General features: G+C 43.7%; 375 protein-coding genes, 14 pseudogenes and 1 riboswitch (1 of these 390 only partly in view). Of the genes and pseudogenes, 191 read left to right on the plus strand and 198 right to left on the minus strand.

Annotated features, from left to right (window positions below; all coding sequences use genetic code 11):
* The 3 genes from ABWT76_RS22000 to ABWT76_RS22010 all read right to left on the minus strand — a co-directional run.
* A protein-coding gene (locus ABWT76_RS22000) for a glycosyltransferase family 39 protein (protein ID WP_354634963.1) crosses the window boundary here: on the minus strand, positions 1-918 show its 5' portion. 684 nt of this gene lie to the left of the window's left edge; only the first 918 of its 1,602 coding nucleotides appear in the window; the start codon lies at positions 916-918; the stop codon falls past the left edge of the window.
* A 1,405-nt stretch (positions 919-2,323) separates the two neighbouring features.
* Positions 2,324-3,862, minus strand: coding sequence for a bifunctional ADP-dependent NAD(P)H-hydrate dehydratase/NAD(P)H-hydrate epimerase (locus ABWT76_RS22005; protein WP_054465372.1), 1,539 nt, complete (start codon positions 3,860-3,862; stop codon positions 2,324-2,326).
* Positions 3,863-3,995: 133 nt separating this feature from the next.
* Positions 3,996-4,814, minus strand: a complete 819-nt coding sequence (locus tag ABWT76_RS22010) for an SPOR domain-containing protein (protein ID WP_156331592.1) — start codon at positions 4,812-4,814, stop codon at positions 3,996-3,998.
* Positions 4,815-5,276: 462 nt separating this feature from the next.
* Here ABWT76_RS22010 and ABWT76_RS22015 point away from each other — a divergent pair, with 462 nt between their 5' ends.
* Positions 5,277-6,308, plus strand: coding sequence for a site-specific integrase (locus tag ABWT76_RS22015; protein WP_354634964.1), 1,032 nt, complete (start codon positions 5,277-5,279; stop codon positions 6,306-6,308).
* An 852-nt stretch (positions 6,309-7,160) separates the two neighbouring features.
* Here ABWT76_RS22015 and ABWT76_RS22020 read toward each other — a convergent pair.
* Positions 7,161-7,400 carry a helix-turn-helix transcriptional regulator gene (locus ABWT76_RS22020; RefSeq protein WP_199317257.1) on the minus strand — a complete coding sequence of 80 codons (240 nt, stop codon included), beginning with the start codon at positions 7,398-7,400 and terminating at the stop codon, positions 7,161-7,163.
* 251 nt (positions 7,401-7,651) lie between these two features.
* Here ABWT76_RS22020 and ABWT76_RS22025 point away from each other — a divergent pair, with 251 nt between their 5' ends.
* The 10 genes from ABWT76_RS22025 to ABWT76_RS22070 all read left to right on the plus strand — a co-directional run bounded on the left by ABWT76_RS22025 (position 7,652) and on the right by ABWT76_RS22070 (position 18,194).
* On the plus strand, positions 7,652-7,861 hold the full coding sequence (locus tag ABWT76_RS22025) for a hypothetical protein (RefSeq protein ID WP_190877325.1): 210 nt from the start codon (positions 7,652-7,654) through the stop codon (positions 7,859-7,861).
* A gap of 44 nt (positions 7,862-7,905) precedes the next feature.
* Positions 7,906-8,253, plus strand: coding sequence for a hypothetical protein (locus ABWT76_RS22030; protein ID WP_354634965.1), 348 nt, complete (start codon positions 7,906-7,908; stop codon positions 8,251-8,253).
* 349 nt (positions 8,254-8,602) lie between these two features.
* Positions 8,603-8,818, plus strand: a complete 216-nt coding sequence (locus tag ABWT76_RS22035; protein ID WP_354634966.1) for a hypothetical protein — start codon at positions 8,603-8,605, stop codon at positions 8,816-8,818.
* A 642-nt stretch (positions 8,819-9,460) separates the two neighbouring features.
* Entirely contained in the window at positions 9,461-10,297 is an 837-nt protein-coding gene (locus ABWT76_RS22040) for a DUF3854 domain-containing protein (RefSeq protein WP_354634967.1), read from the plus strand.
* Positions 10,298-11,104: 807 nt separating this feature from the next.
* Complete coding sequence (locus tag ABWT76_RS22045; RefSeq protein WP_354634968.1) at positions 11,105-11,428, plus strand: hypothetical protein; 324 nt, start codon at positions 11,105-11,107, stop codon at positions 11,426-11,428.
* A gap of 35 nt (positions 11,429-11,463) precedes the next feature.
* Positions 11,464-12,051 (plus strand): hypothetical protein, encoded by a 588-nt coding sequence (locus tag ABWT76_RS22050; RefSeq protein ID WP_354634969.1) that lies wholly within the window; start codon positions 11,464-11,466, stop codon positions 12,049-12,051.
* 290 nt (positions 12,052-12,341) lie between these two features.
* Positions 12,342-13,445, plus strand: coding sequence for a tRNA 2-thiouridine(34) synthase MnmA (gene mnmA, locus ABWT76_RS22055; protein ID WP_054470107.1), 1,104 nt, complete (start codon positions 12,342-12,344; stop codon positions 13,443-13,445).
* A 56-nt stretch (positions 13,446-13,501) separates the two neighbouring features.
* On the plus strand, positions 13,502-14,671 hold the full coding sequence (gene sat / locus ABWT76_RS22060; RefSeq protein WP_054470106.1) for a sulfate adenylyltransferase: 1,170 nt from the start codon (positions 13,502-13,504) through the stop codon (positions 14,669-14,671).
* Positions 14,672-15,100: 429 nt separating this feature from the next.
* A complete protein-coding gene (locus ABWT76_RS22065) occupies positions 15,101-17,380 on the plus strand; it encodes a caspase family protein (RefSeq protein WP_054470105.1) in 2,280 nt (759 codons plus the stop codon).
* A gap of 82 nt (positions 17,381-17,462) precedes the next feature.
* Positions 17,463-18,194, plus strand: a complete 732-nt coding sequence (locus tag ABWT76_RS22070) for a CorA family divalent cation transporter (protein ID WP_199317511.1) — start codon at positions 17,463-17,465, stop codon at positions 18,192-18,194.
* Between the two features lie 294 nt (positions 18,195-18,488).
* Here ABWT76_RS22070 and ABWT76_RS22075 read toward each other — a convergent pair whose 3' ends face one another.
* The 7 genes from ABWT76_RS22075 to ABWT76_RS22105 all read right to left on the minus strand — a co-directional run bounded on the left by ABWT76_RS22075 (position 18,489) and on the right by ABWT76_RS22105 (position 22,648).
* Positions 18,489-18,587, minus strand: a complete 99-nt coding sequence (locus tag ABWT76_RS22075; protein WP_072160951.1) for a ribosomal protein L7/L12 — start codon at positions 18,585-18,587, stop codon at positions 18,489-18,491.
* Positions 18,588-19,077: 490 nt separating this feature from the next.
* Positions 19,078-19,497 carry an FHA domain-containing protein gene (locus ABWT76_RS22080; RefSeq protein WP_054470104.1) on the minus strand — a complete coding sequence of 140 codons (420 nt, stop codon included), beginning with the start codon at positions 19,495-19,497 and terminating at the stop codon, positions 19,078-19,080.
* 428 nt (positions 19,498-19,925) lie between these two features.
* Positions 19,926-20,690 carry an FHA domain-containing protein gene (locus ABWT76_RS22085; RefSeq protein ID WP_054470103.1) on the minus strand — a complete coding sequence of 255 codons (765 nt, stop codon included), beginning with the start codon at positions 20,688-20,690 and terminating at the stop codon, positions 19,926-19,928.
* 120 nt (positions 20,691-20,810) lie between these two features.
* Positions 20,811-21,530, minus strand: coding sequence for a 6-phosphogluconolactonase (pgl, locus tag ABWT76_RS22090; RefSeq protein WP_054470102.1), 720 nt, complete (start codon positions 21,528-21,530; stop codon positions 20,811-20,813).
* A gap of 194 nt (positions 21,531-21,724) precedes the next feature.
* The gene (locus ABWT76_RS22095; RefSeq protein ID WP_156332115.1) at positions 21,725-21,883 is read right to left on the minus strand and encodes a hypothetical protein; all 159 of its coding nucleotides are present in this window, start codon (positions 21,881-21,883) and stop codon (positions 21,725-21,727) included.
* A gap of 91 nt (positions 21,884-21,974) precedes the next feature.
* Positions 21,975-22,304, minus strand: coding sequence for a hypothetical protein (locus tag ABWT76_RS22100; RefSeq protein WP_054470101.1), 330 nt, complete (start codon positions 22,302-22,304; stop codon positions 21,975-21,977).
* A 2-nt stretch (positions 22,305-22,306) separates the two neighbouring features.
* Positions 22,307-22,648, minus strand: coding sequence for a hypothetical protein (locus tag ABWT76_RS22105; RefSeq protein ID WP_054470100.1), 342 nt, complete (start codon positions 22,646-22,648; stop codon positions 22,307-22,309).
* A 224-nt stretch (positions 22,649-22,872) separates the two neighbouring features.
* Here ABWT76_RS22105 and ABWT76_RS22110 point away from each other — a divergent pair, with 224 nt between their 5' ends.
* The 5 genes and pseudogenes from ABWT76_RS22110 (at position 22,873) to ABWT76_RS22130 (ending at position 27,866) form a co-directional block, all read left to right on the plus strand.
* A complete protein-coding gene (locus ABWT76_RS22110; protein WP_054470099.1) occupies positions 22,873-23,247 on the plus strand; it encodes a hypothetical protein in 375 nt (124 codons plus the stop codon).
* 19 nt (positions 23,248-23,266) lie between these two features.
* Positions 23,267-23,491, plus strand: coding sequence for a hypothetical protein (locus ABWT76_RS22115; protein WP_354634970.1), 225 nt, complete (start codon positions 23,267-23,269; stop codon positions 23,489-23,491).
* Positions 23,492-23,914: 423 nt separating this feature from the next.
* Positions 23,915-24,094: a hypothetical protein gene (locus ABWT76_RS22120; RefSeq protein ID WP_354634971.1), complete on the plus strand. Its 180-nt coding sequence runs from the start codon at positions 23,915-23,917 to the stop codon at positions 24,092-24,094.
* Positions 24,051-24,810 (plus strand): annotated as a pseudogene (locus ABWT76_RS22125) (IS5 family transposase). Before ABWT76_RS22120 ends, ABWT76_RS22125 begins: the two are co-directional and overlap by 44 nt.
* Positions 24,811-25,715: 905 nt before the next feature.
* Positions 25,716-27,866: a WD40 repeat domain-containing protein gene (locus tag ABWT76_RS22130; protein ID WP_054468078.1), complete on the plus strand. Its 2,151-nt coding sequence runs from the start codon at positions 25,716-25,718 to the stop codon at positions 27,864-27,866.
* A 73-nt stretch (positions 27,867-27,939) separates the two neighbouring features.
* Here the strand turns inward: ABWT76_RS22130 and ndhD1 are convergent, their stop codons facing one another.
* From ndhD1 to ABWT76_RS22150, 4 genes are all read right to left on the minus strand, one after another.
* Positions 27,940-29,517, minus strand: a complete 1,578-nt coding sequence (ndhD1, locus tag ABWT76_RS22135; protein WP_190879565.1) for a photosynthetic/respiratory NAD(P)H-quinone oxidoreductase subunit D1 — start codon at positions 29,515-29,517, stop codon at positions 27,940-27,942.
* A 244-nt stretch (positions 29,518-29,761) separates the two neighbouring features.
* Entirely contained in the window at positions 29,762-31,840 is a 2,079-nt protein-coding gene (locus ABWT76_RS22140; protein WP_190879563.1) for an NAD(P)H-quinone oxidoreductase subunit 5, read from the minus strand.
* 208 nt (positions 31,841-32,048) lie between these two features.
* Entirely contained in the window at positions 32,049-32,438 is a 390-nt protein-coding gene (locus ABWT76_RS22145) for a co-chaperone YbbN (RefSeq protein WP_072160844.1), read from the minus strand.
* Between the two features lie 510 nt (positions 32,439-32,948).
* Positions 32,949-33,662, minus strand: a complete 714-nt coding sequence (locus tag ABWT76_RS22150) for an NnrU family protein (RefSeq protein ID WP_054468075.1) — start codon at positions 33,660-33,662, stop codon at positions 32,949-32,951.
* 732 nt (positions 33,663-34,394) lie between these two features.
* Between ABWT76_RS22150 and ABWT76_RS22155 the strand changes: the two genes are divergently transcribed.
* Positions 34,395-35,426 (plus strand): LysR family transcriptional regulator, encoded by a 1,032-nt coding sequence (locus tag ABWT76_RS22155; RefSeq protein ID WP_054468072.1) that lies wholly within the window; start codon positions 34,395-34,397, stop codon positions 35,424-35,426.
* Positions 35,427-35,524: 98 nt separating this feature from the next.
* Positions 35,525-36,982: a serine/threonine-protein kinase gene (locus ABWT76_RS22160; protein WP_190879571.1), complete on the plus strand. Its 1,458-nt coding sequence runs from the start codon at positions 35,525-35,527 to the stop codon at positions 36,980-36,982.
* 86 nt (positions 36,983-37,068) lie between these two features.
* On the opposite strand, the gene ABWT76_RS22165 is transcribed toward ABWT76_RS22160, so the two are convergent.
* Positions 37,069-38,316: a WD40 repeat domain-containing protein gene (locus ABWT76_RS22165; protein ID WP_190879561.1), complete on the minus strand. Its 1,248-nt coding sequence runs from the start codon at positions 38,314-38,316 to the stop codon at positions 37,069-37,071.
* Positions 38,252-38,449, minus strand: a complete 198-nt coding sequence (locus tag ABWT76_RS22170; RefSeq protein ID WP_054468066.1) for a hypothetical protein — start codon at positions 38,447-38,449, stop codon at positions 38,252-38,254. The genes ABWT76_RS22165 and ABWT76_RS22170 overlap by 65 nt, the downstream gene beginning before the upstream one ends.
* A gap of 178 nt (positions 38,450-38,627) precedes the next feature.
* Between ABWT76_RS22170 and ABWT76_RS22175 the strand changes: the two genes are divergently transcribed.
* The 10 genes from ABWT76_RS22175 to ABWT76_RS22220 all read left to right on the plus strand — a co-directional run bounded on the left by ABWT76_RS22175 (position 38,628) and on the right by ABWT76_RS22220 (position 49,117).
* A complete protein-coding gene (locus ABWT76_RS22175; RefSeq protein WP_054468064.1) occupies positions 38,628-38,822 on the plus strand; it encodes a heavy-metal-associated domain-containing protein in 195 nt (64 codons plus the stop codon).
* A gap of 172 nt (positions 38,823-38,994) precedes the next feature.
* Positions 38,995-39,543, plus strand: coding sequence for an NUDIX hydrolase (locus ABWT76_RS22180; protein ID WP_054468062.1), 549 nt, complete (start codon positions 38,995-38,997; stop codon positions 39,541-39,543).
* 293 nt (positions 39,544-39,836) lie between these two features.
* On the plus strand, positions 39,837-41,297 hold the full coding sequence (locus ABWT76_RS22185) for an FAD-binding domain-containing protein (protein WP_054468060.1): 1,461 nt from the start codon (positions 39,837-39,839) through the stop codon (positions 41,295-41,297).
* 53 nt (positions 41,298-41,350) lie between these two features.
* A complete protein-coding gene (gene purD, locus ABWT76_RS22190; protein ID WP_054468098.1) occupies positions 41,351-42,637 on the plus strand; it encodes a phosphoribosylamine--glycine ligase in 1,287 nt (428 codons plus the stop codon).
* 251 nt (positions 42,638-42,888) lie between these two features.
* A complete protein-coding gene (locus tag ABWT76_RS22195) occupies positions 42,889-44,982 on the plus strand; it encodes an ATP-binding protein (protein ID WP_369817774.1) in 2,094 nt (697 codons plus the stop codon).
* A 254-nt stretch (positions 44,983-45,236) separates the two neighbouring features.
* Positions 45,237-45,560, plus strand: a complete 324-nt coding sequence (locus ABWT76_RS22200; RefSeq protein WP_054468055.1) for a phasin family protein — start codon at positions 45,237-45,239, stop codon at positions 45,558-45,560.
* 277 nt (positions 45,561-45,837) lie between these two features.
* Positions 45,838-46,449 (plus strand): FKBP-type peptidyl-prolyl cis-trans isomerase, encoded by a 612-nt coding sequence (locus tag ABWT76_RS22205; protein ID WP_054468052.1) that lies wholly within the window; start codon positions 45,838-45,840, stop codon positions 46,447-46,449.
* Positions 46,450-46,598: 149 nt separating this feature from the next.
* Positions 46,599-46,853 carry a hypothetical protein gene (locus ABWT76_RS22210; RefSeq protein ID WP_054468050.1) on the plus strand — a complete coding sequence of 85 codons (255 nt, stop codon included), beginning with the start codon at positions 46,599-46,601 and terminating at the stop codon, positions 46,851-46,853.
* 177 nt (positions 46,854-47,030) lie between these two features.
* Entirely contained in the window at positions 47,031-47,864 is an 834-nt protein-coding gene (locus ABWT76_RS22215) for a leucine-rich repeat domain-containing protein (RefSeq protein ID WP_354634972.1), read from the plus strand.
* Between the two features lie 83 nt (positions 47,865-47,947).
* Positions 47,948-49,117 carry an IscS subfamily cysteine desulfurase gene (locus ABWT76_RS22220; RefSeq protein WP_054468044.1) on the plus strand — a complete coding sequence of 390 codons (1,170 nt, stop codon included), beginning with the start codon at positions 47,948-47,950 and terminating at the stop codon, positions 49,115-49,117.
* Here ABWT76_RS22220 and ABWT76_RS22225 read toward each other — a convergent pair.
* From ABWT76_RS22225 to ABWT76_RS22235, 3 genes are all read right to left on the minus strand, one after another.
* Positions 49,100-50,095 carry a glycosyltransferase family 2 protein gene (locus ABWT76_RS22225; RefSeq protein ID WP_054468042.1) on the minus strand — a complete coding sequence of 332 codons (996 nt, stop codon included), beginning with the start codon at positions 50,093-50,095 and terminating at the stop codon, positions 49,100-49,102. The two genes, ABWT76_RS22220 and ABWT76_RS22225, sit on opposite strands and share 18 nt — an antisense overlap.
* Before the next feature lie 209 nt (positions 50,096-50,304).
* The gene (gene mraY / locus ABWT76_RS22230; protein WP_313890634.1) at positions 50,305-51,417 is read right to left on the minus strand and encodes a phospho-N-acetylmuramoyl-pentapeptide-transferase; all 1,113 of its coding nucleotides are present in this window, start codon (positions 51,415-51,417) and stop codon (positions 50,305-50,307) included.
* Positions 51,418-51,600: 183 nt separating this feature from the next.
* The gene (locus tag ABWT76_RS22235) at positions 51,601-51,852 is read right to left on the minus strand and encodes a DUF3134 domain-containing protein (protein WP_072160842.1); all 252 of its coding nucleotides are present in this window, start codon (positions 51,850-51,852) and stop codon (positions 51,601-51,603) included.
* Between the two features lie 205 nt (positions 51,853-52,057).
* Here ABWT76_RS22235 and ABWT76_RS22240 point away from each other — a divergent pair, with 205 nt between their 5' ends.
* A complete protein-coding gene (locus tag ABWT76_RS22240; RefSeq protein ID WP_054468091.1) occupies positions 52,058-52,645 on the plus strand; it encodes a PAP/fibrillin family protein in 588 nt (195 codons plus the stop codon).
* On the opposite strand, the gene ABWT76_RS22245 is transcribed toward ABWT76_RS22240, so the two are convergent.
* Positions 52,642-52,809, minus strand: a complete 168-nt coding sequence (locus tag ABWT76_RS22245) for a hypothetical protein (RefSeq protein ID WP_156331892.1) — start codon at positions 52,807-52,809, stop codon at positions 52,642-52,644. The genes ABWT76_RS22240 and ABWT76_RS22245 overlap by 4 nt on opposite strands.
* 595 nt (positions 52,810-53,404) lie before the next feature.
* Between ABWT76_RS22245 and ABWT76_RS22250 the strand changes: the two genes are divergently transcribed.
* Positions 53,405-53,632, plus strand: coding sequence for a DUF2811 domain-containing protein (locus ABWT76_RS22250; RefSeq protein ID WP_054468040.1), 228 nt, complete (start codon positions 53,405-53,407; stop codon positions 53,630-53,632).
* Between the two features lie 136 nt (positions 53,633-53,768).
* Positions 53,769-55,241 carry a protoporphyrinogen oxidase gene (hemG, locus tag ABWT76_RS22255; RefSeq protein ID WP_054468037.1) on the plus strand — a complete coding sequence of 491 codons (1,473 nt, stop codon included), beginning with the start codon at positions 53,769-53,771 and terminating at the stop codon, positions 55,239-55,241.
* Positions 55,242-55,787: 546 nt separating this feature from the next.
* On the opposite strand, the gene ABWT76_RS22260 is transcribed toward hemG, so the two are convergent.
* Positions 55,788-56,501 (minus strand): response regulator transcription factor, encoded by a 714-nt coding sequence (locus tag ABWT76_RS22260; protein ID WP_054468035.1) that lies wholly within the window; start codon positions 56,499-56,501, stop codon positions 55,788-55,790.
* A 966-nt stretch (positions 56,502-57,467) separates the two neighbouring features.
* Here ABWT76_RS22260 and ABWT76_RS22265 point away from each other — a divergent pair.
* Positions 57,468-58,463 (plus strand): tetratricopeptide repeat protein, encoded by a 996-nt coding sequence (locus tag ABWT76_RS22265; RefSeq protein WP_054468033.1) that lies wholly within the window; start codon positions 57,468-57,470, stop codon positions 58,461-58,463.
* Between the two features lie 189 nt (positions 58,464-58,652).
* Here ABWT76_RS22265 and ABWT76_RS22270 read toward each other — a convergent pair whose 3' ends face one another.
* A complete protein-coding gene (locus tag ABWT76_RS22270; RefSeq protein ID WP_054468031.1) occupies positions 58,653-60,173 on the minus strand; it encodes a hypothetical protein in 1,521 nt (506 codons plus the stop codon).
* 223 nt (positions 60,174-60,396) lie between these two features.
* On the opposite strand from ABWT76_RS22270, the gene ABWT76_RS22275 reads away from it, so the two are divergent.
* Entirely contained in the window at positions 60,397-62,301 is a 1,905-nt protein-coding gene (locus ABWT76_RS22275; protein WP_354634973.1) for an ATP-binding protein, read from the plus strand.
* Positions 62,302-62,315: 14 nt separating this feature from the next.
* Here ABWT76_RS22275 and ABWT76_RS22280 read toward each other — a convergent pair whose 3' ends face one another.
* Both ABWT76_RS22280 and ABWT76_RS22285 read right to left on the minus strand, forming a co-directional pair.
* Positions 62,316-64,676 carry an NACHT domain-containing NTPase gene (locus ABWT76_RS22280; protein ID WP_354634974.1) on the minus strand — a complete coding sequence of 787 codons (2,361 nt, stop codon included), beginning with the start codon at positions 64,674-64,676 and terminating at the stop codon, positions 62,316-62,318.
* Positions 64,677-65,168: 492 nt separating this feature from the next.
* Positions 65,169-65,861, minus strand: coding sequence for a hypothetical protein (locus ABWT76_RS22285; RefSeq protein ID WP_354634975.1), 693 nt, complete (start codon positions 65,859-65,861; stop codon positions 65,169-65,171).
* 337 nt (positions 65,862-66,198) lie between these two features.
* Between ABWT76_RS22285 and ABWT76_RS22290 the strand changes: the two genes are divergently transcribed.
* Positions 66,199-66,963 (plus strand): class II aldolase/adducin family protein, encoded by a 765-nt coding sequence (locus tag ABWT76_RS22290; RefSeq protein ID WP_054468026.1) that lies wholly within the window; start codon positions 66,199-66,201, stop codon positions 66,961-66,963.
* Positions 66,964-67,321: 358 nt separating this feature from the next.
* Here ABWT76_RS22290 and ABWT76_RS22295 read toward each other — a convergent pair whose 3' ends face one another.
* Positions 67,322-67,708 (minus strand): hypothetical protein, encoded by a 387-nt coding sequence (locus ABWT76_RS22295; protein WP_054468088.1) that lies wholly within the window; start codon positions 67,706-67,708, stop codon positions 67,322-67,324.
* Positions 67,709-67,935: 227 nt separating this feature from the next.
* On the opposite strand from ABWT76_RS22295, the gene hslO reads away from it, so the two are divergent.
* Both hslO and ABWT76_RS22305 read left to right on the plus strand, forming a co-directional pair.
* Complete coding sequence (gene hslO / locus ABWT76_RS22300; protein WP_054468023.1) at positions 67,936-68,829, plus strand: Hsp33 family molecular chaperone HslO; 894 nt, start codon at positions 67,936-67,938, stop codon at positions 68,827-68,829.
* 474 nt (positions 68,830-69,303) lie between these two features.
* Positions 69,304-71,502, plus strand: a complete 2,199-nt coding sequence (locus ABWT76_RS22305; protein ID WP_054468021.1) for a hypothetical protein — start codon at positions 69,304-69,306, stop codon at positions 71,500-71,502.
* A 299-nt stretch (positions 71,503-71,801) separates the two neighbouring features.
* Here the strand turns inward: ABWT76_RS22305 and ABWT76_RS22310 are convergent, their stop codons facing one another.
* From ABWT76_RS22310 to ABWT76_RS22325, 4 genes are read right to left on the minus strand one after another with little or no spacing between them, the layout of a single operon-like run.
* The gene (locus tag ABWT76_RS22310) at positions 71,802-72,515 is read right to left on the minus strand and encodes a retron system putative HNH endonuclease (protein ID WP_190879555.1); all 714 of its coding nucleotides are present in this window, start codon (positions 72,513-72,515) and stop codon (positions 71,802-71,804) included.
* Positions 72,516-73,727: an AAA family ATPase gene (locus tag ABWT76_RS22315; protein WP_354634976.1), complete on the minus strand. Its 1,212-nt coding sequence runs from the start codon at positions 73,725-73,727 to the stop codon at positions 72,516-72,518.
* Complete coding sequence (locus ABWT76_RS22320; protein WP_190879551.1) at positions 73,709-74,626, minus strand: restriction endonuclease subunit S; 918 nt, start codon at positions 74,624-74,626, stop codon at positions 73,709-73,711. Before ABWT76_RS22320 ends, ABWT76_RS22315 begins: the two co-directional genes overlap by 19 nt.
* A complete protein-coding gene (locus ABWT76_RS22325; RefSeq protein WP_190879532.1) occupies positions 74,626-76,671 on the minus strand; it encodes a class I SAM-dependent DNA methyltransferase in 2,046 nt (681 codons plus the stop codon). Before ABWT76_RS22325 ends, ABWT76_RS22320 begins: the two co-directional genes overlap by 1 nt.
* 254 nt (positions 76,672-76,925) lie before the next feature.
* Here ABWT76_RS22325 and ABWT76_RS22330 point away from each other — a divergent pair.
* Positions 76,926-77,060: pseudogene (locus tag ABWT76_RS22330) on the plus strand (DUF255 domain-containing protein); the annotation flags it as partial.
* Between the two features lie 347 nt (positions 77,061-77,407).
* Here the strand turns inward: ABWT76_RS22330 and ABWT76_RS22335 are convergent.
* The 4 genes from ABWT76_RS22335 to ABWT76_RS22350 form a co-directional block, all read right to left on the minus strand.
* Positions 77,408-78,619 (minus strand): McrC family protein, encoded by a 1,212-nt coding sequence (locus tag ABWT76_RS22335; protein ID WP_190879530.1) that lies wholly within the window; start codon positions 78,617-78,619, stop codon positions 77,408-77,410.
* Positions 78,616-80,169, minus strand: coding sequence for an McrB family protein (locus tag ABWT76_RS22340; protein ID WP_242053054.1), 1,554 nt, complete (start codon positions 80,167-80,169; stop codon positions 78,616-78,618). The genes ABWT76_RS22335 and ABWT76_RS22340 overlap by 4 nt, the downstream gene beginning before the upstream one ends.
* Before the next feature lie 80 nt (positions 80,170-80,249).
* Positions 80,250-80,693 carry an ASCH domain-containing protein gene (locus ABWT76_RS22345; RefSeq protein WP_190879526.1) on the minus strand — a complete coding sequence of 148 codons (444 nt, stop codon included), beginning with the start codon at positions 80,691-80,693 and terminating at the stop codon, positions 80,250-80,252.
* 3 nt (positions 80,694-80,696) lie between these two features.
* A complete protein-coding gene (locus tag ABWT76_RS22350) occupies positions 80,697-82,805 on the minus strand; it encodes a GNAT family N-acetyltransferase (protein WP_190879524.1) in 2,109 nt (702 codons plus the stop codon).
* A gap of 189 nt (positions 82,806-82,994) precedes the next feature.
* Here ABWT76_RS22350 and ABWT76_RS22355 point away from each other — a divergent pair, with 189 nt between their 5' ends.
* Together ABWT76_RS22355 and ABWT76_RS22360 are read left to right on the plus strand one after the other, a co-directional pair.
* Positions 82,995-85,082: a thioredoxin domain-containing protein gene (locus tag ABWT76_RS22355; protein ID WP_190879522.1), complete on the plus strand. Its 2,088-nt coding sequence runs from the start codon at positions 82,995-82,997 to the stop codon at positions 85,080-85,082.
* A gap of 706 nt (positions 85,083-85,788) precedes the next feature.
* Positions 85,789-87,564 (plus strand): radical SAM protein, encoded by a 1,776-nt coding sequence (locus ABWT76_RS22360; RefSeq protein ID WP_354634977.1) that lies wholly within the window; start codon positions 85,789-85,791, stop codon positions 87,562-87,564.
* Between the two features lie 500 nt (positions 87,565-88,064).
* Here the strand turns inward: ABWT76_RS22360 and ABWT76_RS22365 are convergent, their stop codons facing one another.
* Positions 88,065-88,793: a DUF928 domain-containing protein gene (locus tag ABWT76_RS22365; protein WP_054468001.1), complete on the minus strand. Its 729-nt coding sequence runs from the start codon at positions 88,791-88,793 to the stop codon at positions 88,065-88,067.
* A gap of 799 nt (positions 88,794-89,592) precedes the next feature.
* On the opposite strand from ABWT76_RS22365, the gene ABWT76_RS22370 reads away from it, so the two are divergent.
* The 8 genes from ABWT76_RS22370 (at position 89,593) to urtE (ending at position 99,041) form a co-directional block, all read left to right on the plus strand.
* On the plus strand, positions 89,593-91,410 hold the full coding sequence (locus ABWT76_RS22370) for an efflux RND transporter periplasmic adaptor subunit (protein WP_190879567.1): 1,818 nt from the start codon (positions 89,593-89,595) through the stop codon (positions 91,408-91,410).
* 6 nt (positions 91,411-91,416) lie between these two features.
* Positions 91,417-92,637, plus strand: a complete 1,221-nt coding sequence (locus tag ABWT76_RS22375) for an ABC transporter permease (protein WP_190879521.1) — start codon at positions 91,417-91,419, stop codon at positions 92,635-92,637.
* Positions 92,638-92,853: 216 nt separating this feature from the next.
* Positions 92,854-93,450, plus strand: coding sequence for an urease accessory protein UreG (gene ureG, locus ABWT76_RS22380; RefSeq protein WP_054467998.1), 597 nt, complete (start codon positions 92,854-92,856; stop codon positions 93,448-93,450).
* A gap of 199 nt (positions 93,451-93,649) precedes the next feature.
* A complete protein-coding gene (gene urtA, locus ABWT76_RS22385; RefSeq protein ID WP_054468081.1) occupies positions 93,650-94,930 on the plus strand; it encodes an urea ABC transporter substrate-binding protein in 1,281 nt (426 codons plus the stop codon).
* Between the two features lie 191 nt (positions 94,931-95,121).
* On the plus strand, positions 95,122-96,291 hold the full coding sequence (urtB, locus tag ABWT76_RS22390; RefSeq protein WP_054467996.1) for an urea ABC transporter permease subunit UrtB: 1,170 nt from the start codon (positions 95,122-95,124) through the stop codon (positions 96,289-96,291).
* A gap of 11 nt (positions 96,292-96,302) precedes the next feature.
* On the plus strand, positions 96,303-97,484 hold the full coding sequence (gene urtC / locus ABWT76_RS22395) for an urea ABC transporter permease subunit UrtC (RefSeq protein ID WP_054467994.1): 1,182 nt from the start codon (positions 96,303-96,305) through the stop codon (positions 97,482-97,484).
* Positions 97,471-98,244, plus strand: a complete 774-nt coding sequence (gene urtD / locus ABWT76_RS22400; RefSeq protein WP_054467992.1) for an urea ABC transporter ATP-binding protein UrtD — start codon at positions 97,471-97,473, stop codon at positions 98,242-98,244. The genes urtC and urtD overlap by 14 nt, the downstream gene beginning before the upstream one ends.
* Positions 98,245-98,339: 95 nt before the next feature.
* Positions 98,340-99,041, plus strand: coding sequence for an urea ABC transporter ATP-binding subunit UrtE (urtE, locus tag ABWT76_RS22405; protein WP_369817773.1), 702 nt, complete (start codon positions 98,340-98,342; stop codon positions 99,039-99,041).
* 52 nt (positions 99,042-99,093) lie between these two features.
* On the opposite strand, the gene ABWT76_RS22410 is transcribed toward urtE, so the two are convergent.
* Together ABWT76_RS22410 and ABWT76_RS22415 are read right to left on the minus strand one after the other, a co-directional pair.
* Positions 99,094-99,234 (minus strand): hypothetical protein, encoded by a 141-nt coding sequence (locus ABWT76_RS22410; protein ID WP_354634978.1) that lies wholly within the window; start codon positions 99,232-99,234, stop codon positions 99,094-99,096.
* 415 nt (positions 99,235-99,649) lie between these two features.
* Positions 99,650-99,790, minus strand: a complete 141-nt coding sequence (locus ABWT76_RS22415) for a hypothetical protein (protein WP_354634978.1) — start codon at positions 99,788-99,790, stop codon at positions 99,650-99,652.
* 280 nt (positions 99,791-100,070) lie between these two features.
* On the opposite strand from ABWT76_RS22415, the gene ureE reads away from it, so the two are divergent.
* The 13 genes from ureE (at position 100,071) to ABWT76_RS22480 (ending at position 121,119) form a co-directional block, all read left to right on the plus strand.
* A complete protein-coding gene (ureE, locus tag ABWT76_RS22420; RefSeq protein ID WP_054468100.1) occupies positions 100,071-100,505 on the plus strand; it encodes an urease accessory protein UreE in 435 nt (144 codons plus the stop codon).
* Positions 100,506-100,734: 229 nt separating this feature from the next.
* Positions 100,735-101,448: an urease accessory protein UreF gene (locus tag ABWT76_RS22425; protein ID WP_054468102.1), complete on the plus strand. Its 714-nt coding sequence runs from the start codon at positions 100,735-100,737 to the stop codon at positions 101,446-101,448.
* A complete protein-coding gene (locus ABWT76_RS22430) occupies positions 101,449-102,330 on the plus strand; it encodes an urease accessory protein UreD (protein WP_054468104.1) in 882 nt (293 codons plus the stop codon).
* 230 nt (positions 102,331-102,560) lie between these two features.
* Complete coding sequence (gene ureA / locus ABWT76_RS22435; protein ID WP_054468106.1) at positions 102,561-102,863, plus strand: urease subunit gamma; 303 nt, start codon at positions 102,561-102,563, stop codon at positions 102,861-102,863.
* 79 nt (positions 102,864-102,942) lie between these two features.
* Positions 102,943-103,248 (plus strand): urease subunit beta, encoded by a 306-nt coding sequence (locus tag ABWT76_RS22440; RefSeq protein ID WP_190880324.1) that lies wholly within the window; start codon positions 102,943-102,945, stop codon positions 103,246-103,248.
* A gap of 36 nt (positions 103,249-103,284) precedes the next feature.
* Entirely contained in the window at positions 103,285-104,991 is a 1,707-nt protein-coding gene (ureC, locus tag ABWT76_RS22445; RefSeq protein ID WP_054468110.1) for an urease subunit alpha, read from the plus strand.
* 461 nt (positions 104,992-105,452) lie between these two features.
* Positions 105,453-108,026 carry a filamentous hemagglutinin N-terminal domain-containing protein gene (locus tag ABWT76_RS22450; RefSeq protein WP_190880326.1) on the plus strand — a complete coding sequence of 858 codons (2,574 nt, stop codon included), beginning with the start codon at positions 105,453-105,455 and terminating at the stop codon, positions 108,024-108,026.
* Between the two features lie 138 nt (positions 108,027-108,164).
* Complete coding sequence (locus ABWT76_RS22455) at positions 108,165-110,798, plus strand: CHAT domain-containing protein (RefSeq protein WP_190880328.1); 2,634 nt, start codon at positions 108,165-108,167, stop codon at positions 110,796-110,798.
* Positions 110,799-111,080: 282 nt separating this feature from the next.
* The gene (locus ABWT76_RS22460; RefSeq protein ID WP_190883008.1) at positions 111,081-111,836 is read left to right on the plus strand and encodes a DUF928 domain-containing protein; all 756 of its coding nucleotides are present in this window, start codon (positions 111,081-111,083) and stop codon (positions 111,834-111,836) included.
* Between the two features lie 44 nt (positions 111,837-111,880).
* Complete coding sequence (locus ABWT76_RS22465; RefSeq protein ID WP_354634979.1) at positions 111,881-115,945, plus strand: CHASE2 domain-containing protein; 4,065 nt, start codon at positions 111,881-111,883, stop codon at positions 115,943-115,945.
* Entirely contained in the window at positions 115,942-117,870 is a 1,929-nt protein-coding gene (locus ABWT76_RS22470; protein ID WP_354634980.1) for a response regulator, read from the plus strand. The genes ABWT76_RS22465 and ABWT76_RS22470 overlap by 4 nt, the downstream gene beginning before the upstream one ends.
* A 211-nt stretch (positions 117,871-118,081) precedes the next feature.
* Positions 118,082-119,299 (plus strand): ABC transporter permease, encoded by a 1,218-nt coding sequence (locus tag ABWT76_RS22475; protein ID WP_054468123.1) that lies wholly within the window; start codon positions 118,082-118,084, stop codon positions 119,297-119,299.
* A 392-nt stretch (positions 119,300-119,691) separates the two neighbouring features.
* Entirely contained in the window at positions 119,692-121,119 is a 1,428-nt protein-coding gene (locus ABWT76_RS22480; protein WP_054468125.1) for an amidase, read from the plus strand.
* 65 nt (positions 121,120-121,184) lie between these two features.
* Here ABWT76_RS22480 and ABWT76_RS22485 read toward each other — a convergent pair whose 3' ends face one another.
* The 6 genes from ABWT76_RS22485 to ABWT76_RS22510 all read right to left on the minus strand — a co-directional run bounded on the left by ABWT76_RS22485 (position 121,185) and on the right by ABWT76_RS22510 (position 123,739).
* Positions 121,185-122,423 (minus strand): response regulator, encoded by a 1,239-nt coding sequence (locus ABWT76_RS22485; RefSeq protein WP_054468127.1) that lies wholly within the window; start codon positions 122,421-122,423, stop codon positions 121,185-121,187.
* 152 nt (positions 122,424-122,575) lie between these two features.
* The gene (locus ABWT76_RS22490; protein ID WP_156331897.1) at positions 122,576-122,686 is read right to left on the minus strand and encodes a hypothetical protein; all 111 of its coding nucleotides are present in this window, start codon (positions 122,684-122,686) and stop codon (positions 122,576-122,578) included.
* A 194-nt stretch (positions 122,687-122,880) separates the two neighbouring features.
* Positions 122,881-123,009 carry a hypothetical protein gene (locus ABWT76_RS22495; protein ID WP_255353225.1) on the minus strand — a complete coding sequence of 43 codons (129 nt, stop codon included), beginning with the start codon at positions 123,007-123,009 and terminating at the stop codon, positions 122,881-122,883.
* Positions 123,010-123,113: 104 nt separating this feature from the next.
* Positions 123,114-123,389, minus strand: coding sequence for a hypothetical protein (locus ABWT76_RS22500; protein WP_054468129.1), 276 nt, complete (start codon positions 123,387-123,389; stop codon positions 123,114-123,116).
* Complete coding sequence (locus ABWT76_RS22505) at positions 123,377-123,529, minus strand: hypothetical protein (RefSeq protein ID WP_231636865.1); 153 nt, start codon at positions 123,527-123,529, stop codon at positions 123,377-123,379. Before ABWT76_RS22505 ends, ABWT76_RS22500 begins: the two co-directional genes overlap by 13 nt.
* 63 nt (positions 123,530-123,592) lie before the next feature.
* Positions 123,593-123,739 carry a response regulator gene (locus tag ABWT76_RS22510; protein ID WP_231636866.1) on the minus strand — a complete coding sequence of 49 codons (147 nt, stop codon included), beginning with the start codon at positions 123,737-123,739 and terminating at the stop codon, positions 123,593-123,595.
* 512 nt (positions 123,740-124,251) lie between these two features.
* Between ABWT76_RS22510 and ABWT76_RS22515 the strand changes: the two genes are divergently transcribed.
* On the plus strand, positions 124,252-125,721 hold the full coding sequence (locus ABWT76_RS22515; RefSeq protein ID WP_072160847.1) for a GH25 family lysozyme: 1,470 nt from the start codon (positions 124,252-124,254) through the stop codon (positions 125,719-125,721).
* A 178-nt stretch (positions 125,722-125,899) separates the two neighbouring features.
* On the opposite strand, the gene ABWT76_RS22520 is transcribed toward ABWT76_RS22515, so the two are convergent.
* The 4 genes from ABWT76_RS22520 to ABWT76_RS22535 all read right to left on the minus strand — a co-directional run bounded on the left by ABWT76_RS22520 (position 125,900) and on the right by ABWT76_RS22535 (position 129,406).
* Positions 125,900-126,769 (minus strand): MBL fold metallo-hydrolase, encoded by an 870-nt coding sequence (locus tag ABWT76_RS22520; RefSeq protein WP_054468131.1) that lies wholly within the window; start codon positions 126,767-126,769, stop codon positions 125,900-125,902.
* A 365-nt stretch (positions 126,770-127,134) separates the two neighbouring features.
* A complete protein-coding gene (locus tag ABWT76_RS22525; protein ID WP_054468133.1) occupies positions 127,135-127,647 on the minus strand; it encodes an inorganic diphosphatase in 513 nt (170 codons plus the stop codon).
* Between the two features lie 484 nt (positions 127,648-128,131).
* Entirely contained in the window at positions 128,132-128,317 is a 186-nt protein-coding gene (locus tag ABWT76_RS22530) for a hypothetical protein (protein WP_054468137.1), read from the minus strand.
* Between the two features lie 414 nt (positions 128,318-128,731).
* Positions 128,732-129,406: a hypothetical protein gene (locus ABWT76_RS22535; RefSeq protein WP_054468139.1), complete on the minus strand. Its 675-nt coding sequence runs from the start codon at positions 129,404-129,406 to the stop codon at positions 128,732-128,734.
* 190 nt (positions 129,407-129,596) lie between these two features.
* Here ABWT76_RS22535 and speA point away from each other — a divergent pair, with 190 nt between their 5' ends.
* Positions 129,597-131,621, plus strand: a complete 2,025-nt coding sequence (gene speA, locus ABWT76_RS22540; protein ID WP_231636867.1) for a biosynthetic arginine decarboxylase — start codon at positions 129,597-129,599, stop codon at positions 131,619-131,621.
* A 128-nt stretch (positions 131,622-131,749) separates the two neighbouring features.
* On the opposite strand, the gene ABWT76_RS22545 is transcribed toward speA, so the two are convergent.
* From ABWT76_RS22545 to ABWT76_RS22560, 4 genes and pseudogenes are all read right to left on the minus strand, one after another.
* Positions 131,750-132,916: a sugar phosphate nucleotidyltransferase gene (locus ABWT76_RS22545; protein WP_054468141.1), complete on the minus strand. Its 1,167-nt coding sequence runs from the start codon at positions 132,914-132,916 to the stop codon at positions 131,750-131,752.
* 74 nt (positions 132,917-132,990) lie between these two features.
* Positions 132,991-133,230, minus strand: coding sequence for a hypothetical protein (locus tag ABWT76_RS22550; RefSeq protein ID WP_156331899.1), 240 nt, complete (start codon positions 133,228-133,230; stop codon positions 132,991-132,993).
* Between the two features lie 1,218 nt (positions 133,231-134,448).
* Entirely contained in the window at positions 134,449-135,282 is an 834-nt protein-coding gene (locus tag ABWT76_RS22555; protein WP_054468143.1) for a segregation/condensation protein A, read from the minus strand.
* Between the two features lie 485 nt (positions 135,283-135,767).
* Positions 135,768-136,184 (minus strand): annotated as a pseudogene (locus ABWT76_RS22560) (HNH endonuclease); the annotation flags it as partial.
* 64 nt (positions 136,185-136,248) lie between these two features.
* On the opposite strand from ABWT76_RS22560, the gene ABWT76_RS22565 reads away from it, so the two are divergent.
* Entirely contained in the window at positions 136,249-136,644 is a 396-nt protein-coding gene (locus ABWT76_RS22565; RefSeq protein WP_354634981.1) for a hypothetical protein, read from the plus strand.
* 342 nt (positions 136,645-136,986) lie between these two features.
* On the opposite strand, the gene ABWT76_RS22570 is transcribed toward ABWT76_RS22565, so the two are convergent.
* Entirely contained in the window at positions 136,987-137,340 is a 354-nt protein-coding gene (locus tag ABWT76_RS22570; protein WP_072160849.1) for a hypothetical protein, read from the minus strand.
* A 177-nt stretch (positions 137,341-137,517) separates the two neighbouring features.
* A complete protein-coding gene (locus ABWT76_RS22575) occupies positions 137,518-138,150 on the minus strand; it encodes a hypothetical protein (RefSeq protein ID WP_354634982.1) in 633 nt (210 codons plus the stop codon).
* Positions 138,151-138,365: 215 nt separating this feature from the next.
* On the opposite strand from ABWT76_RS22575, the gene ABWT76_RS22580 reads away from it, so the two are divergent.
* Positions 138,366-139,670 carry a hypothetical protein gene (locus tag ABWT76_RS22580; protein WP_354634983.1) on the plus strand — a complete coding sequence of 435 codons (1,305 nt, stop codon included), beginning with the start codon at positions 138,366-138,368 and terminating at the stop codon, positions 139,668-139,670.
* Positions 139,671-140,264: 594 nt separating this feature from the next.
* Here ABWT76_RS22580 and ABWT76_RS22585 read toward each other — a convergent pair.
* The 3 genes from ABWT76_RS22585 to ABWT76_RS22595 are packed head-to-tail and all read right to left on the minus strand — an operon-like array spanning position 140,265 to position 142,543.
* Positions 140,265-141,191, minus strand: a complete 927-nt coding sequence (locus tag ABWT76_RS22585; RefSeq protein ID WP_054468205.1) for a bestrophin family protein — start codon at positions 141,189-141,191, stop codon at positions 140,265-140,267.
* Positions 141,192-141,221: 30 nt separating this feature from the next.
* Complete coding sequence (locus tag ABWT76_RS22590) at positions 141,222-141,506, minus strand: CrcB family protein (protein ID WP_054468152.1); 285 nt, start codon at positions 141,504-141,506, stop codon at positions 141,222-141,224.
* Between the two features lie 41 nt (positions 141,507-141,547).
* On the minus strand, positions 141,548-142,543 hold the full coding sequence (locus ABWT76_RS22595) for an SH3 domain-containing protein (RefSeq protein WP_054468154.1): 996 nt from the start codon (positions 142,541-142,543) through the stop codon (positions 141,548-141,550).
* Positions 142,544-142,802: 259 nt separating this feature from the next.
* On the opposite strand from ABWT76_RS22595, the gene ABWT76_RS22600 reads away from it, so the two are divergent.
* Positions 142,803-144,944, plus strand: coding sequence for a PhoX family phosphatase (locus tag ABWT76_RS22600; RefSeq protein WP_054468156.1), 2,142 nt, complete (start codon positions 142,803-142,805; stop codon positions 144,942-144,944).
* Between the two features lie 234 nt (positions 144,945-145,178).
* Here ABWT76_RS22600 and ABWT76_RS22605 read toward each other — a convergent pair whose 3' ends face one another.
* Positions 145,179-145,757 carry a glyoxalase-like domain protein gene (locus tag ABWT76_RS22605; RefSeq protein ID WP_054468158.1) on the minus strand — a complete coding sequence of 193 codons (579 nt, stop codon included), beginning with the start codon at positions 145,755-145,757 and terminating at the stop codon, positions 145,179-145,181.
* A 395-nt stretch (positions 145,758-146,152) separates the two neighbouring features.
* Between ABWT76_RS22605 and ABWT76_RS22610 the strand changes: the two genes are divergently transcribed.
* On the plus strand, positions 146,153-146,776 hold the full coding sequence (locus ABWT76_RS22610) for a hypothetical protein (protein ID WP_054468160.1): 624 nt from the start codon (positions 146,153-146,155) through the stop codon (positions 146,774-146,776).
* A gap of 499 nt (positions 146,777-147,275) precedes the next feature.
* Here the strand turns inward: ABWT76_RS22610 and ABWT76_RS22615 are convergent, their stop codons facing one another.
* Positions 147,276-147,488, minus strand: coding sequence for a high light inducible protein (locus ABWT76_RS22615; protein WP_054468162.1), 213 nt, complete (start codon positions 147,486-147,488; stop codon positions 147,276-147,278).
* Positions 147,489-147,883: 395 nt separating this feature from the next.
* On the opposite strand from ABWT76_RS22615, the gene ABWT76_RS22620 reads away from it, so the two are divergent.
* Both ABWT76_RS22620 and ABWT76_RS22625 read left to right on the plus strand, forming a co-directional pair.
* Entirely contained in the window at positions 147,884-148,822 is a 939-nt protein-coding gene (locus ABWT76_RS22620; protein WP_156331904.1) for an ADP-ribosylglycohydrolase family protein, read from the plus strand.
* Between the two features lie 225 nt (positions 148,823-149,047).
* On the plus strand, positions 149,048-149,485 hold the full coding sequence (locus tag ABWT76_RS22625) for a response regulator (RefSeq protein WP_054468166.1): 438 nt from the start codon (positions 149,048-149,050) through the stop codon (positions 149,483-149,485).
* A 390-nt stretch (positions 149,486-149,875) separates the two neighbouring features.
* Here ABWT76_RS22625 and hemL read toward each other — a convergent pair whose 3' ends face one another.
* On the minus strand, positions 149,876-151,174 hold the full coding sequence (hemL, locus tag ABWT76_RS22630; RefSeq protein WP_054468168.1) for a glutamate-1-semialdehyde 2,1-aminomutase: 1,299 nt from the start codon (positions 151,172-151,174) through the stop codon (positions 149,876-149,878).
* A gap of 152 nt (positions 151,175-151,326) precedes the next feature.
* On the opposite strand from hemL, the gene ABWT76_RS22635 reads away from it, so the two are divergent.
* Together ABWT76_RS22635 and hisIE are read left to right on the plus strand one after the other, a co-directional pair.
* Entirely contained in the window at positions 151,327-152,202 is an 876-nt protein-coding gene (locus tag ABWT76_RS22635; protein WP_054468169.1) for a hypothetical protein, read from the plus strand.
* Positions 152,203-152,406: 204 nt separating this feature from the next.
* Positions 152,407-153,042: a bifunctional phosphoribosyl-AMP cyclohydrolase/phosphoribosyl-ATP diphosphatase HisIE gene (gene hisIE / locus ABWT76_RS22640; protein ID WP_054468172.1), complete on the plus strand. Its 636-nt coding sequence runs from the start codon at positions 152,407-152,409 to the stop codon at positions 153,040-153,042.
* Positions 153,043-153,304: 262 nt separating this feature from the next.
* On the opposite strand, the gene ABWT76_RS22645 is transcribed toward hisIE, so the two are convergent.
* The 4 genes from ABWT76_RS22645 to ABWT76_RS22660 form a co-directional block, all read right to left on the minus strand.
* Positions 153,305-153,769 carry a hypothetical protein gene (locus ABWT76_RS22645; protein ID WP_054468173.1) on the minus strand — a complete coding sequence of 155 codons (465 nt, stop codon included), beginning with the start codon at positions 153,767-153,769 and terminating at the stop codon, positions 153,305-153,307.
* Between the two features lie 136 nt (positions 153,770-153,905).
* Positions 153,906-154,718, minus strand: coding sequence for a hypothetical protein (locus tag ABWT76_RS22650; RefSeq protein WP_054468175.1), 813 nt, complete (start codon positions 154,716-154,718; stop codon positions 153,906-153,908).
* Between the two features lie 60 nt (positions 154,719-154,778).
* A complete protein-coding gene (locus ABWT76_RS22655; RefSeq protein ID WP_054468177.1) occupies positions 154,779-155,276 on the minus strand; it encodes a phage tail protein in 498 nt (165 codons plus the stop codon).
* Between the two features lie 21 nt (positions 155,277-155,297).
* Complete coding sequence (locus tag ABWT76_RS22660) at positions 155,298-157,943, minus strand: substrate-binding domain-containing protein (protein ID WP_354634984.1); 2,646 nt, start codon at positions 157,941-157,943, stop codon at positions 155,298-155,300.
* A 120-nt stretch (positions 157,944-158,063) separates the two neighbouring features.
* Here ABWT76_RS22660 and ABWT76_RS22665 point away from each other — a divergent pair, with 120 nt between their 5' ends.
* Positions 158,064-158,273: a Nif11-like leader peptide family natural product precursor gene (locus ABWT76_RS22665; RefSeq protein ID WP_054468181.1), complete on the plus strand. Its 210-nt coding sequence runs from the start codon at positions 158,064-158,066 to the stop codon at positions 158,271-158,273.
* 140 nt (positions 158,274-158,413) lie between these two features.
* On the opposite strand, the gene ABWT76_RS22670 is transcribed toward ABWT76_RS22665, so the two are convergent.
* The 6 genes from ABWT76_RS22670 to ABWT76_RS22695 all read right to left on the minus strand — a co-directional run bounded on the left by ABWT76_RS22670 (position 158,414) and on the right by ABWT76_RS22695 (position 166,043).
* Positions 158,414-158,998 (minus strand): hypothetical protein, encoded by a 585-nt coding sequence (locus ABWT76_RS22670; protein WP_190880290.1) that lies wholly within the window; start codon positions 158,996-158,998, stop codon positions 158,414-158,416.
* Between the two features lie 256 nt (positions 158,999-159,254).
* Positions 159,255-161,819 carry an HD family phosphohydrolase gene (locus ABWT76_RS22675; RefSeq protein WP_054468185.1) on the minus strand — a complete coding sequence of 855 codons (2,565 nt, stop codon included), beginning with the start codon at positions 161,817-161,819 and terminating at the stop codon, positions 159,255-159,257.
* A gap of 405 nt (positions 161,820-162,224) precedes the next feature.
* Positions 162,225-163,112, minus strand: a complete 888-nt coding sequence (locus ABWT76_RS22680; RefSeq protein WP_354634986.1) for a hypothetical protein — start codon at positions 163,110-163,112, stop codon at positions 162,225-162,227.
* Between the two features lie 787 nt (positions 163,113-163,899).
* A complete protein-coding gene (gene aroQ, locus ABWT76_RS22685; protein WP_054468189.1) occupies positions 163,900-164,391 on the minus strand; it encodes a type II 3-dehydroquinate dehydratase in 492 nt (163 codons plus the stop codon).
* Between the two features lie 5 nt (positions 164,392-164,396).
* The gene (locus ABWT76_RS22690; RefSeq protein WP_054468191.1) at positions 164,397-164,534 is read right to left on the minus strand and encodes a hypothetical protein; all 138 of its coding nucleotides are present in this window, start codon (positions 164,532-164,534) and stop codon (positions 164,397-164,399) included.
* Between the two features lie 255 nt (positions 164,535-164,789).
* Positions 164,790-166,043 carry a competence/damage-inducible protein A gene (locus ABWT76_RS22695; RefSeq protein ID WP_054468193.1) on the minus strand — a complete coding sequence of 418 codons (1,254 nt, stop codon included), beginning with the start codon at positions 166,041-166,043 and terminating at the stop codon, positions 164,790-164,792.
* Between the two features lie 228 nt (positions 166,044-166,271).
* Here ABWT76_RS22695 and ABWT76_RS22700 point away from each other — a divergent pair, with 228 nt between their 5' ends.
* The 4 genes from ABWT76_RS22700 (at position 166,272) to ABWT76_RS22715 (ending at position 169,058) form a co-directional block, all read left to right on the plus strand.
* Positions 166,272-166,526: a SemiSWEET transporter gene (locus ABWT76_RS22700; RefSeq protein WP_054468196.1), complete on the plus strand. Its 255-nt coding sequence runs from the start codon at positions 166,272-166,274 to the stop codon at positions 166,524-166,526.
* 28 nt (positions 166,527-166,554) lie between these two features.
* The gene (locus ABWT76_RS22705; RefSeq protein WP_354634987.1) at positions 166,555-168,168 is read left to right on the plus strand and encodes a radical SAM protein; all 1,614 of its coding nucleotides are present in this window, start codon (positions 166,555-166,557) and stop codon (positions 168,166-168,168) included.
* Positions 168,169-168,230: 62 nt separating this feature from the next.
* Positions 168,231-168,419 (plus strand): CPXCG motif-containing cysteine-rich protein, encoded by a 189-nt coding sequence (locus ABWT76_RS22710; protein WP_054468199.1) that lies wholly within the window; start codon positions 168,231-168,233, stop codon positions 168,417-168,419.
* Positions 168,420-168,590: 171 nt separating this feature from the next.
* Positions 168,591-169,058, plus strand: coding sequence for an SRPBCC family protein (locus ABWT76_RS22715; RefSeq protein ID WP_354634988.1), 468 nt, complete (start codon positions 168,591-168,593; stop codon positions 169,056-169,058).
* 180 nt (positions 169,059-169,238) lie between these two features.
* Here the strand turns inward: ABWT76_RS22715 and ABWT76_RS22720 are convergent, their stop codons facing one another.
* The 4 genes and pseudogenes from ABWT76_RS22720 to ABWT76_RS22735 all read right to left on the minus strand — a co-directional run bounded on the left by ABWT76_RS22720 (position 169,239) and on the right by ABWT76_RS22735 (position 176,763).
* The gene (locus ABWT76_RS22720; protein WP_354634989.1) at positions 169,239-174,110 is read right to left on the minus strand and encodes a response regulator; all 4,872 of its coding nucleotides are present in this window, start codon (positions 174,108-174,110) and stop codon (positions 169,239-169,241) included.
* On the minus strand, positions 174,070-174,870 hold the full coding sequence (locus ABWT76_RS22725; protein WP_354634990.1) for a transposase: 801 nt from the start codon (positions 174,868-174,870) through the stop codon (positions 174,070-174,072). Before ABWT76_RS22725 ends, ABWT76_RS22720 begins: the two co-directional genes overlap by 41 nt.
* Positions 174,871-174,883: 13 nt before the next feature.
* Complete coding sequence (locus tag ABWT76_RS22730) at positions 174,884-175,510, minus strand: IS607 family transposase (RefSeq protein ID WP_054470490.1); 627 nt, start codon at positions 175,508-175,510, stop codon at positions 174,884-174,886.
* Between the two features lie 493 nt (positions 175,511-176,003).
* A pseudogene (locus ABWT76_RS22735) lies at positions 176,004-176,763 on the minus strand (IS5 family transposase).
* Between the two features lie 375 nt (positions 176,764-177,138).
* Between ABWT76_RS22735 and ABWT76_RS22740 the strand changes: the two are divergent.
* Positions 177,139-178,447 (plus strand): annotated as a pseudogene (locus ABWT76_RS22740) (ISNCY family transposase).
* Between the two features lie 169 nt (positions 178,448-178,616).
* On the opposite strand, the pseudogene ltrA (ABWT76_RS22745) reads toward ABWT76_RS22740, so the two are convergent.
* The 13 genes and pseudogenes from ltrA (ABWT76_RS22745) to ABWT76_RS22805 all read right to left on the minus strand — a co-directional run bounded on the left by ltrA (ABWT76_RS22745) (position 178,617) and on the right by ABWT76_RS22805 (position 195,653).
* Positions 178,617-180,357, minus strand: a pseudogene (gene ltrA, locus ABWT76_RS22745) (group II intron reverse transcriptase/maturase).
* Between the two features lie 649 nt (positions 180,358-181,006).
* Positions 181,007-182,659: a group II intron reverse transcriptase/maturase gene (gene ltrA / locus ABWT76_RS22750; protein WP_354634715.1), complete on the minus strand. Its 1,653-nt coding sequence runs from the start codon at positions 182,657-182,659 to the stop codon at positions 181,007-181,009.
* A 715-nt stretch (positions 182,660-183,374) separates the two neighbouring features.
* Positions 183,375-184,520 carry a reverse transcriptase domain-containing protein gene (locus ABWT76_RS22755; RefSeq protein WP_354634991.1) on the minus strand — a complete coding sequence of 382 codons (1,146 nt, stop codon included), beginning with the start codon at positions 184,518-184,520 and terminating at the stop codon, positions 183,375-183,377.
* Positions 184,484-185,023 carry a reverse transcriptase N-terminal domain-containing protein gene (locus ABWT76_RS22760; RefSeq protein WP_354634992.1) on the minus strand — a complete coding sequence of 180 codons (540 nt, stop codon included), beginning with the start codon at positions 185,021-185,023 and terminating at the stop codon, positions 184,484-184,486. Before ABWT76_RS22760 ends, ABWT76_RS22755 begins: the two co-directional genes overlap by 37 nt.
* Before the next feature lie 1,601 nt (positions 185,024-186,624).
* Positions 186,625-186,723, minus strand: a pseudogene (locus ABWT76_RS22765) (hypothetical protein); the annotation flags it as partial.
* Positions 186,724-186,817: 94 nt separating this feature from the next.
* Positions 186,818-187,228, minus strand: coding sequence for a transposase family protein (locus ABWT76_RS22770; protein ID WP_054470177.1), 411 nt, complete (start codon positions 187,226-187,228; stop codon positions 186,818-186,820).
* 135 nt (positions 187,229-187,363) lie between these two features.
* Positions 187,364-187,564 carry a hypothetical protein gene (locus ABWT76_RS22775; protein ID WP_054470175.1) on the minus strand — a complete coding sequence of 67 codons (201 nt, stop codon included), beginning with the start codon at positions 187,562-187,564 and terminating at the stop codon, positions 187,364-187,366.
* On the minus strand, positions 187,564-187,983 hold the full coding sequence (locus tag ABWT76_RS22780; RefSeq protein WP_054470173.1) for a hypothetical protein: 420 nt from the start codon (positions 187,981-187,983) through the stop codon (positions 187,564-187,566). The genes ABWT76_RS22775 and ABWT76_RS22780 overlap by 1 nt, the downstream gene beginning before the upstream one ends.
* A gap of 5 nt (positions 187,984-187,988) precedes the next feature.
* A complete protein-coding gene (locus ABWT76_RS22785) occupies positions 187,989-188,645 on the minus strand; it encodes a hypothetical protein (RefSeq protein ID WP_054470170.1) in 657 nt (218 codons plus the stop codon).
* A gap of 366 nt (positions 188,646-189,011) precedes the next feature.
* A complete protein-coding gene (locus ABWT76_RS22790; protein WP_354634995.1) occupies positions 189,012-192,590 on the minus strand; it encodes a methyl-accepting chemotaxis protein in 3,579 nt (1,192 codons plus the stop codon).
* Positions 192,591-192,757: 167 nt separating this feature from the next.
* Complete coding sequence (locus tag ABWT76_RS22795; protein WP_054470166.1) at positions 192,758-193,279, minus strand: CheW domain-containing protein; 522 nt, start codon at positions 193,277-193,279, stop codon at positions 192,758-192,760.
* Between the two features lie 11 nt (positions 193,280-193,290).
* Positions 193,291-193,656 (minus strand): response regulator transcription factor, encoded by a 366-nt coding sequence (locus tag ABWT76_RS22800; protein ID WP_054470163.1) that lies wholly within the window; start codon positions 193,654-193,656, stop codon positions 193,291-193,293.
* A gap of 740 nt (positions 193,657-194,396) precedes the next feature.
* On the minus strand, positions 194,397-195,653 hold the full coding sequence (locus ABWT76_RS22805; RefSeq protein WP_054470161.1) for a response regulator: 1,257 nt from the start codon (positions 195,651-195,653) through the stop codon (positions 194,397-194,399).
* A 1,630-nt stretch (positions 195,654-197,283) separates the two neighbouring features.
* On the opposite strand from ABWT76_RS22805, the gene ABWT76_RS22810 reads away from it, so the two are divergent.
* The 8 genes from ABWT76_RS22810 (at position 197,284) to hmpF (ending at position 205,541) form a co-directional block, all read left to right on the plus strand.
* A complete protein-coding gene (locus ABWT76_RS22810) occupies positions 197,284-197,823 on the plus strand; it encodes a reverse transcriptase N-terminal domain-containing protein (protein WP_255353291.1) in 540 nt (179 codons plus the stop codon).
* Positions 197,787-198,932: a reverse transcriptase domain-containing protein gene (locus tag ABWT76_RS22815; protein WP_354634997.1), complete on the plus strand. Its 1,146-nt coding sequence runs from the start codon at positions 197,787-197,789 to the stop codon at positions 198,930-198,932. The genes ABWT76_RS22810 and ABWT76_RS22815 overlap by 37 nt, the downstream gene beginning before the upstream one ends.
* Before the next feature lie 416 nt (positions 198,933-199,348).
* Positions 199,349-200,266 carry an IS4 family transposase gene (locus tag ABWT76_RS22820; RefSeq protein WP_054470481.1) on the plus strand — a complete coding sequence of 306 codons (918 nt, stop codon included), beginning with the start codon at positions 199,349-199,351 and terminating at the stop codon, positions 200,264-200,266.
* A 10-nt stretch (positions 200,267-200,276) separates the two neighbouring features.
* Entirely contained in the window at positions 200,277-200,567 is a 291-nt protein-coding gene (locus ABWT76_RS22825) for a hypothetical protein (protein WP_054470484.1), read from the plus strand.
* Positions 200,568-201,647: 1,080 nt separating this feature from the next.
* Entirely contained in the window at positions 201,648-202,010 is a 363-nt protein-coding gene (locus ABWT76_RS22830; protein ID WP_354634998.1) for a reverse transcriptase N-terminal domain-containing protein, read from the plus strand.
* On the plus strand, positions 201,941-203,311 hold the full coding sequence (gene ltrA / locus ABWT76_RS22835; protein ID WP_354634999.1) for a group II intron reverse transcriptase/maturase: 1,371 nt from the start codon (positions 201,941-201,943) through the stop codon (positions 203,309-203,311). The genes ABWT76_RS22830 and ltrA (ABWT76_RS22835) overlap by 70 nt, the downstream gene beginning before the upstream one ends.
* A gap of 345 nt (positions 203,312-203,656) precedes the next feature.
* Positions 203,657-203,809 (plus strand): hypothetical protein, encoded by a 153-nt coding sequence (locus tag ABWT76_RS22840; RefSeq protein ID WP_156331685.1) that lies wholly within the window; start codon positions 203,657-203,659, stop codon positions 203,807-203,809.
* Between the two features lie 82 nt (positions 203,810-203,891).
* Positions 203,892-205,541, plus strand: coding sequence for a pilus motility taxis protein HmpF (gene hmpF / locus ABWT76_RS22845; protein ID WP_054466044.1), 1,650 nt, complete (start codon positions 203,892-203,894; stop codon positions 205,539-205,541).
* Positions 205,542-205,588: 47 nt separating this feature from the next.
* Here hmpF and tilS read toward each other — a convergent pair whose 3' ends face one another.
* Positions 205,589-206,623 (minus strand): tRNA lysidine(34) synthetase TilS, encoded by a 1,035-nt coding sequence (gene tilS / locus ABWT76_RS22850; RefSeq protein WP_054466045.1) that lies wholly within the window; start codon positions 206,621-206,623, stop codon positions 205,589-205,591.
* Positions 206,624-206,805: 182 nt separating this feature from the next.
* Between tilS and ABWT76_RS22855 the strand changes: the two genes are divergently transcribed.
* The 9 genes from ABWT76_RS22855 (at position 206,806) to ABWT76_RS22895 (ending at position 218,445) form a co-directional block, all read left to right on the plus strand.
* Positions 206,806-207,528 carry a hypothetical protein gene (locus ABWT76_RS22855; protein WP_354635000.1) on the plus strand — a complete coding sequence of 241 codons (723 nt, stop codon included), beginning with the start codon at positions 206,806-206,808 and terminating at the stop codon, positions 207,526-207,528.
* A gap of 133 nt (positions 207,529-207,661) precedes the next feature.
* Positions 207,662-209,707, plus strand: coding sequence for an AarF/ABC1/UbiB kinase family protein (locus ABWT76_RS22860; protein ID WP_054466047.1), 2,046 nt, complete (start codon positions 207,662-207,664; stop codon positions 209,705-209,707).
* A gap of 328 nt (positions 209,708-210,035) precedes the next feature.
* Entirely contained in the window at positions 210,036-212,492 is a 2,457-nt protein-coding gene (locus ABWT76_RS22865; RefSeq protein WP_354635001.1) for a CAP domain-containing protein, read from the plus strand.
* A complete protein-coding gene (locus tag ABWT76_RS22870) occupies positions 212,473-212,664 on the plus strand; it encodes a hypothetical protein (protein WP_054466052.1) in 192 nt (63 codons plus the stop codon). The genes ABWT76_RS22865 and ABWT76_RS22870 overlap by 20 nt, the downstream gene beginning before the upstream one ends.
* A 506-nt stretch (positions 212,665-213,170) precedes the next feature.
* Positions 213,171-213,350, plus strand: a complete 180-nt coding sequence (gene rpsU, locus ABWT76_RS22875) for a 30S ribosomal protein S21 (RefSeq protein ID WP_054466053.1) — start codon at positions 213,171-213,173, stop codon at positions 213,348-213,350.
* A 414-nt stretch (positions 213,351-213,764) separates the two neighbouring features.
* Positions 213,765-214,349 (plus strand): pentapeptide repeat-containing protein, encoded by a 585-nt coding sequence (locus ABWT76_RS22880; protein WP_054466054.1) that lies wholly within the window; start codon positions 213,765-213,767, stop codon positions 214,347-214,349.
* Between the two features lie 376 nt (positions 214,350-214,725).
* Positions 214,726-216,195 carry a BamA/TamA family outer membrane protein gene (locus ABWT76_RS22885; protein ID WP_190883050.1) on the plus strand — a complete coding sequence of 490 codons (1,470 nt, stop codon included), beginning with the start codon at positions 214,726-214,728 and terminating at the stop codon, positions 216,193-216,195.
* 232 nt (positions 216,196-216,427) lie between these two features.
* Positions 216,428-217,270 carry a pentapeptide repeat-containing protein gene (locus ABWT76_RS22890; protein WP_054466057.1) on the plus strand — a complete coding sequence of 281 codons (843 nt, stop codon included), beginning with the start codon at positions 216,428-216,430 and terminating at the stop codon, positions 217,268-217,270.
* A 458-nt stretch (positions 217,271-217,728) separates the two neighbouring features.
* On the plus strand, positions 217,729-218,445 hold the full coding sequence (locus ABWT76_RS22895) for a HEAT repeat domain-containing protein (RefSeq protein ID WP_054466058.1): 717 nt from the start codon (positions 217,729-217,731) through the stop codon (positions 218,443-218,445).
* Between the two features lie 164 nt (positions 218,446-218,609).
* On the opposite strand, the gene ABWT76_RS22900 is transcribed toward ABWT76_RS22895, so the two are convergent.
* Positions 218,610-218,813 (minus strand): hypothetical protein, encoded by a 204-nt coding sequence (locus tag ABWT76_RS22900; protein WP_054466059.1) that lies wholly within the window; start codon positions 218,811-218,813, stop codon positions 218,610-218,612.
* 219 nt (positions 218,814-219,032) lie between these two features.
* On the opposite strand from ABWT76_RS22900, the gene ABWT76_RS22905 reads away from it, so the two are divergent.
* A complete protein-coding gene (locus ABWT76_RS22905; protein ID WP_054466060.1) occupies positions 219,033-219,242 on the plus strand; it encodes a hypothetical protein in 210 nt (69 codons plus the stop codon).
* A gap of 174 nt (positions 219,243-219,416) precedes the next feature.
* Here ABWT76_RS22905 and ABWT76_RS22910 read toward each other — a convergent pair whose 3' ends face one another.
* The 3 genes from ABWT76_RS22910 to ABWT76_RS22920 form a co-directional block, all read right to left on the minus strand.
* Positions 219,417-220,073, minus strand: coding sequence for a DnaJ domain-containing protein (locus tag ABWT76_RS22910; RefSeq protein WP_190878885.1), 657 nt, complete (start codon positions 220,071-220,073; stop codon positions 219,417-219,419).
* A 301-nt stretch (positions 220,074-220,374) separates the two neighbouring features.
* Positions 220,375-220,971 carry an ATP-dependent Clp protease proteolytic subunit gene (locus tag ABWT76_RS22915; RefSeq protein ID WP_054466062.1) on the minus strand — a complete coding sequence of 199 codons (597 nt, stop codon included), beginning with the start codon at positions 220,969-220,971 and terminating at the stop codon, positions 220,375-220,377.
* Positions 220,972-221,085: 114 nt separating this feature from the next.
* A complete protein-coding gene (locus ABWT76_RS22920; RefSeq protein WP_190878887.1) occupies positions 221,086-221,745 on the minus strand; it encodes an ATP-dependent Clp protease proteolytic subunit in 660 nt (219 codons plus the stop codon).
* A gap of 159 nt (positions 221,746-221,904) precedes the next feature.
* Here ABWT76_RS22920 and ABWT76_RS22925 point away from each other — a divergent pair, with 159 nt between their 5' ends.
* The 10 genes from ABWT76_RS22925 (at position 221,905) to ABWT76_RS22970 (ending at position 237,195) form a co-directional block, all read left to right on the plus strand.
* Positions 221,905-223,182, plus strand: coding sequence for a VWA domain-containing protein (locus ABWT76_RS22925; RefSeq protein ID WP_190878889.1), 1,278 nt, complete (start codon positions 221,905-221,907; stop codon positions 223,180-223,182).
* A gap of 749 nt (positions 223,183-223,931) precedes the next feature.
* Complete coding sequence (locus tag ABWT76_RS22930; RefSeq protein ID WP_054466065.1) at positions 223,932-225,953, plus strand: PatA/PatG family cyanobactin maturation protease; 2,022 nt, start codon at positions 223,932-223,934, stop codon at positions 225,951-225,953.
* Between the two features lie 160 nt (positions 225,954-226,113).
* Complete coding sequence (locus ABWT76_RS22935; protein WP_054466066.1) at positions 226,114-226,365, plus strand: cyanobactin biosynthesis system PatB/AcyB/McaB family protein; 252 nt, start codon at positions 226,114-226,116, stop codon at positions 226,363-226,365.
* A 123-nt stretch (positions 226,366-226,488) separates the two neighbouring features.
* On the plus strand, positions 226,489-226,692 hold the full coding sequence (locus ABWT76_RS22940; RefSeq protein ID WP_054466067.1) for a cyanobactin biosynthesis PatC/TenC/TruC family protein: 204 nt from the start codon (positions 226,489-226,491) through the stop codon (positions 226,690-226,692).
* Between the two features lie 52 nt (positions 226,693-226,744).
* A complete protein-coding gene (locus tag ABWT76_RS22945) occupies positions 226,745-229,075 on the plus strand; it encodes a TOMM precursor leader peptide-binding protein (protein WP_054466068.1) in 2,331 nt (776 codons plus the stop codon).
* Between the two features lie 127 nt (positions 229,076-229,202).
* A complete protein-coding gene (locus ABWT76_RS22950; RefSeq protein WP_054466069.1) occupies positions 229,203-229,445 on the plus strand; it encodes a DUF5837 family cyanobactin class RiPP in 243 nt (80 codons plus the stop codon).
* A 250-nt stretch (positions 229,446-229,695) separates the two neighbouring features.
* Positions 229,696-231,411, plus strand: coding sequence for a DUF5838 family protein (locus ABWT76_RS22955; RefSeq protein WP_054466070.1), 1,716 nt, complete (start codon positions 229,696-229,698; stop codon positions 231,409-231,411).
* A 76-nt stretch (positions 231,412-231,487) separates the two neighbouring features.
* Complete coding sequence (locus tag ABWT76_RS22960) at positions 231,488-232,462, plus strand: DUF5838 family protein (protein WP_054466071.1); 975 nt, start codon at positions 231,488-231,490, stop codon at positions 232,460-232,462.
* Positions 232,463-232,587: 125 nt separating this feature from the next.
* On the plus strand, positions 232,588-236,538 hold the full coding sequence (locus tag ABWT76_RS22965; protein WP_054466072.1) for a PatA/PatG family cyanobactin maturation protease: 3,951 nt from the start codon (positions 232,588-232,590) through the stop codon (positions 236,536-236,538).
* A 429-nt stretch (positions 236,539-236,967) separates the two neighbouring features.
* Positions 236,968-237,195, plus strand: a complete 228-nt coding sequence (locus ABWT76_RS22970; protein ID WP_255353184.1) for a DUF5829 family protein — start codon at positions 236,968-236,970, stop codon at positions 237,193-237,195.
* Between the two features lie 438 nt (positions 237,196-237,633).
* Here ABWT76_RS22970 and ABWT76_RS22975 read toward each other — a convergent pair whose 3' ends face one another.
* A complete protein-coding gene (locus ABWT76_RS22975) occupies positions 237,634-238,716 on the minus strand; it encodes a hypothetical protein (RefSeq protein ID WP_054466073.1) in 1,083 nt (360 codons plus the stop codon).
* A 417-nt stretch (positions 238,717-239,133) separates the two neighbouring features.
* Positions 239,134-239,292, minus strand: a complete 159-nt coding sequence (locus ABWT76_RS22980; protein ID WP_304437841.1) for a transposase — start codon at positions 239,290-239,292, stop codon at positions 239,134-239,136.
* Positions 239,293-239,826: 534 nt separating this feature from the next.
* Here ABWT76_RS22980 and ABWT76_RS22985 point away from each other — a divergent pair.
* Together ABWT76_RS22985 and ABWT76_RS22990 are read left to right on the plus strand one after the other, a co-directional pair.
* Complete coding sequence (locus ABWT76_RS22985) at positions 239,827-240,177, plus strand: transposase (protein WP_082348832.1); 351 nt, start codon at positions 239,827-239,829, stop codon at positions 240,175-240,177.
* Positions 240,122-240,337: a transposase gene (locus ABWT76_RS22990; RefSeq protein ID WP_082348833.1), complete on the plus strand. Its 216-nt coding sequence runs from the start codon at positions 240,122-240,124 to the stop codon at positions 240,335-240,337. Before ABWT76_RS22985 ends, ABWT76_RS22990 begins: the two co-directional genes overlap by 56 nt.
* 191 nt (positions 240,338-240,528) lie before the next feature.
* Here ABWT76_RS22990 and ABWT76_RS22995 read toward each other — a convergent pair whose 3' ends face one another.
* The 3 genes from ABWT76_RS22995 to ABWT76_RS23005 form a co-directional block, all read right to left on the minus strand.
* Positions 240,529-242,253, minus strand: coding sequence for an adenylate/guanylate cyclase domain-containing protein (locus ABWT76_RS22995; RefSeq protein ID WP_242049928.1), 1,725 nt, complete (start codon positions 242,251-242,253; stop codon positions 240,529-240,531).
* Positions 242,254-242,635: 382 nt separating this feature from the next.
* Entirely contained in the window at positions 242,636-243,277 is a 642-nt protein-coding gene (locus ABWT76_RS23000; protein WP_231636741.1) for a Uma2 family endonuclease, read from the minus strand.
* A 114-nt stretch (positions 243,278-243,391) separates the two neighbouring features.
* The gene (locus ABWT76_RS23005; protein ID WP_054466075.1) at positions 243,392-243,820 is read right to left on the minus strand and encodes an NUDIX hydrolase; all 429 of its coding nucleotides are present in this window, start codon (positions 243,818-243,820) and stop codon (positions 243,392-243,394) included.
* Positions 243,821-243,971: 151 nt separating this feature from the next.
* Between ABWT76_RS23005 and malQ the strand changes: the two genes are divergently transcribed.
* Positions 243,972-245,468, plus strand: coding sequence for a 4-alpha-glucanotransferase (gene malQ / locus ABWT76_RS23010; protein ID WP_054466076.1), 1,497 nt, complete (start codon positions 243,972-243,974; stop codon positions 245,466-245,468).
* Positions 245,469-245,523: 55 nt separating this feature from the next.
* Here malQ and ABWT76_RS23015 read toward each other — a convergent pair whose 3' ends face one another.
* Positions 245,524-246,414 (minus strand): RodZ domain-containing protein, encoded by an 891-nt coding sequence (locus ABWT76_RS23015; protein ID WP_054466077.1) that lies wholly within the window; start codon positions 246,412-246,414, stop codon positions 245,524-245,526.
* Between the two features lie 213 nt (positions 246,415-246,627).
* Positions 246,628-247,398 (minus strand): pseudouridine synthase, encoded by a 771-nt coding sequence (locus tag ABWT76_RS23020; RefSeq protein WP_054466078.1) that lies wholly within the window; start codon positions 247,396-247,398, stop codon positions 246,628-246,630.
* A 219-nt stretch (positions 247,399-247,617) separates the two neighbouring features.
* On the opposite strand from ABWT76_RS23020, the gene ABWT76_RS23025 reads away from it, so the two are divergent.
* Positions 247,618-248,406 (plus strand): DUF2993 domain-containing protein, encoded by a 789-nt coding sequence (locus ABWT76_RS23025; protein WP_054466079.1) that lies wholly within the window; start codon positions 247,618-247,620, stop codon positions 248,404-248,406.
* Positions 248,407-248,985: 579 nt separating this feature from the next.
* On the opposite strand, the gene ABWT76_RS23030 is transcribed toward ABWT76_RS23025, so the two are convergent.
* The 4 genes from ABWT76_RS23030 to ABWT76_RS23045 all read right to left on the minus strand — a co-directional run bounded on the left by ABWT76_RS23030 (position 248,986) and on the right by ABWT76_RS23045 (position 252,300).
* Positions 248,986-249,855 carry a phosphatidate cytidylyltransferase gene (locus tag ABWT76_RS23030; RefSeq protein ID WP_054466080.1) on the minus strand — a complete coding sequence of 290 codons (870 nt, stop codon included), beginning with the start codon at positions 249,853-249,855 and terminating at the stop codon, positions 248,986-248,988.
* 161 nt (positions 249,856-250,016) lie between these two features.
* On the minus strand, positions 250,017-250,619 hold the full coding sequence (cbiT, locus tag ABWT76_RS23035; protein WP_054466081.1) for a precorrin-6Y C5,15-methyltransferase subunit CbiT: 603 nt from the start codon (positions 250,617-250,619) through the stop codon (positions 250,017-250,019).
* A 40-nt stretch (positions 250,620-250,659) separates the two neighbouring features.
* Positions 250,660-252,147, minus strand: a complete 1,488-nt coding sequence (locus tag ABWT76_RS23040; RefSeq protein ID WP_054466082.1) for an aminotransferase class I/II-fold pyridoxal phosphate-dependent enzyme — start codon at positions 252,145-252,147, stop codon at positions 250,660-250,662.
* Positions 252,148-252,300: a hypothetical protein gene (locus tag ABWT76_RS23045; RefSeq protein ID WP_156331687.1), complete on the minus strand. Its 153-nt coding sequence runs from the start codon at positions 252,298-252,300 to the stop codon at positions 252,148-252,150. It lies immediately after the preceding gene.
* 106 nt (positions 252,301-252,406) lie between these two features.
* Between ABWT76_RS23045 and ychF the strand changes: the two genes are divergently transcribed.
* The 5 genes from ychF to ABWT76_RS23070 all read left to right on the plus strand — a co-directional run bounded on the left by ychF (position 252,407) and on the right by ABWT76_RS23070 (position 259,531).
* Positions 252,407-253,498, plus strand: a complete 1,092-nt coding sequence (ychF, locus tag ABWT76_RS23050) for a redox-regulated ATPase YchF (protein ID WP_054466083.1) — start codon at positions 252,407-252,409, stop codon at positions 253,496-253,498.
* A gap of 23 nt (positions 253,499-253,521) precedes the next feature.
* Complete coding sequence (locus ABWT76_RS23055) at positions 253,522-253,881, plus strand: phage holin family protein (RefSeq protein WP_354635003.1); 360 nt, start codon at positions 253,522-253,524, stop codon at positions 253,879-253,881.
* A 272-nt stretch (positions 253,882-254,153) separates the two neighbouring features.
* The gene (locus tag ABWT76_RS23060; protein ID WP_354635004.1) at positions 254,154-255,755 is read left to right on the plus strand and encodes a hypothetical protein; all 1,602 of its coding nucleotides are present in this window, start codon (positions 254,154-254,156) and stop codon (positions 255,753-255,755) included.
* The gene (locus ABWT76_RS23065; protein ID WP_054466087.1) at positions 255,755-256,321 is read left to right on the plus strand and encodes a hypothetical protein; all 567 of its coding nucleotides are present in this window, start codon (positions 255,755-255,757) and stop codon (positions 256,319-256,321) included. The genes ABWT76_RS23060 and ABWT76_RS23065 overlap by 1 nt, the downstream gene beginning before the upstream one ends.
* A 180-nt stretch (positions 256,322-256,501) precedes the next feature.
* Positions 256,502-259,531 (plus strand): glycerol-3-phosphate acyltransferase, encoded by a 3,030-nt coding sequence (locus tag ABWT76_RS23070; RefSeq protein WP_354635005.1) that lies wholly within the window; start codon positions 256,502-256,504, stop codon positions 259,529-259,531.
* A gap of 45 nt (positions 259,532-259,576) precedes the next feature.
* Here ABWT76_RS23070 and ABWT76_RS23075 read toward each other — a convergent pair.
* A pseudogene (locus ABWT76_RS23075) lies at positions 259,577-260,679 on the minus strand (IS630 family transposase).
* Positions 260,680-261,373: 694 nt separating this feature from the next.
* On the opposite strand from ABWT76_RS23075, the gene ABWT76_RS23080 reads away from it, so the two are divergent.
* Together ABWT76_RS23080 and ABWT76_RS23085 are read left to right on the plus strand one after the other, a co-directional pair.
* Complete coding sequence (locus ABWT76_RS23080) at positions 261,374-261,649, plus strand: type II toxin-antitoxin system HicB family antitoxin (protein ID WP_242049929.1); 276 nt, start codon at positions 261,374-261,376, stop codon at positions 261,647-261,649.
* A 7-nt stretch (positions 261,650-261,656) separates the two neighbouring features.
* Positions 261,657-261,887, plus strand: a complete 231-nt coding sequence (locus ABWT76_RS23085) for a type II toxin-antitoxin system HicA family toxin (protein ID WP_190878911.1) — start codon at positions 261,657-261,659, stop codon at positions 261,885-261,887.
* A gap of 249 nt (positions 261,888-262,136) precedes the next feature.
* On the opposite strand, the gene ABWT76_RS23090 is transcribed toward ABWT76_RS23085, so the two are convergent.
* Positions 262,137-262,523 (minus strand): type II toxin-antitoxin system VapC family toxin, encoded by a 387-nt coding sequence (locus ABWT76_RS23090; protein ID WP_190878913.1) that lies wholly within the window; start codon positions 262,521-262,523, stop codon positions 262,137-262,139.
* Between the two features lies 1 nt (position 262,524).
* Complete coding sequence (locus tag ABWT76_RS23095) at positions 262,525-262,767, minus strand: hypothetical protein (RefSeq protein ID WP_054466091.1); 243 nt, start codon at positions 262,765-262,767, stop codon at positions 262,525-262,527.
* Between the two features lie 426 nt (positions 262,768-263,193).
* Here ABWT76_RS23095 and ABWT76_RS23100 point away from each other — a divergent pair.
* Together ABWT76_RS23100 and ABWT76_RS23105 are read left to right on the plus strand one after the other, a co-directional pair.
* Positions 263,194-263,292 (plus strand): annotated as a pseudogene (locus ABWT76_RS23100) (type II toxin-antitoxin system HigB family toxin); the annotation flags it as partial.
* A 14-nt stretch (positions 263,293-263,306) separates the two neighbouring features.
* Positions 263,307-263,681: a type II toxin-antitoxin system HigA family antitoxin gene (locus ABWT76_RS23105; protein ID WP_054466092.1), complete on the plus strand. Its 375-nt coding sequence runs from the start codon at positions 263,307-263,309 to the stop codon at positions 263,679-263,681.
* A gap of 138 nt (positions 263,682-263,819) precedes the next feature.
* Here ABWT76_RS23105 and ABWT76_RS23110 read toward each other — a convergent pair whose 3' ends face one another.
* The 4 genes from ABWT76_RS23110 to ABWT76_RS23125 all read right to left on the minus strand — a co-directional run bounded on the left by ABWT76_RS23110 (position 263,820) and on the right by ABWT76_RS23125 (position 270,313).
* Positions 263,820-267,185, minus strand: a complete 3,366-nt coding sequence (locus ABWT76_RS23110; protein WP_354635007.1) for a VPA1262 family protein — start codon at positions 267,183-267,185, stop codon at positions 263,820-263,822.
* A 284-nt stretch (positions 267,186-267,469) separates the two neighbouring features.
* A complete protein-coding gene (locus ABWT76_RS23115) occupies positions 267,470-269,254 on the minus strand; it encodes a hypothetical protein (protein WP_354635008.1) in 1,785 nt (594 codons plus the stop codon).
* 3 nt (positions 269,255-269,257) lie between these two features.
* Positions 269,258-269,836: a hypothetical protein gene (locus tag ABWT76_RS23120; protein ID WP_190878919.1), complete on the minus strand. Its 579-nt coding sequence runs from the start codon at positions 269,834-269,836 to the stop codon at positions 269,258-269,260.
* Between the two features lie 264 nt (positions 269,837-270,100).
* The gene (locus ABWT76_RS23125) at positions 270,101-270,313 is read right to left on the minus strand and encodes a hypothetical protein (protein WP_190878921.1); all 213 of its coding nucleotides are present in this window, start codon (positions 270,311-270,313) and stop codon (positions 270,101-270,103) included.
* 81 nt (positions 270,314-270,394) lie between these two features.
* On the opposite strand from ABWT76_RS23125, the gene ABWT76_RS23130 reads away from it, so the two are divergent.
* A complete protein-coding gene (locus ABWT76_RS23130; protein ID WP_354635009.1) occupies positions 270,395-270,691 on the plus strand; it encodes a hypothetical protein in 297 nt (98 codons plus the stop codon).
* 153 nt (positions 270,692-270,844) lie between these two features.
* Here the strand turns inward: ABWT76_RS23130 and ABWT76_RS23135 are convergent, their stop codons facing one another.
* From ABWT76_RS23135 to groES, 4 genes are all read right to left on the minus strand, one after another.
* The gene (locus tag ABWT76_RS23135; RefSeq protein WP_354635010.1) at positions 270,845-270,973 is read right to left on the minus strand and encodes a hypothetical protein; all 129 of its coding nucleotides are present in this window, start codon (positions 270,971-270,973) and stop codon (positions 270,845-270,847) included.
* A gap of 250 nt (positions 270,974-271,223) precedes the next feature.
* On the minus strand, positions 271,224-271,529 hold the full coding sequence (locus ABWT76_RS23140) for a hypothetical protein (RefSeq protein WP_190878925.1): 306 nt from the start codon (positions 271,527-271,529) through the stop codon (positions 271,224-271,226).
* Between the two features lie 442 nt (positions 271,530-271,971).
* Complete coding sequence (groL, locus tag ABWT76_RS23145; RefSeq protein ID WP_054466095.1) at positions 271,972-273,606, minus strand: chaperonin GroEL; 1,635 nt, start codon at positions 273,604-273,606, stop codon at positions 271,972-271,974.
* 98 nt (positions 273,607-273,704) lie between these two features.
* On the minus strand, positions 273,705-274,016 hold the full coding sequence (gene groES / locus ABWT76_RS23150) for a co-chaperone GroES (RefSeq protein WP_054466096.1): 312 nt from the start codon (positions 274,014-274,016) through the stop codon (positions 273,705-273,707).
* Positions 274,017-274,467: 451 nt separating this feature from the next.
* On the opposite strand from groES, the gene ABWT76_RS23155 reads away from it, so the two are divergent.
* The 5 genes and pseudogenes from ABWT76_RS23155 (at position 274,468) to ABWT76_RS23175 (ending at position 282,794) form a co-directional block, all read left to right on the plus strand.
* Entirely contained in the window at positions 274,468-275,037 is a 570-nt protein-coding gene (locus ABWT76_RS23155; protein ID WP_231636743.1) for a ferredoxin, read from the plus strand.
* A gap of 351 nt (positions 275,038-275,388) precedes the next feature.
* Positions 275,389-276,036 (plus strand): response regulator transcription factor, encoded by a 648-nt coding sequence (locus ABWT76_RS23160; protein WP_190878927.1) that lies wholly within the window; start codon positions 275,389-275,391, stop codon positions 276,034-276,036.
* Between the two features lie 1,209 nt (positions 276,037-277,245).
* Positions 277,246-277,770, plus strand: coding sequence for an NYN domain-containing protein (locus ABWT76_RS23165; RefSeq protein ID WP_054466098.1), 525 nt, complete (start codon positions 277,246-277,248; stop codon positions 277,768-277,770).
* Between the two features lie 247 nt (positions 277,771-278,017).
* Complete coding sequence (locus ABWT76_RS23170) at positions 278,018-279,622, plus strand: 2-isopropylmalate synthase (protein ID WP_054466099.1); 1,605 nt, start codon at positions 278,018-278,020, stop codon at positions 279,620-279,622.
* 1,213 nt (positions 279,623-280,835) lie between these two features.
* Positions 280,836-282,794, plus strand: a pseudogene (locus ABWT76_RS23175) (von Willebrand factor type A domain-containing protein).
* 508 nt (positions 282,795-283,302) lie between these two features.
* On the opposite strand, the gene ABWT76_RS23180 reads toward ABWT76_RS23175, so the two are convergent.
* Positions 283,303-284,169, minus strand: a complete 867-nt coding sequence (locus ABWT76_RS23180; RefSeq protein WP_354635011.1) for a M48 family metallopeptidase — start codon at positions 284,167-284,169, stop codon at positions 283,303-283,305.
* A 593-nt stretch (positions 284,170-284,762) separates the two neighbouring features.
* Between ABWT76_RS23180 and ABWT76_RS23185 the strand changes: the two genes are divergently transcribed.
* Entirely contained in the window at positions 284,763-286,508 is a 1,746-nt protein-coding gene (locus ABWT76_RS23185; protein WP_054466102.1) for a serine/threonine protein kinase, read from the plus strand.
* Positions 286,509-286,670: 162 nt separating this feature from the next.
* On the opposite strand, the gene ABWT76_RS23190 is transcribed toward ABWT76_RS23185, so the two are convergent.
* The 6 genes from ABWT76_RS23190 to ABWT76_RS23215 all read right to left on the minus strand — a co-directional run bounded on the left by ABWT76_RS23190 (position 286,671) and on the right by ABWT76_RS23215 (position 293,065).
* Complete coding sequence (locus ABWT76_RS23190) at positions 286,671-288,317, minus strand: ABC transporter substrate-binding protein (protein ID WP_190878929.1); 1,647 nt, start codon at positions 288,315-288,317, stop codon at positions 286,671-286,673.
* 206 nt (positions 288,318-288,523) lie between these two features.
* Positions 288,524-289,564, minus strand: coding sequence for a cobalamin biosynthesis protein CobW (cobW, locus tag ABWT76_RS23195; protein WP_054466104.1), 1,041 nt, complete (start codon positions 289,562-289,564; stop codon positions 288,524-288,526).
* Positions 289,565-289,699: 135 nt separating this feature from the next.
* Positions 289,700-290,119, minus strand: a complete 420-nt coding sequence (locus ABWT76_RS23200; protein ID WP_054466105.1) for a DUF1636 domain-containing protein — start codon at positions 290,117-290,119, stop codon at positions 289,700-289,702.
* 53 nt (positions 290,120-290,172) lie between these two features.
* Complete coding sequence (locus tag ABWT76_RS23205; protein ID WP_156331689.1) at positions 290,173-290,310, minus strand: hypothetical protein; 138 nt, start codon at positions 290,308-290,310, stop codon at positions 290,173-290,175.
* Between the two features lie 72 nt (positions 290,311-290,382).
* Positions 290,383-290,527: riboswitch (cobalamin riboswitch) on the minus strand.
* A 191-nt stretch (positions 290,528-290,718) separates the two neighbouring features.
* Positions 290,719-290,982 (minus strand): hypothetical protein, encoded by a 264-nt coding sequence (locus ABWT76_RS23210; protein WP_054466106.1) that lies wholly within the window; start codon positions 290,980-290,982, stop codon positions 290,719-290,721.
* A gap of 1,009 nt (positions 290,983-291,991) precedes the next feature.
* Positions 291,992-293,065, minus strand: a complete 1,074-nt coding sequence (locus tag ABWT76_RS23215) for a metal ABC transporter solute-binding protein, Zn/Mn family (RefSeq protein WP_072160735.1) — start codon at positions 293,063-293,065, stop codon at positions 291,992-291,994.
* 118 nt (positions 293,066-293,183) lie between these two features.
* On the opposite strand from ABWT76_RS23215, the gene ABWT76_RS23220 reads away from it, so the two are divergent.
* Complete coding sequence (locus tag ABWT76_RS23220) at positions 293,184-293,981, plus strand: metal ABC transporter ATP-binding protein (RefSeq protein ID WP_054466107.1); 798 nt, start codon at positions 293,184-293,186, stop codon at positions 293,979-293,981.
* 2 nt (positions 293,982-293,983) lie between these two features.
* On the opposite strand, the gene ABWT76_RS23225 is transcribed toward ABWT76_RS23220, so the two are convergent.
* Complete coding sequence (locus tag ABWT76_RS23225; RefSeq protein ID WP_354635012.1) at positions 293,984-294,325, minus strand: hypothetical protein; 342 nt, start codon at positions 294,323-294,325, stop codon at positions 293,984-293,986.
* 103 nt (positions 294,326-294,428) lie between these two features.
* On the opposite strand from ABWT76_RS23225, the gene ABWT76_RS23230 reads away from it, so the two are divergent.
* From ABWT76_RS23230 to ABWT76_RS23250, 5 genes and pseudogenes are all read left to right on the plus strand, one after another.
* Positions 294,429-295,316 carry a metal ABC transporter permease gene (locus ABWT76_RS23230; protein WP_054466108.1) on the plus strand — a complete coding sequence of 296 codons (888 nt, stop codon included), beginning with the start codon at positions 294,429-294,431 and terminating at the stop codon, positions 295,314-295,316.
* A gap of 578 nt (positions 295,317-295,894) precedes the next feature.
* A pseudogene (locus tag ABWT76_RS23235) lies at positions 295,895-296,918 on the plus strand (chlorophyll a/b binding light-harvesting protein).
* A 509-nt stretch (positions 296,919-297,427) separates the two neighbouring features.
* A pseudogene (gene fldA, locus ABWT76_RS23240) lies at positions 297,428-297,940 on the plus strand (flavodoxin FldA).
* A 142-nt stretch (positions 297,941-298,082) separates the two neighbouring features.
* Positions 298,083-298,469: an alpha/beta fold hydrolase gene (locus ABWT76_RS23245; RefSeq protein WP_054466109.1), complete on the plus strand. Its 387-nt coding sequence runs from the start codon at positions 298,083-298,085 to the stop codon at positions 298,467-298,469.
* A gap of 90 nt (positions 298,470-298,559) precedes the next feature.
* The gene (locus ABWT76_RS23250) at positions 298,560-299,024 is read left to right on the plus strand and encodes a hypothetical protein (RefSeq protein ID WP_156331690.1); all 465 of its coding nucleotides are present in this window, start codon (positions 298,560-298,562) and stop codon (positions 299,022-299,024) included.
* Between the two features lie 378 nt (positions 299,025-299,402).
* Here ABWT76_RS23250 and queG read toward each other — a convergent pair whose 3' ends face one another.
* Both queG and ABWT76_RS23260 read right to left on the minus strand, forming a co-directional pair.
* Entirely contained in the window at positions 299,403-300,344 is a 942-nt protein-coding gene (queG, locus tag ABWT76_RS23255) for a tRNA epoxyqueuosine(34) reductase QueG (RefSeq protein WP_190878935.1), read from the minus strand.
* 159 nt (positions 300,345-300,503) lie between these two features.
* Positions 300,504-301,880 (minus strand): NB-ARC domain-containing protein, encoded by a 1,377-nt coding sequence (locus tag ABWT76_RS23260; protein WP_242049931.1) that lies wholly within the window; start codon positions 301,878-301,880, stop codon positions 300,504-300,506.
* Between the two features lie 952 nt (positions 301,881-302,832).
* On the opposite strand from ABWT76_RS23260, the gene ABWT76_RS23265 reads away from it, so the two are divergent.
* The 4 genes from ABWT76_RS23265 (at position 302,833) to ABWT76_RS23280 (ending at position 303,813) form a co-directional block, all read left to right on the plus strand.
* Positions 302,833-303,000, plus strand: coding sequence for a hypothetical protein (locus tag ABWT76_RS23265; protein ID WP_354635013.1), 168 nt, complete (start codon positions 302,833-302,835; stop codon positions 302,998-303,000).
* The gene (locus ABWT76_RS23270; protein ID WP_354635014.1) at positions 302,960-303,226 is read left to right on the plus strand and encodes an AHH domain-containing protein; all 267 of its coding nucleotides are present in this window, start codon (positions 302,960-302,962) and stop codon (positions 303,224-303,226) included. The genes ABWT76_RS23265 and ABWT76_RS23270 overlap by 41 nt, the downstream gene beginning before the upstream one ends.
* A complete protein-coding gene (locus tag ABWT76_RS23275) occupies positions 303,199-303,420 on the plus strand; it encodes a hypothetical protein (protein ID WP_354635015.1) in 222 nt (73 codons plus the stop codon). The genes ABWT76_RS23270 and ABWT76_RS23275 overlap by 28 nt, the downstream gene beginning before the upstream one ends.
* Before the next feature lie 156 nt (positions 303,421-303,576).
* Positions 303,577-303,813 (plus strand): hypothetical protein, encoded by a 237-nt coding sequence (locus ABWT76_RS23280; protein WP_354635016.1) that lies wholly within the window; start codon positions 303,577-303,579, stop codon positions 303,811-303,813.
* 163 nt (positions 303,814-303,976) lie between these two features.
* Here ABWT76_RS23280 and ABWT76_RS23285 read toward each other — a convergent pair whose 3' ends face one another.
* The gene (locus ABWT76_RS23285; RefSeq protein WP_354635017.1) at positions 303,977-304,162 is read right to left on the minus strand and encodes a UPF0175 family protein; all 186 of its coding nucleotides are present in this window, start codon (positions 304,160-304,162) and stop codon (positions 303,977-303,979) included.
* A 117-nt stretch (positions 304,163-304,279) separates the two neighbouring features.
* Between ABWT76_RS23285 and ABWT76_RS23290 the strand changes: the two genes are divergently transcribed.
* Complete coding sequence (locus ABWT76_RS23290; protein ID WP_354635018.1) at positions 304,280-304,423, plus strand: hypothetical protein; 144 nt, start codon at positions 304,280-304,282, stop codon at positions 304,421-304,423.
* Between the two features lie 176 nt (positions 304,424-304,599).
* On the opposite strand, the gene ABWT76_RS23295 is transcribed toward ABWT76_RS23290, so the two are convergent.
* From ABWT76_RS23295 to ABWT76_RS23315, 5 genes are all read right to left on the minus strand, one after another.
* Entirely contained in the window at positions 304,600-304,812 is a 213-nt protein-coding gene (locus ABWT76_RS23295; RefSeq protein ID WP_354635019.1) for a hypothetical protein, read from the minus strand.
* A 3-nt stretch (positions 304,813-304,815) separates the two neighbouring features.
* Complete coding sequence (locus ABWT76_RS23300) at positions 304,816-305,382, minus strand: hypothetical protein (RefSeq protein ID WP_190878941.1); 567 nt, start codon at positions 305,380-305,382, stop codon at positions 304,816-304,818.
* Between the two features lie 228 nt (positions 305,383-305,610).
* On the minus strand, positions 305,611-307,026 hold the full coding sequence (locus tag ABWT76_RS23305) for an ATP-binding protein (protein ID WP_354635020.1): 1,416 nt from the start codon (positions 307,024-307,026) through the stop codon (positions 305,611-305,613).
* 9 nt (positions 307,027-307,035) lie between these two features.
* The gene (locus ABWT76_RS23310; RefSeq protein WP_231636745.1) at positions 307,036-307,464 is read right to left on the minus strand and encodes a helix-turn-helix domain-containing protein; all 429 of its coding nucleotides are present in this window, start codon (positions 307,462-307,464) and stop codon (positions 307,036-307,038) included.
* Between the two features lie 232 nt (positions 307,465-307,696).
* Positions 307,697-307,930 (minus strand): hypothetical protein, encoded by a 234-nt coding sequence (locus tag ABWT76_RS23315; RefSeq protein ID WP_054466118.1) that lies wholly within the window; start codon positions 307,928-307,930, stop codon positions 307,697-307,699.
* Positions 307,931-308,178: 248 nt separating this feature from the next.
* Here ABWT76_RS23315 and ABWT76_RS23320 point away from each other — a divergent pair, with 248 nt between their 5' ends.
* Positions 308,179-308,952 (plus strand): class I SAM-dependent methyltransferase, encoded by a 774-nt coding sequence (locus ABWT76_RS23320; RefSeq protein WP_054466119.1) that lies wholly within the window; start codon positions 308,179-308,181, stop codon positions 308,950-308,952.
* Between the two features lie 65 nt (positions 308,953-309,017).
* Here ABWT76_RS23320 and serS read toward each other — a convergent pair whose 3' ends face one another.
* The 3 genes from serS to argS form a co-directional block, all read right to left on the minus strand.
* On the minus strand, positions 309,018-310,298 hold the full coding sequence (serS, locus tag ABWT76_RS23325) for a serine--tRNA ligase (protein WP_054466120.1): 1,281 nt from the start codon (positions 310,296-310,298) through the stop codon (positions 309,018-309,020).
* A 250-nt stretch (positions 310,299-310,548) separates the two neighbouring features.
* Positions 310,549-311,331, minus strand: a complete 783-nt coding sequence (locus tag ABWT76_RS23330) for a sulfite exporter TauE/SafE family protein (protein ID WP_054466121.1) — start codon at positions 311,329-311,331, stop codon at positions 310,549-310,551.
* Positions 311,332-311,544: 213 nt separating this feature from the next.
* A complete protein-coding gene (gene argS, locus ABWT76_RS23335; protein ID WP_354635021.1) occupies positions 311,545-313,302 on the minus strand; it encodes an arginine--tRNA ligase in 1,758 nt (585 codons plus the stop codon).
* Between the two features lie 512 nt (positions 313,303-313,814).
* Between argS and ABWT76_RS23340 the strand changes: the two genes are divergently transcribed.
* Complete coding sequence (locus ABWT76_RS23340) at positions 313,815-314,948, plus strand: linear amide C-N hydrolase (protein ID WP_354636435.1); 1,134 nt, start codon at positions 313,815-313,817, stop codon at positions 314,946-314,948.
* Positions 314,949-315,158: 210 nt separating this feature from the next.
* A complete protein-coding gene (locus tag ABWT76_RS23345; protein WP_354635022.1) occupies positions 315,159-316,448 on the plus strand; it encodes an FAD-dependent oxidoreductase in 1,290 nt (429 codons plus the stop codon).
* Between the two features lie 226 nt (positions 316,449-316,674).
* On the opposite strand, the gene ABWT76_RS23350 is transcribed toward ABWT76_RS23345, so the two are convergent.
* From ABWT76_RS23350 to ABWT76_RS23360, 3 genes are all read right to left on the minus strand, one after another.
* Complete coding sequence (locus ABWT76_RS23350; protein WP_354635023.1) at positions 316,675-317,316, minus strand: transposase; 642 nt, start codon at positions 317,314-317,316, stop codon at positions 316,675-316,677.
* 69 nt (positions 317,317-317,385) lie between these two features.
* The gene (locus tag ABWT76_RS23355) at positions 317,386-317,790 is read right to left on the minus strand and encodes a hypothetical protein (protein WP_354635024.1); all 405 of its coding nucleotides are present in this window, start codon (positions 317,788-317,790) and stop codon (positions 317,386-317,388) included.
* A gap of 403 nt (positions 317,791-318,193) precedes the next feature.
* On the minus strand, positions 318,194-318,601 hold the full coding sequence (locus ABWT76_RS23360; protein ID WP_054469534.1) for a RusA family crossover junction endodeoxyribonuclease: 408 nt from the start codon (positions 318,599-318,601) through the stop codon (positions 318,194-318,196).
* Between ABWT76_RS23360 and sppA the strand changes: the two genes are divergently transcribed.
* Positions 318,584-320,413 (plus strand): signal peptide peptidase SppA, encoded by a 1,830-nt coding sequence (sppA, locus tag ABWT76_RS23365; RefSeq protein WP_054469535.1) that lies wholly within the window; start codon positions 318,584-318,586, stop codon positions 320,411-320,413. The two genes, ABWT76_RS23360 and sppA, sit on opposite strands and share 18 nt — an antisense overlap.
* Before the next feature lie 242 nt (positions 320,414-320,655).
* Here sppA and ABWT76_RS23370 read toward each other — a convergent pair whose 3' ends face one another.
* Both ABWT76_RS23370 and tatC read right to left on the minus strand, forming a co-directional pair.
* Positions 320,656-321,804 (minus strand): PAS domain-containing sensor histidine kinase, encoded by a 1,149-nt coding sequence (locus tag ABWT76_RS23370; RefSeq protein ID WP_054469536.1) that lies wholly within the window; start codon positions 321,802-321,804, stop codon positions 320,656-320,658.
* A 401-nt stretch (positions 321,805-322,205) separates the two neighbouring features.
* Positions 322,206-323,039 carry a twin-arginine translocase subunit TatC gene (gene tatC / locus ABWT76_RS23375; RefSeq protein WP_054469537.1) on the minus strand — a complete coding sequence of 278 codons (834 nt, stop codon included), beginning with the start codon at positions 323,037-323,039 and terminating at the stop codon, positions 322,206-322,208.
* A gap of 260 nt (positions 323,040-323,299) precedes the next feature.
* Between tatC and ABWT76_RS23380 the strand changes: the two genes are divergently transcribed.
* Together ABWT76_RS23380 and ABWT76_RS23385 are read left to right on the plus strand one after the other, a co-directional pair.
* On the plus strand, positions 323,300-323,950 hold the full coding sequence (locus ABWT76_RS23380) for a ParA family protein (protein ID WP_197285401.1): 651 nt from the start codon (positions 323,300-323,302) through the stop codon (positions 323,948-323,950).
* Positions 323,950-324,690 carry a hypothetical protein gene (locus tag ABWT76_RS23385; protein ID WP_054469539.1) on the plus strand — a complete coding sequence of 247 codons (741 nt, stop codon included), beginning with the start codon at positions 323,950-323,952 and terminating at the stop codon, positions 324,688-324,690. The genes ABWT76_RS23380 and ABWT76_RS23385 overlap by 1 nt, the downstream gene beginning before the upstream one ends.
* A gap of 113 nt (positions 324,691-324,803) precedes the next feature.
* Here ABWT76_RS23385 and ABWT76_RS23390 read toward each other — a convergent pair whose 3' ends face one another.
* The 5 genes from ABWT76_RS23390 to metG all read right to left on the minus strand — a co-directional run bounded on the left by ABWT76_RS23390 (position 324,804) and on the right by metG (position 332,865).
* A complete protein-coding gene (locus ABWT76_RS23390) occupies positions 324,804-326,051 on the minus strand; it encodes an ATP-binding protein (protein WP_082349051.1) in 1,248 nt (415 codons plus the stop codon).
* Positions 326,052-326,133: 82 nt separating this feature from the next.
* Positions 326,134-328,863: a PAS domain S-box protein gene (locus tag ABWT76_RS23395; RefSeq protein ID WP_354635025.1), complete on the minus strand. Its 2,730-nt coding sequence runs from the start codon at positions 328,861-328,863 to the stop codon at positions 326,134-326,136.
* Positions 328,864-329,265: 402 nt separating this feature from the next.
* On the minus strand, positions 329,266-330,480 hold the full coding sequence (gene lptC, locus ABWT76_RS23400) for an LPS export ABC transporter periplasmic protein LptC (protein WP_054469541.1): 1,215 nt from the start codon (positions 330,478-330,480) through the stop codon (positions 329,266-329,268).
* A gap of 28 nt (positions 330,481-330,508) precedes the next feature.
* Positions 330,509-331,123: an NYN domain-containing protein gene (locus ABWT76_RS23405; RefSeq protein WP_054469542.1), complete on the minus strand. Its 615-nt coding sequence runs from the start codon at positions 331,121-331,123 to the stop codon at positions 330,509-330,511.
* Between the two features lie 137 nt (positions 331,124-331,260).
* Complete coding sequence (gene metG / locus ABWT76_RS23410; RefSeq protein ID WP_354635026.1) at positions 331,261-332,865, minus strand: methionine--tRNA ligase; 1,605 nt, start codon at positions 332,863-332,865, stop codon at positions 331,261-331,263.
* Between the two features lie 1,146 nt (positions 332,866-334,011).
* On the opposite strand from metG, the gene ABWT76_RS23415 reads away from it, so the two are divergent.
* Positions 334,012-334,836 carry an alpha/beta fold hydrolase gene (locus ABWT76_RS23415; protein WP_054469544.1) on the plus strand — a complete coding sequence of 275 codons (825 nt, stop codon included), beginning with the start codon at positions 334,012-334,014 and terminating at the stop codon, positions 334,834-334,836.
* Between the two features lie 172 nt (positions 334,837-335,008).
* Here the strand turns inward: ABWT76_RS23415 and ABWT76_RS23420 are convergent, their stop codons facing one another.
* From ABWT76_RS23420 to ABWT76_RS23440, 5 genes are all read right to left on the minus strand, one after another.
* Positions 335,009-335,647 (minus strand): DUF563 domain-containing protein, encoded by a 639-nt coding sequence (locus ABWT76_RS23420; RefSeq protein WP_054469545.1) that lies wholly within the window; start codon positions 335,645-335,647, stop codon positions 335,009-335,011.
* A gap of 5 nt (positions 335,648-335,652) precedes the next feature.
* A complete protein-coding gene (locus ABWT76_RS23425; protein WP_054469546.1) occupies positions 335,653-336,234 on the minus strand; it encodes a hypothetical protein in 582 nt (193 codons plus the stop codon).
* 21 nt (positions 336,235-336,255) lie between these two features.
* Positions 336,256-336,435 carry a tetratricopeptide repeat protein gene (locus ABWT76_RS23430; protein ID WP_054469547.1) on the minus strand — a complete coding sequence of 60 codons (180 nt, stop codon included), beginning with the start codon at positions 336,433-336,435 and terminating at the stop codon, positions 336,256-336,258.
* A gap of 351 nt (positions 336,436-336,786) precedes the next feature.
* Entirely contained in the window at positions 336,787-338,112 is a 1,326-nt protein-coding gene (locus tag ABWT76_RS23435; protein ID WP_054469548.1) for a four-carbon acid sugar kinase family protein, read from the minus strand.
* A 235-nt stretch (positions 338,113-338,347) separates the two neighbouring features.
* Positions 338,348-339,814 carry a calcium-binding protein gene (locus ABWT76_RS23440; protein ID WP_054469549.1) on the minus strand — a complete coding sequence of 489 codons (1,467 nt, stop codon included), beginning with the start codon at positions 339,812-339,814 and terminating at the stop codon, positions 338,348-338,350.
* Positions 339,815-340,495: 681 nt separating this feature from the next.
* Here ABWT76_RS23440 and ABWT76_RS23445 point away from each other — a divergent pair.
* From ABWT76_RS23445 to ABWT76_RS23455, 3 genes are all read left to right on the plus strand, one after another.
* Entirely contained in the window at positions 340,496-340,963 is a 468-nt protein-coding gene (locus ABWT76_RS23445) for a Nif11-like leader peptide family natural product precursor (RefSeq protein WP_072160907.1), read from the plus strand.
* Positions 340,964-341,302: 339 nt separating this feature from the next.
* Positions 341,303-341,902, plus strand: a complete 600-nt coding sequence (locus ABWT76_RS23450) for a flagellar biosynthetic protein FliO (protein ID WP_054469551.1) — start codon at positions 341,303-341,305, stop codon at positions 341,900-341,902.
* Positions 341,903-342,001: 99 nt separating this feature from the next.
* Positions 342,002-342,154: a hypothetical protein gene (locus ABWT76_RS23455; RefSeq protein WP_156332025.1), complete on the plus strand. Its 153-nt coding sequence runs from the start codon at positions 342,002-342,004 to the stop codon at positions 342,152-342,154.
* 123 nt (positions 342,155-342,277) lie between these two features.
* Here the strand turns inward: ABWT76_RS23455 and ABWT76_RS23460 are convergent, their stop codons facing one another.
* A complete protein-coding gene (locus ABWT76_RS23460; RefSeq protein WP_054469552.1) occupies positions 342,278-343,408 on the minus strand; it encodes a SpoIID/LytB domain-containing protein in 1,131 nt (376 codons plus the stop codon).
* 316 nt (positions 343,409-343,724) lie between these two features.
* On the opposite strand from ABWT76_RS23460, the gene ABWT76_RS23465 reads away from it, so the two are divergent.
* Positions 343,725-344,675, plus strand: a complete 951-nt coding sequence (locus ABWT76_RS23465; RefSeq protein ID WP_054469553.1) for a ribonuclease Z — start codon at positions 343,725-343,727, stop codon at positions 344,673-344,675.
* A 180-nt stretch (positions 344,676-344,855) separates the two neighbouring features.
* On the opposite strand, the gene ABWT76_RS23470 is transcribed toward ABWT76_RS23465, so the two are convergent.
* Entirely contained in the window at positions 344,856-345,365 is a 510-nt protein-coding gene (locus ABWT76_RS23470; RefSeq protein ID WP_072160908.1) for a hypothetical protein, read from the minus strand.
* 374 nt (positions 345,366-345,739) lie between these two features.
* A complete protein-coding gene (gene cobU / locus ABWT76_RS23475) occupies positions 345,740-346,306 on the minus strand; it encodes a bifunctional adenosylcobinamide kinase/adenosylcobinamide-phosphate guanylyltransferase (protein WP_054469554.1) in 567 nt (188 codons plus the stop codon).
* Between the two features lie 742 nt (positions 346,307-347,048).
* Between cobU and ABWT76_RS23480 the strand changes: the two genes are divergently transcribed.
* The 3 genes from ABWT76_RS23480 to hpsU all read left to right on the plus strand — a co-directional run bounded on the left by ABWT76_RS23480 (position 347,049) and on the right by hpsU (position 349,690).
* A complete protein-coding gene (locus ABWT76_RS23480) occupies positions 347,049-347,984 on the plus strand; it encodes a glycosyltransferase family 2 protein (protein ID WP_054469555.1) in 936 nt (311 codons plus the stop codon).
* Between the two features lie 192 nt (positions 347,985-348,176).
* Positions 348,177-349,106: a glycosyltransferase family 2 protein gene (locus ABWT76_RS23485; RefSeq protein ID WP_354635028.1), complete on the plus strand. Its 930-nt coding sequence runs from the start codon at positions 348,177-348,179 to the stop codon at positions 349,104-349,106.
* Complete coding sequence (gene hpsU / locus ABWT76_RS23490; protein WP_072160909.1) at positions 349,103-349,690, plus strand: hormogonium polysaccharide biosynthesis acetyltransferase HpsU; 588 nt, start codon at positions 349,103-349,105, stop codon at positions 349,688-349,690. The genes ABWT76_RS23485 and hpsU overlap by 4 nt, the downstream gene beginning before the upstream one ends.
* A 150-nt stretch (positions 349,691-349,840) precedes the next feature.
* Here hpsU and ABWT76_RS23495 read toward each other — a convergent pair whose 3' ends face one another.
* Positions 349,841-351,346, minus strand: coding sequence for a proton extrusion protein PcxA (locus ABWT76_RS23495; RefSeq protein ID WP_072160910.1), 1,506 nt, complete (start codon positions 351,344-351,346; stop codon positions 349,841-349,843).
* Positions 351,347-351,549: 203 nt separating this feature from the next.
* Here ABWT76_RS23495 and ABWT76_RS23500 point away from each other — a divergent pair, with 203 nt between their 5' ends.
* Entirely contained in the window at positions 351,550-353,934 is a 2,385-nt protein-coding gene (locus ABWT76_RS23500) for a recombinase family protein (RefSeq protein ID WP_190880304.1), read from the plus strand.
* Between the two features lie 293 nt (positions 353,935-354,227).
* Here ABWT76_RS23500 and ABWT76_RS23505 read toward each other — a convergent pair whose 3' ends face one another.
* On the minus strand, positions 354,228-358,307 hold the full coding sequence (locus ABWT76_RS23505; RefSeq protein ID WP_354635029.1) for an FG-GAP-like repeat-containing protein: 4,080 nt from the start codon (positions 358,305-358,307) through the stop codon (positions 354,228-354,230).
* 933 nt (positions 358,308-359,240) lie between these two features.
* On the opposite strand from ABWT76_RS23505, the gene ABWT76_RS23510 reads away from it, so the two are divergent.
* Entirely contained in the window at positions 359,241-359,480 is a 240-nt protein-coding gene (locus ABWT76_RS23510; protein ID WP_156332098.1) for a hypothetical protein, read from the plus strand.
* Positions 359,481-359,777: 297 nt separating this feature from the next.
* On the opposite strand, the gene ABWT76_RS23515 is transcribed toward ABWT76_RS23510, so the two are convergent.
* The gene (locus tag ABWT76_RS23515; RefSeq protein ID WP_354635030.1) at positions 359,778-363,158 is read right to left on the minus strand and encodes a TIGR03032 family protein; all 3,381 of its coding nucleotides are present in this window, start codon (positions 363,156-363,158) and stop codon (positions 359,778-359,780) included.
* A gap of 91 nt (positions 363,159-363,249) precedes the next feature.
* Here ABWT76_RS23515 and ABWT76_RS23520 point away from each other — a divergent pair, with 91 nt between their 5' ends.
* Complete coding sequence (locus ABWT76_RS23520) at positions 363,250-363,816, plus strand: Uma2 family endonuclease (RefSeq protein ID WP_054470283.1); 567 nt, start codon at positions 363,250-363,252, stop codon at positions 363,814-363,816.
* 132 nt (positions 363,817-363,948) lie between these two features.
* On the opposite strand, the gene ABWT76_RS23525 is transcribed toward ABWT76_RS23520, so the two are convergent.
* Positions 363,949-369,099 carry an FG-GAP-like repeat-containing protein gene (locus tag ABWT76_RS23525; RefSeq protein ID WP_354635031.1) on the minus strand — a complete coding sequence of 1,717 codons (5,151 nt, stop codon included), beginning with the start codon at positions 369,097-369,099 and terminating at the stop codon, positions 363,949-363,951.
* Between the two features lie 915 nt (positions 369,100-370,014).
* On the opposite strand from ABWT76_RS23525, the gene ABWT76_RS23530 reads away from it, so the two are divergent.
* Entirely contained in the window at positions 370,015-370,197 is a 183-nt protein-coding gene (locus ABWT76_RS23530; protein ID WP_354635032.1) for a hypothetical protein, read from the plus strand.
* Positions 370,198-370,236: 39 nt separating this feature from the next.
* Complete coding sequence (locus tag ABWT76_RS23535; RefSeq protein WP_156332098.1) at positions 370,237-370,476, plus strand: hypothetical protein; 240 nt, start codon at positions 370,237-370,239, stop codon at positions 370,474-370,476.
* A gap of 306 nt (positions 370,477-370,782) precedes the next feature.
* On the opposite strand, the gene ABWT76_RS23540 is transcribed toward ABWT76_RS23535, so the two are convergent.
* Complete coding sequence (locus ABWT76_RS23540; RefSeq protein WP_054470009.1) at positions 370,783-370,971, minus strand: hypothetical protein; 189 nt, start codon at positions 370,969-370,971, stop codon at positions 370,783-370,785.
* Positions 370,972-371,006: 35 nt separating this feature from the next.
* Here ABWT76_RS23540 and ABWT76_RS23545 point away from each other — a divergent pair, with 35 nt between their 5' ends.
* A complete protein-coding gene (locus ABWT76_RS23545) occupies positions 371,007-373,226 on the plus strand; it encodes a protein kinase (RefSeq protein ID WP_054470010.1) in 2,220 nt (739 codons plus the stop codon).
* 19 nt (positions 373,227-373,245) lie between these two features.
* On the opposite strand, the gene ABWT76_RS23550 is transcribed toward ABWT76_RS23545, so the two are convergent.
* On the minus strand, positions 373,246-373,845 hold the full coding sequence (locus ABWT76_RS23550) for a hypothetical protein (protein WP_231636961.1): 600 nt from the start codon (positions 373,843-373,845) through the stop codon (positions 373,246-373,248).
* A gap of 51 nt (positions 373,846-373,896) precedes the next feature.
* Between ABWT76_RS23550 and ABWT76_RS23555 the strand changes: the two genes are divergently transcribed.
* The gene (locus ABWT76_RS23555; protein WP_082349165.1) at positions 373,897-374,274 is read left to right on the plus strand and encodes a polysaccharide deacetylase family protein; all 378 of its coding nucleotides are present in this window, start codon (positions 373,897-373,899) and stop codon (positions 374,272-374,274) included.
* 2,041 nt (positions 374,275-376,315) lie between these two features.
* Positions 376,316-377,491: an RNA polymerase sigma factor RpoD gene (rpoD, locus tag ABWT76_RS23560; RefSeq protein ID WP_054470013.1), complete on the plus strand. Its 1,176-nt coding sequence runs from the start codon at positions 376,316-376,318 to the stop codon at positions 377,489-377,491.
* A gap of 473 nt (positions 377,492-377,964) precedes the next feature.
* On the opposite strand, the gene ABWT76_RS23565 is transcribed toward rpoD, so the two are convergent.
* Entirely contained in the window at positions 377,965-378,147 is a 183-nt protein-coding gene (locus ABWT76_RS23565) for a hypothetical protein (RefSeq protein WP_054470014.1), read from the minus strand.
* A gap of 263 nt (positions 378,148-378,410) precedes the next feature.
* Here ABWT76_RS23565 and ABWT76_RS23570 point away from each other — a divergent pair, with 263 nt between their 5' ends.
* Together ABWT76_RS23570 and ABWT76_RS23575 are read left to right on the plus strand one after the other, a co-directional pair.
* Entirely contained in the window at positions 378,411-380,948 is a 2,538-nt protein-coding gene (locus ABWT76_RS23570) for a mannose-1-phosphate guanyltransferase (protein ID WP_190879954.1), read from the plus strand.
* A 167-nt stretch (positions 380,949-381,115) separates the two neighbouring features.
* A complete protein-coding gene (locus ABWT76_RS23575) occupies positions 381,116-381,703 on the plus strand; it encodes a single-stranded DNA-binding protein (protein ID WP_054470016.1) in 588 nt (195 codons plus the stop codon).
* A gap of 21 nt (positions 381,704-381,724) precedes the next feature.
* On the opposite strand, the gene lipB is transcribed toward ABWT76_RS23575, so the two are convergent.
* The gene (lipB, locus tag ABWT76_RS23580) at positions 381,725-382,396 is read right to left on the minus strand and encodes a lipoyl(octanoyl) transferase LipB (protein WP_054470017.1); all 672 of its coding nucleotides are present in this window, start codon (positions 382,394-382,396) and stop codon (positions 381,725-381,727) included.
* A 1,087-nt stretch (positions 382,397-383,483) separates the two neighbouring features.
* Between lipB and hpf the strand changes: the two genes are divergently transcribed.
* Positions 383,484-384,083 (plus strand): ribosome hibernation-promoting factor, HPF/YfiA family, encoded by a 600-nt coding sequence (hpf, locus tag ABWT76_RS23585; RefSeq protein ID WP_054470024.1) that lies wholly within the window; start codon positions 383,484-383,486, stop codon positions 384,081-384,083.
* A 179-nt stretch (positions 384,084-384,262) separates the two neighbouring features.
* On the opposite strand, the gene ABWT76_RS23590 is transcribed toward hpf, so the two are convergent.
* Positions 384,263-384,724, minus strand: coding sequence for a peroxiredoxin (locus ABWT76_RS23590; RefSeq protein ID WP_354635033.1), 462 nt, complete (start codon positions 384,722-384,724; stop codon positions 384,263-384,265).
* 53 nt (positions 384,725-384,777) lie between these two features.
* Complete coding sequence (locus ABWT76_RS23595; RefSeq protein WP_190879952.1) at positions 384,778-386,775, minus strand: heavy metal translocating P-type ATPase; 1,998 nt, start codon at positions 386,773-386,775, stop codon at positions 384,778-384,780.
* Between the two features lie 560 nt (positions 386,776-387,335).
* Between ABWT76_RS23595 and ABWT76_RS23600 the strand changes: the two genes are divergently transcribed.
* Positions 387,336-387,614, plus strand: a complete 279-nt coding sequence (locus ABWT76_RS23600) for a DUF1830 domain-containing protein (protein WP_354635034.1) — start codon at positions 387,336-387,338, stop codon at positions 387,612-387,614.
* 358 nt (positions 387,615-387,972) lie between these two features.
* The gene (gene moaA, locus ABWT76_RS23605; protein ID WP_054470022.1) at positions 387,973-388,995 is read left to right on the plus strand and encodes a GTP 3',8-cyclase MoaA; all 1,023 of its coding nucleotides are present in this window, start codon (positions 387,973-387,975) and stop codon (positions 388,993-388,995) included.
* A 201-nt stretch (positions 388,996-389,196) separates the two neighbouring features.
* Here moaA and ABWT76_RS23610 read toward each other — a convergent pair whose 3' ends face one another.
* The 5 genes and pseudogenes from ABWT76_RS23610 to rpsD form a co-directional block, all read right to left on the minus strand.
* Positions 389,197-389,727, minus strand: a complete 531-nt coding sequence (locus ABWT76_RS23610; protein WP_375340263.1) for an RNA-guided endonuclease InsQ/TnpB family protein — start codon at positions 389,725-389,727, stop codon at positions 389,197-389,199.
* Positions 389,728-389,763: 36 nt separating this feature from the next.
* The gene (locus tag ABWT76_RS23615) at positions 389,764-390,087 is read right to left on the minus strand and encodes a hypothetical protein (RefSeq protein ID WP_242050044.1); all 324 of its coding nucleotides are present in this window, start codon (positions 390,085-390,087) and stop codon (positions 389,764-389,766) included.
* Between the two features lie 120 nt (positions 390,088-390,207).
* Positions 390,208-390,288, minus strand: a pseudogene (locus tag ABWT76_RS30715) (helix-turn-helix domain-containing protein); the annotation flags it as partial.
* A 122-nt stretch (positions 390,289-390,410) separates the two neighbouring features.
* Positions 390,411-390,557 (minus strand): annotated as a pseudogene (locus tag ABWT76_RS23625) (IS607 family transposase); the annotation flags it as partial.
* Positions 390,558-390,721: 164 nt separating this feature from the next.
* On the minus strand, positions 390,722-391,330 hold the full coding sequence (rpsD, locus tag ABWT76_RS23630) for a 30S ribosomal protein S4 (protein ID WP_054464255.1): 609 nt from the start codon (positions 391,328-391,330) through the stop codon (positions 390,722-390,724).
* Positions 391,331-391,699: 369 nt separating this feature from the next.
* Between rpsD and ABWT76_RS23635 the strand changes: the two genes are divergently transcribed.
* Positions 391,700-392,257, plus strand: a complete 558-nt coding sequence (locus ABWT76_RS23635; protein ID WP_054464254.1) for a hypothetical protein — start codon at positions 391,700-391,702, stop codon at positions 392,255-392,257.
* Positions 392,258-392,575: 318 nt separating this feature from the next.
* Here ABWT76_RS23635 and ABWT76_RS23640 read toward each other — a convergent pair whose 3' ends face one another.
* Together ABWT76_RS23640 and ABWT76_RS23645 are read right to left on the minus strand one after the other, a co-directional pair.
* Entirely contained in the window at positions 392,576-392,941 is a 366-nt protein-coding gene (locus ABWT76_RS23640) for a HetP family heterocyst commitment protein (RefSeq protein WP_054464253.1), read from the minus strand.
* Between the two features lie 540 nt (positions 392,942-393,481).
* Positions 393,482-393,733 carry a hypothetical protein gene (locus tag ABWT76_RS23645; RefSeq protein WP_054464252.1) on the minus strand — a complete coding sequence of 84 codons (252 nt, stop codon included), beginning with the start codon at positions 393,731-393,733 and terminating at the stop codon, positions 393,482-393,484.
* A 116-nt stretch (positions 393,734-393,849) separates the two neighbouring features.
* Here ABWT76_RS23645 and ABWT76_RS23650 point away from each other — a divergent pair, with 116 nt between their 5' ends.
* Both ABWT76_RS23650 and ABWT76_RS23655 read left to right on the plus strand, forming a co-directional pair.
* Entirely contained in the window at positions 393,850-394,371 is a 522-nt protein-coding gene (locus tag ABWT76_RS23650) for a hypothetical protein (protein WP_190879950.1), read from the plus strand.
* Positions 394,372-394,732: 361 nt separating this feature from the next.
* Entirely contained in the window at positions 394,733-394,897 is a 165-nt protein-coding gene (locus ABWT76_RS23655; protein WP_197285187.1) for a hypothetical protein, read from the plus strand.
* A gap of 138 nt (positions 394,898-395,035) precedes the next feature.
* On the opposite strand, the gene lepA is transcribed toward ABWT76_RS23655, so the two are convergent.
* Positions 395,036-396,847, minus strand: coding sequence for a translation elongation factor 4 (gene lepA, locus ABWT76_RS23660; protein WP_054464250.1), 1,812 nt, complete (start codon positions 396,845-396,847; stop codon positions 395,036-395,038).
* A gap of 454 nt (positions 396,848-397,301) precedes the next feature.
* On the opposite strand from lepA, the gene ABWT76_RS23665 reads away from it, so the two are divergent.
* Complete coding sequence (locus ABWT76_RS23665; RefSeq protein ID WP_054464249.1) at positions 397,302-397,532, plus strand: type II toxin-antitoxin system CcdA family antitoxin; 231 nt, start codon at positions 397,302-397,304, stop codon at positions 397,530-397,532.
* 866 nt (positions 397,533-398,398) lie between these two features.
* Positions 398,399-399,685 carry a GAF domain-containing sensor histidine kinase gene (locus tag ABWT76_RS23670; RefSeq protein WP_082348693.1) on the plus strand — a complete coding sequence of 429 codons (1,287 nt, stop codon included), beginning with the start codon at positions 398,399-398,401 and terminating at the stop codon, positions 399,683-399,685.
* Positions 399,686-399,822: 137 nt separating this feature from the next.
* Here the strand turns inward: ABWT76_RS23670 and ABWT76_RS23675 are convergent, their stop codons facing one another.
* Both ABWT76_RS23675 and ABWT76_RS23680 read right to left on the minus strand, forming a co-directional pair.
* A complete protein-coding gene (locus tag ABWT76_RS23675; RefSeq protein WP_354635035.1) occupies positions 399,823-402,486 on the minus strand; it encodes a tetratricopeptide repeat protein in 2,664 nt (887 codons plus the stop codon).
* A 155-nt stretch (positions 402,487-402,641) separates the two neighbouring features.
* Complete coding sequence (locus tag ABWT76_RS23680) at positions 402,642-403,292, minus strand: tetratricopeptide repeat protein (RefSeq protein WP_156331447.1); 651 nt, start codon at positions 403,290-403,292, stop codon at positions 402,642-402,644.
* A gap of 482 nt (positions 403,293-403,774) precedes the next feature.
* On the opposite strand from ABWT76_RS23680, the gene ABWT76_RS23685 reads away from it, so the two are divergent.
* The 10 genes from ABWT76_RS23685 (at position 403,775) to recJ (ending at position 418,249) form a co-directional block, all read left to right on the plus strand.
* Positions 403,775-404,476, plus strand: coding sequence for a hypothetical protein (locus tag ABWT76_RS23685; protein ID WP_054464245.1), 702 nt, complete (start codon positions 403,775-403,777; stop codon positions 404,474-404,476).
* 69 nt (positions 404,477-404,545) lie between these two features.
* Entirely contained in the window at positions 404,546-405,559 is a 1,014-nt protein-coding gene (locus ABWT76_RS23690) for an aromatic ring-hydroxylating dioxygenase subunit alpha (protein WP_054464244.1), read from the plus strand.
* Positions 405,560-405,633: 74 nt separating this feature from the next.
* Positions 405,634-406,269 carry a hypothetical protein gene (locus tag ABWT76_RS23695; protein WP_054464243.1) on the plus strand — a complete coding sequence of 212 codons (636 nt, stop codon included), beginning with the start codon at positions 405,634-405,636 and terminating at the stop codon, positions 406,267-406,269.
* Positions 406,270-406,437: 168 nt separating this feature from the next.
* A complete protein-coding gene (locus ABWT76_RS23700) occupies positions 406,438-407,991 on the plus strand; it encodes a GH3 auxin-responsive promoter family protein (RefSeq protein ID WP_156331446.1) in 1,554 nt (517 codons plus the stop codon).
* 19 nt (positions 407,992-408,010) lie between these two features.
* On the plus strand, positions 408,011-409,117 hold the full coding sequence (locus tag ABWT76_RS23705; RefSeq protein ID WP_054464241.1) for a hypothetical protein: 1,107 nt from the start codon (positions 408,011-408,013) through the stop codon (positions 409,115-409,117).
* 96 nt (positions 409,118-409,213) lie between these two features.
* The gene (locus ABWT76_RS23710) at positions 409,214-412,066 is read left to right on the plus strand and encodes an FG-GAP-like repeat-containing protein (RefSeq protein WP_190879949.1); all 2,853 of its coding nucleotides are present in this window, start codon (positions 409,214-409,216) and stop codon (positions 412,064-412,066) included.
* Between the two features lie 21 nt (positions 412,067-412,087).
* Complete coding sequence (locus ABWT76_RS23715) at positions 412,088-413,020, plus strand: fatty acid desaturase (RefSeq protein WP_054464240.1); 933 nt, start codon at positions 412,088-412,090, stop codon at positions 413,018-413,020.
* A gap of 12 nt (positions 413,021-413,032) precedes the next feature.
* Entirely contained in the window at positions 413,033-414,319 is a 1,287-nt protein-coding gene (locus tag ABWT76_RS23720) for a glycosyltransferase (protein ID WP_054464239.1), read from the plus strand.
* A gap of 294 nt (positions 414,320-414,613) precedes the next feature.
* Positions 414,614-415,111: a peroxiredoxin gene (locus ABWT76_RS23725; RefSeq protein ID WP_322096580.1), complete on the plus strand. Its 498-nt coding sequence runs from the start codon at positions 414,614-414,616 to the stop codon at positions 415,109-415,111.
* A 702-nt stretch (positions 415,112-415,813) separates the two neighbouring features.
* Entirely contained in the window at positions 415,814-418,249 is a 2,436-nt protein-coding gene (gene recJ, locus ABWT76_RS23730) for a single-stranded-DNA-specific exonuclease RecJ (RefSeq protein ID WP_082348690.1), read from the plus strand.
* 307 nt (positions 418,250-418,556) lie between these two features.
* Here recJ and psb30 read toward each other — a convergent pair whose 3' ends face one another.
* From psb30 to ABWT76_RS23745, 3 genes are all read right to left on the minus strand, one after another.
* The gene (gene psb30 / locus ABWT76_RS23735) at positions 418,557-418,688 is read right to left on the minus strand and encodes a photosystem II reaction center protein Ycf12/Psb30 (RefSeq protein WP_054464235.1); all 132 of its coding nucleotides are present in this window, start codon (positions 418,686-418,688) and stop codon (positions 418,557-418,559) included.
* Positions 418,689-419,168: 480 nt separating this feature from the next.
* Positions 419,169-419,738, minus strand: a complete 570-nt coding sequence (locus ABWT76_RS23740; RefSeq protein ID WP_354635036.1) for a hypothetical protein — start codon at positions 419,736-419,738, stop codon at positions 419,169-419,171.
* Positions 419,739-420,003: 265 nt separating this feature from the next.
* Positions 420,004-421,383 (minus strand): cytochrome P450, encoded by a 1,380-nt coding sequence (locus ABWT76_RS23745; protein WP_054464233.1) that lies wholly within the window; start codon positions 421,381-421,383, stop codon positions 420,004-420,006.
* A 214-nt stretch (positions 421,384-421,597) separates the two neighbouring features.
* Here ABWT76_RS23745 and ABWT76_RS23750 point away from each other — a divergent pair, with 214 nt between their 5' ends.
* A complete protein-coding gene (locus tag ABWT76_RS23750) occupies positions 421,598-422,197 on the plus strand; it encodes an alpha-ketoglutarate-dependent dioxygenase AlkB (RefSeq protein ID WP_054464232.1) in 600 nt (199 codons plus the stop codon).
* A gap of 556 nt (positions 422,198-422,753) precedes the next feature.
* On the plus strand, positions 422,754-423,791 hold the full coding sequence (locus tag ABWT76_RS23755) for a diguanylate cyclase domain-containing protein (RefSeq protein WP_082348689.1): 1,038 nt from the start codon (positions 422,754-422,756) through the stop codon (positions 423,789-423,791).
* 102 nt (positions 423,792-423,893) lie between these two features.
* Here ABWT76_RS23755 and ABWT76_RS23760 read toward each other — a convergent pair whose 3' ends face one another.
* From ABWT76_RS23760 to ABWT76_RS23770, 3 genes are all read right to left on the minus strand, one after another.
* Entirely contained in the window at positions 423,894-424,130 is a 237-nt protein-coding gene (locus tag ABWT76_RS23760; RefSeq protein ID WP_054464231.1) for a hypothetical protein, read from the minus strand.
* Positions 424,131-424,239: 109 nt separating this feature from the next.
* A complete protein-coding gene (gene nfi, locus ABWT76_RS23765; protein ID WP_197285186.1) occupies positions 424,240-424,914 on the minus strand; it encodes a deoxyribonuclease V in 675 nt (224 codons plus the stop codon).
* 64 nt (positions 424,915-424,978) lie between these two features.
* A complete protein-coding gene (locus tag ABWT76_RS23770) occupies positions 424,979-425,152 on the minus strand; it encodes a hypothetical protein (protein ID WP_354635037.1) in 174 nt (57 codons plus the stop codon).
* Positions 425,153-425,321: 169 nt separating this feature from the next.
* Between ABWT76_RS23770 and ABWT76_RS23775 the strand changes: the two genes are divergently transcribed.
* The 3 genes from ABWT76_RS23775 to ABWT76_RS23785 are packed head-to-tail and all read left to right on the plus strand — an operon-like array spanning position 425,322 to position 427,775.
* Positions 425,322-425,699: a PleD family two-component system response regulator gene (locus ABWT76_RS23775; RefSeq protein ID WP_054464230.1), complete on the plus strand. Its 378-nt coding sequence runs from the start codon at positions 425,322-425,324 to the stop codon at positions 425,697-425,699.
* Positions 425,696-426,310 carry a chemotaxis protein CheC gene (locus ABWT76_RS23780; RefSeq protein WP_354635038.1) on the plus strand — a complete coding sequence of 205 codons (615 nt, stop codon included), beginning with the start codon at positions 425,696-425,698 and terminating at the stop codon, positions 426,308-426,310. The genes ABWT76_RS23775 and ABWT76_RS23780 overlap by 4 nt, the downstream gene beginning before the upstream one ends.
* Positions 426,300-427,775 (plus strand): diguanylate cyclase, encoded by a 1,476-nt coding sequence (locus ABWT76_RS23785; RefSeq protein WP_231636524.1) that lies wholly within the window; start codon positions 426,300-426,302, stop codon positions 427,773-427,775. Before ABWT76_RS23780 ends, ABWT76_RS23785 begins: the two co-directional genes overlap by 11 nt.
* Positions 427,776-428,109: 334 nt before the next feature.
* On the opposite strand, the gene ABWT76_RS23790 is transcribed toward ABWT76_RS23785, so the two are convergent.
* The 6 genes from ABWT76_RS23790 to ABWT76_RS23815 form a co-directional block, all read right to left on the minus strand.
* Positions 428,110-428,697 carry an NADPH-dependent FMN reductase gene (locus ABWT76_RS23790; RefSeq protein ID WP_054464228.1) on the minus strand — a complete coding sequence of 196 codons (588 nt, stop codon included), beginning with the start codon at positions 428,695-428,697 and terminating at the stop codon, positions 428,110-428,112.
* Positions 428,698-428,964: 267 nt separating this feature from the next.
* Positions 428,965-429,498 carry a peroxiredoxin gene (locus ABWT76_RS23795; protein WP_054464227.1) on the minus strand — a complete coding sequence of 178 codons (534 nt, stop codon included), beginning with the start codon at positions 429,496-429,498 and terminating at the stop codon, positions 428,965-428,967.
* Between the two features lie 456 nt (positions 429,499-429,954).
* On the minus strand, positions 429,955-430,311 hold the full coding sequence (locus tag ABWT76_RS23800) for a phage holin family protein (protein WP_054464226.1): 357 nt from the start codon (positions 430,309-430,311) through the stop codon (positions 429,955-429,957).
* Between the two features lie 117 nt (positions 430,312-430,428).
* Positions 430,429-431,772 (minus strand): OB-fold nucleic acid binding domain-containing protein, encoded by a 1,344-nt coding sequence (locus ABWT76_RS23805; protein ID WP_054464225.1) that lies wholly within the window; start codon positions 431,770-431,772, stop codon positions 430,429-430,431.
* Between the two features lie 414 nt (positions 431,773-432,186).
* Complete coding sequence (locus ABWT76_RS23810) at positions 432,187-432,753, minus strand: DUF4276 family protein (RefSeq protein WP_354635039.1); 567 nt, start codon at positions 432,751-432,753, stop codon at positions 432,187-432,189.
* Positions 432,753-433,937 carry an AAA family ATPase gene (locus tag ABWT76_RS23815; RefSeq protein ID WP_354635040.1) on the minus strand — a complete coding sequence of 395 codons (1,185 nt, stop codon included), beginning with the start codon at positions 433,935-433,937 and terminating at the stop codon, positions 432,753-432,755. Before ABWT76_RS23815 ends, ABWT76_RS23810 begins: the two co-directional genes overlap by 1 nt.
* Positions 433,938-435,055: 1,118 nt before the next feature.
* On the opposite strand from ABWT76_RS23815, the gene ABWT76_RS23820 reads away from it, so the two are divergent.
* Positions 435,056-436,177, plus strand: a complete 1,122-nt coding sequence (locus ABWT76_RS23820; RefSeq protein ID WP_354635041.1) for a ParB N-terminal domain-containing protein — start codon at positions 435,056-435,058, stop codon at positions 436,175-436,177.
* Positions 436,174-437,070, plus strand: coding sequence for a hypothetical protein (locus ABWT76_RS23825; RefSeq protein WP_354635042.1), 897 nt, complete (start codon positions 436,174-436,176; stop codon positions 437,068-437,070). The genes ABWT76_RS23820 and ABWT76_RS23825 overlap by 4 nt, the downstream gene beginning before the upstream one ends.
* 278 nt (positions 437,071-437,348) lie before the next feature.
* Here the strand turns inward: ABWT76_RS23825 and ABWT76_RS23830 are convergent, their stop codons facing one another.
* Both ABWT76_RS23830 and ABWT76_RS23835 read right to left on the minus strand, forming a co-directional pair.
* The gene (locus ABWT76_RS23830; RefSeq protein ID WP_354635043.1) at positions 437,349-437,765 is read right to left on the minus strand and encodes a PIN domain-containing protein; all 417 of its coding nucleotides are present in this window, start codon (positions 437,763-437,765) and stop codon (positions 437,349-437,351) included.
* On the minus strand, positions 437,766-438,011 hold the full coding sequence (locus ABWT76_RS23835) for a hypothetical protein (protein ID WP_354635044.1): 246 nt from the start codon (positions 438,009-438,011) through the stop codon (positions 437,766-437,768).
* A 322-nt stretch (positions 438,012-438,333) separates the two neighbouring features.
* Between ABWT76_RS23835 and ABWT76_RS23840 the strand changes: the two genes are divergently transcribed.
* Complete coding sequence (locus ABWT76_RS23840; protein ID WP_354636436.1) at positions 438,334-438,897, plus strand: Uma2 family endonuclease; 564 nt, start codon at positions 438,334-438,336, stop codon at positions 438,895-438,897.
* Between the two features lie 182 nt (positions 438,898-439,079).
* Here the strand turns inward: ABWT76_RS23840 and ABWT76_RS23845 are convergent, their stop codons facing one another.
* The 12 genes from ABWT76_RS23845 to ABWT76_RS23905 form a co-directional block, all read right to left on the minus strand.
* Positions 439,080-439,535: a PIN domain-containing protein gene (locus tag ABWT76_RS23845; RefSeq protein ID WP_354636437.1), complete on the minus strand. Its 456-nt coding sequence runs from the start codon at positions 439,533-439,535 to the stop codon at positions 439,080-439,082.
* Between the two features lie 21 nt (positions 439,536-439,556).
* Positions 439,557-439,799 carry a hypothetical protein gene (locus tag ABWT76_RS23850; RefSeq protein ID WP_190879219.1) on the minus strand — a complete coding sequence of 81 codons (243 nt, stop codon included), beginning with the start codon at positions 439,797-439,799 and terminating at the stop codon, positions 439,557-439,559.
* Positions 439,800-439,896: 97 nt separating this feature from the next.
* On the minus strand, positions 439,897-442,560 hold the full coding sequence (locus ABWT76_RS23855) for a DNA polymerase III subunit alpha (RefSeq protein WP_354635045.1): 2,664 nt from the start codon (positions 442,558-442,560) through the stop codon (positions 439,897-439,899).
* A 1,155-nt stretch (positions 442,561-443,715) separates the two neighbouring features.
* Positions 443,716-444,609 (minus strand): alpha/beta hydrolase, encoded by an 894-nt coding sequence (locus tag ABWT76_RS23865; protein WP_190879215.1) that lies wholly within the window; start codon positions 444,607-444,609, stop codon positions 443,716-443,718.
* A 210-nt stretch (positions 444,610-444,819) separates the two neighbouring features.
* Complete coding sequence (gene gatA, locus ABWT76_RS23870; protein ID WP_054464212.1) at positions 444,820-446,280, minus strand: Asp-tRNA(Asn)/Glu-tRNA(Gln) amidotransferase subunit GatA; 1,461 nt, start codon at positions 446,278-446,280, stop codon at positions 444,820-444,822.
* Between the two features lie 860 nt (positions 446,281-447,140).
* Positions 447,141-448,220 carry a GTP-binding protein gene (locus ABWT76_RS23875; RefSeq protein WP_054464211.1) on the minus strand — a complete coding sequence of 360 codons (1,080 nt, stop codon included), beginning with the start codon at positions 448,218-448,220 and terminating at the stop codon, positions 447,141-447,143.
* 232 nt (positions 448,221-448,452) lie between these two features.
* Complete coding sequence (gene hemB, locus ABWT76_RS23880; protein ID WP_190879225.1) at positions 448,453-449,415, minus strand: porphobilinogen synthase; 963 nt, start codon at positions 449,413-449,415, stop codon at positions 448,453-448,455.
* A 181-nt stretch (positions 449,416-449,596) separates the two neighbouring features.
* Entirely contained in the window at positions 449,597-450,679 is a 1,083-nt protein-coding gene (locus ABWT76_RS23885; protein ID WP_190879213.1) for a WD40 repeat domain-containing protein, read from the minus strand.
* Positions 450,667-451,644 (minus strand): GTP-binding protein, encoded by a 978-nt coding sequence (locus ABWT76_RS23890; RefSeq protein ID WP_190879212.1) that lies wholly within the window; start codon positions 451,642-451,644, stop codon positions 450,667-450,669. The genes ABWT76_RS23885 and ABWT76_RS23890 overlap by 13 nt, the downstream gene beginning before the upstream one ends.
* Positions 451,645-451,715: 71 nt before the next feature.
* Complete coding sequence (locus ABWT76_RS23895; protein WP_190879210.1) at positions 451,716-452,141, minus strand: SufE family protein; 426 nt, start codon at positions 452,139-452,141, stop codon at positions 451,716-451,718.
* 37 nt (positions 452,142-452,178) lie between these two features.
* Positions 452,179-453,405 carry an FAD/NAD(P)-binding protein gene (locus tag ABWT76_RS23900; RefSeq protein WP_190879208.1) on the minus strand — a complete coding sequence of 409 codons (1,227 nt, stop codon included), beginning with the start codon at positions 453,403-453,405 and terminating at the stop codon, positions 452,179-452,181.
* A gap of 152 nt (positions 453,406-453,557) precedes the next feature.
* On the minus strand, positions 453,558-454,616 hold the full coding sequence (locus tag ABWT76_RS23905; protein ID WP_231636521.1) for a metal ABC transporter solute-binding protein, Zn/Mn family: 1,059 nt from the start codon (positions 454,614-454,616) through the stop codon (positions 453,558-453,560).
* Between the two features lie 52 nt (positions 454,617-454,668).
* On the opposite strand from ABWT76_RS23905, the gene ABWT76_RS23910 reads away from it, so the two are divergent.
* The 6 genes from ABWT76_RS23910 to cbiD all read left to right on the plus strand — a co-directional run bounded on the left by ABWT76_RS23910 (position 454,669) and on the right by cbiD (position 459,131).
* The gene (locus ABWT76_RS23910) at positions 454,669-455,400 is read left to right on the plus strand and encodes a metal ABC transporter ATP-binding protein (RefSeq protein WP_054464206.1); all 732 of its coding nucleotides are present in this window, start codon (positions 454,669-454,671) and stop codon (positions 455,398-455,400) included.
* Complete coding sequence (locus ABWT76_RS23915; protein WP_190879206.1) at positions 455,397-456,275, plus strand: metal ABC transporter permease; 879 nt, start codon at positions 455,397-455,399, stop codon at positions 456,273-456,275. The genes ABWT76_RS23910 and ABWT76_RS23915 overlap by 4 nt, the downstream gene beginning before the upstream one ends.
* 319 nt (positions 456,276-456,594) lie before the next feature.
* Positions 456,595-456,936: a hypothetical protein gene (locus ABWT76_RS23920; RefSeq protein WP_190879204.1), complete on the plus strand. Its 342-nt coding sequence runs from the start codon at positions 456,595-456,597 to the stop codon at positions 456,934-456,936.
* Positions 456,937-457,203, plus strand: a complete 267-nt coding sequence (locus tag ABWT76_RS23925; protein ID WP_354635047.1) for a hypothetical protein — start codon at positions 456,937-456,939, stop codon at positions 457,201-457,203. It begins immediately after the preceding gene.
* A 99-nt stretch (positions 457,204-457,302) separates the two neighbouring features.
* Complete coding sequence (locus ABWT76_RS23930) at positions 457,303-457,875, plus strand: Uma2 family endonuclease (RefSeq protein WP_054464202.1); 573 nt, start codon at positions 457,303-457,305, stop codon at positions 457,873-457,875.
* Positions 457,876-458,039: 164 nt separating this feature from the next.
* Complete coding sequence (gene cbiD / locus ABWT76_RS23935) at positions 458,040-459,131, plus strand: cobalt-precorrin-5B (C(1))-methyltransferase CbiD (RefSeq protein WP_054464201.1); 1,092 nt, start codon at positions 458,040-458,042, stop codon at positions 459,129-459,131.
* 8 nt (positions 459,132-459,139) lie between these two features.
* Here the strand turns inward: cbiD and cobJ are convergent, their stop codons facing one another.
* Positions 459,140-460,579: a precorrin-3B C(17)-methyltransferase gene (cobJ, locus tag ABWT76_RS23940; RefSeq protein WP_054464200.1), complete on the minus strand. Its 1,440-nt coding sequence runs from the start codon at positions 460,577-460,579 to the stop codon at positions 459,140-459,142.
* A gap of 2 nt (positions 460,580-460,581) precedes the next feature.
* On the minus strand, positions 460,582-461,340 hold the full coding sequence (locus ABWT76_RS23945) for a Uma2 family endonuclease (protein ID WP_054464199.1): 759 nt from the start codon (positions 461,338-461,340) through the stop codon (positions 460,582-460,584).
* Between the last annotated feature and the right edge of the window lie 33 nt (positions 461,341-461,373).

The raw sequence follows: 461,373 nt of genomic DNA on the forward strand, positions 1-461,373 counted from the left end.
TACGCTGCGAAACCACTTGCCCATTAACTCTTCAACGGGGATTTCACGGCCTAATGCTGTGGTAATACTGTCGAAATAGTGGGAGTTATTTTTATATTGGATAAATACCCAAATCCAAGGGGCAACAACCAAAAGTGCCGCCGCAGAAGCTACCAAATAATCTCGGACTATTTTATTTAGTTTTATCCCTTCGATCCCTAGGAGATAAATCCCATGCCCCAGGGCAATTAAGGCAAAAAATAAATGAGTATAACAGCCCAAAACTAGGGTTATTCCATAAATTGTCCAACTGCCAATACTTTTTTGGCGCATTGCCCGCAATAAAGCAGCACTAGAGAGTAAAATTATCACAATCCAGAGACTATATTGCCTTGCTTCTTGAGCATAAAGCACGTGAATTGGGGATACGGCAATGAGTGCGATGGCGAAGCCTCCCGGTGAGGGAATCGCCCCCCAAGAAACTAACGGTGCTGCAAATAATTCTTGACATAGCCAATACATTGCTGGAAATCCCAATAAACTGATGAATGCAGGCAAACTCCGCATAGATGTTACGGAACCGCCAAACATTTGCGCCCAAAATCTGGCCATCAGATAATAGAGTGGTGGATGTTCCGCTTTATCCATTAAAACTTGTAGGGTATCCCCTAACGTTTTGCTCTGGTTGGGTGACTGATAACGTTCTCTTAACTGACCAACAGTGATGGGGTGACTATTGTAAACTTCTTGGACAAATTCTATTTTAGAATAGCCAGAAATTCTCAATGAGGTGGCGGCTTCATCTTGCCAATAGACTTTGCGATCTAGATTCACAAAGCGAAAAAATATCCCTAGGATTAAGACGATCGCCAAGAATAGCTTAAACCCCTGATGGGGCGATCGCTTTGGGAGTAACTCTGGTAGTAATTTATTTCCCATACCTGTTGACTTTTGCCCGTGTCCTTTGTGCTTGGATGAGTTTTAATTTAAATCAATCATCAATCAATACACCACAAAGACACAAAGAACACAAAGGAGACAAAAAACAGGTGGTTGTTAAATGCCCACGGGTTTTAACCGGGGGCGATCACTTTTTTGATTTTTTCACCCTTGTGTAAAGTTTTGTGAAATCACCTGGGGGGAATTTCTGGTAAAAATACTTATGAAATCCCGGAAAAATTCGCCCAGATTTTCGCCCAGATTGATTTCAAAATACTCCCCAGGGAGTGCGAAGAGAGTGCGATCGCTCTCTTGTTTTCCTCTATAACCGGCGATCCCCTCCAGGATAGAGAAGCCGCTGTAACCGTGAAACCGCAAGGATTTGAAAGCAGCATCTAGCAGCAATTTTAGTTGATTTTTTAGTCAATTTTTTAGCGTTCATCGGATAAATTGTAAACATTTGTATCATTTACTTGCACTGAGAAAAAGTTGTGATAGATTGATAACAGAAGCAAGAAAGCTTCCCTGGCAGATCAAACAGTTACGTTCACTTACTAAAAAAAGAGGTTCATTCTGTTTAATCAAACATCTGTCTCGTTTAACAACAATAGCACCCTGACCGAGGGCTGATACTTCCTAAAGTGATTAATCGGCAGCAAATTCATTCAAGATCCTTGATTGAAAATCTGCGAATAAATTATAGCAATTACAGGAAGTCACTCAGTTTTTATGGCCTGGGTGCTATTGTCTTTTAGGGTTATTTTCAGGTTTTTTTAAAGAAAATCTTCAAGAGAATCAAGCAAACAAGTAAAATATAAAGTTTTGTATCATTTACTTGCATTAAGAAAAAGTTGTGATAGATTAATAACAGAAGCAAGAAAGCTTCCCTGGCAGATCAAACAGTTACGTTCACTTACTAAAAAAAGAGGTTCATTCTGTTTAATCAAACATCTGTCTCGTTTAACAACAATAGCACCCTGACCGAGGGCTGATACTTCCTAAAGTGATTAATCGGCAGCAAATTCATTCAAGTTTCTTGATTGAAAATCTGCGAATAAATTATAGCAATTACAGGAAGTCACTCAGTTGTTATGGCCTGGGTGCTCTTGTTTTGTGAGCAAAAATTAAACACCACAAATAATTACAGCGGTTTTCAGATTACTAAACCGCGAGCAGGCCTGTGCAATATTGTAGGGGCGAATGCGCTCGTCGCCCCTGCTGCCGGAATTCTTTGCCCCTACAACAATTTGTGGTTTACTCCACAGAAAAGCGCTGTAACGCGCAAATCCTTAAAGCACAAATAAAGCACAAATAAAGCACAAATAAAGCACAAATAATGAAAGCGCCGGCCAGTTTTTTAACACCTAACCCGCGCTCTTAACTTTTACGGTTGGCATGGGATAATTTAGGCTTGCAAGGCTGGGATTAGGTACTGAGTCAAGGTAAACGCATCAACACCGAGTTCAGTTCTTTCTTTAGCCGCTAAAATTCCCGCTTGTGCGTGCCACCAGACAGCAGTTTGAACTTGAGCGATTAGATTTTCCGGGTTGACTTGAGCGATCAGTCCGCCCATTAATCCGGTGAGGACATCACCACTGCCTCCTCTGGCAAGGGCTGGGGTACTGTCGGGGTTGATGTAGATGTTGCCATCCGGTTCCGCGATCGCCACTCTAGCGCCTTTCAACACCACGATCGCGCCACTCTGTTGGGCGGCGCTTTGGCCGGCGGCAATTCGATTGGATAAATCCATGATTAAATCAGGAAATAGACGCAGGAACTCGCCAGGATGAGGGGTCAAAATTGTCGGCGCCGATCGTTGGGGTAAGATTTGCCGAGGATCGATCTGGGCAAGAATATTTAACGCATCCGCATCGAGCAGCAAAGGCCGATCGCTGTCTAATATCTGTTTGACCAATAGCATGGGCTGCATGGTTAATCCCGGCCCACAGGCGATCGCCTGATAAGCACTGAAGTCTATCTCTGGGGGCAAATGGGCGATCGCGCCACTCTCGGTTTCGGGACAATCAATCACCAACGCTTCTGGCAGATGACGATTTAACAGCAGCTTGAGGGATTGGGGCACCACCATCGAAAGCATCCCCACCCCACTACCGCGAGCCCCCAGACCGGCCAAAATCGCTGCCCCCGTGTACTGCCGCGAACCACAAATTAACAACAAATGACCCAGCTTATACTTATGAACTGCTGGCGGACGGGGTAGGGGTAAACCGGATTTTGCTTGCTCGGTGACGATCCGGTGGACTTTTGAGAAATTGCCCAACACCGCTTCAATATCAGCCAAAGGCAAATCAAAATCAACTAACTCCACCTGACCGAGATACTCTAAGGCTTGGTCTTGGAGAAAAGCGAGTTTCCATAAACCTAGGCAAAAAGTGTGGGTAGCAGAAATGGCGGTGCCTAACACTGCCCCAGTATCCGTATGTAACCCGGAGGGAATATCAATACTGAGAATCGGTTTGCCCCAGGTATTCACAAGGGCGATCGCTGTGGCTACGGGGTCTTTAATTGCCCGTTCCAAACCAAACCCAAACAAGCCATCCACAAATAAAGCACAATTTTGGAGAAAGTCAATTTCTTGATAAATAGGTATGCCCAAACTCGCCGCATAATTTGCATGATGCTGGGTTAACTCCTTCAGCTTGGTAAACGGGCAATAAATGATGACTTCATAGCCCCGAAAATGTAACTCCCGTGCCACCACCAGGGCATCTCCGCCATTATGTCCCGGCCCGACTAATACCCCAACGGATAAAGTGTTGGCGGACTTAGGCAGGGGGTAAAGGGCTTGAATCCGACGAGCGACTAAGGTTGCCACTTTTTCCATTAATGCGGCCACGGGCATTCCCGCATCAAATACCCGGTTTTCAATCGCCCGCATCTGTTCGGCAGTGACGATAAATTGTTCAATTTCTGGTCGATTCATAATTTTTTGCTGATGGTTGATGGTTGATGGTTGATGGTTGTTAGTTATTGGTTGTTAGTTGTTGGTTGATGGTTGATGGTTGATGAACAAACAACAAACAACCAACAACCAACAACAAACCACCAATAACAAGTTAATTTTGAAAATGAATTCGGGCATCAAGGCCAAACTTTTGTAAATAACCACTTTCTTGTTCGGCGGTGGTGCGATCGCGAAAAGGCCCGATCGCAATATGAGGGCCAAACGGTTCTTCTCTGGTGAAAATTTCTGCACCAGAAATTCCCGCATCCACGGCGGTTTGGATCATCCTGGGTAAATCTTGGCGGTTGCCCGGAACGATCAGAAAGTACGCTCTGGCTAGTTGGCTGCCCCCACCGGGAGGGGGTGCCGGAAGGATGGAGAGTGAAGTCCCAATCGGGGGCATAGCCTGAGAATTATTCACCGGAGGAAGATTATAGCCAGAAGCTAGGGGAGGGTTACTCCAAGCTGGGGTGACATTGGTTGCCGGTTGCGGTTGCTCAATGGAGGCGATCGCGGCTCGAATGCCGCCTAATTCTAATTCTCTGGCCAATCGTTGAGCATTATTGCGATTAGCAAAAACCCCGATCTGAATCACCGTTCGTCCTTTGTACTGACTCAAAAATGCCTCTGGTTCATATAACCGGACTTGGGCAAGGGTCCGGGGATTTTGTCCGGGAATATAGACCAAATAGCGTTTACTGTCCAAATTCCGCGAATTATCCCGAAAATCTGGGTTAGTAAAATTCGGATTAACTTGAAAACTCCGGTCTTGTGGCAAAACCACCGATGGCAAAGCATAAGGATCGGGAGGCATTCCTTGATTGCCAAAAGGCAACGGGGGTAAAGGTTCCCCTTGAGCAATTTTTCCCCCTGCGGTTGAGAGTTGAAGGGCGATCGCCCCAATTAGCAGATAAATTTTTTTCATGTTCATATCCAGTATTTCTCTATTTTTAGTTCTTAGTGGTTATTTGTTGTTGGTTGTTTGTTATTTGTTATTCCTTATTAGGTAGGATATCTATTAGAGTTTTTTGCAAGTCTTAATATATATAGGTTATAGGCTGTTTTTAGCCCCTTTAACGCCACCTTCATAGCCACCTGGAGTATTATCAGAGTCAGATCCACTGTTCTCTAATAAATATATATGATTCCCAAAATCACCCCTAAGCCCAAAAAATCTGGGTCAATATTTATCCGATTTAGACTGACTCAAAACGGTAAGCAGAAAAATTATGAAATGACTTTGCCACTTAAATGGGATGATTGACGGGACCGCCGTAAGGCTGAAAAAATTGCAGATATCATTAAACAAGATATCAAACATGATTTTGTAGGATTACAACCACCGGCATTTGACCCAACACTGCAAAAGTATCGCCCTGGATTAAAAATTGCGGTGGCGCCAAAAATCCCATCATTGCTAGATGTTTGGATTAAGTTTGTTGATTTCAAAACTCAGCAAGGGAAAGTCGAAGAAACAACATTGACAAAAGCTTATCCCCTTGTCACAAAAATCCTTACAAAAGTTGACCCAGAGTTACTTAAGCCTAGTAACTATAAACAACTTTTGAGTTTTTTAACCAAACGTTACAAACCAAGCACCTTGGTTTCTTACTACACAAAGATATCTGCTTGCGCTAATTGGGCCTTAAAACAAGACATCTGGGAAAAAAATCCTTATAGCCGTGATTTAGCCATTTTAAAGAGTCAGTGTGAAAATCCTGATAAATCTGGTAAGGCTTATTCTGACTCTGAAGCTACTGTAATTCTCAACGCGATCGCCACTGACCGATTGACCCCACCCCGTGCCTGGACCAAACATTCTTACTATGCTCAGTTTTTACAATTCATGTTTCTGACCGGGGTCCGACCGCAATTAGCGATCGCTCTGGAGTGGGAACAAATTGTGTGGGAACGGGACCGGCCTATCAAGATTTACTTTGACCGTGCCTACACATCTGGGATTCTTAAACCGAGTAAGGGCGATCGCAATGGCAAAAACACCCCACGGGTTTTTCCGGTTAACTCTGAACTCGCAGATTTAATCATGGCAATTCCCAAAAAAGAGACGATTCACCGTGAACCAAGAATTTCCCGTCATTTAAAGACTATCGATCGCCCTCATTGCCCCGATCTGGTTTTTCCGTCACCCCGTCGTTGGTATATTGCCATTGACCACTTTACTAATCGGATATTTAAGCCGGTCGTTGAGTCACTGGTAAAACTGGGAGAAGTCAGCGAATACCTTCCGACATACCATTCCCGTCACACTACCCAGAATCGTTGGCTAGAGTCTGGGATGTCGGAAGAAGCGATCGCCGCGTTACTCGATACATCACCGACAAGGATCCGCAAGCATTACCGAGATGACCGTCTTGATTACGAAAATTTAGCCCAAAATATCACCTTGCCAGAATTAGGGGATTAAGTTTTTGCGGTGAGTTAAGTCTAGCGAGGTTGAGCAGGGGATTAATCCCCTGCCAGAGATACACGCAATTTGCGGGCAAAATTACAGAGTTGTAATGGCACTAGGTGGCTAGATATGTGCTATGCTGTATGTGCGGAAAACATTGTATTCATTTTCTTTTAGCTTTTAGTTTAACTCTCAAAAAAACTCTGGTAGTAGGTTGACCGGCCATACCAGAGTTTTTTAGTGAGAAAAGTTGTAATGGCACTAAGTGGACTTGACGTGGCTACTTAGTGCCATTTTGGGTTATTTTGGGTTATTTTGGGTCACGATTTTGAGGAAAAAACCCGTTTTTTAGGGTTGACTAGGGCTATTTTGGGCTATTTGTGGCTTAACGTGGCTACTTAGTGCCACTTAGTGCCACTAAGTGCCATGTCAAGCCATGTTCAGAGAAATTTTTATCATCAATGCACTATGCGGATTCATTCCGGGTTATTCCGGTTACCGTAACCAGTCACACCGCCACCGCCACACGGGGTGACAAGCCTTACATCACCCCGTGGCTATACAAAGCTTGAAACCAGTGCAGCGTCTAAGTTTTAAGCTTATTGAAAATATTGTTAAAAAGCTTGTGATGCTTGCCAGATAAGGTTTTTGGCTCCCAGCATGACACACGGGGTCACAGCAAAGTTACAAACACACTAGGGATGGGCAGAAGGATTAGTTAAAACACTAGAGATGGGCATAATGACATTTTTCCCACATCACACGAGGTAACGCGGCCCCGCTACACGGGCTGCCAGCGGCCTCGGTTCCCAACAAAAAACCTACCCGGTTAGGGGTAGGTAATTGGTCAGCGATCGAGCGTTGCGGTTATACCACGTCATTGTCTGGGGTCCACTGAAGTAACTCACCGGGTTGACATTCGAGGGCCGTACATATTTTTTGCAAGGTTTTCATTCTGATATGACTAGGCAGGTTGTTTTTTAAGTTGCTGATGGTAGCACGGTGCAACCCAGTTATTGCAGCCAAATCGTTAACCCCCATGTCTTTTTCAGCCATGACAACCGCTAGTCGCCATTTCATCGGCATATTAAGCAAGGTTCTTGACATATTCAGTGTAGCATTTAAATTCATTATCTATACACTGTAGCAGTTTTAAGGATTTTTTTTAATATTTGTATTGACTTATGTCGCCATTTCGACTACTCTATTAATAGGGTTATTTTAGTTTTGACCCTAAAAACGTTAAAACCCGCGTCAACGTTAAGTTCTTGGCGGAACACGCTGACACGGGTTATTCAAACACCTTAAAACAAGGGTTCTTTTATGAGAATAGCACAAAACCACGGGGGGCACGCGGTATGAAAAGACTGTATGTGACCCTCACGATCCGTCAGTTAAAGGCTAAGGTGTCCCGTCTCAGTCGGACTGCCTTCAAAGTCACTCGCAACTTTTTCCAGTCCAGACTAGGTATCGTCAAGCGGGACTGGTCACGGTTGACTAAGGCTGAAATCATCCGAGTTTTAGATTATTACTATGGTTCTTTAGTGCCTGACTTAGCAAAAACCTAAGTGATTACCGTTTTCAGGTAACAAGTCAAGACAATTTTCTCAGTGTGTTGCCTAAATTACGCAGTGAGTCAGGTCAGCAATGGCGATTAATAGAATCGGCCAAAAAGATAGATGAGTTGAGTGACTCTGTGATTCCCTTGTATTACGTTCATTTTCGGAAAGTTTACCCACCCCGTTACCAAATGGACATCTGGGATAACCCAGAGTGTTTTCTGGTAGTTGCTGGGATAGGCAAAGAACTCTATATCTATGTCTCTCAGCGTCGTTTTGACGTGGCTGAGTTTTTGGAACAAATCAAGCAAAAGTATGCAGAGTTAATGTTTGAAATGTCATCCCGTTTCCGTTCAGTTAGGGGTGACTTTCGCGGTGAACCGAGGGTGACTCAGGGGTGACTCAGGGGTGAATGTGAACCCAAAAAGTCACCCAACGATCACCTAGGTTCACCCTTGATCTGACTAGGGTTCACCCATTTTCCCAAAAGTTCACCCACCCGCGACGCGATCGCACCGAGTGCAGAATCTTGAACCGAGTGCAGTCCAGTTTTGTGTTAGTCCAAACATTTTCATAGCAAGTTTAAAGGTTATTAAACTGTCTAATAATCAATGGGTTTAGATTATAGCTAAGTTGACCTTAGCCCGCTCTATTCTGGCAAGTGCAACTCTAGACATTGATAATGCTGTATCTGACATTAATGCCGGTCACTCAAGCCTATCAAGCGAGTCAGCCAAAATCCTATAAACCATGATTAACGACTTGATGAATATCAGTAACGATATAGGGGAAAAAGCAGTATATATCCCTGACGTTTTCTTACAGTTAGACCAGCAATTCAGTCAGTCAACTACCCAGACAGAATCCCTAGAAAAGCTGAGTCAAACTGTTAGTGATTCACTGGTTAACTGGAATAACTTTGCTAGTTATCCCAGTGCCAACGGTCTAAACAGAAAGGCAAGTTAATCACAGATAACAGATATTTGTTCGTTAACTCTATATCTGTTATTGTCAATTGCTGACTATCGCTATAATATTCAGCAATTAGCCATTGGTTACATAGCACTTTCACAACCGACAGTCGGAAGTGTCAGTCAACCCGCAAATTTTGCGGATGTGTACGCTAACCGTACATTGTAGCTATGTGCAACTTTGCACATTTTATTCAGAAATAAATAGCTATTTATGATTATCGGAAGTGTTAGTCAGTCCGCAAATTTTGCGGATGTGTACGCTAACCGTACATTGTAGCTATGTGCAACTTTGCACATTTTATTCAGAAATGAACAATGTCACCGTTAGATACATTTTGTAAGGCATACCTTACACTGTGACCATCGGTCACGGCAAGCTTTTGAGTCATTTTGAACCATGTAAAGCCGTGGCTAAAATGTCACCGTTAGATACATTTTGTAAGGCATACCTTACACTGCGACCATCGGTTACATTGGGTATCTAACTAATCCAAATGAGTCATTTTGACTCATCAAAAATGACTTACTTACTATAAGATTTTCATGCTATTCTATGAAGGATAAATATTTAAAAGGGTGTGATTTTATTTCGTCTCTGGACTTCACACACCAAGTTTAGAGACAAAAAAACCCGGTGTTAGAGCACCGAGTAGACCTTGATCAACCCAAACATCCTTTTTTGCATGAAACCTGTTATGGTAAGCAATTTTGGGAATGGGCGATCGCCAATAACTTGCCCGTCGTCATCACTGAAGGGGCAAAGAAAACCGCGTGTCTGCTTTGTGCTGGTTACGTTGCTATTGGGCTACCAGGGATATGGAACTTTTCTGATACCAGTGATAGAAGTATCGCGGCATTTAAAGCACCTTTAAACCCGTGGCTGCAATCATTCTTTAGCCGGTTTCAACAACTCGAAATCACGATCGCTTTTGACGCTGATAGCAGAGTCTCAACTGCCTTAGATGTTGACAATGCCGCGTCCAGACTAGCCAATAAAATCACTTGGCTGGTTAACAGAAAAGCAGTTGTTAAAATTGCTCAGTGGCATCCTGAGTTAGGTAAAGGTGTTGATGATATCTTTGTCCAGAATGGCATTGAAACACTTGAGACGGTTTTAAATTCTGCCTTACCATTGCAAGTGTCTAAGTTCAGAAAGTATATAAACTTAAGCTATCCCGTCTTAGACTTTAATCGGAGACATTTAGATAAACTTCCTAAACTTTATGCAAAAATTGTAGCAATTAAATTCCCTAAAAACACGGGTAAAACTTGGACACTTTCCCAGATGGTCAGTGACGCCATAAAAGCAGGTCATAAAGTGATTGTGCTAGGACACAGAGTGCAATTAATGTCCCACTTATGTGACCGTTTCGGGATTCAATTTCTCAATGAGATGACCTCTAAAAAAGATTGGTTAGAGGCTTTATATTTTGGCTTAGGACTGTGTATTGATTCTTTACATCCTAATTAATTCTAAAGCTAAAATTGACCTGACGGTTGATAATTACCTTGACGGTTGTCTTTTGGTTGTTGATGAGTCTGAACAAGTTTTAAATCACTTATTACACGCTGATACTAAGTATCTTAGAAAAAAACGGGCTGAAATTATGACTCTGCTTAAGATAGTCAAAACGCTTCAAAAATTTATTTGGCTGACGCTGACTTATCTGATTTTTCCATTTAGTTTTTTAGAAAAATGGCTGAATTAGGCAAGTCAGATGTAGCGTTAATCAATCCAAAATAATTAGAAGTTTGATAAGGCTGAATTATGGATTTTTTTATTTACCAATAAAACAACCCATACAGACTGTTAGCAGAGTGTAAACCTCGCTTGTCAAAAGGTAATTGCGTATTTTTATTCTGCGTTATACAGAAGATTAAGTCCTTGTATTATGGCCAAAAAAATGCCACTATATTATCACTTTATTGTCAAATTTAAGTTTGATTAATTGACTGTAATAATGTTAATTAATTAACGTGAGTATAAAGCTTATTGTATATTAAGTAAACTAGGCCATTTAAGCGAATAAAAATTAGTCATTTATTTCAGTATTTTATACAGAGTGTTTAGTATTAATAATGACTTGTCTATCACGGTTTTTATGTGGTTTATAGCGTTGAATATGTTCAGTCAGTCGCTCAATTTGTGGCACGGTATCGCTGGCCCGTTGACCGGCATATCTGGCTCCCAAAATCAGGTAACGCTACATATATGAAATTTGGTGGTGCGTTATCATCGGATCAGGTTAAGCATTGCTTACAAACCAACAAAAAGAGAATGCAATCTTTTCTCAAAGATTTTACCGCTTTAGATAATGGGTTATTTTATGCTTACTGTGAGTCTGTAGCCCTTAGCAATTTAGGGTTAAGTGCTTACCGGGAAAATTTAGAATGGTTGCTGACTTCCGACGGTCATCGGTGCCACTATGTTGACCCTGTAAAGGTGCATGATACTGAAATCAGAGAGATTAGAAATGCGGCTTATGATACTGAAGTCAGCGAGATTGATACCACTGAGAATCCCTCTGATGATGAATTAAAAACCCTTAATAATGCCGTGGCAAAAACTAAGCATCAACGGTATAAACAACGGGGAATTTAGTTAGAACTTATGGCTATTGTTCTAAGGCTTTAATCATGGCTGATGATCACGGTTGTTTCCGACCGTTACAACTGCTGTATTACCTGACCATTGGTAAAGCTTTTGCCGTGTCTCACGATGCTAAACAAGTCCAGACTTTTACCTCTAAAACTCAGTGCCTTGACCATGAAATCAGCAAGTATGCAGTCAGTCTCAGACAAGCATACTTATCGGTGCTTTTTGACAAGGGCTTATCCCGGTTTTTGACGGGTGAAAATTTCGCCTATAACGATCCGTTCCTCACCGATACCGTTGCCAGGTTAAACCCAGATGAGTTTGTAGAGACATTTGGCTGGGGGCTCCCGGTTAAGACGGGCGATCGCATCAATGTCATTTTGGATCTCATTGGCTACCAGAAAAAATATGCGTGCCGGGTGGGAACGGGGGCCGATGCTATCCGCCACTATTGTGCCGTGCCCAAGTTTGACGGCATAGACGTGGATCAGATTTTTGATTTCTGGTTTGACCGGGATATGAAGTCTCAGGAATTTTCCGGCACCGAGGCCGGGGATTTTGCTGGAGATTTTTCCGGCACCGAGGCCGGGGCTGCCGGTCACTTTGCCGGGGATTTTGCGCGGGCATAATCACCGCCACCTATCCCGCCACCTATCCCGCCACCTAATAAAATTAAAAGCCTTGTAACCGATGAGTTACAAGGCTAAAACCGTTGATTTTCCGTGGTTTTTTTGGGGCTTTGGCCGGGGTGATAGTATCTCTATTCGGCAAACAACCAAAGAATCCCTACCCAAAGAATCCCTACCCAAAGAATCCCTACCCAAAGAATCCCTACCCAACAACCAACAAACAACAAACAACCACCAACCAACAACCGTCACGATTTGTTAAAGTAATTGAGAGGATTTTTTTTTATGATATGACAAGGATTGTCGTTGGCTTATCCGGTGGCGTTGACAGTTCAACTGCGGCGGCCACCCTCCATCATCAAGGATATGAAGTTGTCGGTCTGACCCTTTGGCTGATGAAGGGCAAAGGTCAATGCTGCTCTGAGGGAATGGTTGATGCCGCTGCACTTTGCGAACAATTAGGCATCCCATATCATGTTGTGGATAGCCGCGAACTGTTTGAGAAGAATATTATCAATTATTTGGTGTCCGGCTACAGTAGTGGTGTGACACCATTGCCTTGTTCTCAATGTAATAAAGCGGTGAAATTTGGCCCAATGTTGAAATATGCCCAGGAAGAATTGGGCATCGATCGCATTGCCACAGGTCATTATGCGCGGATCGAATATAACGGGGAAACTGGCCGTTATCAGTTGTTGCGGGCAGTCGATCACAATAAAGATCAATCCTATTTCTTATACGATCTGACCCAAGATTTGTTAGCTCATTGTTTATTTCCCCTAGGAAATATTCCCAAGACAGAAACGCGCAAAATTGCCGCTGAATTTGGGTTGAGTACGGCGGACAAACCAGAAAGTCAAGACCTTTGTTTGATTGAAGCTCATGGTTCGATGCAGAACTTTTTGGAACAATATATTGAGCGCCAAAAAGGACAGATTGTGGATACCCAAGGTAATGTTTTGGGCGAACACGAGGGGATTCATCGATACACCATTGGACAAAGACGGGGAATTGGGTTGGCAGCGCCAGAACCGCTTTATGTGGTGGCCTTAGATCCGATAAAAAATCAAGTGATTGTGGGCGATCGCACCGTGGCAACTCAAGAAGAATGCACCGTTAAACAAATCAATTGGGTTTCTATGGAACCACCCAGCAGCCCGATCCGCGCTGAGGTACAAATTCGCTATCGGACGCCACCAGTGCCGGTGACAGTGATTCCTTTAGAAGGAGGCGATCGCGTCAAATTAGTATTTGATGAACGACAGTTTGGGGTGACACCCGGACAAGCCGCAGTCTGGTACAATGGCGAAATTTTACTCGGTGGCGGCATTATTGAACCGGCAAAGGCGAACGCGGGCAAAGATTTTTTGTCTGGAGATACGTTGGCAAAGTAGGATAGAAAAGTCAGCAAAATTAATCGTTACTGTTCACATAATTCAGAGGATAACCCTTGAGTCATCATCCACAAGACGCCATTGCCCCCCACGGCGGACACCTAATTAATCGCATTGCCAGCCCTGGTCAAAAGCAGGAATTTCTTGACCAAGCTGATTCTTTGCCCCGCATTCAACTCACAGAAAGATCCTTATCGGACTTGATTCTGATTGCCATTGGTGGCTTTAGCCCTCTAAATGGCTTTATGGAACAGAAAGACTATGAACCAGTAGTCACCGATATGCGGATGGCCAATGAATTACCCTGGGCAATTCCCATCACTTTACCTGTCACCGAAGAAGAGGCAGACCGGGTTAAAGAAGGGTCTTGGGTACGCTTAGACGATCCCAACGGTCGATTTGTCGGGGTGCTGGAACTGACCCAAAAATATCGTTACAACAAAGCCCTGGAAGCGAGTAACGTCTATCGCACAGAAGATATTAACCATCCTGGGGTCAAGGTGGTTTATGAACAAGGGCCAATTAACCTCGCTGGTCCCGTCTGGTTACTGCAACGAGATCCCCATCCCTTGTTTCCCAACTATCAAGTCGATCCCGCTGAGTCTCGGAAAATCTTCCGGGAAAACGGCTGGAAAAGCATTGTGGCTTTCCAAACCCGTAACCCCATCCACCGGGCCCATGAATACATTACTAAATGTGCCTTGGAAAGTGTGGATGCGTTATTTTTGCATCCCCTGGTCGGCGCTACTAAAGAAGATGATATTCCCGCAGATGTGCGGATGCGCTGTTATGAAATTTTGCTAGAGAAATATTATCCCAAAGATAAGGTAATGCTGGCAATTAATCCGGCAGCCATGCGTTATGCGGGACCGAGAGAGGCGATTTTCCATGCCTTGCTGCGGAAAAACTATGGTTGCACTCACTTTATTGTGGGTCGCGATCATGCGGGTGTGGGTGATTACTATGGCACCTATGATGCTCAATATATTTTTGATGAGTTTGAACCCGGTGAATTAGGCATTTTACCGATGAAGTTTGAGCACGCTTTCTACTGCACCGTGACTCAGGGCATGGCGACGACTAAAACCAGTCCGAGCACTCCAGAGCAACGGATTCACTTGTCAGGAACAAAGGTGCGGGAAATGTTGCGCGATGGTAAGTTACCCCCGCCAGAATTTTCTCGTCCAGAAGTGGCGGCAGAATTAGCCCGTTCTATGCACAAGTAGATCAATTTTTGGTTGATAGTTGATGGTTGATAGTTGATGGTTGTTGGTTGTTGGTTGGTTGGGGTGTAGGGTGTAGGGCCGCCATCGGCCGCCATCGGTGTGGGGGGAAAGTGAAAAGTGATGCATTGAAAAGTGAAAAGTCGTAGGGGCGAATGGCCATTCGCCCCTACAAAAAAAATATCACTATTCACTATTCACTATTCACTATTCACTATTCACTATTCACTATTCACTATTCACTATTCACTATTCACTCTTCACTCTTCCCTACACCCTAAACCCTCTCTTCCCCCACACCCTACACCCTACACCCTCTCTTCCCGATGGCGGCCGATGGCGGCCGATGGCGGCCCTACACCCTACACCCCAACCAACGCACCACCTAATGATTTAGACTAGCTATATGAGGTTAGAGGCTAGGAAAAGGGAATGGGACTAAATCGACGAGAGTTTATTCAACAAATCAGTGGTTTGCTGGCCGCATTCGGGATGAGTGAAACGGTACTTTGGCAAGCAGGCGATCGCTACTATCAAGCCTTAGCCCAACCGACCGCAAGGAAGTTAGCATTACTCGTGGGGATTAATCAATATCCCGGTGATATCTCCCTATCCGGCGCTGTGACTGATGTTGCCTTACAAGAAGAATTACTTAAATATCGCTTTGGCTTTCAATCGTCAGATATTCTTACCCTGAAAAACGAACAAGCCACTCGCGCAAATATTGAATCAGCCTTTATGGAACATCTGATTAATCAAGCGAGTGCCGCCGATTTAGTAGTATTTCACTTTAGTGGTTATGGTCGCTGTTTGAAGTGGGAAAGTACCGAGGAAAATCCCTTATCCAAAAATAGTTTAGTCCCGGTGGATGGCGGATTGTCCGACGCTTCTAATGCTTCTAAATTAGGGGTGAATGATTTACTCGAAGAAACCTTGTGGCAACTGTTGGCTATGCTACCAACTAAGCGAGCGATCGCAGTCCTGGATACCAGCTACACCTATCCGGGCAGCAATTTCCAAGGCAACCTGATGATTCGTTCTCGCCCCAGCCCCCGCACCAGTCAACTCACCTCAGAAGCCCTAGCCTTTCAAGAAAAACTGAAAAATCAAACCTCTCCAACCAGTAATCCGCAAAATATCCCGGCTTTAATCCTCAGTGCCACCAGTCCGAACCAAGTCGCCACGGAAGCGAAATTGCAAGGATTTAGCGCTGGATTATTTACATTAGCCTTAACTCAGCAATTGTGGTTAGCCACTCCCGCCACCAGTCTGCAATCCAGCTTACAAAAAGTCTCCTGTACCGTCCAGGAGTTAGGGGGATTTCTTCAGCAACCGCAAATGGTCAAACCGGGCGTTTTACTCAAAAGCGATTCCCGCATCTTACCGATTACCCCTGGGGAGAATAATGGACTGATTCCCGTCTTGCCATCAGCAGATGGGGTGATTAAGTCTGTGGAAGAAGGGAGCAAGACGGCACACCTATGGCTGGGGGGATTACCGGCAAATATTTTAGAAACCTACTCGGCCAATTCTATTTTTTCTTTGGTGCCGCCGACGAATTCTCCAGAGTCAAGCCCTACTACATTACAAATTCGTGTCCGAGATGGCTTAACCGCTAAAGCCCAACTTTTAGACCAATCGACAACGGCTTTAGAGGCAGGGCAATTGTTGCAAGAAGCGGTGCGGGTTTTGCCCCGTCATCTCAACTTGACCGTGGCTTTAGATACGGAGTTACAGCGGATCGAACGGGTAGATGCTACCAGTGCTTTTGCCTCCATGCCCAATATTTCCACGGTGCTAAAAGGAGAACAACCGGCGGATTGCTTGTTTGGTCGCGTCCGACAAGACGCATTAGCCCAGTCAGCCCTTTTGTCCCCCGGTTCAGCTTCTCTGATTTTGCCCCAGGGGAGTTATGGGTTATTTTCTGTGGGTCAAACTCTGCTGGTGAATACGGTAGGGGCAGGAGGAGAAGCGGTGAAATTGGCGGCACAACGATTAACTCCCTACTTAGAAATGTTACGGGCGGCGAAGTTAATTGGTTTAAGCGCGAATCAAGGATCGTCCCGTTTGGGCGTCCGTGTCACCTTGGAAAAAGTGACACCAGAAGAAAAATTACTGATGCAAGCCTCGACCAGACGGGCGCCTTGGCCTTCCCCTTCTGAGGGGTCGGCGGTTTCTGGAGATAGTAGTATTTTATCTTTGGCTGTGGGCAGTCGGATTCGCTATCGGATTTTTAACTATAGTGATCGCCCCATCTATTCTTTCTTGTTTGGCATTCATAACAGTGGTAGCGCGATCGCCTTCTATCCTTTTCCGTCCCAAAATCAATCCGCCAAAAGTCAGCCGGAAATTGAACAAAACCTGATTCAGCCCGGAACCACCCTCACCCTCCCTGATGATGCCGTCGGTTCCGCTTGGTCAATTAATGGCACCGTGGGACTGGCAAAAACTCATTTAATTTGTAGCAGTAGCCCTTTTTTGCAAACCTTTAATGCCTTAAAACCCGTAATGGGTTCTCGCGGCGATGGTCAGGGAATAATCACCCTGCAAAATCCTTTTAAAATCGCCCAAGCGGTGTTAGAAGACTTACATCATGCCAGCGCTTCCAACCCTCCAATCGGTTTTTCTAATTGGGCCGGAATTTCTGATGAGTTTTGGGCATTAAATGTCAACCATTGGGCAACCCTGAGTTTTATCTATCGAGTGATATAGAATTAATCTGAATTTCATTTGTAGGGTGGGCAATCCCCACCTGTCAAAAAAAAAATCGGGATATTTTATTGGGATATTTTTCATGATAAATCTACCAAGTTCTTGGGATCTGCCCCCGGTCATTAAAAATCGCTTTGGCCAAAAAAGCCTGGGTCAACAACGGGCGATGATTGCACACAATCATCTGTTACTGGTATTACATAAACCCCCGGAACCGAATGAACGGAAACGTGAGGTTGCCTTGTTTTGGCGACAACCGGATGGAACTTGGAAACAGACGGCGATCGGCAATGGCATTGAACCTTTAATCAGGCATTTAAAAGAATATAATGCAGCGGCAGAAAAATTTATCGAAGATTATCACCAAGCCCAAGAAGCGGAAGATTATTTTCGCATTCTTGAGGCTATGTCTCCCTTGCGTTTGGCTACAAAAAACCTGCACGCCACCTTGCAAGCAGCCAGAGAAGGCATCCCCGGCGATCGCGATCTAATTGATTTGCGCGATTATGCTTATGAAATTGAACGCAGCTTAGATTTACTTTATGAAAATACCAAAAATGCTCTAGATTTTCGGATTGCTAAACGAGCGGAAGAACAAACTAAATTAAGTTTGGCAGCCGTGAAAGCTGGTGAAAGATTGAATATTTTAGCGGGGATTTTCTTTCCTTTGACCGCAATTACTTCAGTGTTTGGGATGAATCTTATCAGTGGTCTGGAGAGTAATTCTATAGAAACTTTTTGGTTAGTTGTATTGATCGGCATCGTTCTCGGTGTTTTTGTGCTGCAATGGAGTATTAAAGGCAAAAAGAATTAGTTTTTTTCTGTACTACGGAAACCAGCGCTTTAAATGCGATATAAAACCCCGGATGAAGCCATTAGCATTTCGTTCGGCTAATCTAACTAGCTAATCTAACTAATTATTGGTTATTGGAGATTTTGATTTAACGGTGAACTGTGAACTGCTAACAGTTCACAGTTCACAGTTCACAGTTCACAGTTCACAGATTATATTAAAAAAACATCTGCCCCGGCTTCTTGTAACTTTTTGCTCTTTCTGCTTCGGCTGCGGATAGCTTGCTTGGCCTTCACCACCACAGGAAGTCTTGATTCAATTAAATATGCAAGCCTCTCGGAGTCCCAAACCTGTGAGGATTCTCACTTCTTTGAGAATGGCAATTTTTTTAGCTACGGGAACAGTATTTAACATCACATCAAATTCAGTTTGCAGACGAATGGGATAGGTAGAGTCACTGGTGCTATCTTTGCTGCTATATTTAATGTCAAACTCTTGTAAAAGTCTATCCAGTTTTTGTTCAATCAGAGCTAATCTATCGGGTTCTTTGAGTGGAGATTGTCCAGAGGTCTGATGGGCTTAAATTTCTTGCAAAAGCCGCTCAATTCGTTCAAGCAGGCGAGATCGCTTGGGGCGTTGCGGAGCAATATCGCTGTCCCTCAGACCGCTGTAAGGAATTCTGCCCTTTTTGAAAGACAAAATCACCAGATAAGAAACCAAGGCTAATATAAAATAATTAAATAATATTATATTGCCAAAACTATCACCATCCTTATGGTTTGCAATATGGTAAATTTTGGGGCATTTAACGGTTCACAAACCGATTACGAACCAGACACAAACTATACATAAAATAAATCAGGATTAGCATGATTCAAAGCTAAAAATATACTGATGATGCTGCTTAATCTGGAAGCCGGGAAACCGATTCGGTGATATCTTCTTCTGTGGTTTCAATCTCGGCAGTTTCGCAGTTCACCGATGCCCCAAAATTTGGGTATTTTGATTCGGTTGGCAGCACCGTAGAATGCAGATAAATTTTCAGGGTTGGCCCAGAAACAGCTAAACGAATCATTGCTTGATTTGACAATTGTATTTGTGTCACCATTGTGCCATCAACGTATGTGCCATTACTCCCTAAATTAATTAATTCCCATTGCTCACCAATTTTTCGCAACTCAATGTGTTTTCGAGAAACCACTGCACTGTATAGAACAACATGATTCGTAGAGGATCTCCCAATTCTAATCACAGATTCTGTTGGAAATCTCCAAGTCTGAATTGGGGTCGATTGAGTTGGATGAAGTAAAGTTATTGTAATCACGGTAGGATCGCGCCCTGGCGATAGCTATGCATAGTTTTGACCGCGTTAACCGAACTGGTTGCCTGCACTGATTCCTAGTGATATGTAGCCAGTGATATTTAGCCAGTGATATGTAGCCAGTGATATTTAGCCAGTGATATTTAGCCAGTGATATTTAGCCAGTGATATTTAGCCAGTGATATTTAGCCAGTGATATTTAGCCAGTGATATTTAGCCAGTGATATTTAGGTTGGGTTGAGAAGAAAACCCAACCTAAGAAACAAGGGTGATATGTAGGTTGGGTTGAGAAAGAAACCCAACCTAGGAAGCTTTAACGATGGAAGCTTTAACGATGATTTCACAAACTAGGGAAGGAGAGAAACTCATCTGAACTTGCCGAAAAAAGTCCGGTTGCCTCAAAAAATCCCGATCCCCTTTTTTGATTAACCCTAGGAAAGCTGGAATAAAAAGGTCATTAAATCTCCTTTCCCCAAGGCAATGCGATCGCCTGGTCGGAGGCGATGACGATTTCCTTTGGGCAACGGTAAATTATTGATGTAAGTGCCATTAGAACTGCCCACATCTTCGATATAAAAAGCATCGGCTTCCACCCGAATATCCGCATGAATTCGCGAGACAATCTCAGAATTGGCAAAACCCGACACATCAATGTCTGGCGGTATCATATCATTGGGTTTGCCGATATGAATCACATCAAGATGTTGGAGCAACTCCAGGGTGGTATTGGTTTGAACATGAACCAATCGAGCGGTTTGCACTTGCAGTTGAGTAGCTGAACTAGGCGTCGGCGGAGCGGGGGCGGGGGACGGCGGGGGTGCAGCTACAGGTTTGGCGGGACTGGGAATGCTGGCTGGTGACTCTAAACCGCTACTCATGCCAGAGATAGGATCCGGTGAATTCCAGGAACTTTTTGCCCCTTCAGACTCTAGTGGAGAATTCCCTTCGGGCGCCGAGACTGCGGTGGCGGGAATTCCCCCTGACAATGATTCGCAGGCGCCGGCTGGTTCCTCGCTTTCTGACTGGGCAGTGCTGGGCTGAAGATTATAGCCACATTGACCACAGAATGTGGCATCAGTTTGCACCGTTGCCCCGCACTGTGGACAACTGGTGGTGGCAGGTAAGGGACTGTAGCAAGCTTCACAGGCTGCAGCGCCCTCTGGGTTTTGGTGGTTACAATTTGGACAGACAATCATAGTTTTCCTTAAATCTAAAAGATTCTAGCTAAATTCTCTTTCTTCACCAGTTCTATAATCAATAGCTCATTTGCTATTTCCATCAAGATACTGAAGACTTAACACTTGGCGAGCGAGATTTTAGGTTGCGGGGAAAGAAGCCCGATCGAGCAACCACCACAGTTCACCGTTTTTCGGATGAATTAGCGCGGATGGATAAGTTTTGCCGTCAGGGTTTGGGGCAAGGACTTGAGTTAAAGCATCTTTTTTGCTGGCACCAGCCACGATAAATATGACACCAATGGCTTGGTTAATTAGCGGCACGGTGAAAGTAATTCGGGGCTGACCATCTTTGTTGCCCACGGTGACGAGGCGATCGCACACTTCTAGGGCTTCGGTGTGGGGAAACAGAGAGGCTGTATGGCCATCATCTCCCATTCCCAACAAAATAATGTCAAAAACCGGGATTTCTCCGGCAGAGACCCCAAAAAACTCTTGCAGTTCGCGATCGTACTTTTGGGCGTCAAGCGCTGGATCTCCCGCACTGGTGGGCATCGGATGAATATTTTCTTGGGGAATATTCACCTGATTGAGCCATGCTTCGCGGGTCATGCGTTGATTGCTGTCTGGATGATCGGCACTGACATAACGCTCATCCCCCCAAAAAACATGAATTTTTTCCCAGGGTAGATTTTCCTGGGCTAATGCTTGGTATAAGGCTTTGGGAGTGCTGCCACCGGATAAGGCGATGGTACAACGATCTCTTTCAGAAATCGCCCCGTTGATTTTACTCACGACCAAGTTGAGCGATCGCTCGATCAGTGCGAGTTGATCGGTTAAAACTTCGATGTTCTTATTCATCTAAATCTGTTTGGATAGTTGAAATCAGTTCTATTCTGGAAGTCATCTCCGGTTTTAGTCAAATTTAGTCAAATTTGGTGGTATGTAGGGGTGATTCGCTTTCTCACCCCTACAGAGCCTACGGGTGTGGATGAATTGCAAGGAACCTTAATGCGACAGGAATCCCTAACCAACAAAAATAGGATCCATTTGGTTTAAGGATTAGCGGTGACAAAAGTAGCGTTAATTTGAACCCAGGTAATTAATGAGGGAATTGTTCCGGTGGCATACATCAAGTATACATTGCCATTAGGGAAAAAATCTACTCGACAGGGATAATAAGCGTCATTCCAATACGCCCAACATATTGACATTATATTAACGCTGGGACGACAAGTTGAGGGCAATACTAAAATATAACATTATTGGTTCCGGCTATACGCTGTACCACTCCTATTATAACAATTAAACTCGAAAACTTATTGATTTGTAAAGCCCAGGATGGATTATGATTAACCCACCCTGTATTGAAAGTGAATGAAACATCATTGCGACCTGTAGATTAGTTCTTGCCGCTGATACGGTACTAGGCCCGGTGCCACCATTGGCGATCGCAGCTATCCCGGTAATATTGGCGGCACTCCCGGAAATATTCCCAGAAATTTGAGCGCCGGTCTGAGTATGCGATGCGGCGGCTGCACCGATCGCCTCTGGGGTAAGCGGGTCAGTGCCCTCGATTGCGTGGTTTGGGGCGTGGGTCTCAGAAGTCTCAATGATTGGTCGTAAAGGAATCATAATTACCAGTTTTCAGTAATCAAAGCTTCGGCGCGTGAATCAGGTGTCGATTTGCTTGCCCAAAGGAAATTGATTGCAGTTGTAGGCACAGCAGAAAATTCATAAGCGTACTGGCCGGGAATTTCAATTTCAGCATTTGCGGCAGTAGCTGGTTTGCTGGCCACCGTACCTGTTGCCACATACAAAGTATTAACAGAACGATTGATAATGATTAATCGCTTTCTGTCACTACGTGCGGCGATCGCATCGACAGCCGTCACAGACACAGCAATGGTGGCATGAGCGCTATTGCTGTAAGTTTTGGTGTTGTTGCTGACTGGTTGATTGCCAATAAATTGTAACATTTTTACTCCTTGTTTGTTTCTGGATAACTAATGGATAATTTCCACGGATAAAATTCAATTATAAAGAAATATTTTGCCGTATTTTATCCTATTTTTTTAAAAAAACATAAGATTTTTTTGTTTAAAAAAATAGCTTAATTTTTATTTAAACCTCGTTTTTTATGCGTAAAAAAACCAATTAACAGTGAAATTTTATAAAAACAAGTAAATCATTTAACAATCTAATGTTAATTGGCATAAAATCACCTCAAATTACACAGACAAAAAAGCATAAGGGTCTACGCGTATTCGGCGACTGCATCAAAATAACAACCAATAGACTCGAAACCGTCCTCGACACAATCCACAGCAAGTTGATTGACGACTTGTGCTTTTTCAATGGAAGAATCGTCCGAAAAGATGGGGAACTAGACCCGGATAAGCCGCAGGCTTTTCGGGCATGGGTGGTCAACTGGATACCGACGGGCAAATGGAAAGTTCGCAAAGGCGATGTCACCAACTGGACAAGAGAGTACAACGAAGCGCTGGAATTTGGCAGTGCGACCGGAATTTCTGACGAAACCCGCGAGCTTGCCTACATCATCTGCTTGATGCAGTGAAGCGCGGCTGGAGGAGCGATTGCTAAAGCTACTTGCCGATCCACTTTTTGTCCCCTACCATCGTGTATTTTCTAAATTTATGTTTGGTCATCGGTCGCGGGCGTGGATTTTGATTCGCATTTTCCCTTTTTCTAAATACCTTAAAGATGGGAAACCAATTATTGACTATACGATAGGACAAGAGAAAAAAGACCCGAAGCATCTGACTAAAAAAAATCGCAGCGGCGCTTCCGACAAGCTTTAGGGCTGGGAGAAGTTGTCCGAAAATCAGGCGCGACTGTCAATTCAAAGTCCAAGGCAAAAGGGTCAGGAATGGCGCGATCGATAATGTGGCTGTACGTCAATAACAATTTTGAAATGGCTCTTACAGAGAACGGCAAATTCAACAAAAAGTTTAGTGAAACACCATTCGCCCAATTCTCTAATATTGGCTGAACCGTGCCTACAAGCTACTGCCTGATGCTTCCTTGCAAAAACTTAGCGGGAAAGCACTTTATGCTGCCCGTGGTGCAACTATGCGAAAGGTGGCTGCGATGATTTACTCGGAGTTGCTGAAGGAATTGTCTGATTAAGATAATATATAAAGCGCCACTGCTGTTTCAAGTGGCGTTTTATAATTTACCAATTATATCCCCGCATTGAGGATTGCGGAGTTCTGGGATGGGCGATGATGTCATTAAACGATCGCCTAATTGTTCCAGAAACATCTTTCTCTAGGGCGTGTCATCAATTGGAAGACTTGACAAAAAGCAGGAGAAATGCAGAGGTAGAAGCAGAAAACTTTTTAGATCATCAGGTGAATTATGCGCCGTTACGCTCTCAGAGACGACCAATGGGAAAAAATTGAGCCTCTGCTTCCGGGCAGAAAAGGACATGTCGGAGTTACGGCCAAAGATAATCGTCTCTTTGTTGAAGCAGTTCTCTATCGCTATCGTGCCGGTATTCCTTGGCGTGATTTACCCGACAGATTTGGTGATTTTAGGGTGATTCACACTCGATTTAGTCGTTGGTGTCGTTCTGGGGTGTGGGAGAATATCTTCGAGTTACTGGCAGAAGATGCGGATGATGAATATGCCATGATTGATAGTACGATTGTGCGAGCCCATCAACACAGTGCCGGGGCGGAAAAAAAGGGGGAGAAGACCAAGCCATTGGACGTAGCAAAGGGGGGTTGAGCACTAAGATTCATGCCACTTGTGATGCACTGGGGAATCCGACCGGATTTCATTTAACTGCGGGGCAAGCCCATGACTTAGAGGGAGCGGATGTCTTGTTACCAGAGATAGAAGCGGAGGCAGTTTTAGCAGACAAAGCATATGATGCAGATGAGCGAGTTCGAAAGCGATATCTTCCGCCAAAAAATGTGAGGCGGTGATTCCCTCAAAAGGGAATCGCACAGTCTCTTACCCATATGACAAAGAGCTTTATAAAGCCCGTCATTTAATTGAGAACTTTTTTGCCCGTCTGAAGCAATATAGAGCGATTGCAACTCGTTATGATAAGACTGCTCGTAATTTTTTAGGAGCAATTTATCTCATCGCTTCTGTCATTTGGCTTAATTGATGACACGCCCTAGGTTAAATAAGTTAAATAAATATACAGAGAGTTGCTGATGTCACCCATGAATCTGCGCCGGGACCGGGATTGACCCATCGGGTACAAACCGAATCTGAGAATATTTCTGAACAGAAACAGATCCAGAAACAGAGTCAATCGGCTGGGCGGAATCGAAGAATCCCCTAAGCCGGGAGACTTTTGAGCGGATTTAGCCAGCGATCGCCCCACTCTCCGTGAAATCAATGTCCACCGTCCGCGCTTTGTAGATTTTTGTAGATTTATGTAGATTTATGTTAAGTTATTGTAGCAAAAATTTTCGACCAAAAAATCAAAAATTTTAAGAAAATATTATTAGGAAAATATTAGGAAAATCTTTCAAATAACCCTTTGATGGCTTTTTCAACTATTTTCGGTTTAATTATAATAAAAAATGACGATTAATTTTGTAGTCAGGCTTAATTGATTAAAACCTAGCCAAAAACAAAAAAAAATTAAAAAAATTACATCAATATATATAAAAATATCTTTTTTGGCTTTAATTTTTTTAAAAAAATTTTTTTTATAAGTTTAAGTTTGAAAATACAGAAAAATATCCTGATACACTGAACTTTATCTAGGAAAAATATCGGTATTTTTATCGGTAGATGAATCGGTTAAAAAGCCGGTTGAGTTAGCAAAAAAACAACAAAGCCAAGGAGGTAATCAACTGAGAAGCCTAAAGTTTATCGGGGGAATTAAACCACCCAAGTAATGTCCAGCTAACCGCTTTTTTCTCTTTGTGAAACAGCCTCTTGTGAAACTTCCTCTGTGGTTGCCAAGATGGATAGAGGCAGTTCTGAAGCAGATCGAAGCGATCTCTCCGAGCCAAAAATAAGTCAAACTGATAATAAGCATATATCAAAAATAAAACTATGACAAAAACATCAAATCATCCTAGCGAGCGCGATCAGGTTTTAACCCATCTCAAGTTAAGAATCACTCGGTTAAAACAAGCTTTGAATCAAGGAGAAAAAGGATTAGACTTAGTAATTGCGGCGTTGCAAGATGACTCAGAACCGATCACCAGAGCCGCCTATATGTTGCTCAAGCAAAATCCACACCCCAAGGTCAGAGAAGCGCTCAAGCAATATAACCCTTATCGGTTTTTCAAATGTATCCGTACTCTCGGTGGACATTCCAGCCGAGTATATACCATTGCCATTAGTCCCGATGGCCAAATGTTAGCCAGTGGCACGAATGACAATATCATCAAACTTTGGCATATTCAAAGAGGTCTGGAAGAGCGAATATTCACGGGACATATTGATTGGGTGGATTCCGTAGCCTTTAGTCCCGATGGGCATATGCTGGCTAGTGGCAGTGGTGACAGTAGCATTAAGTTGTGGAATGTCTCGACCGGGGAATTGATTCAAACCCTGAAAGATCATAGCCGCTGGGTTACTTCCGTGGCTTTTAGTCCCGATGGGAAGATGCTGGCTAGTGGCAGTAAAGATAACACGATTAAGCTCTGGAATTTGGTGCCGGATGCCAATGGCCAAATTTCGTCCCAGCCGCTGTACACAATGGAGGATCACTACGACTGGGTATATGCTGTGGTGTTCAGTCCCAATGGGGAGATGTTAGCCAGCAGTGGGGACAGTACCATTAAAGTCTGGGACTTACGCACTAGGATCTGTAAACTCACTTTGACTGGCCATTATGATTGGGTTTACACTGTGGCGTTTAGTCCCGATGGCCATATGTTAGCCAGTGGATCGGAAGATGCCACGATTAAACTCTGGCAGGCGAACACCGGCAAAGCGATCGCGACTTTAAAAGGACATTCTTTAGGGGTGAATTCTCTGGCATTTAGTCCCGATGGTCAGACTTTGGCCAGTGGTAGTGCGGATCAAAGTGTCAAACTGTGGGATATGAGGAGTTACAAGCATATTACTCTGCGAGGTCATTCTGATTGGGTCAGTTCCGTGGCGTTCAGTGCCAATGGCAAGATTTTAGCCACGGGGAGTGGCGATCGCACCATCAAAATCTGGGATCCGGTGACAACTGAAGAAAAAAATACCCTCGGTGGAGATGTGGAATTTGCCGAGTCAGTGATTTTTACTCCCGATGGGCAAATTTTAGGCAGCAATCAACCCCAAGAACCGCCGAAACTCTATAATCTCCATGCGGGGGAAGAATTTCTCAGCATCACTGGTCACTCCAGTTGGGTGGAAGTGGTCAGCGTCAGTCCCACGGGGCCAATTTTAGCCAGTGGCAGTGAAGACGGCATTATTAAATTGTGGAATTTGCGGACAGGTTACATAATTCAAACCCTGCGAGGGCACAAAGGAGGAGTTTGGGCGATCTCCTTCACTCCCGACGGTCAGACCTTAGTCAGTGGTGGTAACGATACCACGATTAAACTATGGAATCTAGAAAACCATCAAGAGATGCTTTCTCTGAATGGGCATTCTGAAAGAATTGATGCGATCTCCATCAGCCCGAATGGGGAAATTCTGGCCACGGGGAGTGCCGATGAAACCATCAAACTTTGGCACCTACCAACTCGCCAACAAGTATTAACTTTAACCGGACATACTGACCGGGTAAGTTCTCTATCTTTTAATCGAGATGGAGATATTTTAGCCAGTGGCAGTAGCGATGGCACGGTCAAATTTTGGCATCCAGTCACCGGCGAAATCTTACACAATTTTAAAACCCAAACAGATGGCGTTAATCACGTTGCTTTTAGTGGCCGGTCTGGACTCCTAGCCGCCGCAGGAGACAACGGCACCGTCAAACTTTGGAACCTGAAAAATAACGAGGCTTATGCCACCTTTGATGGCCATAAAGATGCGGTAATGACTGTGGCATTTAGTCCCTATGGGCATCAACTTGCCAGTGGCAGTGCCGATACCAGTATTAAAGTTTGGAATCTTTATAACGGTCAACAACTAAGAACTTTGAATGGACATTCTGAGTCCGTGAATTCTCTATGTTTCAGCTTAAGCGGATTCGGCAAATCCTATATTTTAGCCAGTGGCAGTGCTGATGGTACGGTTAAAGTTTGGGGGGTTTTATGAGCGGAAACCGGGTTTTTTCCCTCTGCCAAAAGCATCTCAGTGGCTCACAGCAAAAAACCCGGTTTCTTGAATTTTACCAAGCGTCGCCAATGGTGGGGGCTTGCATTGGCTCGGATAAAGCAACGGAAGGCTGTTTCACCAAGCTGGGCACCACTTCTCTGAGTTTGGCATTCAACTGTTGAGTGGTGGCATCATAGATTTGCGTGGTTAATTTGGGATAGACTCCAATGCCAATAATCGGCACTAACAAAGAAGCAATAATAAAGACTTCTCTAGGTTCGGCGTCCACCAAAATTTGACTTTCTACTAAGTTTTTATTTTCCGGTCCGTAGAGGATTTCTCGTAACATGGACAGCAAATAAATTGGCGTCAAAATCACTCCAACAGCGGCCAAAATTACCACCACTAATTTAAATGTGGGGTTGTAAGCATCACTGGTGGCAAAGCCAACAAAGACCATTAACTCCGCCACAAATCCACTCATTCCAGGCAAGGCTAAAGAAGCCAAAGAACAGGTCGTCCACATGGCAAAAATTTTCTTCATTTTTTGCCCAACGCCACCCATTTCATCCAACATCAACGTATGAGTGCGATCGTAGGTGGCTCCCACCATAAAGAAGAGACTGGCACCAATTAAACCGTGGGAAATCATTTGCAGCATGGCCCCACTCATGCCCAAATCGTTAAATGAAGCAATGCCAATTAGGACAAAGCCCATGTGAGAAATGGAAGAGTAAGCAATTTTCCGCTTGAGATTTCTTTGGGCAAAAGAAGTTAACGCCGCATAGACAATATTCACCACCCCCAAAATTACCAATACCGGGGCAAATTGGGCATGGGCTTCTGGGAGCATTCCCACGTTCATTCTAATTAGGGCATATCCACCCATTTTCAGCAGAATGCCAGCCAGTAACATATGTGCGGGTGCGGTGGCTTCCCCGTGAGCATCCGGCAGCCAGGTATGCAGGGGGAAAATGGGCAATTTCACGCCGTAAGCAATTAAAAAGCCACCGTAGAGGAGCAGTTGGAAGTTCATGGCATAGTCTTTGGCGGCGATCGCTCTCATATCAAACGTCACCGTATCACCATAAAATGCCATTGCCAGGGCTGCTACCAAAATAAACAGAGAACCACCGGCAGTGTAGAGAATAAACTTAGTGGCGGCATAGAGGCGTTTTTTGCCCCCCCAAATGGACAAAATCAGATAAACCGGCACCAGTTCTAGTTCCCAGACCAGGAAAAACAGCAGCATATCCTGGACGGCAAACACGGCAATTTGACCACCGTACATGGCCAACATTAAGAAATAGAACAGCTTGGGCTTAAAGGTGACTGGCCAAGCGGCCAAAATTGCCAAGGTGGTAATAAAACCAGTCAGTAGAATTAAGGGCATGGACAAGCCATCGGCACCCACAGACCAGTTTAAATCCAGATTGGGAACCCAACCATAGCTTTCCACCAGTTGTAGGTCGGGATTGCTCAGATCGTAGTGATTGCAGAAAACGTAAGCGATCGCAGCAAAGTCAATTAACGCCACAATCAAGGAATACCACTTTACGGTCTGACCATCTTTATCGGGCAACAATGGAATTGCCAGGGCTGCCACAATGGGAAATAAAATTATGAAAGTCAGCCAGGGAAAATCAGTCATATTAATCAATCATTGTTTGTTGTTCATTATTGGTTCACCGTTGACCGTGATTGGTTATTGGTTATTTGTGGTTTGAGGCAAATACCAAATAACCAATAACCGTTCATCGGAAAGAGGAAAGAGGAAAGATGAAAGAGGAAAGAGGAAAGATGAAAGATGAAAGAGGAAAATTTTCTCTTCTCTCTTCTGTGTTCTCTATTCTGTGTTCTCTATTCTCTTTTCTCTCTTCTCTCTTCTCTCTTTATTAGGTGACACCAGAAATAATCACTAAACCCAAAACGGCCACAAATACGATTAAGGCGTAGAATTGGGCGCGACCATTCTCGAAGTATTTCAATCCTTCTCCGGTAATCACCGTCACCAAACCCGTCAGGTTGACGGCCCCATCGACGACGCGGGAATCCACTTCTAGGACTTGTCGGGCTAACCGGCGAGAACCTTTGACAAAGAGGAAGTCATTGATATCATCGAAGTACCACTTATTCAGGGATAACTGATACAAGGGTTGGATTTTTTGGGCGATCGCTGCGGGGTCAATTTTACGACTCATATACATCAGCGAAGCGATGGTAATCCCAATCAGGGCAATGCCCACGGAAGAACCCCCCATCACCAGAAATTCAGTCAAATCAAATTCCTCAGCGTGTTCGAGGACTTCCGCCACCGTTTCACTGGGTGGATGAATGAACTCTTCAAAGTAGTTGGCAAACGGGGTGCCGACTAATCCAATCAGCACTGAAGGTACTGCCAGAGCCATCAAGGGGAAAGTCATGGTCAAAGGCGACTCATGGGGATATTCACTATGACCGTGAGAGTGGTCGCAGTTGTCACCATCATGGCCGTGAGCCAATTCTTTGGGATCCATTGCTCCCGGCCCAAAAGCGTTAGCCGGTTTACCACCATTAGCGGTGGCTAAAAGTTGATTGCGGATATCGATTTCATTGCCTCGAAACTTGCCTTCAAAGGTGTTGAAGTACATCCGAAACATATAGAAAGCGGTTACACCAGCGGTCAGCCAACCAACCACCCACATCGCGGGATTGGCGGCAAAGGTACTGCCGAGGATTTCATCTTTTGACCAGAACCCGGCAAAGGGGGGAATCCCACAAATGGCCAAAGTACCAATCAAAAAGGTGGTGGCGGTAATCGGCATATATTTACGCAGACCCCCCATCAAACGCATATCCTGAGCCAGTACGGGGTCATGGCCGACCACCCCTTCCATACCATGAATCACTGAGCCAGAACAGAGGAACAGCATGGCTTTGAAATAAGCGTGGGTCATTAAGTGGAATAACCCGGCGCCGTAAGCCCCGACGCCCATTGCCATGACCATATAGCCAAGTTGGGAAATCGTGGAATAAGCTAATCCTTTTTTAATGTCGTTCTGAGTAATCGCGATCGTGGCGCCCAAGAAAGCCGTACAGCATCCAGTCCAAGCAATGACATCCATTGCCAGGGGAATTTCTTCAAAAACTGGGTACATCCGGGCAATCAAGAAGACTCCAGCGGCCACCATTGTGGCGGCGTGGATTAACGCGGAAATCGGGGTCGGGCCTTCCATCGCGTCGGGAAGCCAGACATGGAGCGGGAATTGGGCAGATTTCGCTACTGGGCCGAGAAAGACCAACACGGCAAATAAGGCCGCTAGACCAGAGGCGATCGCCCCTGACTCCACCAGTTCCGTTAGGCGATCGCCCATGACGATAAAGTCAAAACTATCGGTAGCCCAGTAGATGCCTAAAATACCGAGCAGCAAACCAAAGTCCCCGACTCGGTTGGTGACAAATGCTTTTTGGCAAGCATCAGCCGCAGCGGTGCGATCGTACCAAAAGCCAATCAGCAAGTAGGAAGCCATCCCTACCAGTTCCCAGAATATATAGATCTGTACCAGATTGGGAGAGATCACCAACCCCAACATGGAGGAGCTAAATATGCTCAAGTAAGCGTAAAAGCGTACATATCCTGGATCGTGAGCCATGTACCCATCGGTGTAAATCATCACCAAAAAGGTTATGGTCGTAACGATCGCCAGCATCAGAGAGGAAAGATGGTCTATCGTATAACCCATCGATAGATGAAAATTCCCTGCTGCTGCCCATTCAAACATTTGCGTATAGGGTTCATGTCCTTGCAGTTGACTCCACAACAGCAGAAAGGACAAGACCATTGAAGCGCCCACCAAAGAGACGACAAAGACTGCATTAGCTTGCCGCAGAGCATTCGTCGCCTTGTTGTATGAAATCAGGCCAAGGCCAACAATCATTGCTCCTGCCAAGGGCAAGACCGGGATCAGCCATGCATACTGATATATCGGTTCCATCTCTAACTTCTATTTAAGAATTTGTACTTAAGAAACACTCTGGATCACATTTTGACACAATTGCAGTCTCTTAACCTTATGCGCCACTCAATACCATAGTCTATTCGCAGAATTTATTGACTGCTACTGTGTTAATTGTTCATTACATGAATTTTTGCTGGTACTGACCGTCAGGGGTTAGCATCAAGCAACGGATACCCAGGCTAAGTCATGTTTTTTTCGCAAAACTGACATCATACTCTGGTTCAGGCAACAGGGGTTGACCCTGGTTGACTAATTTGAAAATCAGACATTGTAGCGTTCTGTATAGTTCATCGCGATGATGACACCCTTCTGCCCGATATCGCACTTCGCCCCCTTCAAACAGGATAATGGTGGGGAGGGTGGTGAGACGATAAGCGCTGGCTAGGGGTAAACTTTGATCCGCGTTGATCCCCACCAGCTTAATTTGTTCTCCCCACCTGGCTTTACAGGAAGTTAACACCGGCTCCATCATGCCACACAAGCTACACCAAGGAGCCCAAAAGTGAACAATGACTGGGGTGGATGCTTCTAAAACTTCTTGTTTAAAAGTGTACTGATTAACTAGCAACAGCATTCTCCTCTCAGATCAAATAGGTTTTCTAAACAATCCTGGAATTATGCTACATCCATTTGCGATCTTTGGGGGAATAAATCCATCGCTATCTGGATTGTTATTGAGCCACCTATGGATGTTATTTATATAAATAATTAATCTAAATAATCACTTCGATATTTTTGACATTAATCGGCTCCAATTAAAGCATAGACTGTTGCCATATCTTCTATAAATTTTAGATACCATCTATCTATGTGTTATGCCGATAAATTAACTATCTATATAATTTGACAAGTATTTTACTTATAAAACGACTATTGTTTTATAAGTAAAATCATAAATTTAAATTTTCAATGCTATTAGCAGATAAAATAATTAGTATTTTTATCGTTATTAACCGGATATTTTCATGTCAGGGAATTAGATTAACTAGGGGCAATTGATTAATTGCCCCTAGTTAATCTATATCTAACCACTCAGTGATAATGTGGGGCGGAAGGGGGGAGCGAAATTTAAAATTTTTATCCCTTACCAAGCAACGGTGGCAGTTGCTCGCATGAGTAAGGGGTGAGCCCACCATAAACCAAAGATAAAAATGGTAACTCCCAAATAGGCTGGGCGGATAAACTCGGCAAAATTTATGGTTTGTCGGCCTTGCAAAATCGCTAAAAAAGGTATGATTGATGTCCGATCTTTGACTTGAGCAAATGCTTCGCCATAACGAGCCATTAAGCGGCGATCGCCATGCCAAACCGCAAATAAATGATGCAGGATTAATCCCAGGGAAGTGACTAAAGTAAAGCTGGTGCCAATCCAGAGGGTATGAGCAATACACCAAATCACTTGACCTACCATTTGCGGATGACGGCAAATGCGAATAATCCCAGTTTCATACAGGTGAACTTCCGGTTTTTTGATGGCGGCAATTTCTATTAGATTAAATGTGGCTGGATAAAGAAAGAAAAAGGAAATGGCTGAAAGTACCCAAACAATCGGTTTGACGACGGGAACTCCCTGGAGTTGCCAAAGTTGTAAGCCATCATAGCGATGGTTGAAAAAATAGATAATTAACACCACAGCCAAAGGCAAACTTACTAAGGCAAAGAGGACTCGATACAACCGGGCGCCGATCCACATTTCGCCCTTCGGTCGCAAGGCGGCTAAACCACTGTGGGCGATCGCAAACCCCAACAACAGCCCCATCATCTGAAAATGGCTCAGAGTCAACCAATCAAGATTCATTTCTGATTTTTAATCCCCATTGAGAACAATTAATCATCAACAACCATCGTGACATAATTCGGGCTCAGGCCACGAACTTTCGTCTGTTTTGAATATTCATATAGGGGCGTAATGCTTAGGCCAGGGGGCTACCGGATCACCTGTAGGGGCGATCGAGCTTTCTCTCCCGACGCTTTCTGGAAGCGCCCTCTGGAAACGACCGGGGATCTCGTTCTTAGGGGATCACCAGTTTTAGACATATAGCAATCTTAAATGATTTATGAAACTGCTCCCCTCTCCCGTTTTGGGCTGCCCCCCGCGAAGGCGGGGGCAGGGGTAGGTTGGGGGTGAGGGTTCATTCCACAACTGATATAGGATTGCTGTATCTCGACATATCTAATGGATCTGGGATATGGGATATGGGATCTGGGATCTGGTCAAAATATCCGGGCGCGTCCGCCAACGAGTGGGGGGGTGGTAAACTGCAATTGCAATCCCTTTTACAAAAAACAGTGAGAGGATTAAGGAGAGACATTTTTCTGTCGCCATCAAAAGAAAATCTTGATTCAATACCCACCCTTAGTGCCGAGGACGAACCTCTATCTCGCGCAGATCACCCAGTAGGGTGGGGATATTTGGCGGTTCAATAAAAATCCAGCTAAGGATCTTGAATCTTGTCTTGGCCAAAGAAATCCGTTTTTTGTGTTGACTTTACGCAACACCCCCAAAAAACTATAACTACGGGAAAAAACTATGTCGGATATTCCTTTTACTTTAGATCAGTTACGCATTCTCAAAGCAATTTCTGCGGAGGGAAGCTTTAAACGCGCTGCGGATAGTTTATTTGTCTCCCAGCCAGCCATCAGTCTGCAAGTACAAAACTTAGAGCGACAGCTAGATGTGCCATTGTTCGACCGAGGAGGCCGAAGGGCGCAGCTGACCGAAGCGGGTCACTTGTTACTCAGCTATGGTGAAAAAATTCTCGGTCTTTGTCAGGAAACTTGTCGGGCGATTGAAGATTTACAAAATCTCCAAGGTGGCACCTTGATTATCGGTGCCTCCCAAACTACGGGAACTTATCTGTTGCCTCGAATGATTGGAATGTTCCGCAAGCACTATCCTGATGTGGCGGTACAACTCCATGTTCACTCGACTCGTCGGACGGCTTGGAGTGTGGCCAATGGACAAGTGGATTTGGCGATCGTGGGCGGTGAAGTCCCCACGGAATTACAAGACTCTCTGAAAGTGCAGTCTTATGCCGAAGATGAATTAGCCCTGATCGTGCCAGTATCTCATCCGATGGCGAAATTAAACACCATCGATAAAGATGATCTTTATAAATTAGAGTTTATTACCCTAGACTCTCAATCAACCATTAGAAAAGTGATCGATCAAGTTCTCACTCGCTATGAAATTGACACCAGGCGGTTAAAAGTGGAAATGGAGTTAAACTCTATTGAAGCAATTAAAAATGCCGTTCAGTCCGGTTTAGGCGCCGCTTTTGTCTCAATTTCCGCGATCGAGAAAGAGTTGCAAATGGGGATGTTGCACCGAGTGACGATTCATGAAGTGGAAGTTAAACGAATTTTATGGGTAATGGTCAATCCGAATCGCTATCGTTCTAAAGCAGCCGAGGCATTTAGTCGGGAAATTTTGCCTCAGTTTGGTGCTGCCCCGAAATGGTTTGAGAATGAACCGGGACAGTCCTCAGCCTCAGCAACAGCGATCGCCGACGATCTATCTGACCCTGGGGAGGAGGATGCTTCTAATTTAAATAATCGCTGACTTTTATTAACTGTTGACCGTTGCCAGTTGTCTGGTGACTGTTGACTGTCAACGGTCAGGAAAGTGCCAAAAAATACCCTCGTGAATTGCCAAAAGTTATGAAGATTTTCTGTACTCGTCCGGGTTGTTCTCGTCCCAACAATGATTTTGCTGACCTTGATAATCATCAGACTTTAAAAACGGTTCAACAAAAATATTGTACAACTTGTGGCATGACTCTAATTTTAGATGGTCGATATCTGCCGCAAAGACTCTTAGGACAAGGAGGATTTGGGGCTGCTTTTTTGGCTTTCGATCGCCGCTCCCCCGGAATGCGTGAATGTGTGGTGAAACAATTTCAGCCCGCTGGAGATTTGAGTCCACAACAAATGGAACTGGCTTTAAGTTTATTTGAACGCGAAGCGGTGGTGCTGGACAATTTAGGCAGAAAACATCCGGCAATTCCAGATTTGTTGGCTTATTTTCCTTTAGAAGCGTCTGGGTGGAAATCTAAAAAATCTGAACAATATTTTTATCTGGTTCAAGAATTTATTGATGGTCAGAATCTTGAAGAAGAATTAGCCCAAAAAGGTCAGTTTTCTGAACCAGAAGTCTTAGAAGTCCTGAAAGGGATTTTGAAGATTCTTAAGTTTGTTCACGAGCATGAGGTGATTCACCGAGATATTAAGCCTTCTAATATTATGCGCGATCGCACTTCCGGTCGTCTTTTCTTGTTAGATTTTGGGGCGGTGAAACAAGTCACCCAAGCCGCTGCCAGCGGTGGGGCGGGTCGATCCACGGGGATTTATTCTATGGGTTTTGCGCCCCCAGAACAAATGGCCGGTCGCAGTGTTTTTCCCTCTACAGATTTATATGCGTTAGCGGTGACTTGTATTATGTTATTCACCGGCAAACCGCCCCAAGAACTTTTTGATTCTTATACTAATCAGTGGGATTGGCGCAAGTATGTCCAAGTATCTAATCACTTAGGGGATGTGCTGGATAAAATGCTTTTGCCCACACCGAGCGATCGCTATGCTTCTGCGGAACAAGTCCTAGGGGCTCTCGATGCTCCAATCCCACAAAAGCCAACCCAACCCGTCAACCCCACCATCATACCTCCGCCAAATCCCCAGCCAACGGTCAACCCTCCGTCTAATCTGCCGGTTCCGGTACAGCCAACCCTACCCCCATCTCCAGTTAACGTTTCCCCGATCACCTCTCAGTCTGGTCAATTTTCTACCCTAGAAGTCTTAACCGGGGCGGCATTTACCGGGTTTGAAGGCGGTTTGCTGTTAGTGGCGATCGGCAATTTAATTAAGGTTCCTGCTGTGAGTACCTTGCTTTGGTTGGGAATTTTGGCAGGTTTATTCTTTGCCCAAAATCGACGGATTATTGAAAAATACGATTTGTTAATTATTGCGGTAATTTCTTTAGCAATTGTCTTTTTTATTCCCCCTTTACGAGGAAATCCTGCTAGTCAAATAATTTTGGTTCCCATGTTTGGGGCTTTATGTGCCACAGCAGTGACGGCTTTATTTCGCCTGGTGTATAAATTTTTGTCTGATATTTTATAAGCAAAAAAACCGGGTTTATTCTCGTCGCAAAATCGCCCATAGATTGCCCAGTCAACCTAAACCCGGTTTCGGTTTTTTGCAGCCGTTTACTGTTTAGTCCAGATTTTCATTTTTCCTTCCGTATCCCCACTGACTAAATAACCATCTCTGAAGGCAACAGCACGCACTTCTTGGTTATGTCCTGTCAGTGTAGCTATTTCTTTGCCACTGGCTAAATCCCATAATTTAACCGTTTTATCTTTACTCGCAGTGGCTAAATATTGGCCATCATTACTCAGGGCGATCGCATTAATCACATCCCGATGACCTTTGAGGGTATTCGCCTCCCCTGTATTTAAATTCCAAACTTTAATATCCAGATAGTCACTACTAATTAAACTCTGGCCATTGGGAGTAAATAATAAAGAGTCAACGGAGAATTTACTGCCATCTAAAGTTTGTAATATTTCTCCACTTTTACTATCCCAAATATTAATCGTTTTATCCAGACTCCCGGTGGCTAATTTGTCGCCATCGGCACTAAAAGCGATCGCATATACTCGGTCATTATGACCTTTTAAAACTGCGGTTTCTTTACCACTTGCCACGTCCCAAAGCCGCACGGAAAAATCTTTACCGACCCCACCAGAACCACTGGCTAAAGTTTGACCGTCAGGACTCCAGGCGATCGCATGGACTTGATCCGTATGTCCAAATAATGTCTGCTTTAATTTGCCAGTTTTCACATCCCACAACATAATTTTAGTGTCGGCACTGCCACTAGCCACCGTTTGACTATCGGGACTAATTGCCACTGCCCAAACATTGCCCAAATGTTGAGAAAATCGATTAATTTCCTTTCCCGTTTTCAGATCCCAAAGTTTAACATCATTATCTGACCCACCTGTGGCAATTACTTCACCGTTTTGGCTAATCGCCACTGAAGCAACCGGCTTTTGGTGAGCGGCGATCGTCATCTTGGCCTGAAAATTTCCGGCGGTATTCTTCACCACTTCTGGCGGCTTGGTATTTTCGCTATCTGGTAAGGGATCTGGGGTGGGCGTGGGATCTGGTGTGGGATCTGGTGTGGGATCTGGTGTGGGATCTGGCGTGGGATCTGGCGTGGGATCTGGTTTGGGATCTGGCGTGGGATCTGGCGTGGGATCTGGCGTGGGATCTGGCGTGGGATCTGGCGTGGGATCTGGCGTGGGTGTGGGATCCGGTGTGGGTGTGGCATCGGGCGTCGGCGTGGGATCCGGTGTGGTTGTGGGAATGTTGGTGCTCGTCGAATCAATCATTAGGGGCGATCGCGTAGACTGATAAATCTGCACCCCCACCCAAGTCAACGCCACCATCACTAACCCAAAGATGGGCTTTGATTTTTACGGGCAGGGATGGATGGCGCGATCGCCAAAATTCTTTATATGCAATAGCTTCAAGAGCGATCTCCTGAATTCCGAAGCCAGTAGGGTCTTGGGGTTTCCCCAAGTAGAATAGATGACCTACGATATGATTGATCTTTATTTGTCAAAAATTATCTGATGAACAGCGATCGCCTGCCTTGTAATAAATGCTAAACTGTTCCGGGATATAAAAGAGCGAAAAATCTCCTGTCATCAATTAATTTGGCAGCCCAACAATTTATCACCCTTGCGGAGGATTGACCATGACCCTGGAAATGAAGGTGACTTCAATGGTTTGTGAAGTTTGTGCCAAAACTGTCACCAATACCATCAAAAATGTCGATGCCGGATCCGAAGTCACCATTGATTTATCCACCAAAGTTGTTCAGGTAGAAACTCAGGCTTCAGAAACCGCAATTAAAGAGGCGATCGCTGCTGCCGGTCATACGGTTGAATAACCGATTATAAACTAATAAATCTGAGTCAAACTCAGCATCAAACTCAGCATCAAACTCAGCGTAAAAATCAGCATAAATCAAAATTATCAAGAATATTGATGCTTGATTTTACCGATAGCGCCCGCTACAGTAAAAATAGATTTTTTCAAACAACCTAACCCGAAACAATTCTATGTCAATTGGTAAAGAACCACCACAACTGATCAAACATCGTTTATCTTATTCTGGACGAAAATTTGGTTTTGATGTCAATCTTCTCCGCTTGCCCAATGGTGTAGAAGGAGAATGGGAATGTATCCGGCATCCCGGTGGTGCCCTTTGTATTCCAGTCACCAACAATGGCAAACTCATCCTGTTAAGACAATATCGTTTTGCGGTAGAATCGCGGATTTTAGAATTTCCGGCGGGAACTTTAGAACATGATGAAGACCCAGAAACCACAGTAAAACGGGAAATCGAAGAAGAAACCGGCTACCGCGCCCATAGTTGGAAAAACTTAGGTCAATTTGTCTTAGCCCCCGGTTATTCTGACGAAATTATCTATGCTTTCTTAGCCAAAAATTTAGAAAAATTACCGAACCCACCCGCCCAAGATGATGATGAGGATATCGAACTCGTGTTTATGTCTCCTCAAGAATTAGAAAAAGCCATTTTAGGCGGTGAACTGATCGATGCTAAATCTATCGCTAGTTTTTTCTTGGCTCGTCCTTTTTTAACTTAACCTAATTAACCCAGGAGGGGTGTAGGGTGTAGGGTGTAGGGCCGCCATCGGTGTAGGGTGTGGGGGAGCAGGGGAAAGTGAAAAGTCGTACGGGCGAATGGCCATTCGCCCGTACAAAAGAATTATCACTATTCACTATTCACTATTCACTATTCACTATTCACTTCCTCATCTCCTCTGCCGACGGCGGGCTCCTCTGCCCCTCAATTCTGACCAATCCTGTATTTCTGCCGAAAATTGGCACAAAAATATGCTAGGATTAACAGTTTAGGAATTTCAGCGTATGTAGGCTAATGGCTGATAGCGTAATTTTATTTTGGCACCGGCGGGATCTACGCATAACCGACAACGTGGGACTGACAAATGCTCGCAAGGTTAGTCCCAAAGTTGTGGGTATATTCTGCCTAGATCCGAATATTTTAGAGAGAGATGACGTGGCACCGGCAAGGATGGCCTATGCTCTGGATAGCTTGCAAGAATTGCAGGAAAACTATGCCAAGATGGGGAGTCAGTTGTTGATTCTTCATGGCCAACCCGAACGAGCGATCCCATCATTAGCCGCTGCATTGGGGGCACAAGCGGTTTATTGGAATTCTGATGTTGAGCCTTACTCTAAAAAACGGGATCAAAAGGTGGAAGCAGCCCTGAGTGAAAAAGGCATCGAAGTCAACACTTTTTGGGATCAGCTTCTATTACCACCGGGAATGGTGCTGACTGGGAAGGGCAAACCCTACACGGTTTATACACCGTTTTGGAAAAATTGGAGTCGAAAAAATAAGTCGGAACCCATGCCCGCGATCGCCTCAATGACGGGTTTGAGTGCCGAAGAGTTGGCCTCCGCCAAAAATGCGGGGGCGATCGATCGCCTTCCCAAGGCCAAGGACTTAGGATTTATTTGGGATCGGCCATTGGTGCAGGCTCCAGGAGAAAAGGCTGCCCAACTTCAACTAGAAGATTTCTGTCATAAAAAGATTTTGGCCTACGACAAACAAAGAGACTTTCCCGATATTCCCGGCACCTCCCAACTCAGTGCCGCCCTGAAATTTGGCGTGATTGGCATTAGAAATGTTTGGGCGGCGATCGACACTGCTTGGAAAGAATGCCGCAGTGATGAAGCTCGGAGTAATATCCGCACTTGGCAACAAGAACTGGCTTGGCGAGAGTTTTATCAACATATTATGTATTATTTCCCGGAATTGGCCGATGGATCCTACCGCGCTGCCTGGAAAAATTTCCCCTGGGAGAATAACCCAGAATATTTTCAAGCTTGGTGCGAAGGACGTACCGGCTATCCGATCGTTGATGCGGCCATGCGCCAACTGAATGAAACCGGCTGGATGCATAATCGCTGTCGGATGATTGTCGCCAGTTTCCTGACCAAAGATTTAATCATCAATTGGCAGTGGGGCGAAAAATACTTTATGCAAACCCTGATTGATGGGGACTTGTCCGCTAACAACGGGGGTTGGCAATGGACAGCTTCTAGTGGCATGGATCCGAAACCGATTAGAATTTTTAACCCCGCTTCTCAGGCGAAAAAATTTGATCCCGATGCGGAATATATTCTGCGCTGGCTCCCAGAACTCAGCCGAGTGGATCCTAAGTTTCTCATCACGGGTAAAATTCCCGCAGACAAGCGGGAAGCCGCTAAATATCCAGAGCCAATTGTGGATCACCAACAGCAGCAGCAGAAGTTTAGGCGGCTTTACCAGCAAAACAAATTCAACAACGCTGAAATCACCAGCGAAGAATAACGAATAACGAACAAAAAATAACGAATAACGAATAATTGTTTGAGGGAAAACCAGTGAAAGTTTTAGTCGTTGGCAATGGAGGGCGTGAACACGCCCTGGCTTGGAAACTGCTGCAATCAAAGAAAGTAGAGCAGGTGATCTGTACCCCTGGAAATGGGGGGACGGCGATGATGCCCGGATGCCAAAATTATCCTTTCGCGGTGGATGACTTCCAAGGGATTAAGGATTGTGCTTTGGCCAATGATGTTTCTTTGGTGGTGGTGGGGCCTGAAGTGCCTCTGGCGTTGGGAATTACGGATTTTCTTCAAGTCCATAATTTGAAAGTGTTTGGGCCGACCCAAACTGGAGCCCAACTTGAAGCGAGTAAGTCTTGGGCTAAAGCTTTGATGCAAGAAGCGGGAATTCCTACCGCCGCTTCCGCTGTGTTTACCCATACCCTTATGGATGCAGCGATCGCTTATGTGCGTGAGCAAGGCGTGCCAATTGTGATTAAGGCTGATGGTTTGGCTGCGGGTAAGGGGGTGACGGTGGCACAAACGATCGCAGAGGCAGAGGCCGCGATCGCGGAAGCCTTTGGCGGTGCCTTTGGGTCTGCCGGTGAATGTGTGGTGATTGAAGAATTTTTACCCGGTCAAGAGGCTTCGGTATTAGCCCTGACTGATGGGAAAACGGTGGTGCCTTTGTTACCGGCTCAAGACCATAAACAAGTGGGCGAAGGAGATACCGGGCCAAATACGGGCGGTATGGGTGCATACACCCCAACTCCCATTGTCACCCCCGCCCTCCAAGAACGAATTCAGCAAGAAGTGCTTGAACCGACGATCAAGGCTTTCCGCGATCGCGGCATTGATTACTGTGGGGTTATCTATGCGGGCTTGATGATTGCCCCCAATGGGGATCTCAAGGTGTTGGAATTTAACTGTCGCTTTGGGGATCCCGAAACTCAAGCTATTCTGCCGTTGCTGGAAACCCCCTTAGAAGATTTGATGTTGGCTTGTGTGGAAAAACGCTTGGCCCAAATGCTGCCAATTCAATGGAAACCCGGGGCTGCCGGTTGTGTTGTGATGGCTTCCGCCGGTTATCCGGGCAGTTATGAAAAAGGAAAACCGATCGCCGGTTTGGACAAAGCCGCCGATACTGGGGCGATCGCTTTTCATGCCGGGACAAAACTCTCGTCTGAAGGGGAGATCGTTACTGATGGCGGTCGGGTTTTAGGCATCACAGCGATCGGCAGTAATTTTGACGAAGCCTTAGCTAATGCTTATCAGGCTGTGGATTGTATCGAATTTGAAGGGGCTTATTGTCGCCGAGACATTGGTTATCGGGTGAAAAATATCTAACTTGTGATTAGTGGTTGGTGGTTGGCTATTCGCAGCCAAATAACCAACCACTAATAACTAATCACAAACAACAAATAACAGATAACAAATTTTGCTGGTTCAATAACTAGACGATCTGTTACCATCCAAATGACTATTGAATACTCGTCATCTCCTTGCACGGGGTAGGATTAAGCTTGGTGGCTCTACTCACACAGATCAAACAAATTATTACAAGCTGGTGGTCTGAGTTCACCCTCCAGACCAAACTAATGGCTGCTGCCACCTTGGTGGTTTCTTTAATTATGAGTGGCCTGACATTTTGGGCTGTCAATACGATCCAAGATGATGCCAGGATGAATGATACCCGCTTTGGTCGGGATCTGGGTTTATTGTTGGCAAGTAATGTGGCGCCCTTGATTGCGGAACACAACGAGACAGAGGTGGCCCGCTTTTCCCACCGTTTTTACAGCAGCACTACCAGCGTGCGTTATATGCTGTATGCCGACCCTCAAGGACAAATATTCTTGGGAATTCCTTTCTCAGAATCACAGGTGCAAAATTCCCTGATGCTGCAACGGCGAATTCAGTTACCGGAAGGCTTTGCCACCAATTCTGATTTGCCAATGGTACGCCAACACCAGACTCCAGCCGGAGAAGTGACCGATGTTTTTGTGCCGTTGATCCATGATGAGCAATATCTAGGAGTATTGGCGATCGGGATTAACCCCAATCCTACGGTGGTGGCTTCCTCTCATTTGACCAGGGATGTGACAATTGCTGTGTTTGTCTCGATTTGGGTGATGGTGATTTTGGGGGCGGTGTTTAATGCCCTAAATATTACTAAACCGATTAAAGAGTTATTGCTGGGGGTGAAAAATATTGCCGCCGGTAATTTTAAGCAGCGGATTGATTTGCCTTTTGGTGGAGAACTGGGTGAATTAATTTTTAGCTTTAATGAGATGGCCGAACGGTTGGAAAAGTACGAAGCCCAAAATATCGAGGAGATGACCGCAGAAAAAGCCAAGCTAGAAACCCTGGTTTCCACGATCGCTGATGGGGCAGTGCTAATTGATACTAATTTACAGGTTGTCTTAGTTAATCCCAGAGCAAGAGTATTTTTTGGCTGGCAAGGCAGCAATATCATCGGCGAAAATGTCCTGCATTGTTTACCTTCGGCAGTGACGGTAAAACTGACGCGACCTTTGTATGAAATTGCGGCTGGCGATCGCGAAGGGGCGGAATTTAGAATCAGCCTCACAGAACCCACGCGACGCAGTGTCCGCATTCTGCTGACCACCGTATTACTCCACAAAGCCCCTGGAGATGAACCTTTGTGTCAAACCTGTACTTACCATCAGGAAAATACTTGTACCTCTTCCCAACGACCGACCGCCACGGAATGTACCCTCTATCAAGACTCGTTCAAATGTAATATTGGACCTCATTACTATCGTGATAGTCTCAAAGGCATTGCCATGACGATTCAAGATATTACTCGTGAGGTGGAACTCAACGAAGCGAAAAGTCAATTTATTAGCAATGTTTCCCATGAACTCAGAACCCCACTTTTTAATATTAAATCGTTTATTGAAACTTTGCATGATTATGGGGAAGAACTCACCGCAACCGAGCGGCGTGAGTTCTTAGAAACTGCCAATAATGAAACCGATCGCCTGACTCGATTAGTTAATGATGTTTTGGATCTTTCTCGATTAGAATCCGCTCGAATCTATAACTTTGAAGGAATTGATTTGGCGCAGAATATTGAACAAACGCTGCGGACTTATCAGTTGAATGCCAAAGATAAAGGTATTCAACTCGGCCAAGAAATTGCTCCCAATTTGCCCCCAGTGGTGGGAAATTATGATTTATTGCTGCAAGTTTTCGCCAATTTAGTGGGCAATTCCTTGAAGTTCACCACTTCTGGGGGACGGGTGATGATTCGGGCTTATGTCCTCGAAGAGCCCCAGGCGACTATTCGTTTTTCTTGGTCAACGGACAAAACTGCCGAAATTCAAGAAACAAAAAAAGTGGTGCGGATTGAGATTTCCGATACGGGGATCGGCATTGATCCGGAAGACCAAGAGGCAATTTTTGACCGCTTTTTCCGGGTGGAAAATCGGGTACATACTTTGGAAGGAACGGGTCTGGGTTTGTCCATTGTGAAGAATATTATGGACAAGCACCATAGTAAAATTAATTTAATTAGTGAGGTGGGGGTGGGGACAACTTTTTGGTTTGATCTGGCCGTGTTTGAGGAAGAAATGAATCCGTCAAAGCCAGAGAATTTTCAGCCGATTTTCCATCAGGAAACGGTGGATGCGGCGATCGCTTCTCCCGAAAAAATTAGCCAGAAAATTTAAATATTCACCGGATTACCTGTTTCCCCAGAGTGTAAAACAATTTAGACCACTGGAGGCAAAGGATAGGATCCCCAGGCATTCATCGTGGATGAATTCTCTATGGCAGAATAGAGATAGCGATCGCGTTCAAGATTCAGCCATAGTTCACCAATAATGAATCCCTGAATGCATCTGATATTGCACAAACAGAGCAAGGGACATGGTTGAGTAATTCAAAAACCCTTATTTTTGACTAATTTAGAGGATGATAGCGAATGGATAATAATAATTTGATCAAACAACTGCTGATGATCGGCATTGGCACCACCTCCCTGGTCGCAGAAAAACTCAAAGAAGTTAGCGATCAGTGGGTTCAAGATGGCAAAATCAATCCAGATCAAGCGCAGCATTTTGTAGACGATTTGATGCAGAATATCAAATCTGAACAAGGTAATTTTGAAGCCCAGATGGAACGGCAAATCCGCAATTTAATGCAGGATATTGGGGTGCCGCGTCAAGCGGAGATGGATGAACTACGGGGACGGCTGGATCGCCTGGAACGACAGATCCGAGATTTAGAAAATCGGCATTGGCGTTAATATCGGCCACATGGGGCAAAAAATTACTTAAAACAATGGCACGGCCAAAATCATCAGAGGATTTTTTCGCAGTTTTTCTTTTTTTCCTGTGACCCTTTAGGTTTAAAGTGAGGATGAAAGCCAATGTACCTTAGAACCAAATTGTAGGGGCAAAGCATTCGCGTAACAATCTTGAGGATTATCCAATAAAATTTCAGCGCGGTAAGCTTTCGCCATGCCGTAGGCTATATGCTTTGCCCTGACAAAGATATTGCGACCGATAAAAGGAGGAGTAATTTTGCGAGAAATTTTAATCAGCCTAGGCGTGATGTTGGCCTGCTTTTTGGTACTGGCGATCTCCCAACTGACCAATAAAGGTCAAGAGGCGATCGCAGGGGAACTGAAGACTGAACAATCCCCAAACCCGGTGACAGAAGTCACGAGCATTGCTTCTCGTCCCCAAAAAACCAGTTTACAAGCGCTGATTGACAGCGCGGATCCCAATCAGTCGAAAAAACAAACCTTAATAGCCAGCGCTAACACAACAGAAATGGATAGTTCAAAAAACGTGATTACCACTGACTCTGGCCTCAAGTATATTGATATTGAACCGGGAACTGGTGCGACTCCCCAACGGGGTAACACCGTGGTAGTTCACTACACCGGCACCCTCGAAGATGGCACCAAGTTTGACAGTTCACGCGATCGCGGTCAGCCTTTCCAGTTCAAAATTGGTATCGGTCAAGTGATCAAAGGCTGGGATGAAGGTGTTGGCAGTATGAAAGTTGGCGGTCGTCGTCAACTGATTATTCCCGCAGACTTAGGATATGGGGCGCGTGGCGCCGGTGGAGTGATTCCGCCCAATGCCACTTTAATTTTTGATGTAGAATTAATCAGAATTGCTAACTAAGCCTGCCCCCGCCTCTGCGGGGGTTTGAGATTATCGCTATTTGAGATTATCGCTCTTTGCTAGTCATTGTGTGAAACAAACCCGGTTTCTTGAGGAGGCCGGTTTTTTTGCGCTAAACATAACTGGTTCACTGGTGATTTGTGATAATAATGATTGACAACGGCACTGCCCTGCTGGGAATTGTAGAGCTTCCCCCCGGCCTAACCGATGGCGGTCTGCACGGGCGCAGGCGCAGTGAATCCCCGTCCAGACCCCGCCATGAGGTGCGATCGGTTGCCTTCAGTAACGGCTATTTAGTCAATGGCGAGGAGCAAGGAACTGTTAACATCTGGAAAAAACCGTATAAATCAGCATTCAAGGTCGTTTTTAGGGGCGAAGCATTCGGGCTAAAAATCTCTGGGTAAAAACCGACCATTAATTCCCCGAATGCTTGTCCTTACTCGGTAGCTTTTTCAACTTATTCAGGTCTAAAGAGCAACGATATCATTTCCGCGAATGCGGTCATAAAGTAGGTCATAAAGTAAAATAAATTATGTACCTTAACCTAATGAACAACGCTATAGTTAATTTCCGGTAAATTTATGATAAAAAACCTTAAATTAATTCGCTTTATTACGAGATTATTTATCTTAGAAATTGTAGTTATATCAAACAATATTGCCCAGTCTCAAGAGTCAATTAATTTGAGTATAAATGAGCATTTATATAGCCAAAATCAGGTGATTAACGCTTATGAAAAATTTACCCAAAGATGTCTTTCTAGGGAAACCCTAGCAGCCGATGAGCAGCATACCATTGAAGTTCTATTAACGAAAATGGAAACCCAAGATTGTGCAGAAGCATCGGCAAAATTATTTATGTTAACCACCCTTGACATATCGGGATCTGAGATTAAAAATATCCAACCTTTAGGTGATTTAAGCAATCTCACCGAGTTGTATTTGGGGAATAATCAAATCAGCGATATCGAACCGTTGGCGAATTTAACCAATCTCTCCTGGTTGTCCTTGGATATCAATCAAATCAGCGATATCGAACCGTTGGCGAATTTAACCAATCTCTCCTTATTAGCTTTGGCGAATAATCAAATCAGCGATATCGAACCGTTGGCGAATTTAACCAATCTTTCCTGGTTGTCCTTGCAGATAAATCAAATCAGTAATCTTGAGCCTTTGGCCAATTTAACCAATCTCTATGAGTTGTATTTGTCAACTAATCAAATCAGTAATTTAGAACCGTTGGCCAATTTAACCGAACTCACCGAGTTGCAATTAGATGATAATCAAATCAGTAATCTTGAACCGTTGGCCAATTTAACCAATATTTCCTGGTTGACCTTGGGAAATAACCCTTTAACAAGCTGTGCTGCCTCTTTACCGGAAATAATTCGCTCGGCTTGTGAATCTGCGCGTTAATATTTTTGTGACTTTCAAGTCGAAACGCGATCGCATCAATCCACAGTTTTTCCTCTGTCTTTTCCTATCTGTTTTTAATCACTATGACTCATAAACCCATCTATCTTGACTGTCACTCCACGACTCCGGTAGACGATCGCGTCGTTCAGGCGATGTTGCCATATTTTACCGAACATTTTGGCAATGCGGCTAGTAATAATCATCAATATGGTTGGGAGTCAGAAGCAGCGGTAAAACAAGCGCGAGAAACTATCGCGAAAGCTATCAAAGCTGCCCCAGAGGAAATTATTTTTACCAGTGGGGCAACGGAATCTAATAATTTGGCCATTAAAGGGGTGGCTGAGGCATATTTTCAGAAAGGCAAACATATTATTACGGTGCAAACCGAACATAATGCGGTACTCGACCCTTGTAAGTATCTGGAAACCCTGGGATTTAAAGTTACTTATTTGCCCGTGAAACCCGATGGATTAATTGATTTAGGAGAACTTGAAGCGGCTTTTCGCCCGGATACTATTCTCGTATCTGTGATGGCGGCTAATAATGAAATTGGGGTGTTACAACCGTTAGCAAAAATTGGGGAAATGTGTGGATCGCGAGATGTTTTATTTCATACGGATGCAGCCCAAGCCATTGGCAAAATTCCCCTGGATGTGCAGAACATGAATATCCATTTAATGTCCTTAACTGCCCATAAAGTTTATGGGCCAAAAGGAATTGGGGCGCTGTATGTCCGTCGCCGGAATCCGAGGGTGAAATTAGCGCCACAATTGCACGGTGGCGGACATGAACGGGGTCTGAGATCGGGTACTTTAAATACGCCGCAAATTGTCGGATTTGCTAAAGCGGTGGAGTTGGGAATTGGGGAAATGAAATCGGAAAGCAAACGGTTAGTTAAATTGCGCGATCGCCTCTGGGCTAAATTATCAACTTTGGATGGAGTTTGTCTGAATGGACATCCCACAGAACGACTTCCGGGCAATCTAAATATTAGTGTGGAAGGGGTTGATGGGGCAGCCTTATTGTTGGGGTTGCAACCTGTAGTGGCAGTGTCTTCCGGTTCCGCTTGTACTTCCGCAAAAGTTGCCCCATCTCATGTGTTAAAAGCCCTGGGACATTCTGAATCATTAGCTTATGCTTCGATCCGATTTGGCATTGGTCGGTTTAATACCCCGGAAGAAATCGATCGCGTGGCTGAAGCGGCGATCGCCACTATTACCGCTTTACGCAAAGTCCTATTCAGAAACAAATAAATCAGGGACGATCAAAGCTTCATCGGATAACTTTGATGCTCTTTGTCCCTCCGTTCGCGCTTGCCAACAGATTAAATCAATGGGAGTTTTCAGCAAATCCACCAGGGTATTTTTTCCCAATAAGGTTTTCCCGGTAGCGATCGGCAATTCTTTTAATAACCACCGACTCAGACGATAAATCGATTCACGGGGAGTCAGTTCACGCATTAACTCAACCCCGTGAATTTCGTGCAAGTAACGATTAGATTCTCCGTACCGCCGCCACTGACTTTTTAGTTGGCGCAACGTTGAACGGTGACGATGTTCAACTAAAGCTAAGGGGGCAAATTTTATCTGCCAATTAGTTCCTCTTAAAATCCGCCAACAAATATCGGCATCTCCCCCAGTAGTGAGGTAAGGCCGAAATAAGCCGATTTCTGAAAATATCCAACGGCGAATGGCTAAATTTGCGGTTTGTCCATAAGGACAAAAGGAATGATCTAGGGTATGTTTTTGGGATAAAGTTTCTTGGATATCGGCGTATTTTTCCAGGAGAGTTTTGCCGGATAAGGCAACAATTTCTCCGGCGACAATTCCCACGTTTTCGGCAATAAATGGTTGAATTAAATTAGCCAGCCAGTCAGGTTTTGGCCGACAGTCGGCATCGGTAAAGGCGATGATTTGGCCTGTAGCTGCTTGAATGCCTGTATTCCGGGCAGCATAGGAACTTTGGATGTGATTTTGATTTAAGGCATAAAGCTTAATTGACGATGGATCTGCTTGGCAGGATGCGGCGGCAGTTGCCAAAATTTCCCCGGTGCGATCGCGGCTATTATTATCAACGAGTAAGTATTCTACTTGTTGCCTGGGATAAGTTTGCCGCCGCAGACACTCTAATAAATCCGGTAAATCTTTTTCCCCATTATAAATTGGCACAACGACGGAAACTGGAGGAAAAAAATGGGAATTTTCGGAGGCTTGAATCACAGTTTCAGTCATAAAAAATTTTTTATGTATATCTTAGTATATTTTAGTATATATTTTAGTATATTTTAGGATATTTTATTTATCGGTTGGCGATATCTGGGGTGACAGATCAAACGGTCTAATCGCTCTTAGCATTCAGCCTTAAGGGATGAGCCGTCAGCTAAACACTGAAAGCTCAAAGCTAAAAGCTGAAAGCTGAAAGCGAATGGTACTTATGGTAATTAACGAATCACCAGACTGAGAAAGACTAGCAGCGCATTGATCAAATAAAAGATGCCGACTACTTGAATTTCTGACCAACCACTGAGTTCTAAATGATGGTGAATCGGAGCCATTTTCAAGAGACGTTTACCCACTCCATCGGGGCCTTTTGTGGCTTTATAATAGCCAACTTGGGCGATCACTGAGAGGGCTTCGACAAAGAAAATGCCGCTAATTAAAAATAAAGACCAAAGGGTATTACTGAGCAGTGCCACCCCTGCCAAGGCGCCGCCGAGGGCAAGAGAACCTGTGTCACCCATAAATACTTGGGCTGGGTTGCGGTTGTATAGCAAGAAACCCAGGCAACTGCCACTCATGGCGGCACAAAAGACCATTAAATCAGGAAAATTGGGTGCGACCACTACCCCCAAACCAAAGAAGGCGATCGCCCCAGTTCCGGCCATTAGTCCATCCAACCCATCGGTCAAGTTAGTGGAATTACTTTCAGCGGCTAGGACAAATGCGGCCAAAGGCCAAAATAACCAACCTAAGCGCAGAACTTGGCCAAAAGGCAGGGCGATATTGGTCAGACTGGCTGGTTGAGTTACCGCCAACCATAAACAAAACATTACCGCTAAGGCAATTTGTAATCCCAGTTTCATCCGGGGGGAAATACCTTTGTTGGACTTTTTCAGCAGAATTTGCCAGTCATCCAACCAGCCGATCGCCCCATAACCCAAGGTTAAGACTGCCACGCCCAGGACGAGGGGAGAAAACCCTGACAACACCACGGCAACCAGTGCGCCGACGGGAATAAAAAACACGCCTCCCATGGTCGGCGTGCCACCTTTTTTTAAATGTGTTTGTGGGCCATCTTCACGAATCACTTGCCCAGCTTTGAGTTGGCGCAGTAATGGCACAACCCAATAGCCTAAAACTGCGGTCAACAAAGCACTAACCAGGAGGGGTAAGGTGAGAGAGAATTGCAGATTCGAAGGTATTCTACCCCCAGTTCTATCTAATATCAGGGCAGCGATACTCAAACTTAGGGTCAGTATCAGGAACAAATAGGTTCCAGAGAGTCCCAGTGATTTAATGGATAAGAATTTAGCGTTCACAGGTTTTGAAGTCACTCCTCACAATTTCATCGGTATATGGCGATCGCATCGGTCAAAGAAATAACCGATAAACCAGCTATAGGGCGATCGCACCGAAAGCGATTAACACGAGAGCGATTAGCTGAAAGCTAATCCTCTTCAGCTAATGACAAATGAAAGCTCAAAGGCAAAAGCTGACGGCGAATCGTTGATGATGGCTTAATCATCATCTACCAGGAGGTCATCATCGTCATCATCATCGTATTTACCGTCATTTTCAATCAGTTCAGCAATTTCTTCTTCGGAGTCGAGCAGTAGCTCATCATTGTCGTTGGTTCTATCAAGCATTCGACCACTTCTTTCCAGCCATTCTAGGATGGAAGTTTCATACTGCAAAGGAATGACATCCGCGATTTCATAGCGCGGTTTTTCAGTCAGAGAAGGGTTACGGATTTCAGATAGCTCAGACATCTTAAGGCCTAATACTAATAACTAAAGGGGTGAATTGGAGACAACCATCAGCCCTTGGGAGGCAGTGGGAGTTGTCTATGGTAAATCCCGATAGGGATTTCAACTATCATGGATTATGATAGCGGAGATTGCCAAAACAATCCGACTTTCACCCATTCAGTTATTCCCATGAAAACAAATGGTACAGGTTAATTTAGAGATGCTGATGAGTCGCAAACGAGCCTTGTTAGAGGCGATCGCCGATAAAAATCGGGGTTTACAAGCGACGACCGCTCAAAAAGAAGCCATCCAAACGGCGATTTCCCAGTTAGAGTTAAGCAATCCCCACCCCCGACCTGTGCAACGACTGGATCTTCTTGACGGGGATTGGCGACTGGTTTACACCACCAGTCGGGAACTGTTAAATATTGACCGTTTGCCTTTAGCCAAATTGGGCAATATTTATCAATGTGTCCGCAGCAAAGAGGCCAAAATTTACAATATTGCCGAACTCGATGGCTTGCCCTACCTAGCGGCGATCGTCTGTGTCAGCGCTCGATTTACGCCGGAATCTTCCACGCGGGTTCAGGTCAAATTTGAACGCAACATTACTGGGTTTCAGGGTTTGATTGGTTATCAGTCACCGGCGCAATTAATTGACGAGATCGCCGCTGGTCAAAGCTATAAATATAAAGCCATTGATTTTCAGATTAATTCTACCCGTCAAGGTTGGGTGGAAATCACCTATTTAGATCGAGACCTCCGCATCGGACGGGGGAACGAGGGAAATGTCTTTGTTTTAACCAAAGTTTAACCGATTAATTTTTTCTGGTCGTTAACAGCCTTGAAGGTGACGGCAGTCATGCCCAACCTAATTAGGCAAATTTTAGCCATCAAGTTAGCCATCAAACCGATACTGGTGGGGCGATCGCTCGATTGCCCCACGCAGATATAGAGACAGGTTTTGGGGTAAGTCAAGACTGCCGCGAGGGTTCATTACGGTTCTGCAATATTTTTGATCGTCAGTTTACCAATTCTTGATTACGGATCATATATAAAGATAAGCTAATCAGCCTGAAAATAAAATTTGTAATTCTTATCTTTTCGGCCAAGTTTTCCCCAAAGATTCCACATGAGTTTCCACAACATAACCACAGTTTTCCACAGATTAAACAAGCTTTTCCACAGGCCACCGCGAGAAAGTTTCAGATTGCCGTTGAGTTGGGGATTTCTGTTTCCTTGACCTCACCACGAAAAATCAGGCGAAATTTATGAAGTTATGTAACAAAAATTGCCTGATAACCCTGATTCTCTCGTTGGGCAGTCCGGGGAAAACGTCAAGTTGTAACAGTTTGTATCATTGACAATTCCACCCCCTGATCGCAGACAATGTATCCACTGACCCCAAAAATTATCTCTGGAATCACCCGTCTACCTAGAACCATAAAAAGTAATGTTTGTCAACTGACAAGCCGCTACTCTCCAGCATCAATGATGCAGTTGATGCAGTGAATGGTGAACAAGAACGGGCTCAACCACTGACACTTGACCACCAAAATCGGAAGGAAAAGAGATGAAAACTCCATGCGTTAGCATCCTGGCAGAAATTCCAGAAACATTACACGAATCCCTAACTGGATACTTAGAAACACATCCTGATTGGGATCAAGACCGGCTGTTTGCCGCTGCTTTGTCGCTATTTTTACTGCAAAATAGCCACAGTGGAACCCCTGAAGCATCGCGCTGCTACCACAATGCCGCCAGAGTTTATCTGGAAACTTTGTTTGAACATCAAACTTAAAGATTATTTTTGTTTTGAGCACCGAGGACGCGCAGGTTTTCATCTAAAATCGATGATCTGATGATCTAAAAAGATCCTTAAACAGATCCTTAAAGATAAAAATTAACTGCTCATCCTTATTAACTGCTCATCAAAGATGAATTCCACCGATTTAGCCAATCCATCTACTACCCTTGATACCTTAATCGTCGGTGCAGGGATTACGGGTCTTAGTCTCGCCCAAGCACTTCAGCAAGACCGCAAGCGCGGTCGCCAATCAGGGCAGATTTTATTGACAGAAAGTCAAGAAAGGGTAGGGGGGCGCATTGTTACACAATCGCAAGACGGATTTCTCTGGGAAGAAGGTCCCAATAGTTGCTTACCAACCCCTGAGTTTCTCAAGTTGGCGGTGGATGTGGGATTAAAAGATGAGTTGGTGCTGGCTGACCGTCGTCTTCCTCGGTATGTTTATTTACAGGGAGAGTTAATCCCAGTGCCGATGAGTCCGCCAGCATTTTTTCAGACGAAGTTACTCAGCGATTGGGGTAAGTTACGCGCGATCGCCGGGGCTTTGGGTTTTGTGCCTCCCGCTATCGGTGCCACCCTATCCGCCCAAGGGGATGAAGAAACCGTAGCCCAGTTCTTTGGTCGTCACCTGGGGCAGGAAGTCTTGGAACGTCTGGTACAGCCCTTTGTGTCTGGAGTCTATGCGGGAGATCCCAATCAACTCAGTGCCAGCGCCGCTTTTGGGAAAGTCACTAAAATGGCCGATATCGGCGGTGGACTGGCGGCTGGGGCGATTTTATCTTTAGCGAAAAATGGGAGAGCGAAAAAGACGGTGGATCCGAGTCTGCCCAAAGTCCAGCGCGGGGAATTAGCTTCATTTCGTCAAGGTCTGGAAGCTTTACCCAAGGCGATCGCGGCTCAATTGGGCGATGTAGTCAAGTTAGGCTGGCATTTAATCCAAATTAAACCCACAGAACACCAAACTTATCTGGCCGAATTTTCCACCCCCCAAGGTCCAGCCAGAATTGAAACTCGCAGTATGGTTCTGACCACCCCCAGCTATGTCTCCGCTGACTTGTTAGCCAATCTTTGCCCAGTGGCGAGTCAAGGGTTAGCCAAAATTCCTTATCCAGCGGTCGCTTGCGTGGTCTTAGGCTATCCTGAAAGCGCCTTTAAAACCAGTGTATCATCGGGTTTTGGCAACTTAATCCCCAGAGGTCAAGGAATACGCACCTTGGGTACGATCTGGTCTTCGAGTTTATTTCCCAATCGCGCTCCCGCTGGATGGCGCTTATTGCTTAATTTTATCGGTGGCACCACGGATCTGGCGATCGCTCAGTTAAGCCAAGAAGAAATCGTCCAAATCGTACACAGAGATCTGCAAAAAACCCTGCTCAAACAGGACATCCCACCGAAAGTCCTGGCGGTGCATTTATGGAAGCGGGCAATTCCCCAATATCCCCTCGGCCATCATCAAAACCTGGCACAAATTCATCACTCTTTGCAACAACGGCCTGGATTATTTTTATGTGGCAACTATACGGATGGGGTTGCCGTAGGCGACTGTATTCGCCGTGGCCAAGAATGTGCCGCTGACGTGGTGAAATATTTAGATCAAGGCTAATTAATTTCGCCTGCTTTCACCGCTTTCACCGAATAAAAATCATAGGGAATGAATTTAAATTCATTCCCTATGCACATTTTTATCAATGTTCAATGTTCAATGTTCAATGTTCAATGTTCAATGTTCAATGTTCACTAGACCTCTTACAAAATACCTGTTTCGATTCCCCCAACCCCCCGATCGAGGGCTACTCTGCCTTTTATAATTTTGCCATAATTGTCTATGACTATCTATTGTATTGAACAAAAGATATTGACTAAAAGATATTAGGCAAAAGATATTAGGCAAAAGATATTGGGCAAAAGATATTAGGCAAAAGATATTAGGCAAAAGATATTAGGCAAAAGATATTAGGCAAAAGATATTGGGCAAAAGATATTAGGCAAAAGATATTAGGCAAAAGATATTAGGCAAAAGATTGTTAATTATGGTTAAAATTTCTATGGCCAGAAAAATTCATTGTGTGTCTCGAGTTTTTTTCAATGTTTAATTTTAAAACTTGAGTAAGTTTCCCTGGTTTTTCGCCTAATTCCCTTGCATTTCTAATTAAGCTTGTTCCTCGCCCAATTCGTCTGGGATAAATTTATAGCCCACCCCCCGGACTGTTTTAATCCGGGAACCATTCGGGTCAACCTTGCGCCGAATTTGGCCAATATGAACGTCCACAACCCGTTGATCTCCTACATAGTCATATTGCCAGACTTTTTGCAGCAGTTCACTGCGTCGCCAAACCCGATTGGGATGACTGGCGAGAAAATGCAGTAAATCAAACTCTAGGGCTGTAAAAGACACTAATTTCTCCCTAAGGGCGACTTCCCGCTTGACGGGATTAATCTTTAATTCACCAAATTCTAAGTTTTGGGAAATCGATGAGGATGTTTCTATTCGCGGACGCTTCAAAATCGCTTTGACTCTGGCTCCTAATTCCACCAAACTAAAAGGCTTGGTGATGTAATCGTCAGCACCGAGGGAAAACCCTTTGATTTTATCCGCTTCATCTCCTCGACTGGTTAACATCAAGACAAAGACATTGGTGCGACTTTGCATTTCTTTACAAAGTTCATAGCCAGTGGTGTCTGGCAAATTGACATCCAGAATGACTAAATCTGGATTCAATAACTCAAACTTAGCGATCGCGGTGTTACCATCTTCGGCGGATTCCATCTGATACTCTTTACTTAAAAAGCGATGGATTAAATTCCGGATGGCGGGTTCATCATCAACAACAAGAATTTTGGCAGGTGTATTGGCAGAAGCCATGGCTACAACGATTACTCTTTTTACTGGGGGAGATATAATCAGTCAGCTTAACACCAGAATCCATATCATACATGGCGCTGGGTCAGTAACGGGGGTTGGCTTTTCAGCGTGAGGCTGATCGCAATCCGATTTCATATACTTAAGTATTGTACAAACTAAGTTGACAACTTAGAGGTTAAGGCCAAAGTCGAAAATATTTTATAAGATATCGGTAAATATATTTTACAATACAATACATCCGTGCCTTTTGCCTCCATATAGACCAGGATATCCGAGGTTGAGGCTCGAACAGTTACGGAAGGTTCACCAATCACGAGAATTCTGTGGAGCAACTTGTGCGGCTCTGAATCGGTAGATTGATCTTAATAATTTATAACATTTGTGTTGATATTTAATATTTCTCCAGGGAAAAAGTAGTTCGGATGGCCACAGAGATCGATGATCCGGTGAATTAACTGCCAAAAATCCTAGGGTGTCCGTCATGCCCCACCATCGATCCAGCGGTGGGGTGCCTGTTTGCTGCACGACATACTGACTGAACGTTTGAGCAGAATTCAGCCCCGGTAACGCACCAAGGGTGATCCGTAGAGCAAAGTCGATGATTACCGAAAGCTGTCTAGGGTTAATGCTGGCGGGGGGATCAACACGATCCGTCTGCGGATGCGATCGCTTGATTTGTCTCAGGATTATTCAGGGGTGAAAATTTGACTCTGGGGATGAATCAAGAAACATATTCAGTTCCGAAAAGTCTGATAATTATTATTTAGCAAGAGTCGAAGAATCAAATCATGTTTCTTGTACTAAGAATCCCCTGTTGACGGCAGTAACAACTCCGATAAATAATGACTTGGGTGAGGAATATCCGAATTATGGAACCGCCAGAAACGCCATAGTTTTTCCGATAATCCCATGATTAAATTGGTAAGATAAGTAAAGCAAAACGTATAATTTTGGGAGATTAAACGGATGCCAAAAAATTGGAAAAGCTTAAGTCTAAGTGCGGTGATGCTGACGATCGCGTGGGGTTTTCCCGGTTTGGCAGTGGAGAATTCCCTCGGAAGGGCGGCTTCTTTAGATGAGGCGATCGCCCAAGAAAATTCTACTCCAGAAACCCCCACTGTCACGGAAGAAAATAATTCAGCAGAGACATCAGATGCCACCACAGTGGCTGAAATTTGTGTGCCACAGACCGAGATTAATCAGCCAGAATTACTCCGTGAGGGCGGTGAAAATGTTTCCGCCTGGATCAGTCAAGGTCAATATTTACTGACGATCAAACAATATCCCCAAGCCCTCACCGCTTATGCCCGGGCGATCGCCCTCGATCGGAATAACTCGGATGCTTGGATTGGCTGTGGTAGGGTTTTACAAGAGATGCAACAGTACGACCAGGCGATCGCGGCGGTGAATCAAGCCTTGAACATTAATGGCAATTCTTCTATGGCTTTATTTACACGGGGGTTAATTTATAAACAAGCGGAAAGATATGAAGAGTCTTTAGCGGATTTCCAGAAGGCATTGGAAATCAATCAAAATTGGGGGCAATTTAATCAAGCCAATGTCGCTATTAACCTCGGTTCAGTGCTTTGGTCTTTGGACAAGCGGGATGAGGCGATCGCCGCTTTTGAACAAGCCACAAAACTTAACGATCAATTTGCCCTGGCTTGGTTTAATCTGGCTACGGCATTTTTGCAACAAGGCAACAGTTTCTTGCAAGCAGAAAACCCGGAAGGGGCGAAAACTAATTTAGAAAAAGCCGTTGAAGCTTACGATCGTGCCTTAGCCAGTCAGGGGGAATGGGGAATCAACACAGGACCTGCTAGTGCTTGGTATAACCGAGGGGTCGCCTTAGAATTACTAGAAAAGTACGAAGAGGCGATGCAATCTTACGATCAAGCCTTAAGAATTACTCCTAACCATACGAAAGCGAGACAAAGACTTGCGGCCTTACGCAATCGTTAAACCCCAGATTGCTTGATTCTTGATCGAGTCACGGTTCAAGTGACGGTTCAAGTCACGGTTCAAGTTAGGGACAGCTTTCAAGCCAGCGCCGATCAAAGCGCCGATCAAAGAGGAGAGAGAATCGAGACTTAGCCGTCAACATTCATCTCCTCTGCAAAAGCGCTTTTTCTGACGCTTTTTCTGAGATATTCAGGGCAACCACTGAGGGCGAATCCCCACAAAAGGTAAGAGTTGGGGTTCAATTTGTGGCACATCTTCTTTGATTAAAGCATTAATATCTAAAGGGATGAGCCACAAACGACTATTGCTCTGGGTTGGATCTGCCGATGTGGGAGCCGAACTCCGATTTTGGCTTTCTTGATCAAACAACAAACCGAGGCCATCGGGAGACAAACTCATTTGTATATTGCGCTGATTGGGTAGCAACACTAAGGGTGTGAGTTTTTTAGTTTCAATATTTAGGGCGGCAATTAATGGTTCTTCCCGATATTCTTCTTCTTCTTCGATTAGCTTAGTGATCAGGCAATAGAGAATTTGATTGGTGGGGTCAAATTTAGCATCTAAAATAGAGCCTTCGGTGCGGAAAAGTTCTGTTTCTACCCCTTGGTTTGTGAAGAAAAATAGCGATCTTGTCGATTTTTTGGGATCTCGGTTAAAAGTTCCCATTGCTGCCGCTGTACCATCGCGAGTAAAATCAAATAACATTTCAAACTTGGGGATAAAATCTAACGGCTCACTGTTTGGCTCTAAGGGTAAAATTGCCACTCCTTGACCCTGTAAAATTGCCACGGTTTTGCTATCTGGGGTGAATAAAAAATTGCCTCCGGGCTGATTCCCTAATGGCTGTGGTTTTCTTCCTTCTCGAATGATCCACAGACCCGAATCAGATGGATTTTGCAGGTTAATCCGATTGACTAGAATCGTTTTGCCATCGGCTGACAACTCAAACCGGAGATTTTGATACTGATCGCTATCTAAGATTTGTTCCGGTTTGAGCAGTTCAATACTGTTAGGGGGGGTAGTTGAATCGTTTTGACTAGAACACTCTAGGGAAATGCCTGTTTTTACCTGATAGATACTGGCATTTGATCGAGCATTTCCGCCCTCTGATCGAGGAAGGGCGGAAAATAAAATGCGATCGCCCTGGGGATAGATTTTATAATCCATCACTACCAGGTCTTTGGGGGTTAAAATTCTGGTTTCTTGTTTGGTTAGGTTATAAAGAACTAATTGGCCTTGTTCTTCTGGACTTGCTCCCAAATAGACAAAAGCGCGATCGCGACTACAAAAAGTACCAATAAACGGTTCACTTAACGACTCAATGTCCCCTGGTTTTGCAAATAAATCCCTGGCTGCTTGGAGTTGTAATTTAAAGTTTTGACCATAAGGAATTGGTTGGGTTAAAGTATAAGCCATTCTTCTCCCCGCCCAGCTAATTTTTCCGGTTAACAAGGGGTCAATTCGCAAATTTTCTTCAACACTGCCATGATTCATCGGACGGCTAAATGTCAAAATAAATGCTCGGTCATCACTACCAACTTGTTGCTGCTGCCAGCTAAAATGTCTGACCCGTGGGGCTGTCTGGTTGCCAGCGATCAGCAGAGCAATCAGCAAGACCGTTAAAATACCGATCAACACAAATGCAAGGCGATCTAGCGGTTCGCGAAATTTTTGGTAAATCCAATTTAAACTTGAGTTAGAACTTGACATTTACACCAAAGCCTAGTTATCCTAAAATGCTTATTTACTCTAACAGCATAGCATCAATCGAAAAAATATGATTAAAATATGATTAAAATCCGCGCCTGGGTTCAATCAAAATCTGCTTATCAAGAGAATTTGGTAAATTTTTTCAGCCCAGATTAACATAGAGATTTATTTATTTGGTTAGAGCATAAAAATATTACATCTATTGGATAAATTATTTTAGCAAATGAAAAATATTAATTTAGTACAACTGGTTAAATCGATGCCGATATTGAATCCCGGAAAATTTATAGGCAAGCGATCATCAAGCAATTTTAAACTACCCCCCCAATTAACTGCGATCGTCTCCTTAATTTGCGTTTTGCCATTCTTAATGAATCTCTTGGGGGTAGATTTTGCCTCATCTCAATATGCCTTAGATTTTGCGGCAGCAGCTAATCTCGATCCTCGTATTCTTGACGATCAACTCCATCAGACTTTAGCCGGAAGTTTTACCCATACCATCCTAGAGTGGAGTGCATTTTGTGCAGCGATATTCACCACAATTTTAGCATTTGCCCACTTTACGATTAAGCGCGAGACAACCACTCTGGTCATTGGTATAGCCCTATTATGTGCCGGAATCATGGATGCTTTTCATACATTAGCGGCAGATCGGTTAATTAGTGCGGCTGCGGATAATCATAACCTAATTCCCTTTACTTGGGCAATTTGCCGAATGTTCAACGCTTTACTCACTATCATTGGGGTGAGTATTTTTCTGTTTTTTAAGTCAGAAAAGTGGCAGGGGAATATCACCGTAGTCATTATCACTAGCTTAATTTTTGGTTTAATCGCCTATCAGATGATTAAAATTAGTGCTACCAGTCATACTCTGCCGGAAACGATATTTCCTGATTCCTTGATTACTAGACCTTGGGATGTGGCTCCTTTAATAACGTTTATTTTAGCCGGTTTACTGGTTTACCCAAAGTTTTACCAAAGGTATCCCAGTGTTTTTGCTCATTCTTTGAGCGTTAGTACCATTCCTAATGCCGCCACTCAAATACACATGGCTTTTGGTTCAAAGGCTTTGTTTGATAATGATTTTAATATTGGTCACTTTTTAAAGATTATTGCTTACCTAGTTCCCTTAGCCGGATTAATCATCGATTATATAAAAACCCATCATCAATTAAAGAAAACAAATCAAAAAATATTAAATGAAATTGATGATCGGAAAAGAGTCGAGGAAAATCTCCGCCGTTCTGAAGAAATGTTAAAAACCAAAAACGAAGAGTTAAATCAAGCTTTTGGTGAATTACAATTGGCGCAAATTAAGTTAATTCAAAAAGAAAAAATGGCCAGCCTAGGAAATTTAGTTGGCGGCATTGCCCATGAAATTAACAATCCCATTAATTTTATTTATGGGAATTTATTTTATACCGAAGAATATACCAAATTTTTGCTAGAGTTAATTCATTTATATCAAGAAAATTATCCTGGATTAACTCCAAATATTGCCGCCAAATTAGAGCAAATTGAACTAGAATTTATTGAAGAAGACTTACCGCAGCTAATCACTTCTATGAAACATGGCAGCAATCGCATTCGAGAGTTGGTCATTTCTTTGCGAAACTTTTCTCGGCTGGATGAAGCTGAATTAAAAGAGGTGGACTTACACCAAGGAATTGAAAGCACTTTATTAATTTTAAAAAATCGACTGGATAATAAAATCACTGTGATTAAAGAATATGGTGAATTGATGCCAGTGGAATGTTATCCCGCCCAACTCAACCAAGTGTGGTTTAATTTGCTCAATAATGCCATTGATGCCTTAAAATCCGATCCCAGTTTAGAACCTAAACAAATTACGATTCGCACCGAAATGAGTTCAGCGGACTTAGTGACGGTAAGAGTTAAAAATAATGGGCCGGTGATTCCCATAGAAATTCAACAGCATATGTTTGATCCTTTTTTCACCACTAAGCCAGTGGGTTCGGGAACCGGATTAGGATTGGCGATCGCTTATCAAGTGATGCAACAGCATCATGGTCAGATTTCTTGTCAGTCCGATCCAGATATCGGCACAGAATTTATGATGACTTTCCCGATTCATTATTCCCAGTCTGACGGAGGCGATCGCCTCTAAACGGAGGATCTGGGTTAATCCGTTGTCCATGTTTCAATTTCTGCGATCGGTAACAACAAAGTAGCTTCGATCTCTTGCCGCAAATCACTGGAAACGTAAGTCGCCCGGTTTAAGCAATCAATCAATAACTGATTGCCATAATAATATTGCTTCAGTAATTGCTCTTGATGATAAGTAAACTGCCAATCATGGCCAAGATCGCGATATTCTGCCATCACCTGTTTTAAGCGATCAGTCCAAGCGAGACGATTTGTTTGCCACCACTTTCTGGCCATTTTTAATCGCTCAGTCCAAGCATGAGGATTAATATCCCAATCTTCCATTGTGCTTTTAATCTGTTCATCGGACTGGGTGAGGTCTTGTCTCAGCTTCGCCAAAGACTTTTCAAATTCAGGATTGATGGCAAAATCAAAAGCTAACACTCGAAGACGCGCTTGAACATAAGCCAAGGTCAAAGCTAAATCACGAGTTAAAGTGGGGGCTAATGCGCGAGCTAAAGTAAGAACTAAAAGATAGTCCAGGTGCAGAAACCGTTCAACCGCTAAATCAAAACCAGGGTCGCACCCTAGAGTGAGCCGAAGGTCAAGGTCAAGGTCACTTCGATTCTGGTTGAGTTGGGGAAATAGCGCTAAATAAAACCCTCGAACTGCGGCAGGTTTAAAACTACTAGGGACAGATAAAGATTTTTGATAAGCCCAGGTCAAAAATGCCTGTAGTTTTTCATCTCTAGCGATGAGGCGATCGATTTTAATTTTCATTAATCGCAGTAGTTCATCGCTATTGGTCATCATCTCATTCGTCAGTAAGAACACTTCTCGCCAAATCGGTTGAGTCACCGAGTTAACCAATCCTAATAAACTTTCAGGATGTTGCGACTTGACAATCGCTCTTGCCGTAAAATACTGTTGAAATGTGGGATGATAAAACGAGTAAATGCCCGGTGTTCTTTCGACCAATAATCCATGTTGAACTTCAATAGATTTTAAAATTGCCTCACTATCTTTGGGTGATGTCTCTAGATTTGTCTCTGGTTCAGTTAACTGGTTCATCGATTCCAGAATATACTGAACTAAATCTGACTTTTGGACAAAGTATTCTCCCCACAAACAAATTCTCAGGGCTATTTTATCTAGTAAATCTTGTTTAGTCTTTAAGGATAAGTGGCGATAGATTTCGTCCCCGGCTAAAGATTTTTCCTCATCCCATTGATTCAAGAGGATTTGCATTCCCTGTTCATACAATTGAATTTGAGTCTCAGGAAACTCTGCGGTCTGTTCAAAAACTAAGCATAAGAGGGTCAGGAGTAGGGGATTCCTGGCTAAGGTTTGAATGGCGGGATTTTCTCGTATTTTCTCGATCAAAAAATCCACATTTATGTCGGTTTTGGCGTGAAACCATTTGCGGATAAAGGTAACAATCTGTTTAATGTCTAAATCGGCAACTTGAATTTGAATGAAATTTTCTAAAACATATTCTGGCAGTGCCATCCGGCAGGCGATCGCAAATTGATTCAAACTAAACTTTTCCGTAAACTCTCTAAGTTGTCTGAGGATTCGCTGCTGAGATGTCTCTGGGACTTCATCAATTCCATCCAATAAAATCATCACTCGCCCACGAGACATCAGTTCTTCTAGAGCCGGAATAAATTCTATTTCTGCCTCGGTATTGGGAGCATAAACCTGGGTAATATATTCTATTAAGCTGAGTCGTTCTTGTACTTGAGCAAACTCTTTCATTGGGATAAAAATCGGCACTAGATGGGAATTAAAATGACCCGCATTACATTGCATTGCTAGATATTTTAAAAATGTACTTTTCCCCGATCCAGGTTTTCCCAATACCATGACTTTGGGATAACGCTCAACGGCTTTTAATCCTAATACTCTCGGTTCAGATATATGCCCTAGTCCGAAGTAATCGAAGTTTTCTAGGGTCAATTTATGGGCACATTCAGCCATGTCTAAAGAGGGTTGGCGCGGATTTTTCTCTAAAATATGAACTTTAGTGTAAAGCTCATGCAAACCGATGGATTTTGAACAATCTAAAAAATGCGTTTTACCGCATAATTTTGTAATGGTTGTATGGACGATTCTTCTCAATTGTTCAACTAGCTTATTGATGCGATTGCTGTAATTGCTTAGGTCTTCCTCATCTAGTTCGGCAATTTCTTGCCATTTTAAATCAAGGCGTAAGCAAATTTCTTTAAAAATATAGGATTCAATAGATTTACCTTGGAAAAATTTTTCGATAGAATCACGATGATTAAATCCAATTTGAACTGCGAGATTTATTTCGGTAAAATCTTTACGCAAAAAAGATTTTTTTGCTTTTTTATTTCCTTTGTGTGAGGTTTTTAATGTCTGAAATTTCATCATAATTTGGTTCCTATTATTGTTTCGGTCGTGATTTTATTTTTATGCCAATATGATCACTTTAATTTTCCCAAATTGTCAGGGATATCTCTAGCTGGACGTTTTGAATTGATCGCGACTTTAAATTATCGGTCTAGGGAAAATTTCAGAATTGCGCTTAAAAAAACAGACTAAATTATTACCAATCATTTTAATCTGAACCGGAGCCTACATTTTTCATCGCTAAGTTGTCATCTAGGGAGAAGATGCCGTCGGCGATCGCAAGAGCGCAATTTTCTCACTCTATTCAGCATTTTGGCCAAAAATTACAAAAAAAAACAAATCGTTACAAATCGTTATAAATCCGAGCTAAATTTTGCCCAATCTCGCGAAATATGGTGAATGCCAACTCTTGCTAAGTCGGAGGGGAGTCGGAGGGGAGTCCGAGGGCAGTCGGAGCAAGGGTGACAAAGAAAAACTTACCAGAGCCCACAAGAAGGCAAATTTTTTTGAGACTTATGTTTGCACTTCTGACAGTCTTAAGCCTCGAATATTCTCACAGGAAAAAGTTTCCTGTCCATGGTTCCGGCGATCGATTAGCTCAATAATCTGACCCGCCCAATTTCTGACAAACCACTGACATAAAGATCCATCATTTTGTGGGTGAGTTGATAAGGGAATAAAGCCTTTATTTCGCCATTTTTCCACGGCTCGATCCATGTCATCAACCCGAATGGCGATATGAGGCACTCCATTGACCCCTCTCTGTTTCAGAAACTGCTGATTTTGATCCTCCGGTGAATTCGGGGCTAGTAAGACGATGATTCCCCCACAGGGAAAGACCGCCGAGAGAAAATACATGGCTAATTCAGGGGGAAAAGGTTCGGCCTCTGCACAAAAATCATCAGGCCATTTTCCCGGCCCTTCGCTGATTTTCGCTCCCCGATCTACCAAAGCATTCCCATAGTTTTTCAGGGAGTCTTGGTCGGAAAACATGAGGACGAAATGGTCTACAATGACGCGATCGCCAAACAGGTCGATTTCAAACGTAGACTGGGCAAAAAAATCTGGAGATTTGCACTCAGGTCGATAAGTTAACCGGCCATTATCCTCAATAAAAGGAGATATGAGGATGTTTTCGGACGCTTTATACCCAGATAAGTTTAACTGTGTCGGGCGGTGGTTTGACTGACTATATTGGTCTTTCATGGCTGTCTTTAACTAATTTTTAAAAACTAAATATGGGCAAACAATCGACTTCACTTTAGATTTATGGTTTGATCAAATCACTTTTTATTTTAAAAAAAGTCTATTTTTAAATTTTTAAATTTTAATCAATATCATTAATAGAATTATTAATACAATTATCAATAGAATTATGGTAATAGCGTTAGTTAATTCAGACAGTTTAATCCTTGGAAAAAGCGATCGCTATTTCGGCGCTAATCATACCAATAGGTAAATAATATGTTAACTTTTGTAAAGAATATTAGTTTATACGCTAACTTAAGATCGTAAATTTTGTCAACTTACTTCTTCACAAGCGATGTCTATTCAACCCGGACTACCCCAACCGCCGACGTGCGATCGCGTTGAAGATCGGCGATTACATCTAAAACAACGTTTAGCCGCAGCCCTGCGTCTGTTTGCTCATTATGGATTTGATGAAGGAGTCGCCGGACATATTACAGCCCGTGACCCGGAATTAACGGATCATTTTTGGGTCAACCCATTCGGGATGTATTTTGGTCATATTCGCGTTTCTAATTTATTGCTAGTCAATCACAAAGGTGAGGTAGTTCATGGTAATAAGTTGGTGAATGCGGCGGCATTTGCGATTCACTCGCAAATTCACCAAGCCCGTCCTGATGTAATTGCCGCTGCACATTCCCATTCCCTCTATGGCAAAACTTGGTCAACCTTGGGACGTTTACTCGATCCCCTGACTCAAGATGCTTGTGCTTTCTATCAAGATCATGCCTTGTTTGATGACTATACTGGAGTGGTTCTCGATCTGAAAGAAGGTCAACGTCTGGCAAAAACTTTAGGGGAAAAAAAAGCAATTATTTTAAGAAATCATGGCTTACTGACCGTGGGTCATTCTGTGGATGAAGCGGCTTGGTGGTTTATTACAATGGAGCGTTCTTGTCATGCTCAGTTAATGGCCGAGGCAGTGGGTAAACCTGTCTTGATTTCTCCAGAAGTGGCTCGTTTAACTTTTAGTCAAGTGGGCACTCATTATATGGGCTGGTTTGGCTTTCAGTCCCTCTATGAAAAAATTGTTCGGGAACAGCCGGATTTATTGGATTGATATTTTTTGTTGGTTGTTGATTGTTGGTTGGGGCCGCCATCGGCCGCCATCGGCCGCCATCGGGAAGAAAGTGAAAAGTGGTAGGGGCGAATGGCCATTCGCCCCTACCACTTTTGTACGGGCGAATGGCCATTCGCCCGTACAAGTGAAAAGTTATGCATAAATATCACTATTCACTATTCACTATTCACTATTCACTATTCACTATTCACTATTCACTCTTCCCCTACACCTCTTACCCTGAGCCTGCCGAAGGGCTACACCTCTTACCCTGAGCCTGCCGAAGGGCTACACCTCTTACCCTGAGCCTGCTCTCCTGCCCCCCTGCCGATGGCGGGCTCCTCTGCTCCTCATCCCTTCATGTTTCTTGACGGTTTAAAAATTCTCGCAGTCTAACTAAAGTTAGGGTTTGTCCCAAATTAAGGGGGAGTAGAGAGATTCCTTCTAGGTTGGATTGTACCCAGCCATCCCCCCAGTACCACTGGTGAAAGCCATCAATCCCCTGGCTGAGGATTAAGCGGAGACAATTAGATTGGACGATTTTGACTTGATGTTGAATGGTGACAGGCCCGATCGCGGTGGTAAAAGTGAGTCCGGGATGCAACTGTTCGGCAATGCCGGGGGAAAGCTGTTGTGGCCAAAGCCACTGTTGCAAATGATCCGATCGCAATAAGCTATCGCGAATGGCGGTGGCTGAGGCATCAATTTCGATGCGGAGATTACTTTGTTGAAAATTTCCTAGCATTTTTCCGTGGGGTTGAATCACTGCGGGTGGACGTTTTCCCGATTGTAAAACATCCCAGGAGAATTTGTTCTAGGCTACAGAGGAACAGGGGCGAAGCGAAGCAGCGCAACAGCAAATCCCTAGATCAACGCGCCACCAATTTTTCTGCGGAAGTAATTTTTCTAGCGGTTCGCGAGCGTCGCAACGTAAAATAATGTAATGAGGTGTTAAGAAATGTAAGGTTTATTATGGCGGATCAGTTAATTCGTGCCACCGCTGCGGATGGTGGCATTCGTGCCGTGGGGGTGATTACCACCCGATTGACCGAAGAAGCCCGAAAACGCCACCAGTTGTCTTATGTAGCCACCGCCGCCCTGGGTCGGAGTATGTCTGCGGGACTGCTGTTGGTTTCGAGTATGAAGCGTTCAGAATCGCGGGTCAATATTCGGATCAAAGGGGATGGGCCGCTCGGTGGCCTCTTAGTCGATGCCGGTTTAGATGGCACGGTGCGGGGTTACGTGGACAACCCACAGGTGGAACTGCCGCCAAATGCCAAGGGGAAATTGGATGTCGGTGGGGCAGTGGGTCAGGGTTATCTTTATGTGGTGCGAGATGTCGGCTATGGTTATCCCTATTCCAGTACCGTAGAATTGGTGTCCGGGGAAATTGGCGAAGATATTACCCATTATCTCGTCACCTCAGAACAAACTCCCTCGGCGTTGATGTTAGGGGTGTTTGTGGGCGCTGAAGGTGTCACCGCCTCTGGGGGTTTACTGTTACAGATTATGCCTAAAGCCGCTACCGATGAAGCTCTGGTGGAAACTTTAGCGTCGCGGGTTGAAGCTCTCCAAGGTTTTACACCGTTGTTGAAAGCGGGAAAAACTTTGCCGGATATTTTGCACCAACTGCTTGGAGATATGGGTTTATCGATTCTCCCAGAAAGACAACTGGTGAGATTTCATTGCGGTTGTTCTTCAGAACGGATGTTAGGGGCATTGAAAATGTTGGGAGCGGCTGAACTCCAAGATATGATTGAGAAAGATGATGGGGCTGAAGCCATTTGTCACTTTTGTAACGAAGTTTATACCGCGAGTGCGGAGCAGTTGGCTGAGTTAATTGTCGAGTTGCGCCGAGAAGGTTAATTGCGGACGATTTAAATCAGGTGTAACCGTTGGCGGCTCGATCGCCCTGGGGCAATGAATCAATTGCCCCTTCTCGGATTCAGTTGTCTGTGTAACTCTAGGAAAAAATTAATCAAATCTAAAGTTTTCGGCTGGGTGTTTCCCGACAGGGGCGATCCGCTTGCGGAGGGCGAGGGAATCGACTGCTGATGAAACAATAAAAATATTAAATCCGCTACAATATCCACCAATCCAATTCACCAATCGGGCGATTAGAGCAGACATGAGGCGGGAGGGGGTGGTTCCAGCCCAGGGTGATGCCGATCGCACGGAAAATGTCTATAATTTCACCAGTTTCCCCAGGCAAACTTATATTCATCGGTTTGTAATCAGTCAATAAAAAACAATTTCAGATCAAAAATTGCGGTAAAGTCGTTGAGAACACTTTTGCTCAAAGCGACTCCAAGACGGCTAGAAGACTATTTGTGGGTAGGTATGACTAGAAATCGCGAAATTCCAGATCGTTGGCATCCATCTCAGGGTTCCGACTCAGACGCTAAAGAGCAGTTCTTGAGCCGTTCTTTGGAGCCCTTGCCCTCAGCCTTTGGCTCCTCGGTGGGGGCTTCAGCTACCGATGGGAGTTTGAAACTTCAGTCTGAATTTAATGAGAACCCACGGGATAGCCGATTGTCAAAATCCCAAAACTGGAATTCCGATCATCAAATTGTGGATCGCCGTTCTCGTGAGTTGAAACAATCCTCTCATCAGCCGATGGAGTGGGCGGTGCGATTGTTAAAGCGCTGGGAAATTTGGATATTGGTTACTATGGCGGTGTCTGGGGGACTCGGCGCCGGATCTTTGATGATGTTGCTCAAGTTGCCCGATACACCGACTTGTAATTATCATTTTTTCTGGTTTAAGCCTTCCGCGTCGGAGCAGTTATATTGTGCGGGACAGTTGGCGAATCAAAAAACTATTAACGGGTTATTAGAGGCGATCGCGATCGCTTCCGATTTGCCCAAAGATCATCCTCTGCGGAAGCAAATTGACCAAAATATTGAAACTTGGGCAGAACAATTATTGGATCTGGCGGAAGAAAGTTTTCATGCCGGTGACATTACTGAGGCGATCTCCACCGCTAGACAAATTCCCCGCGATACCTCTGCGGCTAGTTTAGTAGATGAACGGATTAAAAAATGGGAGTCTATTTGGCAAGAAGCCAAAGACTACTACAAAGCAGCGGAAGAGGCGATGGAAAAAGAAAAGTGGCGCGATGCTTTTTTTGCCGCCCAAAAGCTGCAATTTGTGGAAAATCGCTACTGGCAAACCAAGCAATTTGATGCCCTATTTACGTTAATTGAAACCACCAGAGAATCGGCGAAAACTTTGGATAAAGCCAGAGATTTGGCAGATACGGGTGAAATTAAAAACCTGTTAGAAGCGGTACGCATCGTCGGGACTTTTGACGAGAAAAGTAAACTTTATAAAGCGGCGCGTTCGTTGAAAAATAAGTTTGCCGAACAAATGATGGAAATGGCCAAAGCCAGTCTGGAGCGCCAAGATTGGCAAGATGCGATCTATATTGCGCGGCAAATTCCCGCTGATAGTCCCCTGAAAAATGAGGCGGTGGATTTTGTGGATTTGACCAGGGCAAAATCTCTGGCTGACCGAGGCACCTTAAGCGCGATTCAAGATGCGATATCTAAAGCCCAACAAATTGGGGCAGGTCGGCCTATGTATGCAGAAGCCCAGCGGCTGATTATGACCTGGCAGCAAGATATTCAGGATTTAGCTTATTTGGAAAAAGCGCGGCAACAGGCACAACTGGGTTCTGCCCAAGATTTACGCATGGCGATTTCCCAAGCCCAATTAGTCGGACGCAGTAACAGCTATTGGGATGAAGCCCAAGATAATATCAATCGCTGGCAAAATCTGATTGAGGTACAAGAAGATCGTCCGTTTTTAATGCAAGCCCAAGATTTAGCCAAATTTGGCGATCGCCTCTCCTTACAAGCGGCCATTGATACCGCGCAACAAATCCGTCCCGGACGAGAACTTTACCAAGAAGCCCAAGACAAAATCGACGCATGGCGCGGCGAAATTCAGCGCCAAGAAGATCAGCCGGTGTTAGATCAGGCTTGGAAGTTGGCTAAGGCTGGCAATTTACAACTGGCGATCGCCCAAGCGGAAAAAATTTCTCCGGGCAGAATTTTATATCAAGAAGCGCAATCAGCCATTTTTGCTTGGAAAACCGAAATCCGCGATCAAGAAAGTATTCAACAAGCAAACCTGATGGCTAATGGTGCCACCAATCCAGCCACCTTACTCAAAGCTATTGAAACCATCAATCAAGTCTCAATGGTCAGTCCTTTACGCTCCCAAGCGGATAATTCTATCAATGAATGGAGTACGCAACTTTATAATATGGCCCAAGATGAGGCTCAGTACGATTTGCTTCGCGCCATTGATATTGCCCAAACGATTCCATTTTATGCCGCTAATTATCAAGTAGTGCAGCGTCAAGTTGAAGACTGGAAACGCATTGTTGCTCCGCCACCTAAAACCCCTGTTCCCGAAGGGAATAATCAAAATTCTCCGGCAAACAATCAGCCTCCATCGGGGGAAAATATTCCCTCAAACTCTCAGGGAACGAATCAACCTTTGGAGCCCTTTATTGAGCCTGTGACTCGATAAAATTGTGGTTTGGGTTCAGTGTTGATGTGGCTCGTTTCTAGGCCAGAAACAGGGTTTCTGGCTCAATATTTTAATTTTACAAATAGGCACTTTTTATTCTCATATTTCCTCTGACTATTAAATTTTTCCAGCCAGTTATTTAACCAATTATTTAAATCTGTCACGGTCGTAAAATTGACACAGGACTTACGCATAAACGCTATCTGTAGGGTGTTGTTCCGAGCAGTAACGCACCAATTCGCCGGATATAGAGTCGTTGCGTAAGTCCTATGACAGAGAAATTGTAAGTAAGTTTTTTTCTAAACTCTGTCGATCAATTGTTTGGCAACTTGCTCAATTACAAAGCAAAACTCAGGGTATTTACCCTCTCCATCTTTAACCGAATATCCACCATCAGCAATTGCTATAAAGTCTAATTCATCTAATTCAATATCTGGCGAAAAAAATACCTCATCAATTGCTGCTTTACGTAAATCTGTAAGTTGTTTATGATCCAAAGCTAACTTTTCAATAGTCGTTTTTGCCGCAGTATCTTGATTATCTGTAGCGACAATTGTCCCATCTTCATAAAATGTCAACCTAGTTTCACAGTCCTGATTTAGCGGAGTCACAAAATTGTCAAGATCATACCATTCATCTTTCGCTTGCGCTCCAAAAGGACATTTTTTATTTTTATTTTTCCCTTTTTTATGACTATCCGTATATTCATAATCTGGCCCTGGGTAGGCGGCTAAGAGGTTGAAATAGCTCACATCTTCATACTTTTTCTCATATCGACAAAGGGCGTAAGGTTTAAGATGTTCAACATGAGAGCGATCGGCGTCAATTAAAATACCTGTGTAGCAACACAGAAATCCTTGTTCTTTGAGCAGGTGATTCTTTAAATCCCTTTTGACATCCCCTGGTAAATTGTCCCTATAGTCACAACCAAGACAACTACCATCTTCCTTGAATTGACTATTAAACCAGGAACGTAATTTTTCTGGTTCTTGTTCTTTCTGAATGTATTTCATCTATTTACCCAATCGGCTGATCCTATCAATGCGAGTTTGTAACCGTACCAATTCAGCAAAGTTGCCTAATTCACGGAGGCTGTTGATTTCTTGATTAGCTTCTGAAAATTTCCTATTCTGAATCAATGATTCAATATGCTCTAACCGTTCCTGAGTATTGCGATCGCGCTCTGAAGTTTCCATCAGGAAGCGTAAGATCCAGTTACTATCCATACCTAGTGACTGGTCAGGACGATAAGGTGCTTGATCTTTTTCCAGAAGAATAATATTTCCTGGATCAACTTCACCAATAATTTGCGGTGAATGAGTGGTAGCAATAAATTGGCAACTGGGAAAAATATCTGTTAACTTTTTGACAACCATCCGTTGCCAGCGTGGATGCAAGTGTAAGTCCAACTCATCAATTAGCACCACAGCTTTTCCATCCTTTAGAGGATCTTCTAAATCAGGATTTGCCTGTAAAAGTCGTTTTACCAGATCGAGTATCAAGGCTAAAATACCTCGTTCACCCTCTGAAAGCTGATTAATATTTAGGGTTAATCCATCTTTATCAAGGACTAAATCTGACTTACCAACAACCCGCAAATTAGTAAATTGATCTAAAAAACTTGTCACGGCTTTATTTAAAGCCTCAATACTTCGTTTTGCCGGTGAATAATTTTCGTTTAACAATGCGTTTTGGGCTAAATACCAATCAGTAAATTCAGTCAGACGTAGATTTCTAGGCTTCAGTGCTTCAGGAAAAGCAGCAGATGGATCGCCTGAAGCCATATTATACATATCTTTCTCTTTATATGCTCCTGGCGTAACAATTGAGCGTTGGGTGGCAAAATAAACTACAAGAGGTTGATTCTTCTCGTTTTTTATGGTGTCTAAAATATGCTTACTATCCGGTTTAATTTTCAAGTTATAGCTTTTGCCACCACTGATATTACATTCAAAAGGTATTCCTGATGCTTGAAAATCAACGTCAACCTCTAATTTTTTATACCCAATCGTAATATCATTAGCGGTGAAACTCAGGCGATTGTCTTTAGAATCCGAAACCGTAAATTTAGGTAATATCTTTGAAAAGGCAATACTCAATGCATCAAGCACAGTAGATTTACCTGCACCGTTGATACCAACGATTAGATTCATTCCAGGGTTAAAGTGAAACTCTGCATCTTTAAACCCTCGAAAATTCCTGAGTCTTAGGCGATTAATTTCCATTGTGACTCCTTGATTTTCATAATTGCTGTGCGACGTTCTTTTAACAATTCAATTGTATCATAATTTGCCATTTTAAAATAATTAATTTTATTTAGTTTAGTTTCTATGTAAGCAACTATACACTGTTGCTCTTTGAGTGGTGGAAGAAGCAATAGCCAATCAAGAATTTGCTCTGAATAAATTTTACCCATAGATGGATCGATTCCTCTGGCATCGGCATCAATTTGCAATCGCCCTAGATGACTTTGTAAAAAGTAACTCAAAAATTGCCCATCTAGCTTTGATTCATCTAATCTCAAACGATAGATTAGGTGACTTAAAACTAACTTATGTCTGGTTTTATGAACATAACAAACATCTCCGTAAGGGCGAAGCATGACCGCCGATGAATTATTGGGTAAAACCGAAGATTTTATCCGGTCATGCTTCGCCCCTACATCAGGTTTATTAACTCGTGTGATTAAAAAATCACCGGGATTAATTTCTAATGAAGTGGGAATTTTGACAGAGATAGGTATCGTTTTAGCTTGGGAATCATCAAATTCTCCCCTATTAACAGCATTCAGTTTTAAAACTCCCCATTCTTGAGGTTCTGGTTTTTTTTCATCGGCTTTTAAACTCCTCCCTTGTTCAATGGTTAAAATACAGCGCCTTAATTTGATGACTTGCCAATGTTGAGGAATTTCTCCGATCCATTCAACCCCAGAATTACCCATTGGAACATGAGGATTTACCCCACGAGTTACCCCATGAGTAATTAGGGCGTGACGTTTTTCGTCTAATAGTTCTAATAATCGTTGTTTGACTTGAATGAGTTCATCGATTTTCCTCATTTCTTGGTTTAGTTCATCGGCAATGCTTGCTTTTGGTTCGGAAAATGAGTGATTCTGAAGATTCATTACCCTGTCACCTCCTGCAATAACCTAATCATCTTCTCTCCCATCTGTTTAATATCTGCATCAATTTCCGCTAATGGACGAGGGGGAGTGCCGTCGTAAAAATAGCGATTAAAATTAATCTCATAGGCAATTCTGATACTTGCCCGATCCACCCAAGCATCAGTTAGATTAGGTGCCAATTCTGCCAAAAAATAATCGGAAACTTCTTGTTTTAAGTTAATCTTTTCAAAAGTTCTTAACTTTGAGTCAGCCTCGTACATTCGTTGTATATTTTGACCGGGTACAGGAAACCAGCCCCAAACACGGGCCTTCGGTTCACCCGTTGCCTCGCGTTCTTTTAAGATAACAGGTTTTGCCTGTGGGTCTCGTTCTGTAAAAACATCTCTAAATAGCTTTCGTTCCGCTTTTTTCCAACGACTACTCCGCTGCTTTAATAATTCCTGGATTAAGTGATTAACTTGGTTCCAGTCAGAACGCGGTTCGCGCCCTAATTCGCGATCGATCGCCTGGACATCATCTAGTAAATGGGGAACAGCATCCAGAAAACGACTTTGGCGATCGAGATCCATTTGATACATTAAACGCAGAGGTCGTTCAATCCGAACCCGGTTATAGCCAAAATCTCGACGATCAAAAATTTTGCTGGTTTCTGTTTCCACAAATTCCGCATATTCCCGGACTACATCGGCAATATTTTCTTCACTAAAATAACGGCTTTTATTTCCGAAAATTTCTCTGATGGTTTGCCAACGTTGACGAGCATCTATCAGTTGAATTTTGTCTTGACGTTCTTTCGGTTTCCGGTTCGTGACAATCCAAATATAAGTGGCAATATCAGTGTGATAAAACATCTGTTCGGGTAGAGCAATAATTGCTTCTAACCAATCATTTTCTATAATCCATTTGCGAATTTTACTGACCCCTCCTCCCACACCTCCACTAAATAAAGGTGTTTGGTTCAATAATATAGCAAGACGAGAACCATGACCAGAATTATTTTGATGATTTTCTGGTTGATATGGTGCAAACTTACTAATCTGATGCTGTAAAAATAATAGTGAACTATCATAGACTGTGGGTAAGCCAGCCCCAAACCGTCCATCAAAACCTAGCTGTTCATGTTCTTCTTTTATTTCATTTTGCTGTTTCTGCCAGTTCATTTTTAAGGGAGGGCTGGCTATAAAATAATCAAAGGTTTGATTCGGGTATTTATCATCGGTTAGAGAATCACCAAACTGAATACAACTCTGGTGAGTATCCTTGATTAATAAGTCACAAGCAGCGATCGCATAAGCGCGAGGATTAACCTCCTGACCAAAAACTACGAGTTTTGCTAATTTATTTTTTTCTCGGAAATAATTTTGCGCTGCTGCTAACATTCCCCCAGTCCCACAAGTAGGGTCAAACAGTTTATAAATTTGAGGTTTCGTGAGCATCTCCTCATCAGGAGCAAATAAAATCTCAACCATTAAACGGCTAAGTTCTGGTGGGGTGAAGTTTTGCCCTGCTTTTTTGTTAGCAGCTTCAGAGAAACGACGAATTAAATCTTCAAACAATAACCCCATTACCCGCTTATCTACTGAGTTGGGGGATAAATCAATATCGCCAAACTTTGAGATGACTAGGTAGAGAATTTTCTCTTGGTTCATCTTTTCAATTTCTGCCGCAAACTCGAAGCGTTCAAAAATATCGCGGACATTTTTGGAAAAGCCATTAATATAGCTGATAAAATTTTGAGCGATATTATACGGATCGGCTTTTAATTTTCCCCAATTCAGTTCAGAAAAATTATGAAATTTTTCTCTTGCGGCTTGATTTCGCATTGATTCAATAGCGTCATCTTGTAATTGATTTTTGGATTGCTCATATTTGGCTAAAACTTCTTGTTTATTTGCTGCAAGTGTAGAGTCAAAACGGCGCAATACCGTCATTGGTAGCATAACCCGTTCATATTCCGCAGGTTGGTAAAGACCACGCAATAAATCAGCAATTTGCCAGATTAAATTAGAAATTTGTTGATGATCTGCTGTTTGTTCTTTGATCATCTCTTAAACCTCGCTGATTATTTTGAATATCCTACATCTGGAAACAGTGAAGGAGATTTATTAATTGACAATTCCATGACTTATAATTCTATCAGGTCAGAACAGTCGCGATCGCCCAACTGGAGATTTTCTGCCTTTTCCCCACACCTCCACACCCCTGCCTCTCACTTCCCCACACTTCGCCCCTTACCTTGCCAGTTCGGGTTACACTGCTACCAGAAAACCGTAGTCAAATCGAGTTTAACTAACCACTTATGACCAATCATCTAGCCCAAACCGAAAGCCTCTACCTACGCAAACACGCGGAAAATCCGATTGATTGGTGGCCTTGGTGTCCAGAAGCCTTGGAAACTGCTCGCCGAGAGAATAAACCAATTTTTCTGTCGATCCAAATCGACGCATTCCGCTCTCATTCAATGTCTGCACATTTCCTTTTCCCCTGAGATGGCATCACCGATAAAAAAACCAGGGTTATTGGTCTTTATTTTTGCTTCTTATCATAATTAAAAAACGGTTTTTTTATAAAAAAATATTAAATTTTTCAAAAAATAATATAATACCAAATCCGGTTGTCAAAACCAGTTTCCCAAGCTATCTGTCATTCCCGCGAATGCGGGAATCTACAAGTGTTTTAGGTTATTGTAGGGGCGGGTTTCAAACCCGCCCGTCCTCTATTACAACCGGATTTGATATAATTGGCAAATTGATGGTTATTTTTACTTTTTTTATAAATAATTCAGTTTACATTTTGATAATTATCAAACAATTTACTTAAAAATTTATCACCTGATTTTTCCAGGTTTGTCTGAGTGGAAAAAGTTAAACTTCTCAGGTGTATTTGGCGATCGCCTACCCATTCATCAACGGGTTCAGGTAAATCAACGGGATAAATTAAAATTGCTTCAGGGCAATTTTTGGCAGTGGCATAAGCGATAATTTGAGCGACATCTTCTGTCGATGGTTTTAATGACCTCTTGTATTTAGTATCAAGGATATATCTAGGATTTTCCATAGATGTTTCATAAATCACTAAATCTATTTTAAAGTTTAATTTTTTACCAATCTGTAATCGTTGTTGGGCTTTAATGCTAAAATTTCCAGGGAGGTGGATTTTTAACCATTGATAAATAAACTGCTCATAGAGTTTTGACATATCTACCAAAAAAGGTAAATTTTTAGAAAAACCTATGGAATGACTGGGGGCGATCTGTTCCAGAAAAAAGTAACAGAGGGTGTGTAAAGATTCGTAATCTTGATTTAAGCGGTTATATGAGCGATCGCAGCAGTCTTGAGAGTTAAAATGTCTCAGTCTTACTACTCCTTTTAATGCGCGATAAGTTTCTGATACGAGATGTTGCGAGAACTGGCGACAAAGACCAGAAAAACTCAGACAGTGCATTGTCCAAAGGAGAATCTGATTATCTGGAATATCAGCGGTGTATTCTTGATAATGACAAGTGAATTTGACCGTCCAAGGTTGTTGAATTGTGTGGCGAATATCGAGGCGATCGCGAATATATCCTAATTCTCCTGTCTTTGGTAGATAGGTCTGATAAATGCCCTGACGAACGCGAGATAAAATGCGACTAGCGAGAATAGCGGCAAGGCGATCGCAAAATTCCTCTAAGGTTTCACAATCAATCAAACCATCTAAAAACCGAAAACTTTTTAAATTATAGGCATATTCTAACATTCCTAAGATAGATTGAATGGGGACTTTAGGCTGAAGTCTAATCCCCAAATTTGCCGGTAAAGGAATATAACCAACCCATCCTTTAGCCGTAAGTTTCCAGAAATCACCATATCTTGTATCTTCAAGCCCAATTTGAAGTTGGGGTTTGTATTTTTGTCTTAGTTCATCCAGGGCTGCTTGGGGAATATCCTGACGCGGAATTAAAATTGATTGATATTCGATGATTTCAATAACTTTAATAGTGTCTAAATTCATACTAAAAAATTTTGATTAATTTTTTGCCAACGAAACTCATCGACTTTTCCCAACTGGTTAAAAAAATACTCCTCCAAATAAGGTTCAATTTCCATTTGCCAAATATCAGGGAGTTCATCTTGTAAATTTTCCACCATAAAAAAAGAATTGCCGATCGCATAATGCCGATCGTTAATTTGTTGATTAAGCTTTTGCAAAATTTTGATCAAATTTTCTACCGGAAAATCAGTATTAGCTCGTTTGTGATATGTTTGTAATGCCTGATAGTTCGGAGATATTTCGATAAAAGCAAAACGTCGGCGTAGCGCATAATCGACTAAAGCAATAGAGCGATCGGCGGTGTTCATAGTCCCGATTAATCTGACATTTTTAGGAATTTTAAACTTTTCACCACTTCCAGACAAATAAATATCTTTGTCTCGATATTCCAGTAAATACATTAACTCCCCAAAGACACTCGATAAATTTGCTCGGTTAATTTCATCAATAATCAGAACACAAGTATCTTTACATTCCTGAGATTTTTGGCAAAACTCCAAAAAACGACCAGGAACCACTGGATAAGTTAGTTGTCCTCGATCATCAGTTTTAGGACGAATTCCCTGAATAAAATCTTCATAAGCATACGCGGGATGAAATTGCACCAGTTCACAGAAACCATCGCGACCACCAATTAAATGTTGAGCAATTTTTTCCGCTAGATAAGTTTTACCTGTTCCGGGAGGGCCTTGTAAAATAGCTTGTCCTTTACGGTGGATAGCGCGTACCCATCTTTTGAGTTCTGATTCCTCAAATCCGGTTTCTTCAGCACATTGTAATAAAGAATATTTCGAGTTTTGATTCGTGTGACTATTCACAAAATTCTCTTTATTTAATTTAGGTAAACTCTCTTGTTTATTTAAAAAAATCTGATGATTCCCCCTGAAAACCCAGTGACAAAATAAATCAAAAAAGTCATAATCTGGAATTGCTGGCAGACCAAAGACCTGTTGTTTATAATTTGCCAATTCTTTAATTAACTGATTCCCTAAGTGATTCGTTTCTGGATAATCTTTTAATTGTTCAGTATAAGACTTTTGATAAAAACCATTAATAATCTGTAGTGATTTCTGATGAATCATCATAAATTTGTCAGGTTTCAGTGCATGAAGAATCGGCGAGATTAACTCTGTAGTGATATTTTGAGCATAAGAAATTTGCCAAAACTCATTGCAAGCAACTGACAACTGGCTTGGATCGTCGTTACAGCGTTTAACCAACCGAAAAATTGCCCGAGCTATTTTTGCGGTTTGTTTTTCATTCCATTGTTGCTGTTTTAACCATTCTTCTAAGGTTCCAGTGATGCCTGGATTACTATGGATCCATGCTCTTTGATAAGAATTACTAGGAGAATTTTCATAAGGCAGTAATTGTAGTAGAATCAGTTCCGTAGGAATTTGTCCATACTGAACCAATGAGGCGATCGCTTCAAAGTTACGTCGTCCCTGTTGACGCTGTTCCTTATAGTCAGATATTTTATTTAGACATCCCTTTATGTAAGGATCCTTCAAAAATTCTTGAAACAACGATATTAAAGTGTTTTGATTGAGTGTCTCTATATTTTCTATACCACCCATATTTTTTCGATAAATTAAGCTATTGTGATCATATTTTGAATTTCTTTAAACTCAGAATTTGTTAAGTATTTGTAACTTTGCGGTGGATGAAAGTTAAACCATTGCTGCTTGATAGCTTCTAAATCTAATGGAGGCTCATATTGTTCGGTTTTTTTTAAAAAAATTGCATACGCTTTTCTGGAAGTATAATAATAATCATCAAAATCTGGTTTACTGATACCAGCAATTTCTTTCACCCGATCCCAAAGGCTGCTTGGACTATCTTCAAGCACTTTTTCTACTTCAAATACACCGACGATCGCTTTCACTGGGGAACAAGCATAAACCACCACCCTATTTCCTGGCATTAACTTTGGTTTAATTTTTCTTAACTCTACTTTTTTGGTTCCTTCAAACAACTTAAGGACATATTCTGGTTTGATAGAGAGTAACAAAATATTGTCTTGGCTTTCTGACATAACTTAGGCGTAACCCATCTTGTAAATTTGCTCAAATTGTCGATCGGTAATCTCAATAGAACTTTGTATGGTTGTTTTATTATTCAGGATTTCCCGAATATCTGTCAAGTCAATTGGATGATTAAACAGTTCTGTGTTGCTAAATCTTAAAGCCATTATATCTCGTTTTTCGTCATTTTTAGCAATTTTAAGTAAATCTTCTTTTTTGTAAACTCCTAAATTTCGGAAACGTAAATCTAACTCTTCAGGGGTGCCAATGACCACCTCATCTAGAATAGAACAAGCTCTAATTGCCTGAATTCCGATAAAACCCCGATCTTTATCAGCACTGACATACCATAAAATTCTACCAACAATTCCCGGTTTTAATTTTGTAGTACCTTGTTTGGATTTATAATACACGGCTTCTCTGTTCAGAGCTAAATCAGTGATATTGTGTAATAAACACTGTTTTGATAAATGATAATCGAATAATTCTTGAGCCCATCTTGGCTGAATAGGAATAATAAATGTAGGAATATGAGCATCAATAATCTTTGCGGGCCAAAGCGCTTTTTCAATAACGAATAAATTTTTGTACTCATTTAAATCTAAAGAATTGATATCTTCAGAACATTTTTTGAAATAATTATAACCATTATTAGTTTCTATATACCGATCTACTAGGCTGATTACTTTTCTTGAAAGGATAGATGCAGGTTCAGCCTGAGCAATATTCATTTTTAAATATCCATCTTGAACAGTAATGAACATATCTTCTTGAATAGCATTGATAATTGAATCATCTAAGTGTGGATCGGTGATTCTGGTAAATTGACGATTGTCAAATGCAGCTTTTGATATAGAGCGAAAAATTAAATGACGTGCCAAGGTTGTCGAGAGGGAATGATCCCCGACTCGAATCATGGGAATTTCTAACTCATGGGGTTTATGTTTGTCATACACAACCAAAGCAAGAGGCTCTTTTTCTGCATTTCTCACTAAAACATGAGTAAATTTATCTTTTTCTGCAATAAATCGGCGTAAGCGCTGCGAAAATTCGGCTTTATCTTCTTTACCTGATAAATAGAAAGCATCAATTAGGTTAGATTCTTCACCTTTTTGTATAATTGTTTCTTCTAGCTGAGTTCCCGCTAATCGTGCAGGCTGATAGTCAGGGTTTTGGTTGAGAGTATCTATGCTAAGAATTAAATCATCAGGAGATAAGATTGATATTTTTAATGATTCATATAATCGCTCGGCATTATCAAGTAATTGTTTACTTTTGGTGACTACAATATAAATTTTTGCTGCCAGAGTTCTGGCAAGACTACGCAAATCTGATTCATTAATATTTATTTTTTGATTTTTGCTCACAAATAACTTAAGACTTTGAAAAGCATCCTCAAATTTATCATGGGGACAAGGCAGGCAAGTAAAATCATCAAATAATTGTTGCTGACGATTTCGTTCTTTGAGATTATTGATCTGATTAATTTTATTGAAAATTTCTTCAGTCACACACAATTCTACTTCAGATTGAAGCCAATCAGCCAATAAAGCTTCTGCCTCTGCATCAGGTGTTTTTTTAGTCAGCATTCCAAAGATAGAATAATCAATAGCCACAGATAATTTATTTTCTCTATGCTGATTGGCTAAATCAAACAACAGATTAGTTTTACCATAATCTAAACGCCAAATTGTACTATTTTTTCCCCGTTTTTCTGCGGGTTTAGAATAGGCAGCTACAAACCCAAAGTTTACCCACATATCCTGTAAATTATAATCATCTCTACAAGTTAGATCTATTCCATTATAGTCTTGAGTATTTTTCTTCAGATACTCAACAAGTTGCTTGGCAATTCCTTGGCCTCGACAGGATGGAGCCAAGCAAAGATGAACAATCTTAATATAACGATCGCGACAACGAGTGTAATAGAGTAGATAGCCAATACAGTTTTTGTGGGAATCTAGAGCAACAATAATCTGACGCTTTGCTGCGGATTGTATAAAAGCTTTTCTTTTGAAAAATCCCAAAGTAGCTTTATTCGCATCCCCTAGAGCAATCACAGTTTCTAAATAGGGAGAGTTTTCATCAATGACTTGAATTTTTACTGGACTATTTTGTTTCACGTTTTGACTATAAAATCAGAAAAATTAGCACAATCATCTAAAATAATAGCACTGAAATAACCGGAATATAGCCCCCCTGCACCCTCACCTCCCCACACCCCCACACCCCACACTTCGCCCCTTACCTTGCCAGTTCGGGTTACACTGCTACCAGAAAACCGTAGTCAAATCGAGTTTAACTAACCACTTATGACCAATCATCTAGCCCAAACCGAAAGCCTCTACCTACGCAAACACGCGGAAAATCCGATTGATTGGTGGCCTTGGTGTCCAGAAGCCTTGGAAACTGCTCGCCGGGAGAATAAGCCAATTTTCTTGTCGATCGGCTATTCCAGTTGTCATTGGTGTACGGTCATGGAGGGGGAGGCTTTCTCAAATCAACTGATTGCTGATTATATGAATGCCAATTTTTTGCCGATTAAAGTAGACCGAGAAGAACGGCCAGATATTGATAGCATTTATATGCAAGCGCTGCAAATTATGACGGGTCAAGGAGGTTGGCCGTTAAATATTTTCTTAACCCCCGATCGCCTGATTCCTTTTTTTGGCGGCACTTATTTCTCGGTGGAACCGAAATATGGTCGTCCGGGATTTTTGCAAATTCTCCAAGCCATTCGCCGCTATTACGATACGGACAAAGCCAAGCTGCAAGATGTGACCCAGGAAATTATGCAGCATTTGCAACAGTCAGCCGTAATTCCAGGAACGGAAACCATTGCTGATGATTGTCTCAGCAGTGGTGTGCAGGTGAGTACGGCCATTATTGGCGATCGCCACGGTCGGCAAAGTTTCCCCATGATTCCCTATAGTCAACTGGTTCTCCAGGGCAGTCGCTTTAATCTGGAAGCGAAATATAATCCCCAAGAAGTCAGTATTCAACGGGGTTATGATTTAGCTTTGGGAGGCATTTACGATCATGTAGCCGGAGGATTTCACCGTTATACCGTTGACCCTACTTGGACTGTCCCCCACTTTGAGAAAATGCTCTATGACAATGGGCAAATTGTCGAATATTTGGCAAATTTATGGAGTTCTGGGGTTCACGAACCGGCTTTCAAACGGGCAGTTTTCGGGACGGTGCAATGGTTGAAACGAGAAATGACCGCCCCAGAAGGATATTTTTATGCGGCCCAAGATGCGGATAGTTTTACCACTCCCACCGCAGCAGAACCAGAGGAAGGGGCTTTTTATGTGTGGCTTTATTCAGAATTAGAAGCACTGTTAACCCCTGAAGAATTGGCGGAATTAAAAGAGCAATTTACTGTCACTCCGAATGGCAATTTTGAAGGGCAAAATGTGTTACAACGTCGGCATTTGGGCGAACTGAGTCATACTCTGGAAGCGGCATTAGCAAAACTCTTTCAACTGCGTTATGGCGCACTACCCCAGGAGTTGAAAACTTTTCCCCCAGCCCGGGATAATCAGGAAGCGAAAACCTATCCTTGGCCGGGAAGAATTCCCTCGGTGACTGACCCGAAAATGATTGTGGCTTGGAATAGTTTAATGATTTCTGGGTTGGCTACAGCCGCAGCGGTGTTTGATGAACCAGAATTTTTAGAACTAGCTACTAATGCGGCGAATTTTATCTGCGATCGCCAATGGATTGAGGGACGGTTTCATCGCCTCAACTATGAGGGCAAAACTGCGGTATTAGCCCAATCGGAAGATTATGCTTTATTTATTAAAGCTTTAATCGATTTACATCAAGTTAGTTTATCTTTTGAGTCTGCCCCAGTTGCTCCAGAATTTTGGTTAGAAACAGCCGTAAAAGTCCAGGCAGAATTTGATGAATTTCTCTGGAGTATTGAAATGGGAGGTTATTATAATACCGCCACCGATAGCAGCGATGATTTGATTATTCGGGAACGGAGTTATATGGATAATGCTACTCCTGCCGCTAATGGCATTGCCGCTGCGAATTTAGTCCGGCTGGCTTTCGTGACTGAAGACTTAAACTATCTCGATCGCGCCGAACAAATCTTACAAGCATTTAGCAGCGTCATGCAGCGGGCTGCCTCCGCTTGTCCCAGTCTTTTTGTGGCCTTAGATTGGTTTAAAAATCACACTTTAGTCCGCAGCAGTACCCCCGTATTTGCCAGTATCAATCAGCACTATTTTCCCACAGCCATCTATAAAATAGAGTCGGATATCCCAGCAGAATCCGTGGGCTTAGTTTGCCAGGGTTTTACTTGCCAAGCACCGGCGAAAACTCAGGAGCAACTATTAGACCAATTGCAAGCAAGTCAAACCAGATATCATTCGGTGGTTCAGGGTTAACTGTTGACATTTTTCATTGGTCATTTTTTGATCATTTGGGCTTTGTCTTTTGTTATTTGTTTACAGCGGTTTTCCGATTAATCCTATAAAGGGCGTGTTATTGACCAGATCAAACAGCAGCTTTTAAACCACCCTAGAGTGCGTTTTTTGCTGAGTAAAACACACCAGGCGGGAAATTAATTGGCGGTTAATGTGGTACAGCGATTTTATACTGAGTAAACCACACCCGTCGGGGAATGAATTCCCCGCCTCATAGCTCAAGTCGGATGAATCCGACTAATTATGCTTCTAGGGGTAAACAACCTTTGAACCGTACAGAATTGCAGTCGGTTTTAACCGCCTGTAGGGGTCAACGGCCGTTGACCCCTACAGGAGGGAATTCATTCCCTGGCGGTTAATGTGGTTTATTCATCTAAAAAACGCTGTAATAAAAACGCTGTAATCACTAACAACCAATAACTAAAGAATCCCTACCCAATAACTAATGATAATTGACTGAATTTTTGTGCTTTGTGAGTTTCTACTTACCAGTTGTTCTGAAATTGGTATAACAGGGCCGCTTTACCAGAGAAATTATTAAGAAAATCCGCAATTTTGTCGAAATCATCTATTCCTGATATTTTTTCTGCGATCCTATACTAAAATTCTCTTAAAGCGGTTTCGCCCCTACTGAACCACGGTAGGGCGAAGCATTCCGTAGGGGCGCATGGCCATTCGCCCCTACATTAATATTTTAAGCATCAAACTTCTGCCGGAATGCTTCGCCCCTACAAATGCTTTGTGGTTTACTCGCGGAGAAAATTGCTGTAAAGATTGGATCGCCAATTCTACTGCTAAAGGAATTGCGATCGCGATGGCGCCTCCGCGCCGCTTCGCGATCGCGCAAAAATGCCCTACTCTAATCCCACATTTCACAGGATCGAAGACTATGGTAGCGAAAAAATATCCCACCATTGGACTGATTGAACCACCAGCCACGGGACTATACGATGCTGAAGGCAAAAATTGGACTTCTTTATATAGAAATCGTTCGTTAATCAGCAAGCAAGTTTTAATCCCTGACTTGCAAGCCGGAGGATTTGATGCCCGCTTAGTCAACCTCCGAGATGATAGTTATAGTGAGGAATTTGGGCAAGTTTTCTGGAAAGGGATGAACCTGCGGAAAACTTATGTTGGTGGCAAAATTTCTGCCCTCGATCCTGAAGCTTTTGATGCTTGGGGTGTCACCGTGAATTTCTCCCAAGACCGTCAAGTGACCTGCATGGTGATCGAGCACCTGGCTAAAGGTGGGCGTCCCATTGTGGTTGGCGGATCCGATGCCCTGGCGGAACCGCACCACTACTTGAAGGCTGGCGCTACCGTAGTGGTTCAGGATAAATCCGGGGCTGCGAATTGGGCGATTTTTGACTATGTACTGGGACGACCTCCGCGAGAAGAACTCACGGGGGTGATTTTCCCTGATGGGAAACAGTATCCCCGAAAGACTAAAGCCAAAAGTCCCGATGAGTGGGCGCTGCCTTCGGTGGAAGTGGCGCGGGATTGTTTAGGGACTCTGCCCAATGTTCAGGGATTGGCCCCAGTCGGTTCTTTGGTGGCAGATATTGGTTGCGATCGCACCTGTGACTTTTGCATGACCCCCACCTACGGCACTGGTTTTCGGCGAATGTCCCCAGAAACCGCCCTTAAATGGTTGGAAATCCAGAAACAAGCGGGGGCGCGATCGATCAATATTGGTTCCGATCAATTCCTCGCCCGCGTCCTCTTTCCGGGAGGGCGAGAAGAAATCCTGGAAATTACCAATGGGGCGCGGGATATGGGAATCACTCTTATGTGGCCCAATGGTTTAGAACTGAGAAAAACCACTCTGGGGGCAGGGCGAAACTACGACAGCACCGACCTCAGACCGGACGAAGAATTGATTTCTGCGCTGTTTGCCTGGGATGGCAAAGTTGGCTGTCCTTTGGCTTATATCCCGGCGGAACGTCCGGTTTTTGGTCGAGAAGCCTACAAGAAACTTCTGCCTTGGCAAGAGCATTGTGATTTGATGAAAGCTGTGGTCAGAACGGGTGTCCCGGTGGTGACTTATGGCATTATTATCGGGCTACCGGATGATGACCATGAGGATTTGTTACGTCTTGAGGAAGCGATCGCCGACCTGGTAGATGAACTGGTGGAGATTAACCCTCAATTGGAATTTCAAACTTCTTGCTACAGCATTATTCCCTTGCCCGGAACTCCGCAATCTTATAACTTACGCAAGTCAGGAATGCTACAGTTTGAAGATACCTGTCTTTGGGGAGTTTGGACAACTACTTCCAATACTAATCATCTGACTTACGCGGAAGTTTCCGATTGGCAAATTCGTCTATCTAATATTCGTCGGGCACCGGCTGAATTTACCAACTATAACGGTGAATATTCAGCAATGGTGAGTACAGCTTCTTCCAAAGATTCACAAATTGCCTTGGCCAATTTGAACTAAACATTGACTTCGGCAAGCAAGAAACCCGGTTTCTCTAAGAAATATCTGCCTCCCCAGCAGACCCTACAGGGACACAGGGACAAGAAACCGGGTTTCTCTAAGAAATATTTGCCTCCCCACCGGAACCTACATAGAAACCCGGTTTCTAACCGCTTCAGGTTTCTAGGACTCAGGTTTTGGGGTCAATTGACTTCGGCAAGCAAGAAACCCGGTTTCTTGCTTGCCGAGCTTTTTTATCGGTAATTTGGCTAATTTGTCATCAATCGCGAGACAATTAAAGCATGAATTAAAGTATAAATTATAGTATCACTTTTTCGGTAAAAAATATCGTTTTTGATAACGTTTTTGTCTGAATTATCTGAATAAAAATTTCCCTGGTATTTGTGAGATTTTGGCTATCCGGTAATTTGATAGTCATATTATTAACCCACCGGCATTAACCGATCTGAAGTATGAATTGATTTAGAAAATTATTGACACTTCATACTTCATTTTTCTGGTTAATTGTTGCTGGCGACTGCCTGAGCAAAATCGACGGAAACTCCCGCTAAATTGCCCATTCCAGCTTGGTTTAATAAATTGTTCCACTTGGCTTCTAGATTTGAATTGTTGGGGTTAGTTGCGGCAAATTCAGCCAAGGTGGCTAGAGCATCCTGCCAAAGTTCTGCTTCTGCATATAAGTCTACGGCACCCAAGGGATCGGTATTATTCAATCGGCTGATCTGATTTGGACTTAATTCAATGCGTTCGATCCAACCATTAATAAAGGTAGTATTAATTCCGCTCTGGTTGCTAGACACTGGGCTAAATACCCATTGATATTCTTTGCCTACTTGTAAAGCTTCAGACATCATGGTTTCTGGAAGCTGGATGCGGACAATTCCCGGTTGATCGGGCAACGCTACAGTCATGCGAGCTATGTCATTTTCATTTTCATCTTTGAGGACAAAAATCCCTTCGGAAGCAGTTGTGTTGGATATATAGATAAAGACTGTGGGAGCAACGGCGACGGTCAAGGTTTTTTGACTCGGTGCTTGTAAAGCAATCATGGTTGCGGTATTGCCACTGCGAGAAGCGGCACCAGCGGTTAAGGTTGGGGCGCCTCGGTTCTCTACATTCAGTTTTGGCCCTGCGGTGGCCGATCCAGAAATACCGATACTTCCAGCGATCGCGATGGATATGGCGATCGCGACTTGAGAAATGTTGGCGGCTAAATGATTTCTAGGCATAAGAGTCTTGGGCTAAATGGTTACAGGATGTCGCGATAATGACGAAGTTATTACTATTATAAATGTCCCGTAAAGATATCCCTGAGAAATTTAAAGATTATTTAATGATATCGGTATTTATTCTCATTGCTGGCTTTCCTGTGGAGTAAATCGATCTGATTGCCAAAAACCCCTGGATATATCGGCTTTGAACCCCCCCACTCCTTTCGTTCCAGCAAGCGATTCCATCAGCGATCGCACCAGGGTAAGCTCATCCCTAAATTTCTCTGGTCAAGGTTAAATTGACTAAATTTACTCTGGAGATAAATCCAGGTATATTGTTAATTTTTATTAAACACATGAATTTCTATTACTGATTGCCTGAATCGAAATTAAATAAAAAAAAGAATAAAAATTAAAATAATTTAATAAAAAAATAATTTATGCTAAAATAAAGAAGTAAGTTAATTTTACTAAAACAATCTGCGGCTGTTATATAATCTAAAAAATGAGCCTAATTTATCACCAAATTAAGGGATTGATCAGGGATTAAAACGGCGATACAACGCTGGTAGATTATTATGTCCGTTGATTGTTTCAGTGCTGTATTGTTCAGAGTCAAAACATCATGTCGCAGCTTCCCCCGGAAAAAGAATCTCAAAAAGAATCTCAAAAAGAATCTCAAAAAGAATCGAAATCAGAAAATAATTCAAAATTTCTTGCCTCTCCAATGAAAAAAGTGAAGGGTATGAAAAAATTGGGAGCGATCGCTTTAGTAGTGGTGATTTTGTTAGGTTTTGGCGCGATTGGATATGGAATCATGGGTCGCCGCAAACCCAAAACCGATCCGATCGCCGAACTCACGGTCGCCGTAGAATTTCAGAATCGCACGGTCAGAATTCAAGCCAGTGGCACGGTGCAACCGATCCAAAGTGTCAACCTATCCCCCAAAAATGCCGGACGCCTTGAACAGTTACGAGTGGAACAGGGCGATCGCGTCGAAGCCGGTGAAATTGTCGCCATTATGGAAAGTAAAGATACGAGTGCCCGACTGGTGCAAGCCCGCGCCCGACTCAACCGCGCCGAAGCCCGACTGCGAGAACTGGAAAACGGCAACCGTGGGGAAGACATTGCCCAAGCCAGAGCTCGTTTAGCCCAAGCCGAAGCGAGTTTAAGCGAATTGCAGGCTGGTTCCCGTGGGGAAGACATTGCCCAAGCCAGAGCTCGTTTAGCCCAAGCCCAAGAGAGTTTAGCCGAATTGCGGGCAGGGAACCGTGGGGAAAACATTGCCCAAGCCAGAGCTCGTTTAGCCCAAGCCCAAGCGAGTTTAGCCGAATTGCGGGCAGGGAACCGTCGGGAAAACATTGCCCAAGCGAGAGCCCGTTTAGCCCAAGCCCAAGCCCGTCTGACGAGGGTAAAAGCCGGTAGCCGATTTGAGGAAATTGCCCAAGCGGAAGCAAGGGTAGTGGACGCCCAGGCTAGAGTGGAATTAACGGAAGTGCGGCGAAAACGAAATCAGCAATTAGCCGACGAAGGGGCAATTTCTCAAGATAGCCTGGATGAAGCGGTGACGGAAAATCGGCGGGCTCAAGCCAATTTACAAGAAGCGCAACGCCAGTTAGAACAACTGCAAAAAAATCGGCGGGAGGAACTGACACAAGCGGAAGCGGAAGTGCAAGAGGCACAACAGGCTTTAGCTTTGCAAGAAAATGGCCCGCGTCCAGAGGAAATTGCCAGGGCCGAAGCCCAAGTGCAAGAGGCCCAACAGGCTTTAGCTTTGCAAGAAAATGGCCCGCGTCCAGAGGAAATTGCCAGGGCTGAAGCCCAAGTGCAAGAGGCCCAACAGGCTTTAGCTTTGCAAGAAAATGGCCCGCGTCCAGAGGAAATTGCCAGGGCCGAAGCCCAAGTGCAAGAGGCCCAACAAGCTTTGGCTTTGCAAGAAAATGGCCCGCGTCCCGAAACCATTACTCAAGCAGAAGCGGAGGTGAACGAAGCCCTGGGACAATTGCGCGAGGTGGAAGTTCAGCTAGAAGATACGATTATTCGGGCGCCGTTTTCTGGGCAAATTACCCAAAGATATGCCACGGAGGGCGCGTTTGTGACGCCAACGACTTCCGCTTCCAGTGCGGGTCAAGCTACTTCTACTTCTATTGTCGCTTTGGCTAGAGGATTAGAAATTTTGGGGAAAGTCCCGGAAGCGGATATTACGCAAATTCAGCCCGGTCAACGGGTGGAAATTGTGGCGGATGCTTACCCTGACCAAGTTTTTACAGGTAAAGTGCGTTTGATTGCTCCAGAAGCAATTAAAGAACAAGATGTGACTTTATTTGAAGTTCGGGTTGATATTGACTCAGGTTTCGAGGAATTGCGATCGGGAATGAATGTGGATGTGACGTTTTTAGGAGATGAATTGAAAAATGCTTTAGTCGTGCCTACGGTGGCAATTGTCACCAATAAAGGTGAAACTGGGGTGTTAGTTCCTAATGAGAAAAATGAAGCGGTCTTTCGTCCTGTCACCATTGGCCCGACGATTGGCAATGATATTCAAATTCTCAGTGGTTTGGAGTCAGGCGATCGCGTCTTTGTCGGTCTTCCCCCCGGCCAAAAATTAGAAGATATTTTGAAAAATGAGGATTAATTTTAAATGAATTTAGTAGAAACTATTGAAATGGCCGCTAAAACTTTGATGTTAAATAAACTCCGCAGCGGCTTAACTATGTTAGGCATTATTATTGGCAATGCGTCGGTGATTGCTACTATTGGCATTGGGGAAGGCGCCCAACAATTTGTCAGTCAACAAGTGCAGGGACTTGGCAATAATTTATTATTTGTGGAACCGGGCAGTCCCAAGGCGCGAAATCGCCCTGTGGTGATTCCCCAAACTTTGGTGCTAGAAGATGCAGAAGCGATCGCTTCTCAAGTGCCATCGGTGAAACAAGTTGCCCCCCAAATTAATGGCAGTCAACGAGTCACTTATCGCAGTGAAAATTTTTCTGCCCGATTAGTGGGAACTACGCCAGAATTTCTCACCGTGCGTAATTTTGATATCGCCCAAGGTCGCTTTTTTAATCACCTAGATTTACAGCGGTATCAAGCGGTGGCAGTGCTTGGTTCAGACGTAGCTAAAATATTATTTAATGAGCAAAATTCTTTGGGTCAAAGTATTAGAATTAAAAACCGTTCTTTTGCGGTGATTGGGGTGATGCAATCCAAAGGAGCCACTTTTACCAGCAATCAAGATGAAACGGTGTTTTTACCTTTGACCACAATGGCTCAACAAATTTCTGGGAGTTCATCGATTTACGGCACCAAGATTAGTTTTATTTCTATTTCTGTACATAGGTTAGAAGACCTAAGTAAAGCGCAATTTCAGATAGAAAATTTGTTACGTTTGCGCCATAAAATTGTTGATGAAGATGATTTTTTTGTCCGCAATCAGCAGGAGTTGGAAAATATTACTGGGGCGGTGACTGGGGCTTTAACGATGGTCTTAGGATTGGTCGCCAGTATTTCCCTTTTGGTGGGGGGAATTGGGATTATGAATATTATGCTGGTGGCGGTAAGAGAACGCACCCAGGAAATTGGTCTGCGAAAGGCGATCGGGGCTTCCCAAAAAGATATTTTATTCCAGTTTACCGCTGAAGCGATTATTTTATCCCTTTCTGGTGGTTTGATTGGTATTGCGATCGGGGTGGGTTTAATCTTAATTATCAGTTTATTGTCTCCGTTTGAAGCGGGTTTTTCTTTAATAGCGATTACGGTTTCTACGGCTATTTCTGGGGCGATCGGCTTATTTTTTGGCATTGTTCCTGCCCAGCAAGCGGCTAAATTAGATCCGATTGTGGCTTTGCGGGCAACGGATTAAATTTTTTGCGATCTTGTAATAGTTTTACCACAGAGGCACAGAGAATCACAGAGAGCAACAGCCCCTAACATTCGTAGAGTGGGCATGCATATTTTACCCAACTTACCATATATGATGGTGAATTTTTGCCCACTCTACAATATAAATACTTATTGTCGCATAAATTTTTGTAAATGGTATTACAATAGACAAGACAATCACTCTAGAAAATCACTTATGACTGGATTTCGTGTGGGCATCGCTGGCCCTGTAGGTTCAGGAAAAACTGCATTATTAGAAGCGTTATGTAAGACATTGCGCGATCGCTATCAAATTGCTGTGGTGACAAACGATATTTATACCCAAGAAGATGCTCAATTTTTGGTTCGTTCTCAAGCATTACCACCGGAAAGGATCGTGGGGGTAGAAACCGGAGGTTGTCCCCATACAGCGATTAGAGAAGATGCATCGATGAATTTAGCCGCCGTTGAACAGCTTGAACAACTTTTTGGAGATTTAGACTTAGTGTTTGTGGAAAGTGGGGGCGACAACTTAGCCGCTACTTTTAGTCCCGAATTAGTAGATTTAACCATCTATGTAATTGATGTGGCAGCGGGAGATAAAATTCCTCGCAAGGGCGGGCCGGGAATTACTAAATCTGATTTATTAGTGATTAATAAAATCGACTTAGCGGCTTTCGTGGGTGCAGATTTAACCGTGATGGAACGAGATGCTAAAAAAATGCGGGGCGATCGACCTTTCGTCTTTACAAATCTCAAACAACACGAAGGATTAGCCAAAGTGAAAGAATTTATAGAGTTTCATCTCACCTAGCATCTCACCTAGGTAGAAAATAAGGGGTTAAATCTGCCAAAAACTCAAAATGTATTTTAAGATACATTTTTTTATAATCCCCGATCTTAAGATAGCTGTCTCAATATTTATCTATAGATAAATAGAGATCAATATTGATCTCTATTTATCTATATGACTGAATTCGGTGAGGGTAAGTAAAGTAATTATGGCAAAAATTATGACAAAATTAGGGCGACGGAAATTTTTGCTCTACAGTTCGGCAGCCTTGGGAAGCAGTCTGTTACTGAAATCCTGTTCTAGCACCGAGACGACATCTACAACCGCAGGAAATAGTGGCGATCGCATCAAAGTGGGAATTCTCCACTCCCTCAGTGGCACAATGGCTATTAGTGAAACCACGGTCAAAGAAGCAGAACTATTAGCTATCAAAGAGATTAATCAAGCGGGCGGAGTTCTCGGCAAGCAAATTGAACCGATTATTGAAGATGGGGCTTCTGATTGGCCAACTTTTGCCGAAAAAGCACAAAAACTGATCGATCAAGACAAAGTAACTACCGTCTTTGGCTGTTGGACTTCTGCCAGCCGTAAAGCGGTTAAAGATGTCTTTGAAGCCAAAGATCATATGCTTTGGTATCCCGTACAATATGAAGGTCAAGAATGTTCTAAAAATATTTTCTACACAGGTGCAGCGCCTAACCAACAGATTGAGCCAGCGGTTGATTGGCTGCTACAAAATAAAGGCAAAAAATTCTTTTTAGTTGGGTCTGACTACGTTTTCCCCCGCACCGCGAACACAATTATTAAAGAGCAACTTAAAGTCAAAGGTGGGGAAACCGTTGGGGAAGATTATCTGCCCCTGGGAAATGCCGAAGTCACACCAATTATCACCAAAATTAAGCAAGCTTTACCCGATGGGGGGGTGATTTTTAATAGTCTGAATGGGGATAGTAATGTTGCCTTCTTCAAACAAATGCAAGGGGCGGGATTAACGGCGGATAAATATCCCGTGATGTCCGTGAGTATTGGCGAAGAAGAAGTCCGACAAATTGGTAAAGAATTTCTCGTCGGTCATTATGCTTCTTGGAACTATTTTATGACCGTAGATAGTCCGGCCAATAAAAAATTTGTCGAAGCTTTTAAAGCGGAATACGGACAAGATCGCGTCACCAACGATCCAATGGAAGCCGCCTATATTATGGTTTACCTTTGGAAACAAGCGGTAGAACAAGCGGGAACTGCTGACGATTTAAATAAGGTACGGGCGGCGGCAATTGGTCAAACGTTTGATGCCCCAGAAGGGCAGGTCAAAATGTATCCCAATCATCACATCTCTAAAACCGTGCGAATTGGTCAAGTGAGAAATGATGGTCTATTTGATATTGTTTGGTCAACGGATGCCCCGGTCGATCCAGTTCCCTGGAATCAATATGTCCCGACAACCAAAGGTTATGGCTGTGACTGGACCGATCCCAATAAGGGAGAAAAGTACAAGATTTAAGTATTAAAATATTTTAATCACGGGTTTTTATAGTTTGGAAACCCGTGATTAACCGAGAAATTTTAATTGGTAAAAATTCTTTTTCCGGGGACATTTTTTGTGGCCGCTTGTCGGTTAACGGTTAATGCTTCCCACGGCGATGAAGAAATTTTATCCAATTAGCCGCTTCAGTAAATTTCTACTAACGGATTATGTTTCAACTGTTAGAAGGCTTGTTTAACGGGATTAGTATTGGTTCAGTTTTATTAATTGCCGCGTTAGGATTAGCGATTGTTTTTGGTCTGATGGGCGTGATTAATCTCGCCCACGGAGAGTTAATGATGTTAGGCGCCTATACAACTTTTGTGGTGCAAAATGTCTTTAAATTATTAGGCGAACCCTGGTTTAACCTGTATATTTTGTTCGCTGTGCCTTTATCATTTATTCTGGCCGCTGGGGTGGGATGGCTGTTAGAAAAAGGTGTGATTCGTTATCTCTATGGTCGCCCCCTAGAAACTTTATTGGCTACTTGGGGAGTTAGCCTGATTTTGCAGCAATTTGTCCGCAGTGTCAGTTGGGGATTTTTGATCGTAATTGTCGAGTTTTGTCTGCTGTTTTTTGGGGGAATTTGGCTTTTGATTCGTCGCCCAAATTGGCAGAAAATTCGCCAATGGGCGATCGCTACTCTGTTGCCGATTTCTTTAGGACTAGCCATTGGTACGGGAAGCCTTTTGGGGAAAATTCCCCAAACCGCCGGATTAATTAAGCCTTGGTTTAGTGCGAGAAATGTTGATGTGACTGCCCCTGCATGGTTAAGAGGTGGCTTGCCTATTGGGAATTTTCAACTGCCCTATAGCCGGATTTTTATTATTGTTTTAACCACGATTTGTTTGGTGGGAATTTATTGGTTTTTAAATCGGTCTAGTTGGGGATTGAGAATTCGGGCTGTTACTCAAAATCGCAGTATGAGTTCCTGTTTAGGCATTCCCACGGCCCAAGTTGATGCCCTGACTTTTGCGATCGGTTCGGGATTAGCGGGAATTGCTGGATGCGCGATTACTTTACTCGGTTCTGTGGGTCCAAATACGGGACAAAACTACATTATCGATACTTTTATGGTGGTGGTAGTAGGTGGAGTTGGTAATCTTCTGGGGACAATTTTGGCCGCTTTAGCGATTGGAATTTTGAGTTATTTGATTGGTTCAGGAACTTTTGCCTTATTGTTAACTCCCGTGGAGTTTTTCCAGCCTGTCACCGATTTCTTTACCTTCTTTGCTAGTACCAGTATGGCAAAGGTGATGATATTTGCCCTGATTATTGCTTTTTTACAGGTGAAACCTTCGGGCATTTTTGCCCAAAAAGGACGCACTGCTGAAGGATAAATGATTAAATTATGAATGTAGAACTTGCAAGTGAACCGAGAAGTCAACGGAAAAAACAACAGCAAAAACTGTTGATCGAAGGGGGCATTATTCTGGCGATCGCGCTACTTTTGGGGGTGATTATGCCCGCGCTGCTGCCGGTGTTTCGTCTCAAGTTGTTAGGCCGATTTTTATCCCTATCTATTGTGGCGATCGGCATCGATTTGATTTGGGGTTATACCGGACTCCTCAGCTTAGGACATGGGATATTTTTTTCCCTCGGTGGTTATGCCTTGGCGATGCATCTCCAGTTACAATTACCGGAAGGAGAACTGCCAGAGTTTTTTACCCTTTATGGAGTGGAAAAGCTGCCTTGGTTTTGGCAACCTTTTTATTCATTTCCCTTTACCATTGTGGGGATAGTTTTAATTCCAGCGATCGCGGCTGGACTAATCGGATATTTAGTTTTTCGCAACCGGATTAAAGGTGTTTACTTTTCCATTTTAACCCAAGCCGCGTTGTTAGTCTTCTTTAACTTTTTTAATGGTCAGCAAAAGCTAATCAACGGCACCAATGGCCTCAAAACCGATACGGAAACTATCTTTGGGATGCTGGCAGGTTCCGAGAAAGCCCAATTGCTCTTTTATCAATTCACGATTTTGGCTCTTGCCATCACTTATTTGCTCTGTCGTTGGCTGACCAGCGGACGATTTGGCCGCTTATTAATTGCCATTCGCGATGATGAAACGCGGGTGCGGTTTTCTGGTTACGATCCCACCGGATTTAAGGTATTAGTTTTAGCAATTTCTGGGGGAATTGCTGGAGTTGCTGGAGCACTTTATACGGTACAAAGTGGCATTATTACCCCCAGTTTTATGGATGTGGCGTTTTCTATTGAAATGGTGATTTGGGTGGCGGTTGGCGGCAGATCAACCTTAATCGGCGCTATTATTGGCACCTTATTAGTGCGATTAGGTCGGACTTTTTTGAGCGAACAATTTCCCGAAATTTGGCTATTTTTCCAAGGGGCATTATTTTTGCTGGTGGTGACAGCTTTGCCCAATGGCATTGTGGGATGGTGGCAAAATTCAGGTATCAATCAAGTGCGATCGCTTTTAGGCTTGCGTAAACAACTGATCACTTATCCTTATTTGGAAGAAGATCCAGAAATCCAAAAAGAAAAGGAAGAAATTAATAAACATGACCGCAGCTAAAATCTTAGAAATTGAAAATTTAACCGTAAACTTTGACGGTTTTAAAGCCCTCAACCAGTTAAATTTTAGCATGGACACCGGGGAGTTACGGGTGATTATTGGGCCGAATGGTGCCGGAAAAACCACTTTTCTCGATGTAATTACCGGAAAAGTTCAACCCACCGAGGGCAAAGTCTTATTTGCAGGGCGAAATTTACGCCGGATTCCCGAATATAAAATTGCTCGCTTGGGCATTGGGCGTAAATTTCAAACACCCAGAGTCTATCTAAATTTAACAGTTCAAGAAAATTTAGATTTAGTCTGTAATCGCCATAAAAATGTATTCTCTACCCTCCTGGGTCGGGTTGCGGTTTCTGAACGGCAAAAAGTGGGCAGCTTATTAGAAACCGTTGGCTTAACAGCGAAAGCTAACTTACAAGCAGCATTACTTTCCCACGGGGAAAAACAACGGTTAGAAATTGGGATGTTAGTCGCCCAATCACCGGATTTATTATTAGTTGATGAACCTGTGGCTGGATTAACCGATGAAGAGACGGAAAATGTCGGGTCATTATTATTAGCTTTGGCCGAAAGTCATTCGATTATTGTGATTGAACATGATATGGAGTTTGTCCGGCAAATTGCCCGCCAGGTGACGGTTCTACACCAGGGTTCAGTGTTGTGTGAAGGCAATATTCAACAAGTTCAAAACGATCCTCGCGTGATCGAAGTCTATCTCGGAAATTCCGAAGCAAATGAACCACACTCTGCCCCCCATTAATCGTCAACAAAAATTATCAGCATGAGGATAAATTAATGAATAAAACTGATTCTTTGTCTGAATCTCAACCGGCTTATCAATCTGAGTATCAAAGTGTGTTAAAAATCTCTGACTTAAATGTCTATTATGGAGAAAGCCATATTTTACGCCAGGTTGATTTAAGTGTTTTTTCAGAAGAAATGGTCTGTTTAATTGGCCGGAATGGAGTGGGAAAAACAACCTTACTCAAAACTATTATGGGTTTACTTAATCCGCGCAGTGGCAGCATGGCATTTATAGGCAAACCCCTGAATAAATTAGCCACCCATGAACGGGCAAAGTTAGGGATTAGTTATGTTCCCCAAGGGAGAGAAATTATCCCTCGCTTGACTGTTGAAGAAAATCTATTATTAGGGTTTGAAGCCCGCCCCCAAGGTCGAACCACTAAAGATAAGATACCTGAAGAAATCTTTAGTTTGTTTCCCGTGTTAAAAACTATGTTACATCGCATGGGAGGGGATTTAAGTGGCGGACAACAGCAACAATTAGCGATCGCACGGGCTTTAATTAGTAAACCGAAATTACTGATTTTAGATGAACCCACCGAGGGAATTCAACCATCAATTATTTTAGAAATTGAAGCGGCAGTGCGGCAGATTATTAAAACTACGGGAATTTCTGTCTTATTAGTTGAACAGCATTTACATTTTGTCCGGCAAGCCGATCGCTATTACGCCATGCAAAAAGGGGGAATTGTGGCCTCTGGGCCAACCAGTGACCTTTCTCAAGAAATTATCCAGAAATTTTTAGCTGTGTAAGCCTAAATTGGGCTAAACTTTGCTAAAATAATCAGCTAATTATAGTAGTTATTTAATCTATGAGGTACATCGTTTTGTCATTCCCGCGAATGCGGGAATCCACCAATCTAGCAATATAGCGGTTCTTATCTGGATGAAGTACAGAGGCTTTCTGGATTCCCGCATTCGCGGGAATGACAGCTTTTCTTGTCATGGGGTTTATAGTGAATTTATTTCTGCCCGTCTACTTATAATAGTTATTTAATCTATGAGGTACATCGTTTTGTCATTCCCGCGAATGCGGGAATCCACCAATCTAGCAATATAGCGGTTCTTATCTGGATGAAGTACAGAGGCTTTCTGGATTCCCGCGCGGGAATGACAGCTTTTCTTGTCATGGGGTTTATAGTGAATTTATTTCTGCCCGTCTACTTATAATAGTTATTTAATCTATGAGGTACATCGTTTTGTCATTCCCGCGAATGCGGGAATCCACCAATCTAGCAATATAGCGGTTCTTATCTGGATGAAGTACAGAGGCTTTCTGGATTCCCGCGCGGGAATGACAGCTTTTCTTGTCATGGGGTTTATAGTGAATTTATTTCTGCCCGTAAACTTATAGTAGTTATTTAATCTATGAGGTACATCGTTTTGTCATTCCCGCGAATGCGGGAATCCACCAATCTAGCAATATAGCGGTTCTTATCTGGATGAAGTACAGAGGCTTTCTGGATTCCCGCATTCGCGGGAATGACAGCTTTTCTTGTCATGGGGTTTATAGTGAATTTATTTCTGCCCGTCTACTTATAATAGTTATTTAATCTATGAGGTACATCGTTTTGTCATTCCCGCGAATGCGGGAATCCACCAATCTAGCAATATAGCGGTTCTTATCTGGATGAAGTACAGAGGCTTTCTGGATTCCCGCATTCGCAGGAATGACAGGTTTTTTTGTACTTCATATCTCGTAAAAGTGCTATATCTCCGTATTTTATAAATCCGATAACTGCTATATCATATTCTATCGAAATCAAACTGGATAATTAGTCCATGATAGTTCTGACCAAATGCTTACCACCCAACGCAGAAATTCCGGTTAATTTCTCTCTTTATCTCACCGCCGAAGAACGCACGAAAACTCGTCAGCGGCTAGAAACTGCTGACGGTCACAGTGTATCCCTGCGTTTACCCAGAGGAACGGTCTTAAAAGATGGGGATTTATTGGAGTCAGACGTCGCAGAAATCATTATTAAAATTGTGGCTAAACCCGAACCAGTCCTAACAGTAACCGCAACCAACCCATTAGATTTACTCAAAGCCGCTTATCATTTAGGAAACCGTCATGTTCCCCTAGAAATTAAGCCCTCTTATCTTCGCCTTTCTCCCGATTCAGTTTTAGCCTCAATGCTGCTTCAGTTAGGATTACAAGTTCAAGAAGAAATTGCCCCATTTTTCCCCGAAACTGGGGCTTATGGACATCATTAGGAGGAGCGGGGAGCTTTCGGGGCAGGGTTTAGGGTTTAGGGGGAAGAGAGGGAAGACAGGGGAGAGAGGGAAGAGAGGGAAGACAGGGGAGAGAGGAGATTTTCTTCCCACACTTCGATGGCGGCTTCCCACACTTCGATGGCGGCTTCCCACACTTCGATGGCGGCCGATGGCGGCCGATGGCGGCCCTACACCGATGGCGGCCCTACACCCCACACCCATTTTTAATATGAATCAATCCCAGTTACTATTAAATTTGTTGCAATTAGCGAGTCCGGCTTTGCCCGTGGGCGCTTATAGTTATTCTGATGGGCTAGAAACTTTGGTTGAACAAGGTGTTATTCATAACCAAAATAGCTTAGAATATTGGTTAAATCAAGAGTTAATTTATGGGGCAATTCGCTTAGAAGCAGCGGTGATGTTGCGGAGTTATCGCTCTGTCGTTGACCAAGATTTAGGCAAGATTGGTTATTGGAATGCCTGGTTAACTGCCAGTAAGGAAACCCTAGAATTACGTCAGCAAAGTTGGCAAATGGGCAATAGTTTGATCAAGTTATTGGTGAGTTTATCTTCATCAAATCAGCCTGAAGAAAACCGGGCTTTAGTGTTGGGTTTAGAGGCTTGGGTTGATGCGGTTGGTCAACGCTGTAATTATGCGATCGCCTTTGGAATTTGTGCCGCTACCTGGCAAATTGAGGCCAAAAATGCTTTACTGGGTTATCTCCAGAGTTGGGCAACCAATCTGATTAGTGTGGGGGTTAAATTAATCCCTTTAGGTCAAACTACGGGTCAACAAATCCTCTTTAACTTCCAGAATCAGTTGGTGCAAGCTACTGAAGATATTTTAACATTAAATGATGATGATTTAATGGCGTGTAGTTGGGGTTTAGCCTTAGCCAGCATGACCCATGAAACTCAGTATAGTCGTTTATTTAGAAGTTAAATGAATAATTCGCAAATTAATGATTTAGGAGAAAAACAACTAGGTCAAGTCAGGCAAGCGGGATGGCAGGGAATCCTGAATTTAGTTTATGCTAACCACCAGGGTAAGACTCAGGTCACTGATTCTTATATGAAAGCCCCGTTAAAAATTCAACGACCCTTTTATCCCGAAGGGGAAACAATTTGTCATAGCGTGGTTTTACATACTGCTGGGGGCATTGTGGGGGGAGATAGACTTGCTCAAAATTTCCATTTGCGAGAAAATGCTAAAGCCTTGATTACCACAGCAGCGGCGAGTAAAATTTATCGCAGTAACGGCAATAATGCCCAACAAACCATTAATATTAAAGTAGATAATGATGCTTGCCTGGAGTTTATTCCTCAAGAAACAATTGTGTTTAATCAAGCCTTGTATCGGCAGGATTTAACTGTAGAATTAGCCCCTGGTGCCAGTTTTTTCGGTTGGGAAATTACCCGCTTTGGTCGTTCAGCTAGGGGAGAAAAGTTTCTCGCCGGGGCATGGCGTTCTAATACAGAAGTTTGGCAAGCCGGAGAACCATTATGGATCGATCGCCAATGTTTATTTGGTTCTGAAGAAATGTTTCATAGTCCTAATGCTTTAAAGGGATACCCTTTGGTTGGGACTCTGTTTTGGATCGGTCAACCTGTTTCCGCAGATGCGATCGCATCTGCCCGGAATTTCTGGTATAATCGCAAAGGCGAAGGTGAAGCAGGAGTGACTCAAATTTTAAATGGATTAGTATGTCGTTATCGGGGAAATTCTACCTCAGAAGTGAGAAGCTGGTTTATCGATGTTTGGCATTTACTCCGTTTAAGTTATTTGGGAATTCCGGCTAGTAAACCTAGGGTTTGGCAACTCTAATTCGCTAATAGACATCTCCAGAAAACAATGTATTAATTTGGATTATTTTCTAGGGGCGAAGCTAATGGGCGACAATTTGACGGTGACATTAGAGATATGCCTATCCCTTATGCTTCGCCCTGGCCTAATCAGGCAGCCATAATTTATTTTTTGGAGATGTCTAATTAGAGATCGGCATTCCCTGAGATATATCCGTAGATATTATTTAGTATAGATGAGAAGAGAAAAAAATGCAACTCACTCCCCAAGAAAAAGATAAACTGCTCATTTTTACGGCGGCTTTACTCGCAGAAAGACGCAAAGAAAAGGGATTAAAACTTAACTATCCTGAAGCGATCGCCTATATTTCGGCGGCGATTTTAGAAGGGGCTAGAGAAGGGCGAACCGTGGCCGAATTAATGAGTTATGGCACCACCTTATTAACTCGCGATCTGGTGATGGAAGGAGTGCCGGAAATGATTGATGAAATCCAAGTAGAGGCGACCTTTCCCGACGGGACAAAACTGGTGACAGTTCATCATCCTATTCGGTAAATTAGGAGAAAATTAGGGGCAAATTAGGGAAAAATTTCGACAGTTATCTCACGAAAATTAAATCACAAATTCAACCATTATGATTCCAGGTGAAATGATTATTCAACCGGGAGAGATTCTACTCAATGCCGGTCGTGAAACTCTCCGATTAACCGTAGCTAATAGCGGCGATCGCCCGATTCAAGTCGGTTCTCATTTTCACTTTTATGAAGTGAATAATAGCCTGATATTTGACCGAGAAAAAGCCAAAGGAATGCGGTTAAATATTCCCGCAGGGACGGCGGTTCGGTTTGAACCGGGGGATGAAAAAGAGGTGGAATTAGTCACCCTTGCCGGTACTCGCCAAGTCTTTGGCTTCAACAATAAAATTAATGGTTCACTCTAAATTAGGACTAAATTAGGAAATTAAAGGCCATTTAATATGAGTTATCAAATGGATCGTCGGGCTTATGCGGAAACCTTTGGCCCGACCGTGGGCGATCGCATCCGGTTAGCGGATACCGAACTGTTGATCGAAGTAGAAAAAGACTACACAATTTACGGGGATGAGGTTAAATTCGGCGGCGGAAAAGTAATTCGCGATGGCATGGGACAATCGCCGATTTCCTGTGCAGATGGGGCTGTGGATTTAGTAATTACCAATGCTTTAATTCTCGATTGGTGGGGAATTGTTAAAGCAGATATTGGCATTAAAGACGGCAAAATTTTTAAAATTGGCAAAGCCGGAAATCCTTATATTCAAGATAACGTCGATATTATTATTGGCCCTGGAACCGAGGCGATCGCCGGGGAAGGAATGATTCTCACCGCAGGCGGAATTGACTCCCATATTCACTTTATTTGTCCCCAACAAATAGAAGTGGCGATCGCTTCTGGAATTACCACCATGATCGGGGGAGGAACAGGCCCCGCAACGGGGACAAATGCCACCACTTGTACCCCTGGGCCGTGGAATATTTATCGAATGTTACAAGCGGCGGATGCTTTCCCCATGAATTTGGGTTTTTTAGGCAAAGGAAATAGTAGTCAACCCCAAGGATTAATTGAACAAGTCGTCGCTGGGGCAATGGGTCTAAAATTACATGAAGATTGGGGCACGACTCCAGCGGCGATCGACACCTGTTTAACGGTAGCCGATCGATACGATATTCAGGTGGCCATTCACACTGATACGCTGAACGAAGCGGGATTTGTTGAAGATACTATTGCCGCCTTTAAACATCGGGTAATTCACACTTACCACACCGAAGGGGCAGGCGGTGGTCATGCCCCAGATATTATTAAAGTTTGTGGGCAAGCTAATGTATTGCCATCTTCCACAAATCCCACCCGTCCTTATACGGTGAATACTTTAGAAGAACATCTCGATATGTTGATGGTTTGCCATCATTTAGATCGAAGTATTCCCGAAGATGTTGCCTTTGCGGAATCGCGCATTCGCCGAGAAACGATCGCCGCTGAAGATATCTTACATGATTTGGGCGCATTTAGTATGATTTCCTCCGATTCTCAAGCAATGGGACGAGTGGGAGAAACCATTATTAGAACTTGGCAAACTGCCCATAAAATGAAAGTGCAACGGGGCTTTCTTTTCGGGGATTCGGAAAATGATAATTGCCGCGCCAAACGTTATATTGCCAAATACACGATTAATCCGGCAATTACTCACGGAATTGCCAATTATGTTGGTTCCATAGAAGAGGGTAAATTAGCGGATTTATGTTTATGGAAACCGGCATTTTTTGGGGTCAAACCAGAAATTGTCCTCAAAGCAGGTGCGATCGCCTGGTCGCAAATGGGCGATGCCAATGCCAGTATTCCCACCCCGCAACCGATCCAAATGCGACCAATGTTTGCCAGTTATGGCGGGGCAATTGCCGCCACTTCATTTACTTTCGTATCCCAAGCGGCCATTGATGCAGAAATTGGGGCAAAAATTGGCTTACAAAAACAGACATTAGCCGTCTCTAATGTTCGTCAATTAAGTAAAGCCGACATGAAACTCAATGATGCCTTACCCAACATCGAAGTCGATCCAGAAACCTATGAAGTCAGGGCTGATGGAGAATTATTAACCTGCGAACCGGCCACGGTTTTACCCTTAGCCCAGCGTTATTTTCTGTTTTAATTTTTTAGGGTAAATTTCACCACAAAGACACAAAGGACACAGAGAGATAGCCTTGAAATATCATTTCTCTGTGTTTCTCTGTGTCTTTGTGGTGAAAAATAAAAAAAATGCTATAATCATTTTCATCAATAAATAGATATTTAATTAAATAACCAGGTAATTTTACCACAAAGACACAAAGGACACAGAGAGATAGCCTTGAAATATCATTTCTCTGTGTCCTTTGTGTCTTTGTGGTAAAAAATAAAAAAAAATGCTATAATCATTTTCATCAATAAATAGATATTTAATTAAATAACCAGGTAATTTTACCACAAAGACACAAAGGACACAGAGAGATAGCCTTGAAATATCATTTCTCTGTGTCCTTTGTGTCTTTGTGGTAAAAAATAAAAAAAAATGCTATAATCATTTTCATCAATAAATAGATATTTAATTAAATAACCAGGTAATTTAATTAAATGAATTACTCCAATTTATTCAGCGGATTTCTGGTAATCTTGCTCTATGTTATTTCCCCTAGGCCGCTATTAGCCCAGATTGTTTCCGATCGCAGCTTACCGAGTCAGTCCGTTGTCAATTCTCAAGGATCAGTGCAACAAATTACCGGCGGAACTACCGCAGGCAGCAACTTATTCCACAGTTTTGAACAGTTTAATCTGCTCAACGGAGAAACGGCTTATTTCGACAATGCCATCACCGTTAAAAATATTATTACGCGGGTGACAGGCGGGCAAATTTCTCGGATTGATGGGCTGATTCAAGCTAATGGTTTGGCTAATTTATTTCTAATTAATCCCAATGGCATTGTTTTCGGTGCCAATGCCAAGCTGAATTTGGGTGGATCGTTTATCGCCAGTACCGCAGATAGTATCAAACTAGCCGATGGTAGCTTTTTTAGTGCCACCGAACGAAATGCCCCACCGCTATTAACAATTAATGTACCCATTGGGTTGCAATTCGGGACAAATACTGGGCAAATTCGGGTCGAAGGAACGGGACATAGTTTGAATTCTAATAATGAATTAGGTCTAGGATTTACCCCGGTGACAGGATTTGCTGAAAGTCCTCCTGGTTTGCAGATTAAACCGGGCAATACCCTGGCCTTAGTTGGCAGTAATTTAAGATTTAATGGCGGAATTTTAACCGCTCCCGGAGGACATATTTTTTTAGGCAGTGTCGGTTCAGGGTTTGTGAGTCTGAATCCCACTGATTATGGTTGGAAACTGGACTATGCAGCCGGAGCAAATTTCGGGTTAATTCAGTTATTATCTGAGGCTTTAGTTGATGCCAGTGGCGATAGTGGCGGGTCCATCTATGTCCAAGGGCAAAGATTAGAAATACGTGATGGTTCAGGGATAATTATCCAAAATCAGGGCAGCAAAGCAGCGGGCAATATTACAGTGAATGCCGTTGAGTCTGTGCAGATTGTCGGCGTAAATGTTGCGGGTAATTTTCCCAGTACGATTAAGAATCAAACGGTGGGGGAAGGTGCGGGGGGAGATATTAATATTTCCACCCAGCAGTTGATGGCTGAAAGTGCTCGAGATGCGATCGCGACTTCCACCTCTAGTGCGGCGCCAGGTGGTAATATTAATATTGTGGCTACGGATGCCATAAAATTAATCGACGGCAGTGGCATTTACGCCATCAGCCTCAGTACCGGAAATGGCGGTAATGTCAATTTATCTACGAGATATTTAACGGCAATAAATGGCAGCTTTGTTTCTTCCTTGGCCGATAGTACGGGACACGCCGGAAATGCGATCGTGAATGCTACTGAATCGATAGAATTAAGTGGCATCTTGTTCGACCCAATAAGACCGGACACAAATATTAGACCCAGTAATTTGAGTTCTACATCTTTTAATTCAGGAAATGCCGGAACTTTAATCATCAATACAGCCCGATTAATTTTAAGGGACTCTGGCAGAGTTTCTGCTTCCGCTTTTTCCAGTGGCAATGCGGGAAATTTAATCATTAATGCATCGGAATCCATCGAGGTGACAGGTCAATTACCCAAAAGCCGACCGAGTTTAATTTCTTCCGCTAGTTTTGTCAGTTTAGAAGATAAACAAGCAGGAACAACGGTGGCGGGAAATGCGGGGTCGATTATGATTAATACCCCCAGATTAATTGTCCGCGATCGCGGATTGGTCAATGCCACCAATGGTGGCGCGGGAAATCCCGGTCAAATTCTGATAAATGCTGACCAAATTTTAGTCAGTAACCAAGGAGCAATTACCGCCGTAGCCACATCTGGGTCTGGGGCAACTATTGCCCTGAATGCGCGGAATATTCAACTGGATCGAGGCAGCATTAATGCGTCCACTTCTGAGTCTGGAGAAGGGGGTAATATCCGGTTAAATATTGGGGAAGATTTAATTCTGCGAAATGATAGTTTCATTTCCACCCAGTCGGGAACTGAAGCCCCAGGAGGTGGCAATGGCGGAAATATTACCATCCAAAGTCAAATATTAGGCGCCTTAGATAATAGCTATATTAATGCCAATGCCTTCGCGGGCAATGGGGGAAATATCCAAATCACCACTCAGGGCATATTTTTACCGACTAATAGGACAATTACTGCTAGTTCTGAACGGGGAATCGATGGTATCATCGAAATTAATACTCCAGAAAGTAGTCTAACTTCTGGGTTACTGGTTTTATCTCAAAACCCGATTAATATTGCCGATTTAATTCGCAATGGCTGTACAGATTATCAGGGGAGTTATTTTGTGATTGCCGGACCGGGTGGTTTACCGAATCCCACCCAAGCGTTAGAAAGTCAGCAAGTTTGGCAAGATTTTCGATTGTTATCTAGCCAAGAAATTTCCGAAATAACCGAAATAGAAAATTATCGTTTACGGCAAATTTTACCATTAATTGAGTCAAAATTTACCCAATTTTTAGAGGCAACAAACTGGCGGATAAATCAAAAAAATAACATTGAATTAGTGGCAGAAATTCCTAGTTTTAGCCCTAATTTAATGGTAGGATATGGTTGTGCTGCCATACAGCGCTTTTCAGATTAATAAACCACAAATTTTCTTAGGGGCGAAGCATTCCGGGAGGAAATTCCTGGTTTTCCGCCAAAAATATCTGCGGTCATGCTTCGCCCCTACAGAAATGGGATGATCTAATTTATCGAGGATGTTATAAGCATAAAAAACATGAAAAAACAAGTTAAATTTTTGATAACTCTGGCAGTTGTGACGTTTTTATTAGTGCTGCAAATGTCTCCCGGAGTCGCGAAAATTACGGCGGATCATTTTCGGTTTGAAAAGTGGGCTGATGTGGATGCAAAAATTTCTTTCTTTAGACTTGAGGAAGAGGCGATCGCCTTTAATGAAACTACCGATGTCACTTTAACTTTATTTGAAGAGGGAAAAAGTTTATTTGCCCAGGAAAATTATGCAGCGGCTGCCCAGATTTGGCAAAGAGTGGCTGACCAGCCTGAACAGGAAAATTTCCCAGCCCAAAAAGCCCTAGCTTTAACTTATGTTGCTTTAGCTTATCAAAAATTAGAGCAGTGGCTTGAGGCGAAACAAGCAATTGATCAAAGTTTAGCTATTTTCGCCAGATTAGAGTTATCATCTCAGGCAGAACAAGTGATCGAAGCAATATTGGCTCAAGCTTTGAATACCGCTGGGTCAGTAGAGTTAAAATTAGGTCACATTGAAGCAGCTTTAGAAAATTGGGAAAAAGCCACGATCGCCTATACAGAAATTGGGGATACTATTGGCAAGTTAGGCAGCCAAATGAATCAGGCGATCGCCCTGCAAGGTTTGGGGATGTATCCGCGATCGCAAACTATCTTAAAAGAAGTATTGACCCAGTTAGAAGCTGAACCTAATTCTCTGCTCAAAGTCAGCAGCTTACATCAGCTTGGCATCACTCTAAGTCTTACGGGAAAACTAACAGAATCTAGAGACATTTTAGAACAAAATTTAAGTTTAAGTAAAAATTTAAACGCTCCACAAATTACCAGTGCAATTTTGCTGAGTTTAGGCAATATTTATGAAAAATTAAAGGATAGCCAAGCGGCAGCTTTGTCTTATCAGCAAGCCGAAGAAATTGCCCCGACGATAACTCAAAAATTACAGGCTAATCTGAATTACCTGAATCTGCTGCGGGCTGAAGATAGTCCCTCAAAATTCCAAAAATTATATGCAACAATTAAGCAAGACTTAAATAAATTAACCTTAAGTAATAGTTCCGTAGAAATTAGAATCAACTTGGCAGATATTTTACTAAAAATTCCAGCAAATAATACGATAATTTTTCCCAGAGAAATCGCCGAAATATTAACCCCTGCGATCCAAGGGGCTAGAACCTTAAGAACCCCCAAGATTGAATCTTATAGTTTAGGAACTTTAGGTAAATTATATGAACAAAATCAACAATGGCAAGCAGCGGAAAAAATTACGGAAGAAGCCTTATGGATTGCCCAAAAAATTCAGGCATTAGATTTAATCGCTCGTTGGCAATGGCAATTTGGACGAATATTAACCAATCAAAGCCGAAAACATGAGGCAATTTCTGCTTATACCCAAGCGGTGAATAGCTTACAAAGGTTACGGAATGATTTTGTGAATATTGACCGAAATGTGCAATTTTCTTTTACGGAAACCGTAGAGCCAGTGTATCGGGAATTGGTGAGACTTTTGGTGCAAGAACCCAACAATCAAGCCAACCTTCAGCAAGCGAGACAAGTAATTGAATCTTTGCAGTTGGCAGAATTAGATAACTTTTTTCGCGAGGCTTGTTTAGCAGCCCAGCCGATCAAAATTGAGCAAATAGATTCCACTGCTGCGGTAATTTATCCGATTATTTTGGCCGATCGCCTGTCGGTGATTTTGGCGCGACCTGGTGCAGATTTAAGTTACTATGAAACCCAATTACCAGAAAAAGAGATCCTAGGGCGACTGGAGCAGTTTCAACTATACTTAAATCCCGCTTTTTTTGATAGCGATCGCCTCCAAGTCTCCCAAACCCTGTATGATTGGCTAATTCGACCCACTGAACCGCAGTTAGCCGCCAGCAATATTCAAACTTTAGTCTTTGTTTTAGATGGGGCTTTGCGGAATTTGGCAATGGCTGCCCTTTACGACGGGCAACAATATTTAATTGAAAAATATAGTATCGCTCTCGCTCCCGGATTAGAATTATTAAATGTGGAGTCTTTGACTAAAGAAAAATTAGGGGTTTTGACCGCAGGACTCAGCGAAGCGCGAGGGCATTTTTCTGCTTTGCCCGCTGTAGAAACCGAACTCAGAGAAATTGCTCAAATCTTCAAATCCGATCTATTGTTAAATCAAAAGTTTACCAATGCCAATTTAACTGCGAAAATCAATTCTGCGAATCTTCCCGTGGTTCATATTGCCACCCACGGTCAATTTAGTTCCGACGTGGAAAATACATTTATTTTGACTTGGGATGGCAAAATCAACGTGCAGGAGTTTAACAGCATTCTGCGATCGCGAGAGCAAAAATTTAGTCATCCCCTGGAATTGCTGGTGCTGAGTGCTTGCCAAACCGCCACAGGCGATCGCCGTGCAGCCTTGGGTTTAGCAGGGTTTGCGGTGCGGTCTGGGGTGCGTACCACCTTGGGCAGCTTGTGGCAAGTGAGCGATCGTTCCTCTGCGGACTTAATGATTCGGTTTTACCAAGAACTCGCGGGGGGGCAGCCAGCCACCTCAAAAGCCAAAGCCTTACAAAAGGCTCAGTTAGCCTTGCTGAAAAATCCCCAGTCCCAACATCCCTTTTATTGGGCTCCCTTTGTATTACTGGGAAATTGGCTATAAAATAGAGTCATCAAAATCATTACGCGTTTATGACTTTTACGCCTTATGGCGGATGACAAAGTTAGGTCGTTCAGAGGATATTTTATCTATCCCTGATGCTTCTATCCCATCGATCGATCAGAGTGGCGGCTCTCAAGTCAAGGGTTTCAAGCACTTGATCTCGATCACCAGTCACTTAGCCTAGTCTATAACCGATTTATCGAAATCAGGATTCAATCTATGTATTTTTTGATGCCTAAAACTTTCAAAACTCTTCTGGCGCTGCTTTCTTGGGGAATGGTAATGGCATTTTCCTTGCCCGCATCAGCCCAAACAAAAAGCCACCTGGATTTACCAGCGGAAACGGCTTCAAATGAACAATTTTTGTCAGTCATTTTTGAACCCCCCACCGATGATAGAGCCGACGATTCCAGGGGTGGCGCTTCGAGGACGGCGGTTAAATGTCGGGACGATATTGCATCCGCAACGCTTCCCGAACAAATCCGTGAAATTCCCTTAACTGCTTTGATGCCGGAAAATAATCGCGGGTTAACAATCGCCTCTCATCCCAGTTTTTTTGTCTATATTCCCACCACTTCCGCTCGGCAAATTTATTTTAGTTTAAAAGACGCAAATAATCGCGGAATTTATCAGGCAACGTTGCCCATTTCCGGGAATGCAGGAGTGGTGCAAATCTCACTACCCCAAGAGCAAAATCCTTTAGAAATTGGTCAAACTTATCAGTGGTCAGTGGGGTTAATGTGTCAGCGTACTCAAACAGATATGCCTTGGGTCACAGGTAAAATAGAACGAATTCAACTAGAGGCAAATCTGGCCAGTCAGCTATCGCCCACTCCGAGTCTGCAACAGGCGGTATTGTATGGTCAATCGGGACTTTGGTACGATCTTTTAACCACCCTGTTTCAACTGAATAAATCAGCCGGTTTGGATAATTTATCCGCCACTGACTCAAATTTATTGAATCAGAATTGGAGCAATTTATTAGGCTCTGTGGGACTGAGTGCGATCGCCCATGAAACCTTGTTAGAGCAACCCTAATCTGACAACAACCAACAACCAACAACCAACAACCAACAACAAAAGTGAATTGGCTACTGTCAAAAATCAACAAAATTACCCCGCAGTGGCGGAGTATTTTATTAATTGCCCCTACCGTAACTTTTTGCGTGATTTGCCTCAAATATACCGGATCTTTGCAACTCTTAGAATGGGCAATTTTAGATCAATTTTTTAATTGGCGGCCTGCGGAAAAAGTGGACGATCGCCTCTTAATTGTCACCGTAGATGAACAAGATATTGCCAGCGTCGGTCAATGGCCTTTATCCGATGCTATTTTAGCAGAAGTGATTCAGACTATCAATCGACATAACCCAGCGGGAATTGGCTTACTGTTTTATCGAGATTTGCCAGTAGAACCGGGGCATCAAACCTTAGCCCAAGTGATGCGATCGACCCCCAATTTAATCGGGGTGGAAAAAGTGATTGGTGAGCCAGTTCCCGCTCCTCCGAGTTTAGACCGGATCGGTCAAGTAGGCATCGTTGATTTATTATTAGATGCGGATAGCAAAGTGCGGCGGGTGCTGCTATCTTATCACAACTCCCAAGGCCAACTACAATTAAGTATTGGCGCTCAATTAGCCATCAACTATCTAAAAACTCACGGCATTACCCCCCAAGTAATTAAAAATAAAAATCAACCAGATCGGATTCAATTAGGTAAAGCGATTTTAGAACCATTTACTGGCTATAATGGCGGCTATGTGCGAGCCAATACTGCGGGGTATCAAATCTTATTAAACTATCGCGGTGGCGATCAAATTTTTGAAAAAATTTCCCTGACCCAACTGTTAAATCCCGAATTTAATTCAGAATTAAAAGCCGAAAAAATATCCGGACGCATTGTGTTAATTGGTTCCACCGCCACCAGTTTAAATGAGTTATTTTACACCCCCTACAGTAGCGAGTTAACGACAATCCCTAAAGCCACTCCTGGGGTGATGATTCATGGGAATGCGATCAGTCATCTTTTGAGTGCCGCCATTGAGGGGCGACCAACCATTAAGTCTTGGTCAGAATTTACGGAAATTTTTTGGATCATTGCTTGGTCATTTATCTGGGCGATCGCCAGTTCATGGGCATTAAATCGGGAAAAATATCCCCATAAGCTGATGCTGCAATTGCTGAAACTTACCCTGAACATTAGTCTAGGTAATTGTTTGTTATTTAGTATCACTTATTTAGCCTTTATACAAGGCTGGTGGCTGCCGGTGATTCCTGCCGCGATCGCCTTAACCACCAGCACCATTAGCCTAAAAATTTATCAATCAATTCAGGTAGCACGCGATAGTGAAAAGCAGCTAATTCAATCCTTACAATGCTTACAAATTGGTGTTTTTTTATATACAAAAAATCACGAAATTATGTATATTAATAAAACAGCAAAAAAGCTGATTCAATATCCCCCTGAAAATCGCATTTGTCCGGAAGAAATGATCAACTTTTATCAACTCTATGTCGCCGGAACTGACGAGCCATATCCTTGGGAAAATCTCCCAGTAATTCGAGCGTTAAAGGGCGAAAGCATTAAAGTTGATGATATTGAAATGCGTCACCCAGACCAAAAATTACTCTTAGAAGTCCAAGGTCAGCCAATCTTGGACAACCAAGGCAATATCCTTTATGCCTTGGTGACTTTTCAAGAAATTACTCAACGCAAACAAGCGGAAAAAATCTTAGCCGATTATAATCGCACTTTAGAAATCCAAGTAGCCGAAAGAACGGCAGCTTTAAAAGAAAGTGACCAACGATTTAGACAGGCTTTTGAATATTCCGCGATCGGGATTTGTCTGCTGTCACCAGCGGGGCAGTTTTTACAAGTCAATCAGGCTTTATGTCAGATGATGGGCTACTCTGCCGATGAGTTGCTGCAAAAACATTCTTACGATATCACCCATCCTGAAGACATCGAAGACAACTTCAGATATTTGCAACAACTCTTATCGGGAAAAGAAGATGCTTTTTACCGAGAAAAAAGGTTTATTCATCAAAATGGTTCAATCATTTATGGCTTAGTTAGCGTCTCTTTGGTGCAAGATAAAAATAACCAACCGCTGTATTTAATCGGTCAAGTGCAAAATATTACGGAACGGAAAAAAGCAGAAATTGCCCTCAGACAGCATGAAGCCCAGATGAATGCGATAGTCACCAATACCTCCGACGGTTTATTAATTTTAAATCACCAAGGAAAAATTAGCTTTGCTAATCCAGCGGCTGGGCAAATCTTCAATCAACCAGTAGAGGAACTAATTAACTCAGAATTTGGCATTCCTCAAGACAAAACCTTTGAGATTTATTTAATGGGAGAGCCTTGTCAAACTAAAACCATCGAGATGAAAATTGGCGAATATCAATCCCAAGGAAAATCCGCTTATATTGTCTCCTTAAGAGATATTAGCGATCGCAAGCAGGCGGAACTAGAGTTACAAAAAGCCAAAGAAGCTGCTGAAGTTGCCAACCGAGCCAAAAGTGCATTTTTAGCCAAGATGACCCACGAATTCCGCACCCCTTTACACGCTATTTTAGGTTTTAGCCGAATTATTCAGCGGGATGGGTCTGTGTCACCAGTGCATCAAGAATATTTAACCATTATCGGTCGCAGTGGCCAACATTTGCTGGAACTGATTAATGATGTATTGGATATGTCGAAAATTGAAGCAGGGCAAGTCCAATTAAATGAACATCCGGTAAGCTTAAGTCAGCTATTAGTCTCTGTCCAGGAAATGATGCAGATTAAAGCTCGATGCAAAAATTTACCGCTGATTTTTGACCGGGATGCTCAGGTGCCGGATTTGGTGAAAACCGACGAACAAAAATTACGTCAAGTTTTGATTAATCTGGTAGGAAATGCGATTAAGTTTACGGAACAAGGCCAAGTCCTTGTCCGACTGACCCAAATCAGCCCGGAAAATTCGCCCAATCTGCGATTATGCTTTACGGTAGAAGATACTGGACAGGGAATTGAACCGGAAGATTTCCCCTCATTGTTTCAACCGTTTGTGCAAACCGCCGCAGGTCGCCATTCTCAAGAAGGTACGGGTTTAGGGCTGGCCATTTGTCAACAATTTATTGAGTTAATGGGGGGTAAAATCACTGTTATTAGTCGAGGGAAAAAGTTTACCCCTGGATCGGCAATTTTGCCCGCACCAAACCCCGACCAAGGTGCGCGAAAGTCGGGAGCGACTTTTCAGTTTGAAGTGCAGGTGGCTTTAGTGGAAAGTCTGCCCCTTGGCAACCGACCGTCCTCCAGCCTCACTTATGGGGCGATCGCCTCAAATCTCACGGCGACAACAACCCTATCGACTTCCCCATCCTGCGATCGCGTCCTAATCGCCGATCCCCTAGTCGAAAATCATCGAGTTTTGACTAACTCCCTGATTTCCCTAAATTTTCAAGTTCGGGAAGTCACTAATGGCAAAGACCTGATCGAAACCTGGTCGAGTTGGCAGCCACATTTGATTTTACTCCATCAGCAAATTGCTCAAATCAATGACTTTGAAGTGATTCGACAGATTCGCCAACGGGAAAAAGATCGGCTGCCAGAGTTCAACTTTGATCCTCCAACATTTATGATGGTATTAATCACCAGTGAATCTAAAGAAGAGCGATCGGCTTTATTTTCCGCTGGTGCGAATCACTGTATTCACCAATCCTCTCCCACAGAAATCATTTTGCAGCAAATCGGCAAATCTCTCGGAGTCCACGATCTGTATTACACTACTCAGCCCCCTGTAAAATTTTCACCGTTTGAGAGGGATAAAATCTCAGATATTTCTATGGTTTCATCGAGTCTTAGCTGGAAACAACAACCCGGTTCAGAGGCGACTTTATTTCCTAACCAAACTTGTGTGGACGAACTCCCCAACAATGGACACCAAAATCTCCTAGAACCGGAAAGCTTGATGGTCATGCCTCATCAATGGATTTCGCAGCTATACCAAGCAGCCAGAAGCGCAGATCAGCATTGGATTTTTCAACTATTAGAAGAACTATACCCAATCAATCAGCCCTTGGCTCAGGAGTTAGCCAATTTAGTGCATGAATTCAAAATAGATCGCCTTATTGAAATTATCAAACCTTTAATTAAATGAATTACCATAACTCTCAAACTTTTAAAGCGGATATTTTGGTGGTTGACGATACCCCAGAAAACTTAAAACTCTTGTCAGCAATTTTGACGGAGTCGGGGTATAAAGTTAGACCTGTAACCAATGGTCAACGGGCTTTAGATGCGGTAGAAATGAATCCACCTGACGTGATTTTGCTGGATATTTTAATGCCAGAAATGGATGGATATGAAGTTTGCCGCCGCCTGAAACAATCCCGAAACAGTCGAGATATTCCCGTAATTTTTTTAACCGCTCTCAACGATCCTGCTTCCCAAGTTAAAGGGTTTGAAGTTGGCGCATTTGACTATATTACTAAGCCATTTGATGAGCAAACTGTTTTGGCGCGGATTGAAAATCAATTAACCATTCAACGGCAAAAAGCTGAACTGCAAGCGGAGATTGTTTATCGCCAGCAGTTGGAAGCCCAATTACGCTATGCCAAAGATATGGCTGAAGAAGCGAACCGGGCAAAAAGTGTGTTTATTGCCAATATGAGCCACGAACTCAGAACCCCGATGAATGCAATTCTCGGCTTTGCGGAATTAATGAAAACCGATCCCGCTTTGAGTGCAGATTATCGAGAATATATGGAAATCATTTATGAAAGTGGTCATTATTTACTATCTTTAATTAATGGTATATTAGATTTAGCCAAAATTGAATCACAATCAATTAAGGTGATTAAAGAAACATTTGATTTAAACGATCTGCTCGATCACCTGAATGCCATTTTTACTTTTAAGGCAAGCCAGCAAAATATTAAATTTTTAATTGAGCGAAATTCTGAGCTTCCTGAAAAAATTGAAACCGATCGGCAAAAACTGCGACAAGTGTTAATTAATTTGCTGGGAAATGCTTTGAAGTTTACCAAGCAAGGCCAGGTCATTTTACGCTTAACGGTACTAGATTTTGCGGGAACGACTTTGAAGCTGAAGGGCGGCGATCTAGATCGGCCGCAGCCAACGGAAAATCAACAACCTTTAACCATGCTGTTTGAGGTGATAGATACGGGTCTGGGAATTCCTCCAGAATATTTGAGTAAAATATTTCAGCCTTTTTTCCAAACTGAAATGGGGCAAAAGATTCCCGGAGGCACCGGGCTGGGTCTATCGATTAGTAAAAAATTTGTAGAAATTTTGGAGGGAGAAATAATTGTTCATAGTGTGGTGAATGAAGGGAGTTCTTTTCAATGTTATTTACCCGTAATGGTTCCCAAAAATGATCGGATTTTTCAAGAGTTGTCTAAAACAACATCCCTGAAATATCCGTCAGAAAAGCATCGGATTTTAGTGGTGGATGATGACCCAAACAACAGATTTTTGTTGCTGGAATTTTTGAACTTATTAGATGTAGAAACGCGAGCGGTAGAAAATGGCATCCAGGCGATCGCCGAATCGATGGTTTGGCAGCCGCATTTGATTTGGATGGATCTACAAATGCCGAGCATGGATGGATATGAAACCACTAAAAAAATTCGGGATATCCAAACCGACTTATCACCGAAAATTTTGGCGATGACTGCCAATTTGATTGACCTAGAAGCATCGACCAAAATTCAGTTACTTTTTGATGATTTAGTGGGCAAACCATTTAATCAAAAAATTGTTTATGATAAAATTTTGGCGCATTTAGGCGTCGGTTGTATTTGTCAACTTTCTGCCTCGGAAGTTCTGGCATCTGCGGCCACCGAATTCCCGGAGTATCTCAGTAGTAAATCTCTGGAATTTATGCCTACTTTATGGTTACAGCAAATTCACCAAGCCGCCTTACAATCTAGTCCGTCTCAGGTGATGAAACTCTTAGAAGACATTCCGCCTTCCCATGAGCAAGTCCGAGAGCGTCTCGTGGGTTTTGTCCAAAATTCTCAGTTCGCTCAAATTGTTGAATTGACCCTGTCCCCGAATTAATGATTGATTTCGGAATTTATTTCGGGATTTTTTCTAGCACTCTGGTCATAGACGTTAAAATAGAGAGGTTAGAAGAAAAAGGAAGATGCGATCCGTTGACTTAAACACAACTCTTAAATATAACTATAGAAGAGCTTGGCTGAGGAATAGCCGCACAGAAAGCTCTTCTGCCGCCTACTCGTGAAGCCCCTGAAATCTCTTTGCTCTAATCATGGATTTTTTTGAAAGTCTTTCAATGGCCAGCCGCACCTTGGTGGCGAATAAACTCAGAAGCTGTCTGACGATGTTGGGCATTATTATTGGTAATGCTTCGGTGATCGTGATGGTGGGGGTGGGACAAGGGGCGCAAAAATTAGCCTCGGAACAGTTTGAAAACCTTGGGCCAAATGTGTTGTTTGTGGTCCCCGGTTCGCGAGAAACTCAAAATACCAGCTTGGATTTTCCCCGGACTTTGGTGTTAGCGGATGCGGAGGCGATCGCCAATCAAGTGCCTTCGGTGGCAGCGGTAGCCCCACAACGACAGAATCGCCAATTTATTACTTATCGCAACAAAAATCTGCAAACCCTGGTGGTGGGGACAACCCCAGAATTTATGGCTGTCCGCAGCTTTGAGTTAGATCGAGGCCGGTTTATCACGGATTTAGATGTGAAACGGAATAATCAAGTGGTGGCGATCGGGTCGGATATTGCCGACCGTGTGTTTGGTTCTACCGATCCGATCGGCGAGTCTTTGCGGGTTAAAGGGGTCAGCTTTCAAGTGGTGGGGGTGATGAAACGCAAAGGGGCTTTTATGGGAGTGAACCAAGATGATGCCATTTATGTGCCGATTACCACAATGGTGAATCGGGTTACGGGTCGCACCTCTCCTTATGGCTTGGATTTGACCTTTATTTCTATTTCCGCCGTGAATGAAGCCAGCGTGCCAGCGGCGCAATTTCAAATTACCAATTTACTCAGACTGCGGCACCAAATTACCACCGAAGATGATTTTACCGTTGAGAGCCAAAAAGATATTTTGCAGATTGTCGGTGCGATCACCGGGGCGTTGACCATCATGCTGGCGGCGATCGCGGGTATTTCCCTAGTGGTCGGGGGTATTGGCATTATGAACATTATGCTGGTGTCGGTGACGGAACGCACCCAGGAAATTGGTTTACGCAAAGCGATCGGCGCTTCCGAGCAAGATATTTTAATTCAATTTATGATTGAAGCGGTGATTCTTTCCCTGGCTGGTGGCTTAGTCGGCACCAGCATCGGCGTGAGTGGCATCATCCTGGTGGCCACCTTTACCCCCTTAAAAGCCGGGATTTCTATAGGCGCGATCGCCTTAGCCACGGGAGTCTCAGGGGCGATCGGTTTATTTTTTGGGGTGCTACCTGCCCAACGGGCTGCCCAACTCGATCCCATCGTCGCCTTACGCACCGCCTAACCGCCTAAATCATCTGTCTAAGTAAATTTGCTTAAGCTATCGGTAGGGTGTGAAAGCGCGAAGCGTAACGCACCAAGACACCATATAGTCGTTGCGTAAGTCCTACAGCAATTTTCTCCGCGAGTAAACCACAAATATCTGTAGGGGCCCGCTCGTGGTTTAGTAATCTGAAAGCCGCTGTAAGTAAGTCTGTTTATCGCGGTTTTCTAGTGAGTAGACCACAATCTCTGGGTTAGGGCGAAGCATGACCGTATAAAATTTTTGATTTTGTCCCAGAGATGATTTGCCGGAATGCTTCGCCCCTACCATTGCCTTTGTGGTCTATATCAATCAAAAATCGCTCTCAAGTAAATCCGCCTAAGTAATCTGTTCTTATCATCTGTTCTTATCCTATGAATGCAACCGATTTGGCCTTTTCCCCGGCACTGGAACAAGCGCAACTGATTCGCCGTAAAGAAATTTCGCCCATAGAGTTAACCCAAGTTTATCTTGATCGCATTGAGCAACTAAATCCTCAACTGGGGAGTTATTTCACCGTCACGGCGGAACTTGCCACTGCGGACGCGATCGCCAAAACCGAACAACTGACCACCCTTGACCCAGGCGAACTGCCGCCATTTTTCGGCGTCCCCATCAGTATTAAAGACCTAAACCCCGTTGCCGGTGTCCCTTGTAGCTACGGGGTCGCCGCCCTGCGATCGCAAATTGCCGGTCACGATGATGGGATTGTCCAACGACTCAAACAAGCGGGGGGCATCATTTTGGGCAAAACCGCCACTTCCCAACTCGGCAGCCTGCCCTATACAGAACCGCCCGGATTTGCCCCAGCCAGAAATCCCTGGAATTTAAATTATACTGCCGGGGGTTCCAGTGGCGGCGCCGCTTCCTCCGTAGCCGCTGGCTTATGTGCGATCGCTCAAGGATCTGACGGCGGCGGTTCCATTCGCGGCCCTGCGGCTTGCTGTGGCGTCGTCGGCGTCAAACCGTCCCGGGGTCGGATCAGCTTTGCCCCCATTGGGGACTGTCTCAGTGGCATTGCCACCAATGGATCCCTTGCCCGCACCGTGACCGATGCCGCTGCTTTCTTGGATGCCGTCTCCGGCTACGTCACTGGCGATCCCTACTGGTTGCCAGACCCCCATCCTTCCTTTCTCGCCGCTGCCACCGACGCCAATCCGGGCGGCCTCCGCATCGCTTTTGCCAGCAAGATTCCCCCTGTCGGTCAAGCTTCCCCAGAATTACAGCAAGCAGTGCTAACCACCGCTCAAATACTAGATGCCCTCGGTCATACCTTGGAACCAGCGGGATTGGATTTTAGCGGCTTAATCGAACCCTTTGTCACGGTGTGGCAAACCAGTGTGGCCTTTTTTGGCATTCCCCCTGAAATCCTCCAGCCGATGAACCAATGGCTGCTCGATCGCGCCAATGCGGTCAACAGCGGTCAATACTTACAAGCGGTTGCCCAAATGCAAATCGTTGCCCGTCGATTAGTTGCCTTTTTCGAGCGCTATGATGCCTTAGTCCTGCCAGTGTATCTCCATCCCCCCATTGCCATTGGTCAATGGGCTGACCTCTCCCCCGAAGCGATTTTACAAAATGTAATTAATTGGGTGGCTCCTTGTCCGCCCTTTAACGCCACCGGGCAACCAGCGATCGCCCTGCCAATGGGCTTTGATGCGGTGAATGTTCAGCAAGGTTTGCCCCTGGGAGTGCAAATCATTGGTCGCCCTGGGGCGGACTCCACCTTATTGGCTTTGGCGGCACAAATAGAAGCGGCGAAACCTTGGCACCAACAGCGACCGGCGATCGCCAATCAGTAATCGGCAGTTACCACCAAAAATGCCAAAATTTGACGAGCATAAGCCAAAAATGACTAAAACCGGCATCATTGCATCGGCATGGTAAAATAAAAGCAATTACCTAACCCTGGGGTTGACTCAACCCAAAAGCGTCCTCCATAACTTTCCACAATCTTGCGGCAAATTAACAAACTCATGCCCATAGATCGGTCTTCTGGTGATTCATCTAGGTACGGAAAACTGGCAAAAATGTTTTCCAAATCTTTGGCCGCCATGCCGATGCCATTATCTTGAATCGCCAGCCGCCATTCCCCATGAGTATTGGGGTTTTTTTTGCCTATATCCGGCTCAGAAATCCGCTCAGAAACCCGCTCAGAACTGCTGGGCAGATTCGCTTCTGGCTGACATTCTCGATACTCAGCAAATACTTTAATTTCCGGGGAGACTTCTGCACGAGTAAACGTCAAAGCATACCGAAGTAAATATTCAAATAACTGCTTAATTTTTTTTCGGTCTCCCCGAATATTTGGTAATTTTGAATAAGTAATAGTTGCCCCGGTAAGTTGAATTTCTGTGGCTAAATTTTTCAGGGTTTCTCGGAGAATCGTTTGACAGCTAATCGATTTTAATTCCAGGGAATTATAGGGGGCGATCAAGCAAGCATAATCCACCAGATAATTGATTAGCTGTTCCATCGCCAGAGTCGCTTGGAAAATCTGGTTGGCATGATGCGGGGCATCCAGGGGTGGTAAATATTCCGTTTTTAGGCGTTCTAAATTCTGGGCAATTAAGTGCAAAGGGAATTTAATCTCTTGATAAATTCGGGCAATCCAGGTAATTAGTTCATTGGTTTCTTTAATTAAACGATTATTAATTTGGGATAATATCTGATTTTCTTGCTCTAGTTCCTGATTTTTATGCCTAAGTTCTTTTTGATATAAACTAATCTTAATTTGATTTTCTATTCTGATCAAAATTTCAGAAAAATAAAAAGGTTTAGTAATATAATCTACGCTCCCGTAGCTCCAAGCCTTCACCTTATATTCAATATCATCAAGAACCGTTAAAAAAATTACGGGAATCTTGGCCGTTTTTTCACAAGCCTTTAACTGTTCACACACTTGATATCCGTCCATGTCTGGCATGATAATATCCAGCAAAATTACATCAGGAGGTTCTTCCATAACCGATTTTAAAGCGATTTGTCCATTTAAAGCTTGACGTACTTCATATCCTTTTTGAAGTAATAGATTTGATAAAACTTTCAAATTGTAAGGAGTATCATCAACGATTAAAATTTTGCCGATATGTTTTTGCGGGTTCATCTTGGTTATTTATTTTTTCGGGTAATTTTCAAAGTGAATTTCAGAGTTACTTTGAGAGTGAATGAAGATGATTTGACTGTTTCATGGGTAAAATAATTCTAGACCTTGCCCCGGATCCCAGGGTAGGCAATCAAGATTTCCCTGGTGTACTTCTACCACAATTTGATAACTAATGGAATGGACAATCCTAAGCCAGTTCCCTTCACCACTGCCTTGGTGGTAAAAAATGGATGAAACAATTGTTTTCTGACGTTTTCAGTCATTCCTGGATCCTTATCAGCAATGGTGATTTGTACTCAGTGGGCATCAATTAATTCTGTGCTAATCTCAATCGTCGGTTGAAAGCATTCTGACTGGTTACGGCAGACTGGATCGTCAATCGCAACCGGGGATGATTTTTGCTTTGGGTGAGTTAAGGCATCGATATTGCATCCCCAACGCTTCGCGAACGCCTTTGTCAAAATATTAATAAAAACTTGGTTAACTTCTCCAGCATAGCATTCAAGGGAATTTGTTGATAATTTTTAATTACCTGAATTATGGGGCGATCGCTCTCCCGATCGTAGAAGCGATGTTGCCAAATCATCAAACTACTTTCCAGCGTGAATATCCACTTTCTTTAACTTTGACTCACGCCAGAAAAAACTCGTAAATAATCAACAATTTTTTTAATTCGTTGACCCCCCACATTCATCCATTGCCAAATTTTTTGAAAATCGTCTGAAATAAATTACCAATCAATTTATTCGGTTGTACAATGGTTTTTGGCGTATTTGGCAAAGCTGCTTCATCAAGCTTGACTAACTGTAATAAATCGGCAGGATAATAATTTATATGACTAATATTACCTTGAATAAAATTTACTGGATTATTGATTTCGCGATCGATGCCCGCCACTAACTGCCCCAAGGAAGCGATCTTTTCAGTTTGAATTAACTGGTTTTGCGTCTGTTTTAGTTCTTGCAAGGTTTTTTATAAAAAAATATTTTTTTCTTTCTACGTTGGAGCGATCGCAGATTTAGCTGATTTTCGATTATTAACAGCACATCCACAGGTTGAAACGGTTTAGTAATATAGTCTACCCCACCACAGCTAAAAGCTTTCACCTTATCCCCCAACTCATCCAAACCACTAATAAAAATTACCGGAATCTCAGAGGTTTTGGGATTTTATTTTAACTTTTGGCAAACTTCATAACCATCAATGCCCCACATTTTAAGATCCAGGAGAATTAAGTCCGGTAAAATCTCACTAGGTTTGGCTAATGCCGTCAACCCATCTAAGGCTTGGAAAACTTCATACCCTTTTCGTTGCAAAATTCCCGCCGCCAAACGGATATTATAAGCCGTATCATCAACGACTAAAAATTTTTTTCACTGAAAATTACCTGTTAAATTGTCATTCATGTTGCATCATATATTCAATATAAAATTAATTATTAAAAATTTAAAAAATAAGCAAAAAATAAAAAGTTAACCAGATAAATTACAGTTAAATTAGCAGTAAATATTAAATTTTAGCCTCATCGTTCGCTGCCTAATCAGCACGGTTGAATCAAAATATCCGGGAAATGCTTCAATATGGCAAGTGATATGTAACAATATAACAATATATTGGTTAATATTGCTTCTATTCAAGAGCGATCGCTCCAAACCCATTTTTCAGGGCGGCCTCTGATAATTTTCCCAAAGGTCTAATCATCAAGCTTTGTCGCAAGTTTAGATAAAATCCCCGATGCTGTTATTATACAAAGATAAATGGCGATCGCACCCATTCACAGCTTTATTGCCGTTTTGTTTCTTCTTGAAAAATTAGCGAGTTTTCAGTTATGTGTGCACGTGGCATAGATGTTTCCGACTGGCAGGATCCAGTAAACTGGCAGGCCGTGGCCAACTCTGGCATGGCCTTTGGTTTCACCAAAGCCACTGAAGGATCTAATTTTGTGGCGGAGACTTTTAATCGCAATTGGCGCGATATCAAGGCTGTTGGTTTAGCCCGGGGAGCCTATCACTTTTATCGACCCAAACATAGTCCCCAAGCCCAGGCGGACATCTTTCTCCGCACGGTTAAATTAGAGCCGGATGATTTGCCCCCAGTATTGGACATTGAAACCACCGATGGGATGCCCAACGGCACAATTATCTCTGGGATTACCCAATGGTTGCAAATCGTCGAAAAAGAAACAGGGCGTCAACCGATTATTTACACCTATCCCTACACCTGGGAAATCTTCGGTAATCCTACCAGTTTTTCTGATTACCCCCTGTGGATTGCCCACTACACCACCGCCTATCAACCGATCATTCCAGCGGGATGGGATGGTTGGACTTTTTGGCAATACACCGATCGCGGCCAAGTCAATGGCATTGCCGGAGGGGTGGATGTCAACTGGTTTAATGTCTCCCGACAAGGGGCCAAAGGATCTCATGTGGCCTATATTCAAAAAGTTTTAAATCAAAAAGGATTTTATTCAGATTCCGTCAATGGGATTTTCAGCGATCGCGTCACCCAGAGTGTCATGGCCTTTCAACGGGCGATGAATTTAGTCGTAGATGGAGTCGTGGGAATTCAAACCTGGAGAGCCTTAGTTTCTCAGATCCAACCGCCCCGACCCACGCCGACGCCTGCCCCTGCGCCAGCACCTGCCCCTGCCCCTGCCCCTGCCCCTGCGCCCACGCCCGCGCCTGCGCCTGCGCCCACGCCCACGCCCGCGCCGATCATTGGTTTGTTAGATGTTTGTCGTTTTTATCGCAATTTGCCCAACCAAAACTATGCTTTAGACTGGCTGCACCAACAAGTATCCGCCTCAAACTTGAATGAATTCGCCCGTCGGTGGCGCAATGATCCGGCATCAGCGTCTCCTCGTCCAATTCATCTGGCCAATGTTTTCAAGTATTATCAGGGACTACCGCATCAAGAAAATGCTCTGTTGTGGCTCCAAAATCAACTGTCTCGGGATATTCTCCAACAATTTGCCCGTTTGTGGCGATCGACCAACACCCAAGCAGTGAGTCAATCAACCCCAATTCGCTTAAGCGATGTGTGCGAATATTATCGGGGGTTAAGCAATCAACAGCAATCGCTCAATTGGCTGCAAGCACAAATCCCCAGCTTTACCCAACAAGAATTTGCCCGTCGCTGGCGCAATCAAACCACTTTTCAAGGATCGACCATTAGTTTAATCAATGTCTGCCAATTTTATCAGGGCCTGCCGCATCAATATCAGTCTCTTCTGTGGTTACAAAGCCAAATTAGCACCTCGGTGTTAGAGGCATTTGCCCGTCGCTGGCGAGGTTAGGCGTGGTTAATCGCAGTTAATGGTTGAATCACGATTAACCCTGATGAATTCACCGGCTGCGATATTGCATCCGCAACGCCGAAGCGCGATATTGCATCCGCAACGCCGAAGCGCGATATTGCATCCGCAACGCCGAAGCGTGATCGCACAAAATAGCGCTTGAGTGGATTGACGCTGTTTAGTGGTCTTCTTGATTGGCGCCGATCGCGATCGCCATTCCTTCCCGGGCAAGGCAACTATTGGGAAAAGCTTGCTGCACATCGGCTTCCACCCGATCCAAAAAGTCATCATCATGGGCAGGATCGTGGTGAAAAATCACTAACTTTCTCACATTCGCCGCTAAAGCAACTTTGACTGCTTCTTCCCAAGTGGAATGACCCCAACCCACTTTCGAGGTTTTGGGATGGTAGTATTCTTCATCGGTGTAGGTGGCGTCGTAAATTAAAACATCCGCATCCCGGACTAAATGCAAGACATTTTCATCGAGGCGATCGGCATAATGTTCCGTATCCGTGCAGTAAACCGCCGTACCGCGATCGCTAGTGACTCGATACCCAATTGCCTGACCGGGATGATTCAATAAACTCGTTTCGATGGTTACATCGTCAAGCTGAATAATCTCTTGGGGCTTAACCGTATAAAACTTTAAATCTGACTGCATTCCTTTCAAAGGAATAGGAAAATTAGGATGAAGCATCTGGTCAGAAAGACGCTGTTTCATCGTATGTCCCGTGGGCGCCATTCCCCCATAAATATGGAAGCGATTCCCCGGCACAAAAGCCGGAACAAAAAAAGGAAATCCTTGAATATGATCCCAATGAGAGTGAGTAAAAAATATATGCGCTTCTACGGGCATTTGTGATAGCAAGTTTTTACCCAGTACCCTGATGCCTGTACCGCCATCAAAGATCAGACGTTTACCGGCGACCTGCATCTCCACACAGGAGGTATTGCCACCATAGCGAACAGTTTCTTTGCCTGGGGTAGGAATGCTTCCTCTTACCCCCCAAAAACGGACTAAAAAATCAATGGAAGTGCTGGTTTCCATACTGGCTTTTCCATCAAACTGTTGTGGACGATGTGCCAAGGCTGAATTAACCCAGCCTCGACCAGATTTACTGGGGATGGGGATGCTTGCAATATATCCCCCAAGACCTTGACTAATTATAAATTTGTTCTGGTTGCTCAGTGGGGACTCCGGAGAGTTTCACCCACCAAAATCAACCCACTCAAATCAACCCGTTCAAAAACCCAAATTTTAACATTAATCATTTGTAGCCTATCTTAAAGTGAAATATCTGGCTAGAAAAGCTGACGTTATCAAAAAACCCTGTCTTTTGTTTCCCGACTCAGAGGCAGGAAGCTATCTTGGTGGGATTAATTGCCAGTCCGCTACCTGCCCCTGGGCGATCGCTACTTGCTACCGGCTCTTGTGTACTTTTCCACCAGGGGGGCTACTTGGTCAATATCTTGCCAACCCAGGATTTCTGTCACCTTTTTCTCAAGATTTTTATAGGTTCTAAAGAATTCGGCAATTTCGTCTAAGCGATGCTTGGCTACATCTTTTAGGGATGTCACGTTGGCATAGCGGGGGTCTTTGTCGGGAACGCAGAGAATTTTTTCGTCGCGATCGCCTCCATCAATCATTTCCAGCATCCCAATCGGTCTGGCGGTAATCACGCATCCTGGAAAAGTCGGCTGATCCATCAACACCATGCCATCTAAAGGATCTCCATCATCGGCCAAGGTATTGGGGACAAAGCCATAATCATAAGGATATTGCACCGAAGAAGACAGCACGCGATCCAAGGCGAATGCGCCCATCTCTTTATCGAACTCGTACTTATTTTTACTCCCAGCGGGAATTTCAATCAGAACATTAATCAGACCGGGCTTTGGTTGAGCGGGAATCCGCGATAAATCCATAAATAACTCCTTTTTTTACAAGTAAAATCTTGCATCGGCCAGACCGCGATCGGCAGTTTGACTGGCGTATCCACACCGTTCCCCTTGCGGAGGGCGAGGGAATCACCGTCAGTCATCCTACCAGAAACCATCCCTTCACAGACGACTGAAATTAAGAGATTTCCAAATTTATCGATCAATATCGATAAATAATTCGTAATTAGCAATAATTTACTCTCAAGGACTCCCGGATACTCCAAACCGCGAGGAATGTCCCGGAAAAACCTCTCCTCAAAAAAACCCGGTTTTTTGAGAAACCGGGTTGCCTGATTTTTTGGATAATTTCCCAATTGTGGGAAATTTAATATTTTCTTAAACAAAAATGATATTCAAGGGAATCGATCAATTTTTATCCAAGTATTCTAGTGGGTTTAGGGAGCAAAACCCGCTCTAAAAAATGTTTCTGACATCATATTTATGCCCTCTGAGAAATTGTGAACCGGCATCACTTTTCCAAGGTGGGAATCTGATATCGACCTTCCCCAAAAGTTTGACTATCTGCCTGAGAGTAATAGCCAATTACCCATAACGGCAAGAGTAAAGTCAATAGCGCGATCGCCATCCCAAACAGATTTTCCCACCTCTGGGAAGGTTGTTCACTAGATCGGACGGAGGATTCACCTGATTGCATAACCTGGTTAATTGTTAAGGATTATATGAGTCTGTTGCATAGTGATTATGATTATAACCAACTAATCACTACTGCATTGTTTATTTTGAACTTATTTAAATTGCCAGAAGTTCCTGGCTGTTAGCTTTCACCTTGGGTATTGGTGTAGCTAAAATTATTAAAAATGATTTGTTAATATCCTATCATAAACTTATATCATAAACTTGTGAAGAAGTTGTGAAGCGCGATCGCCCATTTGCTGTTGATTGATTATTGGTTGGTGGTTATTGGTTGGTGGTTATTGGTTGGTGGTTATTAGTTATTGTTTAGGAGATTTATGCGGCAAACCACAAACAACCACCAACGAATAATAAATAGCAAATAACTAATAACTGATAACTAATAATTAATAACCAATAATTAATAAATAATTATTTAACGAATCGTCACCTGAGAACGGAGGAGAATCACCCCAGGTGCATCCACCATAAAGACCCAAAAACCGCGATCGCTCAGAGTTTGCAGGACTTTTTTCGCGGTATTTTGGTTGTCGGTAAATTCGGCTAACAAATAAGGACGTTGCTGATAGGAGACAAGACCGACGCTCTGTGGTAATAATTGCTGTAATTCTACGGCGACTTGGGGATTGTTAAAATAATCGACTAACACCGCATATCCCTGACGCAAGGGTTGAGGATTGTATGGTTCACTTACCGTGCGGATTCTAGGTGGCATACTGGAATCATCCTGGGGAACGGCAACAAAGGCAGATAATCCGAAATTGGTATTAATATATTGAGCCCAATTACTAGCTGCGTTGATGCTGGGAAACCCCTCAACTCTGAGCACCACATCATCTAAATACTGACAAGCGGTAGCGATGACTTGTGGGGGCAGGATACCCATCACTTGCTGCTGAGTTTCATTGCTATTCGTGACGATTAACAGGAGGGACTCACCAAATTTCGGCGGTTGACAAGGGAGAAACCCCGCCCCGTTTGTGTTATTGGCTGGGGCTTTTGTGGGTGTGAACCATGCCGCGATCGATAAGACCAAAGCACCGAATCTTTGTAAATATGGCGATCGCCTGCGATAGAAATTTTGACTCATAGCCGAATTAAGCCACCTTTGTGGAATCTTTGATCATTATATTGACTGTTGACGGATCCGGGCGAACGCAAGAACGCCCCTACAGACCGGCGAAACATAACCAATCGACCCATGTCAAGGAGAAAACAGCGATCGCCCAATGCAATAGGTTAAACTCAAAATCGCCATCTCGATCGAGGTTATATCCAACATGGCTTTAGAGCACCAGACAGAAACCTTCTCCGCTGAGGAATTACAGGGAGGATCGCCGGAAATGCATCATAACGGCGATTCTCTTCGGGATAGCTTCGCTTCACGACCGTCCCCCAGCAACGGAGAAACCGCTTGGACAATCGAAGACAGCGAAGAACTGTATAGAATTAAAGGCTGGGGAGAACCCTATTTTTCCATTAATGCCGCTGGTCATGTCGCCGTTTGTCCCAGAGGCGATAACAGTGCCTCTTTGGACTTGTATGAACTGGTAGAAGCGCTGAAACAGCGCAATCTTTCCTTGCCGTTGTTAATTCGGTTTTCCGATATTTTACAAGACCGGATTGAACGGTTAAATGCTTGTTTTGCCAAGGCGATCGCCCGCTACAAATATCCGGGAATCTATCGGGGGGTATTCCCGGTTAAGTGCAATCAACAAAAGCATTTAATCGAAGATTTAGTCCGCTTTGGTCATCCGTATCAATTAGGACTAGAAGCTGGTTCTAAACCAGAATTAATGATTGCCTTAGCCTGCTTAAAACATCCTGAATCTTTACTGATTTGTAATGGGTACAAAGACCGAGAATATATTGAAACCGCGATGTTAGCCACGCGGCTGGGTAAAACGGCAATTATCGTCATTGAACAGCTTGAAGAAATCGAAACCGTGATTTCTTTGAGTAAATCTTTAGGCATTAAACCTGTGGTGGGAGTTAGAGCCAAACTCAGCAGTCGAGGGGTTGGTCGTTGGGCAGAATCTTCGGGAGAAGGGGCGAAGTTTGGCCTAATGATTCCAGAAATTATTGCCGTGGTAGATCGCCTCTCAGAAGAAGGAATGCTAGATAGCTTGCAACTATTGCATTATCATATTGGTTCGCAGATTTCTTCCATCAGCGTGATCAAAGATGCCATCCGAGAAGCCAGCCAAATTTATGTAGAATTGGCCAAGTTAGGCGCTAACATGAATTATCTGGATGTGGGCGGTGGTTTAGCCGTGGATTACGATGGGTCTAAGACTAATTTTCACGCTTCCAAAAACTACAATATGCAAAACTATGCCAATGATATTGTGGCAGAGGTGAAGGAAGCGTGCGAACAAGCAGAAATTTCTGCTCCTGTGTTAATTAGTGAAAGTGGTCGGGCTTTGGCTTCCCATCAGTCGGTGTTAATTTTTGATGTACTCGGCTGTAGTAATGTGAACACGGAACCCCCGGAAAGAACCGGAGAAAAAGAACCTCTAATTATCCGCAATCTTTACGAAACTTATCGCGATATTAACCCGGAAAATTACCAGGAAGCTTATCACGATGCGATCCAGTTTAAAGAAGAAGCCATTAGTATTTTTAACTTTGGTTATATTTCCTTACGCGATCGCGCCAAAGCGGAACAACTCTATTGGGCTTGTTGCCGGAAAATTGATGAAATTGTCAGCCATCAAAAATATATTCCCGATGACTTAGAAGCCTTGGAAAAAAACATGGCATCGACCTATTACATCAATCTTTCCGTGTTTCAATCCATGCCGGATAACTGGGCGATCGATCAACTATTTCCCATCGTCCCCATTCACCGTCTAGACGAAGAACCCACCGAACGGGGAATCCTGGCTGATTTGACCTGTGATAGTGATGGCAAAATCAATAAGTTTATTGACTTATTAGATGTGAAAACCGTCCTAGAATTACATCCTCTGAAACCCAAAGAACCCTATTATTTAGGCGTGTTTCTCAGTGGGGCTTATCAAGAAATTATGGGTAATTTACATAACTTATTTGGCGACACTAACGCCGTGCATATTCAGCTAACCCCCAATAATAGCTATAAAATTAAGTATGTGGTCAAAGGGGACACGATTACTGAAGTTTTAGGTTATGTGCAATATGATGCGGAGGATATGATTGAAAGTATTCGCCAACAAACGGAAGATGCTTTAGAAACTGGGCGGATTACTTTAGAAGAGTCTCAACGTTTGTTACAAAACTATGAACAGAGTTTAAGCCGCTATACTTATTTATCCCAGTCCTAAATTCCAGTCCGATATCTTGTCCTGAGTTTGCCAAGCTAAACGTCAATTTGTCTGGGATGATTATTGGTATGGGAATTTATATCAATTGGTTAATTCATATAAATTCCCATAGCCATAATCGATGGGGATTACTTATGTTCGTTTTTGAGAATTTCCGCGATCGCCTGTTGTTCTTCTGGTGGCTTTGCCAGGGGACTTTGGCGACTATCGGTAATTAACCAGTCTAATGCCGCAGCTTGCATATCAAAGGACACACCATGTTTATCCACACAGTAACGACCAAATACCAATTTTTCGATTAAGCGCACATTGGGACCTAAACGGGAATACTCAAAAATCACGCTATTATCAATCGTTGCCCCACCAGAAATATGACAACTTGGCCCAATCATAGTTGGCCCGATAATCGTAGCGCCATCTTCAATTTTAGTCATCCCGCCAATATACACCGGGCCTGTAATATCTACTTTGTCTAAATTCATCGCCACATTTAAGCCCGTGTAGATCCCAGGGCGAATTTCTTTCCCCGGAATGGAAACATTTTTCACCTTGCCCGCTAACACATCCCGAATTGCCTGCCAATAGTCAGGGACTTTGCCAATATCGACCCATTGAAAGTCCATTGTTAACCCGTAAAAGGGTGCTTTTTTGGCCACTAATTGAGGAAATAAATCTCCGCCAATGTCATATTCGACCCCAGAGGGAATGTAATCTAAGACTTCAGGCTCAAAAATGTAAATCCCGGTGTTGATATCGGTACTGAGGGCTTCTTCAACCGGGGGCTTTTCTTGGAATGCTTGAATCCGATTATTTTGATCGGTGACGACCACCCCATAGCTGGAGACTTGATCTTTCGGCACAGATTTCATAATAATTGTGGCGATCGAGCCTTTTTCTTTGTGCCACTTCACCGCAGCAGTTAAATCCAAGTCAATCAGCGCATCTCCACAGAGCACCACAAAGGTATCATCAAAATAGGGATAAAAGTCTTGAATCCGGCGCATTCCTCCCGCTGAACCCAACGCTTCCCCGATTAGTTTTCCTTCAACAATTCTCCCTTCAAAAGAATAGGCAATTTGCACGTCAAAACGGCTACCATCGCGAAAATAGTTTTCAATTTCATTCGCCAAGTGACTGACGTTTACCATGATTTCGTTAAAGCCATGTAAACGTAACAGTTCTACTAAAAATTCCATCACTGGTTTAGTTAGGATGGGAATCATCGGTTTAGGAACGGTATAGGTAATGGGGCGGACGCGGGTGCCTTTTCCTGCCGCCAAAATCATTGCTTTCATAGGCATCTGTAGTTTAAGAAGCTAGGGTCAACTAATTGTATCAATTAGCCGTGGTAACCTTTTCAATATACTTACTACTTGAAATTAGGCCAATCAGTAGTGGACATCATGGAAAACCTTTTCTGGGGAAATTTTTCCTGAGATTGAACAGTTAATTTACATAAATTAATTGAAAAGTTTTCTCTCCTTGTGGGACTCAGGATGGTTTGGGTTTCCTGGTTAAAGAGAAAAGCTAGGGGGCGATCGCGATCGCCGCAAATAATACTCTTAGAAACATAGAAATGTCCCGTCTCGGAGAGGGGACACTGAATCAATCTAAATCCAATCTAAATCAATCTATAGTTATTTTAAATGTGCGATTCGTTCCCCTCCAAAGTGGAAGCAAAACGGCTGAAACGTCGTGTGGGTGTCGGTTTGAGTAACGAATAGTCTAAGCCGATGAACGGCTCCACAAACCCTTATAACTGTGGTGAAAGTTGTCCAATAAGGAGGACAATACCCGGATTTCCTGGAATTATAATTACATTCCAGGGGTAATAGGCAAACGCCCGTCCTGAACCCTCTTAATCACTAAGTAGCGAAACTGGTTGATCCGCTGCGTTCAAAATGGATAACATGGGGAATAAGTGGGTAATTATTTGATTAACCCACAAAAGTCAAAGTAAGCAGTAGACAAGGCTTTGATATTGAAGTCCTAAAAGTACCCAGGGGGATAGGGTGGACTATTAGCTAATTATACCCGAAACCACGGAACGAAGTATCCCCCCCTATTGGCTCTCAAAGCAATTTGAGTAGTGATAAGTGTAAGGGCAAGCCTTTGTGGGGGTCAGATGTATCCAGAAGCAAAAGACTGGGGTAATGCCTGGTATATGCAGAGGGGATACGGCGGTAAAGTTAGTCCTAACATGGTTTACCTGAATACGTTATCAGCCACCTGCAAGGGTAGGAATAAATTAAAACATTCATTGTGCGTACAGTGAGCGAAAGCTGAGTGGGTAATTGCCCCCAAGATGCATTTGAATGCAATACATCGAACGGCCTGAACCGAACCATCAAGGCGGCATCGTCCCACGGGTCAAAGTGAGAAGACTATGCCAAACGGGATAGTGCAAGCTACCCTAGTAGGAGCCAAGTAAAGCGAGTACCGCCCGGAGCGGCAGGGTCGTGAAAGTGGCACGTTCCGTTTTGAATGGGAGGTCAGAGGAGCGATTCTCTGATCTACCCCTACTAAAAATGTAAAAATGAGACATTTAATCTCTGTTAGTAGGGGCGTCCAAGCGAACCTCTCCTACATAGGGGTTCGCTTGGACGCCCCTACATAATTGTATTAATCTTATTTGAAATAACGATAAACCAATCTAAATCAATCTACATCAACCAAAAAAAACAAAGTCTGGGGCAATTTTTCCCGAAACCTTCAGTCAAGCCGATAGGAAACAGCGGATCTCTCGGAGATTTCCGCTCGTCAGACCGATGGTCGATCTCCGAGATAGCTCGCAAAATTTATGTATTTTATATGTATTTTAACTGTCTTACATTGCCTGTAAATTCATGGAGATAGAAATCGAGCGAATTTTTAAATCCTGGTAAAATTCTTCCTGACAGAGCTCAACTTTCGACTGTGCCGACAGCAGCAACAGCGCCCAGAAAACCCCTACCCGGTCATAATGTTTGTGGGATCCAGGATTTTTGTGGCTGCCATTGGCCGATCCTTGAAAGTTAGAAATTTTCCATCGCTCCACTAAATCATCAATTTCTAGCCAATCATCATTGTCGGTTAACTCGTGCCACTGGTCAGAAAGAAATTGATCCAAGGCTTTGGCGACTTCCGCAAGATTTTCTTGGGTGGCAAATTCACTCAGCGCCCGCACCGCCGCTTTAGATTGAGCTTTATTGGGTTTAGGGCGGTTGGTGCTGCGCTTGGGAGTATATTCTTCCAGGGTTTGAGACATCAGTTGTAGCTGATCGATCAACTCTTGTAAGGTGACGCGGCGTTTTTTTGGCACGGGAGCCACGGCCCGACGGCGGAGTTGTTTCTCCAGTCTCAAAGGCATCAGGGAATTTTGCTCATCAGCATCCAAGTCTTCGACCTCTGCTTCGGGAGATTCCTCTTCGTCGGACAACGATTCAGCCCTCACCAGGTTATCCGCTTTGAGTAATACCAACATTGAGGCATATAAAAAAGCTTGTCCAGACCGAGATAGAGCGACTTCTCGCTCCACTTGACTGGCGTCATGTACGGGCACCAGTCCACTTAAGTATCGGTCAATTACATCAATGACTTGCACATCCCAGGGATCGATTTCTCCCTGGTTGGCCAAGTCAATTAGTAGTGCGATCGCATCTTGCGCCAGAGAACCACTCATATTTAACCCAAAAAATACCTGCGAGCAGCAAAGAAATAATTTCAGAACATATGGATATTTTCGGACTGCACGGAAAAATCTTTCTTCCTCCCTTGATTCCCGCCAATCTTACCCGCCAATGAAAGCTTTGTCATCCATCAGATATCTGACAAACAGATATCTGACAAAATTGGCCTGTCTGCTGCCGACGATTGATTGCCTCGGACACGAAGTCCGCGATATTGCATCCGCAACGCCGAAGCGAACGCCCCTTGACCGGAAAAGTAATGCGGTATGGCGGTTGAGCAAAAATATTCTCTCTCGGTTAGGGGGTTAAAGCAGAGGTGGCACCAATATGACCGAATATGACCGAACCAGCACAATCCGTGATTAGTCCAGGTGATTCACTTCCTTACTTTATCCCATTAGGGGTAGATGGGGAAATCGCTCTCCCCACCTCCCATTCAGAACCCAGCGTGCCACTTTCATGGCACTAGGCTAGGCTCCTACCCACGTTGACCCCTTACATGGGTACGACTACCAGAGTGGTAATTCTTCCTCCGCCCTTGGGCGCTTCCGCCATATCTTGACTTTAAGTCGTGACAATGAGCATGAAGCAATTGCAGGTTTTTGTATTCATCCTTTCCGCCTTGGCTTCTAGGAATGATATGGTCTACTTCTAGCAGGTCGCTGCTTGTGAAGTATTGTCCGCAATATGGGCATTTACCCTTTTGCTGAAACAGCAATTTTGCCACTCTCGTAGGGGCTTCGATGTCTTGTCCTCGCCTGGTACTCCAGTAAAACCAGTTTCCGTCGAATGGTGATTTGTCAGGCTTGACTAGGGTATGTCGTTTGATTTCGACATCCGCGTGTTTCCATAGCGTCAGTCCGTCTTTTGTTGCAAACGTCCATTTGCCGTGTCTACCTTACCAGTCATGCTATATCCCAAAATCTGCCGTTAAGCCTCGGGGCATATACCACAAAATTTTGGGTCAACTTGACTATGCAGAAGAGTTGCCGGAAAACTTTGGGGACTGTCGGTTAGTTCTTGTCCGCGGGCAGTATTATCTGTGCGTCCCCTCATCCGGGCCTACCACCCATCAGCCCGACAACCAAGGGCGGGTGGTAGCCTTAGACCCTGGAGTTAGAACATTCCTAACCTTCTTTTCTGAACAGAAAGTCGGGAAGATAGGAGAGTCAGATTTCTCCAGGATTCAACGTCTATGTCATCACCTCGACGATCTGATTTCTCGATTTAGCTGCGTAAGCGCCCCGCAACGGCGGCGGATGAAAAAAGCCGCTGACAGGATCAGGGTCAGGATTCGCAACCTGGTAGATGAATTGCATCCGCATTGCCGCCAGATTTCTGGTAGACAACTTTGATGTAATTCTCCTGCCAACGTTTGAGACTTCAAATATGAGCCGCAAGGCCACAAGAAAAATCCGCTCAAAGACTGTGCGGAATATGCTTTCATTTGGGCATTACCGTTTCGAGCAATTCCTGAAACATAAAGCAACAGAGCGCGGGTCTCTGGTGGTGGATGTCTGTGAAGCGTACACCAGCAAAACGGTTAGCTGGACTGGTGAGATTCGAGCAATTGGCGGGGCGAAAACGGATACCTTTTTGCTAACTTTCATTAACAAATGCAAGATGCTCACTCATCCAGGGCGTATCTACCAAAGCCCGCAAGAATATCCCGCGAGCGCCATTTACGTCTCGATCCATCACCTTTCCATCAAGAGCCGACTTAATGGGTCATCTCGGTAATGCTTACGAATCATTGCCGGGGATGTGTCCAGCAACGCGGCGATCGCCTCTTCCGACATCCCAGACTCTAACCAACGATTCTGGGTAGTGTGACGGGAATGGTATGTTGGGAGATACTCGCTGATTTCCCCGGCATCTACCAGTGACTCAACGACCGGCTTAAATATCCGATTGGTAAAATTGTCAATGGTGATATACCAACGACGGGGTGACGGAAAAACCAGATCGGGGTAGTGAGGCCGGTTGATAGTTTTTAGATGACGGGAAATTCTTGGCTCACGGTGAATCGTCTCTTTTCTGGGAATTGCCATGATTAAATCTGCCAGTTCTGAGTTAACCGGAAAAACCCGTGGTGTATTTTTGCCGTTGCGATCTCCTTTACTAGGCTTGAGAATCCCATCTGTATAGGCACGGTCAAAGTAAATCTTGATAGGCCGGTCCCGTTCCCAGACGATTTGTTCCCACTCCAGAGGGATCGCCAGTTGCGGTCAGGCCCCGGTTAGAAACAGAAATTTTAAAAACTGACCATAGTAAGAATGCTTGATATAGGCATAGGGTGAGGTAAAGCGGTCAGTGGCGATCGCTTTGAGAATTGTCATGGCTTCAGAGTCAGAGTAAGCTTTACCAGATTTCTCAGGATTTTCACACTGACTCTTTAAAATGGCTAAATCACGGCTATAAGGATTTTTTTCCCAGATGTCTTGTTTTACAGCCCAATTAGCGCAAGCGGATATCTTTGTGTAGTAAAAAACCAAGGTGCTTGGTTTGTAGTGCTTGGTTAAGAAACTCAAAAGTTCTTTAGAATTACTTAATCTCAGTAACTCTGGGTCAACTTTTGTGAGCATTTTGTCAACGCGGGGATAAGCATCTGTCAGGGTTGTTTCTTGAACTTTCCCTTGCTGAGTTTTGAAATCAACAAACTTAACCCAAGCATCTAGCAATGATGGGATTTTTGGCGCCACGGCAATTTTCAACCCAGGGCGATACTTTTGCAGTGTTGGATCGAATGCCGGTGGTTGTAATCCTAGAAAATCATGTTTAATATCTTGTCTAATGATATCTGCAATTTTTTCAGCCTTACGGCGGTCCCGTCGGTCATCCCATTTAAGTGGCAAGGTCATCTCATAATTTTTCTGCTTACCGTCTTGAGTCAGTCGAAACCTGATAAATATGGACCCAGTTTTTTTGGGCTTAGGGGTGATTTTAGGAATCATATATTATTTATTAGGGAACAATGGATCTGACTCCGATAATACCCCAAGTGGCTATGAAGGTGGCGGTAACGGGGAAACAAACAGCTTACAACCTATATATAACAAGACTTGTAAAGAACTCCATGAAAAACTCTTTCGATCTCAACCCAGCAAAAACTCCTCCAGAACAACAGCGGCTTTATCATCACTGTACGACCATCGTTGACGAAAAATCTCCAGAAGAATTAATCGCTCTCATCCAAGCATTGTGGATTAATGGCACGAATTATCCCAATGAGCAAGTCGAGAGTGATCGAGATACTTTGCTATCTTATAAAGTCGAGCAAGAAGCGTTTAATATCTGTCTGTATAAATGTTGTCAAATTTTAATTGAAGCCTGGGAAAAAACACCGGCAACGGCAGAATTCATTCCCAAGCTAGTGGGTCTATTCACCGGCCCGGCAAATCCTGATGCGGACGCTTACTGGCGATCGCGCACCGCCTTACGCTTACATGAAAGGTTGCAAGCATTCCGTAAAAGCGAACAATGCCAATCTCTGCAACATTTCTTGGGACTTTTGCAGCCCCAGGAAATTACCGTCAATCAGATCGAAAATCAGCCATTACAGTCATTACTCTATCGTTATCCTTATTTATATCCTTATAGTGTCAGCAGTGAAGACAGCGGTTCTTTATCAGCAACATTGCGAAGACTCAAATCTAAAAAAACAAAAGAATTTGATACCAATTTATCCCAATATGTGATTTCTCAAGTGCGGCGATCGCTCCCAGAAGCTAACGAGCATCAAACCACCAAAAATTCCCTGAGAATTTTTAGTAAAAATAATCCCACCTTTCTCACGGACAAAGAACTCAATCGCGCCTTGCAAGAATATCTGGGCAAAGTAGACGGACATCCGAGTAATCGAGACTTAGCCCAAAGCTTCTCCAATTATCAACAGTCTAATATTAACTTTTATGGAGATTTCAAAAAACTCTTTTATCAATATCTAACCAAAACCCTCAATTCCAGCTACGGCATCCGTCAATTTAGTCCCCTGTTAGAAAAACACCTAGAAACCATTTTCCCGGCCAAAGCCGATGACCCAATCAGTGATTTTTTAAGTCTCAGAACTTGTACCGCTACATTACAATTTTTAGTGGTCGATATGACCCCGCCTTACAAGCACGTCATCTTTATGAATTTAATCTCTAATCTGGGGGCGATTCGCACCATGAGTTTACTGATGAAAATTATCTTAATTTGTCCTCAAGCCCGCCCTCAGCTAGAAAAGCAATTATGGATTTTATTTAAAAATTATGCAGCATCCCCTTGTCCGCAAGTCAAAGGACTAATTAAAATTTGGGAAAATTATAATGTAGCCCAGGCTGCTTACTTTGGCAAAGCGGATTTATCTTGGTGTTTACAAATTCCTCGGACTAATTAGTCCTGATTTCAGCCTACAGATATAGCGGTGGGCAACGGATGGGATAACGGATTGTAAATAATAATATCATGCAAAATTATGCAAATAATATCATTAACTCCTCTGTGTCCCTCTGTGTCTCTGTGGTAAAACCTCTAAGAGTGGGCAACGGATGGGATAACGGATTGTAAATAATATCATTAACTCCTCTATGTCCCTCTGTGTCTCTGTGGTAAAACCTCTAAGAGTGGGCAACGGATGGGCTGACTATTTTATTTATGCCGGAAATAGTGGTGGGCAACGGATGGGCTGACTATTTGATGGATGAAATAGTGATTGTCTGGTAGGCCGAAGCCCACATAACCTGGGTCTTGGTGTATTTGTAGGGGCGCTACGTCCAAGCGCCCTTACGTCCAAGCGCCCCCAGATCAGAACCGGATCCCGAGAATTCGGGGGGCGCCAGCGGGGGGCGCCAGCGGGGGCGCCAGCGGGGGCGCTTGGACGTAGCGCCCCTACATAAAATAACATCGTCGATTTCTCGTCATTAAATTTATCACCAAGACGTAGGGTAGGCATTGCCCACCCTACGAATCTAGTTAATAGGTCATAATAACTTTAGAAATAATTAGAATCAGCTTCTATGATGTTACTGCTATCTTCAGCGGAGTTAGAGTGAGTAAATTCCTCAATATTATTCTCAATCCCCTGACAAATTTTATCCAGGGGTAAATCATTATGGTCGTAACCAAAGGGATTTTCTATTTCTACGCCAATTTCCTCAATACCAAACAAAGCAAAACTGACAATAGCAACAAATATCCCTGTCCAAAAACCTAGTTCTTTGACCACCTGAAAGGGCAACATTAAACAATAGAGGAGGATCAGTTGATTCAGATGAATCACGTAAGCTGGGGGAATTGGTGTTCTCAAAATCCGTTCGCAACCGCCCACATTATCCATTAAACGAGTCATCAGAGTATGAATACTAGCCAGTTGGTTTACCGTTAAAAGACCTCGGTTGTATTCTTGCTGTAAATAATCCCCTAACCAGTGAGTAATTTTTAGGGGCATATTTTGAGTATGTTGCAAAACTTGGTATTGAGATGGGGAAACCCAAGGTTTTAACTCATCACTGGCAGCTTGATAACGGAGATGGAGTTTTTTCGCGATCGCCAAGGCTGGTAATAAACGTAAGGCTTGAATTTTGCGATCGCGATCGCCCGGTTCAACTTCCTTAATGCTGACCGAAAATTGCCAAGCTAAATTGCGGATCGTATTCACCGTACTGCCCCAAAGTTTTCTGCCTTCCCAAAAGCGATCGTAAGCGGTATTAGTTCTAAAAACTAGCAATAAACCTAAAACAATACTAGGAATTACACTGCCTAAAATCGGTTGAGAAACCGGCCATTGATTCAAGTAAAGAAAAGAAATCAGCAGGCCAAATGCTCCACATAATAGAGACCGTTTCCAAACTCCCCGCAACACAGAACCTTTCATGCTAAAAGTTTTTCTTAGCCAGATAGTTTTGGACTTAAAGGACATTTTTTTTTCCATAAAATTGTCAACAATCAATTATTCAGGGGATGATTTTATAGGTAATCGAGCTAATCTCACTCCGAGATAGATGCCCAGCATCCCTAGGAACATACTACCATACCAGTAATTAAACGCTAAGGGTAAATTGGGTTGAGCCAAAAAAGTGCTAGTTTCTAGCCCAACGGTAGAAAAAGTGGTATAACCGCCACAAAACCCAGTGGTTAAGAGTAATCGGAGTTCAGGGGGAAAATTCTTAATTTTTTCCCCTGCCCTATTCTCGAAATAAGCAATCAGGATACAACCCGTGATATTAACGAGCAATTGGCATAAGCTGGTGAGATTCTGCCATCAATCAAAAATTTTTACCGACACATAACCAGATTTCCGGCGGAAATAAATCCGGGAATTGGGGCGGTAATTTGCAGCCATTTGCGGTTGGCATCATTTGGGTCAGGAATTTCCTGATAATTTGGCACTAAATAAACATCGCCACCGGGTTCTACTCCCCCTAAATAAGCCGCCGAACTCGACGCATTCGCCCGAATTGCTAAACCATTGGGGGCAACTCGCTTTTCTACCCGCCGACAAAGTTCGGGATTCTTTTCTGTGGATGTGGAATTGGTCGTGGTATTTGTTGCTGCCGGAGTTTCTGTGGTAGAAATTTGGGGATTTTCCGGAATCTGCCCTACATCGTCACAGGGAATCAGGTTAGCTGCCGCTACAAATCCCGCGATCGGTGCAGCAATTTGCACCCAATTTCGGTTTTCTCCATTTTGATCCGCAATCAGTTGATAATTCGGCACCAGCATCACCCGTCCACCAGGGGGTAAACCTCCACGATAGGTGGAACCTTTCGATGCTTCTGCATGAATTGCCAAACCTTCCGGGGCTAGTTCACCAGAAACTTGACGGCAAAGATTTACCATCGCCTCCCGATCCGGAGAATTTTGGGGTTGGTTAACCGATGTTTCTTGAGATGTTTCTTGACAATCAATGAGATTCACTTCACTATTAGGATATCCCACGGCAACATATCCATTAATCGGTGACACAATTTCTACCCAAAGTCGCCCATCGGGACCGGGAATTTTTCTCGCACCTTCCGCGAGAGTTACTTGTTGATTGCTCTCTAATCCGCCGATTTGCTCAGAGTTCGGATCCGGGCGAGATCGCACCGCCAATCCTTTCTCGCTATTCACTTTGCGGCAAAGATTTGCCGATGCTTGGGCGACGATCAAATCACCTTCAAGCGCACCTTCAAGGGGAGTTGCTGGAGTTTTTAATCCCCCGAAAGAGGAAGCCATAAAAGTGAAAAATATCAGCCATTGACTCCAATGATTTAAGTGTTTTTTTGACATATTATTTCCTCCTCTTTTTGGTAAAGCAATATTATTTTAATTGCTGTGGGATTTGAGCGATGAGGTTGGGTTTCCAGCCATTCGCCCCCACCGTTGACGGTGGATCATGGTGGACGGTTTCCCGTTGGCAGAAATCATCACTCCTGGATAAAATATCAGAAAATAACCAAACCTTAAACTACCCTAAATCCTATTTTGCCTAAAATTTTAGGAAATCTATGATTGGCGATCGCCTTTACTCCTTACCCAATTAAGCCAAATGAAAATTAAACGTAGACATTTCCTCATGTTTCTCGGTATGAGCATTGGTGCGGCTTGTACTGGTCGCCCCAATGCCCCCGTCTCCCAAGATATTATCAGCAAAACCACTGGTCTAAGCTTTCAGCCCATCTTTGGACCAATGCCTTTAGATGTGAATCAGATTAATGTGAGCGAACAAGCCCAAGCATTCAGTAACTATGAAGTAATGGATGATTTAGTCTTACCAGAAGGTTTCAGCTATGAGGTAATTGCTGCCTGGGGGGATAAATTAGGAGCTTCTCGTGTCGGTTACAACAATGACTATCTTTCCTTTATTGCCACCAGTGAAAATGAAGGATATTTGACCGCTAATTTTGAATATATCAGCGGCAAAACTTGGATGCAGACTTATGAGAAATTCATCGGTAAATCCCTGCCTTTTGCGGAAGTAATCAAAGCCCTAAAAGACAAAAAAGGTAAAATTGATGCCTATAGTTTGCCAGAGAACAATCCCCTGAAAGAAAAAATTCGGCAAATTTCTCTAGAAGCTTTAGAAGACCAGGGAATGGGGGTAATGTTCCTCCGCCGAGACAGCCAGGGGAAATGGCAGCGCGTCCCATCCCCAGGGGAACGGCGCATTTCTGGAATTGCTGGGTTAAAAGGTCATTATTTAAAAGCAACTGGCCCCGCAGTCGCGATTTTTAACCAACAAAAAAAACAAGGATATGATGATAATTTAGGGGCAAAAATTGTCGGCACTTTTGCCAATTGCGCCGGAGGAACTTCGCCTTGGGGAACGGTATTTAGTGCTGAAGAAAATTTCCAAGATCAAGTGCCAGAACCAGTCTATGCTGATGGTTCTTCTTTTGCCCCAGGGGAACGACCGTTTGTGATTTCTGGAGATATTGACGGACAAGGAAATGTTTTGGGTTTAGCGGGGAATAAATACGGCTGGATGGTGGAAGTTGACCCGGCTAATCCCAATGATTATGGCACGAAACATACTTGGTTGGGACGGTATCGCCACGAAGCGGTGGCATTTTTGGCGGTAGCGGGTAAACCTTTGGCGGTCTATTCTGGGTGCGATCGCCGGGGCGGTCACTTCTACAAATTTGTCAGCAAAGGCATTGTTTCCCAGCCCAAAGATAAGGCAAATTCCCAATTAATGAATGAGGGAATGTTGTACGCGGCAGTATTTGAACCGGGAGGAAAAGGCCGTTGGTTGCCCCTGAGTCCAGAAACTCCGGTTAATCCCGTGATGCCTTCCACCGTTGCCGGGGGAATGGTGTTATTGCCCAAACGTCCAGAGGGGGGTATTTTTGAGATTAAAAAAGATCAAGAGGCGATCGCCTTTAAACAAAAATACAAAACCCTTGGGGATTTATATAATGGCAATGCCCAAGAAAAACAAGGGGCAATTTTAATTGATGCTCACTTTGCCGCCAATGCTGCGGGAGCCACCTGCACTGCCCGTCCCGAAGACTCAGAAACCGGAACTGATGGCACTATTTATATTGCCTTTACTTCTGGTTCTCCCGGTGGAGATGGTAGCCCGGATTTACAAATATTTTCTGGTCCCAATGGAGAACCCTGGGAATATGGGTGGATTATGAGCCTAAAAGAAGATGAAAATAACCCCAGTTCCCTGACTTTTCAGTGGGATATGTTAGCAATGGGCGGTGAACCCGCCGATGGGGGCGCGGGTTTTTCTAATCCTGATAACGTAATGATTGATCCAGCCAATAATGTCTGGATGGTCACGGATATTTCCACCGATAAACATAACAATCCCAAAGACAAAAAACGTCAAGGTTGCTTTGGCAATAACTCAATTTGGCATATTCCCACCAGTGGAGAAAATGCCGGAAATGCTTACTTATTTGGCATAGGTCCAATGGATTGTGAAATGACCGGGATATTTTTTACCCCGGATCAAAAAACCTTATTTTTATCAGTCCAACATCCGGGAGAACAGAATGGAATTCGCCAAAACAGCGCCAGTGAAACTCGTGATTTTGTGATGAAAACCACCGATGGCCAAGAGTTTACCCAAAAACGCATTGTTCCCATTGGTTCTAATTGGCCTGGTAAAGAGGAAAATGACCCACCTCGACCGGCGATCGTGGCTATTCGCCGCTTAAATTCCCAGGCAATTACCTAAAATTATGCCCGGTTTTTTTGATTTTTTTATACCCTTTTTTTATCCCCGTAGGGGCGAAGCATATAGCCCTACGGGCATGGCGAAAGCATATCCAGGCAAATAATCTATCGGATAAAATCAACAATTTATTACCCGAATGCAATGCTGCCCTATCTCCTATACGCCAGCATGCTTGAAATCAATGGATTGTCCTAAAATTTTGGGCAATGCCCAGCTTAGACATTGCCCATTGCCTTAACCAGAAGCCTCTGACATTTCAATCACTCGCCCTTCAATATCTTTTACCAGGAAATTGAGTGGCTTATCCCGGCGAATTTTATACTTAACTCCATAGCTTTGAACCCGCAATAGAAGTTGTTCTAAACAGTCATGGTCAAAGGCTACATGACGTTGCCGGTTTTTATTCCCTAAACTCGCACCCGATATGACATGAAGTTGGGTATTTTTTTTAATCTGATACCAGAGTCCCTCAGTTCCATTCATTTCCGTCCGGGTGGGTGCCGTAGTTACAGGGGACATATAAAGCGGATCGATACTGGCACTACCGAGGGTTTGCTCGTAGTTATAGTAATAGTGTAGGGGAACTTCCGCCGCTGGCAGTTCCAACAAACCTTCATAAAACTGCTTGGCAATTTCCAAATCCGACACCATTACGGTGTAAACTTTGGGCGCACTGGTGAGGAACATCCACATGGCTACTGCATAAGCAGCCAGCAGCATCACCATGATCCCTTGAGTGGATAAGAGACTATCCAGGGGGAATGATGCGAAGAGGGTGGTTAAACTAGACATTAGACTAACGGTTAAGACCATGCACTTTTCTTGAGTTAAAAAACTATAGTTAAAATAAATCCCAGAACGGCAGTAGCTTGTCAGAGTTCAGAAAAGGATTCGCACACTTATCCTAATTTTAACCAGTCGCTCAGACTCCTGAGCCAGGTTGGATGGAGCGGCGATCGCCTTTCCACAGTCTGATATCAATATATATAGACATATTACCTGCCATTCTGCTTGTTGTCGGAATCATTAGCTATCGGCAGTCAGATATCAAGCATCAGATATCTAGTATCCGGTATCCGGTATCCGGTATCCGGTGTCCGGTGTCCGGTATCAGGCGCGATCGACTCCCTTTGCTTATCAAATCTGCGTATTAAATATTCAGTAACTTACATCAGTAACTTACAGTCACTTACATTCAGTCACTTACAATGGTTCAACTGCCTGATTTTCCAGAAACCAACCACCCCACGATTCAATCCCTGTTTCATTACAGCGATCGCGAATTACTCACCCTATTTCAGCGTTATCCAGAAGAGGGTAAATATTTCACCGCCATTTACTGTCGGTATGGTTCCATTGTCTATAGTTTGATTCAACATCAGGTCAAATCTCCCGTCCAAACAGATTATTTATTTGCCTTAACTTGGCGACATATTTTTCACGAACTCAGAGGATTAGATTTATCAGGCAGAGATCGAGAAAACGCGCAAATGACCCTCCAAAGTTGGTTAATTAACACCACCGCCCTTTGTATTAAGAGTTTCCCACTGCCCCAAGTAGAATCAATTCACTACTCTTTGCAAATCTCGCCTCCGCCCTTGTGGATTTATATCCAACAAGCTTTAGATTTAATGCCTGCATTGCTCCGCATCACTTTAATTATGGAGCAAACATTTCATTGGAGTCCCACTCGGATTGCCGCCTACTTACAAGCCGAAGGTGAATCCATTTCCCCGGCGGATATCACAGGGTTATTGAAAGAAGGGTATCGCCAAATTGAATCTTTGCTCCCCCCCGATATCCGCAGTTTTTATTGTGCCGCAGCAACTTGATCTCTGCGAGCCATTCTAGTCTCACGACGGCAACAAATCAGCCTATAAAAGCGCTGAGATATTCATTTTTTTTATGAAGCATACCATCAGCTAAAATCTCCTGGATTCGCCAGAAAGAATTAAGCGTAGTCGTGACCGGCGAATCAGTAGTTTGGGTTTCGTGCGTCAACCCAACCTACTAAGTTAATCAAAAATTGCCAAAAAAAAACACTAGCTAGGTTGATAGCTAGTGATAAAGATGAGAGCCTAGATTCAATTTAGTTAGCCGTCAATTTGTTGTAGCTAAAATTTATAGCAGCCGTTGCCATTTCCATTAATCTTTAGGAGTTTAATGGTAGCTATCTTGGAATATTTTTTGAGGTTTGGTAAACAGAGGTTGGTAAATTTTAAATGTTTTTGAGACTAAATTACTGGGAAGGTAATTTAAATCTAATGCTGTGTTGGGAGTTGTTAAGCAAGTCTGGGAAAGGTTCCCTCTAAACCGAACAGATATCTGAGTTTAGAGACTGTGTAAAAATCCGATTACTCCTTGACCCGTGAATGCTTCTAAAGCTATCAGAGAAATAAATCCAATCATTGCCAGACGACCGTTGAGCTTTTCTGCATATTCAGTAAAGCCAGTGCGAGGAGTTTCATCCACATACATTGTGGGTTCGACTGCAAAGTTGTTCAATCTATTTTCTTCGCTGTTGACAAAACCGGAACGTGCCATGTTGTTTTTCCTGCTTTTCGATTTGTGTTTGCCTGTTGTTAAGTAATGTAACAAACTTTGTAAAGTTTTGCAACATTTTTTTACATTGTTTCGGGCTAAATCGCCTGAATCTCTCTCCCAGAGAGGAAAAAATTTTTTTTATTTGGTAAAAGGGAGCGGAGGAGTGGAGGCGCCCGCCGTCGGCAGAGGCGCAGAGGCGCAGAGGCGCACAGGAGCGGAGGCGCACAGGAGTGGCTCCCCTGCCCCCATGCACCCCTGCCCCCATGCCCCCATGCACCTCTTACCCTGAGCCCTGAGCCTGTGGAAGGGTCGAAGGGCCTGCACCCGATGGCAGCCCCACACCGATAAACCAGTCAAAATACAATAATGAAAAAAATTGAAGGTGAATGAAGATGATGCAGGGTTCTCCGGTTTTGTCAGGGTTGATGGGTGTTTGTGTGGGCGATGCTTTGGGGGTGCCCGTGGAGTTTACTTCCCGTGGCGATCGCCTAAAAAATCCGGTGACAGCGATGATCGGTTGGGGGACATACAATCAGCCACCGGGTACTTGGTCTGATGATAGTTCTCTGACTTTTTGTTTGGCGGATTCTTTGTGTCAGGGTTTTGATTTAAATGCGATCGCCCGTTCTTTTTGTCGCTGGTTTCGTGAGCGTTATTGGACACCCCATTGGGAAGTGTTTGATATTGGCAATACGACCTTACAAGCGATTTGGAATTTACAACACGGCGCCCCACCGTCTGAGTCGGGGGCAAGGAGCGATCGCAGCAACGGCAATGGTTCTCTGATGCGAATCTTGCCGATGGCATTTCTGTATAAAAATCTACCGTTTACCGAGTTAATTGACCGAACCCATCAAGTATCAGGGATTACTCATGCTCATCCGCGATCGCTGATAGCCTGTGGAATTTATCTGAGTATTGCCATCAATTTATTACAAGGAAAAGATTTAAAATCTGCCTATCTGCAAGGACTAGAAAATATTAGTCCCCTCTATCAATCCGCCCCCTATGTTCAGGAACTTAGTCATTTTAAACGGGTATTTAATGGAGACATTGACCGCCTCAGCATCAATGAAATTCATTCTAGTGGATATGTGATTGATACCTTAGAGGCATCTCTGTGGTGTTTACTCAATACCGATAACTATGCGGACGCGGTGTTAAAAGCGGTAAATTTAGGACAAGATACCGACACCACTGCCGCCGTCACCGGGGGTTTAGCGGGAATTTATTATGGGTTTGAAAATATTCCCCAAGAATGGGTAGATCAAATTGCCAGAAAAGACGATATTATCAAACTAGCGAATCGTTTGGATGTTTCTCTTTCGTCCTGATGATTCGTGGCGAAAATCTCCCGACAATTATAAATCGAGAGATCAATTTATGCATATGACTGATTCCCCGAAACCTTCTCGGAAAGCCAGATTATTTTAGATCATTATTTTAGCTCACTGAATGATGGTAAAACAATGATTTGGGCATTTGCATGAGTTATCCATTGGGGATTTGGCGTCTAGACTTGCTCATTAATTATTGAAATTTTTCTGGTTTTTGCCCAAATGATCCGTGACAAAAGTCAACATATTTTAGTGATCGAAGGGAATCCTCGGTTTCAAGAGGTCATCCTGAAAACTTTGGCAAAAATTTCGCCAAAAAATCAGGTTCATTTCGTGAATGATCCCCAAGATGCCCTCAATTTTTTAACTCAGAAAAACGACAATGCTGTTTCACCTCTTCCTCACCTGATTTTGCTGAATGTGAATGGTCAGGAGACGAATGAGCGAGATTTTTTAGCCCGGATTAAAAGTGACGATTTACTCAAAATTATTCCGGTGATTGTGCTGACGGATTCAGAAAATTGGGAGGAAATTTTGATGGGCTATCAACTCCACGCGAATTGTTATGTGCATAAACCTGTGGAGTTGGATGATTTCGCTAATGTTGTGGAAATATTGGGCGAATTTTGGCTCAAGTGTGTCCAGCTACCGTCGATTTAAGGGGACAATGCCGCTCAGGAATGGCTGGAGATGTCACGACTATAACCCCGGCAAACCGGACGCCAATCGTCAGTGAGTCGATCAACTTACCGTCGATCGGTAGAGTGGGCGGATTTGTTGAGTGCGATGTTGCATCCGCAACGGGTTGCGGGTTCGCGCAACGCGGATCCCCGTTACGGGAATCCCGCTGAGGACTTACGCAAGACAACGCCATTGGAGCGAGGGGAACATTCTCAAGCATCTCCCAAGAAAAAATTTCTGACTGACTGCGTAAGTCCTCGCTATATTTTAGGGGGTGAGAAAAACGCGGCGACAAATCCGGGAAAAATTTGCCCAAAATTTGCCCAATTACCCCCTCGCGCAGAGTTCTACTCTACTGACTTGAATCCCTTACAATTGAGACATCACTTGACGGGCAGCGGCCAAGGTGCGATCGATATGTTCTTCGGTATGTGCCAGAGAAGTAAAGCCAGCTTCAAATTGAGAAGGCGCTAAGTAAATTCCCCGTTCCAGCATTCCCCGATGGAAGCGACCAAATTTACTTAAATCGGATTTTTTGGCATCTTCGTAATTATGCACGGGGCCGGCGGTAAAGAAGAAACCAAACATGGCGCTGATGCTACCACCACAAGCTTCATGGCCGGTTTCTTTGGCGATCGCCAACAAGCCATCACTCAACTTCTTAGTAATCTTTTCCAGATAATCATAAGTCCCTGGTTTATTGAGTAACTCCAGGGTCTTAATCCCCGCAGTCATGGCCAAAGGATTTCCCGAAAGAGTGCCTGCTTGATACATCGGGCCTGCGGGAGCCACCATTGACATAATATCGGCACGACCGCCGTAAGCGCCCACGGGCAACCCGCCACCAATTACCTTACCCAAGGTAGTCAAGTCGGGGGTAACGCCAAATTTTTCCTGGGCTCCGCCATAAGCAATCCGAAATCCGGTCATCACCTCATCAAACACCAATAACGCCCCATATTCTTGGGTGAGTAACCGTAATCCTTCCAAAAATCCCGCATCTGGAGGAATAAACCCAGAGTTGCCCACCACGGGTTCGAGGATCACCCCGGCAATTTCATTGGGGTTTTCCTCAAATAAGGCTTTGACCGCTTCTAAGTCGTTATAAGGTGCGGTGAGGGTATTGGTGGTGGTAGACTTGGGAACGCCGGGAGAGTCAGGCAAGCCGAGGGTGGCCACCCCTGACCCTGCTTTGACTAAAAACATATCGGCGTGACCGTGGTAGCAGCCTTCAAATTTAATAATTTTTTCCCGTCCGGTGAAGGCTCGCATCAACCGCAGGACTGACATACAAGCTTCAGTTCCAGAGTTGACAAATCGCACCATCTCAATGCAGGGAACTGCGTCAATCACCATTTCGGCGAGGACGTTTTCCAGCACACAGGGAGCGCCAAAGCTGGTGCCTTTTTCCAAGGCGGCTTTGAGAGCGGCAATGACTTCGGGATGGGCATGGCCACAGATCGCCGGCCCCCAAGTGCCAACATAATCAATGTATTGGTTGTCGTCTACATCCCAAATATAAGGGCCCTGTACCCGGTCAAAGACGATCGGTTGACCGCCAACGGATTTAAAGGCGCGAACTGGGGAACTCACTCCCCCAGGCATCAGTTTAAGTGCGTCTGCGAAAATTTCTTCGGATCTTTTTGTATTAAAGGTAGTTGTCACCAAAGTGCTTCTCCTTGGTTGGACGAATATGTACACTGTGCGGATTTTGAGTTAGTTGCAAGGGCGATCGCCCCGACAACACAAGAATCGATTATCTCATGGAGATGGATCATCGGTGACAGAGTGAATTTCAAGATTAATTAGCCATAAGTAAAATGCGTGTCCTGATCGTAATTCCCCATGTTTTTAATCCTGATGGCGGTGGAAAATATGCGTCTTTAAGCGCCGATCCACAGCCGAGAATTTTGGCTTTGACTGAATGTGTTAGAGCCTTGCATGGTCTGTATGGGTCGGATCAGATTTATTTTAAGTACGATCGCCATCAACTCTACCAATTACCGGCGAACCAAAATCCATCGATGCAAGTGGATATTATCATTGCCACCACTCAAGGACTTCATGTGCTCGATCGCCTTCCGGTGACCTCGGATTTTTATCAACACCATCCCACGGACTGCGATCCGATGTTATTAGGGTTTCAATGTCATGGTATCCTGAAAAAAAATCTGGGTGCTTATGATTATTACGGTTATTTAGAAGATGATTTAATTTTACACGATCCGGCTTTTTTTCAAAAGTTGCGTTGGTTTAATTCATCGGTCGGGGATGGGTGGGTACTTCAGCCGAATCGCTTTGAATGGGTGCAAGAAGCGAATTTAATTAGAAAAAACTATATCGATCCAGAACTACTATTTAAAACGGGTCAACCGGGAGAGTTTGCCCATTATTTTACCGATAATTTAACCATTTTAGCCAGATTGATGGGTGAAGAAATTGTCATCAAACGGGCAGAAAACCCCCACTCTGGTTGTTTCTTTTTAAATCAAAAGCAAATGGAGTATTGGGCGATTCAAGATTATTTTGGCCAAATCGATTGTCGATTTTTTGGCCCTCTAGAAAGTGCGGCATCCCTCGGTTTAGCCCGGACTTTTAGAATTTATAAGCCCGCTCCAGCAAATGCCAATTTTTTAGAAATTCAGCATTTTGGGGATAAATGGAGTGATAAAATTAAAAATACGGTATTCTATTAATAATTGTTGGTTGTTCTTTGTTCTTTAGTTCTTTGTTGGTTGTTGTTTGGGCAAATTCAACAATCAAAGAATCCCTACCCAACCACCAACCACCAACCAACAACAATGAACAATCAACTACCAACAAAAAACAACTAACAACCAAAGAATCCCTACCCAACAACTAACAACCAACAACTAACAACTAAAAACTAACAACTAATTATGGAAAATTTCAATACCGCAATTCCTGTAGAACAAATTCGTTACAATGAGCAAGGATTAGTCCCCGCGATCGCCCAAGATTATCTCGATGGCACCGTGTTAATGATGGCTTGGATGAATCAGGAATCATTGCAAAAAACTTTGGCAACTGGGGAAGCCTGGTATTGGAGCCGATCGCGGCAAGAATTGTGGCATAAAGGGGCGACTTCTGGACATATCCAAAAAGTCAAATCTCTGCGCTACGATTGTGATAGCGATTGCCTACTAATTGGCATCGAGCAAATCGGCGATATTGCCTGTCATACCGGGGAACGCAGTTGTTTTCATCAAGTCGATGGGCAAATTTCTGCCCCCCCAGCCGATACATTATCTCAGGTATTTGAGGTAATCTGCGATCGCAAAAATAATCCCAATGAATCCTCTTATACTTGTAAACTATTGGCCGGTGGGGATAATAAAATCCTCAAGAAAATTGGCGAAGAAAGTGCCGAAGTGGTGATGGCTTGTAAAGATGATAATCCCGAAGAAATTGCCGGGGAAGTAGCTGACTTATTTTATCATGCAATGGTGGCATTAGCTCATCATAATGTTCCCTTAAGAGCGGTTTATCGCAAATTGCAAGAACGCCGAGGATAAGTCAATTAGCCCCATCAATAGCCTCATCTTTTAGGCGATGTTGCATCCGCGATCGCAACCTTTTAGGCGATCGCGGGTTAGCCAGAAACCATCAAATATCGGCCAAAAACTAGGAGCAAAAACTAGGAGCAAAAACTAGGAGCAAAAAAATCAGGTTTCGGTAATAATTTCAGCATCGCTGTCAGAAACCTATTCAGAAACCCGATTTCTAAAATATCTGAAATATCTGAAATTTCTAAACCAAAACCTCAAAAACAAAACCTCAAACTTGATCCACTTCTGTTAAGGTCAAATCAACTCGCGCTTGTACCGGAGTCCCATCCCGTAAAAATCGCGTCAATCTATAACTTATTTGCTGCACAAAACAGCGGATGTATTGCTGTTGTCCCCAGGTAAACACATAAATTGGAGGACGTTTATCTTTGCCGCTGCCTTTCGTAGCAAATTCTACAGATTTTTTCAGTTTATTAATATACTTATCCATAACATTGCTGCCATCTTCATAAGTATCAAAAACAATATTGCTAATCGTCAGAGTGTAAGGTTCTGGATAGGCAAAACTGACTTTTGGCAGACCCCTTTTGGTGCGGGCGCCTTTACTGGCATTCACCTGAATGGATCTTTGAAAAACCAATTCATTCGGATTAAACATAAACTCGATCGTGTCACTTTCTTGGGAAATTAGTTTTGCTTTTTCGAGTTTGCCAGACGCTGCTGAATTTGCCATAATGATTTTTTTAATCAGGATTTCAAGAGGAATTTATAACCGGGAAACCGGCAATTGTTCAGGATTTTGTAGGGGCAATTCCCCCCGTGGTTGCCCCCATTGATTGAATAAATGCGTAAGTCCAGTTAACCTAAGTTCACCAGGGTAAACGACCGGAATACGATCGCCCATTACGTTCTCGTTCGATTTGCAAGCGAGCAACCACTCGACGGTAAACTTCGCGGGCGATCGCATCTAAATTATCCGGGAGTTCGGGTTCTGAAGCCAAATACGGAGAAGTCAGGGTCACAGGTTGAATCACCGAGGGCGCGTAAGTATCTTCTTGGGGAGAAGATGGCCCAGAGGACTGACGCTGCTTGGCTTTCTCATCAGAATTTTGCCGCTGAAACCCCGTGGGAGTGAAAATAATTTCCTCCTGGGGAAAATTATCAAGATTACTCTCACTAATATTGTCTAGTAAGTCAGCCAGACTTGACCAAGAATTTGGCAATTCTGAATTAGCCGATAAAGACCCAGAAGCATTTTTTGGCCTGGGAACCAGACTGTTATTGCTGCCTGGGAGATCAAACACAATTTCTGGGGCGATCGCCCTGGATAATTCCATTGTAGCCTCATTCAAAGGGCGAATTTGACTCAAAGATTCCACCACTGTAGGCCAAGCATTTTGACTAAGTTTTGCACTCAAGTTTGACCGCCGTTGCTCTGCCGCATTTTCCCCAACAAGGGCTGAATACTTCTCACCTTTATCTTCCTCTGTCACCCCGTCATCATTGGGCGGAAATCTTGGGACAGACTTAGAGCGAGACTCAATCGCTTCCTCTGGCACAAACTCTGAGGAAATATCCCCAAAATTTTCGGGTAAAAACACCGTGGATAATCGGTGATTTTCACCTAAAGGTTTAGAGGGTAGTAAAGGATTTTGCAGACCGAGAGGTTTTACGGGAATCATATTATTTTATTATGGTTTATTCTATCTAAAATTCATGATGAAAATGGCCGCTAAATACAACTACTGAGGAAAGAAACCCGTCCCATCCCGCGCACTGAGTTCAGTCACACCACCTCCAGCGGTCTTCGCTTGCACATTTAATCCCTCATAGGCGATCGTCAATTCTTCAATAGCAAGACTCGATGAGTTCGCTTGTAGTCCCTCAGTTTTCCACGCAACCGGAACCGCCCCAATTAGTCGCCAACATTGTATCGTTTCACCAGCTTGATTAAACAATAAAATATTAATATTGCGACGTTTCGGGGGTGAGCCTGTTGCCCAATCCCAAAAAGCCAGATCGTCAGTAATTCCCCGCTTTAAAGTCACATCAGAGAATTCTTTATGTCCCAGAATAATTCGCTGTTGATCGTTAACTCCTCCTTCAAAGTAAGTCTCATATTTTAAGTTAACACTTAAACCGGAACATTCGCTAAAACAAGCCGTCAGGCTGTTTCCTGGCTGCATTTCTATGTAAAAACGATTAGCGGTGACATAGTTTAGCCCATGTGTATCGGCCATAATCAAAACCCCTGGAAATATTTATTTTATGTTCTTGGAATTTTTTTTCTGGATTGTTTCTGGATTCTGCCTGGGAATCGACAGGTCTTTAATAGGAATTAAACCTGTTTGAGTGAGTAAACGCTGCATTTCTACCGTTCTCATAACTTCGCAAAATTTTTGCCCTACTGGTAATAGACGATTGTCTTTTAAATAGACTAAAGCCAGAGGATAAACTAGGGGATAGCGTTGGGAAATTAATTCTGGTAAATTCGGGCCATAACTGCCTTTATTATTACATAAGTCATTGGCGGGCGTAATCGGTTGTTGATTGTTTTGGATTAGCGGGGAAATCGGTGTTTTTTGGTCTGCTTGTAAGGCTAAAGGATAGACGGAACATTGATTAAATACTTGGCTGAAAGGGCCAAAGGCGATCGCGCCTACGGGTTGTTCTTGTTCAAAATCTCCGATAATCCCTCGCAGCAGCTCAGTCATACTATTCGGCTGACTGATCGCCGGTTGTATCTGCACAAAACTATTTGCTTGTTGTTCAGACTGTTGAGACTTTTGTAAAGCTTGAAACTCCCGAATCAAGTTACGATCTTGCAGCACCACATCCTCGAAAAGTTCCACCGCTTCTGGTTGATTAGGGATATATAATTTCACCGGCATATCTGGCCCACCCAATTCTTGCCAATTGGTAATTTTACCCGTGTACAGTTGACGCAGTTGCTCAAAAGTAATCTGGCCATTTAAATAAGTGGGAATACTATTTTCTCGTTGGTTATACCCAAAAGCGACAAAAAAGACTAAGCTATCATAGCCGATAATTTTATAGTCCAAATCTCGATAGATCAGATTTCGATAGAACTTTTCCACGCTGACCAGATTAGAAATGGCAAAATAAGCCTCTCGGTTACGAACTTTAGCGATCGCATCTGTTGCCGAAGCTTGAGGTAGATAAATCAACTGGATCTGAGGCGGTTCCTGACCATCTTTCGCCGGAGGGTTTAAGCGTTTGGCTAACTCCTCCTGTAAAGTGGTTCCTTGGCGAATTAGATTTTCTCCTAATAAAACCCGATGCCAAGTGTCATTTTGCTTCGCCGTATAGGAAAAAATTCCCGTGGGAAAACCGGACACTCGATCCACACAACAGACCACCGATGAATCCTTTATTTGACTGCGATCGCGAACCAGGAAAAACCAAATTAAATAACCAACTAGCAACACACTAGAAATCCCGACTATCCACAAAAGAATTTGCCGCCAATTCCGTTTCTTTTTTTCTTCTACGGGCTTTTCTACCTCGGTAAATTCAACCTTCTCCACCAAATTTACCGAAATTTTTAACAAAGCTAATCTAGCCATTTCCGCGCTGTCAAATTGGCGTGAAGCGAAGCTATCCCGTAGACGTTCCGCCTTCCCGTAGGGTAGAGAATCGCCCAACTCCATCAAATTAAAAATAAAGTTTTTTAACTCTGGGTTCACCGACTCTGGCCAGTTTGCGTCTAGCATTGGATCTAAAGGATAACCCATTGTCCGATCTATAGAATCACCGGCTAACAAATAAAAAGCCAAATTCCCCAAATCTTTTAAATCTTGTTTAAGCGATCGGGCTGGCACTTGATTCGGTTCAGGATAAAACAAATCTTCCCACAAAGCCGGATCGCAAAGATAAATAAAAAACCCCTGTAAATTCGGCACAATAATCAACGTTTCCAGATTCAGATTTCCGTGAGGGATGCCTTGGCGAACTAATCCCGATCGCAAGCGAAACTTTTGCCGATGTAAACAATCTAAACTTTGGAGAACTTGGCTAAGAACCTGGTAGACTTCCCTGCTGGTCATTGCCCCAGTTTGTTCTAAGTAACTGGCCAAAGTTGGGGCAGTGTATAAATTAGTATGGTAAACTAGATAGCAGCGTTCTTGGTTCGCATCAGCGATCGCCTCCGAAGGCAGAATCAGCCGAAAATCTTGAAATCGATTATCTGCTAAATTAAACCCGCCGATTCGCAAAAAAATTTCTTTCAACTGTCTAGTTTCTGTTGGGGAAAAATAACGCTTTGGTAACAAATACTCTTTAATAATTAATGCTTCTTGATTTGAAATTTGCACCGCCTGATAAAATCTCCCAATTCCTCGGTGTCCCAGGTAATTGTCGATTTGATAGATTTCTTTAGAACCCCGAATCTTAGTTTCCGGGGCTAACAAAGCCGGAAACCGACATTTTTGGCAAGATTTAGCATCAGCAATTTGCTCAACAGTTTGCTGAGGAAAATCACAAAATAAAGGATTTCCCACTTCACAAGCATATTTCACATAAAGTGGTTTAACAATCCTTGGTTTAACTGCCTCCTCTGTCATCGTTTCTTCCAGATTCAGTTCAGTTTCCTGAGTTTCTAATTCCCCAGCAAATTTATCTCTAACTGATTTCGGTAACTTTTTAATCAGCTTAGTGAATCTTTTAGATTTTTTCAGTTTGTTAACACCGGGAAGCTTATCGAGCTTAATCGGCGACTTTTTCAGATTTTCCATAACAATGGGAACTATCCATTGAAATGGTCTTGGCACCAGGCGCGTCACTGAATAAAACAAGCGATTTTGCCTAGAAGAGATTTGGCTAGTCAATTTAGCAATTTCTCTTCTTTTCCCTTCTGTGAGTAATTGTTTCCCAATGTTATCGCTCATAATGTTTAATCGATTTAATCGGTTTAATCGGTTTAATCTGTAGTCAACCTAATCTGTCAACCTAAGCTATAATTAACCTTATATAATTATAAATATCAAAGGGCAAAGGAGCCGAAAATAATGGCAGTAGAAGAAGTCGTAAGACTATTTAGAACCGTGCAACAATATCCTGAGATCAAAGAGAAGTTAAACTCAGCGCCGAACCTGGAAACCTTAGTACAAATGGCCGGAGAAATGGGTTATAGTTTTACCGTTGAAGAATGGAAACAAGCCACCCGTTTTGAAGTAGAGGAATTAAAGTCTAAATTGTCAGAAATTCCTGGGATTTAAAATGTCTAACAATTGCTAGACATTTTTTGACAATTGTTAGACATTTTTTGACGGCTTCAGGCTGGGTTGAATCTTGAAACCCAGCCTCTAAGATTTCTCTCGACTCAGTATCAATCGTCAACGGGCTTGACCCTATATATTTACTCCGAAACCTTAGTTTTCAAGGCTTCCTGAATGGCAGCGATCGCCTCTTCTGGAGCTAAAGTCTGAACATTTTCTGGATCCAGGCCATACTCTTGTAAATTCGTGATCGCCGCTTCATCTCCCGCTAACAACTTCTCATACAACTCTTGAGCTTGCTGCATCAGGTCATCCTCCTCTTCAGACTGAACCTGAACATCCTCCTCTTCTTTAGCCTGAACTTCCGGGGTCGCTTCCTCCTCCTCGGGGACTAACTCTGCCGAGTCCTCCTCTTCTTTAGCCTGAACTTCCGGGGTCGCTTCCTCTTCCTCGGGAACTAACTCTGCCGAGTCCTCCTCTTCTTTAGCCTGAAGCATCCCCGTTTCTTCTTCTGCCGTCTCTTTCGCAGAGATGCTAATATTCCCCAGGCTATGACCCAAGCTTGCTCCAAGTTCTTCTTTCCCTTGCAACTCTGGAACATTATCTGTGTCAGAAGATTCTTTTTCTAAATCAAAAGGACGGGACTCTAAAGCCGTTGCCACAGGCGCTACTTGAGCAACTTTTTCCCGATCTCGCTTTTGAATTCTGGTGCGAATGCGTTTCATCTGCGGAGTCCTCTTCTTTGCAACTGAAGTCAAACTATCGTTGAGGTTAGCCGGAAACCTAACAAACCCGATCTTACTGACTTCAAAAAAAATTAGATATTAGACTTTTGGCGAATTTGCCAAAAAACATTATTTATTAGTTATTAGTCATTAGTTATTCGTTATCAGCTTCAAACAAAAAAGAACAAACAACAAATAGCAAATAGCAAATAATGAATAATAAAATAACAAATAAGCAATTTTAAATAATAAATAACTAATGCTTACTTTGCAAAGCCGCTTTAGGATAAGCAATCCGTTTGTGATTAAACTGTTGCCAAACCTGAATAAAAATTTCCGCAATTTTAGGCATATCTTCTCGTCGCAGTCCTGACTCCACAAGCTGATTATCTTGCCAGCGAGCGCGGAAAATCTTATTCACCATACTTAACGCTTCCTCTGGAGTCGCATCTTTCAAACTGCGTAATGCTGCCTCACAAGAGTCTGCCAACATCACGATCGCCGTTTCCCGGGACTGCGGAATCGGGCCATCGTAGCGAAAATCGGATTCGGCAACGGACGGCTGCCCATCAGCCGCTGCCCGTTGCTGGGCTTGGTGATAAAAATAAGCAATCAGCATCGTTCCCTGATGTTCCGGGATAAAAGCTTGTAACGCCTTGGGTAAGCGAGCCCGCTTGGCCATCACCAATCCTTGAGTCACGTGCTTTTTAATAATCTCGGCACTTTTCCACGGATCGTTAATTTCATCGTGCTTATTCACCCCATTCATTTGATTTTCAATAAATCCCAGGGGATCGTGCATCTTGCCAATATCGTGATACAAAGTTCCTGCCCGAATCAGTTCGACATTACAGCCCAATTCTTTAGCTGCCGCCTCCGCCAAACTAGAAACAAACAGGGTATGTTGGAAAGTCCCTGGCGCTTCTGCCGCCAATCGTTTGAGCAAAGGACGGTTCAGGTTAGATAATTCCGCCAAACGAATGGGAGTAATCAGGTCAAAGCCTTGTTCCAAATAAGGACTGACACCCAGGGCAATGATACTCCACGCCACCCCGAGCAGCGCCTGTAACCCAGAACTCATCAGGATAGTAGACCATACAGCCGGGGCTGTGGCCGTCACAATCAGGGTGACAATCAAATAAACAATTCCCTGAGTCAATCCCACACCCAGTCCTAACAGGGCTAATTCTTCCCGTGTACGCATTTTTCCGCCCACAATTCCACCGAGCAATCCTCCGGCTACATTGGCGAATAAAATGGCGGCGTCTATTTCCATGCCCACAGGTAACAATAGACCAATCAGTGAGACGACGGTGCCTGCGAGAGTAGAACCGTAAAAGTTACCAATCCATAGACCGATCGCCGGTAAGCTGACGATCGGTAGCTTGAAATACAAGAGTAACGGGGTAGAGAGAGTTAGCAGTAGGATCAGCAGATGATCTCGTCGTCGCAGGGGGGAGTAATATCGATGTTCCACGAACCAAAACACTCCCACCCCGATACCAACCCCCCCGGCTAACATGATTAAGCCCATCCAGTTAATCCCCCGCTGACTTAAGCCAAAGCCATCGAGTAACACCAAATGATTCGGCTCAATGATTTCACCGGCTTGGACAATCACTTCCCCGGCATTAATATTGACGTAGATCGTTTTAACTTCAGCGACCGCCTGTTTAGCAAGGTGATTGGTGGCCTCAGTGTCTTCAATCAAGTTATGCCTTAAGCTGGTTAAGAGGATCCTTGTGGCTAATGCTTCAGATCCTGCTGGGACTTGGGTTTGAAGTTGCAGTTTTACGGCATTTTTGATCAGTTCCTGGGGTAGACCGGCAGGAATGCCTTGAGTCAGTATCAGTTGAGCGGTCTGTTGGATGCCCTGTTTAGTGATTTCCCATTCTCCGTCGGACAAATTGAAGAAAGTTTGATCGTAAATCAGTGTTGGGGAGTTGGATTTGCTGGCTCCCAAAGCGGTGATCGCTCTTGAATAGCGCTGACGAGACTCGATAATGGTATCAATTAAATAATTGAAACTTTCTGAATCACTTTGCCGTTGGTAAAGTTTCAGTTCGGCGATCGCCTGATTACCCAACTCGGTAATCAGGCGATTGCTCAAAGCCCAGCGGACAATAATCGGCACATTCTCTGACCCTTGCTTTCTGACGGAATATTCTGAGGGATTTTGTGTCCCCTGTGGGCGGCGATTTTGTTTCACTTGTGAGAGAATGGTCAGCCATTCCCAGGGGCTGGCAGTCCTTAAATATTGTTGGGATGATTCCGACAATATCTGGGTCGGCGTAAAAGGATAGATGCCCAGGATTTCTCGGAGTTGATCTCCCTGAGTCAAATAGTGTTGTAAACTTTTCTGAATTTGCTCAGTCCGGTCAGGGTCTATCTTCAAGACCGGAATAGCCCCCCGTTGAGCCGCTTTCCGAATCTCTTCGGTAGTCTTGTGATCGGGAAACCGAGCCGTTCTCGGCGCAATAATCGTCTTCGGCGCCGGTGTACCGACGGCCAATCTTGGCTGATTGTAGAAGCGGGTGCCAATGACACTGGTCAGACAAATCACCGCCAACATCAACGATAAGGGCGATCGCGCTTTACTATGGCGAGAACAAACCGGCTTATTGGTTTGACTGACTCCAGCAAGGCTAAGGTGAGATAATTGTAAAAGCCATAAATTCATCTTACTGCGATCTTGAAGCGATCTAGTCAAAGGTTTGGCATGGCTTGTGCTGCTGTCACTGGAAGGCTTTTGCCTATCCGGTGCGGAGCAGCTTTGCCGCCATTTTTCAACGGTTTTAGTGAGTGACTGAATATTTTTCATGGGGACGGCACTTCGAAACTATCAGAGATTGAGAGCCAAAGACCAAACTCACATTGGCTCTATTATAGATGCAGCAACAAAATATGATCCCCGATTTGATCTTAAGCCCGGATCGGTAAATCAATGATCGGTCAGCCCAGCATAAAGAAATCGTTCAGGGATGAGTTTTTTCTAACTGATAACCTAACCCTCCATCAATCTTGCCCTCACCACCGCTAATAGATAAATAACATTTGCTCTCCCATAAGCTTCTCAATTTAAATCATAAATTTAAGCCACAATTTCAGGAATTTCAGTTTCAATTTTAATCCTAATTAAAGCCCCAATTTGAACCAGACTAATTGTGCAGATTTTGGATTTATGACGATATTTGCTGCCCCCATAATTTTTGTTTGGTTTTGGGAATTAAACAGGTGGAACCAACTGATGAGGATCTGTCACCATCATCATATGCCTTTGGCATGGGTTTTTTTCCATATGCTTGTCTACAGAATAAAGACCTAGCCAAGTGGCATATAGGCGATCGGCCACGGTAATAAGCTGGATATTATAACGATTGGGAGACAGATGGTTAGATTCCATCAATTGCCTAGTCATGGTAATTCCAGCGTGACTATTATAAGCCCCGGATAATGCAGCGGTGAGAAGCTTAGTCAGATTGGGTTCTGGGTGAGTTTGGGCAGCCCGCTGAATTGAAATCTGAAATTGTTCTGGAGTAGACAAAAAACAGTAAAGAGCGAGATAAATGGCCGCCGATTCAGAATGATTATTCTTGTTTAACCGATCGCCTACGGTTGCCAAACTAGGACATTCTGCCAATAAGCCATTGATTTTTGTCAATTTTTTGCCGATTAAGTCATCGGTTATTCCTGCATTTTCTATACTTTTAATCAGGTCATTAATAGTCGTTTTTGCAGACCTTTTTTTGGTGAGTACATGGGCGATCGCCCAGCCGATTACCATGATATCAGCTTCTTTAAATTGACCCGCTGGCAAATGATTCATGGCGTTTTTTAGCTGCTTTTCTAACCAATATTCATCTTCATGGTAAAACAAAATGATTGGCAGCAAAGCTAACAATCTCGTTGCCAAGGAGATGCCACCACTTTCGGTGGCGATCTGGTGAGGTAGCCAATCCCTCAAATCCATCCCACCACAGCGAATTAAGCTTTTTGCGCTCTCCATCATTATCAGGGAATCGCGAGCGGCGAAATCCAAGATACCGTCGTGGCTTTCGGCGATCGCCACTCCCATAAACGTTCCTCTAAATCGGTTCAATAATGAGTAAGCCATCACTAAATTTTACCGGAAACCCGACCTCGCCCACCATTTTTTAATAAAACTTGATAATTTCTGGATAATTCACTTAATCAATCCTTTAGGCAACTTCCCACATTATAACACAATAACACAAATTAAGTCTAAGTGTTTTTCTTCAGATAAAATAAAAATTAACCCTTAAATCAAAACTAACCAATCCATTGATTAAATATATGCAGCAATATATTCAGTAATATATGCAACAATCTGACTATTTCACAGGGTAAAATTTATTTTTAAAATAATTTTTTTAACAACGTCATTGGCGATCGATAATTACTTGACCCCCCATATCCCTCTTACAAGGGTTTTCCTGTGTTTTTTTTCCTTTGTCCTTGGTTTTAACATTATTTGCTATTTGTTATTTGTTATTTGTTAACAGATCAAGAATAACAACCAAAGAATGCCTACCCAAAGAATGCCTACCCAAAGAATCCCTACCCAAAGAATCCCTACCCAAAGAATCCCTACCCAACAACCATCTTGCCCGCTCGCGAAGCCTTTATGGCAACCAACAACCAACAACCAACAAATAACAAATAACAAATAATAAATAACAAATAACAAATAACAAATAACAAATAACAAAAGTTTATTAGGATAATGCTGTATAAGCAATAACAAATGCTTAACAAGCATATAAGGATCCGGCCTAGCACCGGATCCTTATATGCTTGTTAACATCAGATTGGTTTGTCCGCCTGACTGGAAGATAAAATTAGGAAAAGTTATCAAAAACTATTCCCCATGTGATATGCTTTTACACCGACATTGAGCAAAAAACCTGGGTTGATCGAAGATAATGCACTAATGCCAACAAACCCAGACGATAACTCTCTGGGCCAAACCCGCTGATTTGACCGATCGCCACTGGGGCGATATATGAATGATGTCGAAACTCTTCCCGACGGTAAACGTTACTCAAATGAACTTCTACCGTGGGAATGGCTACACCAGCGATCGCATCACGAATGGCTACACTGGTATGAGTGTAAGCCCCAGGATTAATTAAAATCCCTTGGTGTTGACCTACGGCGGCATGAATAGCATCAACCAAAACCCCTTCATGGTTGGACTGTAAGGGGGAAACCTTCACTTGCAACCGTTGCGCTTCGGCTTCGAGTAATTTATTAATGTCATCGAGACTAGCCAAGCCATAAACGCCCGGTTCTCGTTTCCCTAAAAGGTTTAGGTTCGGCCCATGCAGCACCAAAAGACTCAGCCCGGTTTGACCATCGCTTTCTTGAGCCATCTGGACTACCGACGACGTAATGGTCTATCAACCGGAATCGGAATCAGTTCCGGTTCTGGTTCTGGTTCCGGGCCGAGTAATGCCTCAATCACTTTGCGAGCGATTTCTTTAAGTTTTTCGATTACCTGATCTATAAAGTCCATTTAAAAGAGAGCTCCTTCAGTGCAGCCGTGAGTTCTGCCGATTTTGCTGTACAAACAGCCAGGAATATATCCCGATCGGACAGAAACTCTCTTTAGTTTCTTTGATCATAACCAATTATTCCCGAAATAAGCAAGGACAAAAATCACAAAAAATCAGTGATATCAGTACGGTGTACCGGAGCAAAACACTACATATATGTTTTATTGAGCAAGTAAACCCATATATATAGTGTTTTACAAAACTTTACAAAAATATTAAGCAACGCTTAACATTTTTCTTCTCAGCAAGTCTAGGGCAGTACATATACTCAAATGACGAATAAAATCCCGTGGTTGTCGGGGGTTAAACTTCTGGGCAAAACTTTCGATCGCGCCATCGGGTCCTGCCAGACCGATATAAACCAGACCCACGGGCTTAGTATCCGTGCCACCCCCAGGGCCGGCAATGCCGGTAATGCTGAGGCCCCAAGTAGCGCCCAAAGATGTCCGAACTCCTTGGGCCATTTGTTGAGCAACTTTGTCGCTGACGGCGCCCAAAGTTTCTAAATCTTCAGGATCGACTTGTAACAGAGACGTTTTGACGGAATTGTGATAAGAAATGACGCCACCGAGAAAATAATCAGAACTGCCCGGAACTGCGGTGAGCATTTGACCTAAACCACCGCCGGTACAAGATTCGGCGACGGCTAAGGTTTGGCCATTTTGTTTCAGCAGTTGACCGACCACGGAAGCGAGGGAGTCATCATCAGCGCCGAAATAGTCTAAACCGGCGATCGCTTTAATTTGGGCTTCCACGGGGGCGATCGACTCCTGGGCAGCAGTAGCGGATGCGGCCAAACTGGAAATGCGTAATGTCACCTGACCTTTACTGGCATAAGGGGCCACCGTGGGATTGGTCAAATCAAAGAAAGGTCGAACTTTCTCCGCTAAAGTCGATTCGCCAATGCCCCAAAATCGCAGAGTTCGGCTGTAGAGAATTTTTTCACCCCAGCCTTGACGTTTCAAATAGGGTACTGCCACATCACGCCACATTTGCTGCATTTCGCTGGGGACTCCCGGAAAAGTGAGAATAGTCAGATTTGGGCGAGGTTGCCAAATAATCCCAGGGGCAGTGCCCGTAAGATTAGTTAAAATCTCTGCCCCTTGGGGAATTAAGGCTTGTTTGCGGTTACTAAGCACCATAATTCTTCCCCGTGCGGCAAATTTTGCGGTAATATCCACAATAATTTCGGGTTTTTCTACCATCTCCACCCCAAAAAAGTCTGCCAGGGTTTCATGGGTCAAATCATCGGGAGTTGGGCCAAGTCCCCCAGTGAAAATCAAAATTTGGGAGCGATCGCAGGCAATCTTTAAAACCCGCTTAATCCGTTCTGGGTTATCCCCCACCACCGTTTGATAGTAATGACCAATGCCGAGTTCTGCGAGTTGCTGGGCTAAAAACTGAGCATTGCTGTTGAGAATATCCCCTAACAGTAATTCGGTGCCAATACAAATAATTTCTGCACTCATATGCAAATTTTCTGATTATTCTTAATTCGATATTGTCTATTATACTCTAAAATTAACAATCACTAATTATAAATTAGTGATTGCTGATAATTGATTGTCAATTTTAGATAATTTATGCCGATCTACGGAAAATTAAAATTACGATATAATTTTTCACGGCAATTCCCTAAACAATGATCCACGGTCTAAAAATCACCAAACAAAAATCACCAAACAAAAATAAATTTTATGACTTTAACTTCCTTGATTGGATTTATGGCGGCCACTTTAACCACAGTTTCATTTTTGCCTCAAGTGATTCAAGTTTGGAAAACAAAATCCACGAAAGATATTTCTTTGGGGATGTTTTCCATTTTTTCTTCTGGGGTTTTTCTCTGGTTAGTCTATGGAATCTTGATCGAAGATTGGGCTGTGTTTATGGCCAACTCGATCACCTTAATTTTAGCTTCAATTATTTTAACTTTTAAACTAAAATATAAATAGATACGCAGATTTAGGTTGACTTAAAACCATGACAGATTCCGTATTTGATGCCGAACGTCTCTTGTTTACTCCCGCTATCCCCGATAATCATGCCATTCCTTTGGTGTATGGGTTTCCCAATGAATATAGTATCGGGATTACCAGCCTGGGTTATCAAATTGTTTGGGCAACTTTTGCCCGTCGCCCAGATATCCAAGTGAGCCGATTGTTTACCGACGCCTGCGAAACCCTCCCTGTAAACCCCGAACTATTAGGATTTTCTGTATCTTGGGAATTAGATTATGTCAATATTTTGAATCTCCTAGAATCTTTAGAGATACCGATTCGCGCTGACCAGCGCCAAGAGGGTCATCCTTTGGTGTTTGGGGGTGGGCCTGTGTTGACTGCCAACCCGGAACCATTTGCGGATTTTTTTGATGTGATTTTGCTGGGGGATGGAGAAAATCTCCTGGATCAATTTATTGATGCTTATCAACAAGTAAGAAAGCAATCGCGAAAAATTCAGTTGCGTCATTTGGCCCAAGTTCCAGGGGTTTATGTTCCCAGTTTGTATGAAGTAAATTATCTCAGTGCCGATGGCGCGATCGCGGAGATCAAACCCATTGATGCAGCCATTCCGGCAACAATTGCTAAACAAACTTATCGGGGAAATACCTTATCTGTTTCTGCGGTGGTAACGGAGCGATCTGCTTGGCCGGATATTTTTATGGTGGAAGTAGTGCGAAGTTGTCCAGAAATGTGCAGATTTTGTTTAGCCAGCTATCTGACCTTACCTTTTAGAACGGCAAATTTAGAACAATCTTTGATTCCAGCCATTGAGCGTGGTTTGCAATTCACCAACCGAATTGGATTACTTGGGGCTTCTGTCACCCAGCATCCTGAATTTAACAGTTTATTGGCGTATTTAAGGCAGCCAAAATTTGATCTGGTGCGCTTAAGTATTGCCTCAGTTAGAACGAATACTGTCACCGAAGATTTAGCCAAAATTCTGGCTAGTCGGGGGACGCGATCGCTCACCATTGCCGTAGAAAGTGGGTCAGAACGGCTGCGTCAAATTATTAATAAAAAATTGGAACAGCCGGAAATTATCCAAGCAGCGGTGAATGCGAAAGCCGGTGGATTAGCGGGTTTAAAACTTTACGGTATGGTGGGAATTCCGGGGGAAGAACCAGAAGATTTAGAAGAGACAATCGCCATGATGAAAGCTTTAAAAAAAGCCGCACCCGGTTTACGTTTAACCTTTGGATGTAGTACCTTTGTGCCGAAATCTCATACCCCATTTCAGTGGTTTGGGGTCAACCGTCAAGGGGAAAAGCGGTTAAACAAATTTAAAAAAGAATTCGGACGCATTGGCATAGATTATCGGCCAGAAAGTTATAATTGGTCTGTGATTCAAACCTTAATTTCCAGAGGAGATCGCCGTCTTTCAGCCTTACTAGAATTAGTTCGCCACTACGGGGACTCTCTAGGCAGTTATCGCCGAGCCTTTAAAGAACTGCGCGGACAACTCCCAGAATTAGATTTTTATGTCTATGAAGATTGGTCAACCGAAGCCATTTTACCTTGGCATCATATTCAAGGGCCATTACCCTTGTCCACCTTAAAAAAACACTTAGCCGACGCTCAAGCTTATATGAATTAGTCCCGCTTTTGATCGGTTTTGATAACGATTAATTTTTGAGGAGTAAATAAATCATCGTCATCATGGAAAATACCGCAGAATATTATTGTGCTTATTGTGGAGAGACTAATCTAACTTTTGTCGATATTAGTGCGGGGTTTTATCAGTCTTATGTAGAAGATTGCCAAGTCTGTTGTCAACCAAATGTATTATATATTCAAATTCATGAAGAAACCCTAGATATTGAAATCAGCAGTGACCCTGAAAGTTGACATATTGAATGGGATCATCTCAGAAAGATCCAATGCATAGGGAATAGATGCATAGATGCATAGATGCATAGAAAAGTCACTATTTTCTCTATAATCTATCCTAATAGCCTCTATCCTCTCTTCCCCCGCTTCCTTTATCACGAAATCAAGCCCCTATATCAATCACAAAATATGCCAAAATTTTCCTATAGTTCTCTAATTAATGCCCCCGTAGAAACCGTCTGGAAGTTTCACGAACAACCAGATATTTTGCAAAAACTCACTCCTCCGTGGCAACCTGTTAAAATTGTGCGTCGAGAGGGAGGTTTAGATGTGGGGGCAATTTCTGAATTTTTAATTTTTATTGGACCGATTCCCGTGCGTTGGATTGCCCGTCATACTGCTTGTGAAAAAAATCGCTTATTTATTGATGAACAAGCCTCTGGGCCAATGGAAAATTGGACTCATCGCCATGAATTTGTGCCTGAGAATGGTCAAACCAGACTGACGGATTCGATTGATTTTTCTGTACCGGGGGGTTGGTTGGTCAATATTCTTTTAGGGGGGTTTATTTGCGATCGCTTACAAGATATGTTTCGCTATCGCCATCAGGTGACAAAAAAAGAATGTGAATCTGGAGTTGGTCATGCTGAATCTTAATGGTAAAGAACAGAGAGAAGCACATGGTAATACCGTTTTTAATTAAAATAGGCGGGGGTTCTCGCAAGGGTGGACTCCCGTAAGCTTCCAAGTCTTCCATTTAGTCCTTCCTTTTTAAAGGACTTGCGCTATTAGCCAGGGACTTAAGTCCCTGGCTGTTAAGACAGACCAAGCAATTGACTAGACCTCAGTCTTGGAAAGGACTAAAACCTCTCCTTTGAGCATTCGGGAAGCGGCGTCTAAAAGGGCTTCTTCTAGATAGGGCTTAGTGAAATAACCCCGTGCGCCCATATCGATCGCCATCTGCATATGTTTTTTCGCCCCACGAGAAGTCAGCATGGCCATTGGCAGGTGAGAAAGTTGGGGATCTTTTTGCAAACGAGAAAGCAGTTCCAAACCATCCATGCGAGGCATTTCGATATCGCAGAAGACAATATCGCAAGGCAAACCCGATTTGAGTTTTTCCCAAGCTTCTTGACCATCTCGCGATTGTTCTACCCGATACCCAGCTTTATTAAAGGTCATGGATAAAAGCTCTCTCACTGTAATCGAATCATCCACAATCAATACAGTGGGCTGTTCTTTTTCAACGGTTTCTTCGGGAATGATCCGATCTTCCCAGATCGTACTGGCTTTATCGGTGATGCGTCCGGCGGCTAGGTCAATGAGCTCAAGGACATCGGCGATCGCCACAATTCGACCATCCCCCATCACCGTAGCCCCAGCAACACCGACCGGCTTGGGAACAGGGCCTTCTAACTGCTTAATCACGATTTCCTGTTCGCCCAATACCTGATCGACCTGCAACGCCAAATAATTGCCAGCACTACGCAGCACCACCACAGAAATAATATCCTCTTCGGCATTGCCACCAAAGACACTGCCTCGTCCCATATGGCGATGGTAAACCAGAAGTTCGCGCATAGGTCGGAACGGCAACATGGTATCTCGCCAAGGAATAAAAGTTTCCTCTCGATCGTCTTTAGAGACTGTTTGAATCTTATCGCGGGGAACATCGAGCATATCTTCAACCCCATCCATCGGAAAAGCAATTCGGGCGCGATCGCTGATACAAATCAGCGCCTTAGAAATACTAAAAGCCAGAGGCACACGAATACTGAAACTCGTTCCTTTGCCCAGGGTAGAATCAGTATTCACCACGCCGCGAATCGAGCTTAAATTCGTCCGCACCACATCCAACCCTACACCCCGACCCGCCAAATCATCGGCTTGATCCTTGGTACTAAATCCAGCCGCGAACAACAGATCGTAAACTTCTAAGCGGCTTAATGTTTTCGCCTCCGCTGGCGTAATTAATCCTTTATCCAAAGCTTTTGCTTTTACCCGTTCCGCATCAATCCCGGCACCGTCATCAGACACAGAAATCACCGTTTGGTTGCCTTGGTGGAAGGCACGAACCGTAATCCGGCCTGTGGGAGGTTTACCTTTTCTTTGCCGTTCTTCGGGCAATTCAATCCCGTGAGCCAAAGCATTATTAACCAAGTGGGTCATCGGGTCATTGAGACTCTCAAGAATCATCTTATCGATCAAAGTTTCCGCACCTTCTACCACCAACTCCACTTGCTTACCAAATTTAATCGAGTTGTTGCGTACCCCCAAAGGTAGGCGATCGGTAATCTGAGCAAACGGCACCATGCGAGAGCGATTAATTCCTTCTTGAAGCTTATTAGTAATTTGCCGTAGCTGACGGGTTACTTGGTCAGTTTCATCCACCAAAAATTCAATATCGGAAGCGGACTCACGAACCCGGACAATCAACTCTAAAATTTCTTGAGCCAGAATATGAAACGGAGTAAACTTGTCCATTTCAAAAACACTCAAATCGTGTCCAGTGGAATGAGCGATTTGTAAGCTCCCGTCGGGCATAAAATGATTTTTGCGACTACTCAGCAAAGCAATTTCCAACAGCACCCGCTCATAAAGGTCTTGCATTCGTTGACCCACATCCGTCAGATTTTGCACCTGATGTAACAGGTTATCCAAAAACTGTCGCATCCGTTCCTGGTCTTGCTCAAGGGTATTTCGGTTGACCACCAATTCCCCAATTAAATTGCCCAGATTGTCCAATTGCTTCACGGGAACCCGCATCGTTTCATAGGTCATGCCACCCCGGGTTTTCTTCGCCGTCGAATCACTGTGGGTCTTAAAGGTTTGTGTTGACTTCTCTCTGGAACTTTCGCTACCTTTAATTGGCTCGGTTTGAGCAGGCTTTAATCGGTCTGATTTTTGTGGTGCTAAAAACTCTTGTAATTCTGTCAACCAAAGCGGTTCAGAATTCTGGATGACTTTTTGATTTAAAAATGCTTCGAGTTCATTAAAGTCAACCTTTAAAGCCGTAGGTGATAGATCTAAAATTTTCTCTAATGCACTAAAATTGACGCTGGAAGATGAAGATGGAGCAAATTTTTGAGCCAACAAACTTTCGAGAACACTAAATTCATCTTCTGGGTTTGAGACATTAGATGAAGCATCGGCAGAAATTGCTCCTGCATCTAATTCATCGAAAATATCTACAGATTCAGGACTTAATAAATCATCGAATAATTCGGAATTATTTGCCGAAGATAATTCGTTTAATTCGCTTAATTCGCGTTCCAACAGGGAATTTAAATCGGCAGAATACTGGTCGGTATTTGTTAATAATTTCGTAACAAATTCGTTGCCGAAGTTTAAATCATTGAGTCCTAAATCATCTAATTCCTCTGTTTCCTCCTCCATTTCCTCAAAATTCAGTGATGAATTTGCGGAAACAAAAGCTGCATCATTAAACAGATTATCCAAATCAGAAAAGTCTACGGTAGCTTTTCTCTTTTCTGGGGTTTCGACAGAATCGAAATTTAGCTTGGGTTCATCTTCCTGGGTGTCTAGGGAATTATGCTCTAAATCTAAATCATCTAAGGAGACTTCATGGTCTGAAAAAATATCGGCAAAATCCTCGGAAATTGTTACAGCTTTTGGAGCGGATATCTCTTCAACATTTTTCTCACTTTCTAACAAATCTCCAAATAAATCTTCTAAGGATTCTGTAGCTGAAGCCATCGATGCCTTGCGGCGATCGCTTTCCAGACTTAATCCAGATTCATTTTCATCGGCGATCGAAAATAATTCATCATAACTCAAATCATCGTCCAAGTTAGTCGATGAATCCGTCATCGGATTCAAATCAGCCTTATTAATACCGCCGACGCCGATTTCATCGGTGTCTAAGTCAACGAGTTCAGTCAATAAGCTCAAATCTAAATCATCTTCCGAGAGATCCGGAGTATCCTGAATATAAGTGCTTTCGCTCATGGTCAGCGAACTTAAATTAGAAGAACTGTTATAACCCGAATCCTGATTCATTTCTGAGAAGAAAACTTCATCGTCTCCATCCCAGATGATCTCTAGGTTTTCTGCCGCTGATTTAGAGCCTATATTTTCAATTTCATTTTCCCAATGTATGTCTAATTCTTCATCAGAAGCTTCATCAAATAAACTATTTAAATCCTCAAATTGTGAAACAGATGATGATGATTTGGCATCAGAAGCATCATTTAAGTCATCAATTTCAAAGATGTCTTCAAAAGAATTATCAGACTGATCGGCGATATTTTTTTGTGACTTTATTCCTGAATCCGCTTCATTTTCATTAATAAAAACCAGTTCATCAAAGAAATCATCATCATTTTCTGCTTCTAATGATTGGGCATAATTAGGCGAATTAGTTGATCTACTTTCCGGCAAATCTGACTCAGCAAAATCCAATAATAAATCAGAAAAATCTTCCTCATTATTCTTGTCCGAGTTACTTTCTGAATTTGCTAAATTTTCTCTTGGTAAAATTTGCTCTGCTTCCGCAAATAATTCTTCATTCCATCCAGCGATTTCTTCACCGTCAAATAAATCTTTTAACGTATTCAGTTCGTCCATGCCTACTTCTGGTCCTTTGAGTTTTTCCTGTCCCGAATGTTTATAGGTAGTTTTGCCCGTATTACTACTTGGCAAAGAAATCACTTTAGACGGATTTTTAGGGGCAGCGGAAGTTGAGTCGGATGATAAACTTTTTATGGATTCTAGTTGTGAAATCAACCAGTTATTGGGTGAATCGGGGGAATTAGGGGTCATTGTTATAAATGTTTCTGAGTTTAGGTTAGTGGTATTTTTATCAATGGAAGTATTTTCTGCTACTACGGGCGGCAACAACAATTTTAGCTCTTGGCTCGGTTGAATTTCCGTTGACTTGCCGGTAAGTACGAGTTGCCGAGCCTGTTTAATTTCTTTAAGAATGACTGGAGCCAGAGCATGATATGTTTTGTGAGTGTTTTGGCAGGTGAGAGTCACGATTTGAATCAGTTCACTCCACTCTCGAAGTTCAAACGTTTCACCCGCTTGGAGTAAGTTACGGCAAATTTCGCCTAAATGTTGTCGGCTAGACGCTGTATCTGGTTGTTTAAAAGTTTCTAGCATAAGTTGCAACAACTTAGGCACATCACTTTTAAAAATTAATTGGAGTGCGCTATCTTCTAAGAGTGTTGGTTGATTCATCGGTGCAGGCTGAATCATCGAGTCCAAGGGTGCGGCTCGGTTAGCGGGTCTGGCTTGAGATCCATGAACCGGAGTAAACACCCGTGGTTTTTCGTTCAGGCTGTTTAAGTGGCCCATCAGTTCTTTAATCGTTGGTTCAGCTTTGGCTGTGATTTCAGCGGCATCTTGTTCCGTTAATCCTTGACCACTGGTGAACTGAGCAAATAATCGTTTTAGGGAATCAAAAGTCGATAAAAGTAAAGATTCTAGAGTTTGATCGATGTCAATGGGAACTTCTTTGAGGACTTTAAAACTATCCTCAAGTGCATGGGCTATTTGTTGAATGCTATTGATACCAAGCATTGCCGCTCCCCCTTTAATGGAGTGAGCCGCTCGAAAAGCTTCGCCGATCTTGTCTGGATCTGCGACCGTCATGGTCAGATGAAGTAAGCTTTGATCTATGGTATTGAGGTGTTCTTTCGTTTCCTCAATAAAGTAGCCCATGATTTTGTTCTGTTCCGACGACATGGCTTATACCATTTCTATGTGTGAGTGAGGTTTCAAAAGTCGGCAAAAAGATTAATTTGTAATTTTTTACCAAAAAAGATGCTGATTTGTTATGTAAATCCTTAATTAAGTTTTGGATTTTGCCACGAATCCTGGTCGCTGCTTTACGCATTTGATAACGTTGACGCTTGTGGTCAGATCTAGCAATTTTACTCATTAGATTGTCAAGATGCGTACAGAGTCGATTGATTCTGCCGATGTCGTTCTTACCAATCTCTAAAATCGTTGACCCATCATAGCCCGTTAAAAAACTGCGAACTCCTGGATCTAAAGCAATCACTCCCGTCTGGGAAGTTTCCGTAGGTTCTCGATATTCAGGAAAAACTCCAAACCATAAGCCTTTCTGATAAAGAAGTTGAGTTCCATAACGGCATTGCTGTGGGATTTTTTCGGCTGATTTGAACTCAAGTCCTTTAGTTGCCTGACAATACCAAGTCCCGTTCTTGAAATTACCTACCTTGAATTTAATCACTTGATCAAAAGCGCGACAAGACTTAAAAGAGGCATTCCCGATATTGGCTTTGGCTTGTTTATGAGCATCTACGGCGTCTGCTACAGCTTCTTGTAACTGGTGACCCGGCAATTCTTTGACCCAATCAGGACGATTTTCCTCGCGAGCTAAAGCTTGTAATGAGAACGCTGATAAGTTGGGTTTATTTCTCAGGTAAGCAATCGTCCAGTTATAAATCCAGCGATAAGCAGCTAACCATTTTTTCCACAATTGATGAAGTTTTTTACAGGGATATATTCGGATTCTCTTGACGGCATTCTGAGTCCGTTTCGTCGTTGAGTTTCTGGCTTTTTTCTTGAAGCACTTTTTCAACTTGTTTTTTGTATTTTCGCAGTCCGTATAGCCTTGCAGAAAAGCAATGGAGGATGGACAGGATATCTTCAACGAGTTCTCTTTCTGGAGAGAGATTACGTTGATTAAGAACCACGAGTTTGCATCCAGCTTGGTCGCATAACCACTCAATAAGCGGGAATCCAAATCGGACGATTCTATCGGGGTAAGCGCAGACAAGGCATCCGACATCAGCCCGGTAGATTCGCTCCAAAATGGCGATAAGTTTTTTCCGCTTAAAATTGAGTCCGGAGCCAATTTCTTGAACAATTTCAGATGACGGATATGCGTGGCGCAAAAATTCAACTTGTCTAGACAAGTCATCTCGCTGGGAATAACTAGAGACTCTTGCATAGCAAATAGTTGGTTTCGCGTCCTGCTCGTACTCAACAATTGCAAATCGGCGCTGCCCCCCTGGGGTTCGGATGGACTTGATTTTTCCTTGTTTGTCCCATCGCCGCAATGTACTAATGGCAACTCCAAGAGATTCAGATGCTTCTCTGGGCGTAACATATTTCATCGGCCTAAAAAATTACTCGTTGCTGTCATTCTAGCACTAGATGACAAAATATGATAAGGTTTAGTAATATTTTTTTTAACCTCCTGTGCCTTCTATGCAATTCAGGGTCGTTGCTGGTCTTGATGGCCGGTTTTGACTGGCCGATCGCTCATCGAAACCGAGAAATTGGAGATTGATGGACTAGATCCGTGACGAGACTCTCAAGATATCTCGACAAACAGATTGAGTTGCAAAAATTGTGAAATAGAGGCACCCATCGGTATGCACGATATCTTGGACTAATTGCCAGAGGTGCGATGGAACGGCGCTAATAGACTAGAGTCATAGCCAGCCAACACCCTGAAGCTTTCAGCACTTATCAGGACTTACGCTGTCTCGCTTGATTAATAGGCGATCGATGGCCGTTGATCGGCAATGATCACCGGACAGATAGGGTTCATACGCAAGTCGGATATGGGATTGAATTCAAAAGCCAACCAGCTAGGGCGTGTCATCAATTAAGCCAAATGACAGAAGCGATGAGATAAATTGCTCCTAAAAAATTACGAGCAGTCTTATCATAACGAGTTGCAATCGCTCTATATTGCTTCAGACGGGCAAAAAAGTTCTCAATTAAATGACGGGCTTTATAAAGCTCTTTGTCATATGGGTAAGAGACTGTGCGATTCCCTTTTGAGGGAATCACCGCCTCACATTTTTTGGCGGAAGATATCGCTTTCGAACTCGCTCATCTGCATCATATGCTTTGTCTGCTAAAACTGCCTCCGCTTCTATCTCTGGTAACAAGACATCCGCTCCCTCTAAGTCATGGGCTTGCCCCGCAGTTAAATGAAATCCGGTCGGATTCCCCAGTGGATCACAAGTGGCATGAATCTTAGTGCTCAACCCCCCTTTGCTACGTCCAATGGCTTGGTCTTCTCCCCCTTTTTTTCCGCCCCGGCACTGTGTTGATGGGCTCGCACAATCGTACTATCAATCATGGCATATTCATCATCCGCATCTTCTGCCAGTAACTCGAAGATATTCTCCCACACCCCAGAACGACACCAACGACTAAATCGAGTGTGAATCACCCTAAAATCACCAAATCTGTCGGGTAAATCACGCCAAGGAATACCGGCACGATAGCGATAGAGAACTGCTTCAACAAAGAGACGATTATCTTTGGCCGTAACTCCGACATGTCCTTTTCTGCCCGGAAGCAGAGGCTCAATTTTTTCCCATTGGTCGTCTCTGAGAGCGTAACGGCGCATAATTCACCTGATGATCTAAAAAGTTTTCTGCTTCTACCTCTGCATTTCTCCTGCTTTTTGTCAAGTCTTCCAATTGATGACACGCCCTAGACAAGGAATGTGTTTTATCGTATTAGGCAACAACCCCAGATACGTTTAATTATTCTGTGTTTATGCCACTTAATCCTTTATCCTGTAAGGCTTATGAGCGTTAACTCAATCTACTTTTGATGCTACGTGACTCAATCTTGACTCAATATCAACATACCATACTGGTTAAATGAGTCAACTACCGCTAGGGAATAACAGCAATTCTCATTTTGGCAAAAAACTGTTCAAGTCCCCTTGAGACCTGTATGGTAATGATATCTGCAAAACCCAAGAGAGCCAGAGCCCTTGAAAAAGCCAGGTTGGTTTGACACTGTAGTGAGTTCTTTTCGCGAGCGCTTGTCGTCGCTACCGGACAAGCGCCGAGGTAAAAATACCCGCTATGGAATGGAGGATGCTGCGTTGAGCGCATGCAGGGGTGTTCTTCACCCAAACCCCGTCCTTCCTGGCCTACCAGCGCAAGATGGCAGGCAATAAGGGTCAAAGCAATGCTCAAAGCCTGTTTGGAGTGCATAAGATTCCTTGCGACAACCACATCCGGGACTTGCTCGACGGGGTTGTGGCGGAGGAGCTGTTTCCCGTATTCGAGGAAATCCTACAGATGTTGGACGAACAGGGTCAGTTGAAGGACTTCCGGTCTGTGGCCGACACCCTGTTGGTTGCTATGGATGGGACGGAATACTTCAGTTCAACTCAAATCCACTGTCCTGGCTGCTCGACACGCACCTTGAGGTCAGGAGACATTCAACACTTCCATAGCGTGGTCACTCCAGTCATCGTCTGTCCAGGGCAGACTCAGGTGATTCCGTTAGTCCCTGAGTTTGTCCGCCCCCAAGACGGTCATGACAAACAAGACTGTGAGAATGCCGCTGCGAAGCGGTGGTTGAACCAGCATGGTCCGAGCTTGAGTCGCTTGAAGGTAACGGTGTTAGGCGATGACTTGTACTGCCACCAACCCCTGTGTCAGCTACTGTTAGACCACCAGTTGGACTTTATCTTGGTCTGTCGCCCAGATTCCCACACTACGCTTTATAACCATCTTGAGGGGATTGACCTACCAACAGTCATCAGCAAAAGGTGGACGGGAAAAGTTGAGGAAACCTGGACTTACCGATATCTCAATGACTTGCCCCTCAAAGACGCGGCGGATGCGCTGTTGGTGAACTGGTGTGAGGTAACTGTCAGCCGTCCTGACCAAAAGGTGATTTACCATAACGCCTTTGTGACCCGCTACACCCTTACTGATGATAACGTAGCTGAGATTGTTCAAGCCGGTCGCACTCGTTGGAAGGTTGAGAACGAGAATAACAATACCCTCAAGACCAAAGGCTACCATCTCGAACATAACTTCGGCCATGGCAAACAGCATCTGGCTGCCTTTCTGGCAACTCTGAATATCTTGTCCCTACTCTTTCATCCGCTGCTGGAGCGGCTCGACGAGAAATATAAACGGCTGCGAGGCCATCTGCCGACTCGCCAGACCTTTTTTGATGATTTACGGGCTTTAACCCGGTATCTGTATTTCGACAACTGGGATCACCTGCTCACCTTCATGCTCCAGGGACTTGAGCTAGAGATTCCCCCCAATAGCAGTTAAATTTCCAAAATGAGAATTGCTGAGGGAATAACCACTAAACTAATCAACGATTTTAATTAATATTAGGGGTCGATGGGGAAATCGCTCTCCCCACCTCCCATTCAGAACCCATCGTGCCACTTTCACGGCAATAGGCTCCTACCTAATTTGACCCTTTTCATGGGTACGACTACCAGAGTGGCAGTTCTTCTTCCTGTTGCCCTTGGGCGCTTCCGTCATATCTTGACTTTAAGTCGTGACAATGAGCGTGAAGCAATTGCAGGTTTTTGTATTCATCCTTTCCGCCTTGGCTTCTAGGGATGATGTGGTCTACTTCGAGCAGGTCGCTGCTTGTGAAGTATTGCCCGCAATATGGACATTTACCATGCATGCTTTTTCAGCAGTTTTGCCACTCTTGTGGGGGCTTCGATGTCTTGTCCTCGCCTGGTACTCCAGTAAACCCAGTCGCCGTCATACGGAGATTTGTCAGGCTTGACTAAGGTATGTCGTTTAATTTCGACGTCCGCGTGTTTCCATAGCGTTAGTCCGTCTGCTGCGGCAAACGTCCATGTACCATGTCGGCCTTTGCGGTAATACTTGCGTATTGCTTGGGCTTTTTGTTTTCTTCCACGTCTACTTACTGACCATGCTCTGAGCATTTGCCAAAGAACCATGTCTTCTGATGAGAACGTTTCCTTAGCTGCTACCCCTGAATAGTAGTTTGCCCACCCTTTAATCATTGGATTTAATCTACCAATGAGTCCCGCTTGCGGGGCTGTTTTGTGGGTCTTAATAACTTCTTTTAGGGCTACATGGTGAGCTTTGATTGCTTTCTTACTCGGCTTAATCAGGGTTTTATATCCCAGTAGTTTCCCTTGGGGGTTTTTCCCTGATTTGTGTTTTCCAACTGGATATTGTCGGATGTTGAATCCCAAGAAATCAAAACCGGGAGTTACAGTCAATTCACTTCCTGTAACCAACTGATTAAGGGTGTGACATATCCTGGTTTTTTCTGGTTTTAATTCCAGACCAACTGGTTTTAGCCAAGCTTCAATTGCCGCTTTAGCCTTATGGATGACCTCTAACTCTGGGTGTAGTACCACAAAATCATCGGCGTATCTAATGATTCTGACAGGGGGTGTGTATAAGCCTTTTTTGCTGTACATAGGAAATTGACTTTCTACATCCCGAATCATCCCATCTAGTGCTATGTTGGCCAAAAGGGGTGAGATAACCCCACCTTGGGGTGTACCTGCCTCTGGCTTTTCAAAGGCTCCTCTGTCCATGATTCCGGCTTTTAACCAAATTTTTACTTGGTGTCGGATTTTTGCTGGACATTGGAGCTTTTTCAGTAAGTAAATGTGGTTGATTTTGTCAAAACATTTGGATATATCCGCATCCAGAACATAGTTAGGTTTCTTGTTTATTACAAGATATATTCTGGCTACGGCGTCATGTGTTGACCTACCTGGCCTAAAACCATACGAGGTTTCCTCAAATTGGGATTCCCAATACGGCTCTAGTGCCATTTTTACCAATGCCTGACGCGCTCTATCCTCTATTGTTGGTATCCCCAGGGGGCGTTTTTCATCCCGTCCGGGTTTTGGTATCCATACTCTGCGGACTGCTTTGGCCTTATTGGTTAGTGACAGTCTGGAGGCCAGGCTGAGCCTTTGTACGGGTGTTAGTGATTTTATCCCGTCTACCCCGGCTGTCTTCTTTCCTCTATTGAGTTGGGTTACTTGCCTTACGGCGAGTAGTTTCGCGTAGTATGACTTTAACAGTAGTTTTTGAAGCCCTTTTGCTATGACCTCGTTGCCCTTACTAGCCGCTCTGTAGATTCTCTTTTGGAGCTTGAACACTTTCCGCTGTACTAATTTCCAGGGGATTCCGTTCCATTCCACCATCGACTTTTGTCGTGTTTTGGACATATATATCACTACTTGAGACTCTACAATTCAACTTAGGCACAGGCTGTCAGCATATACCAGTTATTAGGCTGGTCTTTGGCTTCTGCACTGCATCTCTCACCCATGTGGCTTGCGCTTACACTTATCACTACTTAGGATTATCGACCTATCCTGAGAGCCAATATGGGCTTTAATTCGTTCCGTGGATTTGGGATTATTAGTTTTAGGATGCTGCCCTCTCCCCCTGGGTACTTTTGGGATTTCGTTAATACGTGAGATATACAACTCCGTATCTTTGTAGGCAACCACAGAATTTACCTACCCATTCCCCGTGACCTTTTTGGTCGCAGCGTATCAACCAGATTTCGCTACTTAATAATTGAGAGGGTTCAAGTCGGACAGAAAGCCTCACGGCTGACCTTGACTAATTGGCTCGAAGGGATTCCCTTACTGGTTAAGCGTTACCTCCTTTTCAACCCGCTTCACACCAGTGAATAGTGAGTCTCCGGGTGGGGCTGATGCCTAATTACCCCTGACAATTTTTAAATCTTTGTTAAGATTCTTCTTTTGCCAGAAAATCCGGGTATTTGGTCGGGTAAGGTTCAGGGATTACTCCCCTCCCCTCCCCTAAGAACCGGACTTGACACTTTCGCATCATCCGGCTCAAGCCTTATTTCAAGCGATTGGACTTGGATTTGCTGTGTACCTGCTTATGACACGCTTGGTGTAAATGCACAAGGTTTTCAATGTCGTTTTTTCCCCCTTCTGCAACAGGTACTATATGGTGGGTTTCGATTTCCTCCCGGTTGAATAAAGGTTCGCCACAGATAGGGCATTTCCAGTTTTGGTTTTGAGCGATTTTATAATTCCGGGAGTTTTTCTCCCAGTAGCTCTTACCATATTTCTGGTGACGTTTTTCCCAGTATTCCTTGAGGCTCGGATCGTCCGGTGACGCTTCCCCTTTGACCTTTACATGGCGCTCGATTGGGGTGTAAGCTATTGGGTAGAGAATTATTTCTACCTCTTTTCCTCGTCGTTTGTCTGTACCTGTACAGGCAAACGTCCACTTATTGCCTTTTATGGTCTTAAAGTAACGTTTCCGAATCCATTTTGTGTTTTTGTTGGGATGCCGACGCTTCGCCCAACTCCAAAGGTAGTACCACACTCTTGATGAGATGTAGCTGAAGGTTACTTTGCTCACTACCCCTTTGTAGTAGTTAGCAAAACCTCGGAGAATCGGATTTAGCTTTTTAATGACTACTTCCTGTTCACAACCATTCATTGCCTTTATTTCTTCGCCTATCCTTTTACAGAAGGCTAGAACCTTCTTTTTGGATGGTTTGACAAGCAGTTTGCCGTTATAGTGGCGGTGGTTGAAACCGAGAAAGTCAAAGCCGTCTTCTATTGATGTAATAACCGTTTTCTCCGTGCTTAATTCAAGTCCTCTTTCTGATAACCATTGCTGGATTCTGGTCTGGGCTTTTTCAAGACTTCCCTTGTCTCTGGCAGTAACTATAAAGTCGTCTGCATACCGCACAATGCCTAATTTTGAATTGGTGGTTTTAACGAGTTGTTCCAAACCATGCAGTCCAATGTTGGCTAGTAGGGGTGAGATTACCCCTCCTTGCGGTGTTCCCGTCTTTGTGGGGTTGAATTCCCCTTTGAGAACATAGCCAGCTTTTAACCATCTTTGGATTAAATCCCTTTTAGGGAAGTTTCCTAATTGTTTCAAGATGGATTCATGGGCAATGTTATCGAAAAATCCTTTGATGTCAGCTTCTAAAACCCAAGTGTCTCTGCCTTTACAAAGTCTGATAAAACTTTGTTCAATGGCATCTTGACAGCTTCTTCCGGGTCTGAATCCGTAGGAATTTGGCTCAAACACGGGTTCCCATTCGGGTTCTAGTGCGTTCATTACTATTGCCTGTTCGATTCTGTCGCGCAAGGTTGGGATTCCTAGCGGTCGTAACTTTCCGTTTGGCTTTGGTATCATTACCCGTTTGGTTGGGCTTTGAGTTCCGCCTCTCCAGTTGTTTACCAGCTTCACCCTTTGCTCTGGGGTATTGACTATTTCCTTGTCAATTCCTGCCGTTGCTTTTCCTTTATTGGTTTGGGTGATTCTCCTCACTGACAATAGTAAGTTTGCGTGGCTTCTTAACATTAACTTTTGTAGACTTCTCAGTTTACGAAAGTTACCAAGTTTTCTCGCGAGAAAGATTCTTTGACGTAAATTCCTAACCAGCTTGTTGACTTTTCGCCAGTTAATTTGGCTCCAGTCTTCCAGTGGTTTCTTTAGTCCGTTTGTTGCATTTGGTTGCGACATCTAACTTGTCCTCAGATACGGTTTTTATTGTCTGGTCTCTTTCTCATAAGACCCAAGGCAAGTCTGCTGTTCCTTTCGGTCAGGGGCAAATTTTGAACCCCTATCCTCCTTATTACAGGGAGGCTTTCGCTTTTTGCCTCATCCTTTACCCCCCAGAGAGTTCTGCTTTCCTTACGGTCTGCTTACTACGGGATTCGACCTTCCCATAGACTCTGTGGGGTTTACCCTGTTGTATCATTTGGTTGTCCGTTCTCTCGTTAGGTGCTGCCTCTCCTGCGGTGGGGTTTTGATCACACGCCTTGATGAAGAAAAAACATCAAAACCACCCACTTACCTTTTGGTTCGAGCCTGTCAGCCTTATTTGGCTCGTTCCTAAATTACGCAGTTTGAATGACAGTTCATTTTCATTCACCGTTGAGAGACTCCCTCTTGCTCCTAACCGGCTTAGGCTGCTGGCTTCGGCTACGTTCGGGGTCTGCATTCCGCCTGTTTCGTTACCTACTGGGGCGTGACCATACCATTTCTGGTATTTTCCGCGAGGGTAGGGGGTGTGACTCCCCTAGTAGAGCCGGCTCTACTTACCAATTGACCTTTCAGGTCGCACTCTTCCATTTAGGACAACAAATCCACAGTTGGTCGGGTAAGGTTCAGGGATTACTCCCCTCCCCTCCCCTAAGAACCGGACTTGACACTTTCGCATCATCCGGCTCAAGCCTTATTTCAAGCGATTGGACTTGGATTTGCTGTGTACCTGCTTATGACACGCTTGGTGTAGATGCACAAGGTTTTCAATGTCGTTTTTTCCCCCTTCTGCAACAGGTACTATATGGTGGGTTTCGATTTCCTCCCGGTTGAATAAAGGTTCGCCACAGATAGGGCATTTCCAGTTTTGGTTTTGAGCGATTTTATAATTCCGGGAATTTTTCTCCCAGTAGCTCTTACCATATTTCTGGTGACGTTTTTTCCAGTATTCCTTGAGGCTCGGATCGTCCGGTGACGCTTCCCCTTTGACCTTTACATGGCGCTCGATTGGAGTGTAAGTTATTGGGTAGAGAATTATTTCAACCTCTTTCCCTCGCCGTTTGTCTGTACCTGTACAGGCGAACGTCCACTTATTGCCTTTTATGGTCTTAAAGTAACGTTTCCGAATCCATTTTGTGTTTTTGTTGGGATGCCGACGCTTCGCCCAACTCCAAAGGTAGTACCACACTCTTGATGAGATGTAGCTGAAGGTTACTTTGCTCACTACCCCTTTGTAGTAGTTAGCAAAACCTCGGAGAATCGGATTTAGCTTTTTAATGACTACTTCCTGTTCACAACCATTCATTGCCTTTATTTCTTCGCCTATCCTTTTACAGAAGGCTAAAACCTTCTTTTTGGATGGCTTGATAAGCAGTTTGCCGTTATAGTGGCGGTGGTTGAAACCGAGAAAGTCAAAGCCCTTTTCTATTGATGTAATAACCGTTTTCTCCGTGCTTAATTCAAGTCCTCTTTCTGATAACCATTGCTGGATTCTGGTCTGGGCTTTTTCAAGACTTCCTTTGTCTTTAGCAGTGACTATAAAGTCGTCTGCATACCGCACGATGCCTAGTTTTGGGTTGGTGGTTTTAATGAATTGTTCCAAACCATGCAGTCCAATGTTGGCCAGTAGGGGTGAGATTACCCCACCTTGCGGTGTTCCCGTCTTTGTGGGGTTGATATCCCCTTTGAGAACATAGCCAGCTTTTAACCATCTTTGGATTAAATCCCGTTTAGGTAGGTTTCCTAATTGTTTCAAGATGGATTCATGGGCAATATTATCGAAAAATCCTTTGATGTCAGCTTCTAGAACCCAAGTGTCTCTGCCTTTTTGAAGTCGCATAAAAGTCCAATGGCATCTTGACAGCTTCTTCCGGGTCTGAATCCGTAGGAGTTTGGCTCAAACACGGGTTCCCATTCGGGTTCTAATGCATTCATTACTATTGCCTGTTCGATTCTGTCACGCACGGTTGGGATTCCTAGCGGTCGTAACTTTCCGTTTGGCTTTGGTATCATTACCCGTTTGGTTGGGCTTTGAGTTCCGCCATTCCAGTTGTTTACCAGCTTCACCCTTTGCTCTGGGGTATTGACTATTTCCTTGTCAATTCCTGCCGTTGCTTTTCCTTTATTGGTTTGGGTGATTTTCCTCACTGACAATAGTAAGTTGGCGTGGCTTCTTAACATCAACTTTTGCAAACTTCTTAGTTTGCGAAAGTTACCAAGTTTTCTCGCGAGAAAGATTCTTTGACGTAAGTTCCTAACCAGCTTGTTGACTTTTTGCCAGTTAATTTGGCTCCAATCTTCCAGTGGCTTCTTTGGTCCGTTTGTTGCTTTTAGCTGCGACATCTAACTTGTCCTCAGATATGGTTTTTACCGTCTGGTCTCTTTCTCATAAGACCCAAGGCAAGTCTGCTGTTCCTTTCGGTCAGGGGCAAATTTTGAACCCCTATCTCCCCATTACAGGGATGCTTTCGCTTTTTGCCTCATCCTCTACCCTCCAGAGAGTTCTGCCTTCCTTGCGGTCTGCTTACTATGGGATTCGACCTTCCCATAGACTCTGTAGGGCTTACCCTGTTGTGTCGTTTGATTGTCCGTCCTCTCGTTAGGTGCTGCCTCTTCTGCGGTGAGAGTTTGGCCACACGCCTTGATGACCATTAAGCACCAAGGCCACCCACTTTACCTTTTGGTTCGAGCCTGTCAGCCTTATTTGGCTCGTTTCACGATGACGCAGTTTGAATGGCAATTCATTTTCATTCACCATTGAGAGAGTCCCTCTTGCTCCTAACCGGCTTAGGCTGCTGGCTTCGGCTACGTTCGGGGTCTGCATTCCGCCTGTTTCGTTACCTACTAGGGCGTGACCATACCTTTTATGGTATTTTCCGCGAGGGTAGGGGGTGTGACTCCCCTAGTAGGGCCGACCCTACTTACCAAACGACCAGTTCAGGTCGCGCTAATAGTTCGTGACTTACGAGTCCAGGCGGGTGCCTGTTAGTACACTGCGTCAACCTAAACCATTACCACGCGCACATTTCGGGTGTTACCCTCCATTTTCCGCGTGAACGAGTCGCACTTGTGGTTTTATTATAATCTAAATAGTGGTGCGATTCGTTCACGCGGAAAGTGGATGGTAATACCTGAAACGTTCGCGTGGTCTGGGTTAGAGGCAACCCTAGAACCCAGATAACTCTCAAGGTGTTTGGGATAGTCCCGTAAGACCTGGATTCCAGAGAGGACAACACCTCTCTAGGTCATCGACACTAGGCCCGGAGACTCACTATCTTCCCTTGTGAAGCGGGCTAGAAAGCTGGTAAGGATTAAGCAGATATCCAAGATAGCCAGCAAGTCAAGCGCTCATAGGTAGCGAAAGCGAACTCCTGACTTGAACCCTCTTAATTATTGAGTAGCGAAACTGCTTGAAACGCTGCGCCCAAAAGGGCAAAGGGTTAAGGTGACGAACTTATTTGCTCAGTCACAGAACCAATAGACATCTCCAAAAACTTCCAAAGCCTTTACCCCATTGATTTCTGGGTTTCTAGATTTAAACTGACCTGTATGCAGAAATCAACGGTATGATAAGTATTTGACAGTATTGATGTCAAAATAAAACAAATTTATTCGGGATATTTATTTCATATTTATCACTAAATTTTGAGCCAAAACGCTCTAAATTACTAGGGCACCGATTCTCAATCTAATTAATCCACATACATAATTACGCGGTTATAACTGTCAGCCTTTAACCGAAATCTTTTGCCCGCTATCCGAAAATTTTTTACCAACCTAATTAAATGCTCTACTACGACCATTTTTTTAGCTTTTTATTGGTTTGATTGCTTGACTTTTTCTGTGATTTCTTAATTTCTGGTTTTTTTCTGAGGCGTATCAATTCGGGGGTCTCCCACTTCTGCTTTATCCCCTTGAATTTTTTGGCGATCGCTGAATTATGATCAGCGATCGCGCCAAATAATTATATCGCTAGTTATACCAGGATTTCCAACTACTACATCGACTATCTCTTGGCCTGAATGCATTACTATTAATTGGTTTTTAAAAGTGTGTTTTTTCTGCTTGCCTGAATAATTTTTTTTTGCTTTTGATAGGCTGTCGGCCTTAGCATGGGCTGCTCAGAGCTATCTACTATTAACTCGAACTCAGACAATATTTCTGATATCCATGCCCATGATGACTCATTTTTTTTAGTTTATCTACCAGAGAAGCTGGCAGCAACTCTCTTAAAATACCCAACCAGTAATGAAAGATGTAATTGGCGGCTGATTCACTGACGCCAAATTGAACTCCTAACATTTGAAAGGTTGGCAAATTATCCAAATAAACCAAAGTCAGGAGAATTTGGTCACTCAAACTTAACTTAGGCGGTCGTCCCCCGCCTGCTTTGATAATTCTAATCTTATTATTTTCTGCCGCTTCTTTTTGCTGATTCTGTAATCTTTCTGCATGACTAATTAACTCTATTAGCTGTGAGTAATCTAGTCCGACCAGCCTTTTGGCTGATTCTGGATGCTTGTCGATATAATCTCTCAGTTGGCTCATTGACCGGGTAAAATTATCTTATACCACAAGTAACACCGCTCTTGTTTTTATTTTGGAGATGTCTATTGTAGATAGATGAAATAAAAGACACTAGAAAATTAACCCTAGTGCCTAGAATTGTTATTTATCAATTAATTAATCTTTTAACCGATAAATAATCCGGAATATTGCCTTAACTTCCGGTAAGTTAATATCTATTCCTTGATTTTGCAATTCTTTGATTGCCAGTTCATAACTTAACGGTTGATTCTGATTAGCGGTAATGATTACTAATTCAGTTTTAAGGTTACGACGTTTTTTGTATTTATCAGTATTGGTAGCTTCAGAGTGACCCATTAATCGTGACCGAATAGGGGTGGATATGCCACTTCAAGCAATTGGTTGTATAAATGCCGAAAAGCATATTTCTGGTATACCGGGCATCCGTAAGATTCCATTTGACCGCCAAATTTTTGATTAAAACCATCGGCAATACTTTTCGGTTTAATGTTTTGCCGTGGCGTATAAGTTGGCAGCATAGGCTTAAAAATTTGCAAATCATTCCATAAATTTGGTAATGGCACTGGACTAATTACACGATAACCTGTTTTAGTAGATGCACCAAAATTAGTGAATTCACCAATCACCAAGGCAGCATAAGGATTGTTCTCGCGATCAGTTAATGGGTAAACAGTTTCACCGTCAGCAGTAAATGGTTTATACAAATTTTGGGCGGATGCTATTTCTGTAGGACTTAATCCATACAAAACACACATTGATGCTACCCATAGCCATGATTCACGAGCAATTCGCCAATTTTTGCAACGCAATGACGGTATTTCATCGTAAGCCAATACCATTTGAGGTAATCTTCTAAAGCAATAGATTGTTTTTCGCGAAATTCTGTTTGAACTGTGTCAATCCTGTTTATTTTTTTAATCAATTCATCAGAATTAGGGCAACGTTCACAAATGGCTTTAATTGCAATTTTGGCAACCAGAAAAGTAGCCGATCCCTGTTCACAAGATAACCAAATTTCTTTTATTTCATCCCAAATAGGATATTTATCCCAATCTGGAAATTTTTCAAAATATTTCCCATAAGCATTATAGTAGCTTGTTAAGTCACTAATGCCACCAAATTGATTAGGATCTTTAGTGCGTTTACGTCCTGTATTGCGATGCTTACCAGAAAAGTATTTATCTTCTATCTGTTGAAATATCTCACGGTAGGTTATGAGGTCATTAGCAATCTCATTCTTACCCAAGATTTCCCGGTCATACCATTCCCAAAATTCACTAGATGTTTTAATTGTCTTTAAAGCGTTAGCTACCTTATGTGCTTTCTGTAATGCTTCGATTACAGATTTTTCAGTAAATGAACTGATACCAAATTTTTTGGATGACCGTTTACCAGTTTTAGGATTAACAAATTGCAACTTGAGGCGATAGGTGTATCCCTTACCTGACTCAACCTTGGTTAAGTGGAAAGTAACCCCTTTTGGACACTCATCAGCCTTACGCTTGCAAAATTCTAAGGTTTTAGCGATTTTATCGCTGTATTCCTCATATAATCCTGATTTGGGGGTTTGATTTTTCTGACTCCTTTTTGACTCAACTACACTTTTTAGCGGTTACTGATTCAGGTTGAAACAAGGTAATATCAATTGTTTTGAGCCATACGGATACTTTTAATTTACCTAATTCCGTGCGGAATTTACCACCGTCAAAGAAATCCCCGGAGCACAATCGCGATTACCCTTGGATCAACTCCCGAACCCAGGAGTCAAGAAGGGCTTTTTGATCTAATCAGCCCCAAAGCCTCGATGGGCTCGCTCTCCAGTATCTACCCGGAAACGCTCCACAGAAGTTAAGAGGTCTCTCGCGACACCCACCAGATTTTGGAGAGAAATCGACACTTTCTGAGATTCCTGAGAAGTTTCCTGTGCCGTATGTTCAACGGCTTGCATCACCTGAGATACCGCACGAGCCACTTCATTTTGCTCCACCGTATCCGCCGTAATCGCTCGCACCAGAACATCAATCCGATTCGTCACTTGAATAATATTGTCCAGGGATTGCTTGGCTTGTTCGGAAAGCTGGGTTACTTTAATCACCTGTTGTTGACCTTCCTCCATCGCCGTCATCACGGAGTTGGTTTCCCCCTGAATTTGCATCACAATTTGCTCAATATCTTTCAGAGCCTTGGCTGAACGGTCGGCCAACTGTCGCACCTCATCAGCCACAATGGCAAAACCCTTTCCCGCTTCACCGGCACGAGCCGCTTCAATACTCGCATTCAAGGCTAGTAAGTTTGTTCGACCAGCGATCGCGTTAATCAAAGCCACAATCCTAGAAATTTCCTGAGAAGATTCTGCCAGCCGCTTCACTTTCCGGGTCGTTTCCGCCACCGTTTCTCGAACTTCCAGAATCCCACCCACCGTCTGGTCAACAGCCTCCCCACCTTTGATGGCGGCATTGGAAGCATCTTTGGCCACCGCCTCCGCTTCTCTAGCTGCTTCCGCCACCCGTTGAATCGCATCAGTCATCACCTGAACCGAATTCAGGGTCGCCGCTAATTCTTCCGCTTCCCGCAAAGCATTCGCGGCTAAATTACGGGCAAATTTCTCACTATCATTGGCTCCTTGGGTCACTTGTCGCGCCGCCAACTTCACCTGAACCACAATTTCCCGCAAGTTTTGAATCGTCAAGTTAAAAGAGTCCGCCACCGCACCCAGCACGTTCGCCGTCACCTCTGCGGCCACCGTTAAATCTCCACGAGCCGCTCCTTCCACATCATCGAGCAGTCGAATCACCTGACGCTGTAAATCTTCCTTAGCTTCCTCCATTTCTTCCGCCCGCCGCTGTGCATCTCGGGTCGTACTGAGCATGATCCGAGACATAAGATTAAATTTAGTCGCCAACTCACCGAGTTCATCTTCGGAATAAACACGAGTGGAAACATTCAGATTTCCATCAGACATGGCATCGAATTGCTTAATCAAGTCTTCAGTGGAACGCCGCATATGTTCCGCCGTCCAACGACCCAGACTAAATGTGGTTAAAAAACTGGAAGTAAGCGCCGCCCCGGTCATCAGCGCATCTCTGAGTTGACGCCCTTCAACTTGAGACGTACTATACGAAACTGTAGCCACCGCCAAAGCTGCTGCTGCCCCACCAATCAAAGAAATCCAGATTTGTTTTTGTTTGAGCGGCGCATTGTCCAAAAAACTGAGCAATGTCCCGTCCGAGCTACTACTGGAGACTTCTATTGATGGACTCTCTAAGGGCAGGGGTGGGACGTGATCTCCTGTGCCGGTAATACTAAAAATTTCCTCATCCCGGATGACAGAACCCTCAGTACCATCGGCAAAGACTAAATTATCATCCAAAATTGCTGCCGCGCTAGGATCTCCAGAAGTAAAATCAAATGCACTACCACTGGTCATCGCTCCACTGGTATCTTCTGGGAGATCAAAATTATGTAATTTGTCTACATCAAAGTCATCATCCCAATTATCTAAAAAGTCAACATGATGGCGAGAGGATACACCATATGCTGAATCGGCCAAATCATCCTCATCAAAAGCAGCATCAAACTCATCATCATCTAAAGCAAAACTAGAGATTTCGCCTTTGCCATTATTAGAAGATTTAGAATTAAACGTTGCTGGTTTGGCGGAGGATTTGTCCGTATTGCTAAATGGACTGGCTTCGTTCGACAGAGAAAGCTGAATTTTAGAAGATTCGTTCGCGGAGCGTTGCGGATGCAACATCGCTTGAGAGGCTCGGGATTCTAATTCTTGAGTTCCCATTAACAAAGTCGCCCCTTCACCCATCAAATCCTCTTCCTCATCCATGAATTCATGGGGTCGTGAACCATTAATAATTTCTGGTTCGTCCATTTGGAAAAAATCGTCATCATCAGCAAAGGCATCTTCAGGAAAATCATCATCAGAGACGGACTCTAAATTTTCCGGCTCGGACATCAACCCTGGAGATGGGGAAATTTCCTCAGAGGATCTAGCGGCATTACTCGCCGAGATAGGTTCTAAGGATTCTGGTTCTAATTCGCCGCTTTTGACCTCTTCATATTCTTCATATTCTTCATATTCTTCATATTCTCGATCATCAAAGGCAAAAGCATCATCAAAATCATCAAATGCATCGTCAAAATCTTCGACTTCTTCTGCCTCGGAATCATCTAAGATTCCTGCTTGTGGCTGGGGAGATAAGTCAGGGACTTCTTCATTTTCTTCATCAGATTCACCGAGCAAATCAGGCATTTCTTCTGTCGGTAAAAAGTCTGGTAAATCCGTTAAGCCTGAATTGGCCCATTCAGTTTCTTCAACAGCCGCCAGTAGTTCTTCATCAATCGCAAATGGATCATCTTCAAAGGCTTCGCTGTCTCGATCATCTAAAGTAAAACTTCCTGACGTATTAAATGGATTATCTTGAGCTAATTCGTCGTAATCTTCGTCAGGAATGAATTCCCCATCCATGTCCTGATCAAAGACTGGGGCAAATTCAGCAGTTTGTAATTCCAAGTCTTCTGATGGGTCGGAGGCAACCGCATGAAACACCGATCCCCCCATGTTTTCTAACACATCAGTCACGAGGTCGGGATCTTGGGCAATCTCTATATTTTCTGGGGCTTCATTTTGTGCTGGAGATTCCAGTTCCTCAAATTGCTGGGCATCATTGAGAACCACAGAGTGAGCTTGTTGCGGAAATTCGACACCGTTTTCTGAGAATGATTCGGATTCCTCTAAGTCGTAATCGATGTTCTCTGGCAGGGGATCCAGTTCATCTAGGCTATAGTCCCCGGTTTCGGCCAATGGATCTAGTTCATCTAGGCTATAGTCCCCGGTTTCCGCCAATGGATCTAGTTCATCTAGACTATAGTCCCCGGTTTCGGCCAATGGATCTAGTTCATCTAGACTATAGTCATGGCTGTTGAGCGAAGCGGCTGGATCTTCTTGAAGGTAAGGAACGTCGTGTTCCAAATCATTCAGATCCTCTAAAGAGTTTTCATTATATGAGGTTAAATCGTGTAGTCCTTGCGGGTATTCTTCTGTAGACATATCAGAAGACAGCAACCCAGCTTGATTGGCATATTGCTCACTGTAAGCCAACCAGTTGGTGGCTTCCTCGACCAGGGCGGGATCTTCAGTCAAACTGAGGACATATTCATAGCGTTCTCGTGCGACATCGTACTGCTCCAATCCATAATAAATATGACCTTGAAGCAGCCATAAATTTGGATCATCTTGAAAATGATCTACTAATCCATTGATAATTTCAGCCGCCGTTGAGTAGTCACCATTCTCGTATGCTGTATATGCTTTCGCATAGTCGTTTGCATAATCAGTGCTTAATTCCATCTCCTGCCTCCTGCCGGTACAAGGGTTTCATCCCGCAGGGTTATGATTTCACCCTGGTTATTAATTTATATATTTGCTATATTTGCGGTGTTTGTTGCAGGCCAACCAAGCTGAAAGGCTGTTCCCCTGGCGATCGCCCCAAACAAAGGTCAGCGCTGCAACGTTGGTTAGCTTGCCCAATGTTTTGGGCGGAGAATCTCTCCTTGATCCAGCAATCGGAGAATCCTTTGGGACTCTTCACCAAATACCCATTCACCTCGGAGAAACGGCCTCATCGTTTCAGTAACAGAATTCGGCTGAATTAAAGACTTTACATCCAGCCAGTCTGTATCTCCAATTCGGTCAACCGCTAATCCTAGTATAATGTCTGAGTCTTCAACTGCAATCACAGGAATTTCTGAGCGATCCGTTTTTAACGGACTGACATCCCCAAGTAATTGCCCGAGATCCGCCACCCAAATCACGCGGCCCCGTAAATTTAATGTCCCCAACAGAAAAGGAGATACATTGGGAATGGGAGTAATTTCTTCAGATCCAGCTTCGATCACCTCGCGAATCCCTGTGGCGGGTAAAGCAAACTCATCCCCAGAAGATATATAGAACCTTAGATATAACTCACCTTCAGGTGTTTGAATCTCCTGAAATTCTGCCGCTTCACTGCCTATGTTGAAATCCGGATTTCCTACCATTGCTTCTGTGCTTACCCTCGTAGTAGCTGTTTGACAGTTCCCACTAGCTCAGTTGGTTGAAAGGGTTTAGCAATATAAGCATCAGCGCCTTGCTTCATCCCCCAATAGCGATCGAATTCTTCCCCTTTGGATGAACACATAACCACGAGGATATGTTGGGTTTTAGGGTCAGATTTCAACCGCCGACAGACTTCATAACCATTCATCCGGGGCATCACAATGTCTAAAACCACTATATCTGGCGGTTGAGCTTGGATTGTTTCCAAGGCTTCCAACCCATCTGTCGCGACTGTGACGGTTAAACCACTCTTTTTCAGGAGGTCTGTGATCATCTCCCGTTGCGTCAGACTGTCTTCCACAACTAGAACGTTGCTCATCACTTCCTACCTACTTGCTGCCTCAAAATATTCACGGGAAAATTAACGGGAAAGCTCCACCGAGCCTGCCCAACTGGATATAATGTCACCTGCCCTACAGAACCAGTCGATAGGGATTTGGGGTCAATGATTAACTTTGGCGATCGCCATAGCTCCAGTATTGGCATTTGTTTCGGTAGAATTTGAAATAGATATGATTATATTGGCACTTTTACCCGTTACCATAACAGAAAATGGCCCCCAAGAGCGAAATTGCTCTATTGACACATCGAGTTATCACCATATTATAGATTTACATACATTTTGCTCATGTTTTGATTTTGCTCCATTGTCTTGGTTAATCTGACAATAGGTTTCGAGATTCAAGGTATTGGGGTTTGCCGGATGCCACTGGAGGGGATGCTCTGGCTTTTAGTCATTTGGCTTTTAGTCATGCTGGGGGTTCTCTTCGCCAACCCTCGCGGTTTCCACCGGTGAAAACGAAGCTAGACATCCCTTGGCACCTTATGGCAATCCTGACCCCTGAGCATTTGGAGCCTGACTTTTTCGACTGGGGGAAGCCTTGACGATTTCGGTAATTGATATTTATGGATATTTGTCGATCGATTTTTAACGCTTTTTTACGCTAAATTGACTCAGACCAAGGCAACTCCATAAATTTTTTTAATCAATCGGTTTTTTTGCATATGGTCATTCTGGGTGATGCACAGCAATGTATCCGTAATGTCTCCGGTGATGAATTAAACTGGCGTATCAAATGTATCAGCCAACAAAATTTCTGGCTCTGGGCGATCGGGATCTCCAGAGCCAATATATTTTTCAATCAGCATCAGCAGTTCACTTTCTCCAAAGGGTTTTGTTAAATAGTCATTGGCTCCAATCATTCGCGCTTTAATCCGATTAATAAAGCCATCTAGACCCGTCAACATAATCATCGGAGTTAGGCGAAAAGCGTTAGATTGGCGGAGCATGGCACAAATTTCATAACCATCAAGTTCGGGCATAGTAATATCACAAAGAATCAAGTCAGGCTTTAATTGAAATACCAGACTCAGAGCTTTTAAAGGATTGACAATTGCCGTAACTTCATAGCCATGTTGCTGAAGAATATACTCTACGGTTTTGCCAATGCTCACATCATCATCAATGCAAACAACTCTGGGAATTGCTGAAGGAGATTTCCAAGAAAATTTTGATGAACTTAAATCCGCATCCTCATTTTTGGCTTCTGGATAAAATAATTGCACTAATCCTAGCTGCACGAAGGGATAAATTGCTCGGGCCACGGTGAGAATATCGCGATTTAAATAACGGGACATTTGCCGCAGAGTTGTCGTGCCATCCGCCCAGCGACTTAGACTTTTAAAGGTATTTTCCGGCAAAGCTTGGCGTAACTGAAGAACATCAGAAATCACGGGACACTGATTAGGAGATTGAATATGAGGATAAAACTGGTTCCACTCCTGAACCTGCTTAATCATTTTTGTCAGTAAAGGAGAAATTTCCAGAGAAACTAATTGGGGAGCTAGGGCGGATCCGATTTCAAAAATAAATGATCCTTGATGGAGACTTAAGAGATCAAATAAAGTTTCTCGAATCATCCCTTGGACAATACTGCGCCCTTGAGATGGGGTGATAATCTGCTCTTCTAATAAAGCCCAAAGATAGCCATACTCCAGTGCATTCGTAGAGGAAATCGACATGGATTGGGTGCTATCTAAGCTGTTCTCTAGATTGTAACGCCGCAGATAGTCTCGCAAACGAGATAACTTGACATTCGGATCGGCAGCATAGACGATTTGTCCGTTAGAGACAAATACAAACCAAGAACCTGTTGATAAAGAACGTCCAGATATTGCTCGATGAATTGTTCTCGGTCCCAAGACAACACTGTGACCAGATCGATAGGTTTCCACAAACAATTCGCCGGTTCGTTGCCCTAACTCCACGAGTTGCAGTATGCTGCGGATGTCGATTTCATTTAAATTGCCCTGCATTCAACTAAAAGTTTCTCCTTAAAAACTGTTTAAAACTAGAGGTTTGCTGGCGATTAACGCTGTTTAATCGTGAAATTCCGCTATGATGTCATATGAACTGAAGGCTAGACTTTTTTTAAACGATTTGAAATGACTGACATTTTTTGAGAGGAATCAGCGATCGGGATGATGATTCTACTGTGAATGACGGATCAACTTCATAATTTGTTGATGGAAATTTAATCAGGACTTTAATCGAGGTCTATTCAGCAAAGAATAAATCAGCAGAAATCAGGAGAAATGATGTCCACAAATCAGGTTTGATGAGGATCATTTCCGGGAGATATCTCGCACAAGTGAGATGTGATATGAACTTCAAAAACCATTGGCTCCCATTGGCTAGGGATGACTGAGGTCATTACCACGGTTTTGACAGAAAATCATTCACAAGATCATTCACAAGATTTCTAGGGGCTGTAGGGGCGAGAAAGCAATAACTGATTGCGCGAATGCTTCGCCCCCTCAGCCACGCCTAACCCTTGCGGCGATCGCCTGGGATGGTCTGATGGCAACCACGAGAACATCCTCCGCTTCAGACACTCACAACCCTAAAAGGGTTCTGGATAACTGATTTGCCTCCCCCCCCGTCCCTCCTTTGGCCACCGATCGACCCGGCAGCGAAGACAGAGATGACCCACCAGTCGCCTACTAATGCGCGTGTCATAGTTTTCTGAGTGGGCGGGAATCATCAAAAACCAATCACTGCTGGTTATCATAACTGTGATTAATGTGCTAATAAAAGATGTTATACCCGATTGTATTGAGTTCCAAATTGGCTTATTCCAGCAATTGTTGCTTGGGTCAGCCCCAGAAGTGAACTCAACTGTGGTCTAATGGTCGTCAGACTCAACTACTATAGAGAAGTGTGTGCGATTCGTTCACGCGAAAAGCGGATGGTAAATCCTGAAACGTGCGATTGGTAATGGTTTCGGAAGACCTAGTGAACTAATAGGCTACTGCCTAAATCGTAGTCACGAAATCCATTAGCGCGACCTGAACTGGTCGTTTGGTAAGTAGGGTCGGCCCTACTAGGGGAGTCACACCCCCTACCCTCGCGGAAAATACCATAAAAGGTATGGTCACGCCCTAGTAGGTAACGAAACAGGCGGAATGCAGACCCCGAACGTAGCCGAAGCCAGCAGCCTAAGCCGGTTAGGAGCAAGAGGGACTCTCTCAATGGTGAATGAAAATGAATTGCCATTCAAACTGCGTCATCGTGAAACGAGCCAAATAAGGCTGACAGGCTCGAACCAAAAGGTAAAGTGGGTGGCCTTGGTGCTTAATGGTCATCAAGGCGTGTGGCCAAACTCTCACCGCAGAAGAGGCAGCACCTAACGAGAGGACGGACAATCAAACGACACAACAGGGTAAGCCCTACAGAGTCTATGGGAAGGTCGAATCCCATAGTAAGCAGACCGCAAGGAAGGCAGAACTCTCTGGAGGGTAGAGGATGAGGCAAAAAGCGAAAGCATCCCTGTAATGGGGAGATAGGGGTTCAAAATTTGCCCCTGACCGAAAGGAACAGCAGACTTGCCTTGGGTCTTATGAGAAAGAGACCAGACAGTAAAAACCATATCTGAGGACAAGTTAGATGTCGCAGCTAAAAGCAACAAACGGACCAAAGAAGCCACTGGAAGATTGGAGCCAAATTAACTGGCAAAAAGTCAACAAGCTGGTTAGGAACTTACGTCAAAGAATCTTTCTCGCGAGAAAACTTGGTAACTTTCGCAAACTAAGAAGTTTGCAAAAGTTGATGTTAAGAAGCCACGCCAACTTACTATTGTCAGTGAGGAAAATCACCCAAACCAATAAAGGAAAAGCAACGGCAGGAATTGACAAGGAAATAGTCAATACCCCAGAACAAAGGGTGAAGCTGGTAAACAACTGGAATGGCGGAACTCAAAGCCCAACCAAACGGGTAATGATACCAAAGCCAAACGGAAAGATACGACCGCTAGGAATCCCAACCGTGCGTGACAGAATCGAACAGGCAATAGTAATGAATGCATTAGAACCCGAATGGGAACCCGTGTTTGAGCCAAACTCCTACGGATTCAGACCCGGAAGAAGCTGTCAAGATGCCATTGGACTTTTATGCGACTTCAAAAAGGCAGAGACACTTGGGTTCTAGAAGCTGACATCAAAGGATTTTTCGATAATATTGCCCATGAATCCATCTTGAAACAATTAGGAAACCTACCTAAACGGGATTTAATCCAAAGATGGTTAAAAGCTGGCTATGTTCTCAAAGGGGATATCAACCCCACAAAGACGGGAACACCGCAAGGTGGGGTAATCTCACCCCTACTGGCCAACATTGGACTGCATGGTTTGGAACAATTCATTAAAACCACCAACCCAAAACTAGGCATCGTGCGGTATGCAGACGACTTTATAGTCACTGCTAAAGACAAAGGAAGTCTTGAAAAAGCCCAGACCAGAATCCAGCAATGGTTATCAGAAAGAGGACTTGAATTAAGCACGGAGAAAACGGTTATTACATCAATAGAAAAGGGCTTTGACTTTCTCGGTTTCAACCACCGCCACTATAACGGCAAACTGCTTATCAAGCCATCCAAAAAGAAGGTTTTAGCCTTCTGTAAAAGGATAGGCGAAGAAATAAAGGCAATGAATGGTTGTGAACAGGAAGTAGTCATTAAAAAGCTAAATCCGATTCTCCGAGGTTTTGCTAACTACTACAAAGGGGTAGTGAGCAAAGTAACCTTCAGCTACATCTCATCAAGAGTGTGGTACTACCTTTGGAGTTGGGCGAAGCGTCGGCATCCCAACAAAAACACAAAATGGATTCGGAAACGTTACTTTAAGACCATAAAAGGCAATAAGTGGACGTTCGCCTGTACAGGTACAGACAAACGGCGAGGGAAAGAGGTTGAAATAATTCTCTACCCAATAACTTACACTCCAATCGAGCGCCATGTAAAGGTCAAAGGGGAAGCGTCACCGGACGATCCGAGCCTCAAGGAATACTGGAAAAAACGTCACCAGAAATATGGTAAGAGCTACTGGGAGAAAAATTCCCGGAATTATAAAATCGCCCAAAACCAAAACTGGAAATGCCCTATCTGTGGCGAACCTTTATTCAACGGTGAGGAAATTGAAACCCATCATATAACACCTGTTGCAGAAGGCGGACAAAACGACATTGAAAACCTTGTGCATCTACACCAAGCGTGTCATAAGCAGGTACACAGCAAATCCAAGTCCAATCGCTTGAAATAAGGCTTGAGCCGGATGATACGAAAGTGTCAAGTCCGGTTCTTAGGGGCTAATCTTGTAGGGGTTTGCTCAACACACTCACGGTCTTAAGCAAACCTCTGCGTGTAGATCCGCGATTGATCCGATATAGCAGTCCTATATCAGTTGTGGAATTGTAGGGGTAACAGGTTTGGCAAGCGTGAGCTTACCCCTAAACGCGCAGGGGCTTGCCACCGCGCAAAAGGATTTGCCCCGACAAAAATATTACGATTGAAATAGGATTGCTATATCAGCTAAGATGAAAATTCCCGGAGTGCTTGAGGCAATCATCCCATGACAGAGTTTATCACCCAAGGAAAATTTCGACCCCAGGTAAAAAAAGTCTAGAAAAAGCATACAACTTGGCGATTAACAAGCCGAATCTATCTTTTTCCCAGTGTATGGGTAACAGTTTTCGTCAAACAGTAGCGGGTATATTTGCTCATCCAGAAATGAATCAAGAGATCATGTTGTCAGGACACATTCAGGCAACGATGGAACGAGCCGAAGCAACGGTTGGGGAATATGTGATCGCCGCGCAAGACACAACTTATTACAACTACTCAGGACATAAAAAAATGTCTGGGTTAGGGGTAATACAAGGGAATGTCCGAGGATTGATGCAACATAATGTACTACTGCTCAATGAACAAGGTTTACCCCTAGGACTCTTAGGACAACAATACTGGACTCGAGACGGAGGTTTAGACCTGCCAGAAGGAGAAAAAGAAAGTAGTAAATGGCTCAAGGGGTTGAATGCCATCAATCAGCAAGCCAGTCAATCGAGCAAACGCTTTGTGACCGTAGAAGATAGAGAAGGAGATGTTTTTAGTTTTTTTAAAGCCGAACGAAAGACAAATGTAGATCTGCTCGTCAGGGTATATCAAGCTCGTAATTTGGAAATCGTCAGCAGTAATATAGTCTGCCAATTGCCCGATGTGTCGTCTCACTTGCCCGACTATGGAACCCAACGAGTACGCATTTATCGTCAAAACCGGGAAGTAGAACTGATTCTTCGCTTACGGGCAGGGGCAGTCAATGTTTATCCAGATAAAAATTTGAGTGCCAACAAGCATAAAACCCAAGGTTTATCTTTGGTGGTCGCCCAAGAGATCGGTTGTATCGATCCCAAAACAAACGAAGATATCTTCTGTTCAGAAGATGCAGCCACATGGTATTTACTGACCAGTCTTCCGATTGCCACTACCAGTAATGTCCAAAGGGTGACTCGATTTTATGCCCTGCGATGGCGGGTAGAACGCTTTCATTACACTCTTAAGTCTGGTGCTTTACAGGTGGAAAAATTACAAGCAAGATGATATTCAGACATTGATTAACTCCTTGGCTTTTTATTCGGTCGTGGCTTGGCAGATTCTCGCTCTTACTTATGCCGTCAGAGAAAACCCAGACCAAAGTGCCAGTATTCTGTTTGATGAGTCTGAGGTGATTCTGTTAGAAAAAGTATCTTCTAAAAAAATCATCTCTATACGTGATGCTGTCTTAGCTGTGGCCAAAATTGTCGGCTTTGCACCTACCAAAAAGCAACCATACCCTGGGGTTAAAGTCCTAGCTACTGCAATCGAAAGATTTTTCTTTATTAAGCTTGGTTCTACTGCATGAATCAAAACCCCTACAAGATTAGCTTAGGGGAGGGGAGGGGAGTAATCCCTGAACCTTACCCGACTAACTGTGGTCTTGTTGGCCTAATGGAGGTCAATTACTCGGATTTCCTGGGATATTCCCAGGGGTAGTTAGGCATCAGCCCCACCCGGAGACTCACTATCAATGGTGTGAAGCGGGCTGAAAAGGTGGTAACTCTTAACCAGTAGGAGAATCCCAACGAGCCAATTAGCTATGGTCAGCCGTGAGGCTTTCTGTCCGACTTGAACCCTCTCGACTATAAAGTAGCGAAATCTGGTTGATACGCTGCGTTCAAAAAGAACATGGGGAATGGGTAGACGTTTACACTTTACGCCTACAAAGATACGGAGCTGTATGTCTCATGTATTAAAGAAATCCCACAAGTACCCAGGGGGAGAGGGCAGCACAAGAAAGCTAATAAACCCAAGACCACGGAACGAAGTGTGCGACCTGAACTGGTCAGATGAAACGGGACTCCCAGTCCCCTAGGGATTTTCACCCCTAGCCCTCGTGGAAAGGACTCAGTGAGTCCGGTCACGGCCTAGTAGGTAACGAAACAGCCGGAATGCAGACCCCAAAAGTAGCCAAAACTGCTAGGGATTAAGCGGTGAGGAGCAAGAGGGAAGAGGTGGAAGGTTGAACATAGTCCATAGCTACTGATTAAACTACGTGATACGTGAAACAGCCAAATTATCCCTGACAGGCTGTAGCCAAAAACGGCAAAGAAGGTAGTTCTGAATGGTACTTCGTTATTCAGAAGTGAAAACAAAACCCTTCCGTAGAATAGGTAGTCAACCTAACCACATCAATAACTTCAAATGACGCAACAGGGTAAGCCCTACAGAGTCTTAAGGGAGGTCGAAACCTTAAGTAGGTCTGAGGCAACAAAGACGGAAATCTCTGGAGGGTAGAAGATGAGGGAAAAAGCGAACGCTGCCCTGTAATGGGGTAGATAGGGGTTCAAAATTTGCCCCCGAACGAAAGTAATAGCAGACTTCCCTTGGGTCTTACACGAAAGAAACAATGACACAAGAAACCTCAAACGGAGTCATAAGTTAGATGTCAAGAACAATCTTGATAAATGGAGATAACGGACAACTTAAGGACTGGTCACAGGTGAACTGGAAGAAAATCCGAAAGAATGTCAGGAATCTAAGACAAAGAATCTTTCGTGCCAGAAAACTTGGTCAGTGGAAGCAATTGAGAAGATTGCAGAAATTGATGATAAAAAGCCGTTCAAACCTACTGCTTAGTGTCAGACAAATTACTCAGGTTAACACCGGAAAGCAAACGGCAGGGATAGACAAGGAGGTAATAAACACCCCTGCACAGCGAGTAAAACTTGTCAATGAGTGGAAAATGCCAAAAGCATCACCCACAGGGTGTACATACCCAAATCAAATGGTAAGAAACGTCCTTTAGGCATCCCAACCATAAAGGATAGAGTCGCACAAGCAATAGTCAAAAATTCATTAGAACCAGAATGGGAAGCAGTGTTTGAAGCCAACTCTTATGGCTTCAGACCCGGTAGAAACTGCCAAGACGCCATAGGACAATGTTGGATTAGACTCAACACAAGTCCCACTTGCGGCGGACACAAATGGGTTCTAGACGCTGACATCAAAGGGTTCTTTGATAACATTGCCCATGAAACCATTATGGAAATGATAGGTTTTGTTCCACGTGGAAAACTTATCAAGGACTGGCTAGAAGCTGGGTTTATCGATGAAGGTAAATACAACCCCACAGAGACAGGTACACCTCAAGGTGGTGTCATAAGTCCACTATTAGCAAATATTGGATTGCATGGGTTAGAAACAGTCATTAAACAAGCTAACCCAAAGCTAGGCATCATTCGGTATGCAGACGACTTTGTTGTTACATCAAAGGACAAAGAATCGCTTGAAAATGCACTTACCCAGAGCGAGCAATGGTTATCAGAAAGAGGACTAAAAATCAGCGATGAGAAAACAAAAATGGTTCACATTGATGATGGATTCAATTTCTTGGGGTTCAACATACGCCAATACAATGGCAAATGTTTAATTAAACCCCAGAAAGAAAAAGTATTGGCATTCTGTAAAAAGATAGGACAGACTCTATCCGAAATGAAAGCCAACACACAAGAACAAGTCATCAATAGAATAAACCCACTTCTCAGAGGTTTTGCGAACTACTACAGAGGTGTGGTTAGCAAAGAAACCTTTAGCTACATCAATTATCGAGTGTGGCAATACCTCTGGCGTTGGTCTCTAAGGCGGCATCCCAACAAACCAAAAAAATGGGTGAAAAATCGCTACTTTAAGCGATATAGAGGAGTTGATTGGATGTTCATGTGTCAGGGAACTGGTAGAAAAGGCAAGGAAAAATCCGAAATCTTATACGACATCAGCAAAACCCCAATTGTCAGGCACATCAAAGTCAAAGGTCAGGCAAGTCCAGACGACCCTACCCTCCGGGAATACTGGCATAATCGAAGCATCAAAAACGGGAAAAACCACTGGGCAAAAGGCTCAAAATACGAGCAAATAGCCAAATTCCAGGAATGGAAATGCCCGATATGTGGAGACAGCTTATTCAATGGAGAAGAAATCGAAACCCATCACATAATACCCGTGAAAGATGGTGGCTCAGACGGCCCTGAGAATCTTATCCACTTACACAAAGCGTGTCATAAACAAGTACATACAAATCCAAGTTATCTGGCTGGAAGTAAGGCTTGAGCCGTGTGATGCGAAGAGTGTCACGCACGGTTCTTAGGGGAGGGGAGGAAGGTGACTTCCGAACCTTACCCGCTCGCAAGCCTATATGGGGAAGGGATGTCTCTGAAAGCCTTCGGACTGGGGTAATGCCTAGTATATGCAGACCTTGTGACGGCTGCAAAATCAACCCAACAGATTAACCCTATAATGCTTAGAGCCACCTGTATAGGTAGGATAATGATAACGGTCATGCGTACAGGGAGTAAAAACTGAGTGAGTAACTGCCCTCACGATGCATGCGAATGCAAAACGTCTAACGGTCGTAACCATCAAGGCGGTGACACGGAAGGGGTAAAATGGTAAGTTGTGCCAAAACGGATGACGCGAGTTGCCGGAGTAGGAGCCAAGGAAAGGCACGTGCAGTCAGGAGCGGAATGCCGCGAAAGTGGCACGTTCCGTTCTGTACGGGAGGTAGGGGAAGCGATTCCCCTATCGACCCTACCAACCACTGGCCTGTAAACTAGATTAACAAAGAGTTGACTGACCCACGGGCAAGGTCTGGTTACACAATTGGGCATACACACGGAAGAGGACTATCAGTGTGCTGTATCTAGCAGAAGTGAAAAAAGGTGGAGTTTTTGGTGGGAAGGCAGAGTTAAAACTGCTGGCCTGTCAGCGGGCTGACAGTTGGAGTGCTATTCCCAATGAAGAAGTCATTCCAGCGGAGGAAGCCAATAGCTTCAATTCGGGAGTGCTGGTACTGGTAGACCTGACTCCTAGTAAGCAAATCCAAAAGTTACGTCAGGATACCCCTGGTGAACTCCTGAAGATTTTGCAAAGTTTCTCCCGTCAGATCGAAAAGTACAAGAAAGAGTCGGAAGAGATTGAGCAGTGGAAGCGGTCGCTGATGTTCCAGAGCGAAGAACTTCAGCGTCGAGAAGAAGAAATGCAAGCCCAAGCCGAACAGCTTGAGCAGATTCACGCTGAATCCGAAAAGTTGGCAAAAGAACGTCAAGAGATGGAATCGGTGCGAGCCGAAGCCAGCAAACTTCAAGCAGAACTGGACAAAAACCGGCAAGAGTTGGATGCGGCATGGGAAGAACTCCGGCAACAACAAGCTGAATTCCAGCAAACGGGCAAATTAGATGAGCGATCGGCTCAAAATCTTCAGGAACTCGTCGATTATTTATCTCAAACCACTATTTCTGTTGAGTCAGTCAATGAGCCCTTGAATCTCGCTTTTGAGATACTAAGCAATCAGCAGTCAGCGGTTGCCGAATATCAACAACGTTTGGAAAACCATCGGCAAACCGCTCAACAACAGCAACAAGCGGTGGATAGCCAGTCAGAGGCACTCCAGAATCAGTGGCAAGCATGGCATAAAGCTCAAAAGACTTTAAATCAGCAACAAGCTGACTTGAAGGTTCACCAAAGTAGTTTGCTTCTTAAACAAGATTCTGCCCTGATGCTGCGTCACTATTTGCAAGAAGAGTATGAGTTGCAGGAATCTCTTAAACAAGTGGGTGGTTCAAACCCGGTGAATGTGTCAGAGAATCCTGATTGGGGTGAGTTAGAGAAGATGCCTCTGGAGAGTTTGCCCTCGGTGGTACTTTCTTTGCAGCAGGATTTGCAAAATCTGTTTCCTTTTGTGATTGGACAGGTTGAGGAGTTGGTGGAGGAGCAACGGAATAATCAACAAGAAGCTTATCAAATGTTGTATGAAACTTTGGTGGGTCAATGGCGCAATCTGTTGCAGCTTCAAGGCAAATTAACTCAGCATCAAGTGGTTTTAGGCCGTAAACTGCGGTTGCCCGAAGCACCTACAGGGGGGTCTCCAGCTTCGGTATCTGTGGAACCAATGGTCAGCAAAATCGAGGAACTTCGGCAATCTCAAGCCGAGAAATTGCAAAATCTTGAGAAGGAAATTGCTCAGATGGCGCCCAGTATTCAGGAAATGCTTGACCGACTGAATCAAGATTTAATCGATCATGAAGCCACGCATTTAGAACTGACGCAGCAAGAGCAAGCACTGCGGGAACAACGGCGATCGCTGGCTGAGTTGTCCGGTCAGTTGAGCCTCTATGAAGCGATGCTAAAACCCCAGGTAGCAAAACTGGCAGAACTGCGGCAAAAGCTGGAAACCGCAGTGGCGTCTTTAAATCAGCTTCAAGAGACAGGCAATTATCAACAACAGGCGATCGCGCAAATTCGCGATGTGGTGATCGATTTGGTGAATCCTCCCTCTGCTTAATTCCTGGTAATTTCTGGAGGTGTGGTGAACAATTTACCCAAATTTACCTAGTTTTTGGTTGTGGATTGATCTAGGATGATCCAATCCCCTTCTACGCGAGCGATCGCCCCACCCGGAAACGGATCGGTTTGCGAACCATTAGAGCTACCAATCAACTGAATCAATTTTTCGATCTGCTCGAAGTTTGGATTCGCCGGAAGCACCTTCTGTAACCACCGTCGCATCATCCGACGCTGAATCGCCAGGGGAGCCGTGAACAAAATCCGGCGATTTACCATGTTTTTTTCGGGATTACTATTGACTTTTTGTTGATTTTGTGGTAAGCACTGCTGAAGTAATTCACAGGCGATGACTTCGAGATATTCCACCTCCGCTCGCAATAGTTCCGCTGTTTGTGCGATCTGTTGTTCGACTTGAGGATTGAAGTGAGTGCATAAATAAGGAATTAATTCTTTGCGGATCCGGTTGCGAGCATATTTCAAGTCTTGATTTGTGGCATCTTCCCAAATAAAAATTGCTGCACCGGAGCAAAATTCGCCGGTTTGACTGCGAGTGACTTCGAGTAAAGGACGCACGAGTTTTATTTTATCGGTGAGTTGGCGTTGCCAAGTCAAGGCTTGTAAACCATCGGCTCCTGTGCCCCGCATCAGATTAAATAAAAGTGTTTCTGCCCGATCGCTTTGAGTGTGTCCCAGAACAATGGTGCCGTAGTTATGTTCGGTGGCGATCGCTTCTAAGACTTGATATCGCCATTGCCTTGCTGAAGCTTCGCTATGATCGGCTAAATTTTCAGCGGTGACCAAATGAAATGGTAAATCCCAGGAATGGGCTAATTGGGCGACATATTCAGCGTTGGCTTTTGAGTCAGGTCGCCAACCATGATCGCAATGAGCGATCGCCAATTGCCAATGCCATTTACGACGTAAGTCTAACAGCAGTTTAGCCAAACATAAAGAATCTTGACCCCCAGAAACGGCGATCAGAATGCGATCGTTTGGTAATAACAACTGTCGCTGTCGTAGGGTTTGATGTATTTTACTGTGCAGGGGTGTCCAAGCAAAATGATTAGATGGATTAAGCATGGCTGACTAGGGCAGTTGACTAGGTTTTTGCGTTAATATCTGGCAATTATAATAAAAATCAATCTCCCCAAATTCCTGCCTAAAACTTGACGGATTTTTGGGGATAACGAATGTAAATTTAAATGATGAACAGGTATTTCACTAATAGCCTGTTTGAGAAATAGAAATATTGGAGACCCACCATGTATGAAATCGTCAAACCCTGTCCGAAGAAAATCATACCGCCCAAAGATCTAAAAGATTTTCACCCAGACATCAATGCTGAAACTGTTTTACTAGAAGAAGTGTTTTATCATAAAGAAAATCACAGATTAGGTCAACACCAGGATGTTTTATCCGCTGATTATTACGGTAAATTAGAAAACCAGCAATACCAGGATAATACCGCATATTTAGGCCAGCGATATATTTGCAAAACTAATAACTTAATCCAACTAGAACATGAGATTAATTGTTTAAAAATATCTTTAATAAAATCTATACGAAGCCATCAGGAGACTCTGGAAGAAAAATTAAAGCAAGGCATGGATTTTCTCCAAGAACAATCACAAAAAATTAACGATTTATCTGCTCAACTAGAAGCGGAAATATTGAAATTTCAATCTCTGGCTAGAGAAGTCAACCAAGACTATCATGCGCTGCAAAATTATCAGCATCAATCAAAAGAAAGTTCCTCCCAACTTGAGCGAATCAGACCGGCAAATATTTGGGAAATTCGTTCCAGCCTTATTCCCAGGGTTGTTAAACAAGGAAATCAGTTTATTTTGACGACAAAACCAGTGGAGGAAGTTGCGGCAGACAATCCGGAAAACCGAGTCAAGAAAGCCCAGCAACGGCAAAAAGCTTTAGAATGCTGGTTAGAAGCCAAGCGACAAAGGATTATTCAGGATTTTTCCAGTCCTTAATTGATGACAGAAGATTGTACGTTCGCGAAGCGTTGCGGATGCAACATGGAGACCAACAAGCGCTGATGAACATACGACTAATTGTTAAAATATATTAAGATTGTCTTAAGTTCCTCTACTGGTTGGTAAATTCATGCACGTCAAGACAGTATTGCCCCCTAAGAATCAAGCACCAGTGGGTGCGACGAAATCATCATCCCATCTCAACTCCTCAGAAGTGCCTACCGTCACGGTGGAAACAAAAGCGATCCCGTCGGTAGAGGAACACTTCCAGAGTTCATCGGATCCAACGGCAGTCCGCTATGACCCGATCGCGATCGCCACACATTATCGCCTGCGACCCCTGCAAGTCTTAATGCGCCAGATTAGCATTATTTGGCCATTTTTGCTGTTTGCTCTGCGCCTTTGGTGGGACAAGAAAACGGGCAACAGCAAAAAAAATCAAGGCAAGCAAGCGATCCAACTGCGAGAAATGCTGACGAAACTAGGGCCAGCATTTATCAAAATTGGCCAAGCCCTCTCCACTCGTCCAGACTTGGTGCCCCCCCTATACCTGGAGGAGCTAACCAAACTGCAAGATCAACTGCCAGCTTTTGCCAACGAAATCGCCTATAAATTTATTGAAGAAGAATTAGGCGATCGCCCAGAAAACATCTACGCCGAACTTTCTCCCAACCCCGTAGCCGCTGCCTCCCTCGGTCAAGTTTACAAAGGCAAACTGAAAACTGGTGAAACCGTCGCCGTCAAAGTCCAACGACCGGGCTTAAAAGACAGCATGGGTCTTGATGTGTATATTTTGCGCCAACTGGCCATTTGGTTTGTCACCAACTTCAAACATCGAGTGAAAAGTGACCTCGTAGGCATCATGGATGAATTTGGCGCTCGCATCTATGAAGAAATGGACTACACCCAAGAAGGCCGGAATGCCGAAAAGTTTCAGGAACTTTATGGTCATCTCAAAGATATTTACGTTCCCAAGATTTATTGGGAATACACAGGGCGAGAAGTGCTGACAATGGAATGGGTGGAAGGCACTAAATTAACCAAATTATTAGAATTACGCCAACAAGGAATCGATCCGACTTATCTCATAGAAGTTGGAGTCAACTGTTCTCTGCGGCAACTTCTCGAACATGGATTTTTTCACGCTGACCCCCATCCCGGAAATTTATTAGCCACCACCGATGGCAAATTAGCATACCTCGACTTTGGCATGATGAGCCAAGTTAAACCCTATCAGCGTTATGGATTAATTGAAGCGGTGGTTCACTTGGTTAACCGAGACTTTGAAGGATTAGCCAAAGATTATGTCAAATTAGAATTTTTAACAGAAGATACGGACTTAACCCCGATCGTTCCCGCATTAGCCGGTGTATTTGGCAACGCTTTGGGTTCTAGTGTTGCTGAGTTAAATTTCAAAAGCATTACGGATCAACTATCGGAAGTGATGTATGAATATCCCTTTCGCGTTCCTGCTTATTACGCTTTAATTATTCGCTCTTTAGTCACCTTAGAAGGAATTGCCATTAACGTCGATCCAGAATTTAAAGTTCTGAGTAAAGCATATCCTTATGTGGCCAAGCGCTTATTAACTGACTCAGCCCCAGAATTAAGGTCTTCTTTACGGGATTTACTCTTTAAAGAAGGCAGCTTTCGCTGGAATCGTTTGGAAAACTTGTTAAAAAATGCCAAAAATAGTGATGATTATGACCTCAGTCAAAATTTAAATCAAGCTTTAGAATTTCTCTTTTCTGAACGGGGAGATTTCATTAGAGATTATTTGGTGGATGAAATTGTTAAAAGTATGGATATGCTATCACAGAATGCTTTTTACAATGCTCGATCTGTGATTGGTGAGTGGTTTGGGCTAACTGAAACACAGCCGCCAGTACCAGCAGCCGACCAAGAAAATTTAGAACGAATGCAACGGATTTTACTTTTGCTAAAAGATACTCCGGGTTTTGATCCGATGAAGTTAGTGCAGATGGTGCCACAAGTTTTAATGAAACCAGAAGTGCAACGTCTCGGTCAGGAAGTAGCCAGTAATTTGGCTCAAAGGGCTGTCGCTCGATTAATTCGTCAATTCTTGATCGGTGACTCCGCTGCCGATCCCGTTCCGTCAACCCATAATCCGAACAATCATTCTCGTCAAACCGTCGCACTTCCTCCGGGTCGATAATTAACTCTCGATCTGGCTGAGATAGGAGAAAAATATCTCTCAGAAATTGCCGTTGATGGGTGGGGGTAAACTTCACCCATTTTTTTTTCGACAGTTAATCACAAGTTAATCACCACATTAGAATTAAACAAGTTTCAATCAAGCGGATGCTGGGGCATGACCCTGTTAATTTACTGACCCGTAAAAAAAATTGTTATTTTATTATTGTGATCCGTTGCCTCGATCGCTGATCTGATTTCCGACATTTGAACCAGCGATCGCAGCATCACGATCTAAGTACCAATCCTACTAAGTAGCAATCCGCATTAATTTTCAACGGCAATTTAGCATGACTACTAACGCAGAATTCGTCTCTCAAACGATCGCACTAATCAACGTAGAACGTGCTAAGGAAAATTTAGCCCCCTTAGCCTTAGATTCTCAACTCAATCAAGTCGCCCAAAAACATAGTCAGGACATGGCCGAAAATGACTTTTTTGGTCAAAGTGGCTCCAATGGCTCCACCCCAGACAGCCGTCTCAGGGAAGTCGGTTATATTTTTTCTACCTTTAAACAAAACATTGCTGCCAGTCAACCGACTCCTGAATCCGTAGTCCAACGTTGGCTGAACGACCCGGGCGAACGGGCTAATCTGTTTGATAGATCCGTCCAAGGGATTGGCGTCGGCTATTTTTTCCTGGAAAATGACACCGGAAATTTTAATGCCCAACATTATTGGACATTAATGCTGGCCGATCGGACGCCAACTCCTACAACCGCGATCGCCGCCCCCAATATTGCCAGTGTGATCCAAGGCGGTAGTGGCAGCGACTCGATCCTTGGCGGTCTAGCGGCTGACAGCATCTTTGGCAATGATGGCGATGACTCCATCCTCGGCAGTAATGATAATGATGCGATCTTCGGCAACCGAGGCAACGATACTTTATTCGGAGAAGATGGTATCGACCAACTATTTGGTGGTAGAGATAATGACTGGCTCTTCGGCGGCGGTGGACTTGATTTCTTATCCGGCGACCTGGGTGACGATCTTCTTTTTGGCGGCACAGAAGAGGACACCCTCTTAGGAGTAGATGGCAATGACCAACTGTTTGGCGGGGACAATGCCGATAGTTTGGTCGGCGGAGATGGCGATGACAGCCTATTTGGGGAAGGAGACGGCGATCGCCTGGAAGGGGGTTTAGGCAGCGATCAACTGTTTGGCGGTGATGGCGACGATACCATCCTTGGACAAGAAAATGACGATCTACTGGTCGGGGACAGGGGAAATGATTTTCTCGATGGCGGGTCTGGTAACGACCAAATCCTCGGACTAGATGGCAACGATAACATTTTTGGCAGTCTCGGCAATGATACCCTCTATGGCAATGCTGGCAATGATGTGATTAACGGTGAAGATGGGGATGACCTGATTTACGGCGGCAGAGATGACGATCGGTTATTTGGTGACGTTGGCAACGATACTTTGAGTGGCGACCTCGGTAGCGATCTCCTATCGGGAGGTGATGGGGATGATTTACTCGAAGGAGGACTCGGGAACGATCAACTCTTTGGTGGCGACGGCAATGATACTCTCAATGGCGGTGATGGTGATGACTTCCTCAACGGCAACCAGGGGGCTGACGTCATCGATGGGGGTGCGGGAAGCGATCTGATCCACGGCGGCAAAGATAACGATACCATTACCGGGGGCGATGGCAACGATACCCTCAATGGCGACCTCGGTGATGACTTCATCGAGGGGGGTCTGGGCAATGATATCCTCAATGGCAGCGATGGCAATGATACCCTCAATGCCGATGAGGGAAATGATTTCCTCGATGGTGCAGAAGGGAATGATGTCCTCAATGGCGGCATTGGCAATGACATCTTGAATGGCGGTATTGGCGATGATGCACTCCAGGGCAACGAGGGGGATGATAGTCTCAACGGCGGTCTGGGCAACGATAATCTGGTTGGAGGAGATGGTAACGATACCCTGATCGGCGGGCCGGGTAATGATGTCCTCCAAGGAAATGATGGAGCCGACTACCTAGAAGGCGGTGATGGCAACGATCAGATCAATGGCGGTGCCGATAACGATATCTTAATCGGGGGAGCCGGAAATGATACCCTCGATGGGAGTGATGGCAACGATCAGATCAATGGCGGAGATGGAGATAATGTCATCAATGGGGGCAATGGTGATGATGTCATCGTTGCTCTGGGCGGCAATGACACCATTGATGGTGCTGCTGGCAATGATGTGATCCAAGCCGGTGATGGGGATAATGTCGTTAATGGTGGTGATGGCAGAGATGTGATTACCGCTGGTGCCGGTAACGATACCCTCAACGGGGGTGCTGGTCCCGATCAAATCAATGCCGGTGCCGGTGACGATCTGATCGATGGCGGCAGTGAAAATGATTTGCTTTCCGGTGGAGCGGGAAATGATACGATCATTGGGGCAGAGGGAAATGATACGATCGTTGGCGGCGCTGGTAGCGATCTGCTGACCGGAGGAGGGGGTCGAGACCGATTTTCTTTGGAAAATGCCGGAGGAATTGATGTCATCACGGATTTTGAACAAGGCATCGATTTGATTGTCTTGAGTGGTGGTTTAACCTTTCAGGATATTCGGATTATTGACCCCAATCCCATTCCGGCAGATCCGACCACCGAACCACCGACTCCCGCTGAAGAATCTTCAGATACGGCAATTATTCTCAATAGTACCGGCGAAGCCTTGATGCTGATCCAAGGGATTGCCCTCTCTGAGTTCCGGGGTTTTGCTAATTTCACCACTTAAACATCCCCAGGATCAAGCGAGTGATGGATTTATAGGCGATCGCGCTTCGGCGTTGCGGATGGAACCGAAGCTCATGAAGCGTTGCGATCGCAACATCGCAAAATTAATCATGGGGTCAAATTTTCAAAATTTTGATGCTCCCTTAACAGCGGAAATCCAAGCAGGGATATGACCTGGAGGTATTTAAAGCCAAAGGGAATGGCGTAAGCCATTCCCTTTGTTTCGTCTGGAAGTAAATATTTATGCTAAGATACGCAATGGCTTAAATGTTAAGCTGTACACAGAATGCTAACATACTATCCTGCTAGACCCCTAGCAAGTGAAATGATTATGACACTTGCCTGTCCTTTACTTCAAAGGCCGCCTGCGGTTTGGCAGGGGTTCACAGAGAATGAACCACTAACCGGCAAATAACCAGTAGAATTGTCACCTCTGGGTTAGATGCAACTCTGGGTTAGATGCAACCTACAACTGATCGTCTACAGCAGAGTGAGCAACCTAGGTAGCCGCTTAGGCGAGAGTTTTCTGTCTAGATAGGATAATAGATCCGCTAGGTTTTCTGTAGGGTTGACCGAATTGACAACAATTTCACGGTAGGCAATTCAATTGGAATCTGTCTATCTGTAACTTGACCAAACCTTGACTAAATTTTATCAAAAAGGAGAAAAAGGAGCAAGAATGACCCAAGTGGTAGTCGGCGAAAACGAAGGAATCGAATCTGCGTTGCGTCGCTTTAAACGGCAAGTTTCCAAAGCGGGAATTTTGGCAGATGTTAAAAGTCGGCGTTATTTTGAAAATCCCCAAGAAAAGAAAAAGCGCAAAGCCAGCGCCGCTCGTCGGAAAAGACGTTATCGTTAAATTTATACCCTATTTATATAACAGGATTTTCATCAATTTCGCCATACTAGCGATTCAAATGATTTCCTAGTTTTGCTGGGTAAAATATTTTTATCAGTGCAGGCTTTGCTCCGGAGCAAAGCCTGTTTTTATTGCATTTTATTGATTTTTTTACATTTATGAGTGACAATTATGTTGAAGTTTTATTTTTCCGCATTGTTTATGTAAAAAAAATACTTCATCCCTCAAAAAACATGACAATTTATTCAATTAATTTTCAAAAACTTAGTCTATTTACACCAAAATACTGACAAGAAAAAGGCTTTGGACTATGGTGACACTCGGATCTTGATTTCAAAATTAAATGAAATGAGTATAATTAAAAACAAAACAATCTAATGATGATGGCAAAAGCCATAAGTGAGATCGGTAAGAATGCAAAATTTAGAAATTATTACTGAATATCAGACAGGAAAGCGAGATTTTAGTCAGGTCAATCTGGTTAAGTCTGATTTGTATCGGGCAAATTTAAGTGAGGCGAATTTGATGGGGGCTAACCTGACGGATGCTAACTTAGGTCGCGCCAATCTTTCTAAGACGAATCTGAGTCAAGCAAATTTGAGTCACGCCAAATTAACCGCTAGTAAACTGACGGGGGCAAATTTATCCTATGCTAACCTCGAAGAGGCCAATCTGATGTATGCGGAACTCGGCAAAACAGATTGTCGTTATGCGAATTTGCGGTGCGCTAGTTTATGGCAAGCGATGTTAAATAATGCGGATTTTATGAATGCGGATTTAAGTTATGCCGATTTGAGTAATGCTGATTTGGTGGGCAGCAGTTTTGTTGGGGCAAATTTGACCGGTTCTGACCTGAGTGGAGCCAATTTGATTGCCGCTGATTTCGGGGCTGCCAATTTGAGGGGCGCCAATATGACTGGGGCGAATGTCTGGAATTCTAATCTCAAAGGAGCGGATTTAACGGATACAATTTTGCCCGATGGTCATAAACACGAGTAAGCAAAACAAGATTAATCTCGCCCATTCGATTGGAGGGCGATCGCGCTGACAATGGCAGTGTCATTTACCCCTCAATTCAATTGTCACCGTTTCCTAAAGCTGTCCCCTCAGATTATGATTCAAAATCAAGAATCTTCACTCGTCTCTAATCCTAATCAATCAAGGGTTTGAGACATATTAAACTTTATAATAACCTCTCAAATCGGTTCAATATCGCTCGACATGGTTATCCTTTTCGGGGTAAAATTTCCCCTAATTTACCCTAAAATAAGTTTGATATTTTATGCTAAACCCCAAAAATGTCAATATGAAAATAATCTTCACCTTAAATTACCCAATTTACCGCATAACAAGCATCAATTTGGCAGCGATATGCATGACCTTGGGTTTATCCACCTCAACTTATGCTCAACTAAGGACTACAGAAACTACATATTCATTGCCTATAAATCCCCAGTTATTGGTCAACGAGACTTCTTTTACTGGGATTGAATCACCACAGAATACCGAAGTTGATCCCCAAATTTTACGATTAACTTTAATGCGCGATCGCCATTGTAACATAACGAGTAACGCACCGATAGAAAATGCCGTCGCCAGTGATTTTATGCAACAATTAAATTGTGTTTTTTTATCCCCAGAAACTTTTTCAGATGCCGAGTTAATTCAAGGTTTACAGGTTGAATATCAATCAGCATCTAGGCCAATCATTTTGGAAACATGGGGACAACTTCAACCCGATGAAATATTGGCTCAACGCAGTGCTTTTCAAGAGGGAAAACCCCAAGTTTTGCTGACACCAATGGCAGGAGTGGGAGGCCGAAAAGGAGTTTATGGTGGGTTAAACTTAGAAGTCTCTAATTTAGGCAGTAATAATGGGATCATTGATGTTGGCTTAGAAGGGGGAGAGAAAACCGTAGGCGCCAGTTTTAGTTATACAGATCCTTGGTTCAATGATTCAGACTATGGTCCAGAGTATGATTTTGGCTATCAAGTTAAAGTGTTTAATAGCCGAAATCCAGAAAACAATTTTTTGAATGGATCCCCAGAAGTCAATCTGATCCATGACCATATCCCTTGGGTCGATCGCCTCGGTGGAGGGGTGGAATTTTTCCAACCTTTGACCAGTGATGGTCTGATCTTGAGTTTTGGGGCTAATTATCAGCGGGTGGCCATTCGTAATGCTGGTCTGACCGATCAAGTGTTTTCTCGCGATCAACTTGGCAATAGAGTCACCGTGAGTAATCAAGGAATTGATAATTTACTTACGGTGGGGGCGGGGCTATTTCAAGATCGTCGCAACGATCGCAACTGGCCGACGGAGGGCTATCGATTTCAACTCAGTGGGGAACAGTCCATCCCGTTGGGAGATAGCGAAATTAGCATGACTCGCGTGGTGGGCAGTTACAGTCAATTTATTCCTATCGGCTCCAGCACGATCGCTTTTGGTGTCCAAGGCGGTAACATTTTTGGGGATGCACCCCCGTATCAAGCATTTGAAATTGGCGGCGGTGACTCAGTGCGGGGCTATGGTGGTGCCGAAGTGGGCAGTGGTCGTCGATTTATCACCACAGCGGTTGAATATCGCTTTTTAATCGCCGATGACCTGGAATGGCCTTTTGTTTCTCGCTTGGGTGGCACCTTCTTTTTCGACTATGGCACCGATTTTGGATCGGGAGATGACGTGATTGGTCAGCCCGCAGAGGTAAGGGGGAAACCGGGTAATGGTTTTGGTGGCGGCGTGGGCGTCCGTTTACTGACGACTTTTGGCCAAGTCAGAGGCGAAGTGGGCATAAATGATGATGGTGATTTTTCTTTTCACATCCAACTAGGCGATCGCTTTTAACAGTTAACAGACTAATAACCCATCATTCCTCACCACCGCAGGGAAATTGATTCCCGGACATCTACTAGGGGCAATCGATCGATTGCCCCTAATGGACTGATGAAAAAAATGATCCAAAAAATAATGAAAAAAATGATCCAAAAAATAATGATGAAAAAAATTAAGTTTCTGGAATGACTGCACCAATGTCCTAGTATGATTTTCTTCAGCGCTTTTCTGGGATGAAAAATTCATGGAACTTAATGATCTATTGACCCGATATGCCAGTGGAGAAAGGGTTTTTCTCAAACAAAACTTTAGCCAACTTCATATCAGTGGCGTCAACCTCACCGGCGCAATTCTCCGGGATAGCAACTTCACCGCCACAAATTTGAGTGTTGCCTACCTAAGAAGAGTAGATTTTCGCGGCGCCGATCTCAAAGGGGCTGACCTGCGGGGTTCCTACCTCAAATGCGCCGACCTACGCGGCGCCGACCTACGATGGGCGGATATGGGCGGCACAGATATTTCCCAGTCTCTGTACAATATGCAGACCCAATTTCCTGAAGGCTTTGATCCCAAGGTGATGAGAGCTTATTTTATTAGCCCCGACAGCGATTTGAGCAACGCATTTCTCATGGGAGTGGATTTTCGCTGGACGAAACTTACTTACTGTAATCTGAGTGGATCTTACCTAGCCCACGCTGATTTAAGAAGTGCCGATCTGAGTCAGTGTAATTTAACCGATGCGGATCTCACGGCAGCCCTTTGGGATTCACAGACCCAGTTTCCCGAAGGATTCGATCCAAATTCAGCCGGCGCTTACGCTATTTGTCCGGGGGTGAACCTAACCTCAGCTAACCTCAGTCGGGCAAATCTCAGTGGGGTTAATTTAAATCAAGTGGATCTGACAGGCGCTAATCTCAGTTGGGCGGATTTAAGTCGGACTACCCTGCGAGAAGCCAACCTGACAGACGCTAATTTGAAACAAGCGAATCTAGTCGGAGCGGATCTGCGGGGCGCCAACTTAACCCGGACTTGTTTGGATGGATCCGACCTGAGAGGTGCGATTCTGCCTGATTATCGAACCGACTAACTCATATTAAGTCGCGCCTCTTCACCATGAGTGAGCCAGATTCCTGGTTGACAATATATCTGTATGGCACATTCATAAGTAGGTGGGCAGAAATAAATGCACCACAGACCCCATCAGAGGAAAGAGGAAAGAGGATGCATAGGAAAGAGGAAATATATTCTCTACTCTCTCTTCTCTATTCTCTCTCCTTCCTACAGGCGGGAATCCAAGGATTTACGGTGGGTAACAAAAAGTGCAATTAATTATGTTCACCTACTTATCTCGGTCATAGAACACTGGATCAAATCTGATAAAATATATAAGAATTTGCCGATTATGTGCAGATTAATCAACAGTTCATCAGGTTCGTTGACGGAAAAATCAAGGGTTCGGGATGTAACAGAAATATGTATGATGACGATCTAAACACAAGCCACTGCGGTCTTGGGGTCTCCCCAAGTAGAGCAAGTGGCGTAGAGATGAATGCTTCTGAAATTGAAAGTCCTCTGGATCTGATTGACCCGTCAACAGAGGTTAAGCCAGATCCAGAGGAAATGTTGCCATTGTTAACATCACCAGATCCCCAACAACGCACGATCGCCGCACGAGCATTCTGTGAAATTCAAGATGAACGAGCGATTCCCCATTTAATTAATCTCTTAAAAGAACCTTGCCCCTTAATTCGGGTGAGTGCTGCTTATGCCTTGGGCCGAAATCCCAGTGCTGATGCGGTGGAATCTTTAATTGAACGGCTGAATCAAGATTGGAATGGCTATGTGCGTAAAGGAGTGGTTTGGGCTTTGGGTAACTGTCGCGATCGCCGCGCCCTCAATCCCCTTTTGGATGCCTTAAAAACTGATATTTCCGCCGTTCGCCTTTGGGCTGCCAGTTCCCTGGGACAACTTGGCTCCCTGGGCTATGATGCGGTGGTGGCCGCCATTCCTCCGTTAATTCAAGCATTACTCAGAGACCCCATTGCCGCCGTGCGAAGTAACTGTGCTTGGGCGATCGGACAGCTTTGTCGGGAACTCCCCTCAAATGTGGTCTATGCGGGTGCCATTGATTCTCTGATTGAAGCCTTGGAAGAAGATACCGATATGGGAGTTCGCGAAGATGCCAAGTCTTCCTTGTTGCGGGTAGGAGATCCCCGTGGCTTACAAGTGATTGAAGAGTTAGAAATGGATGGATTGTTGTAATCATCGATGATTAGCCACCCAGGAAATGAAGTTGTTGGTTCTTTGTTATCAGTTATTAGTTAGTGGTTATTCGTCCCCAATAACCACTAACTAATAACCAATAACCAATTTGCTTTAAATCCGCAGACTGGTTAATTCGTTCATACTGGTAATGGCCTTTCGTGCTAGGCCCGGGGAATCCGCCCCTCAGTCTGACCAAATTTAATGAAATGCTCGATCGCCGATAACTGTCGGTTTTGCACTGCCGCCGCCACATCGGGATTGCGACCCAAGTAAAATGCTGTATCAAAGAAGGGACTGGGGTTCCGACCCTCAAATTGCCCAGCTTCGGTAAAATGTTTAAAGGCCGTGGTGATGCCTTGATTCACCGCATTCTTGACATCGGGGGATCGTCGGGATCTATGTCTGCAAATGGGATTTTCTGGTCAACTGGATTGTGAAGTAGATCACAACCCACTTAGGAACGCGATCGCTCAAACTTATGCTAAATTTCACCAACCTTGCCCAACCTTCATCACTGCTATTTCCCGCCAACCGGGGGACAATTAATCTAGAGAGGAAAGAAACAAAGCAATTTATTGTTAACTATGATTCGCAAGGTTGTCCAACAGGCTTTTCAGAGTGATTATTTATCTGCCGAGGCAGAATTCAACATTCGGCAACTATACCAGAGTTGTCAGTTAGACGACATCGATGCGCTGATTGATTTGCAGCAGGCATTAAATTACGGTTATTTACTACAAGAGTCGAGAATTTCTGCGATTGAAAATCACAAATATTTAGTCAGTAGCTATTAATTAAGTTATCAGTCATTTTCCATAAAAAATATTTAAAATCCACGGCGATCGCCTGTGGATTTTTTTGCTTTATTTTCTTGATAGTTGAAAATAGTTTTAAGCTGAATCATAAAAAATAATATCAAAAATTAATTAAAAACAATATTAATACCATTTAAATCGTTAAGTTGATGACTATGAAGGCACTAAAGTTTGTAAACGCCAGAATTCTTTTTGAATTTCAGACAACAGAGAACGATTTAACGGATCGGTTTTGATAGCTTTTTTGAGATAAATTTGTGCTTTCTCAAAGTCACCCATATCGATTAAATATCTGCCCATACGTTGATAAGTAATCGCCTGCCATTGCCTCACTTCCGTATCTTGAGGAATGCGTTGAACTAAGCCTTCAACCAAGGCGATCGCCCGGGCAAACCGTTGATATTTTAATAATTGTTGTAATTGCACATAAGCCCGTTGCTTGAGCAATTTGTCAAATTCCGACAAATTCGGATGATGTTGAAATTGTAGGGGCGATTCGTGAATCGCCCCTACTTCGGGGGTAGGATTTGACGCCGCCGGTTGAGCCGCTTTTTGGCGGGTTTCTGTTGGGGAATTTTCCGCTGACTGTGGGGCAGGAATCCCCGCAATTTGCTGACTATTTTGCGCCAACCAGTGAATTAGATTCTGATAGGCTTGATTAATCTGAATAAACTGTTCTTGCGATCGGGAATTTCCCGGATTCACATCAGGATGATACTGCCTTGCCAACCGACGGTAAGAATTTTTAACCTCGGCGATCGTGGCATTTGAGCTTAATCCTAAAATTTGATAACAATCTCCAATATTCATTGTTTGCTCAAAAAAAAAGCCGCCCGGATATAGTAATGCTGCGTAGAAATAGGGGCCCGCCATCGGCAGGGGTGTAGGGTGTAGGGTGTAGGGTGTAGGGTGTAGGGTGTAGGGCCGCCATCGGTATGGGGTGTGGGGGGAAGAGAGAAAAGAGAATAGAGAAAAGAGAATAGAGAATTTTCCTATGCATCCTATGCATCCTATGCATCCTATGCATCCTATGCATCCTCTTCCCCCACACCCTACACCCCACACCCTACACCCCACACCGACCCACACCCCCCGCCCTGGAGGTTAGGGATTAATCAGCACGTTCTTCAATGACGCGATCGATCAACCCATATTCTTTGGCTTCTGCCGCAGACATGAAAAAGTCGCGATCCATATCTTTCTCAATCTTTTGCAGAGGCTGACCCGTGCGATCCGCATAAATTTGATTGAGTTGCTGACGAATCCGAATAATTTCTCTGGCTTCAATCTCAATATCCGTCGCTTGTCCTCGGGTGCCACCAGAAGGTTGGTGAATCATAATCCGAGAGTTGGGTAAAGCTAAACGCTTGCCTTTGGCACCCGCTGCCAGCAGGAAAGATCCCATTGAAGCCGCCAAGCCCACACAAATCGTCACCACATCGGATTTAATGTGCTGCATGGTGTCATAAATCGCCATGCCGGAAGTGACAGAACCCCCAGGGGAGTTGATATAGAGAATAATATCTTTGCCTGCATCTTCAGAATCAAGATACAGCAAGATAGCGATGACTTCATTGGCCAATTCATCATCAATTTGTTCGCCAATGAAAATGATTCTCTCTCTAGCGAGGCGACTGTAAATAGAAATCCAATCAGTATAAGTAGACCCGGGCATCCGGTAAGGAACTTTAGGGACACCAATTGGCATAAGTTAATTCTCCGTTTTCAATTCTTTTGAGGGCAGCAATCAGCGATATCTCTCGGGAAAGAGAGTTTTGGGTTCTCAAATTGGTCTAAGTAGGGGCTTTCCAGCCGTTCGCCCCTACTTGACACCGGCTGGAATTGGGTGGGGTAATTCTTTTTTGCTCTCAAAGACGCGATCGATTAGTCCATATTCGACCGCCATTTGTGGGGTCAAATAAAACATCCGATCCATATCTTTGACAATTTTTTCCGGCGGTTGACCTGTATTCCGACTGAGAATAGAAATCATGGTTTGTTTATTCGCCAGAACTTCTTTCGCCCGAATTTGGATGTCAGTGGCTTGACCTCTGGTGTAGCTTCTGGGCTGGTGCAGGACAATGGTGGCATTGGGCAAACTAGCACGGCAGCCTTTGGTTCCCGCAGAGAGCAGCATTGCGGCCATTCCCATTGCGGAACCAATGCAGATGGTGTGAACCGGAGGCTTGATGTATCTCATGGTGTCACAAATGGCAAAGGCTTCCGTTTCAAAGCCAACGGGTTCACCACTATAGCTGGAGGTGCCAGTGGAGTTGATGTAGACGTTGATCGGTTTTTCGGGATCTTCGTACTGCAAGTAGAGCAGTTCCGCGATAATCAGTTGCGTAACGGCAGGCACTAAGGGCAAACCCAGATAGACAATCCGCTCTTTTAATAAAAGGGAGGGTAGGTCTGGGGGGGGTGTCCGATAGTAAGCGTCTCCTCGATAGGGAGCTTGAACTGCCTGAATGGGTGAGTTCATATCCTGTTGTGCTTGGAAATCATGGCGATATTCTTATTTATAGTAGCGTGTTAATCAGCGTTAATCAGCGTTAATTAGTCGATCGCCTCTGTTTTTGGGGCGATCGATAGAATGGAACCATGACCCCTGTGATTTTTTTTACTCCAAGAGGCTATCTAGATGAAAGTTGATTTACAGTCTGCTTTAAATGATGCCAACCTTGATGCTGGTCAAATTAATAACCAACGTCAACTGTGTACTTCTATTGCCGCTATTTCTGCGATCGCCCATGCTTCCGGATCCAGTTCGGTGCCCATAAATCTCTGTTTAATTCTTGACCATAGTGGTTCGATGAACGGAAAACCCCTGGAAACGGTGAAAGCAGCAGCGGAACGCTTGATGCATCGCCTCAAACCGGGCGATCGCATTTCCGTAGTGGCTTTCGATCATCGAGCCAAAGTGATTATCCCCAATCAAGCGATAGAAAACCGGTTTCTTGAAGAAACCGGGTTTCTCCAGTCCATGAAAAAACGGATTCAAGCCCTGAAAGCGGATGGGGGCACCGCGATTGATGAAGGCATAAAACTGGGCATAGAGGAACTACGCAAAGGGGCAAAAGATACGGTATCCCAGGCTTTTATCTTGACTGATGGGGAAAATGAACATGGTAGTAACGATCGCTGTGTGAAATTGGCTGTGTCCGCTGCTGACCATAACTTTACCCTCAATGCCCTGGGTTTTGGCGATCATTGGAACCAAGATGTGATGGAAAAAATTGCCGATGCTGCCGGTGGGACTCTGAGCTATATTGAGCGTCCCGATCGAGCGATCGAGGTGTTTGATGAGATTTTTACTCGGATCCAATCTGTCACTTTGACCAATGCCTATTTGTTATTTAAGTTAATGCCAAAAGTTCGTTTAGCGGAACTGAAACCCATTGCCCAAGTTGCCCCAGAAACCATTGAACTGCCGATTAACCCAGAAAAAGATGGGGAATTTTCTGTCCGTTTAGGGGATTTAATGATCGAACGTCAACGGGTGATTTTAACTAATTTATATATTGGTCAATTGCCTGAAGGCAGACAGGCGATCGCGCAATTGCGAGTCCGTTATGATAACCCGGCAACCGGAGAAAAAGGTTTATTATCCGATCCGGTTTTAGTGGATGCTAATGTGCTGGCTAGTTATCGACCAAATCCGAATGAGGAAGTCCAACAACATATTTTAGCTTTGGCTAAGTATCGCCAAACGCAAATTGCCGAACAAAAATTACAACAAGGCGATCGCCTTGGTGCTGCCACGATGTTACAAACTGCGGCCAAAACTGCTCTGCAAATGGGCGATCGCGGGGCAGCAACAGTCTTACAAGGCAGTGCCACTCAGTTACAAGAAGGCAAAGAACTTTCCGAAGGCGATCGCAAGAAAACCCGCATTGTTTCTAAAACTGTTTTACAGTAAAACGCTGCCAATCAATCGGTAAATGCAGCCCAGTTCAAAATTCAAACATAGTTGATTTTTAATTCAACAGATTATGTTCCTTGTTTCCCCAAACTAGGTCAGTAAAAATACTGACCTAGTTTTTTTATAAAATTGAAAACCATTCATCTCCATACTGGTTTTTTTACAATTTCTTAATATTTATGGATTTTCACTAGCAGGATAGATCGTTCAAAAAAATATTGATAAATAGATAGATAGATAAATAAATGAATGAAATGTAAAGAAAAATTACAAAGCTTAGTCAGGCTATTGCCAAACAATAGGCATTCGACTACTATGTCCTCAGAAACAAAAGGGAACTTCAACTGAATAAGGTTAACGCTAAATAATAAAACGAAACCCAGAGGATATTATCAATTGGGGTTGGTTCTAAATGCGTTAAAAATAATCGATCGAGAGAACAAGCCTGCCCCCGCGAATGCGGGGTATGGGGATTATTAGATATAAACCAATAGTTAGGATCTAATAATTTTCTTTCAATATACCAAATGATTGAATTGAGAAATTATCTATAGTCTTCATCTCCATGAGATAGAGATTAATAGTGATGTTTTGTGATAAAATAAAATAATTACGAATTATTATCTGAAAAACTCAAGTTAATTGAGCCATATTTTCGATGATAAAGCTATGAATAAATAGGATCGTAAACGATAACGATTTAGTTTGTGTTTCTTTGTGTTTTTATGGGGCAACAAGACTAACTTATGTCTGCGATTTTTGGGATACCGGCATTGCCAGAACTGATGGCGATGACTCAAGGAGATAAGAATATTTGCATTGCGGTCTTGGATGGCCCAGTGGATCGAGATCATCCTTGCTTTGAGGGCGCAGACCTGACCCGCTTGCCGTCCTTGGTGAAAGGGGAAGCTCGACCTGATGGGAATATGTCAGCCCACGGCACCCATGTTTCCAGCATTATCTTTGGTCAGCCAGGGAGTTCGGTGCCGGGAATTGCCCCGAAATGCAAAGGGGTCATTGTTCCCGTATTTTCAGACGATCGCCGAGGTGTGTCGCAGTTAGACCTCGCCCGAGCCATCGAGCAGGCGGTGAATGCTGGAGCCCACATCATCAATCTCAGCGGTGGTGAACTCACTGACTTTGGGGAAGCGGACGGGTGGCTGGAGAATGCGGTGCGATTATGTGCGCGGAAAAATGTTTTACTCGTCGCTGCCGCTGGTAACAATGGGTGCGAATGTCTGCACGTTCCGGCTGCCCTGCCCGCTGTCCTCGCAGTGGGCGCGATGGATGCCAATGGCAAACCCCTAGACTTCAGCAACTGGGGCGAAGCCTATCAAACCCAAGGCATCCTTGCCCTTGGGAAAGACATTCTGGGGGCAAAACCCGGTGGGGGAACCCAGACCCTCAGCGGGACAAGCTTGGCCACACCCATTGTTTCCGGGGTGGCGGCGTTGCTGCTGAGTCTGCAACGGGAACGAGGGGAAAACCCTGACCCCCAAAAAGTTCGTCAAGTGTTATTGCAGAGTGCTTTGCCCTGTAACCTTGACTTGCCTGCGGAGACCGTTCGCTGTTTGGCAGGCAAACTCAACATCTCTGGATCTGTCACATTACTAACAGGAGGAAATATGCCAGAGGAAATTGCATCAATGGCATCCGTTGATGCATCATCAGAAGTAGAAGCCGCAGGATGCGGTTGTGGTGGCGGTACGCCAGTTGCTCTACTTGGGGAAACCCCAAGACCGCACGGGCTTTTGAATACAGCGGCTGGACAAACACAGCCTGCATCAGCAGCCAGACCGAGTAATAATCTCCCTAACTTGCAAGATCTAATTAAATCTGTACCCCAACAACCAGCAATGCCACCAATGTCTAACATTACTGCTAATTCTGTCACCGCCAGCGAAGCCCCTAGTCAAATTGCCGATCTCGGTCAAATTGTCTATGCTTTAGGAACTCTAGGTTATGACTTCGGGACTGAAGCCCGTCGGGACTCTTTTAAGCAATTGATGCCTCCGTTTGAGTTTGCCGGGACGATGGTGCCAGCGAACCCCTACGATGCCCGCCAGATGGTGGATTACTTGGCAAACGATATCTCTGAATCGCGATCGCTCATCTGGACACTCAACATTGAACTGACTCCAGTCTATGCGATCGCGCCCACCGGCCCATTCGCCGCCGATGCTTACCGCGCCCTCCACGAACTACTCGGCGGTCAAATCCAGCCTGAGAGCGATGCTGAATACGTTGAGCGGGTCAGCATCCCTGGTGTTTTAACTGGGAAAAAGGTCAAGCTATTCTCCGGTCAAATCGTTCCGGTGATTGAACCCCTGGGAACCCGAGGCATTTACGGCTGGAAGGTCAACAGCTTGGTGAGTGCGGCGATGGAAGCAGTGCAAGCGGAAGACGGAACTGCCGACGAAGACCGGATTCGCAAGACTTTGGATGGTTTCCTCAACCGGATTTACTACGATCTACGCAACCTGGGAACCACTTCCCAAGACCGCGCCCTCAACTTTGCCGTCACCAACGCTTTCCAAGCTGCCCAAACCTTCAGCCAAGCAGTAGCCGTTGGCATGGAACTCGACAGCATTACGGTTGAAAAAAGTCCCTTCTGTCGGATAGATAGCGACTGTTGGGATGTGAAGCTGAAGTTCTTCGATCCAGAAAACAGCCGTCGAGCCAAGAAAATTTTCCGCTTTACAATTGATGTAAGTGACCTAATTCCTGTCACTCTCGGCGAAGTTCGTTCTTGGTCTTCTCCTTACTAAGGAGTTGTACTGGCTTAGTGAGAGTGGAGTTGACTATTGCACTCTCACTCGAACATCCCAATGTGAGAAATCTACAAAAACCGGGTTTCTTTAGAAAATCTCTGTAATCCCAGCAAAATTGTCATAGAAACCCGGTTTCTATAGCGGAGAATCTTAAACCATGCGACTACCTATATTGTCTCCTCCTGTCAAACGTCCCCATTTTATCCAGCCCGCCCTATGCGTGGATCTAGAAAATGGTCGGATCGAGGATCTGGTGCATATTCGGATGGATTTGCTCCATGCCGCCAACTATAACGATCCGCCAGCCTTTGCCAACCGTAGTTTCAACCAAGTAATGCACTCGAGTGTCAGTGCGAGTGCAGCCAGTCAGGGTTGGGGTGGCTTTGGGGGCATGGGACGATTCTATTAATGTAGGTTGGGTTGAGGAACGAAACCCAACGAAACCCAACGAATAATGTAGGTTGGGTTGAGGAACGAAACCCAACGAAACCCAACTTACCACCTCAAACAACCGAAAAAGGAAACTGAAACTATGGCTAAGAAGAAAACAACAGAAAGAGCCTCAGAAGTCTCCACCACCGAAGTCACCTCTACTCCCGAACCGAAAAAGTCTTATGTACCCACTTCCCAGACCGGGCTGCAAGATTATTCTTACTGGTGGGAATACGTGAGACAACACGCCAAAGCGCAGGAAGATCAGCCCAAATCCTTCCGACGAGGCCGCATCTGGGCATAACTCCTAGCTTGTATTAATTGATTTGTCTACTTAATCACTGACTTTTTGCTCTATGCCATCCACTCCACTACTGCAAATTAAGCCCCACTTTCATGTCGAGGTAATCGAACCCAAGCAAGTGTATCTCCTGGGCGAACAGGCTAACTATGCCCTCACCGGACAACTGTACTGCCAGATTTTGCCCCTCTTGGATGGGCAACACAATCGCGAGCAGATTGTGGAAAAGCTGGATGGGGAAGTGCCAGAAGAATACATCGACTATGTACTGGAGCGTCTGACGGAAAAGGGCTACCTCACCGAGGCTGCCCCAGAACTTTCCCCGGAAGTGGCGGCATTTTGGAGCGAGTTAGGGATTGCACCCCCCGTTGCGGCGGCAGCTTTAAGGCAACCCGTCACCCTAACAACGGTGGGCGAAAATATCAGTGAAGTGACAGTAGCCGCCCTAACCACAGCCCTGCAAGACATTGGCATTTCCGTGCAGTCTCCCACAGCAGAGGATTCTGCAACAGCACTGAACGTGGTGTTGACCGATGACTATTTGCAGCCGGAACTCACCAAGATTAATAAACAGGCACTAGAGCGCCAACAAACTTGGCTGCTGGTTAAGCCTGTAGGCAGTGTCCTGTGGCTAGGGCCGGTGTTTGTTCCGGGTAAGACCGGATGTTGGGGCTGTCTAGCCCATCCCCTCCGGGGCAACCGGGAAGTTGAATCGTCAGTTTTGCGGCAAAAGCAAGCCCAGCAGCAACGCAATGGTCAGAACGGTTCTGCGATCGGCTGCTTGCCCACCGCCAAGGCAACCTTACCTTCCACCTTGCAAACCGGGCTACAGTTTGCCGCCACGGAGATTGCCAAGTGCATTGTCAAGCAATACGTCAATGCCACTGCACCGGGAACAGTGTTCTTTCCCACTCTGGACGGCAAGATTATCACCTTTAATCACACAGTTATCGACTTGAAAAGTCATGTTCTCGTCCGACGACCCCAATGTCCTAGCTGTGGCGAACCGCAAATTTTGCAGCGGCGAGGCTTTGAACCCCTGAAGCTAGAATCCCGTCGCAAGCTGTTCACCCAGGATGGGGGCCACCGCGCCACAACACCAGAACAGACGGTGCAGAAATACCAGCACTTAATCAGCCCGATAACCGGAGTGGTGACGGAACTGGTGCGGATCACTGACCCCGCGAATCCCTTGGTACATACCTATCGGGCGGGGCATAGCTTCGGTGCTGCTACTACCTTGCGGGGTTTACGCAACACCCTGAAACACAAGAGTTCTGGTAAAGGCAAAACCGATAGCCAATCCAAGGCGAGTGGTTTTTGTGAGGCAGTGGAACGCTATTCGGGGATCTTTCAGGGGGATGAACCCCGCAAACGGGCAACCCTGGCGGAACTGGGAGACTTGGCGATTCATCCAGAGCAATGTTTGTGCTTTAGCGACACCCAGTATGCTAACCGGGAAGCCCTCAACGAGCAGGCAACAGTAGCTCACGATTGGATTCCCCAGCGATTTGATGCCAGTCAAGCCATTGAATGGACGCCCGTATGGTCGTTAACAGAGCAGACCCATAAGTATCTGCCTACCGCAATGTGCTACTACCATTATCCCTTGCCCCCAGAACACCGCTTCGCCAGAGGTGATTCCAACGGTAATGCTGCTGGGAACACCCTAGAAGAAGCCATCCTACAAGGGTTTCTGGAATTGGTAGAGCGTGATAGCGTCGGGTTGTGGTGGTACAACCGTCTCAGCCGTCCGGCAGTGGACTTGAGCAGCTTTGATGAGCCGTATTTTGTGCAGTTGCAGCAGTTCTATCGGGAAAACGATCGGGATTTGTGGGTGCTGGATTTGACCGCAGATTTAGGCATTCCCGCTTTTGTGGGGGTGTCGAATCGGAAAACGGGAAGCTCGGAACGCCTGATTCTAGGCTTTGGGGCGCACCTTGACCCAACTGTTGCCATTATCCGAACCCTCACCGAAGTGAGTCAAATAGGCTTGGAACTGGATAAAGTGCCAGACGAGAACCTGAAAAGCGATGCAAAGGATTGGTTAGTGAATGCGAAATTGGCGGATCATCCCTATTTGCTTCCTGATGCCACCCAACCCCTCAAGACGGCTCAGGACTATCCCAAGCTGTGGGGAGATGATATTTACGCGGAGGTGAATACCTGTGTGGAGATTGCCAAGCAAGCGGGTTTAGAAACCTTGGTGGTGGATCAAACCCGACCGGACATTGGTTTGAATGTGGTTAAGGTAATTGTGCCAGGGATGCGGCATTTCTGGTCGCGGTTTGGGGCCGGTCGGCTCTACGATGTGCCGGTGAAGTTGGGATGGTTAGCGGAACCGCTCACGGAGGGACAGATGAACCCGACACCGATGCCATTTTAAGTTTTTTAAAGTTTAGGGGCGACTTGCTTTCACTACATCACAAATATCGCCCCACTAGGCTTCTTCTCAATGAAGAAGAGGACTGACCCACCTCAACGGGTCAACAAACAAAATGAGGATTACTCCAATGGACAAGAAAAACCTCCTGCCCAACCAAGGCAAACCCGTCATCCGTGGCATCAGTGGTAAACTCCCCAGCCACTTGGCTGAACTCTCCGAGGAAGCTCTCGGTGGTGCCGGTGTAGATGCCTCTTTCGTGCCTTGCTGTTCCTATGATGGGGCAGATGCCTCTTTCGTGCCTTGCTGTTCCTACGATGGGGCAGATGCCTCTTTCGTGCCTTGCTGTTCCTACGATGATGGTGATGCCTAAATCACCTGAATTGGCAATAGCTAGCCAATCAAATATTCAGCCTAGTCCACCTTGGGGAATATGGCAGTTTACTGTCATAAATTTGAACAGGAAAGGTCGCTAGGCTTTAGTAGAAAGACGAGGATAAGGATGCTGGGATAGCAGACATTTTATCAAGTCTTGTCTTCCTTATCTTTACCTCGTCTTTTTTTAGAAAAAAGATTGTTAGCCTAATACTTGTTTCGCTAACCCCTATCACCCTCAAAATATTATGCAAAATAATTCTATCAGTCCTAGTGTTCCTACTCAGTCCAGCCCAACATCTGAAGTCGAAAAAGTTCGTGCTTTTTATAACAAAAATTCCATTAACTTTAGTCGAATGGTTCCCGATCCGGTCGCTAGATCCCATAATCTTGATCTAGCGGCTCGTATGGGGATACAACCTGGAAACTATATCTTTGATGCGGGTTGTGGCGCCGGAATTCCGGCGATTCATATTGCCCAGTCTTTTCCTGGGACGCGGATTGAGGGAATAACGATTTCTGACGTGGAAGCGGCAGAAGCCCAAATTAGGATTGCCCAAACTAACTTGGTCGATCGGGTACGGGTGCAAGTGGGGGATTTTCATGCACCACCCTTTCCTAACGAAGTCTTTGATGTGGTCTTTTTCAACGACAGCATCAAGTATTCTAATCAGGTGTCCCAAGTCCTAGCTGAAGCCAAGCGGGTGCTGCGTCCGGGAGGAACCCTATATATCACAGGTCTTTTTGTCAAAGAGCCTCCGCTCTCTGCGCTCGAGCAACAATCGCTTGATGAAGCCAAGCAGCAAGAAATGTATGGCAGTCATGTGATTACCATTAAGAAAACGGTTGAATTTGTAGAGCAGGCGGGATTCCAGTCCATTGAATATGACGAAAACCAGGCGATGACAATGCCAGCCCTGGCTTTTCGTCTGATTTGTGAAAACTTGCTCCACCCTAATTCGCCTCTATTTTTTGGAGAAATTAAAGCGGTAAAACCTGCCAGAGCTAAAACTCAAAATCGAATTCAACCTGCTGGCGTTAGCTCCAGTCCTGCTCGGAATCGCCATGAAGAAAATTTACGCTATATTGAAGAACACAAGCAAATTTTTGAGATTGAAAATTCTTATCCATTAAATTTGTTTGAAGAATTCATTAGAAAACCAAGGAAAGGTAAAGGAGGGACGATTGCCTGTTGCTGCAATATCGAAAAAGAACGTTGTTATCCCTCTCGTTTTGCTTATCTCTCTGAAGTTTTTGTCTCTGATCCAGCAATGAAATTGATCGATATTGAGGATTTTCTATCTTTCTCCCATCGCATAGAAGAACGTCCAGAACTTCAGATTAATCGGAGTTTACTTCAGCAGTTTTTAGCTACAGGTTTAGACCCTTCTAAAGTAGATATGGTAACTGTTGGTGTTGACGTTCGCCCAGAACTCAGACATTCACGGATCAAGTTGTATTTTAGCATCAGGGACTATCCAGAAAAGATCGCAATTGCCATAGCACTTTGCGGCGAACGGCGTGATTGGCAGAAATTAATAGTTAATGGGACGTTATTAGTAGGGTTTGACTTTTTCTTGGACAATCGAGCTGCGGTAGAAGTCTATCCCACGTTTTTCCCCGCCGATCTCCAGCGAGCGGATGTTCAAGCCTATTTAACTTCCAGACTACCTGCAAAAGCACTACCTCTCCTTGATGAGAGTAGAAGCGTTCAAATTGGGATTAGCAAGGATAACGATAGTGATATTCTATATTTCAATAATTTTAAATCTCCCAACAGTGCCGTTGATTATCTGGGAAATCAAATGGTTAAGCAAGTCCACGCTCACTATCGAAACCGAGTCTTTCACGATTTGTATATCGGGATTCCTGAATCTGATTTTTATGCCGATTCTATTCAGAGGGTAAAAATGTATTATCACATGAACGATTTTGTGAATCAGAGGAATTTGAGATTAATATAGACCCAAAACCCACTCTCAATGAGTATTGATTATCCACTTTAGATATTTACAAGCTCTTTCATAAGCAAATACAATTATGACGATAACTTCTGGATTTTCACATAATTATCTACGAGAGCAGCGACTCCGTTTCATACGAACTCATCTGGATGCTTTTGATGTAGAGCCTTGCTTTCCTCTACCTCTTTTTGAAGAAGCTGTTCTTGAAATTGAAGGCTACTGTGGTATTGAACCCACTTGCCATGTTGAAGGAGATCGCTTATTTGCAAGCGACTTTCAAGTTGCTACCTATGAAGAAACTTGGCCCCGATCGCTGGTCGATGCTTCAAAATTTTTAGACAAAGTTGAAAGCAGAGTGGGCGTTCAAATTAATCGGAACTTGCTCGATCAGTTTTCATCCCTATACATTAACTCTAGCCAAATCGAAACTAACACCATCGGCATTGACTTACGTCCGACACTTCAGGATTCTCTAATCAAGGTATATATGCACCTCCATCCTGGGGAAGGTAACGAAGATTTAGTGATGACAGCTCTCGCACTTGATGGTGCTAACTATTCGGCTGAAGTGACAGAAGTTTTGCTAAAAGATGGTAGCTTAATTGGATTTAATCTTTTCCTGGATGGTCGTAGTAACATAGAAATATGGGCGATTTCGCCCGGAGGTAAATACCAACAGCGAGGCAACTTTGGAAGCTATCTTGCTGCCTATATACGAAAACACTTTTCACAAAAAGTGATTTCTCTATTTGATGTTTCAGACGGGATTGCAGCAAGTTTTTCTAAGCAAAAGACAAGCCCCCTATTGTATTTTCACTTTTTTGATATCAAAGAAATCCCAAAATATTTTGCATTCAATAGCTTGGGCGACAAAATTTATGACTTTTATCAGAGTCTTGACTGTGTTACCTATGCTACTGTGTATGCCCGAGAGCAAGATATGGAAAGTAATCGGTTAAATAACTATGGGTTTTTGTACAATAGAAGTGATACATGTCAAGTGGATTTAGATAAATTGCGCTTCACACAACAGGTTGGAATTAGTCCTTAAACACCAAAACATTTTTCATCACTTTTCATCACTTGATTAATTAATCGGAGCCGACAGCTTTGCGAACCATTATCAGAATGTGATGATTTCCAACTATTCTTGTCCTAATCTTATTATTCACCGCCATGAGCCTTCATTCCTTCGCAGTTTCCCTAAATCCTTCTGTCCAAGTGAGCAGCACTGAAAGTCAGTATACCCTGGGCTCGGTAGAAGCAGATCCCACCGCTTTACTCACCCTGGCGACAACCCCTGGAATCACGATGGTTCTTGATAGTCTTAAGGCTGGCAGTAGTACCCCCGAATTACTGGTACAAAAGTTAGCGGAACTGGAAGGTCAGGCAGTGGGGGAACAGTTCGGGCAGATGCTAAAACAACTGGATGAGCGGGGTTGGTTGAGTTATACCGTCTTGCCCCTAGCAGTGGCAATCCCGATGGTGGACTCGGCTGAGTTAAATCTAGCCCAACCCTACTGGACACAAACCCGTGTCGCCCTCTCCCGTTTTGCCTATCAGCGTCCCTACGAAGGCACAATGGTGCTGGAGTCCCCCCTGTCGAAGTTTCGGGTCAAGCTCCTCGACTGGCGAGCTAGTGCCATCCTCACTCAACTAGCTCAACCTCAATCTTTAGGAGCTGTCACACCTCCCCCCTACTTGGGTGCAGAAACCGCCTATCAGTTTCTCAATTTATTGTGGGTCGCAGGGTTTCTGACGGCTGACCCCGAACCTCCCTCGCTTCAACTTTGGGACTTTCACAACCTCCTGTTCCACAGCCGCAGCCGCGGGGGTCGCCATGACTATCCATTACAGGACACCAACATTGAGCAGTGGTCAGATTTCCCAGTAGTGAAACCACCCATGAGCGATCGGATTGTGCCGCTACCCCATCCGAACTTGGGGGCGTTGAAGTATAACGATGCTACGCTCACCGAAGCGATCGAGAGACGGAAGTCCATCCGTAAGTGTGATGAAGCTCATCCAGTTACAGTTGAACAACTCAGCGAACTGCTTTATCGTACTGCCCGGATCAAAGATATTCGCTCAGTGGAGGAGTATTTTGGTGAAAATTGGCGAGAAATACTCGATTTTGACGCGGACATTGACTATGGCGAGTTGGCCAGTCGTCCGTACCCTGGCGGCGGAGCGATGTATGAGCTAGAAATTTATCCAGTGGTGCGACGATGTGAAGGATTGGACACAGGGCTGTATCACTACGACCCACTCAATCACCAATTGGAGCAGATTATAGGAGCAGAAGACAATATCTTTGCTCTATCAGGCTATAAGCTTCCAAACAACCTCCCAAGCAATTTGGGAACACCACAAGTCCTTCTTGTGATTACGGCGCGGTTTGGGCGATTGTTCCGTAAGTATCGTTCCTTGGCCTACTCGTTAGTGCTGAAACACGTGGGAGTATTGCAGCAAAATTTTTATCTGGTGGCGACGAATATGGGTCTGGCTCCCTGTGCATGGGGATATGGAGATAGCGATGGTTTTGGACAAGCAGCAGGTTTGGATTATGTGGAAGAGTCGGCGGTGGGTGAGTTCACGTTAAGCTCTCTACCGAAAAGGGATTTGCGAGCGAGTGGAGTTGAGTTAGCTCAAGATGTTGATGCCTCCGAAGAGTCAGGGGAAGTAGGTATCTCCGTGAGTAAGGCTGAGTTAACTCGGAGTGAGACGGAACCAGATCCGGCTGATGTTGGATTTCTTTCTTCAATCCAACCGACAGAGACTTTGAGTTCCTCTGACGAGGGATTGAGGGAAGCGGCGGAAACCGTCAGTAAGGCGGTTCGTTCGGAGGCTTTAGAAACCTCAATGGAGACAACAGATGCCGCCGTTTCCGGACGTGAGACGGAATCGGTTAACTTGTCGGCTTTATCAGAGTCCACAACTGAAGTCATGGACTCAAAAGTATCAGAGAGCCAAGCCGAATCGGATATTATCCCGGATGAAATTGAATCGGCGACGATTTCCGCCAGTGAGGTTGAGAGTTCTGCCTCCCCAGCTTTGGTAGCGCTCCATCCTCACGACCTCGACGATCGCGTCCCTGGACTCGCCTACCTCCGTAACCAAACTCTCGGCGACCCCCGCATCACGATTGTGGTTCTCGAAGGCAACCCCGACCACTCCCTCTCTTGTTTCCAAAGCCCTGAAATTTCTAAAGTCTTTCCCTACTGGCACGACACGCCAGAACCGTTTTCCGCAGAAGACTATGCCAAATACCGAGCGATTGATGATAGTGATCGCACGAAACAGGAGAAAGAAGAAGCCCTTAAGGCAGCTTTTCCAGAACCGCAGATAGTCCGTCTCAAAGTCGATGACCATACTTGCCATGTCACCAGCATCATCGTGGGTCAAGAGAACACCCCTTCTGCTGGTATTGCTCCCCACTGTCGCCTGATTAATTTGCCGGTTAATAGTACGGGGATTCCCGAGGAATCTATTGGTATTTTGAACCTAGCCCGTGCCTTTGAGCAAGCACTGAATTTAGGGGCAAATATCATTCACTGTGGGTTCTGTCGCCCTACCCAAACCTGCGAAGGGGAAGAGCTATTGGCTAAAGCGGTACAGAAGTGCTTGGATAACAACATTCTGATTGTTGGGCCTGCGGGTAATGGTTTGGGTGAATATTGGTGTCTGCCAGGAGTCCTGCCAGGAGTCCTTCCGGTCGGAGCAATGGATTTAGGCAGTCCACCTGCCCACTATAGTAACTGGGGACGCAACTACACCCAAGAGGGGATTATGGCTCCGGGTGATGACATTTGGGGAGCGCAACTCGGTAGTGAAAAACCGAAACTGCGAACAGGAACCAGTGGTTCGGCTCCCATCGTCACCGGAATCGCTGCGCTGCTGATGAGTTTGCAGCTACAACAAGGTAAACCCATTGATGCAGAGGCTGTCCGTATGGCACTCCTTAACACCGCTATTCCTTGCGATCCTAAGCGGGTAGAAGAACCGGAACGCTGTATGCGCGGCTTTGTCAATATTGCTGGGGCAATGGAAGTCCTGTTTGGACGACCTTCTGTCACTATTTCCTTTGCAGGCGACCAAGTGACCCGCACCGAATGGGCTGGTTATGCCCTACCTACCCCAACAGCGATGTCAGCCAGTTCAGCCCCTAGTTCGGCTGTTGTGGCGGCGATCGCAGAAAATGCCGTTACCGACGGGGCGATCGCCACTGTTCAAGAATCCGCAGAACCCACCAACATCGAAACCAGCACCGCCTTTGCTGGTGATGTTTATGCTCTGGGTACTCTGGGATACGACTTTGGCGATGAAGCCCGCCGAGATACCTTCAAGCAACTGATGCCTCCGTTTGAACTGGATGGGATCATGGTTCCCCCAGATCCTTATGATGCTCGTCAGGTGGTTGAACACCTCGATCGCAACCCGGACGAAGCCCGATCGCTGATTTGGACTCTCAACCTCGAGCAAAATACCCTCTATGCCTTAGAACCAAAAGGCCCCTTTGCCAGCGACGTTTACGAAATATTCTTGCAGATGTTGGCCGGACAACTGGAACCAGAAACCAGCGATGAATTTGTCGAACGCATCAGTGTCGCCGCCCGTCGCACCAACCGCACGGTGGAACTCTTTTCTGGGGAAGTGGTGCCGGTAGTGACGGTGCATGACCTACGAGGAATGTATGGCTGGACGGTCAACGCCCTGATCAACCCGGCCCTGGCTTCCGTCCGCAACCTGGAACCCGATCGAGAACCGATCGTCCGTGAAGCCATCAGCGCCTTCCTAAATCGGGTGTATTATGACCTGCATAACTTAGGCCAAACTTCCCGCGATCGCGCCCTCAACTTCGCCACCACCAACATTTTCCAAGCTGTCTCTGTCTTTGCGGAAGCGATCGCCTCTGGTCGCCAACTCGACACCATCTCCGTGGAGAAAAGCCCCTACTGCCGCATTCGCAGTGATTGCTGGGATGTCTTGCTCACCTTCTTTGACCCTGACAGCAGTCGGCGATCGCGTCGGGTGTTCCGGTTTACCCTAGATGTAGCCGCTAACTTGCCTGTCACGATCGGCAGCATCAAACGCTGGTCTATTCCTGGTCAATCCAACAGTCAATAGCGGACGGGGGATGGAGTGATGGGGTGATGGGGCGACTGAGTGATGGAATGAGTGCGATCGTATTTCTTAGGACCCGCCCATTCCGGTATATACGTTATCGCTTAAAAGCAGAAATCTTAGGGCGAAGCATTCCGGTATATACGTTATCGCTTAAAAGCAGAAATCTACTGCCGGAATGCTTTGCCCCTAAACATTTTCTATTGGCTGAACCACAAATTTTGGGTTAGGGCGAAGCATTCCGGTATATACGTTATCGCTTAAAAGCAGAAATCTACTGCCGGAATGCTTTGCCCCTACGGTCATGCTTTGCCCCTACAGGGGTACTCTATTAATCTGAAAAACGCTGTAATATCAGGTTCAAAAAATAGAAACATGGGAATAGAATTTAACCATTTATTTATTACTCTCGACACAGAAACCCTATAGTCAATCGCCAAATCAGAGTTCATTAGCCAAGAATTTTGCACAATATCCAGAGATACCGTAAAAACTGATAGAGAGAGTTGGGCGGTAATTTATCTCAGGGGAAAATATGCCTATCTTGAGATTTTTGCGCCCGGAAGTGCTCAAGGGTTGAAAGAAGGTTTTTCCGGTATTGGTTTGAATATTCAACCAGCCGGACAGATTGATCTTGTAGAGGAAAAACTAAAATCCTGATTACAAGAAAGCAAAGAACTTTCCGAAGGCGATCGCAAGAAAACCCGCTTTCTAAAACTGTTTTACAGTAAAACGCTGCCAATCAATCGGTAAATGCGGCAAAAAGAATTGTTGATATTTAATTCAACTATTTGTTTGATTTTCCTTGAAAAATAGGTATGTACAAAATACTTACCTATTTTTGTTTTTTTATGTTAAGCCATTCATTTTCATTATGATTAAAAAAATATTAATATTTTATCATTTATCCTTCACAAATAAATCATAAAAGCATATAAACTAATACTGAAACGTTGACTTTAGGATTTTCTGTATAACGTTTGCTTTCGGTAATAACTCCGCTTTCAAAAATAATACTCAAAACAATGAACATATAATATTATCTCACAAAATAGCCTAAATAAATAATATTATATTTTCATTGTTTTGACTTATTATTTATAATTCAAATTTATCCGAGGCGATAAAATTAAATTCTGCCTGATAAAAAGAATCAATATTTAAGGCATACTCTCCACCGTCTTCGCCATTATTTTCAATAATCAGTTCTCTGCTCACCGATGGATAATTGCCTTGATTATTTACAGGATTTAAATCGCCAAAATCGATTTCAGGAGAAGGTTTAATCGCCACTACAGGTTCTCCATTTGCTAGATTTAATACAGGAGAGCCATTTGATTTCATCACGGCAGATAACACCACTTTTACACCCTTAAAAGTGACATTAGAATAACAGTTATACGCGGTAATTGTCACAGTTTCTGCCCCCTTAGTAGTCAAGGGTTTGTTGGCACTTTTTAACTCAAAACAGGGGATTGGTTGCGGAACATCCAAATAAATACCAACGGCGCGAGTATTACAAATAATTTTGCTCAATACCTCTGCAAAACCATTAATTGCATCACGATCGCTAAAAGCTTGTCCCCCTGTTTCTGTTGCCAGTCTCGCGTATTCTGTTTGGATAGTATCTCGAAACTTACTCTTAGATGTACCAAAATAAGTGTGAAGAGTTACTCCCTCTTGTTTAGCGGTTTGAATAGCCTTATTTGCCGCGATGATATCTTTCTGCTCAGTTTTATCACCACCACCTTCTAAAGCTTCATCTCCTAGATAAAAAATCGCCCGCGTAGCGCCCGCTCTCCAATTGAAATGATTACAGATATCTTCGATCGCCCGCGCCGCATCTTCTTGAGCGCCAGCATCGGCTAATTCACCTCGCTTTCTCCCGCGAATATCTGAGTCAGAAACTTGACATTCTTTAATCAGATAATCTCGAATTGTCCGGTTAAAATGTGTTCCTTTCCAAGTCCCTTCAATCCCAAACCACGCCACTCTCAAATCGCAAGGACAACTTGAAGCAGCGGAAGTAATCGCGGCTTGGGCGGCATTACTAAGATCCTGCGCTTCATCTCTCATCGAGGGACTGGTATCAATAATAATTACTAAATCAACGGGCTCGACTTCATTTTTCTCAATTTGGCAAGGACGCACTGTAGGAATAACTACTTCTGTTTGACTCATGCTGTGAAATCTGTTAAATAATCAACAGTATAACAATAACATGATTTCCGTTATTGGATCTATTTTGCCTGATTAAGTATTATTACATTTGGGGGAGCGACACTTACTTCCTTCTTAACCATGAATCAACCTTGAGGATCCCCAAATCCGGTTTCTGAGTATAAGACTTTTTTAAGCTAATGAAAATTAATCGGCAATGTTTGGGAGATTCGATTTATTGTGGGGTCTAATTTCTGAAATTATCAGCGTTTTTTCCATACAACTAACCTGGTATGACCTTATGGCTAAGGATATTTGTGTTCGCTCTATCTACGAGAAGCCCACGGTAAAAGCTTAAATGCGTCAGTTGTACCAGGGCGTGTCATCAGTTAGAGGGGAAGGAGTGATTGTGACGAGTGCGGAAGCCCGCATCTGTTATCAGTTAAGCCAGACAACGATAGCCGCCAAATAAATAGCGCCTAAAAAGTTTCTAGCGGTCTGGTCGTAAACGGTAGCAATGGCGCGATATTGCTTGAGTCTCGCAAAGAAATTTTCAATTACAGCTTGTTCAGTAAACTTTTGTAACAATTGTGTGATAAACTGAAGCTGTAATCAATGCAGACCAGATTCAGACATGGGAAGTTACTCTATTGATCTTAGACAAAAAGTGGTGACTGCTTATAAGTTGGGCAAAGGCTCTATTCGGCAACTAGCCGAATAGTTTATGATTAGTCCTGCCACTGTCTATAGTTATATCAAAAAAGCTCGCGAAACCTCTTGATATAACCCCTAAAAAACCAAGACCAAAGCGTCCTGGAAAACTAGAGGCTTATCGAGACTTTATTATTCGGATGGTACAAGATAACCCCGATTGGAAAGTGAGGCAATATCGGGAATATCTCCTCACAGAGCCGGATGTTTATGTCAGTGTAGGAGGAATGTGTGAATTCCTCAATAAACTTGGACTGGGCGAAGCATTCGCGGAGCGGGCTAGTGATTTCAACCAAGAACCACTGGCGCGAATGCTATCGCCCCTACAAAAAAACTTACCGAGCCGATTGGCAACATCGGTAAGGTCAAAAACAGCGCGTTGATTACCGGGAGAGGGTTCGAGATGTACCAGAGGAGAAAATGATATTCATTGATGAGACAGCATTCTGGGTGGGGATGAGTCGGGAGATAGCCAGGAGTGAAAAGGGTAAAAAGGCATTCTGTTTAAGATACTTTTATAAAGGGAGAAAAATGACCTTGATTGGGGCAATAAGTATTGAAGGAGTTGTAGCGAAAAAAGCAATTGAAGGCTCGATGAAAGGAGAAGATTTTCAGGAGTTTGTGGAACCGGATCTGGTTCCGAAGCTGAATCCAGGGGATGTGGTAGTTATGGATAACCTTAATATCCATAAAAGGGAAGGTATCGAAGAACTGATTGCCGAGAGCGGGAGTCCGAGTAGAATATTTACCACCCTACTCACCAGACTTTAATCCGATTTCTATGTTGTGGTCAACAGTGAAGTCACTGGTAAGAATGTTCCCAACACGAGCAATGTCGGTGCTAGAACAGTTAATTGAACTTGCTCTGATGCTGATTGCAATACATACGTTTAAGAACTGGTTTACTAAATGCTGTTATTGTACTAATTAAATAGCGAACAAGCTGTAGCTATTTTTTATTATAAATATTTAAGTTTTTGATTAAATATATTATTGTCTAATAAATCAAACATAAAAATTATGTAATATTTGTTATTCGTTATTTGAGCTTATTTTTTGAATAGCCAAAAACAAATAACAAATATCAAACAACAAAAAACTAAGAATACCAAATATCAAATATTAATTTGAACGGGCTTGATGAATCGAAGGCTGTACAGTAATCACCGATGACATTTTCCGTTGTTTGAGTAAATAAGTTGTCATGTCTCCTTTGCCTTTTACTTCAATGACTCCGCGTTTTTCAATTACATAATTATCACGTAATTGCTGATAGGTGGAGTCGGTTATTTGAATGTCGCCAACGATGCCGTGGGATTCCATGCGACTGGCTGTATTAACGGTATCCCCCCAGAGATCGTAGATAAATTTTTTGGTGCCAATGACTCCCGCTACGACGGGGCCAGTATTAATCCCAATCCGCATATTGAGATTGGTTTGATGTCGTTGGTTGAAATCTTTAATAACTCGTTGCATATCTAAGGCCATTTCTGCGATCTCGATCGCATGATTTGCGTCGGGATAGGGCAACCCACCGACCACCATATAGGCATCGCCAATGGTTTTAATTTTTTCTAACTCATGCTTTTCAACTAAGGCATCAAACGCAGAAAAGATTTCATTGAGCAATTGGACTAATTTTGTGGGGGGTAAGGAAGCAGAGAGGGGCGTAAATCCAGCAATATCCGCAAATAATACGGTGACTTCTGGAAAGTTATCGGCAATCACTTGTTCTTCTTCTTTGAGGCGTTCGGCAATCGGGGAGGGTAGAATATTTAATAGTAAGCGTTCCGATTTTTCTTTTTCGGTTTCTAGTTGTTTCAGTGCCCACCAAAATTGCTCGGCGATCGCAGCGGCTAAGACCAATGCTAAAACCAAAGCGGCTACTAATAACATCGTAGCGGCTCGACTGGTGGCTTCTATCTGAAGTCTGGCGCGTTCAATTTCTTCGTTAGAGAAGACAATCAGTTTCTCAGACAATTCAGACGCTTGCTGTTCAAAGCTTTCAATCTTATTCTGAATTTCCAGATCCAGGCTGACAATTTTCTGCAAAATTCCTTGATAATCTCTCAGATAAACTAAAGATCGAGCTTGTCTTTCTGGATCAAATGTTCTGAGTTTGACAATATGTTCAGCCAAGAGTTCTCGAGTTTTTTCTAGAGCATTAATTGCCGGATAGCTGCGGTTTAAAAAATATTCTTTCTCCTCAGCCTTCATCTGATTATATAAGGCAATAATTTCCGGGTCTTCTTCTAGCAGTAAAGTATCCCGCAATAAATCGGATTTTTGCTCCAAACGAGCGATCGCCCCGCTTTCATTCATATCTAATTCGGCCACTAAATTCACCGCTTCTCGAAAGCGATCGCGATAGTTAATAATCATTTCTACATAAGCAATAACCTGGGGATGAGATTTTCGCAAAGCGGGACTTATATTCACCCCAGAAAGTAACTTTTGCAACTCATCGCAATGACGCAATAATTTTTCAACAGATTGCTGATGTTTGTCTACCTGTGCTTGGGTTTCTTCTCGTAAATCCGTCCTAGACCAATTCTGAAAAAATTGTCTCTCTGCCTCACGAGCGTCATCGAATTCTGCTTTAATTCTAAATACTAATCCTTGGAGTTTACTACTGGTAATAATCGCCGCTTCGGTTTCCCGGCGGACAAAAGTCAAAGATACCCACCCGGTTGTGGCGACCCCAGCCAATAATAATAACAAACCAAAAAACGCTAAAGTAAATTTTCCGGTGATATTCAGTTCACCCCGGTGATGATTTTGTTTTACTGGTTTTTGCTGAAAACCCTTAAGATTCGTGGCCGAGAAGTGTTGACGCAAATTCTGCATGGTAATTTGTGATCCATCCAGTCAATAAAACAGATCATACCAATTTCATTGAATTTTGCCACATATGCCCGACACCAATCTTGGATCTAGGGGTTCAGTCTAATAGCAAATTCAACCCCGATCGTGGCACATCCCCGTCACCGCCCTTACTCATTGCCAATTTAAGCATATCAGATGCCTATCATGGGAGGAACGAGGCAATTCGCGACCCCCTTCAGGATTTGACCGATTCGATAAGAGAGGAGAGAGAATAGAGGAGAGAGAATAAAGAAGAGAGTAGGATTTGTTTCACTGGATACTAGACAAGGACGATGTGCGATTCTCTCCGGGAGGCTTTCGCGATCGCCTACAGGAAAGCGGCTTAAAGCGGCTTAAAATATCTCTAATTATCAGCATTTAAAACTTGTTCAACCGTTAGGGTTAATTCTGGGAACATTGAGGATTTTATCTCTTGATTTTCGCTAAATTCTGTGATATCATAGAGTCCATACACCAGCTTTAATACAGACACTTTTGCCTCAACTGGATCGACAATCCAATATTCAGGAATTTCCCGCACTGCGTACTCAGATTGTTTGTAACGATAATCATCGATCGCATTGCCCGGACTGACAATTTCTACGGCTAATAAAGGGGGAGATTTCAGTACCGCAGAAGTCATTTCTCTGAGTTCTTGGCGTTGGCTTTCTGTGATAATTACTAAATCGGGAATTCTGGATTTATTGAAAGAGGTGCGAACGCCGATATTTCCAGGTCTGACTTTCCAGTCCAAACCAAGTCTTTCAATCTCTTTGTCGAATTGCTTAAACAGAAAGACCATGATATCTGCGTGCAGTCCACTGGGAGTTGGCATGGGGATGAGTTCTCCGTTTACAAGTTCATATTTGAGATCGGTATTATCATGGTATTCCAGATATTCCTCAAAGGTGTAAGTTTTTTTGGTGAGGGTTTGCAGCATGGGATAATCCTCCGATAAGTTATATATATTGTAATGGGATTTTAAGGCAATGGGTAAGGTAGGCAAAATTTTGCCCTACGACTATGGGAGGGCGGCGTTGCATTCGGGGAAATAAATCATTTGTTATGATCGCTAATTTGCTTGCCCGAATGCTTCGCCCCTCCAGGGTCGATCGCGCATTTAAATTCTGGGTCGTTGTCCGTAACGTCGATAATAACAATAATCTTTGAGAATGCGATCGTGATCGAAACATAATTGTTGGGGTAATTGCCAAATTTCAAAAAGTTGTAAATGTTTGGCATCATCCGCAGCTTTTGGTTCACCGATCGCACTAGCAATAAATACCACACTCAGGGTATGTTGCCTGGGATCGCGATCGGGGTCAGAATACACATAAAATTGTTCAATTAATTCTACTGATAAACTGGTTTCTTCCAGGGCCTCTCGAACCGCCGCAGTTTCCACCGATTCGCCGTAGTCCACAAAGCCACCGGGTAACGCCCAACCCAGAGGCGGATTTTGCCGTTCGATCAGCACAATGGGACGACCGGGGCGATCGATCAGTTCAATAATAATGTCAACGGTGGGAGCGGGATTGCGATAAGTCATAGGGTCCTTGAAGTTTAAAAGTGTAAAGATAGGATTAATTTTATGGTGGTTTGATTAGATTAGATTATAACTGTGCCGTTACATGATAAATTCAGAAACACATCATGTTGGCACGAAGCCAGCATAAGATTCCTGTCTACGAGGAGGGCTCATGCCTTTTCCCAGATCGAGCGGTATTTTGCTTCATCCCACGTCTTTTCCCAGTCGATTCGGTATCGGGGATTTAGGGATAGAAGCGCGTAAATTCATTGATTTTTTAGCAGAAAGTCGCCAAAAGTTTTGGCAAATCTTGCCCCTTGGGCCAACGGGGTATGGTAATTCTCCTTATATGTGCTATTCAGCAATGGCGGGGAATGCTATGCTAATTAGCCTCGATCGCCTTCTTGAAGATGGTTTGCTTGCCTTTGAGGATTTGACCGATCTGCCAGAATTTCCAGCGGATCGAGTAGATTTTGAACGGGCGATCGCCTTCAAAATGCCTCTACTGAAAAAAGCCTGCGAAAATTTCAAGGACAAAGCCACCAGCAAACAACAAGAAGCGTTTCAAAAGTTTTGCTACGACAAATCCTATTGGCTGGATGACTATGCCTTATTTATGGCCATCAAAGAAACCTTAAATGGGGCCAGTTGGCATACTTGGGAACCAGACCTAGCCAAACGCAAGCCCGCAGTCTTAGAACAATGGCGGCGGCGTTTACCCGGAGAGATTTTTTTCCGTAAATTTCTTCAGTTTGAATTTTTCCGCCAATGGTCAGAACTTAAATCTTATGCCAACAAACGAGGCATTCAGATTATTGGCGATATTCCTATATATGTCGCCCACGATAGTGCCGATGTTTGGGCCCATCCAGAAATCTTTTGCCTAGACATGAAAACTGGCGAACCCGCAGGCATGGCAGGAGTGCCACCAGATTATTTTAGTCCTACAGGTCAGCTTTGGGGCAACCCAGTGTATCTCTGGAACCGACTAGAAAAAACCGATTTCCATTGGTGGGTAGAACGATTTCGTTCCATGTTAGCTTATGTGGATGTGATTCGCATCGACCATTTCCGAGGCTTTGAGTCTTTTTGGAATGTCCGCCAAGGGGAAACCACGGCCATGAATGGTAAGTGGATTAAAGCAAAGGGAGAACAGTTACTAGAAGTAATTAAGCAAAAATTGGGTAAATTGCCAATTATTGCGGAAGATTTAGGGGTGATTACCCCAGAGGTAGACGCACTGCGGGATAAGTTTGAATTTCCAGGGATGAAAATCTTGCACTTTGCCTTCGGTTCGGGAGCAGGAAATCCTTATTTGCCGTTTAATTTCTACAACCGAAATTGTGTAGTTTATACCGGCACCCATGACAATGACACCACCGTTGGCTGGTTTAATCAAATGCCGGAACATGAACGCTTGGGCGCTTTGGCTTATTTAGGCCCTGTTCGGTCTTGGGGAATTCATTGGGATTTAATTCAAGTAGCCCTGTCTTCAGTGGCGAATCAAGCGATTATTCCGGTTCAGGATCTTTTAGGACTGGACACCCAAGCCCGGATGAATGTGCCGAGTAAGCCTTCAGGGAACTGGGCATGGCGCTATGAGTTTGGGGCGCTGACTCCAGAAATCCGCGATCGCCTAAAAATGATGACCGAAACATTCGGACGCTGATCCATAGAACTGTCTTAGGTCAAATTAGGGTCAAATTAGGTCAAATTAGGTCAAATTAGGGTCGAGAAATCAGCACTTCCCTTTGGATCACTTGTCCCTGGGCGCCCATTTGTTCCGCTTTGCCATTATTGACCGCTAACAAAACCCCTCCGGCATTCCCTGCCACCACCACCAGTTTCTCCGAAGCTTCCCAAGTGCGCTGAGTGCCGGAGGGCAACATTCCCTCAAATTCCATTTTGCCGTCTGCTTCAATCACGATCCAAGAAGCATCTTTCAAAGTCAGTCCAACTTTTACTCCTTGCCCCCCAAATTTATTGAACTCCTGTGCTGGGGGACTCGGTTTCTGGGCTGATTGCTGTGTGGCGTTTAGTGGGTTGGCCAAAAAGGAGTTTTGAACTACGGGATTCTTTGGTGGCACCGCAGATCCAGATGGCTGAGTTGCTACCAGTGCAACGGTTTTGCTCCCTGGTTCTTGGTTAGCCCTTTGGGTGGCTGATTGATCCAGTTGCTTGGATAAAGTTTGCACCGATAGGATAATTGTAGCCAGATAAACTAGATATAAATGTACGGGGCGAAATTTGAAGCGGGGTAAATAACTAAACAAATCAAACCAAAATTTCTTCAAAACAAATCTTTTTTGGCTGATGGGAAAATCCTGGGCGATCGCCCTGCCATCGAAGCCCAAAAACTTGGCATATCGTAACAGTAACCCTTGAATATAGATCGGTTCAGGTAATCTTTCCAGTTTCCCTTCTTCAATCGCCTGAAGCATTTGCAGTCGAATCATCGTATGCACCGCCACTTCTTCCAGGGAGATCGACTGTTCCAAGCGGGTTTGACGGAGTTGAGCGCCAATTTCCGCCAGTTTAGCCACCTGTTTTTCCCGAATTTGTGCCTGTTTTGTTTGTTCGTTAATCAGTTGTTCAGACTTTTGACTGGTTTTCATGGCGTTCACTCCTGATTAGTTATTGGTTGTTGGTTGGCAGTAATTGATAATTGATAATTAATAATTGATAGCTAATAATTGATAATTGATAATTTTGTTTAATTGTCAATTATCAATTATTAGCTATCAATTATTTTGTGGTTGACTGTTTGCCCCCGTCGGCACGGGGGCTGACCGTTCTGCCCAAGAAGACCCGCCACTCTCTTGCATTCCCTAATCAGTTTTACTCCAAGAAATTTGACTTTGTAAAAAATCAATTTCCTTGGAGGTCAAAGGGCGATAGTCACCAGGGGATAAGGGGGATAAGTTCTCGGTGGGCGATCGCAGCGTAATCGGCCCGATCTCACTGCGATGTAACTCAACCACGGGATAACCCAGCAAAGCCGCCACGCGGCGAATTTGTCGATTGCGTCCCTCCTTGAGTACCACTTGCAAAAGAGTTTGATTGATTTTCCGATCCTGTTTTAACATCTGAACTTCAGCAGGTAGAGTTTGGCGACCATCCAGTAGAACTCCGGCTCGCCAATTTGCCAACACTGATGCCGGGGGATGACCTTTCACCCAGACCTGATAAGTTTTAGAAATTCCATGTTTTGGATGGGTCAATTGATAAGTTAACTCCCCATCATTGGTCAACAATAACGCTCCCGTGCTATGAAAATCTAAGCGACCCACGGGATGAATGCCTTGGTTTTGCATCGGTAACGGCAGCAAATCCAAGACCGTGGGGCGTCCCCGGGGATCAGAACAAGTAGACACAACCCCCGCAGGTTTATAAAGTAACAAATAGACCAATTCAGGCCGATCGCTGGGTTTAACGATTCGACCATCGACCTCAATTCGATCCACTTCGGGGTTGGCCGTTTGTCCCAGATGGACAATTTGACCATTGACCCTCACTCGTCCTTGCTGAATCATGGTTTCCGCTTGACGACGAGAGGCAATTCCCCATTGAGATAAGATTTTTTGCAGTCTAGTTTGCATAGTTGGGACTGCGGTCAGGTATAAGAACAGTGACTCAGGAGTTGAAAAGTACGAGAGGCGATTCGCCCACCGAGCACACAACTCCTGACAAAATTTTACTGTTTCTTGAGTAAAAATGCGATACCCAGGCGGCCAGAAACCCGATTGCTGCGTCCGTAGTCTGTAGAATTGACTACACTGGATCGATCATTCAACCGTCAACCACTCAGTAATTACCCGATGAGTTCTAACCTTATTTTGTCTAAATCAGCAAAAACATTAGATGCCGTCAAGGAAGTTTCACCCAAGTCAGGAAAACTAACCGGAAAACTAATTAGTAAAATTCTGGCGCCCGCCCTAAAGTTTTGGTTGCGATCGCAACTAGACGCCATCGAAAACTTGCAATTAACCATTTCCGGTGGCAACCGGCAAATCCTTTCCGGGTCAATTCCTGGGGTATTAATTTCTGCCAGTCATGCCATTTATCAAGGCATTAGCTTGAGTCAAATATGGTTAGAAGGGACAGGAATTCGTTTCAATATTAGAGAAGTGCTCCAAGGGCAACCTCTGCATCTAATCGATCCCGTTCCCATTAATGCCCAGCTACAGTTTACTCAAGGGGATATTGATGCTTCTTTAGCATCCCCGTTATTTAACCAAGCTATGCAAGAATTTTTAGACTCTTGGTTACATTCTGTGGTCAACTCTTGGGAACAGTTACAAATTAATTTAGGCCAAGATAAATTAACATTGACGGGACTTTGCCAACCAGCGATGCTGCATCCGCAAAGCTACGCGAACGCGATCGCGGAGACAGAAGGGAAAAAATCGGCGGTCCTCCAGATGGGGTTAGAAATCAGAAATGGCCATCAACTCTATTTAGTCAACCCTCAGTTACATATTGCCGGACAAGAGATAATTTATTTAGAACATTTTTCCTGGGATTTCGGGTCATCGGTGATGATTTCCCAATTAACTTTGCTGCCCGGTCAGCTAACTTGTCAAGGGCAAATCATGGTGACGCCGTAATTTTTTGTTGTTTGTTGGTTGTTGTTGGTTGTTTGTTGGTTGGGGAAAGTCGTAGGGGCGTCCTTGCGGAGCATAATCCGTCAGGCTATATGGCCATCCGCCCGTACAAGTTACAGCGGTTTTCTACTGGGTAAACTACATTAACCGCCAGGGAATGAATCCCCGACGTTTGTTGCCACTGATGCAAGATTTCCATTAGAACCGACTAAAATTCTGTAGGGGTCAACAGCCTTTGACCCCTACCAAGCATGATTAGTCGGTTTTAACCGACGATGGCGGCCTTCGCGGGGGCAGGCTTACGCTATGAGGCGGGGATTTTAATCCCCGACGGGTGTGGTTTACTCACCAGAAAACCGCTGTAAAATAAATATCACTATTCACTCTCCCCTCTGCTCCCTCTGCTCCTGAAGCTCCTGAAGCTCCTCTTTTCCCTGTTCCCTGTTCCCTGTTCCCTGTTTTTGTTGTTGGTTGTTATTTGGCAGCAACGAATAAATAACCAAGAAACCGGGTTTCTGCGATCGCTTCTGCTACAAATCAGAGATTTTGATAGAGATTTTGATAGAAACCCGGTTTCTGATTTTAATTCGGTAATAAAGGTAAAATTAAGGTGACAAAGTAGAAGACTAATGGGCCGGTAAAAATATAGCTATCGGTGCGATCGAGAATCCCGCCATGTCCGGGAATTAGGGTTCCCGAATCTTTCACCCCCGCATCCCGTTTCATTAAGGATTCCGTCAAGTCACCCAAAAGACCGGCAATGCCAATTAAAAGACCTAAAATAATCCCGGTTGCCGGCCAAGTTGGCCAGTGCAAATACCAAGAGCCAATAGTGGCGACAAGCACACTGCCGCTAATACCAAATACCGAACCTTCAACGGTTTTTTTCGGGCTGATTTCCGAAAGCGGGGTACGGCCTAAGCATTTGCCGAAAATATAGGCGCCAATATCTGCCGCCCAAATACAACAGAAGGATAAAAAAGTAATCGTTAATCCTTGGGGAATTTGGGTTAGATGATGCCAATTTTCTGGCCAAAAGCCGCCAAAGGGCAGATTACTATATTCGGCATTTTCTATTCCCCGTAACCGCACCCAAAATGTGGGCAAATATCCTACATAAAATAAGCCAAGAATCGAAGCAGAAATATCGGCGATTGTGGCCATTTTTGGCTTAAATAGCAGATAGAAACAAATCCAAGTCCCAGCCAGGGGCAACATGGCATCGGCTAAGGTAGAAGATACCGTAGAAATTGCCAGTAAAATCAGGCTCAAAACTAATGTATTTTTGGCTGAGGGGATAATGCCCTTCGCTCGAACTAGCTGCACATATTCCAGTTGAGCTAGATAGATGATAATTCCCAAGCCAACGGTGAAATACCATCCGCCTAGGAGAATCATCCCTAAAGCGAGGATGACCGCAACAATTCCGCTGATAATTCGAGGCACAGGCATAGCATTAATGATTAAATAATCTGGGAATCAACATTTCAATTGAGCTTCAGCCGCTAGTCTGTATTGTCACCCGGTGAAAAACCTGGTTTTTTGACGAAAAGCATCACTGCCGCCAATTGGATTTCGGTGACAGGGTTCTTTTTTTGAGTTATTCATCGCTATTAATCAATTTTTTCCCCACTCAAAATAAAACTTGGATCGATCGCGGCAAAAATTTGATTTCGGCCTCTGGTTTCTAACCGATTCACTGAAGTTTGTACGACTTCTATATTACGCACTTGTAACTCAGAAAAAGTTTCTGAAATAGCATATAAGTTTTCTAAATTGCCCGCAGTGGCGACGACTCGACCATTGGGTTGCAAATAATTCCAGACTTCTTTGAGCAGAGATTTAATCGGGTTTGCCCCTTCAATACAGACTCGCGTGGGTGGTTCGGCCAGGTCTTTGAGGCATTCGGGGGCACTGCCTTCAATGACTTGCACATTTTCCACTTCAAAGCGATCGCAGTTGCGGCGAATTAAATTAGCCACATCTTCATCTCTTTCTACGGCAATAATCCGACCTTGGGGACATAATAAACCAGTTTCTACGGGAATTGTTCCCGTGCCTGCACCAATATCCCAGAGGACGGTATTTGGTTCTAAACGCAAATGCGCTAACAACAAAATCCTGGTTTCTCTTTTGCTCATGGGAATACCGGGCAAGCGTTCAAATAAATCATCAGAAATACCAGGGCTAATATACGGCCACAAAGAACAAGGCATAGTACATATCAATAATTAAAGATTAACAAACGAATAAGGATTAAGGACTAATGACTACTTTTAGCGTGGTCAGATCCGGCTGACTACACCCAGTTATTGTCCCACCATTCGCCAGAATTTTTTGTAAGAATTCTAAAGAATTCTGCGCGATCGCCTCTCCAGGTATTAATACGGGAATTCCGGGGGGATAAGGACAAACCAACTCGGCGCTAATGCGCCCTACGGTGGCTTCAATGGGTAAAGTTTCCTTGGCAGCAAAGAAAGCCTCTCGCGGGGTCAATGGTGACACGGGATGGACGATCGATCCCCCCGAACCTTCCGGGGAAAGCATCGATCCCCCCCACTTAAAAAGGGGGGAGACATGGAGGTGGGACAAATGCCTGAAACCAGCCACCAGGCGATCGATGTCTGCCGCCGTATTTCCCAGACTAATAATAAAAGTTAGATGCTGTAATCCCGGTAACTCGGCGGTTACACCCAGTTGTGTATGCAAAATTTCATCCGCTTGATAGCCGGTGAGTCCTAAATCTGTGACTTTCACGGTTAAACGAGTGGGATCGAGGTGAGAAAACCCCGGACTGGGCAGGGTTGGCCCGTGGAAAACTTTCAAACCCGGAATTGTGGCTATGTTTGCCCGCGCTGTTGCCGCTAATGCCAAGGTTTTGTCCATGAGTTCAGTACCGGCGATCGCCATCTGCCGACGGGCTGCATCCAAAGAAGCCAGCAATAGATAACTGGGACTACTGGATTGCACCATCTGTAGGGCTAGATTTAACCGATCGCGATCGATTAAATCCCCTTGAACGTGCAACATAGAAGCTTGTGTCATCGCCCCTAAGACTTTATGGGTGGATTGCACCGTTAAATCAGCCCCAGCCGCTAATGCGGCGATCGGTAAATCCCCATGAAAGGCAAAATGTGCTCCATGTGCTTCATCGACTAATAGAGGAATCCCGTGTTGATGGGTAATTTTGGCCATCTCAAGGATATCCCCGCAGATTCCATGATAAGTCGGGTTGACGATCATTACTGCCTTGGCATCGGGGTGCGCCGCCAACGCTGCCACTAGGCTAGAGGTTGAGATAGAATAGGCTAAGTCCCACTCTGGATCGTATTCGGGAGAGATAAAAATCGGTATCGCCCCAGAGAGGATTAAGCCAGAAATCACTGATTGATGAATATTGCGGGGCAGAATAATTTTTTCACCCATACCACAGGTGGCTAAAATTGCCGCCATAATTCCGCCAGTCGAACCATTGACCAAAAAGCGACTTTCGGCAGCGCCATAAGCTTCTGCGGCTAACTCCTGGGCGGTGGCGATCGCGCCCTGGGGGGCAAACAAGTTATCTAACTCCGGTAATTCCGGTAAGTCGGCTTGAAACATTGCCCTTCCTAGCCACGTCCGCAATTCTGAGTCAATTCCTTGGCCGCGCTTATGCCCTGGTGCGTAAAATGGGGCATCAGGACTTTGGGCCATTAATTGCAGGGTTTCTAATAATGGGGCTGATTTTTGGTCGAGTCTAGGCATTCAATGCACCGCCGAGTTTGCTGGTTGAGTTGGCTGGTTGAGTTGGCTGGTTGAGTTGGCTGGTTGAGTTGGCTGGTTAAGTTGGCTGGTTGAATTTGCTGGTTGAATTTGCTGGTGATAGAACTTACGCACAAATCGAATTTGTTGGGGCAATTACCGGGGCAATCCTCTCGCCCCAATCTTACCCTTGAATCGGTTTTAATTAGATAGTTTGTTGCTATTGTGACTAAGGTCAAATAATTTTAAATCACTATTCACTATGCTTAGAGCCGGAATTGTCGGACTACCCAATGTTGGTAAATCTACCTTATTTAATGCTTTGGTCGCCAATGCCAAGGCTGATGCGGCGAATTTTCCCTTTTGCACCATTGAACCAAATGTCGGGGTGGTAGCGGTGCCCGATGAACGGTTGGAGGTGCTGACAAAACTTTCGAGTTCGGCACAAACCGTCCCCACCCGGATGGAGTTTGTGGATATTGCCGGTTTGGTCAAAGGTGCCAGCAAGGGCGAAGGGTTGGGCAACCAGTTTTTATCCCATATTCGGGAAGTGGATGCGATCGTTCATGTGGTGCGGTGTTTTGAGAATGATGATATTATTCATGTCTCCGGTTCCGTTGACCCGTTGCGAGATATTGAAGTCATTAATCTAGAGCTTTGTTTAGCGGATTTAGCCCAGGTTGATCGACGGTGCGATCGCACTCGCAAGCAAGCCCGGGCTAACAAAGATGCCCAAGAGGAACTCGTGGTATTAGAAAAGTTACAAACCGCGTTAAATGAAGGTCAACCCATCCGACTGTTGCCCCTATCCTTAGAAGAAAAAGAAATCATTAAACCCTTGGGTTTATTAACCGCAAAACCCGTGATTTACGCCACCAATGTTTCCGAAGATGACTTAGCCACGGGGAATCAGTGGGTGGAACAAGTGCAAAAATTAGCGGCGATCGAAGCTGCTCAAGTAGTCATTGTTTCTGCCCAAGTAGAATCAGAACTCGTGGAACTTCCCGAAGCAGAACGAGCGGATTTTCTAGAATCTCTTGGGGTTGCCGAAGGGGGATTAAAAACCCTCATTCGGGCTACTTATAAATTATTAGGTTTGCGAACTTTCTTAACCACCGGACCAAAAGAAACTCGCGCTTGGACGATTCACGAAGGAATGTCTGCCCCCCAAGCTGCTGGGGTGATTCACTCGGATTTTGAACGGGGATTTATTCGCGCTGAAACCGTTGCTTATAATGACCTGGTGACTTCCGGTTCTATGCAAGCCGCCAAAGAAAAAGGTTTAGTTCGCAGTGAAGGAAAAGAATATGTAGTTCAAGAAGGAGACGTGATGTTATTCCGATTTAATGTGTAGTTTATTATTAGGGATAATTTCCTATGGCTAACATTATCCAACTGTTGATCATTTGGCTGGTCACGGCTATCAGCTTTGTGATTATTTCCAAAATTCCCACTGGCGTAGAAATTGATGACTTTAACAAAGCTTTATTTTCCGCAGCGGTATTTGGCATTTTAAATGCCCTAGTCCGCCCGGTTATTGCTGTAGTAACTGTGCCAGTTTTAGGGGGAATTTTTTCAGATTTTCTCTTAAGAACTTTGCTGAATATGATTATCTTTGGATTGGCCGCTTATCTGGTGGAAGGATTTCGCTTGCGTTGGGGAATTTGGAGTGCTTTGCTTGGTTCCCTTGCTTTGGGATTTATTAACAGTATCCTCTTGAGTTTTATTCCTATTTAGGGGAAATCGTTTAATAGGCAAATAAACCCGGTTGTCCGATCGCAAAGCGTGCCGGATGGCATTTTTCGATCCCCCCAACCCCCCTTAACAAGGGGGGCTTTTTGGCCGGGGAAAGCCAGAAGTGTATAGTTTCGTCGATCTCAGGTTAATATAGAGAGTATCTTCCTGTTGATCTATGGTATTTGATTCGGTGAATGACTCTCGGTTAGTGTCAGCGCTAAGTAAAAACCCTAATTAAGCGCTAAGTAAATTCTAAAAGGGCGGTAATAGGAATGAGTGTCCCGGAACTAGAAGCAGCAATTCAACGGTATGATGCCGCGATCGCCGATATTGAAAGCAGGATCCAAACAGCGGCGATCGTTCAGGCGAAACTTGTCCGGGATGCGGTGTTAGGTGATGCGGTCAAGTCCGCTACTCGTGATGCGCTTAATTCTAAGGCAGAGAAGTTTGATTTGCCGCAAGTCGTCCCCCAAGCAACTCAGCAGGTGATGACCGAAAAGTCTTTGGAGGCGATCGCGGCTAAAATCATTAATCTCGCTTTGAATGCTGATGGTATTGATACAGAAATTGACCCAACGATCCAGACTGCTGTGGCTACTTTTGCCAAAGAGTTAAGCCAAGAAATAACCCATGAACAGATATTAGAAGTGCTGACCGCTCGTGATGGGGTACAATGGGCTTTAAGCCAAGAAACCCCCGTTTTGACGGGTAAACTTTTGGCACAACTGAAAAGAGGCGATCGCTATTTAAAATCCCCACAATGGCAAACATTAATTAGTCTAATTAACTTAGATGAATGGCGGGAAATGTTCCATCCCCCCCAAACTGCCTGGTGGTGGTATTGCGAACCCAAGCCTTCAGCCCCTACTCCTAAAAGGTTCTCATTCTGGGATTGGCTGGACTTGCCTTGTAACTTGTTAACCTGGTTTTTCTTAACAATTTCCGTTAGCTTAGTCGGAGACATGGCCGCCCAAGTTTTTGCCGGAGACTCCGATAATGCTTTAGGCATATTTGCCCTAATTTCGCCAACAGTCTTGACTTTTTTCTCTGGAAAACAAGCCCTCACTCAAAAAGGCAAAGAAGATATTCAAATTTGGCTAGAAAGTTGGAAGATTCATAAAAAATATGTCCATGAAGTCAGTGCGGTAATTTCTTTATTTCTTTGTGGATTTATTTTGATATTTTATAAGTTGCTAGTTCCAAACATCGCCGATTATTTGGGACAAAAATATGAACAAGCAGGAGAACTGAAGGCTGCCCAACAAAAATATGAATTAGCGGTAAAATTTCAATATACTCCGGCTTATCCAAAACTGGCAAGGGTATTGGTGGAACAAGGAAAACCTGAATATGAGGCAGCGGAAAAAACTATTAGAGAAGGATTGCAAGTTGCTCAGGCAAAAAAAGACCAGCCAAACTTAGACGCTACCCTAGTAGTCTTAAATAAACTTGCCAGAGCATATAATCTGCAAAAAAATACCACGAATACTATTCCCTTGGTTGCAGAGGGTTGGAAAAATAGCAAAGGAGCCAGCGATCGAGTAACGTATAATTTAATGACAAATTATGGGTGGGGTTACTTGAATCGAGAAAATTATAACTATGCCCTGTCTTGGCTAGAGTCAGCCAGAGACATTACCAATACATTACCAGAATTAAGCAAACATCCCGATCATTATTGTCTTTTAGGAATCGTCTATCAACAAATTAATCAGATGCCGAAGAATTGGCAGATATACAGAGAAAATGAAAAAGAATCTTGGGCAAAATGTATTAAATTTTCCAGCGATGAAACTTTAGAAGAAATTGAATGGAGTAAACAAGGTCAAACCTATTTAGATATGATAGAAAAGACAGATAAAGGAGTAAAATAATGTCTATAAAACTCGGTAAAATTGTATATTATTCCGGCGAATTTTATATTCAACGGGATAGGGAGGATCGCTTTGAAAAGTATAATCCCAATAAGGATGATGAAAGCTTGCTTCGTGACGGAGATCAGTTAAAAGTTCCGGCGGGGGTGACGGTCAAAGTACAATGCGATCATAATGATCGAATAGTGACCGTAGCGCAAGAGAGAAGAGTTCCAGTGAAAAATATTTGTCCGATTCCCGTTCCTTTCAGAAGTTCTCAGATTATCTCTGAAAGACTCACAACACTATCTTTTTGTGAAGCGGGGGAAAAGTCTCAACATCGGCATCCTGAAAAACTGGGAGAAATTGCTGAGTATCCGGTTGGTAAAAAATTTCAAATCAAACGGCATTCTTGGGCTGGGTTTAAAGATTATCACTCTACCTGGGGAACGGGACTTTATGAAGGAGATCAACTGAAAGTTCCGCCAGGAGTGACGGTGAAAGTCAGATTTGAGAATAACGAGGAAGTCCAAGTGACTGATAATAACCAACCCTGGGATTTACTGGATAATTGGCAGAATCAGTGAGGTCTGCATAATTACTCATTGAGACTTTGATTACTGTTCAAGCTTGATGAGATTTAGGTCAAGGCGATCGCTTTTAAGAAGCATTAACCAACATTAGCCAACATCACCAACCACTTGACAAAGGATCTAAACTAGATTGGGACTGAAGAATCAACCGAATTAGTTAGTTTTTATCGCTCAATGACTTTAACGCAAGTTTGGGGTGCTTTTCTGATTTTCACCGTCTGTCCTATATTGGGCGGACTACCCCTAATCGCCTGGATTACATGGGCCCTGACTCGGCGAAAATTGGCCGAATTGGGTACGGGCAATATTGGTGTGTCGGCAGCCTTTTACCACGGGGGTAAATTGGCGGGAATTTTGGCGGTGATTTCAGAAGCCCTCAAGGGAATTGCGGCGGTTTTATTAGCAAGGCAATTTTTTCCCCAAAACCCAGAGTGGGAATTGGTGGCTTTAATTGCTTTGGTCATGGGCCGTTATTGGTTGGGCAAAGGCGCGGGAACCACCAATGTAGTCTGGGGGTTTGTCGTCCACGACTGGCGCATTGCTGGGTTGATTTTTTTGATTGGTGGGGTGAGTTTTACCATTTTGCGGGAACGCCAATGGGGACGGACTGGGGTGTTGATACTCATGCCCACGATTACGGCACTATTATATTGGCAACAGTGGGAGCGAACCTGGTTAGCGGCTATTCTAAGTCTGTTGTTATTTTGGATTTATGCACAAATGCCCGATGATTTAGACCTCCCCCCAGAAGAAACTCACCGAGAGTCGGAGAAGATGTTTCGTTTTTTTCAGGGCGATCGCGCCTGCAAAACTCTGAATCAACCCCTAGATCCCAGAAAAGTCGGTCAAAAAGCGGCGACCCTCTCTCAACTGAAACGCTGGGGCTATCCGGTGCCCCCAGGATGGGTTCTGTTGCCCGGAGATGACCCGGAAGCTTTGATCGCCAGCCTGAACCCTAGCCCCAAGTCTCCTTTTATTGTCCGGTCTTCCGGGATTAATGAAGATTTAGATACTGCTTCCGCTGCCGGTCAGTATGCCAGTATCCCGAATATTTGCGATCGCCTTGCCTTGCAACAAGCGATTACTGACTGTTTAAACTCCTACGATCGCCCTGGGGCAGTCAAATATCGGCAAGATCGAAACATTGGCGATGCGGCGATCGCTGTCTTAATTCAGCCCCAAATTCGCGGCGTCTTTTCTGGCGTCGCTTTCAGCCGTGACCCGATCCAGCGTCAGGGAGACGCGGTGATGATTGAAGCCTTACCGGGAGACTGTAGCCAAGTCGTCTCTGGCAAAAAAACCCCGGAACGCTATCAAGTTTTGGTCAGTGCAGCGAAAGCCACCGATCCCACCGATCCGATCGATTCAACAAGCTATCCCCCGGAAAATATCAGAAATAGCAGTTGGAAACTTCCCCCAGACCTGAACCTGCCCATCCAAGGCAAAGGCGATATTCCGGCGATCGTCATCGAACAAATCGCTTTTTTAGCCCGTCACATAGAAAACCGTTATCACGGCATCCCCCAGGACATCGAATGGACTTATGATGGCCAAAAATTTTGGATTTTGCAAAGTCGTCCCATCACCACCTTACTACCGATTTGGACGCGCAAAATTGCCGCCGAAGTCATCCCCGGAATCATTCATCCCCTCACTTGGTCAATTAATCGTCCCTTAACCTGCGGTGTTTGGGGTGAACTTTTTACCCTCGTCCTCCAAGACCAAGCCCAAGGTCTTAATTTTCAAGAAACCGCCACCTTACATTATTCTCAGGCTTATTTTAACGCCTCTTTATTAGGAGAAATTTTTCGCCGCATGGGTTTACCTCCAGAAAGCTTAGAATTTCTCACCAGAGGATCTAAATTTAGCCAACCTCCCCTCACCGCTACCCTGAAAAATATTCCCGGTTTGCTTCGATTAATTGGTCGAGAAATCCAACTAGCCGATGACTTTTACAGAGCCTATAAAAATCGCTTTGGCCACGCATTAACTAAGCTGGCAAAACAACGGGATCAAAGTTGGGATTTCACTGCCATAAAATTAACCCCGAAATCCCTAATTGAACGAATTGATGCGATATTAGAATTGCTTTCCGATTGCACCTACTACAGTATTTTAGCCCCGTTAAGTTTTGCTTTCCGTCGAACTTTATTGCGAGTAGAAGATAGTGAACTAGACTATAGCCAAACCCCGGAAGTGGCCGCAGTGCGATCGCTCCAAGAACTCGCCAACAACACCCGGATGCTACTGCCTAATTTAAATCAACTGTTGCCAGATTATCAAAACCAAGGCGGTGACTCTTCCCAACTCTTTGCCACTCTAGCGGAAATTCCCGAAGGTCAAACCGTCTTCGATCAATTTGAACAATTCCTTAACCGCTACGGATATCTCAGCGAAACAGCCACCGATATCACCGTTCCTCGCTGGAAAGAAAACCCCCGGTTCTTAAGAAATTTATTTGCCCAATTGCTTTTTCATCCCTCCCCTGTCCCAGTCAAAACTTATAGCTCCAACGTCCCAACCCACATTGTCCAGAAACGCCTTCAACTCAAAGGCAAAGTGACAGAAGTTTATCATAAACTTTTAGCGGAACTGCGCTGGAGTATCTTAGCCTTAGAAAAACTTTGGCTCAATGCCGAACTATTTTTTGAATCCGGAGATATCTTTTTTTTGGAATTATCAGAAATTCGTCAATTATTGCCCCTGGATTTATCGAGTATTGCCACGAACACTGAACTAATCGAAGAAGTTCTCGATCCCCTGTATGACTTAATCGAAGCCCGTCGGGATCAACGGCAACAAGATGCGGAAATTCCCTCAGTCCCGCTAATTGTTTATGGGAACTCTCCCCCGACCAGTCCCAAATCCTACCTCGTAACTTCCGAAGCCCAAATCCAGGGAATTGGTGCCAGTCCCGGAGTGATTCAAGGTCGAATCAAAATTCTGAAAACTTTGCAGTTATCCGCCACCATTGACCGAGAAACTATTCTCGTTGTCCCCTATACCGACGCTGGTTGGGCTCCTTTGTTAGCCCGCGCTGGGGGCATCATTGCCGAAGTGGGCGGTCAACTCTCTCATGGGGCGATCGTTGCCCGTGAATATGGAATTCCCGCCGTGATGGACATTCACGATGCCATGCAAATTTTCCGCGATGGCGATCTAGTCAGAATTGATGGTGGTCAAGGAATTGTCGAATTGCTCTAAAATTACCCTGCAACAATCAGTAAATTTACTTAAGCTCTTCCGCATTTAAACTGGGATAACAGCATTTCCCTTGTTTTTTAACTTTCGAGACCATTTAATAATTAAACCTCCTTGATTTAATAATTTATGTAATAAAAATTCCAGTTCCTCAATTGAAGTAAATAGTCGATTGGCAATATATTCTTTACTCCAGTGCCACACCAACTCCATTAAGTTGTAATCTGGACTATATTCTGGAAGAAATTCTAGATGTATGTTTGGCATTTCTGACTCAATTTTATCAAGGCAATCCTGTTTTTTATGAAAACTGGCATTGTCCAGAATTATCACAATTTTTGGTCTGGTCACAGAAAAATCTTCCGCTCGGTTCCCTCGGTCAACCCACTCTTCTATTACTTCTTGATAAAAAATCTGTAGAACGTCATAAAAACTTTCCGAATTGCTTTTATTTAAAAAATATACAAATCTTTTTTGAGCGGAGTACCCGAATGATCCCATTACATTGACCCTTCCTTTTCTGCTCCCATTACCTTACTTACGAGGTCTTCCTTTTTTATACCAATTTTTTCTTCTTATTACTCTTAAACTAGATCCGCTTTCGTCCCAAAATTATACCTGTAAAAGCTCTTTTTTTTCTATTTGCAAATATTTTTTTATTTTTGGCTAAAATGCTTCTCTATTGACCTCATTTCTCTGGAAATCCAAGCTATACTTTGCCCACAGGTAAACATACTTTTTTTACCTTATCCTCCGCACTTGAGACCCGCTCAGTTTAATTCCAGTAACTATTTCTAGATAAGTAGCTAGTCTCGCAGCCGTCCATCTCCAAACTCATATCCCAGTTCTTTGGGTTCGGTCTCTATAGTTGTTAATAAAATTTATATATATTCATCTGTAACTTTCTTGTTGTTTCCTTTCATTCTTTCATCTTTTAAACTTTCTAGATTGTCTGGATCTCCATGAACGCACCAGTATGAAACTGTGTTAATTGAGCAGCCAATAAATTCAGCTATTTTAGCTTGTGTCTTTCCGTCATTGAGTAAGAGAATTATTAAAATCCTTTCTCGGATTTCTCCATTTTCTTCCTCTTTCAAGGCTTTCTGAAGTTTCAGATGAGTCTCTGGCGTTAAATGATTCTTGGCTGGCATTCGCGTGCTGGTGATTTGGCTGAACTTTTATTGCTATTATACCCAATTTAAGTGCCGAACAGCTTATGTTAACTCAAACACAATATTTCCTTGACTATCTCTACTGTGTAATTCTCGGAATCTACTCCGGCGATCCCAGGCTTTCCTCAATCCATCACTAAAGCATTCAGCTAAAAAAGCAAATACATCAAAAATGGTTTATTTTCCACTGCCATTCGGCGATAAAAATACCGTTACTGGAGTAATAATTTTTAATTATATATCCCGTAATGCTCGGTAATTTTGAACTCGCAGTGATTCTAGTCTATGGATAGATTTTATAGCCATATTTTGATTCGTATTTTTTACTTGTTTTAACTTGTTTTAACTTGAAGATTGGGTTAGCATATCATACCCGATCGCCCAAGGTTTTATCTTACCTCAGAAATCAGGCTGATTTGATTGTGGAGTCCTTTTGCTCATGCGATCGCTTTCCCACGAAAAAAAACCTGGAGTCAGAAACAGGGTTTCTTTGTACCATCTCAGTTTTGACACAAAAATTGTCATAGAAACCCGGTTTCTTTTTCCTCAACGGGCGATTCCCGCAAGGAATCCGATCAAAGCGGAATCCCTTTAATTATCCGTTAGTGGTGGGGCAATAGGTGACAAATGGGTAGAATAGTTTGGCTAGATGATTGGGAAAATTTGATAAAATTTGCTTAAATCTCGATTTTCTAGCATCCTCACCTTTCTCGACCTTATGGAAAAAATCCTTAACCTTCAGATTGAAAAACTCCCAGAAGGGGTGTACTTGGCAACCTCTGATGAACTGCCTGGGTTAGTGGCCCAGGGACGAACCATAACTGAAACCTTGGAAATTGCCCGTGATGTGGCACGAAAACTATTAGAAGCCAAAGCGGAACGAAACCAAACAGACTTATTAAAACCCATAGGTGATCGCTTCAACTATCCGTTAGTAGTGGGGCAGTAGGTGAAAAATGGGCAGATTAGCTGGATTTCGTTATCGAGAAATTGTCAAAATTCTTAAATCTTTTGGCTTCGTTTTTGACCGACAAGCCGCAGGCAGCCATGAAATTTGGTATAATCCTGACAGAAATTTTTATACCACTATTCCCAATCACCCAGGGGATATGCCAGAGGGAACTCTCCGGGCAATTCTTAAGCAAGCTGATATTACTCCCGAAGACTTTCTCAACGCCTCAAAGTAAAAGAAACCCGGTTTCTGATATCGGAGGCGATCGAAGCGATTCACTTGCCAAAAGAGACAGTGGTAGGGTGGGTTAGGCGACGACAATATGTAGCAAAAAACCTTGATATTTAGATCCGCCGTAACCCACCATCATTCCCGGAATTGAGGCGCGATCGCTCTTTCACAAATCGTCATCACTGCGATATATTTCAATTTTATTCATGTTATCTCTAGATTAAATAGAAGCGCAATAAATCAAAGCTTTTATTTATGGATATTTCAATAAATTCAGTTCAGAGATAAAGCGATAATCTCGTTGGTTTTTACTCAGTAGGGGAATTTGATTTTCAATCGCTGTGGCAGCGATCAAAGCGTCTGCTATCAATAACCCATGACTCAGATAGTAGCTACGCATTAATTCTTCTGCTTTGGTAGATATCTCACGGTTCAGTTGAAAAATCGAAAACTGTCTAAGGAATTTGTCCAAAGCTTCTAACTCTTGTTTATTGCGACAGCCAACAATTAACTCTAACTCAGTAATTATACTAATTGTTAGCAAAAATTTTTGTGATTCTTTAACCAGACGTTCTTTAGCAATTGAGTCGTTATTTGCCAAGTCAATCAAGAGATCGGTGTCGATCAAAATGGAGTTCATTTTACTGATGCCAATGTTGTTGTCGGATATTTCTCACCCATTGACTACTGTTTTGGGTATCTTGCCGATCGCTCCACATTCCAATAAAAGGTTGCTCCTCTAATTGCAGAGGATTAATCGGTGAGTTTTGCTTGGTTTCATAACGTTTTTTTAAGACTGCAACCAGATCGGCAATAATCTTTTGAGATTCTTCCGGGAGTTCTTGAATTTCTAGGAGCAGTTTCTCAGCAGAGGAAAAAGACATTTTTCGGCGGTAATGCAGAATATTTAATCCTATAATACCACAAAATATTCAAAAAGTCCAAAATTCTAAAAGTTGTAGCGCAATTTGTAGGGTGGGTTAGGCGGTGACAATATGTAGCAAAAAACCGTGATATTTAGATCCGCCGTAACCCACCGTCATGGCAGGGATTCATGCGCGATCGCTCTTTCGCAAATCGTCATCACTGCGATATATTTCAATTTTATTAATGTTATCTCTAGATTAAATAGAAAAGCAAAAATAGGCGATCGCTCTTTCACAACCTTTCACAACCGGCAAAGAAACCGGGTTTCTGACCTCCGAGGCGATTTAACGAAATATTTTCACCTTTTCTAGCGAAAGCGATAAAGATTTCGCCGTTTGTTCTATAGTTAAAGTGCCTCTTGCTCCCAAAATGGCAACACTTATCGGCTGATTGTAGCAATTCGCTATGACCTGGGAATTATTTTCATCCGATTTATTGGCACTCATAGCGAGTATGACAAAGTAGATGCAGAAATTGTTTAAATAGAGGTCAATATATGGAAGTGCGCCCAATTAGAACTGAAACCGATTATCAGGAAGCCCTTCGAGAAATCGAGTTACTATTTAATGCCGCCCCAAACAGTCCTGAGTCCGATCGCTTAGATATCCTCAGCACTTTGGTGGAAGTCTATGAGAAAAAACAAATTGCGATCGCCATTCCCGATCCGATCGAAGCGATTCACTATTATATGGAAACTCGTGGATGGTCTCGTCGCGATCTAGAGTCCTGTCTCGGCAGTCGAGCTAGAGTATCTGAGGTATTATCTCGGCAACGTCCCTTGACTTTGAATATGATTCGGAAGTTGAATCAAGAACTGGGAATTCCTGCTGAAATTCTCATTCAACCCTATCAGGCAAAAATCCCCGCGTAAGTCACCAACAATTAAGCAGGAGGCGATCGCCGATGGAAGAGCGATCGCTGCTAATTCTCTGCTGAAATTACTGACTACATTGCCAGATATTGCCGGTGATTTTCCTGAGATTGATGAAGCAATACTTTGAGGTGGGGATCAGGTGAATTTTCTATAACTGGATACAACTTCCCACAGCCACTTCTTAATAGGCATAGGATGTTCTTCCAACGTGGCACCTAATATTTTTTCAGTCGATTCTGCCAACTGCAACCAATCATCAAAGCCTTCCCCACTGTGATTGCCATCATTATCTTCTAAAACTAAATTTGTTAGTAAAGCTAACCAAAGTAGGCATAGACTTATTCTATTCCAATATTGATACTGACGATATCTGAGAAATGGTTGGGCTAAAATATTTTGAGCATTTTGTTGTAACTTGATTATTTGATCGATCCAATAATTTCTTCTCTCTATCTGAGAATTGACGATCGCCCAGGCTGCCACTTGAATTAACTCGATGCCATAAGATAAATCATAGAATATAGATTCGATGGTTTCATCTTCTTTTTTCTTTGGCTTATTACATTTTGAATACATTTGTATTTTAAACTTATTAAAAAGGAATGACAGCCAGAACTCTGTTACTCGATCAATACACAAATTACCATCATCAACTAATGGCATTAGAAAATCTTCAGTTGTGGAAACTGACCAATCTCCTTCACTAGGCCCACTCAAACGATGTACCACTGTTTCAAAATCTGAATCGGATATAGTCGAAGGAAAGCATTGACGCATTTTAGTAAATATGTCTTGTCGGAGTTTCTTTAAGTCCTCATTCTCTGTTTTTTCTTGACAATTGGCTTTAGTCCTTAGTTCAAATATCCATTCAGCTAAGGTATAAAGTTGTTCTAATTCCGGTAGGACTGATAGAGTTGCAAAAACTTGATCGGAATCAACTTTGGAATAGTTGCCATAATACAGACTGCGAGCCGCAATAGCTCGCACTAATGGAATATCGCTTTTTAAGAAAGATGGCAAAAAATCACTATTTTTTGTATATCCAAAGCGGATTTCTAGTAAATCAAGTATAACTTGCTTCAGCATGAAGGTAATTGTGTGTTGGTAATTACATTTCTTAACCTTTTCAGATTCATTGTCAGGTATATTGGCAAGAGCTTGTTGTAGCTTTGAGATAGTCTGAACGAGTTTTTCTGAATTTAAGGCTCCTAGAACTTGAGTTGCGTAACTGATGCCATTATCTTCAAGGCAGATAGACCACATTTGCCAATCAACCGAGTTCAAAAGATAGTCAGATTTTCGGATAGCCTTGGCAAAATTTAATTTCATTAAATCTTTAATCCTGTTAGCTTCAAGATGAGTATCTGCCTTAAATGATTTAATAGGCCAAGCTAACTGCTTAGGTATTTTTATGAGCATTTGCTCAAGTTTATTTGCTAGAACGCTTCCATCAGAATCAATAATTTTATTGAGATCGCCATTCACATCACAACTGTGATTCAAAAAACTACAAATTTTTTGCCAAATTTGAGTAAATTCAGCTAAATCATTAGGATTAATCAGCCTTTCAATTAATTCATTGAGTTCGGTTTCTATTTCTAGAGTATCACTTGGATTCTCTTCGATTTCTCCATTCTGCTGATTTGTATAAGATTCACCAAATGGATAAAGTTGGATAACCTTGTAGTTTTTATCAGGCGGTGGATTGCGTAGTTCTTGGATATATGCGGCAACATCTCCAAGAATATCATAAGGAATTGGCGTAATTAAGAGTGGATGGTTGCTAGTAGCGCCTTGAATAGAATTAGATAAATGATAACCAGCTTTCAGCTTGCCTTCATTATTATAGACTATGATATAGCGATCGTGAAATAACTGATCGGCTTTCTCTGTTAAACTTCTGACATCTAAAAGGTTAAATTTTAGCCGAGATAACAACAACTGTATATCAGTTCTATTACAGATTTCTTTAAGCCTTGTTGCCCGATTAGGTTCTCTGTCCAGGTTAGGATCCTCTGGATATGAAGAATTAGCTTGGGTATTTGCCATAACGATGTATTCAGCTTGAACAGCACTGACTCTGGCAATCACTTCTGAGATTCCTGACTCATCAAAATATGGATCCACTATTAAAACTTTACTTGCTGAGGCATCATCTGTTAAATATTGAAGCCACTTGAAAAAAGTAAATTTTCCAGGTTCATCAGATACCGAACCCCAACCATTTTTAATAAACAAACCTTCAGAAGGTTTAGAGAAAATAGTTTTAACCGATGAGTAAACCTCCTCACCTTCCATAATCCAAGGATCGATCTGGTTACTGCGGATAGGATACTGTTCATAATGAGTTTGTGTAACGATCTCAGCTTGCTCAACTTGTTCCTTTAATTTTTTAGCTTTACCAGCCTCTTGAAGCCAATTTGATTTCATTCGGCCTTGAAACCCTATTAATCCTTGATTAATCTTAATTTGCTTGAGCAGTGGAGATGAACTTTCATACCATATTTCTGCTACATCTTGCTCTTCTGCTTTTATCCAAATTGTCACCATGTACTTAGTAATTTCCTGCTGAGTTTTGCAACTAACACACACATTTTTAGTTTCATCAACAATATCCAAAGTTTTTAAGCAATCAAGGCTAACCTCACGATCGTTGTACAGACGGCAACGTATTGTAGCTTGCGTGCCTATTGGAATAGTTCCTGATGGAATTTCAATGGTTGCCTTGTAAGCAGGAGAGTCAAAGCTTATTTTTACGTTTGCTTTTTCATAATCATCGGCGGCGGGAAAGCAGAACCATTCGATATTGCCCAAGCGTTTGCTATCTGTACCACAAAAATCCAGCCCTGTTTCTTCCTTCAATTTAACAAGAAAATCCTTGACGAAATCATTGTATTGACTCGGATCTATATCATTGGGGGATTGAAAAAGATCCAGTTTTCCAAGACGACTAAGGGAACCGACAAAAGCTGGGACAACTTGATTAGGACTAGATATTGATTTAAGTTCATCCATTATGGTCATTTGAAACCATGTAGGTTGAACAAAAACCACTGGTCTAACCGAAAATAAATTAGCGACTGCTTGTGATGAAGGGGCAATACAAAATTGTCCACAAGGATGAGTTATACCCTTTCTTAAAGGTAAATTTAATTTAAACTGCTGACAGGCTGATGCTAAATCATTTCCATGACAAAGTTCTTTGATTAAATCAAAAATTACTTGGCCATGATGATGAAAAGTTAATTGATATAGTTTAAGTTTAGACTTGTCCAGTAATGTGCTGATAGACCAATAATTTAAATTACGAACCAATCTGGGGATAATCCAGGCATATATTAAACGATATTCTCTTGCGTTTTTACTCTTTTTTATTTCTAAAAGCCAAAGAGTAAAATCACAAGCATCCGAAGGATTACGGCTAAATAATCTAGACAAGCGATTATCATTGCTTAGAGATTCTAAAGACTGCATTAAACTGGTAACTTTTTCAGATTTCATGGACATAATTTTGGCTCGGTAATAATTGGTTAATATCTAGATTATAATATATATAATATTGCTCTATATCAGCATAAATATTAATTGCTTATTTCACCAACGCGAGTGAAACCGGATAAACCAGCTAAATTTACTCGAAAAACACAAAAAACACAGCGATTGCTCAGAAGAAAAAAATCAAAAACGATTTCTACCTATGAGTGTCATCTTCGATAATTCGCTTTTTCAGATCATTGTTCGTAAACGTAAATCCAGATAATTTAACTAACCATAAATTTTCTATACTAAAAGCAAATTTCTCCATCTTCCAGCTTTTTCTGTATTTTGGCTTTAAGGTTTGGAGTAGATTTCAGAATCGAAGTTAGTTCATCTATATTTTTATAAGGTCTAGACTTTATTAGCTTGTCAATCGTTGTTGCATTCATGCGTGTTCCTTTCATCGCCTTGACAATCGATGCTTTATCTGCCTTATTTAGGTTAACAGCACTATTGTCCGAGATTACTTTATCATCTTGACTTGCATCATTATCTTGACTTGCATCATTATCTTGACTTTCGTCATTATCTTGATTTACGCCATTGTTATTATTATTTGAGCTATCAACTACTTTATCAGACTGGATAAACTCAATATTTTGAATCTCCAACTTGCGTCGTAAGAGAGGTGGACAAGATGGCGCAATCATAAAAGCGACATCTGGTGGATTGCCATCATCGATAGGTTTAAAGTCAACATCTTTCAACCAGGTGTTAAAAGTTTCTAAGTGTTTGCTTAAAAGCTCATAGTTTTTAGCTTCACCAAAGCCTCTAGCAACACAATTATTGTTATGATGTAGCTCTATGTAGCAATCAAAAGCATGACCTGCGAGTATCGTTGTAGTGGAAACCGAGGATAAACTGTATGATTTCTGTCTGAGATACTTATCCCATTTTTGTCTACATTGAGATTCCACTAACTCACGAGCATTTCCTTCAAAACTTTTTTCCGGTTCTTCGCTAAAATACTTTTCATAAATTTCCATAACGGCTGTAGCGTAGTCTTGGCAAAATCCCCTTAAGTTTTTTGGGATATTTAATGGAATTTCTTTAATTTCCCGCCATGCCATCGGAAAATTTTGATATCCTTTGAATGCTCCTTCTATTCGCCCATCTATTTGATCTCTTATCTGTTCAAATTCATTACCGTACCCTGGATGTAGATTAATAACGTTTTTTCCTACTAAGCTTTCTATTACCGGATCTTCAGTAATAAAACTTTGAGTATTCTCTGAAGTTCCAACTAGATAAATAAAAAGACGAATTTTTGAGTGAAATTGTTGAGAGACTCTCTTAATTATGGCTTTAAGCAACGATCGGGTTTCTTGAATCTCATTAGGATAGTTTTGTAATGAATCTAGTTCATCAATCAAATAAGCAAACGTACATCGTGGCTCTGTTTTTGATACTTCATCAATCAAGTCAAAGAAAAATTCTTCAAAACTAACTCCAATTTCCGCAAAATAATTTAAAAAATTCATCCGAAAAGGATTCGGTTTGTTTCTTGCTACTTTTGCTACTAAGTCATTAACTTTTGATACTTCTAAGTAATCTTTTAATATATTTTCAGTGACATTTTTAATTGATGAATTTGAATTGTTTAGTAATTGCCAAAAAGTTTTGGCAAGAATGTAGCAATATAACTTTACGCTGAAAGTTTGCTGACCACCCAATGAGAGTAAATCAGATAGCTGAAAACGGATGACAACAGAAAAATCTTGGTAAGTTGCTTTAGTTTTAGTTAGCTCATCTAGATAAGTTAGCAGGGAAGTTTTCCCACTTCCCTTTAAGGCTGCGACAAATCGAAAAGTAAAGTATCCCTCATCAAAACTATGTTTAAGATCGTCTTGAAGTAACTCCGTAATATTATTGACGGGGCGTCCCGATAAGCTTTGTGCAGTGGATCCTTTGCCTTCAGATGCGGGAAGCCTGACAACCCTTTCAATCCAAATATCCTCAATCAATCCCTCACCGGCTTTAACTTGTTGAAGAAAATCTTTGATAAACTTTTTCTTTCCTGCATCTTCAGGCATAATTTATTCCACCCATTGAATCAATTCATTACCTTTTTCCACTACAGCAAAAATCTTTTCTGTTGACTTAAGCAAGTTAAAATACTGATTAGTTTTCTGCTGAGAAATTGAGTTTTGTTCCATGAACTTCTGGCAAAGCACTTTACTGTGAATAGCCACAACGCCCCGCATTTCTTGTTGTCTTCTTTCTTCAAAGTAAAGTGCTTTAAATTTTTCCTCAAATTCCTCAAAGGACATTTCTTCAGATGAGGTAATTTGAGAATTAGATTCGCAAGCTTCCTGAATACAAGTTAGCAAAGTATTTAAAACTTTTGGCCCTTTCACCGAATCGAATCTATAATCAGTAGTCGCTAGGTTATCTAAGAGAACTTTCGCTCCTTTCTCTGTTACGGAAAAGCGCCATCTATTGGCTTGCTCTATCAAACCCCGATCTGCCAGATCGGAATAGATATTTTCTGCTTGTCCCTGCCACTTTTTCGGCAAATAGGATTTGATCTTGCCTTTTGTCACCGTACCGACTTCTTCTGTATATGCTCTAGCGTAGAGCAGATAGATTTGTTGTTCCGTAGTCAGTTCAATCATGTTGTCCTCCCACTCAATAGTATAATACAACTTGGGCAACTTGGGGTGAGATACCGTCAGGCAGTTGTTAGAGGTGTAATCGCTCAACTGGAGGCGACGATTCAAACCGTTGCGATAAATAGATATCCCTTAAGGGCGCTCGGAAATGATCCCCAACTCTAGAACCCCGTCTATCTGACTGTACCCACAAAACCTTTGATCGAATAAATATTATAATATCCGATCGCGCAATTGAGGAGCGACGATGCCACGGTAGCGATCGCTTTAATTATCCGTTAGTGGTGGGGCAATAGGTGACAAATGGATAGAATAGCTGGATGACCCGATCGCACTTTTCCATAAACAGGCGATCGCTACTATACCACCGCAAAAGGCGATCGCTTTTCCCTGATTTTCGCGATCGCGCAACCATCCAGCGCCAAAGCGATCGGCGCCGTGGTAAAATGGAAAAATAAATTCAATAGTTTTTTCTGTCAAAGTCTGAATTATGGGCTGAAAGTAGTTATCGACAAATAAAAAGTTACAAAAAATACTAAACCTTGAAAATTAAAAACAACTATGAATAGTACAGACAATTCCCCCAGGTCAGATAAATCATCGGCAGTGGCGATATCTATAACAAAATTACAAGACCAGCTTAATGATTTACTCAAGCAACTATCGCCAGAACGATTACAAGTGCTGGTTGATTTTGCCGCTTATCTGGCTGATACTGAAAGCGAAACTGCAACCCAAGAACTCTTGGCAATTCCTGGATTGCTAGAACGAATTAAGCAAAATCAAGCAACCCCTAAAACCGATTACACAAACTGGAGAAACATTCGCTCTGATGTATTAAGTAGTAGGGTGGGTTAGGCGGCCATAAATAATCGCAAAAAACCGTGGTATTTTTATCCGCCGTAACCCACCATTATGCCATGAATTCAGGCGCAGGCGCAAGCATTGCGCCCCTACTCACGAATAGTTATAACGGTAGTCTCTTTGTGTTTTCTTAATGTTATCTCTAGATTAAATATAAGCGGAAAAATAGGCGATCGCTCTTTCACAACCTTTCACAACCGGCAAATAAACCTGGTTTCCTACGAGCCTTTGGGCTAGGGAACAAAGACTTAACCAAAGAAACCCGGTTTCTGACATTTGAGGTGATCGCGAACTTACCCCATTTAATTTCTGTATTTTGAAACTTATTTTGTTAAAATTTGTTCCAAATCTCTTACCAAAGGGGCGAGATCATTTTTCACTGTATCTTCTATCATATGTCCAATATAAACGCGGTCATTTTTTTGCGACATAACAAACCTCTGCTATCGATTTGCGACTCATTGACTATTTTGAAATCTAGTCAATCGTCTTGGTTTAACCTAATCATTTTACCTGTTAATGAAAGTTAACTTTTATTTTCAATGCGTTTGATTCTTGCTTCTAAAGCCTGTAGCTTTTCCTCTAAATTCAGATGATCTGACTCGTTGGTTAAACTATAACCAATTAGGCGATCGAGAATGTCTCTTTGTCGGATCGACTGTTCCGCCAAATCTCCATATTTTTTAATCAATTCATTCAGAACATCTTTTTGAGCTTCTTGACTAGCTCTAAATTCCGCTTGGCTTTGCTTGAGTTCGATTTGGCTTTCCTGAAGTTCTCTTTGCACCGCCAACATTCCTTCGATGATTTTTTGCATTTCTTCAAAAGTCATGGCTGCTTCTCCTCGGTTATGTTTTGTTTGATGTGTAAAAAGTCAATTATTCCGGATCAATACTCTAGATAAATATTCTAGATAAATATTCTAGATAAATATTCTAGCCCAGATTACAGCGTTTTTCCGATGCGATCGATCCGCCCTGTAGGGGCGAAGCATTCCGGCCAAAATTTCGGGTTAAACACAGGAATTTTTTACCGGAATGCTTCGCCCCTAGCATTCCGGCCAAGATTTCGGGTTAAACACAGGAATTTTTTACCGGAATGCTTCGCCCCTAGCATTCCAGCCAATATTTCGGGTTAAACACAGGAATTTTTTACCGGAATGCTTCGCCCGAACCCAAGATTTAAGATAAAAACCAAAAAAATAGGGCAGGCATTTGCCTACCCTATTTTTATCAGGGGTTAAACTTAATTAACGCCAATCAACCACTTAAGAATTAGTAGTCGAAGTCACCGCCGCCCATGCCAGCGCCTGCGGCAGCGCCTTCCTTGGGTTCGGGCTTGTCAACCACGATGCACTCGGTGGTCAACACCATACCAGCGATGGAAGCAGCATTTTGCAGACCGGAACGAGTCACTTTCGCGGGGTCAACGATGCCAGCTTCAAACATATCGACGAATTCATCGGTAGCGGCATTGTAGCCCACGTTGAAGTCTTTTTCTTTGACGCGCTCGGCGATCACCGCACCGTTTTGACCGGCGTTTTCGGCGATCCGCTTCAGAGGAGCAGAGATGGCACGAGCCACAATCAAAGCACCAGTCAGGGCTTCAGCGGTCAGGTTGGCGTTGGCCCATTCTTCCAGTTGGGGAGCCAAGTGAGCCAGGGTGGTGCCACCACCAGGGACGATACCTTCTTCCACCGCAGCTTTGGTAGCGTTGATGGCGTCTTCTAAACGCAGTTTGCGGTCTTTCATTTCGGTTTCCGTGGCGGCACCGACTTTGATCACCGCTACGCCACCAGCGAGTTTGGCCAAACGCTCTTGCAGTTTTTCTTTGTCGTAGGAAGATTCGGTTTCTTCCATTTGACGGCGGATTTGCTCGCAACGAGTTTTGACCGCTACTTCGTTGCCTTCGGCGACGATGGTGGTGTTTTCTTTGGTCAGGGTGATGCGACGAGCGCGGCCCAACATATCCAGCTTGGTGCTTTCCAGCTTCAGACCGGCATCTTCGGTGATCAGTTGACCGCCGGTGAGCACGGCGATGTCTTCGAGCATGGCTTTGCGGCGATCGCCAAATCCAGGAGCCTTCACCGCAGCGACGTTCAGCACACCGCGCAGACGGTTGACCACCAGGGTAGCCAGGGCTTCTTTTTCGATATCTTCAGCGACAATCAGTAAGGGCTTGCCAGCACGGGCAACTTGCTCCAGAACGGGAACTAAGTCTTGCACCAAGCTGATTTTCTTGTCGGTGATCAGCAGGAAAGGCTCATCGAGAACCGCTTCCATGCGCTCGGTGTCGGTGACAAAGTAGGGAGAGATGTAGCCTTTGTCAAAGCGCATCCCTTCGGTGATTTCCAGTTCGGTGGTCATGGATTTCCCTTCTTCTAAGGAAATCACGCCTTCTTTGCCGACTTTTTCCATAGCTTCGGCAATCATAAGACCCACTTCTTCGTCGTTACCAGCGGAGATGGTGCCGACTTGAGCGATCGCCTTGGAATCTTCGATTTGACGAGCGTGTTGAGCAATCTTTTCCACTAGGAATTGAGTAGCTTTGTCAATCCCCCGCTTCAGAGAGATGGGGTTAGCGCCAGCGGCGACGTTACGCAGACCTTCTTTGACCATTGCGTGAGCCAAGACGGTGGCGGTGGTGGTGCCATCACCGGCAGAATCATTGGTTTTAGAAGCGGCTTGACGAATCAGAGAGACACCAGTGTTTTCTACATGGTCTTCTAATTCAATTTCTTTGGCGATGGTGACGCCATCATTGACGATTTGGGGAGCGCCAAATTTTTTCTCCAGCACCACGTTACGGCCTTTGGGTCCGAGGGTGACGGCGACAGATTCCGCCAGGATATCCATGCCTTTTTCTAGAGCACGACGAGCATTTTCGTTGTAGATGATACGCTTTGCCATAAGTGTTGATCCGTTGTTATGTGAGGTTTATTGGTGTTATGGTTTGAAGTCAGTCAATTGATATAGAGAATTGACTGGATAGATAAAGATTTTTTAGATTAGCCAACAATTGCCAAAATGTCTTTTTCGGCCAGCAGGACATATTCTTCGTTGCCCAACTTAATGTCGGTGCCTGCATATTTAGAGTAGAGAACTTTGTCACCAATTTTGACTTCCATTTCTTGACGAGAACCGTCGTCGTTGCGCTTACCTGCACCGACCGCCACGATTTCACCGACTTGGGGTTTTTCTTTGGCGTTGTCAGGGAGGTAGATGCCACCAGAAGTTTTTTCCTCAGAAGGGCTGACTTTCAAAAATACGCGATCGCCCAGGGGTTTAACAGTTGAAACACTTAAAGATACAGCGGCCATACAAGCTCCTCGAAATGCAAAAAAAGAATATGAACTTTCAGCATCCAGTTGTTACAAGTCCAGGATTTGATCTTTGACCTAATGCAAACAACTGTTAGCTAGTTTTTTTCGGAGTTAGCACTCTCAACTCCTGAGTGCTAATTTAGCCGACAATCCCGCAAAAACGCAACAGATATACTTGTACGGGTTCCCGAACTTATCGGATGCGGGTTTTTCGAGAGTACAGGTTTACTTCTATATTTAATTGCCAATATGTTATCAATTAGGGCATTGAACCGACTCTTACCTTTAGCATCGATTCACCATCTATATAATTGCGACAATTGCGATAATTGCGATCGCCTCACTTCTGATCCCAACGCTGATTAGTCCAAAATAGTCTTAATCGTCTTATAGTGAAACCAAACCCTAGAGTCGCCAAATCTCTCCCTAGGAATCAAACATCATTGCTATGATTGACCATCCCATACCTGAAGCCAATTCTGAATCCAATTCTGATACCAAAGCCGTCAACCCGGAATTGTCTAGTTCCCCAGGGGCGATCGCTTCGCCTCTGGATCAAAGTCCGACCGTGGCATCCCCAGACAATCTTTCCGCGATCGACACCGATCTAACTCCCTTAGTCAAAAGCGTAGAAACTTTAGGGATCGACCAAATCCAACGACATATATTTCTCTGTGCGGATCAAACCAAACCGAAGTGCTGTTCCAAAGAAGAAGGTTTAGCCGCTTGGGACTACTTAAAAGCCCGACTCAAAGAACTAAACTTGGATGAACCCACCCGTGGGTTGCCGAAAACCCGAGAAAGGGAAGAAGTTTCTCCTTATATTTTTCGGACGAAAGCCAACTGCTTACGGGTATGTTGCAATGGCCCGATTTTAGTGGTTTATCCTGATGGAGTTTGGTATCATTCTGCCACCCCTCCGGTAATTGAACGGATTATTCAAGAACATCTGATTGGCAATCAAATCGTCAAAGAGTATTGCTTTCTCATTTCTCCGTTACCACAACCCCAACAGTGAGATCATCGATGGGGCTACCACTTCTGGTGAGATCGATCTCTCATATTGTTAGAGGGAATCAGCCTCTCTGAAAAAAGTGCTGATCTTAAGGGTGAAAAAATCAGGAAATATTAATGGCCTGCTCTAGGCAGCCCTGGTAAATTCCCCTATAATAAACACTTGAGTTATCGGCAATCACCCCTTAATATCTGTTGCCTAGCTTGCCGAGGTTCTCCATCAGTGAATCGGTCATTTGATCGGGGGCGTTAATTAGCGTTAATTAACTCTTAACTGCATCAAGTTTCAGAGAGTAAAATTCTGATATTTGATTAATTTTTATATGGATTAAACTTTAATCTAGTGAGAAAAAAGATGAGTGAAACTATTACTAATAATCCGAAAAAACTGCTATTGATTGATGACGATCCAAACCTAATTTTACTGGTTCAGGATTATCTGGAATTTCGGGGCTACGCAGTCATCACCGCCGAAAATGGTCGAGAAGCTCTAGATATTCTTAAAGAAGAAATTCCCGATATGATTATTTGCGATGTGATGATGCCAGAAATGGATGGCTATACTTTTGTCAAGAATGTGAGGGAAAATCCACGCACCGAGTGGATTCCCGTTCTGTTTCTGTCGGCAAAAGGTCAAAGCCAAGACCGGGTAAAAGGCTTAAACACCGGGGCTGATGTTTATATGGTCAAGCCGTTTGAACCGGAAGAACTGGTGGCCCAAGTTGAATCAACCCTTAAACAAGCTTCCCGGTTATTAGACCAGCCCATGAAGCGCAGCGGTCAAGATCCTAAATTGCTGGTTCCCGATACGGTTGAACTGACCCCGACAGAAGTCAAGGTGGTTCAATTGGTGGCTAGAGGGCTGTCTAATCGGGAAATTGCTGAGGTGATGAATGTGAGTCAGCGCACGATTGAAAGTCATGTTTCTAATATGCTGGCGAAAACGAGTTTACACAACCGGACAGAACTAGCTCGATGGGCGATCGAAAGTAAGAAGATTTAGGGGCTTGATTTTTCAGGGCGGATCGCCAATAGTATCTACTTAGCCGGTTTTGGGCGCCACCTTGGAGCATGAGATGGCGATCGCTCCTCCTTGGTTTGATTGGCCGATCCATCGCATCTATCCATCGCATCTATCTATCGCATCTATAATATCGCATCTATGTATCGCATCTATATCTATATAGAGAGTGTTGCCCCATTCCCTCCTATTTGCTTTGTCCGGGGATGCGGGGGCTGGCATCCGCTGACATTGGCTGAAAAAAATGCCAGAATCGTCGGTGAATCCATCCAGCATCTAAATTTCAAGCGGTAATAACAGGGCAGAAGATTAGAAACTGGGCAACAGATCGTGCTACTCTGAAGTTAGTCTAATTTTCGATAGACCTCATGGTTTGATCTGATGCGAAACCCCCTACGGAAAATCATTTTCATGGGGCGATCGCTCAGAATTTTTTATTTTATCTATAATTATTACTGAATTTAAATATGAGAACAAACTATTTATAATCTGACTTTTTACCGGCTAATTGTTAACGTTAATATTAGCCACAAATCTGGTAAATTAAATTACAATTTATATTATCACTATTTGGGGCATTTAACTAAATAATTAAACATTAAAAGTCGCTCAATAAAAAACGACTAAAAGCGGCTGAATTGCCTAAATTATCTTTAACTTCAGTCAATTAACCAAATTTTGTATTGTCATTGCTGAAAGCTAATCAGCGATATGTTGATAGCTGATCCCATTCCGGCTTACAGACCGGAGCATAACCTTTAGCTGAAGGTGACTACGGAAACCCGGAGATAAATTGAAAATAGTTCCGAGGGTAATCAGATTGTTACTGGCGAACTTTTTCCATTTATCCCTTTGATGTTTATACTAAGATTAGTGATTAATTAAAATAAAACCCAACCCGGAAAAAACTTTCAGCAAGTTAAAAAAACTCGCGATCGCCTTCATCCGGGGTGATGCCAAAAATTTTTCTGGTGATTTGACCAACCACTGTTGGGAAAAAATAGATCAATTGCTGGCAAGTAAATGACTAAAATTTCTCAAGATTATTGGGGTAATTTATAGATATTTTTGCTTGGGCTATTGAGCAAATATTTAAATTCAAATTAATCAGAAAAAAAATTGGGCTTAAATTATGGTATAATTAATCGCTAAGTTTAAATTATTTGATAGTAATTTTAGGTCTAACTTTCTATGAATTGTGTCGCTTTAAACCGTCTATCAATTTTTGTAGACGGTAACAATATGTTCTATGCTCAACAAAAAAATGGGTGGTTTTTTGATCCGAGAAGAGTTTTAGAATTTTTCACCACCAACGAACCCAATACTAAATTGATGAATGCTTTTTGGTACACGGGATTAAAAGACCAACAAGACCAACGCGGCTTTCGCGATGCCCTGATTAGCTTAGGTTATACAGTCCGCACGAAACTATTAAAAGAATACTACGATGATACCTCCGGTCGATATTCCCAAAAAGCCAATTTAGATATTGAAATTGTCGTGGATATGTTTAATACGGTGGATCAGTACGACCGGGTGATTCTCTTTAGTGGCGATGGAGATTTTGAACGGGCTATAGAACTTTTGCGGTCTAAAAATACTCATATCACGGTAGTTTCTACGGAAGGAATGATTGCCAGAGAACTGAGAAATGCCACCGATCGCTATATTGACCTGAATGATATTCGCGACCATATTGAAAAAATTGACTATTAAGCGGGGGATGGCCAAATCGTGACTTGACTTCTTGAGTAAGTATTTCCGCAGATGCGGCAATTCTTCAGGCAGAGTTGAGATTTCTGGTGGCGAATCCCTGGAAACCAAATTTTTTGACAATTATTGACATTTTGGCGGGCTATGATGCCTTTGATCGGCAAATGAGTCCAGTAAAAAGGAGACAATTCACTCCAAAACGCGCAAAAATAAAAGAAGAGAAAGGATTAATTCAGGCTGAGTGACAACTATGAGCAACCAACCAGAACGGATTATTATTTTTGATACCACTCTCCGGGACGGAGAACAGTCTCCCGGCGCTAGTTTGAATCTGGAGGAAAAGCTGACGATCGCCCGTCAGTTAGCCAGACTTGGGGTGGATATTATTGAAGCGGGCTTTCCCTACGCCAGTCCGGGGGATTTTGAAGCGGTGCAAAAAATCGCTCAGGTGGTGGGAGTCGAAGGGGGGCCGACGATTTGCGGTTTGGCCCGCGCTACCCGTGCGGATATTGAGGCGGCAGCGAAAGCCTTGGCCCCAGCGGTCAACAAGCGGATTCATACGTTTATCGCCACTTCCGATATCCACATGGAGTATAAGCTGAAGAAAACTCGCCCAGAAGTGGTGGCGATCGCCTCTGAAATGGTGGCATTCGCCAAATCTTTCGTAGATGATGTGGAATTTTCCCCGGAAGATGCCGGACGGTCTGACCCAGAATTTCTTTATGAAGTCTTGACCGCTGCGATCGCTGCTGGGGCGACCACCATCAATATCCCAGATACCGTCGGCTACACCACCCCCGCAGAATTTGGCAGACTCATTCGGGGCATCAAAGAAAATGTCCCCAACATCGACCAAGCCATTATTTCCGTACACGGTCACAATGACTTGGGGTTAGCGGTGGCCAACTTCCTCTCTGCGGTGGAAAATGGGGCGCGTCAATTGGAATGTACCATTAACGGCATTGGGGAACGGGCGGGAAATGCCGCCTTGGAAGAACTGGTGATGGCTTTGCACGTTCGTCGCCAGTATTACAACCCCTTCCTCGGTCGTCCCCCAGAGTCCGAAGCCCCATTGACCAATATTAATACCAAGGAAATTTACAAAACTTCTCGCTTGGTTTCCAGCCTCACGGGAATGTTTGTTCAACCGAATAAAGCTATTGTCGGGGCAAATGCGTTTGCCCACCAGTCCGGCATTCACCAAGATGGGGTACTCAAGCATAAGCTCACTTATGAGATTATGGATGCTGAGTCCATTGGTTTGACCGATAATCAAATTGTCCTCGGTAAACTCTCTGGTCGTCATGCTTTTTCCACTCGCTTGAAAGAGTTAGGATTTGAGCTTTCCGAAACCGAACTGAATCAAGCATTTGTTAAGTTCAAGGAAGTGGCGGATAAGAAAAAAGAAGTCACGGAATGGGATCTCGAATCGATTGTTAATGCAGAGATTCAGCAACCCCCAGAACTTTTCCGTTTAGAGTTGGTGCAAGTTTCTTGTGGCAATAATTCCCGACCCACCGCTACGGTGACGTTGCGGACCCCCACGGGAGAAGAATTGACCGATGCGGCGATCGGGACAGGGCCGGTGGATGCGGTTTATAAAGCGATTAACCGGGTGGTGAATGTCCCCAACCAGTTAATTGAGTTCTCGGTGCAGTCGGTGACCGCGGGGATTGATGCGTTAGGGGAAGTGACCATTCGCTTGAAACATGGCGATCGCATTTTCTCCGGTCATTCCGCCAATACCGATATTATTGTCGCCTCCGCTCATGCCTATATTAATGCCCTGAACCGGCTTTATGCATCATTGCAGAAAAACCCGGAACCCACCCCGGCAGCGGTGAGTCAAGTGTAATTGCCCTGGAAAAAATCCATCCGGTTTCTAGTTAGAAAAATTAACAATTAATTCAGGATTATTCGGTGGGCATTCGCTCACCTTTTTTTTGCCTATAGGAATTGTTAGAGTTATGAAGTAAAAAAAATCTGTCATTCCCGCGCAGGCGGGAATCCATAAAACCTCTGTACTTCATCGAGATAATCACCGCTATATCTGAAATGGCCGAGAATCAGTGGTCAATCTCCGGCAGAAGTCTTAAACTTAAACTAGAAATATTCCCTGGTGATTTTATAGCACTTGTCATAGTGATGAATTACAAAAAAACCTGTCATTCCCGCGCAGGCGGGAATCCATAAAACCTCTGTACTTCATCGAGATAATCACCGCTATATCTGAAATGGCCGAGAATCAGTGGTCAATCTCCGGCAGAAGTCTTAAACTTAAACTAGAAATATTCCCTGGTGATTTTATATAGCAATCCTAAATCAATCGTAATATTTTTGTAGGGGCAATCCCCCCGTGGTTGCCCCTACACGCTCCGGGGCGACCACGGGGGGATCGCCCCTACAATTACCACAACCCATTTAGGACTGCTATAGCACTTGTCATAGTGATGAATTACAAAAAAACCTGTCATTCCCGCGCAGGCGGGAATCCATAAAACCTCTGTACTTCATCGAGATAATCACCGCTATATTAGTGATATTATATCAAGTCCTTTCGATCGGTTACAAAAACAATCCTCTCTGATTAAGATGGATTCCCGCCTGAAGCGGGAATGACAGGGCTTTTTAGATAATCAGCATCCTCTCTCATTAAGATGGATTCCCGCCTGAAGCGGGAATGACAGGGCTTTTTAGATAATCAGCATCCTCTCTCATTAAGATGGATTCCCTCATTCGCGGGAATGACAGGGCTTTTTAGATAATCAGCATCCTCTCTCATTAAGATGGATTCCCGCATTCGCGGGAATGACAGGGCTTTTTAGATAATCAGCTAATACACGGACTTGATTTTATTGCGGATTAAATCGGTAAGTCAATCGGTGAGTCAGTGAAATTAATCCGCCAAAAATCCGCCAAGAAAAAACAAGAACCGAAACATAACCGGAATATAACAGGAATATAACAGGAAAAAAAATATGAATAATTTTTGTTTGCGGACGTTGCTGTTGAGTGCCGCCCTTTTAACTTCAGTTTCCGTCGGTTTTACCTGGGCTGTAAGCGAAGCTATGCCCAAAGTTATCGCTGCTGAGGGGCAAAAATCCGCTACCTCAGAGATCAGTCAGACACAAACCAATGTGGCTCAGATCATTCAACCGAGTGATTGGGCCTATCAAGCCCTAAAATCTTTGAGCGATCGCTATGGTTGTCCCGTAGATCATCCCGATAGCATTCTCTTAGACAATCAAACTCCTTTAACTCGAAATCAATATATTCTCGCCTTACAAACTTGCTTGCCCACCATCTTAAATCACCCGGCAATTACCCCAGAAGATTTAACCACCTTAGAACAGTTACGCAAAGACTTCCCGGAAGCCTTTGTCTCTGCTGAAGTTGCGCCAGCGCCACCGCCACCGCCCCAACCCAGCCTTACCCCTCGTCCGGTCGGTGGTGCCACCAGAGGCGTCCCGCTACGAGATGAACCCCTGTATGATAGTAGCAGTGACGGTTATGGCGCCTTGGACAGAAGTTCCCGCCCCCCCGCTTCGGGAGGAGTCACTACAGAATCAGAAGCATCAGAGGAATATAATCGTGAGGGATATAACCCGATTGATGAAAATCAATTTCTCCGAGCAATTAACAGTCCCTTATCAACATTTGCCATTGATGTAGATGGGGCATCTTATAGTAATGTCCGTCGGTTTATCAATAATAACCAATTGCCCCCGAAAGATGCGGTCATAATTGAAGAATTTCTTAACTATTTTACTTACGATTATCCCGAACCTCAAGGCGATCGCCCGTTTTCTCTGACCACGGAAATTTCTCAAGCCCCTTGGAATCCTCAACATAAATTAGTTCACATTGGACTCCAAGGACAACGCATTGAGGCGGACAACTTACCCCCAAGTAATTTGGTATTTTTGCTGGATGTTTCCGGTTCGATGGATTCACCGGATAAATTACCTTTACTCAAATCAGCTTTACGGTTATTAGTCAACGAATTGAGAGAAACCGACCGAGTTTCTATTGTGGTTTATGCCGGTTCCGCTGGTTTAGTTTTGCCCCCAACTCCGGGAAGTCAAAAAGATAAAATATTAGATGCGATCGCCTCCCTAAATGCTGGCGGATCTACTGCCGGTGGGGAAGGAATTAAACTCGCTTATGAAGTCGCCCGCCAAAACTTTATGCGATCAGGAAATAACCGGGTTATTCTCGCCACCGACGGCGATTTTAACGTGGGAATTTCCAGTGATGCGGAATTAATTCGCCTAATTGAAGACTATCGCGATCGCGACGTATTCTTAAGCGTCCTCGGATTTGGCACCGGCAACTTACAAGATGCCAAAATGGAACAACTGGCAAATCGGGGCAATGGCAACTATGCCTATATTGATAACATCTTAGAAGCCAAAAAAGTGCTCGTCAATGAAATTGGCGGCACCCTTTTAACCATTGCCAAAGATGTCAAAATCCAAGTAGAATTTAATCCGGCAAAAGTCCAAGCTTATCGTCTAATTGGTTATGAAAATCGCCTCTTACAGGCGGAAGATTTTAACAACGATCAAAAAGATGCCGGTGAACTCGGTGCCGGACATTCGGTGACAGCCTTGTATGAAATTATTCCCGTTGGCGTCAACAGTTCCTTTGATTTACCGGAAGTTGACCCATTAAGATATCAGCCAAACACCGAGGAATTTTCTGGCAATAATTCTGATGAGTTAATGTTAATTAAACTGCGCTATAAGCAACCAACCGGGGACACATCGGAACTAATTTCCCAGCCTTTAATTGACCGGGAAATATCCCTATAAAATACCTCAAATAACTTCAGATTTGCCGCAGCGGTGGCGGAATTTGGCATGATTTTACGGGAATCTAAATATCAAGGTTCCGCCAATTTATCCCAAGTGGTAAACTTAGCCCGTCAATCCCAAGGAGAAGATGCAGCAGGCGATCGGGCAGAGTTTATCCGTTTGGTAGAAGCCTGCAAAACGCTCTTAACTTCTCCAGAAAATGACCGATAAAAATAACGGTAAAAATAGATGATTAATCGTTAAGTTCATTCCCCTAGGGATGCTGGGGGGCGATCGGTTGCAGAATAGAGCAGAATATACATGAATATTATATAATTTTCTGCATATTATGCCACATAATTTGCATTTGCGATCGCCTACCCTAACCTTTCTAATGGTGCGTCTAGGCTGGAATAGAGATTAACTTTTTATCCCAAACTTATCTACCAGCAAACACGCACCCTACATTTTGCTACATTTTGCTACATTTTGCTACATTTTGCTACATTTTGCTACATTTTGCTCTGTGTCTCTCTGTGTCTCTGTGGGTAAAATTCTCAGCAACCTTCGTAATGGTGCGTCTAGGCTGGAATAGGGGTTAATTGTTTATCCCAAACTTATCTACCAGCAAACACGCACCCTAAATTTTGCTACATTTTGCTAATACATTTTGCTACATTTTGCTACTCTTTTACAGACCTCTGTATCTCAGCAAAAAATTCTCCGTAAAGACCAGGGATTACAAAAGTTTTCTGATATTCGCTTTGTACTGTTCGGAACTCAAACCATTCCCCATGTTGGGGTTAATTTGGGCTTGTTGGAGCAATTGCTCAAGGTTAGCAATGCGATCTTCTGTGTGGGGGTGGGTTCTTAAGATAGTGGGCATAGAATTGCCACCGGCACTGAGTAGTTTTTGGAAGAATCCAATCATTCCTGAAGGGGCGTAACCACTACGAACAATGGTGGCTAAACCGTCTTGATCCGCTTCATATTCGTCGCGGCGACTTTTTGGCAAATTTAACCCCACTTCAACCCCAACGGCAACTAATACATTGTTATCCACTCCAGCGGCATCGGCAAGTCCCCCAGCAATAATGCGTTGGCGCATTTGTTTGAGGGCGTGTTTGTTAGTAATGTGGGCAATTTCATGGGCCATAACTCCAGCGACTTGCGCTTCGTTGTCAGCGGCTTTTAATAGTCCAGTGTTAACGTAGACAAAGCCCCCAGCGGTGGCAAAAGCGTTGATACTGTTGTCTCTAACGACTTGAAAGGTGTAGGGCAGGTTAGGCCGATCGCTGCTAGGGACTAACCGCTGACCAATTTGTTGCACATAGTTGTTAATTTCTGGGTCGTTGTATAGTTCCACCTGCTTGAGGATTTCATTATTGATTTGTTTGCCCAGTTCCACTTCTTGATTGTCGGAAAGACTGGTTAACTGGATGACTTGAATTCCCGGAAGAATCAGATCCCGCCAGTTAAAGGCAGAGGAAAGAGTTGGGTTGCCGCCGATTAAACCTAATGCGACAAACAGAGAAATTAACGGATAATACAAAGGTCGCTCTCGGCGACGGGATCCGGTAATCGAAAATGATTTAAGTTTAAACATAGTAAGTGTGAAGAACGAATCATCTTAAAAAGGACGTTTTGGGGGCTCATTGGCCGACTCTGCTAGATCGCACCCTGGGAATTTTCCGTTTGATTTCGGACTGGCGGCTGAACCCTCAATGTAGCTTGGGGATTACTGAAAACAACCGCATAAATAGCCGCCTAAGTCTTAGATTTCTCTAAGTCCTGGTAGATGAATGACCGCGATCGCCCTCTTATTTATGCCCCCTTATTTATATTTTAGTCTGGGCGATTGGAGAAAGAAGACTTGTCAGTGTTACTGACGTAGTTTCCAGGGGTGATGTTGCCAAGAATCTCCAAACACAAGACATTGGTCAGTCCAGACATCGAGCGAAATATAAATAAAATATTTATTTGTCATTTGTTATTTGATTTCTGTTATTGGTTATTTGTTTTCTGACTCATTGTCCATTTTCCATTTTATCTATCCGTTACCGACTACCTAGAAGCGGCTTATCGATGCAAAAACTTGACAAAATATATATAATGCTATGTGAAAAGCCAAAAAGCTTCTTGAAATAGCCCCCGTTAAACTGGAATGGCTAAACTGAAAAATACATAATCTTAACTCTTATGACAACTAGACTTTTAAACAATCGCTATCAAATTATTTCAGCCCTAGGCAGCGGCGGGTTTGGTGAGACTTTTTTGGCAGAAGATACCCAAATGCCTTCGCGCCGTCGTTGCGTGATTAAACAACTCAAACCTGTTACGGGCGATCCCCAAACTTATCAACTGATTAAAGAACGCTTTGGCCGCGAAGCCGCTGTTTTAGAACAGTTAGGGGAGAAACACAATCAAATTCCCAAATTATATGCTTATTTTGAACTTAACGGAGAATTTTATTTAGTTCAAGAATGGATTTCTGGGGAAACTATCACCAATAAAATGCAAAAATCCGGTCAATTTAGCGATTGCCAAGTCCGAGATTTACTCACCAGTTTACTGCCAGTCTTAGATTTTGTCCACAACCAAAAAATGCTCCATCGAGATATTAAACCGGATAACATTATTTTTCGCCAAATTGATGGTTTGCCGGTCTTAATTGACTTCGGGGCAGTGAAAGAAACAATGAACACGGTGGTGACAAGTTCTGGGGGCGGCGTTCCTTCCATTGCTATTGGTACACCCGGATTTATGCCCGCCGAACAAGCGGCGGGAAGACCCGTTTATTCTAGTGATTTATATGCCTTGGGAATGACGGGCATTTATTTATTAACTGGCAAAATGCCCCAAGAGTTAGAAACCGACTCCAGAACTGGACAACTTCTTTGGCGGAATTATGCCCCGCAAGTGAGTCCAAATTTAGCCTTGGTACTGGATCGGGCGATTAGATTTAATCCCGGCGATCGCTACCACAGCGCATCAGAAATGCTCAACGCTTTGCAGCCACAAAATCAAGGAAATGTGGCATCGAATATGGCGACCGTGGCCGTGTCCCCAAGATATTCTTATGCGGGTAATTCTCAAACAACTACGACCAACTTAAGTCAATCATCCAAAGCACTTTGGCTGCCGATCGCCTTTGTGATAGTGATAATTTTTAGTGCCACATTTGCCGGAAGTTTTGCCATCATGCAAAACCGAAAAGCCTCTGTTTCTAGCTCTTCCTCTGACTCCAATAATCAGCCAACCGTCACCGATAATTCCCGATGGTCAGATAACCCTAATTCTACAGGCGATCGCGAATCAAATTCCCCAGAAAGTAACCCGACTTCAGTCTATCCTGATGCCACTGCATCAACCAACAACACATCACCGCAACCGACTCAATCCTCACCCCCAGAAACCACACCAGAAATTGCCAATATTCCCCCAACCCCTGAGAAAAATCCTACCGTAGCAACCCAGCCCCAAACTCAGCCGGAAACCTCAAATATTCCCCCAAATCCTGAAAAAATTCCCCCCGCAGAAACCCAACCGGAAACCCAACTAGAAATTCCAAATGACTCATCTAAAACTGAGGCAAATCAGCCATCCGAACCCATCGCCAAACCTTCCCGGTCTGAAGCAATTAGAAATTACTATAACCTGATTAATCAACGGCAATATTCTGCTACTTGGGATCAGCTTTCTCCCAACTTTAAAGCCACTAAATCAGGCAGCTATCAAGATTACCAGGGTTGGTGGAACCAGGTAAACAAAGTAGAAGTTGCTAAAACTAATGTGAGGGAAGTTAATGAAGATACTGCCTTAGTAAATACTGAGTTAACTTACTATATGAAAGATGGCAGAGTTTCCCCAGAAAGGTTAGAAATTTTGCTGATTTGGGATGCCGATAGTCAGCAATGGCTGATTGACGAAACTCGTCGATATTAAATTATTAGTAGGGGCTATTAGCAGGGGCGCTACGTCCAAGCGCCCCTAACGGTTCGCGAACCGCCCCTACAGGATCTTCTCTACATGATCTGGTGGGTTAGTATCCCTTGTGCGATCGAGCAAATTGTATCAACCTTACTGGAAATGACTAGATTCTTTAATTCATTTTTTTTGAATTTGCCAAAGGGGAAAGATTTGGGCAGGATTTAAGTTGACCCCAGTGATGCCTTTTTGGGCAAAAGCATAATCTTTATTTTGGAATAAGGGAATATAAGGAATATCTTCAGCGGTTAACTCTTGAATTTGAGCAAATAGTTGTTCCCGCTTTTGGGGATTTAGTTCTTGCCGCTGTTGATTGATTAGTTGATTGGCGCGATCGCTATAATAAAATGACCCTTGGGATTGACTAGCCCCATTATCACATCCTGTACTGGGAGAACCTTGAACGCAACTCAAAAACGGATGGGTAAAATTGTCGGGATCTAGAAAGTCGGGAATCCAGGTATATAAGACCGTTTGATAAATTCCTTTATCCAAGTTAGCGGTATAAGTAGTAAACTCAACGCTTTGGGGTTGCAGTTCTAAAAGTCCATCTAATTTTTGTTGGGCGATCGCTTTTAAAGCCGTAGCCACCGCATTTCTAACCGGGGAACTAGACGGATACCAAACTTCGATTTTTAACGGATTTTCTCGACTATATCCCGCCTGTTTTAACCAGTCTTTAGCGGTGGCTAAACTATCCCCTTGATTAACTTGATTAAACTTGGCAAACACAGGTTGATAAACGGAAAAGGTACTGGGAATTAAACTATAAAGGGGTTCCGCTTGACCCTGGCTGACTCGTTCAATTAACAGGTTGCGATCCACCAGAGACGCTAAAATTTTCCTAAATTCTGGATTATTTAACGGAGATTGACGAATATTCAGCATCCAATATGTAACCGAATTTCCCTCGGTAGAAAGCACTTGCCATTTTTGTTTTTCTGCCTGGTTTTCTAGACTTCTAATTTGATTAGGGTCGAGAACTTCATAAGCGACATCCACCGCACCCGTCGTAAAAGCATTATATAAGTTGACAGAATTAGATAACCTTTGAATATATACCCCTTGATTGGCGGGTTTTTCTCCCCAATAGTCGGAGAAAATATCTAACTTTAAGGAATCAGTGCCATAAGTAGCTAATTGATAGCGACCAGTCCCCACAAAAGTATCGGGTTTAAATTGACCAGGGCCAATTTGATAATAGGTTGGGGATACGGCACAAGTCCCCGCAAATGTTAATAAAGCAGTAAAGGCAGCAAAGGGTTGTTTCAGGGTAATCGTAATTTCATATTCTCCCGTAGCGGTGATGGATTTTACTACGTCAGAAAGTAAAAAAGAAGGTTGCCCTTGATTTTCTATAAATCGGCGCAGGGAAAATACCATTGCCTCAGCATTAAACGGGGTGCGATCGTGAAAAATCACCCCTTGACGGAGGGGTATTGTATAAGTTAATCCATCGGCACTAATTTTCGGCAGTTCCGTGGCTAATTGGGGGATAATTTCTGATTTTTCGTTGTAGCGATAAAGCGGATCGCCTAAGCTATTCAGTAAATAACCAGCGGTTAAATCATAAGCATCAGCGGGGTCAATGGTGCGTAATTTGGCCGTCGTCCCCAACGAGATGCGATCGCCTCCCAAATTGCCAGAATTGCCAGAATTGCCAGAATTGCCAGAATTATCCGCTGAATTTTGGAATCCCTGCCCACAACTGACAGTTAAAAGTAAGCAGAGAGCAAATAAGCCAAAAAGACGTTGCCAATGGATCATATAGATAATAGATTAAACTCCGTTTTAACCTGAAAAAAACCGGGTTTTTGCCTTAACTTTAGTATTATGGCAAAATTATGGCAAAAACGGAAGAAACCGGGTTTTTAGGCTGGGTTTCTCACCAAAAACCCGGTTTCACAAACTCCCCAGTAAGCAAACCCATTAAGTAAAATAAGGGCATTGAAAACGACTTGACATTAAATCAATCAAATCATCGCTTGTTCAATTTTCCCTTGATTCAAACCACGACCAATAAAAACTAAGCGAGTTTGCCGAGGTTCAGTGGGTTGCCAGGGGCGATCGTAAAAATAATCAAACCGCTGTCCCACACCCTGCAACACTAAACGCATGGCTTTATTTGGCACCGCCACAAATCCTTTAATGCGATAAATTTCTTCCGATGCCACCAGGGAAGCAAGACGCTTGACTAAACTGGCTGGTTCAAACCCTTTATCGAGCAGAATATGAACTGAATTAATATCATCATCATGTTCGTGATCTTCTTCCGTATCATGGTGACTCGGACGACTGTCTAAGTTATCTTCTACTGCCGCATTAAATCCTAATAGTAATTCAGGGGGAATATTGCCACTGTCACAGGGGACAATTTTCACCCCCTCTCGCACTTGCGATCGCAACCAACTGCTCACATTCTGTTGCGTTTGGCTATCCACTAAATCAACTTTAGTTAAAAGTACCAAATCGGCACAATTTAGTTGGTCTTCAAACAGTTCAGAAATCGGTGTTTCATGCTCTAAATTTGGGTCAGCTTGGCGTTGGGCTTCCAAGGCTTCAAGATCCCCAACAATTTGGCCTTTGGCCAAAGCTTCACAGTCTACCACTGTCACCACTCCATCCACCGTGGAATGGTTGCGAATTTCCGGCCAGCGGAAGGCTTGAACCAGGGGTTTAGGTAGTGCTAATCCCGACGTTTCAATCACCATACAATCGAGTTGATCTCGCCGCTTTAAAATTTCCTGCATCGTCGGCAAAAATTCTTCTTGGACTGTGCAGCATAAGCAACCATTTGTTAGTTCCACAATATTCGGGTTGACGGCAACAGCCTCATTTTCATCGTCACAAACTTGACACGATTGCAGCAGGTCTCCATCAATACCCACTTCGCCAAATTCATTGACTAAAACCGCAATGCGGCGGCCTTGGTTATTTTGCAAGAGATGCCGAATGGTAGTGGTTTTTCCTGAACCTAAAAATCCGGTGATAACTGTGACAGGTATTTTGTGCATGGGTTACTTTCTTGAGTCTATTGAGTCTATAATTTGGGAATTTTTGAGAATAGATGATTTTTTCCTGCTTAAATCTTTCCTGCTTAAATCTAGGAAAATTCTGTCAGCTTTCTCGCTGCTAAAAATAGTCCGAATTTAAGCAGTGACAGACAATGGGGATAACAATGGGGATAAAGGAGGAATACGGGCGATCGCGCCTTTTTTCATGGGTTCTGGGCGTTCTGACCAAGCCAACAACCCATCAGCTTTGGCAAAATATTGACCAGCACAATCTAAAACTGCCGCCGCAGTTTCCGGTAAACTGGCTTCATCCGCACTCAAATCACCAAACAGATAAGTATATTTTCCCGGCGACGCCAAGGAAATCACACAAGAACGACTACAAGCACTCATACAAGCCACAGGTTCAAGAGATATCTTTTCTCGTAAATCCCAAGTTTCATGTAATTGGGACAATTGATCTAGCAGTTTTTCTCCACCGCTGACGCCAACTTTTTTGCCGTCTTGCCAAACACTGGCGCAAGTGGTGCAAACAAATAAACAATGTTTTGTCATAGATTTAGGTTGAGTTTTCAGAACAATTAATTTAACCAATAGCCCAGGTTAAATTAGCCCACAATTAATCTTGTGGATCGCCTGGATGGGGCAGCGATTTTCTTGGCATTTTCTTGCCATTTTCTTTGCATTTCTTTTTGCAGCGTGGGATTATTGTTCGCGATCGCCCTTAGTAGAATCGCCTTACCCATTTTGACAATTTTAATTCTGAAAATTCTACATTCTCGATCATCCGTACCTCGCAGATGAAAATAAAAGATCGTTAGTTGACAACACCAGCAAGCGGGTATTCTGACTCAGAGACGCATAGTCTCATCACAGTTGCGGGACAGCGCCGGACTTACACCGAACTTTCCCCCTGACGTTTGGTGGCTGATCCCCACCAAAACTCACTGGTTAATCAGATTTTACCTGAAAGTTTGCACATTTGATCCAAGCATCCCGTAAAAAGGTCGCCGGGAATGAGGGGTTAGTCCTCCATTCCCGGCGACCTGAATTCAAGTTGGCCAAATATTCCCGGAGACCGGAGAAATTTCCGGATAAATTCCCGGATAAATTCCCGGATAAATTAAGTTCTGAAAAGAAAATATTCCAGCGGTCTAAAAGCTATCATGGTCGGAAGTTCCATCCACTGAAGTTTGGCCAATTCCTAATTGCTTTTTACTTTGTTTTAGCTGTTTCCATAATCCTTTAATTTCTTTATAGGCAACTGCTGGCGGCAGTTTCCCATTCGTATGTAAACTAGCAATGAACATGACGCGATTGGCAAATTCTTGTAAGTTGGCATTAAATACAAGATTTTCCGGTTTAACTTGACCATAGTAACGACTACGAGGCTCAATGAAATCAAAACGATTGGTCATAATTCACTCTCAATTTTGTTTACTAAATTTTTATGGAAAAAACTTAGAGAAAATTATTAAATATTCTCTAAAATTTTTAAGCATCAAAAACTTACCGCTATTTATCAGCGATAGATTTATAAATCTAAATCAAAATCGTTTCTTTGATAAATAACGTTATGTCTATCGATAAAAATTATCATAACCCTAAAAACCTCTTACTAATTATCAATTAAGCCCAGCCAAACACATTTGTCTCTGATTGCCTGAATTACATTAAATCATCGATATACCTGAGCTTTTATGCAGCAAAAGAATGAGGGATATTTTCCCTCTTGGGTTTTATTAGACTTCTTGGATCATAAAAAATTGCTATCCCTCGATCGCCCTTAAGTAGGGGAGAGTTTTAGATTCATGCCAAAATTGTCTATTTACTTTTACTGACTCATTTCATTTAATGATAACCGATCGCAATCAACTTTGCCAAGTGTTATGGTTATCCGATTAAGATTGCCTTAGCGCTGCCCCGCTTCAAATCTCCGATCCGATAGGGTTTTTCTATCTAGATCACATATTGCTGTAGCCATTGATACAAATACTTCATGGGCAAATTTGCAGATGATTAAATTTGTGAGTCAAACCGTGTTTCCACTTGTCAGTATATTTCCATAAGACTTGGTAGTAGAATAGTGTGATATACTTACTTGCCTCTAGATTGTCCGGTTAAATCTCATTAAATCTCAGTTTAAGGATTAAACATTTCCGATTCTCCGATACACCTAGATGCTGAACTAATATTTGCCAACAAGTCTTGTTTGGGCGTAGGGTGCTTCTGGTGCGGCGGTTCGGCCCTTCGGCTGCGCTCAGGACAGGCTTCGCTCAACGACCGGGGGTGCGGGGGCGCAGGGGCGCGGGGGAAAGTGAAAAGTTAAAAGTTAAAAGTTAAAAGTTAAAAGTTAAAAGTTATGCATAAGTATCACTATTCACTATTCACTATTCACTATTCACTATTCACTCTCCCCTCATCCCCTCATCCCCCCTGCCGACGGCGGTCTCCCCTGCCCCCCTGCCCCTGAAGCCCCTCAAATGGTTGATAAGTTCCCCCTAGGGCTTCTACAACCGTGCGAGTATTAGACACCATCATTTTTATATAAGAATCTCCCTCACTCCCCGGAGCACCAATTGAATCAGAATAAAGTTCTTGGGAGGCTAATTTAACTTGGGCTTCTTGGGCGACGGTTTGAATTAAACTCGGATTAATAGTCGTTTCGGCAAAAATTGCTGGAACCCCAGTTTTTTTGATTTTTTCTACTAACTCACTCTGGGTTTTGGCGCTGGGTTTTTCTTCGGTACTGACACCAATTAAAGTCCCGACAACTTCTAGTCCATAAGCTGCGGTATAGTATTGAAAAGCATCGTGAGTGGTGACGAGTTTTCGCTTGTCTGGGGGAATGGTGGCGATTTGTTGAGCAATCCAGGTATCTAACTGTTGCAATTCCGCCGTGAGTTGGGCGGCATTTGCTGTAAAAATATCCGCATCTTCCGGGGAAATTTCAATTAATGCATCGCGAATTCCATTCACCATCGCGATCGCATTGGCAACATCCCCCCAAACATGAGGATCCGGAACTTTTTGCCCTTCATATTTCATATCCAGAGGTTTTACCAGTTCTCCCACCGCTAACTTTTTGGCATTCACCCCAGCGGCATTGATCATTCTAATCAAACCCGGTTCTAAGTTATAGCCATTGTAGAGAATTAATTCCGCTGTTTCTAATGCTTTGATATCTGCGGGTACGGGTTCGTAGGTATGAGGATCCGCACCAGGGTCTAATATGCCGATCAGATTAATTTCCTCTCCAGCAAGTTCAGCAGTCAAGTCCGTGAGAATGGTACTGGTGGAGACAATCTGCGGTCGATTCCGCAAAGCGGATCGCGAAAGCGAATCGCCACTCCCAGGATCTGGGCGGATCTCCGCTGCGGTACAGCCAATCAATGCGGCGAATAGTAACCCAATCCCTAGGGTGTTGGTGTATAAGGTAGCGCGAGTTCCGAAACGTCGGTCTTTTGAGGCATCGCCTCCTTGATGAGTGCTTACTTTCATAAATCTTTAAACTGTTTCATATTTCTTTCATTTTTGTATTGTATGATATTTTCATAATCCTTTCATTTTTCAGATTGTATTGCTCTCAAAGCAGCCAAAGCCAGAACAGGAGGCCACGATGACTACGATCCAGTTTCCCCTAAATGCCGACATCAATCGCCGCGAAATTCCTAGCATTACGGTGAGTCATTTAACCGTTGCCTATCGGCAAGTGCAAGCCTTGGTGGATGTGAACTGCGCGATCGCTCGTGGGCGACTGACCGGCATTATTGGGCCGAATGGGGCGGGCAAAAGTACCTTGATCAAAGCCATGCTGGGATTAGTTCCCACCGTTGTTTCCGGGGAAAATTGTGGCATCGTCCTTTATGAAGGCAAACCCTTGGTGAACCAACGGGAAAAGGTGGCTTATGTACCGCAGCGATCGCAGATTGATTGGACATTTCCCGCGACAGTCTGGGATGTGGTGATGATGGGACGGGTGCAGAAAACCGGCTGGTTTCGTCCTTTTTCCTCCGTCAGTCGTCGTCTAGGGGCTGAGGCTTTAGCCAGAGTGGGCATGAGTGATTATCGCGATCGCAAAATCGGCGAACTCTCTGGAGGACAACAACAGCGGGTGTTTTTAGCCCGTTCCTTAGCCCAAGAAGCGGATATTTACTGTTTTGATGAGCCCTTTGTAGGCATTGACCAAAAAACCCAAGATATTATTTTCGATATTTTTCACGAACTAGCCGACCGGGGCAAAACCGTCGTAGTCGTGAACCATGATTTAGGCAATTCGATTCAGAATTTTGATGATTTGATTTTATTAAATCGGCAGGTAATCGCCTGTGGGTCGCGCGAACAAGTGCTCAAGGCAGAAAATTTATATCAAGCTTATGGCGGAAAAGTTGTATTTTTTAATAGTGAAGCCGCATAGTATTAGGGTGGGCAAAATTTGCCAGCAACGAAGCGGCAGGCAAATATATCTGTAGGGGCGAAGCATTGCGGTAGTAAATCCAGGCTTGTCACCAATAGATTATTGCCCGCAATGCTTCGCCCAGATCCGATATCTGTAGGGGCGAAGCATTGCGGTAGTAAATCCAGGCTTGTCACCAATAGATTATTGCCCGCAATGCTTCGCCCAGATCCGATATCTGTAGGGGCGAAGCATTGCGGTAGTAAATCCAGGCTTGTCACCAATAGATTATTGCCCGCAATGCTTCGCCCAGATCCGATATCTGTAGGGGCGAAGCATTGCGGTAGTAAATCCAGGCTTGTCACCAATAGATTATTGCCCGCAATGCTTCGCCCCTACCAAACAGGAATCCTCCTATTTGATATCATTATTTGAGATAATTATTGATTGAGTCAATATCGATTTTTTATGTGGGAACTATTAAGCGAACCTTTACAATATGCTTTTATGCAGCGATCGCTGGCGATCGCGATTTTAGTGGGTTTAATTTGTGCGGTTGTCGGTAGCTATTTAATGGTGCAACGGTTAGCCTTACTCGGTGATGCTATTAGTCACTCCGTACTCCCAGGATTAGCGATCGCCTTTCTTCTCGGTGGCAATATTTTTATCGGCGCCTTTATTGCCGGGGTGCTAAGTACGGTCATTATTGCCTGGATTCATACACGATCGCCCATCAAAGAAGACGCGGCGATGGGCATAGTTTTGTCGGGATTTTTTGCCCTGGGAATTACTCTGATTACGGCGATCCAAAAACAGAATAAAATTGACCTCAACCATTTTTTATTTGGCAATATTTTAGGAGTCACTGCTGACGAAGTCCGCGATACTGCCATCATCACCATTGTAGTTTTATTAGTCGTGATTTTTCTCTACAAAGAACTCTTATTTTACACCTTCGATCCATTGGGGGCTGAATCCGCCGGATTGCCCGTCAATCTACTCAACTTTGGTCTAATGGTGCTGATTGCTTTAACCGTAGTTGCCAGCATGAAAACCGTCGGCGTTATCCTAGTTTTATCATTACTCATTACTCCGGCTGCCACCGCTTATTTATTAGTCAAACAACTGCATCAAGTAATGATTTTAGGAGCAGTAATTGGCATTATTTCCAGTATCAGTGGAATGTACCTGAGTTATTACTTGAATCTCCCCTCTGGGCCAGCCATTGTATTAGTAGCTTCTAGTTTCTTTATCTTATCTTTATTCTTTAGTCCCCGTCACGGCATTTTCACTCACCGTCAAACAAATCCTAGGGAATTTGCCATCTGGAGAGAAATCAAAAATTTTTGGAAATAAGTCCCCCGATCTCCCTTCCCCTCTTGGACGTAGCAACACTAATCTTTTAAGCCGCAAGCATTGCGGGCGCAAGTAGGGGCGATCCGATCCGCGATCCCCGCGCCCCTACATGACATAACGATTTTTCCTACAGGGGTTTTCACGCCCTACAAGATCGGCTCTTTGGATCCACTTCATCCCCGATTCACTTGACACTTTTTCGCAACTACCTTGATTTAACTTTATTTAAACTTATTGAAAAATATTACCGATAAATGAGGGCGGTTGAAAGCCGAATCGATATGTAACTTCACCAACCCCGAAGCGGTGGGTCGGGTCGATCGCCCATCGATCGCTTGCTAAAACCCTGATAAAACAAAGCTTTTACGCTTATTTGGGGACGCTGGGCAGGTCAGCGATCGCCGGTTATCTGAGCCAAAAGGCGATCGGGGCAGAGCAGAATCGCCAAAATCTTAACAAACCTTAATAAATTTTTATTGATAAAGATTGTAGAATAAAGTGACTTATTAATAAAAATAGTCAATAAGCTTTTGTCTGCTTGAATTGATTAACCCATTCTGTAACCCATCTTGTAACCCATGCAAACTTACGACAATCCAACGGTGAAATATGACTGGTGGGCTGGTAACGCCCGGTTCGCCGACAAAAGCGGCTTATTCATTGCCGCTCACGTTGCCCAAGCGGCGCTGATTACCTTCTGGGCGGGTGCATTTACCTTGTTTGAAATTTCCTGGTTTGACCCCACCCTACCCATGAGCGAACAAGGACTAATATTGCTTCCCCACCTAGCAACCCTGGGTCTGGGTGTTGGGGATGGCGGCAAAATCGTGGACACCTACCCCTACTTTGTCGGAGGTACAGTTCACCTGATTTCCTCAGCGGTACTCGGTGCGGGGGCCTTGTTTCACATTCTCAAAGCACCCGAAGACCTGAAAACTGCCTCCGGTCAAGCCAAAAAGTTTCACTTTGACTGGAACGATCCCAAACAATTGGGGCTGATTTTGGGGCATCATTTACTGTTTTTAGGCATGGGCGCTTTATTGTTAGTAGCCAAAGCCATGTATTGGGACGGACTTTATGATGCGGCAACTCAAACCCTGCGCGTGGTGACAGAACCAACTCTCAATCCATTTGTGATTTATGGCTATCAAACTCACTTTGCCAGTATTGATAATTTAGAAGACCTGGTGGGCGGTCACATTTATGTAGGCGTGATGCTCATTGGTGGGGGAATTTGGCATATCTTAGTTCCGCCAATGGGCAAAGAAAGTCTTAACTTTCTCCGGGGAAGCAATTCTTTCTTACTCATTAGGTGGCATTGCCTTAGCTGGTTTTGTAGCCGCTTATTTCTGTGCCGTTAATACCCTCGCCTATCCGGTGGAATTTTACGGTCCAGTGTTAGAAGTAAAAATGGGAATTACTCCCTATTTTGCCGATACGGTTAACTTACCTTTGGGCGAACATACTCCTCGTGCATGGTTAGCCAACGCTCACTTTTTCCTCGCATTTTTCTTCTTGCAAGGACATTTGTGGCACGCTATCAGAGCAATGGGGTTTGATTTCAAGCGAGTAGAAAAAGCTTTGAATTCTGTGGAAGTTTAATTCTTAGGAATTACATGATTCCAGCAACCCGGTTGATTGGGTAGCTATGGATGCCAGCCATAAGTTTCCTAAATTTTCCTAGAGTTTCCTAGATACAAAACCGGGTTTTCTCAACCGCTCCTCACACTATTTTTAGTTATGAACTGTCCTTGTTGTTCGGGAAAAGTCCTCCGGCATATCGGTCGCAATGGTTTGTACTGGTATTGCCCAAGTTGTCGCCAAACTATGCCAGTTTCCGAAGAAGTTAATCGGCTGTTTTTGCAGCCGGAGGTTTGCTCAAAATCAAGTCCTCAAGTTTATATGTTCTGATGAAGCCAAGATTATCGCTGCAAGCGATTGAACAATGACAGAAATAAAAGCACCGATTCTAGAGGTAGGTAAAATGAGCATTTTTTTGCCTAAAACATATAGCTTTTAATGATTTTTTTGCCAAATTATTTAGAGATATTAGCAAAAAATACTCATAACCCTAAAGCGCTGACTAAGAAGGATTAATCTAGGAGAAAAGTATGGCCAAAGTTGGTTTATTTTATGGAACACAAACGGGAAATACCGAAACGATCGCGGAAATGATTCACAAAGAACTGGGTGGCGATAGCGTTGTTGCTTTGCACGATATTTCTGAGGCAGAAACCAGCGATTTTGGGGATTACGATCGCATTATTATTGGCTGCCCAACTTGGAATGTGGGAGAACTTCAATCTGATTGGGAAAGCTTCTAGGATGAATTAGACAGCATTGATTTTATTGGCAAGAAAGTGGCCTATTTTGGCGCTGGCGATCAAATAGGATATGCGGATAATTTTCAAGATGCCATGGGAATTCTCGAAGAAAAAATTACCTCCCTTGGGGGGCAAACCGTGGGTTATTGGCCGACAGATGACTATGATTTTACCGAGTCGAAAGCAGTTAAAAATGGTAAGTTTGTCGGCTTGGCGATCGATGAAGATAATCAGTCAGATATGACCGGTCTCCGCGTGAAATATTGGGTGGATCGACTAAAACAAGAGTTTGGCTTGTAAAGGTTTCTGTCTTTCCTTAAAAAGACGGGGAATTGATAATTAAGGATTTACTCGGAAACCGGGTTTCCCAAAAAAACTCGGTTTCTATTCCTAGCCTGTCACAATCGAGAAAATTTATTACAAATCAAAAGGAGGTTTTCCTATGTCTTTATCACCGGATGCACTGTGGATTAATGTTAGCCCCGCGTTAGAAAAATTCAATCGCCCGCTATTAAAGCAGTTATCGGCACAAACCGCGATCGCTAAATGGGAATATAGTCAAACTCCCGACGAACCCACGTCTTTAGAAATTGCTGTAGATTTACTCCATGATTATTTAAAAGATCGCCAACAGCCAATTCATTTACTCGGACATAGTACCAGCGGACTATTAGGATTAATGTACGCCCGTCGCTATCCAGAAAAAGTGCGATCGCGTAGCGTTGCGGATGCAACATCGCTCACACTTCTCTCTGTCGGAGTGCATCCTGCGGTTGATTGGCAAGCCCATTATTACGCACAACTCCAAGTCTTGCCTTGTTCTCGGTAAATCATTTTAGCCCGAATGGTTTACAACTTATTTGGCAAGCAATCTCATGTCGTTACCAAAGAAATCATCAAAATATTAGAAAACGATCTAATGAGTTCTTTATCACCTCATAGTTTATATCAAAGATTTAGTATGTTTCCGGGCAATGCACCAGTTCCTATGTTAATTTGTGGCAGTGATAACGATTTCGTGGTTGACTCTAATTTATTGCATGGATGGCAGCCTTGGTTAAAAGAAGGCGATATTGCATCCGCAACGCTACGCGATGTTGCATCCGCAACGGTTCGCGATGTTGCATCCGCAACGGTTCGCGATGTTGCATCCGCAACGCTACGCGATGTTGCATCCGCAACGGTTCGCGATGTTGCATCCGCAACGCTACGCGATGTTGCATCCGCAACGCTACGCGATCGCATATGGTCATGTCCTGGAGGCCGTTACTTTTTTCAGTATTTCCATTCGCAACTGGTCAGCGAACAAATTACTAAATTTTGGCAATTGTCCGGTTTATTTCCTAAGCAGCGAAAAAAATATGCCATGTTAGTTAGGGAATAGTTTACGCATACATTTTGATTTATTTTGAATTTATGTTCAATTTTTAATTGCTGATTAGCGAGGAAATAACGAAGTAGGTGAACATAATTAATTGCACTTTTCGTTCCCCTGCGTAAATCTTTGGATTCCCGCATATAGGAAGGATGCATAGGAGAGAGATTCGTAGGAGAGAGAAGAGAGAATATCTTTACTAGGCATCTCTTTACTCTTTCCTCTTTTCTTCTAATCGGGTCTGTGGTGAATTTATTTCTGCCCGTAAACTTATATCGTTATGCCAATTTTTTTTCTATTTAATCGGCTTAATCGGCTAATAATTTAAGAAATTATTGCTGCAATTGCGAGATTAATTTGGGCGCAAGCATTGCGCCTCTACGGTTTTTAACCTTCACAATTTCCCAAATTAGCCCTAGCATTCCGCCGCCACATTTCGGGTTTAATCCGCCGCAAAGCCGAAGCGGGAAAACGCCGATTCCATTCGTCTTCTGATAACTCTGCCAGTTCTGCCAAAGTCGGGGCAAGATTCTCTGGATAAGGCTCAAATTCTTTCACATCTGTAGGCTGGGCAAACCGTTGATTCCAGGGACAAACATCTTGACAAATATCACAACCGGCTACCCATCCTTGTAAATTAGACTTAATTTCATCCGGTAAATCTTCTGCCCGGTTTTCAATCGTATGATAGGCAATACAACGGTTAGCATCAACCACAAAAGGCTTAACAATAGCCTGAGTAGGACAAGCTTCAAGGCAGCGATTACAAGTGCCACAATGTTGGGTATGGGCGCGATCGCCTGTTAATTTCAGATTCGTCAAAACCTCCCCCAAAAACACCCAAGATCCATACTCACGAGTAATCAAATTCCCATTTTTAGCAATCCAACCCAGACCAGCTTGTTGCGCCCAAAACTTATCAGAAATTGGCCCTGTATCCGCATAATAACGGGCTTTAATTCCGGGGGCTTGTGCCTCTAACCAAAGAGAAAAAGCTTTCAATTTTTTATCCAATACCCGATGATAATCTCTGCCCCAACCATAGCGAGAAATTTTGGCAATTTTTGGCTCGTCAGAATGTTGATATGGGGTATAATAATTTAATGCCACAGAAATCACCGATTCTACATCGGGCATCACTTGACGAATATCTTGGCGTTTGGGATTAGCCATCCATTGCATATCTGCTTGATAGCCATGATTTAACCATGATTGTAAATGGCTAACTGCTGAGGAATCAGCCTCATCTACTAGAGAAATGCCCACTTTATGAAAGCCAAATTCTTGGGCTTTTTGTTTAATTTGGTTACTGGTAATTGGATAATTCATGCATGGAATAATCTTGATTTAATGATATAATATTTGCAGGGGCGGTAGGGGCGAAGCATTCGGGCGATTAATTTCGGGGTAAAAACAAATAATTTATTACCCGAATGCTTCGCCCTTATCCAGTAGTAGGGTGGGCAAAATTGCCCACCCTACAGGCAGTTATTTTTCCCCAGTGATTCTCAAATATGCCCGAATCACATTAGATAAATCAAGCAACACCTTTTCTCCTGCTATTATGTTGATTAAATAACGTCGCTTCAAAGATTGCAATCCGTTAATCAGCGCAATTGGTGACAGGTCTAAACCTTGCTTTAATTCTTCCTTAGATATCGGCTTATCCCATTGGCTTAATTTTAACATAATCTGTTCTTCTATCGGGGATAATCGCTGGAAAAACTCCTTAATTTGTAATTGAGTATCAACGGGGATAATTAGGCAATCTTCAGCTAAAAACTCAGACACTTTGCCGCCAAAAACATGGCTGATTAAACTAGCAATATCTTTTAAGTAAGCCGGATGTCCTTCATAGGCTGTCATTAAACTTGACAAATTGCGATCGCCTGACAATCCCAGAGATGTAAAAAAATTGGGATCGGTTAAACCTTTTAATTCTAAATACTTGACTGGTGATAAATTGTCGTTGAAGCTGAACATCTCTTGAGATTGTTCCTGACTCAATAATATCGCACAGCTTTGATGTGTAATTTCTCGCAAACTGCTAAACAAAGTTTTATAGTCTTCATATTCGCTTTTATATTCTCCTGCCAATTGTCCAGGGGTAAACAACTCTTGCACGTCATCCAAGATTAGCAAGCATCTTTGCTGAGATAAAATATTAATTAATTGACTAATGGCGTTGTCAGTAATAATCAGGTTATCTAAATTGCCATTTGCACAAATATCTGTAATTATGCTATCTAAAGACCGGGAAAACTTAAGGCTTTTCCAGACCACCACATCAAACTTTTGCAGGTTGAGGTCAACAAACTTTTTCACTAGGGTAGTTTTCCCAATTCCCGGTAATCCCAAAACCGATATCAAACGAGTATTTTCCTCTAGTACCCAATGGGATAAAGTTTGTAGTTCGGTTGTGCGATCGCAAAAATAGGCGATACTCGGCGCGATCGCTAAATCCCGATACTCGGTTTTTTTGTTTATTTCCTCTGTCTCAGGGGTTGATGTGCTACTGGGTTGAATATTGGGATGACACCAAGTAATATGACTGTTGACCAATCCAACAAACTGAGAATTTATTACTCTCTCAATTGTCCAACAAAAATTAGCTCTAGTTACTTTTTCATCTAACTCTTCAGATAACTGTTTAAATAACCAACGACTGGTATCCCCAATATAGTTTGTATCGTATCCATGTTCGTCGGCAATTTGACTGTATGTTTTACCTTCCCACAGACCTTTAACCACAGTTTTTTCTAAGTCGTTGAGGTGTTTGCCCGCTTGCTTCTCTACGAGGCGATCGACCAACTGCAACACTTCTGTAATCGTCATACAAACGCTGGTGGTATAGGTTACAGCCATTATAGCTTACCTTGGCTCCAGAAAATCAGGTTTTTTCAGGGGTTTTTGTTACATTTTGTTACCAAATTACCTAGAAAATCAGGTTTTTTTCCGATTGCGTGGTTCAGACCGGGGAATTTAAACTCTTTACAGAGGGAACTAAAGTTTCTCATTGTCAACTGTCAATCTCACGACGGTTAAGTGATTTATGCTGGAGAAAATCCTGAATTTTATTACTCCCGGTCCGCTGAACGAAAGATTTGGTTTTGGAGCCAGAGTTTTTTCCAGTTGGATTAGTTTAGGGCTTGGGGTTAGGGTTAGTCAATATACTGATATCAGGTCTTGGAGGCACTCTAAGTTGGGAAAACTGTAGTAGGAGGTTTCATAGGAGGACTTGTTCTTTCTTGTGGTTATGGTTTGATTGGGGTCGGAATAGATTTTATTCGAGGACGGAGAGTTGAATATCCAGGCTGGTACTGGTGGGTCTTCCCTATTGCTACCTTTTTTGTCATACTTTTATCGCTGACCTTTGGGCTTTTTGGCATTTTCTTGGCATTTGCAGGAATAAACTCCCAAAATTGCCCGACTTTGGAGATATGCCTCAACCTTCTAATATAGATCCCGATAAATTTCGCCAAGAATTAGGAAAAATGAAGGTTGAAGACCTTCTCAAGGATTTTGGAAAAAACTGGAGCAACTTGATAACCAATCTCAGCTTAACCCAGAAGAAAAAAAAGTAGTTAAGAAAATCAGAGGCTTAGATTCGCGCCAAATTGCGTTCTAGACTACAAGAGATACTTATTGATGATGAAAGAGAAATTTTGTTTATTTTGCTGTTAAAGTTACTAGGTTTTGTTCAAAAAAAACCAAAAATATGATGAATCACGAACACGAAAAAATTTTGGTCTTCCTGGTCTGTTTGGTCTATTCCAGAATGGATCTGCAAACCACTTAAATACAACCAGGAGAATATATGATTAAATATCATAGCGCTACTGGAGACTTAATTATTAAAGATCCTAACAATCAAGAAAAAGAATACAGGGTAAATTTATATAACTTGCTTCCGAAAGATATTAACGAAGAGCAAAAAGAAGCAATTGCAAAGACTACAGAAAAAAAAATATGCAAGCGCACGTGATGGTATTCATCATAAGCATCACATTATTCCAGTCCAGCTTTGCAAAAAACACCCCCTAATTAGGGAAGCTGAACGCTACAGAGTTTTCAATAAAGATGGGGATGAAAATTTAATGCTTTTGCCTATAAATTTTCATAAAAAAAATCATACTGAAGGCTCAAAATACTATACTACAATTCTAGGTATTCTAGACGATCAATGGCACGCATTCAGCAAGATGATTTAGATACAGATCCAGATGAAATTAAACAAACTATTCTGGAAATTGTTGCAACAACTAGAGATTACTTGACTGAGTTGTTACAGATAGCAGGAAGCACAATACGGGATGATTTTCTTTCACCTGATTATCCTGATTCCTGGCTGCTAAATAACCAAGACTTACGCATTACCTCTATATTGAGCAGTGGCAATTCGTAAATTGTCACTACATATTGAGTAATTATAGCACAAAGCCCCGGTAGGGTGGGCAAAATTTTGCCCACCCTACATAATTACATAACTACAATTACCACAACCCCTGCACGGATTGCTATAGAATATTCATAGAATTTTTCCAAAGAGTCAAAATTATTTATGTCATCAACAGCGATCGCAGATTCGGTAGAGATGGTAGAAGCTTTACCCACTGAAATCCAGCAGCGAGTGGTCGATCATTTGCGCGAGTATATTGCTGATTTACGGGATGAACAAGCGGTGGGATGCGTCCTTTGCTCGAACGCAGTCAGCGTTGGTGGCAGCAGCGCACAAGCGAAAAAGAACGGGCAGCAGGAAAAGCGAGTGAGATGGATTATGAGCAGTTATGAAATCTGAAGTTATTCCTTCGTTTTGGACTGAATATCGCAAGCTAAGTGATGATGTTCGGCAACGTGATATGAACGTTTCTTTGGCTAAATTGCTTCGTAAATTTGTGCCAGAAGTTCTATATGACCGATCGCAATCAAGGTTCTCAACGGCGAAGTATTGCTAACTATTGTCATCGCCAGTTATTTTCTTGTAAGGATTTCATATCTTCCCGAAACTCTTCAACGCCATAATGAATGCAAATGCCACGACTTCCGAGCAAATGTTGAAACTGAAGTTGAGACATTCCTGCTAGATAACTGGCTTTAGCCAGAGATATTTTTTCTTTTTCAAATAGCATGATAATAATTTCCAGCATCAAGTCTTTTTCTGATAGGCTGGGCTGGCTTTGACCACTTCATCGGAAATCACTAAGCTCATTTAATTGCTCCTGAACCCCTCAAGCAAGTTTAAGGTTTTGGCATAACTGTATAATATGTTAATCTATCTACCCCTCAAACATACCCGTTTCAATATTAATTGGCAACGATTTTCCCATGATTTCCCTCTTCCAAAGAGCGATCGCACTTGTGTCTCATATATGCGATCGCCCCTCAAAGCAAATTCTGCTTTACTGTAGCGAGGTTGTCTCACTGTCATAACTTTGACCTGTGATGAAAAGATGGTTCTGCTGTGATTATAACTCAGGACTTTCGCACCGAATCCACGGGTAGGGTGGGCTGGCATTTTGCCCACCCTACATAACTGAAACTATGCTAAGATTAAATAACTAACCAATTGCCGTAATTAATGTTTTTAATGCGCGGCGATCGCTTCTTCTTCAGTCGCACAAACACCACTTGATATTGCCTGTTTAATCATATCTCGGATATCTGGACGGGATAAAATTCTATAAGCCTGACGTTCCGCACTGCGCCGTTCCAAAGCAGCCGTCAGTGCCAGTACATCCTCATGGACATCTTCAGGGGATAATAACTCGGCGTTGGGTTCTGGAACTTGTTTGGTCATAGTTTAATTACCGTAATTTTCTGCTAAGGTTTCAATTAATCGATCGCTATAAAATGTTCCTTGCTGCTGGCACATTTTGAGCAACTGTCGAATCTCATCTTTTGTTAAAACTCCGTCAAGTCCCGCACGTCCCAGGACACCGGGAAATCCGGTTAGGTTTAATCCCAGTTGGCGAGCCACCTGACGTGCTGCTTTCTCATCTAAAAGAATCATAGCAACATCTAGGTTTTTTCGGTGCTGCATGAGAACGATTGCTTCCGCTTCCGCCAGGTCATTGTGCCAATCTGAATTAGCGGATTTTTGTAATTGAGCAATGCGCTTTGCCACTGCTTCTGCCTGTGTTTTTTCTGAATCAGTTAATTCTTCAACAACCACAAATCCCTCAGCAATGAGTTGATTCACTTCATCTATCCAGCCATGAACATTTAGTTCCTCTAGCTCAGATGGGGTAATATAAATCAACGAAAAGTATCGCTTAAGCAAATCTATTCGGCCACATTGAAAGGCAGAAACCATTGGGCCAGTGTTGGAAATGGCAATTACTTTATCGACTTCTGTGGTTTCAAGCATAGATTCGGTAAGTGATTAGGGCGATTGATACAGAATCACAATAGCTGGGAAAGCGATCGACTTGTAGTACCCTACTAGCAGAAACCGCCCCAAAAGCGATCGAATGCGAACGAGAGCATCGGTTTGAGTATCGGAGAAACCGGGTTTTTTGCCTTTTTTCCCAAAATTCTAGATTAACCCTCAAAAAAACCCGGTTTCTGAACCCTGCTACGATCAAAAATTGACGGGTTAGGGGGTGGGTGGCGATCCGGTTTTGTATGCTTGCTGTGGATGATTGGTGCGATCGGGATATTTCAGTTCTAGTAAACCCTCATCTAACATGGGGTTGACATAATGGTTTCGCACACTATTTGGTTTACGTCCGAGTAATTCAGCTATTGTTCGCAGTGACAGATAATGTTCGGAGCAAAGTTGTAAGATTACCTTCTTGACATCTTCTTGTTTCGCACGACCTGTCTCACGCACGGCAGTCGAGATTTGTTTTAATCGCTCGTAATGTTCGGAGTTCACCTCGTAATGTTCGGAGTTCGCCTCGTAATGTTCGGAGTTCGCCTCGTAATGTTCGGAGTTCGGCAACAACGAAAACAAATCAGGCTCACTTTGGTTCGCTAAAGTATAGCGTGTACTGCGACTACGACCAGATTGTTCTAAGTAACCATTTTTAACTAACCCCTTAAGGCATTCGCCAATATCTCTAGGATGCTCATTGCGGAAATATTGAATATCCGTGTTAGTAATTTCACCAAATTTATGAGTACAGGCTAAGATAATTCGTTCTAATTCAGTTAAGCTAGAATAATTGTCTCTCACCAAATCTCTTAATTCTTTTTCAATAGTTTCAGGAATGAAACCGACCATTGGTAAAATAACCGAGGTTAAATCTTGTTCTAGTTTCTCTGAAACATCAGGGATGTACCACTGTTGTTCCTTCCAAGCCCGCAGAATTTTCTGAAATCCCGACCCGGCTTTTTCCCCTAATCCAAGCATTTGAAACATTTTTTGTAAATTCGGATTGCGAGGGTCGGTAATTCCACCCCCATAAAGTTCTTGGATAGTAATTCTCAGCCGCCCTGGATTAGAAAACTCAAATCGATCAGTTTTTTTGATAATTACAATCGAGCGGTTAGAGAAATGATCTGCATGAATTAAAGTATTGACTAAAGCTTCTCGTAAAGCTTGATGAACGTGGGTTTCTCCTTTACGGGTGGCATCTTGATCGAGTTGAAAAGGAACCGCTAAATCATTCACTAAGCGATTATAAACCCGATAATAAAAATTAAACAAATTAGGAACCCATTTCCCGTCAAGAGTAAGGCGATAAGTCCATCTCTGTTCCGGGTCGGTGGAAAAATTTTCTTGATAATCCAGATGGTAATAGGGTAATGCGTCTAAAATACTCCGTTCTTGCCCGAACATCAGCAAACCAGCAATGGTTAATCCTTCTTTCCCCGTGGTGCGATCGCGCCGCCATCCTCCTAATTGATACAGTAAATCTCGATCATCTTTTGCTAACCAAGGATGATCCGGTTCTCTATTACTAAAACGTTGACGAAATGCCTTCAGCGTATCAGAATCGAGGTCAGTTAAATCAAATCCATCCAAAATTTGATAATCTTGAGGATCGTCACTGGCATCTCGCAACATTTGTTTAACTTATGAGGCAGAACAACGATAATCTCCTTCATAGTTTCGCTTGTACGTCCCGGTCATCGGATTATTATTAATGTACACGGGGCGTTGAATTCGTGAAGCTCTGGGAATTCTAATAATGACAAGATTATTCTCCTCGATCGCTTGAATTTGCATATCTGAATTGCCGCAAATTGGCGTACTGAGTTTTTGGGAGTTATTATGACCGTCCCAAAATTCTTTAATTAACTGATTCGGGTCGATAACTCCTGAAATATTCATTCCTTGAGACGTTTCACTGACTCCCAAAATAATATAGCCGCCCTCTGTGTTGGCAAAAGCAGATACAGTTTCCCAAACATCTTTTGGTAAAGTCCATGTAGCAGATTTAAACTCAATGTCTTGGTCTTCATTTCCGATATCAATATACTGAAGTAGTGTTTCTAAATCCATTAAGTAGTCTCCTGGCTTAGTTATTGTGACTGCGGCGCCGCTTCTATCTAATTTTCTTTGAATTGTTGGCAAGATTTGAAATCCGGTTCCGAGTGGCGTTTTTAAGGGGGGTTAGGGGGGATCGCACCAGATTTAATTTATCTTAATCTTTCAATAACTTCTGGCGACAAAATGATGAACATTGCGTGAAGCTATCGCGATCTGGCTGTTGCAACGCCCCAAGCGATCGCGCTTAGGGGCGAATCATCCGAACAATCCAAGGTTGAGCATCAGGGAGTCGTTCAAATAAGCGATCGGTGGCGGTCAAAATTTCGTCTGCCACCTCAAACATACCCGTTTCAATATCAATCGCCACGATTTTCCCATGATTTCCTTCTTCAACTTGCGATCGCACTTGAGTTTCATCCAGGCGATCGCCCCTCAAAGCAAATTCTGCTTTACTGTAGCGAGGTTGTCTCACTGTCATAACTTTGACCTGTGATGAAAAGATGGTTCTGCTGTGATTATAACTCAGGACTTTCGCACCGAATCCACGGGTAGGGTGGGCAAAATTTTGCCCACCCTACATAACTGGTAATTGGAGAATTCATGGATGGAATCATCTTGATTTAATCATATAATATTTGTAGGGTGGGCAAAATTGCCCACCCTACATAACTACTACATAACTACAAATTAAATTTTCGGCGAATAAAACAAATCGGGTTAAACAATATGACTCAAAAACAATGGTACGAATCCCTGTTCGAGAACTACGGAGAAAAATACGATTCTGAGATTTATACAAAAGGGACAATTGGTGAGTGTGATTTTTTAGAGCAAGAACTAGGATTTAACAAATCCTTGAAAATATTAGACGTGGGCTGCGGTACGGGAAGACATACAATTGAACTGACAAAGCGGGGATACTCTGTTACTGGAATTGATTTATCTGCATCCCAGCTTAAAAGGGCAAAGGATAAAGCAAAAAGTGAAAATTTGATCGTTGACTTTCAGCAGCAGGATGCCCGTAATTTGACATTCAATAATGAATTTGACGCAGCGATCATGCTTTGCGAGGGAGGATTTTCGCTCATGGAAACTGATGAAATGAACTTTGAAATCCTGAAAAATGTCACCAGATCGCTAAAGGCGCATACCCATACTAAATTTATATTCACGACTTTAAATGGATTGTTCCCATTATATCATTCGGTTGAGCAATTCTGTGCATCAGCAACGGGATCAGGAAATTCTATCTGCCGAAGCAATTCTTTTGACTTGATGACATTCCGGGATTATAACATAACGGAATTTGAAGATGACCTGGGAAACAAGAAATCCCTTGCCTGTAATGAAAGGTTTTATGTGCCAAGCGAAATTACCTGGTTACTTAAATCTCTTGGTTACAGCAGGATAGATATTTATGGTGCCAAGCTGGGTGCATTTTCTCGAAATGATAAATTAACCACTGAAGATTTTGAGATGCTGGTCATTGCTGAAAAATAATTTCCTAATCACAAGTAGTAGGGTGGGCAAAATTTTGCCCACCCTACATAACTATTTCTATTTCTTTATAATATCTCTCGTTTCAGATAAGGTTGCAGGACTTTCGGCACTTTAATTGTGCCATCGGGCTGTTGATAATTTTCCAAAATTGCCGCCATTGTTCGCCCGATCGCCAACCCAGACCCGTTTAAAGTATGGACAAATTCCGTGCCTTTTTTGCCTTTATCTTTAAAGCGAATATTCGCACGTCGGGCTTGAAAATCCCCAAAATTAGAACAGCTAGAAATCTCCCGATATTTTCCAGCGGAGGGCAGCCATACTTCTAAATCATAGCATTTTTGGGCACTAAAACCTAAGTCTCCGGTACAAAGTTCTATGACTCGATAAGGCAGTTTTAAGGCTTGCAAAATCGCCTCAGCATTAGCCACTAATGCCTCATGTTCTGCTTCCGAAGTGCTGGGGTGAACAAATTTGACTAATTCAACTTTATTAAATTGATGCAGTCGAATCAGTCCTCTAGTATCCTTGCCATAACTGCCAGCTTCCCGCCGAAAACAAGGAGTATAAGCACAATGATAAATTGGCAAATCTTCAGCGGTTAAAATCTCATTGCGGTAGAGGTTGGTGACGGGTACTTCCGCAGTGGGGGCTAACCACAAGTCATCCTCCCGACATTGAAAACTTTCTTCCGCAAATTTAGGTAATTGTCCCGTAGCCCGAAGGGAGTCGGAGTTAATTAAAACTGGCGGCATAATTTCCAAATATCCCGCCGCAATTTGTTGATCGAGCATAAAATTAATTAACGCTCTTTCTAAGGCGGCACCAGCCCCAATTAAAGAAACAAACCGACTTTGGGCAACTTTTACGGCGCGATCAAAGTTAAGAATCCCTAACTTTTCGCCAATTTCCCAATGAGGCAAAATATTGGCATTTTTGGGCAGGTATTCGTCACCCCAACGCCGCACTTCTACGTTTTCATTTTCACTCTTGCCAATGGGAGTGGTTGCACTGGGTAAATTTGGTAGGTTTAAAAGTAATTCTTCCAGTTGGGCTTTGAGTTCTTTTTCCTTGGGTTCTAGTTCCCCAATTTGGCTTTTCACTTGGTTGCCCTCTTCTTGTAAAGCCGAGATTTCAGGGTCTTCCGGTTTACCGCCCCCTTTCATTTTTTGGCCAATTTCTTTGGCAATTTCTTTACTCCGCGCTTGTAGCTGCGATCGCTGCGTCTCTAATTCTCGCTGTTGGCGATCGATTTCCACAATGGGCGCCAGGTCGTAGTCATTACTGCGCTGGTTTAGCCGTTCCTGAACTGCTTGGGGATTTTCCCGAATTTGTTTAATGTCTAGCACAAATAGTCCTCACAGACGGGGAACTCAACAATAGCGTCTGCCAATTTATCAGCATATTCTGTATTGCCTTTGATTGACTATTTGGTTTGTTGATATTTTATTGCAAGTTACTAACTGATGATTTTTTGGCATGAGCAAAAGATCCTTCAGTGATGAATGGACTGAAATGAACTGATTTGATTTAATTTGGGGGGTGGCCAAATATTGCGGAAAACATCCTAGGGGTGATCCAGTTGATTTGCCGATCGCATCAAAATCTCAACCCGCTTTCTTCTAGCATATATAAAGCTAAACATATCAGGAAAAACTGAAACCACCGATTAATCCAAGTGGTCGAAACATGAGGCAATAACCAAGTCCCCAATTGCACCCCAATAATCCCGCCAATGCCTAAACAAATTCCCGAAATCCATAAGACATGATGATGCCAAGTATGTTGAATTAATCCGGAAGCGGCGATCGCCACCATTGCCCCTAAACTGGTGGGGGCAGCAGTTTTAATTGACTCTCCTAATAATAGGATTTGTAACGGCACCATTACAATCCCACCCCCAATCCCAAATATCCCAGACATCACCCCAGCGATCGCGCCAATTTGGGCAAATTTCCAGCGGCTTAATGGCTGAGATAAAATTGGATCAACTTCCGGTTCATTCGCCGAATTATCTGCATCTTGATTGAAACTTTCTCGCCTGTGAATTAGATAAATCGTCAATAATAATAAACCGGAAAAAATCAGAGCCAACCAGCGATCTGAAAGGCGATCGCCCACCCAAGCACCCACTTGTGCAGCGGGAATTCCCACCAAAGCAATTTGGCCACAAACACGCAAATTTAATTGAGAATTCAACCAGTTTTGCCAACTACCGGAAATCGCTGTAAGCAACACTCCGACTAAACTGGTGGCCGCTGCATTAATCACAGAAAATCCCAAAAAAGTTAAGGCAGGCACGATGATAAATCCGCCACCTACGCCAAAAATGCCTGAGAGAAAACCAGTCCCTATTCCTAATAAAAATAGCCAGAATAACATTGTTTTTTATTTGTTAATTGTACTTTTGGTATTCGCCCGAAGCCTCATAATTACAGCGGTTTTCTGGTTGGTAAAACACAAATATCCGTAGGGGCGCGATCTTTCCGGCAGATATTCTTGGGTTAACAGCCAGAGATTATTTGCCGTCAGTCTTCGCCCCTACAAACATCGATTGTAAGGGTCAACGGTCGTTGACCCCTACCCTGAATAAAACTACATCCGATCTAACACTTCAATTCCCAATAAATTCAAGCCCAATTTCAAAATCCGGGCTGTAAAATCACACAGGAGTAAACGAGAAGTGTGGAATGGTTCCTCTGCTTGTAAAACCGGACAGCGATCGTAAAATTGATTAAACTTTTGGCTCAATTCAAATAGATATTGACAAAGCCGATTCGGTAATAACTCCGTTTCTACCGCAGCGATCGCCTCACTCAACAGCAGAATATGTTTTGCCAAAGCGATTTCCGTCTCTTCTTTGAGGATAATTTGCTCACCCACCCCCAAATGTCCGAAATCAATATCACCTTTACGGCTAATTCCCTGAACTCGGACATAAGCATAAAGCATATAAGGGGCCGTATTCCCTTGCAAAGCCAGCATTTTATCGTAACTAAAAATATAGCTACTGGTGCGATTTTGGCTCAAGTCAGCATATTTCACCGCACTCAAACCCACCACTTGCGCCACACGGTCGATAAATTCTGGAGTTTCTGACCGTCCTTCTACTTGAAGTCGGGTTTCCAAATCAGCCTTAGCGCGGGCGATCGCCTCATCCAACAAATCCCGTAACCGCACAGTTTCCCCAGCGCGGGTTTTCAACTTCTTGCCATCTTCCCCTTGCACCAAACCAAAGGGAACATGAACCACTTGTACATCATCGGGAATCCAACCAGCACGAGTTGCCACCTGGAACACCTGGGCAAAATGGGTAGACTGACCTAGATCCGTCACATAAATAATCCGTTTTGCCCCATCTTCCTTAATCCGATAGCGCAAAGCTGCCAAATCCGTAGTCGCGTAATTATAGCCACCATTAGATTTTTGCACGATCAACGGCTGAGGGTTTCCTTCTTTATTCATAAACCCTTCTAAAAACACACATTGGGCGCCTTGGTCTTCTTGCAATAATCCCAAGTTATCCAAATCTGCCACCACTGCGGGCAAAAAAGGATTATAAAAAGACTCGCCCCGTTCCGTCACCTTAATATCCAACAAATCATAAATCACCTGAAACTCGCGACGAGATTGATCGCACAATAATTTCCAAGCTTGGATTGTCTCTGGATCTCCAGCTTGCAGTTGCACCACCGCTTGCCGAGAACTTTCGCAAAACGCCTCATATTCATCAAACCGTTGTTTGGCTTTTTTGTAGAAAGCCACCAAATCGCCAATATCCAAAGCATCCGCTTTCGTCAAAGCTTCGGGATAAGCTTCGCGCAAATAGGTAATCAGCATCCCGAATTGGGTGCCCCAGTCACCGACATGGTTGAGTCGGATAACTTCGTGTCCCCGGAATTCCAAAATTCGGGCAATACAATCGCCGATAATGGTCGATCGCAGATGTCCCACGTGCATTTCTTTAGCAATATTGGGGCTGGAAAAATCCACCACAATTTTCTGGGGATTTTCTACCCGGTCTACCCCCAGTCGGGCAAAACCCACAATCGAACTGAGTTGGGCTTCCAGATAACTGGGTTTAATCATCAAATTAATAAAGCCGGGACCCGCTATTTCTGGGGTTTGGCAAATATCGCTCACATTTAAATGATCCACAATTTTCTGAGCAATATCGCGGGGCTTTTGCTTTAACGGTTTCGCCAAAGACATAGCCACATTTGACTGGTAATCCCCAAACTTGGGATTACTCGCAGGAACTAACAGGGGGTCAGTTGCCGCTAATTCTTGCCCAAAAGCAGCGACTAAAGCCTGTAAAAATCGTTCTTTGAGGAGGATAATTGGAGTTTTCATAATTTTTTTTGGGGGGGGAAAACAATCGTCCATTGAATACACATTCTCGTATGTAGTGGGCCAATCCCCCCTTCTTTAAGTTTATCAATTGACTCGTCTATTATTCTATGATTCAGGCAAATGATTCAGGCAAATCAGATAAACAGGACTGATCCACACGACCCTAGAAACCGAGTTTCTCACCTTGATTTTCTGCGAGGGACTTTTTTTCCTGAAAGAAACCCGGTTTCTGAGCACCCAGCCGATCGCCCGTTTTTGCCAATATGCAACCAATACAACAGATACAGGATGACTGGCTAAATTATCTACCGTTTTGGTGGAGATTTCCACTAAGTATAATTACTCACTTACCAATTGAGATGCACCCCTCGGCGGGCTTTGGTGGTAGAGATTAATCGCGATCGTTTCGTTTTTTTATGATGATACTCTATTTTGGGAATTTGATAGTATTATCGAGATGTTTATTAAATTCAACTGATGAAACTTCTGTAAAACCAAAAGGAGATGAAAATATGTGTACGCGAATACTATGGACAGGAAAGGATAAGAGTGGCAAATTTCACTCAATCTGCGGTCGTAATATGGACTGGGGTATTGATATGGGAGAAAAGCTATGGGTCTTTCCGGCTGGACTAAAGCGAAAAAGTGATGTCAAGGGCAAACCTGTAGAGTGGGTGTCAAAATATGGCAGCATTGCTACTATTGTTTACGATCAGGCCACCAGTGACGGAATGAATGAAAAGGGACTAGGAGTTCATGCTAATTGGCTTGCTAAAAGTTTTTATGGGGAGCGGGATGAAAGCAAACCAGGGCTTGATTGTAATCGCGCCCTGCAATATTTCCTCGATAACTTTGCCACCGTTAAGGAAGTTGTTGAATACTTCAAGAATAATCAAGATATGCAGTTGGTTGAAACCAAGATCACAAAAGGGAAGTTTGAAGTTCCAATCGAATGCCATTTAGCGATCGAAGATGCTCAGGGTGAGTCGCTCATTGTCGAGTATCTTAATAAAAACGACGACGATGATACTAAACCTCGTGTTCTGGAAGTAAAAATCTACTACAGTGGCGATCTTCCTGAATTATACCTTAAATACTGCAATAACCTTGACATTCCTTCTGAAAAAAAAGAGGAGTATAAAGCAAATTATTTGAAGGCGTACAACGTCCTGACTAATAATCCTACCTTCAAAAAACAGCTTGAAAATCTCAAAAATTATAAATATTTTATTTCTGATGATCATCTAAACTTGCCTGGTGATACTGATGCATCTTCCCGTTTTGTTCGTGGTGCCTATTATTTAATAAATCTCCCTGAGCCAACAAACCAACGGGAAGCGATCGCTCAGGTTTTAAGTGTTATGCGTTCTACCGCACAACCGTTCCGAAAACCAAAACCAGACTCTAATGCCCTTTATGCCTCATCAACCCGGTGGCGTACAGTGGCAGCTTGCACAGAAAAACTGTATATGTACGAATCATCCGTTAATCCAACTCTGATCTGGCTTGATGCTAACAAGTTAGACTTCAAAGAAGGCAGTGAGGTCCGTGTCTTCGATCTGACCAAGCATGAAACAGTGATCGGTGAAGTATCCGAGAAATTGACACCTGCCGAGGATCTGTTTGGCAAGAACTTATCCGAGTAATGGGAAGTTGAGTCAAGTGCGATCGCCCGCTCTCGTAGGCTGCGTTACCTTCAGAAACCGGGTTTCTTAATACTATCTTTGTCACCCAAGCTTCATGCTGATAGAAACCCGGTTTCTTGGCTTGTTTCTTGGGTGGCTTGCTGAGGCGCGATCGCGCCGTGGGTTTAGACTTAGCGAACAACCGCGTAATTTGTGCCCACTGTCCCCAATATGCAATCAACAAAACAGCCAATTACTCAAGACCTGGTTTTTATCGGTGGAGGTCATAGCCATGCGATCGCCCTGAGAATGTGGGGCATGAACCCATTACCCGGAGTCCGCATCACCTTAATCAGCGATGTCACCCATACCCCATATTCGGGAATGCTTCCGGGTTATATTGCTGGTTTCTACGATTATGACCAAAGCCATATTGATTTAAGACCTTTAGCCCACTTTGCCGGATCCCAATTTTACCGCGAACGCGCCGTGGGTTTAGACTTAGCCAACAACCGCGTAATTTGTGCCCACCGTCCCCCAGTTGCCTTCGATATTTTATCCATTGACATTGGCAGCACCCCGGCAACCCTCTCCGTACCTGGCGCCGCAGACTATGCCATTCCTGCCAAACCCGTCCCAAACTTATTGCACCATTGGCATCAACTAATTGAAGAATTGCAAGGAGGGTCAACCACAGCTACAGAAAAGCCCCTACAGATAGGCATTGTTGGCGGGGGCGCCGGAGGTGTGGAATTAGCCTTATCCATGTCTGCTCGTTTAAATCAAATTCTCGGTTCCCAAAATCGCCCAAATTCCCCAAATTGCCCAAATCGCCCAAATTGTTCAAATCTTCAGATTCATCTCTTCCAACGTAGCCCCGAAATCCTCCCCACTTATAGCACTTATGTGCGAAATAATTTGCAAAAAATTCTCACTCAGCGCGGGATTAACTTACATTTAAGTGAGTCAGCCATCCGAATAGAATCTCGCACCCCCGCCCCTCCGCTCCTCTGCTCCTCTGCTCCCCTGCCCCCGATGGCAGCCCACGCAAAAGAACCCGTCACCGTCTATTGTGAATCTGGGTTAACCATAGAGTGCGATCGCCTCTTTTGGGTCACACAAGCCTCGGCCCCGGATTGGTTAAAAGAATCTGGTTTAAGTACCGATGCTGCTGGCTTCATTAAAGTGAGTGATACCTTACAATCAATTTCTCACTCTCACATATTTGCCACTGGGGACATTGCCACCATGATTAATCATCCCCGTCCCAAAGCGGGAGTCTTTGCGGTCCGTCAGGGTAAACCTTTAGCTGAAAATTTGCGGCGCATTCTACAAGGTCAACCCCTCAAACCATTTAAACCTCAGAAAAATTTTCTCACTTTAATTGGTACAGGAGAAGGAAGCGCGATCGCTTCTCGTGGGGCTTTTGGTCTTGGGCCTTCTCCGCTCTTATGGCGTTGGAAAGATAGGATCGATCGCGAATTTATGGAAAAATTCCGCAATTTTCCGCATCAAAAATAGCGACAGATAAACTAATTACAATTAACCTTGGCAATTGGAGTAGGGGCGAAGCCTGACGGCAGTAGGGGCGAGAAAGCGAATCGTCCTTACAATAAAGCAATCAATTATCTGCGGTCATGCTTCGCCCTTACACGGAGTTTATTGGAGATGATTTGGCTGAATGAATTTCAGTTCTATTTTCACCGCTCGTAAAAATCTGGACAAAGTTACCCAAAGGTAGACAATGTTAGACAGCTACGTTGGTAATTTTAGTCCAAAGGTCTAAAACTACAGGAATAAACGGCAATCCCTCTATTCCCTCAAAAGCATCGGGAATTACTTTTCTAGCTATATTCATGCTTCCATTGATATCAGCGTTGATGATTCTACCAGTGGAAGTCAAGTATAAACCACGTTTAACACGCTTACCATTAAACACAACTTTTGCTTCTGTTTTAGCCCGGATATTCGGCAAATAATCGCCATCTAAAGCGCTGGCTTTAGAAGTGTAGCTTTCTTCAGTTAAAACTACAGAAATCCCTGCTAATTGTGAGGTGAATAATTTAATCAGTTTGGCATGAGGAATATTGGTAAATTCTTGATTATTCTTTTTCCCAATATTGAGAGCTTGTTTCCATCGTTGATTTTTCCCGATGATTAATTGACCAATCTCATTTAACTGACACCAATCAATAACACGCCGACTCACAGTATGAAGGTAGTTGTCAATCCTTCTATCTCGCTTGCTGTTTAGCTGTTTTACCAGCCGACAAGCCTTGATTGATTGTGCTTTTGCTACTCTTTTATTGAAGAATTGGTTAATACTTTTCAATGGTCTACCATTAATCAACAGCGGTCTAATACCGGGATGATTGGATGTTATAGCCACCAAATTGTTTAAACCCAGGTCTACACCAGCTAGATATTTACCATCAAATTTATCTGGCTCGCTAACCGTTTAAACAATCTCAATTACATAGTGGTCAAGTTTAGGAACAATTCGTACTTGGTTTATATTATTAGCCTCAGTGGTCAACTCAATATTAGTCTGAGATAGCTTGACAATGCCTCGAGATAGCAGTGGAGAGGAGATCGCATCCTTGGGATAAATCACCACATTTCTACCGCGTTCTTTATGCTTGTATCCTGGGATTTTCGCCTTACCTAAATATTTTTCAGGATGCCCAGACCAATCTTTTAACGCTCTGCACCAAGCTTTCCAAGTTTCAGCAACTCGACGGACAATCTGTTTACTAACCTTCGTTGGTAGGTATCGATAAGCTATCTTTGTTCTTCGTCTGGTGGTAAATATCAATCGAGTTGTAATACTTTCTAGTTTCAAAGAAGTATTGACGCTGGACATAATTAGCCGAGTTATAAAGATTTTTGGATTGCCATGCTAAATAGTCGCATTCCTGCCAAAATTTATGCTGTCGGTTAATTATATGCTTCTCAACTAACTGCATTTGACTCGACAAGAGTAAATGTTTCACTTTGACAATGATATATGAATATAATTAAACTTGTCAATCCGGCTGGCCAAAAATCTCTAATCAGCCAAAACGTAGATAAGGGCGAGGGCGAGCGCCCCGAACAGCTATCCAGTAATTATTGTGCCACAAGGGTTTCTAGTATGTTTACGAAAATTAGTCTTCCGGCCAAAATGTCCGACTACTTAAGTGATGTCTCCAAATCTGACGGCAAGACAAAAGCTACCCATTTTTGAGTAGCAATGGGTAACTCTGTCCAACAATTACGTTACAGTTTCAAACCCCTGTTTCTTCGCTATTAATATGTCGCCAACTGCCATAAGGCAAATATTTCAGGCTATCCGAGGGTAAAACTCCCGCCGAAACCAGTGCATCACACACACTGTCGATCGCATTATCTCCATCCCCGCGATGATTTCCAGATAAAAAAATCCGCAAAGCTGCCATCCGTAAGGGCAATTGGGGTGGTGGACTCATGCGGTGAATTTGCATTAAAATTTCACCTTGGGCTTTTAATCGCCATTCACGATACCGCTTAGGGAAATTAAAATAGTGATTGTTGTTCGTTGTTCGTTGACGGGCAACAGCCCCCGTTAACAAATAACCAACAACCAACAACCAACAACAAATCACCAACAAAAAATAACAAATAACAAATAACAAATTATGCGTAATTTTTTTCAATATACTTTTGCCAGCATCCTCGGTACTCTAATTACTGTGGGCATCTTGGGGACGGTGGGAATTGGCAGCTTAATTTTTTTGCTGGTCAGTGCGGTTTCCTCCAAAGATAGCACAGGCCCAAAAGTAGAAAACCAGTCAGTGCTGGTCTTTGACCTGTCGGTGGCGATCGCAGATACCAAGCCTGCGTCGAGCACAGCGGAAGCGTTATCTCAAGCCCTGTCTGATGACGAGAGTCCCGATACGATGACCCTCCGCACGGTGTTAGATGCGATCGAAACCGCCCGCACCGACGATCGGATTGTGGCCTTGTACTTGCACGGCAGTACCGGCGAAACACCCAACGATTATGCCACCCTGAAAGAAGTTCGCAAGGCACTCCAAGAATTTAAAGCTGCCGGGAAAAAGATTGTGGCTTACGATCTTGACTGGACGGAACGGGAATATTACCTCGGTTCCCTGGCGAATCAGATTTTGATCAATCCTTTGGGGGTGATCGAAATTAATGGCTTGGCCTCCGAGGGGACATTTTTTGCCGGGGCTTTGCAAAGGTTGGGGGTTGGGGTGCAAGTGACCCGCGTGGGCAAGTATAAATCGGCGGTGGAACCGTTTTTGTTAAATCAGCGATCGCCGGAAAGTCAACAACAAACCCAGCAACTGCTGAATGATCTATGGGGCAATTTTGTGGATGCGGTGGTTGAGTCTCGTGATTTTAACCAAACACAGTTGCAACAATGGGTGAATACTCAAGGCATTTTCACCGCAACGGAAGCGCTGAACAATGGCCTAGTGGATAAATTAGCTCATTTTGATCAAGTGGTGGAGGAACTCAAAGGGTTAAGCAATAGCAAGGAAGACAATCGCACCTTTAAACAGATTAGTTTACCGACTTATGCCAAGGTTGCCGAAACGAATAAGCAACTGCCTGCGGTGCGTCAGTCCAAAAACCAGGTGGCGATTTTGTATGCAGAAGGCGAAATTGTTAGTGGTTATGGTAGTCCGACTCAAATTGGGGGCGATCGCCTCGCCAAAGAACTGCGGGATCTGCGTTTAGACGACAACGTGAAAGCGATCGTCATGCGGGTGAATAGTCCCGGTGGCAGTGCTACGGCTTCTGATGTGATCCGACGAGAAGTTGAGCTTACCCGTGAGGTCAAACCCGTAGTAATTTCTATGGGCAATGTAGCGGCTTCCGGGGGTTATTGGATTTCCAGTTATGGCAGCCGAATTTTTGCGGAAGCAAATACCATTACAGGTTCAATTGGGGTGTTTGGGGTGCTGCTGAATGTGCAACAATTGGCGAATAGAAATGGCATTACTTGGGATGTGGTAAAAACTAATTCCTTGGCTGATTTAGACACAATTACCCGCCCGAAAACTCCCGCCGAACTGGCGCGAATTCAGTCCATAGTCGATCTGATTTATGAAGAATTCCTCACCATTGTGTCCGATAGCCGGAATATGCCCAAAGATCAAGTTCAGGCGATCGCCCAAGGAAGAGTCTGGTCGGGGCAAGAAGCGAAAAAGATTGGCCTAGTAGATGAAATTGGCGGTCTGAATCAGGCGATCGCCGCCGCTGCCGAACTGGCAAAACTTGAGGATGATTGGCAACTGAAAGAATATCCTAAACAACGCCGTTGGGAAGAGATTTTCCTAGAAAAACTCATCGGGACTCGTTATGCCGCAACCAATACACCGCCCGATCCCTTAACCGTCCAACTGCAAAACCTCAAAGAGGATTTAGCCGTTTTGCGGAATTTCAACGATCCAATGGGGGCTTATGCGCGGTTACCCTTAAATTTAAGAATTGATTAACAAATAAGGCAGCGAATAAATTAGATTTCTGGCGGATGGATCGATTTGGTTAGGGTAAAAATTCCCCCTGATGCAGCCAAAAATATAGGACAAGCATAAAACGCTTGTCCCGTTGGATTGGTCAGAGTAAATTTGCAATAGCTGACTGAATTAAGGTGGCTGAATTAGCTCAAGTTCCGACCAATATTCGGGGGCAAATTTGCGGCAAGCTGGCTGATTTAAGCAGCGTCTGATTGGTGATGTTAGGCTGAAATCATGGGGATCTCTCTGGGGAGTTTGACCGTAAAGGTTGTCCCTACTCCCACTTCACTTTCTAAGAATATCTCACCGCCGTGCAATTCTACGGCTCGCTTGACAATCACTAAACCTAAGCCCGTTCCCTCAGCTTTGCCGGTATTTTTAGCCCGGTGAAAGGGTTGAAATAGGGTTTCCATATCGTCAGCGGGAATGCCAATGCCGTGATCGGTGATGCTAAAAATGACTTGGCGATCGTCTCCAGAAAATTCACAACAGATCGTCGAAGTATTTGGAGAATATTTCACCGCATTTAATAGCAAATTGACGAGAATTTGCCTTAAAAATACGGGATCCGCCACAATCGCCTTGATCCCCGAATGATTGGTGAAAATAAATTGATGGGAAGATCCGGTGATTTGTTGCACATCTTGCCAAACTTCTTGACAAATGTTGGGGAAATTCACCCAAACTGGATTTAATTGATGACTAAAATCGGCTTTACTTATGGCCAGAAATCCTTCAATTAAGGCAGCGGTATTTTTGACGGTATCAGTAATTTTTTGAAAATATTTATGTCTTTGATCTTTGGTCATTTTTTGACCATGCAGTTTGAGCAGGTCATTGGTAGCGGCAATCACTGTTAGGGAGGAGCGGAACTCGTGACAAGCCATCGAAAGCATTTCCGTGGTGATCGGTTCTAACTCACAGGTTGGGAAGAGGCTTTTTTCACTCTTTTGGGGAGGTTCAATTTCCGTTACTGTTCCCTGATAACTTAATAACTTCCCGGTGGTTTGGTCGCAGAAAGCTTGAGCATTTTCCGAAACCCAAACCGTTGTACCATCAAAGCAGTTAATCTCCGAGACAAAGTTATTCACCACCTGTTTTTCCTCTAACAGTTGCATCATTTCAAGATAGCGATCGGGATTGACGTATAGTTGATTTCCCAGATGTCTAACCGTTGAGATTAACTCTTGGGGTGAACGGTATCGATATATTTTCGCCAAGGTTTGATTTGCCTTAAGATAACGCCCATCAGGAGTGGCATAAAATACACCGAGGCTGGCATTTTCTAGGAATCGATCTTCGGGACAAACAAGGGTTTGCCGCTCTGATTCCCGGCTACTTAAGGATAGAGAGTTGGGAATAGTTGCCATAAGTCTTTGTCCGGTTTGAGAGAATAATGATAAATTAATAGTCGATTTCCGAGGTTTTTTTTAGGTTTAAAAAGACTTCTGGGAAAACCTACGCCAGCCATTCTCTTGCGTGGCTGTTTACCACCTAGGTTTCTATATTAATACAGCCATTAATACAGCCATTAATACAGCCATTAATACAGCCGATTGTTTTAATATATTAGGAATGGGTTAGATTAAAGAGTATCCCCAACTACAAAATGGTAGGTCTCTTCACCAAAATTTAACGAAATTATTTTAAAATTTATACTTTGTCCATAAAAAATCAGCCGAGGAAATGCGATCGCTTGTCTACAAAATGCCTGACTTGGCTCAAGCGATCGCGCTCCTTTCGAGCGTACCACACTGATGATATTTTTAGATCACCGACCCATCAATTTTACCAAACCAATGCCACTAAAATAAAGACCTAACACCGCCCCAGCTAATAAACTTTGAGTTAGTGGATCGGTGGATGGAGTTAAAATACCCCCTAAGATTGCCGCCCCCAAGACCACATATCGCCAGCCGGAATACATTTGTTGAGAAGAGACAATCCCTAACAAACCAAGTAAAGCTTGAATGACTGGAATCTGAAAAGCTAATCCAGTAGAGAATAGTAATAATAACACAAATTTAAAGTATTTGTCAATCGACCACATTTGGTCTACAACTCCAGAACCATAGCTAATAAAAAAGTTGAGCGCCGCTGGGATCAAGGCAATATAGGCAAAAACTAAACCGCCGACAAAAAGAATGCTGGAACCAAATACAATAGGCCCAAGAAAACTCCGTTCTCGGCGAGTTAAGCCGGGGAGAACAAATTGTATAATTTGGTACAAAATTACCGGACTGGCAACTAATAAACCACTATAACCAGCAACTTGAATGGTGACAAAGAAATATTCTCCTGGTGCTAATTGGAGAAACTTGGCACCTTGGGCAGGTACTTCCAAAAGTTGGACAATGGGTTTGACAAAAAGAAAGCAACCAACAATCCCCAGGAAAACCGCGATCAGGGAATAAAATATCCGCATCCGCAGTTCTTCAAGATGATCGAAAAGTGACATTTCCACATCATCTGGGAGTTGATCGAGATAATCGTCTTCTAATTGATCTTCTAATCGACCGGGCTGATCGGGATTTTGTGCGGCAGGGTTGTAGAGTGCCGGTCGCTCGGTCTGGGTGATTGTTTCTAAGTCTGGGGTAGGTGTCATAACTTCAGTGGTTGTTTGTCAATGTTTTGCAGATTATTTGCTGATTATGTTTATGATGCCCGATTTTGGGGGTGAAGTCGGGGATGGTTGTCGGACTGCCAACCCAAGGGAGCGGCTTTGTGACAAATTTGTTACAAATTTTTATCAGCGAGTGAACCAGAAAAGGATATATTAAGGGCGATTCGCGGAGCGATCCGCTTCGCGGAATCGCCTCTCAAGCCATAGAGGAATGAATCGTCGCATTGCCGGAAAAATCATTGGTGAAATCATCATCCCCCCCTACGAAAATTCTTGCAGTTGTCAACGGCAAAGGTGGCGTGGGCAAAACAACAACCGCCGTCAACCTCGCCGCGACTTTTTCTGAAAAACGACGCATCCTTTTAGTGGATGCGGATCCCCAGGGTTCCGCCTCTTGGTGGCACCAACGCAGTGACAACAACTTAGGCTTCGATCTCTGTGAAGAGAACAATCCCACCCTGTTGGGACGGTTACGCAACATCGAGGGTTACGATCTGACGATCGTGGATACTCCCCCAGCCTTGCGTTCCGAAGCTTTGGCCGCTGTTGTCAGTTCAGCAGATTATCTAATTTTACCGACCCCCCCGGCGCCAATGGACTTGGCGGTGTTAGTGGAAACCGTGCGGGAAGCGGTCATGCCCGTGGGCGTTCCCTATCGGGTTTTACTCACTCGTGTAGATTCTCGCAGTTTAAAAGAAGCGATCGAAGCCCAAAACACGCTGATGGAATTGGGCATTCCCGTTTGTCATGCTTTCGTCAGGAGTTACAAAGCCCATGAACGGGCAGCCCTGGAAGGCGTACCGATTAATCAATGGCGCGGTAAAAATGCTTATGAAGCAACCGCTGATTACCGTCGTGTCTCTAATGAAATCCTGCGGGATTGGAGGAATTAATGCCTAAGAAACGTCTCACCGATTTACTCCGAGAAGAAGCCGAAAAAAGCTCTGAGGCAGCCAGAAATCATCCGGTAAATCCTATGGAATCACCGGATGACTTGACGGATTTATCCCCGGATCAATCGGCAGAAAATATTGCCCAAGTTTCTGAGGGCAAAGAATCCGATTCGCGTAGCGATCCGATGAAGCGGAATCGCCCCGCAGTGCCTTCCGTCTCCTTGACGGAACTGCAAGCCGCTTGGGAATTGGAAAGAATTAAGGTGGAAAAGTTAGAAACTGAGCTAAAACAAGCCCAAGCCCGGAAAGAGGATTTAGAAAAAGCCCAGCAAAATTTGCAGGAGGATTTGCAAGCAGCCCAAAGCCGGATTAAGCAAGTTGAGGCAGAGCTAAAAAAAGCCAATCAGCGCTATGAGAAACTAGAAACTACTCATGCGGATTTAAAAAATGAGTTGGCCGCCCAGAAAACCCAGGTCAAACAACTGCAAACGGAGTTAAAATCCAGTGAAAAAATTCAACTTCAGCTTAAAAGTGAACTAGAAACAGTGAGTCAGACCCCTCGCTTGTTTTCAGAAGAAAATCAAAGCTTAAAAAGACAGATCACCGCATTAGAGCAAGAAAATCAAGCTCTGAAAAATCAAGGTGGTCGATTAGTCTATCAACCAAATAATTCGATGCTGGCTAAAGATAAGTTTTTGTATAATCCATTATCTAATGAAGATATTGGCTGGTTTGATTAAAAATGTTATTGGTTATTGGTTGTTGGTTGTTAGTTATTGGTTATTGGTTATTCGGAAATACCATCAAACAAAAAACAAAAAATAACAAATAACGAATAACCAAGAATTGTTAATTACGAGGGACTGATGGTACATTGATCCAATGGTTGCCGGGGTAAGGTGACAATAAATGTGGAACCTTGGTTGAGGTGGGTTTCCACAGCGATCGCCCCCTGATGCAGTTCTACACATTGCTTGACAATTGATAAACCTAAACCTGTGCCGGGAATATCACCCACATTACTAGACCGATGGAATGATTCAAACAAATGGTCTAAGTCAGCACTGGGAATGCCAATTCCTGGGTCACTGATTTTAAAGACTAATTGTTCTGGTTGACAATTCACCTGCACAGAAATTTTCCCTCCCGTGGGAGAATATTTAATGGCATTTGTGAGTAAATTGGAGAGAATGTGGCGCAGGAGATAGCTATCTACACAAACGGGTTGACGAGCATCTCCGGAATAATTTAAAACTAGGTGGTAGCGATCGCCAGCGATAAATTGAAGATTATCAATCAGATTGATACAAAATCCTTCCAAATAAATCGGCGACGGTTCAAAAGCCAGACTGCCTTTTTCCACTTTACTCAAGGTGAGAATATCATCCAAAAGCTTGAGCATTTCGTCCACAGAATGTTGAATTTGTTGAGCATGGCGTTGTTTTTTCGCTTCGGTTAATTTTTCTGAATAAAATTCTAATAATTGAGCTAAATTTTTAATCGCCGTCAAGGGGGTGCGAAATTCGTGAGCCGCCAGAGAAACCAACTCAGACTTTTGTCTTTTTTCCGCTTCGGCTTTTTGCGTGGCGGCTTCTAGTTCTTTTTCTACCTGATGTTTGCGTAGGGCGACCTGAATGGTGGCATAGAGGTCTTTGGGTTGAAACGGCTTGAGAATATAACCAAAGGGGTCAGTCATGGCAGCCCGACTCACGGTTTCTTGATCCGCATAAGCGGTGAGAAATACGACCGGAATCGAGAACCGACGGCGAATTTCTTCCGCAGCATCGATGCCATCGATTTCTCCGGGCATGACAATATCCATTAAGACCAAATCTGGTTGAGTCAGGGCAGTTTTTTCAATGCCTTCTTCGCCGGATGTCGCGATCGCCACCACCTCATAGTTCAATTTTTTTAAACTATTAGAAAGTTGTCGCGCCACAATGATTTCATCTTCGACGATTAGCACTTTGATGGCTTCTTGGGTGGCTTCTTTGGTAGCTTCTTTGTTTTCCGACCACTGCGGCTGATCAATTGGCGATAATTGACCTGGCTGTATGGGATTTTTGCTAATTTTTTTTGGTTTTGATTCTTTGTTGTTCATATCACCGATAAACTAATTTAAATTATTTGACTAATTATTTGACTAATTATTTGTTTGACTGATTATTTGGCTGATTTTTGGACTAAATCCTTTGAGGATATTTCAATTCAGAAAATATGAGAATAAATTCGGTGCCATTGCTTAAATCGATTGCTAAATTACCTCTGAGTTGCTGAGTCAAGTCGTGAATCAAAGTCAATCCTAAAGATTTTGTTTCTTTCAAATTGATATTTGGCGGCATTCCCACGCCATCGTCAGAAACTTTTAACATAATTTGATCTTCAATTTTATCTCCAATTTTATCTCCCTGGCAACTGGTTTGATTCTCGTTCGATGCTGTTTTATTTGACTGATAATGCAGTTCGATGTAGATTTTTCCGTGCCTGGGTTCGGGAAAAGCGTGTTTAATTGAATTGGTAATTAATTCATTAAGCAGGAGTCCGCAAGGAATCGCCGTTTCTAAGTTCAGAAAAACAGGTTCGAGATTAAAATCTAGAGTAATCCGCTCATAATCGGTGCTTTGGGCAAATAATATATTCGTCGCTAATCGTTCCACATAGTCACTAAAATCAACCTGGGCTAAGGTTTCTGATTGGTAAAGCGTTTCGTGGATTAATGACATCGCTAATAGGCGATGTTTACTATCCTCTAACTTCTCCAGAATTTCCGGTTCTTGGATATATTCAGCTTGTAAATCTAGCAGAGAAGAAACGATTTGTAAATTATTTTTCACCCGATGATGAATTTCTTTCAGCAGCACTTCTTTTTCCTTTAAGGAAGCTTGGATTTTGGCTTCCGCTTGTTTACGTTCCGTTACATCTTCTAATTGAGCCACATAATGCATGGGAGAACCCTTGGCATCTCGGATTAAAGCCACGCGAATGATTCCCTGGATTTTATTACCATCTTGCCGCAGATAACAGTTTTCTAACTGAAAATTCCTCACCTCTCCGGCCAACAGTTTTTGATAATGATTTTCTTGAATTTGTAAATCATCTTTGTCCGTAATATTTTCCCAAGACATTTGCCTTAATTTTTGAGCAGAATATCCTAATATTTGGCTAAATGCCGGGTTGAAATGGAGAAAATTTCCCTCTAAGTCGCAGGTGACAATGCCAATTGGGGCTTGTTCTAAGGTGAGTCTTAAGAGTTTTTCTCGTTGTCGCAGTTGTCCTTGAGTTTTTCTTAAGCTTTGCTCAATGGATTTGAGTTGGGTAATATCACGCGCTACTCCCAAAATTTGAGAAATTTTGCCTAAGTTGTCTCGCAGGGGGACTAATAAGGTGTCGAGCCATAATTTTCCCCCCTGATAAACCAGTTCATCTTCTACGCGAACTGAAGCATTTAAGCTAAATACTTGTTTAATGCTGGATTCTAAATGCTTAAATTGATAAATAATAGAAATTTCTTCGATTTCTAGGTCGCTCGTACTCGGTTGTTCAATGCCTAAGAGTTCGGCGCCAAAAGAGTTGATATAAGCCAAAGTGCGATCGCTATTTAAAATAAAGATTAAATCTTGGGAAGATTCCGCTAAGGTGCGATATCTTTCTTCACTTTCCCGCAAGCGCAACTCAGCCTCTTGGCGATCGCTGATATTCCTGAGTGAGGCTAAGTACACAGATTGATCCTGCCATTCAATTTGTTCCGTTCGCATTTCTACGGTGATATAACTGCCATCTTTTTGGGGCAGATATATTTCACAGATTTCTTTGGCAGAGTTGGGAATCCCAAAGTGTAGATCCAGCAGTTCTTCATGGGGAAGATTAAACAAATTTTCTGCCGCAGAATTGGCAAATAACACAATGCCATCTCGATTCAGAATTAATACGCCATCGGCAATTTTATTAATCATCTGACGCCACTGGTATTCGGCGGCTTGGAGTTCCGCTTGGGCTTGTTTGCGATCGCTAATTTCTGCTTTTAATTGCTGATTAAGTTTTTTTAATTCCGCAGTCCGCAGCGCGACTCGGATTTCTAATTCCTCATTCAGTTGGCAACAACTGATTTCCGATTGTTTCGCCAAAGTGATGTCATGGCTGTTGAGCAAAATGCCTTGAATCGATGGTTCGTTGAGCAGATTTTTCATGGTGGATTGCAAAAATCGCCAACAACCATTTTGGTGACGACAGCGGTATTCTATAACAATACTTTGATTCTCGGTTTTTAAGAGTTCGTTCAAGCTGTTTTGGACTCGTGCTATATCCCGCTCGTCGATTAAATCCCAGAGGGTTTTGCCGATCAAGTCTTGAGGTTGATATCCCAAGATATCCTGAACGGAAGGGGTGACATAGACAATTGTCCCATCAGGATTTTGGATGGAAATTAGAACCCCGCTGTTTTGAATGAGCGATCGCCATTGATTTTGATCGTTCCTCTGGTCTGTTGGTCTTAAATCCCCTGGAGGAGCGGGGGGCGATTTTTCTGGGAGCGAATCGATAGGCGGTGGTAAATCACTGCTTAATTGAGCCACCCCATAAAACTGTCGATCCGCTCCGAAACTGATCCGCCACGATAACATCAGCCAGCTTCCGTCTATATGTCGCCAGCGATTTTGCAACCTACAGATGTCTCCGGTTTTCCCTTGGCGACGGAGAGATTGTAGCTGATCGCGCCATTCCCCAACCCCAGGGGCATCCATCCACTGGATCCAAGGTTGGGCTTCTAAAACTTCTCGTTTCCAACCCAGTAAAGTTTCCCAGTTATCACTGACTTTTGCACAACTGTCTAGATCGGCGAAGACACAGAAGTAGGTTGGGTTAATGGGAAAAAATGCTTGGATTTCTCTTTGAATTGGCGTAAATTGAGCTAACAAATTTTTCCACCCCCTCAGATTACCAACTTTTGTGCTTGCGTGCGATCGCCGGCTTGGGTCTTTATCTCCGATCATACTCGCGATCGACTCCTGGATATTTACTCTGTTTGACTGAATAAATTACTTGAATTATATCATTTTGGGCTTAAATCCTTGGAATATTCTTGATCCCTGACTCTATTAAACAATTTAATCTAACTGCATTCAAGTTAATCACTGATTCAAGTTCATAAAACTTAATCAATAAAATTTAATGAATTATTCAATAAAAAAATATTCATGCAACAGATATCCTCAAACTTGATTCTGGAAGATTTCCACAAAAGCGAAAAAAATCCGGTTTCGAGGAAAAACCGGATTTTTGGTCAAAGGAAAACGGCGATCGCAGCGGCAGCCCGATCTTTATGGAACTACTTCTGTCACCACATTTCCCCCAGTCATCAGCACCGTTTGATTCCTTAGTTTGCCAAAAGCTTTCTGCCCGCTGAGGGTTAAAGGAGGGTTGGCTTGTTGATAAACCACATTTCCTTCGGCTTCCATTTCTTCTTTGGGAATATCCCAGACCATCAGATTGGCTTGCAAATTAAACGGTTTTTGCGGATTGCCCGTTGCCCTGACATTGCCCGTCACCGTTAACAGTTCCGTGGGTAAATTCAGCACTCCTTGATTGCCGGTCAGGGTAAATTGTCGCTGCCGATGAAACGCTTGGAGGGGTTTTTCTGAAGTCACCGTTTGTGCCGTTAAACTCCACAAGATCAAATCACTCTGAACATTGATCGGCGGTTGGGAGAGAGTCAGTTGCACGTTATTTTCTAGTTTCGCCACTAGGGTTTGCAAATTATATTCCCCGCGATCGCTCACACTGCGATCGCTTGGGGCACAATTGGCCACAGAATTGCAAAGGTAACGGTCAAATTCTAGGGTGCGATCGCTCTTTACCAATTGTTGCTTCACTAGCCAAACTAGGGCTTCACTCCGCATTTGTAATACCGGCTCTTTCGTGGTTGCCACCACATTCCCCTGCAACTCTAGCTGATTCATTTTGGTTAGAACTTTTCCTTCCTGAGCCGAAATTTCCATTTGGGGATGAGTGCCGATTAATTGGCGCACAATTAACAAGTTTTGTTTAGGAAACCATTCTAATTCCTGACCCCGCAGCGCCGCCCCATTTTCGGGGTCAGTTGCCACAATATTTTCTTGGAGGAGAATTTTTTCGCCATTTTGATGGACTTCCCCTTTTTTTGCGGAAAACTTGTAGAGTAACTTACCATTTTGGAACAATTCTCCTTGGGGAAGTTCCACGTTGACAATTTTTTTTTCATTCCGGTACTTAGCCAAGGGCGATCGCACCGTCCATATCTTTTCCCCCTCCTCATTCACCTGATCCAAAGTGACATCTTTAAAAGTTAAACTTGGATCTAACTTTTCCTCAGCCCCATTCTTGGCCGTCGAGTTGGGGTCTGGAGAACCACAGCCCCCGACCGCCAACAAACCAATCAACAAGAAACCCTGAAAAATCAATAAATAACCCAATTGAGTCATCAACTGAGTCATCAAAAGCAGATAAGCACACACTTTCCAAACAAAACCAGTCGTGCGTCGAGCAACTTTTGACATTGATTTTTCAGAGTGAATTGGCAACAGATTATCGTTCCTCTCTTTCATCCATCATGCTCAAACTAGAGAGCGGACGGTAGGTATAAGTGTTATGACTGCGAGGAGTTTTTTGAATATCCTCTTTAACTGATTCTAGATCGATATAGCGATCGGCGACATTAATCAGACTATCACTGGTCATCGAGCGTAAACTCACCACTTCCACTCGCACCCCGCGATAGCTGACCGCATCCACCGCATAAGCTAAATCCCCATCTCCACTCACCAACACCGCCGTATCATAAGAACCCACCAAAGCCATCATATCTACGGCAATTTCCACATCCAGATTAGCCTTTTTTGACCCATCAGGAAGTTGGACCAAATCTTTGGCAATCACTCGATAGCCATTCCGCCGCATCCACAGCAAAAACCCTTGTTGTTTTTCATTGGTGCGGTCTACCCCAGTATAGAAAAATGAGCGGAGCAACCGCGAACCAGCGGTTAGACGACACAAAAGCTTAGTGTAATCTATTTCAATTCCTAGCTGTAAAGCTGCATAGAACAAATTAGATCCATCAATAAAAATCGCCACCCTTCCGCGATTTTCTAAGACTCGTTCAGCGCTGAATATACTTTCCGTTTCAGGATGATGATTCAACATTGTTATTATTCCTCTTTTGTTATGATAAAAAAATGAATCAGGGGAGACGCTCGTTTGGATAAATCCTGAGAATTTATGCCAAATGAATCTAAACCCCTTCTAAATGGATTCGTTACTTTAGATTAGCCATTGCCGCCTTAAACCGATGTTTCGTTAATTCGCTCCAATTTTTGAAATACAGGTTGCGGTTTTTCCAATGTTTGGTTTGGCGGCAAAACTCCCCAAGATCCATGCCTGGAAAAGCCCACAGATTCATCAATTAATATGGCATTAAAATCGATTGAAAATCCTAACTGCTGATAAATTGCTGTACTAACCTGTGGAATGATTGGCGACAACAGATAAGCCGCTAATCGGACGGATTCTAACACAGTGTAGATTACTTCTTCAACTGCTTTTTGTTCGCCTTGTTTATATAGACTCCAAGGCGCTTGTTCATCTATATATTTATTTCCGGCTCGGATCAAATTTAGGATTTGTTCGCAGGCTTGACTAAAGGCTAAAGTTTTATAACTTTGAGCCACTCCTGGAGCTAAATTTGCACTGAGGGATTTTAAAGGATGATCCAGAGAAATTTCATCAGGGGCGATCGCCGGGACGATGCCTTGACAGTATTTTTTCGCCATGCCTAGGGTGCGATTCAGCAAATTTCCCAAATCATTGGCCAGATCCGCATTGACCACATTAATAAATCGCTCTTCATTAAAATCGCCATCTTTGCCAAATTCAATCTCTTTGAGAAAATAGTACCGCACCGCATCAGCGCCATATTTTTCGACCAACTGAAACGGATCCACCGTATTGCCCAGAGTCTTGCCCATCTTCTGACCGTCTTTGGTTAAAAAACCATGTCCAAAGACATAACCAGAAACCGGCAAATCAGCGGACATTAACATCGCTGGCCAATAAACCGCATGAAATCGTAAAATATCTTTTCCAATCAGGTGAATATTAATTGGCCACCACTTTGAGATGGCATTTTCTAAAGTGGGGTCATCATCAGGATCTAACAAGGCCGTCACATACCCTAAGAGGGCATCAAACCAAACATAAAGAGTATGCCGGGGATCGGTGGGTACGGGAAAGCCCCAATCAAGATTCACGCGAGAAATTGAGAAGTCCTGCAATCCTCGGCTGACAAAGTTTAGCACCTCGTTCCGACGGGTTTCCGGTTGGATAAAATCCGGTCGCTCTTGATAGAGGGTTTCCAGTTGACCTTGGTATTTGGACAGACGAAAGAAATAGTTTTGTTCATCTCGCCATTCCGCTTCTCGGTTGGGGTGTAGGGGGCAACGATGACCCGCTAACAGATCGCGTTCTTCTTTGAATTCCTCACAGGAGACGCAGTACCAACCTTGTTGCTGCCCCAGGTAAATGTCGCCTTTGTCCCAAACCCGACCAAAGAATTCTTGGACGATCTTTTCGTGACGTGGGGCAGTGGTGCGGCTAAATCTATCGTAGCGAATATTTAGTCGATCCCAAAGGTCGAGAAATTTTTGAACGATTTGGTCGCAATGTTCTTGGGGCGATCGCCCATTACTCTCAGCGGTGCGCTGAATTTTCTGGCCATGTTCATCGCTGCCCGTAATCATTAACACTGAATGGCCAAGCAAACGCTCAAATCTTGACCTCACATCAGCAGCCATAGTGGTATAGGCACTGCCAATATGAGGCACATCATTGACATAATACAGAGGGGTTGTGATCGCAAAGGTTTTTTTCTGTGTCTGGTGAGAGTTCATGGATTAGATTAATAAGTATCTCCATCAGTGATGGATTAGTAAATTCCTTTGATTGGTGTCAGCTTGTACGGGTGAGGGTGAGAACTGCAAACCTCTCCCTAGCAAAAAGTCCTGAGTGACTTATTGCCCTGAGTTCTGCTTCCGCACGCTCCTAGGCAGTCAAGTTTGATGCGGTTGAATTCCCTTGTTTCACTTGATCGACAAGCTGGCTTGTTTTTTGAGGGTTAGAACCCAAATAGTCAGTTTCCTATATAGATGGTTGTTAAGTCAACGATTACTCCTGATAAATTAGTCCGCTTACACATTCGCAACGGGTAGGGATTCTTTTGACGAGCAGTTTTAGCCGAATGCTGGCGGATTTCGATCTTCTATTTTAAAGGGTATTTAACCATTTGTTACTCAGAGAATTTATCCAGTATGGTTGTGATTGATTTCAGTAGCATTTATTGATAAAGGTTTACCGGATTGTAAATCTGGTTGTAAATCTGGTTGTAAATCAGGATTTTTTAACTTTTCTCCTCAGCTAACGATATTGCATCCGCAACGCGCGATCGCTTTTTCCCCTTAACGCCCTGAGCGATTGACCGCTCAAAAAGTAAATTGGAGAGGGAATTTCCTGATTAAACCAGGGTCAATGCCAGTTTTTTACCCCGAATCCACCAATCCAGTTTGTCTGCTTTGCCCGGGCTTTTTCTGGCTGAAGCGGGTAGGAGTTTTTCCGCCGTCATCCGGTGACGATCCAAGAATCTGTCTCTTGAACTCAAACACCTCAACTTAGATAAATTTCTCACCATTTGTAAAGATTTATTACAATTTAGATCAAGTGAATATCATATCAGATCCATTCCTTGATCTGAAAAATTTATGGTATTTTTTAACCGCCAAAGACCAGATTGTCGCAGATTGTCACTCGTGAGGAATCACCTTTTATGGATGCACTGGTGCTGATGGTGGCAATGTCCGGCGACCCGGGCGGAATCCCTTGATTGATTTTGCCTGCCATTATCCTGCCATTATCCTGTGATTATTTTATGAGTCAGGTGTCATTGTAGTGGCGGATGATTCAGGCATTGGGTTGTTTGGTGTTAAACTTACTGAGGATCCGTTAAAGTCTTCCTTTGCTTGGCGATTTATAGCACTCCAACCATGTTGAGATTTAAACAAAAAATTCATTGGCGCTGCCCGAACCCCCCCCAACCAGACAAACCCTTACTCATATTTTTCCCCGGAATGGATGGCACCGGATCCCTTCTGCGCCATCAGATCGAAACCTTTAACCTAGGGGCAACCTTTGATATTCGTTGTTTAAGCATTCCCCCCGACGATCTATCCACCTGGGAACAACTCACCCAGTCCGTCATTGGCTTACTGGGCCGCGAAATTCGCCTCCACCAGCGTCCGGTCTACCTTTGTGGCGAATCCTTTGGCGGATGTTTAGCCTTACAAGTCGCCGTTGTCGCCCCAAATTTACTTGATCGCATCATCTTAGTCAATCCCGCTTCTTGTTTTAATCAACAAACTTGGCTCTTATGGGGTTCCTACTTACCGGGCTGGGTGCCCACCCCCATCTATCACGTGGGCGTCATCGGTTTATTACCCTTTTTAGGATCCTTGGATCGCATGGCTCCCAGAGAAAGTCAAGACTTACTAGCCGCCATGCAGTCCGTCAGCCACCCATCAAGTATCTGGCGCTTAAATTTACTTCGAGAGTTTGAAATCCATCCCCATCAACTGGCGAAAATTCCCCATCCTGTCCTCGCGATCGCCAGTACCCATGACTTATTACTCCCTTCCGTCAACGAATCACACCGATTAACTCAATTCATTCCCAAAGCTCAAAAAGTTATCCTTAAAAATAGTGGTCATGCTTGCTTATTGGAAACTGAGATTAATTTAATCCAGATTTTGCACGCGCAAAACTTTCTACCCAGTCAAAAGCCCAAAATTCAACGGTCATTGTCTGTGGCTTAATCACTCCAACGGTCAGATTAGTGATGGTGCGGAAGGTTGTTCTTCGCCCGGTTATGAGAATTTTGCCAGAATTGTTTATTCTCCTAGCAACTTATACCCAGCATCAAAAATTATGGCTACAATTACGAGGTTAATTTGGGCGCTTTTCCGCCGCGCCCTTCATACTGCATTTTTAACTGAAAACGTTATAAATAGGCTCCACTTCGGCAACCTCTAGTAATTTAGCTAACTTATCTAGACTCACCAACATATCTGGATCCTGAGTGGGACTACCGGGCTGATTTTTCGGATAATTTTCCCAGCCATCAGCCAAATGATTCTCTGCCAATAAATAGTAATAGTCAAGGCTTACTTGCTGACTGAGTAACCAGTAGCAACGATTAATATAGTGGGGCGAAAAAATTTCAATAATTTTGGTTACCGGCGCACAAAATACCAAATTCGGCAGCCCTGCCCCATGAGGGGCAATGACGACTTTGGCCGCCGATAATACGGCCACTTGTTCCGCTAAAGGTAGAGTCTCTAAAGTGACCGATTGAAAGCCAAAATTCGCCCCTAAGTAACTGACTAATTCGGTTTCATTAATGATGCGCCGATATTGGGCATATTTGCGGCTAATATAAATTCGCTGATGAGTTGAATTATTACTTAGATTTAAATATTTACTTAGAGATTTGGGCAAAAATTCTCGTCTCAGAAAATTTCCCACCCAGTTTGCCCCTTGGTAATGTACATAAGGAATTAATAATTTTTCCGCCTGAATATGAGGATATTGCTGACTTTCAATAATTTTATCTTCGGGAATCCCCAAGTGATTTAAGGTGGCTTTTTCATAAGGAAGCTGGCAACAGGTAGGGATTCTACCACAAATTTATCAATTTTTGCCAAGTCAATGCCACTGAGACGCAGTAATTCAATGCGGGGCAATAAGTCAGTCATCCAATGAAAATATGTGCTGCCCCAGCGGACGGATAAAAAGGCAACGGTTCCGGGAATTTGTAGGGGAGGCGGTAATTTTTGGGAAGCGGCAATGATGGGCGAACTGCCACAAGAGTATGCGAAGATTAACTGATTGCTTGAGGTGAGAAAAGCTACGGTATAATAATCTGCCCAAGCCCTGCCATTTTGGGCGTTCGCGAAGCGGTGCCGGTGTACTATCGCCACCTCGGCGGGCAAATATGCAAAGCTGGTTATTTTAAAACATTTATCTACTTGATTTTCTACACTTTTTGGCGGATAAAGTTGTATTTTAATCGGTGGATAAATCTGACTAGCGGTAATTTCTGCTGGGCAATGATTTGCTTCAGAAAAAATTGTCCAAGGTCGAGGATTTGGATAAAATTCATGCACCAGATCCACTGACAATTTATAGCGATCGCACAATTGGGCATCCTGCAATCTCCCCAGATGTCTCAGAATTTAGGCTAACTGGGCATAAGCGGCTAGATAATCCGGCTGAATTCCCAAGACTTCTAAATAAGCCGCGATCGCCTGTTCAAAATCCTTAGTTTGTTGAAAAAGTTGCCCTAAATACAAATAAGCTTCACTAAAATATGGAGCGATCGCCACCGCTTGCTGAATCCCCCCAATTGCCGCCAAAAATCTCCCTTTATTCCCTAAAAGTTTTGCTTATTTTAGATAATTAACCGCGCCATTTTGCAGGGGTTTTACCGCTTCCTGACAAACACCGATATCATATGGTAAATAGGCTAAACTTTTCTGGGCTAAATTTTCATCAGACATATCATCATATGTATGTGAATAATTCAGGTTAAATTGACTAAATTTATGGTTATATTCATCATCTAATTCACCAGTTTACTGGGCAATTTTCAGCCAAATTTATGTAAAATATCATCCCCAAATTTATGATGTTGGGCAATGCCCTAGAGAATTCTTCAGCCCCCCTTAAAAAGGGGGGCTGGGGGTATCTCTAATTATATCACCGATCTAAATATGCTGACTTAACCGTTGATAAACCGTCAACAACCCAGTAGCATCCCCAACATTTCCGGGGAATAACACCACCGGCAAATCGGGAAACTGGGGATGGTCAGCGGGAGTTCGTACCATTGAACAACCGGCTAAAACTTGGCCCAATAATCGGGCAGTTCGCAACGCTAACCCAGTGCTTAAAACATCATTAGAAGTAATCCCACCTTTACTAATTAAAAATCCGATATCTTTGGGCAAACCTCGGACAATATCCATTAAAAGTGCCGAAACAGCCAAGCCAAATTGCAGGCGAACTCCCGTACTATCAAAGACTAATTCTTGCCTTGAAGTATAAACTACCGGGGTTTTTCCTGAGTCATGCACTTGCTGTACTTTGGCTAAAGTATTCCCTAGCAAAGTTTCCCGCTGGGTCGCCGAATCTTCTAGTAAATGAGACACATCTACTTCAATCCCCACTACCCCAGAATCTTGCAGCAAATTTTCTAATTGTTGGGTGGTTTTTTTCACATGAGAACCAACAATAATTGCCCCCGGTTTACCTTCCCGGACATATTTCGCCATTTCGTCTGCTGGAATTGGTTGTGGCCCAAGATTTGCCAGGGAAGTTAGCAGACTGGCCGCACTGCGAAAGAGGAACTTTTTCCCTTCAGATGCAGCACTCAAAATATCCGCCGCAAAGCGGTCTAAATCCGCTTGTTTTTCTCCATCAACCGCACAGCAACAGTTATCCTTAAGTTGCATTAGGCGGTCTTTACTTCCGGCGCGAATATCTGCGAGTAAAAACCTTTCTACTTGGTCAGATTTAATCAGCCCTTGGGTTTTTTCTGCCACATAATCCGGCAAGTAACTATGGTGATAACCAAATACAGAGTCACGGGCAAATTCCGTTTGATCAACGGGAGTTTCTACCCCATCAATGATTAAATAATGGATACTATTTTTAGTGACGCGCCCACCTTCAAAAAAGGCTGGGGTGAGAAAATGGGCATCAAATGGCCCAAGTTCCGCCGCGATCGCATCGGTTTCTACGGGGTAATGTCCCCGCAAAGTGGAGTCAGACCGACTAACAATCAGCCATTGTTGGATATTTTCCCACCCTAAAGCTGCTTTCAAATTTTGGCAAACTTCGCGAGTAACTTCCGTCGCTTGTTCGGGAGTAAGCGATCGGGTATTGGTTAACACAAAGAAAATCGGCGACTCATCCCGCAACCCCAAGCGCAAGGTTTCGATATCCCACTGCATTAATAGCAGGCAACTATGAACGGTTTGGGATCCGGTCGGGTCATCATCAAGAACAATAATTTTCGGTTGGTGATTCATTAGTGTATGAGAACGCTGACAAAATTAATTTTCTCATTTCTTGGCGTTATTAATCACTCTAAACTTGATAAGTTTTTCCAACTCATCTCAGGGAAAACCGAAATTGCGTCCGATGCACGGGTTGGGGCGAACAGAAACCGGGTTAGCTGATATAAACGAGCAAATTTATTCCCAATATTCAAAAACCCGGTTTCTCAGACCCATCAGCTAATCCTTTAAAGCATCATCTCAAGCATTATAAAATGGTTAGAGTTGCATCGGCTGGAGTGCCGAGAATCGCACCCGCAGAAGGATTCGTTAAAAATAGGGCGATCGTCTCATTCGCGTCGTCAATATTATCCTGGAGAATGGGCACCGTGAAACTCTGAATCGTCTGTCCGGGGATAAAACTCAGAATGCCGGAGGTTTCCACATAGTCCTGATCGGCGATCGCCGTGCGTTCTCTAGTCCCATACTCCACCGTAAACGGAGTTTCTGAAACTCCATTCACAGTCACCGTAATAGTCGCCGTCCGATCCGTTTCATTCACCGTATAACTATTATCCGTAAACTGCACCTGGGGCAAACTGTCATTATCGCTAATCACAATCGTCGTCCGATTGGAAGTGCCGATCGTCGCTGAACCCGCAGGATTACGCAGTTCCACGAAAAAACGCTCATCCGGTTCTCGGATTAAATCGTCTAAAATCCTCACCGTAAAACTCTGGGTCAGTTCACCAGGGTTAAAAATCAAATTACCGCCAGTGGCTTGAAAATCAGACCCAGCGCGGGCAGTGCCTTCCACCGTAGCATAATCTACCAACGCGATCCCACGGGCAGGGCCATCTCGTTGTACCGTGATGGTCTGAGTATCCGTCTGCCCGCCTTCCTCAATACCATATTCAGAAATCTCAAAGCTTAAAGTATCTTCCCCAGCGGTCGGATCGGTCACTTGTTCTGGAGTTGTAGAACCCACCGGAGTCAGGTTGGTCGTAAAATCCGAGGCAGTCAGGGTGGTACTGTCCACATTTTTCAAGACCGCAAAATATCGCCCAGTGGTTTTGTCCTGAATAATCGTATCCCCAAGATATTCCCGGACACCGCCATAAATCGCCAATTCTTCAAAAGCCAGATCGCCGGTTAAACCGATTTTATCCTGACCTTTCGTAAAGTCCAGGATCACATCACTGCTTTGCAGGGTAGTGGCAGTAAATTTTCTTTGCAAAACGAAGATATCGTTACCCGATCCACCGCTTAAGGTATTCATACCTTCATCCCCAAACAGCACATCGTTGCCTAAGTCCCCAGACAAAAAGTCATTGCCACGACCACCAAACAGAGTATCGTTTTCTTTCCCACCATATAAAGTATCGTCACCTTCGTTGCTATAGATGACATCATTGCCTCGGTTGCCATAAATCAGATCGTTACCGAGTCCACCAAAAACAAAATCATTCCCATCATCGCCCCAGAGAGTATCATTGCCTAAATCCCCAAATACATAGTCATTACCAGCACCCCCTTGCACAATATCATCTTCTTTTCCGCCATAGAGGCTATCGTCACCCAAGCCGCCAAAAATTTGATCGTTGCGTTGATTTCCAGAGATAATGTCATTACCCTCTAATCCCCTAATGATGTCATTGCCATCCAGACCAAGAATGGTGTCGTCACTATCAGTGCCGTCAAAGATATCATTTCCTGGGGTTAACTGAGTCGTCATAGTTGCTCCTATATTCTTTGATTCACCGTGACGATAATTCAAGAATTATCATCATTTCCCGATGATAGCAAACGTTTCTCTCTGCTCTGGACTAATTGGGATCCGGCGGATAAATTTGAGAGTGTTTCCAGATGTTTGGGGAATAAAAATCAATGGATGAAAACCCAGTATTTTTAACATTGATTCTCTGCTTGATTCATCGGCGCAACAAATATCTCCTTGTATATCCTGGTGCTGTTCATTAGGCAATTCTGGCTTTCATACCGGCTTCGCTCCCCGTAACCGATCGCTGATCCAAGGGGGCTTTGAACCAATGAAAGCCTTCTTGTCTATTTATCAGAAGATAATTTGCGATCACTTTGTCATAAAACTTAACATTTAACCGATGAAAATTCATCAGCTTTTAGGTTATTGATAAATAAGCAAATTGCTTATATGACTTACTCACGGTGTTGATTACTTATGGTGTTTATATTTAGGGTAATCCACGGGGCAATCCCCCCAGGGAAAGCCGCTATCTCTAGTTTGAGTGGGTAAGTCCTAGGGCAAAAATTACATCAACATTCAGCATATCAGCTATCAACCAGAGAGAGTCGCCAGGGCTTGTCTCTGGATCCAGAGTAAATCCTCGGAAATTTTGGCAAAACTTTTATTAATTTGATTAAATCGGAGATGAGAAAGATGAGTATAGAGCAAGTCATTCAGTTTATGGAGAAAACTGCTACAGACGAAGCCCTTCAGCAACAGCTTCAAAGCGTTATGGGAACGGAAGATGGGGATATCAGCAGTGTCGAGCAACTGGATACCGCAGAAGCTACCGTGCTCAAGGGTGAATCAGGAATTGCTGTGGTCAACTTGGCGGCGCAAAATGGTTTTGAGTTTTCTACTGATGAGTTGATTCAAGTGATTACCGCGTTTGAAAAACATCAGTCAGGGGAACTTTCCGAAGCAGAATTTACTAAATTTATTACTTCATCCGATCTACATCAAGATATCAAAGATCACCTGTTTTCAGCGGAACAAACCATTGAGTTGGTGTTTTTGGATCGCCGCTATACTAAAAAAGTGGCGACAAACCCTAATATCACCACGAAAATTAGTTCAGTGAAAGCAGGCGATCGCCTCACAACTTCTGAGGCAATTTCCTAAGTCATTGCCTTTATGGAAAAAACTGCTGAAGATCGGGAATTACAAAAATAACTGCAAATTCCGATCGGTGCTGGAGATGGAAATATTAGTACGAGCCAAGAACTCGATACCTCCGAAGCCAAAGCACTCAAAGTTGAATATGGATCTGCCGTGGTGAATTTGGCCAAAGAAAATGGGTTTCAGTTCTCTGTCAATGACTTAGTGCAAGTGATTGATATCTTTGAAAAACACCGGGCTTGAGCCATTTCCGAAGCCGAATTTTCTCAGTTTATTAATTCCTCAAACCTGCAACAAGCGCACCCAGAGTATCTAGCCTGCGTGGAACAAACCATCGAATTCATGTTTCCAGGTCTTCCTTATCAGAAAACTGTCATCACTTGTCCATCGACCCCTAAATCAACAGCACAAGTGGTACAATTTATGGAAAAAACCGGGGAACATCAAGTTTTACAACAAGAACTAAAGAACATTTTGGGCGTCGGGGATGGGGATATCAGCACCATAGATGAATTAGATGCTGAAGAAATGGCCGCCTTGAAAAGCCCAAAAAATTCTCTGGTAGTCCAATTAGCTGCTAAATATAACTTTTACTTTAGTAAAGCAGATTTAAACACTGTTCTCAATATATTTGAACAGCAAAAACTTGGGAAAATTTCTCCGGCATATTTTGTGCAGTTAACTGGCATTTCTGACCAGAAAAAAGAAACCAGTGTGGAGTTAGTATTTTTGGGGCGGCGCTACCGCAAAATCACCCAGCCTAATGGAGAAGTAAAAATTGAATATTTAGATAATAAAAAGATGCGGTCTGCGAAATATACCGCAGTGATTTCATTTATGTTAAAAACTGCTGAAGATGCAGCCCTTAAGCAAGAAGTAGCCAGCTTACTGGGCGTGGTGGATGGTGATATTAGTAGTATCATGGAATTAGATGCCGACTAAGCAAAACCCCTGAAAGGAAAACCTGGTGAGGCAATTATTAACCGGGCGGCTAAGTATGGGTTCAATTTTTCCATTGATGATTTCATTGATGATTTATTGATGGTCGTTGAAGCTTTTGAACAACGTCAGTCTGGGCAAATTTCTCAAAAAGAGTTTGCCCAAAAAACTGGTTTATCAGAATTAGAAAAACAATCTGGTGAGGGATTGTCATTAGTCCAAAAAGCCATGAAGTTTTTCTCAGGAAAACTATAATGTTATTGGTTATTGGTTATTGGTTATTGGTTGTGAACCTAAACTATTAAATAACCAATAATCAATAATCAATAACCAATAACCAATAACTAAAAACCAATAAATAACAACCAATAACTAAATTTATTCAACTTGTAATTTGGCTAGGGAAGCATTCTGATAATAGTGATAGAGCATTTGTTGGTAGTTGGCTCCCGATCGCGCTAAATTATGGGCTCCCCATTGACTCATCCCCACGCCGTGACCAAATCCTTTGCCATAGACTTGAAAGATGCCATTGGCTTTTTGAATGCTAAACCGGGTACTTTTGAGCCCCAGGAGTCTTTGGATTTGTTCACCGTCGATCGCCCGCTGTCCGCTGTCGCCAATTACTTTCATGGTGATGACTCGTCCAGTTTTGGTGGTTTTTTCCGGTTGCATACTGACGATATTGCCCACCCCGGAAATCAGATTGCTGAGTTGAGAGACGGAGACGCTGGTGCTCCATTCGTAAACAGGGGCACCGCGATCGTAGTCGGGAACTCCCCGTAAATAAGGTCTGGCTTCAGTCCAAACTTCTTCGACGTTTTCCGTATGTCCGCCCGATGATGAGTGGAAAAATGCTTCAATAATTTTGCCGTTGCAAACCATAACCTGTCCGGCAGTGGCGTCTACCGCAGCATAAGTGCTGGTGGCTTCGCTTTCTAAGCCTTTGTAAACTTGCCACCCTTGGGTGTCACCGAGATCATAAGTTGGGTTGCCCCCACGTTCTCGCTGGTAGAGGGCATAGGAACGAGCCGCGACAGCTTGGGCTTTTAGGGCTTCTAGGGGCCAGTTGGGACTCATTTCCGCCCCTATGACGCTGTAAAGATAATGTTCTAGGTTAACGTTATTCACCGCCGTGAGTCCGCCGTCAGTCCGCACGAGGCTAATGCCGCCCCGATACCAGCGATCGCCGATAAACACATATCCATCGCCAGTGGGTTGAATGTAAATTTGATTAGCTTGCCAATTGTGCAGGGCAACTCCCGACCCACTAGAATTAGCCATGTAAGCGGTCATCCCCGGAAGTTCGCCCAAGGTGCGACCACTGCTATCCCGGACGATCGCCCTGGTGGAACTCCCCACTTTTACCTGACTCACTTGGTTTTCAATGGCGATCCGCAGTAAAACAGATGCTTGGGCAGGGGCGATCGCCATCAGCCACAGGAGTAATGCCACCCAGCAATAAGCTAGAGGCTGCAACTTTGGCCACTTAAATTGATATCCAACCATAATCCTTTTGACAAATTTATTCAGAAGTTGGCTTAGAATCTTGCTAGAATGATAGCCAAAAATGTTTTTTTCAACCTCACACTATAAGTCAAATTGTGGATTTTGAAATCTTAAAGTTATTGGTTGATTCTTGGTTGTTGGGTAGGGATTCTTTGGTTGTTGGTTGTTGGTTGTTAATTGTTAACTGTTAACTGTTAATTGTTAATTGTTAATTGTTGGTTGGCCTCGGATCCTGAAGCCGAGGGCAGTCCCCTCTCCCCCCACACCCTCTGCCGTTTCATCCCAAATAAATCCCAAATAAGGAGGCTTAACACTTTTGGAGATTACTTTTTTAGGCACCAGTTCCGGTGTCCCCACGCGATCGCGCAATGTATCGAGTATTGCCCTGCGGCTGCCGCAACGGGCAGAAGTTTGGCTATTTGATTGTGGAGAAGGGACTCAGCATCAAATTCAGCGCAGCAATATTAAAGTCAGTCAAATCCGCCGGATTTTTATTACCCACATGCACGGCGACCATATCTTTGGCTTAATGGGGTTGTTAGCTAGTTGTGGACTCGCGGGAAATCCCGAACAGATTGATATCTATGGCCCGGCGGGGTTAGGGGATTATTTACAAGCTTGTAGCCGCTACTCCTACACTCATTTCTCTTATCCGATTAAGGTTCACAAACATCGAGCCGGAGTCATTTATGAAGATGATGAGTATGTGGTGAAATGTCAAAAGTTGGAACATCGCGTCACCGCTTATGGCTATCGGGTGGAGGAAAAAGATCGCCCCGGTCACTTTGATGCGGAAAAGGCGCGATCGCTGGGCATTCCCTTTGGTCCGCTTTACGGCGAACTCAAGCGAGGCAAAACCATCACCTTGCCTGATGGACGTAAAATTTCTGGCAAAGAACTGGTCGGCCCCGATCAAGTGGGACGCAAAATTGCTTATTGTACCGATACCATTTTTTGCGAAGGATCCATAGAACTGGCCAAAGATGCCGATGTGGTGATTCACGAGGCCACCTTTGCTCACCAAGATGCAAAAATGGCTTACGAGCGCCTCCATTCCACATCCACAATGGCTGCCCAGGTAGCATTAGCGGCGAAGGCTAAAACCTTGATTATGACGCACTTTAGCCCTCGCTATGCCCCAGGCAATGAACTCAATATTAAGGACTTACTCCAAGAAGCCCGGGCAATCTTTGCCAATACCGAAATTGCCGAGGACTTTTTGACTTATCCCGTCCCTCCTCGTGCTGCCAATACGAAATCAAATTAGTTATTAGTTATTAGTTATTAGTTATTAGTTATTAGTTATTAGTTATTTGTTGTTTGTCTAATGACTAATGAGCAAACAACCAACAACAACTAACAACCAAAGAATCCCTACCCAACAACCAACAACAACCAACAACTAACAACCAAAGAATCCCTACCCAACAACCAACACATAACAAATTCACCCGTGGTTTGATTGACAACGGGGTAAATTGAGCGGAATAGGTGGCTCCAGATGGACAGGTTGAGCATCGGAATTAGGCGGAATTTCCGGAGCATATCGCCGTAACAGCCGATGACGAATCGAACTCAGATGCGCCGTGGAATCTACGGGACTGCGTGGGTGAGGTAAGTCTGGGTTTGGCCAACTCGGTAAGTCAAAGCAGGGACAACTATTTGGCGGCATTCCCAGAGTCCGCAGTGGAATTGGCATGACGCAACGACAACAGAGGATGACGTCCCATTCTGGGGTCAGTAGTTCAGCGATGGTTTCGTTCGTACCTTCCAGATAACAGTCTCCAGAGTCAGGGGAAAGGATTTTTTGCCAACAGTCTTCGCACTCCTGAGAGTAGCGATCGCCAACGATAATTGTTTTTGGTAGTAATTTTTGCTCACCGTTGCGAATCACAACTTTTTTTCCCAGTTGCCACCAATATGCAATGTATTGTTTGACTTGATCTTGTGATGCCATAATCTTTACTTTTGCGGATATCAACGCAAAAGATAATTTCTCCATGAATTGTTAAGAAAATATAAAATTTTTTTGATTTCGCAATCTGGTCAAATTTACCACATCTTTTTAGTATCTATATCCTAACTTATTTATGTTGCCGGTGTTGATTGGCTCAAGTATAAACAACATTTAATTTTAATAAATTATACTCAAAAAAACTTTAATTATATTCAGAAAATCAAATAGAATCGATAAGGTTGATTATTTAATTTTTTAAAAACCATGCAATTTAAATATTTTAAATATTCTCAAAAACCGGTTTTTTTAACCAAGCTATCGGTACGAAGCATAAATTTTCGCAGAAACCCGGTTTCTTGTTCTGGCTCATTTTTTTACTTGCTCCCCAGGCTTTTTTCCCCATTTGACAACGGAACACCAAGTTGGCTGAGGTTTAATGCATGACCACCTGTAACGAGATAAACCGGATTAGCTAAAGAACCTAAATGACGGATCAGACCACCGAGGCGATCGCGAAAAGTCCGACCTAACGGATAGGCTGGCACCACGCCCCAACCTGTTTCTTCCCCGACAAAAATCACCTGAGAATGGCCACGAGTTAGACAACTGAGTAACTCTTGTTCCGCCTTTTGCCATTGACTATCATCTATTTCTAACAAATTCGCCACCCAAGTCCCCAAAGAATCCACCAGCAAACAATGATTTCCCGAGGCGTGCGAAATCGTTGCGGCTAAATTTACCGGCACCTCCAGGGTTGTCCAGTCCAAATTTTCTCGCCGCTTTTGATGTTGGGCAATTCGCGCCACCCACTCTGGATCTGTTTTGTCAACTACCCCCGTAGCCACATAGATCACCGATTTCTGACTTTGGATGGCCAAATTCTCTGCCCATTCACTTTTACCCGATCGCGCTGGCCCTGTCACTAAAATAATCTGGTTCATGGTTGTTGGTTGTTGGTTGTTGGGTAGGGATTCTTTGGGTAGGGATTCTTTGGTTGGGGAACGGGGAACAGTTATCGGGCAACGGGGAAATTTATAAGTGAAAAGTTAAAAGTTAAAACTTAAAAGTTAAAACTTAAAAGTTAAAAGTTAAAACTTAAAACTTAAAAGTTAAAAGTTAAAAGTTAAAAGTCGTAGGGGCTTTCTGGCCATATAGCCTGACGGCATGGGCTTCGCAAGGACGCCCGTACAAGTGAAAAGTCGTAGGGGCTTTCTGGCCATTCGCCCGTACAAAAGAAGTATCACTCTTTACTATTCACTATTCACTATTCACTATTCACTATTCACTATTCACGCTCTCCTGAAGCTCCTCTGCTTCCCTGTTCCCTGTTCCCTGTTCCCTGTTCCCTGTTCCCTGTTCACTATTCACTATTCACTCTCTCCTGAAGCTCCTCTGCTTCCCTGTTCCCTGTTCCCTATTCCCTATTCCCTGTTCCCTGTTCCCTGTTCCCTGTTCCCTGTTCACTATTCACTCTCTCCTGAAGCTCCTCTGCTTCCCTGTTCCCTGTTCCCTGTTCCCTGTTCCCTGTTCCCTGTTCACTATTCACTATTCACTACACCCTCTCTTCCCCCGCCCCAGAAGCCCCCAGAAGCCCCCAGAAGCCCCCAGAAGCTTCCCAAACCCCAAGCCGATCGCGATAAAATGATCAGTGGCAAAAGCAATTGGGCAAAAGAGATTACCTAAATGACCAATCTAAAAGTGTCTGCGATTATTTGCACTTATAACCGAGAACAGTATCTCGGTGCAGCCATAGACAGTTTGCTGGGGCAAGAGTTTACCGACTTTGAGGTGTTGGTGGTGGATAATGCATCGAGCGATCGCACGAAACAAATCGTCGAACAACGTCTAAGCAACCCACAACTCAAATATATCTATGAATCCAACATCGGTCTATCCGTCGCTCGTAACACTGGGGCCCAAGCTGCCCAAGGAGAAATATTAGCGTATCTTGATGATGATGCGGTAGCCAGTCCCACCTGGTTACAAATCTTATATTCTGCTTATCAAGAAAATGCAAAATTGGTTATCGCTGGAGGAAAGGTGACACTATTATGGCCGCCTGGGGTAGAAAAGCCCAACTGGTTATCCCCAGAACTGGCTGGCAATTTAGGAGCTTACGACCTAGGAGGCCAGGTAGTCTATATCGATCGACCGGGACTCACTCCTAGAGGCTTAAATTATTCCATTCGCCGGTCATTTTTAGCCGAAATCGGCGGATTTAACGTCAATCTGGGACGAATTGGCAAAAAATTATTATCCAATGAAGAATTATATGTCACCGAACTTGCCTTAAAATTGGGGAAGCAGGTGGCCTACCTTCCCGATGCCTTAGTTGCTCACAATGTCGCCCCGGAACGCCTAAAAAAATCTTGGTTTTGGCAGCGTAGTTGGTGGCAAGGAGTCAGTGAATGTTATCGAGATTATGAGAGCGATATTGCTGGCTTCGATCAGCTTAACCGAGGAGGCGAACGACTGATTCGCGGACTCTACAAAACCTTAAAATTTTGGCAAGACCCCGCTAAACGCTTTGATAATTTAGTATATAGTTATGGTCAAATTGGTTATTTAACCACCGCGATCAAAGGAGGACTGAACTTTTCTCGAAAAAACTCCCAGTGAACCTCCCCCGTTCAATTCACCAACTGCCGATTAACAAAAACTATCATCATCAGAAAATAGAGCTAATTTATTAATGCCAATAATTTTTTAACGAATTTTAACAAGCCTTAATAAGTCTGATATTACCTCTGATATTAAATCTGAGATAAAAATATTAAATCTGTTCACTGAGGTTGTTTTCTCTCGACTATTATGACATTAACACCATCAAAAGTTCCGGTTTCAGTCTTAATTCCTGGTAAAAACGAAGAATACAACCTACCAGCTTGCCTGGAAAGTTTAAAGCCAGCGGATGAAATATTTTTGGTCGATTCCCAAAGTAGCGATCGCAGCCAAGAAATTGCCGAAAGCTACGGGGCAAAAGTCGTTCAATTCCACTTTAATGGTTTCTGGCCAAAAAAGAAAAATTGGTCTCTAGAAAACCTACCTTTTCGCAACGAATGGGTCTTAATTGTTGACTGTGACGAACGCATTCCCCCGGAACTTTGGCAAGAAATTGCCCAAGTCATCCAAAACTCCGACTGCAACGGTTACTATCTGAATCGGAAAGTCTTCTTTCTGGGAAAATGGATTCGTCACGGTGGTAAATATCCTGATTGGAATCTGCGACTATTTAAACATAAAAAAGGTCGCTATGAAAATCTGGGAACTGAAGGAGTTCGTAACACGGGGGACAACGAAGTCCATGAGCACGTGATCTTATCCGGTCAAGTCGGCTACCTAAACCATGACATGATTCACGAAGATTTCCGGGATATCTATCAATGGCTGGAACGTCACAATCGTTACTCCAATTGGGAAGCCAAAGTTTATTACAATGTGCTGCACGGAGAAGCACAAAATGAAAGCATCGGCGCTAATTTTTTCGGGGACGCGGTGCAGCGGAAACGCTTTCTCAAAAAACTCTGGGTCAGACTACCTTTTAAACCCACTTTACGGTTCATCTTATTTTACTTTATTCAACTCGGCTTCCTCGATGGCAAAGCGGGCTATATCTATGCACGCTTACTCAGTCAATATGAATATCAGATTGGCGTCAAACTGTATGAACTGATCAAATTTGGGGGGCAATTAAATCGCCCACAACTAACCCCGAATAATTCACCCACCGATGCCCAATGAACAAAAATCCTGATTCTCCCCTGTTACATTTACCGCCAATGGTGGACTTACGCCAGTACGATCAATCTTGGTTTGACCGAGGTCGTCCAGGATTGTTTATTTTATTTTGGTGGTTCGTTCAGGCGATCGCATTCCCCCTCACTCCCCAGCCGTTACATAATGTCCGCCGATTTATATTGCGACTGTTTGGGGCGAAAATTGGTCGGGGAGTGCAAATTCGACCCACAGCCCGATTTACCTATCCTTGGAAAATCGAAATCGGTGACTATACCTGGATTGGTGATGACGTGGTTTTATATAGTCTCGATCGCATCTATATCGGCGAACACTGTGTTATTTCTCAAAAAACCTACCTTTGCACCGGCAGTCACGATCCCCAGCACCCCGCCTTTGGTCTAGTTACCCAACCGATTATGATTGGCAATGGCGCTTGGATCGCCGCCGACTGCTTTATTGCCCCAGGGGTGAAAATTGGGGCCAATGCCCTGATTGGCACTCGCAGCAGCGTGTTCAAAAATATGCCAGAGGGTCAAGTTTGTTTTGGCAGTCCTTGTCTGCCACGGTATCCGCGAGTCAGGATTTAATCTGAGAATACCGTAGGGTGTGTTAGGCGCGGAAATGAGATTTTTATCCCTGTAAACTAACCGAAAATCCCGCGCCGTAACGCACCATAAACCACTTTGTTATTCATTCATATTCTTATAAGTCGCCACCGCCGAGGGTGAGGTGCGATGTTATTCATTCATATTCTTATAAGTCGCCACCGCCGAGGGTGAGATGCGATTGAGATAACGGAAGATCCAATATTTAAAGATGGTGTCTAAAATCACTGGGAAGGTGGCAATAAAGAGAAAGATGAATTCTCGACTTTCGGGAATGCCTAAATGTCGGCAAATTCCTTCTAAAATTACTTCCCAGCCGTGGGGAGAGTGGAATCCCACAAACACATCTGTAAACAAGATAATGATGAATGCTTTGGCGCTATCACTTAGGCCATATACAACTTCATCAATAAAAGATTTCAAAACCGCAATTTCCCGTTTACTGTTGGTGATGACGAGGCAAAAGGCGATCGCGGAAAAAATGTCGGCCACAATATTTTTTAACGATTCAGCACTGCGTCGATTGTATTCTTCAGCGATTTCAAAGGCTTTTATTTTGACTTGTTTCTCAATTTCTTCTTCACTCAATTTAGTGATTTTGTTTAATAAAATTGGATTGTCTTCAGAAAATTCTTTGATTTCTGTAGCAATGAATTTTTCAAACTTGAGTTTTTCTTCAAACCGCTGTAATTCTCTAAAGGCTTCTTCTTCCATGTCCACGTTCAAAAATATCGCCGCTTGGGGTTCGATATATTTTTCATAAATTGGACTCAGCATAATTTTAGAACTCTGTTGGGTCAGCAAGGGGATGAGAATAATCAGTAAAATAAATTTCAGAGATAAGACTGTGCGAGTTTGAGATTTGCGAAAATCTTGCACCACTTCATTTTCCGCATCGGGATCTAAGTCTCTTTTTACTCTGTCTAGAGTTCTGAGAATTGACCGAGGCAAAAAACTGGTAGTAGTGGCTAGATTTCCCTCTTTTTTTGAGGATTTTTTTTCAAATCTAGGTTGTTTTGGATCGAGTTTGAGTTCACCAACAAAGAAACCGGGTTTCTGCGACAATTCATCCTTCGTACCGATAGCTTGGTTAAGAAACCCGGTTTCTGAAGCGGATTTTTCAGAGATGGAAAGCGTCCCTGGGGAATTAGCCCCAGGTTGACCGCCCCCGTTTAAATTTTTGAAGTCTAGCTGAAGCGGATAGACTACTTGGTCTGGCTGGTATTTGCCAATCACATCATCAATAAATTTCAGCTTTTCCAGCACTAGATTATCGGCATCTCTCAAACCCAACGATTTGCCGTTGTTGGGATAGTCGGCAAAATATTTAATTTTCTTTTTATTGAACACTTGTTCATAAATATCAATGAATGAGCGGCTATTTCTAAATTCCGTTAGTCTTAACTTAATAATTTCTAGGTTTCGGTCTAAATCTGCTTCAAAATGAGCATAAACACTGGTTCCATAAGCAGCGTTAACCAGAGAAATTTTATCGCCATTGAAATGTTGGTTTTCAATGGCTTGAATGGCTAAGGCTGCTTGGTAGGCAATTTCCAGCGATCGATCAGGAGTCTGGGAAAACCAATGTTCCGCAGCCGTTAAAAAGCGTTGCAATGGAGAGGACATAGACTGACTCATTTTAAAAATTTTAATTAATCAGCAATTTAGCAGATTTCCGCTCGGTTCCGCATCAAATCGCTCCTGTCAGATTGTTTAATTAATTATAAAAAAATTATCTTGATAATTTTTCGGCCAGGGGTTCAGGCGGATCTTTTCCCGGAAAACGGCTATAGTATAGTCACGAGTGCGAAAGCGGGATAATCAGTGGTGGTGAAGTGGTGGTGAATTCGCTGTGGATTGTCGGGCCAAGTCTGAGTGGTAAGACAACTCTTCTGATCCAACAGTTTCAGAAATCCTTACAGCCAGAAAGGGATTCGGCAAAGGTGGGGAAAAACTTATGGCATCCGGGGGTGCTGGTGTTTGCCCCAACCAGCGATCGCCGCCGACAACTGGCTGACCAGATATCTGTTCACAGCAAACACAATAAACACCAATGTTTGGTGAACGCCACCACGCCTTTAGGATTTTTTCAGCATGAAGTGACTCTATTTTGGCCTTTGTTGGTTTCCCGACTCAACCTGAAACCACAGTTTCCCGTCCGCTTACGTCCAGAAACAGAGCAAGAGTCCGCCACTCGACTATGGCGACCAGAATTGGATAGCGGGCAGTTGCGTTGGTCGGGAGTGAGCGAGTATCGCTTAGTCCGGCGGATGTTGGATTTAATGCAGTTGGCGGCGGTTTCGGGAACGCCGATTGAAGAAATTCCCCATCTGTTAGAATACGGGCTGATGGATCAAGGGTCGCCAGAACTGTGGGATCTGATGGGCAAGCTGTTGTTACGCTGGCGTCAGTGGTGTTTGGAACGCGGCTTTTTGACTTATGGCGTTGTGGCCGAACTTTACTGGCGTTATTTGTTGGATGACCCGGTTTATCAGACTCATTTATTGTCTCGATTCGATCGCCTATTGGCGGATGATGTGGACGAGTATCCGAGTATTGCCCGTGATTTGTTTGAGGTGTTGCTCGATCGCGGCGTTCCTGGGGTGTTTACCTATAATCTGGATGGCCAAGTGCGCTTGGGTTTGGGGGCTGATTCTGAGTATTTGGCAGGGTTAGGCGATCGCCCGGGTATGACCCAAGTAATGCTAAAAGATCGGTCGATTTCTCAGCCTTTGCCCAAATCTCTCCGACCCTCGTTGAAAAATTGGGTTTTGGCTGTGACCAGTCGCGATATTCCCCCTTGGTTAGATCGCCGAGAATTAGAGAATCAGGTTTTCTCCGTGCAAACCGCCTCTCGGATTGAGTTATTGCGGGAAACTGCCGAAGCGATCGCTGCTGAAATTAAAACCGGAACCGTTGCAGCGGAAGATATTGCCCTGATCGCCCCCGGTTTAGATGAAATTGCCCGCTATACGATCGTGCAAAGTTTGAACAATTTGGACGTCCCGGTGAATTCCCTGAATGACCAACGCCGATTAGCGAATCTGTCCATGATTCGGGCATTGCTGACTTTGTTAGCCCTGGTTTATCCGGGTTTGGGTCGTCTGGTTGACCGAGATGCGATCGCCGAACTATTGACGATCTTGTCTCAGCAAGAAATCGTCAGTCGTCCTCCGTCTCCCGTAGGGGCGTTTCGCGAAGTAGGGGCGCTTCGCGAAACGCCCCTACAAGACGAGACATTTTGGCAGGACACTCTGCCCAAATCAAAAAACATTCCCGGCATTCCCGGCATTCCCGGCATTCCCGGCACCTTTCTCAGGTTTGAATATCGCATCGATCCGGTTCGGGCTGGTTTATTAACCGACTATTGCTATGCACCAGATCCGATTTCCCCAAAACTCTTGCCCGTCACTTCTTTTCCCCGTTGGGATCGGTTGGGTTATCGGGCGACAATGGCTTATCAGGAAATTGTGACTTGGATCGAACAACAGCGAGATTGTATCCGCAACGCGACTCGATCGCCGCTTCAGGAGGCTGACCGCGAGGGTACGGGCGAGATTGCATCCGCAACGAGGAGCGATCTTGCTCCGCAACCCTATCGCGATCGCGGGGGTATCGCCCCTACACCGATTCACGTATTAAATGAGGCGATTCAAAAATTTTTATCCCCAGTCAATCATCTTCCGGGCGATCGCCTTTCCGCCTTACGCGAATTCATGGAAACCGCTAGTCACTACTGGGAAGTGGATCGGCGGTTACGCAGGTTACGCGTTCAGGAAGGGGGAACTGCCAATGCCCCAGATTATGTCATCGTGGGTCAATTTATCCAGCTATTGCGTCAGGGAACTGTGACCGCGAACCCTTTCCCCGTTTCCGCGATCTCCGCCCCATCTCGTGGGGTGACATTAGCCACCATCTTTCAATATCGGTCAGCCAAATTATCTCATCGTTACCACTTTTGGCTAGATGCAGGCAGCCCTCTCTGGCTGAGTGGTGGGGCGGCCACTTTATTTGGTTCCCCGTTATTTTTACGCCAATGGTCTGGTCGTCCTTGGACCGTTGCCGATGAGGAACAAGCCGCAGAGGAACGATTAGAAAGGATTTTAAATGATTTACTTAGTCGGGTAAGCGATCGGCTTTATCTTTGTCACAGCCAATTATCTACCAGTGGACAAGAACAAACCGGGCCATTGTTATCTTGGGTGAATGCAGCGATCGAGGTTTAGATCGCAATTGATTCGGCAGGGAATCTCGCTTTTCCTGTCCGGTATTTGACGAGAAGCTGCGAGGACTAAGAAATCGGGTTTCTTTGTTGCTTAAAACAGATAGAGGAGAGAGGAGAGAGTTAATTTTCATAATACATCTCTTTAACAGATTGTCAAGGATTTTTAGAGATAATTTCACCACAGAGACACAGAGGACACAGAGAGATATTCTTTGTGTCCTTTGTGCCTTTGTGGTTTATTTTCACCACAAAGACACAAAGGACACAAAGAAAAAAACCCGGTTTCTAACTTCCTTACACCATTAAAGTGAAATCAGCGCTATCAATCAAACCAACATCAACACCCGTTAATGTGGCTAACAATTCATTGCCACTGGCAATTAAAGTATTCCCATTACTGCCAGTAATACTTAACTGGTCAAAGGTTAAACCACCGGCTAATCCAATTAGGTCAATACCATTAGTAAAGTCCAGAATTGTATCAGAGCCAAAGCTAGATTGCAGGACAAAATAATCTTTGTCTGCATTACCAATTAGGGTATCATCGCCTTCATCTCCAAATAGGAAATCTTCACCATCTCCTCCCCAGAGGAAATCATTCCCTTCGCCGCCATAAAACACATCATTATCGGCATTTCCGGTCAGGCTATCATTGCCCTTATCGCCATATAAAATATCAGCGCCCGCATCACCATGAATTAGGTCATCACCCTGACCACCACGGGCGGTATCATCCCCATTGCCACCGAAAATGGAGTCATCTCCCGCATTGCCTTGCAGGAAATCATTGCCATCTTTTCCGAATAGCAAATCACCGGCATCACTAGCGACTGAACCAGGGCTAGATGAGCCCCCAAATAATTTGTCATCACCTAAATCACCAATCAAGGTATCGCTACCTAAATCGCCATAGATTAAGTCATCATTTTGACCACCCATTGCTAAATCATTGCCTTGACCACCATAGATAATGTCTTTACCTTGATTACCCAGCAACAAATCTGCCCCTTGGTTGCCATAAATTTCGTCATCTCCATCATTACCAAATAGGGCATCTCGTCCGGGCAAACCACGGATCACATCATTGCCACTTTGACCACTAATTACATCATCATTAGGTGTGCCATCAATATTATCTGCACTATCGGCTCCTACGGCAGTAAAGGAAATATTGACTAAATCAATAGTGGGTTCGGGAGGAATAGCCGAAGGTTCGGGTAAAGTAGTATTATTTTGGCTATTATTACTGCTTTCTGAGGGCAAAATACTGCTCAGACCAGTGAAAGGCAGAACTTGACTGGGAGAAACGGTGAATAGACCGCTGTTAACCGGAGGTTCATCAACCGGAGGTTCATCAACATTGCTGATTATCAGGTCAACTTTAGCCGCAGCAACAGCATAAGTCTTGCCGTCAGAACCATTCCAAGTAAAGCTGACATTGCCATTAAAGTCAGCATTGGGAGTAAAGGTTAATTTACCCAAATCAGCGGCATTAATTTCTTGGGCAGCAGTGACAGCAGTTCCGTTTAACTTCAAAGTGCCGTTATCGGGAAGTGAAGTTATTTTAATTTTGGATAAGCTATCTTTTTCTAGGTCTGAGAATTTATCCGTAAAGTCAGTGGCAGCAAAAGTGATATCCGTATCTTCAAGGCCAGTTTTGGTGATATCACTCAGAGTGGGGATATCGTTAATATCCGCTGTCCGGGTCAACTGAGTGGCAGCAATATTATTATTACCTGCACTATCCGTTGCTGAAGAAGCAGCAACATCTACTGTCACCGAACCATCAGCAGCGGGAGTAACATCAAAGGTGTAAGTAGTGGCGTTAACTGCCATAAAGTTACTGGCAGTTCCGTTGCCAACTGTGATATCTGAGATATCAAAACCGGTGACATTTTCACTGAAAGTGGCAGTAACCGTAAATAACCCGTTAACAGGAGTTGCAGCAGTGGAAGTTAAAGCAACAGTTGGGGCAGTTTGATCAAAAGTGACACTACTGGAGTTGGTAGTAGCCGTTACCGCCGTTCCCGCATTGCCCGCAGCATTCGTAAAGGTAATATTAATCGGTAAATTTCCTTCGGTATCTGCGGCTTGCAGAGTATAAGTGGCGGTGTAGTTGTTCCCGCTATTCGTCACTGTGGCAGTTTGACCACCAATGGTGACAGTGGGTGTACCACCGAGGGTTTCACTGGCGGTAAAAGCAACTGTCACTGCATCCCCAACTTTGGCTAATGCGGTGTTGGCATTATTGGATGCAATGGTGACTGGGGTTAAGGTGGGGGCAACTGTATCAATAACTATGGCTTTGCTGCCACCGAGGGAGTTGCCAGAACCTAAGGCAGGGAGGGTTAAGATGGCATCTACAGTTAAATTATCTTTAATCGTCCCCCCATTTAGCTCTAGGGCAGTGGTGCTGAAATATTCTAAGTCCGCAGAACTATCCCCAACTTGCACTACATAGTTAAAGGTGAGGATATTACCGCCATTACCACTATCATAAGTAGCATATTGGTCAGTGGTGCCGGTTTCTAGTTGCAGGCGGGGGGTGCCACCTGTTGTATCAACCGTGACAGCCGCATCAAAGGTAACGGTAATAGCAATGGTGTCACCGGCTTTGTAACTACCATTAGCAGTGGTGGCGGTGACTGAGGTAATTTTGGGGGGATTGTTTAGCAGGACTGAGACGTTGTTGTTGCCACCGTTCGCTACCGCTAAGTCCTGTTTGCCATCGCCGTCAAAGTCTCCTACGGTAACGGAAAACGAATATCTTCCCGCAGCAAAGGTGGTTTGGGTGCTGAAGCCGCCACTGCCGTCCCCTAACAGGACTGAGACGTTGTCGTCGCTAACGTTCGTTACCGCCAAGTCCTGTTTGCCATCGCCGTTAAAGTCTCCTACGGTGACGGAAAACGAATCTCCTCCCGCAGCAAAGGTGGTTTGGGTGCTGAAGCCGCCACTGCCGTCCCCTAACAGGACTGAGACGTTGTCGTCGCTAACGTTCGTTACCGCCAAGTCCTGTTTTTTATCGCCGTTAAAGTCTCCTACGGTGACGGACTGCGGATCGTCTCCCACGGCAAAGGTGGTTTGGGCGCTGAAACCGCCACTGCCGTCCCTTAACAGGACTGAGACGTTGTCGCTGAAACGGTTCGCTACCGCTAAGTCCTGTTTTTCATCGCCGTTAAAGTCTCCTACGGTGACGGAAACCGGATTGGCTCCCACGGCAAAGGTGGTTTGGGCGCTGAAGCCGCCACTGCCGTCCCCTAACAGGACTGAGACGTTGTCGCTGCCACCGTTCGCTACCGCCAAGTCCTGATTGTTATCGTTGTTAAAGTCTCCTACGGTGACGAACAGCGGATTGGCTCCCACGGCAAAGGTGGTTTGGGCGCTGAAGCCGCCACTGCCGTCCCCTAACAGGACTGAGACGTTGGCGCTGCCAAAGTTCGCTACCGCCAAGTCCTGATTTTTATCGCCGTTAAAGTCTCCTACGGTGACGGATAGCGGACGGTCTCCCACGGCAAAGGTGGTTTGGGGGCTGAAGCCGCCACTGCCGTCCCCTAACAGGACTGAGACGTTGGCGCTGTAAAAGTTCGCTACCGCCAAGTCCTGTTTTTTATCGCCGTTAAAGTCTCCTACGGTGACGGAAACCGGACTGTCTCCCACAGCAAAGGTGGTTTGGGCGCTGAAGCCGAGGGTGTGGGGGTAGGTGGTGAGGGTGTGGGGGGAGAGGGGGGAGGGGGAGCCGCCATCGAGCAGGGGAGCAGCGGTTCGGCTTCGCTCACCGACCGGGGGGCAGGGGTGAATTTGTTGCAGTTCCCAGGTGCCGCCTAATGCGGTGTTGCCGGTGAGGTGGGGGTTGGCGTAGATTGAGGTTTGGGTGATGTGATGTAGTTTTTGCAGGAATTCTGCCCCGGCATCACCGGCAGCTACTTGACATCCATATATATATAGATGGGCGATGTGCCACTTTTGCAGTTGGGAGCGATATTTTTCTAGGTTGCCCAGTTCTAGGGTGCTGTTGCCTAGGTAGAGGGTTCCCGGTGACCCGTGGGAGATTAGGTGCAGAGAAAGAGGAGAGAGAGAAGAGGGGGAAGAGGAGGGATGAGGGGGAAGAGAAAAGATACTCTCTTTTCTCTCTCCTCTCCCCTCTTTTCTCTCTTCAAGGATTTCATTGATTTGCTCGATACCGTCCCGGTTGGGGTCGAGGATATGGACAAAGGTGGCCGGTTTGACTCCGGCAGCGAGACTTTGATAGTCGGATACGGTGGGGTCAATGATGACCAATTCGCGCCGCTGCCCACTAAGGTGGGCAGCGGCGCCCGGGCCGCCATATTTTTCCTGGGGTGAGTTGGGGTTGGTGATGTGATTGATTGTAGACATGACTGATGTATTTTTAACTAATTTGAACGCGCCTTGTGAGGCATAAAAGCCATAAATTTATTTACCCAAGACACACCCTGATATATAAGGAGTTTGTTGTATGTCAATTTATTTGACAAAGCTCCTCTGGAATAAGCTATTTAAATTTATAGCAGGTTTTTCTGATTACATCAAGAATCTTTGATAATTTTTTTTCATCCAGTATCGCGGTTCGTTCAAAAGTATCTCAGCGGCTTATATTGACTTGTCAGGAGCAAAAGTCTTTATTTACAAAGCGTTATAGCTATTTATAGCTTAATATTTATTAAGTTTTATTTTTCGCTTTTAGGTGATTTTACGATGAGTTTTGTTCACTTCGAGGGACGGTGAAGCACCAGTATTTAGGAGAGGAAACAATAGGTTACAATAGGGAACAATATGGATCATTAGAGGTGACAATAGAGGGAACTATAGGGAGCATTAGAGAGAACAATAGGGAACAATAGGGATTATTAGAGGTAACAATAGAGGGAACAATAGGGATTATTAGAGGTGACAATAGGGAATAGAAAAGATAAAAAAGAACTGTCCGGTTTTTATGGCTTATTTTAATTAGATTGGCAACGGGCTGGCAGGGGTATTGGTGACTACTTTATGTATGATATGTTGTCAATACGTTATATACTCTAAATAAGAAACCGGGTTTCTTGGTTAGCTGCGGGGAATAAGAAACCCGGTTTCTGGGTGGTCTGCGGGGATTAAGAAACCCGGTTTCTGGGTTATCTGCGAGGACGAAGAAACCGGGTTTCTTTTTTGGATTCCACAGATAACTGTGATATGCCGAAAAGAAACCCGGTTTCTGGGTTAGCTGCGGGGAATAAGAAACCCGGTTTCTGGGTGGTCTGCGAGGATTAAGAAACCGGGTTTCTTGTTGGGATTTAACAGTAGGGGCGAATGGCCATTCGCCCCTACATTTTCACCAAAGAAACCCGGTTTCTGGGTGGTCTGCGAGGACTAAGAAACCGGGTTTCTGTCGTGAAACCTAAAGATAACTGTGATATGCCGATAAGAAACCCGGTTTCTGGGTGGTCTGTAGGGGCGAATGGCCATTCGCCCCTACATTTTCACCAAAGAAACCCGGTTTCTGGGTGGTCTGCGGGGACTAAGAAACCGGGTTTCTGTCGTGAAACCTAAAGATAACTGTGATATGCCGAAAAGAAACCCGGTTTCTGGGTTAGCTGCGAGGAATAAGAAACCGGGTTTCTGGGTGGTCTGCGGGGATTAAGAAACCCGGTTTCTGGGTTATCTGCGAGGATTAAGAAACCGGGTTTCTTGTTGGGATTTAACAGTAGGGGCGAATGGCCATTCGCCCCTACATTTTCACCAAAGAAACCCGGTTTCTGGGTTAGCTGCGAGGAATAAGAAACCGGGTTTCTTGTTTGGATTTCACAGATAACTGTGATATGCCGAAAAGAAACCCGGTTTCTGGGTCTATTTAGCTTTAGTATAAGTCTCCCACATTTGCCACAAGGCATTTTCTAAGGTTTGGACAAAACCGCGTACATTAAATAATGGTAATTGGTCGCGATTTTTGCTCAGGTGGCGGCGGTAATAGCCCAAAGAACGCGGATGATTGGCTAGATAAATTGCCTGTTTTTCGTATTCTTGGCTGCTGCTACAAATCAGGGAGTTTAATTTAGCCGCCGCGCAAATACTTGCCCCCATACGGGAAGCATTGGTATTTCCCGATCGCGTCAAAACTGGACATCCGGCATATAATGCACTAATGGCCGTTGAACCGCCATTATAGATAAAAGTATCTAAGAATAAGTCCGCTAAACGATAACGGGCTAAATATTCTGAGTTGGGTAATTTTTCCGTAAAAAATAAGCGGTTTCCGTCTATTCCCCGTTTTGCTGCCTCTCGTCGTAAGTTGGCGATTAATATTTCGCTGCCTCCGGTTAACCAGAGGACAGAATTAGAAACTTGCGCTAAAATCCGCATCCAAAGATCAAATAGGTCTGGGGTAATTTTATAGTGAGAGTTGAAGCAACAAAAGACAAAAGCATCTTCGGGAATGCCAAATTCTGCCCGCGTCATCATGCGTTCAGATATTTCCATCGGTGAGGAAAAGAAGGCATGGGGCAGATAGATAATTTCTTCGGTGTAAGTTTGGGCAATTTCTGGAGTGATTAACTTAGAGTCGGCGATCGCATATTGGATAAAATCCGCCCCCATTGTATCAGGATAACCTAAAAAATGGGCTTGAATCTGCGCCGGTTGCAGGGCTAATATTTCTTCGCCATTGCCGATAGTTCGTCCGGCTAAATCGATTAAGATATGGATGCCGTCAGCGTTAATTTTCCGGGCGGCTGTTTCGGCGGTCATGGCAGAAATATTGACAAAATAATCGCACCCATTGCGAATAGTTTCCGTAATCGCATCATTATAATCAACGGTGGAATAAGCATATACTTCAAACCGAGTGCGATCGCAATATGAAAACATATCTTTAAGGATTTTCCCCACCGCGTGTTCGCGAAAGTCCGGGGAAATATAGCCAATTTTTAACTTATCGGTATTTGGGGGATATGCAAAATTGCAACCTGCTTTAATTTTGGCCATTTTTGCCACCGTTGCCCGACTCAATGATTCGGCAAATTGTCGATGTAATGCTAGGGGAACTGGAAAACTACTGAGGGCAAGAGGACTGGGACTATATGCGGTTTCTTGATTCAGATATTTTTGCACCGAATGGATAAATTCTGCGGTTCTCGATTCATAATCTTCCCAGTCACATATTTTTAACCGCGTAAAGGCGATCGCCCCTTCAATGTTGTAATTTTTCGGGTCAAGTTCCTGGACTTTTTGATAACAGGCTAAAGCCCCTGCTATATTAACTTGATAATCGAAGATTTCCCCCAGGTGATAATAAGCTTCTGGGCGAGGTTCTTGGGCTAATACTTGCTGATAACAATCAATCGCCCCAGGTAAGGGTCCCTGTTGTTTGTAAATATAGGCTAAATTTAACAGGGCGGGAACATAATTAGGTTCAAGTTGTAAAGCGCGATTTAAGCCTGCTTTGGCGCGTTCTAAGTCCCCTTCCAGTTGCCAAATACTGGCTAAATTAGACTGCGCTTGGGCAAAGTTGGGGTTATATTCTAGGGCTTTTGCATAACATTGGGCAGCTTCAGCTAAGTTGCCTTGCTGTTGAAAAATAGTCCCTAAGTTATTGTAAGCCCCCCAAAAGTATGGCTGTAACTGAATGGCTTTTTGCAAACATTCGGCAGCGGTTTCTATGTCTCCTTGAACTTTCAGGGATTGACTGAGGTAAAAGTATAATTGGGCATGGTTGGGGTTAAGTTTAATTGCCCGACGCAAAATGTCAATTGCCTCTTGGTGGCAGTTCACTTTTTGCAGTGCTTTGCCATAATTAGTTAGGACTAAAATATTATCCGGTTCGGCGGGTAAAACTTGCTGATAAAGAGGAATGGCTTGGGCAAATTGTCCTTGCTGGTGATAAGTTAAAGCTTGGTTTATTAGTAATGAAATATCAGGCTTATTTTCTGGCAATAAGTGGTTTAAGCTTGACTCACTTTCAATATTAAATTTACATTGAGACAACAGGTTTAGTTGAAAATTAGGATGATAAGTTAAATCATAAAATAACCGCAGTTTTTTAAAAGACAAAAAAATTAAAAAAAATCTAGATAATTTTAATCTATTTTTTTGGCTGATCCGGTTTTTTTTTGAAGTATATTTTGTGATTGACGCTCGATCGCCCTTTTGATCTCCGCCTTTTTTATCGCCAGTAACTAAGTTAATCTCACTCAGAGGTTCCAGGCTAATTAACTGCTCAATTTCCTGAGTTTGAAAACCCAAAGCCATCGGTTTTTCTGTCCCCGGTAATACCCCCACATCATATAACTCCGTAATCGTTCCTTCAATGCGTACCCAGTGAACAATTGTCCCCGTCTTTAAATCAATAACCAGCAACCCACAACGGGCATCGGCATCTTTTTCTTTTAGCCGGTCATCTAACAATAAACCGGAAAAAGTCCCATCCCCAGAACGGGGTTTAGACAGTCCCACAATGGCATAATCTTGCCAAAAAGCTAACCCTCGCGCATATCCAGGACAAAAAGTAATGGGTTCAAATTTTCCTAAATCTAAATCCACATAACCAAACTCTCCTGTCCCAGAATTTAATAGCCATAATTTCCCTTGATAAAATCTTGGCGAATGAGGCATACTTAAGCCAGTGAGGATAATTTCATTACTGGCAATATCGATCGCCACACCGCCGTCTTTTCGGCGATCGCGCCAACCATCTACTACATCAGAACGACTACAAGCTGTCACATAACCCGGTTGTCCGTCCACCATTGCCAACCCATTCAAATGACAGCGATCTTCATTAATAATTTGGCTAATAAATGGCGGTTTCCATAAAGGTTTACAACTATGGCGATCGCTCGTTGTCGCCAAACAATTTAACAAGGTACTGATAAAGATTAGTTCACCTGTTTCTGTCACCGCCACATCGTGAACATCAATATCCCCAGTAGTATAAGCAATTCTAGGAATAAAAAGGCGATCGCGACCTTGATAAAACTGCCCCGGTTGCAATACATTATCTAGCTGCCATAATTGATACTTAGAACTCAGATAAAGGCGATCGGGAGTGCAATACAAACCCATCGCCCGATTAAATTGGCGTTGAAAAGCATAAATTCCCCCAGTTTCGGGATTAACCCCGATAAAAGCTAACCAATTGGTTTGATAAGTAGTAAAAGCAAGGCTAATGTTCTGTTGCTGTACCCAAGGAATAAACTCGCGATCGCTGGTCAGAGATGGACTGGTTGATTGCATAGATTTGGTTTTTGATAATATTGGTTATAATATACAGCACTGTTGTAAAATGTTGTAAAATAAAATAAAATAAATCAGCCTAGGAAAATCTATGTCTTTGACGTCTTTGACAGTTAAGCACCTAGAAAAACTGCAAACACAACTCCAAAACGATTTGGATGATTACCAGATAGAATTGCGCGATGGAGAAATAATCGTCATGGGTCCATCAGATATTGTATCTAGCTATATTGGCGCACAGTTGAGCTTTCTGCTCAAACTTTGGGCATCACCTCGCGGATTGGGATTAGTCTTTGATTCCAGTGGCGGTTTTATTCTGCCCAACGCAGACTTAACCGCACCGGATGTTTCATACGTCTCCAGAGAACGGATGCCCCGTACCGTGCGTTATTTTAGCGAAACTGTCCCGGACTTAGTAGTAGAAATTAAATCTCAAAGCGATCAAATTGCCAAATTGCGCCAAAAAATTGAAATGTTTCTCGACCAAGGCGTAAAAGTTGGCATTTTAATTGACCCAGACGAATTAACTGCAACTCTTTATCGTCCCAACCAACAACCGATTTCATTTACCAACGGAGAAACTCTCACCATTCCTGAATTACTTCCGGGATGGGAATTACATATTTCTGACTTATGGCCGCCAGTATTTGAGGAGTAGCGATCGCGTTCCCAAGACCAAGAAACCGGGTTTCTTTTTTATTTAAAACTTTGTGTCCTTTGTGCCTTTGTGGTTTATTTTCACCACAAAGACACAAAGGACACAAAGAGAAGAAACCCGGTTTATAAACACCTACACCATTAAGGTGAAATCAGCGCTATCAATCAAACTAACATCAACACCCGTTAATGTGGCTAACAATTCATTGCCACGGGCTATTAAAGTATTCCCATTACTGCCAGTAATACTTAACTGGTCAAAGGTTAAACTACCGGCTAATCCAATTAGGTCAATACCATTAGTAAAGTCCAGAATTGTATCAGAACTAAAACCGGATTGCAGGACAAAATAATCTTTGTCTGCATTACCAATTAGGGTATCATCGCCTTCATCTCCATAGAGGAAATCTTCACCATCTCCTCCCCAGAGGAAATCATTCCCTTCGCCGCCATAAACCACATCATTATCGGCATTTCCGGTCAGGCTATCATTGCCTTTATCCCCATATAAAATATCAGCGCCCGCATCACCATGAATTAGGTCATCACCCTGACCACCACGGGCAGTATCACCCCCATTGCCACCGAAAATGGAGTCATCTCCCGCATGGCCATGCAGGAAATCATTGCCATCTTTTCCGAATAGCAAATCACCGGCATCACTAGCGACTGAACCAGGGCTAGATGAGCCCCCAAATAATTTGTCATCACCTAAATCACCAATCAAGGTATCGCTACCTAAATCGCCATAGATTAAGTCATCATTTTGACCACCCATTGCTAAATCATTGCCTTGACCACCATAGATAATGTCTTTACCTTGATTACCCAGCAATAAATCTGCCCCTTGGTTGCCATAAAGTTCATCATCCCCATCATTACCAAATAGGGCATCTCGTCCGGGCAAACCACGGATAACATCATTACCACCCTGACCACTAATTACATCATCATTAGGTGTGCCATCAATATTATCTGCACTATCTGTTCCTACGGCAGTAAAGGAAATATTGACTACATCAATAGTGGGTTCAGGAGGACTTGGTGGTGGTTCGGGTAAAGTAGTATTATTTTGGCTATTATTATTGCTAATTTCTGAGGGCAAAATACTGCTCAGACCCATGAAAGGCGGAAGGGGAGAAACAGGGAATAGACCGCTGCTACCCGTTGTGCCACCCGTTGTGCCACCCGTTGTGCCACCCGTTGTGCCACCCGTTGTATCACCCGTTGTGCCACCCGTTGTGCCACCCGTTGTGCCACCCGTTGTGCCACCCGTTGTGCCACCCGTTGTGCCACCCGTTGTGCCACCCGTTGTGCCACCCGTTGTGCCACCCGTTGTATCACCCGTTGTGCCACCCGTTGTGCCACCCGTTGTGCCACCCGTTGTGCCACCCGTTGTGCCACCCGTTGTATCACCCGTTGTGCCACCCGTTGTGCCACCCGTTGCGGACGTAGTAGCTGTTCGGGTTAACTGAGTAGCGGCAATATTATTATTGCCAGCGATATCCGTAGCTTTGGCTGCGGCAACATCTACGGTGACATTACCATCAGCCGTGGGAGTGACATCAAAGGTGTAAGTTTTGGCATCAACAGCTTTAAAATTACCAGCAGTTCCGTTGCTTACCGTAATATCGGAGATATCAAAGCCAGTAGCAGCTTCACTGAATGTGGCAGTAACCGTAAATAACCCATTTACGGTAGTAGCAGAAGTGGAACTTAACGCAACTGTTGGGGCAGTCTTATCAAAGGTGACACTACTATTGTTAGTTGTAGCTGTTACTGCCGTTCCCGCATTGCCGGCTGCATCGATGACACCTGTTAAGTCAATATTAATCCCCTGTAACCCTTCGGTGTCGGCGTTAGTCAGAGTATAAGTGGCGGTGTAGTTGTTCCCGCTATTGGTGACTGTGGCAGTTTTACCGCCAATAGTGACTGCGGGAGTGCCACCGAGGGTTTCCGAAGCAGTAAAAGTAACTGTTGCCACATCCCCAACTTTGGCTAATGCATTGTTGGCATTATTGGATGCAATGGCTACTGAAGATAAGGTGGGGACAGTCTTATCAAAGGTGACACTACTGGAGTCGGTAGTAGCTGTTACTGCCGTTCCCGCATTGCCCGCAGCATCCGTAAAGGTAATATTAATCGGTAAATTTCCTTCGGTATCTGCGGTTTGCAGGGTATAAGTGGCGGTGTAGTTATTCCCACCTGTATTTGTCACTGTGGCAGTTTTACCGCCAATAGTGACTGCGGGTGTGCCACTGAGGGTTTCCGAAGCAGTAAAAGTAACTGTTGCCACATCCCCAACTTTGGCTAATGCATTGTTGGCATTGTTGGATGCAATGGCTACTGAAGATAAGCTGGGGACAGTCTTATCAAAGGTGACACTACTGGAGTCGGTAGTAGCTGTTACTGCCGTTCCCGCATTGCCCGCAGCATCCGTAAAGGTAATATTAATCGGTAAATTTCCTTCGGTATCTGCGGCTTGCAGGGTATAAGTGGCGGTGTAGTTATTCCCGCTATTGGTGACTGTGGCGGCTTGACCACCAATAGTCACCGTAGGCAACCCACCGAGAGTTTCCGAAGCAGTAAAAGTAACTGTTGCCACATCCCCAACTTTGGCTAATGCATTGTTGGCATTGTTGGATGCAATGGCTACTGAAGATAAGGTGGGGACAGTCTGATCAAAGGTGACACTACTATTGTTAGTTGTAGCTGTTACTGCCGTTCCCGCATTGCCCGCAGCATCCGTAAAGGTAATATTAATCGGTAAATTTCCTTCGGTATCTGCGGCTTGCAGGGTATAAGTGGCGGTGTAGTTATTCCCGCTATTGGTGACTGTGGCGGCTTGACCACCAATAGTCACCGTAGGCAACCCACCGAGAGTTTCCGAAGCAGTAAAAGTAACTGTTGCCACATCCCCAACTTTGGCTAATGCATTGTTGGCATTATTGGATGCAATGGCTACTGAAGATAAGGTGGGGACAGTCTTATCAAAGGTGACACTACTATTGTTAGTTGTAGCTGTTACTGCCGTTCCCGCATTGCCCGCAGCATCCGTAAAGGTAATATTAATCGGTAAATTTCCTTCGGTATCTGCGGCTTGCAGGGTATAAGTGGCGGTGTAGTTATTCCCGCTATTGGTGACTGTGGCGGCTTGACCACCAATAGTCACCGTAGGCAACCCACCGAGAGTTTCCGAAGCAGTAAAAGTAACTGTTGCCACATCCCCAACTTTGGCTAATGCATTGTTGGCATTATTAGAAGCAATGGCTACTGAAGATAAGGTGGGGGCAATGCCATCAATAACTATGGCTTTGCTGCCACCGAGGGAGTTGGCTGTACCCACGGCGGGGAGGGTTAAGATGGCATCAATCGTCAAGTTATCTTTAATCGTTCCGCCATTTAGTTCTAAGGCAGTGGTGCTGAGGTATTCCAAGTTCGTAGAACTATCCCCAGCTTGCACTACATAGTTAAAAGTGAGGGTAGTACCGCCACTATTACTAGCATAAGTAGCATATTGGTCGGTGGTGCCGGTTTCTAGCTGGAGGCGGGGGGTGCCTGTTACTGTAACAGCCGCATCAAAGGTGACAGTGATGGCAATGGTATCACCGGCTTTGTAGCTACCATCAGCAGTGGCGGTGACTGAGGTAATTTTGGGGGGATTGTTTAGCAGGACTGAGACGTTGCCGCTGCCAAAGTTCGCTACCGCTAAGTCGTTTACTTTGCCATCATTGTCAAAGTCTCCTACGGTGACGGAATACGGACGGATTCCCACAGCAAAGGTGGTTTGGGGGCTGAAACCGCCACTGCCGTTCCCTAACAGGACTGAGACGTTGTTGCTGTTGCTGTTACGGTTCGCTACCGCTAAGTCCTGTTTTTTATCGCCGTTAAAGTCTCCTACGGTGACGGACTGCGGATTGCTTCCCACAGCAAAGGTGGTTTGGGCGCTGAAACCGCCACTGCCGTCCCCTAACAGGACTGAGACGTTGTTGCTGTCACGGTTCGCTACCGCTAAGTCCTGTTTTTTATCGCCGTTAAAGTCTCCTACGGTGACGGACTGCGGATTGCTTCCCACAGCAAAGGTGGTTTGGGCGCTGAAGCCGCCACTGCCGTTCCCTAACAGGACTGAGACGTTGTTGCTGAAACGGTTCGCTACCGCCAAGTCCTGATTGTTATCGTTGTTAAAGTCTCCTACGGTGACGGAAGCCGGAGCGCTTCCCGCAGCAAAAATGGTTTGGGTGCTGAAGCCGCCACTGCCGTCCCCTAACAGGACTGAGACGTTGTCGCTGCCACTGTTCGCTACCGCTAAGTCGTTTACTTTGCCATCGCCGTTAAAGTCTCCTACGGTGACGGACTGCGGATTGCTTCCCACAGCAAAGGTGGTTTGGGCGCTGAAGCCGCCACTGCCGTCCCCTAACAGGACTGAGACGTTGGCGCTGCCAAAGTTCGCTACCGCCAAGTCCTGATTTTTATCGCCGTTAAAGTCTCCTACGGTGACGGAAAACGAATATCTTCCCGCAGCAAAGGTGGTTTGGGTGCTGAAGCCGCCACTGCCGTCCCCTAACAGGACTGAGACGTTGTCGCTGTTACGGTTCGCTACCGCCAAGTCCTGATTGTTATCGCCGTTAAAGTCTCCTACGGTGACGGAACGCGGACTGAGTCCCGCAGCAAAGGTTTGGCGGCTGAAACCGAGGGTGTGGGGGTAGGTGGTGAGGGTGTGGGGGGAGAGGGGGGAGGGGGAGCCGCCATCGAGCAGGGGAGCAGCGGTTCGGCTTCGCTCACCGACCGGGGGGCAGGGGTGAATTTGTTGCAGTTCCCAGGTGCCGCCTAATGCGGTGTTGCCGGTGAGGTGGGGGTTGGCGTAGATTGAGGTTTGGGTGATGTGATGTAGTTTTTGCAGGAATTCTGCCCCGGCATCACCGGCAGCTACTTGACATCCATATATATATAGATGGGCGATGTGCCACTTTTGCAGTTGGGAGCGATATTTTTCTAGGTTGCCCAGTTCTAGGGTGCTGTTGCCTAGGTAGAGGGTTCCCGGTGACCCGTGGGAGATTAGGTGCAGAGAAAGAGGAGAGAGAGAAGAGGGGGAAGAGGAGGGATGAGGGGGAAGAGAAAAGATACTCTCTTTTCTCTCTCCTCTCCCCTCTTTTCTCTCTTCAAGGATTTCATTGATTTGCTCGACACCATTCCGGTTGGGGTCAAGGATATGGACAAAGGTGGCCGGTTTGACTCCGGCAGCGAGACTTTGATAGTCGGATACGGTGGGGTCAATGATGACCAATTCGCGCCGCTGTCCACCTTAGTGGACAGCGGCGCCCGGGCCATATTTTTCCTGGGATGAGTTGGGGTTGGTGATGTGATTGATTGTAGGCATGACTGATGTATCTTTAACTAATTTGAACGCGCCTTGTGAGGCATAAGAGCCATAAATTTATTTAGCCAAGACACACCCTGATATATATATAAGGAGTTTGTTGTATGTCAATTTATTTGACAAAGCTCCTCTGGAATAAGCTATTTAAATTTATAGCAGGTTTTTCTGATTACATCAAGAATCTTTGATAATTTTTTTTTCATCCAGTATCGCGGTTCGTTCAAAAGTATCTCAGCGGCTTATATTGACTTGTCAGGAGGAGCAAAAGTCTTTATTTACAAAGCGTTATAGCTATTCATAGCTTAATATTTATTAAGTTTTATTTTTCGCTTTTAGGTGATTTTACGATGAATTTTGTTCACTTCGAGGGACGGTGAAGCACCAGTATTTAGGAGAGGAAACAATAGGTTACAATAGGGAACAATATGGATCATTAGAGGTGACAATAGAGGTAACTATAGGTATCATTAGAGAGAACAATAGGGAACAATATGGATCATTAGAGGTGACAATAGAGGGAACAATAGGGATGATTAGAGGTGACAATAGGGAATAGAAAAGATAAAAAAGAACTGTCCGGTTTTTATGGCTTATTTTAATTAGATTGGCAACGGGCTGGCAGGGGTATTGGTGACTACTTTATGTATGATATGTTGTCAATACGTTATATACTCTAAATAAGAAACCGGGTTTCTTGGTTAGCTGCGGGGAATAAGAAACCCGGTTTCTGGGTTAGCTGCGAGGAATAAGAAACCCGGTTTCTGGGTGGTCTGCGGGGATTAAGAAACCGGGTTTCTTGTTGGGATTTAACAGTAGGGGCGAATGGCCATTCGCCCCTACATTTTCACCAAAGAAACCCGGTTTCTGGGTGGTCTGCGGGGACTAAGAAACCGGGTTTCTTTTTTGGATTCCACAGATAACTGTGATATGCCGAAAAGAAACCCGGTTTCTGGGTTAGCTGCGGGGATTAAGAAACCCGGTTTCTGGGTTATCTGCGAGGAATAAGAAACCGGGTTTCTTGTTGGGATTTAACAGTAGGGGCGAATGGCCATTCGCCCCTACATTTTCACCAAAGAAACCCGGTTTCTGGGTGGTCTGCGAGGACTAAGAAACCGGGTTTCTGTCGTGAAACCTAAAGATAACTGTGATATGCCGATAAGAAACCCGGTTTCTGGGTGGTCTGTAGGGGCGAATGGCCATTCGCCCCTACATTTTCACCAAAGAAACCCGGTTTCTGGGTGGTCTGCGGGGACTAAGAAACCGGGTTTCTGTCGTGAAACCTAAAGATAACTGTGATATGCCGATAAGAAACCCGGTTTCTGGGTGGTCTGCGGGGATTAAGAAACCGGGTTTCTGGGTTGGATGCCAAAGATAACTGTGATATGCCGAAAAGAAACCCGGTTTCTGGGTTATTTCCCCAAACCTCCAGAAGGAATATCCCCGGCAAAATTTGTTCCTGACCGGGCAATAAAACCTCTGAAAACCGATGCGTTAGACAATGCAAAATCCCCAGGGTGGTCAAGATAGCCACGGACTGAGATTGATGACCATCTCGCCATATCTAAATTTTGAATTGGCCTCGACCGTGTATCAGAATGCTTTCTGTTTGGCCAAAGTCAGACCGATCGCCATCTGAATCATACCAAGAATCATGCCAAGAGAGTCTGTCTCGGTTCTGGCGATCGCTAACATAAGTGCAAATTCCATCGCCGGATGAAAGCAAACCACTGGCCTTAACACACCATAACTGGGGGTTTTCCATTGTCCACAACCAGCCATCTATCACCCGTAGTTGCTGCCGGAGAATGGTTTTTATGTATCAATTAGTATCAAATTCCTCATTTAATGAATTAATCGCGGAGCGGTATCAAGTTATAGAAGTATTAAAAAAAGATGGCTGTCTTCAGTCGGTATTAGCTGAAGATACTCAGGATGCAGGCCACCGCAAATATTTAATTAAATGCTTAATTAAACAGCATTTAAACCAAGATATTTTGGCAGTGACAAAATTACACGAAACAAAATCATTAAAATCGCTCAAACGCCAGTTCAACAGAGAAGCAGAAATCCTCTATAAACTAAGCGATTGCCGTAGTATTCCGCAAATTTTAGCCTGCTTTAAAGAACAGCAAAACTATTATTTGGTGCAAGAGTTTATTGAGGGAACAGCACTCACGGAGGAATTTCCTATTGGCAAACGGGACACGAAGCGATGGACAGAAAAACAATGCCTGGAAATGCTCCAAGAAGTCTTGGGTATTTTGGAAATCATCCATGAACATAGTGCGATTCACTGCAATTTAAATCCGAATAATTTAATCAGACGAGCTTCAGACAGAAGCTTAGTTCTGATTAATTTTGGGGCGGTGCAGCCAGTCCGTTCGCTTACGGATCGCAGAAAACTTTCGCTCACAGTGCCGATGGGTACATTTGGATATTTACCCCCGGAACAACTGACTAACTATCCTCAACCCAATAGTGACCTCTATTCTTTAGGTTTAATTGCCATTGAAGCATTGACCGGAGTGCATCCAGGACAATTAAAGGTCAATGGTTATACTGGGGAAATTTGCTGGCAGGAAGAATTACTAGGGCCGGTGAGTGAAGACTTGGTGAACATTCTGAATTTGATGGTGCTAAATCAGTATCAACAGCGCTATCAATCGGTTATCGAAGTAAAGCAGGCGATCGCCTCATTACTCTGTCCAGAGAAACAACCTTTAGTCCTAGATGCGACGGAAGTTGCCCCCACCCTGGAGATAGCTGGGGAAGGGGAAACCGAAACCCCCAGCACCGATGAGCATTCCCAGTCCGTCACCGAAACTGCGACCCAGGAGGCGATCGGCGAAATCCCCTCTGTAGAGAATCGCATCCCTGAAGAATCCTTATTAAAAGAAAACACAGAAACTCAGGCGGAAAATCCCTCAGAAAATCTCCCGGAAAATCTTCCGGAAAATCTTCCGGAAAATCTCCCGGAAAATATCATCGATTTGTCTGCCCAGAAAACCCTCAGCCCTGGGAAAAAATACGGTGCTTATTTTTTCCTCGTGATTTTTATGATCGCGAGCATTATTACTAATAGTCTGATTGGCTGCCTTGGACTGATTCAGTTATTCAAAATTCTGCCATCGGATCTCGGCTTTGAAAGCTTTACTCGCGCCCAAGAACTGTATCAAAGTGGAGATTTAACACAGGCGATCGCCCTAGCCCAATCAGTCCGCTGGGATAGTTCCGCTTATCAAGACGCCCAAACAGCTTTGGAAGAGTGGGAAGTTGAATCAGAAAAAGCGATCGCCAAATTCCAGGTAATTCAAACCGCATTTCAGGAAAGCCGGTGGGTAGATGTACTTTCATTAGCGGCGGAAATGCCTGCCATTTCTTATTGGCAAGATCAAATTGCCCCATTAGTCAGTCAAGCAGCCCTCAAAGCTGCCCCAGAAGCCCAAGAATTTTTACAACAAGCCTATCACAAAGCCAGCCAGAAAAATTTTCTGGGGGCGATTCAACTGCTCAAACAAATTCCCCATCAAACTCCAGCCTATCAAACCGCCCAAGCCAAAATCTTGGAGTATGAAGCAAAGCAGCAGATAAAATTAGAAACCCAAGCCTATCAACTCCTCAAGCAAGCTTATCAACGGGCGGAGGCGAAAGATTTTGCCGGGGCACTAAACCATCTGGAAAAAATCCCCGCAGGCACTCCAACCCATGCCCGGGTACAAGAGAAAATTGCCGAGTATCAAACCAAACAGCAGATTAAAGGGAATGCCTTATTACAAAAAGCCTACAATCATGCCGCCCAAAAAGATTATGCCGCCGCGATCGAGGTACTCAAGCAAATTCCCTCACAAACCACCGCTTATCAAGTTGCTCAAGGGAAAATCAAAGAGTATAACCTCAAACTGCGGTATCGACTCACCAACCGAACTCGCAGACAGATGAGTCAATTGCCTAGGGGTCAAAACAGTCATTTCATGGCCACCGCCAATTCCTACAGTTTAAATCCTGGGGCCTATTTCCAAGAGGTCAATATTTAACTTTTAACATTTATATAGTCTAGTTTTGGCTGGCTCGATCCACAGAAGCATCCCCTGGCCCCAGGGTAAACTTTAAAGGCAAGCGGGAAGGATAGGCTTTAGTCACTTCCCGATAAACTTGATGGTTGGTTGGCAACTTAACCATCTCGGTTCCTAGCTGATAACTCAAGTGATATTCCACTTGTTTCAACAGTTCAGGAGAACCGGGAGTTTCATTGGGCTGTTGCTTGGCTTCAATGTCATCAACGGTGGGACGGGGTGGCGTCGCTGGCCACCAGAGTCCTTGGTCATCAGACCTGGTGACTGCCCCGTCTGGTTTTTGGCCATTCTGGTTCAGCAATGAATTGGTGGCAAAAGTTTCCAGGCGGGGGAATTTTTCGCGCTGGTTGGTGTAAGCAACTTGCCAAGTGTATGTGACTAAGGCGGTGGCTTCATAGCGATCGGTGACAATATTGTTGCAACCTGTGAGGGTAAATAGCAATAATGTATTGAATGTTATCGAACTCAAGGAGAAAATTGCTTTGAGTGGTTGTGTTGCGCGATCGCCAATATCGCCAATAGGCAAATTTCTTAAGGGTTTCGCCTGGGGTAGGGGGGGCTCGCTATCGTTTTTTTTCATCAAACACCTACAAAAATTAAAAAAAATTTACACAATCTGCACAGAATCTTCATGCAATTTGCACCACTTTATCCTATTATCTACTCAATTCTTAAACCGATCTTTCCCAACTGCCTCTGGTCAGGAAACAGAAATATGCCGGAAATTGCCCTGACTTTTGATGACGGTCCAAATGAGCAGTGGACACCTCAACTCCTGGAAGTTTTGGATCGCCATGAAGTCCGTGCCAGTTTTTTTTGGCTAGGACGTTGTGTGCAGCGGTGGCCTGATGTAGCAAAAGCCGTGTATGAACGAGGTCATAATATTGGTTTGCATGGTTATGACCATCGGTGTTTTCCCTTACTGTCTGAGGCAGAGTTAAAGCAGAGTTTAGCCAAAACCCAGGAGGCGATCGCCGCTGCTTGTCACTTAGACGGCACAGGACACTAAATAAGAGTCAAATAAGCTAACCAACACTAAACAAACACTAAATATGTGGGATATTGACCGATCCGACCGAGCGTCATTCAGCAAAAACTTTTCCCTGCGGATCCGAGGGACATCTGGCTGTTGCCGATTCATTGAACAAAAATGGGGAGGCGGAGTCCAGACCAACACCCAACAGGAAACACCGCTCAAAGGTTAATTTATGATAGATAACCCCAATTCTGGATAAATTAATTAAAATAACAATCAATACCTCACTGGGTAAAATGACATATAATGATAGATAAGGACCATTCAAGCACTAAAATCTAAAAACGGGAGGGGAAGACAACAGATCATTTGATGTTCTGTAAGTCCGAATCGGCATTCCCAGCAGTCTTAGTCGCTGCTCTGCTCGCTCTGTGTTATTTCATCCCTGGGTTTGAGCAGAGATCATCTGGATCCAAGAAATTACGGATTTTCCGTGTTAATTCATTGTTTATTAGATGATGGGCTAACTAGACAAGATTGTGTAAATCTATAGAACCCTTTTGATTTCACAGCCAGGAAAAAAATCCTAGTTAGTTCCACTGTTCAAATTTATTCACAATTCATCTGGATGATTTACAGATGCTCACAGGGTAGAATTTTCTACGATTAACTAAACGGTCAACTAAATTACACCAATTAACTGAGTATGGTGATTCGTCCAAAAAATCAATGGCTTAAGTCAGTGCAATCAAAATTAGTTCACCCTACATCTCCTACATCTCCTACATCTCTTGTGCAAGAGCGTCCCAAGAAAAAAACCGGATCGCTCAAAAATTTATTTATAATATAGGAGATTAATGCGGCTGAATTTGGCAGAATTCAGCATCATTGACTCATGTTGACTCATTAGAAAACAAAACAGCAGGTGTCAATTCTTGATTAGTCCAATATTTGTCCCTGCCCAAGCTCCATCGGCGCCAAATCTGAGGAGAATGGCTGACTATGTGGTGGCGTTTAGGAGGGTGTTAGAGGATGGATAGACGGCTTTTGGGTGGGAAAAATTTTTAGCGAATTAATTCGCGGAAAACCGATGAAAACCAAGGCCAAAAAGTCAAGAAATATCCAATAACTCAAGTCAGTGGAGGGGGATAAAAACCCAGATAATGGATGCCTGAATCTGAATCATTTTTCTCCCTCTAGCTGAAGTCCAGAGGAAAAACCGCCAAGCCTAGAGACAGAATGTCTTGGAACAAGTTACACTGAAAAAATCAAAGCAAAAACGCGAGCCAAAGATGAAACATTCTCTGACAGTAGCAATGGCAACGTATGGGTGTGGCAAATACGTGGCAAATAGAATGGAAAGGGTGTAAAAATTTCTTTTTGTTCGTTATCATGGGTTAAAAAGTAAAATTCAAGATGGGTGCAGCGATCGATCTAAGCGAAAAAGACAAGCCAAAAAGAATGTTTTCGGCGGGTTTCAGCAATTGTCGCCCAAGCGATCGTTTCAAAGGCGCCAAAAATTATTCACCATCGAAATCGAAAGAAATTTCGAGAGTATCTGGCTGGCTTTGACCCTTGGATTAACTGAAAACCTACTAAAGAAATCTAGGATAGATCATAATCGGGTAAACTTGTTTATTGAGATGAGACAACATGATTCAAACTCAAAAAACTTGGCATTCAGAAATCAGTTCACCAACCAGCAGGCAAATTTTGTGAAACAGGTTACAATCAAAAAGGATTTCAGTAAACCTGAGAAAACCCGCTAGGGTTGATTTTTATCGCTCAACTCAAGTCGCAGGTCTATCAAATTCCCCTGATAAAAGGGTTCATCAGGCCCGATATGGCGCCAGAACACCTTCGGATTTTTTGATTAAATATTGTGCTGACCTGTTGTCAAGTGACTACACTGACTGGTATTCAGGTAAATGCACTCACCTAGGCTTAAACCAGAGACTTTACCAAATAAGCGGTTGTAAAACCTTCTTACTGCCTAGATTTTCACCGAAATTAATGCATCCTAGGCGATCGGTGAAGTGTTGATTGTTTCATTAAGGAGCACGAGGAACGCGGCATGACCCAGGCTAATAACGTACTGGCCCCCATTGATCAGTCTGATCTAAAAAAATCGATGATTTCTTCTGAGAATGAGTTCGGCTTATTGCTAGATGATGAAGATGATTTAGCATTAGGCACCACCGATGATGGTGACATCTATTTAGACGCTCATTCTGATGACGATGAAGACGAGAAGTCTGGCAAACTTCGCACAGCCCGTCGGAAAACTCAAGCCAAGAAAAAGCAATACACTGAAGATTCTATTCGTCTATATTTACAAGAAATTGGCCGGATTCGTCTCCTCCGAGCGGATGAGGAAATTGAACTGGCGCGGAAAATTGCCGACTTGCTGGAGTTAGAGCGAGTCCGGGAAGAACTGATGGATCAGTTGGATCGGGAACCCAACTTGCTGGAGTGGTCGAGTGCCGTTCGTATGGGGGTTCCAGAATTTCGCAAGCGTCTCCACATGGGACGGCGGGCGAAAGAAAAGATGGTTCAATCCAACTTGCGATTGGTAGTTTCGATCGCCAAGAAATATATGAATCGGGGATTGTCTTTCCAAGACCTGATTCAAGAAGGATCTCTCGGTCTAATTCGGGCAGCGGAAAAGTTTGACCACGAAAAAGGCTATAAGTTTTCTACCTATGCAACTTGGTGGATTCGCCAAGCGATTACCCGGGCGATCGCCGACCAATCTCGGACAATTCGTTTGCCGGTTCACTTGTATGAAACCATCTCCCGAATTAAGAAAACTACCAAACTTCTTTCTCAAGAAATGGGACGTAAGCCCACAGAAGAAGAAATCGCCACTCGGATGGAAATGACCATCGAAAAATTACGATTCATTGCCAAATCCGCCCAGTTACCAATTTCTTTAGAAACCCCGATTGGCAAAGAAGAAGATTCTCGGCTGGGTGATTTCATTGAATCCGATGGCGAAACCCCAGAAGATCAAGTCTCTAAGAGTTTACTGCGGGAAGACCTCGAAAGTGTTCTGGATACTTTGAGCCCTCGCGAACGGGATGTTTTACGGCTCCGCTATGGCTTAGATGATGGCAAGATGAAAACCTTAGAAGAAATTGGCCAACTCTTCAATGTCACCCGGGAACGGATTCGCCAAATCGAAGCCAAAGCCTTAAGAAAACTGCGCCATCCTAATCGCAATAGCATTCTTAAGGAGTATATCCGCTAAATGTTATCGGTAGATTAACAACTGTTGACTTAATTAAGTATTCAGTTTTTTGCCATGATTTTACTCATGGATGGTGGGTGAAATCGGTCAAGCCCAAAAATGTCAACGGTTCCCTCAGAAACAGTCAGAGTTCTCCAGGGAACTCTGACTGTTTCTCCGGTCGTCAGTCAATCTAGGGATGACATGGTTAATCGTTAGCTCTAGTCATGCCGTATAAAAGATCGGCTCGTTTGGCGCTGATTTTAGGGAGCAAGGGTTCTCCAGGTTGACCCGAACTGATTGGCTGTTGTCAATTGGGTTCTGGGTGACTTTATTTGAGCAAAAATTGCGCTAAAAAAGTTGGGAGGAAAAATCATCGTCCCAACTTTTTTATGGCTGATTTTTGCCGCCGATCAGAACTGGCGCCTCACAGCTATGTTCCATATTAACCTAGGGTGAAATACCCAAAAATCTGCATATTTGCTTAACTTTTCCTATCGACCTTTGAGGGCTTTATTAAAATTTTGGCGATAAGGTTTATTTGTCGCCAGTAACAATGGCCACATTAAGGTTAAACGCAGCTTACCTTGACTAAAGTTCGTATGACGAAAGCCTTTCCAGAATTTCCAGGCACCACCCACATAGACTACTAAAAATGCTAAACCCAGTAATTCCATTGGATTAATTCCTTATGTAATAAAACGAACTGACCACAATTGAAATCAACTTGCCTGCCAGCAGTCCGACTGGAGGCTGGCAGGCAAAGATTCTTTTTCCAGTGTAAACCTGATGATTCACAGTCAGAGTGGTGTGGCGATCGCCACACCACTGTACCGCCGTGAGATGATATTACTGAAAGCAACTAGGATCAAAGAAGCGAAATCATCACATCTGCGGCTTTGACCTAACAGGGACCTAACAGATAAAGATAGGAGGAATTATGCGAGCAGTGTTAATGGCAGGAGGTTCAGGCACGAGGTTGAGACCGTTAACCTGCGATCTCCCTAAACCAATGGTTCCAGTGCTCAACCGACCGATCGCCGAACATATTATTAATCTGCTCAAACGACATGACATCACCGAAGTCATTGCCACATTGCACTATCTCCCGGACGTAATGCGGGACTATTTCCAAGACGGCAGTGATTTTGGGGTGCAAATGACTTACGCTGTCGAAGAAGATCAACCCCTTGGGACAGCCGGGTGCGTGAAAAATATTGCCGAACTGCTCGATGATACTTTTTTAGTCATTAGCGGTGATAGCATTACGGACTTCAATCTGACGGAAGCGATTAAATTTCATAAAGAAAAAGGATCAAAAGCCACACTGGTATTAGCCCATGTTCCCAACCCCATTGAGTTCGGGGTGGTGATTACGGATAAAAATGGCATGATTCGGCGATTTTTAGAAAAACCATCTACCAGTGAAATTTTTTCCGATACAGTCAACACCGGCACTTATATCTTGGAGCCGGAAGTGTTGGAATACTTGCCCTCCAACCAAGAATGTGACTTTTCTCAAGATTTATTCCCCTTGTTGCTGGAAGAAGGGGAGCCAATGTATGGCTATATCGGCCAAGGATATTGGTGTGATGTGGGGCATTTAGATACTTACCGGGAAGCTCAATATGACGCTTTGTACGGCAAAGTCAAGCTGGAATTTGCCTATCAGCAAAAGTCTCCCGGTCTATGGGTGGGTCAGAATACATATATTGATTCGACCGTGAAAATTGAAACCCCCGCGTTAATTGGGGATAATTGCCGCATTGGGTCGCGGGTGATCGTGGAAGCCGGAACTACGATCGGGGATAATGTGACGATTGGTGCGGATGCTGAATTGAAGCGTCCGATTATTTGGAATGGGGTAATCGTCGGCGAAGAAGCGAACTTAAGTGCTTGTGTCACCGCCAGGGGGGTGAGAATCGATCGCCGCGCTCATATTTTAGAAGGGGCGGTGGTGGGTTCTCTTTCCAATATCGGGGAAGAGGCGCTAATTAACACTTCCGTGCGGGTTTGGCCCAGCAAAAAGATTGAGTCTGGGGCCACGTTAAATATTAATTTAATTTGGGGAAATACGGCACAGCGGAATCTGTTCGGCCAGCGGGGAGTTTCCGGTTTGGCGAATATTGATATTACTCCAGAGTTTGCGGTAAAACTGGGAGCCGCTTATGGTTCCACCTTAAAACCCGGGTCACAGGTGACGGTTTCTCGCGACCAGCGGGGAATTTCTCGGATGGTTTCCCGGTCTTTAATTGCCGGACTGATGTCTGTGGGGACGAATATTCAAAACTTGGAGGCAACGGCGATTCCTTTAGCCCGTTCCATTATCCCCACTCTGTCCGTAGTTGGGGGGATTCATGTGCGGGTGCATCCAGACCGACCTGATGCTTTGTTGATCGAATTTTTTGATGAGCAAGGGATTAATATTTCTAAGGCACGGGAGAAGAAGATTGAGGGGGCTTATTTTAAGGAGGATTTCCGGCGATCGCAGATTAATGAAATTGGCAATATGTCTTATCCCAGTCAAGTCATCGAACTTTACAGTGCGGGCTTTGAGAAATACCTGAATGTGGAAGCCATTCGCCATAGTCGGGCAAAGGTGGTGATTGACTATATGTATGCGGTCTACGGTGCCGTGTTGCCCTTGCTGTTGGCCAAGTTTGGGGTGGATGCGGTGGTACTCAATGCCAGCTTGAGTCAAACAGCACCCAGTTCAGCGGAACGAGAAGATTTATTAATTCAACTCGGTCGGGTGGTGGAAGCGGTTAAAGCCAGTTTTGGGGTGCAGGTTTCGGCCAATGGCGAACAGCTTATTTTAGTGGACGAGTCCGGCGCCCCGATTCGCGGCGAAATGTTAACCGCTTTGATGGTCAGTTTGGTGTTGACTTCTTACCCCCGTGGGACGGTGGTGGTGCCAGTCCATACCAGTTCGGCGATCGAGCAAATCGCTCGACGGCATGATGGCCGGGTGATTCGCACCAAGGCCAATCCCACGGCGTTGATGGAGGCTTGCCACACGAATTCTAATGTGGTATTGGGTGGTAGCGGAGAAATGGGATTTATTTTTCCCCAACTCCATCCGGGGTTTGATGCTATGTTCTGTATTGCCAAAGTAATTGAGATGATGACTTTACAAGAGCGATCACTGATGCAGATTCGTTCTGATTTGCCTCATGTCAGTCATAAAAGCTATACGGTGCGTTGTCCGTGGCGCGTCAAAGGCGCATTAATGCGTCATCTGGTGGAAACCCATCCCACAGAAAGTTTGGAATTGGTCGATGGGGTAAAAATTTTTCAATATCCCCACAGTGATGATTGGGTGCTGATTTTGCCCGATGCGGGAGAACCATTAGTCCATATTTTCATCAACAGCCCCGATCGCGAATGGGTCGATCAGGCTTTGTGGAATTACCGTAGTCAAGTACAAAAGTTTGTCGCCCAAGCACAAGACGGTATGGGCAACTCCGCAAATCGTTAAGACGTAGCAGTACAATCTCCGCAATTCCGATCTATTGTAGAAGAAATCGTCTTCGGACTGATTTCGCTGAATATTGTTGAATATTTCCGGGAAGTCAGTCATTGTCTAGGAATCTGCCACGCACAAAATTGTGATAGAAAAAGAGAAAGAGAAAGAAAAAGAACAAGATGAATAGTTGTATTTTAATGGCGGAGATTATTCAAGAACCGCAATTACGCTACACCGCAGATAACCAAACGGCCATTACGGAAATGGTGGTTCAGTTTGAAAGTATCCGCCCTGACGATCACCCCTCCACTCTCAAGGCGATCGCCTGGGGAAATCGCGCTCAGGAAATCTATAACCATTACAAAGTTGGCGATCGCGTCGTCCTTGAAGGCCGACTCAGCATGAGAAACGTCGATCGACCCGAAGGATTTAAAGAAAAACGGGCGGAACTGGTTGTCTCACGGGTTCATGCTTTAGGTGGTAGTGCGGCAACCACTTCCCAGTCCCCACCCCCGCCAGCTTTTGCGGCTCCCACCCCCCCTACCCCAAATGTTGTCTCGATTGAATCTCGTCGGCAACCGGCAAATAGCCTGCCTAATCAAACTCCCGCTTTCACTGCCCCCTCGGTGCCTCAACCTTTAGCTGGAGTCCCCAGTTCTTCGACAACATCTAAGACTTATTCCCCAGACATCCCCTCTCGTCCACCATCAATGCCTTCAAGTTCTGACTCCCCATCGGCAGCAGATTTAGATGAAATTCCTTTCTAGGAGTCATAAAAAAATAACAAGTTAGCTAAAATTCATCAACTGAAGACCAAACACTTCCGCAAAAGTGATGGCCAATTGCTGGCGGACTAGATCAATTTGAATATCGGGGATAAACTCAGCTAAACTGCCCACGGGGCGATCGGCAATCCCACAAGGGACAATCTTTTGAAACCCTTGCAGATCGGGACAAACATTCAAAGCAAAACCGTGCATCGTAATCCAACGACTCACTTTAATCCCGATCGCCGCTACTTTTCGCCCCTCGACCCAAACTCCCGTCATTCCAGGGATTCGGCAACCTTCTAAACCATAAAGCCCCAAGACCTGAATTAAAACTGCTTCCAACTGACGTAAGTACCAATGCAGGTCGGGACGGTAATGCCGTAAGTTCAAAATCGGATAGCCCACCAGTTGACCGGGACAATGGTAAGTCACTTCTCCCCCCCTTTCAATCCGATGAACAGGGACTTCGCTGGTTTCTAGGTCAAATTTGAGAAAATCTAAACTGGCTCCAGTTCCCAGGGTATAAACGGGTGGATGTTCCAAAACAATTAACACATCATTCAATTCAGGATGCGATCGACGACTCTCCACCAGAGAGCGTTGCCAGTTCCAGGCTTGGATGTAGTCCATCAGACCCAGATTATAGAACTCACATAAACGGGTGGGGTGGGGTTTGGTATCAGAAAACATTGTGCTTAATCGGTGCTTAAAGTCGGTAGAGGTAATGGGGGCAGGGGGTAAATGCAACAGATTTTAAAGAGAAATCACCAGAAACTGTAAAGTAGAACACAAAGTGGTACTGTGGAAATATAACTAATGTTTTTCCGGAGGATCGTGTTTATACGCTTAAGCGTATAATAGAGATAAGCAATTCTACATTGCCATCTCACACTAAATCTGATGGTGATTCCTTCGTTACGAAAGGGTGACGCCAAATATTAGCCATCTGCCGGAAAAGCGTTGAAGCAGAATGCTGGCAACGGCTAAAACCCTGTGTGGTAGATATCGCTTGAGTTGTCCCTGACTTGTCTTAAGACGCCTCAAGACTAAGAAGAGAAATCTTCAGCCAATCGCTACACTGATCTGTCAGTTAATTCATCCATCCCCCTAAGTCCCCCTTAAAAAAGGGGACAGTGATTTATTTTATTTCTGCTGACAGATATACTTAGTGGGGTTGCTCTGAGCGTAACGGATTTTGAGCAGCATAGTGACAAAATTCTCCTAAATATTAGGTAGCTAATTTACCGCTGTTTCCAAGTAACAGAAATGACCCTGTAGTTTGGCTGACACCATGACTCAGGTTTGTGAAAAAAATCTGGATATTTGGGTTAACGATAGTGACAATTAGCGCTGCTTTATCCTGGAGTTGTTATGTCTAAAAGCTGATTAATTTTCTGGCTTCACAATTGGCTAAATTGCTGATATAATGATAATCATAGAGGATCTAAATCATTGGGAAATTGGGATAGGCAACCTCCCTAGGGGTTTTTCTGTTCACAATTTAGGCATTTCATCAATGATTTAGAAATGCTATAAAGGCAATGAAAAGCCAAATTCTTGACCAGAAAATCGCTGTTTTTTCAGGAAAAATCTCCATGATCCAACAATCAGAAACCAGCGACCCACCAAGCCTTGTAGCGGAAATTAGTATTTCGGCGAAGTTTTTGATGAGCGATCGCAAAAACTAGCAAAGATATTCAGTTTCGGGAAGCGGCAATACCCGCCCCGTTTCCTCTAAATGTAAATAAATATGGGTTCTTCAGCGGGAGCATATGATATGAAGCTTGTTATCCACGGCAAAAATATTGAAATCACCGACTCAATTCGGGAATATGTTACGCAAAAAGTTGAAAAGGGAGTCAGTCACTTTCAGGACTTGACCCTAGAGGTTGATGTGCATTTGTCAGTGGCCAAAAATCCTCGCAATAATTTAAAACAAACGGCTGAAGTGACCATTTTTGCGAATAAGACCGTAATTCGTGCCGAAGAAAGTAGTGAAAATCTCTATGCCAGCATCGATTTAGTTTCCGATAAAATTTCACGGCAACTTCGTAAATATAAAGAAAAACGTTTAGGACAAAAGACGAGCACTCGCGCCAAAACGATTGAGGTGGTCGAGGAGCAGCCAGTGGTTAAGGATTTGATTGGCTCGCGCAGTCCCGAATTGCCTAAAGAAGTGGTGCGGACTAAGTATTTTATGATGTCGCCGATGACCGTAGAAGATGCTTTGGAACAACTTCAACTGGTGGATCACGATTTCTATATGTTCCGTAACTCGGAAACCGGGGAGATTAATGTGATCTATGAACGGAATCACGGTGGTTATGGTGTGCTGCAACCCCGCAACAATGGTAGCACTGTCAATGGCAAAGCCTGATTTTGCTGCGTCTCTGTGGGAAAATCTTCGGTAAAATTTCTGACAGATTGATCGGCGGTGCCAGCCATTAAAAGAAACTGGGGTGCGATTCCGCGAAGCAGATCGCTAACGCGAATCGCACTCCAGTTTCTTTTTTTCATGAGTTCACGCGGGTTAAATTCTGATGGATCGGGGATCTATTAGCTGGCTTGAATTGCTTTGAGGGTTTTCAGGGCTTCTTCTACATGACCCTGGAAGTTCATCATGGAATCAAAAATATGTCGAACCACTCCCTGTTTGTCAATCACATAAGTCACCCGACCAGGAAGAATAAATAAGGTGGCCGGAACTCCGTATAATTGCCGCAATTTATTGTCACTATCACTTAACAGAATAAATGGCAGGTTGTACTTGCGGGCAAATTGCTGGTGAGACTGCTGGGAGTCCCCACTTACGCCGATCACTTCGGCGCCTGCTTCTTTGAATACTTCGTAGCTATCCCGGAAAGCACAAGATTCAGCGGTGCAACCAGGGGTGTCATCTTTCGGATAAAAATATAAGACGACAGATTTTTTACCATAGAAATCTTTCAGGCTGACTTTTTCTCCGGTGGCAGAATTTAGGGTAAAATCTGGCGCTTTGTCTCCAACTTTGATTGCCATAGTTGCGATTTATTACGGATGTATTACAAGTTTGGGCGAAATGTTAACTTTTGTTATGCTACCGCATCTGGGCGTAATATCCGCATGGCATTTAAAATCGCGAGTAGGGCGACACCGACATCGGCAAATACGGCTGCCCACATACTGGCAAGGCCAAAGATTCCCAGGAGAATGAATAAGATTTTGATGCCCACGGCAAATCCGATGTTTTGCCAGATAATTTGGCGAGTTTTTCGGGCAATTTGAATGGCTTCGGCGACTTTTGCGGGGGCATCGGTCATTATGACGACATCGGCAGTGGCGATCGCTGCATCGGATCCCAGTCCGCCCATTGCAATGCCCACATCTGCCAGGGCGATCGCTGGTGCATCATTAATCCCATCGCCCACAAAGGCGGTTTTTCCCCCGTGATGAGTTTGTTTGAGTAGCTTTTCCAGTTCCGCGACTTTTTGTTCCGGCAATAATTCCGCGTGATAACGGTCGATCGCCAATTCTTCACTAACTTTTTTGGCGACGGTGCGATCGTCTCCGGTTAACATCACCACTTGTTGAACCCCTAATTTTTTCAGGGTTTGGATGGAATTGGCGGCATCTTCTTTCACTCGATCGGAAATGACCAGATATCCCGCATAAAGATGATCCACTGCCAAATGCACCACCGTGCCTTCCAAGTCCATGCATTCGTGGGGGATATTTTCTCGATGTAATAGACGATGATTTCCCGCGAGGACGGTGGTATCGCTGACCCTCGCCCGGATCCCATGTCCGGCAATTTCTTCATAGTCCGCGATCGCTACGGTGGCCAGATTATTTGGCGCCGCTTCTCGGATCGATTTGGCGACCGGATGATTGGAATGTATCTCTGCGCTGGCAGCAATATTTAAAAGTTCTGATTCACTTAAACCATTGTTTGTCACTACCTCGGTGACTTTGAAGACCCCGTGAGTGAGGGTGCCGGTTTTGTCAAAAACTACGGTGGTGACTGAGTTTAAGGCGTCTAAAAATTTAGAGCCTTTGATTAAAATGCCTCGTTTGGCTGCCCCCCCAATGCCGCCAAAGTATCCCAAGGGAATACTAATCACCAGTCCGCAAGGACAAGAAATTACCAGGACAACTAAGGAACGGTAAATCCATTGATCTAAGGTTGCCCCAGGAATGAGTAATGGCGGCACGATCGCGATCGACAGAGAGACAAACACCACGATCGGCGTATAGTATCGGGCAAAAGTAGTAATAAATTTTTCTGTATCGGCTTTCTGGGCTTTGGCGTTTTCGACTAAATGTAAAATCTGGGCGATGGAAGATTCCCCAAAAGGTTTTGTCACTTGAATGGTTAACAGTCCTCCTAGGTTAAGAGTTCCGGCGAAAACCGGATCTCCCACTTTAATGGTTCGGGGGACGGATTCTCCGGTTAATGGGGAAGTATCGATTTGAGATTTACCTTCAATTACTTCACCGTCTAAGGGAATTTTTTCCCCTGGCTTGACAATGATAATGTCCCCAATGTTGACGGTTTCCGGGGACACCGTTTGCACCGTGTCATTGATTTTCCGGTTGGCATAATCTGGCCGTACTTCTAAGAGGGCTTTGATGGAACGGCGAGAACTAGAGACTGCTTGATTTTGAAATAGTTCGCCGATTTGAAAAAAGAGCATCACCCCGACGGCTTCGGGTAATTCCCCGATCGCGATCGCCCCTAGGGTGGCGATGGTCATTAGAAAATTTTCATCAAAAATTCGGCCTTTGATTAGATTACGTCCCGCAGTGGAGAGCACCGTCCAACCACTGAGTAAATAAGCGGGGATAAAGACCAAATATTCGGCGATCGCCAATGGGCTATCTTGCAGGGCTTTTTGCCCGATTAACCCCAGAGTAAATAAGGCGATCGCGTAAGCGGCGCGGAGCGCTCTCCCCACAGAAATTTTCCTAAATTCTTTAGTTTTGTAAACTTGCCAAATTTTCTCAGATTCCCGGCGATCGCCTGGGTAATTCTTCTCAGACTCATTTTCACAATGGCTGCTGCAACTACAACATTGTTCGGGTCTATCCATAGGTTATTCATTTTAGTTAACTATTGTAATATTAGTTAACTATTGTAATATTTTAACCATTCAGCTTTCATTTTCTCTCAGATTAGCTAATTTTTCTTCAGCTTTTTTTAAGGTTTACCTCGGCCAATACCCGTGAGAGGCTTGGAGAGAGAGATTGAGTTTTCCCAGAAACTTAAATTGAGGGATACGAACTTTTAAAATTGATTTAACTCCAGCTTAATTGTAGTTTGTGATACTACGATTCAGCGGGATACCATGTTTTACTAAAACAAGCTCAGATCAACGGATCTCCAGTCTCGCTGAAAAAAAGCGCTAGTGATCCAATTTAAATTAAACAGCGCATCATTATAACAAGTTACATTTTTTGATTTTTAATGCCTCGTGATTTTTATCCTGAAAATTAGTCTAGATATTTTTAGCTTTTTTTTAGCTTTGCTCAACATTTTGCTTTATTTTGCTTTGAATTTATCTCAAAATAAAAATCTCCAAAATCATAAACGTTTTTAGCAATAATTTCTATGAGATCGCCGCTCTATTTATTTTCAATGGTGAATGCAATCATGGAAATCAGATTCCCCGCTCAACAATTGGAAATTCTCTGCTATTACTTTAATGAAAGCAGTGAGAAGCAAATCCTTAAACTCCACAAAAATTCTCAGGCGATCGAGGTAGCATTGCCACCGAAGCAAGGGATCTTATTTGAGGCAATGCCCGATGCTTTGCTGAAAATCTATCGGTCTATTTTTAGTGGTAGAGAAATCGTGGATGCAATTCGGTGCAAAGCTTTGCATGTTTGTGAAAAAAAGCCGGATTACCAGACCATGCAATGGATGATGTGAGCATATGACCTGACTATACTCACCCTATAATCGGCTGAATATCGGCAGATTTTTTCCGGTATATTTCTCGGCAGATTATTTAAGGTTATTAAATCCGTTGATTGCCCATGAATGATGCTGGATTTATCCTCATTGATGGGCAATTTGTCATGGGTAATTGGTGCTGGGTAATTAATTGGTGCTGGGTAATTGGCTTTGTTAATGGGGATATTTTTTATTTCCCTGACCTATCCCTTGACCTAGATCAAAGTTTTCTAAGTGCTAAGATTGCTACAATTGTCGCGACTGCTACCTAGTCACAGTCAGCGATCAAAAAAAAGTCGGTGCCGATCGCTTATCTAAACTCTTATTTTATTTTATGATACAAAGCTTTGAACCCACTGTTAATCAACCAAAACAGGTTGATTATCTGCGTATCAGTTTGATTGACCGTTGTAATTTTCGCTGTCAGTATTGTATGCCTGAAGAGGCAGAACTCAACTATATTTTGCAGCAGGATTTACTGACGAATGAAGAATTGTTAACCCTAATTCGGGAAGTGTTTATCCCCGCAGGGTTTACCCGGTTTCGGCTGACGGGGGGAGAACCCCTGATCCGTCCGGGGGTGATGGAGTTGGTTAGGGCGATCGCCTCTCTGGATCAAGTTGAAGATTTAGCTATGACCACCAACGGCTTTTTATTGGCAAAAATGGCCTCGGATCTCTATGAAGCGGGGTTGCGTCGGCTGAACATTAGCTTAGACTCGTTAAATGCGGACACCTTTGACTGGTTGGTGGGTCGCAATGGGCAAAGCCTTTGGTCACAAGTTTGGGCGGGAATTCAGCAAGCGTATCAAGTGGGCTTCGATCCGCTAAAACTGAATGTGGTCGTTATTCCTGGGGTGAATGACCATGAAGTGCTCGATCTGGCCAGTTTAACCATAGACCGGAAATGGCACGTGCGATTTATTGAGTTTATGCCTATTGGCAATCATCAGCTATTCAGCGATCGCGCTTGGGTGCCATCAGAAGAGTTGCGACAACGCATTCGCGATCGCTGGGGGTTAGAAGCTGGAAAAGTTCGAGGCAATGGCCCTGCGGATGTGTTTCAAATTCCTGGGGCTTTGGGGACTTTGGGTTTTATTTCCCAAATGTCAGAATGTTTCTGCGATCGCTGTAACCGAATGCGTCTTAGCGCCGATGGCTGGTTGCGTCCTTGTTTATTGAATGAAACCGGCCAAATTGACTTAAAAACCGCTCTTCGTAACGGGGTTACATTCAGCAAATTATTAGAACAAGTACAGAATTTACTGGTCATCAAACCAGAAATCAACTACAAAGGACGTGAGTCTGGCACCTTAACGGGTACTTACAGCCGCACCATGTCCCAAATTGGCGGATAGCGGATAAATAAGAAATCGGGAACAGGCCACCTAACCCACACCCAGTTAGCTCCAACCTGTCTCCGTTACATAAGACTTACCCAAATCTACCCATCTCTAGACTTTTCTATCCCAAATAACTTGTACTAGAGAAGTAGTTGGTGCTTACTTCCTGCTTCAACCAGAACTGTCGGCAGCACTCTGTCCAAAGGCTAACACCGTCTAACTGACGGCTTTTTCCAAATTAATCGAAGCGTTCAAATCACGGTCTATTTCAAAACCACAATGGTCGCAACGAAACACTCTTTCGGACAACGAGAGTGTTTCTTTTTTGGTTCCACAGTTAGAACAAGTTTTGCTACTTGCGAACCATCGGTCAACAACAACTAGGTCAGAACCATACAACTGACATTTGTACTCAAGCTGTCTACGAAACTCATAGAATCCCATATCTGCAATAGCTTTGGCTAACTTGTGGTTTGCCATCATCCCCCTAACGTTTAAGTCTTCAATTCCAATCTTGCTGTGGTTTTTGGCAAGATAAGTCGTCAGCTTGTGTAACGTATCTTTGCGGATGTTGGCAATCTGGCAATGCAGTCTAGCTATCTTGATTTGAGCTTTTTTCCAGTTTTTAGAACCTTTAACCTTGTGACGATTAAGCCATTGCAACCTTGAAAGTTTTTTTTCATATTTGCCATAGCTTTTAGCACCTTCAAACACCTCACCCGTTGACAGGGTAGCAAGTGTTTTAATCCCAAGGTCTACACCTACCTCATCAACTGACTTTGGTTAATTGGTTGGTTCAACCTCGATTTTCCAGCTAATAAACCATTGATCGGCACTGCGGCTAATCGTGAATGATTTGGGTTGATATTTTACTGGTAGACGCTCGTAGGTCTTAAGCCATCCAATTACAGGAATTTTGACTCGAAAATGGTCAATCTTGAGCGAACCATCAACAGTGAAGCTATCATCGCGTCCTTTTTTCTTAAACTTTGGCGGCTGCTTGATTTTCTTGAATGCTTGTTTCCAAGCTTCTGATAACTGTCTTAAAGCATATTGAGGAGAGCATTTACTGACTTCGTAATACCAGGAACGTGAAGGTTTAACCATTGCCACTAGCCATTTGTGAAGGTCAATAGCAGTCGGAAACTTGATTTTATCTTGAGGATTTTTTTGATTATGCTCAAGGATAGCTTGGGTGAGTCCTAGTCCCCAGTTCCAAGCATGACGAGCGACACCACAATGTTTTGCTAATTGTGTCCTTTGTTGATTGTTGAGCTTTAACTCAGTCTTAAATCCGATCAGAATTATTGAATATCTTTGACCAGGGTCATACCGTCAATTTTTTGAAGTCCTTTTTTCTGATAGTTTAAGCCACTCCCAAGGTTTTGAATTGTTTCGTACTGCCAATCATTAGCAGCGCTGAAAGCTGCTCAGACTTGTACTTGCCTAATCAATTCCTGTTTTTGGTCGTGTGCTGACACGCACTTGATATCAACCAGAAAAAATCTTCGTTGCCCTGAAGGTGAGCGCTCTGAACGAATTTTTTCCGAGTCTGCCCACCTTCTTAGTGTTTTGGTTGAGACACCTAACTATGATCGCTGCATCTCCAATACTGAGATGTCACTTCCGGTGTTTCTATATCGCTCTACCGATGTAGATTCCCCGACAATAATTACCCAATCCGAAAAGAATGTTAATAGTTGTCCACATATTTAATTACAGTTCCCAACCCTTCATCCCTTTAGGCTTGGCGCGAGTAGTATTCAACCACTAGCAGTTCATTAATTTGCAAGGCCACCCACTCCCGTTCGACCAGTCCGTTGACTTTGCCGGTCAATTTTTCTTTTTCAAATTCTAAATGGCTCGGCAAGTGAGCCAAACCGGGAGATTGCAGATTAGCTTTGACCATTTCTCGTGACTTTTCCCGGTCTCTAACCGCAATCACATCCCCTGGACGACAGCTATAGCTAGGAATATTCACCGCCCGACCATTCACCATAATATGACCATGATTGACCAATTGGCGAGCTGCAGGAATTGTCGGTGCCATACCTAGGCGAAAAACGGTGTTATCCAAACGCATTTCCAGCAGTTGCAGCAGCACCAAACCCGTAGAACCAGTCGCCCGACGAGCTCGACGCACATAGCGCAGCATTTGCTTTTCGCTTAAGCCATAGTTAAAGCGCAGTTTCTGCTTTTCTTCCAAGCGGATCGCGTATTCAGAGCGCTTCCGACGGGCTTGACCATGTTGGCCAGGGGGATAAGCACGCTTGGCACTTTTACGAGTTAAACCGGGCAGTTCTCCCAGACGACGAATGACTCTGAGACGAGCGCCTCTGTATCTTGACATATCTTATTGACTCCGTTGGTCTTAATTTTACCCAGACTCTCTATTATAAAACGGGAAAGTAAAATCAGCGATCAAAATTCACAAAATCAAAATTCAGAAAATCCTGATGTGGATCGATGTGGATCAAAGCATAGGGCAGAGGCAACTGAGTCGATGGCTGTTGACGCTTTATCTCTATCTATCTCCGTATCTATCTCCGTATCTATCTCGGTATCTATCTCGGTATCTATCTCCGTATCTCCGTTCATCAGTTTTTTCCGCCACAGCTTGCCTATAACCGGGCAATTCCGGGAAAAGCTACCTGTCAACTACCAACAATCACAGATTACAATTCATATATAAAGTTTTCTCAATTTTTGCAGGCTACTTATGAAACAAAAACCGACCAAAACTGCTGGGCATTACCCCGCTAGAGGAAAAATGATCGGCCTTAAGCATTTGGTGATTTCCGTTTTGCCAATGGCATTTTGCGTGATGCCATTGGCGAATCCAGCGATCGCGGCGAAAAATAAGTACGACCAATGTGCCGGTTCCCTGATGAACTTGAATCTCAGTCCCCAAGAGGTTGCTCGAAGCTGTAGCCAAAGTCTCGATCCGGAAAATTTGGCCAGTTGTGTGGTGGATATCGCCGGGGGTACGGATATTCTGGCGGTGGATGCTTTGGCCACTTGTAGGCTGGTGCGTCGTCCTTTAGAGTTGGCAACTTGTGTGGTCGATATTAGTAAAGTGGGTACGGCTGCGGATGCTCCGGCTATTTTAGACCACTGTCGTCGCAGCTTGTTGCCGGAGAATTTTTCTAAATGTGTTTCGGGTCTGGTGAATCAGACGGATTTGGGTACTACGGCTGCTTTGAGATATTGCATTGATGGCAGCGATCGCGATCGTAATTTGAATTTAAGCGAGCTGCCCACGGATTTCCGCCAATAAGCCCCCAGCAGCCCCCAAGGAGGGGCTGCCTAGGCGGAATGGGGCTGTTGACTGCGGTGAGGCGGCGATTTTGAGGCGGCGATTTTGTGATTAAAAAACCTAGCTAATTTTCACAATTCGCTAGGCTGTTAATAAAATTTAAATTCTGTATTTAATAGTCACATGATGTAACTTAAATTTAGCAAAATTTTCTGATCTTAGGATTCTATCGTCTCCCTTGAGTAATCCCGATAGGCTTAGTAAATTTTTGATTACAAAACTTTACACTCGCAAAAATTGCCCTCATTGAATCGAAGGATGGGTGGGGCGTGAACGAAGCTATCGCGTCAGCGAATCGCCAATGCGAACACTATCAAGCAGTTGCTCTTTAATCTTTGTGCCATAAGCTTTACGAATTTCGTTCTTGGTTAGCGACTGGGAACGCTGTTCATCCAATGTTTGAGTAGGATTTATATGATTTGGTCGGTTTCCCTTTGCCTTGGTTGTGGTCTGATGTTCTTTGAGCAAGCGGTTATAAGTTCGATAAGGAATGTAATGCAGAGGGTTGTATCCTCCAAAGCGCAAGATGAGAACGCAAGCCCAAGAATATTTGCCAGCTAAAATTGCTTCAACCACTTGTTCAAACTGGTCTAAAGTCATTACCTTGTCAAGTTTGCTTTCGGGATAAGAAATTTCGTAATGCATTTTGATTTCTCCTGATTTACAAGGCGGTGATTAGAGTGAGACTTTGAAAATTAAAGGTTTCAAGGTCTCATCTCTTACCTAAGTTGTGCAATGAGTATGTTAAAAATCGGCTGATAGCCAGGGGAAAAAGTGAGTATTTTATTAATTTTTGGGAGGCATTGGGAGGCATTGGGAGGCATTGGGAGGCAATTTGAGCAATGATTTGATTCGGTTAAAGCCCCTTTGCCAGCGGAACTGATCTAAGACCCCCCGGACAACGCTCAGACGATCTAGGAATTCACGGATTAACCGGGTGCGATCGCATCAGATTTGTCTATTTTTACAATAAGTAAGATTTCGCGTAAACGTAGGCAATCATCGTTAACTTTACCAAATCTTTAAACAACTTGGGTATTTTTCGGGGTTTTTACGGATTTTTTTAAAGATTTGGTAAAGTTAAACAACGTAACATTTGCGTATTTATACGGAAATGTTGACTTTCAGGAAATGAGATGTCCATCTTTGCTGGGGTTTTTCGATTGGGGAAAACCTTCCTCACCCCTACCATCTGAATTTGGGGGCAAAAACGCTCATTTTTTGGTTCGCCAACGCATCCAAAAACAATATAATAATGTCAGGAATAACCACGCCGATGTACGTACAGCAAAATCTAGCCGAGGCGATCGGTACATTCGATAAAGACTGTGTATTCACTTCAATAAATTCGTTGACATGAGGTTCAACAAAATTGCTATAGTAATTTTCCAGGACTTGTCGTTCTTTCCATTTATCTTGTTGAGTATCAGTATCCATAATTCACCTCTTATGGCTTTGATTTGTGCCTTTGAGGTGAATTGTTTCTTTGGGCTTTGCCCAATCCAAGTTGCCCAAACAAATCGCGAAACCTTTGATATAATTAGCGTTGAGGCTTGAATCAACCCACTGCCTTTGGGCGAACTCACCCAGACCAAGCAGCCGCAACTTTTACTGAAAATGTCAGAATGTCACGAAAATACGCTAAAAACGAAATTACCAGGGGCAATGTTCTAAGATTTGTTGATGCATTACTTGCCCTGGCTTATGGGGAGATTATTCTTGCAGAAGATAAGCTGGAGACTACATTCAAAATTGAATGGGTAGGAAAAGATGCGAATCATTTGTTCGTATCTGGCGAGACTTGGATTGTCACCAGCAAAAGAACTGGACGTAAAAAAAAGCGTGAATTCGGCACCACAAAAAATGATTTGTGGATCTTAATGAAAGAATATCGGCAGTATGAGACAGCCTTAAGGCTGCCGAAAAATCAAGATAATACTCCGGTAAATTACAATAATAAACAACCACAAGCCTTTCAGGATATTTTTAGTTGCTTGACAGACTTAGGAATATTTAAATATGACCAAAAGCATAAGAATAGACAAGAGTGCAAAATAAAGGATCGATCCCCCTAACCGATGGCGGAAAAGGGCGCCACTCGGCTTTTTATAATTTTGCCAGAGGTCTAATATAGATAACCATAGCCGTTATTGTAAATTTTATATACAGCTTGAGTATAGTCAGAGTAAAGCTACTAAAAATAAACAATTAGAAGTAATTAAGTGGTTATTAGATAAAAATTTAGGTGTTGAAGAATCTCCGTTATCAGATAAGACAAATTACCCATAAAACACCAGCGAACATCCTGACCAAAAGCTATATACAGCCTTACTTAAACTTGATTACAACATGAATATCCAGATATTAGAGAAGCCGGAGAATATTTTCCAAGCTATTTGAAAAAAAGGTAATTTAGCATCAGCTTGATAACCTAGGGTGGGCAATGCCCACCAGAAAAATGTTGGGTTTCTGGAAAGGTTGAAACATGATCGCCGATTTGGGGAACAACGCTTGCAACAAGTGGCAGGGTTATTGCTGGCTTATGTACGGCGGGATTTAAATCATCCTGATTTTTATTATCGAGATTTTGCCGAGTCCTAACTGGACTGGCCGCCGCTATATCAGAAATTAACCCGGTTTCATGGTAAATTATTAAAATTTAAAGCGTTATTTCCCCATGACCGCATTTTTCCCACAAAAAAACCGGGTTTTTGACTAAACCCGGTGGAGACAAAACGATTAACTTTGATCGAGTTTTAATACTGCCATGAAAGCTTCTTGGGGTACATCAACGGTACCGATCGCCTTCATGCGTTTTTTCCCTTTCGCTTGTTTTTGGAGTAATTTCTTCTTCCGGCTAATATCACCGCCATAACATTTGGCCAACACATCCTTACGCAACGCGGGAATATGTTCGCTGGCAATCACCCGACTGCCGATCGCCGCTTGAATAGGCACCTTAAACTGATGACGGGGAATTAATTCCTTCAGTTTTTCCACCAAAGAGCGACCGACATTATAAGCCTTATCGCGATGGACAATCATCGCCAAAGCATCCACCGGGTCATTATTAATCAAAATATCCATCCGCACCAGGGGATTTTCCCGATAGCCAATCAAATGGTATTCCATGCTGGCATAGCCGCGAGAGCGAGACTTCATCTGGTCGAAAAAGTCCGTCACCACTTCAGCCAAAGGCACCTCATAGATCAAAGCTGTCCGTCCTTGGGCGAGATATTTCATATCCTTAAATATGCCACGGCGATTTTGCCCCAGTTCCATCAAAGTGCCCACAAATTCCTCTGGAGTAATCATCTCCACCTGGACATAAGGCTCCTCGATTTTTTCCCGTTCTGTCGGTTCGGGCAAATGACTGGGATTATCCACTAGCACCACATCTCCCTGTACCGTCGTCACCCGGTAAACCACCGAAGGAGAAGTGGTAATTAAATCCAAATTATACTCGCGTTCCAAACGTTCTTGGACAATTTCCATGTGCAACAAGCCCAAGAAACCGCAACGGAACCCAAATCCCATGGCGCTAGAAGTTTCCGGTTCATAAGACAAGGCGGCATCATTCAGCCGGAGTTTTTCCAAGGCTTCCCGTAAATCGCCAAACTGATCGGCGTCTGTGGGAAATAAACCAGAAAACACCATTGGTTGGGCTTCTTTATAACCGGGCAACGGTTGGGCTGCGGGTTGTTTCGCCAAAGTAATCGTATCCCCAACTCGGGCATCTTGCACCGCTTTAATCGCCGCTGCGATATAGCCCACTTCCCCCGCATGGAGTTCGTCTACTTGTTTTTGATAAGGAGCGAGGACTCCGAGTTCGTCAATTTCATATTCCTTACCAGTGGCCATCAAGCGGATGCGATCGCCCTTTTTCACCGTCCCATCCATCACCCGGAAATAGACAATCACCCCGCGATAGGCATCGTAATAACTATCAAAAATCAGTGCCCGCAAGGGTTCCAACACCGTATCTGCGGGTGCGGGGACTAGATGGACAATCGACTCTAGAATTTCCGGTATGCCGATGCCTTCTTTCGCTGATGCCAAAATTGCACCACTACAATCTAAGCCAATAATCTGCTCGATTTCTTCCTTCACCCGGTCTGGTTCCGCCCCAGGCAGATCAATTTTATTTAAAACGGGGATAACTTCTAAATTGTGCTCCAAAGCCAGGTAAACATTTGCCAAGGTTTGCGCCTCGACTCCCTGGGAAGCATCGACCACCAACAAAGCCCCTTCACACGCGGCCAAACTGCGGGACACTTCATAAGAAAAATCCACATGCCCCGGAGTATCAATCAGATTCAACACATAATCTTGGCCATCACTGGCCTTATAATTCATCCGGGCGGCTTGCAGTTTAATCGTAATCCCGCGCTCCCGTTCTAAGTCCATGTTGTCAAGAAACTGTTGTTTCATCTGACGGTCATCGACGGTGCCGGTAATATGTAACAGGCGATCGGCCAGGGTAGACTTACCGTGGTCGATGTGAGCAATAATCGAAAAATTACGAATCCGAGAAACAGGAACGTCGGTCATGGGTTTGGCTGTGTTAGACAGATAAACAGTTAACGATCAATTCACTCAACAAGATGCCCGGATTCCCACCAACGGCATCCTCGGCGATCGAAATCGACAACTTAACATATTGTAAATATATATTGTAAATATATTGTAATCCTTTCCTGTAAACGCGGGCATTGTTCGTTTCCAGGGATAACCTGGGAACGAGAAGCGATGCGCTTTTAGTTTTTTGCCGTTGACAGGCGCCAGAAAACCGCCAATCAAGTCAGGGTATGGTTTTTTTCACCAAAGGCAGAAATATTTGAATATCTTCACAATAATTGCCCTAAACCCTTATTCTGCCGTCACCTGGCTTCACCCTTGAGGCCAAAATCATCGTACAATTAATTATTGATACGAGGCTTCAGCACTTAGCCAATCCTCTATTAAGTTTTTCAGTTGTTTTGGTGAATTTTTTGGATTTTTTATTATGGATGAACAGATCGTAGAGTATCGTAGATCCCCTCAGAAGGTAGAGTTGTCTGTGCATCTGGATTCTCAACTGGTCGAGCAAATCAACCACTTGACGAACGATCCGAGCAAGGTGATTGAAACGGCTCTACGACAGTGGCTTCGAGGTGAATTGAAACAAGATGATGATTTGACTCGTAACCTTTTGCGGAATCCACCTGTGCCGCCGAGAGGTGAGTGGAATGATTAAAAAATCATAACACAAAAAACATGGATGTATTCTCTATACATTCATGTTTTTTTATAATCGGCGATAATCGGCGATTATCGCCGTGAGATTTTTGTTCTATGGAGTGCGGAGAATAGTCTGGACGCCCCGCGCCCTGGTATGTATTTAAGCCTCGATCGCATCTATAACGGCTCTCAATTGGCTCGCTTAAAAATAAATGCTTGGCGATATATTTTATTGTAATTTTAATATTATTTATCTGTAATAAAGCTAGATGAAACTGTCGGCAATACCGAAAATATATTACAGTAGAGTACCGAAACCGTCCGTCGAAAATCAGTTTAAAATAAGTAATTTCTCTGATGATGAGACGAAATCCGTCCCGTGAGTATGTGGATGCTGTCTGGAAGGGACTTTCCCAGAATTTAGTAACTATGTCCCAAGCTGTTTAGCAGACTCTTGGAATCTTTTTTTAAAGATTTGGTAAAGAATATCTCATCGGCGGGGAAAAGTTCAGGCAGATATGCAAAAATTTTAAGTAGATCCTCGGAGATAACGCCTCCCAGCCGGATCTCAGAATGTATTGATGCCCTGGTGAACCCCGACGGGGTATGCACTAAAGTTATCGCACATGAGAGCTACCCTCTCATGGATGTAATTTTAATGCCTAAATCTTCAATGTAGCTGATCCTATTATGAAAATTTTTGATCGGCATAATTGGTTTTTAGGATGTTTAATTCATTAAAGAATAAATAAATTAGCTGAGGCTATTTTGTGACAAATAAGCGGATAAAAATTGCAGTAAAGGGTAAGTTGAAATTGAAGAGTTGGGCAACTATCGAGATTCCTCGGCAAGAGGTAAAAATTTTGCTTTTGAAGGGTGAAAATGACAATGATTCAAGTGATGTACAATCAATATACGGAATTTCTACTTGAGGCGATCGCTCGACTTAGGTCAGTGCAAGAACTTGCCGAATTATATGAGAAAACCGCCGATACCCTAGCTTCGGTTCTCGGAGTTAGTAAGTGTTTGATTTTCGATCAACCATTCAGTCAATTTTCCAGGGTGGTTGCAGCTTATGACCCAGCGGCAACCTGTCAATCTTGGTTGGGAACAAGCGCGAGCGGATTTCATCATTTCTATGTTCAAGAAGCCCTGAAAATTTTTCAGCCAATCACGATCAAAAACCTGCCCGCTGATTATCCATTCCCCGCTTATTCGTTAATGGCGATCGTCACTCGCTATAATCAGCAACCGAATGCTTTAATTTATTTATATCAGTGCGATCGCCCTCGGTCTTGGACCCAAGCGGAACTGGAATTTGTGCAACAGTTCGCCGCACAAGTGGGCTATTATATCGCTCACTTGACCTTGAAACAAGAATTAGAAGCATCCCGAAAAAAACTTAAACAAGCCACCAGCACCATAGAAAATTTCTTACAGAATATTAGTGATAAACTTCGCAACCCACTCAACGCAATTATTGGCTCTCTTACATTAGTATTAGATGATGTATTTGAAGATCCAGAAGAACAGCGGGAATTTATTCAAGATGCTCACCATTCATCATTGAATCTCCTGAATATCATCAATGATTTATTACATTTTTCCTCCCTGCGACATAATCATATGTCCAAAGAATTGGGCAAACCTGTGAAATTAAGTAAACTGCTCAACGAAGTAGAGCGATTAACCCAACCGCGAGCCGATCATCAAAAATTATATTTAAATATCATTAAACCGGCAAATTTTGATGACATTATTTTATCGGCCAATGAATCTCGATTATTGCAAGTATTCTTAAATGTTGTAGGCAATGGGATTAAATTCACTCACTCTGGGGGTGTCACCATTAGTTGTGAAGTAATTAATGAGGCGTTTGTGGTGCAGGGACAAGAATATCCTGGATGGGTAGAAATTCGGGTGAATGATACGGGAATTGGCGTTCCTAGTGAATATCTCCCACGAGTTTTTGAGCCTTTTTTTCAAGTTCACGATCCACGCACCAGTCCTTATCCCGGTACGGGTTTAGGTTTATCTATCTCTAAAAAATTAATAGAAATGATGGGAGGAGAAATGCATTTTTACAGTATGGGGGAAGGGTTGGGTTCAACCACAATCTTTGCTGTACCACTTTATCAAACTCCGCTGAAAATTTATCGCGCTGCCTAGCGATCGCCTGATTGAGGTATGCTTAAATTGGTCGCCACAGAAAAATTTAATTAAATTTTTTAATTAAAAATTCGCCCGAATTCGACGCTGATATCTCGTAAGCGATCGCAGATTAATCAACGCAGATTAATCAACTCCTAAAAACCATTACCAATTAAAATAAATGAAGACCAGTAGTAGGGATGTTTGAATTGAGGGTTATGTTGAGGGTTATTATCTTCTGAGTTACTGTTGGTAATCAGGGATAACTGCGCTTGCCGCAAGGCTTCGGCTTTGGTGACGGTGCCGGTGCTAAATTGATGATAAAATTCCGTCATTAGCTCCTGTGTAGCGCGGTCATCTACACTCCACAGAGAGGCGATCGCTGCTTTAACTCCCGCTTTTTGCATTTGATAGCCAAAACCGAGAATTTCTTGACCATTGCCCAGGAATTCTCCCACCGCTGTTTGACAAGCACTTAAGACCATTAATTGCACATTGGGCAGTGACCAAGTTTCCAAATCTCTTAAAGTAATCCGACTGCCATCTCCTAATAAAATAAATGATTCTTCCGGTTGACCATCGATAAAAGCGGCATGAGTAGCCAAATGAACTATATTATATTGATTAAGCTCTTGGGGCAGGGTAGCTTTTAAGTTAAAATTATGGTTAAATAAGCTTCTGGTATTGGGAATTATTTTGGCAATATTCGCCACCTCTTCACCGGCAAATTCTAGCCCGGATAAATTTAACTGACTGCCTCCTAAATTAAATTGATAACTGCCTTGGGTAAAGGCAGCAGCAAACATCTTAATTTTTCCCATGACTTGCGGATCAAAGTTGGTTAAACTAGCGGCAGTAATGTTATTAACTCTAAACCTTTCGATTAACCAGCGATCGCCATCATAGAGGGCTGCCAAAGGAATATAACGTAACTGACCATCGGGGGCATAAATAATCGTATCTACTTTCAGTAAAGCCAGGTCATTTTCTATGGGTTTAATCAGCCAATCATAGAGTTGCTTACCTGATTGATTAGCCAAGTTAATTCTGCGTCTTTGGAGCGGACTGGTTAAAGACACCAGAAAATTTTTGATTCCCTGTTCTAGTTCTGTCTGAGTCACGGGAACTGAACGATGAATTGGGGGATAGTCTGGAATCACTAAGACCAATTCTAGGCGATCGCTCAATACTAAAGGATACAAGATCGCCGCCGTTTTTGAGACGTTGCCCAAGCGCTGCTGTAGGCTATTAAAATTTTGAATATCCAGACTTTCTCCCTGAGTAATTCGGTTAACCTGAGAAATCCGATTTATTAAAGCTGGACTCTGAATAAACTGAGTAAACTGCTCCACAATTCGCCGGTCTTTCTGGACAAAATTAAACAGGTCTTGTTCCTGGGGTAATAACTCAATTCCCTCAGCGGTTTCGGCATTTCCCGGAACATTATGCAGATAGTTATCTAATTCTTGAATTTTCAGTAAATCGAGAACTCTTTGCGCTTCTCTAATCCTTCCCTTTTGCAGTAAAAGATCCGCCAGGGTGCGATAAGTGTTACTGATAGTTTCGCTATAAGCTCGCTGTTGTTCCAGAGATAGAGTTTGTAAATCTTGGCGAATTTCTTCGGTAATATTCACCGATTGTTTATAAAAAATAATGGCTAACTCAATTTGGTTTTCCTGCAACAGCAAGTCCCCTAAGTTACTTAAGGTAATCCGAGAACTGCGGCGATCGCTAATTGCCTGATGTATCCGTAAAGCCGAAAAATAATATTTTCTCGCTTGCTGAAAATCTCCTAAATTTTTATAGGTAGTGCCTAAACTATCTAGGGTACGGGCTTCACTTGCTTGATTGTCAATTTCTTGGTAAATATTTAAAGCTTGATTCAGCAGTTCTAAAGCTTGGGCATATTCACCCATGTCATTATAAAGTAAACCAAGATTATTTAAAGTTTGACCAATTCCCTGGCGATCGCCAATTTCCCGCCGCCAAGCCAACGCTTGTTGATAAAAATCTAGGGCTGGTTGATATTCCTGTTTAAAATAATAGACTAACCCGATATTATTGAGGGTTTCCCCCTGACCCAATCGGTCATTAATTTTTTGCCGCATAGCCAGAGTTTTTTGATAAAATTCTAAGGCTAAATCATATTGGCCTAAATGATGATGAATTAGCCCGATATTATTTAATACGGCGGCAATTTCGCTCGGCTGTTCCAGGAATTGAAAAATTTCTAACGCTTGCTGATAAAACTTGACAGCTTGACCGTATTTCCCTTGATATTGGTATAGGGAAGCAATATTATTTAAAGTCCGGCTAACTCCTAGGCGATCGCCTAACTCCTCACGAATGGCGATCGCTGCTTGAAAAACTTCTATCGCGGTATCATATTGTCCCATTTGAAAATAAATCCCCCCAATACTGTTCAGACTACTACCAATTCCCGATCGATCTTGAAGACTTTCGCGAATCCTTAAAGCTGCTTGATAAAAATTTAACGCTGCCTCATAGTTAGCGAGTTTATTATAAACCCCTCCAATTCTATGCAGAGTTGCCGCTTCCCCAGTTAAATCGCCAATTTCTCGCCGCTGTTTTAACACTTCTTGATAAATCTCTAACGCTTCAGAATAGCGGCCATTCCGATACTCATACAACCCCATTTGTTCTTGGCGATTTATTGACTCTCTTTCCTCTCTTTTGTCTAAATTAAATTTGGTAAATTCCTCATAATATTGAATTTTTGCTATAGCAAATAATGGTTTTTGCAACAGACAAAAATTAACATTCAACAGGCAACAAGCCGCAGGCAATAAACGTTTCATGGAATCCTCACAACTGTGCTAAATTAACTTGGCTTAGGGGCAGAAACCTAAAGGCGCAAATAAAATTATGCGGGGGGCAAAGGATCAGCAAATAACCAACAACCAAAGAATCCCTACCCAAAGAATCCCTACCCAACAACCACCAATCACATTAATTATTGACTGGGATTTTTGGGTAAATTTGGTGGGGGGATAATGTTAGCTTCGGCATCCTCGTCAAATAAAATAGTTACCGATCCTTCGGTACTTTCTTTTAAACAATCAATCGGTTCATCATCGGGTTGCCACAGTTCCGCGCCGAATTCCGTATTACAGTAAACTTCATATTCAGCATTAAAAGTCGCTTGATTACTAATTTTATCCGCAATCTGTAAAACCTCCCAATAGGTATCTAAAGCCTCTTCTTTTCTGCCCAATTTTTCATAAACCCTCCCCAGATTAAACAGCACATATCCTTCGCCTCGGACATCGCGAATTTCTTGATAGATTTGCAAGGCTTGCTCAAACGAGGCTAAAGCTGCCGACCATTCGCTATTTTGATAATGTGCGATTCCTTCTTTATTTACCCTAATAGCGGTTTCGGCTTCCGTCTGGCTGTTTGACTGAGCAATTGCCGGGGCGATTCGCGATCTGGATCCGCCAGGGGCGATCGCCCATTCATTCCTACCGCCAGCAATGGACAATAAATCAAGCTGCTGTACCGTAAATCCGGGAAACAATCCAGCAAACAATTCGGCAAACAATCCGGCAAAATTTAGCGCCAGTACCACACTAAAAATTCTAATAGATTTAGAAATATACATCATCACATTCTCCTCAATTAAAAAGAAATATGCTCCTACTTTAAATTGTATCCCTTGAACCAAAAAAACATCATCAGACAATTCTCACCCTAATCCGTTGCCCCATCCATTAACCCATCCGTTGCCCATCCGTTGCCAATCCGTTGCCCATCCGTTGCCAATCCGCTGCCAATCAATTAACCCATCCGTTGCCAATCCGCTGCCAATCCGTTGCCAATGCTCACCCTAATCAAGCATCTGTCCGTGCTACTCACAGAGATTTCTGCGCCAATAAGCTCTGCCAATAGTTTCAAGCGTTTGCTCAAACTGGCTGACTCTCCCCAGGGAAGCCGCTTCTACTGCATAACCTGTTCAGATGATTTTGTGTTTACAGATACAGAAAAAAAGCTAATCGGGAAAATAATCAATGGGGAGCAAATATTATTATAATTTTAACATGAGTTATTTTTTAAACCGTGAACAGCGCCAAAATACTTCCCATATCAATGTTAACTCCTTTAGATCGCGATCGAATGTATTGCTTACTTGCTACTCATTTTGATGGCGTAGATTTGGCAACATTTGAAGCTGACCTCAACCAAAAAAACTGGGTTCTTCTTATGGAAAAAAATAGCCAGATGCAAGGATTTTCAACTCTGCTCATTTACCAGATGGAGTTTGCCCGAGAAAAGATCAATGTTGTTTACTCTGGCGATACTATCGTCGCTCCCAGTGCTTGGTCAAGTTCGATTTTGTCTTCAGCTTGGATCGCCTCAGTCAAACAACTACGCCAAAATTATTCCAAGGGAAAACTTTACTGGTTACTGATTTCTTCGGGATATCGAACCTATCGCTTTTTGCCGACATTTTGGCAAGAATTTTATCCCCGATACGATGCCGAAACTCCAGAAGCAACCAAGCAATTAATGGAATTTATCGCTCAGGATCGCTTTGGTGAATGTTATGACTCAAAGAATGGCATTGTCCGCTTTCCTAAGCCCCAGTCATTGGGAGAAAAACTGCGAGGGATTCCCGAAAATAGGCTGTCAGATCCCCACGTTCGTTTTTTCAATGACCGGAACCCTCACCACCACCAAGGAGATGAATTAGTTTGCCTGACGGAAATTTCTGAAGACAATCTTACCCCAGCCGGTCGGCGGATGTGGTTTACCAATTCTATTTCCTTAACTTTATTTGGCGATCAATAAGCATCAAAAACCGGCTTATTTTCGGCAGAGAAAACCTACCAATTAAGCATTTTTAATCCACAGGGTACTATGCTCAACTCTTACTGGTATATTGCTTGTCAATCACAAGAACTTGGCAAAAAACCATTGGGTACAACTATTTTACAGCAACCCATCGTTTTATTTCGCACCGCTGACAATAAAGCGATCGCCCTAGAAGATCGCTGTAGCCATAGAAATGCCCCCCTTTCTCAAGGAAAAATTATTGAAAATAACTTACAATGTCCCTATCACGGTTGGCGCTATGCACCAGATGGCCAAGTCATAGATATTCCTGCCTTTCCAGAAACTCTCCCCATTCCCTCTCATCTCTGCGTCAAACATTACTGCTGCATTGAACAAGATGGATTTGTGTGGGTTTGCCTGTCAGAAAAACCAGCCCAAGATCGCCCTCTAGATTTTCCTTTTTTATCGCAACCGGGCTGGACAAATTTTCGCATGAAAACTCGCTTTAAAGCTGCGGTAGAGACCTGTTTAGAAAATTTTTTAGATTGCCCCCATGCGACTTATGTTCACCGTTTTTGGTTTCGTTCTCCTCAAGGGAAAACTATCAAAGCGCTGGTGAAAACTTTGCCCGATGGGGCGGTTGCCGAATACTTTGAAGAACCCCGCGAAGATGGTTTAGTCTGGTGGCTGCTGACAAGACAAAAAAGTCAGATGAAACATACCGATCGCTTTATTGCCCCAGCCACCAGTCGCGTCGATTACATCTTTAACGATTCCCGACATTATATAATCACTTCATCTTGTACGCCGATTAGCGATGTAGAAACAGAAGTTTATACGGTGATATCGTTTAAATTCCCGGTGATTGGCTGGTTAATTCGGCTGCTTTTTGAACCGTTGTCTCGCCTGATTATTGCCCAAGATGTGAAAATTTTAAACCTCCAGCAAGCCAATATTAAACGTTTTGGCAAAGCGAACTATAAATTCATGTCAACTGATTTACTTGCCCATTATATTATCAAGTGGCGGCAAGGGATTAAACAGGAGTCTGAGTTACCACCAGCAGGTTTAGAACATTTCGTTGATATCCGCCTATAACTATCCTATAACTATCATTTTCAACTATCATTGTTAACTGTCATTGTCTCATTTTTATTTCCCTGGACTATACCATGCAAAATTCTGTTCAAATCGCACCACCTACCTCGGCTTTAAAATTAGCGTATTGGTTAATTGTGGCTAGTTTAATCGCTACTGGTTGTGCCTTTTATTATTGGCAAAATTCAGGACAAGCAATCGGAGGATCCATAGCCCTGCCCAAGCTATTTTGGTTAGCTTATGCCTTATGGTTTTGGTATTTCTTGCCCCTGTTAATAGTCGCCGACCAGCGCATTTGCCCGAAAATCAGGCAAAATTACTGGATATTTTGGGTCAATATGGCCTTGCGGGCGATCGCCGAGTTGTGGATGATGTATATCAGCAAAACTTGGCATCCCTATTGGGGGATTAGTCACGATATTTTTAGCGCTATCCTGATTGGGATATTAGGACTAAAGGTAGATTCCAATATGCCTTTAGATCGTCAGGTAAGATTCAATTTTAAAATCATGGGGGTGATGTTTTTGTTAGAAACACTTTTTGCTACCTATATGCTCCTGCGGGTGGCTTCCACCGATGGCAGCCCAGTTTACTTTGTCCCAGGAAGTTCACAACATTTAGTGATTATGGCAATTACTTGGACAGCAGTGATTATTTTAAGCATTCAACAAATCTTATTTTACCAAAAATGGGCTGAAAAATCACCATAAAAATCATCGGCTATCGGGATTACGCCGACGGCAGCCAGAAGCCCGGTTTATCAGTAAATTTTTCCCTTTTGCTGCCAAATTTTTTTCGATCGACCGGGTTTCTGACGCCTAAACAGAGAAAATTTCCTCAACATTAAACAATTAATTGGCAACCGGAGAAATCAGATTGTGTATCCTTGGGCATTGATGCAAAATACCGTTAGCCCTTATCTGCAAGAATATTTGGCAGCATTGCCAAATAGTTGCACCGTGCAACAACAACGGCTAAAAGAGATTGTATTAGGGAACAGTGAAAGTATTTTTGGTCAAAAATTTAAGTTTTCAGCCATTCGCAGTTATCGGGAATATTGCGATTTAGTTCCCGTGCAAACTTATGAAGATTTAGCACCCTATATTCAAAAAATAGCCGAGGGAGAAAACCGCGTGCTGACTTCCGATCCAGTGGTAGCTTTTGAAATCACCGGAGGCAGCACAGGAGGAGCCAAATTAATTCCTTATACTGAGGCTGGTTTAACTGCTTTTCGGCAGGCAATATTTCCCTGGTTAGCAGACTTGTTGCAACACCGTCCGGGAATTAAAAAAGGGCGGACTTATTGGGCAATTAGTCCGGCAATGCGCCATATTACCAAAACAGCGGGCGGAATTCCTGTGGGGATGCCCAATGATGCGGCTTATTTTGGCGATTCTGTGGCCGCTTACCTGGTTCAAGTGTTAGCAGTCCCCACTGATTTCGGCTTGATTTCTGATTTGGATGAATGGCGTTACTTAACCGCATTATTTTTATTGGCGGCGGAAGACTTAACCTTAATTTCGGTTTGGAGTCCCACCTTTTTGTTGCAGATTATTGAAGAGATCAAAAATCATCGCGATCGCCTAATTGATGATATTGCCAGAGGCACGGGGAGTTTGCCACCGCAGCCGGTGAGAGCAAAGTTACTCAAACTCGCTCTTTCTAAATCTCAGCCCGACACCGAGCAAATTTGGCCGCACCTAGATACGATTAGCTGTTGGAAAGATGCCGCTGCTCAAGCATTTATCCCGCAACTGCAAACCGTTTTTCCCCAGGCTTGGATTCAGGGCAAAGGGTTGCTGGCCACTGAGGGGGTTGTGACATTTCCCCTCACGGATTGTTCCCACCCTATTTTAGCCATAAACAGTAATTTTTATGAATTTATCGACGAGCGCAACAATCCCTATTTAAGCCATGAATTAAACACAGGTCATAGCTACAAAGTTGCGCTCACAACACCTTCAGGACTCTACCGTTACGACACAGGCGATCGCATCATCGTGCGGGGCTGGCATCAGCAAACACCGCTATTAGAATTTGTCGGACGGACTGGGTTAGTCAGCGACTTATGTGGAGAAAAGCTGACAGAAGAATTTGTGCTAAATCAGTTAAAAAATATGCCCGGTTTTGCCATGTTAGCTCCATCCCTAGAACTCAAACCCCATTATGCTTTATTTCTGGATAAAAAAGACTGCGATCAGGCAACCGCAATCTCTATCAGTCAGAAATTAGATCGCGCCTTCAGAAGTAACCCTCAATACCAATATGCTCGCGACTTGGGGCAGTTGGGTGCAATTACCGCTTATCGAGTCAAAAATCCCTTAGAGAAATATCTTAATTATGCCTTAAAACAAGGGCAAAGACTGGGAGATATTAAGCCACCAGCTTTAAGGGGAGAAACCGGTTGGGAACAAAGATTTGAAGTATTTTAATTAGGGGAGTTAGCATCAGATGAGTCAATTTGAATTTGGTCTAGCGACCTTAGAAGATGAACCTCAACTCCGGGAGCGGATGGCAGAAAATTGGATGCAGGGCAATATCTCTGTCAGTTTCCGAAGAGAACCGAATTATTTTGCCGGTTGCCAAGTACAAGGATCATCTTTTCAAGTGATAAAATGCCAGGAAAAATCAACCGGAAAAATAATCAGCTTAGGCAGCCGATTAATCAAACCGTCTTGGATTAACGGGCGGCTGCAAAAAATCGGATATTTGGCTGATTTGCGCCTCCATCAAGACTATCGCAATGGGACGATTTTAGCGCGAGGATATCGCTTTTTGCGTCAGCTACATAAAGCTGCCCCAGTTCCCCTATATTATTCCCTGATTCTTGATGGCAATCGGGCTGCTTTAAACAATTTAATTGGCGGCAGAGCCGGTTTGCCCCAATATCAAGATATGGGTTTAATTCTGACCCCAGCCATTCATTTAGATTTGCCCAAACCAGAAATTAAAGTTACTGGGGTTAATTTTACCCGGGCAAAGAATCACCAACTTGCGGATATTTTAAGGTTTGTACAGCAATGCCATGCTCAAAAGCAATTTGCTCCTTACTATTCCCTGGAAGATTTTCACAGTTCTCGGTTACGGGGGCTAACAGCAGAAGATTTTTACCTAGCCATTAAAGATCACCGAATTGTCGGTGTAGTAGCCGCTTGGAATCAGCGTAGTTTTCGGCAAACCTATATCGAAGCCTACAGCCGTAAAATGGCAATCATTCGCCCATGTTATAATTTATTAGCGCAGCTTACACCCCTGAAGCCCCTGCCGCACCCAGGTGCGGAAATACCTTATTTTTATTTGGCATTTGTGGCCATAGAAGATCACAACCCAGAGATTTTTCGCGGCTTGCTGCGGATGTTATACTGTGACCGGGCGAAGAGTGAAAGTCATTATTTTATCGCGGGCTTGCACGAGAGTGATCCCCTCGGCTCAATTCTGGGGGAATATCGCAGAATTGAAGCGGCTGGCCGATTGTTTGTAATTTATTATTCAGATGGTGAATCTTGGTTTAATCAGCTAGATGGTAGAGTTCCTTATGTGGAGATTGGCACGGTGTGATTTACTGTTCTTCATAATTGCTATAAGAGCAAATTTTTTGTTTTACAGTCATAGAGAAATTTAGCGTTTTATTGATGAATTGAGAACTCAAAATTTATGACCATATCATCAAAAGTTAATCAATCATTACTTTTAGATAAATTCCAGCAGATTCAATGGGATCGCTGGCCGACAAAATCCGATCCAAGATGGAGAATTTTTGGAATTTTAGCCGTTTATTTGTTATTAGGGCTGACTGTTCTCGGATTTAATCGCTCTCCCGGCCAAATTTTACTCATGGTGGGTTCAGCTTGCGGGTTAGATATGCTGTTTCATTGGCTGTTTCGGGGGTCAACCTTACTGTTTCCTCTCAGTGCTGCCATTACCGGATGTTCTCTGAGCATTTTAACCAACTTTTCTCACGGGATGTGGCTGCCCTTGGTGCCAGTTTTTTTTGCCATTTCTTCTAAATACCTCGTGACTTTTCAAGGGCGTCACGTTTTTAACCCCGCCTTATTTGGCATTACAGTCAGTCTGCTGTTTTCCCAAGGGGCGATCGCCGCATCTCCCGCTTACCAATGGGGCGGTTCCCTGGCAATCCTGCTATTTATTATCACTGCGGCGCTGTTATTATTTGCCTTCAAAATTCAACGAACGGCACTGATTGTGTCCTTTCTGGGATTTTACGCCATTCAGTTAGGCTTGCGTGCCTATTTGATGCGGGATATCATTCCGCCAGAAACTATTATCACGGGAACTCTCACAGCCCCTTCCTTTTACCTGTTTGTATTTTTTATGATCACCGATCCAGCGACATCCCCCCGCACCGTCAAAGGGCAAATCTGGATGTCTCTGCTTGTGGTTGTGATTGATTTATTGTTGCATAAATATGAAAGCTTTTCCACTTTCTTTTTTGCTGGATTTATTTATTTCGCCGGTCGCTTGATTTGGAATTGGTGCGGGGAAATTTGGCAAGGAGTTCGGCAGGGAAACCAACCTAGTACGCAGGTTTTATTCCAAGCACTTTACCGCTGGGGGGCGATCGCTTCCATTGGCGTCAGCGGAGTTGCAGCCTATCAAAATTTGCTTTCAGCCAACGTCAAAATTCAGCCGGATTTTTCCCTGACGAATATAACCGCTGCTGATGCGGGAATTACCACCCATTCTAGCCAGATATTAGAGCAAGTCGATCCGCGAATGCAAACTGTAGGCAAATGGCTGCTATCTGTGGGGGACGCGGTTGCGGTTGCTGATGCTAATCAAGATGGATTACAGGATATTTTCTTAACTTACCCACTCAAAGATCAGGGCGATCGCGCCGCTTTGTATCTAAACAAAGGTAACTTCCAATTTGAGAGATTTCCCATCCCTGCCTTAGCTGAATTAGCGGCACATCCAGACTCGGAAGGATTGGCTTCAGGAGCGCTTTGGTTTGATTTTGACAATGATCGTGATGCGGATTTGCTATTGCTAGTAGGTTATGGGAAAACCAGGCTCTTGCAAAATCGTTTAATTGAGGATGGAAAATTAAATTTTGCTGACATTGGTAAAGCAGCGGGAATTGATGAATATACTATCAGCTTGACTGCCAATACCCTTGATTTTAATCAAGATGGAAAATTAGATTTAATGATTGGCAATGCCATAAATCCCTACCTACCCAATTATGAAAATACCACTCCGTTTAATATCTTTGACCTCCCCGAACCTGAATATCCGAGCGATCGGCGAATGTTCAATGTGATGCACCGAAGTTGGCATAACGCCAATAATGGGGGCGAAAATTTGTTTTATGTAAATTCAGCCCAGGGATTTGAGAAACAGGATATTGCTGGATTAGGTTTAGCCGGAAACCGCTGGACAATTGATATCGGCACCGGCGATTTAAACGGCGACAATTGGACAGATTTATATTTGGCTAATGATTTTGGCCCAGATGAGCTTTTTTTGAACCAGCAAGGTGAAAAATTTACCCCCGTGCGCGGATTTCTGGTGGGAGCAATTGGTCACGATACCTATAAAGGGATGAATGCTTCCCTGGGAGATATCGATAATAACGGAACTCTCGATATTTATGTTTCCAATGTTCACCATAAACTACAAGCAGAAGGTAGTTTGCTATGGTTAAATCAGGGAAATGTAGATGCGGTAGGCTCAAAGGCATTTAAAGACAGTGCGCTGAAGTTGAATGCCTTAAATGAAAATCGATTTGGTTGGGGAGGAGCAATGGGAGATTTAGACCGAGATGGTCATTTAGATATCCTGCAAGCAAATGGCATGGTTGATGACAGCTACGACCGGCATTTAGGCAGCGGCGAAAAAATCAAACCGGGTGCTATTTTTCCGGCACCGGAATTTCTCAGCAGTTCCAGTCGTAATAGTTGCCCTGATTATTGGTACTGGAACGCCCAAATTGCTCTAACTAAACCAGACGTTCACGGTTACGCCGATCGCTGGGCTGACTTGCGCGGTCGCTGTATTTTTCCCTACGAACAAAACCGCGTTTACCTGAACTCAGGAAAACAGTTTATTGATGTAGCCAACCAAGTGGGATGGACAGAAAAAAGTAACTCGCGGGGAATTGCCCTAGCTGATTTAGATAATGACGGAGATTTGGATGTTTTGGTGACTCACCAATTTGCCCCAGTTTCTATTTATCGCAATGACTCTGTGCCTAAATCATGGTTAGGTTTAGACTTAAAAGGAAATGGCAAAACCTGCAACCGCGACGCAATTGGTACGCAAGTTACTGTTGAGTCAGAAACAGGCATTCAGCGGCGAGAAGTTCAATCATCCAACGGTTTTTCAGCCCAGGGAGACCAGCGGTTGCTGTTCGGATTTGGGCAAATTCAGCCAAATAATCATGGCAGCAATGATCTCAGCACTAACGTCAAAATTTACTGGTGCGGTCAGACCGAACCTGAAGTGTTTAATTTACCCTTAAACCACTATTATCAAATTTCTCAATAATCATAATTTACTCCTAAAATTATGGCAAATCATCTACTGTCTCATCCTAAACCTAATGAAATTACTCCGCCATATCGAATTAACATTGCTCTAACTTTTCTCATTATTGGTGTGGGTATTTTTTTACAATGGTTAGCATCTCATGTTAGTAACTGGCCAACTACAATCGCGATCGCCATTGCCTTTTCCTTCTTATTTTTACCGCTTTACTCGCTGCTCCATGAAGCCGAACACCGTATATTCCATCCCCACCCGATAATTAATGACATATTTGGCTTCCTGTTAGCAGCATTTTTCCCCGGTTCTTTTACCTTTCTCCGCGCCTGTCATTTGGGACACCACCAACGCAACCGCACCGATGCAGAAATGTTTGACCTGTATTATCCCACTGATAATTTATTAGGCAAACGCATTTACTTCTATGCCCTTTATACAGGAATGTTTTGGCTGTCTGTTCCTGTATCAATGATTATATTGCTATTATTTCCCGGACTCTTGCGAACGTCATTATTGCGAGATGCCCCTTCAGTTTCCGCAATGGTTAGCGGAATTCCCACCCGGTATTTACTACGCATCCGACTGGAATGTTTGGCTGTAATTTTGATTCACTTGACCCTCTTTTTCGCCTTCAATTTCAAACTATGGCCTTACTTACTTCTCTATAGTTTTTACGGCTTGAATTGGTCGTCTCAACAGTATCTCCCCCATGCCGGTTCACCGCGCCACGTCCTCAACGGCGCACACAATCTTTTGGCACACCCGCTTTACAGCGCTTGGATGCTGAATTTTAACTGGCATTTAGCACATCATCAACATCCTAATGTACCTTGGATTTACCTGCCCCAATTTGACGATCCAATTCGAGACCGACCGGGTTATCTGAGCGCATTTATTCGCTTTTGGCGAGGGCCGCAGCCAGTAGCAGAAATAACCACTCAGAATCAAACAGATTAATCACCGATTTATATGACACATTTTGGCTTACTTTGCCCCCCAGTAACCAGTCATCTTAAGGCTATGACTGCATTAGGTTGGGAACTGAAACAGCGGGGGCATTCTGTCACCTTATTTGCCATGGCAGTAGCTCAACCTTTTGCTTTGATAGCTGGCTTAAACTTTTGGGAAATTGGCACAGAAGAAATTGGCCAGGAAAGTCTGAAAAATTCTCTAGCAAAATTGGGAGAATTAACCGGGATAGCTGCCGCTATCTTTACTATAAATTTGCGCTTGTGGGAAGTAAAATTAATTCTCACAGAAGCACCAGCAGCAATTAAGGCAGCCGGTATAGATGTATTATTAATTGACCAATTTACGGCGGCTGGCAGTACCGTTGCCGAATTGCTCCAGATTCCTTTTATTACTGTTTGTAATGCTTTGCCAATGAATCAAGAAAGGGGAATTCCTCCCAGTTTTACCCCTTGGGACGATGTTGCATCCGCAACGCTTCGCGAACAGTCGGCTTGGTGGGCGCATCTCCGCAACGACCTGGGTTATTTTCTCTTTAATTATTTCTGGCAGCCAATTAAGCGGGCATTGAATGATTATCGCCAACAGTGGCATTTACCCCTTTATACTCATCCTGATGATGCTAACTCAAAAATTTTACAACTGAGCCAATCATTGGCTGAGTTTGAATTTTCCTGGCAGCATTTGCCCCCCTATTTTCATTTTACGGGTCTTTATCAAGCCCCGATAAATTATGATCCGGGGGTATCTTTTCCTTGGGAAAGGTTAACGGGTCAACCTCTGGTTTATTGCTCGATGGGAACATTACAAAATCGTTTTTTGTCTGTTTTTGAGCTTGTGGCCGCCGCTTGTGAAAAATTAGATGTTCAGTTGGTGATTTCTTTAGGGGGCGGTGGAACACCAGAATCTTTGCCAAAATTGCCCGGTTCTCCTTTGGTTTTCGGCTATGTGCCTCAAGGGGAATTGCTAAAAAAAACTGCCATGACCGTGACTCATGGCGGTTTGAATACTACCTTAGAATCTTTAAATGAAGGCGTTCCCCTGTTAGCAATTCCCATTACTAACGATCAGCCCGGAGTGGGGGCGCGTCTGGTTCGTAGTGGCGCTGGAGAGATGATATCTCTGTCTCAGTTGAGGGTTTCTCCCTTGAAAAATGTGATGCAAAAAGTTTTAACTGAAAGTCAATATATAAATAATGCAGTACGCTTACAAAAAGCAATTCACGACGCCGGAGGATCTAGTCGAGCCGCCGATTTGATTTTACAAGCGATTCGCCCTCCGCGATAGCTTCGCTTCACGCCCGGTTTCAGAGCATCTTGGTCTTTAAGGCGGCAACCTCATCACCAGATAGCTTTTGCCGGATGTTAAATGATTTCAAACTATGATGGCTCAGATCCGCTGCCAATCCGCTGCCAATCCGCTGCTAATCCGTTGCCAATCCGCTGCTAATCCGTTGCCAATCCGCTGCTAATCTCCGACACTTACTGTAAACTTATGTAAAGTTACTCTCAGAATTTATCAATCAATATGCTCTCATATCGCAAAATACTGACCACATTGCTGGTCAGTTGCCTTACCCTGATGGTATGGTTAAACTTTGTCCCTGCGGCGGCAGCCCTCGGTGGAACACAACCGACTATTGGCGAACCGGCGCCCGCATTCACCCTACCCACGAATAGCGGTGATGGGGAAATTTCTCTCAGGGACTATCGGGGTCAGTGGTTGGTTGTCTATTTTTACCCCAAAGATTTCACCTCTGGCTGCACTCTTGAAGCCCGAAAGTTTCAACAAGACTTGCCGAAATATATCGAAATAAATACCCAAATTTTGGGGATTAGCGCCGATGATGTAGACTCTCATGCGAAATTTTGCGATGCGGAAGGTTTAAAATTTCCGTTGTTAGCAGATACCGATGGGGCAGTTAGTAAAGCTTACGGTTCTTGGTTGTCCCCTTATTCTTTACGTCACACTTATATTATTGACCCCAATGGCATTTTGCGGGAGAAATTTTTAGGGGTCAGACCGCCGATTCACAGTCAAGAAGTTTTGGATCGTTTGGATGAGTTACAAGTTTTGTAATTCTTAACTTGAATCCAGCAAGTGTAGGGGTGATTCGCGAATTACCCTCTTTGTATAGCCTTTTGATTTCAAATGTAGAGAAAGGGTTTCACCCCAGCGAAAAGTCCCTCACCAGTGATTCCGGGACTGTTCGCTGGTTTTTTTATCCTGCGAAGAATTGGATCTTGGGTGTTATTCCGGTCAAGATTGGTATATTAAATAGTTATTTACTGAAATTTTGTTAATTTTGTTTAATATTGTTTTAAACCGATTCACAAAAAATCAAGCAATGTAAGCATTTGTCACCAATATAATGTTAATTTTTATATCTAACCAACCTGCCGAGCCGGTTGGCGATCCGGAACGCCAATGAAAAATTCAGTGAAGCTTAAGGTTTTATGCTTAATTTTATTTTGGAGTTTATGGGAAATACCCGCAGGATTAATTAATGTTAAAAAAAACAAAAGAAACGATCATTTTTTAAAAAATCATATAAGATACATCTGATCGTGACAAGATTACTGATTTTATCCCGAAAAAAAGATCGCGGGTCGATCGCGCAGCGTCCCGGAAAGAATCGCGGCATCAGAATGAGAATTCACAATTCTGTTTGTTCGGTTTTGAAGGGTCGCTTCTATTCTAACTGGGGAAAAGCCAAACATATCTGGTAGTTTCCATTGCTGCAACTGTTAAAAGATTTAAGTTATTTAAGAAATCCGATTAATGATGTCAAAACTCATAGAGCAAAAACAATTGTCGAAAAAACGTTTACCCAATCATCGCTGGCAAATTTACTCAGAAAACCCGCATTTAGCCAGAGAATTGGCAAAAACGACGAATTTACCCCCTGTGTTGGCACAGGTGTTAATTAATCGAGGGATAGAAACCCCAGAAGGCGCTGAAGAATTTATTAATCCAGATTCTCTGGTGTTGCCGCCACCGATCGCCGAATTTCCTGATTTAGCCAAGTCGGTGGATTTGTTGCATTGCAGCATCGCCTCTGGGCAAAAAATCGCCATTTGCGGGGACTATGATGCCGATGGCATGACCAGCACTGCTTTACTGCTGCGGGCATTGCGGAGTCTGGGGGCTAGGGTGGATTACGCCATTCCCAGTCGGATGAAAGACGGCTATGGGATTAATGTGCGGATTGTGGAAGAGTTCTACCAGGAAGGTGTGAGCCTAATTTTGACCGTGGATAACGGCATTTCGGCGGTAGAACCTGTCAAACGCGCCCGGGAATTGGGCTTAGATGTGATCGTCACCGATCACCACGAAGTCCCCAAAGAAATTCCCCCCGCTACGGCAATTCTCAACCCCAAACTGATTAGAGAAGAGTCTCCTTATCGCGGGGTCGCGGGGGTGGGCGTGGCCTATATTTTAGCCGTGTCTTTGGCGCAAGCAATGGGAAAAGCCCAACCGCTGATTAAACCCATGCGGGAGTTGCTAACTCTGGGGACGATCGCGGACTTAGCGCCCTTGACCGGGGTCAACCGTCGCTGGGTGAAGTGGGGGTTACGACAATTACCCAAGTCTGAGTTAGCGGGAATCCAAGCCTTAATCCAAGTTTCTGGGGCTGATGGCAATGGGGCTGGATCGAAAGCGATGAAACCCGATGAAATTGGCTTTCGCCTTGGCCCGCGCATTAATGCGATCGGACGCATTGGCGATCCGCAAATCATCATTGAACTGCTGACCACGGATGATATGGCTGTGGCCCTGGAACGGGCGATGCAATGTGAGGCGATTAATCAGACGCGGCAGCAAATGTGTCAGGATATCGAATTTGAGGCGATCGCCCTGATAGAAGAACAGCAAATTGACTTAAAGCGCGACCGTGTATTGGTGTTGCTGCAACCGGCTTGGTGTGAAAAACCCTTATGGCATCATGGGGTGATTGGCATTGTGGCTTCTCGCTTAGTCGAACGCTACGGAGTGCCGGTGTTTATCTGCACCTATGAAGACTCAGAACGCAAGCAGGTTCGCGGGTCTGCCAGAGGTATTCCCGAATTTGATGTTTTTGAAGCCTTACAATTTTGTCACAATCTGCTCCATAAATATGGCGGTCATCGGGCAGCGGGGGGTTTTTCCCTGGCCGCCAAATTGGTGCCGGATTTTCACGCTTGCCTGCGGATGTTTGCCAACCGTTGCTTAGACCTGAATCACTTGAAGCCTTTGATAGAAATTGATTCCCGCTTGGACTTTGAGCAAATTAATTTAGACTTGTATCGGCAGATCGACGCCTTAGAACCTTGCGGAATTGAAAACCCCGCCCCGGTCTTTTGGACTCCCAACGTCCAAGTCCTAGAGCAAAGAATAGTCGGCAAAGGACATATTAAGCTGACTTTAACCACGGAACAGTCATATGGTGAGATGAAGGCGATCGCCTGGCGATGGGGAGATTATTTTCCCTTGCCCCCAGTCGTGGATGTGGCTTATAAACTTAAAGAAAATACCTGGAATGGTCAGACCAACGTTGAGATCGAACTGATTAGTGTGCGCTGCCGCGAAGCGGATCCGTCCAGACAATCGCCCCAAGAGTTAACCCCATTTACCACGGAATCTCCTAGTTTACCCAAGGGAGCAACTTCTGCACCGTATTCGTTAAAGATTTTGGATCCCAAACCGCCGTCCGTTGGCATACAACCTTCCTGGTTAACCGGACAGGTGATCGAGCATTTATTGCCCAAACTACAAGGCAAAATTTTATGGTATGGGGCGAATAAACCAGAGATTCCCCCAGAAGTAATTGCCGCATCTGGCAATCGTTGTCAGATTATCTGCGATCGCCCCACGGAAATTTGTGAGAGTTTCCTCTTCTGGACTTTACCCCCTTCTGGCAGCCATCTCTTATGGCTCCTCGCCAAAGGGAAACCCTGTTACGTCTATATATATAACCATGTCCCCCAGTTGCCTACCGCCGATCAACTGCGATCGCGCTTGCAAGCATACATCCAAGAATTTCCCCATGAACCCCTCAACCTCCTGCAAATTGGGCAACGGTGGTGGGTTGCCCCCAGCACCCTCATCGCCACCTTGCGAGAATTAGGTCATCCTTGTCCCGACTTTGCCAAAACCGGCAGCCTCGAACAAGAGCTCGAACGGCTACGTCGTTGGTATCGGTTCACTCCTGCCAAATTAGCCCAAATTGCTTGGTAATGGTTTTGGTAATGGGTTTGGTAATGACTTACTGGGGATGCAACAGAATTCACTGTAAGGGCGAAGCATTCCCATAAAAATTCCCGCAGATAATTTATAAATTATCTGCGGGAATGCTTCGCCCTGGCGAAGCATTCCCGTAAACAATTCACGCTTCTCCTTCCAATTATCTGCGGGAATGCTTCGCCCCTACCGAGGGGAAAAACGCTGTAAGTCCCGATCGGTTTTTTTGCTACGAAAAAGCCCGAACCAGTCGGGCAAAAAATAACATCAACTTCAGGCGATCGGGCGATCGAGCGATCGCCACTTACATATCGCCACCGCGAAGCGCCAGCAAGAAAATCACAATCGGGCCAGAAAGCATAATCATAGCCACCAAAGTCAACTGAGCAATCACCTCGTAATTCAGGTTGCCGAAAAAATCAAAGATAGCGTCCATGTTGCCTCCACAATAAATCCAAATAATTCCAAATAATATAGGGGAATGGATAGACAAATGCAAATTTGATCTCAACCGGAAGCAGCGTCTCTGTTTCTCCTTGCCCGGTTGACCCTGGAAAGTCGCCACAGGGAAAGACTGCCTCTTGATGATTTCACAGGGTGCATAAGGGTGAATTGAATCATCCGCATAATGATTTTATCCGCCTAAAGCTCATTTTTTTTAAACAAGTTTACAAAAATATAAGAAATGCAATACAAAATTCTCAGACATTCGCTTCAAATCATCACTCAATCGTTTTTGAGTGATAAATTATTCCTGCTAAAACATCTCTAGACTTCTTGCTTTCCCACGCTAAAAAACCGATGGCAAGTCCCGAAAGTCCCGAAAGTCCTGAAAGCCTCCACCCCCCCGTCGCCCTCCCTTTGAAGGGGGGTTGGGGGGATCCACTGCGAAACGGTATTTTGTCCGGACTGTCTATTAGCGTAAATTAAACGAATTAACAAACTGGTTGACTTGATTCGGTTGTTCAGAAACCCCGAACAAGAAATAAACTCTTTCCTGGACTAAATACAAGCGCAGAACTAAAGCTGCCTCTGCCTCATTAATCCGATATTCTAGACCGGGATGACCTTTTAAATTAATCGATTGCTCCACTTCCTTTAACCCTTCCAACTGGGTAGAAATTAGGAATAGAGCGCTCATATAATCCAACACTGCCGCCGAATTCGTTCCCTGCAAATAGTTACGGGGCAAGTCGGTGTAAATTACCCCATAAGCACCCCCATCGTCTTCAAAGGTCATTTCGTTAAAGGTCAGGGTCAATCCTTCGCCAACTTCCTCGGCATTTCTGCTAGAAACTGCTTCACCAGGCATTCTAATCGTGAATCGTTCTGACCCATATTCCCGCCAACCCGTTTGAGCAAGCTGCATCACCTCGGCATTTGTTTGAGGAGCAGCCGTTTCGCTGGCCACCACCGGAAGTGCGGCACCGAAAGCCGTCAACAGGACGTTCAAAAATAAAACAGGGGTGCAAATTTTAAGTTTCATTGGTTTGATTTTCTAGATGATATTTACCGATGTATTAGTCAGGTCAGCGATGAATATACGGCGAACGCGCCGATCGACCCGGGCTTTAAATCAACACGATCGCCGTCGGTCTTGCAGAATGCCCCGGATCTCCTGGGGATGAAACATGATGGGACGATGAAGATTTTCGCTTGGCTCCAGAATCTTATCAAAGTCTTGTTCCTGAATATCCGAGAAACCTAGACGGAGAATCTTTAACCTTTGTGTCCAGCGATCGCAAAAATCACTACGATCTGGTATAGACCAACGGTTTTTCTGTTAACGTGCGATCGCCCACTATCATCATTTTCACCCCGCCAGCAGGCCCAAGAGTTAAAGCGCGGCGTTGGGGCTTTACCGGGCGACTATCTGCTAATTCTAGTTGATATTGTTGCAGAATTGTAGCTAAAACTAACTTCATTTCAAATTCAGCTAATGTTGCCCCAATACAGCGACGCGCCCCTGCCCCAAACGGCATATATTCATAAGGAGAAAATTGACGTTCTAGGAAGCGGTCTGGGTTAAACTTTTTCGGTTCTGGATATAAATCTTCCCGTTGGTGTAACAGATAAATAGAACCCGTGATGACTGCACCGGCTTCTATATGCTTGCCCAACAGTTCTACGGATTCTGTCACCAAACGGGGAAAGGTTAACATTCCTACTGGATAAATTCTTAAAGTTTCTTGGCAAACTGCTGTCAGATAAGGCAGTTTAACCAAGGTCATTGGGTCTGGATTCTGGCCGAGGCTGTCAATTTCTGCTAATAGTTTTTCTTTGACTCCTGGGACTTTGTGAGTCCAGTACAAAGACCAAGCGGCAGCGGTGGCCGTGGTTTCGTGACCGGCTACCAGTAAGGTCATTAATTCATCTCGCAATTCTTCATCACTAATTCCCTGACCATTTTCATCACGAGCGGACAATAATAAACTCAGAATATCCGTGCGATCGCTGTCTCCTTCCTGGCGGCGATCGCGAATTTCCGCGTACAGCAATTCATCAATTTGTTGCTGTTGCCGTTTAATCCGTGAACCCGGACTCCAAGCACCATAATCTTTAGCTAAAAAAGGGAAAAAAATCAAACTGGCATTTAACGGAGAACTTACCGCATTTAATCGTGTAGTCAACAGTTGTTCTAGTTGAGCATAACGCGGGCCTTTATGCAAACCAAAAACCGCCTGCAATATCACTCGCATGGTAATTTTTTGCATAATACTCCGAACCGAAAACGGCTCTCCCAGATGACATTGACTCGTAACTTCTTTGGTTAAATCTCCAATCAGTTGACCATAGGCTTGCATTCGTTCCCCATGAAACGGAGGCAACAATAGCTTACGCCGTTTTTGATGCTTGGGGTTCTCTAATAGAATCACAGAATTGTCCCCTAAAATCGGTCGGAAAAGCTCGTTTAAATACCCTGGAGCCGTAAATTGTTTAGGATTAGTCAAAATTATTTGTAAAGCTTCCGGGTTGCTGAGGAAGATAAAATTTTGACTGCTTGGGCCAACCGCCGATAGGAAAATATCACCATATTTTGCCCTAGTGCGATCCATATAACCGAGTGGATCGCCGATCCATTCAAGTAGCTGGAAAAAACGAGGAGTCTTTGGGCCGTCCGGTAATGTCATGGTAATTATGGGGTAATTATGGGTTTGCAAAAGTTTGTTTATTCATTATTCTAATCATAGATGGTAATTTTGGGAAATTTACTTGGGAATTCACGGCGGAGGATTCACCCTGGGCAAGTCAGAAAATATTGTAGCCATAACTCCACAACACATTATGTCTAAAATTTGCTATGATATAGCGATCGCTGAAAAAAAATCTAAATTTGCCTGAAATATGCCTCATCTAAATTCAAATATTATTGGCCAAAAGCTAGAACTTTATAACGCTGAAGTTATCTTCTATCCTCGCCTATTTCACCAGCCCGAAAGTCACCAACTGTTCACTGATTTATTAAATCAGATTTCCTGGAAACACGAACCCATTAAAATTTTTGGAAAATCGGTGCTTCAGCCTCGGTTAACCGCTTATTATGGAACTAAAGCTTATACCTACTCTGGCGTCACCATGCAGCCCTTGCCTTGGAATGCCCCGTTATTACAAATCAAAGAAAAAATCGAGCCTTTAGTTAATACGCAATTTAATGGAGTTTTGCTGAATTTATATCGCGATGGTCAAGATTATATGGGCTGGCATAGTGATGATGAAAAAGAATTAGTCAAAGGGGGGGCGATCGCTTCTCTGAGTTTAGGAGAAACCAGGCGTTTTATCTTTAGGCGGAAGGATAATCATCAAATTAAATTTGAACTTAAATTAGCAGATGGTGATTTTTTGGTAATGGGAGGTGATACCCAAAAGTTTTGGCAGCATTATGTGCCGAAAAGCCCGAAAGTCACTCATCCCAGAATTAATCTCACTTTTCGGATGCTGGCATAATTTTAATCCAGTTAATCAAGTTAATCAAGTTAATCAATATACCCAATTATTTAGGTATTTCTATCTCATCTATCTGAAAATAATCTGGCATAAATTCCCAGGCCTTTGTGAAAATTGACAATTTATTGCTTGGCATATTTTATAATTAATTATTAATTAAACATTGATTAACGTTAAGTTAAAGCTTAATTAAGCTGAATTAAGGTAAATTAAGCTTAATTCAGGTTAATGGTTACATAACGATCGCTTTTTAAAACAAAAAACTTATCGGTGAGTTAAAATTATTATAAACTGAGTCATAGTGATTATAAATCAATCAGGGGTAAACATGAGCGATCGCCTCTAGGATCCATTAATGGGGCATCGGTGTATTAGAGGGGGCAGAGAGGCAAAAACAGGATTTTTGATAGTTTGATCCAATATTTTTGACTATTGGGTAAAAGGCAAAAAAATTCATTGTTTTCCTTGTTTTCCTTGTTTTCCTTGTTTTTTAATAGAGTTAGTCCCCAAAAAAAGCTGCGGTAAATTGAATAAAATTAAATTTTTTTGAAAAAATATGTTGAACATTGCCACAAATTTACAACCAATTAATACACCAAACTTCCTGAACAATCCGGAGTTTTGGACTCCAGAGTCTACCCTGAAAGAACTGTTATTATACGATGCTCAAGTTCAATGGGACGAACGAGGGCAAGATGTGGAGAAAAAATTTAAAGATGCTCCCTTGTTGCCTGGGGTGATTTTAATGCAGCAGGGTCGGTTAATGGGCATGATTTCTCGACAAAGATTTCTAGAACATCTCAGCAGTCCTTATGGGTTAGAATTATTTTTAAAACGTCCCATTAAAGCCTTATATAATTTTGCTCAAATTGAGTTATTAATTTATCCTAGTTCAACAGCAATTGTCACCGCCGCTACGGACGCGGTGAGGCGATCGCCCGCGATGTTATTAGAGCCAATTATTGTAGAACTTGAACCCCAGGTTTATCGTTTAGTAGATGTGCATCAGTTGCTTTATGCTCAAGGGCAAATTCATCTGATGACGATTAAGTTACTGGAAAAAGCTAACGATCGGTTAAATCGTTTGGCGACATTAGATGGGTTGACACAAGTGGCGAATCGACGACAATTTGATCAACGACTTGAGCAAGAATGGCAGAGATTAACTCGAGAACGTCAACCTTTATCTCTGATTCTTTGCGATATTGACTATTTTAAAGCTTATAATGATACTTATGGCCATTTGGCGGGGGATGATTGTTTACAAAAAGTTGTCGGTGCTGTCCAAAAAGCCGTGCAGCGACCGGCTGATTTAGTGGCTCGTTATGGCGGTGAAGAATTTGCGGTGATTTTACCGAATACGCCCAAGTCTGGGGCAATCAAAGTGGCAGAAAATATCCGCTCCCAAGTCCAAGGATTGCACATTGGCCATACTGGTTCTCAGGTTAGTCTTTGGGTAACGTTGAGTTTAGGGATAGCAACCATGATTCCCACCTCAGAAGAAGTCCCCGCCCGGTTAATTGCCCGGGCTGATATGGCGCTTTATCAGGCGAAAACCCAGGGGCGCGATCGGGCTGTTTTCCATTGTGAGTAAGTGCAAGAATCATGGCCACCCCTGAGTGAGAAACAGTGAGAAACCCGGTTTCTCTGGGTGGGAATGCCTGATACTTATATTATGGTGCTTACCTGATGGTGCTTACCATTCCAGATCCTCTAGCTGCTGCAATGCTTTGCTGGTTGCGGCGATCGCCTGTGCCACAAATTCTTGCCAGAGTTTTTCACTTTTACCTTGTTCCCTAAAAGCTTTGGCATTGCTGTGAGGCCACCGAAAATCTTGCCATTTGTCGCCTTTTTCGGGAACCATGCCGTCCATATCCGCATATTCCTGGAGTTTACCACTCACAGGGCCAAGATTGTAGATATAAAATGCCATCGGCTAAATCCTCGGATTACTGGTCGCTATTTTTACTTATTTAATCGCGATCTTCAATGCGACGAATGATGCAACTGTGTCTGGGTTCAAACAAATTCACCAATCCCTCCTACATAGAAGCCAGTTGATCGGCTTGACGAGTTGTTTCTGGTAAACGATATTTCGGGGTACATTGCAAAACATAGTCAATGGCGGTGGCTAAATCAAGACGATGGCCAATCGATACATAAATTGGCTGGACTCCAGTACGCGATCGCACCACCGCGCCAACAATTTCGCCTTGGTCAATCAACGGTTGCCAACTGCCCCGCTTTTCTCCTAATGGATCGTGTTGACCAATATAGCGAGATTTCGCCACGCCAATGGTCGGAATATTGGTCAAAACCCCCAAGTGACAAGCCAAGCCAAATCGCCGGGGATGGGCTAAACCATGACCATCACAGAGAAGTAAGTCCGGGCAAATCGTCAGTTTTGCCAAGGCATCTAAAACCGGGGGCACTTCTCTAAAAGATAGAAAACCAGGAATGTAGGGAAAGGTTGTCGGACCGCAGGCGATCGCCTGATCGCACAGTTGCAAGTCAGGAAAACTTAACACCACCACCGCTGCTTTGGCGATCGTATCATCGGCACTATAGCTCACATCGACCCCCGCCACATACTTGACCGATGGATTGACCGATGGCATATCCAGGGTGGAGATCGTCTGCGATCGGAGTTTTTCTTGAATCAGCAGGGCTTCGGACTCATTTTGTGGCCAAGGGTGGGACCGATGAATTGGGATCATTTTCCATCGACTCAGGTACAAAATTGGTAGGGTGCGAAAGCGCAAAGCCTAAGGCACCAATCCTCTATATATAAGCTATTAGTAGGGTGCGAAAGCGCAAAGCGTAACGCACCAATCCTCTATATATAAGGTCGTTGCGGAAGTTCTGTGATTTTTTGCGGGTGGATACGGCGTTGTACCAAGCAAAAGCCCAAGGCCGCGATCGGGCGATCGAGACGAGCGTGGTCATCAGAGTCATAATCGATATGATATCGGCATGATACTAATGATACTCTAGTTATAAAATAGTTCTGGAAAAATAGTTCTGGAAAAACAGTTCTGGAAAAATAGTTCTGGAAAAAACTTCCACCCACATCATAGCTCTGGGGGGCGATCGCTCTCCATTTACGTTTGAGAAAATTAGAAATATGGCCTTAATTCTTATTGTTGACGATGCCTTAATTAGCCGCACAGTCATTCGGAAAATCTTAAAAGCCAACGCTCACCAAACCGTAGAAGCGACCAATGGCACCGAAGCCTTAGAAATGATTCATCTTCACCAACCGGATTGTATCTTACTCGACCTATTAATCCCCGACCCGAATGGGTTAGAAATTCTCAAAATTTTACAGAAACAAAAATCTACAATTCCTGTGATTGTGATTACCGCCGATACCCAAGAAACCGCCAGGCAAAAATGTCTGAATTTTGGCGCAAAAGCGATTCTATATAAACCGCCGAAACCGGAAAAATTAACAACACTGATTGACCAAAATATCCTGGAAAAAAAGGAAACAATTTTATGAAATTGACCGATAGTCAACTGAATACCTTACAGGAAGTGTTCAACATTGGCGTGGGGCGATCCGCTGGAGTTTTAAATGAAATGATTGGCTTGCATATTTGTTTGCAAATTCCTTGGGTGAAAATTATGTCCCCATTGGAGGCAAAAAAAGAATTAGCCGATCGCTTAGAAGGCAATCCCCTGTCCACAGTCCGGTTAACGTTTGGTGGGACATTAAGCGGCAATGCTCAACTGGTTTTTCCCACGGATAGTGCTTCACAATTAGTCTCGATTCTCACCGAGGGAGAACTGAGTAGTCCGGATCTGGATTCTATGAAAATTGGTGCTTTAACCGAGGTGGGGAATATTGTTCTGAGTGGCATTATGGGCGCGATGAGTAACCTGCTAAAACAAGATTTTGAATATTTGCTGCCCAATTATCTTGAAGATAGTGTGGATCATTTATTAGAAATCCAAGGCTATAATGCCAATCATACCATCTTGTTAGCCCAAAATAGTTTTAATATTGAAGATATGCCGATTAAAGGCAATATTATCTTACTGTTTAAATTGGGATCGTTTGAGAATTTAATGGCGGCGATTTCTCACCTAATGGATATCGATGATGAATGAAGAAATCAAGCATTTGACCAAAGAATTTGAGATGCTCGATCGGATTCCCGTCGGGGCAATGGTGCTGAATTCAGATTTTATTGTGTTGTTTTGGAATAAATATTTAGAAGCCTGGACTAATCTGGCTAAAGATCAGGTTGTCGGCTATCCGATTGAAAAATATTTTCCTCATATGATGCAGCCTAAATATGCCATGCGACTGAAAGAAATTTTTACCGGAGGCCCGCCAACAATTTTTTCGGCGCAACTGCACAAACACTTTATTAAAGCCCCGCTGCCTAATGGAGAATTCAGGATTTTACATACCACGGTTTCCCCAGTTCCTCAATCGGATCGAAGAGGATATTATGCCTTGGCAATTTTGCAAGATGTCACTGATGTGACGAACCGAATTCAAGAGTATCGCATGATGCGAGATCGCGCTTTAGCAGAAATCGAAGAACGCAAACAAGCGGAATTAGCATTATCCCAGAAAACCCAAGAATTACAACAGCGAAATTTTGAACTCACCGAACTGAGCAAAATGAGTAATTTTTTGCAAGTTTGTCTGACCATTGAAGAAGCTTATAAGGCGATCGCCGCTTCGGTGCAAGTTCTGCTCCCGGAAATTTCTGGGGCTCTATTTAAAATCGATGAAAGCAGAGAATTTGTCGAAGCAGTGGTGACTTGGGGTGAATTATTGTCCGATTTAAAATCGTTTATCTACTCAGACTGTTGGGCATTGAGGCGATCGCAACCTCACTGGGTAACGCAACGGCACCCCAACTTAGTATGTAAACATATTCACAGCGAACCTGCCGAATATTGCTGTATTCCGGTCATGGCCCAAGGTCAAGCATTAGGACTACTTTATTTAAGTGCGGCACAACCGGGTAAATTAACCACCGACAAACAATTATTAGTCGCCTATCTCACCGAACATATTTCTCTCGCTTTAGCCAATTTAAAATTACGAGAAACTCTCCAAGAGCAAAGTATTCGTGACCCCCTCACCGGACTCTATAACCGGCGGTATATGGAAGAATTTTTAACCAGAGAAATTGATCGCGCTCTTAGAAAGCAACTGCCCCTGGGAATGATCATGCTTGATGTTGACCATTTTAAGCGCTGCAATGATACCTTTGGTCACGAAGCCGGAGATACTGTCTTGAGAAAATTGGGTCACTTTTTGCACAAAAGCATCAGAAATTCTGATATTGCCTGTCGCTATGGCGGAGAGGAATTCATCTTAATTTTACCGGAAGCTAATTTAGAAAATAGCGTGCAGCGAGCCGGGCAAATTAATCAAGGAATTCGCCAGTTAGAGATTGTACATAATGGCCAGGTACTTGATCGCATTACTACCTCGATGGGGGTTGCCTGTTTTCCCACCAATGGCTCTACTTTTGAAGAAGTGATTAGAGCAGCAGATGCAGCCCTTTACCAGGCCAAAAAACAAGGACGCGATCGCGTAGAAGTGGCTTAATAATACCAAGCATCAAAAATTATTGCTACAATTACGCCCTCGTTCCCAGGCTGGAGCCTGGGAACGAGGGCGCTTTGACGCCCAGACTAAATGATTACATTCTTAATTGTCAACGGTATAAGCAAGAAATTTATATCAAGAAATTTCTTGCTTATTTGTTATTCGTTTTGCGATTACAGCACTTTTCGATCTTATGAGGTACGTTTTAGCCTCCTTCGATGCCCCCAACCCCCCCTTTTTAAAGGGGGCTAGGGGTGATCGAGAGTATTTTATTACATCGCCAAGCGCTGTATTTAATCACCCAACAAATAACCAATAACTAACAACAAAGCAATCAAGTATATAACTTAACGACTATTCTGGTTAATTTACCCCCCAATTCGGCCACGGACGCTTGTTGTTGAGCATCTTTTAAATTCCCCTGGATATCAAAAGCTTCATAAGCTTGGGGAATACACTTTTGGTCTGGCAAAACCAACACCCCAATATTCCCCAGAATTGCTCGCAAATGAACCAAACCGCGCCAACCGCCAAAACCACCGGCAGCGGCACTCATAATCACTGCCACTTTATCTCGAAAACAACTTAAAGCCATCGGGGGGTTTCCGGGTTCTGGACGAGAAGCCCAATCAATAGCATTTTTTAATAACGGAGTGACGGAACTATTGTATTCAGGACAGGCAATTAATAACCCTTGATGGGATTTCATTAACTGCTTAAACTTGAGGACATTTTCCGGCAAGCCTTCTCTCGCTTCTAAATCTTCATCATAGAGAGGCATCGGCAAATCACGGAAGTCTAAATAAGTCACTTCAGCCCCAGCAGCTTTTGCCCCTGCTGCGGCAATTTTCACCAATTTTTTGTTAAAAGAATCGGTACGGGCGCTGCCAGCAAAAGCAAGAATTTTTGGTGCATTCATTATGCTTAAATCTCCTGTGAATGTTCTTCAGTGAATAGCGAATATTTTGTTCTGCTTTGATTGTGCATCACCGCTGATAGCAGCGGGTTAACAATATTAGCTTAAAAAAAGAGCCATTCAGCGGCTTTTTATAATTTTGCAAAATGCAAAAAGTCTAATGTTCAACGGTTGCCAATCATTCAAATCAATATAGCAAAGGGGAAGAATTGAGAAAATTTATCCTCTCAATTCTTCCCCTTTCTCTATTCAGAAACCAACGGTAAAACCTGATTACTTAGCAGATTTCAGGTAATTCAGCATGGTGTCTGCATCGGACACTTCAAAGGGATCGGTGGGGCAGTTGTCAGAATAACCGGGTTCCACAAACAGCTTTTCAATGTTGCCATCATTCACCACCATTGAATAGCGCCAGGAACGCATCCCAAAGCCCAAATTAGATTTATCAACCAGCATCCCCATTTTCCGGGTAAATTCACCGTTACCATCGGGGAGTAAGAAGACATTTTTTGCTCCTTGATGTTTGCCCCATTGGAACATGACGAATGCATCGTTTACAGATAAGCAAATGACTTCATCAACGCCTTGGGCTTTGATTTCATCATAGAGTTCTTCGTAGCGAGGCAAATGGGTAGAAGAGCAGGTGGGAGTAAATGCACCAGGAAGAGAAAATACAACTACCCGCTTACCCCCAAATATCTCTTGAGTGGTACGGTCTTGCCAACGAAATGGGTTTGGGCCTTCTACGGACTCATCTCTGACTCGGGTTTTGAACACGACATCGGGCACTTTTTCTACATGATGCATGGTAATATCCTTACTCTTGATTAGATGTTTATAACGATGAAATTAGAGCCATGAGAATTATCTCAGATCCCTAATGGGCTGATTTGACAACCCCTTAATTAACTTCGCAGTTTTTACTTAATCATAATCAGTATGAGTTGTCAAGGCGATCTGTAAAAATATTCTCTATCCTCTACTGTGAGGTGCTTCTGGTGCTTCTGGTGCGGCGGTTCGGCCCTTCGGCTGCGCTCAGGACAGGCTTCGCTCACCGACCGAGGGGCAAAGGTGCGGGGGTGCGGGGGAGAATTTTTCTCCTCTGCTCCTCATCTCCTCATCTCCTCATCCCGATTGGCGGCTCCTCTGCTCCTCTGCCCCTCCGCCGTCGGCGGTCTCCTCATCCCGATTGGCGGCTCCTCTGCTCCTCTGCCCCTCCGCCCCTCCCTCCGCCGACGGCAGACTCCTGCATTGAGGCTGAGATTAAGCTTCCTGATTATCGGTGCCGACAAATTTACTGAGTAATCCAGAGACGAAGGATAGAACAATTGAACCAATCACCGCTGGGAAAAAACCCGTGACATCAAACCCTGGAGTGAGATAAGCCACCAACCCAATGGAGATGGCGTTGACGACTAGCAGAAATAAACCCAAAGTTAAAATCGTCAGGGGTAAGGTCATCAGCACCAAAATTGGTCGGACGATCGCGTTGATTAATCCCATAATTATGGCGGCGATCGCGGCAGCGGTGAAAGTATCTAGGTTAAAACCGGGGACAATTTGAGCAGTAATCACCAAGGAAATTGCTGCAACCAACCAAGTTAGTAAAAACTGTGGCATAAATCAACCTCGCTGGAATATCATCAATCCCAATTTTAGCGATTTTATTGCCGATTCGGGTTAACTTTTCACAAGAGGGATAATTTATTTGGTGAATAGTCAACTATTTAATGTCCCTTAATTGGCCGCGATCGCCTCTGACCGAGCAGCATATCCCGCTGATTGCAATGCATTTACTAAAGTATGACTATCTTCTACCCGAAACTGTTGACCAAAGGGCACAAAAATGCGCTTAGTGGCACAATTTACAACTCCTACCACCGGAACTTTGGCGCGATCGGCTTCCCCTTTATTAGTCAGTAAAATATCTTTTAACCGATGCTGTTCTTGAATATCCCCTGCTTGGTGGGTGCTGAGTTCTACCATCACCATTTTTACCTGTTCTATGGGTTCTGCATCTTCGAGAATAATTTGCACTTTGTCATCTCGTTGGTCTACTTTTCCCCAAATAATTAACCGACGATCTGCTTTGATATAAGCTTCAATGGGTTGATAGGACTTGGGAAAAATCACCGCCTCAGCAGATCCGGTGAGGTCTTCCATTTGCACAATGGCCATGCGATCGCCTTTTTTGGTAATCACTTCCTTGACTGCACTCAGCATCACAATGGCGCTAATAGTTTTCTTTTCTGAGGCATAATGAGCTAAATCCCCCAAATGAATTGGGCCAAGCAAGTGAGAAGCTGTTTGAATGGCTTTCAGCGGATGGTCAGAAACATAAAAACCCAGCAGTTCTTTTTCAAACTGGAGTTTTTCTTGGGGGCTAAAATCGGGACTATTGGGCGGGCTGGGTGCGACTTCAAATTCTGCTTGATTCCCGTTATCATTGCCGCCAAAAATATCAAAAATATTCATTTGACCACTTTCTTTTTCTTTGGCTTTTTTTTGCGCCCAATCGAGCACCAGTCTCAAATGGTCAATAGTTTGTTGGCGATTAGAATTTAGACAATCTAATGCCCCACATTTAATCAAAGATTCTAAAGTTCGGCTATTGACTTTATGCAAGTCTACTCGTTGACATAAATCCGGTAAAGATTTAAAAGGTTTTCCCTCTGCCCGCGCATCTAAAATGGAACGAATTGCTCCTTCTCCCACATTTTTAATGGCGGAAAGTCCAAACAAAATTTTGCGATCGCCCACCGGGGTAAAATCCACTTCTGACTCATTAATATTCGGCGGTTCTACCGTAATCCCCATACTGGTACAGTTGGCGATATATTTATTCACCTTATCCTGATCGCCACTATTTGCCGTCAGCAGCGCCGCCATATATTCGGCGGGATAATTCGCTTTTAAATAGGCGGTTTGGTAGGTGACATAAGCGTAGGCAGTAGAGTGGGATTTATTAAAGCAATTAGAAGCCACTAACCCATTGCCTAACAGAAAATTGTGGTCTTTCACCACGCCGATATCATAAACATTTTCTGTGCCTACTCGTTGACGAGAAACAATTTTAACCACGCCGATAACTCCCGTAATAAACTACTAAATTATAATTGAATCCAGAGGTAGGGTGGGCAGATCGTGGGGTAAAATTTACCCACTTTACCCCATGATCTGCCCACCTTTAGTCGCGGTGGGCAACTCACTTGTAAGCTTAGGACGAATGCCATGCGCCCCGACAATTTCTAATGTTGTATGATTTATTAAAAATGGTATAATAGTTTATCATAAATTTTCTTACCAGAAGTATGGTATGCAGGATTTTATCCGTAAAATTTGTTGTCTGTCAGTTCAATATCTGCCCACCTTTAGGATAATAGTTTATCATAAATTTTATCGCAACTAATCTTTATCATACTCTGTCAAGTCTGGGATATTACTTTGAACTGAAGCGATCGGCTGTTCAAGGGGATCATCTGTTTAAATCATAGTCTAAGATGTGATTAGTTTTTGGATCCCTTGAATAAACACTTGAAAGCTGCGGGATTTATTGGTGGTTAAGGATAGATAGGGAGCAATTTTTTTAGAATGTGTTCCGGCATAATATTCATTGACTAGATTTTTCAGTTCTTGTTTGGCAGAGTTAAGCAGATCGGGGTCACGGTATTTGCTGTTATTCTGTTGTTTACTGAGAGTATTATGTTTGAGGTTATAGGCTTTTTCAACAGCGATTAAATCACCTAAAAACCAGGATTCTAGTTCGTGGCAGATGATCCGAATCATTACATTGCTTTGTTCCGCAGTTTCACAAATTTTTAATAGCTCAGATTTGAGTTCTTGACAATCATGGGAGTCTTGGTCATGGACAATCATAAATTTTGTGGTGGGACTAAAGCGAAAGGCTTCAATTTTTCTGGGGATAGATTTCGCGAGGTCTTGTTTGCCTTGATGGGAAATACAAATGTAGGTCATCTCAGCGGGAATCAGTTTAGATAATATGACCTCTAAAACGTTTTTTATCGAGGGTTCTTCTAATAAAAAAATTAGGTCATAACTCATTAGGGGGCAACTCCTTTAAACCAGCCTTGATTCCAGAGATATCCCGGTAAGTCTCCTGCTTTAAATAAATTTATGAGAATTTCGTCATCGATCGCTTTTGAGATTTTTGCGATCCCTTGCTCTTTGGTTAGCCAAAAAATACTTTCTAAGGGAACAGCATTAAGAAATTCGGGAGAATGGGTAGAAACAAAAACTTGTCCCCCTCGGTGAGCATAGCTGGCAAATTCTTCAGCAAGTTCATGTAAAAGGCTGGGATAGAGTTGATTTTCCGGTTCTTCCACACAGAGTAAAGGGTGAGGTTTCGGATCGAATAGTAAGAGCAAATAGGCAAACATTTTCATTGTGCCATCAGAAACATAGCGATCGATAAAGGGGTCTTTAAAGGCTTCCTCTTGAAATTTGAGAATTAAGCGCCCATCTTCTGTGTTTTTGGCTTTTACTTGGGAAATGCCGGGGACTCTTTCTTTCATTCTCTGGAGAATCTGCTCGAATATTTCCGGGTGTTCTTGATAAATATATTGGGCAAATACTGCCATATTATCTCCGGTGGGAGATAGGTGTTCCGCATAGAGTGCATCTTTGCTGCCTCTAGCTTCACTAATATGAAAGTCGGAAACGTGCCAATTTTCGATGAATGAACGCAATGCACTAGCAGCTTTAAAGCGTTGGAATTGTCCTAAGCCTTTAATCGCTAAAATATCGCTAGATTCGAGTTGTTGTTCTTGCGGTTTTAGGTCTTCATCGGCTTGGCTAAAATATTCCTCGTTGATAATAGCGTATCCTTTCCCGTTTTGAAAGTCGATAAAGTGAAATAATTGGCCATGTTCGCCTCTTTTATAGCGCAAGATTTCTCGTTTAACCACAGGTCGTCTTTTCTCTTGCCCAACGATTAAAATATAGGTGACTAAGCGTTCATTTCCTAAGATTTCCATGCGAAACTTCAACTCTATTTCTATGTCTTCTTGTTCTTGGCCTCTGGTGACAACTTCGTTAAATCCGCCGCGAACTTGGAGTGCTTGACGGATATTATTTTTTAGGGCATCGCGCAGAAACTCAAAGACATCAAATAGGGTTGATTTGCCTGTACCGTTTGCTCCGATAATTACACAGAATTCCGGTATATGATTAATTTCTAGAGATTTAAATAGTCGATAGTTTTTTATTCTGATATAAACAATTTTCATGGGTTAATTTTATTTTATTGGCAAAAAAATTAATTAATGTTTGTTTTCGCGTTATTTTTTTTTATTTATCACATTTTAACATAATAAATGAATGAAAAATACTTAATTTTGTGATTATGGGGGTAATTTGTAAAATTTTTGAATGGCCATTTCTAGGGTTAGCATAATTTTATCCTATCTGGGGAAGCTACTAATAGTTTATCATAAATTTTATCTCCAGAGGTAGGGTGGGCAGGATTTTCTCGGTAAAATTTTTCTCCTGTAAGGTGAATCCCTGCCCACCTTTCGGCGCGGTGGGCAACTGACTTTTAAGCTTAGGGTTCGGGGGATAATGCCCCGATAATTGCTACTGTTGTATGATTTATTCAAAATGGTATTAGATAGCAGCAGCAGATCGCTATTCAGTGAAAATATCGTTAACAGAGGCGATCGCTATTTACAGCAGAGGAAATCACAAAAGTTTCTCTAGGTTATTGGAATAAATTTAACCCAACGGCAGCAAGGCAGTCCTTACAATAGATCGCGATCGGGTTTTGGAGGATATCGAAGCCTTAACGGGTTAACCAGTGGGAACTTCCCAGCTTACCCTGACAGGTCACACGCTGGTCATGCTGGTTTAGCATTTAACGAGATACTTACAGTTTCACCCACTCCCGCTTGGTGCGAGAGTTGGAAAAAGTTTTGGGACGACAAGCGCAAAAGGCACAAAACCAGCTAATCGATGATTGCGCTAAATAGCATAGGACTTACGCACGGTGCTGATATTTAGGGTTTTGTAGGGGCAATCCCCCCGTCGTTGCCCCTATATATAGGGTTAGTGCGTAAGTCTTATAGCAACAACACCATAGCCCAGATGCTTTGCACTACTGGACTCAACATTTCTATGCGGTTCAGCGCTGGCAAATGTAGCAAAAACTTTTCCTTGTTGTGACTTGTTAAAGAATTGCTTTTGCTTTATAATGATTAATCGAGTAAACGAAAGCAACTGGCAGATTGATCGTAGATCAATCTGCCAATCTCGGCATAGTTCTTGGCTCTCTAGCCAACATAGGATAAACTAAACATTATAGCAGCTTTAGAGTAATTGCCCCGATTGTCAAGCTTAGGAATACAAAAATATGTACAGTGATGAACTTGAAAAACGTGAATTAGACCTGGATCACATATTTCTCGATCCTAATAACCCGCGCTTCTGCAGTGAACGAGAACGGAAGACTTTTGAAAAAAAAATTCCTGAAGAAACAATACAGACTAAAACCCAAAAGCGGATCGAGAATTTTGGAGTAAAAGAGCTTAGGGAAAGTATTTTACGCAATGGCTTTTTGCCAATGGATCGGATTGTTGTTCGCCCTATTCAAGGTCATGGCGATAAATATGTTGTTGTAGAAGGTAATCGTCGTTTAGCCGCTCTTAAAAGCATTCATCATCAAATAGAAGCTGGTGAGATAGACGAAGATGGAATTGATGATGAGTACCTAGAAAAACTTAAAGATTCAACAAAAAAAATAGAAGTCCTTCTTTACAAAGGAACTGAAGAGGATATTTCTTGGGTTCTTCAAGGTATTCGACATATATCGGGAATTAAAGAGTGGTCAGCCGCTCAAAGAGCTAATTTAGTGGCAAAGCAAGTAGACATACTTAAGTCAGATGATAATACAGCAGTGTTTGCTAGAGTAGGACAGCAATTTGGTCTGGGTAGAAAAGCAGTGGCTCGTTTATACAGAGTTTACAAGGCTCTTCAACAGATGCGTGATGATGATGAGTATGGCGATAAATGCCAAGATGACCACTTTACTTTATTTGATGAGGCATACAGAAATGCAGGGGTTCGGAATTGGCTTAAATGGGATGAAGAAAAACAAATTTTCACAAATACTACTAATCTCAAGCAGTTTTATAGCTGGATTACTCCTGATGAAGAGAATAATAACAAAAGACGAATTCATAATCCAGATCATGTAAAAATTTTAGCCCAATTAATAGAAAATAATCGGACTAACTTGATAGGAGCAATAGACCGTTACGATATGACGATAGAAGAAGCGAAGGGAAATATTAATGCTACGCAGGGGAATAACAATAATTGGGCTGCGGAAATCGGTACGGCAACAAAAATAGTAAGAACTTTACCTTTAGAAGTCATTACAGATCATCCTGACGAATGCAAAAAAGCGCTTTTGGAACTTCGTAATTATGTTAATCAAACCCTGAGTCTACTAGAAGGGAAAAGCAAAACATGAAGAAAGTTGCTAAAATTGTTCGAGAAGCCGCAGCTAATCTAGCTGATGCTTACCAGGATAAAGAAGTTGTTAATTTAGAACGCTTTCTAAGGAACAAGTTACAGCAGGCAGGATTTTCATCTTTACAATCCACAGAGTTAGCTGAGGATTGGGTAAAATTGTTGCTTCAAGAACTGGAGAAAGAACTCAGGGAGTGGGATCTCTTAGGTCTTCCACGTCCCCTTGTGGAAAGCAGTTCTCCATCAACATTTCTAACATTTAAACACCGTAACTATGAGTCAGTATTAGGAATGCAAGGTTTTTGCCAAGATTTTCCTGGTGTATATGAGTTTGTCGCATCCCTAACACCCCAGGAATTTTTACTGGTTCCTGCTTGTTTGCTACAGTTAGCTGGCTGTGATCCCATTATTATTACTGATGGAAGTGGGGATGGGGGTGTAGACTGCATAGGTCTAGTTCCATCAGGTTCTATCCGCTCATTGTGTGTTTTTGTACAAGCGCGGACGAGTTTACAGGAAATCACTAAAGAGGCTATACAGTTAGAAGTGGCAAAATTTCAAGATATGAAGCGAACAGGACTGTTTGCCGAATATTTAGGAGCATTAGGAAAAGGTAATTCGGCAGATGGTCTAGCTGTATGCTATGCCGTGGTTGCAAGTGCTGAATTTAAGGACTCTGCACGCGAGTATGCGCGACGTGAAGGTATTTTATTGCGTTCTCCTCGGCAAGCAGCATTTTGGCTGAGTCACAGCTTTAGCTTAGATAACTTATTAGAGCTACGAGAAAAACTTAGTCCTATCTTAGTTCGGGATCTTAGCAGAAACTTAGCACCAGTTATTACAGAATCTCGTCGAGATACATCAGTCTGTACAGTTACACCGTCACATACATGAAAACAAACTATTAGACATCTCCAATAATTGCCTGTCACTCCAGCCTGATCAAGGCTTTATATCTGATTTTTGGAGATGTCTATTGCCTCAAGCTTACTCGATCAAAGGATGGAGGGGATGAGAGCGATCGATTAATTAAAAAATCTAACGGACATTAATAGCCTTAATTCCTGCCGTAGGTCAGCCAATAAAATGCTAAAAACCTGGTTAATGAACAGAAAATAACCTAGTGCAAATAACCCGGTACTCAGCGCCAGCCGGTTTTGATTGAGTTTCAACTATTTGAGAAGTCGGACAAAACCCGCTTGCTCAAAATGATAATCATTGGTGAGTGCTTCGGTAATATTTTTTTGTTGCATAACCACAAAACTAGAACAGTCAACTAAACTCCAGTTTTTGTCTTCTCGACTGCTCAACAATTGCCATGCTTTAGTATCTGTTTCAGCGTCAATATGTAATATTTCAATGTAGGGAGATTGTCTTAAGCTTTCAACAAACGTAATAACTTGAGGTCTTGTAAGTCGTAAGGGACTGGTTAGTAATGCGACCAGTTCAGCCATGATGTAATTAGTGGTAATAATTTTGTGATTTTGTTGGCGGGCAAGTCGGTAGAGAGTTGCAGCTAGAGGATGAAACGGTTGGGATCTATCAACTAAGTTTCCCCAACCAGACGTATCTACAAAAAGTTTTGACATTTAAATATTTCCTTCAGTTTTCAATAAATTTTCTCCCAAGTAATGGTCATGGTGTTCTGTCCAGTCTGGCATATTACTTTGAACTGAACCGATCAATGGTTCCAGAGGATCGTCGGTAAAATGTTGGATAGAAACCATTAACCATTGAAGCGTGAACTCTTCTGGAGACTGTCCACGGCGTTGGGCAATTTCTACCAAAGGCTGGTAAATTTCTTCGGGAATTTCTAAGTTCAATACTTGACTCATAATTGGCTCCTTTTCGGGATATAGTTTTAACAATTGGCTTGATGTTTTCCGGGCGATGGAGAATTAAAAAGGTTTATTCTGGAAGTCAACTTAACAGCGATCGCATTTTCTCATTTCTGGTTGTGCTGCTACTAATAGTTTATCATAAATTTGGTTTTAAGTAATGGTTATGATATTTTGTCCTGAAATATTATAGGACTGAACCGATCGCCCTGACAGCATATCTCCCCAAAGCGCGTGAAGCGAAGCTATCCCGAAGGGAATCGCCCCCGGATTGAGAAAATAGTTATAATAAAGGGGAACTCATACAATCGTGATGGCAATGATGCAAACTGCCACTAAACAAGTCCGTTGGACAATTTCTGATTTAGACGGATTTCCTGACAATGGGAATCGCTATGAGATTATTGATGGAGAGTTATTTGTGACACGATCGCCCCACTGGAATCACCAAGAGGCTGCCGGTGCAATTGTAACTGAATTATACCTATGGTCAGAACAAAATGGTTTAGGTCAAGCAGTTATGAGCCCTGGCATTATATTTTCAGAAAGCGATCATGTCATCCCCGATGTAGTATGGATTAGCAATCAGAGATTAGCCGATCTATTGGATGATGCGGGACATCTCACAGGTGCGCCAGAATTGATCGTAGAAGTGCTTTCTCAAACCGAGAAAGATAAGGAGCGAGACAAGAAAACCAAGTTAAAATTATATTCTGTCCAAGGTGTCCAAGAATATTGGATTGTTGACTATCAGCAGCAACAAATTGAAGTATATCGCCGCGATCGCGCAATTTTAGAGCGAGTCCTGACTTTATTTGCTACTGATGAACTCACCAGCCCTCTTTTACCAGAGTTTCGCTGTTTGGTTGGGTCTTTATTTTAAGGTGGATTTTAACATTTGTTGTTTTTTCGTAGTTATGTAGGGTGGGCAGCCTAGAGCTTACAGGCTATGCAATATTCCATCTGCTCCACTTCCTGCCCACCCTACAAAAATGAATCTTGATAATTTAATCCATGCCTTGTTTTGTCTGGGTTAAATCCAGATGATGCTCAAAAATTTCAACGTTAATCTATCTGTTCCAGGGGCATCAGCAAAAATTCTTCTGGTGATACTGCGGGAATGATGGAAGCCTCAAAATCAGGTATATTTCGGGTCACAATAACTTCTACTTCTGCGGCATTTGCCGCAGAAATCGTCACAGCATCTTCAAAGTCCGCCGTAGAGCTTTGCAATGCAGCCCTAATCACCCGATCGGTTACACTAGCAACCTGAAGATGCTGTAATAACCTTGATAAAAGCTGACGTGCTGTTTCACTGCCAACTTGACGACGCAAAATATAGAAAATATTGGTGACAGCATGACCTGAAACATACCCTTGCACTTGCATTTGTGTCACGACATTCAATGCCTGTGCAGAGGCAACAACAAATGGCTGTCTTCCAGCTAAAACATCGAGTAAAACATCACCCAGAAACCGGGTTTCTATGTAGGTTTTGGTGGGGAGGCAGACATTTCTGATAGAAACCCGGTTTCTTTCGCTTCAACTGTATTTCTCCTCCAGGTAGTCCACATAAGAGTCTTTAGGCTCTTGGGAGTCTAACTGAATGACACCAATTAGGCTTTGAGTCCAGGGATCGAGCATTTTCAAATCATGGACATTTGGATCCGGAGAATTAGAAGCTAACGTTTCTTGTTGAATTGAACTTAACAAGGACTGTACTAAACGCCAGCGATCTCCAATGGGTAATTCTAACGCTTGTTTTTGTAATTCTGTCAATGTCATCAGACCTTCCCAAACAATCATCAATTTCAACGATCAATTTTATCCATTAAACAATACAAACTGCCACGAAACAAGTCGGGGGATTGAACTTTCTGGTTTATACTTGCACCTGCTTCAAATCAAGGTTTTGATGGAAAATTTCATCAATCGGCAACATTTGCCCATCTTCGGTCATAAATTTATGGTCTTTTGTTGCCCGAATTACGCTGCCATCTTCTAGCAGATATTCAAACACTTCTTGAGTGCCGCGATCGTGCCATTGCGCGATCGCCTGTGTATAAACAAAGCCATTGGCATCCACTGTATAAACCGTACAGTCAATTTGATTTTCCACAATTTTGCCAATCGGCAGCGATCCATATTCCACCGTCATAATTTCCGTCTCATAAGTTAAGCAATATTCGGCAAACAATACCATTTGATCGAATAAAGCTTCTGCCACTTTATGCGGCACCCCATTCTTAGTAGAACCATCCACAAAAATCTCCCGATGCTTCTGCATTTCCGAGACTTTTTTCTTACCCATTGCCCGTCGCAATAAGTCCGCTTGACCCAAAGAATAGCCCGCTAAATCTTGAGCAATTTTCATAATTTGCTCTTGATAAACCATCACCGCGTAGGTTTCTTCTAAGATAGGTTCTAATAGCTTATGATCGTAAACGATCGCCTCTTCACCATGCTTGCGGTGAATAAACTTGGGAATCAGACCGGCATCCAAAGGCCCCGGACGATATAAAGCCAAAATCGAGGAAATATCCTCAATACAAGAAGGTTTTAAATCCCGCACAATTTGCCGCATTCCTTCAGATTCCAACTGAAAAATACCTTCTAAATCCCCTTTTTCAAACAAATGATAGGTTTCGCCAACATCTTTAGGAAACCTTTGTTCCCCCGTGCGTTTAATAATTTCTTGTGCTTTTCTTTCCTGGGCAGGAAAATTATATGGGTCTAGTCTTTCCCCGGTTTTTTTCTCAATATAATCTAGGGTTTTCTCAATCGTGGTGAGATTTTTCAAACCCAAAAAGTCCATCTTTAACAAACCCAGAGATTCCAGATTTTCCATAGAATACTGGGTAATCACTGCCCCTTCATTATTCCGTTGTAACGGCACAATTTCATCCAGGGGTTGCGCGGAAATCACCACCCCGGCAGCATGAACCCCAAAAGTTTTGTTGGTGCCTTCAATTCTGATCGCCATATCCAACCATTGCCGCACGGAAATGCTGCCAATTTCTACATCTTGATCGTTCTTTAAGGGAATAATTTCTGTTTCGTAGGCTTCTTTAAATTTCGGTTCGGGGGTATCATCAGAAATCATCACCGAAAGTTTCGCCGGTTTGCCCCGCGCAACGGGAATCATTTTCGCCATTTCATCGGCTTTCTTATAAGGAACGCCCAAAACTCTGGCTACATCTTTTAACACCGCTTTCGAGGTCATGCGGTTAAAAGTGATAATCTGGGCAACCCGATCTTCCCCATATCTTTCGGTGACATATTGAATCACGCGATCGCGTTTTTCAATACAAAAGTCCGTATCAATATCCGGCATTGACTTCCGTTCGGGATTGAGAAATCGCTCGAATAATAACCCATGATGCACCGGGTCAATATTGGTAATTCCCATCGTATAAGCGACCAAAGAACCCGCAGCGGATCCTCTTCCTGGCCCTACGGGAATATGATTATCTCTGGCAAATTTAATATAGTCCCAAACTACTAAAAAATAAGTGGAAAATCCCATCCGTTCAATCATTTTTAGCTCATATTCTAGCCGTTCTCGATAAACCGGAGGAATTTCCGATCGCGTCTTGGCATTTAAGCGGTCTAGAAGTCCTTGCCAAGCAATTTCTTCCACATAAGTATCGGCAGTGTGACCGGAGGGGACAGGAAAATCAGGGATGCGCGGTTCCCCTAACACTTTATACTCTTCAATTTTATTCGCTACTTCTACGGTATTCGCGATCGCGTCAGCAATCACATCATCGGGCAAATGATCGCGAAATAAATGTTTCATCTCTTCAGCGGACTTTAAATATTCAGTCCCGCTATAGCGCATTCGCTTTTCTTCACTAATCAGCTTTTGGGTATTAATACAAATCAAAGCATCGTGGGCTTCCACATCATTACAAGAAATAAAATGGGAGTCGTTAGTCGCCACAATTTTTACATTTAGTTCGCGGGATATTTTCACCAGTTCCACATTGACAATTCGGTCTTCTTGATAGCCGTGGTCTTGGATTTCTAAATAATAATCATCCCCAAAAACTTCTTTATACCATTTGACGATTTCCCTGGCTTCTGCTAATTTCCCTTGTAAAATATTTTGGGGAACTTCTCCACCCAAACAGCCGCTAGTCACGATTAAATCATCGTGATATTTTTGCAATAACTCTTTATTAATACAGGGTCGAGCAAAAATGCCTTTTCCCTGCATTCCATTTAAATGAGATTCGGTGGTTAACTTGACTAAGTTTTTATAACCTTGGGTATTTTTGGCTAAAACCACTTGATGATATTTGCGAACTTTCTGGGTCGTACCCAATGGCCCATTAATCACATACATTTCATTGCCAATAATGGGCTTAATACTTTTACCCCGGCAAGTTTTAATCAGGTCGATCGCCCCATACATCACCCCATGATCCGTCAGGGCGATCGCGGGCATTTCTAACTCAATGGCTTTGGCAACTAATTGGGGGACTTGAGAAGCCCCATCAAGTAAACTGTAATCGGTATGAATGTGTAAACCAGCAAAAGACATAATTTTATTGGTTGTTGGTTGGTTGTTGGTTGTTGGTTGTTGTTGGTTGGTTGTTGGGTAGGGGCGAAGCATTCGCGCAGACAATTTATCGGTTCAAATGACAAATTTATCCGCGAATGCTTCGCCCTCCCCAGTATATTTGTATCAAAGACATAATTTTATTGGTTGTTGGTTGTTGGTTGTTGGTTGTTGGTTGTTGGTTGTTGGTTGTTGGTTGTTGTTTGTTGTTGGTTGGTTGTTGGGTAGGGGCGAAGCATATAGCCTTTGGCATGGCTTTGCTTACCGCGCAGACAATTTATCGGTTCAAATGACAAATTTATCCGCGAATGCTTCGCCCTCCCCAGTATATTTATATCATGGAAATGTTCGTGATTAGGTATTGTTTATTCATTATTCTTCTGTAGGGGCGAAGCATATAGCCTTTGGCATGGCTTCGCTTACCGCGCAGACAATTTATCGGTTCAAATGACAAATTTATCCGCGAATGCTTCGCCCTCCCCAGTATATTTATATAGCGAGTCTAAATGAATGTGACAAATCGGCTCCCCTCTCCCCTTCTGGGCCGCCGACAGCCCGCCATCGTGAGGGTTTATTTGCAAACTGATTTAGACGCGCTATATCAAAGACATAATTTTATTGGTTGTTGGTTGTTGTTTGTTGGTTGTTGTTGGTTGTTGTTTATTCATTATTCTTCTGTAGGGGCGAAGCATATAGCCTTTGGCATGGCTTCGCTTACCGCGCAGACAATTTATCGGTTCAAATGACAAATTTATCCGCGAATGCTTCGCCCTCCCCAGTATATTTATATAGCGAGTCTAAATGAATGTGACAAATCGGCTCCCCTCTCCCCTTCTGGGCCGCCGACGGCCCGCCATCGTGAGGGTTTATTTGCAAACTGATTTAGACGCGCTATATCAAAGACATAATTTTATTGGTTGTTGGTTGTTGTTTGTTGGTTGTTGTTGGTTGTTGGTTGTTCATTATTCTTCTGTAGGGGCGAAGCATATAGCCTTTGGCATGGCTTCGCTTACCGCGCAGAAAATTTATCGGTTCAAATGACAGATTTATCCGCGAATGCTTCGCCCTCCCCGGTATATTTATATCATGGGAATGTTGGTTTTTGGTTATTCTTTATTCATTATGCTTCGTTGTCGATTAATTATAGTCAACTAATTTCATAAATTCCCGAATGGTTTCAAAATATTTTTCCCCGCTGACCCTGGCGATATTATTATGATCCGCAGTGGGGACAATGAATAATTTCTTCGGCTCATTGGCAGCATCAAATAACTCTTGACTCATAGAATTGGGGACAGTTTCATCGGCAGTTCCGTGAGTAAAAAGAATCGGCATTTTTAAATCTTTTACTTTACTAATTGAGTCAAAGCGATGAGTCAGAATCCAGTCAATCGGGAAGATATTAAAATGAGGATATTGATAATCCACCATATCCCGCATGGAAGTAAAAGAAGCTTCAATAATTGCCCCAGCCGCATTCGGTTTGCGACTGGCTAGATCAATAGCGATCGCGCCCCCTAAAGAATGACCATAAATCACAATTTTTTCTGGGGGAATTCCCCGTTGATTCACCAAATAATTCCAGGCGGTTTCCACATCTTCATAAACTGTTGATTCTGTGGGAAACTTGCCTTGGGATAGACCATATCCCCGATAATCTACCATAAAGACCGAAAAACCCAACTGATGAAATCGGTTACTATGCTTAAGATTCTCGCTAATATTATCAGCATTGCCATGCAGGAAAAGCAGCACCCATTCTGATTTCATTGGGCTGCGATTCTCAGCCGCTGCCGGTATCCACCAACCATGAACTTTTTCCGTAGTTGATGCTGATTGATTTTCCTCAGAAATCACCGGCAACCACACTTCTTGATAGTCCATTTGGAGGTCACTGGGAATTGTAGATATCTCCCGTGACGGGAAAAAGATAAACCTATTCTGTCTAACAAATAAAAACAGACAAGCACTCAGATATAGAACTGCCAACAAAGTCCCCAGAGCCACTAAAATTTTTACCCAGAATTGCATGGTTTGCTCATTAATAAAATGGATGATTGGTTATTCGTTTTTGGTTGTTAGTTGTTAGTTGTTAGTTGTTAGTTGTTAGTCCTTTGTTTGACGATCGCGGACTAAGAATTAGGGACACATAAACAATCGCTAATAACTAACAACCAAGAACTAACAACCAAGAAAAGAATCCCTACCCACTAACAACCAAGAACAAATAACCACTAACAGTTAATCTAATTTGGCTTCGTATTGAGTCCAATCCGTAGCTTGTTCATAAGCATAAGCAACCCGCAACAGCAAATCTTCTTTTAAAACATTGCTGATTAATTGAATCCCAATAGGTAGTCCTTTTTTATCAAAACCACAGGGAAGACTTAATGCAGGTAAACCAGCTAAATTAACGGGAATAGTCATTAAGTCAGAAAGATACATACTTAGGGGATCGTTCATTTTTTCCCCAGCTTTAAACGCCGTAGTTGGCGAAGTGGGACAAACTAAGACATCCACTTGGGCAAAAGCGCGATCGAAATCTTCTTTAATTAGAGTCCGAACTTTTTGGGCTTTGAGATAGTAAGCGTCGTAATATCCCGCAGATAAAGTATAAGTGCCAATCATAATCCGGCGTTTGACTTCGGGACCAAATCCAGCAGCGCGAGTTTTGCCATACATTTCGATTAAGTTTTCGGCATCGTCGGCCCGGAAACCATATTTGACCCCATCATATCTGGCAAGGTTGGCCGATGCTTCTGATGGGGCAAGAATGTAGTAGGTGGGTAAACCATACCGAAATCGCGGACAAGAAACTACTTGAATTTCCGCCCCTAAATCTTGGAAAACCTCGATCGCCTTCGTCACCGTACTGGCAACTTCTGGATCGATTCCTTCCCCTAAAGTTTCTTGAATGATGCCAATTCGCAGTTGACCTTTGGGTTTTAAATTCGGTCTGATCCCGTGAACATAGTCGGGAATTTTCACGTTGAGACTCGTGGCATCTTTGGGGTCATAACCAGCGATCGCCTGTAATAAAATCGCCGTATCTTCCACGGTCCGACCAAACGGGCCAATTTGATCCAAGGATGAAGCATAAGCCACCAAGCCGAACCGAGACACCAGACCATAAGTGGGTTTCAAGCCCACCACCCCGCAAAAAGAGGCCGGTTGGCGGATTGAACCCCCGGTATCAGAACCCAGGGCGATCGGGCATTCTCCTGACGCCACCGCAGCAGCCGATCCCCCGGAAGACCCCCCCGGAACTCGTTCTAAATCCCACGGATTAGCGGTTAATTGATAGGCAGAAGTTTCCGTAGAACTGCCCATCGCAAACTCATCCATATTGGTTTTACCCATCATCACCGCCCCAGCTTCCGCCAGTTTTTGGGTCACGGTGGACTCATAAGGGGGGACATAACTTTCCAAAATCCGGGAACCACAAGTAGTCCGAATTCCCTTGGTACACATATTATCTTTAATGGCAATAGGAATTCCTGCCAGCAGTCCAATTTCCTCCCCGGCGGCAATTTTGGCATCCACCAGGCGGGCTTGTGCTAAGGCTTTTTCTGGCGTCACCACCAGGAAACTACGGATTTTCGGTTCCAGCTTGGAAATCCGGTCTAAACTTTCTTGAGCAATTTCAACAGCAGAGCGTTCTTTTTGAATGAGTTGTTTATGTAACTCGCGGATGGATGCCATGTCTTACCTTCTTATCTTCTATCCGGGCTTACCAGAGTTTATTGTAAAGTGGCAAGTCCCTGATCGTCGGTTTTGATCAATGGATCTTATGATTTTTTCATCTGTCGGTGCAAATCTGACCCATGAAGCAGGGGTGCTTCTGGTGCAGGGGTGCTTCTGGGACAAGCCATATGCTTGCGATCGGCATTCGTATATTTTTACACCAACAACAAGATTACAAAAAGATTAAGTGGTGGTTGTGGCGATCGCTAAGTCTATCTTAAATCTGTTGCTACGTTGCCAGAGGTCTCACGTTAGAGCTTCCTGGCTTCTGCGGTGAGATAAATTGCTCATTCCCAGTCTAAGTCTGGGGTAACGAGGTTCGACAGAGGGAAGCCCACTCTAGGTCAACCCTTAATGTAATCACGAATAACCTTGCGGAGAGTTTGTAGCCTAAATACTTAGCGCTTTAACATCACGATCTTTCGGGTAAAAATGTTTACTGTGAAAATCGATAATTAACTGCCCGAATGCTGTCGCCCTGAAGCAAGAGTCCACTCCTCGTCAAATAGCCTTACTCTTAAAATTTTACTTTTTGACATAGAAGATATCCCCCTTCAATTCCCTCTTAATAATGGGGTTAGAGGGGGGGGGTGATGCACTCATTATAACTAAGTGATTACAGCGGTTTTTAGATTGGTAAACCACAAATCGAAGATACACCCTACATATGCTCTGGGATCTATTCAGCAGAAAACCGCTGTATAACAAACCGCTGTATAAGAATGAGAGTGTCAAGATAAATTGGTATGATATCGTAGAAAATGCCCCGATAATAACCGGATAATAACCGGATTTTCATGACTAAATTAAGACTTATTTCAGTCAAGGCATTCAGTTAATTGTTGACGAATTTGCTGGGTTGGCAAATGACGCCCAATAAAAATAATCTGGTTTTTTGGCGGAGTCTGCCACTCTGTATCATCGATGTCGAAACGTGGCCCGCTGAGTTGAAAAATATGCCGTAATTCGCTCTCACTAAACCAGAGAATGCCTTTTGCCCGGAATACTTCCTGGGGTAATTGTTCTTGAAGAAATATTTCAAATTTCTTCACACTAAAAGGCCGATCACTCTCGTAAGATACCGAGACAAATCCATCATTTTCTAAGTGATGGGAATGATAGTGATGGGAATGATAGTGATGGTGTTCATGGTCATGTTCATGGTGATGGTGTTCATGGTCATGTTCATGGTGATGGTCATCCTCTTGGTTGTCTTCGACCAAAAATTCTTGATAAATGTCTAACTTAGTTAAATCCACATCTAAAATTAGTGGCAATGGCACCTGACCATATTCACTATGTAAAATTCTCGCTCCCCGTTTCACCGTTTTGATATATTGTTCTAACTCTTCCACCTTTGAACGGGGGACTAAATCGACTTTATTTAATATAGTGATATCCGCATAAGCCACTTGCTTAAATGCTGCTTCACTTTCAAAATGTTCCTCGGTAAATGTTTCCGCATCGACTACAGTAATAATCGAGTCTAAATGAGTTAAATCCCGTAATTCAGTGCCTAAAAACGTGAGGGCGATGGGTAAAGGATCGGCGATGCCAGTGGTTTCAATCACCAAATAATCCACCCGGTCTTGTTCTAATACCCGATAAACTGCATCCACTAAGCCATCATTAATCGTACAGCAAATACAGCCATTACTTAATTCTACCATATCTTCATCGATAGATACCAATAATTGACTATCGATATTGATATCCCCAAATTCATTCACCAATACGGCGACTTTTAAATCCTGAGAGTTGCAGAGAATATGGTTGAGTAAAGTAGTTTTACCACTGCCTAAAAAACCCGTGATAATTGTCACCGGCATTCCTCGTTTAGGAATGTCCATAGTTGCTGGTTGACTGGTGGTTTCCTGGTGATTTTGATTTTTTAACATAAATTATTGTTGGTGGTAATGTGAGCAATAAATCAAACAATTAGGTAGATGAGCAATGTCTAACGTGGGCAGTTAGCATCCCATATTTGCCTCCTGTAGGGGCGAAGCATAAAGCCTGACGGCATAGCTTCGCTTACCGGGCAATAAATCTCCTGTTTCAGAGTTAATACCATTACCCGAATGCTTCGCCCTTATAGGCATTGGGGTATTCCTACCCACCGAAGAAAGCAAATTATTTCAACATCAAAGCTACGTCTTTGGCAAAATAAGTTAAAATCAAATCTGCCCCGGCTCGTTTCATACTGGTCAGGGTTTCTAAAATGACTTTTTTCTCATCAATCCAACCCTGTGCCGCAGCAGCTTTAATCATGGCATATTCACCACTAACGTTATAAGCGGCAACAGGTAAATTTGTATGGTGTTTAATCCGACAAATAATATCTAAATAAGCCAGGGCTGGTTTAACCATGACCATATCAGCGCCTTCGGCAATATCTAAGTCCACTTCTTTAATCGCTTCTTTGGCATTTGCGGCATCCATTTGATAGGTTTTTTTGTCCCCAAATTTCGGGGCTGAGTCCAGGGCATCCCGGAAAGGGCCGTAGTAAGCGGACGCATATTTAGCGGAATAAGCCAGAATCCCTACATTAATCCAACCTTGAGCATCTAAGGCTTGGCGAATGGCGCCCACGCGACCATCCATCATGTCGGAAGGAGCGACAAAATCCGCTCCCGCTTCCGCTTGGACTAAGGCTTGTTTGACTAATACGGCAACGGTTTCATCGTTGAGAATTTGGCCATCTTGGACAATGCCATCGTGTCCTTCGCTGCTATAGGGATCCAAGGCCACATCGGTAATCACCAGAATATCGGGAACCGCTTGTTTAATTGCGCGGACGGTACGGGGAATTAGGCCATTCGGATTGTAGCTTTCGGTGCCGGCGTTGTCTTTTTGGTGGTGGGGAATGAGGGGAAAAAGAGCGATCGCGCCAATTCCTAGCTGGTAGGCTTGTTGCACTTCTGGCAATAGTAAGTCCAGGGTGTAACGATAGCAACCGGGCATGGAAGGCACTTCTTCCCGCTGTCCAACTCCGTCCATCACAAATAGGGGATAGATTAAGTCTTCCACTTGGAGGTGATGTTCTCGTACCATGCGTCGCAAGGTTTCGGTGCGCCGTAACCGTCGGGGACGCATGGTGGTGGTTGTGGTTTTTGTGGTTTGTCCTATGGTTTGGTCTGTGGTTTGTGGGGGCAGACTGGGGGATGCGGTAGTGGGATTTTCCAGGGTGAGGGATTCGGTGAGGGTCATAAGTAAAAATGAAAATCATTATCATTCTTACGATACCATATCACTTCGACGATCAATCGCTGGATTTTTAGCCAAACCCTTGCCCAGCAATGGATTTTGCCCAAATTAATAACTCGCCATTCTGTCCCCCAGCGGCCAAAAATTGTCCCTGGGGTTGCCACGCAAGACAAGAAAAACCATCATCAGCCCCGGAGAGGATTTGCACTAATTCCTCGGCAGAGTCCCATAAGCAGACGCGGCCATCTTCCGATGCGGAGGCAAGGAGGAAGCGATCGGGACTAAAGGCGATCGCCGTCACCGTTTCCGTATGTCCCTCTAACTCCCAAGCTTCCCATCCATCCGCCTCTTGCCATTGCTTTTCCCAGACGATCGCACTTTGGGTACTGGCGGCGGCAAGTAAAGGCGCCCCCAAGACAGTCTTGAGATTTGACCAGGCTAGAGATCGGACTTTGCCAGGAAATCCGCGCATCACCCAAGGGTGAGGATTGCCCCATTCCACCACCGCCAAAGTTTGATCCAGGTTGCCACAAGCCAGGTATTTACCATCGGGCGACCAGGCGATCGCTTGACTAGCGGATGGAATGGATAAAAGATATGGGTCATCATGCCAATCTTCACCGCACCAAATTTTTACCCCTTGATAACCGGCGATCGCCAAATATGCGGCGATCGGATGCCAAGCCAAACTGAAAACCGAAGAGGCTTCAAAATTTAGAGTAGTCACCACTGCCTGAGTATCCAGATCCCAGACTTGCACAGAACGACCCAGACTAAACGCCAATTGATGACAACTACAACTCCAAGCCAATTGGTCAACCCAAGCCGGGGCATTTTCTAAGGTGGTAACTAACTCTTTGGTTGGCAAATACCATATTTTCACCTGGCCATTTTGTCCACCAGCGGCGAGGTATTTCCCATCGTGAGAAAAAGATAGGCAATCAATCGAGCTTTCTATTGGCTCTTGCAAGATTGAAATCGAATTGTTGCCTTGCCATAAAATCACTTCACCAGCGGCAGAACTCGCTGCCAAAGTCTTGCCATCACTAGACCAAACCACCCCAGTGACGTAATCGGAAAGCATCTGTTGAGAGGATTTTTCCAGCAGTTTTTGCGGTCTACGGCTCTTTTTCTTTCCCCCTAAACTAGACATTGGCGAAAATCCTCTTTTAATTGAGTTTCATTTAAATTTCGACCAATGAAAACCAGTTCATTTTTGCGCGTTTCCCCAGAATGCCAAGGGCGATCGGGTTTGCCATCAAATAGCATATGGACTCCCTGAAACACAAAGCGAAAATCTTCCCCAGCAATATTGAGAATCCCTTTCATCCGAAAAATATCCTGCCCTTGATTCCGCAATAAATCCCCAATCCAAGCATTCAGTTTTTCTCCATCTAATGCCCCAGACTCTACCAGGGCAACTGACCCCACAGTTTCATCATGTTCATGGGCATTTTCATTTAAGAATTCTGGGTCAATTTCTAAAGCCCGATTCAAGTCAAATGCTTGCACTCCTAATAAGGCATTCATCTCGATTTCTTGCTGCGATAAGTGGGTGCGATAAATTTTGGCCATTGCATTTATGCCTTTGATGCGCTTTTCCAGTTCGTCTAATTCTGCGGTCACGACCAAATCCGTTTTGTTCAGCAAAATTACATCCGCAAAGGCGATTTGTTCTTGAGCTTCATCCGCTGACCAATGCTGCCAAATATGTTTAGCATCCACCACCGTCACCACCGCATCCAGAGCCAGTTTACTTTGCAGGTCTTCATCCACAAAAAAAGTTTGAATCACTGGGGCTGGGTCGGCTAAACCTGTAGTTTCAATCACGAGACGATCGAACTTATTCCGCCGCTTCATTAAGTTACCAATGATGCGAATTAAGTCACCACGGACTGTACAGCAAATACAGCCGTTGTTCATTTCAAATATTTCCTCTTCAGCATTAATTACTAGCTGATTATCAATACCTACTTCGCCAAATTCGTTGACAATTACCGCTACTTTTTTACCATGTTCTAATGTTAATATCCGGTTTAATAAGGTGGTTTTACCCGCTCCTAGATAGCCAGTGATTACGGTGACGGGTAATAAATTTGTCTGAGATTTGGTAGTCATATAACCTCTTTGTTGAATAAAAATGATCGTGTTTGACTTAGGGCGATCGTGGCCATTGCCCACCCTACAGACTACAGACATGACGCTTTGATTTTCATCATTTGCAGAATTTGATAAAATCCGTTAGTCCGAGAAGGAGTTAAGCTGATATTTAACCCCGTATCCACAATAAAATCTGGGGAAATTTGCCCTATTTGCGCTGGGGTTAATCCGCTTAATCCTTCAACTAATACGCCTACTAATCCTTTAACAATCTGCGAGTCAGCATCTCCTTGAAATACAACTTTTCCCTGGTCAAGTTTGGCGGTGATATAAACCAGAGAAGTACATCCCGGAACCTTGTTTTCTGGAATTCTATCAATTTCCGAAAATTTAGGCAGACGCTTGGCATAATAAATTAGTTGTTCATATTTTTGCTTGGGTTCAGAAAGCCGTTGAAACCGTTGGACAATTCGCTCTAAAGCCGGATAATTAGAAGCAGTAAAAATATCTGTCATTTTAGTTATATGTTAATTAAGCTTTCAGATTAAAACTTCACAAACCATCAACAATTTTTTGACTAGCCATTCTTGCTCCTGATAAGTTGCGGGCGACGGGGCCGACTTGCAATGCGGCTAAACTTCCCATTAAGAATAGGGGTAAACCAGGGATGCGTAAATGTCTATCGAGTACGGGTAAACCGTGAATCATTTCTGTGGGAAAATTGGCGAAAATTTCTCGGAGTAATGGATGGGTTAAGGCATCTAAGCGAGTGCCGGTGCCTAACCAAATGCGATCGCATTCATAGTGATTGCCATCGTCACAAAGAACTTGCCAGCGATCGCCCTGCCATGAAGCTTTGACAATCTGACATTCTTGATAAATTTCTAGGTTGCCTTCCCGCTGTCTGCGATTGAGTTGCAGCATAATTGCCGGAGTTAAAGAACCGCCATTTCGGGCGGATTGAATTAACCGAAATCGGGTGAACCAATCTTGATGAAAAAATCCTTTTAAATATTTAGGGCCAAGCCATCCGGGGTCAGCATCAAATAATTTTTCTTGTAAGCGACGGCGATACATTAACATCACCTTCGCTCCTTTATTCATAGCGCCTACAGCTAAATGTCCGCAGGTTAAACCCCCGCCAATAACTAATATTTTTTCCCCGGCTATTTTTTCCCCGGCTGAGTTCAGCGAACGCAAATCAATTTGCTGGGAATGCAATAGTCTATCTGGGGGATAGTTGGGCGGAATTTGTGCCACCCAGTCGGGTAAATTGACCGATCCTCCCCCAGTAGCTAAGACCACTCGACGGGCGATCGTCTCCTCTCCATTTGAATGTTGTAAACAAAATTTATAGCGACGATACCGCTGAGGAAAATTATCTTTTTTTTCTTTTTTTTGGTCGATAACACCGATAGAGGTAATCGCTGTCTGGACAAATTTATCCTCTAATTGCCAGCGTTTAATTGTATCGTTACAAAAATCCCAAAATAGTTGCGTTCCGGGCAAGTCATAAGGAGAAAATAATTCATTAGGACGAGACTCCGCAAACCGACGCAACCCATAAGGATCTGGGTCAGGATGGTGAACCGCAGGCGATCGCAAATGGGGAATTTCCAAAGCAGCAAATTGCTGTTGCCATTGGTACATCCAACGGCTATTAGGGTCAAAAACTAAAAATCTATTCCGCATTCCCGGACGTTTTTGCAGCAGGTGAGTCACCAAGGTTAAAGCATGAGGCCCACCGCCAACAATTGCTAGATCAATTTTATTTGTCATAAGAGATTTAATCGTTGACAGAGAATATATTTTATGGTGATTTTTTATTGGTTATTGCTTGTCTCAATAAATTATCAAGAATATTTTGACCAATAACAAGGCAATCCCATTAGCCAGTAACCACAAAAATTTGCCATAATTTATAGAAATATCTATTGTTTTAACTGAAAAGCTTGATCCTGTCCGCCTAAGCCTTGGACGATCGCTTCCGTATTCAGTTTCAACATTTTCTGATAAGTACCTGCTTGAGTGCCAGCTTTACCCAATCCATCAGCATATAATTTCTTTTCAGAAACTTTGACATTAGCTTCTTTAGCAACTTGTTCGATTAATCTTGGATTAACACTACTTTCGGCAAAAATTGTCGGAACTCTGGCTGATTTAATTTGTTGGACGAGTTCCCCGATTCGGGATGCGGTGGGGGCTTCTTCGGTGCTTAATCCTGATAAAGCACCTTCAAATTTTAGCCCGTAAGCTTGAACATAATAACCCAGGGCGTCATGGGTAGTAACTAACTGCCTTTGTGCCGGTGGAATGGTGGCAATTGACTCGCCAATCCACCGATGAATTTGAGTAAGTTCATTTTTAATTTTTGCAGCGTTACTTTCATACAATGAAGTATGACTCGGTGACAAATTTTTTAAAGCCTCCGAAATCACTGCTACCATGCGAATTCCATTTTCTGCATTGTGCCAAACGTGCGGATCTGGTGCAGTTTCCCCGGCAGAATGTTTTTCTGTTTTTTCATGGTCATGTTCTTCTTTCTCTTGTTCCTCATGGTTTCCATGAGCGTGAGGTTGGCCGATGATTGGGTTAGGAACTGCCGCCTCATGGACGGCTATTTTGGGTGCTTGATTTTTGGTTGCTTTGACTAAGCGAATTAAACTCGGTTCAAAGTCATAACCCCCATATAAAATCAGGTTGGCGCGATCGATCGCTTTGCGATCTTCTGGTAATGGTTGATAAAGGTGGGGGTCTTCACCGGCTGCCACTAAACAATTCAGATTGATGGTTTCAGCGGCTAATTGTCGAGTTAAATCACAAATCACGCTGGTTGTCGCCACCACTTCAGGGAGATTTTGGGCGATCGCTGGTGGCTCGGTGACAACGGTTTCTGTGGCTTCTGGTCTTTGGGAAGCGATCGCACAGCCCGCCAAGCTCATCCCCATCGCCAAACTCGCCAGGGTTTTGAGTTTAACGCTTTGTAACACTTTTAGCCTCATTCAAGTATGATAACGATTATCATTTTTATTTAATGTCAGTATGTTAGAGGTTTTTCATCTGGCTGTCAACTACCAAGGAGTCTCTGCGGTTGAGGATGTCAGCTTTTGCCTGGAACCGGGACAACTGGTGGGAGTTATTGGCCCAAATGGTGCAGGAAAAAGCACGATGGTGAAGGCGATGTTGGGTTTAATTCCCACGAGTCAAGGGGTTGTCCGATATCGGCAACGCTCCTTAAAATCCCAGTTGGCACAAGTGGCTTATGTCCCACAGCGAGCCCAAATCGATTGGGACTATCCCATCACCGTAGAAAATGTGGTAATGATGGCCCGAACTCGGCATACTGGGTGGTTTCGTTCTCCGTCTCGTCAGTCAAAAGAAATCGTCACAGCGGCTTTAGAACGAGTTGGGATGTGGGAATTGAGAAGACGACAAATTGGCGAGTTATCCGGGGGACAACAACAGCGCGTCTTTTTAGCTCAAGCATTGGCACAAGAGGCAGAGTTATTCTTTTTTGATGAACCCTTTGTGGGGGTGGATAAAAAAACTGAGGCGATCTTGTTTGATGTGTTTGAGGAACTGAAACACCAAGGGAAAATGTTACTGGTCATCGGCCATGAATTAGGAGAAGTCACTCGTAAATACGACCAATTTTTATTAATCAATAAGCAGCTAATTGCTGCGGGAAAACCATCAGAGGTGATTACGAAAGAAAATATTCAGTTAGCTTATGGGGATGGAGTAATTTTATTACAAATGAGGAAAGAGGAATGATTTCGTTGCTAATAGAACCGCTCCAGTTTGAGTTTATGCGTCATGCCTTGCTCACAGCGGTGATGATGGGAGTGATTTGTGCGGTGGTCGGCAGCTATTTAATTGTGCAACACATGGGATTACTAGGGGATGTGATTGCTCATGCGGTGTTGCCCGGATTGGCGATCGCCTACTATTTTGGCATCGATATTTTTGTAGGGGCTTTTATATCTGGCACCCTGAGCACTCTGATTATTTCCGTAATTCAATCTCAGTCTCGCTTAAAAGTTGATGTGGCAATGGCCTTAGTCTTTTCTGGGTTTTTAGCCTTGGGAATTATGCTGATTACCTTGATGAGAAGTAAAATTGACCTACATAGTTTTTTATTTGGCGATATTTTAGCGGTGACATCCGATGATGTGGGGCGAACTTTTTGGATTACTCTGTTAATTTTAAGCTGCGTCAAACTATTTTATAAAGAATTGCTATTTTATACCTTTAATCCTTTGGGTGCTCAAGCCATTGGCTTGCCGGTGCATTGGATTCATCTGGGATTAGTTTCTGCGATTACTTTAACGATTATCGCCAGTATGCAAGCAGTGGGGGTGGTGCTCGTAGTGTCTTTGCTGGTCGGACCTGCTAGTACCGCTTATTTATTAGTCAAAGAATTACATCTTATGATGGGATTAGGTGCGATGATTGGGGCGATCGCTAGTGTAGCCGGAATGTATATGAGTTACTATTTAAATGTGCCTTCGGGCGCGGCCATTGTCTTAGCAGTTTCGGGATTATTTATTCTGGCTTTATTATTCAGCCCTTCTCAGGGAATTTTGACTCGACCTGAAATCAAGAAGCGGCGAGTTAAAATTATCCAGAAAATAAAGCAGATCATATAGTTCTGGTGTGGCTTATAGTCAGGGTTAGCCAGCCTGATTTGCCCGGAAAACGGATTCGCATTCGCGATCCGCGCTTGCGCGGAATTGCGCCATTAATAACTAATTCAATCAGAGAGTTATTTAGCAGACTTGATAAGTTTTGTAAGTAAGGGGCGCGATCGCGCAGTAGCTCGTATCGTTATCACCTTGCTCTGTATGCTCTAAACTGTAATCGGCTAACTGGCTCACCGATAACTACGCGAAATATAGACTCTTGGCATCAGCGCTTGCCGAGACGAATGAGTTATATTACACCTAAAAATGAGCCGGAGATTAGGCCATGATTTATGACGTGATTCTCAGTCGAGAAAATGATAAATATATCGCTCGTGCCAAAGAATGGCCGCAAGTCACGGTGAGCGAAAATAGCCGTGATGCCGCGATTCCCTCCGGGATAGCTTCGCTTACCGCTGGCCTTAAATCCCAACTGCTTGACTATCTAACCAATCAGATTGAAGTCGTTCAAGTGGAGATTCCACTGTCAACCCAGACTGGAAATCCTTGGCTTGATAAATTTGGCTGGTTCAAGGACGACCCGACCTTTGACGATCTACAGGCTGAAATTGCCGCATATCGCCAAGACATCGATCGACAAATGGAACCTGACGGTGACGTAGCCTAAGTGACGGCACAGGACTACGATGTTCAAGCAGAAGCCCGTTTTCAATTCCTTCTCGCCCAAAAGATTCGGATTGGCACACAAGATTTGAAAATCGCCGCGATCGCCTTAAGCCAAGGAGCAAAATTACCCGTAATCGGAGCGATCGCGCCATTAATAACTACAGAAATCAAGAGATTATCTAGCAGAATTAATAAATTTTGTAAATCCGCCTGCGATCACCACAATCATTTAAAAAAAATTAACTTAAAAATATTAGCAATTCAATAAATAACGAGTATAATAAATTAAAAGCTGGGGACAGTAATCAAGCATAAAAAAGTCCCCATTTCCAAAACAACCATAGCCTATATAACCAACCAAATTATTATGATTGCAGCCAAAGACAATTCCCCACAACTCACCCCTGAAGAGTATTTCCTTTGGGAAGAACAACAAATAGAAAAACATGAATATATTGATGGACAAGTCTATGCCATGAGTGGCGGCACCGTGAATCATGGCCGCATTGCCATCCGGTTTACCGCCATGTTCGACGCTCATTTAGAAGGTAGCGGTTGTATCACGGGCAATTCGGACATTAAGGTTAACATTGTCGAAACCAATGACTATACCTATCCGGATGCCAGTGTCACCTGCGACGAACGGGATAAGACCACGACTCAATACATCACCTATCCATGTTTAATTGTTGAGGTTTTATCAGATAGCACCGAAGCTTACGACCGAGGTGGCAAGTTTAGAATGTATCGCAAAAACCCCGTGTTAAAAGACTATTTATTAGTCAATTATACCCGAATCGAAATGGATTTATATCACAAAAATGATGCCGGTGAATGGATTATCATTAATTACCAAGCAGGAGATACCGTAGAACTAAAAAGTATTAACCTCAGTTTCCCCATTGAGCAAGTTTATCGCGGCCTGACCCTGACGCCATAGTTGCTATATGCTTTCATGGAAATCAAGGAAATCCAATTTCATCAGGAAAATTAGAGAAAATATCTGGGCTAAATTCCGGGAAATAAATCGCCAAACATCGCCAAAAAAGGCAAAATTTTGTATAATTTAAGCGGAAAAAAATATATATAAATTTAGTCCCAACAATGGCTCGTACAGGTTATACACTGCCGGTTTTTGCGGCTGCGGCGGCAAAAGCAGCCTTTTTACACTTACAAAATCCTCTGGAAACTCTCTCAGAAGTCTCTCTGGATTTGCTACCAGAACGCGCTAAGATTCCCGTGCAACAAGTGGCTAATATTGACGACAATAGCGCTTTGGCAATTACGATTAGCGACCCCGGAGATAATTTAGATTTAACCCGGAATACGCCGATTTGGGCTTATGTGAAATGCCAAGCCCGTGAATCAGAACCACTGATTTTAGCCGCTGGGGAAGGCTTAGGCAAAACCGCCGCTGGAGAAGCGGCTATTTATCAATATGCTCGACGCTTATTTGATGCGAATTTGTTGCCTTTAATTCCTGAAAATAAAACAGTCACGGTATCAATTATTTTACCGGAAGGTCGTCAGTTAGCTCAACGCACTTCTAATGAAGCATTTGGTATTTTAGCCGGGCTATCTTTGTTGGGAACCAGTGGGATTTCTCAGCCTCTTTCTACCGAAGAACATTTGGCAGAATTGCGGGAAAAATTGCAAATTGTAGTCCAGAAACATCAGGATTTAGTGTTTTGTATTGGCAGTCATGGGATGAATATCGCTCAACAGTTAGGAATTCCCGAAAGCGCGATCGCCCAGACGGGAAACTGGATTGGCCCATTGTTAGTAGAAGCGGGGTTGCGGGGGGCTAATTCCGTGTTGTTACTCGGCTATCAAGGCAAGTTAATTAAGTTAGCTGGAGGGATTTTCAACACATCCAGTCATTTGGCAGATGCCAAGTTAGAAATTATTAGTGCGGCGGTGGTGAAATCTGGGGGCAATTTGGCCGCAGTAGCAGCGGTTTTAGGGGCAAAAACTGCTGATGCCGCGAATAAAATTTTAGCGGAACAGGGATTAGAGTCGCCGGTGTTTTCTGCTTTAGCTGAAGCCATTTGTGAAAAAGCCCAAGGATATGTACATAAATATGGCAATGTTGCCCTAAAAATTGGCACAGTGTTGTTTAATCGCCAAGGGAAAATTATTGCCCAAAGTGCGATTGCCCCTGAGTTAATTGCCCAAATATTGCCCAAAATAAAATAGTCCCAGGGTTAATAATGCCGGGGGGTATAAATCCACTTTTTATCCCCTTGCTGAATCAGCCTAGTTTTACTAGATCCAATTAAAATTACTGTTCGCATATCCGCATCGGTAACGGCTAATTCTTCTAAAAATTTCACAGTGACAGTTTGCCCTTTTCTGCCCAAATTGCGGGCTAAGACCACCGGAGTTTTAGGCGATCGCCATTGTAATAAAATCTCTTTGGCCTTTTCTAGTTGCCAAGTGCGTTGTTTAGACACCGGGTTATAAAAGGCGATCGCCAAATCTGCTTGAGCGGCTAAGGAAATCCTTTGGGAAATAATTTCCCAAGATTTAAGAATATCCGAGAGAGAAATCGCACAAAAATCATGGCCTAACGGGGCACCGACCGTCGCAGCGGCAGCTTGCATGGCGGAAATTCCTGGACATACTTGAATCGCGATCGCCTCCCACTCTGGTTTCGCTTTTTTTTCTAACACTTCAAACACTGCCGAAGCCATTGCATAAATTCCCGGATCTCCCGAAGAAACCACCACCACAGATCGCCCCTGGGCAGCTAAATCTAAAGCTATTTCAGCGCGATCGAGTTCCACCCGATTATCCGACTCATGGCGAACAATATTCGGTTTTCTCAAGGGTTCTACTAAATCTAAATAAGTTTTATAACCCACCCAGTCCGTAGCTTTTTCTAGCACTAATCTCACTTCCGGGGACATCCAATGAATTGCCCCAGGGCCAGTTCCCACAATAGCTAAATTCCCCTGAATCTTATTCTGTTCCCCAGTTTGATTTTGCTCATCACACAAATAAACCAAACAATTTGGACTCGGTTTGGCCAATTCCCGGTTATTTTTAGGAATAATGTCAATAGTTAAGGTTCCTTCTGAAGAAATGGGTAACTGACTATTTTGTAGCCAGTTAGCCTGTAACCAGTTATCGGTGCCATTTACGTCATTTAATTTCACCGTTGCCCCGGCCAACAAATTAGAAATAAAAGTCTTAGCATCATCGGGATTAACTAACTCATAACCCGATGGCGGCGATAATAAAGTAGTTCTAAATCTAAGATAGCCTGTGGTAGTAATCCCTGGGGAAACTTGCAATGTTTCGGCAATCTGACGAGCCAAATCGTTCACCCCTTGTAACCCTCCCAATAAAGGCACCACTGCACTGCCATCTTCGGCGATCGCTAATACCGGCGGTTCCTGCCATTTATTATTTAAAACAGGTGCTAAAGTGCGAATCAAAATTCCTGCCGCACAAACCCCAATAATCGGGGTTCCGGTCTGGAAAAACTCTCGCACCGTTTCGCCAAATTTAGTATAGGTAAAATCAGCGGATTGGGTGCGACTTTCTAAGCCATAAACCTGAGCTTCTGGCAGGGAAATTTGAATTTGTCGCGCCACAGGAATACTGGTTTCTCCTAAAATGATAATAGCCGGAGATTTCATAATTATTCTGGTTGATTCTGGTTGATGATTCTGGTTGATGATTCTGGTTTGAGTGCGATTAATTGCTGGAGAAATTCTTGATGCGCCGCCGAATTGATACCTGTTTGTAACGTCGTCAAAACTTGCAGCATATTTCCTGACAAAATGGCAGTAACATCTAACCACAATCCGGGAAACATCTTACTAGAGCAAATTATCCCTTGTTGATTTGGTGGCAACGTCACATAATCCCCTTGTTCTAAACCAAACCAATCAATTTTTTGCTCAAATACTTGCCAAACTATATATTCTTGAATACCACTGCGCCGATAGGCTCGTTTTTTATCCGCTAAATCGATCGCGGCACTACTGGCGGCAATTTCTACCACCAACTCTGGAGATCCCTCTAGATATCCATCGGCAGTTAAACTTGATTTGCCGCCACTTTCTTGGCTAATTCTTAATACCCCATCTGGTTGTGGTTCATTGTCGATATCTAACCGAATCGTTGGCTCAATGCCCATCTCCACTTGAGGTGTAGCCGCTTGATAGGCTCCCAGCCAAGTGATAATTCGTCCGTGGGGTTCGGCATGGGATTTAAAACGTAATGGGGATGCCATGTAAACGACTCCTTCGATTAATTCGGCTTTTTTGACTCCCGGCATCGCCTGATAACGACGCTCAAATTCAGGACGAATTAAGCGATCGCCATTTTCTAAAGGTGGCAAATTTTTGCCGAAGGTAGACTGAGAATTTAAGGATTTCAGCGGTGAATAAGTCATACTGGCAGACTCTCCCAACTATGAGCTATTATA

The sequence above is a fragment of the Planktothricoides raciborskii GIHE-MW2 genome (assembly GCF_040564635.1).
Classification (GTDB): domain Bacteria; phylum Cyanobacteriota; class Cyanobacteriia; order Cyanobacteriales; family Laspinemataceae; genus Planktothricoides; species Planktothricoides raciborskii.

What these genes read in the sequence shown, in the direction of transcription:
- ABWT76_RS22730 (WP_054470490.1), bottom strand. Translation starts at nt 175,510, where the DNA reads ATGAAATATGTTACGCCCAGAGAAGCATCTGAATCTCTTGGAGTTGCC.
- ABWT76_RS23095 (WP_054466091.1), bottom strand. Translation starts at nt 262,767, where the DNA reads ATGTCTTTTTCCTCTGCTGAGAAACTGCTCCTAGAAATTCAAGAACTC.
- ABWT76_RS23895 (WP_190879210.1), bottom strand. Translation starts at nt 452,141, where the DNA reads ATGACAGATATTTTTACTGCTTCTAATTATCCGGCTTTAGAGCGAATT.
- ABWT76_RS22885 (WP_190883050.1), top strand. Translation starts at nt 214,726, where the DNA reads ATGACCTTGGGTTTATCCACCTCAACTTATGCTCAACTAAGGACTACA.
- ABWT76_RS22235 (WP_072160842.1), bottom strand. Translation starts at nt 51,852, where the DNA reads ATGTCTGAGCTATCTGAAATCCGTAACCCTTCTCTGACTGAAAAACCG.
- ABWT76_RS23120 (WP_190878919.1), bottom strand. Translation starts at nt 269,836, where the DNA reads ATGATTGAACTGACTACGGAACAACAAATCTATCTGCTCTACGCTAGA.
- ABWT76_RS23635 (WP_054464254.1), top strand. Translation starts at nt 391,700, where the DNA reads ATGAAACAAAAACCGACCAAAACTGCTGGGCATTACCCCGCTAGAGGA.
- ABWT76_RS22830 (WP_354634998.1), top strand. Translation starts at nt 201,648, where the DNA reads ATGTCAAGAACAATCTTGATAAATGGAGATAACGGACAACTTAAGGAC.
- ABWT76_RS23520 (WP_054470283.1), top strand. Translation starts at nt 363,250, where the DNA reads ATGTCTTTGACGTCTTTGACAGTTAAGCACCTAGAAAAACTGCAAACA.
- ABWT76_RS22880 (WP_054466054.1), top strand. Translation starts at nt 213,765, where the DNA reads ATGCAAAATTTAGAAATTATTACTGAATATCAGACAGGAAAGCGAGAT.
- ABWT76_RS23830 (WP_354635043.1), bottom strand. Translation starts at nt 437,765, where the DNA reads ATGTCAAAACTTTTTGTAGATACGTCTGGTTGGGGAAACTTAGTTGAT.
- ABWT76_RS22155 (WP_054468072.1), top strand. Translation starts at nt 34,395, where the DNA reads ATGTCGGATATTCCTTTTACTTTAGATCAGTTACGCATTCTCAAAGCA.
- ureG (WP_054467998.1), top strand. Translation starts at nt 92,854, where the DNA reads ATGACTGGATTTCGTGTGGGCATCGCTGGCCCTGTAGGTTCAGGAAAA.
- ABWT76_RS23640 (WP_054464253.1), bottom strand. Translation starts at nt 392,941, where the DNA reads ATGCATTACGAAATTTCTTATCCCGAAAGCAAACTTGACAAGGTAATG.
- ABWT76_RS22805 (WP_054470161.1), bottom strand. Translation starts at nt 195,653, where the DNA reads ATGCAGGGCAATTTAAATGAAATCGACATCCGCAGCATACTGCAACTC.
- ABWT76_RS22220 (WP_054468044.1), top strand. Translation starts at nt 47,948, where the DNA reads ATGACTCATAAACCCATCTATCTTGACTGTCACTCCACGACTCCGGTA.
- ABWT76_RS23770 (WP_354635037.1), bottom strand. Translation starts at nt 425,152, where the DNA reads ATGACTCTGATGACCACGCTCGTCTCGATCGCCCGATCGCGGCCTTGG.
- ABWT76_RS22355 (WP_190879522.1), top strand. Translation starts at nt 82,995, where the DNA reads ATGACCAATCATCTAGCCCAAACCGAAAGCCTCTACCTACGCAAACAC.
- ABWT76_RS22930 (WP_054466065.1), top strand. Translation starts at nt 223,932, where the DNA reads ATGTCTGCGATTTTTGGGATACCGGCATTGCCAGAACTGATGGCGATG.
- ABWT76_RS23910 (WP_054464206.1), top strand. Translation starts at nt 454,669, where the DNA reads ATGTTAGAGGTTTTTCATCTGGCTGTCAACTACCAAGGAGTCTCTGCG.
- ABWT76_RS22010 (WP_156331592.1), bottom strand. Translation starts at nt 4,814, where the DNA reads ATGAACATGAAAAAAATTTATCTGCTAATTGGGGCGATCGCCCTTCAA.
- ABWT76_RS22625 (WP_054468166.1), top strand. Translation starts at nt 149,048, where the DNA reads ATGATCCGTGACAAAAGTCAACATATTTTAGTGATCGAAGGGAATCCT.
- ABWT76_RS23140 (WP_190878925.1), bottom strand. Translation starts at nt 271,529, where the DNA reads ATGACTTTTGAAGAAATGCAAAAAATCATCGAAGGAATGTTGGCGGTG.
- ABWT76_RS22960 (WP_054466071.1), top strand. Translation starts at nt 231,488, where the DNA reads ATGACGATAACTTCTGGATTTTCACATAATTATCTACGAGAGCAGCGA.
- ABWT76_RS23725 (WP_322096580.1), top strand. Translation starts at nt 414,614, where the DNA reads ATGGTATGGTTAAACTTTGTCCCTGCGGCGGCAGCCCTCGGTGGAACA.
- ABWT76_RS23555 (WP_082349165.1), top strand. Translation starts at nt 373,897, where the DNA reads ATGCAATTTGCACCACTTTATCCTATTATCTACTCAATTCTTAAACCG.
- hemB (WP_190879225.1), bottom strand. Translation starts at nt 449,415, where the DNA reads ATGCGTCCCCGACGGTTACGGCGCACCGAAACCTTGCGACGCATGGTA.
- ABWT76_RS23275 (WP_354635015.1), top strand. Translation starts at nt 303,199, where the DNA reads ATGGCACGCATTCAGCAAGATGATTTAGATACAGATCCAGATGAAATT.
- ABWT76_RS23405 (WP_054469542.1), bottom strand. Translation starts at nt 331,123, where the DNA reads ATGTTGAATCATCATCCTGAAACGGAAAGTATATTCAGCGCTGAACGA.
- ABWT76_RS23090 (WP_190878913.1), bottom strand. Translation starts at nt 262,523, where the DNA reads ATGAACTCCATTTTGATCGACACCGATCTCTTGATTGACTTGGCAAAT.
- ABWT76_RS22450 (WP_190880326.1), top strand. Translation starts at nt 105,453, where the DNA reads ATGAATTACTCCAATTTATTCAGCGGATTTCTGGTAATCTTGCTCTAT.
- ABWT76_RS22795 (WP_054470166.1), bottom strand. Translation starts at nt 193,279, where the DNA reads ATGGTAGGAAATCCGGATTTCAACATAGGCAGTGAAGCGGCAGAATTT.
- ABWT76_RS22600 (WP_054468156.1), top strand. Translation starts at nt 142,803, where the DNA reads ATGAAAATTAAACGTAGACATTTCCTCATGTTTCTCGGTATGAGCATT.
- rpoD (WP_054470013.1), top strand. Translation starts at nt 376,316, where the DNA reads ATGACCCAGGCTAATAACGTACTGGCCCCCATTGATCAGTCTGATCTA.
- ABWT76_RS22910 (WP_190878885.1), bottom strand. Translation starts at nt 220,073, where the DNA reads ATGAATATTGGAGATTGTTATCAAATTTTAGGATTAAGCTCAAATGCC.
- ABWT76_RS22480 (WP_054468125.1), top strand. Translation starts at nt 119,692, where the DNA reads ATGAATGCAACCGATTTGGCCTTTTCCCCGGCACTGGAACAAGCGCAA.
- ABWT76_RS22310 (WP_190879555.1), bottom strand. Translation starts at nt 72,515, where the DNA reads ATGAAATACATTCAGAAAGAACAAGAACCAGAAAAATTACGTTCCTGG.
- ABWT76_RS23435 (WP_054469548.1), bottom strand. Translation starts at nt 338,112, where the DNA reads ATGAATCACCAACCGAAAATTATTGTTCTTGATGATGACCCGACCGGA.
- ABWT76_RS23130 (WP_354635009.1), top strand. Translation starts at nt 270,395, where the DNA reads ATGAATAGTACAGACAATTCCCCCAGGTCAGATAAATCATCGGCAGTG.
- ABWT76_RS22210 (WP_054468050.1), top strand. Translation starts at nt 46,599, where the DNA reads ATGATTGACAACGGCACTGCCCTGCTGGGAATTGTAGAGCTTCCCCCC.
- ABWT76_RS23220 (WP_054466107.1), top strand. Translation starts at nt 293,184, where the DNA reads ATGACTACGATCCAGTTTCCCCTAAATGCCGACATCAATCGCCGCGAA.
- hslO (WP_054468023.1), top strand. Translation starts at nt 67,936, where the DNA reads ATGGCGGATCAGTTAATTCGTGCCACCGCTGCGGATGGTGGCATTCGT.
- groL (WP_054466095.1), bottom strand. Translation starts at nt 273,606, where the DNA reads ATGGCAAAGCGTATCATCTACAACGAAAATGCTCGTCGTGCTCTAGAA.
- ABWT76_RS23055 (WP_354635003.1), top strand. Translation starts at nt 253,522, where the DNA reads ATGGCTAACATTATCCAACTGTTGATCATTTGGCTGGTCACGGCTATC.
- ABWT76_RS23355 (WP_354635024.1), bottom strand. Translation starts at nt 317,790, where the DNA reads ATGTCCAGCGTCAATACTTCTTTGAAACTAGAAAGTATTACAACTCGA.
- gatA (WP_054464212.1), bottom strand. Translation starts at nt 446,280, where the DNA reads ATGGCATCCATCCGCGAGTTACATAAACAACTCATTCAAAAAGAACGC.
- ABWT76_RS22905 (WP_054466060.1), top strand. Translation starts at nt 219,033, where the DNA reads ATGATTCGCAAGGTTGTCCAACAGGCTTTTCAGAGTGATTATTTATCT.
- ABWT76_RS22530 (WP_054468137.1), bottom strand. Translation starts at nt 128,317, where the DNA reads ATGCAATCAGGTGAATCCTCCGTCCGATCTAGTGAACAACCTTCCCAG.
- ABWT76_RS22260 (WP_054468035.1), bottom strand. Translation starts at nt 56,501, where the DNA reads ATGGCTTCTGCCAATACACCTGCCAAAATTCTTGTTGTTGATGATGAA.
- ABWT76_RS22485 (WP_054468127.1), bottom strand. Translation starts at nt 122,423, where the DNA reads ATGAACCCGCAAAAACATATCGGCAAAATTTTAATCGTTGATGATACT.
- ABWT76_RS22620 (WP_156331904.1), top strand. Translation starts at nt 147,884, where the DNA reads ATGCAGGGTTCTCCGGTTTTGTCAGGGTTGATGGGTGTTTGTGTGGGC.
- ABWT76_RS22690 (WP_054468191.1), bottom strand. Translation starts at nt 164,534, where the DNA reads ATGGACTTTATAGATCAGGTAATCGAAAAACTTAAAGAAATCGCTCGC.
- ABWT76_RS22105 (WP_054470100.1), bottom strand. Translation starts at nt 22,648, where the DNA reads ATGTTACAATTTATTGGCAATCAACCAGTCAGCAACAACACCAAAACT.
- lptC (WP_054469541.1), bottom strand. Translation starts at nt 330,480, where the DNA reads ATGTCAAAAGTTGCTCGACGCACGACTGGTTTTGTTTGGAAAGTGTGT.
- ABWT76_RS23535 (WP_156332098.1), top strand. Translation starts at nt 370,237, where the DNA reads ATGGCCATTCGCCCCTACATTTTCACCAAAGAAACCCGGTTTCTGGGT.
- ABWT76_RS23440 (WP_054469549.1), bottom strand. Translation starts at nt 339,814, where the DNA reads ATGACGACTCAGTTAACCCCAGGAAATGATATCTTTGACGGCACTGAT.
- ABWT76_RS22160 (WP_190879571.1), top strand. Translation starts at nt 35,525, where the DNA reads ATGAAGATTTTCTGTACTCGTCCGGGTTGTTCTCGTCCCAACAATGAT.
- ABWT76_RS23550 (WP_231636961.1), bottom strand. Translation starts at nt 373,845, where the DNA reads ATGAAAAAAAACGATAGCGAGCCCCCCCTACCCCAGGCGAAACCCTTA.
- ABWT76_RS22995 (WP_242049928.1), bottom strand. Translation starts at nt 242,253, where the DNA reads ATGCAGAATTTGCGTCAACACTTCTCGGCCACGAATCTTAAGGGTTTT.
- ABWT76_RS23105 (WP_054466092.1), top strand. Translation starts at nt 263,307, where the DNA reads ATGGAAGTGCGCCCAATTAGAACTGAAACCGATTATCAGGAAGCCCTT.
- ABWT76_RS22965 (WP_054466072.1), top strand. Translation starts at nt 232,588, where the DNA reads ATGAGCCTTCATTCCTTCGCAGTTTCCCTAAATCCTTCTGTCCAAGTG.
- ABWT76_RS23210 (WP_054466106.1), bottom strand. Translation starts at nt 290,982, where the DNA reads ATGACCAATCGTTTTGATTTCATTGAGCCTCGTAGTCGTTACTATGGT.
- ndhD1 (WP_190879565.1), bottom strand. Translation starts at nt 29,517, where the DNA reads ATGACTGATTTTCCCTGGCTGACTTTCATAATTTTATTTCCCATTGTG.
- ABWT76_RS23455 (WP_156332025.1), top strand. Translation starts at nt 342,002, where the DNA reads ATGGTCGTTGAAGCTTTTGAACAACGTCAGTCTGGGCAAATTTCTCAA.
- ABWT76_RS23565 (WP_054470014.1), bottom strand. Translation starts at nt 378,147, where the DNA reads ATGGAATTACTGGGTTTAGCATTTTTAGTAGTCTATGTGGGTGGTGCC.
- ABWT76_RS22150 (WP_054468075.1), bottom strand. Translation starts at nt 33,662, where the DNA reads ATGAATCTTGATTGGTTGACTCTGAGCCATTTTCAGATGATGGGGCTG.
- ABWT76_RS22095 (WP_156332115.1), bottom strand. Translation starts at nt 21,883, where the DNA reads ATGTCAATATGTTGGGCGTATTGGAATGACGCTTATTATCCCTGTCGA.
- ABWT76_RS23835 (WP_354635044.1), bottom strand. Translation starts at nt 438,011, where the DNA reads ATGAGTCAAGTATTGAACTTAGAAATTCCCGAAGAAATTTACCAGCCT.
- ABWT76_RS23795 (WP_054464227.1), bottom strand. Translation starts at nt 429,498, where the DNA reads ATGCATCATGTAGAAAAAGTGCCCGATGTCGTGTTCAAAACCCGAGTC.
- ABWT76_RS22290 (WP_054468026.1), top strand. Translation starts at nt 66,199, where the DNA reads ATGTCTATTCAACCCGGACTACCCCAACCGCCGACGTGCGATCGCGTT.
- ABWT76_RS22440 (WP_190880324.1), top strand. Translation starts at nt 102,943, where the DNA reads ATGATTCCAGGTGAAATGATTATTCAACCGGGAGAGATTCTACTCAAT.
- ABWT76_RS23850 (WP_190879219.1), bottom strand. Translation starts at nt 439,799, where the DNA reads ATGACATTGACAGAATTACAAAAACAAGCGTTAGAATTACCCATTGGA.
- ABWT76_RS23265 (WP_354635013.1), top strand. Translation starts at nt 302,833, where the DNA reads ATGATTAAATATCATAGCGCTACTGGAGACTTAATTATTAAAGATCCT.
- ABWT76_RS22695 (WP_054468193.1), bottom strand. Translation starts at nt 166,043, where the DNA reads ATGAGTGCAGAAATTATTTGTATTGGCACCGAATTACTGTTAGGGGAT.
- argS (WP_354635021.1), bottom strand. Translation starts at nt 313,302, where the DNA reads ATGAAAACTCCAATTATCCTCCTCAAAGAACGATTTTTACAGGCTTTA.
- ABWT76_RS22200 (WP_054468055.1), top strand. Translation starts at nt 45,237, where the DNA reads ATGGATAATAATAATTTGATCAAACAACTGCTGATGATCGGCATTGGC.
- ABWT76_RS22715 (WP_354634988.1), top strand. Translation starts at nt 168,591, where the DNA reads ATGCCAAAATTTTCCTATAGTTCTCTAATTAATGCCCCCGTAGAAACC.
- ABWT76_RS23315 (WP_054466118.1), bottom strand. Translation starts at nt 307,930, where the DNA reads ATGACAGTGAGACAACCTCGCTACAGTAAAGCAGAATTTGCTTTGAGG.
- ABWT76_RS23005 (WP_054466075.1), bottom strand. Translation starts at nt 243,820, where the DNA reads ATGACTTATCGCAATCCCGCTCCCACCGTTGACATTATTATTGAACTG.
- ABWT76_RS23515 (WP_354635030.1), bottom strand. Translation starts at nt 363,158, where the DNA reads ATGCAATCAACCAGTCCATCTCTGACCAGCGATCGCGAGTTTATTCCT.
- ABWT76_RS23470 (WP_072160908.1), bottom strand. Translation starts at nt 345,365, where the DNA reads ATGGCATCACAAGATCAAGTCAAACAATACATTGCATATTGGTGGCAA.
- ABWT76_RS22555 (WP_054468143.1), bottom strand. Translation starts at nt 135,282, where the DNA reads ATGAGTGGTTCTCTGGCGCAAGATGCGATCGCACTACTAATTGACTTG.
- ABWT76_RS22895 (WP_054466058.1), top strand. Translation starts at nt 217,729, where the DNA reads ATGAATGCTTCTGAAATTGAAAGTCCTCTGGATCTGATTGACCCGTCA.
- ABWT76_RS22045 (WP_354634968.1), top strand. Translation starts at nt 11,105, where the DNA reads ATGCAATCTTTTCTCAAAGATTTTACCGCTTTAGATAATGGGTTATTT.
- ureE (WP_054468100.1), top strand. Translation starts at nt 100,071, where the DNA reads ATGATAGTTCTGACCAAATGCTTACCACCCAACGCAGAAATTCCGGTT.
- ABWT76_RS22175 (WP_054468064.1), top strand. Translation starts at nt 38,628, where the DNA reads ATGACCCTGGAAATGAAGGTGACTTCAATGGTTTGTGAAGTTTGTGCC.
- ABWT76_RS23170 (WP_054466099.1), top strand. Translation starts at nt 278,018, where the DNA reads ATGAGCAACCAACCAGAACGGATTATTATTTTTGATACCACTCTCCGG.
- ABWT76_RS23775 (WP_054464230.1), top strand. Translation starts at nt 425,322, where the DNA reads ATGGCCTTAATTCTTATTGTTGACGATGCCTTAATTAGCCGCACAGTC.
- ABWT76_RS22975 (WP_054466073.1), bottom strand. Translation starts at nt 238,716, where the DNA reads ATGAGTCAAACAGAAGTAGTTATTCCTACAGTGCGTCCTTGCCAAATT.
- ABWT76_RS22935 (WP_054466066.1), top strand. Translation starts at nt 226,114, where the DNA reads ATGCGACTACCTATATTGTCTCCTCCTGTCAAACGTCCCCATTTTATC.
- ABWT76_RS22800 (WP_054470163.1), bottom strand. Translation starts at nt 193,656, where the DNA reads ATGAGCAACGTTCTAGTTGTGGAAGACAGTCTGACGCAACGGGAGATG.
- ABWT76_RS23070 (WP_354635005.1), top strand. Translation starts at nt 256,502, where the DNA reads ATGACTTTAACGCAAGTTTGGGGTGCTTTTCTGATTTTCACCGTCTGT.
- ABWT76_RS22710 (WP_054468199.1), top strand. Translation starts at nt 168,231, where the DNA reads ATGGAAAATACCGCAGAATATTATTGTGCTTATTGTGGAGAGACTAAT.
- ABWT76_RS23415 (WP_054469544.1), top strand. Translation starts at nt 334,012, where the DNA reads ATGTTGAGATTTAAACAAAAAATTCATTGGCGCTGCCCGAACCCCCCC.
- ABWT76_RS23025 (WP_054466079.1), top strand. Translation starts at nt 247,618, where the DNA reads ATGAGTTCTAACCTTATTTTGTCTAAATCAGCAAAAACATTAGATGCC.
- ABWT76_RS23670 (WP_082348693.1), top strand. Translation starts at nt 398,399, where the DNA reads ATGACAATGATTCAAGTGATGTACAATCAATATACGGAATTTCTACTT.
- ABWT76_RS23855 (WP_354635045.1), bottom strand. Translation starts at nt 442,560, where the DNA reads ATGTCTTTTGCTGGTTTACACATTCATACCGATTACAGTTTACTTGAT.
- ABWT76_RS23715 (WP_054464240.1), top strand. Translation starts at nt 412,088, where the DNA reads ATGGCAAATCATCTACTGTCTCATCCTAAACCTAATGAAATTACTCCG.
- ABWT76_RS22320 (WP_190879551.1), bottom strand. Translation starts at nt 74,626, where the DNA reads ATGAATCTTCAGAATCACTCATTTTCCGAACCAAAAGCAAGCATTGCC.
- ABWT76_RS22770 (WP_054470177.1), bottom strand. Translation starts at nt 187,228, where the DNA reads ATGAGCCAACTGAGAGATTATATCGACAAGCATCCAGAATCAGCCAAA.
- nfi (WP_197285186.1), bottom strand. Translation starts at nt 424,914, where the DNA reads ATGATCCCAATTCATCGGTCCCACCCTTGGCCACAAAATGAGTCCGAA.
- ABWT76_RS23305 (WP_354635020.1), bottom strand. Translation starts at nt 307,026, where the DNA reads ATGTTGCGAGATGCCAGTGACGATCCTCAAGATTATCAAATTTTGGAT.
- ABWT76_RS23115 (WP_354635008.1), bottom strand. Translation starts at nt 269,254, where the DNA reads ATGCCTGAAGATGCAGGAAAGAAAAAGTTTATCAAAGATTTTCTTCAA.
- ABWT76_RS22780 (WP_054470173.1), bottom strand. Translation starts at nt 187,983, where the DNA reads ATGTGTGTTTTGTATGGATTAAGTCCTACAGAAATAGCATCCGCCCAA.
- ABWT76_RS23030 (WP_054466080.1), bottom strand. Translation starts at nt 249,855, where the DNA reads ATGCCTGTGCCTCGAATTATCAGCGGAATTGTTGCGGTCATCCTCGCT.
- ABWT76_RS22130 (WP_054468078.1), top strand. Translation starts at nt 25,716, where the DNA reads ATGACAAAAACATCAAATCATCCTAGCGAGCGCGATCAGGTTTTAACC.
- ABWT76_RS22270 (WP_054468031.1), bottom strand. Translation starts at nt 60,173, where the DNA reads ATGTCAAGTTCTAACTCAAGTTTAAATTGGATTTACCAAAAATTTCGC.
- ABWT76_RS22295 (WP_054468088.1), bottom strand. Translation starts at nt 67,708, where the DNA reads ATGCTAGGAAATTTTCAACAAAGTAATCTCCGCATCGAAATTGATGCC.
- ABWT76_RS23480 (WP_054469555.1), top strand. Translation starts at nt 347,049, where the DNA reads ATGACCAATCTAAAAGTGTCTGCGATTATTTGCACTTATAACCGAGAA.
- ABWT76_RS23900 (WP_190879208.1), bottom strand. Translation starts at nt 453,405, where the DNA reads ATGACAAATAAAATTGATCTAGCAATTGTTGGCGGTGGGCCTCATGCT.
- ABWT76_RS23930 (WP_054464202.1), top strand. Translation starts at nt 457,303, where the DNA reads ATGATTGCAGCCAAAGACAATTCCCCACAACTCACCCCTGAAGAGTAT.
- ABWT76_RS23065 (WP_054466087.1), top strand. Translation starts at nt 255,755, where the DNA reads ATGTCTATAAAACTCGGTAAAATTGTATATTATTCCGGCGAATTTTAT.
- ABWT76_RS23205 (WP_156331689.1), bottom strand. Translation starts at nt 290,310, where the DNA reads ATGGGTAAGGCGATTCTACTAAGGGCGATCGCGAACAATAATCCCACG.
- ABWT76_RS23040 (WP_054466082.1), bottom strand. Translation starts at nt 252,147, where the DNA reads ATGCCTAGACTCGACCAAAAATCAGCCCCATTATTAGAAACCCTGCAA.
- mnmA (WP_054470107.1), top strand. Translation starts at nt 12,342, where the DNA reads ATGACAAGGATTGTCGTTGGCTTATCCGGTGGCGTTGACAGTTCAACT.
- ABWT76_RS22815 (WP_354634997.1), top strand. Translation starts at nt 197,787, where the DNA reads ATGCGACTTCAAAAAGGCAGAGACACTTGGGTTCTAGAAGCTGACATC.
- ABWT76_RS22455 (WP_190880328.1), top strand. Translation starts at nt 108,165, where the DNA reads ATGAAAAAACAAGTTAAATTTTTGATAACTCTGGCAGTTGTGACGTTT.
- ABWT76_RS23575 (WP_054470016.1), top strand. Translation starts at nt 381,116, where the DNA reads ATGAATAGTTGTATTTTAATGGCGGAGATTATTCAAGAACCGCAATTA.
- ABWT76_RS23510 (WP_156332098.1), top strand. Translation starts at nt 359,241, where the DNA reads ATGGCCATTCGCCCCTACATTTTCACCAAAGAAACCCGGTTTCTGGGT.
- ABWT76_RS22035 (WP_354634966.1), top strand. Translation starts at nt 8,603, where the DNA reads ATGATTAACGACTTGATGAATATCAGTAACGATATAGGGGAAAAAGCA.
- ABWT76_RS23690 (WP_054464244.1), top strand. Translation starts at nt 404,546, where the DNA reads ATGCTCAACTCTTACTGGTATATTGCTTGTCAATCACAAGAACTTGGC.
- ABWT76_RS23755 (WP_082348689.1), top strand. Translation starts at nt 422,754, where the DNA reads ATGTTGAACATTGCCACAAATTTACAACCAATTAATACACCAAACTTC.
- ABWT76_RS22265 (WP_054468033.1), top strand. Translation starts at nt 57,468, where the DNA reads ATGCCAAAAAATTGGAAAAGCTTAAGTCTAAGTGCGGTGATGCTGACG.
- ABWT76_RS23445 (WP_072160907.1), top strand. Translation starts at nt 340,496, where the DNA reads ATGAGTATAGAGCAAGTCATTCAGTTTATGGAGAAAACTGCTACAGAC.
- ABWT76_RS22700 (WP_054468196.1), top strand. Translation starts at nt 166,272, where the DNA reads ATGACTTTAACTTCCTTGATTGGATTTATGGCGGCCACTTTAACCACA.
- ABWT76_RS22570 (WP_072160849.1), bottom strand. Translation starts at nt 137,340, where the DNA reads ATGGCAATTCCCAGAAAAGAGACGATTCACCGTGAGCCAAGAATTTCC.
- ABWT76_RS22070 (WP_199317511.1), top strand. Translation starts at nt 17,463, where the DNA reads ATGATAAATCTACCAAGTTCTTGGGATCTGCCCCCGGTCATTAAAAAT.
- ABWT76_RS22575 (WP_354634982.1), bottom strand. Translation starts at nt 138,150, where the DNA reads ATGACCTTGCCACTTAAATGGGATGACCGACGGGACCGCCGTAAGGCT.
- ABWT76_RS23385 (WP_054469539.1), top strand. Translation starts at nt 323,950, where the DNA reads ATGCCTAAGAAACGTCTCACCGATTTACTCCGAGAAGAAGCCGAAAAA.
- groES (WP_054466096.1), bottom strand. Translation starts at nt 274,016, where the DNA reads ATGGCCGCTGTATCTTTAAGTGTTTCAACTGTTAAACCCCTGGGCGAT.
- ABWT76_RS23840 (WP_354636436.1), top strand. Translation starts at nt 438,334, where the DNA reads ATGATGCAAACTGCCACTAAACAAGTCCGTTGGACAATTTCTGATTTA.
- ABWT76_RS23810 (WP_354635039.1), bottom strand. Translation starts at nt 432,753, where the DNA reads ATGAGTTATGACCTAATTTTTTTATTAGAAGAACCCTCGATAAAAAAC.
- ABWT76_RS22360 (WP_354634977.1), top strand. Translation starts at nt 85,789, where the DNA reads ATGGCCATTCGCCCCTACATTAATATTTTAAGCATCAAACTTCTGCCG.
- ABWT76_RS22580 (WP_354634983.1), top strand. Translation starts at nt 138,366, where the DNA reads ATGAAAAACTCTTTCGATCTCAACCCAGCAAAAACTCCTCCAGAACAA.
- ABWT76_RS23685 (WP_054464245.1), top strand. Translation starts at nt 403,775, where the DNA reads ATGTTAACTCCTTTAGATCGCGATCGAATGTATTGCTTACTTGCTACT.
- ABWT76_RS22790 (WP_354634995.1), bottom strand. Translation starts at nt 192,590, where the DNA reads ATGGAATTAAGCACTGATTATGCAAACGACTATGCGAAAGCATATACA.
- ABWT76_RS23295 (WP_354635019.1), bottom strand. Translation starts at nt 304,812, where the DNA reads ATGACCAAACAAGTTCCAGAACCCAACGCCGAGTTATTATCCCCTGAA.
- ABWT76_RS22520 (WP_054468131.1), bottom strand. Translation starts at nt 126,769, where the DNA reads ATGGAAACCAGCACTTCCATTGATTTTTTAGTCCGTTTTTGGGGGGTA.
- ABWT76_RS22005 (WP_054465372.1), bottom strand. Translation starts at nt 3,862, where the DNA reads ATGAATCGACCAGAAATTGAACAATTTATCGTCACTGCCGAACAGATG.
- ABWT76_RS22515 (WP_072160847.1), top strand. Translation starts at nt 124,252, where the DNA reads ATGTGTGCACGTGGCATAGATGTTTCCGACTGGCAGGATCCAGTAAAC.
- ABWT76_RS23260 (WP_242049931.1), bottom strand. Translation starts at nt 301,880, where the DNA reads ATGGCTGTAACCTATACCACCAGCGTTTGTATGACGATTACAGAAGTG.
- ABWT76_RS23645 (WP_054464252.1), bottom strand. Translation starts at nt 393,733, where the DNA reads ATGGATACTGATACTCAACAAGATAAATGGAAAGAACGACAAGTCCTG.
- ABWT76_RS22475 (WP_054468123.1), top strand. Translation starts at nt 118,082, where the DNA reads ATGGATTTTTTTGAAAGTCTTTCAATGGCCAGCCGCACCTTGGTGGCG.
- ABWT76_RS22425 (WP_054468102.1), top strand. Translation starts at nt 100,735, where the DNA reads ATGAATCAATCCCAGTTACTATTAAATTTGTTGCAATTAGCGAGTCCG.
- ABWT76_RS22940 (WP_054466067.1), top strand. Translation starts at nt 226,489, where the DNA reads ATGGCTAAGAAGAAAACAACAGAAAGAGCCTCAGAAGTCTCCACCACC.
- ABWT76_RS22925 (WP_190878889.1), top strand. Translation starts at nt 221,905, where the DNA reads ATGAAAGTTGATTTACAGTCTGCTTTAAATGATGCCAACCTTGATGCT.
- cobU (WP_054469554.1), bottom strand. Translation starts at nt 346,306, where the DNA reads ATGAACCAGATTATTTTAGTGACAGGGCCAGCGCGATCGGGTAAAAGT.
- ABWT76_RS23390 (WP_082349051.1), bottom strand. Translation starts at nt 326,051, where the DNA reads ATGAACAACAAAGAATCAAAACCAAAAAAAATTAGCAAAAATCCCATA.
- ABWT76_RS23695 (WP_054464243.1), top strand. Translation starts at nt 405,634, where the DNA reads ATGCAAAATTCTGTTCAAATCGCACCACCTACCTCGGCTTTAAAATTA.
- ABWT76_RS22950 (WP_054466069.1), top strand. Translation starts at nt 229,203, where the DNA reads ATGGACAAGAAAAACCTCCTGCCCAACCAAGGCAAACCCGTCATCCGT.
- ABWT76_RS22225 (WP_054468042.1), bottom strand. Translation starts at nt 50,095, where the DNA reads ATGACTGAAACTGTGATTCAAGCCTCCGAAAATTCCCATTTTTTTCCT.
- aroQ (WP_054468189.1), bottom strand. Translation starts at nt 164,391, where the DNA reads ATGGCTCAAGAAAGCGATGGTCAAACCGGGCTGAGTCTTTTGGTGCTG.
- ABWT76_RS23460 (WP_054469552.1), bottom strand. Translation starts at nt 343,408, where the DNA reads ATGGTTGGATATCAATTTAAGTGGCCAAAGTTGCAGCCTCTAGCTTAT.
- ABWT76_RS23155 (WP_231636743.1), top strand. Translation starts at nt 274,468, where the DNA reads ATGATTGACCATCCCATACCTGAAGCCAATTCTGAATCCAATTCTGAT.
- ABWT76_RS23250 (WP_156331690.1), top strand. Translation starts at nt 298,560, where the DNA reads ATGAGTTCTTTATCACCTCATAGTTTATATCAAAGATTTAGTATGTTT.
- ABWT76_RS22180 (WP_054468062.1), top strand. Translation starts at nt 38,995, where the DNA reads ATGTCAATTGGTAAAGAACCACCACAACTGATCAAACATCGTTTATCT.
- ABWT76_RS23330 (WP_054466121.1), bottom strand. Translation starts at nt 311,331, where the DNA reads ATGTTATTCTGGCTATTTTTATTAGGAATAGGGACTGGTTTTCTCTCA.
- rpsU (WP_054466053.1), top strand. Translation starts at nt 213,171, where the DNA reads ATGACCCAAGTGGTAGTCGGCGAAAACGAAGGAATCGAATCTGCGTTG.
- ABWT76_RS23825 (WP_354635042.1), top strand. Translation starts at nt 436,174, where the DNA reads ATGAAGAAAGTTGCTAAAATTGTTCGAGAAGCCGCAGCTAATCTAGCT.
- ABWT76_RS23165 (WP_054466098.1), top strand. Translation starts at nt 277,246, where the DNA reads ATGAATTGTGTCGCTTTAAACCGTCTATCAATTTTTGTAGACGGTAAC.
- ABWT76_RS22605 (WP_054468158.1), bottom strand. Translation starts at nt 145,757, where the DNA reads ATGGTCTTAACCGTTAGTCTAATGTCTAGTTTAACCACCCTCTTCGCA.
- ABWT76_RS22535 (WP_054468139.1), bottom strand. Translation starts at nt 129,406, where the DNA reads ATGAGTCAAAATTTCTATCGCAGGCGATCGCCATATTTACAAAGATTC.
- ABWT76_RS22680 (WP_354634986.1), bottom strand. Translation starts at nt 163,112, where the DNA reads ATGGCTTACTCATTATTGAACCGATTTAGAGGAACGTTTATGGGAGTG.
- ABWT76_RS23530 (WP_354635032.1), top strand. Translation starts at nt 370,015, where the DNA reads ATGGCCATTCGCCCCTACATTTTCACCAAAGAAACCCGGTTTCTGGGT.
- ABWT76_RS23740 (WP_354635036.1), bottom strand. Translation starts at nt 419,738, where the DNA reads ATGAAACTTAAAATTTGCACCCCTGTTTTATTTTTGAACGTCCTGTTG.
- ABWT76_RS23230 (WP_054466108.1), top strand. Translation starts at nt 294,429, where the DNA reads ATGTGGGAACTATTAAGCGAACCTTTACAATATGCTTTTATGCAGCGA.
- hpf (WP_054470024.1), top strand. Translation starts at nt 383,484, where the DNA reads ATGAAGCTTGTTATCCACGGCAAAAATATTGAAATCACCGACTCAATT.
- ABWT76_RS22920 (WP_190878887.1), bottom strand. Translation starts at nt 221,745, where the DNA reads ATGAACTCACCCATTCAGGCAGTTCAAGCTCCCTATCGAGGAGACGCT.
- ABWT76_RS22025 (WP_190877325.1), top strand. Translation starts at nt 7,652, where the DNA reads ATGAAAAGACTGTATGTGACCCTCACGATCCGTCAGTTAAAGGCTAAG.
- ychF (WP_054466083.1), top strand. Translation starts at nt 252,407, where the DNA reads ATGCTTAGAGCCGGAATTGTCGGACTACCCAATGTTGGTAAATCTACC.
- ABWT76_RS23285 (WP_354635017.1), bottom strand. Translation starts at nt 304,162, where the DNA reads ATGCTGGAAATTATTATCATGCTATTTGAAAAAGAAAAAATATCTCTG.
- ABWT76_RS23185 (WP_054466102.1), top strand. Translation starts at nt 284,763, where the DNA reads ATGACAACTAGACTTTTAAACAATCGCTATCAAATTATTTCAGCCCTA.
- ABWT76_RS22860 (WP_054466047.1), top strand. Translation starts at nt 207,662, where the DNA reads ATGCACGTCAAGACAGTATTGCCCCCTAAGAATCAAGCACCAGTGGGT.
- ABWT76_RS22705 (WP_354634987.1), top strand. Translation starts at nt 166,555, where the DNA reads ATGACAGATTCCGTATTTGATGCCGAACGTCTCTTGTTTACTCCCGCT.
- ABWT76_RS23310 (WP_231636745.1), bottom strand. Translation starts at nt 307,464, where the DNA reads ATGGATTTAGAAACACTACTTCAGTATATTGATATCGGAAATGAAGAC.
- ABWT76_RS23020 (WP_054466078.1), bottom strand. Translation starts at nt 247,398, where the DNA reads ATGCAAACTAGACTGCAAAAAATCTTATCTCAATGGGGAATTGCCTCT.
- cbiD (WP_054464201.1), top strand. Translation starts at nt 458,040, where the DNA reads ATGGCTCGTACAGGTTATACACTGCCGGTTTTTGCGGCTGCGGCGGCA.
- ABWT76_RS23485 (WP_354635028.1), top strand. Translation starts at nt 348,177, where the DNA reads ATGACATTAACACCATCAAAAGTTCCGGTTTCAGTCTTAATTCCTGGT.
- tilS (WP_054466045.1), bottom strand. Translation starts at nt 206,623, where the DNA reads ATGCTTAATCCATCTAATCATTTTGCTTGGACACCCCTGCACAGTAAA.
- moaA (WP_054470022.1), top strand. Translation starts at nt 387,973, where the DNA reads ATGATACAAAGCTTTGAACCCACTGTTAATCAACCAAAACAGGTTGAT.
- ABWT76_RS23505 (WP_354635029.1), bottom strand. Translation starts at nt 358,307, where the DNA reads ATGTCTACAATCAATCACATCACCAACCCCAACTCACCCCAGGAAAAA.
- rpsD (WP_054464255.1), bottom strand. Translation starts at nt 391,330, where the DNA reads ATGTCAAGATACAGAGGCGCTCGTCTCAGAGTCATTCGTCGTCTGGGA.
- ABWT76_RS23710 (WP_190879949.1), top strand. Translation starts at nt 409,214, where the DNA reads ATGACCATATCATCAAAAGTTAATCAATCATTACTTTTAGATAAATTC.
- malQ (WP_054466076.1), top strand. Translation starts at nt 243,972, where the DNA reads ATGCCTTTTCCCAGATCGAGCGGTATTTTGCTTCATCCCACGTCTTTT.
- ABWT76_RS22915 (WP_054466062.1), bottom strand. Translation starts at nt 220,971, where the DNA reads ATGCCAATTGGTGTCCCTAAAGTTCCTTACCGGATGCCCGGGTCTACT.
- ABWT76_RS23760 (WP_054464231.1), bottom strand. Translation starts at nt 424,130, where the DNA reads ATGGCATTTTATATCTACAATCTTGGCCCTGTGAGTGGTAAACTCCAG.
- ABWT76_RS23800 (WP_054464226.1), bottom strand. Translation starts at nt 430,311, where the DNA reads ATGCCACAGTTTTTACTAACTTGGTTGGTTGCAGCAATTTCCTTGGTG.
- ABWT76_RS23215 (WP_072160735.1), bottom strand. Translation starts at nt 293,065, where the DNA reads ATGAAAGTAAGCACTCATCAAGGAGGCGATGCCTCAAAAGACCGACGT.
- ABWT76_RS23705 (WP_054464241.1), top strand. Translation starts at nt 408,011, where the DNA reads ATGAGTCAATTTGAATTTGGTCTAGCGACCTTAGAAGATGAACCTCAA.
- ABWT76_RS22280 (WP_354634974.1), bottom strand. Translation starts at nt 64,676, where the DNA reads ATGATGAAATTTCAGACATTAAAAACCTCACACAAAGGAAATAAAAAA.
- ABWT76_RS22655 (WP_054468177.1), bottom strand. Translation starts at nt 155,276, where the DNA reads ATGGCCGATACACATGGGCTAAACTATGTCACCGCTAATCGTTTTTAC.
- ABWT76_RS22285 (WP_354634975.1), bottom strand. Translation starts at nt 65,861, where the DNA reads ATGAAAGACCAATATAGTCAGTCAAACCACCGCCCGACACAGTTAAAC.
- ABWT76_RS22585 (WP_054468205.1), bottom strand. Translation starts at nt 141,191, where the DNA reads ATGTCCTTTAAGTCCAAAACTATCTGGCTAAGAAAAACTTTTAGCATG.
- ABWT76_RS22120 (WP_354634971.1), top strand. Translation starts at nt 23,915, where the DNA reads ATGATGTCATTAAACGATCGCCTAATTGTTCCAGAAACATCTTTCTCT.
- ABWT76_RS22755 (WP_354634991.1), bottom strand. Translation starts at nt 184,520, where the DNA reads ATGCGACTTCAAAAAGGCAGAGACACTTGGGTTCTAGAAGCTGACATC.
- ABWT76_RS22645 (WP_054468173.1), bottom strand. Translation starts at nt 153,769, where the DNA reads ATGGCAAATTCAGCAGCGTCTGGCAAACTCGAAAAAGCAAAACTAATT.
- ABWT76_RS22065 (WP_054470105.1), top strand. Translation starts at nt 15,101, where the DNA reads ATGGGACTAAATCGACGAGAGTTTATTCAACAAATCAGTGGTTTGCTG.
- ABWT76_RS22955 (WP_054466070.1), top strand. Translation starts at nt 229,696, where the DNA reads ATGCAAAATAATTCTATCAGTCCTAGTGTTCCTACTCAGTCCAGCCCA.
- queG (WP_190878935.1), bottom strand. Translation starts at nt 300,344, where the DNA reads ATGAATTATCCAATTACCAGTAACCAAATTAAACAAAAAGCCCAAGAA.
- ABWT76_RS23110 (WP_354635007.1), bottom strand. Translation starts at nt 267,185, where the DNA reads ATGAAATCTGAAAAAGTTACCAGTTTAATGCAGTCTTTAGAATCTCTA.
- ltrA (WP_354634715.1), bottom strand. Translation starts at nt 182,659, where the DNA reads ATGTCGCAACCAAATGCAACAAACGGACTAAAGAAACCACTGGAAGAC.
- ABWT76_RS22140 (WP_190879563.1), bottom strand. Translation starts at nt 31,840, where the DNA reads ATGGAACCGATATATCAGTATGCATGGCTGATCCCGGTCTTGCCCTTG.
- ABWT76_RS22985 (WP_082348832.1), top strand. Translation starts at nt 239,827, where the DNA reads ATGATATTCATTGATGAGACAGCATTCTGGGTGGGGATGAGTCGGGAG.
- urtA (WP_054468081.1), top strand. Translation starts at nt 93,650, where the DNA reads ATGACAAAATTAGGGCGACGGAAATTTTTGCTCTACAGTTCGGCAGCC.
- ABWT76_RS22665 (WP_054468181.1), top strand. Translation starts at nt 158,064, where the DNA reads ATGGCAGTAGAAGAAGTCGTAAGACTATTTAGAACCGTGCAACAATAT.
- ABWT76_RS23290 (WP_354635018.1), top strand. Translation starts at nt 304,280, where the DNA reads ATGTTAATCTATCTACCCCTCAAACATACCCGTTTCAATATTAATTGG.
- ABWT76_RS22470 (WP_354634980.1), top strand. Translation starts at nt 115,942, where the DNA reads ATGAATTACCATAACTCTCAAACTTTTAAAGCGGATATTTTGGTGGTT.
- ABWT76_RS22110 (WP_054470099.1), top strand. Translation starts at nt 22,873, where the DNA reads ATGTTAATTGGCATAAAATCACCTCAAATTACACAGACAAAAAAGCAT.
- ABWT76_RS22430 (WP_054468104.1), top strand. Translation starts at nt 101,449, where the DNA reads ATGAATAATTCGCAAATTAATGATTTAGGAGAAAAACAACTAGGTCAA.
- cbiT (WP_054466081.1), bottom strand. Translation starts at nt 250,619, where the DNA reads ATGCCTTGTTCTTTGTGGCCGTATATTAGCCCTGGTATTTCTGATGAT.
- ABWT76_RS22720 (WP_354634989.1), bottom strand. Translation starts at nt 174,110, where the DNA reads ATGTCGTCGGAACAGAACAAAATCATGGGCTACTTTATTGAGGAAACG.
- ABWT76_RS22855 (WP_354635000.1), top strand. Translation starts at nt 206,806, where the DNA reads ATGTATGAAATCGTCAAACCCTGTCCGAAGAAAATCATACCGCCCAAA.
- ABWT76_RS22610 (WP_054468160.1), top strand. Translation starts at nt 146,153, where the DNA reads ATGGTTCAACTGCCTGATTTTCCAGAAACCAACCACCCCACGATTCAA.
- ABWT76_RS23600 (WP_354635034.1), top strand. Translation starts at nt 387,336, where the DNA reads ATGGAAATCAGATTCCCCGCTCAACAATTGGAAATTCTCTGCTATTAC.
- ABWT76_RS22650 (WP_054468175.1), bottom strand. Translation starts at nt 154,718, where the DNA reads ATGATTCCCGTAAAACCTCTCGGTCTGCAAAATCCTTTACTACCCTCT.
- ABWT76_RS23595 (WP_190879952.1), bottom strand. Translation starts at nt 386,775, where the DNA reads ATGGATAGACCCGAACAATGTTGTAGTTGCAGCAGCCATTGTGAAAAT.
- ABWT76_RS22760 (WP_354634992.1), bottom strand. Translation starts at nt 185,023, where the DNA reads ATGTCGCAGCTAAAAGCAACAAACGGACCAAAGAAGCCACTGGAAGAT.
- ABWT76_RS22370 (WP_190879567.1), top strand. Translation starts at nt 89,593, where the DNA reads ATGGGTCGCCGCAAACCCAAAACCGATCCGATCGCCGAACTCACGGTC.
- urtC (WP_054467994.1), top strand. Translation starts at nt 96,303, where the DNA reads ATGAATGTAGAACTTGCAAGTGAACCGAGAAGTCAACGGAAAAAACAA.
- ABWT76_RS23590 (WP_354635033.1), bottom strand. Translation starts at nt 384,724, where the DNA reads ATGGCAATCAAAGTTGGAGACAAAGCGCCAGATTTTACCCTAAATTCT.
- ABWT76_RS23245 (WP_054466109.1), top strand. Translation starts at nt 298,083, where the DNA reads ATGTCTTTATCACCGGATGCACTGTGGATTAATGTTAGCCCCGCGTTA.
- ABWT76_RS23920 (WP_190879204.1), top strand. Translation starts at nt 456,595, where the DNA reads ATGATTTATGACGTGATTCTCAGTCGAGAAAATGATAAATATATCGCT.
- lepA (WP_054464250.1), bottom strand. Translation starts at nt 396,847, where the DNA reads ATGACCGACGTTCCTGTTTCTCGGATTCGTAATTTTTCGATTATTGCT.
- ABWT76_RS23675 (WP_354635035.1), bottom strand. Translation starts at nt 402,486, where the DNA reads ATGAAACGTTTATTGCCTGCGGCTTGTTGCCTGTTGAATGTTAATTTT.
- ABWT76_RS23160 (WP_190878927.1), top strand. Translation starts at nt 275,389, where the DNA reads ATGAGTGAAACTATTACTAATAATCCGAAAAAACTGCTATTGATTGAT.
- ABWT76_RS23885 (WP_190879213.1), bottom strand. Translation starts at nt 450,679, where the DNA reads ATGTCTAGTTTAGGGGGAAAGAAAAAGAGCCGTAGACCGCAAAAACTG.
- ABWT76_RS22675 (WP_054468185.1), bottom strand. Translation starts at nt 161,819, where the DNA reads ATGAAAAATATTCAGTCACTCACTAAAACCGTTGAAAAATGGCGGCAA.
- ABWT76_RS23750 (WP_054464232.1), top strand. Translation starts at nt 421,598, where the DNA reads ATGCCTCATCTAAATTCAAATATTATTGGCCAAAAGCTAGAACTTTAT.
- ABWT76_RS22165 (WP_190879561.1), bottom strand. Translation starts at nt 38,316, where the DNA reads ATGGTGGCGTTGACTTGGGTGGGGGTGCAGATTTATCAGTCTACGCGA.
- ABWT76_RS22375 (WP_190879521.1), top strand. Translation starts at nt 91,417, where the DNA reads ATGAATTTAGTAGAAACTATTGAAATGGCCGCTAAAACTTTGATGTTA.
- ABWT76_RS22945 (WP_054466068.1), top strand. Translation starts at nt 226,745, where the DNA reads ATGCCATCCACTCCACTACTGCAAATTAAGCCCCACTTTCATGTCGAG.
- cobW (WP_054466104.1), bottom strand. Translation starts at nt 289,564, where the DNA reads ATGCACAAAATACCTGTCACAGTTATCACCGGATTTTTAGGTTCAGGA.
- urtD (WP_054467992.1), top strand. Translation starts at nt 97,471, where the DNA reads ATGACCGCAGCTAAAATCTTAGAAATTGAAAATTTAACCGTAAACTTT.
- urtB (WP_054467996.1), top strand. Translation starts at nt 95,122, where the DNA reads ATGTTTCAACTGTTAGAAGGCTTGTTTAACGGGATTAGTATTGGTTCA.
- sppA (WP_054469535.1), top strand. Translation starts at nt 318,584, where the DNA reads ATGCGTAATTTTTTTCAATATACTTTTGCCAGCATCCTCGGTACTCTA.
- ABWT76_RS22635 (WP_054468169.1), top strand. Translation starts at nt 151,327, where the DNA reads ATGCGTGTCCTGATCGTAATTCCCCATGTTTTTAATCCTGATGGCGGT.
- recJ (WP_082348690.1), top strand. Translation starts at nt 415,814, where the DNA reads ATGATGTCAAAACTCATAGAGCAAAAACAATTGTCGAAAAAACGTTTA.
- ABWT76_RS22275 (WP_354634973.1), top strand. Translation starts at nt 60,397, where the DNA reads ATGAAAAATATTAATTTAGTACAACTGGTTAAATCGATGCCGATATTG.
- ABWT76_RS22410 (WP_354634978.1), bottom strand. Translation starts at nt 99,234, where the DNA reads ATGACAAGAAAAGCTGTCATTCCCGCGAATGCGGGAATCCAGAAAGCC.
- ABWT76_RS22460 (WP_190883008.1), top strand. Translation starts at nt 111,081, where the DNA reads ATGGCATTTTCCTTGCCCGCATCAGCCCAAACAAAAAGCCACCTGGAT.
- ABWT76_RS22415 (WP_354634978.1), bottom strand. Translation starts at nt 99,790, where the DNA reads ATGACAAGAAAAGCTGTCATTCCCGCGAATGCGGGAATCCAGAAAGCC.
- ABWT76_RS22345 (WP_190879526.1), bottom strand. Translation starts at nt 80,693, where the DNA reads ATGTCAGAAAGCCAAGACAATATTTTGTTACTCTCTATCAAACCAGAA.
- ABWT76_RS22525 (WP_054468133.1), bottom strand. Translation starts at nt 127,647, where the DNA reads ATGGATTTATCGCGGATTCCCGCTCAACCAAAGCCCGGTCTGATTAAT.
- ABWT76_RS22075 (WP_072160951.1), bottom strand. Translation starts at nt 18,587, where the DNA reads ATGTTAAATACTGTTCCCGTAGCTAAAAAAATTGCCATTCTCAAAGAA.
- ABWT76_RS23085 (WP_190878911.1), top strand. Translation starts at nt 261,657, where the DNA reads ATGGGCAGATTAGCTGGATTTCGTTATCGAGAAATTGTCAAAATTCTT.
- ABWT76_RS22615 (WP_054468162.1), bottom strand. Translation starts at nt 147,488, where the DNA reads ATGGCACGTTCCGGTTTTGTCAACAGCGAAGAAAATAGATTGAACAAC.
- ABWT76_RS22100 (WP_054470101.1), bottom strand. Translation starts at nt 22,304, where the DNA reads ATGATTCCTTTACGACCAATCATTGAGACTTCTGAGACCCACGCCCCA.
- pgl (WP_054470102.1), bottom strand. Translation starts at nt 21,530, where the DNA reads ATGAATAAGAACATCGAAGTTTTAACCGATCAACTCGCACTGATCGAG.
- hemG (WP_054468037.1), top strand. Translation starts at nt 53,769, where the DNA reads ATGAATTCCACCGATTTAGCCAATCCATCTACTACCCTTGATACCTTA.
- ABWT76_RS22775 (WP_054470175.1), bottom strand. Translation starts at nt 187,564, where the DNA reads ATGGGTCACTCTGAAGCTACCAATACTGATAAATACAAAAAACGTCGT.
- ABWT76_RS22085 (WP_054470103.1), bottom strand. Translation starts at nt 20,690, where the DNA reads ATGATTGTCTGTCCAAATTGTAACCACCAAAACCCAGAGGGCGCTGCA.
- ABWT76_RS23745 (WP_054464233.1), bottom strand. Translation starts at nt 421,383, where the DNA reads ATGACATTACCGGACGGCCCAAAGACTCCTCGTTTTTTCCAGCTACTT.
- ABWT76_RS22305 (WP_054468021.1), top strand. Translation starts at nt 69,304, where the DNA reads ATGACTAGAAATCGCGAAATTCCAGATCGTTGGCATCCATCTCAGGGT.
- metG (WP_354635026.1), bottom strand. Translation starts at nt 332,865, where the DNA reads ATGAACTCTCACCAGACACAGAAAAAAACCTTTGCGATCACAACCCCT.
- ABWT76_RS22315 (WP_354634976.1), bottom strand. Translation starts at nt 73,727, where the DNA reads ATGGAAATTAATCGCCTAAGACTCAGGAATTTTCGAGGGTTTAAAGAT.
- ABWT76_RS22050 (WP_354634969.1), top strand. Translation starts at nt 11,464, where the DNA reads ATGGCTGATGATCACGGTTGTTTCCGACCGTTACAACTGCTGTATTAC.
- ABWT76_RS23865 (WP_190879215.1), bottom strand. Translation starts at nt 444,609, where the DNA reads ATGCAATTCTGGGTAAAAATTTTAGTGGCTCTGGGGACTTTGTTGGCA.
- ABWT76_RS22325 (WP_190879532.1), bottom strand. Translation starts at nt 76,671, where the DNA reads ATGATCAAAGAACAAACAGCAGATCATCAACAAATTTCTAATTTAATC.
- ABWT76_RS23135 (WP_354635010.1), bottom strand. Translation starts at nt 270,973, where the DNA reads ATGTCAGAAACCGGGTTTCTTTGGTTAAGTCTTTGTTCCCTAGCCCAA.
- ABWT76_RS22595 (WP_054468154.1), bottom strand. Translation starts at nt 142,543, where the DNA reads ATGTCAAAAAAACACTTAAATCATTGGAGTCAATGGCTGATATTTTTC.
- ABWT76_RS22145 (WP_072160844.1), bottom strand. Translation starts at nt 32,438, where the DNA reads ATGCTGTTGCTAGTTAATCAGTACACTTTTAAACAAGAAGTTTTAGAA.
- ABWT76_RS22020 (WP_199317257.1), bottom strand. Translation starts at nt 7,400, where the DNA reads ATGTCAAGAACCTTGCTTAATATGCCGATGAAATGGCGACTAGCGGTT.
- ABWT76_RS22215 (WP_354634972.1), top strand. Translation starts at nt 47,031, where the DNA reads ATGATAAAAAACCTTAAATTAATTCGCTTTATTACGAGATTATTTATC.
- tatC (WP_054469537.1), bottom strand. Translation starts at nt 323,039, where the DNA reads ATGACACCTACCCCAGACTTAGAAACAATCACCCAGACCGAGCGACCG.
- ABWT76_RS23370 (WP_054469536.1), bottom strand. Translation starts at nt 321,804, where the DNA reads ATGGCAACTATTCCCAACTCTCTATCCTTAAGTAGCCGGGAATCAGAG.
- ABWT76_RS23540 (WP_054470009.1), bottom strand. Translation starts at nt 370,971, where the DNA reads ATGGCTGGTTGTGGACAATGGAAAACCCCCAGTTATGGTGTGTTAAGG.
- speA (WP_231636867.1), top strand. Translation starts at nt 129,597, where the DNA reads ATGGCTTTAGAGCACCAGACAGAAACCTTCTCCGCTGAGGAATTACAG.
- lipB (WP_054470017.1), bottom strand. Translation starts at nt 382,396, where the DNA reads ATGTTTTCTGATACCAAACCCCACCCCACCCGTTTATGTGAGTTCTAT.
- ABWT76_RS23665 (WP_054464249.1), top strand. Translation starts at nt 397,302, where the DNA reads ATGGATGAACAGATCGTAGAGTATCGTAGATCCCCTCAGAAGGTAGAG.
- ABWT76_RS22820 (WP_054470481.1), top strand. Translation starts at nt 199,349, where the DNA reads ATGGGTAACAGTTTTCGTCAAACAGTAGCGGGTATATTTGCTCATCCA.
- ABWT76_RS22660 (WP_354634984.1), bottom strand. Translation starts at nt 157,943, where the DNA reads ATGAGCGATAACATTGGGAAACAATTACTCACAGAAGGGAAAAGAAGA.
- ABWT76_RS23820 (WP_354635041.1), top strand. Translation starts at nt 435,056, where the DNA reads ATGTACAGTGATGAACTTGAAAAACGTGAATTAGACCTGGATCACATA.
- ABWT76_RS23680 (WP_156331447.1), bottom strand. Translation starts at nt 403,292, where the DNA reads ATGATGTATATTTCTAAATCTATTAGAATTTTTAGTGTGGTACTGGCG.
- ABWT76_RS22490 (WP_156331897.1), bottom strand. Translation starts at nt 122,686, where the DNA reads ATGACTGAAAACGTCAGAAAACAATTGTTTCATCCATTTTTTACCACC.
- ABWT76_RS23615 (WP_242050044.1), bottom strand. Translation starts at nt 390,087, where the DNA reads ATGGTTAAACCTTCACGTTCCTGGTATTACGAAGTCAGTAAATGCTCT.
- ABWT76_RS23200 (WP_054466105.1), bottom strand. Translation starts at nt 290,119, where the DNA reads ATGACAAAACATTGTTTATTTGTTTGCACCACTTGCGCCAGTGTTTGG.
- ABWT76_RS22865 (WP_354635001.1), top strand. Translation starts at nt 210,036, where the DNA reads ATGACTACTAACGCAGAATTCGTCTCTCAAACGATCGCACTAATCAAC.
- ABWT76_RS22545 (WP_054468141.1), bottom strand. Translation starts at nt 132,916, where the DNA reads ATGAAAGCAATGATTTTGGCGGCAGGAAAAGGCACCCGCGTCCGCCCC.
- ABWT76_RS22335 (WP_190879530.1), bottom strand. Translation starts at nt 78,619, where the DNA reads ATGAATTTAGACACTATTAAAGTTATTGAAATCATCGAATATCAATCA.
- ABWT76_RS22810 (WP_255353291.1), top strand. Translation starts at nt 197,284, where the DNA reads ATGTCGCAGCTAAAAGCAACAAACGGACCAAAGAAGCCACTGGAAGAT.
- ABWT76_RS22195 (WP_369817774.1), top strand. Translation starts at nt 42,889, where the DNA reads ATGGCTGCTGCCACCTTGGTGGTTTCTTTAATTATGAGTGGCCTGACA.
- ABWT76_RS22890 (WP_054466057.1), top strand. Translation starts at nt 216,428, where the DNA reads ATGGAACTTAATGATCTATTGACCCGATATGCCAGTGGAGAAAGGGTT.
- ABWT76_RS23320 (WP_054466119.1), top strand. Translation starts at nt 308,179, where the DNA reads ATGACTCAAAAACAATGGTACGAATCCCTGTTCGAGAACTACGGAGAA.
- ABWT76_RS23180 (WP_354635011.1), bottom strand. Translation starts at nt 284,169, where the DNA reads ATGTTTAAACTTAAATCATTTTCGATTACCGGATCCCGTCGCCGAGAG.
- ABWT76_RS22185 (WP_054468060.1), top strand. Translation starts at nt 39,837, where the DNA reads ATGGCTGATAGCGTAATTTTATTTTGGCACCGGCGGGATCTACGCATA.
- ABWT76_RS23060 (WP_354635004.1), top strand. Translation starts at nt 254,154, where the DNA reads ATGAGTGTCCCGGAACTAGAAGCAGCAATTCAACGGTATGATGCCGCG.
- ABWT76_RS22670 (WP_190880290.1), bottom strand. Translation starts at nt 158,998, where the DNA reads ATGAAACGCATTCGCACCAGAATTCAAAAGCGAGATCGGGAAAAAGTT.
- cobJ (WP_054464200.1), bottom strand. Translation starts at nt 460,579, where the DNA reads ATGAAATCTCCGGCTATTATCATTTTAGGAGAAACCAGTATTCCTGTG.
- ABWT76_RS23340 (WP_354636435.1), top strand. Translation starts at nt 313,815, where the DNA reads ATGTGTACGCGAATACTATGGACAGGAAAGGATAAGAGTGGCAAATTT.
- ABWT76_RS23875 (WP_054464211.1), bottom strand. Translation starts at nt 448,220, where the DNA reads ATGTTAAAAAATCAAAATCACCAGGAAACCACCAGTCAACCAGCAACT.
- ureA (WP_054468106.1), top strand. Translation starts at nt 102,561, where the DNA reads ATGCAACTCACTCCCCAAGAAAAAGATAAACTGCTCATTTTTACGGCG.
- ABWT76_RS23015 (WP_054466077.1), bottom strand. Translation starts at nt 246,414, where the DNA reads ATGAAAACCAGTCAAAAGTCTGAACAACTGATTAACGAACAAACAAAA.
- ABWT76_RS23780 (WP_354635038.1), top strand. Translation starts at nt 425,696, where the DNA reads ATGAAATTGACCGATAGTCAACTGAATACCTTACAGGAAGTGTTCAAC.
- ABWT76_RS23890 (WP_190879212.1), bottom strand. Translation starts at nt 451,644, where the DNA reads ATGACTACCAAATCTCAGACAAATTTATTACCCGTCACCGTAATCACT.
- ABWT76_RS23450 (WP_054469551.1), top strand. Translation starts at nt 341,303, where the DNA reads ATGTTTCCAGGTCTTCCTTATCAGAAAACTGTCATCACTTGTCCATCG.
- ABWT76_RS23915 (WP_190879206.1), top strand. Translation starts at nt 455,397, where the DNA reads ATGATTTCGTTGCTAATAGAACCGCTCCAGTTTGAGTTTATGCGTCAT.
- ABWT76_RS23945 (WP_054464199.1), bottom strand. Translation starts at nt 461,340, where the DNA reads ATGACTTATTCACCGCTGAAATCCTTAAATTCTCAGTCTACCTTCGGC.
- ABWT76_RS23190 (WP_190878929.1), bottom strand. Translation starts at nt 288,317, where the DNA reads ATGATCCATTGGCAACGTCTTTTTGGCTTATTTGCTCTCTGCTTACTT.
- ABWT76_RS23785 (WP_231636524.1), top strand. Translation starts at nt 426,300, where the DNA reads ATGATGAATGAAGAAATCAAGCATTTGACCAAAGAATTTGAGATGCTC.
- ABWT76_RS23280 (WP_354635016.1), top strand. Translation starts at nt 303,577, where the DNA reads ATGTCATCAACAGCGATCGCAGATTCGGTAGAGATGGTAGAAGCTTTA.
- ABWT76_RS22365 (WP_054468001.1), bottom strand. Translation starts at nt 88,793, where the DNA reads ATGCCTAGAAATCATTTAGCCGCCAACATTTCTCAAGTCGCGATCGCC.
- ABWT76_RS22240 (WP_054468091.1), top strand. Translation starts at nt 52,058, where the DNA reads ATGAGTCGCAAACGAGCCTTGTTAGAGGCGATCGCCGATAAAAATCGG.
- hpsU (WP_072160909.1), top strand. Translation starts at nt 349,103, where the DNA reads ATGAACAAAAATCCTGATTCTCCCCTGTTACATTTACCGCCAATGGTG.
- ABWT76_RS23570 (WP_190879954.1), top strand. Translation starts at nt 378,411, where the DNA reads ATGCGAGCAGTGTTAATGGCAGGAGGTTCAGGCACGAGGTTGAGACCG.
- ABWT76_RS23300 (WP_190878941.1), bottom strand. Translation starts at nt 305,382, where the DNA reads ATGCTTGAAACCACAGAAGTCGATAAAGTAATTGCCATTTCCAACACT.
- ABWT76_RS22250 (WP_054468040.1), top strand. Translation starts at nt 53,405, where the DNA reads ATGAAAACTCCATGCGTTAGCATCCTGGCAGAAATTCCAGAAACATTA.
- ABWT76_RS23345 (WP_354635022.1), top strand. Translation starts at nt 315,159, where the DNA reads ATGCAATCAACAAAACAGCCAATTACTCAAGACCTGGTTTTTATCGGT.
- ABWT76_RS23495 (WP_072160910.1), bottom strand. Translation starts at nt 351,346, where the DNA reads ATGAGTCAGTCTATGTCCTCTCCATTGCAACGCTTTTTAACGGCTGCG.
- ABWT76_RS23545 (WP_054470010.1), top strand. Translation starts at nt 371,007, where the DNA reads ATGTATCAATTAGTATCAAATTCCTCATTTAATGAATTAATCGCGGAG.
- ABWT76_RS23815 (WP_354635040.1), bottom strand. Translation starts at nt 433,937, where the DNA reads ATGAAAATTGTTTATATCAGAATAAAAAACTATCGACTATTTAAATCT.
- ABWT76_RS22495 (WP_255353225.1), bottom strand. Translation starts at nt 123,009, where the DNA reads ATGATTTGGCAACATCGCTTCTACGATCGGGAGAGCGATCGCCCCATA.
- psb30 (WP_054464235.1), bottom strand. Translation starts at nt 418,688, where the DNA reads ATGGACGCTATCTTTGATTTTTTCGGCAACCTGAATTACGAGGTGATT.
- hisIE (WP_054468172.1), top strand. Translation starts at nt 152,407, where the DNA reads ATGGAAAATTTCAATACCGCAATTCCTGTAGAACAAATTCGTTACAAT.
- ureC (WP_054468110.1), top strand. Translation starts at nt 103,285, where the DNA reads ATGAGTTATCAAATGGATCGTCGGGCTTATGCGGAAACCTTTGGCCCG.
- ABWT76_RS23720 (WP_054464239.1), top strand. Translation starts at nt 413,033, where the DNA reads ATGACACATTTTGGCTTACTTTGCCCCCCAGTAACCAGTCATCTTAAG.